The sequence below is a fragment of the Allobosea sp. 05L423 genome, from assembly GCF_056397745.1.
In genome coordinates this window covers 223,328-667,139 of the sequence record NZ_JBFTOA010000003.1, presented here as the reverse complement: position 1 = coordinate 667,139, position 443,812 = coordinate 223,328, and the positions used below count along the sequence as shown (strand labels likewise).

419 protein-coding genes, 4 tRNA genes, 4 pseudogenes and 1 riboswitch (1 of these 428 only partly in view) are annotated in these 443,812 nt (G+C 66.0%); of the genes and pseudogenes, 186 read left to right on the top strand and 241 right to left on the bottom strand.

Features of this window, described 5'->3' with window-relative positions; genetic code table 11:
• On the top strand, positions 1-415 hold the 3' end of the coding sequence (locus AC1DNE_RS11330) for an alpha/beta fold hydrolase (protein ID WP_476766076.1). Its footprint begins 479 nt before the window's first position; 415 of the gene's 894 nt are visible here — the last part of the coding sequence; its start codon lies off the left edge, out of view; its stop codon occupies positions 413-415.
• A 2-nt stretch (positions 416-417) separates the two neighbouring features.
• On the opposite strand, the gene AC1DNE_RS11325 is transcribed toward AC1DNE_RS11330, so the two are convergent.
• From AC1DNE_RS11325 to AC1DNE_RS11305, 5 genes are all read right to left on the bottom strand, one after another.
• Positions 418-1,191, bottom strand: coding sequence for a hypothetical protein (locus tag AC1DNE_RS11325; RefSeq protein ID WP_476841051.1), 774 nt, complete (start codon positions 1,189-1,191; stop codon positions 418-420).
• A gap of 9 nt (positions 1,192-1,200) precedes the next feature.
• Positions 1,201-3,555: an OmpA family protein gene (locus tag AC1DNE_RS11320; RefSeq protein WP_476766078.1), complete on the bottom strand. Its 2,355-nt coding sequence runs from the start codon at positions 3,553-3,555 to the stop codon at positions 1,201-1,203.
• A 271-nt stretch (positions 3,556-3,826) separates the two neighbouring features.
• A complete protein-coding gene (locus tag AC1DNE_RS11315; RefSeq protein ID WP_441468400.1) occupies positions 3,827-5,215 on the bottom strand; it encodes a porin in 1,389 nt (462 codons plus the stop codon).
• Between the two features lie 404 nt (positions 5,216-5,619).
• Complete coding sequence (locus AC1DNE_RS11310) at positions 5,620-9,921, bottom strand: translocation/assembly module TamB domain-containing protein (RefSeq protein ID WP_476841050.1); 4,302 nt, start codon at positions 9,919-9,921, stop codon at positions 5,620-5,622.
• A 140-nt stretch (positions 9,922-10,061) separates the two neighbouring features.
• On the bottom strand, positions 10,062-12,074 hold the full coding sequence (locus AC1DNE_RS11305; RefSeq protein ID WP_476766080.1) for an autotransporter assembly complex protein TamA: 2,013 nt from the start codon (positions 12,072-12,074) through the stop codon (positions 10,062-10,064).
• A gap of 267 nt (positions 12,075-12,341) precedes the next feature.
• Here AC1DNE_RS11305 and AC1DNE_RS11300 point away from each other — a divergent pair, with 267 nt between their 5' ends.
• Positions 12,342-13,610 carry a GGDEF domain-containing protein gene (locus AC1DNE_RS11300; RefSeq protein WP_476841049.1) on the top strand — a complete coding sequence of 423 codons (1,269 nt, stop codon included), beginning with the start codon at positions 12,342-12,344 and terminating at the stop codon, positions 13,608-13,610.
• 52 nt (positions 13,611-13,662) lie between these two features.
• Here the strand turns inward: AC1DNE_RS11300 and AC1DNE_RS11295 are convergent, their stop codons facing one another.
• Positions 13,663-14,418 carry a hypothetical protein gene (locus AC1DNE_RS11295; RefSeq protein WP_476766082.1) on the bottom strand — a complete coding sequence of 252 codons (756 nt, stop codon included), beginning with the start codon at positions 14,416-14,418 and terminating at the stop codon, positions 13,663-13,665.
• A gap of 131 nt (positions 14,419-14,549) precedes the next feature.
• Between AC1DNE_RS11295 and AC1DNE_RS11290 the strand changes: the two genes are divergently transcribed.
• Entirely contained in the window at positions 14,550-15,074 is a 525-nt protein-coding gene (locus AC1DNE_RS11290; RefSeq protein WP_441468405.1) for a DUF4142 domain-containing protein, read from the top strand.
• An 18-nt stretch (positions 15,075-15,092) separates the two neighbouring features.
• Here the strand turns inward: AC1DNE_RS11290 and AC1DNE_RS11285 are convergent, their stop codons facing one another.
• Positions 15,093-15,509, bottom strand: a complete 417-nt coding sequence (locus tag AC1DNE_RS11285; RefSeq protein ID WP_476841073.1) for an alkyl sulfatase dimerization domain-containing protein — start codon at positions 15,507-15,509, stop codon at positions 15,093-15,095.
• 23 nt (positions 15,510-15,532) lie between these two features.
• Positions 15,533-16,357, bottom strand: coding sequence for an MBL fold metallo-hydrolase (locus AC1DNE_RS11280; RefSeq protein ID WP_476841048.1), 825 nt, complete (start codon positions 16,355-16,357; stop codon positions 15,533-15,535).
• A gap of 270 nt (positions 16,358-16,627) precedes the next feature.
• Here AC1DNE_RS11280 and AC1DNE_RS11275 point away from each other — a divergent pair, with 270 nt between their 5' ends.
• The 6 genes from AC1DNE_RS11275 (at position 16,628) to AC1DNE_RS11250 (ending at position 22,672) form a co-directional block, all read left to right on the top strand.
• Positions 16,628-17,764 carry an ABC transporter substrate-binding protein gene (locus tag AC1DNE_RS11275; protein WP_441468407.1) on the top strand — a complete coding sequence of 379 codons (1,137 nt, stop codon included), beginning with the start codon at positions 16,628-16,630 and terminating at the stop codon, positions 17,762-17,764.
• A 125-nt stretch (positions 17,765-17,889) separates the two neighbouring features.
• A complete protein-coding gene (locus AC1DNE_RS11270; protein WP_441468408.1) occupies positions 17,890-18,768 on the top strand; it encodes a branched-chain amino acid ABC transporter permease in 879 nt (292 codons plus the stop codon).
• A complete protein-coding gene (locus AC1DNE_RS11265; RefSeq protein ID WP_476841047.1) occupies positions 18,765-19,772 on the top strand; it encodes a branched-chain amino acid ABC transporter permease in 1,008 nt (335 codons plus the stop codon). Before AC1DNE_RS11270 ends, AC1DNE_RS11265 begins: the two co-directional genes overlap by 4 nt.
• Entirely contained in the window at positions 19,769-20,512 is a 744-nt protein-coding gene (locus tag AC1DNE_RS11260) for an ABC transporter ATP-binding protein (protein ID WP_441468410.1), read from the top strand. Before AC1DNE_RS11265 ends, AC1DNE_RS11260 begins: the two co-directional genes overlap by 4 nt.
• Positions 20,513-20,612: 100 nt before the next feature.
• Positions 20,613-21,350, top strand: coding sequence for an ABC transporter ATP-binding protein (locus tag AC1DNE_RS11255; protein ID WP_441468411.1), 738 nt, complete (start codon positions 20,613-20,615; stop codon positions 21,348-21,350).
• Positions 21,351-21,547: 197 nt separating this feature from the next.
• On the top strand, positions 21,548-22,672 hold the full coding sequence (locus AC1DNE_RS11250; RefSeq protein ID WP_476766084.1) for a zinc-dependent alcohol dehydrogenase family protein: 1,125 nt from the start codon (positions 21,548-21,550) through the stop codon (positions 22,670-22,672).
• Here the strand turns inward: AC1DNE_RS11250 and AC1DNE_RS11245 are convergent.
• Positions 22,662-23,861 carry an MFS transporter gene (locus tag AC1DNE_RS11245; RefSeq protein ID WP_441468413.1) on the bottom strand — a complete coding sequence of 400 codons (1,200 nt, stop codon included), beginning with the start codon at positions 23,859-23,861 and terminating at the stop codon, positions 22,662-22,664. The two genes, AC1DNE_RS11250 and AC1DNE_RS11245, sit on opposite strands and share 11 nt — an antisense overlap.
• Positions 23,862-23,909: 48 nt before the next feature.
• Here AC1DNE_RS11245 and AC1DNE_RS11240 point away from each other — a divergent pair, with 48 nt between their 5' ends.
• Positions 23,910-24,437, top strand: coding sequence for an Lrp/AsnC family transcriptional regulator (locus AC1DNE_RS11240; protein ID WP_441468414.1), 528 nt, complete (start codon positions 23,910-23,912; stop codon positions 24,435-24,437).
• A gap of 153 nt (positions 24,438-24,590) precedes the next feature.
• On the opposite strand, the gene AC1DNE_RS11235 is transcribed toward AC1DNE_RS11240, so the two are convergent.
• Positions 24,591-26,024, bottom strand: a complete 1,434-nt coding sequence (locus AC1DNE_RS11235; RefSeq protein ID WP_441468415.1) for an aldehyde dehydrogenase family protein — start codon at positions 26,022-26,024, stop codon at positions 24,591-24,593.
• Between the two features lie 203 nt (positions 26,025-26,227).
• Between AC1DNE_RS11235 and AC1DNE_RS11230 the strand changes: the two genes are divergently transcribed.
• Entirely contained in the window at positions 26,228-27,373 is a 1,146-nt protein-coding gene (locus tag AC1DNE_RS11230; RefSeq protein ID WP_441468416.1) for a CaiB/BaiF CoA transferase family protein, read from the top strand.
• 10 nt (positions 27,374-27,383) lie between these two features.
• On the opposite strand, the gene AC1DNE_RS11225 is transcribed toward AC1DNE_RS11230, so the two are convergent.
• On the bottom strand, positions 27,384-28,010 hold the full coding sequence (locus tag AC1DNE_RS11225) for a glutathione S-transferase family protein (protein WP_441468952.1): 627 nt from the start codon (positions 28,008-28,010) through the stop codon (positions 27,384-27,386).
• 112 nt (positions 28,011-28,122) lie between these two features.
• Here AC1DNE_RS11225 and AC1DNE_RS11220 point away from each other — a divergent pair, with 112 nt between their 5' ends.
• The 3 genes from AC1DNE_RS11220 to AC1DNE_RS11210 all read left to right on the top strand — a co-directional run bounded on the left by AC1DNE_RS11220 (position 28,123) and on the right by AC1DNE_RS11210 (position 33,245).
• Positions 28,123-30,093 (top strand): bifunctional 2',3'-cyclic-nucleotide 2'-phosphodiesterase/3'-nucleotidase, encoded by a 1,971-nt coding sequence (locus AC1DNE_RS11220; protein ID WP_441468417.1) that lies wholly within the window; start codon positions 28,123-28,125, stop codon positions 30,091-30,093.
• Between the two features lie 125 nt (positions 30,094-30,218).
• Entirely contained in the window at positions 30,219-32,162 is a 1,944-nt protein-coding gene (locus tag AC1DNE_RS11215; protein WP_441468418.1) for a putative bifunctional diguanylate cyclase/phosphodiesterase, read from the top strand.
• 42 nt (positions 32,163-32,204) lie between these two features.
• Positions 32,205-33,245 carry an aspartate carbamoyltransferase gene (locus AC1DNE_RS11210; protein ID WP_441468419.1) on the top strand — a complete coding sequence of 347 codons (1,041 nt, stop codon included), beginning with the start codon at positions 32,205-32,207 and terminating at the stop codon, positions 33,243-33,245.
• A gap of 915 nt (positions 33,246-34,160) precedes the next feature.
• Here the strand turns inward: AC1DNE_RS11210 and AC1DNE_RS11205 are convergent.
• The 5 genes from AC1DNE_RS11205 to ccrA form a co-directional block, all read right to left on the bottom strand.
• On the bottom strand, positions 34,161-34,898 hold the full coding sequence (locus AC1DNE_RS11205; protein WP_441468420.1) for an SIMPL domain-containing protein: 738 nt from the start codon (positions 34,896-34,898) through the stop codon (positions 34,161-34,163).
• 117 nt (positions 34,899-35,015) lie between these two features.
• Complete coding sequence (locus tag AC1DNE_RS11200; protein ID WP_441468421.1) at positions 35,016-36,704, bottom strand: acyl-CoA dehydrogenase family protein; 1,689 nt, start codon at positions 36,702-36,704, stop codon at positions 35,016-35,018.
• 94 nt (positions 36,705-36,798) lie between these two features.
• Positions 36,799-37,677, bottom strand: a complete 879-nt coding sequence (locus tag AC1DNE_RS11195) for a DMT family transporter (protein WP_441468422.1) — start codon at positions 37,675-37,677, stop codon at positions 36,799-36,801.
• A gap of 96 nt (positions 37,678-37,773) precedes the next feature.
• Positions 37,774-38,433 (bottom strand): glutathione S-transferase family protein, encoded by a 660-nt coding sequence (locus tag AC1DNE_RS11190; protein ID WP_441468423.1) that lies wholly within the window; start codon positions 38,431-38,433, stop codon positions 37,774-37,776.
• A gap of 80 nt (positions 38,434-38,513) precedes the next feature.
• Entirely contained in the window at positions 38,514-39,785 is a 1,272-nt protein-coding gene (gene ccrA, locus AC1DNE_RS11185) for a crotonyl-CoA carboxylase/reductase (RefSeq protein ID WP_441468424.1), read from the bottom strand.
• Positions 39,786-39,999: 214 nt separating this feature from the next.
• Between ccrA and AC1DNE_RS11180 the strand changes: the two genes are divergently transcribed.
• Positions 40,000-40,302 (top strand): hypothetical protein, encoded by a 303-nt coding sequence (locus tag AC1DNE_RS11180; RefSeq protein ID WP_476766086.1) that lies wholly within the window; start codon positions 40,000-40,002, stop codon positions 40,300-40,302.
• Between the two features lie 3 nt (positions 40,303-40,305).
• Here the strand turns inward: AC1DNE_RS11180 and AC1DNE_RS11175 are convergent, their stop codons facing one another.
• On the bottom strand, positions 40,306-41,247 hold the full coding sequence (locus AC1DNE_RS11175) for a PLP-dependent cysteine synthase family protein (protein ID WP_476766087.1): 942 nt from the start codon (positions 41,245-41,247) through the stop codon (positions 40,306-40,308).
• 71 nt (positions 41,248-41,318) lie between these two features.
• On the opposite strand from AC1DNE_RS11175, the gene AC1DNE_RS11170 reads away from it, so the two are divergent.
• The gene (locus tag AC1DNE_RS11170) at positions 41,319-41,780 is read left to right on the top strand and encodes a MarR family winged helix-turn-helix transcriptional regulator (protein ID WP_476766088.1); all 462 of its coding nucleotides are present in this window, start codon (positions 41,319-41,321) and stop codon (positions 41,778-41,780) included.
• On the opposite strand, the gene ubiG is transcribed toward AC1DNE_RS11170, so the two are convergent.
• Entirely contained in the window at positions 41,777-42,538 is a 762-nt protein-coding gene (gene ubiG / locus AC1DNE_RS11165) for a bifunctional 2-polyprenyl-6-hydroxyphenol methylase/3-demethylubiquinol 3-O-methyltransferase UbiG (RefSeq protein WP_441468428.1), read from the bottom strand. The genes AC1DNE_RS11170 and ubiG overlap by 4 nt on opposite strands.
• A 143-nt stretch (positions 42,539-42,681) precedes the next feature.
• On the opposite strand from ubiG, the gene AC1DNE_RS11160 reads away from it, so the two are divergent.
• Positions 42,682-43,920, top strand: coding sequence for an aspartate kinase (locus tag AC1DNE_RS11160; protein WP_441468429.1), 1,239 nt, complete (start codon positions 42,682-42,684; stop codon positions 43,918-43,920).
• 74 nt (positions 43,921-43,994) lie between these two features.
• Here AC1DNE_RS11160 and AC1DNE_RS11155 read toward each other — a convergent pair whose 3' ends face one another.
• Genes AC1DNE_RS11155 through AC1DNE_RS11145 form a run of 3 tightly spaced genes read right to left on the bottom strand, consistent with a single transcriptional unit; the run spans position 43,995 to position 48,781 of the window.
• Positions 43,995-47,129, bottom strand: a complete 3,135-nt coding sequence (locus AC1DNE_RS11155) for an efflux RND transporter permease subunit (protein WP_441468430.1) — start codon at positions 47,127-47,129, stop codon at positions 43,995-43,997.
• Entirely contained in the window at positions 47,126-48,316 is a 1,191-nt protein-coding gene (locus tag AC1DNE_RS11150; RefSeq protein WP_476766090.1) for an efflux RND transporter periplasmic adaptor subunit, read from the bottom strand. Before AC1DNE_RS11150 ends, AC1DNE_RS11155 begins: the two co-directional genes overlap by 4 nt.
• A gap of 15 nt (positions 48,317-48,331) precedes the next feature.
• Positions 48,332-48,781, bottom strand: coding sequence for a MarR family winged helix-turn-helix transcriptional regulator (locus AC1DNE_RS11145; protein ID WP_476841046.1), 450 nt, complete (start codon positions 48,779-48,781; stop codon positions 48,332-48,334).
• A gap of 224 nt (positions 48,782-49,005) precedes the next feature.
• On the opposite strand from AC1DNE_RS11145, the gene AC1DNE_RS11140 reads away from it, so the two are divergent.
• Together AC1DNE_RS11140 and AC1DNE_RS11135 are read left to right on the top strand one after the other, a co-directional pair.
• Positions 49,006-50,097, top strand: coding sequence for an NADH:flavin oxidoreductase/NADH oxidase (locus tag AC1DNE_RS11140; RefSeq protein WP_476765989.1), 1,092 nt, complete (start codon positions 49,006-49,008; stop codon positions 50,095-50,097).
• 161 nt (positions 50,098-50,258) lie between these two features.
• Positions 50,259-51,752 (top strand): carboxypeptidase M32, encoded by a 1,494-nt coding sequence (locus AC1DNE_RS11135; RefSeq protein WP_476765988.1) that lies wholly within the window; start codon positions 50,259-50,261, stop codon positions 51,750-51,752.
• Between the two features lie 251 nt (positions 51,753-52,003).
• Here AC1DNE_RS11135 and AC1DNE_RS11130 read toward each other — a convergent pair whose 3' ends face one another.
• Genes AC1DNE_RS11130 through AC1DNE_RS11100 form a run of 7 tightly spaced genes read right to left on the bottom strand, consistent with a single transcriptional unit; the run spans position 52,004 to position 58,654 of the window.
• A complete protein-coding gene (locus tag AC1DNE_RS11130; RefSeq protein ID WP_441468435.1) occupies positions 52,004-53,056 on the bottom strand; it encodes an ABC transporter substrate-binding protein in 1,053 nt (350 codons plus the stop codon).
• Positions 53,053-54,255, bottom strand: coding sequence for an NAD(P)/FAD-dependent oxidoreductase (locus tag AC1DNE_RS11125; RefSeq protein ID WP_441468436.1), 1,203 nt, complete (start codon positions 54,253-54,255; stop codon positions 53,053-53,055). The genes AC1DNE_RS11130 and AC1DNE_RS11125 overlap by 4 nt, the downstream gene beginning before the upstream one ends.
• On the bottom strand, positions 54,252-55,640 hold the full coding sequence (locus tag AC1DNE_RS11120; RefSeq protein ID WP_441468437.1) for an FAD/NAD(P)-dependent oxidoreductase: 1,389 nt from the start codon (positions 55,638-55,640) through the stop codon (positions 54,252-54,254). Before AC1DNE_RS11120 ends, AC1DNE_RS11125 begins: the two co-directional genes overlap by 4 nt.
• Positions 55,637-55,942 (bottom strand): (2Fe-2S)-binding protein, encoded by a 306-nt coding sequence (locus AC1DNE_RS11115; RefSeq protein ID WP_441468438.1) that lies wholly within the window; start codon positions 55,940-55,942, stop codon positions 55,637-55,639. Before AC1DNE_RS11115 ends, AC1DNE_RS11120 begins: the two co-directional genes overlap by 4 nt.
• Positions 55,943-55,947: 5 nt before the next feature.
• Positions 55,948-56,742: an ABC transporter permease gene (locus AC1DNE_RS11110; protein WP_476765987.1), complete on the bottom strand. Its 795-nt coding sequence runs from the start codon at positions 56,740-56,742 to the stop codon at positions 55,948-55,950.
• Positions 56,743-56,753: 11 nt separating this feature from the next.
• Complete coding sequence (locus AC1DNE_RS11105; RefSeq protein WP_441468440.1) at positions 56,754-57,608, bottom strand: ABC transporter permease; 855 nt, start codon at positions 57,606-57,608, stop codon at positions 56,754-56,756.
• Entirely contained in the window at positions 57,605-58,654 is a 1,050-nt protein-coding gene (locus AC1DNE_RS11100; RefSeq protein ID WP_441468953.1) for an ABC transporter ATP-binding protein, read from the bottom strand. Before AC1DNE_RS11100 ends, AC1DNE_RS11105 begins: the two co-directional genes overlap by 4 nt.
• 171 nt (positions 58,655-58,825) lie before the next feature.
• Between AC1DNE_RS11100 and AC1DNE_RS11095 the strand changes: the two genes are divergently transcribed.
• Positions 58,826-59,644 (top strand): IclR family transcriptional regulator, encoded by an 819-nt coding sequence (locus AC1DNE_RS11095; protein WP_441468441.1) that lies wholly within the window; start codon positions 58,826-58,828, stop codon positions 59,642-59,644.
• 91 nt (positions 59,645-59,735) lie between these two features.
• A complete protein-coding gene (locus AC1DNE_RS11090) occupies positions 59,736-60,050 on the top strand; it encodes an Rdx family protein (RefSeq protein ID WP_441468442.1) in 315 nt (104 codons plus the stop codon).
• Between the two features lie 148 nt (positions 60,051-60,198).
• On the opposite strand, the gene AC1DNE_RS11085 is transcribed toward AC1DNE_RS11090, so the two are convergent.
• The 4 genes from AC1DNE_RS11085 to thiO are packed head-to-tail and all read right to left on the bottom strand — an operon-like array spanning position 60,199 to position 62,779.
• Positions 60,199-60,816 (bottom strand): thiamine phosphate synthase, encoded by a 618-nt coding sequence (locus AC1DNE_RS11085; RefSeq protein WP_441468443.1) that lies wholly within the window; start codon positions 60,814-60,816, stop codon positions 60,199-60,201.
• Between the two features lie 14 nt (positions 60,817-60,830).
• Entirely contained in the window at positions 60,831-61,601 is a 771-nt protein-coding gene (locus AC1DNE_RS11080) for a thiazole synthase (RefSeq protein ID WP_441468444.1), read from the bottom strand.
• A 1-nt stretch (position 61,602) separates the two neighbouring features.
• The gene (gene thiS / locus AC1DNE_RS11075; RefSeq protein WP_441468445.1) at positions 61,603-61,800 is read right to left on the bottom strand and encodes a sulfur carrier protein ThiS; all 198 of its coding nucleotides are present in this window, start codon (positions 61,798-61,800) and stop codon (positions 61,603-61,605) included.
• Positions 61,784-62,779 carry a glycine oxidase ThiO gene (gene thiO, locus AC1DNE_RS11070; RefSeq protein ID WP_441468954.1) on the bottom strand — a complete coding sequence of 332 codons (996 nt, stop codon included), beginning with the start codon at positions 62,777-62,779 and terminating at the stop codon, positions 61,784-61,786. Before thiO ends, thiS begins: the two co-directional genes overlap by 17 nt.
• 77 nt (positions 62,780-62,856) lie before the next feature.
• Positions 62,857-62,958, bottom strand: a riboswitch (TPP riboswitch).
• A gap of 197 nt (positions 62,959-63,155) precedes the next feature.
• On the opposite strand from thiO, the gene AC1DNE_RS11065 reads away from it, so the two are divergent.
• Together AC1DNE_RS11065 and AC1DNE_RS11060 are read left to right on the top strand one after the other, a co-directional pair.
• Positions 63,156-63,246: transfer RNA gene (locus AC1DNE_RS11065), tRNA-Ser, on the top strand.
• A 565-nt stretch (positions 63,247-63,811) separates the two neighbouring features.
• Positions 63,812-65,581 carry a hypothetical protein gene (locus AC1DNE_RS11060; RefSeq protein ID WP_441468446.1) on the top strand — a complete coding sequence of 590 codons (1,770 nt, stop codon included), beginning with the start codon at positions 63,812-63,814 and terminating at the stop codon, positions 65,579-65,581.
• 21 nt (positions 65,582-65,602) lie between these two features.
• Here the strand turns inward: AC1DNE_RS11060 and AC1DNE_RS11055 are convergent, their stop codons facing one another.
• The 6 genes from AC1DNE_RS11055 to AC1DNE_RS11030 all read right to left on the bottom strand — a co-directional run bounded on the left by AC1DNE_RS11055 (position 65,603) and on the right by AC1DNE_RS11030 (position 69,262).
• The gene (locus AC1DNE_RS11055; RefSeq protein WP_441468447.1) at positions 65,603-65,797 is read right to left on the bottom strand and encodes a hypothetical protein; all 195 of its coding nucleotides are present in this window, start codon (positions 65,795-65,797) and stop codon (positions 65,603-65,605) included.
• 82 nt (positions 65,798-65,879) lie between these two features.
• Complete coding sequence (locus AC1DNE_RS11050; protein WP_441468448.1) at positions 65,880-66,467, bottom strand: hypothetical protein; 588 nt, start codon at positions 66,465-66,467, stop codon at positions 65,880-65,882.
• Positions 66,468-66,483: 16 nt separating this feature from the next.
• On the bottom strand, positions 66,484-67,218 hold the full coding sequence (locus AC1DNE_RS11045) for a carboxymuconolactone decarboxylase family protein (protein ID WP_441468449.1): 735 nt from the start codon (positions 67,216-67,218) through the stop codon (positions 66,484-66,486).
• 11 nt (positions 67,219-67,229) lie between these two features.
• A complete protein-coding gene (locus AC1DNE_RS11040; RefSeq protein ID WP_476765985.1) occupies positions 67,230-67,619 on the bottom strand; it encodes a VOC family protein in 390 nt (129 codons plus the stop codon).
• A gap of 83 nt (positions 67,620-67,702) precedes the next feature.
• Positions 67,703-68,872 (bottom strand): beta-keto acid cleavage family enzyme, encoded by a 1,170-nt coding sequence (locus AC1DNE_RS11035; protein ID WP_441468451.1) that lies wholly within the window; start codon positions 68,870-68,872, stop codon positions 67,703-67,705.
• A gap of 87 nt (positions 68,873-68,959) precedes the next feature.
• Positions 68,960-69,262 carry a hypothetical protein gene (locus tag AC1DNE_RS11030; RefSeq protein ID WP_441468452.1) on the bottom strand — a complete coding sequence of 101 codons (303 nt, stop codon included), beginning with the start codon at positions 69,260-69,262 and terminating at the stop codon, positions 68,960-68,962.
• Between the two features lie 684 nt (positions 69,263-69,946).
• Here AC1DNE_RS11030 and AC1DNE_RS11025 point away from each other — a divergent pair.
• The gene (locus AC1DNE_RS11025) at positions 69,947-71,590 is read left to right on the top strand and encodes an MFS transporter (RefSeq protein WP_441468453.1); all 1,644 of its coding nucleotides are present in this window, start codon (positions 69,947-69,949) and stop codon (positions 71,588-71,590) included.
• 323 nt (positions 71,591-71,913) lie between these two features.
• On the opposite strand, the gene AC1DNE_RS11020 is transcribed toward AC1DNE_RS11025, so the two are convergent.
• The gene (locus AC1DNE_RS11020) at positions 71,914-72,633 is read right to left on the bottom strand and encodes a GntR family transcriptional regulator (protein ID WP_476765984.1); all 720 of its coding nucleotides are present in this window, start codon (positions 72,631-72,633) and stop codon (positions 71,914-71,916) included.
• Between the two features lie 116 nt (positions 72,634-72,749).
• On the opposite strand from AC1DNE_RS11020, the gene AC1DNE_RS11015 reads away from it, so the two are divergent.
• The 5 genes from AC1DNE_RS11015 (at position 72,750) to AC1DNE_RS10995 (ending at position 79,133) form a co-directional block, all read left to right on the top strand.
• Positions 72,750-74,423, top strand: a complete 1,674-nt coding sequence (locus tag AC1DNE_RS11015) for an IlvD/Edd family dehydratase (protein WP_441468955.1) — start codon at positions 72,750-72,752, stop codon at positions 74,421-74,423.
• Positions 74,424-74,500: 77 nt separating this feature from the next.
• Positions 74,501-75,475 carry a Bug family tripartite tricarboxylate transporter substrate binding protein gene (locus tag AC1DNE_RS11010; protein WP_441468455.1) on the top strand — a complete coding sequence of 325 codons (975 nt, stop codon included), beginning with the start codon at positions 74,501-74,503 and terminating at the stop codon, positions 75,473-75,475.
• Between the two features lie 19 nt (positions 75,476-75,494).
• Positions 75,495-76,412 (top strand): 3-hydroxyacyl-CoA dehydrogenase NAD-binding domain-containing protein, encoded by a 918-nt coding sequence (locus AC1DNE_RS11005; RefSeq protein WP_441468456.1) that lies wholly within the window; start codon positions 75,495-75,497, stop codon positions 76,410-76,412.
• A gap of 71 nt (positions 76,413-76,483) precedes the next feature.
• Positions 76,484-76,750 carry a hypothetical protein gene (locus AC1DNE_RS11000; RefSeq protein ID WP_476765983.1) on the top strand — a complete coding sequence of 89 codons (267 nt, stop codon included), beginning with the start codon at positions 76,484-76,486 and terminating at the stop codon, positions 76,748-76,750.
• A 322-nt stretch (positions 76,751-77,072) separates the two neighbouring features.
• A complete protein-coding gene (locus AC1DNE_RS10995) occupies positions 77,073-79,133 on the top strand; it encodes a transglycosylase domain-containing protein (RefSeq protein ID WP_476841045.1) in 2,061 nt (686 codons plus the stop codon).
• A 74-nt stretch (positions 79,134-79,207) separates the two neighbouring features.
• Here the strand turns inward: AC1DNE_RS10995 and AC1DNE_RS10990 are convergent, their stop codons facing one another.
• The 4 genes from AC1DNE_RS10990 to AC1DNE_RS10975 all read right to left on the bottom strand — a co-directional run bounded on the left by AC1DNE_RS10990 (position 79,208) and on the right by AC1DNE_RS10975 (position 83,823).
• Positions 79,208-79,741 (bottom strand): hypothetical protein, encoded by a 534-nt coding sequence (locus tag AC1DNE_RS10990; protein ID WP_476765981.1) that lies wholly within the window; start codon positions 79,739-79,741, stop codon positions 79,208-79,210.
• 55 nt (positions 79,742-79,796) lie between these two features.
• A complete protein-coding gene (locus tag AC1DNE_RS10985; protein WP_476841044.1) occupies positions 79,797-80,735 on the bottom strand; it encodes a TetR/AcrR family transcriptional regulator in 939 nt (312 codons plus the stop codon).
• A gap of 157 nt (positions 80,736-80,892) precedes the next feature.
• A complete protein-coding gene (locus AC1DNE_RS10980; protein WP_476841043.1) occupies positions 80,893-81,438 on the bottom strand; it encodes an N-acetyltransferase family protein in 546 nt (181 codons plus the stop codon).
• Positions 81,439-81,453: 15 nt separating this feature from the next.
• Positions 81,454-83,823 carry an Orn/Lys/Arg family decarboxylase gene (locus AC1DNE_RS10975; RefSeq protein ID WP_476765979.1) on the bottom strand — a complete coding sequence of 790 codons (2,370 nt, stop codon included), beginning with the start codon at positions 83,821-83,823 and terminating at the stop codon, positions 81,454-81,456.
• A gap of 322 nt (positions 83,824-84,145) precedes the next feature.
• Here AC1DNE_RS10975 and AC1DNE_RS10970 point away from each other — a divergent pair, with 322 nt between their 5' ends.
• Positions 84,146-84,394, top strand: coding sequence for a hypothetical protein (locus AC1DNE_RS10970; RefSeq protein WP_441468465.1), 249 nt, complete (start codon positions 84,146-84,148; stop codon positions 84,392-84,394).
• Between the two features lie 139 nt (positions 84,395-84,533).
• Here the strand turns inward: AC1DNE_RS10970 and AC1DNE_RS10965 are convergent, their stop codons facing one another.
• The 12 genes from AC1DNE_RS10965 to AC1DNE_RS10910 all read right to left on the bottom strand — a co-directional run bounded on the left by AC1DNE_RS10965 (position 84,534) and on the right by AC1DNE_RS10910 (position 97,800).
• Entirely contained in the window at positions 84,534-85,247 is a 714-nt protein-coding gene (locus AC1DNE_RS10965) for a cytochrome c3 family protein (RefSeq protein ID WP_476765978.1), read from the bottom strand.
• A 12-nt stretch (positions 85,248-85,259) separates the two neighbouring features.
• On the bottom strand, positions 85,260-85,763 hold the full coding sequence (locus AC1DNE_RS10960; RefSeq protein WP_441468466.1) for a nitrate reductase cytochrome c-type subunit: 504 nt from the start codon (positions 85,761-85,763) through the stop codon (positions 85,260-85,262).
• On the bottom strand, positions 85,730-88,231 hold the full coding sequence (gene napA / locus AC1DNE_RS10955) for a periplasmic nitrate reductase subunit alpha (RefSeq protein WP_441468467.1): 2,502 nt from the start codon (positions 88,229-88,231) through the stop codon (positions 85,730-85,732). Before napA ends, AC1DNE_RS10960 begins: the two co-directional genes overlap by 34 nt.
• Entirely contained in the window at positions 88,228-88,515 is a 288-nt protein-coding gene (locus AC1DNE_RS10950) for a chaperone NapD (RefSeq protein WP_441468468.1), read from the bottom strand. Before AC1DNE_RS10950 ends, napA begins: the two co-directional genes overlap by 4 nt.
• Entirely contained in the window at positions 88,508-89,017 is a 510-nt protein-coding gene (gene napF / locus AC1DNE_RS10945; RefSeq protein WP_441468469.1) for a ferredoxin-type protein NapF, read from the bottom strand. The genes AC1DNE_RS10950 and napF overlap by 8 nt, the downstream gene beginning before the upstream one ends.
• Positions 89,018-89,026: 9 nt before the next feature.
• Positions 89,027-89,221 carry a periplasmic nitrate reductase, NapE protein gene (gene napE / locus AC1DNE_RS10940; protein WP_441468470.1) on the bottom strand — a complete coding sequence of 65 codons (195 nt, stop codon included), beginning with the start codon at positions 89,219-89,221 and terminating at the stop codon, positions 89,027-89,029.
• 350 nt (positions 89,222-89,571) lie between these two features.
• Positions 89,572-90,603 (bottom strand): alcohol dehydrogenase AdhP, encoded by a 1,032-nt coding sequence (gene adhP, locus AC1DNE_RS10935; protein WP_441468471.1) that lies wholly within the window; start codon positions 90,601-90,603, stop codon positions 89,572-89,574.
• 423 nt (positions 90,604-91,026) lie between these two features.
• On the bottom strand, positions 91,027-93,324 hold the full coding sequence (locus AC1DNE_RS10930; RefSeq protein WP_441468472.1) for a glycoside hydrolase family 31 protein: 2,298 nt from the start codon (positions 93,322-93,324) through the stop codon (positions 91,027-91,029).
• A gap of 19 nt (positions 93,325-93,343) precedes the next feature.
• Positions 93,344-94,411 carry an ABC transporter ATP-binding protein gene (locus AC1DNE_RS10925; RefSeq protein ID WP_441468473.1) on the bottom strand — a complete coding sequence of 356 codons (1,068 nt, stop codon included), beginning with the start codon at positions 94,409-94,411 and terminating at the stop codon, positions 93,344-93,346.
• Positions 94,412-94,427: 16 nt separating this feature from the next.
• Entirely contained in the window at positions 94,428-95,498 is a 1,071-nt protein-coding gene (locus AC1DNE_RS10920; RefSeq protein ID WP_441468474.1) for a carbohydrate ABC transporter permease, read from the bottom strand.
• Positions 95,495-96,517, bottom strand: coding sequence for a carbohydrate ABC transporter permease (locus AC1DNE_RS10915; RefSeq protein WP_441468475.1), 1,023 nt, complete (start codon positions 96,515-96,517; stop codon positions 95,495-95,497). Before AC1DNE_RS10915 ends, AC1DNE_RS10920 begins: the two co-directional genes overlap by 4 nt.
• A gap of 5 nt (positions 96,518-96,522) precedes the next feature.
• The gene (locus tag AC1DNE_RS10910) at positions 96,523-97,800 is read right to left on the bottom strand and encodes an ABC transporter substrate-binding protein (RefSeq protein WP_441468476.1); all 1,278 of its coding nucleotides are present in this window, start codon (positions 97,798-97,800) and stop codon (positions 96,523-96,525) included.
• A 164-nt stretch (positions 97,801-97,964) separates the two neighbouring features.
• Here AC1DNE_RS10910 and AC1DNE_RS10905 point away from each other — a divergent pair, with 164 nt between their 5' ends.
• From AC1DNE_RS10905 to AC1DNE_RS10865, 9 genes and pseudogenes are all read left to right on the top strand, one after another.
• A complete protein-coding gene (locus AC1DNE_RS10905; protein WP_441468477.1) occupies positions 97,965-98,996 on the top strand; it encodes a LacI family DNA-binding transcriptional regulator in 1,032 nt (343 codons plus the stop codon).
• Positions 98,997-99,430: 434 nt separating this feature from the next.
• Positions 99,431-102,514 carry a formate dehydrogenase-N subunit alpha gene (gene fdnG / locus AC1DNE_RS10900; protein WP_441468478.1) on the top strand — a complete coding sequence of 1,028 codons (3,084 nt, stop codon included), beginning with the start codon at positions 99,431-99,433 and terminating at the stop codon, positions 102,512-102,514.
• Positions 102,515-102,524: 10 nt separating this feature from the next.
• On the top strand, positions 102,525-103,445 hold the full coding sequence (fdxH, locus tag AC1DNE_RS10895) for a formate dehydrogenase subunit beta (RefSeq protein WP_441468479.1): 921 nt from the start codon (positions 102,525-102,527) through the stop codon (positions 103,443-103,445).
• A complete protein-coding gene (locus AC1DNE_RS10890; RefSeq protein WP_441468480.1) occupies positions 103,429-104,124 on the top strand; it encodes a formate dehydrogenase subunit gamma in 696 nt (231 codons plus the stop codon). Before fdxH ends, AC1DNE_RS10890 begins: the two co-directional genes overlap by 17 nt.
• Before the next feature lie 65 nt (positions 104,125-104,189).
• The gene (gene fdhE / locus AC1DNE_RS10885) at positions 104,190-105,107 is read left to right on the top strand and encodes a formate dehydrogenase accessory protein FdhE (RefSeq protein ID WP_441468481.1); all 918 of its coding nucleotides are present in this window, start codon (positions 104,190-104,192) and stop codon (positions 105,105-105,107) included.
• A gap of 187 nt (positions 105,108-105,294) precedes the next feature.
• The gene (gene selA, locus AC1DNE_RS10880) at positions 105,295-106,701 is read left to right on the top strand and encodes an L-seryl-tRNA(Sec) selenium transferase (RefSeq protein ID WP_441468482.1); all 1,407 of its coding nucleotides are present in this window, start codon (positions 105,295-105,297) and stop codon (positions 106,699-106,701) included.
• Positions 106,688-107,449, top strand: coding sequence for a tetratricopeptide repeat protein (locus tag AC1DNE_RS10875; RefSeq protein ID WP_476765975.1), 762 nt, complete (start codon positions 106,688-106,690; stop codon positions 107,447-107,449). The genes selA and AC1DNE_RS10875 overlap by 14 nt, the downstream gene beginning before the upstream one ends.
• Positions 107,446-109,263 (top strand): annotated as a pseudogene (selB, locus tag AC1DNE_RS10870) (selenocysteine-specific translation elongation factor); the annotation flags it as partial. The gene AC1DNE_RS10875 and the pseudogene selB, both read left to right, overlap by 4 nt.
• Positions 109,264-109,368: 105 nt before the next feature.
• Positions 109,369-109,464, top strand: a tRNA-Sec gene (locus AC1DNE_RS10865).
• 483 nt (positions 109,465-109,947) lie between these two features.
• On the opposite strand, the gene AC1DNE_RS10860 is transcribed toward AC1DNE_RS10865, so the two are convergent.
• Positions 109,948-110,367 carry a DUF669 domain-containing protein gene (locus AC1DNE_RS10860; protein ID WP_476841042.1) on the bottom strand — a complete coding sequence of 140 codons (420 nt, stop codon included), beginning with the start codon at positions 110,365-110,367 and terminating at the stop codon, positions 109,948-109,950.
• A gap of 111 nt (positions 110,368-110,478) precedes the next feature.
• Between AC1DNE_RS10860 and AC1DNE_RS10855 the strand changes: the two genes are divergently transcribed.
• The 5 genes and pseudogenes from AC1DNE_RS10855 to AC1DNE_RS10835 all read left to right on the top strand — a co-directional run bounded on the left by AC1DNE_RS10855 (position 110,479) and on the right by AC1DNE_RS10835 (position 114,029).
• The gene (locus AC1DNE_RS10855; protein WP_476841041.1) at positions 110,479-110,913 is read left to right on the top strand and encodes a helix-turn-helix domain-containing protein; all 435 of its coding nucleotides are present in this window, start codon (positions 110,479-110,481) and stop codon (positions 110,911-110,913) included.
• 46 nt (positions 110,914-110,959) lie between these two features.
• Complete coding sequence (locus AC1DNE_RS10850) at positions 110,960-111,253, top strand: hypothetical protein (protein ID WP_476841040.1); 294 nt, start codon at positions 110,960-110,962, stop codon at positions 111,251-111,253.
• A 211-nt stretch (positions 111,254-111,464) separates the two neighbouring features.
• Positions 111,465-111,617 (top strand): annotated as a pseudogene (locus AC1DNE_RS10845) (helix-turn-helix domain-containing protein); the annotation flags it as partial.
• Positions 111,618-111,649: 32 nt separating this feature from the next.
• On the top strand, positions 111,650-112,801 hold the full coding sequence (locus AC1DNE_RS10840; protein ID WP_476841039.1) for a tyrosine-type recombinase/integrase: 1,152 nt from the start codon (positions 111,650-111,652) through the stop codon (positions 112,799-112,801).
• Positions 112,785-114,029 (top strand): hypothetical protein, encoded by a 1,245-nt coding sequence (locus AC1DNE_RS10835; RefSeq protein WP_476841038.1) that lies wholly within the window; start codon positions 112,785-112,787, stop codon positions 114,027-114,029. Before AC1DNE_RS10840 ends, AC1DNE_RS10835 begins: the two co-directional genes overlap by 17 nt.
• 213 nt (positions 114,030-114,242) lie before the next feature.
• Here AC1DNE_RS10835 and AC1DNE_RS10830 read toward each other — a convergent pair whose 3' ends face one another.
• Positions 114,243-114,689 (bottom strand): hypothetical protein, encoded by a 447-nt coding sequence (locus AC1DNE_RS10830; RefSeq protein WP_476841037.1) that lies wholly within the window; start codon positions 114,687-114,689, stop codon positions 114,243-114,245.
• A 112-nt stretch (positions 114,690-114,801) separates the two neighbouring features.
• Between AC1DNE_RS10830 and AC1DNE_RS10825 the strand changes: the two genes are divergently transcribed.
• The gene (locus AC1DNE_RS10825; RefSeq protein WP_476780579.1) at positions 114,802-115,056 is read left to right on the top strand and encodes a DUF7696 family protein; all 255 of its coding nucleotides are present in this window, start codon (positions 114,802-114,804) and stop codon (positions 115,054-115,056) included.
• Between the two features lie 9 nt (positions 115,057-115,065).
• On the opposite strand, the gene AC1DNE_RS10820 is transcribed toward AC1DNE_RS10825, so the two are convergent.
• The 6 genes from AC1DNE_RS10820 to AC1DNE_RS10795 all read right to left on the bottom strand — a co-directional run bounded on the left by AC1DNE_RS10820 (position 115,066) and on the right by AC1DNE_RS10795 (position 118,593).
• Entirely contained in the window at positions 115,066-116,106 is a 1,041-nt protein-coding gene (locus AC1DNE_RS10820) for a hypothetical protein (protein WP_476780578.1), read from the bottom strand.
• Positions 116,107-116,290: 184 nt separating this feature from the next.
• Positions 116,291-116,500 carry a hypothetical protein gene (locus AC1DNE_RS10815; RefSeq protein WP_476780577.1) on the bottom strand — a complete coding sequence of 70 codons (210 nt, stop codon included), beginning with the start codon at positions 116,498-116,500 and terminating at the stop codon, positions 116,291-116,293.
• Between the two features lie 497 nt (positions 116,501-116,997).
• Entirely contained in the window at positions 116,998-117,225 is a 228-nt protein-coding gene (locus AC1DNE_RS10810) for a hypothetical protein (protein WP_476780576.1), read from the bottom strand.
• A gap of 201 nt (positions 117,226-117,426) precedes the next feature.
• Complete coding sequence (locus tag AC1DNE_RS10805) at positions 117,427-117,783, bottom strand: hypothetical protein (RefSeq protein ID WP_476841036.1); 357 nt, start codon at positions 117,781-117,783, stop codon at positions 117,427-117,429.
• 23 nt (positions 117,784-117,806) lie between these two features.
• Positions 117,807-118,373 (bottom strand): lysozyme, encoded by a 567-nt coding sequence (locus AC1DNE_RS10800; protein ID WP_476841035.1) that lies wholly within the window; start codon positions 118,371-118,373, stop codon positions 117,807-117,809.
• Complete coding sequence (locus AC1DNE_RS10795) at positions 118,363-118,593, bottom strand: DUF7940 domain-containing protein (RefSeq protein WP_476841034.1); 231 nt, start codon at positions 118,591-118,593, stop codon at positions 118,363-118,365. The genes AC1DNE_RS10800 and AC1DNE_RS10795 overlap by 11 nt, the downstream gene beginning before the upstream one ends.
• Before the next feature lie 332 nt (positions 118,594-118,925).
• Here AC1DNE_RS10795 and AC1DNE_RS10790 point away from each other — a divergent pair, with 332 nt between their 5' ends.
• Positions 118,926-119,600, top strand: a complete 675-nt coding sequence (locus AC1DNE_RS10790) for a hypothetical protein (RefSeq protein ID WP_476841033.1) — start codon at positions 118,926-118,928, stop codon at positions 119,598-119,600.
• 428 nt (positions 119,601-120,028) lie between these two features.
• On the opposite strand, the gene AC1DNE_RS10785 is transcribed toward AC1DNE_RS10790, so the two are convergent.
• The 5 genes from AC1DNE_RS10785 to AC1DNE_RS10765 all read right to left on the bottom strand — a co-directional run bounded on the left by AC1DNE_RS10785 (position 120,029) and on the right by AC1DNE_RS10765 (position 123,528).
• On the bottom strand, positions 120,029-120,463 hold the full coding sequence (locus tag AC1DNE_RS10785) for a hypothetical protein (RefSeq protein ID WP_476841032.1): 435 nt from the start codon (positions 120,461-120,463) through the stop codon (positions 120,029-120,031).
• Positions 120,463-121,410 carry a hypothetical protein gene (locus AC1DNE_RS10780; protein ID WP_476841031.1) on the bottom strand — a complete coding sequence of 316 codons (948 nt, stop codon included), beginning with the start codon at positions 121,408-121,410 and terminating at the stop codon, positions 120,463-120,465. The genes AC1DNE_RS10785 and AC1DNE_RS10780 overlap by 1 nt, the downstream gene beginning before the upstream one ends.
• Before the next feature lie 303 nt (positions 121,411-121,713).
• The gene (locus AC1DNE_RS10775; RefSeq protein WP_476841030.1) at positions 121,714-122,004 is read right to left on the bottom strand and encodes a hypothetical protein; all 291 of its coding nucleotides are present in this window, start codon (positions 122,002-122,004) and stop codon (positions 121,714-121,716) included.
• Complete coding sequence (locus AC1DNE_RS10770; protein ID WP_476841072.1) at positions 122,001-122,186, bottom strand: helix-turn-helix transcriptional regulator; 186 nt, start codon at positions 122,184-122,186, stop codon at positions 122,001-122,003. Before AC1DNE_RS10770 ends, AC1DNE_RS10775 begins: the two co-directional genes overlap by 4 nt.
• Positions 122,187-122,328: 142 nt before the next feature.
• Entirely contained in the window at positions 122,329-123,528 is a 1,200-nt protein-coding gene (locus AC1DNE_RS10765; protein ID WP_476841029.1) for a tyrosine-type recombinase/integrase, read from the bottom strand.
• Positions 123,529-123,773: 245 nt separating this feature from the next.
• Here AC1DNE_RS10765 and AC1DNE_RS10760 point away from each other — a divergent pair, with 245 nt between their 5' ends.
• Positions 123,774-124,154 carry a hypothetical protein gene (locus tag AC1DNE_RS10760; RefSeq protein ID WP_441468484.1) on the top strand — a complete coding sequence of 127 codons (381 nt, stop codon included), beginning with the start codon at positions 123,774-123,776 and terminating at the stop codon, positions 124,152-124,154.
• Between the two features lie 81 nt (positions 124,155-124,235).
• On the opposite strand, the gene selD is transcribed toward AC1DNE_RS10760, so the two are convergent.
• The 3 genes from selD to AC1DNE_RS10745 are packed head-to-tail and all read right to left on the bottom strand — an operon-like array spanning position 124,236 to position 126,953.
• The gene (gene selD / locus AC1DNE_RS10755; RefSeq protein WP_441468485.1) at positions 124,236-125,312 is read right to left on the bottom strand and encodes a selenide, water dikinase SelD; all 1,077 of its coding nucleotides are present in this window, start codon (positions 125,310-125,312) and stop codon (positions 124,236-124,238) included.
• A 58-nt stretch (positions 125,313-125,370) separates the two neighbouring features.
• Positions 125,371-126,465, bottom strand: coding sequence for a transglutaminase-like domain-containing protein (locus AC1DNE_RS10750; RefSeq protein WP_441468486.1), 1,095 nt, complete (start codon positions 126,463-126,465; stop codon positions 125,371-125,373).
• Positions 126,462-126,953 (bottom strand): TlpA family protein disulfide reductase, encoded by a 492-nt coding sequence (locus tag AC1DNE_RS10745; RefSeq protein WP_441468487.1) that lies wholly within the window; start codon positions 126,951-126,953, stop codon positions 126,462-126,464. The genes AC1DNE_RS10750 and AC1DNE_RS10745 overlap by 4 nt, the downstream gene beginning before the upstream one ends.
• Positions 126,954-127,293: 340 nt before the next feature.
• Between AC1DNE_RS10745 and AC1DNE_RS10740 the strand changes: the two genes are divergently transcribed.
• The 7 genes from AC1DNE_RS10740 (at position 127,294) to AC1DNE_RS10710 (ending at position 130,925) form a co-directional block, all read left to right on the top strand.
• The gene (locus AC1DNE_RS10740; protein WP_441468488.1) at positions 127,294-127,446 is read left to right on the top strand and encodes a hypothetical protein; all 153 of its coding nucleotides are present in this window, start codon (positions 127,294-127,296) and stop codon (positions 127,444-127,446) included.
• Positions 127,447-127,537: 91 nt separating this feature from the next.
• Positions 127,538-127,945, top strand: a complete 408-nt coding sequence (locus AC1DNE_RS10735; RefSeq protein ID WP_441468489.1) for a hypothetical protein — start codon at positions 127,538-127,540, stop codon at positions 127,943-127,945.
• A gap of 155 nt (positions 127,946-128,100) precedes the next feature.
• Positions 128,101-128,176 (top strand) — tRNA-Phe (locus AC1DNE_RS10730).
• A 164-nt stretch (positions 128,177-128,340) separates the two neighbouring features.
• A complete protein-coding gene (locus AC1DNE_RS10725) occupies positions 128,341-129,582 on the top strand; it encodes a tyrosine-type recombinase/integrase (RefSeq protein WP_476765990.1) in 1,242 nt (413 codons plus the stop codon).
• Positions 129,582-130,391 (top strand): hypothetical protein, encoded by an 810-nt coding sequence (locus AC1DNE_RS10720; protein ID WP_476765974.1) that lies wholly within the window; start codon positions 129,582-129,584, stop codon positions 130,389-130,391. The genes AC1DNE_RS10725 and AC1DNE_RS10720 overlap by 1 nt, the downstream gene beginning before the upstream one ends.
• A 75-nt stretch (positions 130,392-130,466) precedes the next feature.
• Complete coding sequence (locus AC1DNE_RS10715; RefSeq protein ID WP_476765973.1) at positions 130,467-130,694, top strand: helix-turn-helix domain-containing protein; 228 nt, start codon at positions 130,467-130,469, stop codon at positions 130,692-130,694.
• 9 nt (positions 130,695-130,703) lie between these two features.
• On the top strand, positions 130,704-130,925 hold the full coding sequence (locus AC1DNE_RS10710) for a hypothetical protein (protein ID WP_476765972.1): 222 nt from the start codon (positions 130,704-130,706) through the stop codon (positions 130,923-130,925).
• Positions 130,926-131,506: 581 nt separating this feature from the next.
• On the opposite strand, the gene AC1DNE_RS10705 is transcribed toward AC1DNE_RS10710, so the two are convergent.
• Positions 131,507-131,683 (bottom strand): hypothetical protein, encoded by a 177-nt coding sequence (locus AC1DNE_RS10705; RefSeq protein WP_476765971.1) that lies wholly within the window; start codon positions 131,681-131,683, stop codon positions 131,507-131,509.
• A gap of 834 nt (positions 131,684-132,517) precedes the next feature.
• Between AC1DNE_RS10705 and AC1DNE_RS10700 the strand changes: the two genes are divergently transcribed.
• The 9 genes from AC1DNE_RS10700 to AC1DNE_RS10660 all read left to right on the top strand — a co-directional run bounded on the left by AC1DNE_RS10700 (position 132,518) and on the right by AC1DNE_RS10660 (position 140,057).
• A complete protein-coding gene (locus tag AC1DNE_RS10700) occupies positions 132,518-132,742 on the top strand; it encodes a hypothetical protein (RefSeq protein ID WP_476765970.1) in 225 nt (74 codons plus the stop codon).
• Complete coding sequence (locus tag AC1DNE_RS10695) at positions 132,732-133,019, top strand: helix-turn-helix transcriptional regulator (RefSeq protein ID WP_476765969.1); 288 nt, start codon at positions 132,732-132,734, stop codon at positions 133,017-133,019. The genes AC1DNE_RS10700 and AC1DNE_RS10695 overlap by 11 nt, the downstream gene beginning before the upstream one ends.
• Before the next feature lie 95 nt (positions 133,020-133,114).
• A complete protein-coding gene (locus AC1DNE_RS10690; RefSeq protein ID WP_476765968.1) occupies positions 133,115-134,134 on the top strand; it encodes a phage major capsid protein in 1,020 nt (339 codons plus the stop codon).
• Positions 134,131-134,637, top strand: coding sequence for a hypothetical protein (locus AC1DNE_RS10685; RefSeq protein ID WP_476765967.1), 507 nt, complete (start codon positions 134,131-134,133; stop codon positions 134,635-134,637). Before AC1DNE_RS10690 ends, AC1DNE_RS10685 begins: the two co-directional genes overlap by 4 nt.
• Positions 134,634-134,855: a hypothetical protein gene (locus AC1DNE_RS10680; protein WP_476765966.1), complete on the top strand. Its 222-nt coding sequence runs from the start codon at positions 134,634-134,636 to the stop codon at positions 134,853-134,855. The genes AC1DNE_RS10685 and AC1DNE_RS10680 overlap by 4 nt, the downstream gene beginning before the upstream one ends.
• Before the next feature lie 588 nt (positions 134,856-135,443).
• Positions 135,444-135,806: a hypothetical protein gene (locus tag AC1DNE_RS10675; RefSeq protein WP_476765965.1), complete on the top strand. Its 363-nt coding sequence runs from the start codon at positions 135,444-135,446 to the stop codon at positions 135,804-135,806.
• On the top strand, positions 135,803-139,231 hold the full coding sequence (locus AC1DNE_RS10670; protein WP_476765964.1) for a phage tail length tape measure family protein: 3,429 nt from the start codon (positions 135,803-135,805) through the stop codon (positions 139,229-139,231). The genes AC1DNE_RS10675 and AC1DNE_RS10670 overlap by 4 nt, the downstream gene beginning before the upstream one ends.
• Positions 139,231-139,359 (top strand): hypothetical protein, encoded by a 129-nt coding sequence (locus AC1DNE_RS10665; RefSeq protein WP_476765963.1) that lies wholly within the window; start codon positions 139,231-139,233, stop codon positions 139,357-139,359. The genes AC1DNE_RS10670 and AC1DNE_RS10665 overlap by 1 nt, the downstream gene beginning before the upstream one ends.
• Positions 139,359-140,057 (top strand): hypothetical protein, encoded by a 699-nt coding sequence (locus AC1DNE_RS10660; RefSeq protein WP_476765962.1) that lies wholly within the window; start codon positions 139,359-139,361, stop codon positions 140,055-140,057. Before AC1DNE_RS10665 ends, AC1DNE_RS10660 begins: the two co-directional genes overlap by 1 nt.
• Before the next feature lie 105 nt (positions 140,058-140,162).
• Here AC1DNE_RS10660 and AC1DNE_RS10655 read toward each other — a convergent pair whose 3' ends face one another.
• Both AC1DNE_RS10655 and AC1DNE_RS10650 read right to left on the bottom strand, forming a co-directional pair.
• Positions 140,163-141,017: a serine protease family protein gene (locus AC1DNE_RS10655; RefSeq protein ID WP_476765961.1), complete on the bottom strand. Its 855-nt coding sequence runs from the start codon at positions 141,015-141,017 to the stop codon at positions 140,163-140,165.
• Between the two features lie 122 nt (positions 141,018-141,139).
• A complete protein-coding gene (locus AC1DNE_RS10650; RefSeq protein ID WP_476765960.1) occupies positions 141,140-141,790 on the bottom strand; it encodes a hypothetical protein in 651 nt (216 codons plus the stop codon).
• Positions 141,791-141,891: 101 nt separating this feature from the next.
• Here AC1DNE_RS10650 and AC1DNE_RS10645 point away from each other — a divergent pair, with 101 nt between their 5' ends.
• Positions 141,892-142,050 (top strand): hypothetical protein, encoded by a 159-nt coding sequence (locus AC1DNE_RS10645; protein WP_476765959.1) that lies wholly within the window; start codon positions 141,892-141,894, stop codon positions 142,048-142,050.
• A gap of 299 nt (positions 142,051-142,349) precedes the next feature.
• Here AC1DNE_RS10645 and AC1DNE_RS10640 read toward each other — a convergent pair whose 3' ends face one another.
• Positions 142,350-142,994 (bottom strand): hypothetical protein, encoded by a 645-nt coding sequence (locus tag AC1DNE_RS10640; RefSeq protein ID WP_476765958.1) that lies wholly within the window; start codon positions 142,992-142,994, stop codon positions 142,350-142,352.
• A gap of 344 nt (positions 142,995-143,338) precedes the next feature.
• Between AC1DNE_RS10640 and AC1DNE_RS10635 the strand changes: the two genes are divergently transcribed.
• Entirely contained in the window at positions 143,339-143,839 is a 501-nt protein-coding gene (locus tag AC1DNE_RS10635) for a hypothetical protein (RefSeq protein ID WP_476765957.1), read from the top strand.
• Between the two features lie 227 nt (positions 143,840-144,066).
• Here the strand turns inward: AC1DNE_RS10635 and AC1DNE_RS10630 are convergent, their stop codons facing one another.
• The 3 genes from AC1DNE_RS10630 to AC1DNE_RS10620 form a co-directional block, all read right to left on the bottom strand.
• On the bottom strand, positions 144,067-144,261 hold the full coding sequence (locus tag AC1DNE_RS10630; RefSeq protein WP_476765956.1) for a hypothetical protein: 195 nt from the start codon (positions 144,259-144,261) through the stop codon (positions 144,067-144,069).
• Positions 144,258-144,659 (bottom strand): hypothetical protein, encoded by a 402-nt coding sequence (locus AC1DNE_RS10625; RefSeq protein ID WP_476841028.1) that lies wholly within the window; start codon positions 144,657-144,659, stop codon positions 144,258-144,260. Before AC1DNE_RS10625 ends, AC1DNE_RS10630 begins: the two co-directional genes overlap by 4 nt.
• Before the next feature lie 116 nt (positions 144,660-144,775).
• Positions 144,776-145,033, bottom strand: a complete 258-nt coding sequence (locus AC1DNE_RS10620) for a hypothetical protein (protein WP_476765954.1) — start codon at positions 145,031-145,033, stop codon at positions 144,776-144,778.
• 94 nt (positions 145,034-145,127) lie between these two features.
• On the opposite strand from AC1DNE_RS10620, the gene AC1DNE_RS10615 reads away from it, so the two are divergent.
• Both AC1DNE_RS10615 and AC1DNE_RS10610 read left to right on the top strand, forming a co-directional pair.
• A complete protein-coding gene (locus AC1DNE_RS10615) occupies positions 145,128-145,355 on the top strand; it encodes a helix-turn-helix domain-containing protein (RefSeq protein WP_476765953.1) in 228 nt (75 codons plus the stop codon).
• Between the two features lie 20 nt (positions 145,356-145,375).
• Positions 145,376-145,633, top strand: coding sequence for a hypothetical protein (locus AC1DNE_RS10610; RefSeq protein WP_476765952.1), 258 nt, complete (start codon positions 145,376-145,378; stop codon positions 145,631-145,633).
• A 1,010-nt stretch (positions 145,634-146,643) separates the two neighbouring features.
• Here AC1DNE_RS10610 and AC1DNE_RS10605 read toward each other — a convergent pair.
• The gene (locus AC1DNE_RS10605) at positions 146,644-146,928 is read right to left on the bottom strand and encodes a hypothetical protein (RefSeq protein WP_476765951.1); all 285 of its coding nucleotides are present in this window, start codon (positions 146,926-146,928) and stop codon (positions 146,644-146,646) included.
• Between the two features lie 11 nt (positions 146,929-146,939).
• Positions 146,940-147,206: a hypothetical protein gene (locus tag AC1DNE_RS10600; RefSeq protein ID WP_441468491.1), complete on the bottom strand. Its 267-nt coding sequence runs from the start codon at positions 147,204-147,206 to the stop codon at positions 146,940-146,942.
• 125 nt (positions 147,207-147,331) lie between these two features.
• Between AC1DNE_RS10600 and AC1DNE_RS10595 the strand changes: the two genes are divergently transcribed.
• Positions 147,332-147,538: a hypothetical protein gene (locus AC1DNE_RS10595; protein WP_476765950.1), complete on the top strand. Its 207-nt coding sequence runs from the start codon at positions 147,332-147,334 to the stop codon at positions 147,536-147,538.
• A gap of 23 nt (positions 147,539-147,561) precedes the next feature.
• Here AC1DNE_RS10595 and yacG read toward each other — a convergent pair whose 3' ends face one another.
• The 3 genes from yacG to AC1DNE_RS10580 form a co-directional block, all read right to left on the bottom strand.
• Positions 147,562-147,765 (bottom strand): DNA gyrase inhibitor YacG, encoded by a 204-nt coding sequence (gene yacG, locus AC1DNE_RS10590; RefSeq protein WP_441468493.1) that lies wholly within the window; start codon positions 147,763-147,765, stop codon positions 147,562-147,564.
• Positions 147,758-148,579 (bottom strand): SDR family NAD(P)-dependent oxidoreductase, encoded by an 822-nt coding sequence (locus AC1DNE_RS10585; RefSeq protein WP_441468494.1) that lies wholly within the window; start codon positions 148,577-148,579, stop codon positions 147,758-147,760. Before AC1DNE_RS10585 ends, yacG begins: the two co-directional genes overlap by 8 nt.
• 84 nt (positions 148,580-148,663) lie before the next feature.
• On the bottom strand, positions 148,664-149,272 hold the full coding sequence (locus AC1DNE_RS10580) for a Maf-like protein (RefSeq protein WP_476765949.1): 609 nt from the start codon (positions 149,270-149,272) through the stop codon (positions 148,664-148,666).
• A gap of 296 nt (positions 149,273-149,568) precedes the next feature.
• Between AC1DNE_RS10580 and AC1DNE_RS10575 the strand changes: the two genes are divergently transcribed.
• The gene (locus AC1DNE_RS10575) at positions 149,569-149,952 is read left to right on the top strand and encodes a hypothetical protein (protein WP_441468496.1); all 384 of its coding nucleotides are present in this window, start codon (positions 149,569-149,571) and stop codon (positions 149,950-149,952) included.
• Positions 149,953-150,024: 72 nt separating this feature from the next.
• On the opposite strand, the gene AC1DNE_RS10570 is transcribed toward AC1DNE_RS10575, so the two are convergent.
• From AC1DNE_RS10570 to AC1DNE_RS10555, 4 genes are all read right to left on the bottom strand, one after another.
• The gene (locus tag AC1DNE_RS10570; RefSeq protein WP_476841027.1) at positions 150,025-150,870 is read right to left on the bottom strand and encodes a CDP-alcohol phosphatidyltransferase family protein; all 846 of its coding nucleotides are present in this window, start codon (positions 150,868-150,870) and stop codon (positions 150,025-150,027) included.
• A gap of 78 nt (positions 150,871-150,948) precedes the next feature.
• Positions 150,949-151,650 (bottom strand): phosphatidylserine decarboxylase, encoded by a 702-nt coding sequence (locus tag AC1DNE_RS10565; protein WP_441468498.1) that lies wholly within the window; start codon positions 151,648-151,650, stop codon positions 150,949-150,951.
• Positions 151,651-152,009: 359 nt separating this feature from the next.
• Positions 152,010-152,498, bottom strand: coding sequence for a hypothetical protein (locus AC1DNE_RS10560; protein ID WP_441468499.1), 489 nt, complete (start codon positions 152,496-152,498; stop codon positions 152,010-152,012).
• Positions 152,499-152,711: 213 nt separating this feature from the next.
• Entirely contained in the window at positions 152,712-154,622 is a 1,911-nt protein-coding gene (locus AC1DNE_RS10555) for an ABCB family ABC transporter ATP-binding protein/permease (protein WP_441468500.1), read from the bottom strand.
• A 173-nt stretch (positions 154,623-154,795) separates the two neighbouring features.
• Here AC1DNE_RS10555 and AC1DNE_RS10550 point away from each other — a divergent pair, with 173 nt between their 5' ends.
• The gene (locus AC1DNE_RS10550; RefSeq protein WP_441468501.1) at positions 154,796-155,137 is read left to right on the top strand and encodes a hypothetical protein; all 342 of its coding nucleotides are present in this window, start codon (positions 154,796-154,798) and stop codon (positions 155,135-155,137) included.
• 126 nt (positions 155,138-155,263) lie between these two features.
• Here the strand turns inward: AC1DNE_RS10550 and cimA are convergent, their stop codons facing one another.
• Positions 155,264-156,862 carry a citramalate synthase gene (cimA, locus tag AC1DNE_RS10545; RefSeq protein WP_476765948.1) on the bottom strand — a complete coding sequence of 533 codons (1,599 nt, stop codon included), beginning with the start codon at positions 156,860-156,862 and terminating at the stop codon, positions 155,264-155,266.
• Positions 156,863-156,965: 103 nt separating this feature from the next.
• Positions 156,966-158,480, bottom strand: a complete 1,515-nt coding sequence (gene cysS, locus AC1DNE_RS10540; RefSeq protein ID WP_476765947.1) for a cysteine--tRNA ligase — start codon at positions 158,478-158,480, stop codon at positions 156,966-156,968.
• Positions 158,481-158,801: 321 nt separating this feature from the next.
• On the opposite strand from cysS, the gene AC1DNE_RS10535 reads away from it, so the two are divergent.
• Positions 158,802-159,131 (top strand): hypothetical protein, encoded by a 330-nt coding sequence (locus AC1DNE_RS10535; RefSeq protein ID WP_441468504.1) that lies wholly within the window; start codon positions 158,802-158,804, stop codon positions 159,129-159,131.
• Between the two features lie 12 nt (positions 159,132-159,143).
• Here AC1DNE_RS10535 and AC1DNE_RS10530 read toward each other — a convergent pair whose 3' ends face one another.
• Entirely contained in the window at positions 159,144-159,659 is a 516-nt protein-coding gene (locus tag AC1DNE_RS10530; RefSeq protein ID WP_476765946.1) for a CreA family protein, read from the bottom strand.
• A 106-nt stretch (positions 159,660-159,765) separates the two neighbouring features.
• On the opposite strand from AC1DNE_RS10530, the gene AC1DNE_RS10525 reads away from it, so the two are divergent.
• Positions 159,766-160,317, top strand: a complete 552-nt coding sequence (locus AC1DNE_RS10525; protein ID WP_476765945.1) for a GNAT family N-acetyltransferase — start codon at positions 159,766-159,768, stop codon at positions 160,315-160,317.
• Here the strand turns inward: AC1DNE_RS10525 and AC1DNE_RS10520 are convergent.
• From AC1DNE_RS10520 to AC1DNE_RS10510, 3 genes are all read right to left on the bottom strand, one after another.
• On the bottom strand, positions 160,298-160,831 hold the full coding sequence (locus tag AC1DNE_RS10520; protein ID WP_476765944.1) for a hypothetical protein: 534 nt from the start codon (positions 160,829-160,831) through the stop codon (positions 160,298-160,300). The genes AC1DNE_RS10525 and AC1DNE_RS10520 overlap by 20 nt on opposite strands.
• 92 nt (positions 160,832-160,923) lie before the next feature.
• The gene (locus tag AC1DNE_RS10515) at positions 160,924-161,502 is read right to left on the bottom strand and encodes a DinB family protein (RefSeq protein WP_476765943.1); all 579 of its coding nucleotides are present in this window, start codon (positions 161,500-161,502) and stop codon (positions 160,924-160,926) included.
• A gap of 8 nt (positions 161,503-161,510) precedes the next feature.
• A complete protein-coding gene (locus AC1DNE_RS10510) occupies positions 161,511-162,521 on the bottom strand; it encodes a fumarylacetoacetate hydrolase family protein (protein ID WP_476765942.1) in 1,011 nt (336 codons plus the stop codon).
• A gap of 62 nt (positions 162,522-162,583) precedes the next feature.
• Between AC1DNE_RS10510 and AC1DNE_RS10505 the strand changes: the two genes are divergently transcribed.
• Positions 162,584-163,669 carry a TRAP transporter substrate-binding protein gene (locus tag AC1DNE_RS10505; protein WP_441468510.1) on the top strand — a complete coding sequence of 362 codons (1,086 nt, stop codon included), beginning with the start codon at positions 162,584-162,586 and terminating at the stop codon, positions 163,667-163,669.
• 19 nt (positions 163,670-163,688) lie between these two features.
• Positions 163,689-164,186: a MarR family winged helix-turn-helix transcriptional regulator gene (locus AC1DNE_RS10500; RefSeq protein ID WP_441468511.1), complete on the top strand. Its 498-nt coding sequence runs from the start codon at positions 163,689-163,691 to the stop codon at positions 164,184-164,186.
• A 151-nt stretch (positions 164,187-164,337) separates the two neighbouring features.
• Here AC1DNE_RS10500 and AC1DNE_RS10495 read toward each other — a convergent pair whose 3' ends face one another.
• Positions 164,338-165,288, bottom strand: coding sequence for a phosphoribosylaminoimidazolesuccinocarboxamide synthase (locus AC1DNE_RS10495; protein WP_476765941.1), 951 nt, complete (start codon positions 165,286-165,288; stop codon positions 164,338-164,340).
• A 260-nt stretch (positions 165,289-165,548) separates the two neighbouring features.
• Between AC1DNE_RS10495 and AC1DNE_RS10490 the strand changes: the two genes are divergently transcribed.
• Complete coding sequence (locus AC1DNE_RS10490; RefSeq protein ID WP_476765940.1) at positions 165,549-166,718, top strand: DUF2865 domain-containing protein; 1,170 nt, start codon at positions 165,549-165,551, stop codon at positions 166,716-166,718.
• Positions 166,719-166,909: 191 nt separating this feature from the next.
• Positions 166,910-168,232 (top strand): MFS transporter, encoded by a 1,323-nt coding sequence (locus AC1DNE_RS10485; RefSeq protein ID WP_441468514.1) that lies wholly within the window; start codon positions 166,910-166,912, stop codon positions 168,230-168,232.
• 169 nt (positions 168,233-168,401) lie between these two features.
• Here the strand turns inward: AC1DNE_RS10485 and gltX are convergent, their stop codons facing one another.
• On the bottom strand, positions 168,402-169,742 hold the full coding sequence (gltX, locus tag AC1DNE_RS10480; protein ID WP_441468515.1) for a glutamate--tRNA ligase: 1,341 nt from the start codon (positions 169,740-169,742) through the stop codon (positions 168,402-168,404).
• Between the two features lie 152 nt (positions 169,743-169,894).
• Between gltX and AC1DNE_RS10475 the strand changes: the two genes are divergently transcribed.
• On the top strand, positions 169,895-170,764 hold the full coding sequence (locus tag AC1DNE_RS10475) for an outer membrane protein (protein WP_441468516.1): 870 nt from the start codon (positions 169,895-169,897) through the stop codon (positions 170,762-170,764).
• An 83-nt stretch (positions 170,765-170,847) separates the two neighbouring features.
• Here AC1DNE_RS10475 and AC1DNE_RS10470 read toward each other — a convergent pair whose 3' ends face one another.
• From AC1DNE_RS10470 to AC1DNE_RS10460, 3 genes are all read right to left on the bottom strand, one after another.
• Positions 170,848-172,233 (bottom strand): class II 3-deoxy-7-phosphoheptulonate synthase, encoded by a 1,386-nt coding sequence (locus tag AC1DNE_RS10470; protein ID WP_441468517.1) that lies wholly within the window; start codon positions 172,231-172,233, stop codon positions 170,848-170,850.
• A gap of 248 nt (positions 172,234-172,481) precedes the next feature.
• Positions 172,482-173,852, bottom strand: a complete 1,371-nt coding sequence (gene gor, locus AC1DNE_RS10465) for a glutathione-disulfide reductase (protein WP_441468518.1) — start codon at positions 173,850-173,852, stop codon at positions 172,482-172,484.
• Entirely contained in the window at positions 173,845-175,107 is a 1,263-nt protein-coding gene (locus AC1DNE_RS10460) for an O-antigen ligase family protein (protein WP_441468519.1), read from the bottom strand. The genes gor and AC1DNE_RS10460 overlap by 8 nt, the downstream gene beginning before the upstream one ends.
• A 222-nt stretch (positions 175,108-175,329) precedes the next feature.
• On the opposite strand from AC1DNE_RS10460, the gene AC1DNE_RS10455 reads away from it, so the two are divergent.
• The 3 genes from AC1DNE_RS10455 (at position 175,330) to AC1DNE_RS10445 (ending at position 178,388) form a co-directional block, all read left to right on the top strand.
• Entirely contained in the window at positions 175,330-176,295 is a 966-nt protein-coding gene (locus AC1DNE_RS10455; RefSeq protein WP_441468520.1) for a Bug family tripartite tricarboxylate transporter substrate binding protein, read from the top strand.
• Positions 176,296-176,394: 99 nt separating this feature from the next.
• On the top strand, positions 176,395-176,874 hold the full coding sequence (locus AC1DNE_RS10450) for a tripartite tricarboxylate transporter TctB family protein (protein WP_441468521.1): 480 nt from the start codon (positions 176,395-176,397) through the stop codon (positions 176,872-176,874).
• A 14-nt stretch (positions 176,875-176,888) separates the two neighbouring features.
• Positions 176,889-178,388 (top strand): tripartite tricarboxylate transporter permease, encoded by a 1,500-nt coding sequence (locus tag AC1DNE_RS10445; protein WP_441468522.1) that lies wholly within the window; start codon positions 176,889-176,891, stop codon positions 178,386-178,388.
• Here the strand turns inward: AC1DNE_RS10445 and AC1DNE_RS10440 are convergent.
• The 4 genes from AC1DNE_RS10440 to AC1DNE_RS10425 form a co-directional block, all read right to left on the bottom strand.
• Positions 178,369-179,412, bottom strand: coding sequence for an SDR family oxidoreductase (locus tag AC1DNE_RS10440; RefSeq protein WP_441468523.1), 1,044 nt, complete (start codon positions 179,410-179,412; stop codon positions 178,369-178,371). The two genes, AC1DNE_RS10445 and AC1DNE_RS10440, sit on opposite strands and share 20 nt — an antisense overlap.
• Positions 179,413-179,606: 194 nt before the next feature.
• On the bottom strand, positions 179,607-180,104 hold the full coding sequence (locus AC1DNE_RS10435) for a DUF2059 domain-containing protein (RefSeq protein ID WP_441468524.1): 498 nt from the start codon (positions 180,102-180,104) through the stop codon (positions 179,607-179,609).
• A gap of 116 nt (positions 180,105-180,220) precedes the next feature.
• A complete protein-coding gene (gene rpiA / locus AC1DNE_RS10430) occupies positions 180,221-180,922 on the bottom strand; it encodes a ribose-5-phosphate isomerase RpiA (protein ID WP_441468525.1) in 702 nt (233 codons plus the stop codon).
• Between the two features lie 109 nt (positions 180,923-181,031).
• A complete protein-coding gene (locus AC1DNE_RS10425; RefSeq protein ID WP_441468957.1) occupies positions 181,032-181,385 on the bottom strand; it encodes a hypothetical protein in 354 nt (117 codons plus the stop codon).
• 198 nt (positions 181,386-181,583) lie between these two features.
• On the opposite strand from AC1DNE_RS10425, the gene gph reads away from it, so the two are divergent.
• Together gph and AC1DNE_RS10415 are read left to right on the top strand one after the other, a co-directional pair.
• The gene (gph, locus tag AC1DNE_RS10420) at positions 181,584-182,273 is read left to right on the top strand and encodes a phosphoglycolate phosphatase (protein ID WP_441468526.1); all 690 of its coding nucleotides are present in this window, start codon (positions 181,584-181,586) and stop codon (positions 182,271-182,273) included.
• Positions 182,274-182,309: 36 nt separating this feature from the next.
• Positions 182,310-182,384 (top strand) — tRNA-Val (locus AC1DNE_RS10415).
• Between the two features lie 15 nt (positions 182,385-182,399).
• On the opposite strand, the gene AC1DNE_RS10410 is transcribed toward AC1DNE_RS10415, so the two are convergent.
• Entirely contained in the window at positions 182,400-183,455 is a 1,056-nt protein-coding gene (locus AC1DNE_RS10410) for a hypothetical protein (protein WP_476841026.1), read from the bottom strand.
• Positions 183,456-183,590: 135 nt separating this feature from the next.
• Between AC1DNE_RS10410 and AC1DNE_RS10405 the strand changes: the two genes are divergently transcribed.
• The 3 genes from AC1DNE_RS10405 to AC1DNE_RS10395 all read left to right on the top strand — a co-directional run bounded on the left by AC1DNE_RS10405 (position 183,591) and on the right by AC1DNE_RS10395 (position 186,595).
• The gene (locus tag AC1DNE_RS10405; RefSeq protein WP_441468528.1) at positions 183,591-184,520 is read left to right on the top strand and encodes a lytic transglycosylase domain-containing protein; all 930 of its coding nucleotides are present in this window, start codon (positions 183,591-183,593) and stop codon (positions 184,518-184,520) included.
• 177 nt (positions 184,521-184,697) lie between these two features.
• On the top strand, positions 184,698-185,276 hold the full coding sequence (locus AC1DNE_RS10400; protein WP_441468529.1) for a L,D-transpeptidase: 579 nt from the start codon (positions 184,698-184,700) through the stop codon (positions 185,274-185,276).
• A gap of 410 nt (positions 185,277-185,686) precedes the next feature.
• Positions 185,687-186,595, top strand: a complete 909-nt coding sequence (locus tag AC1DNE_RS10395; protein ID WP_441468530.1) for a DMT family transporter — start codon at positions 185,687-185,689, stop codon at positions 186,593-186,595.
• Between the two features lie 84 nt (positions 186,596-186,679).
• Here the strand turns inward: AC1DNE_RS10395 and AC1DNE_RS10390 are convergent, their stop codons facing one another.
• Positions 186,680-187,576 carry a cell wall hydrolase gene (locus AC1DNE_RS10390; RefSeq protein WP_476765936.1) on the bottom strand — a complete coding sequence of 299 codons (897 nt, stop codon included), beginning with the start codon at positions 187,574-187,576 and terminating at the stop codon, positions 186,680-186,682.
• A gap of 747 nt (positions 187,577-188,323) precedes the next feature.
• Between AC1DNE_RS10390 and AC1DNE_RS10385 the strand changes: the two genes are divergently transcribed.
• Positions 188,324-188,917, top strand: a complete 594-nt coding sequence (locus AC1DNE_RS10385) for a DNA polymerase III subunit epsilon (RefSeq protein ID WP_441468532.1) — start codon at positions 188,324-188,326, stop codon at positions 188,915-188,917.
• 187 nt (positions 188,918-189,104) lie between these two features.
• On the opposite strand, the gene AC1DNE_RS10380 is transcribed toward AC1DNE_RS10385, so the two are convergent.
• Positions 189,105-189,467: a gamma-butyrobetaine hydroxylase family protein gene (locus AC1DNE_RS10380; protein WP_441468533.1), complete on the bottom strand. Its 363-nt coding sequence runs from the start codon at positions 189,465-189,467 to the stop codon at positions 189,105-189,107.
• 154 nt (positions 189,468-189,621) lie between these two features.
• Between AC1DNE_RS10380 and moaA the strand changes: the two genes are divergently transcribed.
• From moaA to AC1DNE_RS10360, 4 genes are all read left to right on the top strand, one after another.
• Positions 189,622-190,635 carry a GTP 3',8-cyclase MoaA gene (moaA, locus tag AC1DNE_RS10375; protein WP_441468958.1) on the top strand — a complete coding sequence of 338 codons (1,014 nt, stop codon included), beginning with the start codon at positions 189,622-189,624 and terminating at the stop codon, positions 190,633-190,635.
• Between the two features lie 84 nt (positions 190,636-190,719).
• Positions 190,720-191,313, top strand: a complete 594-nt coding sequence (locus AC1DNE_RS10370) for a hypothetical protein (protein WP_441468534.1) — start codon at positions 190,720-190,722, stop codon at positions 191,311-191,313.
• Positions 191,303-192,772, top strand: a complete 1,470-nt coding sequence (locus tag AC1DNE_RS10365) for a hypothetical protein (protein ID WP_441468535.1) — start codon at positions 191,303-191,305, stop codon at positions 192,770-192,772. Before AC1DNE_RS10370 ends, AC1DNE_RS10365 begins: the two co-directional genes overlap by 11 nt.
• A 10-nt stretch (positions 192,773-192,782) precedes the next feature.
• Positions 192,783-193,547 (top strand): hypothetical protein, encoded by a 765-nt coding sequence (locus AC1DNE_RS10360; RefSeq protein WP_441468536.1) that lies wholly within the window; start codon positions 192,783-192,785, stop codon positions 193,545-193,547.
• 42 nt (positions 193,548-193,589) lie between these two features.
• Here the strand turns inward: AC1DNE_RS10360 and AC1DNE_RS10355 are convergent, their stop codons facing one another.
• Positions 193,590-195,287 carry a methyl-accepting chemotaxis protein gene (locus AC1DNE_RS10355; RefSeq protein ID WP_476841025.1) on the bottom strand — a complete coding sequence of 566 codons (1,698 nt, stop codon included), beginning with the start codon at positions 195,285-195,287 and terminating at the stop codon, positions 193,590-193,592.
• Between the two features lie 234 nt (positions 195,288-195,521).
• On the opposite strand from AC1DNE_RS10355, the gene solA reads away from it, so the two are divergent.
• Together solA and AC1DNE_RS10345 are read left to right on the top strand one after the other, a co-directional pair.
• Positions 195,522-196,661: an N-methyl-L-tryptophan oxidase gene (gene solA, locus AC1DNE_RS10350; protein ID WP_441468538.1), complete on the top strand. Its 1,140-nt coding sequence runs from the start codon at positions 195,522-195,524 to the stop codon at positions 196,659-196,661.
• A 22-nt stretch (positions 196,662-196,683) separates the two neighbouring features.
• Positions 196,684-197,601, top strand: a complete 918-nt coding sequence (locus AC1DNE_RS10345; RefSeq protein ID WP_441468539.1) for a DMT family transporter — start codon at positions 196,684-196,686, stop codon at positions 197,599-197,601.
• 52 nt (positions 197,602-197,653) lie between these two features.
• On the opposite strand, the gene AC1DNE_RS10340 is transcribed toward AC1DNE_RS10345, so the two are convergent.
• The gene (locus tag AC1DNE_RS10340; RefSeq protein ID WP_441468540.1) at positions 197,654-198,520 is read right to left on the bottom strand and encodes an NAD(P)-dependent oxidoreductase; all 867 of its coding nucleotides are present in this window, start codon (positions 198,518-198,520) and stop codon (positions 197,654-197,656) included.
• 134 nt (positions 198,521-198,654) lie between these two features.
• On the opposite strand from AC1DNE_RS10340, the gene map reads away from it, so the two are divergent.
• Positions 198,655-199,407: a type I methionyl aminopeptidase gene (map, locus tag AC1DNE_RS10335; protein WP_441468541.1), complete on the top strand. Its 753-nt coding sequence runs from the start codon at positions 198,655-198,657 to the stop codon at positions 199,405-199,407.
• Positions 199,408-199,423: 16 nt separating this feature from the next.
• Here the strand turns inward: map and AC1DNE_RS10330 are convergent, their stop codons facing one another.
• From AC1DNE_RS10330 to AC1DNE_RS10315, 4 genes are all read right to left on the bottom strand, one after another.
• Complete coding sequence (locus AC1DNE_RS10330; RefSeq protein ID WP_441468542.1) at positions 199,424-200,140, bottom strand: ABC transporter permease; 717 nt, start codon at positions 200,138-200,140, stop codon at positions 199,424-199,426.
• Entirely contained in the window at positions 200,137-200,865 is a 729-nt protein-coding gene (locus tag AC1DNE_RS10325; protein ID WP_441468543.1) for an ABC transporter permease, read from the bottom strand. Before AC1DNE_RS10325 ends, AC1DNE_RS10330 begins: the two co-directional genes overlap by 4 nt.
• Before the next feature lie 74 nt (positions 200,866-200,939).
• Positions 200,940-201,713 (bottom strand): transporter substrate-binding domain-containing protein, encoded by a 774-nt coding sequence (locus AC1DNE_RS10320; RefSeq protein ID WP_441468544.1) that lies wholly within the window; start codon positions 201,711-201,713, stop codon positions 200,940-200,942.
• 206 nt (positions 201,714-201,919) lie between these two features.
• Complete coding sequence (locus AC1DNE_RS10315; protein ID WP_441468545.1) at positions 201,920-203,122, bottom strand: MFS transporter; 1,203 nt, start codon at positions 203,120-203,122, stop codon at positions 201,920-201,922.
• A gap of 179 nt (positions 203,123-203,301) precedes the next feature.
• On the opposite strand from AC1DNE_RS10315, the gene AC1DNE_RS10310 reads away from it, so the two are divergent.
• Entirely contained in the window at positions 203,302-203,976 is a 675-nt protein-coding gene (locus AC1DNE_RS10310) for a spermidine synthase (RefSeq protein WP_441468546.1), read from the top strand.
• Between the two features lie 37 nt (positions 203,977-204,013).
• On the opposite strand, the gene AC1DNE_RS10305 is transcribed toward AC1DNE_RS10310, so the two are convergent.
• Genes AC1DNE_RS10305 through AC1DNE_RS10295 form a run of 3 tightly spaced genes read right to left on the bottom strand, consistent with a single transcriptional unit; the run spans position 204,014 to position 206,372 of the window.
• Positions 204,014-204,787, bottom strand: a complete 774-nt coding sequence (locus AC1DNE_RS10305) for a hypothetical protein (RefSeq protein ID WP_476766608.1) — start codon at positions 204,785-204,787, stop codon at positions 204,014-204,016.
• Complete coding sequence (gene speB / locus AC1DNE_RS10300) at positions 204,784-205,836, bottom strand: agmatinase (RefSeq protein ID WP_476766607.1); 1,053 nt, start codon at positions 205,834-205,836, stop codon at positions 204,784-204,786. Before speB ends, AC1DNE_RS10305 begins: the two co-directional genes overlap by 4 nt.
• 23 nt (positions 205,837-205,859) lie before the next feature.
• Positions 205,860-206,372, bottom strand: coding sequence for a GNAT family N-acetyltransferase (locus tag AC1DNE_RS10295; protein WP_476766606.1), 513 nt, complete (start codon positions 206,370-206,372; stop codon positions 205,860-205,862).
• A gap of 187 nt (positions 206,373-206,559) precedes the next feature.
• On the opposite strand from AC1DNE_RS10295, the gene AC1DNE_RS10290 reads away from it, so the two are divergent.
• From AC1DNE_RS10290 to AC1DNE_RS10280, 3 genes and pseudogenes are all read left to right on the top strand, one after another.
• Entirely contained in the window at positions 206,560-207,645 is a 1,086-nt protein-coding gene (locus AC1DNE_RS10290; RefSeq protein ID WP_441468550.1) for a TRAP transporter substrate-binding protein, read from the top strand.
• A 132-nt stretch (positions 207,646-207,777) separates the two neighbouring features.
• Positions 207,778-208,143 (top strand): annotated as a pseudogene (locus AC1DNE_RS10285) (ABC transporter substrate-binding protein); the annotation flags it as partial.
• Between the two features lie 165 nt (positions 208,144-208,308).
• Positions 208,309-208,692 (top strand): hypothetical protein, encoded by a 384-nt coding sequence (locus tag AC1DNE_RS10280; RefSeq protein ID WP_441468551.1) that lies wholly within the window; start codon positions 208,309-208,311, stop codon positions 208,690-208,692.
• Position 208,693: 1 nt separating this feature from the next.
• Here AC1DNE_RS10280 and AC1DNE_RS10275 read toward each other — a convergent pair whose 3' ends face one another.
• From AC1DNE_RS10275 to AC1DNE_RS10255, 5 genes are all read right to left on the bottom strand, one after another.
• Entirely contained in the window at positions 208,694-209,329 is a 636-nt protein-coding gene (locus AC1DNE_RS10275) for a uracil-DNA glycosylase family protein (protein WP_476766605.1), read from the bottom strand.
• A complete protein-coding gene (locus tag AC1DNE_RS10270; protein ID WP_441468553.1) occupies positions 209,326-209,793 on the bottom strand; it encodes a hypothetical protein in 468 nt (155 codons plus the stop codon). Before AC1DNE_RS10270 ends, AC1DNE_RS10275 begins: the two co-directional genes overlap by 4 nt.
• A complete protein-coding gene (locus AC1DNE_RS10265; protein ID WP_441468554.1) occupies positions 209,793-210,260 on the bottom strand; it encodes a hypothetical protein in 468 nt (155 codons plus the stop codon). Before AC1DNE_RS10265 ends, AC1DNE_RS10270 begins: the two co-directional genes overlap by 1 nt.
• Positions 210,260-210,871: a glutathione S-transferase family protein gene (locus AC1DNE_RS10260; RefSeq protein ID WP_441468555.1), complete on the bottom strand. Its 612-nt coding sequence runs from the start codon at positions 210,869-210,871 to the stop codon at positions 210,260-210,262. Before AC1DNE_RS10260 ends, AC1DNE_RS10265 begins: the two co-directional genes overlap by 1 nt.
• A 120-nt stretch (positions 210,872-210,991) precedes the next feature.
• Entirely contained in the window at positions 210,992-211,465 is a 474-nt protein-coding gene (locus AC1DNE_RS10255; protein ID WP_441468556.1) for a thermonuclease family protein, read from the bottom strand.
• Between the two features lie 160 nt (positions 211,466-211,625).
• Between AC1DNE_RS10255 and AC1DNE_RS10250 the strand changes: the two genes are divergently transcribed.
• Both AC1DNE_RS10250 and AC1DNE_RS10245 read left to right on the top strand, forming a co-directional pair.
• The gene (locus AC1DNE_RS10250; RefSeq protein WP_441468557.1) at positions 211,626-213,143 is read left to right on the top strand and encodes a sensor histidine kinase; all 1,518 of its coding nucleotides are present in this window, start codon (positions 211,626-211,628) and stop codon (positions 213,141-213,143) included.
• A 105-nt stretch (positions 213,144-213,248) separates the two neighbouring features.
• On the top strand, positions 213,249-214,367 hold the full coding sequence (locus AC1DNE_RS10245) for a D-alanine--D-alanine ligase family protein (protein ID WP_441468558.1): 1,119 nt from the start codon (positions 213,249-213,251) through the stop codon (positions 214,365-214,367).
• A gap of 107 nt (positions 214,368-214,474) precedes the next feature.
• Here AC1DNE_RS10245 and cobT read toward each other — a convergent pair whose 3' ends face one another.
• Positions 214,475-215,494 (bottom strand): nicotinate-nucleotide--dimethylbenzimidazole phosphoribosyltransferase, encoded by a 1,020-nt coding sequence (cobT, locus tag AC1DNE_RS10240; RefSeq protein WP_441468559.1) that lies wholly within the window; start codon positions 215,492-215,494, stop codon positions 214,475-214,477.
• 117 nt (positions 215,495-215,611) lie between these two features.
• Here cobT and AC1DNE_RS10235 point away from each other — a divergent pair, with 117 nt between their 5' ends.
• The 3 genes from AC1DNE_RS10235 to AC1DNE_RS10225 all read left to right on the top strand — a co-directional run bounded on the left by AC1DNE_RS10235 (position 215,612) and on the right by AC1DNE_RS10225 (position 217,090).
• Positions 215,612-216,454, top strand: coding sequence for an adenosylcobinamide-GDP ribazoletransferase (locus AC1DNE_RS10235; protein WP_441468560.1), 843 nt, complete (start codon positions 215,612-215,614; stop codon positions 216,452-216,454).
• 143 nt (positions 216,455-216,597) lie between these two features.
• On the top strand, positions 216,598-216,846 hold the full coding sequence (locus AC1DNE_RS10230; protein ID WP_441468561.1) for a hypothetical protein: 249 nt from the start codon (positions 216,598-216,600) through the stop codon (positions 216,844-216,846).
• 37 nt (positions 216,847-216,883) lie between these two features.
• On the top strand, positions 216,884-217,090 hold the full coding sequence (locus AC1DNE_RS10225; protein ID WP_441468562.1) for a DUF1289 domain-containing protein: 207 nt from the start codon (positions 216,884-216,886) through the stop codon (positions 217,088-217,090).
• 79 nt (positions 217,091-217,169) lie between these two features.
• On the opposite strand, the gene AC1DNE_RS10220 is transcribed toward AC1DNE_RS10225, so the two are convergent.
• The 7 genes from AC1DNE_RS10220 to AC1DNE_RS10190 form a co-directional block, all read right to left on the bottom strand.
• Positions 217,170-217,643, bottom strand: coding sequence for a GNAT family N-acetyltransferase (locus AC1DNE_RS10220; RefSeq protein ID WP_441468563.1), 474 nt, complete (start codon positions 217,641-217,643; stop codon positions 217,170-217,172).
• Between the two features lie 16 nt (positions 217,644-217,659).
• Positions 217,660-218,493, bottom strand: a complete 834-nt coding sequence (locus AC1DNE_RS10215) for a sulfite exporter TauE/SafE family protein (protein WP_441468564.1) — start codon at positions 218,491-218,493, stop codon at positions 217,660-217,662.
• Positions 218,494-218,908: 415 nt separating this feature from the next.
• The gene (locus AC1DNE_RS10210; RefSeq protein ID WP_441468565.1) at positions 218,909-219,625 is read right to left on the bottom strand and encodes a DUF1428 domain-containing protein; all 717 of its coding nucleotides are present in this window, start codon (positions 219,623-219,625) and stop codon (positions 218,909-218,911) included.
• Between the two features lie 94 nt (positions 219,626-219,719).
• Positions 219,720-220,472, bottom strand: coding sequence for a DUF899 domain-containing protein (locus AC1DNE_RS10205; RefSeq protein ID WP_441468566.1), 753 nt, complete (start codon positions 220,470-220,472; stop codon positions 219,720-219,722).
• A gap of 82 nt (positions 220,473-220,554) precedes the next feature.
• The gene (locus AC1DNE_RS10200) at positions 220,555-220,959 is read right to left on the bottom strand and encodes an SRPBCC family protein (protein ID WP_441468567.1); all 405 of its coding nucleotides are present in this window, start codon (positions 220,957-220,959) and stop codon (positions 220,555-220,557) included.
• Between the two features lie 42 nt (positions 220,960-221,001).
• Positions 221,002-221,346 (bottom strand): ArsR/SmtB family transcription factor, encoded by a 345-nt coding sequence (locus AC1DNE_RS10195; RefSeq protein ID WP_441468568.1) that lies wholly within the window; start codon positions 221,344-221,346, stop codon positions 221,002-221,004.
• Positions 221,347-221,625: 279 nt separating this feature from the next.
• The gene (locus AC1DNE_RS10190) at positions 221,626-221,835 is read right to left on the bottom strand and encodes a hypothetical protein (RefSeq protein WP_476766603.1); all 210 of its coding nucleotides are present in this window, start codon (positions 221,833-221,835) and stop codon (positions 221,626-221,628) included.
• A 658-nt stretch (positions 221,836-222,493) separates the two neighbouring features.
• On the opposite strand from AC1DNE_RS10190, the gene AC1DNE_RS10185 reads away from it, so the two are divergent.
• Complete coding sequence (locus tag AC1DNE_RS10185; RefSeq protein WP_441468570.1) at positions 222,494-222,763, top strand: DUF1488 family protein; 270 nt, start codon at positions 222,494-222,496, stop codon at positions 222,761-222,763.
• 354 nt (positions 222,764-223,117) lie between these two features.
• On the opposite strand, the gene AC1DNE_RS10180 is transcribed toward AC1DNE_RS10185, so the two are convergent.
• The 8 genes from AC1DNE_RS10180 to AC1DNE_RS10145 form a co-directional block, all read right to left on the bottom strand.
• Positions 223,118-223,408 carry an acyl carrier protein gene (locus AC1DNE_RS10180; RefSeq protein WP_441468571.1) on the bottom strand — a complete coding sequence of 97 codons (291 nt, stop codon included), beginning with the start codon at positions 223,406-223,408 and terminating at the stop codon, positions 223,118-223,120.
• A 793-nt stretch (positions 223,409-224,201) separates the two neighbouring features.
• Entirely contained in the window at positions 224,202-224,621 is a 420-nt protein-coding gene (locus tag AC1DNE_RS10175; protein ID WP_441468572.1) for a hypothetical protein, read from the bottom strand.
• An 8-nt stretch (positions 224,622-224,629) separates the two neighbouring features.
• Positions 224,630-224,833 carry a DUF4167 domain-containing protein gene (locus AC1DNE_RS10170; RefSeq protein ID WP_441468573.1) on the bottom strand — a complete coding sequence of 68 codons (204 nt, stop codon included), beginning with the start codon at positions 224,831-224,833 and terminating at the stop codon, positions 224,630-224,632.
• A 654-nt stretch (positions 224,834-225,487) separates the two neighbouring features.
• Positions 225,488-225,745, bottom strand: coding sequence for a transcriptional regulator (locus tag AC1DNE_RS10165; protein ID WP_441468574.1), 258 nt, complete (start codon positions 225,743-225,745; stop codon positions 225,488-225,490).
• A gap of 36 nt (positions 225,746-225,781) precedes the next feature.
• A complete protein-coding gene (locus AC1DNE_RS10160) occupies positions 225,782-226,153 on the bottom strand; it encodes a DUF6481 family protein (protein ID WP_441468575.1) in 372 nt (123 codons plus the stop codon).
• Positions 226,154-226,167: 14 nt separating this feature from the next.
• The gene (rpsU, locus tag AC1DNE_RS10155) at positions 226,168-226,431 is read right to left on the bottom strand and encodes a 30S ribosomal protein S21 (protein WP_441468959.1); all 264 of its coding nucleotides are present in this window, start codon (positions 226,429-226,431) and stop codon (positions 226,168-226,170) included.
• 136 nt (positions 226,432-226,567) lie between these two features.
• Positions 226,568-226,777, bottom strand: coding sequence for a cold-shock protein (locus AC1DNE_RS10150; RefSeq protein ID WP_441468576.1), 210 nt, complete (start codon positions 226,775-226,777; stop codon positions 226,568-226,570).
• 731 nt (positions 226,778-227,508) lie between these two features.
• Positions 227,509-228,024, bottom strand: coding sequence for a GNAT family N-acetyltransferase (locus AC1DNE_RS10145; protein ID WP_441468577.1), 516 nt, complete (start codon positions 228,022-228,024; stop codon positions 227,509-227,511).
• 333 nt (positions 228,025-228,357) lie between these two features.
• Here AC1DNE_RS10145 and AC1DNE_RS10140 point away from each other — a divergent pair, with 333 nt between their 5' ends.
• From AC1DNE_RS10140 to AC1DNE_RS10105, 8 genes are all read left to right on the top strand, one after another.
• Positions 228,358-230,748, top strand: a complete 2,391-nt coding sequence (locus AC1DNE_RS10140; RefSeq protein WP_476766600.1) for a phosphoketolase family protein — start codon at positions 228,358-228,360, stop codon at positions 230,746-230,748.
• Between the two features lie 203 nt (positions 230,749-230,951).
• On the top strand, positions 230,952-231,803 hold the full coding sequence (locus tag AC1DNE_RS10135) for a helix-turn-helix domain-containing protein (protein ID WP_476766599.1): 852 nt from the start codon (positions 230,952-230,954) through the stop codon (positions 231,801-231,803).
• Positions 231,804-231,854: 51 nt separating this feature from the next.
• Positions 231,855-233,771 (top strand): hybrid sensor histidine kinase/response regulator, encoded by a 1,917-nt coding sequence (locus tag AC1DNE_RS10130; RefSeq protein WP_441468580.1) that lies wholly within the window; start codon positions 231,855-231,857, stop codon positions 233,769-233,771.
• A 279-nt stretch (positions 233,772-234,050) separates the two neighbouring features.
• Positions 234,051-234,497 carry a host attachment protein gene (locus AC1DNE_RS10125; RefSeq protein WP_441468581.1) on the top strand — a complete coding sequence of 149 codons (447 nt, stop codon included), beginning with the start codon at positions 234,051-234,053 and terminating at the stop codon, positions 234,495-234,497.
• Between the two features lie 135 nt (positions 234,498-234,632).
• Entirely contained in the window at positions 234,633-234,794 is a 162-nt protein-coding gene (locus AC1DNE_RS10120) for a PLP-dependent transferase (RefSeq protein WP_441468582.1), read from the top strand.
• 684 nt (positions 234,795-235,478) lie between these two features.
• Positions 235,479-236,492, top strand: a complete 1,014-nt coding sequence (locus AC1DNE_RS10115) for a PLP-dependent cysteine synthase family protein (protein WP_476766598.1) — start codon at positions 235,479-235,481, stop codon at positions 236,490-236,492.
• 452 nt (positions 236,493-236,944) lie between these two features.
• Positions 236,945-238,864 (top strand): methyl-accepting chemotaxis protein, encoded by a 1,920-nt coding sequence (locus AC1DNE_RS10110; protein ID WP_441468584.1) that lies wholly within the window; start codon positions 236,945-236,947, stop codon positions 238,862-238,864.
• Between the two features lie 215 nt (positions 238,865-239,079).
• Positions 239,080-239,553, top strand: a complete 474-nt coding sequence (locus AC1DNE_RS10105) for a VOC family protein (protein WP_441468960.1) — start codon at positions 239,080-239,082, stop codon at positions 239,551-239,553.
• Positions 239,554-239,576: 23 nt separating this feature from the next.
• Here the strand turns inward: AC1DNE_RS10105 and dusA are convergent, their stop codons facing one another.
• The 5 genes from dusA to AC1DNE_RS10080 all read right to left on the bottom strand — a co-directional run bounded on the left by dusA (position 239,577) and on the right by AC1DNE_RS10080 (position 244,661).
• Positions 239,577-240,575: a tRNA dihydrouridine(20/20a) synthase DusA gene (gene dusA / locus AC1DNE_RS10100; protein ID WP_476803796.1), complete on the bottom strand. Its 999-nt coding sequence runs from the start codon at positions 240,573-240,575 to the stop codon at positions 239,577-239,579.
• Positions 240,576-240,731: 156 nt separating this feature from the next.
• Positions 240,732-241,562, bottom strand: coding sequence for an ABC transporter permease (locus tag AC1DNE_RS10095; RefSeq protein WP_441468586.1), 831 nt, complete (start codon positions 241,560-241,562; stop codon positions 240,732-240,734).
• Positions 241,563-241,566: 4 nt separating this feature from the next.
• Entirely contained in the window at positions 241,567-242,457 is an 891-nt protein-coding gene (locus AC1DNE_RS10090) for an ABC transporter permease (protein WP_441468587.1), read from the bottom strand.
• Complete coding sequence (locus AC1DNE_RS10085; RefSeq protein WP_476841024.1) at positions 242,454-243,464, bottom strand: ABC transporter ATP-binding protein; 1,011 nt, start codon at positions 243,462-243,464, stop codon at positions 242,454-242,456. The genes AC1DNE_RS10090 and AC1DNE_RS10085 overlap by 4 nt, the downstream gene beginning before the upstream one ends.
• 6 nt (positions 243,465-243,470) lie before the next feature.
• Positions 243,471-244,661 carry an extracellular solute-binding protein gene (locus AC1DNE_RS10080; protein WP_441468588.1) on the bottom strand — a complete coding sequence of 397 codons (1,191 nt, stop codon included), beginning with the start codon at positions 244,659-244,661 and terminating at the stop codon, positions 243,471-243,473.
• A gap of 163 nt (positions 244,662-244,824) precedes the next feature.
• Between AC1DNE_RS10080 and AC1DNE_RS10075 the strand changes: the two genes are divergently transcribed.
• A complete protein-coding gene (locus AC1DNE_RS10075; RefSeq protein ID WP_441468589.1) occupies positions 244,825-245,520 on the top strand; it encodes a GntR family transcriptional regulator in 696 nt (231 codons plus the stop codon).
• Positions 245,521-245,567: 47 nt separating this feature from the next.
• On the top strand, positions 245,568-246,764 hold the full coding sequence (gene uxuA / locus AC1DNE_RS10070) for a mannonate dehydratase (RefSeq protein WP_441468590.1): 1,197 nt from the start codon (positions 245,568-245,570) through the stop codon (positions 246,762-246,764).
• 145 nt (positions 246,765-246,909) lie between these two features.
• On the opposite strand, the gene AC1DNE_RS10065 is transcribed toward uxuA, so the two are convergent.
• The 6 genes from AC1DNE_RS10065 to AC1DNE_RS10040 all read right to left on the bottom strand — a co-directional run bounded on the left by AC1DNE_RS10065 (position 246,910) and on the right by AC1DNE_RS10040 (position 251,720).
• Positions 246,910-247,581, bottom strand: a complete 672-nt coding sequence (locus AC1DNE_RS10065; RefSeq protein WP_441468591.1) for an urease accessory protein UreE — start codon at positions 247,579-247,581, stop codon at positions 246,910-246,912.
• 108 nt (positions 247,582-247,689) lie between these two features.
• Positions 247,690-248,727 (bottom strand): ABC transporter substrate-binding protein, encoded by a 1,038-nt coding sequence (locus tag AC1DNE_RS10060; RefSeq protein ID WP_476767383.1) that lies wholly within the window; start codon positions 248,725-248,727, stop codon positions 247,690-247,692.
• 164 nt (positions 248,728-248,891) lie between these two features.
• Positions 248,892-249,776, bottom strand: coding sequence for a DUF1003 domain-containing protein (locus tag AC1DNE_RS10055; RefSeq protein ID WP_441468593.1), 885 nt, complete (start codon positions 249,774-249,776; stop codon positions 248,892-248,894).
• A 129-nt stretch (positions 249,777-249,905) separates the two neighbouring features.
• The gene (locus AC1DNE_RS10050; protein WP_441468594.1) at positions 249,906-250,229 is read right to left on the bottom strand and encodes a hypothetical protein; all 324 of its coding nucleotides are present in this window, start codon (positions 250,227-250,229) and stop codon (positions 249,906-249,908) included.
• A gap of 140 nt (positions 250,230-250,369) precedes the next feature.
• Complete coding sequence (locus AC1DNE_RS10045) at positions 250,370-251,266, bottom strand: PfkB family carbohydrate kinase (RefSeq protein ID WP_441468595.1); 897 nt, start codon at positions 251,264-251,266, stop codon at positions 250,370-250,372.
• Positions 251,267-251,270: 4 nt separating this feature from the next.
• Positions 251,271-251,720: a VOC family protein gene (locus tag AC1DNE_RS10040; RefSeq protein ID WP_441468596.1), complete on the bottom strand. Its 450-nt coding sequence runs from the start codon at positions 251,718-251,720 to the stop codon at positions 251,271-251,273.
• Between the two features lie 92 nt (positions 251,721-251,812).
• Between AC1DNE_RS10040 and AC1DNE_RS10035 the strand changes: the two genes are divergently transcribed.
• From AC1DNE_RS10035 to AC1DNE_RS10025, 3 genes are all read left to right on the top strand, one after another.
• The gene (locus AC1DNE_RS10035; protein ID WP_441468597.1) at positions 251,813-253,258 is read left to right on the top strand and encodes a cation diffusion facilitator family transporter; all 1,446 of its coding nucleotides are present in this window, start codon (positions 251,813-251,815) and stop codon (positions 253,256-253,258) included.
• A 180-nt stretch (positions 253,259-253,438) separates the two neighbouring features.
• Positions 253,439-256,084: an aminopeptidase N gene (pepN, locus tag AC1DNE_RS10030; protein ID WP_476764974.1), complete on the top strand. Its 2,646-nt coding sequence runs from the start codon at positions 253,439-253,441 to the stop codon at positions 256,082-256,084.
• A gap of 225 nt (positions 256,085-256,309) precedes the next feature.
• On the top strand, positions 256,310-258,607 hold the full coding sequence (locus tag AC1DNE_RS10025) for a PAS domain-containing sensor histidine kinase (RefSeq protein ID WP_476764973.1): 2,298 nt from the start codon (positions 256,310-256,312) through the stop codon (positions 258,605-258,607).
• A gap of 3 nt (positions 258,608-258,610) precedes the next feature.
• On the opposite strand, the gene AC1DNE_RS10020 is transcribed toward AC1DNE_RS10025, so the two are convergent.
• From AC1DNE_RS10020 to AC1DNE_RS10005, 4 genes and pseudogenes are all read right to left on the bottom strand, one after another.
• The gene (locus AC1DNE_RS10020; protein WP_441468600.1) at positions 258,611-261,565 is read right to left on the bottom strand and encodes a bifunctional [glutamine synthetase] adenylyltransferase/[glutamine synthetase]-adenylyl-L-tyrosine phosphorylase; all 2,955 of its coding nucleotides are present in this window, start codon (positions 261,563-261,565) and stop codon (positions 258,611-258,613) included.
• Between the two features lie 15 nt (positions 261,566-261,580).
• Entirely contained in the window at positions 261,581-263,083 is a 1,503-nt protein-coding gene (locus AC1DNE_RS10015; protein ID WP_441468601.1) for a HAMP domain-containing sensor histidine kinase, read from the bottom strand.
• A complete protein-coding gene (locus tag AC1DNE_RS10010) occupies positions 263,067-263,750 on the bottom strand; it encodes a response regulator transcription factor (protein WP_149130308.1) in 684 nt (227 codons plus the stop codon). Before AC1DNE_RS10010 ends, AC1DNE_RS10015 begins: the two co-directional genes overlap by 17 nt.
• Positions 263,751-264,089: 339 nt before the next feature.
• Positions 264,090-265,145: pseudogene (locus tag AC1DNE_RS10005) on the bottom strand (trypsin-like peptidase domain-containing protein); the annotation flags it as partial.
• A 289-nt stretch (positions 265,146-265,434) separates the two neighbouring features.
• Here AC1DNE_RS10005 and AC1DNE_RS10000 point away from each other — a divergent pair.
• A complete protein-coding gene (locus tag AC1DNE_RS10000) occupies positions 265,435-265,950 on the top strand; it encodes a hypothetical protein (protein WP_441468602.1) in 516 nt (171 codons plus the stop codon).
• Here AC1DNE_RS10000 and AC1DNE_RS09995 read toward each other — a convergent pair.
• The 18 genes from AC1DNE_RS09995 to AC1DNE_RS09910 all read right to left on the bottom strand — a co-directional run bounded on the left by AC1DNE_RS09995 (position 265,940) and on the right by AC1DNE_RS09910 (position 281,386).
• A complete protein-coding gene (locus AC1DNE_RS09995; protein ID WP_441468603.1) occupies positions 265,940-266,416 on the bottom strand; it encodes a cytochrome c-type biogenesis protein in 477 nt (158 codons plus the stop codon). The two genes, AC1DNE_RS10000 and AC1DNE_RS09995, sit on opposite strands and share 11 nt — an antisense overlap.
• A gap of 4 nt (positions 266,417-266,420) precedes the next feature.
• Positions 266,421-268,400, bottom strand: a complete 1,980-nt coding sequence (locus AC1DNE_RS09990) for a heme lyase CcmF/NrfE family subunit (RefSeq protein WP_441468604.1) — start codon at positions 268,398-268,400, stop codon at positions 266,421-266,423.
• A 7-nt stretch (positions 268,401-268,407) separates the two neighbouring features.
• The gene (ccmE, locus tag AC1DNE_RS09985) at positions 268,408-268,878 is read right to left on the bottom strand and encodes a cytochrome c maturation protein CcmE (protein WP_441468962.1); all 471 of its coding nucleotides are present in this window, start codon (positions 268,876-268,878) and stop codon (positions 268,408-268,410) included.
• Between the two features lie 41 nt (positions 268,879-268,919).
• A complete protein-coding gene (ccmI, locus tag AC1DNE_RS09980) occupies positions 268,920-270,020 on the bottom strand; it encodes a c-type cytochrome biogenesis protein CcmI (RefSeq protein WP_441468605.1) in 1,101 nt (366 codons plus the stop codon).
• 71 nt (positions 270,021-270,091) lie between these two features.
• Positions 270,092-271,468 carry a sensor histidine kinase gene (locus tag AC1DNE_RS09975; protein WP_441468606.1) on the bottom strand — a complete coding sequence of 459 codons (1,377 nt, stop codon included), beginning with the start codon at positions 271,466-271,468 and terminating at the stop codon, positions 270,092-270,094.
• 9 nt (positions 271,469-271,477) lie between these two features.
• Positions 271,478-272,146 (bottom strand): response regulator transcription factor, encoded by a 669-nt coding sequence (locus tag AC1DNE_RS09970; protein WP_441468607.1) that lies wholly within the window; start codon positions 272,144-272,146, stop codon positions 271,478-271,480.
• Positions 272,147-272,185: 39 nt separating this feature from the next.
• Positions 272,186-272,509, bottom strand: a complete 324-nt coding sequence (locus AC1DNE_RS09965) for a PepSY domain-containing protein (RefSeq protein WP_441468608.1) — start codon at positions 272,507-272,509, stop codon at positions 272,186-272,188.
• A 63-nt stretch (positions 272,510-272,572) separates the two neighbouring features.
• A complete protein-coding gene (locus AC1DNE_RS09960; RefSeq protein WP_441468609.1) occupies positions 272,573-276,490 on the bottom strand; it encodes a baseplate multidomain protein megatron in 3,918 nt (1,305 codons plus the stop codon).
• On the bottom strand, positions 276,490-276,921 hold the full coding sequence (locus AC1DNE_RS09955; protein WP_441468610.1) for an NlpC/P60 family protein: 432 nt from the start codon (positions 276,919-276,921) through the stop codon (positions 276,490-276,492). Before AC1DNE_RS09955 ends, AC1DNE_RS09960 begins: the two co-directional genes overlap by 1 nt.
• Positions 276,918-277,799, bottom strand: coding sequence for a DUF2163 domain-containing protein (locus AC1DNE_RS09950; RefSeq protein ID WP_441468611.1), 882 nt, complete (start codon positions 277,797-277,799; stop codon positions 276,918-276,920). The genes AC1DNE_RS09955 and AC1DNE_RS09950 overlap by 4 nt, the downstream gene beginning before the upstream one ends.
• Positions 277,800-277,808: 9 nt before the next feature.
• A complete protein-coding gene (locus AC1DNE_RS09945) occupies positions 277,809-278,450 on the bottom strand; it encodes a phage distal tail protein, Rcc01695 family (protein WP_441468612.1) in 642 nt (213 codons plus the stop codon).
• A 9-nt stretch (positions 278,451-278,459) separates the two neighbouring features.
• On the bottom strand, positions 278,460-279,053 hold the full coding sequence (locus tag AC1DNE_RS09940; RefSeq protein ID WP_441468613.1) for a phage tail tape measure protein: 594 nt from the start codon (positions 279,051-279,053) through the stop codon (positions 278,460-278,462).
• Between the two features lie 36 nt (positions 279,054-279,089).
• On the bottom strand, positions 279,090-279,287 hold the full coding sequence (locus tag AC1DNE_RS09935; RefSeq protein ID WP_441468614.1) for a rcc01693 family protein: 198 nt from the start codon (positions 279,285-279,287) through the stop codon (positions 279,090-279,092).
• The gene (locus AC1DNE_RS09930) at positions 279,284-279,628 is read right to left on the bottom strand and encodes a gene transfer agent family protein (protein ID WP_476764969.1); all 345 of its coding nucleotides are present in this window, start codon (positions 279,626-279,628) and stop codon (positions 279,284-279,286) included. The genes AC1DNE_RS09935 and AC1DNE_RS09930 overlap by 4 nt, the downstream gene beginning before the upstream one ends.
• Positions 279,629-279,638: 10 nt before the next feature.
• Positions 279,639-280,049, bottom strand: coding sequence for a phage major tail protein, TP901-1 family (locus tag AC1DNE_RS09925; RefSeq protein WP_441468616.1), 411 nt, complete (start codon positions 280,047-280,049; stop codon positions 279,639-279,641).
• A gap of 19 nt (positions 280,050-280,068) precedes the next feature.
• Entirely contained in the window at positions 280,069-280,479 is a 411-nt protein-coding gene (locus AC1DNE_RS09920) for a DUF3168 domain-containing protein (RefSeq protein WP_476841023.1), read from the bottom strand.
• The gene (locus tag AC1DNE_RS09915; RefSeq protein ID WP_476764967.1) at positions 280,476-280,814 is read right to left on the bottom strand and encodes a phage head closure protein; all 339 of its coding nucleotides are present in this window, start codon (positions 280,812-280,814) and stop codon (positions 280,476-280,478) included. The genes AC1DNE_RS09920 and AC1DNE_RS09915 overlap by 4 nt, the downstream gene beginning before the upstream one ends.
• Before the next feature lie 2 nt (positions 280,815-280,816).
• On the bottom strand, positions 280,817-281,386 hold the full coding sequence (locus AC1DNE_RS09910; RefSeq protein WP_476808972.1) for a head-tail connector protein: 570 nt from the start codon (positions 281,384-281,386) through the stop codon (positions 280,817-280,819).
• A gap of 84 nt (positions 281,387-281,470) precedes the next feature.
• On the opposite strand from AC1DNE_RS09910, the gene AC1DNE_RS09905 reads away from it, so the two are divergent.
• The gene (locus AC1DNE_RS09905; protein ID WP_476764965.1) at positions 281,471-282,247 is read left to right on the top strand and encodes a S1 family peptidase; all 777 of its coding nucleotides are present in this window, start codon (positions 281,471-281,473) and stop codon (positions 282,245-282,247) included.
• Between the two features lie 59 nt (positions 282,248-282,306).
• Entirely contained in the window at positions 282,307-283,152 is an 846-nt protein-coding gene (locus tag AC1DNE_RS09900; RefSeq protein ID WP_476764964.1) for a S1 family peptidase, read from the top strand.
• 6 nt (positions 283,153-283,158) lie between these two features.
• On the opposite strand, the gene AC1DNE_RS09895 is transcribed toward AC1DNE_RS09900, so the two are convergent.
• From AC1DNE_RS09895 to AC1DNE_RS09875, 5 genes are all read right to left on the bottom strand, one after another.
• A complete protein-coding gene (locus AC1DNE_RS09895) occupies positions 283,159-284,406 on the bottom strand; it encodes a phage major capsid protein (RefSeq protein WP_476764963.1) in 1,248 nt (415 codons plus the stop codon).
• A gap of 21 nt (positions 284,407-284,427) precedes the next feature.
• Positions 284,428-284,934 (bottom strand): HK97 family phage prohead protease, encoded by a 507-nt coding sequence (locus tag AC1DNE_RS09890; RefSeq protein WP_441468623.1) that lies wholly within the window; start codon positions 284,932-284,934, stop codon positions 284,428-284,430.
• Positions 284,935-285,106: 172 nt separating this feature from the next.
• Positions 285,107-285,307, bottom strand: a complete 201-nt coding sequence (locus tag AC1DNE_RS09885) for a hypothetical protein (protein ID WP_441468624.1) — start codon at positions 285,305-285,307, stop codon at positions 285,107-285,109.
• Positions 285,304-286,485 carry a phage portal protein gene (locus AC1DNE_RS09880; RefSeq protein WP_441468625.1) on the bottom strand — a complete coding sequence of 394 codons (1,182 nt, stop codon included), beginning with the start codon at positions 286,483-286,485 and terminating at the stop codon, positions 285,304-285,306. Before AC1DNE_RS09880 ends, AC1DNE_RS09885 begins: the two co-directional genes overlap by 4 nt.
• Before the next feature lie 120 nt (positions 286,486-286,605).
• Complete coding sequence (locus tag AC1DNE_RS09875; protein ID WP_476764977.1) at positions 286,606-287,895, bottom strand: DNA-packaging protein; 1,290 nt, start codon at positions 287,893-287,895, stop codon at positions 286,606-286,608.
• A gap of 55 nt (positions 287,896-287,950) precedes the next feature.
• Between AC1DNE_RS09875 and AC1DNE_RS09870 the strand changes: the two genes are divergently transcribed.
• Entirely contained in the window at positions 287,951-288,436 is a 486-nt protein-coding gene (locus tag AC1DNE_RS09870; protein ID WP_441468626.1) for a hypothetical protein, read from the top strand.
• On the opposite strand, the gene AC1DNE_RS09865 is transcribed toward AC1DNE_RS09870, so the two are convergent.
• Both AC1DNE_RS09865 and AC1DNE_RS09860 read right to left on the bottom strand, forming a co-directional pair.
• Positions 288,406-288,987, bottom strand: coding sequence for an LOG family protein (locus AC1DNE_RS09865; RefSeq protein ID WP_441468627.1), 582 nt, complete (start codon positions 288,985-288,987; stop codon positions 288,406-288,408). The two genes, AC1DNE_RS09870 and AC1DNE_RS09865, sit on opposite strands and share 31 nt — an antisense overlap.
• Positions 288,984-290,366 (bottom strand): M20/M25/M40 family metallo-hydrolase, encoded by a 1,383-nt coding sequence (locus AC1DNE_RS09860; protein ID WP_441468628.1) that lies wholly within the window; start codon positions 290,364-290,366, stop codon positions 288,984-288,986. Before AC1DNE_RS09860 ends, AC1DNE_RS09865 begins: the two co-directional genes overlap by 4 nt.
• 185 nt (positions 290,367-290,551) lie before the next feature.
• Between AC1DNE_RS09860 and AC1DNE_RS09855 the strand changes: the two genes are divergently transcribed.
• Positions 290,552-291,895 (top strand): Nramp family divalent metal transporter, encoded by a 1,344-nt coding sequence (locus AC1DNE_RS09855; RefSeq protein ID WP_441468629.1) that lies wholly within the window; start codon positions 290,552-290,554, stop codon positions 291,893-291,895.
• 141 nt (positions 291,896-292,036) lie between these two features.
• Here the strand turns inward: AC1DNE_RS09855 and AC1DNE_RS09850 are convergent, their stop codons facing one another.
• Positions 292,037-293,581, bottom strand: a complete 1,545-nt coding sequence (locus AC1DNE_RS09850) for a helicase HerA-like domain-containing protein (RefSeq protein ID WP_476764961.1) — start codon at positions 293,579-293,581, stop codon at positions 292,037-292,039.
• A 156-nt stretch (positions 293,582-293,737) separates the two neighbouring features.
• Here AC1DNE_RS09850 and AC1DNE_RS09845 point away from each other — a divergent pair, with 156 nt between their 5' ends.
• From AC1DNE_RS09845 to scpA, 4 genes are all read left to right on the top strand, one after another.
• A complete protein-coding gene (locus tag AC1DNE_RS09845) occupies positions 293,738-294,124 on the top strand; it encodes a DUF2267 domain-containing protein (RefSeq protein ID WP_149130337.1) in 387 nt (128 codons plus the stop codon).
• Positions 294,125-294,305: 181 nt separating this feature from the next.
• On the top strand, positions 294,306-296,279 hold the full coding sequence (locus AC1DNE_RS09840) for a methylmalonyl-CoA mutase subunit beta (RefSeq protein WP_476841022.1): 1,974 nt from the start codon (positions 294,306-294,308) through the stop codon (positions 296,277-296,279).
• A 14-nt stretch (positions 296,280-296,293) separates the two neighbouring features.
• Positions 296,294-297,118: a bifunctional hydroxymethylpyrimidine kinase/phosphomethylpyrimidine kinase gene (gene thiD, locus AC1DNE_RS09835; RefSeq protein ID WP_441468964.1), complete on the top strand. Its 825-nt coding sequence runs from the start codon at positions 296,294-296,296 to the stop codon at positions 297,116-297,118.
• Complete coding sequence (gene scpA / locus AC1DNE_RS09830) at positions 297,115-299,283, top strand: methylmalonyl-CoA mutase (RefSeq protein ID WP_476841021.1); 2,169 nt, start codon at positions 297,115-297,117, stop codon at positions 299,281-299,283. Before thiD ends, scpA begins: the two co-directional genes overlap by 4 nt.
• Before the next feature lie 64 nt (positions 299,284-299,347).
• Here scpA and AC1DNE_RS09825 read toward each other — a convergent pair whose 3' ends face one another.
• The 5 genes from AC1DNE_RS09825 to AC1DNE_RS09805 form a co-directional block, all read right to left on the bottom strand.
• Complete coding sequence (locus AC1DNE_RS09825; RefSeq protein ID WP_476764960.1) at positions 299,348-299,620, bottom strand: hypothetical protein; 273 nt, start codon at positions 299,618-299,620, stop codon at positions 299,348-299,350.
• A gap of 101 nt (positions 299,621-299,721) precedes the next feature.
• Complete coding sequence (locus AC1DNE_RS09820) at positions 299,722-300,510, bottom strand: ABC transporter permease (RefSeq protein ID WP_441468634.1); 789 nt, start codon at positions 300,508-300,510, stop codon at positions 299,722-299,724.
• Positions 300,507-301,409: an ABC transporter permease gene (locus AC1DNE_RS09815; protein WP_441468635.1), complete on the bottom strand. Its 903-nt coding sequence runs from the start codon at positions 301,407-301,409 to the stop codon at positions 300,507-300,509. The genes AC1DNE_RS09820 and AC1DNE_RS09815 overlap by 4 nt, the downstream gene beginning before the upstream one ends.
• A gap of 148 nt (positions 301,410-301,557) precedes the next feature.
• A complete protein-coding gene (locus AC1DNE_RS09810; protein ID WP_441468965.1) occupies positions 301,558-302,727 on the bottom strand; it encodes an ABC transporter ATP-binding protein in 1,170 nt (389 codons plus the stop codon).
• Positions 302,728-302,753: 26 nt separating this feature from the next.
• Complete coding sequence (locus AC1DNE_RS09805; RefSeq protein WP_476764959.1) at positions 302,754-303,866, bottom strand: polyamine ABC transporter substrate-binding protein; 1,113 nt, start codon at positions 303,864-303,866, stop codon at positions 302,754-302,756.
• A gap of 130 nt (positions 303,867-303,996) precedes the next feature.
• On the opposite strand from AC1DNE_RS09805, the gene AC1DNE_RS09800 reads away from it, so the two are divergent.
• The 3 genes from AC1DNE_RS09800 to AC1DNE_RS09790 all read left to right on the top strand — a co-directional run bounded on the left by AC1DNE_RS09800 (position 303,997) and on the right by AC1DNE_RS09790 (position 305,384).
• Entirely contained in the window at positions 303,997-304,770 is a 774-nt protein-coding gene (locus AC1DNE_RS09800) for a DUF3750 domain-containing protein (RefSeq protein ID WP_476764958.1), read from the top strand.
• Between the two features lie 72 nt (positions 304,771-304,842).
• Positions 304,843-305,064: an antitoxin MazE family protein gene (locus AC1DNE_RS09795; RefSeq protein ID WP_441468638.1), complete on the top strand. Its 222-nt coding sequence runs from the start codon at positions 304,843-304,845 to the stop codon at positions 305,062-305,064.
• A complete protein-coding gene (locus tag AC1DNE_RS09790) occupies positions 305,061-305,384 on the top strand; it encodes a type II toxin-antitoxin system PemK/MazF family toxin (RefSeq protein WP_441468639.1) in 324 nt (107 codons plus the stop codon). Before AC1DNE_RS09795 ends, AC1DNE_RS09790 begins: the two co-directional genes overlap by 4 nt.
• A 111-nt stretch (positions 305,385-305,495) precedes the next feature.
• Here AC1DNE_RS09790 and AC1DNE_RS09785 read toward each other — a convergent pair whose 3' ends face one another.
• Positions 305,496-306,779: a cystathionine gamma-synthase family protein gene (locus AC1DNE_RS09785; protein ID WP_441468640.1), complete on the bottom strand. Its 1,284-nt coding sequence runs from the start codon at positions 306,777-306,779 to the stop codon at positions 305,496-305,498.
• A gap of 134 nt (positions 306,780-306,913) precedes the next feature.
• Between AC1DNE_RS09785 and AC1DNE_RS09780 the strand changes: the two genes are divergently transcribed.
• Entirely contained in the window at positions 306,914-307,384 is a 471-nt protein-coding gene (locus AC1DNE_RS09780) for an Lrp/AsnC family transcriptional regulator (RefSeq protein ID WP_441468641.1), read from the top strand.
• A 12-nt stretch (positions 307,385-307,396) separates the two neighbouring features.
• Here AC1DNE_RS09780 and AC1DNE_RS09775 read toward each other — a convergent pair whose 3' ends face one another.
• Both AC1DNE_RS09775 and AC1DNE_RS09770 read right to left on the bottom strand, forming a co-directional pair.
• Positions 307,397-308,401 (bottom strand): alpha/beta hydrolase, encoded by a 1,005-nt coding sequence (locus AC1DNE_RS09775; protein ID WP_441468642.1) that lies wholly within the window; start codon positions 308,399-308,401, stop codon positions 307,397-307,399.
• 134 nt (positions 308,402-308,535) lie between these two features.
• Positions 308,536-309,684 (bottom strand): alpha/beta hydrolase, encoded by a 1,149-nt coding sequence (locus tag AC1DNE_RS09770; protein ID WP_441468643.1) that lies wholly within the window; start codon positions 309,682-309,684, stop codon positions 308,536-308,538.
• A gap of 133 nt (positions 309,685-309,817) precedes the next feature.
• Between AC1DNE_RS09770 and meaB the strand changes: the two genes are divergently transcribed.
• Together meaB and AC1DNE_RS09760 are read left to right on the top strand one after the other, a co-directional pair.
• A complete protein-coding gene (meaB, locus tag AC1DNE_RS09765) occupies positions 309,818-310,804 on the top strand; it encodes a methylmalonyl Co-A mutase-associated GTPase MeaB (RefSeq protein WP_441468966.1) in 987 nt (328 codons plus the stop codon).
• 104 nt (positions 310,805-310,908) lie between these two features.
• Positions 310,909-312,279 carry a TIGR03808 family TAT-translocated repetitive protein gene (locus AC1DNE_RS09760; protein WP_441468644.1) on the top strand — a complete coding sequence of 457 codons (1,371 nt, stop codon included), beginning with the start codon at positions 310,909-310,911 and terminating at the stop codon, positions 312,277-312,279.
• Between the two features lie 6 nt (positions 312,280-312,285).
• Here the strand turns inward: AC1DNE_RS09760 and AC1DNE_RS09755 are convergent, their stop codons facing one another.
• Positions 312,286-313,284 (bottom strand): asparaginase, encoded by a 999-nt coding sequence (locus AC1DNE_RS09755; protein ID WP_441468645.1) that lies wholly within the window; start codon positions 313,282-313,284, stop codon positions 312,286-312,288.
• A gap of 136 nt (positions 313,285-313,420) precedes the next feature.
• Here AC1DNE_RS09755 and AC1DNE_RS09750 point away from each other — a divergent pair, with 136 nt between their 5' ends.
• The 5 genes from AC1DNE_RS09750 to AC1DNE_RS09730 all read left to right on the top strand — a co-directional run bounded on the left by AC1DNE_RS09750 (position 313,421) and on the right by AC1DNE_RS09730 (position 319,994).
• Positions 313,421-314,245, top strand: a complete 825-nt coding sequence (locus AC1DNE_RS09750; protein ID WP_441468646.1) for an alpha/beta hydrolase — start codon at positions 313,421-313,423, stop codon at positions 314,243-314,245.
• A gap of 112 nt (positions 314,246-314,357) precedes the next feature.
• A complete protein-coding gene (locus tag AC1DNE_RS09745) occupies positions 314,358-314,594 on the top strand; it encodes an Lrp/AsnC ligand binding domain-containing protein (protein WP_066610093.1) in 237 nt (78 codons plus the stop codon).
• 245 nt (positions 314,595-314,839) lie between these two features.
• On the top strand, positions 314,840-317,140 hold the full coding sequence (locus AC1DNE_RS09740) for an NADP-dependent malic enzyme (RefSeq protein ID WP_441468647.1): 2,301 nt from the start codon (positions 314,840-314,842) through the stop codon (positions 317,138-317,140).
• Between the two features lie 208 nt (positions 317,141-317,348).
• A complete protein-coding gene (locus tag AC1DNE_RS09735) occupies positions 317,349-318,950 on the top strand; it encodes a peptide ABC transporter substrate-binding protein (protein WP_441468648.1) in 1,602 nt (533 codons plus the stop codon).
• 186 nt (positions 318,951-319,136) lie between these two features.
• Entirely contained in the window at positions 319,137-319,994 is an 858-nt protein-coding gene (locus tag AC1DNE_RS09730) for a D-amino-acid transaminase (RefSeq protein WP_441468649.1), read from the top strand.
• Positions 319,995-320,116: 122 nt separating this feature from the next.
• On the opposite strand, the gene guaD is transcribed toward AC1DNE_RS09730, so the two are convergent.
• A complete protein-coding gene (gene guaD / locus AC1DNE_RS09725) occupies positions 320,117-321,436 on the bottom strand; it encodes a guanine deaminase (RefSeq protein ID WP_441468650.1) in 1,320 nt (439 codons plus the stop codon).
• Between the two features lie 117 nt (positions 321,437-321,553).
• Here guaD and AC1DNE_RS09720 point away from each other — a divergent pair, with 117 nt between their 5' ends.
• From AC1DNE_RS09720 to AC1DNE_RS09675, 10 genes are all read left to right on the top strand, one after another.
• Entirely contained in the window at positions 321,554-323,128 is a 1,575-nt protein-coding gene (locus AC1DNE_RS09720; protein ID WP_476841020.1) for a xanthine dehydrogenase small subunit, read from the top strand.
• Positions 323,121-325,463, top strand: a complete 2,343-nt coding sequence (gene xdhB / locus AC1DNE_RS09715; RefSeq protein ID WP_476764952.1) for a xanthine dehydrogenase molybdopterin binding subunit — start codon at positions 323,121-323,123, stop codon at positions 325,461-325,463. Before AC1DNE_RS09720 ends, xdhB begins: the two co-directional genes overlap by 8 nt.
• 139 nt (positions 325,464-325,602) lie before the next feature.
• Complete coding sequence (gene xdhC, locus AC1DNE_RS09710; protein ID WP_441468653.1) at positions 325,603-326,445, top strand: xanthine dehydrogenase accessory protein XdhC; 843 nt, start codon at positions 325,603-325,605, stop codon at positions 326,443-326,445.
• Complete coding sequence (locus AC1DNE_RS09705; protein ID WP_441468654.1) at positions 326,429-327,976, top strand: ABC transporter ATP-binding protein; 1,548 nt, start codon at positions 326,429-326,431, stop codon at positions 327,974-327,976. The genes xdhC and AC1DNE_RS09705 overlap by 17 nt, the downstream gene beginning before the upstream one ends.
• Positions 327,969-329,033 carry an ABC transporter permease gene (locus tag AC1DNE_RS09700; RefSeq protein ID WP_441468655.1) on the top strand — a complete coding sequence of 355 codons (1,065 nt, stop codon included), beginning with the start codon at positions 327,969-327,971 and terminating at the stop codon, positions 329,031-329,033. Before AC1DNE_RS09705 ends, AC1DNE_RS09700 begins: the two co-directional genes overlap by 8 nt.
• On the top strand, positions 329,030-329,953 hold the full coding sequence (locus AC1DNE_RS09695; protein ID WP_441468656.1) for an ABC transporter permease: 924 nt from the start codon (positions 329,030-329,032) through the stop codon (positions 329,951-329,953). Before AC1DNE_RS09700 ends, AC1DNE_RS09695 begins: the two co-directional genes overlap by 4 nt.
• A 33-nt stretch (positions 329,954-329,986) precedes the next feature.
• On the top strand, positions 329,987-331,066 hold the full coding sequence (locus AC1DNE_RS09690) for a BMP family ABC transporter substrate-binding protein (protein WP_441468657.1): 1,080 nt from the start codon (positions 329,987-329,989) through the stop codon (positions 331,064-331,066).
• Positions 331,067-331,361: 295 nt separating this feature from the next.
• The gene (locus tag AC1DNE_RS09685) at positions 331,362-331,661 is read left to right on the top strand and encodes an HU family DNA-binding protein (protein ID WP_441468967.1); all 300 of its coding nucleotides are present in this window, start codon (positions 331,362-331,364) and stop codon (positions 331,659-331,661) included.
• Between the two features lie 143 nt (positions 331,662-331,804).
• Positions 331,805-332,980: a vWA domain-containing protein gene (locus AC1DNE_RS09680; RefSeq protein WP_441468658.1), complete on the top strand. Its 1,176-nt coding sequence runs from the start codon at positions 331,805-331,807 to the stop codon at positions 332,978-332,980.
• A gap of 11 nt (positions 332,981-332,991) precedes the next feature.
• The gene (locus tag AC1DNE_RS09675; protein WP_441468659.1) at positions 332,992-333,588 is read left to right on the top strand and encodes a hypothetical protein; all 597 of its coding nucleotides are present in this window, start codon (positions 332,992-332,994) and stop codon (positions 333,586-333,588) included.
• Between the two features lie 3 nt (positions 333,589-333,591).
• Here AC1DNE_RS09675 and AC1DNE_RS09670 read toward each other — a convergent pair whose 3' ends face one another.
• From AC1DNE_RS09670 to AC1DNE_RS09660, 3 genes are all read right to left on the bottom strand, one after another.
• Entirely contained in the window at positions 333,592-334,014 is a 423-nt protein-coding gene (locus tag AC1DNE_RS09670) for a universal stress protein (RefSeq protein WP_441468660.1), read from the bottom strand.
• A 114-nt stretch (positions 334,015-334,128) separates the two neighbouring features.
• On the bottom strand, positions 334,129-334,449 hold the full coding sequence (locus AC1DNE_RS09665) for a 2Fe-2S iron-sulfur cluster-binding protein (protein WP_441468661.1): 321 nt from the start codon (positions 334,447-334,449) through the stop codon (positions 334,129-334,131).
• 84 nt (positions 334,450-334,533) lie between these two features.
• On the bottom strand, positions 334,534-334,872 hold the full coding sequence (locus AC1DNE_RS09660; protein WP_441468662.1) for an Hpt domain-containing protein: 339 nt from the start codon (positions 334,870-334,872) through the stop codon (positions 334,534-334,536).
• A gap of 253 nt (positions 334,873-335,125) precedes the next feature.
• Here AC1DNE_RS09660 and AC1DNE_RS09655 point away from each other — a divergent pair, with 253 nt between their 5' ends.
• A complete protein-coding gene (locus AC1DNE_RS09655) occupies positions 335,126-341,521 on the top strand; it encodes an apolipoprotein A-IV repeat region-like domain-containing protein (protein WP_476841019.1) in 6,396 nt (2,131 codons plus the stop codon).
• A 116-nt stretch (positions 341,522-341,637) separates the two neighbouring features.
• Here the strand turns inward: AC1DNE_RS09655 and AC1DNE_RS09650 are convergent, their stop codons facing one another.
• From AC1DNE_RS09650 to AC1DNE_RS09635, 4 genes are read right to left on the bottom strand one after another with little or no spacing between them, the layout of a single operon-like run.
• Positions 341,638-342,234: an ABC-type transport auxiliary lipoprotein family protein gene (locus AC1DNE_RS09650; RefSeq protein ID WP_441468664.1), complete on the bottom strand. Its 597-nt coding sequence runs from the start codon at positions 342,232-342,234 to the stop codon at positions 341,638-341,640.
• Positions 342,235-342,237: 3 nt separating this feature from the next.
• Positions 342,238-343,380, bottom strand: a complete 1,143-nt coding sequence (locus tag AC1DNE_RS09645; protein ID WP_441468665.1) for an MlaD family protein — start codon at positions 343,378-343,380, stop codon at positions 342,238-342,240.
• Positions 343,381-343,382: 2 nt separating this feature from the next.
• Entirely contained in the window at positions 343,383-344,237 is an 855-nt protein-coding gene (locus AC1DNE_RS09640) for an ABC transporter ATP-binding protein (protein ID WP_476764949.1), read from the bottom strand.
• Between the two features lie 2 nt (positions 344,238-344,239).
• Positions 344,240-345,385, bottom strand: coding sequence for an MlaE family lipid ABC transporter permease subunit (locus tag AC1DNE_RS09635; protein ID WP_441468667.1), 1,146 nt, complete (start codon positions 345,383-345,385; stop codon positions 344,240-344,242).
• A 307-nt stretch (positions 345,386-345,692) separates the two neighbouring features.
• On the opposite strand from AC1DNE_RS09635, the gene AC1DNE_RS09630 reads away from it, so the two are divergent.
• Positions 345,693-346,556: a hypothetical protein gene (locus AC1DNE_RS09630; RefSeq protein WP_441468668.1), complete on the top strand. Its 864-nt coding sequence runs from the start codon at positions 345,693-345,695 to the stop codon at positions 346,554-346,556.
• 89 nt (positions 346,557-346,645) lie between these two features.
• Here AC1DNE_RS09630 and AC1DNE_RS09625 read toward each other — a convergent pair whose 3' ends face one another.
• From AC1DNE_RS09625 to AC1DNE_RS09615, 3 genes are all read right to left on the bottom strand, one after another.
• On the bottom strand, positions 346,646-347,521 hold the full coding sequence (locus AC1DNE_RS09625) for an ABC transporter permease (RefSeq protein WP_441468669.1): 876 nt from the start codon (positions 347,519-347,521) through the stop codon (positions 346,646-346,648).
• Positions 347,518-348,354 carry an ABC transporter ATP-binding protein gene (locus AC1DNE_RS09620; protein WP_441468670.1) on the bottom strand — a complete coding sequence of 279 codons (837 nt, stop codon included), beginning with the start codon at positions 348,352-348,354 and terminating at the stop codon, positions 347,518-347,520. The genes AC1DNE_RS09625 and AC1DNE_RS09620 overlap by 4 nt, the downstream gene beginning before the upstream one ends.
• Positions 348,355-348,463: 109 nt before the next feature.
• Positions 348,464-349,495, bottom strand: coding sequence for an ABC transporter substrate-binding protein (locus AC1DNE_RS09615; RefSeq protein ID WP_441468671.1), 1,032 nt, complete (start codon positions 349,493-349,495; stop codon positions 348,464-348,466).
• Between the two features lie 148 nt (positions 349,496-349,643).
• Between AC1DNE_RS09615 and AC1DNE_RS09610 the strand changes: the two genes are divergently transcribed.
• Positions 349,644-350,444 (top strand): creatininase family protein, encoded by an 801-nt coding sequence (locus AC1DNE_RS09610; RefSeq protein WP_441468672.1) that lies wholly within the window; start codon positions 349,644-349,646, stop codon positions 350,442-350,444.
• 98 nt (positions 350,445-350,542) lie between these two features.
• Here AC1DNE_RS09610 and soxR read toward each other — a convergent pair whose 3' ends face one another.
• On the bottom strand, positions 350,543-350,998 hold the full coding sequence (soxR, locus tag AC1DNE_RS09605) for a redox-sensitive transcriptional activator SoxR (RefSeq protein ID WP_441468673.1): 456 nt from the start codon (positions 350,996-350,998) through the stop codon (positions 350,543-350,545).
• Between the two features lie 76 nt (positions 350,999-351,074).
• Between soxR and AC1DNE_RS09600 the strand changes: the two genes are divergently transcribed.
• Together AC1DNE_RS09600 and AC1DNE_RS09595 are read left to right on the top strand one after the other, a co-directional pair.
• On the top strand, positions 351,075-351,668 hold the full coding sequence (locus AC1DNE_RS09600) for an NADPH-dependent FMN reductase (RefSeq protein ID WP_441468674.1): 594 nt from the start codon (positions 351,075-351,077) through the stop codon (positions 351,666-351,668).
• A 200-nt stretch (positions 351,669-351,868) separates the two neighbouring features.
• Entirely contained in the window at positions 351,869-352,633 is a 765-nt protein-coding gene (locus AC1DNE_RS09595) for an MBL fold metallo-hydrolase (RefSeq protein ID WP_441468675.1), read from the top strand.
• Positions 352,634-352,756: 123 nt separating this feature from the next.
• Here AC1DNE_RS09595 and AC1DNE_RS09590 read toward each other — a convergent pair whose 3' ends face one another.
• From AC1DNE_RS09590 to otnK, 3 genes are all read right to left on the bottom strand, one after another.
• Positions 352,757-354,286: a malonate--CoA ligase gene (locus AC1DNE_RS09590; protein WP_441468676.1), complete on the bottom strand. Its 1,530-nt coding sequence runs from the start codon at positions 354,284-354,286 to the stop codon at positions 352,757-352,759.
• 182 nt (positions 354,287-354,468) lie between these two features.
• Positions 354,469-355,803 (bottom strand): malonyl-CoA decarboxylase, encoded by a 1,335-nt coding sequence (locus AC1DNE_RS09585; RefSeq protein ID WP_476803800.1) that lies wholly within the window; start codon positions 355,801-355,803, stop codon positions 354,469-354,471.
• Positions 355,804-355,948: 145 nt separating this feature from the next.
• On the bottom strand, positions 355,949-357,214 hold the full coding sequence (gene otnK / locus AC1DNE_RS09580) for a 3-oxo-tetronate kinase (protein WP_441468678.1): 1,266 nt from the start codon (positions 357,212-357,214) through the stop codon (positions 355,949-355,951).
• 303 nt (positions 357,215-357,517) lie between these two features.
• Between otnK and AC1DNE_RS09575 the strand changes: the two genes are divergently transcribed.
• From AC1DNE_RS09575 to AC1DNE_RS09545, 7 genes are all read left to right on the top strand, one after another.
• The gene (locus tag AC1DNE_RS09575) at positions 357,518-359,023 is read left to right on the top strand and encodes an ABC transporter substrate-binding protein (protein WP_441468679.1); all 1,506 of its coding nucleotides are present in this window, start codon (positions 357,518-357,520) and stop codon (positions 359,021-359,023) included.
• A gap of 145 nt (positions 359,024-359,168) precedes the next feature.
• Entirely contained in the window at positions 359,169-360,113 is a 945-nt protein-coding gene (locus AC1DNE_RS09570; protein ID WP_441468680.1) for an ABC transporter permease, read from the top strand.
• Complete coding sequence (locus AC1DNE_RS09565) at positions 360,113-360,994, top strand: ABC transporter permease (RefSeq protein WP_441468681.1); 882 nt, start codon at positions 360,113-360,115, stop codon at positions 360,992-360,994. The genes AC1DNE_RS09570 and AC1DNE_RS09565 overlap by 1 nt, the downstream gene beginning before the upstream one ends.
• A gap of 135 nt (positions 360,995-361,129) precedes the next feature.
• Positions 361,130-361,429 carry a GIY-YIG nuclease family protein gene (locus AC1DNE_RS09560; protein WP_441468682.1) on the top strand — a complete coding sequence of 100 codons (300 nt, stop codon included), beginning with the start codon at positions 361,130-361,132 and terminating at the stop codon, positions 361,427-361,429.
• A gap of 160 nt (positions 361,430-361,589) precedes the next feature.
• Positions 361,590-363,389 carry a gamma-glutamyltransferase family protein gene (locus AC1DNE_RS09555; RefSeq protein ID WP_476764946.1) on the top strand — a complete coding sequence of 600 codons (1,800 nt, stop codon included), beginning with the start codon at positions 361,590-361,592 and terminating at the stop codon, positions 363,387-363,389.
• Positions 363,390-363,401: 12 nt separating this feature from the next.
• Positions 363,402-364,133 (top strand): DUF1028 domain-containing protein, encoded by a 732-nt coding sequence (locus AC1DNE_RS09550; RefSeq protein WP_441468684.1) that lies wholly within the window; start codon positions 363,402-363,404, stop codon positions 364,131-364,133.
• Positions 364,134-364,218: 85 nt separating this feature from the next.
• Positions 364,219-364,761 carry a DUF2345 domain-containing protein gene (locus tag AC1DNE_RS09545; RefSeq protein WP_441468685.1) on the top strand — a complete coding sequence of 181 codons (543 nt, stop codon included), beginning with the start codon at positions 364,219-364,221 and terminating at the stop codon, positions 364,759-364,761.
• Between the two features lie 36 nt (positions 364,762-364,797).
• Here AC1DNE_RS09545 and AC1DNE_RS09540 read toward each other — a convergent pair whose 3' ends face one another.
• The 8 genes from AC1DNE_RS09540 to AC1DNE_RS09505 all read right to left on the bottom strand — a co-directional run bounded on the left by AC1DNE_RS09540 (position 364,798) and on the right by AC1DNE_RS09505 (position 372,862).
• Complete coding sequence (locus tag AC1DNE_RS09540; protein WP_476841018.1) at positions 364,798-365,919, bottom strand: D-TA family PLP-dependent enzyme; 1,122 nt, start codon at positions 365,917-365,919, stop codon at positions 364,798-364,800.
• Complete coding sequence (locus AC1DNE_RS09535; RefSeq protein ID WP_441468687.1) at positions 365,916-366,374, bottom strand: RidA family protein; 459 nt, start codon at positions 366,372-366,374, stop codon at positions 365,916-365,918. Before AC1DNE_RS09535 ends, AC1DNE_RS09540 begins: the two co-directional genes overlap by 4 nt.
• Before the next feature lie 52 nt (positions 366,375-366,426).
• On the bottom strand, positions 366,427-366,909 hold the full coding sequence (locus AC1DNE_RS09530) for a GNAT family N-acetyltransferase (protein ID WP_441468688.1): 483 nt from the start codon (positions 366,907-366,909) through the stop codon (positions 366,427-366,429).
• A gap of 147 nt (positions 366,910-367,056) precedes the next feature.
• On the bottom strand, positions 367,057-368,220 hold the full coding sequence (locus AC1DNE_RS09525; RefSeq protein ID WP_441468689.1) for an amidohydrolase/deacetylase family metallohydrolase: 1,164 nt from the start codon (positions 368,218-368,220) through the stop codon (positions 367,057-367,059).
• 18 nt (positions 368,221-368,238) lie between these two features.
• Positions 368,239-369,174, bottom strand: coding sequence for an N-carbamoyl-D-amino-acid hydrolase (locus tag AC1DNE_RS09520; RefSeq protein WP_476764944.1), 936 nt, complete (start codon positions 369,172-369,174; stop codon positions 368,239-368,241).
• Positions 369,175-369,286: 112 nt separating this feature from the next.
• Positions 369,287-370,195, bottom strand: a complete 909-nt coding sequence (locus tag AC1DNE_RS09515) for an ABC transporter permease (protein WP_441468691.1) — start codon at positions 370,193-370,195, stop codon at positions 369,287-369,289.
• The gene (locus AC1DNE_RS09510) at positions 370,192-371,133 is read right to left on the bottom strand and encodes an ABC transporter permease (RefSeq protein ID WP_441468692.1); all 942 of its coding nucleotides are present in this window, start codon (positions 371,131-371,133) and stop codon (positions 370,192-370,194) included. The genes AC1DNE_RS09515 and AC1DNE_RS09510 overlap by 4 nt, the downstream gene beginning before the upstream one ends.
• Before the next feature lie 133 nt (positions 371,134-371,266).
• On the bottom strand, positions 371,267-372,862 hold the full coding sequence (locus tag AC1DNE_RS09505; RefSeq protein ID WP_476764943.1) for an ABC transporter substrate-binding protein: 1,596 nt from the start codon (positions 372,860-372,862) through the stop codon (positions 371,267-371,269).
• Positions 372,863-373,257: 395 nt separating this feature from the next.
• Here AC1DNE_RS09505 and AC1DNE_RS09500 point away from each other — a divergent pair, with 395 nt between their 5' ends.
• Positions 373,258-374,214, top strand: coding sequence for an amidohydrolase family protein (locus AC1DNE_RS09500; RefSeq protein WP_441468694.1), 957 nt, complete (start codon positions 373,258-373,260; stop codon positions 374,212-374,214).
• 13 nt (positions 374,215-374,227) lie between these two features.
• Here the strand turns inward: AC1DNE_RS09500 and AC1DNE_RS09495 are convergent, their stop codons facing one another.
• Positions 374,228-375,634, bottom strand: coding sequence for an amidase (locus AC1DNE_RS09495; RefSeq protein ID WP_476764942.1), 1,407 nt, complete (start codon positions 375,632-375,634; stop codon positions 374,228-374,230).
• A 108-nt stretch (positions 375,635-375,742) separates the two neighbouring features.
• Positions 375,743-376,972, bottom strand: a complete 1,230-nt coding sequence (locus tag AC1DNE_RS09490) for a M20 family metallo-hydrolase (RefSeq protein WP_476764941.1) — start codon at positions 376,970-376,972, stop codon at positions 375,743-375,745.
• A gap of 158 nt (positions 376,973-377,130) precedes the next feature.
• On the opposite strand from AC1DNE_RS09490, the gene AC1DNE_RS09485 reads away from it, so the two are divergent.
• The 3 genes from AC1DNE_RS09485 to AC1DNE_RS09475 all read left to right on the top strand — a co-directional run bounded on the left by AC1DNE_RS09485 (position 377,131) and on the right by AC1DNE_RS09475 (position 380,412).
• A complete protein-coding gene (locus AC1DNE_RS09485; protein WP_476764940.1) occupies positions 377,131-378,537 on the top strand; it encodes an MATE family efflux transporter in 1,407 nt (468 codons plus the stop codon).
• A 173-nt stretch (positions 378,538-378,710) separates the two neighbouring features.
• Complete coding sequence (locus AC1DNE_RS09480) at positions 378,711-379,472, top strand: L,D-transpeptidase (protein WP_476841017.1); 762 nt, start codon at positions 378,711-378,713, stop codon at positions 379,470-379,472.
• A 103-nt stretch (positions 379,473-379,575) separates the two neighbouring features.
• Positions 379,576-380,412: a DUF2076 domain-containing protein gene (locus AC1DNE_RS09475; protein ID WP_476764938.1), complete on the top strand. Its 837-nt coding sequence runs from the start codon at positions 379,576-379,578 to the stop codon at positions 380,410-380,412.
• Between the two features lie 206 nt (positions 380,413-380,618).
• Here AC1DNE_RS09475 and AC1DNE_RS09470 read toward each other — a convergent pair whose 3' ends face one another.
• Both AC1DNE_RS09470 and AC1DNE_RS09465 read right to left on the bottom strand, forming a co-directional pair.
• The gene (locus AC1DNE_RS09470) at positions 380,619-381,422 is read right to left on the bottom strand and encodes a L,D-transpeptidase (protein ID WP_441468700.1); all 804 of its coding nucleotides are present in this window, start codon (positions 381,420-381,422) and stop codon (positions 380,619-380,621) included.
• 166 nt (positions 381,423-381,588) lie between these two features.
• Positions 381,589-383,019: a lipopolysaccharide biosynthesis protein gene (locus AC1DNE_RS09465; protein WP_441468701.1), complete on the bottom strand. Its 1,431-nt coding sequence runs from the start codon at positions 383,017-383,019 to the stop codon at positions 381,589-381,591.
• Positions 383,020-383,305: 286 nt separating this feature from the next.
• Here AC1DNE_RS09465 and AC1DNE_RS09460 point away from each other — a divergent pair, with 286 nt between their 5' ends.
• Positions 383,306-384,148, top strand: a complete 843-nt coding sequence (locus AC1DNE_RS09460; RefSeq protein ID WP_441468702.1) for a DMT family transporter — start codon at positions 383,306-383,308, stop codon at positions 384,146-384,148.
• Here AC1DNE_RS09460 and AC1DNE_RS09455 read toward each other — a convergent pair.
• Together AC1DNE_RS09455 and AC1DNE_RS09450 are read right to left on the bottom strand one after the other, a co-directional pair.
• Positions 384,135-384,617 (bottom strand): PaaI family thioesterase, encoded by a 483-nt coding sequence (locus tag AC1DNE_RS09455; protein WP_441468703.1) that lies wholly within the window; start codon positions 384,615-384,617, stop codon positions 384,135-384,137. The genes AC1DNE_RS09460 and AC1DNE_RS09455 overlap by 14 nt on opposite strands.
• 79 nt (positions 384,618-384,696) lie before the next feature.
• A complete protein-coding gene (locus AC1DNE_RS09450; RefSeq protein WP_441468704.1) occupies positions 384,697-385,164 on the bottom strand; it encodes a MarR family winged helix-turn-helix transcriptional regulator in 468 nt (155 codons plus the stop codon).
• Positions 385,165-385,392: 228 nt separating this feature from the next.
• Between AC1DNE_RS09450 and groES the strand changes: the two genes are divergently transcribed.
• The 5 genes from groES to AC1DNE_RS09425 all read left to right on the top strand — a co-directional run bounded on the left by groES (position 385,393) and on the right by AC1DNE_RS09425 (position 392,119).
• A complete protein-coding gene (gene groES, locus AC1DNE_RS09445; protein ID WP_112578552.1) occupies positions 385,393-385,680 on the top strand; it encodes a co-chaperone GroES in 288 nt (95 codons plus the stop codon).
• Between the two features lie 48 nt (positions 385,681-385,728).
• Positions 385,729-387,366 (top strand): chaperonin GroEL, encoded by a 1,638-nt coding sequence (gene groL / locus AC1DNE_RS09440; RefSeq protein WP_441468705.1) that lies wholly within the window; start codon positions 385,729-385,731, stop codon positions 387,364-387,366.
• 222 nt (positions 387,367-387,588) lie between these two features.
• Entirely contained in the window at positions 387,589-388,503 is a 915-nt protein-coding gene (phnD, locus tag AC1DNE_RS09435; RefSeq protein WP_476764937.1) for a phosphate/phosphite/phosphonate ABC transporter substrate-binding protein, read from the top strand.
• Between the two features lie 179 nt (positions 388,504-388,682).
• The gene (locus tag AC1DNE_RS09430) at positions 388,683-389,795 is read left to right on the top strand and encodes a branched-chain amino acid ABC transporter substrate-binding protein (RefSeq protein ID WP_476764936.1); all 1,113 of its coding nucleotides are present in this window, start codon (positions 388,683-388,685) and stop codon (positions 389,793-389,795) included.
• 230 nt (positions 389,796-390,025) lie between these two features.
• Positions 390,026-392,119 carry an ABC transporter ATP-binding protein/permease gene (locus AC1DNE_RS09425; RefSeq protein ID WP_476764935.1) on the top strand — a complete coding sequence of 698 codons (2,094 nt, stop codon included), beginning with the start codon at positions 390,026-390,028 and terminating at the stop codon, positions 392,117-392,119.
• A gap of 166 nt (positions 392,120-392,285) precedes the next feature.
• Here the strand turns inward: AC1DNE_RS09425 and AC1DNE_RS09420 are convergent, their stop codons facing one another.
• The 9 genes from AC1DNE_RS09420 to AC1DNE_RS09380 form a co-directional block, all read right to left on the bottom strand.
• Entirely contained in the window at positions 392,286-392,771 is a 486-nt protein-coding gene (locus tag AC1DNE_RS09420; protein ID WP_476764934.1) for an META domain-containing protein, read from the bottom strand.
• Positions 392,772-392,904: 133 nt separating this feature from the next.
• A complete protein-coding gene (hisG, locus tag AC1DNE_RS09415) occupies positions 392,905-393,891 on the bottom strand; it encodes an ATP phosphoribosyltransferase (protein WP_476764933.1) in 987 nt (328 codons plus the stop codon).
• Positions 393,888-395,000, bottom strand: a complete 1,113-nt coding sequence (locus tag AC1DNE_RS09410; RefSeq protein WP_476764932.1) for an ATP phosphoribosyltransferase regulatory subunit — start codon at positions 394,998-395,000, stop codon at positions 393,888-393,890. The genes hisG and AC1DNE_RS09410 overlap by 4 nt, the downstream gene beginning before the upstream one ends.
• A 171-nt stretch (positions 395,001-395,171) precedes the next feature.
• Positions 395,172-395,489: a GIY-YIG nuclease family protein gene (locus AC1DNE_RS09405; protein WP_441468712.1), complete on the bottom strand. Its 318-nt coding sequence runs from the start codon at positions 395,487-395,489 to the stop codon at positions 395,172-395,174.
• 58 nt (positions 395,490-395,547) lie between these two features.
• On the bottom strand, positions 395,548-397,128 hold the full coding sequence (hisS, locus tag AC1DNE_RS09400; RefSeq protein ID WP_441468713.1) for a histidine--tRNA ligase: 1,581 nt from the start codon (positions 397,126-397,128) through the stop codon (positions 395,548-395,550).
• 194 nt (positions 397,129-397,322) lie between these two features.
• The gene (gene glcF, locus AC1DNE_RS09395) at positions 397,323-398,696 is read right to left on the bottom strand and encodes a glycolate oxidase subunit GlcF (RefSeq protein WP_441468714.1); all 1,374 of its coding nucleotides are present in this window, start codon (positions 398,694-398,696) and stop codon (positions 397,323-397,325) included.
• A 3-nt stretch (positions 398,697-398,699) separates the two neighbouring features.
• Entirely contained in the window at positions 398,700-399,335 is a 636-nt protein-coding gene (locus tag AC1DNE_RS09390) for a DUF2585 domain-containing protein (protein ID WP_441468715.1), read from the bottom strand.
• On the bottom strand, positions 399,335-400,522 hold the full coding sequence (locus AC1DNE_RS09385; protein ID WP_441468716.1) for an FAD-binding protein: 1,188 nt from the start codon (positions 400,520-400,522) through the stop codon (positions 399,335-399,337). The genes AC1DNE_RS09390 and AC1DNE_RS09385 overlap by 1 nt, the downstream gene beginning before the upstream one ends.
• Positions 400,519-401,955: an FAD-binding oxidoreductase gene (locus tag AC1DNE_RS09380; protein WP_441468717.1), complete on the bottom strand. Its 1,437-nt coding sequence runs from the start codon at positions 401,953-401,955 to the stop codon at positions 400,519-400,521. The genes AC1DNE_RS09385 and AC1DNE_RS09380 overlap by 4 nt, the downstream gene beginning before the upstream one ends.
• Positions 401,956-402,091: 136 nt before the next feature.
• Between AC1DNE_RS09380 and AC1DNE_RS09375 the strand changes: the two genes are divergently transcribed.
• Positions 402,092-402,997 (top strand): LysR family transcriptional regulator, encoded by a 906-nt coding sequence (locus tag AC1DNE_RS09375; protein ID WP_476764976.1) that lies wholly within the window; start codon positions 402,092-402,094, stop codon positions 402,995-402,997.
• A gap of 150 nt (positions 402,998-403,147) precedes the next feature.
• Positions 403,148-404,086, top strand: a complete 939-nt coding sequence (locus AC1DNE_RS09370) for an SMP-30/gluconolactonase/LRE family protein (protein WP_476764931.1) — start codon at positions 403,148-403,150, stop codon at positions 404,084-404,086.
• Between the two features lie 18 nt (positions 404,087-404,104).
• Here the strand turns inward: AC1DNE_RS09370 and AC1DNE_RS09365 are convergent, their stop codons facing one another.
• From AC1DNE_RS09365 to mscL, 3 genes are all read right to left on the bottom strand, one after another.
• Positions 404,105-405,166: an AbrB family transcriptional regulator gene (locus AC1DNE_RS09365; RefSeq protein WP_476764930.1), complete on the bottom strand. Its 1,062-nt coding sequence runs from the start codon at positions 405,164-405,166 to the stop codon at positions 404,105-404,107.
• Positions 405,167-405,286: 120 nt separating this feature from the next.
• A complete protein-coding gene (locus tag AC1DNE_RS09360; protein WP_476809046.1) occupies positions 405,287-406,480 on the bottom strand; it encodes a pyridoxal phosphate-dependent aminotransferase in 1,194 nt (397 codons plus the stop codon).
• 121 nt (positions 406,481-406,601) lie between these two features.
• Complete coding sequence (gene mscL / locus AC1DNE_RS09355; RefSeq protein WP_441468721.1) at positions 406,602-407,024, bottom strand: large conductance mechanosensitive channel protein MscL; 423 nt, start codon at positions 407,022-407,024, stop codon at positions 406,602-406,604.
• Between the two features lie 262 nt (positions 407,025-407,286).
• Between mscL and AC1DNE_RS09350 the strand changes: the two genes are divergently transcribed.
• A complete protein-coding gene (locus AC1DNE_RS09350) occupies positions 407,287-410,850 on the top strand; it encodes a hybrid sensor histidine kinase/response regulator (protein ID WP_476764928.1) in 3,564 nt (1,187 codons plus the stop codon).
• A gap of 6 nt (positions 410,851-410,856) precedes the next feature.
• On the opposite strand, the gene AC1DNE_RS09345 is transcribed toward AC1DNE_RS09350, so the two are convergent.
• A complete protein-coding gene (locus tag AC1DNE_RS09345) occupies positions 410,857-411,417 on the bottom strand; it encodes a thioesterase family protein (RefSeq protein ID WP_441468723.1) in 561 nt (186 codons plus the stop codon).
• 120 nt (positions 411,418-411,537) lie between these two features.
• Here AC1DNE_RS09345 and AC1DNE_RS09340 point away from each other — a divergent pair, with 120 nt between their 5' ends.
• The 4 genes from AC1DNE_RS09340 to AC1DNE_RS09325 all read left to right on the top strand — a co-directional run bounded on the left by AC1DNE_RS09340 (position 411,538) and on the right by AC1DNE_RS09325 (position 414,057).
• Entirely contained in the window at positions 411,538-412,050 is a 513-nt protein-coding gene (locus AC1DNE_RS09340) for a tyrosine phosphatase family protein (RefSeq protein ID WP_441468724.1), read from the top strand.
• A 147-nt stretch (positions 412,051-412,197) separates the two neighbouring features.
• Positions 412,198-412,662 carry an Lrp/AsnC family transcriptional regulator gene (locus AC1DNE_RS09335; RefSeq protein ID WP_441468969.1) on the top strand — a complete coding sequence of 155 codons (465 nt, stop codon included), beginning with the start codon at positions 412,198-412,200 and terminating at the stop codon, positions 412,660-412,662.
• A gap of 73 nt (positions 412,663-412,735) precedes the next feature.
• Positions 412,736-413,008, top strand: a complete 273-nt coding sequence (locus tag AC1DNE_RS09330) for an exodeoxyribonuclease VII small subunit (RefSeq protein WP_441468725.1) — start codon at positions 412,736-412,738, stop codon at positions 413,006-413,008.
• 128 nt (positions 413,009-413,136) lie between these two features.
• Positions 413,137-414,057, top strand: coding sequence for a pirin family protein (locus AC1DNE_RS09325; protein ID WP_441468726.1), 921 nt, complete (start codon positions 413,137-413,139; stop codon positions 414,055-414,057).
• Between the two features lie 28 nt (positions 414,058-414,085).
• Here the strand turns inward: AC1DNE_RS09325 and AC1DNE_RS09320 are convergent, their stop codons facing one another.
• Positions 414,086-415,315 (bottom strand): MFS transporter, encoded by a 1,230-nt coding sequence (locus tag AC1DNE_RS09320; protein WP_441468727.1) that lies wholly within the window; start codon positions 415,313-415,315, stop codon positions 414,086-414,088.
• A gap of 181 nt (positions 415,316-415,496) precedes the next feature.
• Here AC1DNE_RS09320 and dxs point away from each other — a divergent pair, with 181 nt between their 5' ends.
• Positions 415,497-417,407, top strand: a complete 1,911-nt coding sequence (gene dxs / locus AC1DNE_RS09315) for a 1-deoxy-D-xylulose-5-phosphate synthase (RefSeq protein WP_441468728.1) — start codon at positions 415,497-415,499, stop codon at positions 417,405-417,407.
• 9 nt (positions 417,408-417,416) lie between these two features.
• Positions 417,417-418,145, top strand: coding sequence for a TlyA family RNA methyltransferase (locus AC1DNE_RS09310; RefSeq protein ID WP_441468729.1), 729 nt, complete (start codon positions 417,417-417,419; stop codon positions 418,143-418,145).
• Here AC1DNE_RS09310 and AC1DNE_RS09305 read toward each other — a convergent pair whose 3' ends face one another.
• Positions 418,146-418,646: a hypothetical protein gene (locus tag AC1DNE_RS09305; RefSeq protein ID WP_441468730.1), complete on the bottom strand. Its 501-nt coding sequence runs from the start codon at positions 418,644-418,646 to the stop codon at positions 418,146-418,148.
• Between the two features lie 88 nt (positions 418,647-418,734).
• Between AC1DNE_RS09305 and AC1DNE_RS09300 the strand changes: the two genes are divergently transcribed.
• Together AC1DNE_RS09300 and AC1DNE_RS09295 are read left to right on the top strand one after the other, a co-directional pair.
• Positions 418,735-419,502 (top strand): SOS response-associated peptidase, encoded by a 768-nt coding sequence (locus AC1DNE_RS09300; RefSeq protein WP_441468731.1) that lies wholly within the window; start codon positions 418,735-418,737, stop codon positions 419,500-419,502.
• 48 nt (positions 419,503-419,550) lie between these two features.
• Positions 419,551-421,146 (top strand): gamma-glutamyltransferase family protein, encoded by a 1,596-nt coding sequence (locus tag AC1DNE_RS09295; protein WP_441468732.1) that lies wholly within the window; start codon positions 419,551-419,553, stop codon positions 421,144-421,146.
• Position 421,147: 1 nt separating this feature from the next.
• Here AC1DNE_RS09295 and AC1DNE_RS09290 read toward each other — a convergent pair whose 3' ends face one another.
• The 5 genes from AC1DNE_RS09290 to AC1DNE_RS09270 all read right to left on the bottom strand — a co-directional run bounded on the left by AC1DNE_RS09290 (position 421,148) and on the right by AC1DNE_RS09270 (position 426,872).
• Entirely contained in the window at positions 421,148-421,924 is a 777-nt protein-coding gene (locus AC1DNE_RS09290; RefSeq protein ID WP_441468733.1) for an ABC transporter permease, read from the bottom strand.
• Positions 421,924-422,649 carry an ABC transporter ATP-binding protein gene (locus tag AC1DNE_RS09285; protein WP_476841071.1) on the bottom strand — a complete coding sequence of 242 codons (726 nt, stop codon included), beginning with the start codon at positions 422,647-422,649 and terminating at the stop codon, positions 421,924-421,926. The genes AC1DNE_RS09290 and AC1DNE_RS09285 overlap by 1 nt, the downstream gene beginning before the upstream one ends.
• Before the next feature lie 220 nt (positions 422,650-422,869).
• Positions 422,870-423,943, bottom strand: coding sequence for an ABC transporter substrate-binding protein (locus tag AC1DNE_RS09280; protein ID WP_441468971.1), 1,074 nt, complete (start codon positions 423,941-423,943; stop codon positions 422,870-422,872).
• Positions 423,944-424,205: 262 nt separating this feature from the next.
• Positions 424,206-425,618, bottom strand: a complete 1,413-nt coding sequence (locus tag AC1DNE_RS09275; RefSeq protein ID WP_441468734.1) for an FAD-binding oxidoreductase — start codon at positions 425,616-425,618, stop codon at positions 424,206-424,208.
• 15 nt (positions 425,619-425,633) lie between these two features.
• Positions 425,634-426,872 carry a class I SAM-dependent RNA methyltransferase gene (locus tag AC1DNE_RS09270; RefSeq protein ID WP_441468735.1) on the bottom strand — a complete coding sequence of 413 codons (1,239 nt, stop codon included), beginning with the start codon at positions 426,870-426,872 and terminating at the stop codon, positions 425,634-425,636.
• A 142-nt stretch (positions 426,873-427,014) separates the two neighbouring features.
• On the opposite strand from AC1DNE_RS09270, the gene AC1DNE_RS09265 reads away from it, so the two are divergent.
• On the top strand, positions 427,015-428,061 hold the full coding sequence (locus tag AC1DNE_RS09265; RefSeq protein ID WP_476764926.1) for a cysteine synthase A: 1,047 nt from the start codon (positions 427,015-427,017) through the stop codon (positions 428,059-428,061).
• 112 nt (positions 428,062-428,173) lie between these two features.
• A complete protein-coding gene (gene corA, locus AC1DNE_RS09260) occupies positions 428,174-429,226 on the top strand; it encodes a magnesium/cobalt transporter CorA (protein ID WP_441468737.1) in 1,053 nt (350 codons plus the stop codon).
• On the opposite strand, the gene AC1DNE_RS09255 is transcribed toward corA (AC1DNE_RS09260), so the two are convergent.
• The 4 genes from AC1DNE_RS09255 to AC1DNE_RS09240 all read right to left on the bottom strand — a co-directional run bounded on the left by AC1DNE_RS09255 (position 429,223) and on the right by AC1DNE_RS09240 (position 433,829).
• Complete coding sequence (locus tag AC1DNE_RS09255; protein WP_441468738.1) at positions 429,223-431,001, bottom strand: SLC13 family permease; 1,779 nt, start codon at positions 430,999-431,001, stop codon at positions 429,223-429,225. The genes corA (AC1DNE_RS09260) and AC1DNE_RS09255 overlap by 4 nt on opposite strands.
• Positions 431,002-431,034: 33 nt before the next feature.
• Entirely contained in the window at positions 431,035-432,024 is a 990-nt protein-coding gene (gene corA, locus AC1DNE_RS09250) for a magnesium/cobalt transporter CorA (protein ID WP_441468739.1), read from the bottom strand.
• A 79-nt stretch (positions 432,025-432,103) separates the two neighbouring features.
• Entirely contained in the window at positions 432,104-432,964 is an 861-nt protein-coding gene (locus tag AC1DNE_RS09245; protein ID WP_441468740.1) for an SDR family oxidoreductase, read from the bottom strand.
• On the bottom strand, positions 432,954-433,829 hold the full coding sequence (locus tag AC1DNE_RS09240; RefSeq protein ID WP_441468741.1) for an SDR family NAD(P)-dependent oxidoreductase: 876 nt from the start codon (positions 433,827-433,829) through the stop codon (positions 432,954-432,956). The genes AC1DNE_RS09245 and AC1DNE_RS09240 overlap by 11 nt, the downstream gene beginning before the upstream one ends.
• Positions 433,830-434,071: 242 nt before the next feature.
• Here AC1DNE_RS09240 and AC1DNE_RS09235 point away from each other — a divergent pair, with 242 nt between their 5' ends.
• A complete protein-coding gene (locus AC1DNE_RS09235) occupies positions 434,072-434,866 on the top strand; it encodes a class I SAM-dependent methyltransferase (RefSeq protein WP_441468742.1) in 795 nt (264 codons plus the stop codon).
• 17 nt (positions 434,867-434,883) lie between these two features.
• Here AC1DNE_RS09235 and AC1DNE_RS09230 read toward each other — a convergent pair whose 3' ends face one another.
• Complete coding sequence (locus AC1DNE_RS09230; RefSeq protein ID WP_441468743.1) at positions 434,884-436,659, bottom strand: acyl-CoA dehydrogenase family protein; 1,776 nt, start codon at positions 436,657-436,659, stop codon at positions 434,884-434,886.
• A gap of 174 nt (positions 436,660-436,833) precedes the next feature.
• On the opposite strand from AC1DNE_RS09230, the gene AC1DNE_RS09225 reads away from it, so the two are divergent.
• A complete protein-coding gene (locus AC1DNE_RS09225; RefSeq protein WP_441468744.1) occupies positions 436,834-437,811 on the top strand; it encodes an L-threonylcarbamoyladenylate synthase in 978 nt (325 codons plus the stop codon).
• Between the two features lie 163 nt (positions 437,812-437,974).
• On the top strand, positions 437,975-438,874 hold the full coding sequence (locus AC1DNE_RS09220) for a LysR family transcriptional regulator (RefSeq protein ID WP_441468745.1): 900 nt from the start codon (positions 437,975-437,977) through the stop codon (positions 438,872-438,874).
• A 179-nt stretch (positions 438,875-439,053) separates the two neighbouring features.
• Here the strand turns inward: AC1DNE_RS09220 and acuI are convergent, their stop codons facing one another.
• Entirely contained in the window at positions 439,054-440,040 is a 987-nt protein-coding gene (acuI, locus tag AC1DNE_RS09215) for an acrylyl-CoA reductase (NADPH) (protein ID WP_441468746.1), read from the bottom strand.
• Positions 440,041-440,190: 150 nt separating this feature from the next.
• On the bottom strand, positions 440,191-441,423 hold the full coding sequence (locus AC1DNE_RS09210) for an MFS transporter (RefSeq protein WP_476764922.1): 1,233 nt from the start codon (positions 441,421-441,423) through the stop codon (positions 440,191-440,193).
• A gap of 233 nt (positions 441,424-441,656) precedes the next feature.
• Between AC1DNE_RS09210 and AC1DNE_RS09205 the strand changes: the two genes are divergently transcribed.
• Both AC1DNE_RS09205 and AC1DNE_RS09200 read left to right on the top strand, forming a co-directional pair.
• On the top strand, positions 441,657-442,958 hold the full coding sequence (locus AC1DNE_RS09205) for a cell wall hydrolase (RefSeq protein WP_441468748.1): 1,302 nt from the start codon (positions 441,657-441,659) through the stop codon (positions 442,956-442,958).
• Between the two features lie 241 nt (positions 442,959-443,199).
• Complete coding sequence (locus AC1DNE_RS09200) at positions 443,200-443,793, top strand: hypothetical protein (protein ID WP_441468749.1); 594 nt, start codon at positions 443,200-443,202, stop codon at positions 443,791-443,793.
• Positions 443,794-443,812 lie beyond the last annotated feature (19 nt).

The following is a 443,812-nucleotide window of genomic DNA, read 5'->3' as shown; positions in this document are numbered from 1 at the left end:
CAGCTTCTCGGAAGGCGCCGAGATCCTGAAGCGGCTCTCCGATCAGCACTTCCCGGCGCTCAGCGAGGCTGAATGGGAGATCATGGCCCGCCGCACCTGGACGGATCGCGACGGCCCGCTCAAGCCAGACTACGATACCAGGCTCATGAAGGTTTTGGAGGAGCTCGATCTCGAAACGCCGCTGCCGGTACTCTGGACCTATTTCGACGGGCTCAAAGCGGTGCCGCTGCTGGCGATCCGCGGCGCGAACTCCGATCTGCTGGCCGAGAAGACCCTGCAGGACATGGCCGAGCGCCATCCCGATTGCGAGGTCTACAGCGTTCCCGGACAAGGCCATGCCCCGCTACTGGGCTCGAAGGACATGGCCCGGCGCATCGGCAAGCTGATCGCACGGGCCGAGCGCCGAGCAGCCTGAATTCAGGGTTTCGGCGGTTCCGCCTTGGCTTCGCTAGAAATGTCCGCGACGTTGCTCTGCCCGAACGATCCGTCGTCGCGCGACGTCTCCACCTGTCCGGCCTTGGCGCGAGCGGCAAACTCGGTATCCGCCCCCGTTGCCAGCACCTTCGCCTGGCCAACCCAGTCTTCACGCTCGATGCGACCGGGAAAGGCCAGGTAGCTGCCGACCCATTCGATATTGTCGGGCGTCCAGGCCGCGATCTGCTCGAAATGCCAGATGCCAAGACCGTGCAAACGGCCTTCGTTCTGCCGGCCGACGCCCTTGATCAGCTTCAGATCGTCCGCTTTGCCGCCGCGAGCCGCTGCCTGACCGGGAGGCCGCCGGCCGGGCAAATCCGCTTCGTTCTCGACGGACGGGAGCGCATCGGTGGGCACCTCCCGAGCTGCTCTTAACGGATTTTCGACCTGTGCAGCGGTTGTGGACGGCTGCGCTCTACGAGCGGATGCCCCCACCGCGCTCACAGCTGCCGGCCTGGGCAGCAAGCTGGCGCAGACGCAGCCCGCCCAGTACGCAGCGATGAACAGCAGAGCGGTCTCCACCCATGTCGCGACGGCACCGTTGAGCCATTGGAACCAGGCCAAGGCTGCACCGACGGCCCAGAGCACGGCGACAACGGTCCAGGCGCCGTTCCACAGCCGGACCTTACCGCCAGCATGGCTGATCCAGCCCATGGCGAGGCCCAGGCCAAAGGCGGCGAGCAGGAACCAGACGAATTGGCTGGCGAGATAGAGCATGTCCGCCTCCTACTTCGCCACTGTGAACTGGACGCGGCGATTCATCGCCTTGGCTTCCGGCTTATCGTAGGGCGCGATCGGACGCGTGCTGCCATAGGCCTTGACCGCGAGCTTCCCCGGATCAATCCCGCGCCGCGCAAGCTCGTCGCGCACACGCAGAGCCCGCCGAAGCGACAGATCCATATTGTCGAAGCCGCGCCACTCGCCATCGCGATTGGCATGCCCCTCGATAGTGACCTGAGAGCCCGGGCACTTCTTGAGGATCGCCGTCGCCTCGCCGATCACCCGCTCGGTCGTCGCGTCGAGTTCTACGGCCGAGGTTCCTTGCCCGAACAGCACAGTGTTGCGCGTGGTCAGGCCGTCGAGATCGTTCTGACAGCTTGCCGGCGGGTCGACGACGCAACCGGTCTGACGCAGGCTGATCACGACGTCGGCCTTGAAGCCCGGTGGCAGGCCAGAGGCGGCGCTGGTCTCGACCTCGCTCCTGATCAATTCGCGGCAGGTCAGTCCGCGGATGCTGACGAGATCATCCTCGACAGAAGCGGAGCCGAGATCCAGCCGGAGCAGATCGGTGAGGACAACCCGCGCCGCAGCACCGAAACCGGCCGGTGCCCCCGGCACGACGACCGCCCCATCATCGAGCCGATCCTTCAGCGGGGAATCGGCAACGAGCGAACGGAGAGCAGCACGCGTCATTTCGTCAGGAAGAAAACCGGCCAGGCGCAGGCCGGTACGATCCGCCGACAACCCCAGCCGATAAGGCCGAACCGCGACGCTGTCCGGCGGAGACCCCATGGTGAGCCCTGCCGGACCACCTCGGGCAAGGAGATCGTGCAGCTCTCCGAGAGCCGCGGCGTCCGCAACCTCGCCGGCCACGACAAAGGCCTTGTCGTGGATCCTCACCGATCCCGCCTTCAGCTTCGACAGGACCTCAAGCGCGAAGGACAGCGACGCCGGGATGTCGAGTTCGGTGTGCAATACAGGCTCGACCCTCATGCGGTCGTCGAGCGCCGTTTCCCCGAACAGGCGCCGCGCCACGGCCGTTACATTGGCGCGCTCGGCTTCACTCGGCAGAACTCCGCTCAGCAAGACGCGCCCGTCCGCGCGTCTTGCGTTCCATTCGAGCTGCACCGGAGTTGTCGCTGGCTGCACGCTTGTCGGATCAGCGACCGGAGTGGAAGGTGTCGCCGGTAGCGTGGCAGGCCCGGAATCGAGGGGTACCGTGGAAGCAGAGGTGGGGTGACCGGGTGCCGGAGCTGCCGGCAGCACGTCCTTCAGGATCAGGCCCGGCACCTCGGGCGGCGGCACGACGACAGGGGCCGGCGGCGGCTCCGGAGGACAGTCGATCTCGACCCGCGCGACCGAATCGGGGCCGTCCAGCTGTGCGATCTGCAGGCGCAGTGCCTGGCAGGCCTCATAGTTGTCCGGTCCCTTGCCGGAGAGCGTATAGACATCCCCGCTGAGCTCGGCTCTGCCTTCCCGAAGCCGGGCAAGGTCCGCAGCGGCCCGCGCGATTTTCTCGAGGAACGCGGACGGCGCGCCGTCTCCTGGCTGCAGTTCATCGCGCAGCGCCACCGCCGCCCCGAAGGCACGCTGCACCGCCTGGAAGAGCTGCCTGTGAATCTCGTCGTTCGGATAGAATCCTCGCAGGACGAGCTCATTGTCGGCACGGTGCTCGGCGCTCCAGCGATAGGGTGTGACGGTCGGAGGCTCCAGATCGCACTTCACTGCCTGGAAGCCGGGCCGGGCCAACTGCACCATAGCGGCCTCGAGAGCGCGGAACGCATCGGGTGTCACGGCCTTCCCCTCGATGCAGAAGCGGCTGTCGTCGAGCGCGATCCGTCCGGAAGCCAGCTTCGGCAGTTCGGCGATCATCGCAGCGGTCATCGCCGCGAAGCCGTCCGGCGCGCCGAATGCGATAGTCTGACGATCGTCGATCCGCAGGCCGGGCAGTGCAGCGCCTGCTGCAACGAGATTGGCGGTCGCCGTCTCGATATCTGGGACGAAGCCGCCGAGCGTAACGCTATCCGAGAGCCGGCCCGCGAACCATGAATAGGGCTTCTGCGCAACGACCTGCGACAGACCGCCCAGCGCCCGGCGGACGCCGAATTCGGCGCGCAGATGCGCCATGGCGCGGGTGGCGCCGTCGGTCGACAGGACCTCCCCGGAAATCGTGACGTCTCGGCCCTCGACCTGTGCCACGATAGGACGGGCGCCCGGGGCTTGACCGGCCTCTGCGGCAACGGCTCGCACCGCGCGCTCGCCGACATCCTGCTCGATGGCCGCGTCGAGCCCGACATTCCCGGCGCCCCAAAGCAGGACCAGTGGAATCAGACCCCAGAACCAGCGCGCCGGCTGCGACATGTCACGCCCCCCTTCACCTGCACTGGTCAATGCTCAGCCCCAGGCATCCGACAACCGCGACCGGTCCATTCTATCAATAATTTACCTGACGATCCGCAGGCTTTTGTTTCAACCGCCGGCTTGCACCGAACCGTCCAGGTCGCCGACGCGAACGGTGCCTCCCTCGGATCCGGCTCGACCGTGACCGCCCGTCAACCGCGGCGTTCCCAAGCCACCGGCAATAAAAAAGCCCCGGGTTTCCCCGGGGCTTCCGACTGAGATCGGAGACCGATCAGAAGTCGCGCTGGATGCGGAAGCGGCCAGCAACGGTGTCGTCGGACTTGATACCGAGCACGCCGCTGCGGACGTTGGCGTTGCTGACGACGCCGACCGGCGAATTGACGTCGAGATGCGAGTAGAGCACTTCGACACCGATATCCAGACCGGAGACCGGCGACCAGATCAGAGCGCCAGCGAGCAGGAACTCCTTCGGGTCCGCCGAACGAGCGAAGACACCGTTGAACGCAGTCGCGTTGACGTCGTTGTACTTGAACTTCAGCTCAGAGTACGACGCGCTGATCTCGGTGCGGATCGTCGGGGTGAAGAAGTGGCGGAACGCCGCAACAAGCGACCAGCCGGTCGAGTTGTTGATGTTGCCGGTGATCGGGTTGATCGAGGCATCGGCGAGCGTGAGGGAGCCAACGCGGCCGAGGCCGAGGCTGGCCGGGGACCAGCCGAGGTAGCCGAGGGCGCCGTCAGCATAGGCAGCCTGCAGCCACAGAGCGTCGCCAGCGGCGAGCATCGGCAGGTTGATCTTCACGCCGCCCTGGATGGCCCAGACCATCTCATCGCCGTTGACCGCAGTGATATTGGTCGCGGTGGCGTAGCTACGCTGACCGACCATACCGGACAGCTGAGCGGAGCCCCAGCCCTGATCGACGCGCAGCGAGGCGACGAGATCGGGGAAGTTCTGACCCTGAGCGGTAACGGCAATACCGCCAACGCCGGGGGTGAGCGGGTTGAAGATTGCGCCCGCGAGCTCGCGGCCCGAGGTGCCCGAGGTGCGGTCTTCAGCCGAGATCGTGGCCGAGAAGCCCGAACCGAAGGTCGCGGTGTAGGCCAACAGGTTGACGCGCGAGTCAGCCGTACGGATCGAAGCGAAGTTCAGGTCCGAAGCGTAGAAGTCGAAGAACGACTGAGCGCGACCAGCGGTGATCGGGCCGAACTGCACGAACGCCAGGTCGACCAGCGAGCCGGTCGAGGTCGACGACGGGCCACGGACGAGGCCGGGAACGGTCGAACCAACGTTGAACGGGGTGACGGCGCCCTGGTTGTAGATGCCGGTGTTGTTGGTCAGCTCGTAGCGGATGAAGGTGCGCAGGGTGCCGTAGGCGGTCTGCGTGCGGACGTCGACGTTCAGACGACCACGGGCGCGGGTGCCGTAAGCATCCTGGAAGTCGCTGTAACGCGTGCCGATGGCGTACTCGGCGCGAACGCGGCCCGAGATGCGCAGGCAGGAGTCAGTGCCCGGGATGTAGAAGAAGCCAGCACCGTAGGCAGTGCAGACGCGAACGTACTCGACCGGAGCGGCCTTCCGCGAGGGAAGATCGGCGGCCTGAGCCCCGGCGACCGCGGCGATGCCGGCGGCGGAACCGAGGAGGAGGCTCTTAACGAGCTTCATTTGGTAACCTCCAAAAGAGTTTCGAGACCCTCGGGCTTCAGCCTGCCCCCCGCCCCAGACTTTCAGCCTGATCGCAGAACCTGCCTATTCCCGGTCTTTCGCCCGCGTCACCGACCTATTTCGGAGGCGAGGACGAAAAACAGCGACCGGGAACGTCCCGACGCATTCCCACCATACGAAAGCGCCCTCGCCGATCAACCAGGATCAGCCGCCAAGGGCTGTGCATGGGATGCTTTGAAATCCGGTGTTGCAGACGAGCCACGCTTTGAGGCTCGAAATTTACGAACCATTAACCCCGCGGGCGCCGGCAGGCCGGTTTTGAACAGATCCAAGGGGGAATCATGAAGCTCCGGAACCGCTCCGGCTGCGAATCTTGGCGCGCGCGATTCCCCGGCGCCGGACGATCAGTATTCCCACTCGGCGCCGATTCCGACGGCCGCGCTGCCGTCCGCTCCCGTTTCAGCCTGGAGCTTCAAGCGCTTCGTCACGTCGACGCCGACCGAGATACCGCTGTCCTCGGGCTTCGCCCCGACCTTCACGCCGACGGAGACGTTGTCGCTGATGTAACGCGAGGCGCCGACGGTCGGGCCACCGGCGCCCATCTGGATATCGAGATTGTCGACGCCGAGCGACTTGCGCAGCCGCTCGAAGGTGTCATCCCCGCCGCCGCCGGCGAACTGGGCTGCAGCCTGGGCGAGCTGGAGCGCCTGGAAGGGGGAAAGCGAGCCGGAGGCGCGGGCAAAGAGCAGCCGCGACAGCACCTCATCCTGCGGCAGCTCGGGCTGCGAGGTGAAGGCGAAGCTCGGCTGGTCAGCCGGGCCGCTGACGGTGATCCTGGCCGTCACGTCGCCCGCGCTGGTCTCGGCGACGAAATCCAGCTCGGGAATCAACCCTCCTGCGAAGGTGAGTCTGCCGCGGCTGAAGTCGAGGCGCTGCGTGAGCACGCTAAGGCGGCCGCGCCGCAATTCGAAGCCGCCATTGAGGACCGGCGCGGAAGATGTGCCGCCGACGCGGATCTCGCCGCCGAGTTCGGCATCGATGCCGCGCCCGCGGATGAAGACGCGGCTGGGAGCCGACACCGTCAGCGCAAGCGCCGCATCGAAAGCGGGACCTGCCCGCCCGCGGCCGCGCGCCTCCCGAGCCCGACGCTCTGCGGCGAGCCTGGCGGCGGCGGTCCCGCGTGCATTGATGTGCTTGATGCCATCGACCGGCCGAAGCGAAGCCGGCAACCGGTCGGGAACCGAGACCTCGAGCGATGCGATATCGATCCGCCCGCCGATCCGGGGGCGCTGCGCCAGCGGGCCGCTGATCTCGAGATCCATCCCTGCAACCGCGGTGACAAGCCCGCTGGAGACGAGCTGGGCGCGGTCGCCGCGGATGCGGATATTGCCCGGGAAGCCCGCAGCCGGGTCCACCTTGACCTGGCCGCTGGCCGAGATCGTGCCGCCATTGGGCGCACGCGCCGAAGCGCGTTCGATCGTCAGATTGTCGCCATTCGCCGCGACGCGGGCCTCAATGTTGTTGAGCCGTATCCCCTGCAGCGCATCCGTAAAGCTGCCGTTCGACAAGCCGGCGTTGCCGCTGAGGCGCGGTGCGGACGCCGTGCCGCCGGCACGCATGTCGACGGCGACGCTGCCGGTCACACGTTGCCCGTTCACGGCCAGCATCGGATTGGCGAGCACGGCGTCGACGCGGCCTTGCGCGGCCAGATCGAGCGGTCCGGCCGCGTTCAGAGGCGCAGTCCCGCGCAATGTCAGGCTGGCGCCCCGGCCGGCATTCACCGTGGCGGAAACGCTGGTCGCATCGCCCTTGAAAGCCCCCTCACCCGTGATCTCGACCGGCGGCAAACCGGCCTGACGCGTCTCGGGCGTCACGAGCTGGGCGATCCTCAGCTTCCAGGGGCCGGCGAGATCGCCCGGCTTGCCCTTGACCTGCGCCTCGGCGTTCAGGGTGCCGGAGAGATTCAGATTGGGCGATGCGATGCGGGCGGCCGCGAGCGGCACGTCGCGGGCCGTGAAGCGCAGATCGAGCGCCTCGCCGGCCCGGCCATCGAGCGTCACCCTGCCCTTGTCGATCATCAGGGCTAGGTTGGCGATTTCGACGCCCGAGGCCGGGAAGCTCAGCGAAGCCGGGTTGGCGAGCGTGATCGCCCTGCCGTCGCGGCGAGCATCGAATGAGGCGATCTCCAGCTTCAACGGTTCGCCTGGCACCAGCCGGCCTGCGCCCTTCAGGACAAAGCCGCGTGCATTCGCGCTCAGCGTGAAGGCGCTGGCGTCGGATGCGCCTTTCGAGTCGAAGCGGATGGCACTGATCGTCTCGCCGGCGGCGACCGCGCGGTCGATGGCCACGGCCGCGTCGAGCATCGGCCGGCCATAGATGTCGCGGGCGCCGAGCTTGGCATCAAGCTTGTCGATGGAGACAGACGGCCCGACGAGACGCGAGCCGCGCGCCGTCAGGTCGACATCCTGTCGCCCATCTGGCGTAGCGAGGATGATGTCCGCATCGAGCTGGCCGCCCAGCTTGGCCAGCGCCAGCGCCGAAAGGTCGTCGAGATTGCGCGCGGCCAGCGTCAGCCGGCCGGCTGCGCGGCTCGCCGGATCGAGCGTGAGACCGCCGTTCAGCCGGACCGAACCGATCGAAAGGTCGAGTGTCGAGAGGTTCCAACCGTCGTCGGGCTGGCGCGCGAGCTCGATCCGGCCCGTCGCCGGCTTGGCATCGACTTCGCCGGTGAGCGCGACGCTGGCGTTCAGCGCTCCCTGCAGGTCCTTCACCACGGCATCGATCGTCAGGCGCGGGATCGGCCGGGCGAGAGCGGTCGCGTTTGCGACGGCGATTCGCGCGGTTGCATCGAGTCTGTTCTGCGGGCCGGTGATCTCGGCAGTGATGTCGCCGCGACCGGAGAGGCGCGGATCGGCGCGCTTGAGATCAGGCAGCGCAAGCGCCAGCTTCAAGCTGGATTGCTGCCGACCGAGCGAACCATCGGCGGTGAAGGCGGCATGCTGCCCGGCCACACGCAGGCCGTTCACCGTGTAGTCGCCAGCAAGCGCATTGACGCGCCCGGCAAGGGTGAGATTGCCCGCCAGCAACCGGTCCACGACGGCAGCGCCGGTGGCGAGACGCTCGGCCTTGCCGTCGAGCGCGGCGGTGTAGTTGTTGAGGCGCGGCGTCGCGTCGAGATCGGCGGTGACCTCCGCCCTCCCCCCGAGTGGACGCCCGGCAAGTCCGCTGAGCCGCGAAAGATCAGGCAGGACGGCCTTGAGTTTGCCGAGCACGCGCGCCTGGCCGAGCTTGCCCTTGTAATCCAGCTCGACGCCGGAGAGGGCCAGCTTCAACGTCTCGAAATCGGCGGTACCATCGTCCTGCGCGGTGCCGCGCAGCGTGAAGGTGACTTTGTCGCCCACCGCCCGCGCCAGCGCCTTGTCGGTCAGCGCGATCCCGCTGGCTTCGCCGTCGGAGGTCAGCGCGATGCGTGTCCCCGGCTCGCCGATGGTGCCGGTCGGCGTCGCGTTGAAGGTCAGCCCGACCTTGCCGAATCGGCCGGCCGGCATGTTGGCGTCCTGCGCCTCCAGGGTCGCGACCACGGTCGGGCCGGCGACAGGACCGCGGATCGTCGCGTCGAAAGCCAGTTTGCCGATCTCGGCGCCGGAGGCGACAGTCCGGCCATCGGCATTTGGACGCGAGGCGGCGCTGACGCGGATATCGAGCGTCTTGTCGGCGTTGTAGCGGCCGAGCACGTCCAGCCGCGCGAGCGCGGAGACCAAGGCGAGACTACGGATGTCGACGCCGCCGTCGTCCCGGAAGCCGACCGCGCCGTCGAGGCGGGTCGAACCGGCAAAGACGGGAGCAACCGGCGCGGGCATCAGACCTTCGATGCGCGCATCGAGCGCAAGCGCGAGTTGGCGCTCGACACCGGCCCGGTTGAGCGTCGCCGAGCCCTCCGCGCCGATCGTCGGCCCCGCGGTGAAGGTCAGGTTCGAACGGAAGGAATCGAGTGGCCCGTCGCCGTTGAGATCGAGCTTGACCGGCGGCTCGCCCGGCAGGCCCGCGACCTTCGAGATCAATCCACCGGCCGGCTCGTCGAGCTTGGCAGCGAGCTGGAGGCGCGTCGTCTGCGGGACGAAGGCGAGATTGACGTTGAAGGTGCCGCCCATGTCGAGGCGGCGCGCCTCGAATTTGAGGTCGAGCCCTTCGCTCGGTGGGCCCAGCGATGCCGAGCCGGTCGCGCCAAGGCGCGCGGCGGCACCGAGAACCGGCTCGCCCAAAGCCAGTTCGTTGAGCTGGAAGGCGCGCAGGATCACCTTCAGCGGCAGCTCCGGCAGGATCGGCTCGTTGCTCGGCGCAGCACCGGCCGGTTGCCGGGCGGGCCTGCGCAGGAGTTCCAGCTTGCCGATCTCGAGGCGGTCGACATCGAGGCGGCGCAGCAGCAAGGCGCTGCGGGTCCAGATCAGGCGGACACGATCGAGGCGCAGCCAGACGCCGTCGCGGTCGGAGAGAACGATGTCGCGAATCTCGACATCGGAGGAAAGCGCGCCATTGACCTCGCCGATCGAGACCTGGCTGGTGTCGCTGGAAAGCGCCTTGGAAATGAGATCGGCGACGATGCCGCGGTCGCTCTGGGCATTCTGCGCGAGACCGCCGAAATGGGCGGAGACGAGAAAGCCCGCCGTGAGCAGGGCGAAAAGCCCCGCCGCCCCGCGAGCCCTCATCCTGAGGAGTCGCGAAGCGGTTTCTCGAAGATTGGCCCAGGAGGTTGCCGAGCCCGCCGAAGCACCCTTCGAGACGCGCCTAGCGACGCTCCTCAGGACGAGGGCTTTCATATCGGCGAGGTGGGTCAGGAGCCGGCGCATCAGAAGGCCTGCCCGATGCTGACATAGAGCGCGACCGGCTTGTCGCCCTTGCGCGGATTGAGCGGCGCGGCGACATCGACGCGGATCGGGCCGATGCCGGTGTAATAGCGCAGGCCCAGGCCTGCGGCCATCTGCAACGGCTGCTTCCCGTCCGGGAAGGTCGACTCGTAAGCCGTTCCGGCATCGAAGAAGGGCACGATGCCGATCGTATCGGTGAGCTTGATGCGCGCCTCGGCCGAAAACTCGAACAGGCTCCGCCCGCCGACGACCTGGTTCAGCGGCCCCAAGGGCGCGATGCTGCGATAAGCGTAACCGCGCACGGAGCCGCCGCCGCCGGCATAGAAGAGCCGCGTTGCCGGAATTTCGTTGAGATTCGCGCCCGCGACCGAGCCGAAGCCGATGCGGCCGGCCAGGACATAGCGGGCATCTTCGTCGAGCGCATAGTACGCGGAGACGGCCGCCTTGGTCTGGTAGATGCCGACGGTCGAGCCGAGGAAGGCCGGATAGGCGGCAAAGGATGCAGCCGCCCGGACGCCGCGCGTCGGATCGAGCGGGCTGTCGGTCGAATCGTATTTCACCGAGAGCGGGATGCCGACCAGCGTGTATGTCACCTGGCCGAGCACGTCGCTGGTCTGGCCGCGTTCCACTTCGAGGCCGGCCTGGACCGAGAAGGTGTCGCTGAAGCGACGCATGATCGCGGTGGTGACATTGGCGTAGCGCGCCGTGTAGCCGCCATAGCGGCTGGTGCCGACGCGCTCGCGCGTCGCGAAGCCGTCGAGCAGCCAATCATAGCGGCTGCCGCCCAATGCCGGCTTGAGGAAACTGAAGCCGAAGCGCCCGCCGATATCGGATTCCTCGAAATCCCCGAAGCTCCTGATCTTGGTGCCGTCAATGCGCGGCACCAGGAAGATGCTGCCTTCGAGCCGCAGCCGCTCGGCCCCGCCGAACAGATTGCGGTGCTCCCAATAGGTCTTCACCGTCGGGCCATCGATGGTCGAATAGCGGGCCGAGAACCCGAACAGGCGCTTCGGCCGCTCGGTGATGTCGACGAAGATCGGCAAGTTGCCGGCACGGTCCAGCTTGTCGCCCTCGCGAATGCGGACGGAACCGACAGCGGGAATCTTCGCGATCGAGCGGCGCGTGTCGGCCAGCGCCTTGGGCGAATAGGGATCGCCGGGCTCGAGATAGATGAAGGAGCGCACGACCGCGGGCGGAATCTCGTCGGTCTGACCGACCGTGATGTCGCCGAAGCCGGCCAGAGGGCCGGGATCGAGGACGTAGGTGACGTCCATGATGCCGGTGGCATGATCGACAACCGGCCTGAGTTCGACCATTTTGGCGAGCGGGCGCGACTGGGCACGCATATAGTCGACCAACGCCGCCTGCGCGCCACGCAGCGCAGCCGAGGTCGCCGGCTCGCCCTCCTTCAGCTTCGAGACCTTGAGCGGGTTTGCGATCGCCGGCGGGCCGGACTCGTCGCGCTCGACCACGTCGATCTTGCGCAGACCAAAGACCTTGCCGGGCCGGACCCTGATGGTGATCGGCACCGCATCGCGATTGCGATGCGCTTCCAGCGCCCGGATCAACGTCGCGTTCGGCTCCACCCCGAGCGTCAGCGAAACGCCGTCGACGACCATGGCGACGTCGGCGTTGAAATAGCCCTGCGACCAGAGCGCGTCGACGAGCGGGTTGAAATCGGCGGCCATGCGGCGGGCCAGCGTCTCGCCATCGGGCGGCGCATCCTGGCGCAGCCGATACAGCAGCGAAGCGTCCTGCAGGGTACGCGTCAGCGTCTTGGCATTTTCAGCATCGCCGAGATCGAAGTCGAGCTTGTAGGGCAGGCTCGACGCGCTCGCCGCCGGCGGCTCGTCCTTCTTGGTGAAGAGGCCGAACACGTCCAGCGACGAAAGGTCGAAAGCCCGGGCGGATTCAGCCTGCAGGCCCAGCAGTGTGGCAAACGCACAGCCGCCGCTCAGCGCGACGGCATGCCCAGCCCTACGCCACAACCGCATCCACCCTCCAAGCCACGCCGCCACACAATCGAAACCGTCTCCGATACCCGCCGTCATCATAAGGCGGGAGCGAGCATGCGCAATGCTCAAGGATCTGTAATCCTTCGGACTGCCCGCCGGATTCGAAAGAGCCTGTCGTGAAAAGCCTAAGCATTGGTTTTCAAGAGCCCGAAGGTTAATAGCTGAAACTCACCACCGTTCCCGGGTGCGCTATCGGGCTGAACACCGTTGATCCCTCGTTAGAACGAACTGCGATAGACCCTCAGCATGCCCGGCACCATCCTGCTGTTCACGCAAGCCCTGATCTATTTCGGCGTCATGGCCGCGCTGTTCCGGCTGCGCCACCTGATGGGGCTCGGCGCCTTCCTCTGCGCGCTCGGTGTGATGCACTTTCTGGAGACCTATCTCGCCGCGGTCTTCTTCATAGAGCTGCCCTTCGGCCTGCTCTCGCCGGGTTCGACCGTGCTGTTCTCGGGCAAGCTTGCAATCATCCTGCTCTTCTACATCCGGGAAGACGCCGAGACGGTGCGGCAGCCGATCTACGGACTGCTGATCGGCAATTTCCTGATGGTCGCGCTGGTGGCGACCCTGCGGCTCTATGGCCCGCCGGTCACGCTGCCCGGCTACAATCCGGACCTCGTCCTGATCGACCAGATGGGCGCGCTGATGGTCTGGGGCACGACGCTGCTTTTCATCGATTCCATTGCGCTGATCCTGCTCTACGAGAGGCTGCGCCTGCTGCTGCCGCGATCGCTGGTGCTGCGCTCCTGCCTGAGCCTGGCCATCATCCTGACCTTCGATCAGGTCGGCTTCTTCATTGGACTGCATATGGTGACCGGCACGCCGCTCGGCGCGCTGTTCGGCGGCTGGGTGGCCAAGATGGGCGCCGCCGCGACCTATGCGACGCTGATGGGCCTCTACCTCAACCTGTTCGAACGCCGGACGCCGGAACTCGCACCGCAGCCGCTTTCGGACATCTTCCACAAGCTGACCTACCGGCACAAATACGAGGAACTGCTCGGCAAGAGCGGCCGCGACGCCCTGACCGGCGCCCTGACCCGGGAGCGCTTCGAGACGCTCGGCCAGACCATTCTGGCGCGCAGCATCGCGGCACAACGGCCCGTCAGCCTCGCGATCCTCGATGTCGATCATTTCAAGAGCATCAATGACCGCTACGGCCATGTCGTCGGCGACGAGGTGCTCCGGCGCGTCGTGGACTGCCTGCGCGCGGAAATCCGCGGCGACGATCTCATCTTCCGCTATGGCGGCGAGGAATTCGTCGTGCTTTGCGAGAACATGTCGCATCCTGCGGCCCTGGCTTCCGCCGAGCGGATGAGGGTCGCCGTCCACCGCACCCTGGCCCAGGAATTTGCGGCGGCCCCGACGATCAGCATCGGCGTAGCCACCTTCCCCGACGATGCCAAGGATATTCGCGGCCTCGTCGCCCATGCCGATGTGCATCTCTACGAAGCCAAGCGGCAGGGGCGTGACCGCGTCGTCGGCAACGAGACGGCGCCGCTGGTGCAGGAGGCCTAGCGCCTGCCGAAGAGAATGCGGCGGCCGCCTGCGCGCCCGCCGCTCTCGTTTCTTACCGGAGCGTCAGAGAAACAGTCGCCAGCGGCGAGAGCTTCGTCACGACCTCGCCCTTGCCGGGCGAGAGCACGCCGCCGCAGAGGCTGCCGGTGGTGATGATCTGCCCCGCGCGCAGGCTGCCGAGGTTGTCCTGCTGGCGATTGGCCCAGGCCAGGAAGGGCACCATCGGATCGCCATTGCCGTGGACGGCGGGCTGATCATAGATCGTCACGCCGTTGAGCGAGATGAAGCAGCCCAGACCGGTGAGGTCATCGAGCGTCTTGATGTCGACCTCCGGGCCGAGGACGTAGCCGCCATGGCCCATCGCGTCGGCGAGCCAGAGCGGGAAGGCGACCTTGCCATGCCAGTTGGCGAGGCGGCTCTCGACGATCTCGATGCCGAGATAGGCCTTGTCGCAGCAGGCGAGCAGCTCGGCCCGCGAATAGGGTTGGGCCGGACGGAAAGGCACGTCGCGCGCTAGCCGGAGCGCAAGTTCGATCTCGACGCGCAGCTCGGCCCCGATCGCGCCCTCATAGACATCGCCAGCTGCGAGGTAGGGGCCGGGCATCAGGCCGGCGACCGGCGTGCCGTCCTCGGCGATGCCGACCTTCCAGCCGGCTTCCGGCAGGTTGAGTGCCCCGCCGACTGCCGCCTGCGTCACATGACCATCAGCAAGCGTCTCAGGAATCGGCAGACTCGCCGTCTCGATCAGGGAGCGCTCGCGGCGGGCCCTTATGAGCGCATCGCGCACAGTCTCGACAGTGGTCGGCATGGAGTTCCCTCAGCGTCCGGCAGGGCAAAGCGCCTTTGCCCTGCTAGCGCAGCGCCCGGAATGGGACAAGGCGCGCGGCCGTGAGGCACCCATGCGATGGAACCTGCGGCCTTCTTCCCGGTTGCCGAAACATGATTTCGAAGCATCACCGTTTTCCGGGGGCGTCGGTGCTCGGCCTGGCCGCGCTGGCCCTGCTCTCGACCGGAGCCGTTCGTGCCCAGGAGGCAATTCCCGCGCAGGACTTCGTCACGCAAACAGCGGTCGCCAACATGTTCGGCGTGGAGTCGGCGACGCTCGCCCTGCACAAGAGCAGTTCCCCGGCGATCAAGGATTTCGCCCATCGCCTCGCGGATGACCAGGCGGCGGCGACCAGCAGCCTGCGTCGCATCATCGCCAAGCGCTCCGACATCGCCCTGCCCGACCGTCCGGACGGCAAGCATCTCGACCTGCTGCGCGATCTCGCCGATAGGCAGGGCGCCGATTTCGACAGGGCCTATGTCGATGCCCAGCGCAGCGCGCACCACGAATCGACCGTCTTGATGGAACGCTATGCCGGCGAGGGTACCGACCCCGAACTCAAGAGTTTCGCCGCCCAGACGCTGCCGGTGTTCCGCGAGCTCGAACGGAAGGCGAGAGAACTCCCGGCTGCGCCATAGAACGGCCCGGCCTGGCCCTCAGGCCTTCGACCGCCGGGCGGCCTCGCGCTCGTAGACTGCCAGGAAGGCCTTTCCCATCAAGGAGCTTTCCGTCCCGATCAGCGTCCGCAGCACGTCGGCCCGGATCGCCTGAATCGGATCGTCGTCCGGCACGGCGGCGCCAGCGAGTTCGGCGAGTTCGACGGCCAGCCGTGCCTGCCCCTGCCCGGCGAGAGCAAGAGCCCGCTCGGCCAATTTGTCCGCACCGCCGGCGAGCCCGGCCAGCTCCGATGCCAGCTCTGTGGTTCGAGCCGGTTTGAGATGCGCCGCATTGCCATCGAACCAGCCCGCATAGAGGTGATAGATGCCACGGACGAGGAACTCCGGGTCGTCGTATTTCGCGAGGAGATAGGGCTTCGCGAGATACGCCTCCGGTACTTTGACCCCGTGCAGGATCTCGTCGAGCGTCGCGCCCCGGTTCAGCAGCGCGAGCGTCTCCGCACGAGATGCTCGAGTGCCTCCGCACCATCGCGGAGCATCTGCCCTGCCCGCTCCGCGCCGAAGACCACCGGCCCGTGCCCGGGGATCAGGACAACCGGCGCGAGCAGCTCCATCCGTCGCAAGGCAGAGGCCCATTCGGCGGCATAACGCTGGACCTTTCGCGGATTGCCGGCATTGGGGAATACCCAGATCACAAAGTCGCCACTCGCCAAAACCCGGCGCTCGGGCAACCAGACGAAGGTGGCGTCGTCCGTCTCGCCCCGGCCATGGAAGAGCTCGATCCGCTCTCCGCCGATCGCCAGCAACAGCCTGTCGTCATAGACCTCGTCCGGCCGCCGCTGGCCGATCGGATAGACATAGCCCGGCTTGTCGAATTGCTGGCCCTGGACGAGGCTGTTGAAGCCGTGGGTGTCCTCGTAGCGCTGCATGCGCCGCGCGACATTGCGGTGAGCGACGATCCGCGGGCGCGGAAGCCCGCGCCTGTCGGCCTCCTCGTCGATGACGGTGATGCCGCTGGTATGGTCGATATGGCCATGGGTGAAGATGACGGTGTGGATGGGGGAGTCGTCCCAGGAGCGCACGATATCGAGCGTCTGCTGCGCCGTCTCCGGCTTCGCAGTGTCGATCAGCACCAGCCCCTCGCTGGTCCGCATCGCTGTCACGCTGCCGCAGAAATAGGTCGTATGGACCGTGATGATGTTCTCCGCGACATGAGTGATGGCGCCGTGCGAAACCGCTGCGGTCCATTTCTCCATCGCGGCGCTGCCATTCCAGAGCTGCTCGAACAGCGCGTCCTGATTCATTCGAACATCTCCGCAATCCCGCTGCCTTGCCGGTATAGGTCACATATCGCGGCGGCCTCATCAAACGGATCGCCGCCAGCCGATGTCAGTGGCGCGCTCGACCGGACGGCTCGCGTCGCCAGCGCTTCGCCCCTCTGGACATCCCGGCCCAAAGCCGCGCAATAAGCGAATGCTTGCGCTGCGTCAGGGCTCGCCCTGCCCAGCAACGCGAGACGCTCTCGTCGATGGAACGAGCCGGCGAAGAAAAAACGGCTTGGGAGGAATGTGGATATGAAATCGCTCTGGGTCATGGCCGCCGCGCTCGGCGCCGCCCTCAGCCTGCCCGCACAGGCGCAGGACAAGGTCAAGCTGGTCGACGTCATCGAATTGTCGGGTGCGGGCGCCGCCGCCGGCACCAACTGGAAGAACGGCGCAGATATGGCCGCCGCCGACATCAACGCGAAGGGCGGCATCCTCGGCAAGCAGGTCGAGATCGTCCATTACGACACGCAGACCAACCCCGGAAACACCCGCGCCGCCGTGCAGCGTGGCATCGACGAAGGCGCCTATGCGATCCTCGGCCCGATCTTCTCCGGCCCGATCGGCGCTTCCATGCAGATCTCGCAGCGCGCCGAAGTCGCCCAGATCGTCGGCGGCGAGGCGGCGGGTTTCACCCGGCAGGGCAACCCCTACATCTTCCGCACCTCGATCAGCCAGGCGGCTGCGATGCCGAAGATCGCCAAGTACATGAAGGACACGCTCAAGGCCGGTTCGATCGCCCTGGTCTGGGTCAACAACGACTTCGGCAAGGGCGGGCGCGACACCATCCTGCCCGAGCTCGAGAAGGCCGGCATCAAGGTCGCCGCCGACGTCTCGACCGAGCAGGGCCAGGCCGATTTCACCGCCGATGCGATCAAGGTGAAGAACGCCAATGCTGATGCGGTCTTCGTCTATCTGAACGAGGAGGAGAGCGCCCGCTTCCTGCGCGCCGCCAAGCAGCAGGGCATCACCAAGCCGATGATCGGCGAGACGACGCTGCTCGGCGCCAAGGTGCTGGAACTCGCGGGCGACGCCGCCAACGGCGCCAAGGGCCATGTCGGCCTCTCGACGGATGCGCCGATCCCTGCCTTGCAGGAGTTCGGCAAGCGCTATCGCGAGAAGTACGGCTTCTCCTCGGACCATAACGGCATCAAGGGCTACATGGCCGTCTTCATGGTGAAATGGGCGACCGAGAAGCAGAAGAAGTTCGACCCGAAGGGGCTGGCCGCCACGCTTCGCGGCGCGACCATCAAGGCGAGCGAGGAGCCGGGCATCCTGATCGACACCGTCATCGAGCAGAACGGCGATCTCGACCGCGAGAGCTTCCTCGCCGAGGTGGTGAACGGCAAGCAGGTGATCAACACCACCCTGCCGAAGATCAACCCGTAAAGTCCGAACGTCATTCCCGGGCGACGCGAAGCGCCGACCCGGGAATCTCATGACGAGAAGGCTGGTTTCCGAAATGGCCGGGTCAAGCCCGGCCGTGACGCCAGTTGCCCGAGATAAAATCAGCCATGGCCGAATTCGTCGCCTATCTCATCGCCGGCATCGCCACGGGTGCGATCTACGCGCTCGCCGCGATCGGCTTCACGCTGGTCTGGCAGACCTCGCAGACGATCAACTTCGCGCAGGGCGAATTCGTCATGCTGCCGGCCGTGCTGATCCTGCTCGCGGTCAAGCTCTTCGGCCTGCCGCTCTGGGCCGGCGGCCTGATCGGCATCGCGGTCTTCCTGCTGATCTTCGGCGCCGGCTTCAAGCTCGTCGTCGTCGACCCGATGATCAAGCACGGTGTGCTGCCGCTCGCCATCGCCACCATGGCGCTGTCGATCATCATGAAGGAAGGCGCCAAGGACGGCTTCTCGGCGGAAGCGCAGAGCTTCCCGTCGCTTGTGCCGACGGACATGATCAACCTGCTGGGCGCATCGATCTCGCTGCAGCATGTCGCCATCATCGTCGTCGCCTTCGCGGCCATCGGCCTGCTGCAATGGTTCGTCGGCGGCACCAAACTCGGCCGGCAGATGCAGGCGACGGCGCAGAACCCGACGGTTGCGCGCATCCTCGGGATCCCTGTGGAGCGGATGGTGCTGCTCACCTTCCTGCTCAACGCCGCGCTCGCCGTCGTCGCCTCGCTGCTGATCTCGCCGATCTATCTGGCGAAGTTCTCGAACGGCGAGACCATCGGCCTCTTCGCCTTCATTGCCGCCATCGTCGGCGGCTTCAACCAGGTGCGCGGCGCGCTCGTCGGCGGCCTCCTGATCGGCGTCGCGGACTCGCTCGCCGCGGCTTATGTCTCGTCGCAGTATCGCCTGGCCGTGCCGCTGGTGCTGCTGGTCGCCATCATCCTGATCAAGCCGGAGGGACTGATGGGCCGCAAGGAGGAGCGCCGCATATGAGCGCCCCTGCCCTGCAAACCTCCGCCGCTTCGCCGCGCCGCCCCGCCCGCCGGATCGACGCTGCGCTGATCGCACTCGTCCTCGGTGCCGTCATCCTCTGGTTCGCGCCGGTTGGCATGGGCCGCTACGGCACCTATGTGCTCTCGCTCTGGCTGGTGATGAGCATCGGCGTGATGGGGCTCAACCTGACGCTCGGCTATGCCGGCCAGAGCTCGCTGGCACAGGCCGCGTTCATGGGGCTCGGCGCCTATGCCACCGCGATCCTGACGACGAAATACGGGGTGAGCTGGTACGCGGCCTTCGGCCTCTCGGGCCTGTTGACCTTCACTGTGGGCATCCTGCTCGGCTTCCCGGCGCTGCGTGTCMGCACGCATTACCTCGCCTTCGTGACACTCGCCTTCTCGACGTTGATCTGGCTCGTGCTGCGCAACGAGCAATGGCTGACCGGCGGCGTCTTCGGCATCTCCAACATCAACCGGCCCGAGTTCTTCGGCATCAAGCTGTTCGGCGCGCTGGAATTCCACCGCTTCGTCGTCGTCGTCACGCTGATCCTGTCACTGGCGCTCTGGTGGCTGATCCGCAGCCCCTGGGGCCGCGCCTTCACGGCGCTGCGTGAGAACCCGGTCCGGGCCGCGAGCCTCGGCGTCGATACCCGGGCCTACACGCTCCTCGCCTTCGCGATCGGCTCGGCCTATGGCGGCTTTGCCGGTTCGCTCTATGCACCGCTGGTCGAGTTCATCGACCCCTCCCCGTTCTCGCTGTCGCAGAGCCTGTTCCTGCTGCTGATGGTGGTGGCGGGCGGCGCGGGCTATCTCTTCGGGCCCTTCGTCGGCGCGCTGCTCGGCGTCGTGCTGCCGGAGTGGCTGCGCTTCGCCGGCTCGCTCTACCTCATCATCTTCGCGACGATCGTTCTGGCGCTGCTGATCGTCTGCCCGCAGGGCGTCAGCGGTCTCCTCGAGCGCGGCTGGGCGGCAATGCGGCGCAAGACGGGAGGGGCGCCATGAATCCGGTCCTCGAAGTCCACGACCTGCACAAGGCCTTCGGTGGCATCAAGGCCGTCGATGGCGTCTCCTTTTCGGTGAAGGAGGGCGAGATCCTCGGCATCATCGGGCCGAATGGCTGCGGCAAGTCGACCCTGTTCAACTGCATTCTCGGCCAGCTCGAACCGACGCAAGGCGCGGTGAAGCTCGACGGGCTGGATGTCACCAATATGCGCCCCTCCGCGCTCAACCGCCTCGGCGTCAGCCGCACCTTCCAGCTCCTGCAGGTCTTTCCCGAACTGTCGGTGCGCGAGAACCTGATCCTCGCCGGGCAGGAGCATCAGGGCTCCATGCTCGGCCGCCTCTTCGGCGCGCGCGATGCGGGGCTGTCGGAAAAGGCCGAACAGATGATCGGCTTCTTCAAGCTCGGCCATCTCGCCGAGGCCAAGGCCGGCGGGCTCTCCTATGGCCAGCAGAAGCTGCTCGACGCGGCGATGGCCTTCATGGCCGGGCCGCGCCTCGTGCTGCTCGACGAGCCGGCGGGCGGCGTCAACTTGACCATGCTGGGCGACCTGAAGGAGCGGCTGCGCGCCATCAACGCCGAACAGGGCGCGACCTTCGTGGTGATCGAGCACAACATGGACTTCGTGATGAGCCTGTGCTCGCGCGTGATCGTGCTGGCCGAAGGCAAGATGCTGGCCGAGGGCACGCCGGCCGAAATCCGCGCCAACCCGGCCGTGATCGAAGCCTATCTGGGGCACTAGGGAACGTCATGCTCGGGCTTGACCCGGGCATCTCCTGCAAGAGATTCTCGGGTCTGCGCTGCGCTTCGCCCGAGAATGACGCGGAAGAGGGCGACAAGGAATGACCACCCCCATCCTCGAACTCGACGGCGTGGTCGGCGGCTATGGCGCCATGACCATCCTGAACGGCACCAGCTTTGCGGTGAAGCGCGGCGCCATCACCACCGTCATCGGGCCGAACGGCGCCGGCAAATCGACCGTGTTCAAGGCGATCTTCGGCCTGCTTAAGCTGCGCGAAGGCCGCATCCGCTTCGACGGGCGCGACATCACCGGCTGGAACCAGCGGAAGCTCCTCGAAGCCGGCATCTGCTATGTCCCGCAGGGCCGCAACATCTTCCCGGAGCTTTCGGTGCGTCACAATATCGAGCTCGGCGCCGTCGCCGCCGGATCCGGCATCACCGACATGCCGCGGCGGCTGGAGGCGGCGCTCGACCGCTTCCCGGCTCTCAGGCGCAAGGCCGACGCGCAGGCCTCGACGCTGTCGGGCGGCGAGCAGAAGCAGCTCGAGATCGTGCGCGGCCTGCTGCTCGACCCCAAGCTCGTGCTGATCGACGAGCCCTCGATCGGCCTCTCGCCACTGATGGTGCAGGAGACCTTCGGCATCCTGAAGGACCTGCGCGCCAAGGGCGTCTCGATCCTGATGGTCGAGCAGAACGCCCGCTCGGCGCTGGAAATCTCCGACGAGGGGCTGGTGCTCGAACTCGGCCGCACGCGCATGCAGGGGCCGGCCGCGGAGATCCTGGCCGACCCGCGCATCGGCCAGCTCTTCCTCGGCGGCACATTGAGCGAAGTGGCCTGAGCCGCGCCCGAACACCCTCCCCGTCATTGCGAGCGCAGCGAAGCAATCCAGGGAGACCGGGTTGAACCGTTTGACCCAGTCACCTGGATTGCTTCGTCGCTTTCGCTCCTCGCAATGACGGGGAGGAGGCTCGCCTTTGACAGCGCTGCCCTCTCCTGTCGGGATAGGGCCTGATCACGAGACCGGAGCCTGCGCCCATGAAGATTCGCGCCGCCGTCCTGAACGCGAGCCCGGTTGCGGCTCCGTATGCGCAAAGCCGCCCGCTGCGGATCGAAGAGCTCGACCTCGCCCCGCCCGGCCGCGACGAGGTGCTGGTCAGGGTCCGCGCCGCGGGCCTGTGCCATTCCGATCTCTCGGTCATCGACGGCAACCGCCCTCGCCCCGTGCCGATGGTGCTCGGCCATGAGGCGGCAGGAGAGGTCGTCGAGACCGGCGAAGACGTAGACGATCTCAAGCCCGGCGACCGGGTGGTGATGGTGTTCGTGCCCTCCTGCGGGCATTGCGCACCCTGCGCCGAGGGGCGCCCCGCCCTGTGCGAGCCCGGCAACGCCGCCAACGGGCGTGGTGAGATGCTGGGCGGCGGTCGCAGGCTCTCGGTCCATGGGCAACCGGTGCATCACCATATCGGCGTCTCCGCCTTTGCCGAGCATGCGGTGATCTCGCGCCGCTCGCTGGTCAAGGTCGAGGCCGATATCCCGCATGAGATCGCCGCCCTGTTCGGCTGCGCGGTGCTGACCGGGGTCGGCGCGGCCGTGAACACGGCGCGGATCAAGGCCGGCGAGACGGTCGCGGTGGTCGGGCTCGGCGGCGTTGGGCTTTCGGCCCTGCTCGGCGCCATCGCCTGCGGCGCCTCGCGCGTCGTCGCCGTCGATCTCGCGCAGGACAAGCTCGATCTCGCGCTGGCGCTGGGCGCGACCGATGCGTTCAATGCCGCAGCTCCGGACGTCATCGAGACGATCAAGCAGGCGACGAAGGGCGGCGTCGATCACGGGCTGGAAATGGCGGGCTCCGTCAAGGCGCTCGACCTCGCCTACCAGATTACCAAACGCGGCGGCACGACGACGACGGCCGGCCTCGCCAACCCAGCCCATACGCTCTCGCTCTCGCCGGTGAGGCTGGTCACGGAGGAGCGGACGCTGAAGGGATCTTACGTGGGCTCATGCGTGCCCTCGCGCGACATCCCGCGCTTCATCGAGCTCTACCAGCGCGGGCGGCTGGCGGTGGACAAGCTCTGGACCAGTTCGGGCAGCCTCGACGAGATCAACGAGGGCTTCGATGCGCTGAACGAGGGCCGGACGATCCGGCACATCGTCAGGATGTGACGCGGCGCGCGGCGTTGGGTCGGGCCAGGCTGGCCGAGATCGCTGCCAGCAGCATCAGGCCCGCCGCCGCGACCGGCAGGGTGGCGAAACCAGCCGCCGTGTAGAGCGAGCCGAACGAGGCCGTGCCGATGAAGAGCGCAAGATAGGTCACGCCGCTGTTGAGGCCCATCACGGCGCCGCGACGAGCGGGATCGAGGGCGCCGAGGCGCATGATCAGCACGTTCAGCGCGAAATGGTTGGCGAGGCCCCAGAGGAAGACCGCTGCCAGCATCGACACATAGCTGCCGCTCGCCGCGCCGATGCCGAGATAGACGCACCCCACCGCCAGGAACATCGCCGGCAGGAAGCGCCCGGCATCGAAGCGGTCGATCAGCCCGTCGAGGAAAGCAGCCGCGCCGAAGCCGAGGCCATAGGTCAGCGCGAGCAGGCCGTTGGCGCTGAGCGAGAGACCGAGCGTGCGATGCAGATGGTCGCCGATATAGGCGTAGACGCCGTAGAAGGACGCCATGAAGCCGGCGCAGGCGATCAGCAGCGGCACCACGCCGGGCACGCGCAGTGCCGCGAGCGGAGAGGACGTCTTGGCCGAGGCAGGCAAACCCTGCAGCTTCATCGCCTGTGCGACCAGAAGCGCGAGTGCACCGGCAGCGGCGGCGAACGCATAAACGAAGCGCCAGCCGACGCTATCGGCCATCACCGCCGACAGCGAGACGCCCGCGACCATGCTCAGCGTCCAGCCTGAGAGCACGATGCCGATCGTGTCGCTCTCGCGCCCGGCCGGCGCGACCGCCGCCGCGAGCGTGTAGATCGACGGCAGCGCGACGCCCGCGGCGAGACCCGCCGCGAACTGGGCGCCGACCAGCATCGGCACGGCCGGCGCGGCGGCGCTGGCAGCCAGCGCGAGGGTGAAGAGGCCGAGCGCCACGCGCAACGTCAGCCCCGCGCCGAAGCGGTCGATCAGGCGTCCCAGCAGGATGGCGGCAAGCGCGGTGCCGATACCGAACGCGCCGGAGGCGGTCATCACGGCAGGTGTCTCGCGACCGAAACTCTCCGCCACCTGCGGCGCGATCGGCCCGAGCACGAGCGAATTCGAGCCGATGACAGCGATGCAGACACACAGCGCATAAGCCGCGGCCGGGATCCGAGCCGTCGGCAAAGCTGCACCAGAAGAGCGTTGATTGAAATTCGGCATAAGGTCAGAATGGCCGAACATCATTCGTGTTCAATTGGATTCAGAGCGATGGATAAAAAAACAGATGGCGTTCGGCGCGAACGCGCCACGGAGCGCTCGCTCGATGCGATGGACCGAAAGCTGTTAGCCGTTCTGGTCGAGGATGCGACGGAGAGCTATGCCCGCATCGGCGAGCGCGTCGGGCTTTCGCCCCCGGCCGCTCACGAGCGGATCAAGCGGCTGAAGCAATCGGGCGCGATCCGGCAGGTCGCAGCGCTGATCGAGCCGGCGGCGACCGGCAAGACCCTGCTCGCCTTCGTGCATGTCGACACCACCGGCTGGGGCAAGACGCCCGCCCTGATGGCGATCCGCGAGCATCCGGAGGTGGAGGAAATCCATTCCGTCGCCGGCGACACCTGCATGCTGCTGAAGGTCAGGACCGAGAGCACCCACGCGCTCGAAGGGTTGCTCGGGCGGCTCTACGACACGCCCGGTGTCAAGGCGACACGGAGCTATGTCGTTCTCTCGACCTATCTGGAACGGCCGGTGCAGCCCGGCGTGACGGCGAACTGGCCGAAGCCGTCTGCAGCTGAGTAGAACACCTCCTCCAGGCCGGTCATCCCGGGCGAGCGGAGAAAGCTCCGGGATCCATGCCTGAGCGCTTCCGAGGAAGGTTCAGGCATGGATCCCGGATCGGCGCCGCCAGGGGCGGCTTGTCCGGGATGACATGCAGTGAGGAGTGGAACTCCCTCAGCCGTGCTTGTGCACGATGGTCTTGGTCACCGCGAATTCCTCGAGCGCGATGAAGCCCTTCTCGCGACCATGGCCGCTCTTGCCGGTGCCGCCGAAGGGCAATTCGATCCCGCCGCCGGCACCATAGCCGTTGATGAAGACCTGGCCGGCGCGGACGCGCTTCGAGACGCGCTGCTGGCGCCCGCCATCCTTGGTCCAGACCGCCGCGACGAGGCCGTAATCCGTGCCGTTGGCGGCTTTGATCGCATCCTCCTCGTCGTCGAAGGGGAAGGCGGCGAGGACGGGGCCGAAGACTTCGTCCTGCTCCAGCCGGTTGCCGCGCGGCACGGGGCCGAACAGCGTCGGCTGGACGTAGAAGCCGCCATTCGGCACGCCCTGCGCGATCTGCCCCTGCGCGATCACCGGAATGCCGGCCTCGCGGCTCTGGTCGATGAAGCTCTGGACGCGGCCGCGCTGCTTGGCGTTGATCACCGGGCCGCAATCGAGGTCCATCTCCGGCGTGCCGGCCTGCAGCTTCGAGAACTGCTTGGCGACGGCAGAGACGACGTCGTCATAGATCGACTTCTGCACCAGCAGGCGGCTGCCGGCCGAGCAGGTCTGCCCGGTGTTCTGGACGATCGCCTTGCAGGCAATCGGCACCAGCGCGTCGAGATCGGCGTCCTCGAAGACGATCTGGGGGGACTTGCCGCCCAGTTCCAGCGTGCAGGGGATGAGATGCTCCGCGCAGGCGTGCTGCACCATCTTGCCGACCTCGGGCGAGCCGGTGAAGGACATGAAGCCGATGCCGTGATGCGAGGAGAGCGCAGCGCCCGCCTCATGGCCGCGGCCGGCAACGATGTTGATCGCGCCATCGGGGAAGCCGACCTCGCTAGCGAGCTCGGCGAGGCGGAAGGCGGTCGCGCAGGCGTCCTCCGCCGGCTTGAGCACCACGGCATTGCCCATGGCGAGCGAGGCGGTGAGCGAGCGGCCGATCATCTGCGCCGGATAGTTCCAGGGCAGGATATGGCCGGTGACGCCGTGCGGCTCGTGAATGACGCTGACGCTGTAGCCGTTCAGGAAGGGGATGACGTGGCCGTGCACCTTGTCGGCCGCGCCGCCATAGAACTCGAAATAGCGGATGGTGGCGTCGATATCGGCGCGGGCCTGGCTCATGGGCTTGCCGGTGTCGCGGGCTTCCAGCCCGGCGAGTTCGTCAAAGTGATCCTGCACCTTGAGCGCGAGCTTCGAGATCAGGCGCCCGCGCTCGGCTGCGGTGAGCTTGCCCCAGGCACCGTCGAAGGCGGCCCGAGCGGCCAAGACGGCGGCGTCGATGTCGGCGGCGTTGCCACAGGCGATGCGGGCGAATTCCTCGCCGGTGGCCGGGTTGAGCTTCGCGATGGTTTCGCCCGTCTGGCCAGCGACATAGCGGCCATTGATGAAATGTTGATTCATGTTCGTTCCCGATCGCTCTGGCCGAAGGCGCCGCCCCGGCGGAATCGGGCGCAAGCTGCCGGTTGGCGGCCTCCGGCGCAAGTCGGCGGCAGGCCGAGGCACCCCGCAACCGGCGCAGGGCCGGCCGGCGATGGCCGATTTGACAGGGCCGCGAGGCGCCGGTCTCCTCACGGCGCAATCGAAGGATGGAGTCTGGTTCGGCAATGACGCAGGCACTCGAGGGAATCGTTGTGGTCGCGCTGGAGCAGGCCGTGGCCGCGCCCATCGCGACCTGCAAGCTCGCGGATGCCGGGGCGCGCGTGATCAAGCTCGAACGGCCCGAGGGCGATTTCGCGCGCGGCTATGACGGCTTCGCCAAGGGGCAATCCTCCTATTTCGTCTGGATCAACCGGGGCAAGGAATCCTGCCGCGTCGACCTGCGACGGCCAGAGGATCTGGCGCTGGTCGAGGCGATGATCGCCTCCGCCGACATCTTCATCCAGAATCTCGCTCCGGGTGCCGCCGACCGGCTCGGCCTCGGCAGCGCCACGCTCCGCCAGCGTCACCCACGGCTGATCACCTGCGACATCTCAGGCTATGCGCCGGGCACGCAGCATGAGCGGCGCAAGGCCTACGACCTCCTGATCCAGGCCGAGTCCGGGCTCGCGGGGATCACCGGCACGGCCGATTCCGGCCCTTCGCGCATCGGCATCTCGATCGCCGACATCGCCACGGGTCAGGCAGCCTATGCCGCCATCCTGGAGGCGCTGCTGCGGCGGGCCCGCACCGGCGAGGGTTCCGCGATCGCGCTGTCGCTCTTCGACACGCTGGCGGAGCTGATGAACGTGCCCTACATCACCCGCCGGCATGGCGGGATCGAGCCGCTCCGCATCGGCCTCGCCCACCCCTCGATCGCGCCTTACGGCGTGTTCAAGCTCCTTGACGGCGAGGTGCTGATCTCGATCCAGAGCGAGCGGGAATGGCTCGTTTTCGCCCGCGACGTGCTGGAGAGCCCTGAGCTTGCGAGCGATCCGCGCTATGCTTCCAACGTCCTCCGGGCCGGGTCTCGCGCCGCGCTCGACGGCGAGGTGCAGACCCGCCTCGGCCGGCGCCGCTTCGCGGACGTCTCCGCCGCGCTCGACCGGCATGCAATCGCCTATGGCACGGTTTCGACCGTGGGCGGCCTGATCGCGCATCCGGCGGCCACGCCGGTGCCGGTGCCGACGCCGAACGGTCCGGTCGAAATGCTGGCACCGCCGGTCCTGATCGACGGCAAGCGCGTCGCGATGCGACCAGTTCCGGCGCTCGGCGAGCACGATGCGGCGTTGCGCGCGGAATTCGCGGGCGCCGTCACAGCGAGCGCCATCTGACCCGCCGCTTTCAAGCGGGCGGGGCAAAGGACTGGGAAACCTCGCGAAACACCGGCAATGCTTCGAGCGCCGCAGCATGCGCTCCCAACGCCGGTACATCCGCCTCATCGACAAAACCCGGATGCGCCTCCCTGATGAAGCGCAGCGAGACCGCGACGGCGATGTCGGCATGGCTCATCGAACCGCCGAACCAATAGGGAGAAGTCCGGCCTGCGCGGTCGCGCTCGAGTGCAGCGAGCGCCGAGATGATCTGGCAGCGGCAACGATCCGCCCAGACGGCCGAGACTTCCTCGTGAAGCCGCAACTCGTAGAACAAGCTGACGGCCTTCTCGGCTGCGCCCATGGCGAGCGCGACGACAGCCAGAATGTGGCGACGCCTCGGACCGGCGCGCGGGCAAAGAGCGCGGTCCTCCCCGGCCAGTTCATCGAGGCAGTCGATGATGCTGACGCTGTCGAACAGGACCTCGCCGTCGTCGAGCACCAGCGTGGGCACCCGCATCAGCGGATTGAAGGCGCGGACCCGGTCGCCTTCTCCGAAGACGGACCAGGGCCGATGCTCGAAGGCGAGGCCATAGAGCGCCAGCGCGATGCCGACGCGGCGCACGAAAGGCGAGTCGTACTGGCCGATCAGGATCATGGCGGGCCTCATTCATCATGTTCCGAAACAGCGGCGGGCCTGCATCTTTCCCCTGTCATGGGCTTGCCGCAATGCTACCGTCCTCCTCCGTTGCGCGAAGCGGGAGCAGGACATGGCACAGGGTCGTCGAGCGCGAGGTCATCATCTCAACCGGCGCGAGACGCTGAAAGCCGGAGCCGCGATTATCGCGAGCGCCGCCCTGCCCGCAGCCGCCCAGACGCCCGCGCGGCTCAAGCTGCGAGTGCTCGAAACCACCGATCTCCACGTCAATGTCGTGCCTTACGACTATTTCCGCGACGGGCCTGACGACACAGTCGGCCTCGCCAAGACCGCCAGCCTGATCAAGGTGGCGCAGGCCGAGGCGAAGAACAGCCTGCTCTTCGACAACGGAGATTTCCTGCAAGGCTCCTCGCTCGGAGACTACATCGCCTACAAGAAGGGGCTGAAGGCCGGCGAGACCCATCCGATGCTCGCCGCGATGAACGCCCTGCCCTATCTCTGCGGCACGCTCGGCAACCATGAGTTCAACTATGGGCTGGAGTTCCTCGATCACGGCGTGGCCAAGGCCGAGTTCCCGCTGGTCTGCGCCAATGTCGAGCGCGTCGGCGGCGGCGCGCTGGTCGATGCCTGGCGCTTGTTCGAGCAAAGCTTCGAGGATGAGGCCGGCAACCGGCATGTGCTGCAGATCGGCGTGATCGGCTTCGTGCCGCCGCAGATCATGCAATGGGACAAGGCGAACATCGACGGCAAGCTCGCCGCGACGGACGTCGTCGATGCGGCCGAAAGGCACCTGTCCGACCTTCTCGACGCCCAGCCCGATCTCGTCATCGCCCTCTGCCATTCCGGCATCGCCGGAGGCGAGCGGCGCGGCATGGAGGAGAACGCGGCGCTCCACCTTTCAAAGATCGAGGGCATCGACGTCATCCTGACCGGGCACCAGCATCTGGTCTTTCCGGGCGGCAAGGCCTTCGACGGCATTCCGGGCGTCGACAACGTCAAGGGCGCGCTCAACGGCAAGCCCGCCTGCCAGCCGGGCTTCTGGGGCTCGCATCTCGGCATCGTCGATCTCGAGCTGGAAAAGCGCGGGGAGCGCTGGAGGGTCGCAGACTTCAAGGTCGAAGCGAAGCCGATCTACGAGCGCACGCCGGATCGCAAGATCGTGCCCAAGGCCGCGGCCGAGCCGGCGATCCTGGCGACCGTCAAGGCCGACCACGAGGCGACGCTCGCCTATATGCGCGAGCCGGTCGGCAACACGGCATCGCCGATCAATTCCTATTTCGCCCTGGTGACAGACGACCCTTCGATCCAGATCGTCGCCGAGGCGCAGATCGCCTATGCCAAGCCGCTGATGGCCCAGACGCGCTGGAAGGATCTGCCGATTCTCTCGGCGGCGGCTCCGTTCAAATCGGGCGGACGCGCCGGCCCGTCCTTCTACACCGACATCCCGGCCGGACCGCTGGCGCTGAAGAACATCGCCGACATCTACCTCTATCCGAATACCGTGCAGATCGTGAAAGTCACCGGGGCAGAGGTTCGGGAGTGGCTGGAGCGCTCGGCCGGAATCTTCAACCGCGTCGATCCGGCGAAGGCCGAGGAACAGCCGCTGATCAATCCCGGCTTCCCGGCTTTCAACTTCGACGTCATCGATGGCGTCAGCTATCGGATCGACGTCACACAGCCCTCACGCTACGACAATGACGGCAAGCTCGTCGCGCCGAATGCGCGCCGCATCCTCGACCTCGCCTTCGCCGGGCAGCCGATCGACGAGCAAGCCATCTTCCTCATCGTCACCAATAATTACCGCGCCTCGGGCGGCGGCAATTTCCCGGGCACGCGGACGACGATCGTGCTGGAGGCACCGGACCTCAACCGCGATGTCATTGTCCGTCACATCGTCGGGAAAAAGGCGATCGAGCCGAAGGCGGACGGCAACTGGTCGCTGGCGCCGCTGCCAGCAGGCGTCAACGTCACATTCACGACATCACCGGCGGCGGCCGGCAAACTGCCGGCGAGCCTGAAGGCCGAGCCCGCAGGCGAGAATGCAGAAGGTTTCATGAAGTACCGACTTGAAGCAAAAGCCTGAATATTAAGCGGAATTTGCACAAATTATCGGCGAATCCTCAGAAATCACACACCGTTCCTTAACAGGTTTTTATCGAGAATGGAGTGTTCGTTGGGTCATTTGGACCTGATGACAGGGCGCTCCTCATGATCGTTGATGTTCATGAAAACGACATCGCGATGAAATCCGAACTGGTGGCAGCGCTTTACGCGACACCAGGCACGATTCTCATCGGCACCGTGACCGTCACGGCGGTCATGATCGCGGCCGGGTTTTTGACCGGCAACGATGCCGTTTTCTACGCGATGGCCGCCACGATGGTTGCGATCGGCTGCTTCCGCCACGTCTCGCACCATCACTACAAGTCCATCCATCTCGCATCCGCCAGCGTCGGCGATATCGACCGCCTCGAGAAGCTCGCAATGGCTGGTGCCTGGTCGACGGCCGCATTGATCGCGGCGTTCGGCGGCTATGCGGTCCTGCGCTACACCCACGAACCCGTCGCAGTGCTCGCGGTTGCCCAGACGATCGGCTACCTCGCCGGCATATCCGGGCGCAACAGCTCGCGACCGGTGATCACGCGCGTGCAGGTTCTCGCGGTGGCGACGCCGTTCACGCTGGCCCTGCTCTGGACGAAGGACCCCGCCTATCTCGTCATCGCACTGTCGGTGGCGCTGACCGCCGTCCTGACATTCTCCAGCGCGCAAGTGATCCATCGGATCTTCCTCGCCCGGCTGCGCTCGACGCGCGAGCTGGAGCATCTCGCCGTCAACGACACGATCACCAGCCTCTACAATCGCCGAGGTTTCATGCGCGAGATCCGCACCTTGGCGGCCTCCGGTTGTCCCGTGACGCTGATCTCGATCGATATCGATCGCTTCAAGGGCATCAACGACAGCCTCGGCCACGATGTCGGCGACGCGCTGCTGAAGGCGGTGAGCGAAACGCTGTTTGCGGAACTCGGACCCAGCGACATCGCAGCCCGCACCGGCGGCGACGAATTCATGGTCGCGACCACGCGCAGCGCCGATGGCGCGACGGCGCTGGCGGCCCGGCTCGTCATGCTGCTCGCGAGCCAGCGCTTCATCAGCGGGCGACACGTCACGGCAACGGCCAGCATGGGTATCGCGCCGGCCGGTTGCGCGCCCTCGATCGAGGAGGCGCTGAAATGCGTCGACATCGCACTCTACCGCGCCAAGCTCGACGGCAGGAACCGCTTCGTCACGTATACCGCCGCCATTCGGGACGAGCGTGAAGACAGTCTGGCGCTCGAAACGGAGCTGCGGGAAGGGCTGCGGCGCGGCGAGTTCGAGCTGAATTTCCAGCCGATCTACAATCCGCGCTCAGGCTCGGCGACACTCGTCGAGGCTCTCCTGCGCTGGAATCATCCTCGTCGCGGCACGGTAACCCCCGAGATCTTCATTCCTCTGGCCGAGCGGACGGGCCTCATCACGGTGCTCGGCTCCTGGGCGCTCGGGGAGGCGATACGGACGGCGCTGTCATGGCCGCGCAGCGTCGGCGTCAGCGTCAATGTCTCGGCACGTCAGTTCGACAGCGGCCACGATCTCGTCGGCACGGTCGAGGCGCTGATCCGGATGAGCGGCATCGAGCCGGCACGGCTCACGATCGAGATCACCGAGAGTTCGCTGATCCACGACCCCGAGCACGTCGTCTCCCGGCTGGTCGCGCTGCGGAAGCTCGGCGTTCGGATCGCGCTCGACGATTTCGGCACCGGCTATTCCTCGCTGAGCTATCTGGCGCATCTGCCGATCGATACGATCAAGATCGACCAGGCGTTCACGCAGGAAATCGGCACCTCGCGAAAGGCCGATTCGCTGATGAACGTCATCACCCAGCTCGCCCATGACCTGGAATTACGCTTGATCGTCGAGGGCGTCGAAACGCGGGAGCAGCTCGATATCATCAAAAAATACGCCGTCCATGGCATTCAGGGGTTTGTTTTCGCTCGGCCGATGACAGCGGAGGAATTGCTGCCCATGATCGGTACTCGTGTAGCGACGGGACGGACGAGGGCAGCGCGCTCACGCTCCGGCTGGCGCAAGTCGGTTCGCTTCAGCCAGGTTGCCTGAAACGCTCCGGTCGCAGACGTCCGCGCGAGCCGGAGGCCTTGGATGCAGCGCCCGAACTATCCGAGCGGGAAGGATCTGCTGAGTGCCGATGCCGTTTCGCGTTTCGACCTCGACGACATCATCGAACGCGCCGAGCGGCATCTGCGCGAGGAAGAGATGGAGAAGGCCGGACTTCCCTTCCCGGATCAGCCGCCGGCGCCGCGCCGACGCCCGAAGGTCATCGCCACCCTGTTCGACCAGCGCAGCACGCGCACGCGGCTCGGCTTCCAGGCGGCGGCGGCCCGGCTCGGCCACCAGTCGATCGACGCCTACGACACGGACCGCAGCCGCATCGGCAACAGCACGGGTGAATCCATCGAGGACCACATCCGGACCGTCGAGCTCTACAGCGACCTGCTCGTGGTCCGTTCGCATCTGGAGGACATGCCCTATCGCGTCGGGCGGCTGAGCTACCTGCCCGTCATCAATGCCGGCAACGGCGCCGACGAGCATCCGAGCCAGGCTCTGGTCGATATCTTTTCGATCCGGCAGATGCGCGGCGCGGTCGAGACGCTCAGCATTGCCCTGTCGAGCGATACGCGGGCGCGTTTCGCCGTCTCCTTCGTCAAGATGCTCCGGGTCTGCCCGCCGAAACGCTTCACCCTGTGCTGCCTGCCCGATGTGCCGATCAATCCGGTGATGCGCGAGGCGATGACCGTGCTGGCCGACGTCGGCACCGCCGTCGGCATCGTCCACGACATCCGCCACACGCTCGACCACGACGTTCTCAGCATCCAGATGCAGGACATGAGCAAATTCGCTCATGCCTCGCTCGGCACCGAGGCCGTCGACAAGGAAAAGGAAAGCGAGCTCTTCACCCTCAATGCCCGCAAGATCCTGGACGCCCGCTCTGACACCCTGATCCTCAACCCCCTTCCGCGCTTCTCGGAGCTCGACAGCTCATGCGACAGCCTTCCGAACGCAGGCTATTTCCGCCAGGTTCAGCTTTCGGTACCGATGCGGATGGCCATCCTGGAGCGCATGCTGCTGGGCATTCCCTGGACCGGCCAGGCCGAAAGTTTCCGGCGTTCTTCGGGTGGATAAGCGCCTATCTGGCCTCCTACCTCGCCATCGCCGTCTCGATCCGCCTTCTCGCGGGCTATCTCACCATCATCGAAATCGGCCTGCTGCGCTCGATCGGCAGCCTCGCCATCGCCGGTGCGGTTGCCTGGGCGAGCGGCAGCGGACAGCGCCGTGGCTTCCTGCCTTCGCAGCCGCGCGACGACATCATCCGCAGCGTGCTGCACCTGGCTGGTTCGCTGGCGCTGATCTGGAGCCTGTCACACCTGCCGCTGGCGCTCGTCACCACCGTCGAGTTCACCGGCCCGCTCTTCGCGGGGGTGCTGGTGTTCCTGACGCTGCGCCGGAGGCCAGGTGTCGTCCCCGCGCTTGGCCTGGCGCTTCTCGCGATCGGCGTCGGGCTACTTGTGCTGAAGCTGAACGCCGTTCCCAACAGCGACATCGCAATCGCGCTCGCAGCCGTCGCCGTCCTGACCACCACCAACCTGATGCTGGCGGGCCTCGCCGCGCGCCGCAGCACCTTGTCGATCGTGTTCCTGATGCATGCGATACAGTTGCCGCTCTACCTGCTGCTCTGGTTCTTCGTACCGGAGCAGTGGTCACCGCCCCCCCAGCCCTATCGGCTCGCCTTCCCCGCGCCGGAGCTGGCGGTGATCGGCGGGGCGGTGCTGGCGCTGATCGTCGGCGGCTTCGTCTCGCAGGCGGCGCTGGCCAATGCCTCGCGCCATGGCACGCCGCTTCAACTGTGCAGCGCAGATACGCTCCGCGTGCCGCTGATCGCGCTGGCGGCCTATCTGATGCTGGCCGAGCTGCCGCCGATGGATCTGCTTCTGCCGGGCCTTGTCGTCCTGTGCGGCGTCATTGTCGCCAGCCTGCCACAGCCGGCCGGCAAGGAGGCCCGGCACCCCGCGGGCGACATGCCAGGCCAGTTGGCGCGGATCAGTTCGCGATCTCGAAGACCACGTTGACCTGCGTGCGATAGCTGTTCTCTCCGGCCGCCAGCGGCACGAAGGCGTCGCTCGCCGCCATCTTCATCGGCCCGCCATAGGGCATCGGACGCGGCAGGCTCGACTGCTCCTCGATCGTCAGGATCCGGCCGAGCTTGATGTCGGCCGCCTCGGCAAGCGTCTTGGCCCGCGCGATGGCGTCGGCGACCGCGAGCTTGCGCGCCTCGGTCAGCGTCGGCTTGAGATCGTCCTTTACGAAGACGATGCCGCCGCCCTGGTTGACGCCCAGCGTCACAGCCTTGTCGAGGATAGCGCCCGCATCCGCCAGCTTGCGGACCCGAACGGTCAGGCCATTGCTGACGGTGTAGCCTGTGATTTTCGGCTCGACATTGCGCTCCTTGCCGGGCTGGGCAAAGCGCGGCTGAATGCTCAGGCCCGAGGTCTGCAGGTCGCGCTCCGCGATACCCGCCTCCTTGAGCGCCGCCAGCACCTGCTTCATCGCATCGCTGCTGGCGGTGAGCGCGGCGCGCGCGGTCTCGCCCTCGCGCAGCACGGTCAGATTGAGGATCGCCATGTCCGGCGCAACGCCAACCTCGCCCTCTCCGGTCACGCTGATGCGCGGCGGCTGCTGGCCGGCGGGATTCTGCTGAGCCATCGCAGGGGCGGAGAGCCATGCGGCGGCGCCGACAAGCACGGTTCCGGCCAGAGCGAAGGCAAGGCGGTTCGACATGATGACTCCCGATTCAGTCCGGCCTCCATCGGCCGGCGCATCAACCGAGCAGGCACATCTTGTCGAAATTATCACGGTACGGCCCGACTGGATGTCCGCCCGCGGCTTGGGCGTGGCCTATTCCTCCACGAGCCGGCGCGCGATCACCTGCGCCTGAATCTCGGCAGCGCCCTCGAAGATATTGAGGATGCGGGCGTCGCAGAGCACGCGGCTCACCGGATATTCCAGCGCGAAGCCGTTGCCGCCATGGATCTGGAGCGCGTTGTCGGCCGCCGCCCAGGCAACGCGGGCGCCAAGTAGCTTGGCCATGCCAGCCTCGAGATCGCAACGCCGCTCGGCATCCTTTTCGCGGGCGGCGAAATAGGTGAGCTGGCGCGCGATCAGGATCTCGGCCGCCATCATGGCGAGCTTGTCGGCGACACGCGGGAAGGCGATCAGCGGCTTGCCGAACTGGATGCGTTCCTGGGCGTAGCGCAACCCGAGATCAAAGGCCGACTGCGCGACGCCGATGGCGCGCGCTGCGGTCTGGATGCGCGCCGCCTCGAAGGTCTGCATGAGTTGCTTGAAGCCTTGCCCCGGCACGCCGCCGAGCAGATTCTCACCCTTGACCGCGAAGCCGTCGAAGGCGAGCTCGTATTCCTTCATGCCGCGATAGCCGAGCACTTCGATCTCGCCGCCGGTGAGGCCCGCGACGGGGAACGGGTCTTCATCGGTCCCGCGCCGCTTCTCGGCGATCAGCATCGAGAGGCCCTTGTAGCCGGGCTCCGACGGATCGGTGCGGACGAGCAGCGTCATGATGTCGGCGCGGACGGGATGGGTGATCCAGGTCTTGTTGCCGTAGACCTTCCAGACGGCCTCCGCCCCCTCGCCTTCCCGCACCGCCTTGGTGCGCAGCGAAGCGAGATCGGAGCCGGTGTTGGGCTCGGTGAAAACAGCCGTCGGCAGAACTTCGCCGGAGGCGATCTTCGGCAGCCACTTCTCCTTCTGCTCGGACGTGCCACCGCAGAGGATGAGTTCGGCCGCGATCTCCGAACGGGTGCCGAGCGAGCCGACACCGATATAGCCGCGCGACAATTCTTCGGAGACGACGCACATCGAGACCTTCGACAGCCCCATGCCGCCGAACTCCTCGGGGATGGTCAGGCCGAAGACGCCGAGCTCGGCCATCTGCTCGACGACGGGCAGCGGGATGTATTCGTTGGCGAGATGCCATTCATGGGCATGGGGCGTGACCTCGGCGGCGCAGAAGCGGCGCATCTCGGAGCGGATCGCCTCCAGCGTCTCGTCGAGGCCGGGATCGCCGACGCTGGCGGAGCCGTCGCTCTGGCTGAACAGCGCAACGAAGCGGGCGCGGTTCTCCGGCGTGTTGCCCTCGGCGATCAGCGCCTCCGCCGCAACCGAGCGGGCGGCCGAAACAGCCTTCTGCGAGAGGCCGAGCGCCGACAGGCGCACGATCTCGCCCTGGCTCATCGGGATGCCACCGAAGATCTGAGCGGCGTATTCGCCGGCGCCGATCCGCAGCGCATAGTCCTCGATGGCGCCGTAGCGCGCTTCAGCCTGCAGGCGCTCGCCATAGGCCTTGAGCTCCCGCAGCGCCGTGACATAGGTCGCGAGCCAGGACAGGCCATGGGCGGCGTGCTGCTCCGCCTCGAGCCGTGCCGACGAAACCCGGCCGTCGACGAGCACCTTCTGCCGCACTGCGGCGACAGCATCCGCGAACAGCGCCTCGAAGCCCGGCAGGGCAGCGGCGATCAGCGCGACCGCATCGGCCTGATTCTCAGATTTGACGGCGGTATTTGCGCTCATGGTTTCGGCCTCCCTTTGTTGCGACGCAGCATAAGAGGAGTTCCAGCGAAACCGAAATCCTCCTTTTTGCGGAGGCGGCCGATATGACCGCTGCCTATTTCCGGCTGGCGAGCGCAACGCCCAGGACGGTGACCGCCATGCCGCCGATCTGGAGCGGGGTCAGCGTCTCGCCGAAGAGCATCCAGGCCTCGACCGCGACCAACGCCGGCACGAGATAGAGGAAGGTCGCGATGCGCGAGACCTCACCGCGGCGGATCATGAACAGATAGAGCCAGATGCTGCCGATCGAGAGCACGATCACCGACCAGGCGAGGACCAGCAGCATGGTCAGGTTCCATTCGATCCGCATCGGCTCGAACAGGAAGGCGAAGGGCATCACGATCAGCGCTGCCGCGGTGTACTGGATCGCGGTCATCGTGCGCAGGTCGCCGGAGACGATCCGCGCCTTCTGATAGAAGGAGCCGAACGTCACCGCGAACATGCCGCCGACATTGATCAGCATCGGCGCGAGCACACCCCAGAGAGCGACCGGCTCGACTCCGGCGAGCTGCGGCTGCAGCACCAGCGCGATGCCGAGGAACCCGCAGGCGATGCCGAGCCAGCGCATGCCGGAGATCCGCTCTCCCACCAGGACCGGTGCAAACAGCGCCGTCAGGATCGGCTGCAATCCCGCGATCAACCCGGAGATGGCCGCCGGCAGGCCGTGGCGGACCGCCCACCAGACGCCGGCGAGATAGATGCCGTGCAGCAGGATGCCTGTGATGGCGATGTCCAGCACCGCGCGCCGCCCGCGTGGCCAGGGCGCGCTGGTGGTGAGCGCGATCGCGGTCAGGAGAGCTGCGGCGGTGGCGAAGCGAACGACAAGGAAAGTCAGGGCGTCGGCATAGCGGGCCGAATAGCCAGCCACCACCCAGCCTGTCGACCACAGGAAGGTGAAGAGCAGCGGCATCGCGCGCAAAAGCAGGGGCGGCATGGGAACCCGCAAGGCAATCGGAAACAGCCGTCTCTAGCCCGGTTCCGCCGGTCGCGACAGGCCGTCAGCGCCGCCAGGCCATGCCGGGACCGTCTGTCAGTCCCGGTCCGGAGCGCCCGGCGGGAAGAGCTTGCGGTAGGGCCTGGCCTCGTCGACCGCCTGCGCGAACGAGGGCCGGGCCAGGAGGCGGGCGCGATAGGCGCGGACATGGCCGAAGGCAGTGTCGATCTCGTGGACCCAGTCGGCATAGAATAGCGCCGGTGCCGCCGCGCAATCGGCCAGGGTGAAATCCTCGCCGCAAGCCCATTCGCGCTCGGCCATCGCCCCGTCGAGCCAGCGATAGGCGTCGTCAAGCTGCTCGCGCGCCTGCGCAACGCCGTAGGGATCGCGCTCCCCGGCCGGCCGCAGGTGATCGAGGACGATCTTCTGCATCGGCGTCATCACGTAGTTGTCGAAGAAGCGATCCATCATCCGCGCCGCGAGCGCGGCCTTGGGATCATCCGGCAAAAGCCGGACGGGGCCCGGATGACGGAGGGCGAGATGCTCGATGATGACACTGGACTCGACGAGCGTCTCTCCGCGATCGACGAGAACGGGGAAGCGCTTCAACGGCCACAGGCCAACCCATTCCGCCCCCGCCGCCGGATCATCCGGTCCGAGCACCCGATAGGTAAAGGGCGTTCCGTTCTCATAAAGCGCGATCAGTACCTTCTGGCTGTAGGATGAGAACGGATGGGCATATAGGGTCATCGCCATGGCTTCCTCCAGACCGCTTGCTTTTCGCAAGCAGTCTCTAGTGAAACCGATCTCGTTTTGCAACCAGATATGCGGCCACGCTATCCTCCCAGCGCCTCCGCCACGTCCTCATAGGTGCGCAAGCCCGTGCGCGGCGCGTAAACCAGTACGGACATGTTGCCTGGCGCGTGCTCGTTCTTCCACATCTTGTGGTGAGCGAGCGGGATCTTGTCCCAGGGGAAGACCTCGGACATGCAGGGGTCGATGCGGCGGTCGATCACGAACTGGTTGGCCGCACTCGCCTGCTTGAGATGAGCGAAATGCGAGCCCTGGACGCGCTTCTGCCGCATCCAGACATAGCGGGCGTCGAAGGTGATGTTGAAGCCGGAGGTGCCGGCGCAGAACACAACCATGCCGCCGCGCTTGGCGACGAGGCAGGAGACCGGGAAGGTCGCCTCGCCCGGATGCTCGAAGACGATGTCGACATCCTTCTTGCCGGTGATGTCCCAGATCGCCTTGCCGAACTTGCGCGCCTCCTTGGTCCATTCGGCGTATTCGGGCGAATTGACCTTGGGCATCTGGCCCCAGCAGTTGAAGTCCTTGCGGTTGATCACGCCCTTGGCGCCGAGGCCCAGTACATAGTCGCGCTTGGTCTCGTCCGAGATCACGCCGATCGCGTTGGCGCCCGACGCCGCGCAGAGCTGCACGCCGAAAACGCCGAGACCGCCTGAGGCGCCCCAGACGAGGACGTTGTCGCCGGGTTTGATGGCGTGCGGAGCGTGGCCGAAGAGCATGCGATAGGCGGTGGCCAGCGTCAGCGTGTAGCAGGCGGCCTCCTCCCAGGCGAGGTGCCGCGGCTTCTGCATGAGCTGGCGCGACTGCACCCGGCAGAACTGGGCGAAGGAGCCGTCCGGCGTCTCGTAGCCCCAGATGCGCTGGGAGGGCGAGAACATCGGGTCGCCGCCATTGCACTCCTCATCGTCGCCATCGTCCTGGTTGCAGTGGACGATGACCTCGTCGCCGACCTTCCAGCGCTTCACCTTGGAGCCAACGGCCCAGACGATGCCGGCGCAGTCCGAGCCGGCGACGTGGAACGGCGCCTTATGAACGTCGAAGGGCGAGATCGGCTGGCCGAGGCCAGCCCAGATGCCGTTGTAGTTGACGCCGCCGGCCATCACGAGGAGCAGGACCTCCTCTTCGCCGATCGTCCAGGTTGGCACGACCTCGACCTGGAAGCTCTCCTGCGGCGGCCCGTGGCGTTCGCGCCGTATGGCCCAGGCGTACATCCTTTCGGGGACATGGCCGAGCGGCGGCAATTCGTCGAGCTCGTAGAGATCCTTGAGCGGCTTCACGGCGGCCTGCGATTGCGACATGGTCGTCCTCCCTGCTCTCATCCGTCCTTGACCGAGCCTGGGCGGGTCCAGCGGATGTGGATGCCGATCATGCACCATATGCTGCGCTGCGCCATTGATCTAAGGAATTACACTGCGGCGCAAAATTCTCCCCCGACGCCGGCCTGCCAGGGCGCTTGCGCTTTCTTCACCCTTCCAGGCGATCTTCGGTGCGGCGCGGCCAGGAGAGGAACCCATGCGCAGTCTGCTAATGATGGTCGGCCTGCCTGATCTGCCGCTGCTTTCCGTCATCCTCATCGTCACGATGATCGTCCTCACCGTGCTCCTGTTCGGTTGGATTTCCGACTTGCTGCTCGGAAATGCCGGCTTCGGCGCGCTGTTCAACGCCGGGCTGATCCTTGTCGGCGGCTTTGCCGGCGCCTGGCTGTGGCATCGCTTCGGGTTCCCGACGCGCATGGATCCCAATGCCCTGCGGGCAGCGATCGCACTCGCATCGGGCCTCGTCCTGCTTGTCGCTGCTGCCGTGTTCAGGCCGTAAGCATCAATCCGGCAGCGCCGCGGCGAAGCTGTTCAGATACTTCATGCCGGTGTCGCACATGACGGAGACGATGGTCGCGCCCGGCCCGAGCCGCTTCGCCAGGCGCAGCGCCGCGACGACGTTGCCGCCGGTCGAGGTGCCAGCGAACAGACCCTCCTCCCGCGCCAGCCGCAGAGCCATTGCCCTCGCCTCGTCCGTCGAGACGGCCTCGATCGCATCGACGAGGTCGGTCCGCCAGAGCGGCACCACATAGCCGGCGCCGATGCCGTCGATCTTATGGGCGCCGGTGGGCCCGCCCGATAGCACCGCCGATTCCGCCGGCTCGATCGCGACAAGCGCGATGGACGGGGCAAGGCGACGCAGAGCCTCCCCGGTTCCGCGCAGCGAGGCCGCCGTGCCAACGCTCTGCACGAAGCCGTCGATCCGGCCGCCGGTCTGCTCCCAGATTTCGTCGGCGAACCGGTCATAAGCGGCGAACTGGTCGATGTTGCGCATCTGATCGGTCCAGAAGGCGCCAGTCTCCGCCGCAATGATCCGGGCGGCCTCGATCATTTCCCGCGTCAGCTTCTCGGTCATACGGCCGGACTCGCTCGGGATGATCGTCAGTTCCGCGCCGAGCAAGCGCATATGGCTGAGCTTTTCGCGTGCGAAGGCGTCGGACGTCACGATGTGCAACCGGTAACCCTTCGCCGCGCAGACCTGTGCGAGCGAAACGCCCGTGCTCCCGCCGGTGTATTCGACGACGCTGCCGCCCGGCCGGAGCCGCCCATCGGCTTCGGCCGCCTCGATCATGGCGAGCGCCATGCGGTCCTTCATCGAGCCTGTCGGGTTCTCGCTTTCGAGCTTCAGCAGTAGCCGAGCACCGTCCGGGGGAACGATGCGGCGCAGGGGCAGCAAGGCGGTGCCCCCGATGCGGCTCAGAATGTCGGCAGGCGGCGTCGGCATCGCGAAATCCTCGAAATCCCACATTACATGTATATGCAATCATTGCATCTACATGTAAATTGAGATTCGCCATGCAGCGACAACGCGGATTTCGTGAGGAGGTGCGCAGGCTCGCTGCGAGCTGCGCCGGGGTGACCATTCGGCAGGCAGCGCGACGGGTTACGCAAATCTACGACGAAGCGCTCAGGGATAACGGGCTGAGCGTCGCACAGCTCGGCCTGATGGCCGTGATCGCAACGAATGAAGACGACCGGATGGCAGCGCTCGCCGAGCAGGCGGGACTCGATCCCTCCACGCTTTCGCGGAATCTGCGAGCCTTGGAGCGCGACGGCCTCATCGAGATCGCAGCGGTCGAAAAGGATCTGCGCCGCCGCTCGGTCTGGCTGACGGAAGAGGGAGCCAGGCGGCTCCAGGCGGCGCTGCCGGCCTGGCAGGCGGTGCAGCAGCGCGTGGCGGAAGCGCTGCCGGCCGATCTCATTCAGCGGCTGGCGGCGGCAAACGGGACGCTCGCCGAGCCGGAGAGCGAAAGCTAGACCGCGCCGCCGCGGCTGGCGGCGAGCATGTAGTTCACATCCATGTCGCGAGCCGCGCTCCAGCGACCGGTCAGCGGATTGAAGACCACACCGGTCTGCGTTCCAAGCGTGAAGCCGTTGCCTTCGATGGCGCCGCCGAGTTCGCCCGGTGTCACGAACTTCTCCCAGTCATGCGTGCCCTTCGGCAGCCAGCGCAGCACATATTCGGCGCCGACAATGGCGAGCGCATAGGATTTCAGCGTGCGATTGATCGTCGCCATGATGAGCAGACCGTCGGGCTTCACCGCCGCGCAGCAGGCCGCGACGAAGGCCTCGACATCGGCGACATGCTCGACGACCTCCATCGCCAGCACGATGTCGAAGCGCTTGCCGGACGCGACGACCGACTCGATCGTCTCCTCGCGATAGTCGATGGCCAGGCCGCTCTTCTCGGCATGGGCGCGCGCGACGCTGACATTGGTCGGCGCCGGGTCGAGCCCGGTCACCTCCGCGCCGAGCCGAGCCAGCGGCTCCGACAGCACGCCGCCGCCGCAGCCAATATCGACCAGGCTCAGGCCGGCAAGCGCCCGCATCTGCTTGGGATCACGCCCGAAATGCGCGCAGGCTTCGTCGCGGACATAGGCGAGGCGCACCGGGTTGAACTTGTGCAGGACGGCCATGGGCCCCTTCGGATCCCACCACTCGCGCGCGATCGCATCGAAACGCGCGACTTCGGCCGGATCGATCGTCGAGCCTGTCCGCTCAGCCGCAGCCGCCATGAACCGATCCTTCCTTTATGCGATGCCACATTGACACCGCGCCTGCCGACCGTCATCTACACCCGCCCCGCCGCCAGTGCGAGGGCGACGTTTCGACCCGGCATCTTCGGCCGGGGACAGCTATCGAGAGCCCAAAGACCGTCATGGCCCGTCTGGTGATGAAATTCGGCGGCACCTCTGTCGCCAATATCGAGCGCATCAAGAACGCGGCGCGCCACGTCAAACGTGAGTTCGAAGCGGGCAACGAGGTCGCGATCGTCGTCTCGGCGATGTCGGGGAAGACCAACGAACTCGTCGGCTGGTGCAAGGAAGCGGCACAGCTCTACGACCAGGCGGAGTACGACACCGTCGTCGCCTCGGGCGAGCAGGTCACCTCCGGCCTGATGGCGATCGTGCTCAAGGAAATGGGCATTCCGGCCCGCTCCTGGCAGGGCTGGCAGATCCCGATCTACGGCTCGGACGCGCATGGTTCGGCCCGCATCGTCGATGTCGACGGCGCCGGCATCATCGCCGGCTTCGACCGCAACCGCGAGGTTGCGGTCTGCTCCGGCTTCCAGGGCGTGCATGCCGAGAGCCGCCGCATCGTCACGCTCGGCCGTGGCGGCTCCGACACCAGCGCGGTTGCGCTCGCCGCCGGCCTGAAGGCCGATCGCTGCGACATCTACACCGATGTCGACGGCGTCTACACCACCGATCCGCGCGTGGTGCCGAAGGCCAAGCGCATGGACAAGGTCTCCTTCGAGGAAATGCTCGAAATGGCCTCGCTCGGCTCCAAGGTGCTGCAGGTGCGCTCGGTCGAGATCGCGATGGTCCATCGCGTCCCGACCTATGTGCGCTCCTCCTTCGACGACCCCGAAAACCCCAATCCTGGCACCCTCATCTGCGACGAGGACGACATCGTGGAACAGCAGATCGTCACCGGCATCGCCTTCTCCCGGGACGAAGCCCAGATCACGCTCCGGCGCGTGGCCGACAAGCCCGGCGTCGCCGCGGCGATCTTCGGCCCGCTCGCCGACGCCAACATCAATGTCGACATGATCATCCAGGTCGTCTCGGACGACCAGGCGACGACCGACATCACCTTCACCGTGCCGACCGCCGATTACGAGCGCGCCAAGACGCTGCTCGAGAGCAAGCACGACGTGATCGCCTATCAGGAGATCCAGGGCGCGGCCGACGTCGTGAAGATCTCCGCGATCGGCGTCGGGATGCGCTCTCACGCCGGCGTCGCCGCCCGCGCCTTCCGCGCACTCGCCGAGAAGGGCATCAACATCCGCGCCATCACCACTTCCGAGATCAAGTTCTCGGTGCTGATCGATGCGGCCTATACCGAGCTCGCGGTGCGCACGCTGCACTCGCTCTACGGTCTCGACGCGGCCTGAGCCTTCCGGAAAACGACCTAAAAAAACGCCGCCGGCTTCACGGGAAGCCGGCGGCGTTTTCTTTTGATCCGACCTCACTCCGCCGGATGAGTGACGTGCGCCGGTTCCTGCTTGCTGCCGCGCAGCCAGCCGCCGAGGCGGAGGAGTCCGTTCGACAGCCTGTCCATGTAGAGGAACAGGACCGGCGTGATGAACAGCGTCAATACCTGCGAGATCATCAGGCCGCCGACGACCGCGATGCCGAGCGGCTGGCGCAGCTCGGCGCTCGCGCCGGCGCCCAGCGCGATCGGCAGCGTGCCCATCAGCGCGGCCAGTGTGGTCATCAGGATCGGCCGAAAGCGCATGAGGCAGGCCCGGTGGATCGCGTCCTGCGCCGACGCACCTTCGCGCAACAGCACGAGCGCAACGTCGATCATCATGATCGCGTTCTTCTTGACGATGCCGATCAGCATGAGGAGGCCGATGATGGCAATGACCGAGAGGTCCATGTCGAAGAGCCTGAGCGCCCCGAGCGCGCCGATCGCGGCCGAAGGCAGGCCGGTCAGGATCGTCAGCGGGTGAATGAAGCTCTCGTAGAGGATGCCGAGCACGATGTAGATCGTCAGGATCGCGCCCGCGATCAGCAGCCCCTGGTTGGCCAATGAATCCTGGAAGGTCTTGGCAGTGCCGGCGAGCGTCGTCGAGAGCGACTTCGGCAAGCCGATCTGCTCCTTGAGCGTGTCGATGCGGTTGACGCTGTCGCCGAGCGCCACGCCAGCCGGCAGATTGTAGGAAATCGTCACGGCGGGGAGCTGGCCGAGCTGGTTGACCGTGAGCGGGCCGGCCGTCCGTTCGACCCGCGCGACGGCGCCGAGCGGGACCAATGTGCCGTTCTTGGCGCGCACCCGAATGGCGTTCAGGTGCTCGGGCGTCCAGTGCTCGTTGGGATTGAACTCGACGACGACATTGTAGTTGTCGCCGGTGGTGTAGATCGTCGAGACCTGCCGGACGCCGAAGCCCGAATAGAGGGTCGAACGCAGGATGTCTGCACCGATACCCAGCGCATTGGCCTTGTCGCGGTCAATCGTGAGCGTCGCCTGCAGGGCGTTGTTCTGCAGATCGGTGGTGACGTCGGCGAAGGTCCCACGATCGCGGCTCATCGCGTCGGCGAGCCGCAGAGCCCAGTCATTCATCAGCGCCTGATCGAGCCCCTGAACCACGAGCTGGTACTGGCTCTTCGAGGCGCGCGCACCGATGTTCAGATTCTGGACTGGAACCATGTAGGTGTTGATGCCCGCCACCTGGCCAAGGTCGCGGCGCAGCGAGGCAAGGACCTCCTGCAGCTTGGGGCGCTCGTCCAGCGGCTTCAACTCGACGAAGAGGCGCCCGGAGTTCAGCGCGCTGCCGCCGCCGCCATTGCCGCCGACCGACGAGGCGACATGCGCGACATAAGGCGACTTGCGGAAGATGTCGGCAACCGTGGACTGCAGCTTCAGCATCGCGTCGAAGGAGATGTCCTGCCGGGCTTCCGTCGAGACCTGGAGCTGGCCGATATCCTCCTGCGGGAAGAAGCCCTTCGGCGTCGTCTGCAGCAGCCAGACGGTGCCGGCCATGGTGAGAAAGAAAGCAAGCAGCATCAGCGGCTGGAAGCGCAGGCAGAATTTCAGCCCCCGATCATAGCCTGACAACACCGCATCGAAGCCCTTCTCCAGCCAGCGGCCGAGTGCGTTCTCCTCATGATGCTCGGAGTAGCCCGAAAGCAGGCGCGAGCACAGCATCGGAGTCAGCGTCAGCGAGACGAAGGCGGAGGCGAGGATCGAGACCGTCACCACCACCGCGAACTCGTTGAAGATGCGGCCGATCACGCCGCCCATGAGCAGCACCGGGATGAAGACCGCGACCAGCGAAAGCGAGATGGAGATAATGGTGAAGCCGATCTCGCTGGCGCCCTTCAACGACGCCTCATAGGCCGAGAGCCCATCCTCCTCCATGTGCCGGACGATGTTCTCCAGCATGACGATGGCGTCGTCGACAACCAGGCCGACAGAGAGCGTGAGGCCCAGCAGCGAGATGTTGTCGATCGAGAAGTCGAGCATGTACATCGCGGCCAGCGTCGCGATGATCGAGATCGGCACCGCCACCGCCGGGATGAAGGTCGCGGCGACCCGGCGCAGGAAGACGAAGATCACCATGATCACGAGCGCGACGGTGAGCAGCAGCGTGAACTGCACATCCTCCACCGCCTGGCGGATCGAGGTCGAGCGGTCGTTGAGCAGGGAGAGCGCGGCGGCGGCCGGCAATTGGTCCTGGAAGGTCGGGATCATCGCCTTGACGCGGTCGACGACTTCGACGGTGTTGGCGTCGGGCTGACGCTGCACCGCCAGCACGATCGCCGGCATGCCGTCATAGGTGCTGCGGGTCTGGGTGTTCTCGACGGAGTCGATCACCTTGGCGACGTCGCCAAGCCTGACCGGCTTGCCGGAGCGCGTCGCGATGATGACGTTGGAGAACTGGGCGGCGTTGGCGAGTTGGGTCTGCGCCTGGATGGTGAGCTGCTGGGCCGTGTTCTGGAGGGTGCCGACCGGCGTGTTGGCATTGGCGGCCGTGATCGCAAGTTGCAGCTCGTCGAGGCCGATGCCGCGCGCCGCCAGAGCGGTCGGGTCGATCTGGATGCGCACCGCGTATTTCTGGCTGCCCCAGATCAGCACCTGGGCGACGCCTTCGACCGTGGACAGAGCCGGCGAGATGACCTGTTGCGCGAAGGCGTCCAGCTGCGACAGCGGCACGACATCGCTCTTCAGCGCCATCAGGATGATCGGCGCGTCGGCGGGATTGACCTTGCGATAGCTCGGCGGCGTCGTCATCTCGATCGGCAATTGCCGCAGGGTGCGGGTGATCGCTGCCTGCACGTCGGCGGCAGCCGCGTCGATGTCGCGGTTCAGCACGAACTGGATGGCGATCGAGGTCGCGCCCTGCGAGTTCGTGGTCGAGATCGAGTCGATGCCGGCGATGGTGCCGAACTGCTTGACCAGCGGCGTCGCGATCGAGGTCGCCATGGTGTCCGGCGAGGCGCCGGGAAGCTGCGCGGATACGTTGATGACCGGAAACTCGGCGCGCGGCAAGGCCGCGACCGGCAGGAAGCGCCAGGCGAACAACCCCGCCAGCACCAGCGAGACCGACATCAGAATGGTCGCAACGGGGTGCTTGATGCAGAAGGAGGAAATGTTCATGAGCGCGCGCCCTCGGCCACCGGCGTGCTCGCCGGCGGCTTCTCGCTGGTCGCGCCGCGCTCACGCACCCGCGTGCCCTGGTTCAGCCGCATCTGGCCATCGATGACGACCCGCTCCCCCGCAGCGATCCCCTCGGACACCGCCGTCTTGTCGCCGTCGGTCAGCGCCACCTTGATCTGACGCAGATCGACGGTCGAGTCAGGCTTCACCACGAAGGCATACTGGCCCTTCTGCCCGGTCTGGACTGCGACCGTCGGAATCACGGTGATGCCCATCAGCGTGTCCGGGATAATCTCGACATCGACATACTGACCGGGCCAGAGTGTGAGATCGTCATTGGCGAAAGCTGCCTTGGCCGTGATCGTTCCCGATGTCATGTCGACGGTCGAATCGACGAAGTTGAGCCTGCCTTGCGCCGGCGGGCGGCCGGTATTCGGCACGCGGGCCGTCACCGCTATGGGCTTGGCGGCCGCGAGCGCAGCCTGCAGGGTCGGCAGCTCATGCTCCGGCATGGCGAAGGATACGCGCAGCGGCTTCATCTGGGTGATGGTCAGCAGGCCTGTGCCGCTGCTGTTGTTGGCGGCGTTGACGAGATTGCCCGGCGTGACCTGGACGGCGCCGATACGGCCGTCGATGGGCGCCATGATCCGCGTGTAGCTCAGCTTCAACCGGTCCGCGTCCAGGGTGGCGTGGTCACCCTGGATGCTGGCCGCCGAGCTGCGCTCGTCGGCGGTTGCCTGGTCGACCTGCGCCTGCGTGCCGGCATTGCGAGTGAAGAGCTGCTTGTAGCGATCGAGATCGGCGAGGTTGCGCGTATGGGTCGCCTCGTCGCGAGCCAGCATCGCCTCATCCTTGGCGATCTGAGCCTTGATGTCGCGATCGTCGAGGGTGAAGAGCAGATCTCCGGTCTTGACGAACTGCCCGTCGGTGACGTGCTGCTGCATGATCTGGCTGTCGATACGCGAGCGCACGAGGACGCTCGCCGGGGTTTCGACGAAGCCGATGGCGCGCTTGCGCACCGGGAAATCGACCTGGACCGCCGCAGCGGACGCGACCGCGACGGGCGCGCCATCTCCCCGCCCGCGCGCCGCCTGCGCGTTTTCCGCGCCGTGCGAGCGCCAATACCAGACGCCCGCGGCCGCGACCGCGACGAGCATCAGCCCGGTGACAAAACCTGAACGCTTCATGTTCGCTCCACTCGTTCAGGCGGTCTGGCCGGCGGAAGCCAGCATCTGCGTCTTGTCTTCCCGCTGGGCGCGGGTCTGTTCGCGGATCGTGGCCAGGGTATCCAGCGCGGAAAGGATCGACCTTTCCTCAACCCCGCCAAGCACCTCCTGAGCAATCGCGGTGCGCACTTCATCAAGGTCGTCCACCAGCGCCCGACCCTCCGGGGTCAGGTAGAGCCGATAAGCGCGTCTGTCGGCCGGGTCCTCCCGGCGCTCGATCAGGTTCTGCCCCTGCAGCCGGTCCAGCAGTCTTGCGAGCGAAATCGGCTGCAGATCCATCTGCTCGGCCAGCGCGGCCTGATTCAGCCCCTCCTGCCGCCGCAACCGAGACATCACGCCCCACTGCGCTCGCGTCGTGCCGTGCTGCCGGGCCCGCTGATCAACATAAGTCCGCAACAGCCGAGACGTTTCAACGAGCTGGAACATGAATTCCCGCCGGAGGGGTCGCTTCATACAGAATCTCCAAACATAAGCCTGCTTATAGTATGTCAGATTACGGCGGTTTCGCGGTCGCACAATGCCGAACGCGAAATCGTGAGCGGCGCCGCAGCGTGGCGCGTATCTGATGTGCACGGCCCGCTCTGGCCTCGCGGGGGAAAGCGCTTCTAGACTGCCTTCCGAACCTTCCCTCATTGAGAAGCCTTTCCGACATGAGCCAGCTCTTCAGCCCCTACCAGCTCGGCAGCCTCACGCTCGCCAATCGCATCGTCATCGCGCCCATGTGCCAATATTCAGCCAAGGACGGCTGCGCGACGGACTGGCACACCATCCATCTCGGCCATCTCGCGCTTTCCGGTGCGGCGCTGCTCATCATCGAGGCGACGGCCGTCGAGCCCGACGGGCGCATCAGCCCCTTCGATGTCGGCCTGTGGTCGGACGAGACGGAGGCCGCGCTGGGCAAGGCGCTGGAGGCGGCCCGCTCCTGGTCGGACATGCCGATCGCGATCCAGCTCGGCCATGCCGGCCGCAAGGCCTCGGTGGCGCAGCCCTGGAAGGGCGGCGGTCAGCTCGGCCTCGACGAGGGCGGCTGGAATGTGCATGCGCCCTCGGCGGTCGGCTTCGAGACCTATCCGCGTCCGCCGCGCGCCCTCACCCGCGATGACATCGCCCGTCTCATCGAGGCTTTCGCGGATTCGGCGCGGCGGAGCGTCCGGCTCGGGCTGGCGGCGATCGAGTTGCACGGCGCCCATGGCTATCTGATGCATCAATTCCTCTCGCCGCTCTCGAACAAGCGCGACGACGAGTATGGCGGCTCTCTCGAAAACCGCATGCGCTTCCCCCTCGAAGTCTACGAAGCGGTGCGCTCGGTGGTGCCGGCGGGCTTCCCGTTGGGTTTCCGCATTTCCGGCACCGACTGGGTCGAAGGCGGCTGGGATGTCGAGCAGAGCATCGCCTTCTCCCAGGCGGCCAAAGCCCGCGGCATCGATTTCATCCACGTCTCGAGCGGCGGCCTGTCCACGGCCCAAAAGATCCCGCTCGGCCCGAGCTACCAGGTCCCTCTCGCGCGGGCCGTGAAGGAGGCTACGGGGCTCCCCACGATCGCTGTCGGCCTGATCACGGAACCGGAGCAGGCCGAGGCCATCATCGGCACGGGCGAGGCCGATCTCGTCGGGCTGGCGCGCGGCATCCTCTACAATCCGCGCTGGCCCTGGCACGCCGCAGCCGAGCTGGGCGCCAGCGTCAAGGCGCCGGACCAGTACCTGCGCTCGCAGCCGCGGCAGTATTCCAAGCTGTTCGCCTGAATTCGCAACACTCGTTCGCTCGTCACCCCGGGCGACCGCAGGGAGACCCGGGATCCATGCCGGAACGACGCCGAACGGCGCTCAGGCATGGATCCCGGATCTGCGCTTCGCTTCGTCCGGGATGACCGCGCATAAGACACGAAGGCCCGGAGATACCTCCCATGACCGCCTATTCCGACCTCACCGCCCATTTCGGCCGCATCGCCGCGCTCTCCAACGCCATCGGCATCCTGCAATGGGACAACGACACGATGATGCCGAAGGGTGCCGCCGAGACGCGGGCCGAGAGCATGGCGCTGCTGCATGTCATGCGCCACGGCCTGGCGACCGACACCCGTATCGGCGATTGGCTCACGGATGCCGACAGCGACAACGGCCTCGGCGCCTGGGAGAAGGCCAATCTGCGCGAGATCCGGCGCGTCTGGACGGTCGACACCGCGCTGCCCGCCGATCTCGTCGAGGCGTCGAGCAAGGCGATCTCAGCCTGCGAGATGCGCTGGCGCCAGGCGCGGGCTGATTCCGATTTTGCCGGCCTGCTGCCCTATCTCGCCGAGGTGCTGAACCTGCAACGGCAGATCGGCAAGGCCAAGGGCGAGAAGCTCGGGCTTTCGCCCTATGACGCCCTCCTCAACGACTATGAGCCGGGCGGCAGCGCGGCCAAGATCGACGCGCTGTTCGACGATCTCGCCGCCTTCCTCCCCGGCTTCGCCGAGGAAGTGATGGCCGTGCAGGCGCGCCGGCCGGCGCTGTCGGCGCTCGAGGGCCCCTTCCCGACGGAGACGCAGCGCGCGTTGGGCCTGAGGCTGATGGCAGCACTGGGCTATGACTTCGGGCGCGGCCGGCTCGACATTTCTACCCACCCCTTCTGCGGCGGCGCCGACAACGATGTCCGCATCACCACGCGCTACGACGAGGCCGATTTCACCAAGGCCCTGATGGGCGTCCTGCACGAGACCGGCCACGCGCTTTATGAGCAAGGCCGGCCGCAGGGCTACCTCAACCAGCCGGTCGGCGCAGCGCGCGGCATGAGCGTGCATGAGAGCCAGTCCCTGCTGATGGAGATGCAGGCCTGCCGCTCGCGCCAGTTCCTCGCCTTCGCCGCGCCGCTGATGCGGGAGAGTTTTGGGGGTCATGGCCCGGCTTGGGAAAGCGAAGCGATGTGGCGCCGCTATACCCGCGTCGAGCCGGGCTTCATCCGCGTCGATGCCGACGAGGTGACGTATCCGGCCCATGTCATCCTGCGCTACCGGCTGGAAAAAGCGCTGGTCGCCGACGAGATGCCGCTCGCAGAACTGCCCGCGGCCTGGAACGCCGGGATGAAATCCCTGCTCGGCGTCACCGTCCCGGACGACCGGGTCGGCTGCCTGCAGGATATCCATTGGCCGTCCGGCGGCTGGGGCTATTTCCCGACCTATACGCTCGGCGCGATGACCGCGGCCCAGATATTCGACGCGGCCTGCCGGTCCGAGCCCGCTATCCTACCGGGCATCGGCAAGGGGGATTTCAGCCCGCTGGTCGGCTGGCTGCGCGCCAACATCCACGGCAAGGGCTCGCTGCTTTCGACCGACGATCTGCTCACCGAAGCGACCGGCCGGCCGCTCGATGCCTCCGTGTTCAAGGCGCATCTGCGCCGCCGCTATGTTGAAGAGGTGTAACGGCCGCGGCGTTTCCGTCATGCTCGGGCTTGACCCGAGCATCTCGTGACATGCGGGCTCCCGAGCCTCCTCCGGCAAGGGATTCCCGGGTCTTCGCTTCGCTCCGCCCGAGAATGACGCTCGTAGGCAGGATGGGAGTTTCTCGATACTCGTCAGCTATTTGACCGACTCGGCTGAAGCGCCACGCGACCTCAAACGAAAACGGCCGATCCTCGCGGACCGGCCGTTTTCCTATCGGAGGAGCAAGCGGCTCAACGCTCGATCATCTTGTTCCAGCGGCTGTTCCATTCCGGGCGCTTGGCGTTGATCGCGTCCCAATCCAGCACCACCGCCGTCTTCATGTTGTTGTGGAAGGCCTCGAGCTTCTTCTCGGCCTCGGCCGTCTCGGCCTTGGCCTTCGGGTTCGAGGGCACGACGTTGCCGGCAGCCAGCGCCTTCGACTGCGCCTCGGGCGAGAGCAGGTAGGCGGCGAGCTTCTGCGCCAGCTCCGGCTCCGAATTGTTGGCGATGACGCATTGCGCGACCATCAGCACCACCGAGCCTTCCTTCGGCTGGGCGTACTCGACCGGGATGCCCTTCTCCTTGAGCGTGGCGACGGCGGTCGGGGTCAGCGGGAAGATCGCAGCCTCGCCGGTCTGGACCATCTCGGAGATCTTGGCCGAGTTCGGGATGAACTCGAGCACGTTCTTGCCGATGGTGTCGCGGAACTTGCCGAAGCCCGGCTCGACATTGGCCTCGGTGCCGCCCTGGATGCGGTTGAACATCAGGAAGGCATGAAGGCCGAAGGACGAGGCCGAGGCCGACTGGAAGACGACCTTGTCCTTGAACTTGGGATCGGCGAGGTCCATCCAGGAGGTCGGCGCCGCCCAGCCCTTCTCGTCGAACATCTTCTTGTTATAGGCGAGGCCGGTCATGCCCATGTCGATGCCGACGGCCATGTCGCCCTTCATGCGGGCGCCCTTGTCGACCTGGGCGATCTCCGGGCTGTCCTTGAGCTTCTCGCAGAGGCCGGCGCCGATGGCGCGGACCATCACGCCGTCGTCGAGGAACATGATGTGCATCTGCGGCTTGTCCTTGGCCGCAGTCGCCTTGGCGAGGATGTCCGAGGACGTGCCGGGCACCACCACGATCTTGACGTTGTTGGCCTTCTCGAAGTCCGGGAAGACGGCCTGGGTGAAGGTGCGCTCGAAATTGCCGCCGTTCATGCCGACATAGAGCGTCTTGGTCTGGGCGAAGGCGCTGCCGGCGGCGGTCAGCGCGAGCGCGGCGACGGTGCCGGCCAAGACGGTGCGACGAGTGATCATGAGTGGGCTCCCCTGCTTTGCGGCTCTGACTGCGAACGCGCACCCGAGCCGTGGCTGGTGCGGTCCTGACCCTCCGGCCCGGAAGGCCGGCTGAAACGGGCGATGGAAAACGCTTCGATCGGCGTGGACGTGCGGCCGTCGCGGACGAGCTCGGCCAGCACCTCGCCGACGCCGGGCGCGATCTGGAAGCCGGCGCCGGTGAAGCCGAAGGCGTGGATCAGGCCGGGCGTCGTACCGCTGAAGCCGATGACCGGGTTTCGGTCGGGCATGGACGCCTCGGTGCCGGACCAGAAGCGGATCGCCTGGGCATGGCGCAGCGCCGGGAAGACCTCTGCCGTGCGGTTCATGATCGCGAGCGCACCCTCCCCGCGCGGACGCGAGAAATCGGCATTTTCGAGCGGCAGGGCGCGCTCGCCGCCGACGACGCAATTACCGCGCTCGACCTGCCGGGCGTAGATGCCTCCGCCCTCCATGCCGATGTTGACGGTCATCACCGGCGGCAGCGGCTCGGTGACGATCATCGAGGGGTAGATGCGCGAGAGCGGCACAGGCTCGCCGAAATCGGCGGCGAAGCGATCCGCCCAGGCGCCGGCGCTGTTGATCACGATGCTGGCCGTCACGCTGACGCCCTCTCCAGCCTCCAGCGCGAAGCCCTCGCCGTTGCGCGCGATGCCGGTGACCGGCGTGTTCTCCAGCACATGCGCACCGGCACGCCGAGCGGCGCTGGCGAAGGCGGCCGAGACGAGGCGCGGATTGGCGTGGCCGTCACCGGCGCAGAGAGAGGCGCCGAGGATGCTGCCGTCGATCCATGGAAAGCGCTCGCGCAGCCCGTTATGGCCCATGAGCTCGAGGCAGAGGCCTTGATCGGCGACCTCGGCGGCGTAGGACTCGAGCGCGGCCATATCGGCCTCGCTGCGGGCAAGCTTGAGATGGCCGGAACGCAGGAACTCGCCATCGATGCCGATCAGGCCCCTGAGACGCGGCCAGACGGCATGCGCCCGCTGCGACAGCGGCAATTGCTCGCGCGGACGGCCCTGCCGACGCACGCCGCCATAGTTCACGCCGCTGGCCTGCGCGCCGCAGAAGGCCTTGTCGAGCAGTGCGACGCTGAAGCCCATATTGCGCAGCGCCAGCGCTGCGGAGGAGCCGACCAGGCCGCCGCCGACGATGGCGACATCGATGTCGAAATGGCGGCTCATTCTGCGGCCTCCGGCCGATCCGCCGTCGGTTGCAAGGCGAGTGGGATCGGCTTCACCGGCGCCTGTGCCCTCGGCCTGCCGACGGCATCGATCGGCTTGCCCGTCGCAGCAGCCAGCACCTCGGCGGAGGCGGCAGCGCACATCCGCCCCTGGCAGCGCCCCATACCGACGCGGCTCACCGCCTTCAGACGGTTGATCTCACTGATATCAAAACGGCCTGCGGCCTCGCGCACCGCCCCGGCCGTGATCTCCTCGCAGCGGCAGAGCATAGTGGCGTCGTCGATCGCCCCCGCCCAGTGGGCCGGGAAGGGAAAGGCGGCTTCGAGCACGTCGCGCAGCCGGCCGATGCGGGCAAGCTCGGCTTCGAGCGCAGAGGCGCGTGCCTTGTCGAAAGCCAGACTGCGATCTTCGAGAAGCGCCAGCGCGGCGCGCTCGCCAGCCCGCTCCGCCGCATCGGCTCCGGCGATGCCGGCCCCGTCGCCGGCAAGATAGACGCCCGGAACGGAGGCTCGGCCGGCGGCGTCCCGCATCGGCAGCCACGCGCGGTCGCGCTCGTTGAAGCGGAAGGCACAGCCGGCGAGATCGGCGAGCTGCGTCTCGGAACGGAGCGCAAGGCCGTAGCCGACACCGTCGCAGGCCAGGCGCCGCTCGCGGCCGCCCTCGCGCCAGGCCACGCCGGAGACCCTGCCATCGCCTTCGATGCGCAGCCCCTCGATGCCGGTGCGGATGGCTATGCCACGCAGACGCAGCTCGGCGACGAAGCGCATTCCCCGCAGCACGATGCCGGGATCGAGCGGCAGGGCCTTGATCAGATTGAGCTTGGCGGAACTGGGAGCGGCGTCCAGCACTGCCGCAACCTCGACGCCCGCCTTCATGTACTGCCAGGCAACAAGATAGAGCAGCGGGCCGGAGCCGGCAAAGACGACGCGGCTGCCGATGGCGCAGCCCTGGGCCTTGAGCGCGATCTGGGAACCGCCGAGCGTGAAGACGCCGGGGAGCGTCCAGCCGGGGACCGGCAGGACGCGGTCGGTCGCACCGGTCGCGAGGACAAGCCCATCGTATTCGGCACGGCGGGTCGCGCCGGCAACTGCGATGTCGGCGCTGCCGTCGCGCAGGCTCCAGAGCAGCGCCTGCGGCCAATAGTCGATGCGGCCGCCCAGCGCGGCGAAGGCGGCGTGGAGGCGTTCGGCCTTGCCCGCCTCGGACCCATAGAGGTCCTTGGTCGAGCGGCCATCCTGAACAAGGCGCTGGCGATAGATCTGCCCGCCACAGGCCGGCGCCTCATCCACCACCAGCGGGCGCAGGCCGGCAGCGACGAGCGCCTCGGCGGCGCGGATGCCGGCCGGTCCGGCGCCGACGATCAACGGCTGCGGACGCTTGCTCATGCCACGCTCCCGAGCTTCGTCACGATCCGCATGCCGGGGACGAGGGGCGTCGTGCAGGCGCGCAGACGCTCGCCCGTCTCGGTCATGACCCAGCAATCCTGGCAAGCGCCCATCTGGCAGAAGCCGGCGCGCGGCTCACCGGTGAATTCGGTGCGGCGCAGGCTGTCGGTGCGGTTCAGGATCGCACTGAGAAGGGTATCGCCGGTGCGGCCCTCGCAGGGCACGCCATCAAGCGTGAAGGCGATGGCGGGGTGGTCCTTGCGGACGATGCGATGAAGCAGCGGCTTCTGGTTCGAGGACATGGCGGTCACTTCTGGCCGACGAGAATCTTGTCGAGGCCGAAGGCGCGGTCGAGCACCAGCATGGCGCCTGCCGTCAGCGCGATCATGAGGGCCGAGACCGCTGCCATCATCGGATCGATCGACTCCGTCGCGTACATGTACATCCGCACCGGCAGCGTCACCGTCTGCGGCGAGGTGACGAAGATCGACATGGTCAGTTCGTCGAAGCTGTTGATGAAGGCGAGCAGCCAGCCGCCGGTGATGCCGGGCAGGATCATCGGCGCCGTGATGCGGCGAAACACCGTCCAGTGCGAGGCGCCGAGCGTCATCGCCGCCTGCTCGGCGCTGCGGTCCATGCCCGAAAGCGCCGCCATGACCAGGCGCATCACATAGGGCGTGACGACGATGACATGGGTGACGACCAGCCAGGCGAAGGAGCCGGTCGCACCGATCAGCGCGAAGAGGCGCAGGAAGGCGACGCCCAGCACCAGATGCGGAATGATCAGCGGCGAAAGAAATAGCCCGTTCAGCGCATCGCGGCCGGGGAAATCGTAGCGGTCGATTGCGAGCGCGGCGGGCACGGCGAGCGCGACGGAGAGCGTCGCAGCCAGCGTCGCCAGCCAGAGACTGTTGTAGAAGGACGGCACGAAATCGGGATGGGCGAAGATCGCCCGGAACCAGCGCAGCGAGAAGCTGGTCGTCGGGATGGAGAGCGTATTCTCCGGCGTGAAGGCGACGAGGCAGACCACGACGAGCGGCGCCAGCACGAAGGCGACGACGAGGCCGTGGAAGAGGAGCGCGACGGGGCCGTTGCGATGCATGGCGTGCGCCCTCAGCCCAGAGCCCGGCGGGCGCGCGTCTCGACGAGACGGTTGTAGCCCAGCATGATGATGAGGTTGGCGAGGAGCACGATGATCGCGATCGCGGCGCCCAGCGGCCAGTTCAACTCGGACATGTATTCGTCATAGACCAGCGTCGCCGCCATCTTGAGGCGCCGGCCGCCGAGCAGGCCGGGAATGGCGAAGGCGCTCGCCGAAAGACCGAAGACGATCAGGCTACCGGAGAGCATGCCGAGCGACACTTGCGGCAGCACGATCCGGCGCAGCGCCGTGAAGCGCGAGGCACCGAGGCTCCAGGCTGCCGCCTCGACCATCGGGTCGAGCTTCTGCAGCGCCGTCCAGACCGGGATGACCATGAAAGGCAGCATGACGTGGACGAGCGCGATCACGATCGCAGTCTCGGTGTAGAGCAGCCGGACCGGGCTCAGGCCCAGAGCCTGCAGGGCCTGGTTCAGCAGGCCGGCGGAGCCGAGCAGCATGCTCCAGCCGAAGGCGCGGACCACCACCGAGACGAGCAGCGGGCCGATGATGACAAGCAGGAAGATCGAGCGCCAGGGATCGCCCATGCGGGCCAGCACATAGGCTTCGGGTGCGCCGATCAGAGCGCAGATCAGCGTGGTCAGCGCAGCGAGCCGCAGCGTGCGCCAGAAGATCGTGAGGTAATAATCGTCGGATGCGACGGTCAGGTAGTGGCTGAGAGTGAAGCTGTTCTGGATGCCGGAGGTGTGATCATAGGCATGGAAGGACAGGATCACCGTCAGGATGAGCGGGAGGACCACGAGCCCGAGGAAAAGCAGCGTCGCCGGCGAGACGAGCAGCCAGGGCGTCAGCGTGCGCTGCCCGCTCATGCCACCGCTCCCGCAGTCGTGACCACGGCGCTGTCCGCCTGCCAGTCGAGGGCGACGCCCTCGCCTTCGCCGGCCGGCTCACCGCCCTGGTTCGGCGCCGAGACCAGGATCATCCCGACCGGCGTCTCGATGTTGAAGAGCCAGTAGCTGCCGAGGAAGAAACGGCTCGTGACCCGCCCGTCCAATAGCCCCTGACCTGCCGACTTCAACAGGATCTTCTCGGGCCGCAGCGTCAGGATGGCCGCAGAACCTTCGGGCAGGCTCGCCGCCTCGCTCGGCAGCGCGACGCCGCCCGCCTCGGCCCGGCCGCCGCGCCAGACGGCCTCGATGCGGTTCATCTTGCCGACGAAGGAGGAGATGAAGGCGGTCGCCGGCCTCTCGTAGAGCCGATAGGGCGCGTCGATCTGCGTCATGCGCCCCTGCTCCATCACGACGACGCGGTCGCTGATCGAGAGCGCCTCGGCTTGGTCGTGCGTGACCATGATCGTGGTGGTGCCGACGCTGCGCTGGATGCGGCGCAGTTCGAACTGCATCTCCTCGCGCAGCTTCGCATCGAGGTTGGAGAGCGGCTCGTCGAGCAGCAGCACCGGTGGCGCGATGACGAGGGCGCGGGCGATGGCGACGCGCTGGCGCTGGCCGCCGGAGAGCTGACGCGGATAGCGCTCGGCAAAAGGCGCGAGATGGACGAGGCCGAGGATCTCCTTCACACGCCGGTCGCGCTCGGCCCTGGCGACCTTGCGCATCTCCAGGCCGAAGGCGACGTTCTCAGCCACCGTCATATGCGGAAAGAGCGCATAGCTCTGAAACACGATGCCGAGGCCGCGGCGGCTGGGCTTCTCGCGGGTGATGTCGCGCCCATCGAGGGTAATGGTGCCCTTGGTCGGCTCGACCAGCCCCGCGATCATCTGCAGTGTCGTCGTCTTGCCGCAGCCGGAGGGGCCGAGCAGCGAGACGAACTCACCCTTGGCGACGCTGAGATCGACATCCCTGACGGCGGTGAAGTCGCCGAAGACCTTGCTCAGCGATTGCAGCGTCAGGAAGCCCATGAACACCTCGATCGGCAGGCTTTCCGGTGGCCGGAAAAGCCGGACTGCGATGGCGCAAGCAAAGGGAGACGACACAAATTCGTCAATCTTCAATTCCGCATTAGAGAATTTTTGTTGACATAATTTCTCTATGCAGAATTTTGATCGCCATCTGACGTTTGATTTTCTCGCATGCAACCTGTCGACGAACCCGTCTCCTCGCTTCGCCGCGCGCTTGGGCTATTGCGCATCCTCTCGGAGGGCGATGGTGGTGGCATGCGGCTGAAGGACATCGCCGAGACTGCCGGCTGCGGCCAGCCCACCGCACATCGCGCGCTGCGCGACCTGATGGCCGAAGGCTTCGTCGAGCAGGCAGCCGGCGGCAAGCGCTACCGGCTGGCGCTCGACTTCTTCGTCATCGCGGCCCGCGCCGGGCAGGCAGGCGGCCTGCGCGAGCTGGCCCGCCCCGTCCTGCTGCGGCTCTCCGCGACGCTCAGCGACACGATCTTCCTGCTGGTCCGCAACGGCTATGACGCCGTCTGCCTCGACAGGATCGAGGGACCCTTCCCGATCCGCTCCTTCACCGGCGATATCGGCGGCAAGGTACCGCTCGGCATCGGCCAGGGCAGCCTCGCCATGCTGGCCCATCTGCCGGAGGACGAGCGTGAGGCGGTGATCCGCTTCAACATGCCCCGCCTGCTCGACCGCGGCTTCCTCGACGAAGCCGCGCTGCGCAGCGCGATGGCGACGGCGCGTGAGCAGGGCTGGGTCAACCTCAATACCGGGCTCATCGCAGGGATGGCCGGTGTCGCCGTGCCGGTCTTCGATGCGCGGGGCCGCGTGGTCGCGGCGCTCAGCGTCGGCACGCTGGCCGAGCGGCTGCGCGAGGACCGGCTGCCCAACGTCATCGCCATGCTGCGCAGCGAGGCGGAAGCTCTGGGCGCCAAGCTCAACCCCTTCGATGTCGCGCTGCGCTATCCCTCGCGCAGCCTGAGCACGATGGCGGGCTGACAAAGCGCAGCCGCCATGCCGCTTTCAGGCTTGCATCGCGGCAACGGAAGCGGGATGTCGAGGCGAACATCCCTTTCAACGGTGGCCGATCATGACCGAAACCAAGCCCGCTCCCCGCATCGCCATCACCTATTGCTCGATGTGCAATTGGATGCTGCGCTCGGCCTGGCTCGGCCAGGAGCTGCTCTCGACCTTCGGGCAGGATCTCGGCGAGGTCGCGCTGATCCCGCGCACCGGCGGCATCTTCCAGATTACCTATGACGGCGAGCTGATCTGGGACCGCAAGACCGATGGCGGCTTCCCGGATTCCAAGGTGCTGAAGCAGCGCGTGCGCGACCGGCTCGACCCCGAGCGCAGCCTCGGCCATGTCGACGGCCATACGATGCCGGCGGAAGCCGAGAGCTGAAGCTCTCCCTTCACCATCGACATGATCGGTAGTCATCCCGGGCGCAGCGAAGCGGAGACCCGGGATCCATGCCGGAACGCCTCCGGCACAGGTTCAGGCATGGATCCCGGATCAGCGCGGCTTTGCCGCTTGTCCGGGATGACAGCGTTCAGGACCCGGGCGACGGGCGCTCACGCGTCGCCGCGACCCAAGCCTTCAGCCTCCCCTCAGGATCGGCGTTCAGCGTGATGTCGGTCACCGCCGCGACGATGTCGGCACCGGCCTCGAACACCCCCGGCGCCCGCTCCAGCGAGATGCCGCCGATGCCGACCAGCGGCAGGTCGCCGATACGGCGCTTCCACTCGCCGAGCCGCTCCAGCCCCTGCGGCCCGAAGCGCATCTGCTTCAGGATCGTCGGATAGACCGGACCGAGCGCGACATAGTCCGGCTCCGTCGCCAGCGCCCGCTCCAGCTCGGCTTCGTCATGGCTGCTGACGCCGAGCTTGAGCCCCGCCTTGCGGATCGCGCCGAGATCGGCGTCGTCGAGATCCTCCTGGCCGAGATGGATGAAATCGCAGCCCTCGGCGATGGCGAGCTTCCAGTAGTCGTTGACGACGAGCACACAGCCGGCCGCCGCGCAGAGCGTCCTCGCCCGGGCGATTTCGCGTGCGACCTCGGCCTCGGGGCGGTCCTTGACGCGCAACTGCACCAGCTTGACGCCGAGCGGCAGCATCCGCTCCAGCCAATCGGCGCTGTCGAAGATGGGGTAGAACGGATCGAGCTTCATGCGGGACGAGTCTTTCAGGCCAGGAAGGCTTTGCCCATGACGGGGGTGGAGGGAGCGGCCATGTCGCGCGCCTCGATCGGCTGCGCGGCGAAGGCCTGGCGGCCGGCGCGGATGGCGAGCGCGAAGGCCTCCGCCATCGCCGCGGGGTCGCCCGCCTTGGCGACGGCGGTATTGAGCAGGATGCCGTCATAGCCCATCTCCATCGCCTGTGCGGCATGGGAAGGCAGGCCGATACCGGCATCGACGACGAGCGGAATGTCAGGGAAATGCTGACGCATGCTGCGCAGGCCATAGGGGTTGTTGAGCCCCCTGCCCGAGCCGATCGGTGCGCCCCAGGGCATCAGCACCTCGCAGCCGGCATCGAGCAGCCGCCCGCCGACGACGAGATCCTCCGTGGTGTAGGGAAAGACCTTGAAGCCGTCATCGGCGAGGATGCGGGCGGCCTCGACCAACGCGATCACATCCGGCTGCAGCGTGTCGTCCTCGCCGATCACCTCGAGCTTGATCCAGTCGGTGCCGAAGACCTCGCGCGCCATCTGTGCGGTGGTCACCGCTTCCTTGACGGTGTGACAGCCCGCCGTGTTCGGCAGAACCTTGACGCCGAGCTCGCGGATCAGCGCCCAGAACGCCTGCCCGGCGCCGCCGGCCGATTCCCGCCGCAGCGAGACGGTGACGACCTCGGCGCCCGAGCGCTTCACCGCCTCGGCCAGGATCGCGGGAGACGGATACTGCGCTGTACCGAGGAAAAGCGGATTCTGCGGCTCGAAACCATAGAAGGACGCCATCTCAGCCTCCCTGCATCGGCGCGACGACCTCGATGCGGTCGCCATCGTTCAAAGGCATCTCGGCCCGCTTGCGCGCCGGCACGAACTCGCCGTTCACCGCCGTCGCGACGATGCGGCCGCCATAGCCGAGCTCGGCCAGCGCCTCCGCCAGCGTCTTCGCGGCGATTTCCTGCGGCGCGCCGTTAAGCAGCAAGGTCATGCAGCATCTCCGGTCTGGATTGCGGATTGGACACGGCTTCCGCCGCCATCCACGCCATCGCGGGGCTGAGCAGGAAACCGTGGCGGTAGAGTCCGTTGACGTGGATCACCCGCCCGCGGCGTGTCAGCCGCGGCAGGTTGTCGGGAAAGGCCGGGCGGGCATCGGTACCGATCTCGACCACCTCCGCCTCGCCGAAGGCTGGATGCAGCGCATAGGCCGCGCCGAGCAGCTCCAGCATGGCGCGGGCCGAGATGCGGCTGCGCTCCCCGCTCTCGATCATCGTCGCACCGACCATGAAGAGCCCGTCGGCACGCGGCACGATGTAAAGCGGGATACGCGGGTGCAGCAGACGAACCGGCCGCGACAGGCTGATATCGTCGCTCCGGAGCAGCAGCATCTCACCCTTGACGCCGCGCAGTTCCGGCAGGACATCGCGCGCAGCCAGCCCGCGGCAGTCGAGGACGATATCGGCATCGAGATCGGCCGGTTCGACCGCACTGTCGAAATGGATGACGGCGCCGTTCGCGACCAGCCGCTCGCCCAGAGCGGCGATCGCCTGTCGGGGATCGAGATGCGCCTCCCCAGAGAAGAACAGACCGCGCGAGAATCGCCCGGCGAGATCGGTCTCCAGCCCGGCGATGGCCTCGCCGTCGATATCCTCGAAATGGCTGGTTCGCTGGCCGAAGCGGCGCAGCTCCGACCGATCCCGGCTTGGCGCGACGACGAGCGTGCCCTTGCGGACGACGCCGCCGGCATGACGCTCCCACCAGTCGGCTGCCTGCTGCCCTAGCCGGATCACCGGCTCCTCGGCGCTCTCGCCCTCGCACCAGGGCGCGAGCATGCCGCCAGCATACCAGGAGCAGGCCTCGGCCCCGACGCGCGGGCCGCGTTCATGCACGGTGACGTCAGCGCCGCGCGCCAGCAGTTCGGTGGCGCAGGCGAGACCGACGACGCCGGCGCCGACCACCGCGACTGTCAGGCCTGACTGAGGACGTTCTGCCGTCATGCTTTCCCTGCTCCCGGGAAGGCAGCGGCCTGAGGCGCGAGCAACTTGTCTGCGAGCCGAAGACCGTTCCCTTCGCCGGCATTACCCGGATCAGGTGCGATGGGTTGGCGCAAGCCACGCCTCTCAGCCTTTCGGCACCCCAACGGACAACAGCAATTTAGTGGCAGCGCCGCCGGGGAGCAAGCCAGGCCGGCGCAGGGCTCCGTTGCGGCGGCCTCTTACCTCTCGAGCACTCCCTTCACACGGGAGTGGTCGAGCGCCGCGTTCGCGCGAATACACAGGTCGTACGAAGGAAGTTATCGGCGAGGCTTGTCAAAGGCCTCTGCAATCAGGCATAGAGCCTCTCGCCGGAGACGTGGCCGAGAGGCTGAAGGCACTCGTTTGCTAAATGAGCATACCCCACAAGGGTATCGAGGGTTCGAATCCCTCCGTCTCCGCCACTTCTATCTGCACTAAGCAGATGATTTAATTGAGAAATAGGGGACCGGAAGTTGCGGATACCCCAACACTCGCTCTCGCTCGCAAGTCACGTGGGTGGCGCGAGGCGCGATCATTCATTGAGCAATGCGCTCCGGTTCGCGCCATAAGCAGACTCTGGCTGCCGCCCCGAACCAGACATTCACAGGTTTGCCTTCGTGGTCTGGTGGCGCCCCAAGTGAGACATTCGCCACGAGGCGCCTGACAAGCGGGGGCGGCCGCTTGCCGACGTCTGAGATGTCCGCTTACGGGCGATTCACTTCGGCAACGTCCCGCTTCCGGGCCTGGCCAATCATGCCAAAGGCGGTTGAATTCCAGACGCATTGGCGAAGCAGAAGTAGATCTGTTGCCGCAGCGGGCGAGCGTCGGCGAGCTGCGGATTGCTTCGACCAGCGGCTGTCGCCGGAGATGCAGCGTCGTGACCCGCGCCTTGGCGCGAACGTCGATCGACTTGTATGTCCGGCCGAAAATCCCATACTAGGCTATAATATTTAGTATTCGAGCGTGTGTCCTCGCGGGAAGAGTATCATGCGAGCGCGGAGTATCCTGGGTTCCTCACCGGTTGCTTCGGCCGCAGACACACCGTGCGAAACGGGGACCGCCGGCATTCCCCAAGCTGAAAGCGTCAGGGCTCAGCTTGGTCGCATCCTGAAAAGCCCGGATTTCGATGCGACGGAGCGGTCGCGGAAATTTCTGGACTATGTTGTCGAGGAGGCTATCGCGGGCCGCGCCGACCGCATTAAGGCGTATGCGATCGCGGTCGAGGTCTTCGGGCGGGATGCCTTGTTCGACGCGCACTCCGACCCGGTCGTCCGCATTGAGGCTGGGCATCTTCGGCGCGCGTTGAAACTCTTCTATGTCACCGCCGGGGTTTCGGATGAGATCGTCATATCGATCCCGAAAGGCAGCTATGTCCCCAAATTCGACGTGCGGCCATCGTCGACGGGCCCCGTCCCGGTGGTCAGGCGGGGTCGTTGGCCGCGCGCGCTCCCCGTCGGGATCGCGTGCCTGGTGGCACTTGCAACCCTGTCCTGGCTGGCGGTGAACCGGGCCAGCATGGATCGCCTGGAGGCTCCGGCCCTGCCCCGATTGCTGGTGAGACCTTTCGACGACCTGACTAATGCGGGTAACTCCCAAGCTATCGCGCGCGGCTTGACGCAAGAGGTCATCGAGCAGATCGCCAAGTTCAAGGACATCGTGACGGTGGTAGGCGACCCGCGCGATTATGCCGGCGCGTCCTCGGCCCGGTCCTCGGCCTCCGATCCGCGCTATGTCCTCGCGGGCGACATCAACGTCACCGACAACGAGTTCCGGCTTCGCGCCCGTGTCCTCAACCGTGTCGATAACTCGGTGATCTGGGCAAACAGCTACACCGGCGATCTGCAGGCCTCGAAGCTCATCGCGACCGTGACCGACATCGCCCGGCAGGTCGCAACGCCGCTCGGGCAGCCCTATGGGGTGATCTATCTGGCCGACGCATCCCAGCGGCCTCAGAACGCGCCGGACGATTGGCAGGCCTATGCCTGCACGCTGACCTACTACGCCTATCGCGCCAGCCTCGACGGCAAAAAGCATCCATCGGTCCGCAAATGCCTTGAAGATGCGGTGCGGCGCTTTCCGAACTATGCGACGGCCTGGGCGCTTCTCTCGCAAGCCTATGTCGACGAAATCCGCTTTCGCTACCCGATCGACCCGTCGTCGTCTCCGGCTTCGATCGACAGGGCGCTCGAAGCCGCGCGCCGTGCCGTGGAACTCGATCCGGATAACATTCGCGCCCTCCAGGCCCAGATGTTCGCCTTGTATTTCCACGGCGAAGTCGAGGCCGCCCTGAAGATCGGCGAGCAGGCCCTTGGCCTCAACCCCAACGATACAGAGCTTGTCGGCGAGTACGGCTACCGCCTCTCGCTGGCCGGTAACTGGGCACGCGGCTGCGCGCTCATGAACGAAGCTCGAAAGCGAAATCCCGGGCCGCTTGCCTACTACGAGTCGGGCCTCGCACTCTGCAGCTATTTCAAGGGAGACTTGCGGGAGGCCGCGATGTGGATCACCAAGACGCCTGCGCCGGAGAACCCCAATTATCATATGATCGCCGCTGCGATCTACGGCGAGGCGGGTCAAACCACCGAGGCCGCGCGCGAACGGACGTGGATGGAGGCCCATGCGCCTCGGCTCATCGCCAACCTTCGATCAGAGGTGGCGCTGCGGGTCGTCCGCCGGGAGGACATCGATCGTTTCATGCAGTCCTTGAGCAAGGCCGGCATCGCGCCGCCCGGCGAGGACCGGCCGAAATCCAACTAGCCGAAGCAAGCGCCCAGAAGTTCAGCGGCCCGACACCGCTCCTCCCGAGACGAGGCGCGCGGGATAGATCCTGTGTTGCAGCGGATACAGCAGGACGCCGACGGGGATCGCGGTGGTTTCCAGCCCGAAGATCGCGCCCTTCGCCATGGTAAAGCAACCGGCTAGCAACAGTTCGATCGGTACGGACGCCAACCCCGCTGGCTCGACGCGCGCCATGGCACGGGGCGAACCGAATCCACCTTCGTCGGACCAGGAATGTGAGCAGGGATGTCAGTCCGGAAAACGGCCACCAGCAACACTAAGAATCGGCTGAGTCCCGAACCACCGTCTTGAACAGCAGCGCTTCGATTCGGCCTTGACCGAGCACGCGATTGAAGTTCCGGAATGCGAAGAACGGGATGAGAGCGAAGAACAGGATCACGGCGACACACAGGACGCCGGCCATTCCTCCTCCGCCAATCGCCGGAACGCTGGTGATGGCGGATTCGCCCTTGAACAGGCCAATGATGATCTCTTCAAGAACGTGGAAGGCTACGAACAAAATCGAGAACAGGAAGGAGTCATGCAGGATCGGATAGATCAGAGGCCACCGATCGAGCCATCTGCTTAAATTGAGATCCTCCAGGACAAGCATGACTTTCGCGAGGATGAACGCGTTGAATACTGCAAAGCCCTGTGACGCAAAACTGATTTCGTGTTCGCGGAGAATGATCCGCTCGTTCAGCACGAAGAGTCCGAACAATATCCATAGGTACAGGAACAGTACGACGAACCGTCTTGCCTCGTCGAGGACGCGCGCCCGCAGTTTGTGTGCCCGGTCTTTCGGCGCGGTCGTGGCATCTGCGATGTCGGCGACATCTCGCTCCCCGGGGTCAGCTTCTGTCATCGCCTGCATCCCCGCTTCAGCTGCTCGAACGATTCGCCATTTCCTCGGCCAGTATCGGAATCGCGAGGTTGCAGGCCTGCACGCCCTGGGCTGTGCATAGCTTCAGAACCTCCATGATTTCCTCGGCCGTTGCTCCCAGCGCCAAGGCCGCCTTGATGTGCCGACGCGTGCCCGGCGCATACATGTGCGTGAACGATGCATCGAAGGCGATGCTGAGAAGCTCCATCTCCTTCGAACTGAAAATCCCGCTGCCGTAGATTCCGGCGCCCGTCGCCATGAACTCGTCGGTCCATCGTGGATCGAGCTCAAAAAAGGGATTCCAGGCCTCGTTCCACTGGCCGATGTTCTTCATCCTGTCGCATGCGGGCGTCGCAACCGGAGGCCGTTCCGCCGACTGCTTGCCCGACGCCTTCATTTCATCGAGCAGGATCGGGGCGCCCAGGCTGCAGGAGTGAATCGACATCACGGTCGCCATCTTGATGACCGTCAGGAGTTCGTCACGCGTGGCGCCCGCGTCGAGGGCGGCGCTGATGTGACGGCGGGTGCCCTCCCTATCGAGATTTGTGCAGGCTGCATTGATCCCGACGGCAATCAACTCGACGAACCTGCGTGGAAGAACCGCGCCGCCCCAGGCATTTGTACTCATCGCCTGACAAGCATGCGCCCAGCGAGGATCCCATGTCTCGAGTTGGGTGAGGGCGTCGCTCTCCCACGGCCCGAGCGAGCCGTCGTCTTGCCGCTGCCTTTCCATTTGAACATCCTTCAATCGGGTTCCGGCATCGGGAAGGCCTTGGCATCGGGCTGCCAGACCGCGAACATGTTTCCCGACGGATCGGCGAGAACGGCGACCCATGCCGTTCTCGGTACTGCGGTCTTAGGCCTCACGACTTTTGCCCCCATTTGCTCGGCGAGGGCCAGCGAATCGTCGATCGACTCGACATTCACGAACTGCAGCCAGCCCTTCGGGTCGGCTTTCGGCTGGTAGGTGAGCCCGCCTCCCACGCTGTCGATGTCGGCCGGGTCCAAATGGATGCGCCAATAGTCCAGGCCTTCGACCTGTTCCATTCGCCAACCGAAGAGTGCGCCGTAGAACTTGGAGAGCTTCTCCGGCTCGTCGCCGTAGATTTCAAAGTGGGTTATCTGGCCAGTCACGCATTCCGCTCCCGCGCTCGTTTTGGAACGAGTGGCCCGCGCCGGAGCGCAGGCCCCCGTATAGGTGCATGGACAGCAGGCGGTTACGCCGTCGCGATCTTCAGTTGCGCCTGCGCGGCCCGGACGGGCGCTGGCGCGATCATGCAAGCGGCGATCGGATGCGAGTCGCCGCCGAGGACAGCCGGCTTGATCTTTCCGTCGGTCGGCCAGGTCAGGAAGCCCGGGTTGAACTCGGTGGGATTGGGCGGCATGTCGTTGTTTCGCAGCGTCTCTTCAACGCTATTGTACCAAGTGCCGACCTTCATGATCTTGCGCGCCTCTTCGGCCGTCGCAACCTTACGGCCGAACTCCTTGCACAGGCGCACCACGCCCTGAACTTGCTCCACCGTGGTCTTGCGGGTGCGATCGGCGCCCCAGAGATTGTCCTCGTTACCGACCCGGACATGCTGGCCGAGCACCATGGACATCGCCGAGATCGAGATCAGTCCGCGCATGCTCGACCAGAAGGTATTGACAGAACCCTGCGGCAAGCGTTGCAGGAAGTGCATCAGATCGAACGGATTTCGGCCCAACGTTCCACCGCCGTACGCGCACAGCGCCATGTTCAGCGGCCCCATATAAATGCCCGCGCGGATCAACCGCTCGATGAGCTCCCACTGGTGGACATGAGCGGGGACAAAGTAAGGCTGGATGCCATTCTTCCGAAGGCGCTTGAGGTGTTCGACGTAAAATTCTGGGGTTGAATCCACTACCATGCCGGCCCAGGCCGCCAGCACTTTGGGATCGTCCATATGCGTCCCTTTGATGTCGTCCTTGGAGAACATCGAAGCGATGTCCCAGAGCGTGGTGCCGGTCGACACCGTCACATACTCCGGCTTCGGATCTAACTCCGTGAGCATATGGCGGGTGTCGTAGTCGAGCCACTTCGCCTTGGCGTCGGCCGTGTGCGGTGCGAACGAGATCGAGCCGCCGACCTGGATGATCATATCCGGCACGGCTTCCTTCACTCGCTTCAGCAGGTAGTTATAGTCGTCGAAGTTCGTCGACCCCAAGCCGGTGGCCGGGTTGCGAACGTGGAAGTGCAGCATAGTGGCGCCGGCTTCGTAGCAGTCGACGGCGGCCTGGACCTGCTCGTCCCAGGTCAGGGGGATGTCGCTCGCGTCGCCCGGCAGCCACGCAGGCCCATAGGGCGCCGCTGTGATGATCAGCGGCGCCATGTTCTCGGGCAGTATCGAGTTGTCGGTATAGTACATGCCTGCTCTCCCTCGGTTTAACTCTCCGTGCCTCTCGCGGCCCCGAAACTCGCGCGGGATCGACCCGATCCCATCGGAATCCTATGCTCAGGAGTGAGTTTTCGGCCGGTTGACCCGACCGATCGGGATGACGTTGGCCGTCCTGAGGGCCCTGCCGATTTCGGCCGAGAGCCTCTCGATCTGGGCGACCCATTCCGCCGTTCTTTCACCGCGAATTTCCGCCGGCATCATCTGGGCCACGCGCAGTGCCAGCTCCGCCTCGACAAGCTCCTCGCACATGTCGCAAAAGTCCTCACTCCGCGCCGCGAGCTGCTCGATAGCCCGGCGCTCCGTCGGGAACCGCTGCAGCACGGCTGACTTGCCCGCCTTCCTGTCTTCTTCGTTGGACATCGACGCCGATCCTGTCATCGCGTCGTTCTTGCTTCGAGGCGGACCATAGACAGGTCAGTCTGGAATCTGCGTAACCTACGCAGAAGACACGGGGGTCACACCGCCGGGACAGTCTGAGCGAGGGGCTCTACCCCACCCGCGACGATCGGTAAAAATCCGACAATTGCGAAAGGCGTTGCTGATTGGCTCAGGAATACCTCCAAGCCCGCGCCAAACGGTCTGCGGCCAGGACGCCGTGAGCGCGCGACGCCCCGCGCCGCTCACTCCGCTGACATGACGACGTGGGGTGTCTAGACCGCGACCGAGTTCGCCCGTCAACGGACAGCGCAAATCGTATTTTGCCTACGCGACGAATGTTGGCGGCGGAGCACCGCCGCGAGTCATTCCGGAAAGATCGCGCTCAATGAAGCTATGAGCCAGTTCGTTTTCGGTCGAGATGAGCGGCTCTGTCGAGGTCCGGTTGCGGGCAGAGGGTTGGAGTTCGCTCGTGGCGCGAGGCTGGCAAGATTGTCTTACCCGAGACGTCTGCCGCGGGGCGCCTTTAAGCTTTCTCAACCTCCGCTTTCCGGTAATGAGCCGGAGACGGAAATGACGCTTCCCAAACAGAGGTCGTGACATAAGAATTCAGCGTCACGCTCGGAATTAACCGGCGCCCCATCAACAGACGTCGGAAATAAGCCGGTTATGGATGTGCGAAAGCCCGCAGCAGGAACTGGGCCGTTTGCGCCGCTCAACAATGTCACTTTCCGGGCGATCTGGCTTGCCGGGCTGATCTCGGGATTGGGATGGCTGATCCAGACCATCGCCATGAGTTGGCTGATGGCGACCATCACACCGTCCAGCGTGATGGTCGCACTGGTTCAGGCCGCGACAAACCTGCCCGCATTCATCCTATCGATTTTTGCCGGCGCCATCGTCGACAATTTCAATCGCCGCAGAGTGATGCTGATCGCGCGCTCCCTCATGGCCCTGACCGCCGCCACGCTGACGGTCCTTGTCGCGGTGGGATTGATCAATCCCTGGATCATCCTGTTCTTCAGCTTTCTCGCGGGATGCTGCATCGCCTTCAATGACCCGGCCTGGCAGGCATCGGTGGGCGATATCGTTGATCGAAAGGACCTTGCCGCGGCGGTGACGCTGACATCGGTCGGGTTCAACACCGTGCGCAGCGTCGGGCCGGCGCTCGGCGGCATCATTCTCGCGACCTTCGGCCCCCTGACGGCCTTTTGCCTGTACACCCTCGGCCATTTCGCGCCGCTGATCGTGGTCTGGCGGTCCAAATGGAAGGTGCCGGTATCGAGACTGCCGCCCGAAGCGATGCTGACGGCGATCTCCGACGGCATTCGCTTCACGTCGCTGTCGTCCGAGATCAAGACGGCGCTCGCGCGCGGATTTCTGTTCGGGCTCGCGGGCATCGCAATCCTCGCCCTTCTTCCACTGGTGGTTCGCGATCAGCTGAAACAGGGGGCGGTTGCCTATGGGGTTCTCATGGCCGGCTTTGGCGCCGGGGCGCTGCTGGCGGGCCTGACCTCAACGACGCTCAGGCGAAAACTGTCAGACGAACAGATGTTGAAGTTGGCTTGCGTCGCCTGCGCGACCTGCACGATCAGCCTTTCGCTGACGCAAACTGCGGCCGTCGCCGCCATTGCGCTCATGCTCGGGGGGGCCGGGTGGGTTTTGGGATGGTCGGGCCTGAGCATCAGCGTTCAATGGGCGAGCCCGCGCTGGGTCGTCGGTCGGACGATTTCGCTCTACTACGCTCTCACCTCATGCGGGCTCGCAGTCGGGAGCTGGCTCTGGGGGATGGTGACGGAGAGCTATTCCCTAAGCCTCGCCTTGCAGGCCTCGACGGCGGCCTCTCTTGGCGTCGCCATCCTCGGCTTGATCCTGCCCATCCATCAACGCAAGGACGCTGATGTTTCGACGCCCGATCACTTCGAGGCGCCCGTGATCAGCCTAGACCTGAAGCCGCGCAGCGGGCCGATCGCGATCAAGATCGAATATCGGATCGCCGCCGATCAGGTAGAGCCCTTTCTCGCCTTGATGCTGCAGCGCCGCCGGGCCCAAGGTCGCAACGGGGCGCGTCGGTGGATCCTGACGCGCAACCTGCACGACACCGCCGTCTGGACTGAGACGTTCCGCACGCCCACCTGGAACGATTATCTGCGCTTCAACTTCCGTCAAACCGCCACCGACAGAGCATTGAATGCGAGCTTGATCGATCTGCACATCGGGCATGAGGCGCCGGAAGTGACACTCTCGATCGAGCGGCCCACCGCCACGCCGCGAAAGGCCGGTGTTTTCCCGCCTGACACATACCACAGCTGAACATCGCGCTTTTGCCCGCAATCGGTCAGTTCAGCCGTGCCACTGTCTGGATCCGAATTTCCGCTTTCCAAGTCGGCGCAAAGGTCCGCTTCTGGCACGGTCCCGCCTGATCGCATCGCCAAGTCCGACGCTGAACGCCACCCTTGCAGGCGCGCAAAAGGCAAGCGCCCGGCCAACTCAGTCTGGTACGATAAGCGATTGCACCCAGGGCGCGCCAGTTGCCAGTCTGCACACCGGCCCGAACAATGTCGGCCCTGACGGAGCCATTGATCTTGGGCAGTCGAAGCGTCGTGCTACAACCGGTTTCCGGCGGCAGATCCTGACTATTTCCGGGTGGCAGTTATGGGGCGGCCCTCTTTGAGCGCATTTGAGCGCGCGAAACGCGGCTCAACTGCTGCGATATAGGCATCTCGCGACGGTCCGAGGTGCTTGCGGCAAAGCGCGACCAAACCAGCCCGATCTCCGGCCTTGATAGCTTCGATCATTCCGAGATGCTCATCGCGAGCGAGCGCCAGATACTCCGCGCTCGCAGCAGTGATCGAACGCGCGCCATGGACCTTCTGAGCCATGGCCTGGATCAGTTCGACGAGATGGGGATTGCCGCAAGCGGCGAAGAGGGCTTCGTGGAAGATCATGTTGGCGCGGAAAGCAGCGCGAGCGTCGCCGGAGGAGACGGCTGCACTGTGAGCATCCTGAATTTGTTGCAGCTGTGTCAGTAGCCGGTCCGGTGCAGGGAATGGAATCTGTTCGGCAGCGAGCGTCTCCAGCGCCTCTCGCACCGAATAGATCTGCCGTACCTCCAGCGGCTCGAGCAGTTTCACGAAGGCGCCGCGATTCGGCACGCGCTCGACGAGTCCTACACGCTCGAGCTCGGCCAAAGCCTCGCGCACGACATGGCGCTTCACATCGAGGCGCTCTGCCAGGTCTTCCTCGACCAACCGCTCGCGGGGCATCAGCCAGCCGAGCACGATCTCCTCTTCCAGCGTCGCGGCAATGCCACGAACGCGATCGGTCGTCTGAAGCTTCAACGTGGTCGTCCGCATGCCAGATTATAACCCCTCAACACAATTGTTGACAATCATGGCAACAACCTGCTTCGCATAACGCCATGACGAAGCGCGACGACGATACTTCATCCTCACGGCCGGCTGAACGCGGCATGCGCCGCAATCTCGCGACCTATGGCGACCCCGGCTTCTCGCTGTTCCTGCGCAAGGCCTTCATCAAGGCGGCAGGATTCTCGGATGATGCGCTCGACCGGCCCATCATCGGCATCACCAACACCTTCAGCGACTTCAATCCCTGCCATGGCAACGTGCCGCGGCTGATCGAAGCGGTGAAGCGCGGCGTCATGCTGGCTGGTGGCCTGCCGATGGAGTTCCCGACGATCTCCATCCACGAATCCTTCGCGAACCCGACCTCGATGTTCCTGCGCAATCTCATGGCCATCGACACCGAGGAGATGATCCGGGCCCAGCCCTGCGATTCCGTCGTGCTGATCGGGGGCTGCGACAAGACTGTGCCGGCTCAGCTCATGGGTGCCGTCAGCGCCGATATCCCCGCGATCCAGCTCATCACGGGTCCGATGCTCGTCGGCCATCACAAGGGCGAGATCCTTGGCGCCTGCACCGATTGCCGGCGGCTCTGGGGCCAGCATCGGGCGGGGCAGATAGACGCGGCCGAGATCGAAGTGCTGAGCGGCCGTCTCGCGCCGACGCAGGGCACCTGCATGGTGATGGGTACGGCCAGCACGATGGGCTGCCTCGTCGAGGCGCTCGGCATCGCCCTGCCCGGTTCCGGCACGATCCCCGCCACCCATGCCGACCGCATCCGCGCCGCCGAGGCGAGCGGGCGCGAGGCGGTCAGGCTCGCCAAGGGCGGGCCGAAGCCGAGCGAGATCCTGACCGAAACCGCCTTCCGAAATGCATTGACAGTCCTGCAGGCCATCGGCGGTTCGACCAACGGTCTCGTGCATCTGGCTGCGATCGCGCGCCGGGCCGGTCTTTCGATCGATCTCGCGGAGTTCGATGCGATCGGCCGCAAGGTGCCGGTGCTGATCGACCTCAAGCCTTCAGGCGACCACTACATGGAGCATTTCCATTGGGCCGGCGGCGTGCCCAAGCTGATGAAGGAGCTTGGTGACCATCTCGACCGTTCGGCCCCGACCATCGACGGCCGCACCATCGGAGAGGTCGCCGACGCAGCCGAGGACGTGCCCAACCAAAGCATAATCCGCACCGCCGCGTGCCCGGTGAAGCCGACCGGGGGCATGGCGGTGTTGCGCGGCAACCTCGCGCCCGGCGGAGCCGTGATCAAGCACTCGGCCGCCTCGCCTGCTCTGCTCAAGCATACCGGTCGCGCGGTCGTCTTCGCCTCGGTCGAGGATATGGTCCGGCGCATGGACGATCCGGACCTCGATGTGAAGGCGGACGACGTCCTCGTGCTGACCAATGCCGGTCCAAAGGGCGCACCCGGCATGCCGGAGGCAGGCTATATCCCGATCCCCAAGAAGCTGGCTCAGGCCGGCGTCAAGGACATGGTCCGCATCTCGGATGCCCGCATGAGCGGCACCGCCTTCGGCACGATCGTGCTGCACATCACGCCGGAATCGGCCGTCGGTGGCCCGCTCGGGCTTGTCCGCGACGGCGACATGATCCGGCTCGATGTCGAGGCCCGCGAGATCGCGCTGCTCGTCGACGATGCCGAGCGGGAACGCCGAAAGAGCGAATGGCGGCCGCCGGCACATCTGGCGGAGGAATCCCGCGGCTACCGCCACCTCTATCTCACGACGGTGCTGCAGGCCGACGAAGGCTGCGACTTCGACTTCTGCTGATCGGTCACACCACGCCCAACACGTCCCGCCGAGGCTGGAACCAACCAGTCCGCATGCCCATTCCAGGAGGAAATCCCATGTTCGACCGTCGCCACCTGATCGGCGCGCTCGCCAGCTTTTCGCTGGCCTTCCCCGCCGCGACTTTCGCCCAGAGCTATCCGCAGAAGCCGATCATGCTAGTCGTCCCCTATGCGCCCGGCGGCGCGACGGACATCATCGGACGCGTCGTCGCCGAGGAAATGTCGAACACCCTAGGCCAGCGCCTCGTTGTGGAGAACCGCGCAGGTGCCGGCGGCAGCGTCGGCGCGGTCGCGGTCGCGCGCGCCCAGCCGGATGGCTACACCCTGCTGCTGGGCGCCCTCACCAGCCACTCGATCAATATGAGCCTGCAGGCGAAGCCCGGCTTCGACCTCAGGAAGGACCTCGTTCCGGTCGGCCTGGCCGGCAATGTCGGGCTGGCGCTCGTCGTCCATCCGTCGGTTCCCGCCAAGACGGTCCCGGAGCTGATCGCGTTGATCAAGGCCAGTCCGGACGGCTATTCCTACGCCTCCTCGGGACAGGGTTCGCCGCAGCATCTCTCAGGCGAGCTGTTCAACCTCAAGGCCGGCACGAAGATGCCAGTGGTGCCATATCGCGGCTCCGGGCCGGCCATGACCGACATGGTCGCGGGGCAGGTCAAGATCATGTTAGACACAATTCCCGCGGTGCTGCAGCATGTGAATGCCGGTTCGCTGAAGGCGATCGCGACCACAGGCCACGAGAACTCGCCTTTCATGCCGAATGTGCCGACCGCGATCTCACAGGGGCTAGAAGGCTTCGAGGTCTCATCCTGGTTCGGCTTGCTCGCGCCGACCGGCACGCCGCAGCCGATCCTGGACAAGCTCAACACTGAGCTCAACAAGGCGCTCAAGAGCCAGAAGCTGAAGGAGGCGCTGGCGCTGCAGGGCGTCGATCCGAAGCCCAGCACGCCTGCGGAGGCCTCCAGGTTGATCGACAGCGAGATCGCGAAATGGGGCGATCTGATCAAGACGAGCGGCATCAAGGCCGAATGACAGTCCGGAACCAAAGCTCATGAGCGACACCGTCCAGCACTTCGCCATCGTCGGCGCCGGCATGATCGGCGCCAGTTGGGCGGCGCTCGCCAGCGCCTATGGCGTGACGATCTCGGCCTATGACCCCAATCCCGAGGCCGAGGCACGCTTCCTGTCCTATATCGAGCGGGCGCGGGCGCAGCTGACCGAGTTGGGATTGACTGGAAGCGGCTCCGTCAGCTTCTCCACCGACCTTGCGATGGCGCTGAAGGGCGCCAGCTTTGTCCAGGAGAACGGGCCGGAGAACGAGGCAGTAAAGCGCAAGCTCCTCGCCGAGATCGACGCCTTGCTTCCGCCCGGAGCGATCATTGCCAGTTCAACCTCGGCATTGGTCCGCAGCGCCATCGTCGCCGATTGCGCCCGGCCGGAGCGGATCGTCGTGGCGCACCCGTTCAACCCGCCGCATCTCGTGCCGCTGGTCGAGATCGTCGGGGCCGATCCCGAGGTGGTCGCCGGCGCGACGAACTTCTATCGCGCGCTCGGCCGACGCCCTGTCGTGCTCAACCGGGAAATGCCGGGCCATATCGCCAACCGGCTGGCCTCGGCGCTCTATCGCGAGGCCGTGCATCTGGTCGAGCAGGGCGTCGCCAGCGTCGCCGACATCGATGCGGCGCTCTGCAATGGGCCCGGTTTGCGCTGGGCCCTGATGGGGCCGCATATGACCTATCACCTCGGCGGCGGCGAAGGCGGCATCGCCGGCTACCTCGCCCATCTCGGGCCGAGCCAGGTCCGGCGCTGGCAATCGCTCGGCAATCCGTCGCTCGACGCGGATGTTCAGGCGAAGATCGTCGCGGGCGTCGCGGAAGAGGCAGGCGATCGCTCCATCGCCGAATTGGAGTTGCGCCGCGACGAAGGATTGCTCGCCCTCCTGAAGGCGCGCACGCTGGTCAGCGACTGACAGGATCTGCCATAGTCGAAACGATCGAAGCCGCCCCGCGCATCGCGCTCCTGCATGCGCTCGAGGAATCCGTGCTGCCGGCGCGGGCCGCCTTCGCTGCGCACTGGCCAAAAGCGAAAATCTTCGACCTGCTCGATACCTCGCTCGCGACCGATCTCGCAGCGCGCGGCAGTCTAGACGAGGCGATGACCGAGCGCTTCCTGACGCTCGGACGCTATGCCGCTGCGACCGAGGGCACGGCCGGGCCGGCCAAGGCGATACTGTTCACCTGCTCGGCTTTCGGCCCGGCAATCGATGCGGTCGAGCGCGCTGCCGATTCCCGCGTTGCGGCTCAATGAATCCGCCTTCACGGAGGCGTTGGCAGCAGGCGACCGCATCGGCCTGGTCGTGACTTTCGCTCCGTCGCTGGCGTCACTGACCGGCGAGCTCGAGGAGATGGCCGGCAGGAGCGATCCGTGCTGTGGAACATGCGCTGAGTTTCGCTCCGGGGCGCGGATGAGCCGGCGGCCCCCTTTCGAGGATGGAGCGCCGTCGCCCTCCCGATCTCCAGCCTGACATGCATGTCCGCCCCTGGTCTTAGTTGTGCCAAGAGCCGATGCCAGAAGCACCCGATTGCACCGGCTGCACGGAATGGGGGCTGACCACAGGTGGCGAACGAAGGTGACCGGCGCGAGCCCGCTGTCGACGCGCTGGCGACCTCAGGAGCTCGTTTCTCGCCCCGCCTCCGAGGATCGCGAGGGTGGGGCCGCGGCTCACGGGCCGGCCTCTGAAACCAGCGATGACGCGTCTCGCCAACCCGGAGCGGCCCGGCCTGCGGGGGCCGGCTCGCTCCTGAGAAGGCTGGCATATGCCGGGCTCGCGCTCTGTCTGGCTGGCCTGATCGGCCTTTGCGGCGTCGTCGCCTACTACGCCTTGCAGCTCCCTCCGCTCAGTCAGCTCACGGTGCCGAAAAGGCCCCCGAACATCGCCATCCTGGCGCATGACGGCTCGTTTCTGGCCAATCGCGGCGAGACGGGCGGCCGCGAGGTCTCCCTCGGGGAGCTGCCGCCCTCCCTGCCCCAGGCTTTCGTCGCCATCGAGGACCGGCGCTTCTACGACCATTGGGGCATCGACCTGATGGGCCTCGTCCGTGCGGCCCACCGCAACCTGACCCATGACGGCGGCCTCCAGGGCGGCTCGACGCTTACCCAGCAGCTCGCGAAGAACCTGTTCCTGACCCAGGAGCGCACGGTCTCGCGCAAGATCCAGGAAGCGATCCTGTCGCTCTGGCTGGAGCGTAGCTACAGCAAGGACCAGATTCTGGAACTCTATCTCAACCGGGTCTATTTCGGCGCCGGTGCCTATGGTGTCGAGGCCGCGGCCCAGCGCTATTACGGCAAGTCGGCCCGCAACGTCTCGCTGCCGGAAGCCGCCATGCTCGCTGGCCTCGTCCAGTCGCCGTCGCGCCTGGCCCCGAGCCGCAACCGCGAGGCAGCTCGGGCCCGCGCCGAACGCGTGATCGCGGCGATGAAGGAGCTCGGCTTCATCACGCCCGACATGGCCCGGACGGCTCTCGATGCACCGGCCGAGCTCATGCCTCCAAAAGGAGCCGGCTCGGCCAATTATGCCGCTGACTACGTGATGGACGTGCTCGACGCCGTCGTCGGCACCATCGACTCCGACGTCGTGGTCTCGACCACCCTCGAGCCATCCCTGCAGGCGGCGGCCGAGCGGGTGCTGGTGGACGAGCTCAACGCGAAGGGCCAGAAGTCCAATGTGAGCCAGGGCGCCTTCGTGGCGATGCGGCCGGACGGGGCCGTGACAGCGCTCGTGGGTGGCCGCGACTACGAGGCGAGCCAGTTCAACAGGGCGACCTCCGCCCGCCGCCAGCCGGGCTCGTCCTTCAAGCCCTTTGTCTATCTGACGGCCCTTGAACGGGGGCTTCGCCCCGACACCGTGCGGACGGATTCACCGGTCAACATCAACGGCTGGAAGCCGGAGAATTATGACCGGGGCTATCGTGGGCCGATCACCCTGCGCAGGGCTCTCGCGCTCTCCCTCAACACAGTGGCGGTGAAGCTCAATATGGAGGTCGGTCCCAACGCGGTCGTGCAAACGGCGCAGCGCCTCGGCATCACCTCGCCGCTCCAGGCCGCCCCCTCGATCGCGCTCGGCACCTCCGAGGTCACGCCGCTCGAGCTCGTCGGCGCCTATGCCACCTTCGCCAACGGGGGCCTCGCGGCCGTGCCCTACGTGATCACCGAGGTGAAGACCGCGGATGGCAAGCTCGTCTTCAGCCGCCCGGCTTCGGGCGATCTGGAGCAAGTCATCGATCCAAGCACCGATGCCATGATGAACGAGATGATGCACAACATCTTCGTCATCGGCACGGCCCAAAGGGCGCGGATGCCCGGCTGGCCGATGGCTGGCAAGACCGGCACCACCAACGACTACAAGGACGCCTGGTTCGTGGGTTACACCGGCAATCTGGTTGCCGGCGTATGGCTGGGAAACGATGACAGCACGCCCACCAATGGCGTGTCCGGCGGCAACCTGCCGACCGACATCTGGCACAATTTCATGAAGATCGCCCTCAAGGACCAGAAGCCGGTCGCCCTGGCGGGCGTGGCCGGCGCCGGACGGGATCCGCGCTACGCCAATGCAGGCGAAAACGGCAGCGGCCAACCGCGGCAGCGCGCCAAGCGCCAGAAGAACTTCTTCGAGAGGCTGTTCGGGCTCTGAGGCTCAATCATTCAGCCCGGAGCCAAGCTCATTGTTTCCACGGGCCGCGTCTAGGCTGCGCCAGGAGCGGACTCTTATGCCTCGCTCAGAAGCGGACATTCGCACCAGGGGGTGTCGGCGGTCTGACAGGCGGCATGTTCACAATCGGCAGCGACGGACCGAGCGGCACGGCTGATCGGCCATAGCGTGGCAACGGCGAAGATCGCCAGTCTGAGCCGACAGAATGGCAGCGCGTCGAGACGAGCGGCAATCGTGGTCTCCGAAGGCCTCCCCGGAGAAGGGGCAGCCTCTTCCAATTTCTTCAGCATGCCGGTTCGCTCCAGTGGCCGCGAACCATATCCGGCACCATCATAGTGGCCGGCGGCGTGATTGGGATCAGGCACTCCCTCGACTGCGTCGAATGCCGCGCCGATGATCGCGAGCTTCGCAGCCTGAACCTGCGCGTACTGCGCGCGAAAGCTCCTTGAAAGCCAGATCGGGGAGCGCCCGCGCGCGCCGCTCCAGCCCAATCCGCCGAGCGCAGCGGCCGCCGCCAGCGTCCTTCCCGTATGGGTCCGCGACAGATTGAGCGGCCGGGCCAGCACGGAGACCGAGGTCACGTTCGTCATCGCCCGCTCCTCGGTGGATGCGGCATCGACGCTCAGCCGACCATGAGTCGATCCATCAAGCTGCCGCCGTCATCCACCGAAGCGAAGACAGATTGGTGCTGGGACGCGGAGCAGTTCGCAGGCTAGCAGGCCATCGGCGACCAGCGGCTCCATCTCCGCGAGCCGCATCAGGTCGGCCCGTCGCAGGCGCTCGACACGGCCGCCGCCGTCGAGCGCATCGAGCGCCGCAAGGTGCAAGGCGTACCACTCGGTCAGCGCCCACAGCGTCGAGGGGCCAGCGATGCCTCGACAAACTCATGCCTGGACCATGCCCCGGTAACGCAAATGCAGTTGGTCCGGAGCGATCGGCGGCAGGCTTTGATTGGTGCCACGCGCGCCGTCGGCCAGCAGTTGTGCGAGGTCTTCGGGACTCACGCCGCTCCTGACGCGGAATGCCTTGCTGCTCGAGCTCCACGATTAACGCAGCCAACTCGGCCTGAAAGGCAACGGCGGAACCGACCATGATGTCTCGGCAGCGTCGAAATGCCTGATCATTGATCTCGATCGCATGGGGCGATCTAGCCAGCCGGCGACGGGTGTTGCCGTCGCGAACGTCGAGAAGGGATGCGAGAATCTCGACTGCCCCCTGCCCTTCCGCGAGTGCAGCGCGCCCTGCCGCCATGCCGGCCGCGACGGCATTCGCATTGGCATGCTCGATCAGAAATCGAAACGCTTCTTCCTTGCTGCTGAAATAGTTATACAGCGTGCGCCGCGTGACATCGACGATGTCCGCGATGGTGATCATCGTCAGATGCGCGTAGCCATGGTCCAGGAACGCCTGTTCCAGCCGTGATACGAGCTCTGCGCGTGTGACCATCCAGATTGCCCGGTTGTCCGCCAGATCCTCAAAGTTCGCGATCGCGGCGATCTGACGATGCAGCGTATCGTCTTCTTGCCTCGATTTTCCCGGGAACCGCAATCCGCGTCCAGGATGCTCGCTGCTGCGGCGAGCCACCTGTGACCTATCGCATAAGAACGCACTGGAGCCACGCAGCACGCGGCTCGGCAGCGCCGTGCCAAGGCGGACGTTCCGGGCTGGCCTGCCAAATGTCGGTGATCGCGTTCGTTGCCTCCGGCGGCTTAGGCGATAATGCCAGTACCGGGCGCCAGGCTCAGCCCGACAGGACAGGCTGCGTGGCGCCCGCACCGAGCGACCTTTGAACCAGGACACTGTCGGACCACCGACCATAGCGATAAGCGACCCCCGGCAGCAGGCCCACTCGGGCGAAACCGAAGCGCTCGTGCAACGCCAACGACGCAACGTTTTCCGCGTCGATGTAGCCGATCATCTGGCGAAAGCCCGCCGCCGCACAGGCATCGATCAAGGCCTGGATCAGCAGCCGGCCAATGCCGTGGCCGAGATGTTCGTGGTGGACGTAGATCGAATGCTTGACGGTGAAGCGATAAGCCGGCCGCTTGCGGAACTGGACGACATAGGCATAGCCCACCACCTCCCCGGCGCGTGTCGCGACCAGATGCGGCAGCCGCCGATTGCGGAGGTTCTTGCGCCGGTCGCGCAGATCATCCGGCTGCGGCGTGCCGGCGTCCTCGACACCGGCCTCGATGCCGCGGCGGATATGCCGGCGGTAGATCGCCAGCATGGGCTCGACATCGTCGTCGCGAGAAGGGCGGATGATAATCGACGGTTGGCTCTCCATGAGTCGTCGATGCCTTCAGCCCTGCGCCTGCTCGCTGACGACATAGGTGTAGAGCCGCACCCGCCCGGCCGAGTCGATCTCGCGATAGACGCCCTGGATTTCGACCTCGAAGCCCGGGAAAGCGTTGAAGCAGGCCTCGAACATCTTGAGATAGTCGACCATGGGCTTGGCTCGCCCGGTCAGCCGCTCGCCCGGCACGATGGTGGCAATCCCGGGTGGGTAGACGACGAAGGGCGTCACCGCGATGCGCCCCTCGATGGCGTCGATCGGCAGATAGTCGACTTCGTTGCGCACGAGGCAGCGTGCCGCGTCATGCGGCGACAGCGCCATCTCAGGCAGGTGTTCGGGCGAGAACTGCCGGTTCTGCAGCCCGCTGACGTCATGATCCCGGAAGAAGCGGTGCATCTCGCCGCACAGGTCGCGCAGCCGCACGCCGCCATAGCGGCTCGCGCGGCGCCGATAGAATTCGGGGATCGCGTCTTCCAGCAGGGCATTGTCGTCGTGCAGCTTCTTGAAGGCGACGAGACCGCTGATCAGCGTGCCGGCCTTGCTGGCTTCGACGCCGGGCGTCAGCAGGAAGAGCAGCGAATTGAGGTCATTCTTCTCCGCGACGATCCGGTTCTCGCGCAGGAACTGCGCGACGACCGGTGCTGGAATGCCGTGCTCGGCATAGGCCCCCGTCTCGCGGTCGAAGCCGGGCGTCAACAGGGTCAGCTTGTTGGGGTCGGTCATCGCGAAGCCCGGCTCCATCTGCGTGAAGCCGTGCCAGCTCGCATCCGGCGCGAGCTCCCAATAAGCCGGATTGCTCGCGAGCTGATCGGTCGCGACCATTTCCCAGGCGACGTCATGCACGGCGCCCTCGCGCGAGGCGTCGGCGATGCGGACCCGGTCCGGCACGAAGGGCTCGAAGAACCAGCGCCGCTCGGGCCGGATTTCCTTCTCCTCGAATTCGCGCCGCACGGCTCGGATCTTCTTGCGGAGCTCGATGCCGAGCCGGATCGTATCGTCCCAGAGCACCTCGCCGGAACGGCCCTTCATCATCTGCGCGCCGACGTCGAGCGAGGCGAAGAGCGGGTAGAAGGGTGACGTCGAGGCATATTGCATGAAGCTCTCGTTGAAGCGGCGGTGCTCGACGCGCCGCCTCTGGCCCCTGATGTGCCGATCCTTCATGTGGATCTGGGAAGCCTGGCTGAAACTCGCGAGCTGCTTGTGCGTCGACTGGGTCGCGATGATGCCGGGCGAGTCCGGGCCGAGGCCGGACAGGCCCATGGCGAAGCGCCCGGCATAAAGCGGATGGAATTTCATGAAGCCGGCCCAGGCTTCGTCGAAGAGGATGTAATCGCAGAGATGGCCGATCCGATCGAGGATCATCTGCGCGCTGTGGATCGTGCCGTCATAGGTGCACTGCTCGACCACGGCGACGCGGAACGGGCGCGGTCTCTTCCAGGTGTCGGGGTCCTTGACCAGCGGATTGGTGCGGATGCGCTCGCGCAGCGCGTTCTCGTCGAAGCTCTCCCAGAGCATCGGGCCGATCAGCCCCCAGGCATTGCGCGCGGTCGGGATGTAGACCGGAATGCCACCGGCGATCAGCAGCGCGCCATGATGGGCCGCCTTGTGGTTGTTGCGGTCGAACAGCACGAGGTCGCCGTCCGAGACCAGCGCGGCGAGCGCAACCTTGTTGGAGGTCGAGGTGCCGTTCAGGACGAAATAGGTCTTCTCCGCCCCGAAAATCTGCGCCGCTTCCTTCTGCGCCTTCAGGGCCGGGCCCTCATGGGTCAGGAGGTCGCCGAGATCGAGCACCGAATTGTCGAGGTCGTCGCGGAACACAGCTTCGCCGAGATGCTCCATGAAGACGCGACCGATCGGGCTGCGGCTGTAGAAGACGCCGCCATTATGCCCGGGGCAGGTCCAGAGATGGTTGCCTTCCTCGGCATAGTCGACGAGCGCGCCGAAGAACGGCGTCTTCAGCGTCTCGGCATATTGCTTCAGGCGGCTGATCAGGCTCTTGGCGATGAAGGGCGGGGTCTCCTCCGAGAGGAAGATGTAGCCGTCGATGAAATCGAGCACCTCGACCGGCACATCCTCGAAGCGCTTGCGGCGGATGAGCAGGATGATCGGAAAGTCGAGGCCGCGGCGGCGCATCAGATTGATCAGCGCCGCGGTCTTGCCCTCGAGGCCCTTCTTGCCCCAATCGACCACCATGCAGCCGATGGCGGCATCGGTCTGGACCGCGATCTCGGCATCTTCGAGCTTGCGCGCCTTGACGACCTCGAAGCCCGATCGCTCGATCTCCTCGATGATCTGGTTGAAGCGGATCCCTTCGAGATCCTCGGCATCGAAGTTCGGCGTCGCGAACAGAAAGGTGAAGCGCCTGAAATAATCCATGCCGTCTCCGCTGGCGTGAACTTACGACACTGAGCGAGTCTTGCGACAATCCGGCGACCAACGATGCGGCTGCATCCGTGAGACCCCGGTGCCTCCGCCCCTCCCCGGGAAGGCAAGCCAATGATGCGCACCGTTGGCCGGAACGTCGGCTGGCGCCCATCCCGCCTCGCCGGCGACTGTAGCAGATGATGGCCTGCTGTCGCCGCAGCGTGCCAACCCGGTTTGACCGCGCCAGTTTTCCGCCCTGATCCTCGCTGCGACGGTTCCCTCACGGGATCAAAAGGGAGAGCGGTGCGGGCGGAGTTTTGCCCCCGCGCCGGAGGTGTCGCCGCAGTTCCGCATCTGGGCCGACTACACCTTCACCCTCGCCAAGGACGAGATCGCGCGGCAGGAACTGCTGCACCGGCCGCGCCACAAGGCGAGCGCGACCACGACATGGACGCCGACCGACAAGGTTGCCGTGTTCGGGCGGATCGACAACCTCTTCGACAAGCGCTGGGAGAACCCCGTCGGCTTCCTGGTTCCCGGCTTCGGCGCCTTCGGCGGGATCAAGGTTGCCATCGGCGGATGAGACCGTGCCGCGCCCGGCGCGGTTTTCGCGTCCTTGCCATGGCGGCCTTCGCCGCCATGGTGATCTGCACTGCGCGGGACGAACACATGCACGACCGCCGCCACGACCGCTGCGGGCAGCCGCGAAGGCGCCGCTCGGCTCAGTGCTTTTCGATCTCCGCCAGATAGGTCCGCACGGCCCGTTCAGGCCCGTGCCAGGAGGCGCTGCCCTTGCCCTGCAGCTCCGGCGCGTCCTTCCAGCCCGGCTCGATGCCGGTCATATCCGGCAGCAGATGGGCGATGCCCTTGTGGCAGTCGATGCAGGTCTTCTCGCCGGTGATCAGGAAGCGGCTGTGGATCTCGGCCGCCCGGCGCGTCTGCTTGGTGAAGTCCATCGCGACCGAGGAATGGCAGTTGCGGCATTCGAGCGAGTCGTTCGCCTTGAGCCGCGCCCATTCGTGCTTGGCGAGCTCGAGCCGGTGATTGAGGAACTTCTCGCGCGTCGAGATCGTGCCGAAGATCTTGCCCCAGACCTCCTTGGAGGCCTGCATCTTGCGAGCGATCTTGTCCGTCCAGTTATGCGGCACATGGCAGTCCGGGCAGGTCGCGCGCACACCCGAGCGGTTCGAGAAATGCACCGTCGACTGCAGCTCCTGATAGACGTTGTCGCGCATCTCGTGACAGGAGGTGCAGAACTTCTCGGTGTTGGTGATCTCCAGCGCGGTGTTGAAGCCGCCCCAGAACAGCACGCCGCCGACAAAGCCGCCGAGGGTCAGGAAGCCGAGCGGCAGATAGGCGCTCGGCCGGCTGACGATGTGCCAGAACCAGACGACCCAGCCCCGCAGGCGAAGGAACAGCGTCTTGAGCTTTCCCATGTCGGCGCCTCGTTACCGCTTGCCGCCAATGGCGTTCGCGTCCTGGAACAGGTTTGGCACCAGCGGGCGGGCATCGGTCTGCTGGACATGGCAGGCGGTGCAGAAATAGCGCCGCGGCGTCACGTCCGAGAGCACCTGGCCGTCGCGATCCTGGAAATGGGTGACGCTGATCATCGGCGCGCCCGACCCCTCGGTGAACTCGCGCTTGTGACACTCCATGCAGCGGTTCGTGTGGAGGGTGAGCTGGTAGCCGTCGATGGCATGGGGGATCACCGGCGGCTGCTCCGGCCAGTTCCGCATGCGCCGGATATCGTCGACGATCGGCCGGTCGAGCGGCGGAATCGGCTGCAGCGAGAGCTGCGGGACGACGCCGGTGAGGCGCGGGATGATCTTGATCGGACCGCCCTCCTGCGAGGAGGCGGCGCCGAAGGCGAGGACGAGGCACGCCGCCATGGCGGCCCCGAGAAGTGTCCGCGAGCGCATCAGCCCGAGACCGGAACGATCTTGACCGCGCATTTCTTGAAATCCGTCTGCTTGGAGATGGGATCGGTGGCGTCGAGCGTCGTCTTGTTGATGAGCTGGCTGGCGTCGAACCAGGGCACGAAGACCACGCCTGGCGGCATGCGGTTGCGCCCGCGTGTCTCGACGCGGGTGCGCATCTCGCCCCGGCGCGAGATCACCGTGATCTCGGCGCCCTGGTTGAGCCCGCGCTTGCGGGCGTCTTCGGGGTGCATGAAGCAGCGCGCGCCCGGGAAGGCCTTGAAGAGCTCCGGCACGCGCATGGTCATCGAGCCGGAGTGCCAGTGCTCCAGCACGCGGCCGGTGACCAGCCAGAGATCGTACTCGCCATCAGGCGATTCCGCCGGCGGCTCGTAGGGCGCCGCGATGATGCGGGCCTTCCCGTCCTTGTTGCCGTAGAACTCGACGCCCTTGCCGGGTGTCACGTAGGGATCGCTCCCCTCGCGGTAGCGCCAGAGCGTTTCCTTGCCGTCGACGACCGGCCAGCGCAGCCCGCGTACCTGATGATAGGTATCGAAGGGTGCGAGGTCATGGCCATGGCCGCGGCCGAAGGTGGCGTATTCCTCGAACAGGCCCTTCTGGACGTAGAAGCCGAAATGCCTGGCCTCGACGTTGTCATAGGCCGGATCGATCTCTTCCGCTGCGTAGCGGTCCACATTTCCATTGCGGTAGAGCACGTCGAACAGCGTCTTGCCGCGGAAGTTGGGGTTGGCGTCGAGCAGTTCCGCCGGCCAGACCTCGTCAGTGGTGAAGCGCTTCGAGAACTCCATCAATTGCCAGAGATCGGAGCGGGCGTCGCCGGGCGCCTTGACGAGCTGATGCCAGAAATGCGTCCGCCGTTCGGCGTTGCCGTAAGCCCCCTCCTTCTCGACCCACATCGCGGTCGGCAGGATCAGGTCGGCGGCCATGCCGGTTACAGTCGGATAGGCGTCTGACACCACGATGAAGTTTTCGGGGTTGCGGTAGCCGACGAAGGTTTCGTTGCTGCTGTTCGGCGCCGCCTGCAGGTTGTTGTTGACCTGAATCCAATAGAAATTGAGCTTGCCGTCCTTCAGCATGCGGTCCTGCTCGACCGCGTGGTAGCCGGGCTTTTCCGGAATGGTTCCGGCCGGCACCCGCCAGATTTCCTCGGCATGCTTGCGATGCTCGGGATTGACCACCGTCATGTCCGCCGGCAGGCGATGGGCGAAGGTGCCGACCTCGCGCGCCGTGCCGCAGGCCGAGGGCTGGCCGGTGAGCGAGAACGGGCTGTTGCCGGGCTCGGAGATCTTCCCGGTCAGCAGATGCAGGTTGTAGACGAGCTGGTTCGCCCAGACGCCGCGCACATGCTGGTTGAAGCCCATGGTCCAGAACGAGACGACCTTACGCTTGGGATCGGCATAGAGCTCGGCCAGTTGCTGCAGAAAGCCGGGCTCGACGCCGGTCAGGGCCGAGACCTTCTCCAGCGTGTAGTCCTTCACGAAGGCGGCATAGGCCTCGAAGTCGATCGGCGACGTCGCGGCCACGTCTGCCGCCTTCCTCGCCTTGACCTCACGCGGGTCGTCGGGGCGCAAGCCATAACCGATCTCGGTCGCAGCCTTCACGAAGGTGGTGTGCTTACCGACGAAGTCCTTGTTCACCCGCCCGGTCGAGATGATGTGGTTGGCGATGTAGTTCAGGATCGCCAGATCCGTGCCCGGCTTGAAGACGATCGGAATGTCGGCGAGGTCCGAGCTGCGGTGGGTATAGGTCGAGAGCACCGCGACCTTGACATGCGGCTGGCCGAGGCGGCGATCGGTCACCCGCGTCCACAGGATCGGGTGCATCTCCGCCATGTTCGAGCCCCAGAGCACGAAGGCGTCGGTCGCCTCGATGTCGTCATAGACCCCCATCGGCTCGTCCATGCCGAAGGTGCGCATGAACGCGTAGGCGGCAGATGCCATGCAGTGGCGGGCGTTGGGATCGAGGTTGTTGGAGCGGAAGCCGGCCCGCATCAGCTTGGTCGCGGCATAACCCTCCCAGATCGTCCACTGGCCGGAACCGAACATGCCGAGCGCGGTCGGCCCCTTGGCCTTGAGCGTCTCCTTGGCCTTGGCGGCCATGGTGTCGAAGGCCTCCTCCCAGGAAACCGGCGTGAACTCGCCGTCCTTGGCATAGACGCCGTTCTTCTTGCGCAGCAGCGGCTGGGTCAGCCGGTCGCCGCCATACATGATCTTGGAGAGGAAATAGCCCTTGACGCAGTTGAGGCCGCGATTGACCTCGGCCTTCATGTCGCCGTGGGTGGCGATGACGCGCCCTTCCTTGACACCGACCATGACGCCGCAGCCGGTGCCGCAGAAGCGGCACGGCGCCTTCGACCATTGGATCTGCAGGGTATCGACGCCGCCTGTGACCGGTTGGGCCTGCGCCGGAACGCTCATATTGGCGGCGAGCACGGCGACGCCGGCCGCCTGCGCCTTCAGCATCTCGCGACGGGACAGGGTCATGGGTCTACTCCAGGGTCGTCGAGGGTCTCGAGGTCTTCGATCTGCTCGAACACCATGTTGGCCGAAAGCACGCCGTCCAGCAGGCTGATGGTGGCCAGCCGGTCGCCGATCACGCCGGTGCTCGCGCCTTCCAGGACGATCACGATCTTGCCGTTCTCGACGCGGTGCACCTCGGTCTCCGGCATCTCGCCGATACGGGCGAGCACCTCATCGACTCGCGCCGGCAAGGCCGAGACGACGGCGCTCGAAATATGATGGAAGCGGGGGCGGGAGGGTTCAGCCATGGGCAGTCTCCGGCGGGCGCGCATTCACGCCGATGGCCGAGGCGGGACAGGCCGCGACGCAGGAGCCGCAGCCGCTGCAGCGATCGGCAGCCAGCTCCGGCAAGGCCGGCCCGCCCAGGCGCGGCCGGAAACGGATCGCGGCCTCAGGGCAGGCATCCCCGCAGCTCTGGCAGACGATGCCACGGCCGGCGAAGCATTCCGGCCCGATCACGGCCACATGCTCAAAGGCGGAAATGGCGCGGTCGAAGACCGGTTCGGGGCAGGCCTCAGCACAGGCACCGCAGAAGCTGCACTCGCCTCCCCTGAAATCGAGGGCGGCCCGGCCGGATTCGTCGAGCGCGATGATGTGCTGCGGGCAGGCAGGCACGCAGGCGCCGCAGCCGGTACAGGCCGCAGCGATCGACGCGGCGCGGGACCACGGTGGGCGAACTCTGTCGGGCAATGAGAGGCGCCGGCCGGTCAGGAAGTTGCGGCGCCCGCGATCAATGGCGGTGCGTTCCATGGCCTGGCCTCAGTGCGGAGGTCCGGGCGGACCGACAAGGAGCTGAAACATCCAGACGAGGAAGCCGTAGCCGCCGACGACGCCGACCGCGACGATCGGCCAGATAAAGACAGCCAGCGTCAGGAAAGCCAACAGCTCGGCTCGTCTCGTCGGCACTTCCGGAGCGGTCTTCCGGTCGCTCGCCCCTACGGTCTCAGTCGTCATCTCTCCTCCCTTCGCGTGCGGGCGTTCACAAATCGCACCGCCACCAGATTTGAGATCGACAAAAGAGAAGCTGAAATGATCGTGCTTGTCTACTGTCTTCGTTGCCGAAGAACGCACCCGCCTCAGGGCCTTGATCTAGCGCAAAGGCGTCTTCGCGACGGAAATGACGCCGATTGCTTGGCGCTTTTCTTGCTTGCAGGCAATATATCTCATTCGACCGACAAGACACCTCGTCTTGTCGGCGGTCAGATCGGGCTCAAACGGCGCCTGCATGGACGGGTTGCGCCGTTCTATCGATTGCATCAGGCCAAGCGTGGACCGCTCGGCCCGGGACCGGGCCGTCCCCGCGATCAGCTCGTCATGTCGAGCACGATGCGCCCTTCGATCTGGCCCTTGTGCATCCGGTCGAAGATATCGTTGATCTCCTCGAGCCTTGCCGTGGCGATCGTGGCCTTCACCTTGCCCCCGGCGGCGAAATCAAGCGATTCCTGCAGGTCTAGCCGCGTGCCGACGATCGACCCGCGCACGGTGATGCCGTTGAGCACCATGCCGAAGATGTCGAGCGGGAAGCCGCCGGGCGGCAAGCCGTTCAGCGAGACGGTGCCGCCGCGCGCCACCGCGCCGATCGCCTGCTCGAAAGCCTTGGGGCTCACCGCGGTCACCAACACTCCCTGCGCGCCACCGCCGGTCTCGCGACGGATCACGGTGCCGGGGTCCTCGTTGCGCGCATTGACGGTGACGGTGGCGCCGAGGCGCCGCGCGAGGGCGAGCTTGGCGTCGTCGACGTCGATCGCGGCGACGTTGAGCCCCATCGCCCTGGCGTATTGCACCGCCATATGGCCGAGGCCGCCGATGCCGGAGATCGCGACCCAGTCGCCGGGCTTTGTATCGGTGACCTTGAGCCCCTTGTAGACCGTGACGCCCGCGCAGAGCACCGGCGCGATCTCGGTGAAGGAGATATTGTCCGGCAGATGGCCGACATAGTTGGGATCGGCGATGACGTATTCGGCGAACCCACCATTGACCGAGTAGCCTGTGTTCTGCTGGCTCTCGCAGAGTGTCTCCCAGCCGCCGAGGCAGTGCCGGCAATGGCCGCAGGCGGTGTAGAGCCAGGGCACGCCGACACGATCCCCCTCCTTCACATGCTTTACGCCTGCGCCAACGGCCGAGACGTAGCCGACGCCCTCATGTCCCGGAATGAAAGGCGGGTTCGGCTTGACCGGCCAGTCGCCTTCGGCCGCATGGAGATCGGTATGACAGACGCCCGATGCCTGGATCGCGACCTGAATGGCGCCGGGGCCGGGCTCGGGCACCGGCACTTCCTCGATCGTCAGCGGTTTGCCGAACATCCGCACAACGGCGGCCTTCATCGTCTTCGCCATGATCCGTCATCTCCTTCGATGCGACTCCGCTGATGCAGGCATGCCCGCCTGCGATCAAACGGCCCGGTTAGCCGCGGGAACTCGGTGCGAATGTGGAGTCTTCGGCGCGGCTGCGGCCCGATCGAGAAATCCTCAAATGCTATTCAGAAATGAATGCGGACAATCGGGTTGCCCTGATGGATATCAGCACGCGGCCGGGCCGCCATTGACCGACATCAAACGGACCAGACCTCGGCCGTGCGTCGTCAAGCATGAACTCACGTCTGCGGCATGACGCGCGCAAGCCATTTCGGCAACAGGCTAGCCGAAACCGGGAAGGCGTCAAATTCCGCTCCACCGGCGGGCCTGTTGCGGGCAGGCCAAAAAAACACGCCCTCCCGCCTGACGAAGGTCAGGCGGGAGGGCTCGGCATTTCCCAAGGCTTCAGGCGCCGGAACCGGTGCCGTCAGTGCCGATGTGCCGGATCGCGATACGATCGAACTGAGGCTCCGTCTGGCCTTCCTGATGGATCTCGATCTCGCCGCCGCGCACGTTGAAGCGGATGATTGTCGCCCCGGCGCCGCGCCAGTCGCTGGTCTCGCCATCATCCTCGTAAAGCTCGCCGGAGGCGCCCTCGACGACGCCGCAGACGAGAAGCTCGCGCTGGCCGTCGATGCCTTCGGGGTTGCCGAGCGGGATCAAGGCACCGGCCCGGACGAAGACCGGCAGGCGCCCGAGCGGCGCCGCGACCGTGACGAAGGCGCCGCCGGCGAAATGCTTGCCCTCGTGCCAGTCGTACCAACCACCCGGATGCGCGGGCAGGTAAACACTGCGCTCGCGAGCGCCCTCCTCCAGCACCGGCGCGACCAGCACGTCCGGGCCCAGCATGAAGGCGTCGTCGGTCTTCGCCGCTATCGCGTCCTGCGGGAAATCCCAGAGCAGCGGGCGGATCGCCGGAGTGCCGTCACGGCTGGCGCGCCACATCAGCGTGTAGAGATAGGGCATCAGTCGATAGCGCAGCGAGATCGCCTCGCGAACCTGCGGCACCATCTCCGGGTACATCCAGGGCAGGTTGACGACGCCGTCATCGTTCCAGGAGTTCATGACCATGCGCGGCCACAGGCTGCAGAACTCGTTGAACCGCACAAAGAGCTCAGGGCCGGGCGTCGGGCCATGGAAGCCGCCGACATCGTGGCCGATGCTGAACATGCCCGACAGGCTCATGTTGAGCCCCTGCGTCAGGTTGTAGCGCAGCGTCTTCCAGGCGGTCTCGTTGTCGCCCGACCAGGTCTGGGCGTAGCGCGAGATGCCGGCGCAGCCCCCGCGCGTGATCGCATATTGCCGCTTGCCGGGCTGGCGATCGGCCTGCGCCTCATAGGAGAGCTTGGTCATCAGCAGCGGTTGCGCCGGGCGCGCCAAAGCCTGTCGGAATGGGGTCCCGTCGCCGTCACAGACGGCATCCTCGTCCCAGATCTCGTATTCGTTGTTGTCGTTCCAGACGGTGGTGAAGCCGTAGTCGAGCAGCGCCGTCTCGATGCCGTTGCGCCACCAGGCGCGGCCCTTCGGATTGGTATAGTCGAGGTGGAAGCCGAGCCCGTCCCAGAACTGGGCGACGGCGGGCTCGCCGGTCTTGCCGTCCTTGACCAGAAAGCCGTCGTCGAGCGCCTCCTGCAGGCGCGGATGGTCGTCGAGCAGGCAGGGCTTAAGGTTCGCGACCGTGAAGATGCCGGCATCGTTCAGCCGCTGCATCGTCGCCTTCGGATCCGGGAACTTGTCGCGGTTCCAGTTGAAGGCGTAGCGGCGATGGCCGATCTGGGTGTAGCCCGAGCCGAAATGGAAGCTGTCGCAGGGGATGCGATGCGTCTCCAGTTTGCCGATGAAATCGCTGATGCGGGCATCGGCATCGGGCGCGTCGGCGATCGCCATCGAGGTCACGCCGAAGCCGAAGGACCAGAGCGGCGCGAAGGCCTGCCCGCCGGTCAGCCAGGAGAAGCGCCTGACCACGTCCGGCACGGTCGGGCCCGCCATGACGTAATAGTCGAGGTCGCCGTCGTCGCCTTTCCAGGAGCGGAACAGGCCGTGGTAGTTGTCGAGTGTGCAGCCGAGATCGACGCTGCCGGTCGAGAGATTGTCGTAGAAGATGCCGTGCGCGCCAGCCGGCCCGTCGACGATGAAGAACGGCAGCATCTTGTAGAGCGGGTCGGACAATTCCGCGTCGAAGCCGCAGGGGTCGACCGCGTCGATGGCAAAGCGCCGGCCGGTGCGGTCGAGCGGGCCGGCCTTGTCGCCGAGGCCGTAATGACGCTCCGCGTAATCGCGCGCCATGAAATGCGCGACCGCGCCGGTGCGCGGCGAGACCAGATAGGCCTGCGTCGTGCGGTCCTGCAGGAAGGGCTTGTCCTCGCCGTCGCGGCGCCAGGCGATGCCGAAGGGCGAGAGCGTGACCTCGGCCGTCAGACCGCCGGCGGACAACGTGACCGCGCCGCCGCTCTCGCTGACACTCACCTTCGGGCATGCGAAGCCGGCAAGGCTGTCGCGCGGACGGCCGTCATAGGCCGGCTCCAACCCGCCGGGCGCGATCGACCAGCCGCGGTCGAGCCGGTAGCCGTCCTGCGGCTTCAGCGTCACGCGGCCGATATCGCCTTCGAGGATACGCACGGCGAGCGTATGGCCGAGCCCGACATCGAACAGGGCGGCTTCGCCATCGCGGCCGAGATAGCGGCCTTGCGTGAGGGCTTTCATAGGGATCTCTCTCGGAGTCTTAGGGTCGGATCGCCCGGCCGGCTTCGTCGAACAGGTGCAGGCTCTGCTGCGGGAAGGCGAGCGGCACCGTATGGCCGCGCTCATGCTCGCTCTGGCCGTCGAGCCGGAGCGTGATCTGGGGCAGGCCCGCACTCGCGCCGTAGAGGTAGCTCTCGCCGCCGAGCCGCTCGACCAGATCGACGGATAGCGGCAGCCCCTGCCCTTCCGGCGCCAGCGCCAGATGCTCGGGCCGGATGCCCAGCGTGATCTTCGATCCAGCCGCGAGATCGCCGGTGGCGCAAGCGACCTCATGACCACCTTCGCCCAGCGCGACCTTGCCGGCAGCGGTGACGCGGCCGGGCAGGAGGTTCATGTGCGGCGAGCCGATGAAGCCGGCGACGAAGAGATTGTCCGGGCGGTTGTAGAGTTCGAGCGGCGTGCCGACCTGCTCGATCCTGCCGCCGTGAAGCACGACGATACGGTCGGCCAGCGTCATCGCCTCGACCTGGTCGTGGGTGACATAGATCATGGTGCCGCCAAGCTCGGCATGGAGCCCGGCGAGCTCCTTGCGGGTGGCGACGCGCAATTCGGCGTCGAGGTTCGAGAGCGGCTCGTCGAAGAGGAAGATCTTCGGGTCGCGCACGATGGCCCGGCCGATGGCGACGCGCTGGCGCTGGCCGCCGGAGAGTGCCTTGGGCTTGCGCTCGAGATAGTCGGTGAGGCGCAGCATCTCGGCCGCGCGCCTGACGCGCTTGTCGATCTCGTCGCGCTTGAAGCCCATATTCTCCAGCGCGAAGGCCATGTTCGCGTAGACGGTCATATGCGGATAGAGCGCATAGGACTGGAAAACCATCGCAAGCCCGCGCTCCGAGGCGGGCAAGCCGGTGACGTCAGCGCCGTCGATGGCGATCGTGCCGCCGGTGATCTCTTCGAGTCCTGCGATCGAGCGCAGCAAGGTCGATTTCCCGCAGCCGGACGGGCCGACGAAGACGACGAACTCGCCGTCGGCGACATGCAGGTCGATGCCATGGAGCACCGTCGTCGCGCCATAGGCCTTGCGAACGGCGGCGAGCTTCAGTTCGGCCATGCGGAACTCACTTCCCTCATTTCATGCCCGTATTGGCGATGCCGGTGGTGATGAAGCGCTGCAGGAAGACGAAGACGAGTGCGACCGGCAGCAGCGTCACCACGGTCATCGCGAGCAGATAGTGCCACTGCGTCTGCAACTCGCCCTGGAAGGCGTTGAGGCCGATCTGCAGCGTGTAGGATTCGGTCTTGGTCAGCACGGCGAGCGGCCAGAGGAACTCGTTCCAGCGCCACATGATCGAGAAGATCGCAAGCACGGCCAGCGCCGGCATGGCGAGCGGCATGACGATGCGCCAGTAGATCTGCCACTCCGAGGCCTTGTCCATGCGCGCTGCCTCGATCAGGTCGCGCGGCAGGGTGAGCATGTACTGGCGCAGCAGAAAGACGCCGGTGGGCGTCGCCGCGCCGGGCAGGATCACCGCCCAGAGCGAGTTGACGAGGCCGAGCTTGGTGATGACCAGATAGACCGGAACGAGGATGATCGTGATCGGGATCATCAGCGTGCCGATCACCATCAGCATCACCGCCGTCTTGCCGCGAAACTCATAGATCGACAGCGCATAGGCCGCCATCGAGTTGATGATCAGCGTGATGATCGTCGCGACCACCGTGACGAAGACCGAATTCCAGAGAAAGCGCGTGAAGGCGAAGCGCTCCAGCGGCTCGGTATAGTTCTCGGTGGCGAGCTTGAACTCCCGCACCGGCGTGCGCTTGTCGATCGGCACGCGGATGGTCTCGCCCGGATTGGCCGGGTCGACCATCTGCGCCTGGATGCCGATGCGGCGCACCTGCGCCAACACGCGCTTGCTGCCATCGGGCATCTCGACCTCGAAGAGCGGCAGCTTCTGGGGCTGGCCCGGCACCACTACTTCCTTCTGCGACATCGGCAGCAGCGAGGGCGGGAATTCGAGCAGGCCGGCCTGCGTCTTGAAGGAAGACATGCCGAGCCAGAGCACCGGCCCGAACATCAACACGACGCCAAGCGCGAGATAGGCGTATGCCGCGATATCGGTCCAATGCCAGCGGCCGGGCTTGCGGCGGGCGGTCATCATGGCGACGGCCCTGTTGGTGTGAACAGCCTGGCTCATGCGGCCCCCTTGCGGCGGCTCGCCGCGAGCTGGGCCAGCGTCAGCGCGAAGAGAACGACGCCGAGCACCACGGAGGCTGCTGCCGCCAGGCCGAAATTCTGGACCTGATTGGCGAAGGCCGTCTCGTAGATGTAGTGCACGATCATCAGCGTCGCCGTGCCCGGCCCGCCGCCGGTGAGCACGAAGACCTCGTCGAAGGTCTGTACGCCCTTGATCAGCGCCAGCACGATCACGACGATCATGTTGGGCCAGAGCAGCGGCAAGGTGATGCGCCAGAACATGCGCCAGCGCGGCGTGGCGTCCATCTCGGCCGCCTCGTAGAGATCGGCGGGGATGGCCTGCAGACCGGCGAGCAGGATCAGCGTGTAGAAGCCCATATGGGCCCAGACCGAGACGAAGACGATCCAGAACATCGCCCAGCTCGGATCGACCAGGAAGAGGATGCGCTCGCCGCCGAGCGAAGTGATGCCGGCGTTGAGCAGGCCGTCGCGCTGCAGAATCCATTTCCAGGTCAGCGCCACCACCACCGGCGAGAGCAGCACCGGAAAGAAGTAGACGGCCCGGAAGAAGCCACGCGCCCGGATCTTCATGTTCAGGACGACGGCCGTCAGCAGCGAGAACAGCACCATCGCCGTGACCTGGAAGGCGGTGAAGCGGGCGGTGTTGTAGACGCCGCGCCAGAAATGATCCTCGCGGCAGGACGACGGGTCGACGAAGGAGCCGCAGTCGAAGAGATAGGCGTATTGCTGCGCCCCGACGAAAGGCCGCTCGGTCGGGAAGAGCCCTGCCCCACCCGTTACCGAGAAGATGAAGTTGATGACGAGCGGCAGGAAGACGAAGAGCGAGAAGAAGACGAGATTGGGCAGGATGAAGACATAGGCCATCCGCCGCTCGCCGATCAGGCGCTGGAGCGCCCGCATCGGCCAGTCGACGAAACGCATGAGCAACGCGAGCGGCGCGGCGAGAGCGCCGGCGGCGCCCGCGCCCTCGCGGCGCGGGTTGGTATCGGCGGAGGCCATCCGTCTTACTTCTTGCGCTCGGCGATCTGCTGGGCGATGTCGGATTCGATCCGCTTGAAGGCCTCGTCGAGCGTGCCCTCACCCGAGATCGCCTGGCCGAGGCGGCTGATCGTCGCGTTGAAGATGACGCGGTTGTTGACGTAGCCCTGCAGCTTGTAGGCGACCGGCGAGAGCTGCGCGACCTGATCCGAGAAGACCTTGAGCGCGGCCTTCGCCTGCGGCTTGGCATCCTTGTAGTCGAGCCCCTTGGCGGCAATGCCGAGATGGCCGGGAACGAAGAGCGAGCGGGCATAGAATTCGCTCAGCACCGGCTCGCTCGCCAGATAGTCCATGACCTTGGCGACGGCTTCCGGGCTCTTGGTCGTCTTGATCGCGACGAGGCCGGCACCGCCGGGCATGCCCGAGCAGTTGCCCGCGCCGCAGGGCGAGGGAACCGCGACCCAGTCGAAGGCATCGCCGACCGTCTTCTCGAATTGGGCGATCTGCCAGGAGCCGGAGTGGTACATCACCACCTGGGCGTTCTTGAACTCGTCATTCGCGCCGCGATAGGCGGTGCCGGAGACCGAGCCCCAGAGCTCCTTCTTCATCACGCCGTTGTTGTGCCAGTCATAGACCAGCTTGGCGGCGCGCTTGAAACCTTCGTCGATCACGGCGGGCTCGCCCTTGTCGTCGAAGACCTTGGCGCCTTCCGAGACGGCGACCGAGAAGAAGCGATGGCCCGAGCGGTCCATGGCGAGCGGGAACGGCGCCTGCACCTTGTCGGCCACGGCCTTCGCCGCCTTGCCCCACTCCTCCCAGGTCGCCTTGGCGCCGGGCATGGCGATGCCGGCCTGCTCGAATAGGGTCTTGTTGACGAAGGGACCGGTGACGGTGAGCTGCGTCATGAAGCCGGTGATCGCGCTGGAATCGCCCTCAGGGCGCATCCAGGGCAGGAACGGCCCGAAATTCTTCTCCCAATAGGAGGCGTCCTTGAGATAGGGGCGCATATCCAGCGCATAGCGGGCGATGCCGCCGAGATCGACGACGCGGGCAATGTCCGGGCCCTGCCCCGAGGCGAGTTGGACCGGCAGGTTCTCGGTGATCGCCTTGTAGGGCACCTGATCGAGGACGACCTTGATGTCCTTGTTCTCAGCCTCGAAGCGCTTCAGCAGATCGGAAACGACCTCGCCCTCATTGCCGTCGGAGTACCAGGCAATGCGCACCGTGGTCTGGGCGAAGGCCCCGCTCCCAGCGACGAGGCCAACCGTCAGCGCGAGCGCGGAAATCCAGTGCTTCCTCTGCATCTGCGTTCCATCCCTGAATGACGACGCCTCAATGAGCGTCTTGACAACTAGTAAGGCAAACGTTTGCCTTGCTTGTCAACGGGCGAAGCACGCACCATTGCTGCGTGCGCCGGCTTATACCCACCAGCCGGCATCGGCTTCGCGCGAAGGGACCGGGGAGAACGATGACGGCGAAGGCCGCAAGACCGCAGCAGAGCCTGGCCTCGCTCGCGACCGTCGCACGCGACGCCGGCGTCTCGGTCGCAACCGTTTCGCGGATCGTCAACGGCAAGGCCGGCCGGGCCTCCGCCGATACGATCGCGCGGGTCGAGGAAGCGATCGTCCGGCTGGGCTATCGTCCGAACCCGGTCGGGCGAGCGCTCAAACGTCGGGCCAGCCGCGTCGTGGCGATGCTCGCACCCAATCTCGACAACCCCGCCATGGCGGCGATCGCAGTCTCGACGGAGGCCGCGCTGCGCGACGCCGGCTTCGTCATGATCCTTTGCGACACGCATGACAGGGCCGACCTGCAGGACGACTACCTGCGCGCGATGCGCGACCAGTTCGTCGCCGGCTACGTCATGGTCAGCGCGGTACGCAGCCCCGGCCTTGCCGATGCGTTGAAGCGCGGCGATCCGATGGTGTTCGTGGCGCGGCGCAACCCGCTGGGCGGCGGGGCGTATGTGGGCATCGACAACCGCGCCGCCGGAGCGGACGCAGCCGATCACCTGCTCGCGCGGGGCATCGACAGCACGGCCGTGCTGATGGCCGCCGAGAACGCCTCCAGCACAGCCGAGCGCGCCGACGGCTTCGTCGACAGGCTCATCGCGCGCGGGTTTCCGGTCGATCGAATCCGCCGCGCGAGCGCGCCCGGCCTGTCGCATATCGAGATCGGCTATGCCGCCGCGCGGAATATGGTCGCGGCCGGCGGCTGGCCGGACAGCGCCCTCTGCGTCAGCGACATGATCGCCTATGGCGCCTATCGCCTGGCGGCCGAAAGCGCCGTCGCCATTCCCGAGCGCTGCGCGCTGATCGGCATCGACGGCAACGCGATCAATCGCTGGATCGCGCCCTGGCTGACCTCGATCCGCATCCCCTACGAGCATTTCGGCCAGTACGTCGTCGCGCAGCTCAGGTCATTATGGAGCGGCGCAGCGACGCAGGAAGTCAATGTGCCTCATGACCCGCCACCGATGATCGAGCGCCTCAGCGCCTGATTCCACAGGGTCCACCCATCGCGGGAACGGTCCGACATAGCGCGAGGCTCCAGCGAGCCGCGTCCGCAGTCACGATCGCGTCATGTCGCGTGCCGCGCCCGGCGCATCCTCCTGCCCTTCGATCGCTTCGCTCTCAGTCCATTCACGGAGAGCACCTCGCTTCCGAGCCGCGAAAGAGCGCGGCACGCCTGCTAACCATCTCTAATATGACGGATTATCGGATCGCCCACGCGGCTTTTGAAGCGATACGCGCCGTCCATGAAAGCGGCGACCGCACGCCGCCCTCCAGCCGGCTCTCTCGGGCGACGAAGACGTACACCTAAAGTCTAACTCCGCACCTCTTTGCCCAGCGGATGGGCAGCTTGACGCCCTCAGGGCAGAGTTTCACTATTCCAAAGAGGAACAAGACGCTCTTATTCGCCTGGGAGGTTGAGATGCTGCATGAGCTCTCGCGCCGCCAGTTCCTGAAAGCCGCAGGCGTGGGTTTGGGCGGTTCTGCCGTCGCCGCGCTGGGGTTCGGGGGTGCCGAGGAGGCACTTGCCCAGGCCGTGCGGCCCTTCAAGCTGGCGCGCACCACGGAAACGCGAAATACCTGTCCGTACTGTTCCGTCGCCTGCGGCGTGATCATGTACAGCCTGGGTGACAACTCCAAGAACGCTCACCCGGCCATCATCCATATCGAGGGCGACCCGGACCACCCGACCAATCGCGGCACGCTATGCCCGAAGGGGTCCGCCCTCCTCGACTTCGTCCATTCCGAGACGCGCACCAAATTCCCGCAATATCGCGGGCCCGGCCAGCGCGAGTTCAAGCAGATCAGCTGGGGCGAGGCGCTCGACCGCATCGCGCGGCTGATGAAGGACGACCGCGACAAGAACTTCGTCGCCAAAAACCAGGACGGCGCGACGGTCAACCGCTGGCTGACCACCGGCTTCCTGGCCGCTTCGGCGACTACCAACGAAACGGCCTTCCTGACCTACAAGGTCGTGCGAAGCCTCGGAGTTTTGGCGTTCGACAACCAGGCGCGTGTTTGACACGGACCGACGGTGGCCAGTCTGGCCCCAACATTCGGTCGCGGTGCGATGACCAACTCCTGGACGGACATCAAGAACACCGACCTCATCATCGTTATGGGCGGCAACGCCGCCGAAGCGCACCCTTGCGGCTTCAAATGGGTCACTGAGGCCAAGGCTCAGCGCGGCGCAAAGTTGATCGTCGTCGATCCGCGCTTCACGCGCACGGCCTCGGTCGCGGATTTCTATGCGCCGATCCGGCAAGGCACCGACATCGCCTTCCTGCTCGGGGTGATGAAGTACCTGATCGACAATGACAAGATCCAGCACGACTACGTGCGCATGTTCACCAATGCCCCCTATATCGTGAAGGAGGGCTTCAGCTATCAGGACGGCCTCTTCACCGGCTATGACGAGGCCAAGCGCGACTACGACCGCTCGACCTGGGAGTATGAGCTCGGCCCGGACGGTTATGTGCAGGTCGACGAGACGTTGCAGCATCCGCGCTGCGTCTATCAGCTCCTGAAGAAGCACGTCGCTGTCTATACGCCGGAGATGGTCGAGCGCATCTGCGGCACGCCAAGGGACAAATACCTGGCGATCTGCAAGATGATCTCGGAGTGCTCGGCGCGCGACAAGACAATGACGTCTATGTATGCGCTCGGCTGGACGCAGCACTCGAAGGGCTCGCAGAACATCCGCTCGATGGCGATGGTGCAGCTGCTGCTCGGCAATATCGGCGTGCGCGGCGGCGGAATGAATGCGCTGCGTGGCCACTCCAACATCCAGGGTCTGACCGATATCGGCCTGATGTCGGACCTGATCCCGGGCTATCTGACCCTGCCGAAGGACAGGGAGACCGATTTCGCGACCTACATGTCGACGCGCGGCTTCAAGCCGCTCAGGCCCAACCAGATGAGCTACTGGCAGAACTACAGGAAGTTCATGGTGAGCTTCCTGAAGTCGATGTGGGGCCCGGCAGCGACGGCGGAGAACGATTTCTCCTATCAGTGGCTGCCGAAGCTCGACGTGCCCGGCTACGACATGCTGCGCACCTTCGACCTGATGTACCAGGGCAAGGTCAACGGCTATTTCTGCCAGGGTTTCAATCCGCTCTTGTCCGCCCCCAACCGCGGCAAGATCACGGCGTCTCTGTCGAAGCTGAAGTTCCTCGTGGTGATGGACCCGCTGCAGACGGAGACATCGCGCTTCTGGAAAGACGAAGGCGTCCATAACGATGTCAAGCCCGAGTCGATCCAGACCGAGGTCTTCGAACTGCCGACGAGTTGCTTCGCCGAGGACGAGGGCTCGCTGGTCAATTCCGGCCGCTGGTTGCAATGGCACTGGCCGGGTCAGGAACCTCCGGGCGAGGCCAAGGCCGATACCTGGATCATGGCGCAGCTCCACATGCGCCTGCGGGCGCTCTACCAGAAGGAGGGCGGGGCCTTCCCCGACCCGATCGTCAATCTGCACTGGCCCTATCGCGATCCGCAGGACCCGCAGCCCGACGAAATGGCCAAGGAGCTGAACGGCTACGTCGTCTCCACCGTCGCCGACCCGGCCGATCCGAACAAGGTGCTGCTGGAGAAGGGCAAGCAGGTCGATACCTTCGGCCAGTTGCGCGATGACGGTTCGACAGCCTGCGGCTGCTGGATCTATTCGGGCAGCTGGACCGAACGGGGCAACATGATGGCCCGGCGCGACACCAGCGATCCCGGCAATACCGGCGCCTATTCGAACTGGGCCTTCTCCTGGCCGGCCAACCGGCGCATCCTCTACAACCGCGCCTCGGCCGATATCGACGGCAAGCCCTGGGATCCCAAGCGCAAGCTGATCGAATGGAACGGCACGGCCTGGACCGGCTACGACGTGCCTGACATCGCGCCGACGGCCAAGCCGCAGGATGTCGGCCCGTTCATCATGAACCCCGAGGGAACGGCCCGCCTGTTCGTCCGCGGGATGATGCGGGACGGCCCCTTCCCGGCGCATTACGAGCCGTTCGAAAGCCCCGTCGTCAACGTGACCGCGCCGAAGATCCGCGGCAATCCGGTCGCGCGCATCTTCAAGGAAGACCTCGCCGCGCTCGGAACCTCGGACAAGTTCCCCTATGCGGCGACGTCCTACCGCCTGACCGAGCACTTCCACTTCTGGACGAAGCATGTCTGGGTCAATGCGGTGCTGCAGCCGGAGTTCTTCGTCGAGATCAGCGAGCAACTGGCAGCCGAGAAGAACATCCAGAAGGGCGGCTGGGTGAAGGTCTCCTCCAACCGCGGCTCGGTCTATGCCAAGGCGGTGGTGACCAAGCGCATCAAGCCGCTGATCTGCGACGGCAAGACCGTCCACGTGGTCGGCATCCCGCTCCACTGGGGCTTCACCGGTGCGGCCAGGAAGGGCTTCGGTCCCAACAGCCTCACCCCGTTCGTCGGCGACGCCAACACCGATACGCCCGAGTTCAAGGCGTTCCTGGTGAATGTCGAGCCGTCCAACGGACCGGCGACGAGCTAGGGAGAGTCTCATGGCTGGATTGCAGAGTCAGGACTTCGCCCGCATCTCGGCGACCACCTTCAGGCCGCCGGATGTCCGCCACGACATCGAGGTGGCGAAGCTCATCGACGTCTCCAAGTGCATCGGCTGCAAGGCGTGCCAGGCGGCCTGCCTCGAGTGGAACAATCTGCGCGAGGAGATCGGCATCAACCGGGGGGTCTACGACAACCCGCATGATCTGACGCCGAACACCTGGACGCTGATGCGCTTCACCGAATGGGAGAACCCGGAGAGCGGCAACCTCGAATGGCTGATCCGCAAGGACGGGTGCATGCACTGCGCCGACCCCGGCTGCCTCAAGGCCTGCCCCGCGCCCGGCGCGATCGTGCAGTACAACAACGGCATCGTCGACTTCGTCTCGGAGAACTGCATCGGCTGCGGCTATTGCGTGAAGGGCTGCCCCTTCAACATCCCGCGCATCAGCCAGACCGACCACAAGGCCTATAAATGCACGCTCTGCTCGGACCGGGTCTCGGTCGGTCAGGCGCCGGCCTGCGCCAAGGCCTGCCCCACCGGCGCGATCGTGTTCGGCACCAAGCAGGCGATGCTCGACTACGCGCAGACGCGGCTGACGGATCTCAAGTCCCGCGGCTTCAGGAACGCTGGCATCTACGATCCGCCGGGCGTCGGCGGCACCCATGTGATGTATGTGCTGCATCATGCCGACCAGCCGCAGCTCTACGCCAACCTGCCGGCGAACCCGCGGATCAGCCAGGTGGTCGAGCTCTGGAAGGGGCTGACCAAATATGCCGGAATGGCGTTGGTGGGCTTCGCCGCCGCCTTCGCCTTCGTCCATGCGACGGTGGCGCGACGCAACGATGTCAGCCGCGCGGAGGATCGCGAGGCAGAACATCTGATCGACGAGGAGGCTGCCCGTGGCCGTCAGGCGTGAAGAGGAGCGCACGACCGTCGACCGCTACCCCGGCCGCGTGCGCGTCAATCACTGGGTCACCGCGATCTCGCTGATCCTGCTCGCTCTCAGCGGCGCCGCGCTGTTCCATCCGGCGCTGTTCTTCCTGTCGAGCCTGTTCGGCGGCGGCTCGGCGACGCGGATGCTGCATCCCTGGATCGGCGTCGTGCTGCTCGCCAGCTTCGCGATCCTCTTCGTCCAGATGGTCAGATACAATTTCTGGACGAAGGCCGATACGCGGTGGATGGGCCATATCCGCGAGGTCATGTCGGGCAGGGAGGAGAACGTCCCCGAGGTCGGCAAGTACAATGGCGCCCAGAAGATCGTCTTCTGGCTGATGACGCTCCTGATCCTTGTCCTGTTCGGGACGGGGCTCATGATCTGGTACGAGTATTTCGGCGCGAGCTTCACCATCGAGCAGCAGCGCTTCGGCCATATCCTGCATGCGCTGGCGGCGATCGCCATGCTGCTCGTCGTCATCGTCCATATCTATGCCGGCTTCTATGTGCGCGGTACGATCAACGCGATGACCGAGGGCAAGGTGACGGGCGGCTGGGCTTTCCGCCACCACCGGCTCTGGCTGCGGCAGGAGGCGCGCGAGGGCGTGATCGACGAGCGCCAGACCCCGCCGCGCGGCCATAGTGCTGGCCCGGCCGAATAGTTCGATCGCGGGGCGGCCCCGGCCGCTCCGCCTCCCGTGACCCGTGCGGTTCGAGAGGACAGTGAATGAGTGAGGATCCCGGCTTCGCCCTCGAAGATGTCGGCATTGCCGAGCGCGACAAACCGCCCTTCGTCAGATTGCCGAAGCCGGAAAACCTGTTCGGCCTGCGCGCCATGCGCTTCGCGGCACTCGCTCCGGGGCACCAGCTCGAAGCCTATCTCCTCTTCCTCTCCGCCTTGTCGAAGGTGCAGGACAAGCTGGCGCGCGAGCTGCCGCCCCCTGCCCTGCCGTCGCAGGCGCAGATGCGACAGCGCGCCGGCCATGCCATGCCGATCCTGCCGCGCGAGGAGCTGGCCGACGATCCCGCGGCCTCGGAGGCATTTGCGCATCTCGTGACGCAGCTCGCCGACGTCGCAATGCCCGATCTCGCCCGCGCCGCGCTCGATCGTGCCGGCCAAGCCGACGACGAAGGCCGGCGGGCGATGCTCGCGGCGGTTCTCGCCGATGCCGTCCCGGTCGAGGCGGTGGCCGAGCACATCTTCGCCGCCGCCGCCTTGCAGATCGTCGCCGCGCAGCGCGCCGCGCAACTCGACCCTGTTCTGCCGCAGCCGGTCGCCGACGGCGTCTGCCCCTGCTGCGGTGGGCCGCCCGTCAGCAGCACGGTGGCGGGCGACGCCAACATCGAGGGCGTGCGCTATGTCCAATGCTCGCTCTGCGCGACGCAATGGAACCATGTCCGTGTGAAGTGTGTTTCGTGCGGTTCGACCAAGGGCATCGCCTATCAGGCGATCGAAGGCATCGCCGACACGATCAAGGCCGAGACCTGCGACGAATGCCGGACCTATGTGAAAATCCTGAACCAACGCAAGGACATGGAGCTGGAGCCGGTAGCGGACGATGTTGCGAGCCTCAGCCTCGACCTGCTGGTGACCGAGGCCGGCTGGCGACGCGCGGGGGTGAACCCGTTCCTGTTAGGGTACTAGAGTTGCCGCTTTTTTATGGGAACACGCCGTCATCCCGGACAAGCCGCGCCAGCGGCGCCGATCCGGGAGCCATGCTTGAACCTCTGTTGGAAGTGCTCTGGCATGGATCACGGGTCAAGCCCGGGATGACGGGCGTGTTTCCGAGCAAGGCGACCAGCGTGATCAAGCGTCTCCCGGAGGGAGCCTGATGAACAAGCCCGAACGCTTCCGCCCGCCATCGGTCGACACTGTGCTGCGCAGTGCCGGCGGCGAGCTCGCCATCGCCCGCCACGGACGGGCCGCGACGACCGGCGCCACCCGACTGGTGCTGGAACAATTGCGAGAGGGCGGCCACCCCTCAGCCCCCTCCGTGGAGCAAGTCGGCAGCATGGCGCTGGATTGGCTGGAGGACCGCGGGCGCCCCTCCCAGCGCCCCGTCATCAATCTGACCGGCACGGTGCTGCACACCAATCTCGGCCGCGCCCTGCTGGCCGAGGAGGCGATCGAGGCCGTCGTCACCGCGATGCGCGCTCCGACCAATCTCGAATACGAGATCGAGGCCGGCCAGCGCGGCGAGCGCGACGGTCATGTGCGTGATCTCATCCGCGAGCTGACCGGGGCGGAGGACGCTGTCCTCGTCAACAACAACGCATCGGCGGTGCTGCTTGTGCTCAACACCTTCGCCAGAGATCGCGAGGCCATCGTCTCGCGCGGCGAGTTGATCGAGATCGGCGGCGCCTTCCGCATGCCGGACATCATGGCGCGCGCCGGCGCCATCCTGCGCGAGGTCGGCACGACGAACCGCACGCATCTCAAGGATTATGCCGAAGCCATCGGCCCGCAGACCGGACTGCTGATGAAGGTGCACACCTCGAACTATGTGGTGCAGGGCTTCACGGCGGAGGTCGAACCGTCGGAACTCGCGAAGCTGGCGCGCCAGCATGAGCTGCCCTTCGTCGACGATCTCGGTTCCGGCACGCTGATCGACCTCGCGCGCTGGGGGCTGCGCAAGGAGAAGACCGTTCAGGATGCACTCAAGGGCGGCGCCGATCTCGTCACCTTCTCTGGCGACAAGCTGCTCGGCGGCCCCCAGGCGGGCATTGTCGCCGGGCGCAAGGATCTGATCGCTAGGCTGGCGAAGAACCCGCTGAAACGGGCGCTGCGCCTCGACAAGCTTCGATTGGCGGCACTGGAAGCGACGCTCAGGCTCTATCGCGATCTCGACAGCCTGGCGCAGCGCCTGCCGACGCTAAGGCTGTTCACCCGGCCGGCGGCGGAATTACGGGCCGTGGCGGAGCGCCTGCAGGCCAAAGTCGCGGATCGGCTTGGATCGGACTGGACGGTCGAGGCCATCGACTGCGCCAGCCAGATCGGCTCCGGCGCACTGCCGCTGGAGACATTGCCAAGCGCCGGGCTCGCGATCCGCCCGGCCGGCAAGGCGACCGGCTCCGCCATCGAGAGGCTGGCTGCGACGTTTCGGGCCGTGCCGGTGCCGATCATCGGCCGGATCGCGCAAGGCGCGCTGATCTTCGACCTGCGCTGCCTCGAGGATGAGGAGCTTTTCGCCGCGCAGCTAGCTGCGTTGAAAGCGGAGCCGAGCGATGGGCTGGCTTGAACGCTTCTTCCGCAAGGAGCCCGCGGCCGGGCGAGCGGGCCGCCATGACGTGGCTTCGGCCATGGCCGAAGCCACCCACGCGGCAGAGCGTGGCGACCATGCGGCTGCGCTCGCGATCTGGGGGCCGCTTGCCCATGCCGGCATCGGCCGGGCCCAGAACAATATCGGCGCCTGCTTCGCCGAAGGCCTCGGCGTCGAGCGCGATCCGGCGCTGGCCCTGCGCTGGCTGACGCTTTCAGCCGAAGGCGGCGATCCGGTCGGGCAACGCAATCTTGCGGCCCTGCATTTCAAGGGCGATGGCGTCGAGCAGAGCGATGACGAGGCGCTGCGGTTCTACCGTCTCGCCGCCGAGCAGGGCGACGCACCGGCGCAGGACATGCTGTCCTGGATGCTGCTGGAAGGCGGGCGCGCCACCGATCGCGCCGAAGCGCTGCGCTGGGCGCAGGCCGCGGCCGAGACCGGCGTCGCCACCAGCATGACCCGGCTCGGCATGATGCATCACGATGCGCTCGGCGTGGAACGCGACGCGGCGCAGGCCGCGCAATGGTGGCAGCGCGGAATGGAAGCGGGGGACCCGGATTCGGAGGCGATGCTCGGCGCCGCAACTCTGCTCGGCCAGGGCGTGCCGCAGGATGCCGGCCGCGCGCTCGCCCTCCTGCTCGCGGCCGAGGGCAAGGGCAGCCTGCTGGCCGCCCCCTTCATCAAGGCCGCGCGCGCCGCTGCCTCCCCGGCGGAGGCCGGGTCATGATCATCGGCACCGCCGGCCATATCGACCACGGCAAGACTTCGCTGGTCAGGCGGCTGACGGGCGTCGATACCGACCGGCTGAAGGAGGAGAAGGCACGAGGCATCAGCATCGCGCTCGGCTTCGCCTATTGGCCACAAGTCAACGGCAGCGTCATCGGCTTCATCGACGTGCCCGGCCATGAGAAGTTCGTCCATACGATGCTGGCCGGCGCCTCGGGCATCGACCTTCTGCTGCTTGTCGTCGCTGCCGATGACGGGGTGATGCCGCAGACACGCGAGCATGTCGCCATCGCGCGTCTGCTCGGGATAGAGCAGGCCGTCGTGGCGCTGACCAAGGCGGACCTAGCCGATCCGGATCGGTTGGCCGCGGTCACGAACGAGATCGCAAACCTGCTCGCGGACACACCGTTCGCCGGGGCACCGATCCTGCCTGTCTCGACCGTGGCCGGTGACGGCATTGCCGAGCTGTCGACATTGCTCGCCGAGAAGGCACGCGAAACCCGGTTGCGCCATAGCGACGGCGCTTTCCGGCTCGCGGTCGACCGCTGCTTCACCCTGCAGGGCGCGGGCACCGTCGTTACCGGCACGGTGCTGTCCGGTGGCGTCGCCCTTGGCGACAGCGTCATCGTTTCGCCCGCCGGGATCGCTGCGCGCGTGCGCTCGATCCACGCCCAGAACCGCCCGGCCGAGCGCGGCACAGCGGGAGATCGCTGCGCGCTCAACCTCGCCGGGCCGGGCATTTCGAAGGAGGCGATCCGGCATGGCGACATGGTGCTGGCGCCCCCCCTTCATGCACCTACGCTACGGATCGATGCGGAGGTGACGGTGCTGGCCTCGGAGGCTAGGCCGCTGACGATGTGGCAGCCAGTGCGGCTGCACCATGCCGCGGCGGAGGTCGGAGCGCGCATCGTGCTGCTGGGCGAGGAGATCGCCGCCGGCACCACCGCTCCGGTCCAACTGGTTCTTGATGATCCTCTGGCCGCCGCAGTGCTCGACCGTTTCGTCCTGCGCGACACCAGCGCTTCACGCACGATCGCCGGCGGGCGAATCCTCGACCTGCGCGCCCCCGAGCGCCGCCGCCGCAGCCCGGAGCGGCTGGCGCAGCTCGCGGCGCTCGGGCTGTCCGACCCAGCCGAGGCGCTGCGCGCGCTCCTGTCCCTGCCGCCGCATCACGCCGACATCGACGGCTTCGTCCGCGACCGCGCGGCGGGCGGCGAGGCGACCGGAGAATTGGCGGCCAGGCTCGGTCTGGTCCGGATCGGCTCGCTCGCGATGCTGCCGGAAAACTGGCAGGAACTCTCACAGGCGACCGTCGAGCGCCTCGACGCCTGGCATGCCGAACATCCCGACTTGCCCGGCATGGGGCTGGAGCGTTTGCGCCTCGCGATTGCGCCGCGCCTGCCCGCGCCGCTCTTCCGCACGGTGTTGGGGCGTCTCGCCGATGGCGGCCTGGTCGTCATGGCCGGTTCATGGGTCAGGCGGCCGGGACACGAAGTCCGACTGTCGCCGGAGGACGAGGCGCTCTGGGCACAAATCGCACCGCTGATCGACGCGCAGGAACGGTTCCGGCCGCCGCGCGTGCGGGATATCGGCCAGTTGCTCGGGCGCCGCGAAGAGGACATCCGCCGGCTGTTCCGGCTGGCCGGCCGGCGCGGGGATGTTCACGAGATCGCGCTCGATCATTTCTTCCTGCGGGCGACGCTGACCGAGATGGTCGGCATCGCCGCGCAACTCGCGGGCGCCGATCCGGCCGGCTTCAACGCCGCGCAGTTCCGCGACAAGCTCGACAACGGCCGAAAGGTCGCTATCCAGATACTCGAGTTCTTCGATCGCCATGGCGTCACCATCCGCCGCGGCGATCTCAGGCGCATCAACCGGCAAAGGCTCGATCTGTTCGGCCCGCAGCCGGCGATGCCCGATGGAGGAGAAGCGTCCCCGGTGGGGCGTCCGGACTTCAAATCCGGGAGGGGCCGTCAGACGGTCTCTGGTGGGTTCGACTCCCATTCTCTTCCGCCACACTCTTTGAAATAATTAGGATTTTAGCTCGACCTCCAGAACAATCATAACGCCTCACCTAACGGCCAATGACGCCATTTTGGCCAGCAGGAAGCCAGCCACCGTTGCCGAGAGCGGGCCGCGCGCGGCGCAAATCCAAGTCGCGTGTTGGATTTGATAGCGCTCGCTCGTCCGGAAGGCGTAAGGTCGTGCGTCAGGAGGCTCGATATGCATGAGCAACACGCCGACAACGACGACGTCCGGTATTTTCTGCACGTATCAACCTCCCACGAATATCGAGAGGCACTGTCGCGAATCAGAGTACTGGACGGCGCGAAACGGGCGAGCCCTGAGGGTCGCGAGCGCGAGGCGCTGGAACTCGCCGTCTCCCGCTTTTTGATGGCAGCCGAGCCCCCAAAACACTAGGCGCAAACCCGCCCCCTGCAGAGAAGGCCTTGTTGCGGCGCGGCGGCAATGGGTTGCTATCGGTCGCTGGCCCGGCGTCTAGGCGGCCCTCCGGAGTTCGGCGGGCTCGTTACGGGTATAGACGTAGTCCCTGATGTAGTTCTCCGGATCGCCGGTCTCGTGGTGCGGCTGGATGCCGATACAGACGTCAAATGGAGTCCAGTGCAGATCGCTGGTATCCTTCGGCGCAAGCACGCCGGTTGCGCGACGTAGGGCCGCAAACTCGCGCTGGCCGATTTCTTGCGCAGCCTCGTCGGCGTGCTCGAGGGTGTAGTTGATGTAGAACGGTCGTGCGTCGTACTCGCCGCCGACGATCTGCGCCTTGCACTTCAAGACCATGCCGGTGCCATTGGAGTTAGGAAGGTAGTCGCTCTCTACAATCTCAAGGGCGTACTGACCGTCCGGTAGTGGCGCGTAGCTCGCGGCGTTGGGGTTGTAGGTTCCGGTGATGATGGCCATGTGCGGGGTTCCTGCGGTTGATTTTTTATCAAGTATGCTTGAATTAACCACATTCGGAATTGACGTCAAGCACAATTGATAAAAAATCAAGAGTTGGGTACATTCAGCTCTATGATCACTCCCGAACAAATCCGCGGCGCGAGAGCCATGCTTGGCATGACGCAGGCAACGCTTGCCAAACTGGCGAGACTATCGACCACCGGTCTAAACAATATTGAGAAGGGGAATGCCGATCCAAAGGCCTCCACCCTAAGGGCCATAGAGCAGGCCCTAACCTCCGCAGGCGTCGAGTTCATCGACGACGCGCGCGGCGAAGGCGTGCTGAAGCTGCGCCTGCCGGCCCGCCGGGCCGCGACAGAGGCGGAAATGCAGGCAAGCGCCGACGACGTCAGATCCCAAGCCGCAGTCGCCGTTGACGAGGTTTTGAGCGGCTCGGACGCCACCGCTCAGCAAAAAGCGGAGCGTCGGGGAACATTGACCGACGAACCGGCGGTAGTCGGGCGCGCCCGCGGCAAGGGCCGGACAAGGCCGAGCACCAAGGAATGAGCAACGACGAGCGCAGCGAAGGTGTTGTGAAGCTGCGGGGGAAGTAATGCTCGACGACTTTTCCGAAATCCGAGTCTCCTGGCTCCTGGATGACGGCACGATCACGCTTCCCGTGGTCCATGGCTTGTCGACCTATGGCGGAATGGTCCCCGGCATTGGGGACGTTATCGTCGTGGGGATCGGGAAAGACGCTGATGCGGCCAAGGTTGTCGAGCGCTATGTGGTTACGAATATCGATGACGAGCCGTGGTGGCACCTCGTGTTGCGTCATCATGAGCTTGAGAAAGGTCGTAAGGCGGCTCTGACCTATCCAGCCAAAGAACGGTCGGACGCGCGCTGAAGAGCTTGATGCCTGCCGAGCCCGCGGCATCACAGGCGGGGGCACTGCTATTTGTCCCCGTAATTCACAGGGACGTAATATCGTAAAGCAGTCGAACAGTTACCGTGTACCGGTGTGATTGGACAAAGTCCAAATATTCAAATTTGCCTTTGACTTCGTTTTCTGCGCGAGCCTAGATTTTCTTCCTGTACAGCTGATTTCCGGTCGTAACATGGAACGACTACAGGCCAACGACCCACTAGGAGACGTCTACACGCTTGAGGACGCGGCGGCTTATCTCCGCATTTCAAAACAGGCGGTCGCTCGAGTGGCTCGGCGAGAAGGCATAGGGGCTCGGTTCGGGCGGAACCTGCGCTTCGCCAACGAAGACCTGCTCCTGATATGGGAGGCTGCGCGATGCCGCTCAAACTCATTAGACGCAAAGGCAGCGACAACTGGTACCTCCGCGGGACCGTCCGAGGACAGGGCGTTTTCGAGTCTACGGGCACGAGCGATGAGAAAATTGCGGAGCAGATCCGGATCAAGCTCGAAGACCGGCTTTTAACGGAGAGCGTCTTCGGGAAACGGGCCACAGTCACGTTCGCCGAGGCCGCTGATGCATTCATAGAGGCGGGCGGATCATCGAGGTTTCTTTTTGAGGTCAATTCAGAAGGTTGGTCCCGTGGGCTAGCCGTGGCCTTGCGAGGTCGCAAACTGATCGACCTAACACAGGGAGAACTCGATAACCTGGCACTAAAACTCTACCCTGACACGTTGCCGGAGACGCGAATTCGTCAGTTCTACGCGCCGTTTCGCGCGGTTTGGAACTACGCTGCACGGCAAGGATGGGCCGAGACGCGGGTGTGGAGTTTACCGCGCAAGTTGAAGTCGACTGCGGAACGCCGAGAACGGAAAAGGTCGGGCTCCGAGCCGACAACCTATGATCGCGCCGCCGCATTCGTCACGGCAATGTCCCCTGCCCCTTCCATGGTGATGACGGCGCTGTTTTTCACAGGCATGCGCCCCATAGAGCTGTTCGCGCTCGAGGCGGATGACGTGGACGTGGACAAGCGCTGGCTGGTCGTCCGAAGCAGCAAGACCGGCGAGCCCCGGGGCGTGCCGATTCACGATTTCCTGGCGCCGATGTTCGCGTCGCTACTGGCCCGAGGCGGACGCGTTTTTCGCACGAACAAGGGCGAACCGTATCCGCTTCTCGGATATGCGGGCGGGCAGATGAAAAGCGCCATCGCGGGAGCGCGCGCACGCTCGGGCATCGCAAATATCAGTCCATACACGGCGCGCCACACGGTATCGACCCAACTCGTGATCAACGGCGTCCACCCCTACGTCAAAGATCAAATCCTGGGGCACGCCGTCAATGACATGAGCCGTCGCTATACCAACATACCGCAGCAGCCGCTGATTGATGCGATCAACGGGATTATTGTGCCGGAGGCATGGACGAAGGCGGAGTGGCGTGCTGACMCGCTGGCCTGGTCGCGGAAACTAGCGGGCGAACAAGGGCGACGGACAGATTTGGAGAGGAAGCGCCTTGTCCCGATCCATTGACGACGCGCGCACGCCGTGCCCCGTGCGACTGCCGCCGGGCGTCTTTGCCGTTCGAAAGCCCAGAAAGACCTACTGGTACTACACGCCGAACCGCGGCAAGCCGAACGAAGGCGAGTGTAGACGCCTGCCGGAATACGGCACGCCTGAATGGCACGACGAGATTGAGGGTATCCGACGGGAACAGGACGGCGTACCTGCCCTCTACGACATGCGCTCTTTGGTCAGAGACTACAAGCTGACGGCGAGGTGGGGTCAGCTAAGCGAAAACACGGTCGGCACCTACGAGAGCGCTACGAAGCCGATCCTGGCAGCGTGGAAATACCGCCGGCCTGGCGACGTCTCCATTGCCGACGTCTCGGCGCTCGTGGAGAGGCTTTCAGACCGACCATCCACGGCCAATATGACGCTCGTCATGGCTAGGAAGCTCATGAAATACGCCGTTCAGAAGGGGCTGCGGAAAGACAACCCGGCACGGGACGTGGACACGTTGGATGAGGAAGGCAACGGCGCGAAGCCGTTGACGCCAGAGGCATGGTCCGCGCTAATGGCGCCGGAATGCCCGACGGCGGTGCAGCGACTCGGCATCCTCGGGCGCGCCACCGGTCAGCGCATCTCAGATCTCATCACAATACGCCCTGCCTACCGCGACGAGGATGGCATCGGCCACAAGATCAAGAAGCTCCAGAACAAGCCACATTGGAGCCTGCTGACAGCGGAGCAGATCGCGGAAATTGACGGCTGGGGAGCGGCTGGGAACGAGCCCTATATCCGCCGTCCAGACGGCAGGGCGTACAACACCGACCGCCTCCGCGACGCCTGGAATGCCTATGCAGCGAGTGACCCCGGCGCTCCCCTTCGAGGGTACACACCACACGACCTGCGCGCGACCAAGGTCTGCGACGAGCGTATCAGCGGCAAGACGCACCAGCAGATTGCGGCCATGGTCGGAATGTCGATCGGCAAGGTGATGCACTACAGCAAGCACATTGACCAGAGACTCGTAGCTCGAGGTGCGGCACGCGGAGAGGCACCTGCGGTGTCTAGCCCCGGGCCGCTTGGTCGGATCTATGACTTGGCCGAGGCAGCTGCTTATTTGCGCGTGCCTGCGGATGATGTTGCCGCACTGGCGCGAGCAAACGGGATTGGCGCCGTATTTGGCCAATTAATCCGTTTCGGCGAGGACGATGTTAGGGCGTTGTGGGAGGCCGCTAGGCACGCGGCCCCATGATCCGCGCCAACGGATTCACTATTGCCCACGCCTTCTTGGCTCTCGTGTTCGTCGCGGGTGGATGGCTGAGCGGGGCTTGGCGCTGATCAGCGAAGCTTACTATGGGACTATTTGCATAGCGCTGGGACGATTCGACAAATCAGAACGGATCATGAATCGTGAGGGATGAAGCTGAACGCAACTCCAACCAGGCGATTGGCGCCAGCTACTTCTTCATTGACCGTACGCGTCGTCTGCTTGGTCTCCGATCGGGTCGCGCTCCTCGACCTCGAATTCCCGGCACTCGAAAAGGGGGATATCCATCCACGGCCCTGTCGCTTGGAGTCCACGAGATTCAGCATTGCTGATCACAGCGCAGATGAGGTCGTCGGCCGCCTTGGCGATCGAAGCGATGTTCGCGTTGACCTCGGCCGCGTCAGTATCGTCCAGTTCGCCCAAGCTCCGGATGCTCGTGACGTCCGAGAGCCGATCGGCAAAGGCGCTGGCGAGCAACTGGACCTCGTCGACCGTGTCGACCCATCCTTGGGTTGCGCTGTAGGCGCGATAGGTTGGCAGAACGCGGAGATCGAGGACGCCCTGACGCTCATCGTCGCGCGGCATCGCCCGGCCGCTGATGGTATCCGAGGGTAGGCCCGATCGAAGAATTCGCTGGGCACACATGACGCAACTCCCACTCGACGGAGTCGAGAACGGGATGACGGTGGAATCGTTCCTTGGTCGGCCGGGCTCTGCTGGTCTACCCCGGTGCGACGACGAACCGCGATTCGAGCCGATGCCCTACCCGCCTGACAACCCGCCTATAACCTTCTCCATCCTCTCCGGCCGCGAGGTCTCGACCTGGTCCGAGGAATGGAAACACGAGTGCGAAATCCGCTACCTCGCCGGCATGAAGCTCGGGGATCGCAACGAAGCTCTGGACGGCGTGAAGGATGGCCTGCGCGGTATCAAGAGCATCCGCGAGGAGAAGCCCGTGCCGCATCTCCGTGCAGAGATCGACCGCTATGCGGCATTGAAGGCCAAGGGTTGAGTTGGCCCTTTACCGTGCTTCGCTATCGGATGCCGCCCCCAACTTTGGAGGCACCGTTGCAGTGCGCGCCAATGCTTCCGCCGGAGAAGCGCGCATTCTTGTTTGAAGGGCGACCAGGTCGGCCAAATCGGCGGCCAGGATTGCTTCCCCGGATCCGTCGCGCAATTCGCCATCTGTGGAGTTCGCCCATTTGACCGCAGCCGTGCGTTTATCAATCAGGCGCGTAATGATGCGCCACTTATCGCCCGCCTGCCGAACGCTACCCTCCACAACGTACTGGTGCGCGACCTGATAACTGCGCGGTCTAGTCAACGGGTCGGCCGGGCCGTCTCTTCCAAAAACCCGCAACTGCTTCTGCTGCGCGAGACGGTTCAGAACCTCCTCGGACAGAGCAGCGGCGAATGTAACGCTCTCTGGCGACGATGACAGGCTAACAAACGGCCTTACGATAATCTCCGGAGCGGCCGTCACCTCGGTTGTTGGTAGCTGCGGCGCTGAATCATCCCTTATAGTCCGCATCGCGACGGCGAGAAACAGCGTTAAGCCGAGCAATAGAACGCAAGCCGCGACCGATGGCGCGCTGGCAATCTTCTGGAAATTGAAGCTCTCGACCCAGCTTTCTCCATTCGGTCGATCTAATTCTTGCTCAGGCGCAAGCTGCTTTCCGCCGTGGCGCCAGCGGAATGTGGGGACGTAGCTTCCCTTTGCGACCTCGATGACAACTTCGTCGCCTTTGCCTTCGAGCAAATAGTATCGCTCCAAGGCACGCCTCAGGCGGCCGGCTTCAATCCGCACGACCGGATCATTCATCGCGTCAAAATCTTCGTTTCGGCCAAATACCGCTATCGCTATCGCATAGGCCTTCAGCCTTGCTTCTCTCCCGGAGAGAGTTTCACTGACGATGTATCGAAGGAATGATCGAACCCGATCTGGAGCCTGGAAATCGACGCTGTGCAGTATCAGTTCCAATTCGGCGCAAACAGCGTCTGCGCCCGGAACCTCCCCGGATGATGCGCAATTTATCTGAATCAATTGCCTTGATTGTTCCACGGTAACCCTCCGCGAACCATCAGAATTTACTAAATTAGCAACTAAAGCCCAATCATAACGCAACCAAAAACTAAGCGAAATATGATCCTAGGCCAAGCTGGAGCTTATGCGACCAGCAAAAGAATAGCTAAGAGAAAGATGCCTATCCAGCCGCGCCATGTGAAGTCAGGGCGGTGACGAAGCCTTACCCCTCGTTCTTCGCCCGCTGGTGGAGATGACGCAGCAGCCCTTCCTGGCTCCCGGCGGCCTCGATGATGATGTCGAGGGCCGCGAGAGTGACGTCCTTTTTGGAGGCGTCAGGGTGGGCTTCGCGGACCGCTCGCAGGAGATCCTTCGCATCAGGATAATGGTGCGACAGTCTCAACAATGTGCCCTGGATGGACGGGTGCGTCATAGCCGGCTCTGCGCTTCTGGATTGGACTATCGAGCATGACACCAATGGGGCTCATCCAAAACGCAAAAAGCCCGGGCCGCCGAGGCCAGCGGGGCCAATGCGCCTCTATCCGCGCCATCACAGCTCTAGGCTGAAGCTGTCGAAGAAGGCGTTGCCCTCCCGCCCACAATCAGCAAATCTGCTGGTCTGCGGGAGGGCTTGTCATGCGTACGCCCGACAACTCAGAGGCCTCAATGGATCGGATCAACGGCGTTCTGATCCGGGCGGCTATCGTGGTGGCTGTAGCGGCGGTTGTGGTGCTGCCCCTGGCTCTTCGCTGAGAGCTATCTGGCGCGCCGCGCTCTCAAATAAGAAAAGGCCCCGCCAGCCGGAGCTGACGGGGCCAAGTTTAGGGAGGAAACGCCCGAAGGCAGCCGGTTGGGCCGGCCAAGCCATCTTGCGGCGGTCAGCCGCTCGATTTCGGGGGCATCGGGATAGCTCGGGCGAGCCGCCCCGCTCTACCGCGGCGTGACGGAAAGCCACGGAAAGAACATGGACAGCTTGGCCGACACAAAGCCGCCGATCGCTGCCATGGCGAGGATAGCCCACCGTGCCCCCTTGGCCTGCAGCAGCAGCGCGTGCATCTCGTCGACCTTCTTGGACACGCCTTCCAGCTTCTCCGTCAGGTGCTCAACGTCCGCCTCGAGCTTGATTGTCCGGTCGCGGGTATCGGTCTCGACGGTCATCGCGGCACCGGCAGGCCAATTGAGCCGACAACCGCCTTGTGTCGCGCCCGGCAGGAGACGAGTTCCTTCCTGTCGCTGCCCCACAGCGTAACGACATCCTTTTCGGAAAGCCGGCGGCGCGGGATGGGCACCGGCCGTGTGCACTCTTCGCGAAGTTCGGCCGGCAGCTTAGGCACGACCAACTCTGTCCGAATGACCGGCTTATCGGATTGCGTCGAGCAGCCCGCCACGGTCAGGGCTAAGGCCGCAGCCATCGCCGCCAGGCAATTCCTCATTCTTCTTCCTCAGTTCGTCTAGGGCGGCGTCGGCGTCCGCAACGGCACGCGCCCGCTCTGTGTTCGCGGCGGACAGGCGCTCGGCCATGTCGGCGCGCTCTTTCTCAACAACGGCGTTGCTAGCGGCGATTTGCGTGGTCCAGTGATTGCGTTCAGCAAGGACGGCGGCTGCAACCGCCCTCTCCTGCGCCGCGTCGATCGCAGCCATTCCGCGCCAGAAGCCAAAGGCGACAATTGCCAAGACCATGCCAACCACAGCCAGGCGCGCACCGATGCCGCCCAACTTTTCAACCAGCCAAGCCCAAATCACAGCCCGGCCTCGCAAAGTTCCTGCTCGCCGATCCGGCTAGCGTCGCCGGTCGTGCGGCGCTTGACGAGGCCGATCATGACCTTGCCCGCGGCCCGGTTGAACGCAGTCGCTGCCTTGCAGCTCTCTTCGTACTGCCCTGCTTTACCCAACCGCGCCGCTGTGGATTTGCACGCCGCGCCGGTTCCGATGTTGTAGGACAGCGAATTCATCATGCCGCGCCACGACAAGGGCTTCTTGTCGAACCCGGGCACGCATGCGACCAGTTCTTTGCGGAACTCCATCAGCCGCCTGCTTAGGCGCGCGTCGCAACCGGCCGGTGTTTCCACCATGCCCTTGGTGACGCCCTTCGTGTCGCCGTCGCAGATCGTCCACGGCTTACCGCCGGTAGCCGGATCCGGATAGGCGCGGAGTTCCCTGCCCTCCCACGGGCTGACGAGATACGTGGCAGCAAGCGAGACGTCGTCAGGAACGCGCGTGCCGTCGGACATGGTGACAAAGCCGCCGCCCAAGGCAGCCAATGCGGCGACGGCGGCTAACGCCGCTCGAGCGCGCTTACTCTTCATTCGGTTTTCCTGAAAGTTCCGCCTGCGCGAATATGCGGGCAACTGCGCCCAAAAAGCTCACGAGGGCCGCCAACGCGGCAAAGCGCCCAGCAGCGATTGGCGGGTTGTCGAAAAAAATGGGCAGTACAAATTCTACAGCGCAAAGCGCAGACGCTATGAGGGAGCACTTGATGCTCCACGCATAGTGCAGCACCTCGCGCCAGTTTTGGACGCGGGTCATGTTAGCTCTGATGTGAAAAAGCTCGCGCGAGGCGGGCGGGGCAGCCGAGCGTCGGCGGCCGATCCGCCATTTCAAGGGAGGGGGCGGGGTGGGCGGCTCAGAGAGCGCCGAAGCGTTGACCAGCCATGTTCCTCTACGTTAGTTTGTAGAACAGGCGGAAAACGCGATAGCGAATGATTTTTGTAAGGCGAAGAACGGAGCCTACTTAGTACGAGGTGCCGTTAAAGACAGTACATTGCCCTTTTTGAGCGCTGTCGCACTAATGGGGGGAGCCATAAATGTGCATGACATGCAGTCGTAGGTCCGCACTATTTGCCGCTGCGGCGGTGACGTTGGGCAGTAGCACGGGAGCCGGCGCGCAAGTGGCGTGCGTTCAGCAAGTCGGGCCAACTCTACCCCCTTATTGCGGTTGGAACTCCGCAGCTTTGGAAAATTTCCAAGTGTTTTCAACGTCCGGTCGTTCGCAAATCGATCGCGCGTTAATTGCAGAGCTTCGGAAAATACTTGCAGTATTCCCAATAAATCCTGGCTTCAAATATATCAATGATACGCAGCCAAATGCGTTCGCTCACGACGGGAGTGTCGTCGCGAACACGCAAGGCACAGTCTATATCGGTCTAAATTTAATCAATAGCGAGTTTGAGCGGTCAAATTTGGGCGGAATTGCTGTAGCGGGAATATGCGCTCACGAATGCGGTCACATTTATCAATATTTCAATGGATGGATGCAAAAACTTCAAGGTCAGACCGCGTTGCATGTCGAACTACACGCCGATTTTTTGGCAGGATACTACTTCGGAAGAGATCGATCACACGCTAAGGATAAGATTGAGAATTTTGCACAAAGCTTATTCTCTAAAGGAGATTACAATTTCAACGACAGAAATCACCACGGAACGCCTCAGCAACGTGTAGCAGCCATGAGGCGTGGTTATGAAGTTGGACAGTCTGGCACGAGCATCGCCCAGGCTGCGGATTCTGGGGCGAACATTGTGAGGTCGTTATGAGGCGACATTTTAGATTAATGAGCTGTGCCTTTTTATTTCTCGCGCCAGTTCACGCGTCGGCGCAAGTGCAGGTGGTTTGCCAGACACCGCAATTCTGGTGCGGGTTCGTCGCACCCTTTGCACAACCAAACGGAACGCCGTGTCATTGCTTCACACCGGCTGGGCCGGTGTTCGGGCAATCAATCGTGCCCATGTCGCGCCCTCAACCTCCGCAGCCGTGGCCGGTTCCCACCCCCGGCCCGACCCCCAACCCCGGGCCAGCGCCGAATCCCGGGCCGGCGCCCACTGCAGACGATTGCTTTAGAGGTTTGGGGAATTGCGCTGGGGCGTTTACCGGATCCTAGCGCCTGCGAGATTCGTCCTTGCGACGGCGATCCGATTCCGTCTGATCCTACGCGAGCTTTGCTGTGCTGCGCAGAGGTCGGCTCTCACCCCGACCATGTCATCGCTGGCAGTTCGCTAAGGATCGTCTCGACAGTCGGCTGCTCGCGCTCACCGGCCTGCACCTTCGCCAACTCGGCGTAGGCGTAAGCCCAGACGGTATCGCGCCAAGCAACGAAGGCGGTGGCTTCACCAGCCCAAGCCGCATTCGTCGAGTTCACATAAGACGCGCAGGTCACGCCGCTGTCGTAGCTGTACTGGCGCGCCGTTGCGTCGATATGCGCTTGAATGGCGCGCCGGTAGTCGTCGATGGTGGGCAGCTGCGGCTCGGGTGCAGGCTCAGCAGGCAAGGGCTCCGTCAGCCCTCCCGCGGTAGCCAAGGCCTCGCCCCACAGCGGCTCGTCGCCTTCCTTAATGTGGTAAGGGTAGCCATTGACCAGCGCCACATAGCTCCCGTCCGGGCGCGAATAAAGCAGTTCCATCAGGCAATCCTCTTGCAAACGCCTGTAATCGTGGCGCCGGCGAAACCGGCCATGGCAACAGAACCGCCAGCGCCGATGCCGGATGAGAGGCCGGACGCAAACGCACCGGTTGAGCCATAAGCCACGGCGAAGAATTCCCATGCGCCACCGGCCGGGAGTACGAAATCGGCGCTCGCTGCAGCAGTTACTGAAACGAGCTGCCCAACACCCGACGCAGTCTGCGGCTGGGGCGCCGCGTTGATCGTCGTCCGCGCTGCTGCAGCGTCGGCAGAATTCGCCAGAGAGCGGCCAAGGCTGGTAGTCGGCAGGTTGGCGGCGTCCCAGGGTATCTGGCTGTTGAAGGTCGGGCGGGACGTCAGGCTGATAGTCGTGGCGTCCAGCAGCATCGCCGTCGCCTTGATTGCGAGCGGCTGATAAGAGCCGATGCCGGTATAGTCGACACCTTCAATGCGCCCTTCACCAGCGTTCGCTAAGATGCGAACGCCCTTGGACGCGCCGCGTACAAGCAGCCCGTTCACCGCGTCAGGCACGGTAATTGCGACGAGACCTGCATACGATGCCCCGTCCAGCCGGGCGTACTGCGCCAGCGTCCCCGTTGCGTCAAGCAACCACGTCGTCCCGGCACCGGAAACAATCACATCGCCCTTGTCGCCGTCTGTTACGGAGCCAGAAGGCCCCTGCGCGCCCGTGTCGCCCTTATCGCCCTTGTCACCCTTCGGCCCGGTTGCGCCCGTCGCGCCTGTAGCGCCCGTGTCGCCCTTGACACCCTGAATACCTTGTATTCCTTGAATGCCTTGGATTCCCTGCGGCCCGACAGGCCCAGCGGGGCCAACCGCGCCGGTTGCTGTGACGATCGCCTGTGTTGGGCTCCAATTTATGTACGCCTTACGGTCCTGAACGCCTTGAACGAGCCGCCCGGGCAGGTCGTAAACAAAGCGAACGGCCATGATGCGGGAATGCGTTCCGCCTGTAACGTCTACGACATCGGCGGAATACTCGCCGCGCGGCCAGCCTGACATTCCAGCTTTTGCATAGACAGCCTCAAGAACCTTCGTGCCCGTAATCGTCAGGCCGCTGCCATTAGTGAGCGTGGCCCGCGTTGTATCCGAAGCCCGGTCCTTGACCTTAACTTCGAAGCTGCGTCCAGTAGCCGGTTGGACAGATCTCGGGCTCGGTTATGTGATTCTGAATGCATGGGGGCTCCTTCCCTGCGGCAATGCCGAGGGTTGCATGGACGGGATAGTGGGTGGTCAGTGCAGGCTCGGCGATGAGGGCGCGGACGCAGCCATGTCCATTAGAGCCGCGATTTGCTTTTTGAGGCGCCTCACCTCGTCGGTCTCAGGCAGGATCAAGGAGGGGTCGGCGATGAAGTCTTTCAGCTGAGAATAGCCGCCTTGCGCATAGCGCCCCACCGCGAAGGCGTGAGCGTCTTGGTACTCGTCGAACACGTGCGGCGACCAAGCGCCGTCCTCGCAGATCCAAACGGCGAATTCGTCGCCGTGCGGGCCGATTCCGATCGTGTCGTCGGTGTCCAGGCTCATGCGGCGGCCCTCGCAGTTCGGGCCGCGATGCGGTCGTTGAGCCATCCCACAACCTCGGCCCGCACGTATGCAGTGCGACGCTCACCCAACTGGACAGGCGCAGGGAACTCTCCTGCCCTAGCCATCAGCGTCAGAAGTTGCCGAGAAAGACTTGTCTCTCGCGCCGCGTCTTTGGGCGACATGAGAACAGGAAGATTGTCATTATGAGACTGCATGTCGCGCTCCAATTTGCCGGCTCGATGCGAGACGGCGAGGAATGCCTTGTTTGAAGGCGACAACTCTATTGGCTGTGGTTACATATGATTGTCAATAGCGCCAGAAGCGCTAATTGACCTTGCCGCAGTAGTTGCCCCACTCTTCCATCAGTCTGCGGCGCTTCTCTAGTGCATCTGATCGCCGATAGGCTCGCTCGGTTTCGTTGCCAACCGCGTGCGCTAATGCTGCTTCGATGATCTCTCTCGGGTGATCGGTTTCATCGCCCGCCCAATCCCGGAACGTCGACCGCCATCCGTGCAGGGTTACTTCCTTGTCCGGCGACGCCAGGCGAAGCGCCTTGGTCATCGCAGTGTCGGAGACCGGCGTGCCCTCCTTACCCCCTTCAAAAATCAGCGAGGACGTCGCCCGCTGGCGCCGGGACTCGACAATCTGCAGCGCTCGGTCGGTCAGTGGAACGACATGCTGGACGCCGGCCTTCATCCTGTCGCCGGGTATCGTCCACGTCTGTGCTGCAACGTCGATCTCGTCGAAACGGGCGCCCCTTACCTCCCCGGCCCGTCCTACTGTCAGGACGATGAACTCGACGGCTCGGGCCGCGGTGCCGGACGACTGCCGAAGCTTGGCCACCGTCGTCGCTGCCTGGGTATGGCTCAGCGCAGCGTGATGCTCCTTCCCCCGCTTCTTACGGGCCGGCATGATCTTATCCAACAAGCCTCGCCATAGGGCGGGATTGCCTGCCTTGCGCCATTCATGGGCGATCCCGTAGTCGATTACAGCGCGGATGCGCATCCGCAGTCGGTCGGCTGTCTCGGGACGCTCACGCCAATGTGGCAGCAGTGCTTCCTTGACGTCGCCCAACGCGATGTCGGCGATCGGCATATCGTGCAAAGGCTTCGCGTAATCGCGTAGGGTCATCTCCCACTGGTGTTTGTGCTTCGGGTTGCGCCAGCCCTCGGCCTTGCTTTCCAACAGGGCCTCCATGCAATCGGCGAAGGTCTTCGGCTTCGTGATCGGCTTCGGCGCAGGCTTCGGCCCGCGCGGGTCTTCGCCGTTGGCCAGCCTGTCGCGGATGACTTGCGCTTTCTGGCGAGCCAGGGCGAGACTGACAGGCGCCGTCCCCGCACCGTAGCCACCCAACCCGACCTCGACGCGCTTGTCGCCGCGCCGGAAGATGAACACCCAGTTCTTAGAAGGAGGGCGCTCGCCGCGGGGCTTCTGAATACGAAGCCAGAGGCCGCCCCCGTCTCCCAGCATTCCGGGTTTCACGTGGCTTCTGATCTTGTGTTCAGATAGCTTGTTGAGCGCCATATCCGACCTTCCGCCGAACCTATTCATCATAACCGTTACACCAACGGCAATAGCGTCAACAAGGCAAAACGGGGAAAATTAGATGCCAATCTTGCAAAAAATGACCTATTTTGTGCAGGTTGGCGGTCATTCTCTTCCGCCAGTTCACTGAGGCGGCATGATCGACAGCCAAGCCCCTGCCCTCGACCCGACCGTGCATTTCGAACGCGCCGCCGACGCGGCACGACCGACCGAGGATAGACCGCGTGTCGACTTCTAGGGGCCTCGGAACGGATTTCGACCGCTGGCTCGGCAAGCTCTTCCGCAAGGGGCCGTTCACTGCGCTGATCGTGCTCGTGAAGATCGCCGCGCCCAAGGTCGAGCCGCTGCGCTCCACCTTCGTCCATGTCGTCGGTAGCAAGATCGACTGGGGCGACATCGTCCTGATGCTGCGCGGTGCCGGGGTGAGCTGGGACGGAGCGGCCTTCTTCCCGACGCGAGACGAGGATGGCGGGCTGGTGCCCGATGAACTCGCCCGCAAACGGCTGCGCGAGCTGGAAGACGCCCTGCGGGAGGACCGGCTGGTCCTCAACAAGGGCGCCTTCTTCGACGTCTGGGGACGGAATCTGGAGGTTCAGGAGGCGTGAGACGGCGGGAAGGCTCCGGCGCCCCTTCCGGCAAGAGATTCTCGCGTCGCCGCAGAACGCGCCCGAGAACGGCGACGCAGGCTATGTCACTACCACGCGCCCCGGTCCCGCCTCGACCGCGCCGATGATCCGTGCGGCCGGATAGCCCGCCGCCTTGATCCGCGCGAGGATGTCCTGCGCCCGCTCCGCCTTGCAGGAGACCAGAAGCCCGCCGGAGGTCTGCGGATCGGTCAGCAGATGGCGGCGCCAATCCGGCAATCCGGCCGGCAACTCGGCGCCTTCGCCATAGCTCGCCCAGTTGCGGTGCGAGGCGCCGGTCACCCTGCCCTCTTGCGACAGCCGTTCTGCCTGCGAAAGGAATGGCAGATCGGCCAGTTGCAGCCGCAGCGTGGCGCCGGAACCGCGCGCCATCTCCAGCCCGTGGCCGAGAATGCCGAAGCCGGTGACATCCGTGATGGCGTGGACATCGTCATCCTCTGCCAGTTCGGCACCGATGCGGTTGAGCAAGGTCACCGATCCGATCATCTCGTCATAGGCCGCCGGCGAGAGCTGTTCCTTCTTGAAGGCCGCCGAATAGATGCCGACGCCCAGCGCCTTGGTCAGGATCAGCGCATCGCCGGGCCTTGCCCCGCTGTTGCGGCGCAGGTTCCGTGGTTTCAGAAGCCCGATCACAGCCAGGCCGTAGATCGGCTCGGGCGCATCGATCGAGTGGCCGCCCGCGACGGGAATGCCGGCCTCGGCGCAGATCGAGGCGCCCCCCATCAGAATCTCGCGTGTCGTCTCAATCGGCAACTTGTCGAGCGGCATGCCGAGGATCGCCAGCGCCATGATCGGCTTGCCACCCATCGCATAGACGTCCGAGATCGCATTGGTCGCGGCGATGCGGCCGAAATCACGGGGATCGTCGACCATGGGCATGAAGAAGTCGGTCGTCGCGACGACGCAGGTCTCGTCGTCGATCTGCCAGACGGCGGCGTCGTCACCGGTCTCGGTGCCGACGAGAAGCTGCTTGTAAGGCCCGGCCGCCGGGTGTTCGGCCAGAAGCTGCTGGAGCACCGAGGGCGCCAGCTTGCAGCCGCAGCCGCCGCCATGCGCCAGGCTGGTCAGCCGTGGTGCAGCGGGCTTCGCCGGCGCGGCGCGTTCGATCGTGTCACTCATCATCGGTCTCCGGATAGAGCGGCTGGGAGCCGAGGAGGCCCCGGCCGAAGCGGCGTCTTCAGGCGGTGATCTCGACTGCCTTGATCGTGTACTTGAAGGTGTCGGGATCTAGGCAATCGAGCAGCGCCCCGGCGATCTCCGCCTGCGGATACATGAGGAAGCCGACCTTGTGTTTCGAGCCGGGCAGCGCGACATCATGCGCCATGTTGTAGCCGAGCCAGTTGCCTTCCCAGGCGCCGAACAACGCCTCGCGCGCCGCGACCACCTTCGCGTCGTCGACGGCGTTGTTGCCGGGCGGCTCCTCGAGCACGACCTTGCGGACATCGGCGGGATCGGTCGCGACCCAGCCATGGCCGTCTAGCCAGACTTCCGCGCGGCAGTGCTGGGCCTTGGTGATCACCTCGGATCCCGCCCCCAGGCTCTTGTAGCCGAACTGGGAAGGTGCGACGCGAATGCCGTAGATGTCGCGCGCCGGGATGCCGACCGAACGCACGAGCGCGACATAGAGCGCATTGAGATCGGCGCATTTGCCGCCGAGATTGCCGCTGCGCAGCATCGAGGCGACGTCGCCGGTGCCGCAGCCGCGCGTCTTCGCGTCACGGAAGGTGTTCGCGACAACCCATTGGTAGATGACGCGCGCCTTGTCGATGTCGCTCGCCTTGCCGGCCGCCGCCTTCTCGGCGGTTTCCTTGACGATGCCGTCGGTCGGCATCAATTCGGTCGCTTCCAGAAAGAGCTTGCGCTCGTCCGCGCCCAACGCCGGCGCCGGCCCGGCCGCGAAATCCTCGGCGCGATCGCGCAGCGAGAAGCGGCTGCGGACTTCGGCCGCCGGCGCCGTCTCGCCTTCCTTGAAGACGAGATGCAGCATCTGCGCGCCATATTTCGGATCGCTGACGATCTCGGCTGAGGCCGCATTGGTCTGCCAGTCGTTGCGGCCCGGCTTGATCCATGCGGCCTCCGCGACGGAAGGCAGCGGAACCCAGGCCTGCGCCTTCCCCTGCCCGGCGAGATCGAGCCGTGTCACCACCACGAAATCCCGCCATTTGCCGGGCTTGGGGGCGAAGACGGGCGCCTGCGCGAAGCCTGCGCGCGGCAGCAGAAGCGCCGCACTCGCGGCGGCACCGGTCGTGAGCATATCGCGTCGGCTGATCATGGTGTGCTCCTTCCCCTGTTGTCGTCGGTTTTCACTGCGTCTGGCTTGGCGCCTGGCTCGGCGCCGACCAAGGCTTCGAGCGCCGTCAGCACCGGTGGGCTGGTCCAGTCGAGCGGCTCGGCGGTGAGCGATACGGGGCGCAGATCGCGATCGAGCACGAAGCTCGAGGGCAGCCCCTCCACCCGCCAGCGTTTCATCGCCGCCCGGTCACGGTCGAGCAGAATTGGGAAACGCACCGGGCGCTGACGAATGAAATTGCGCACCCGTGCCTCGACCTCACCGACATCGACGGCAAGGATGGTCGCGCCTGTACCGAGCCGCTCGGCCAGCGCATCGAGCGAAGCCAATTCCTCGACACAGGGCGCACACCATGTCGCGAAGAAATGAACGATGACGGGCCGACCGCGCAGGTCGGCGAGATCGATCGCCGGGCCGTCGAGACGGCCGAGCGCGAGCTCAGGTGGCGCTTCGTCGGACCAAGGCAGCAATTCTCCCGCAATCGCCCGCGCTGCGGCGAGGCACAATGAACAACCCGCCAGCGCCAGGAGAAAGCGCCTTCGCTGTCGATCCGGTCGGTGAGCGCCCCGGCACGCGGGAGCTGCGACGGCAAGCACGCGCCATCCTTTCCCGCTTGATCCGAAGCGTCAATAGAGCCTTTTGTCAGTCGGCGAGGGCCAACCCGCCTCGACCCCGTCGAGCGTGCGTGGCTGCGCCGCCGAAACCAAAAAGTTAGCCGCTTCGCACCGTCCTCTTGCCCCTGCGCCGAAGCAGGATCGTCCTGCGCCGTGATGAAGCTCCTGCTTGTCATGGGACGCCGTGAGCTGTGGCTTGGCGATGTGGCTGGCGCTGGAGGGAAACGCCGTGATGGCGCTCCCACGGGTCATCGTCGTGACCGCTCTGGTCCGGACGCTCGTGCCCATCGTCAACGGCAAGCATTTCCGGCCAGCGGAAGCGCCGATCGCCCACGATTCCGAGGATTGACGTAGCAGAGGTCCGAGCGCCTCCCAGCTCGCTTCAAATTTACCGCAAGCTGAATGGTCGCCGTAGAGAGGTAAGTAACCAAGCGTCACGCTTGGCGCTGATCGGCACTGACTTCGGTGCTATTTTCGATCTGGCCGACATAACAATCTCCTTCAGTGGAGGAACCATGGCTGAGAGGGTGAAGGAGTTACTCGCGCGCGATGTCGAGACCCTGCGCGCCGATGTGCTCAAGGCTGGCGTTCTCAATGCGAAGGCCTTGCAAGAAAGCGCCGAGACCCATGTGGCGCATCTCAATGAGGTCCTGCGCGAATCCCAGGCTCTGCAAGATGCGTCATTCCTGTTGGTGAACCGGGTCATCGCCTTCGCCCGGCTCCTCTACGGCCAGGCGGCGATCGCCGAATCGGAGCAGGCACGACGCGAAGCGCTGGCGGCGGTCGACCGCCTCGCGAGAGTGATCGACCACGCAGAGTGGCGGGAGGAGGCCCAGATACCCGCCTGAGCCCGGTATTAATCCCACCGTTTGTCCCGCCGCAGGGCCGGATTTCTCCACATGCGAACGCAGACTGTAGAAAGCCGGCTGAAGTGACTGGACAGGCCTGACGACAGCCTCTATATCGCCCCCACCAACACGGAAGGCGCGGCGCGCCCCGGGGCGCCCAGGTAGCTCAGTTGGTAGAGCATGCGACTGAAAATCGCAGTGTCGGTGGTTCGATTCCGCCCCTGGGCACCATTTACCCTTCCAAGAGCTTCCACAGACCTCCAAAAGGCCCGTATTTCTGGCGCTTTTGCCCCGGATTGGGCCTTTCAGCTTCCACTGCCTTCCATTGACAGCCAACGGATGTGTTGGCCACGCTGCTTCCTATCGGCCAACAGGCGATTTGGAGCGGCCAACAAATGGCAGGTTTGACGGACGTAAAGGTTCGGTCAGCAAAGTCCCCGGAGCGGATCACGAAGCTGTCCGATGGCGGCGGACTGCAGCTCTGGGTGACGCCAGCAGGCGGGAAGCATTGGAAGCTCGCCTATCGGTTCGACGGGAAGCAGAAGAAGCTCCCGATTGGCCCCTATCCTCAGATCGGACTGGCTGACGCCCGCGATCGCCGCGAGCTCGCCAAGCGCCTCCTTGCTCGCGGCATAGATCCGCTGGTGCATGAGAAGGAGACGAAGGACGCGGAGGAGAAGGCCGCGGCCGTAACCTTCCGACTGGTCGCTGGCGAATTGGTCGAACGCAAAGAACGGGAGGAGCGCGCGGCGTCCACCCTGGTCAAGACGCGGTGGCTTCTCGACTTCGCCTATCCCGATATCGGCGATCGTCCGGTTACCGAGATCAAGCCTGCTGACGTGCTAGCTGTTCTCCGCAAGGTCGAAGCCCGTGGCCGACTCGAATCGGCGCGGCGCCTCCGCTCTGTCATTGGCGAGGTGTTCCGGTACGCCATCGCCACCGCGCGCGCCGAGCACGATCCGACCGGCCCGCTAAAGGGTGCCCTCCTCACTCCGAAGCCGAAACATCGCGCCGCGCTGATCGACCGCAAGGCCTTGGGCGCTCTTCTCCGCGCCATCGATGGCTATGAAGGTCAGCCCGTCACGCGCCATGCTCTCAAGCTTCTGGCGCAGCTCTTTCCGCGTCCTGGCGAACTCCGGCTTGCCCATTGGGATGAGTTCGACAGGAAGGCCGCGATCTGGACCATCCCGGCGACACGCACGAAGATGCGCCGGCCGCACAAGGTCCCACTCCCCCGACAGGCGTTGAACGTTCTCACCGACCTCCACCGGCTCACTGGCTACGGCAAGCTATGCTTCCCCGGCGTTGGCCGAGGCAGCCGCGCCGGCCTGCCTGTCGAGCCCAGACCGATATCCGAGAACACGCTGAACGGCGCGCTGCGGCGGCTGGGTTACGGATCTGATGAGGCGACGGCGCATGGCTTCCGCGCCAGCGCCTCCACCTTGCTGAACGAGTCCGGTCTCTGGAACCCTGACGCGATCGAGCGCGCCCTGGCGCATGTCGAGGACGATGATGTTCGCCGAGCATATGCGCGCGGCGAGCACTGGGATGAGCGCGTCCGGATGGCGCAGTGGTGGGCTGATGAGCTTGACGAAATGCGTGCAGTCGGAATGCCGAAAGAACGTGGAGGGCGCTGATGGGCACGCAATACACATTCGCGGAACCCTCGGATCATTGGATGCTGCTGAGCCGCGTCTTGACGACTGTTCCCTTTTTCCAGGCAATGGCCGAGCGATCTATGGAGCAGGAATTCGCCTATGCTCCCGAGCTGTCACCGCGCTGCTGGTTCGAAGACAATTGGTTTCTTGGTTGCCTTCGCGCTGAAGCCGGAGATGCGAAGCTTATTTATCAGGGCCGAGGCAATCTCGTAGTCTACTCGCCTCCGGAAGCGCCGCCGTCCTACGCAGAAGGCTTTTTAAAGGAATCATTTTACGCAGCCATCACTAACATCGAACATTATCTCAAAACTAAAGCAGTCGAACGGTCGATCAGATTTTATGGGCGCCCCGAAAGTCTCGAAAAGCCATTCGAGATCATACCTTCAGATTGGTTTTTATCCGGAGAACTATCGATTGACATAACCGCAAACTCTCTTTCGCTCGCTGGAACGCTCAATTATCTGCATGTTCACGTCGAATTGGGAGAGACCGCGGTTGATGTTTGGGCGTTAGCTGGAGGAGAGACTTCCGATGGTGAGCGGAAGAGCTCACAGCGCGATCAGGTGGCAACGCTTGTGGCCACGATGGTCGAAGCTGCGCCTTCGAACATTCTCCGCAAAATCGCCGCAGAGCGTCTGGGAATGTCCGCAAAATCGAGACGCTTTGAAAAAATATGGGCGTCCGCAATCGTACAGTTCGAAGCGCTCGATATCATCACTGCCGTAAAATATGGTCAGCCAGGGCGGCCAAAGAAATCACCGCAAGCCGAAAATGTCGCAGAAAGTTAAAGGCGGCATCGTTTTTTAGTTCGCCCACCTCGTCATCTTCCATGCGTGTTCATAGACGACGCATGGAGTGCACAGGTGGCCACCAAGGCAATCAAGTTCCACACGCTGAAGGCAGCGGCTGCGCTATTGAGCTGCAGCACTTCGCAAGTCTACAACTTCATTGCTGCGGATCGCCTTGCTGCGGTAAAACTCGACGGGAAGACGCTGATCTCCGATGATGAGATCGCTCGCTTTCAAGCTGCCCTGCCACGCATGGTCAGTCGCATGCGGGCGCCCGGCAGCAAGCCCGGCAAGGCAGCGTGAGGCTCGGCAATGTCGAGCTTTTCCGCTGCCGAGCTTGATGAGCTCCTGGCCGATCACGACACGCTCGCGAATGTCGACGAGACGGTCGGAACTCTTCGCACCCTCGGCCTCGAGCCGCGGCCGGAGGTCATCCGCCGCCAGGCCGCCCTCTACGAGGTCCCGCCGGAGCGTACCGAGCTTTTGGTCGCGCTGATTGGCCGGCGGCTGTCCTCTTTGGAGGGCGCGCTTTGAGCAATGAGCCGGCGAAGTCCTTCACAGGGCGAATTCGCGACGCTGAGAAGATCGTCCGTGCTCGAGCGGATGTGAGTTCGACAGAGTTCCGCGTCTTTACGGCCGTGCTGTCGGGCTTGAACGAGAGCAGTCGCACGTTCGATTGCAGCGATGAAGTTTTGGCCGTTATCGCGGGCTTCAAACAGCGCCAATCTTTGTCTGCGGCTCGCGCTGGGCTCCAGCGTAAGCGCATCATTTGGTTCCGAGCCGGCCGTCCTGGTCGCCTCACGCGGTATGGGCTCGCGCTGGTCGATCAGGATATCGACGATGGACTCGCTCTGCTCAAAGACGCCAAGGAAGAGGCTCGGGCAAAGATCCGTAGGGATGGCGAGCGTCGAGTTGGCGTAAATGATCGTTTACGCGAAAAGTCTCTGGAGCACGCTCAGGCTGAGGCGGCGGGTCACGGTCGGCGTAAAGAAACGGCTACGCCGAATTCATCCTCGGCGTGTGGATCTGTTTACGCAGCGGCGTCAACGGATGTTTACACAGTACACCCTCGACATACACCCTCGTTATCTTCCTCTACCGATGAGAGGTTGATCTCAGAGCGTACGCGCGAGGCTGCTCACCCTGATGATGGTGATCTCGCCTTCATGACCGCTCTCGGAGAGGGAGACCCTGCTGAGGGACGAGACCTCGCGGACTATCTCCCTGGCGGCATGGTCACGGACGGGATCGAACGACTTCGGCAGTTCGGGCTGGACCAGTGTCTGCCCCATATCCGCTATGCCCGTGAACAAGCGACGGCGCGGCGAGCTGCGTCTCGGAGGGCGTCGGCATGACCGAAATTCCCGCCGATCTCTTTGCCTGGGCTGACCGACCGCAGACCGTTGTCGACTTCCGGTCGCGACGCGAGAGGCTGCCTCGATATGAGCGGCTGCACCCGCTGCGCCACTACGACCGGGCGGTGGCGCGCCAGCGTGGGGAGATGCCGCCGGCGCCGATCATCGCCTTCCCAGACCGCCACCCAGCCTCGCCAGGCTCGTACAGCCCTGGCCCGGCCGCGAGGGCTCAGCGATGAGCGCCCCGCAGCCCTTCACGAAATGGCCCTCACCGTCAGCGGCTGTTCCGGAATCGCCGGCACTCGAAGCCAAGCGCCCGAAGCTGTCTCACGGCCTCATAGGTCGTGAAGCGATCGAGGGTCTGATTTCGAAGATGAGCCGCCAGTTGCTTCACCCGACGCCACGGCCCACGCGCATGTCGCGCAAGCCAAAAGCTTCGACGCTGGGGAAACCACTGATCAAGGTTGCTCTGCTTGGGAACCATATGCGGCCTGCGACCTGCCGATCGTCGACGATTCATGGAATTATCCTCTCGTTATCGCTGCCAAACTGTTTGGAGCGCTCGAGGACATGGCAGAGGGACCTCGAGGCTCAGCCTCTCGGCCCCCGGCTCCCGGTGCGCGACGCACCTACGGATGCACCTACCAACACGGTAAGGCATAAGATCACGCATCGTCGCGCGACCTTTAGGGTCCCCAATTTCAGATCGGCAATCAGACTGGAGTCAAGGGGAGCGCAGGCCTCGACTGGCAACCGCGATAGGGCTCGAGGATGAGCGCCCCCTTCACCACCGGCTGGCACCGCATTGCCGGTGACCATGGCTGCCGCGTCGTCTTCGTCGAGCCCGACCGGCCGCGCGCCGGCTGGGCAGCGTGCTGGCGATCTCGCGCCGATGCCGAGAGCGGCGATATCGTCCGGGCGGTGTTGCTGCGCGAGGACGAGTTCGCGCGCCGCGTCGTCGAGCGGATCGAGGCAGGAGACGGCGATGGTCGATGACGTCCTGCCCCTCGTGTCGTTCGCTGATCGGATCGCCGCGACAGAGGAGACGCTGGCCGATCATTGTCGGCTGACCGGGATTCCGATGACCGGGGATCGACGCGTCACCGAACAGCATGCTGCTCAGTTGCTGGGCTTGGCGCCCGGCTCGTTGGCGAAGATGCGCGGTGAAGGGCGAGCGCCGGCCACCTACCGGCTGGGCTTTGCCGGCGCTCGCCTCTCATATCGGCTTCGGGACATCGCCGCATGGATCGAAGACAGCCGCGAAGATTTCTAGACCACACCCTACCGAACCCATCTCAACCCAACCCAAGCCCATCGATCTGAACGCGACTCATCGGCGATTCTCAGCCCAGAAACAGGGAACCGCCGATGACGCTTCATTCCCCCTCCGACCTTGCGCTCGTCGCCAAACTGATGGCGGCTGGTCGCGGCTCAGCCCTCCAGGCCGCGACGCTGGCCGAGGCCATGCGCGCCCCGCCCCGAGTCGCGCAGTTGCTCAAGGCGGCTGTGCCGGCCGGAAACACAACCGATCCGGCCTATGCTGGGCTCCTGGCGAGCTATCAGGCGATGACGGCGACGTTCATTGAGAGCTTGCGGTCTCAGAGTGTGTTCGCCCGGCTCCTCGCCGATGGGCTGGTTCCCGCACCGCTCCGGACCTCGGTGAATTCCGTGTCGGTCGCCCTCACCGGCGCCATCGTCGCGGACGGTGCTCCGGCCCCTGTCGGTCGGATGACGCTCGCCGCGGGCCAACTCGCGCCGCGCCAGGCCATCGCGCTCATCGCGCTCACTCGGGAGGTTGCAGCTAGCCCTGCGCCCGCGGCTCTTGCCTTCGTCGACCGTGAACTCCGCCGGGCCGTCGCCGCAACGATCGATGCTGCGTTTCTCAGCGTGGTCGCCGCCGGCATCACCGCGATACCCTCCAGCGGGACTGATGCGGAGGCGGCCGTCGCGGACATTGCCGCCCTGGCTGCGGCCGTCAACGTCGCCGGCGCTGGGCCTCTGTTCTTCGCGATACGCAGCGAGACCGCCAATGCCGCTTCGCTGCTTCGCGACACTCTCGGCGGATACGCTTTTCCGGCTCTCGGTCTCACAGGCGGGGAAACCGCGGGCGTTCCCGTCCTGACCACGGCCGCCCTGCCGCCGGGGCATGTCTTGCTGATCGATGCGAGCGGGATCGCTGCCGACATCGACCAGATCCAGATCGAGTTCTCACAGAACGCCAGCATCCAGCTCAAGAACGATCCCGAGAATGCAGCTGCCGCGTTGACCTCGATGTTTCAGATGAACTCCACCGCGGTGCGCGCCGTCGCCTATTTCGGTGCGGAGCGCTTTCGGAGTAGCGCTGTTGCCCTCCTCAATGGTGTCGCCTGGGGTGGCACCGCGTCATGAGCGATGACCACGATGTTCCCCCGTACCCCAAGCACCTGACTGAGGACGAGCGCAGCGCTGTCTTCGCCGTCACGGCGGACAAGCTCGAAACGGAGTTCTTCAGGCCAGAGGGCAAAGAGCTCCCGGTCGATGTCCTAGCGCCCCTCCTGGCAACGATGTGTGCCATCGGTTTCCTTCGCACGACCTGGCAGGGCGACCGGATCAAACAGCTTGAGCAGCGTTGCGCCGAGCTTGAGATGGCGCTGGCCAAACGAGAGACAACCCCGAGCGGCAAGAAGCTCGACGCCCTGTCCGCGCGCATCGTCGAACTGGAAGCCGGCGGCATCCATTACTGCGGCGTCTATCAGAGGTCCGGCGTCACCTACCGCAAAGGCTCGCTCGTCACCGCCGACGGCTCCGGCTGGATAGCCCTGCGCGAGGCCAAGGAGGGCGAGGCTCCCGGCGCCAGCTCCGCCTGGCAGCTCGCGATCAAGCGGGGCAAGGACGGGAGGGACGCCCGATGATCGTCGAAGCCACCATCCGCGAGAAGCTGTCTGCCGCCGTGTCGCAGGCCAGGCAGCGCGAGCGCGCCACACTCATTGACCAGGGCGCCACGGACGAAGAGCTCGCTGCCTTCGAGGCTGAGCGCGATCCTGTCTGGGCAGCATGGATGGAAGAGACCGTGGCGCTCGCCCTTCGGCAGGGTAGCGATGCCGCGGCGCTGACCGGGCAGCTCCAATGAAGGGGGGGGTACTTTCGCATCGAAGCCGATCAAGGGGCCTCCACCGCTTGGGGTCTCGTTTGCGCAAAAAATTCTGCCTGCCGGAAATCCTGGCGCGATCTCGGTCCCGGCATAGGCCGATTTTATTCACAGCGGAGGGGCGTTCTCCGCGATTTTTATCCAGTCCTGAAGGGTGAGCGATGCCGAGAAAGCCGCAGCCATCGGAGGATTCACCGGCAGCGGACCGTGATCCGATCCCACCGCGAGGCCTGTCTAAGGCAGATAAGGGCGCGTTTCGGAGGGTTTGCGAACTGCGCCGGGCTGCTGGGAGGCCGGTTGCGGCGATCGAGAGTGACGTTCTCGTCGACTACCTCGCCGCACGCGCCCGGCTGGCAGAGCTCCAACGTGTCGAGCGGGAGGAGCAGGCCGATAGCGTGTTCTTTCTCAAGGATCGGATCGCACTGGCAGCCGCCGTGGACCGCGCCGCAGCCACCTGTCGGCGCCTAGCCAAAGACTTGAAGCTGATCGGAGCCTGATCGTGGACATTAATGATTATGGGCGCCGAATCTGCCGTCGCAAGGCGAAATACTTGTCCGAGGAAATCGCCGCATGATCACAATCGAAGCCTGCTCTAACCTCGGCACGATCGAAGGCACCGAGTTCGCTGGCCGCCAGATCCGCGCGGTTGGCGACGCAGTGCTTGGCGCGGAGCCGTGGGCACGGGATGCCATGATCACGATCACCATGGCGGAATGGCACCAGCGCAATCTGGACGAGCGGTCACGACGCCGCCTCGAGCTGGCTACATGCGGCGCTGGTCTTGCCGGAATCGCCGTGTACGAGGCCGCCCGCGAGATCGCTTTCGGAATAGCCATGGGCGCCGCGGCGGCAGATCTCGATCAGGCCGTTGTCACGAAGCCGAACCGCCAGGAACGACGCCGAGCTGCAAAGACCGGGGAGCTTCTACAATGACCGTCAAGCTCTCCTCCCTCCGCATCGCTAGCGAATTCGACGCCAGCGGCTATCAACGCGGCATGGCAGCGAAGGTCGCTGCCGACCAGCAGGGCATCGCCTCGAGCGAGCGGCTGGGGGCGGTCCTTGCTTCAGAGGATGCCGCGGCCGGAAAGACCTCGCGTGCGGTCGAGGCCATGTCACGCGCATGGATCACGGGCTATGGCCATCAGGCGAAGTTCGAAGCTGGCCTCCGGCAGATCAATCGGGCGCTCGAAACCGGCGCAGTGAACACCACGCGCGCCGGTGCGCTCGTGGAAGGCCTGCAGCGAAAATTTGGTCAGACCGCAGATGCCGTGCAGGTTGGGCAGCGCGGGTTCACAATGCTCGCGCCGGTGGTCCATGACGTGAATGAGCGCCTGGCGGCGCAGTCGGTCAACCTCACCAAGTTGCAGGCGGCGAACACGAACGCCGTCGCCAGCACCGGCCAATTTACCCGCTCCACCGGCTTAGCGAGATACGAACTCATCAACCTCGGCCGGCAGGTCGGGGATATCGGGACCATGCTTGCGATGGGGCAGAGCCCGTTCGCGATCCTGGCCAGCCAGGGCGCACAGGTGGCGGACGTGTTCGCGACGACCAGCGCCAGCATCGGCAGCGTCATCCGCCAAATCGGCGGCGGCGCGCTGCGGTTCGCGTCGTCGGGAGCAGGCCTTGCCACGGGCGCAGGTGCAATCCTCGCGGCAGGGGCTTACTCGGCGATCAGCTATGCCGATGCGCAGAGACAGGTGGAGAATGCGCTACGCGGTGTAGGTGCAGCTTCTGGTGTCTCGCTCGCCGGAATCAACAGATTCGCTGCCGCAGAGGCCGCTGCCGGAAAGGTCTCGACCGCGAGCGCGCGGGAGATCAGTGCCGCTTTCGCCTCTACGGGCCGCGTCGACCCCACCAAACTGCCCGGCCTCGGCTCTTTCGCGAAGGACTTCGCCACCTTCACCGGCTTGGGCATGGACGATTCCATGAAGGAGCTCGCCAGCGCCTTCGCCGATCCGTCGCGCGGCGCGGAAATGCTTGCGGGCAAGATTGGCGGTCTGAACTCGGCAGCGCTCCGGTGGATGCAGGCGCAGCAGGCGGCCGGCGACTTGCTCGGCGCGCAGCGAACCCTGATGCAGACCTTCGCGCAGCAGGTCGAAGGGGCGACCGAGCGGACCGGGCTATTTGCTCGCGCCTGGGAGAGCGTGAAGCGTTCCGTGTCGGAGGCAGACAACGCGCTTGGCCGGGCTCTCAATGGCTCGACCGATGCGGAGCGGTTGGCCTCGCTGCAGCAGCAGCGCGACCGCCTCCAGCAGACCCCGGGCCTCGGCGTTGCAAACCAGTTTCGGATGCTCGAGGCGCAGATCCGCCCGCTTGAGGCCATCGTCGAGTTGGAGCGTCAGAGAGAAGCAATTGACGCCCGTGTTGCAAAAGCAGGCAACGCCAGCCTCGCCGCGTCAGCCATCGCCGATCAGCTCGACCCCTATCGCAAGCAGATGGAGGAGCTCGTTGCCCTTCAGACGAAGCTGGATGAGGCCCGCAAACTCAATAAGGGCGCGCCAGAATATGAGGAGTGGGGCCGGGCATTGGATCGCGTCAAAGGCGCGATCGGAACCCTGCTTCCGAGCGTGGAGCGCGAGCGCCTGGCACATGACCTGGCGATGCGCGCGATCAGTGCTAGGACGCTGGAGGAGCGTGTTGCCATCGAAGTCGCGCGCGAAGGTCTCCGGCTTTCAGGTGAGAAAATCTCCACGGCCGAGCGCGAGATCGCAATGAACCGGAAGGCGGCCGAGGTTCAGGCCCAAGCCAACCGCGAGGGCCGCGACGCCCTGCGCGACGCCCGCGACCAGCAGAGCCTGGCGGGCTTGCGCCCCCATGAGCGCCGGATGGCAGAGATCGCCATCGAAGAACGTAACAATCGCGAGCGGTTTGGCACCGTCGGCACGCCGGGCGCTTCGACGGCGCTGCCGGCCACTTCCGCCGCTGTCCACGGCATGGATCAAGCGTTCGCGTCGAGCCTCGGGCGCCTGATTGAAACGATCCCCGGTATCAGCGTCACCTCGGGTTTCCGCTCGACGAAGCGTCAGGCCGAGCTGTGGTCGGAGGCGCTGGAGAAATACGGTTCGACCGAAGCGGCGCGCAAATGGGTGGCGCCGCCGGGCAGTTCGCAGCACGAAAAGGGCATGGCCGCTGACCTGCGGTTTGCCACACCGCAGGCCCGTGAAGAGGCTCACCGGCGCGCGGGCGAATTCGGGCTGACGTTCCCTCTGCGGAACGAAAGTTGGCATGTCGAGCCCACCGGCGGGCGGGTGCGCGGCGCCAGTCCTCCGGACCTTGCCACGTCCATCGCGCAGAGCAGAGAGGCGGCAACAGCGACCGAGAACTATGCTTCTGTCAGCCGCAGTGCGAACGACAACATCGGCGAGCAAGAGCGGGCGCTTCAGATTCAGGCGAAAGCTCTAACCGCCTCGGCCTACGAGACCGGCCGCGCCGAAAAGGCACAGGAACTCTACAACCAGCTGGCGGCCAACGGCGTGCCCGTCACGCGGGAGCTTGCCGCTGCAATCGAACAGACCGCAAACCGGTATGGCCGGCTGCGCGAGGCCGCCGCGTCGGTGAAGCTGACGCAGGACGTCCAGTTCGAGCGCGATCAACTCGGCCGCGCCTCCGGCGAGCAGCAGATCGCGTCCCGTCTGCGCGGCACTGGCGTGGGCATGGATTCGGCAATCGCCGACCAGATGCGATTCAACCAACTGTTGGGCGAGACGAAATCGGTGTCCAGCGACGCCCTCAAGGGCTTCATCAGCGACCTGCGTTCCGGGAAGAGCGGCATGGAGGCCCTGCGGGGTGTCCTGGATAAGTTCGCGACGAAGCTCTTCGATCTCGCCAGCGACCAACTGATCTCTGGGCTGTTCAAGGGGATGTTCGGCGGGTCGAGCAGCGGAGGCCTCTTCGGGTCGCTCTTTTCCGGTGGCGGAGGTCTCTTCGGCTCTCTGTTCGGCGGAGGCGGCATGACGCCCGGCGCCGGCGGTCTTTACGCGAATGGAGGCGTGTTCTCTCACGGCGGCGCGGTGCCCTTCGCAAGGGGGGCTGCGTTTTCGAACTCCGTTCTGACCAGCCCCACGCTCTTCCGTTTCGCGGAAGGTGGCACGGTTCGGCGCGGCCTTGCGGGAGAGGCCGGCCCGGAGGCGGTGATGCCGCTACGCCGCAATAGCGCGGGGCAGCTCGGTGTGATGGCCGCGGTGCAGTCTGCTGCGAATTCCAACACGGCGAGCGGCCGAGATGCTCCTGTGATCTTCCAGGTCAACGCACAGGGAGCCGGGCCTCGCGAGATCGATGAACTCAAGCGAGTGATCCCCGGGCTTGCCGTCCGAGCGGTCCAGGCAGTCCGCAAAAATCGCGTGGCGGGACTCTGATGTCGGCGTTCGATTTCGCGAGCGACGGCGTATCGCGAGGACGTGTCACCGGCTTTCAGCTGGCTGCAGCGGAAACCTTGCAAGCCAAGGCTGATGGATTGCAGTCGATGATGAGTGAGGTGCAGTAATGGCCAACGAAACTCTCGACGTCGTCACTGAGGGCGACGGCAACCGCCGCAGTGACTTGGTCCAAGGGACGGCCAACGCCTTCCGCATGGATGCTATGTCGGATGGAACGTCGCGTGTGGTGTTTGATGCGGACTCGTTCACATTACAGCATCCCACGATAGCCGGCGGCCAGCCGCAACCGATGTTTCAGGCGACTGGAACGGGCCAACTGCTGCTCAATGGAAACACCCGCATCAACGGCGACCTGTTTGTCGATGGGGCGATAACTGCCGCCAATATGAAAAACGGGTTTTCGGCCTTGGGCATGACTGGTGGCACAGCAGCTTTGCCGCCCGGCGAAACCGAGTGGAGCAACCTCGGCGCGCCCTTGACGCTGACAGTTGCCAATGGTGGCGGTCAAGCATTCCCGCTGATCATGCTGCGCGATCACGCGACCGTGCAGAATCTTTCGGGATTTAACCAGGTCGGTGCGGTGATCATCCGCCTCTTGGTGAACGGGGTGCCGGTCTACATACACGAGATCTTCAACTCGGTGATCCCACCGGCTCTAGGCGCTAACCAGGGCATGACCGACTGTTTTGATGTGGGAATTGTCGGATCGACGCACATCTTCCAGCTCCAGTATCAGCACAACTTCAATCCGGGCCTGACTGGAACCGTCTTCGCCAAGGTTATGGCGCAGATGATCGCGCGATAGCTAGCGGGGCTGGTAGCACCTTCTGCATCAGCGTGTCGGTCGATTGGCGAAGGATGGAGGCTTGAGCGCAACTCTGGGTGTGTGGCGCCTAGCGCGCTGATAAAATCAAGGCACTGCGCCGCGCACACCACCAGCACAAATCTGATCGATAACGTCTTTTCGCCAGCACAGTCCGAGCGCAGCGTCATCGATTTGCCCCGGTGCCCGACCACTATAGACACCTGCGAATTCAATACCGGTCGCATGCAAAGCGACGTCGGCCCGGTTCCAAAAGTTTGGCTCGTCCGGGTCGACATTCTCGTAAGGATCGGTGGTACTCCACATTCCGGTGAAGGATGCAAATATCGGCGAACCCGACATGCCCCGCCTAGTTTGGCTGTCAATGAAGAATGCTGGAATCGACAAGCCGCCAGCCCTGGCGCCAGATATCGTCAATTCACCCCCAATCGTGACCGAGTAATAAGGTTCGGACGCGATATAGCCGGATTTCCAAATCGGAAGCCCATACCCGGTGCTTAGCGCTTCGGGAAAGCCGATAATAAATGCCGGCTGTCCCGGTTTTACGGGGATTCTCATATGGCTAATCTTGTTCACGGGCCAGTGCATAAATTCCGGCTCCGATGTCGGTTTCGCATGCTCAATGGCGACGACATCGCAGGTCGATCCGAGTTCTGGGTGCTCCAACCAAAGAGGGTCGAGCATCGCACTCGGATCATCAAATAACTCAATCCGGCGCGGCATTATCGAGTATTGCCTAACGCTTCCCTCGTTCTCAGGACACCATTGAGCGATCTTGCAAATCAAGTGTGTAGGTACCCGTCCAGTCTTTACATCAAGTTTTTCCTTCGTCTGGAAATTGCGTCCCGACACGTTGTGCCAATTAGTGATCAAAAAGCGCTTTCCATCATGCTCGTAATTGAATGCTGTCCCGGATGAGATAATACCGCCGCGATCGTACATTAATATCTGGAAGGGCGCTTGCGAATATGTGCTTCTGGTCCCGTGTTCAGGCATTTGCCCCCCTATCTCGAGCCTTGCCTTTAACCTCGGGCATCAGAGGCGGCTGCTCTCGCAATCTCCGGTCAGCCCTTGGCCAGGTCCACTTCGTCAGCAGTCTCCGCGCCGCCGCGTTCGAAGCTCGCTAGAGACCCAAGCGTGAGGACGGCGCTGCTCGGCTCGTACGACATGCCGCTTGCCAAGATATCGGGCACGAGCAACCCTGTGCGTAGCAGAGCCGCCGCTGACTGAAGGATATCATCCCGATTGTGGTGGGCTGAGAGCGCCTGAAAGGCATCCGCCCAGGGACGGACTACGTTTTCCTTCCGCATGACGCGATAGCACTCGGCAATGATTTCGATCTCAAGTGCAGTCATGTCCTTGAGTATGCCGGCCCAGCGCTGGAACTGGTCATCCTCGAACGGCCCTTCGCGTTTCAAGCCGATGACTAGGCGCGCCATGAGACGGAGGTTTTTTCTTGCCGCTCCATCCTTCGCGGCAGACATGAAGCGGAGCATCATCCCGGCGAACTGCTCGGCGTCCTCGTTGTCGATATGAACACCTTGCTCATCGCCCTGCTTCAATGCATCGATGAGAAGCTCTAGCGCGGCATTCTTCCGGCGCTCCATTTCGCGCTCGACCGCCTTCGCCAACAGCGTGCCGCCCGGCAGTCCAGCGGAAGATAAAATCTCGCTGACGAGCGTCACTAGTCGAGTTGGCATGTCGTCGGCGGCCATCTGTGCTCCTATCTCACCTGCATGACTGCCCGACGCACGCTTTGTGCGATTGAAAGGTCTAAGCCCATGTCTAGGCACAGTTTGAAGAACTCTTCTGAGACATGGTCGCGCTCAAGGCCGAACCGCCGCGTCAGATTGCGGGCGAATTTTCCCATGGGAACGACATCGCCGGAAGTCACCCATTCAGGGTTCCCGACATGCTCCTCAAAGGCTTCGATGACGTTCTGCGGAAGATCGGCGCCAAAGAGAAAATAGCGTAGGAAGGGCACGAAGTGAGGATCAGTGTAGATATCGGCTCCGTATGTGCCGTGCCTTCGGAAAAGACTCTCATTTGATCCCTTGAGCCGGCCCGTGTTGCACGCAGGATCTTTCCAGTAGCGAATTCGACTCGCCGGCAACGCGGATCGATCGTGAAGCGATTTTAGGAGAGCTAGGATTGGCTCCCGGTTGCTCAGATATGAAGCTCGCCCCTCTGCGTGAGATGGGTGCTTTAAGCGGAGGTCCATCTGCTCCAAGAGCACGCGTTCCGCTTCCGTAAGCGCGAGGTGGTACTTCGACATCAGCGGACCAAGACGCCGAGCACGGTGAACGCACCTGCCACCTTGAAACAGCCCCAGCAGAACAAGCCTAGCGAGAGGAAGCCGAAGCCAACGCCTGCACGATATGAAACATCGACTTTCCAGTCGTTCTTGTCGAACTCAGCCTGCTCCTCCTCAAGATCAGTGCCATCGAAGGCATTTCCGGCCGCAACAAGCCTGAACATGTGCCCTTCGCTAAGATGCGAGGCATAGACCCAAGCCCAGTTGAGATAACCGATCGCCGCGCAGATCGCGGCCGACGCCAAACCGCCCGCATAGAGGACAAAGGCGTCGCTGAGCTGGGATGCGAAAGTAATGGCGACGGTGGTGTCGCTCGACTTTCCGAATAGTGAGCTCGTGAACGCTAACAGCGCGATCATCGCACCACCGTTCAGCAAAACAGCCATTCGGACGAAAATCTTCCCGTACTCCACGGAGCTTTGAAGCGCGAGCTTACGGGTTTCATGAACCTGGTTGGAAAAGAGCTTCGCGCCCTCAAACCAGTTCTCAAGTTTCCTTCGGCTCTCGCGTCCGAAGCCTTCCCGAAGGTACTTGCGGATCTCGAGCTGATCAGCAGCGTCGGCCGGTTTGAACAACCCCTCGCGGTTCTCTTCATCAATGCTCATCGTGCAGCCTGCGTTACCATCTACTGAGAAGAGCACACGCCGAAAGCTTCCGTCGAGTCGACTTTCGCCAGAACCGGCATCGCCAGTAGAGACACCGAGAGGATCGAGGTCGGCTGTAAGGCGCGATTGACCGTGGATCACTCTGGGTTGGCAGCCCCGTTGGGCGTAGGCGCCTTTACAGCGCCTTCAAGGCCGCTCCATCCTCTTGTGGAACGGCGTAACCGAGGTGCGCGAGTTATTTGTCTGAGCCTCGATCGAGGGCAGCCAAGTTCAGCTACCAGGCGGGCGGCGGCGGCAAGACTTACGGGTGCGGGAAGTGATCATCTCGGGCAGTGGGGCGGACGGTGAGTGAGCAGGTTTGGACCGCATTCGTTACGGCTTTCCCTTGGAGCGCGCTCATCACGGCGGTCAGCACCATCGCTGCAGTCTTTGCCACGAGCTTTCTTACTGGACGTCGTTCGAGGAGAGAACGATTATGGGAGCTCCAACGCGAGGCCTTCGGAGAGATCATAAGCAGCGTGCGGGAAGGCGAGCGCATGGTGCTTCGGCTGTCGGAGCTCGCCGAGGCATCAAAAACTAATGTGTCGCTCAGAGCAGCTCTCGGCGAACTGAACAAAGAGTGGCTTGAGACGGGCGCAGTTGGCCGTCGCCGCGCAACCCGTGACGGTCTCATTTTGCCAGACGCGTTCAACGACGCTTATCAGCTGATGTCCAAAAAGCTTAGCGAACTCGACAACGGCGACCAGCCTCACTCTGAGCGGGGCCGTAGCGCCATGGTCATAATGGAAAGCTCACGGAAGCAGCTTGAGGAGATTGCTCGGACCCACCTGAGGCGACGGGTTTAGCAAGTCGGCCATTCGATCTGTCACCGCGCCGGCCGAAGTCTCTTTCCTTGCTTTTCTCGGTTTAAGCGCTCCCGGAGCCGCTCTAAGCTGCGAAGGCCGGAATCCGGTGCGGGTCGCGTCTTCGCGATATCGAACGATCCCGACGAGCTGGCGGCCTTTTCCCTGGCTGCGGCGCGGGGCTTGCTGCGGCACAGCTCGATCATCTTCCCGATGGCCGCGAGCGAAGTTTATTCGCGCTTGCCGATGATCCAGGTTTCGAGGCGGCCTCTGTCGCGCTCAGCGCGTAGCGTGCGCACCGTCATCGTCCCATCAGGGAAGGCGCGCTCCGCGGCCGCCGTGAGCGTCAGCGGCGCTTCTCGGTCGATCTCATCGAAACCACTCGCGCTCCTAGAAGCGGCCCGGCTCGCATCTTCCTCACTCATGGATTGTTGGGCTTCTTCCGTGTTTTCAGGTGCGCCAGTCGCTCCGCTACAGACCGGGGATCGCCGATAGCCCGCGCATCCAACGGCCGCGGCTGGTCGACGACCGATCCCTGCTGGTCATCCAGCAGCGACCGCCGAAAACCCGCCATCTCCCGCGCTCCCCTCGGGCTTGCAGCCGCGGTGACTGTCACCCGGCCGTCCATCCATAAGTCGATCACCTTCAGATCGAAATTCCCCGTATCGGGATCAGGCGGCGGGAACCCTCGCGCCAGCAACCGGGGAAGCACCCTTTCGAATTGCGTGAGTGTCAGGTGAAGCCGGCGAGCAGCTTTCTCAGGCGAGATGTCGCGAGGGTCGACAGAGAAACGGATCTGATTTGATCTCGGCGGCGCGGGCATAATGGGCAAGCTCTTCCGGACTGCTGGTCGGTACAAGCCCGGCCGCGATTATACGCATCGCAGCATAGGCCTTTCCGGGAGTCCACATGCAGCCAGGCGACGCATGGAGGGTGGGTCTAGCCCGTATGACCTGGAATCTTGGCCACGATCATAGCCTCAATGGTGGCCCTCGGTCCGGCGAAGTGCATTGGCACGAAGCCGCCGATCTCAACCTCCATGTACAGCCGCGAGCTCGCAGGCAGCGGGCGGATAAACGCCTCATGCTCACCTGCCGGCAGACGATTGTCGCTGTTGCCTCTGATGCAATACCATCCGGCGGGAAAGCGCTCTTCAGGCAAGCCGATCTCGGCCGCCGAGTTGGTGCTCGTCGTCATCTTGTGCTTTCGAATCCATTAAGGTTAAGTACGCAATAAAAGTGCGATATCGCACTTTTTATGTCAACATAAAAAGTGCAACTTGGATGACGCAATGCTGACACCAGCCCAATCCCGCGCGGCACGCGCTCTGCTCGACTGGTCTCGCGAGAAGCTTGCCGAGGGCTCAAAGGTCAGCCTCCGCAGCATTGTCGATTTCGAGCGCGGAGCTCGGGCGCCTCGCGATGTTACGCTCGAGGCTCTGCGATCGGCGCTAGAGCGCGCCGGGGTAATCTTCATCGCTGAGAATGGCGAAGGCGCTGGAGTGCGGCTGAGGAAATGACGCGACGCCGCGGAGATCCTTTGCTCGCCCCTGACGATGCGGTGCGGCGACTAGGGCCCCGGCGCGGTCTGTCGTGCGCAGAATCGGCAGATTACATCGGGGTGTCGGTCACCAAGTTCCTCGAGATGGTCGGGGACGGCCGCATGCCCAAAGCTAAAGAGATCGACCGCCGGCGCGTCTGGGATATCCGGAAGCTCGATGCAGCGTTCGACGAGCTGCCAGGCGACGAGGGTTTCGACGATCAAGGATTCTCTCGGCAGCGCGAGATTGTGCTCTGAGCGACAACCAAAGGGAGCGCTGCGACAATCTGTCCAGAAATAGGGAACCGAACCACGTGCGCGAACGGACTTGTTGGCCGTTGCGTTGGCCGATTTGTTTCCAAACGGGAATCGAACTGCCTGATTCTTTAATGCGTTAGCTCGAAAACGCATCTCCGCCCCTGGCACCATTTCTTTTCCAGACGTTGACTTAGCTTTTCCGCCACGCTGGCTTACCGCGGGCTCGTGTCGTTGCCCGGCAAACGGGGAGCGGCCCTGGGATTCTCAGAACAGGAAGTGCCAGGCGCCGTAGCCGACCAGTCCGATCCACGCGGTCATCGTGAGCGTGATGGCAGCGAGATATAGCGAACCAATCAGACGATCCATATCGACCTCGCCAGCTAGGAACCCGCCGACCGCCAAGCCGAATGGCCAACCGCAGGGGCTGGCGCGGCATGAGAGTGGTCAGGCCTCGTTATGACCTAGCGTTGGAGTGTGACGCCTTCGTCATTCGATCGGATGATTGCGCCGGAACGTTGCGCCCGTGCTCGACTGGCGCTGCAAGACTTCGGTGTGTTGGAGAGGGAGCGATGCCGCCTCCCAACGGCGCGCTCCCTCTCCGCAGGCGCCGGCGCCGGGCTCGCCTTCGAGGGCCATGTCTGGCGGGCCCATTCCAAAGACGAGTGGCTATGCTCTTAAAGGGAACGAACCCGCTCGGCGGTTACAGCCGGATTAAATCGGGGTCACACGCTGAAGCTAATGCGCGACCACCATCGGCACCACGACGGCGGCAAAGATGGCAGCGACAATGACCGTCCTCATCCAGACGGCGAGGAAACGACTGTTGAACAGCACCTGAACCTCCCTGCATTTCTTGTTCGTTGATCGAACACGAACACAGGCCGAACGCCGCGGCAACCGGCGTTTCAATGTCGAATCGCTACCCCGATCTGGTTGAGGGAGGACAGCTAGGAGGCTCTGCGGACATCGCCCGCGCCTCGACGGAGCCTCAAACCGTCGCTCCGGCCGCTCTACCCCAGGCGCCTGTCGCGCATATCCTCGATTCGTTCGACGATGCTGCGATGCTCCGCGAGCAGCTCCTGTAGAGGTCCAAGCGGCCTGAAGGCCGCCAGATCCTGCTGCTCCTCGCCCTCGGCACACCATGCCTCGATCGCGGCATCGGCTGCGGCCCGCGCCTCCTCGGAGAGGCCGCAGCCCGATGGAATCCCGGACTCTTCCGCCAGGCGAATGGCAATCTGCCGGCGAAGCCGCTGCTCGCAGGCGATGACCGCGTCGAGCTCGTCGGTATAGGCCATGATAGCGCCGTTCAGTGCACTGTCGCGAGATCGTCCTCGTCGGGGTCGATCAGCTTCGCCAGACCGAGCTGCTCGACGCCGTCGGTGAATTCCGCAAAGGCCTCCGCGTCCGTAGCGAAGCTGTCCTGCCAGACTGTCGAGCCGCCTTCCTCATCGATGAGTTCGAGCGTCCAGCCCTCGGTACCGTCGACCCGAAAGATCTCGACCTGGACGGTGACGCCGTCCTCGGTGAAGCTCTGTGACAATGGCGAGCGGATGATGTCGGGAAAATCGGTCATTCCATAACCTAGCAGTTCCAAGTCCGGCTTGCAGCAAACGATCGGGAGGCAGTTGCAACCCACATATTCCCGCCGCGCCCAGTTCTCGCCGCGAAACGGCCACCCGGCATCTCATGCTGATGGCCATGAGGATCATCGCCCCATCAGCCATCTCCCTGGTTCTCAGCGCCTGCGCGAGCACCCCGGATCCCATTGTCGAAGACAGGTCGCGCTGCGATGCCTACGCGAATTGCGTCATGACCGCCGCCCGCGACCGGCAGAAGCGCGATGAGCGCCAGGCGGATCGACAGAGCTACAGCGCACCGCAGGGGTATGGCTCGCCCGAAGAGTGAAGCCTCCGGGCGAAGGACGCGGCTCACCCCTCGCTTTCGGGTTGGGGCGGAGCCTCTTCGGCCTCCTCGACCGGCTCGCCGGGAATCACGTAGCTACCCTTCAGCCAGCGGCCGAGGTCAATATCGGCGCAGCGCGCCGAGCAAAACGGTTTGAAGCGCGCCACCGCGGGCTTGCCGCAGATCGCACAGGGCTTCGCGGCCGGCGCCGGCTTGTCGATTTCAGTCATATTTGAGCGTGATGCCTCCATCGACGACCAGTTCGATGCCGGTGACATAGCGCGCTTCATCACTGGCGAGAAAGAGCGCGGCGTTGGCCACGTCCCAGGCTTCCCCCATATGCCCCATCGGCACCTGTGCGGCGCGCGCCGCCCACATCGCCTCGACGTCACCTTCGCCATAGGCTTTGGCCAGACCTGCCGAATGCTCGACCATCGGCGTCTTCATCAGCCCGGGCAGGATCGCATTCGCACGAATCTTCTGCGCGGCGTATTGGACCGCCGTCGTGCGGGTCAGCTGGTTCAGCGCAGCCTTGCTCGCCGAATAGCTTGCATAGGGTACGCCAGTATGGCGGATCGAGGCGATCGACGAGATATTGATGATCGAGCCCCCCTCGCCCGTCTCCTCGAACTGGCGCTGCATGACCGGGATGACGTGCTTCATCGCCAGGAAGGCACCGGTGAGATTGACGCGGAAGACGCGCTCCCAGACCTCCTCCGGGAGATCGACGACGCTGCCGACCTCGGCTATGCCGACATTGTTGTCGAGGATGTCGATGCGGCCATAGCGGCCGAGCGCGTGGGCAACGAGATCGGCGACCTGCTCGGCCCTGGTGACGTCGGTTTGGATCGCGAAGGCCTCGCCGCCTTCGTTGCGGATGATCCCGGCGGTTTCCTCAGCAGCATCGCGGTTGATGTCGGCGCAGACGACCTGCGCTCCCTCGCGAGCAAAAACCGTCGCCGTCGCCTTGCCATTGCCCCAGCCTGGTCCGATCGACCCCGCTCCGGCCACGATCGCGACCTTGCCGCTCAGACGCCCCGCCATCTCTTCATCCTCCCTCGCGCGCCTTGTCCGAGCGGCGCAGCTGTCATGCGAGGATCAGACGTCGTGTGCGGAGAGGCAACCCCGTCAGGCTGCGTTCATCCAGCCGAAGCGAATCGGGAAGCCCTCGCCGCCGAGCAGATTGACCGTCTCGTAGAGCGGCAGGCCGACGACGCCGGTATAGGAGCCGACCAGCTTGATGACGAAGGAGCCGGCGATGCCCTGGACGGCATAGCCGCCCGCCTTGCCGCGCCATTCGCCGGAGGCGAGGTAGTGCTCGATGTCTTCCGTCGAGAGGCGCTTGAAGCGCAGCCGCGTCTCGACGATGCGGTCTCGAATCGTTCCCGACGGCGTTACCAGTGCGACGCCTGTATAGACGCGATGCGCACGACCGGAGAGCAGGCGCAGGCAAGCTGCCGCCTCGTCCACGATCTCGGCTTTGGGCAGGATGCGCCTGCCGACAGCGACCACCGTATCCGCCGCAACGATGTAGCAGCCCTCCAGATCCGCCCGCGCCTTCGCGCCCTCGCGCGCTGCCTCCGCCTTCTCGCGCGCGAGCCGGCGGGCGAGATCGCGCGGGCGCTCACCCTTGCGCGGGGTTTCGTCGAGATCGGCCGGCAACAGCGCATCCGGCTTCAGCCCGGCCTGCTCGAGCAATGCGAGGCGGCGCGGGGAAGCCGAGGCCAGCACGAGCATCGGGCGCCAGCCAGGATGTTTGGGAGTGGAGAAAAAACTCAAAAGACAGCCCGACGCTTTTCCGTCGCCGGAGAAATGGCCGGCGCACGACCAGCCTTAGAGCATTTCGGCGCAGCGATAAATCCGCAACCGCGGCGCGAACCACATGCGTCAACCGTCATTGGAGACGCTTATTCTGCGCGTCCTGCATAAAAGCAGGGCGGGAAAATTGGTATACTATCGATTGCCAAGCTCGGCTTGCAGCGGCAGAGTCGTTTCCCCTCGGCATTACGCCGCATCGTTTTGGGAGTTTGTCCATGCCGAGCACGCGCAAGTCATCGCGCTCCGCCATCGCGACGGGAGCCGATGCACAAGTGCTTGCCGCGCGCGTGCTGACCATGCAGGCCGAAGCCGGCCTCACCATCGCGATGCGGATGCCGATTCTGATGAAGGGCGCCTTCGGCGACAGCCACGGCCAGCGCGAGGCGACCAACGCCGTGCTGGAGAAGGTTTCGGCTGTGGTCGAGAGCAGCGTGGCCGCAACCCAGGCGGCCACGGCGCTCTGGTGGGGTCTCGCGCTCCATTTGCCGGGCCAGTTCGACCTGGCGTCCGCAGCTGTCCGGGTCGCCGACAGCACGCTCGAGCCCTTTGCGCGGCGCACACGCGCCAACGCCGCCCGGCTCAGCGGCGGTCGGCGCTAAGAACCCACGCCTGCAGACAGCTTTTCCGATCAGGTTGATTCGACCTGATCGGAACGGGCTCCGGCTCGCAGCTCAGACTGGTTCTTGCGGAGCGTCGCCGGCCACAACGGCGGCCGGCGCGAGCAGGCTGTGCTCGCGCTCAAGCTTGCGGTATCGCGCCACGCTCACCGGGATGAGCGCGAGATAGCCCACGACCACGACCGTCAGCACCTCGAAGGTGTAGGCGAAGAGCAGCCCAGCCACGATCACGACGGCGACGAAGATCGGCAGCACCTGGGTTCGCGGAATACGCGTGCCGAGCGTCTTGCCGGCATAGCAGGGGATGCGCGAGATCGTCAGGAAGGCGATGAACAGAATGTAGATGCCGACGAAGAGCGCGCCATATTCCTGCACGGGAACGCCGATGATGTGCAGATAGACCGGCAGCATCGCGGTGATCGCGCCCGCCGGTGCGGGCATCCCGACGAAGAAGTCCTTCTGCCACTCAGGCCGGTCAGGATCGTCGATCATGACGTTGAAGCGCGCGAGGCGCAGCGCCATGGCGCAGGCCAGCGTCAGCACGATGATCCAGCCGAAGGACTTCAGATCGTGCAAGACGAAGATCCACAGCACATAGCCGGTGGCGACGCCGAAATTGACGAAGTCCGAGAGCGAATCGAGCTCGGCACCGAAGCGTGAGGTGCCCTTGAGGAGGCGCGCCAGACGCCCGTCGACGCCATCGAGACCAGCGGCGATCAGGATGYAGATCGTCGCCGTCTCGAGCTTGCCTTCGACGACGAGGCGCATCGCCGTCAGGCCCAGGCAGAGCGCCAGCAGCGTGATGACGTTGGGCGCCAGCAGCCGGAAGGGGATCGGCTTGAAACGAGCGCGCTTTGACTCGGCGCGCTCGGGCTCGAAAGGAGGAAACAGGTCGCTCATGTCTGCCGAAATACGCGGTTTCTCAAATCCGCGCTAGCAGCGGAGGTCGAGGCGGGGCACGTCGTCCCCACCCTACCCTCAGATGTCGCGGAAACTGCGCGCGATCGGCTCGTTGCCGCTCATGTCGGCCAGCACGGTCTCGCCGGCGATCGCGGTCTGTCCAACGCCGACCAGCGGCGCGATGTGCGTCGGCAGATAGACGTCGACGCGCGAGCCGAAGCGGATGAGGCCGAAGCGCTCGCCCGTCGCCAGTGTGTCACCCTGCTTGACGAAGGGCACGATGCGGCGCGCGACCAGGCCCGCGATCTGCACGACGCCGACAATGCCGGAGGTCGTCTCGATGGCCAGTGCATTGCGCTCGTTGTCGTCGCTCGCCTTGTCGAGCTCGGCATTGAGGAAAAGACCCGGCGTATAGGCGATCTTCGCGATGCGGCCCGGCACCGGCGCGCGGTTCACGTGGCAATCGAAGACGTTCATGAAGATCGAGATGCGCGTCATCGGCTCGGCCGGCAGCTCGAGCTCCGGCGGCGGCAGCGCCTGGGCGATCTGGCTGATCCGGCCGTCGGCGGGAGAGATCACCAGCCCTTCCCGCTGCGGCGTGACGCGGACGGGATCGCGGAAGAAATAGCAGATCCAGACCGTGATGATCGCGCCGACCCAGCCGAAGGGCGACCAGAGATTGGCCAGCACGATGGTCGCGACCAGCCCGATGGCGATGAAGACATAGCCCTCCTTGTGGATGGGCACGATCACCTTGCGGACGGAATCGACGAGAGACATGAGGCGGTATCCGTTGAACGTGTCGGCGCGCCGAGCGCGCGTGAATGACGATGCCCTAGCATGGACGGCCACAGGCGTTGCGCTGATTTAGGGCGTTCTGCCCGCCAGGGAAAGCCCGTTAGCTGCGACATTGCCGCCGATTCACCGCTCAAACGCTCTTCGAGCCGGAATCCACGTTGTCCACCCCGGTTCACCTGCGAGGAAACGGATCCAACGCGGGAGAGAGGCATGGCGACGGCCACGGCGAGTGCCGGGGCATCGAAAGGTGCATCGGCCGCAGCCCAGCAGCGGCGCCCCCCCGGAAGCAGGTCGCGCTGATCACCGGCGGGCACTGAACCTTCGAAGCGGCAGCACCGCGCCTAGGCGATCCGTGGCATCTGGACGAAGCGCACCGCCGCCTTCCAGGTCAGGAAGCCGAAGGCAAACAGCACGAACGCCTCGGCGATAGCGAAGGGCGGTTCCGACTGGGTCGGGGCCAGCGCCCGCAAGGCCGGGATCTTGCCGAACATCTGCGCCACCAGCACGAAGACCAGCAGGTAGAACGACAGCATCGCGGTGATCGCGTAGGTGCGACGCCAGCCTCCTTCCAGTCTGCGCCCATACAATGCGAAGGCGGCAATCCCGACCAGCGCGATGTGGATCGCGCCGATGATGTGGGATGGCAGCACGCCGCTGAAGGGAAAGCCGAAACCGGTCGCGCTGGTGGCGAAGGCGGTCGACAGGAAAACCCCGGTCCAGCCCGGGCGCGTATGCCCATGGAGCAAGCCGGCCGCGACCGGAAACCCGGCCACGATCGCGATCAGGCTGAGCCAAGTGTGAAAACCTACGAATGTCGTCGGATCAAACATGGCAGCCGCTCCCCCAGTGCCTTTGCCCTGCGGCCGGAGCATGCCGGAAACGCGCCGAAGTTGCGAGCGGTTTTAAGCTGGCCGGGCGCCGGCGCCCTTGCCGTCATGGTCGGGCTCGTCCCGACCATCCACGTCTTCACTGATGAAGAGCGGTGTTCAAGGCGTGGATGCTCGCCACAAGGGCCAGCATGACGCCCGCGGCTAATCCAGTTTCTACGTCAGGCTCACCCTGACGCTCTCGCCTTCCGCCTCGGTAGCGCGCTGGAGCGTGGCCTTGGCCTCATCGACCTCGCGCTGGCGGTTCCACATCGCGGCATAGACGCCGTCCGCGGCGAGCAGGTCGCGATGATGGCCGCGTTCGACGATGACGCCCTTGTCGAGCACGATGATCTCATCGGCGTTGACGACGGTGGAGAGGCGGTGGGCGATCACCAGCGTGGTGCGACCTTCGCTGACCCGATCGAGCGCGTCCTGTATCTCTTTCTCGGTGAAGGAATCGAGAGCCGAGGTCGCCTCGTCTAGAACCAGGATCGGCGGCCCCTTCAGGATGGTGCGGGCGATGGCGACACGCTGCTTCTCGCCGCCGGAGAGCTTCAAGCCGCGCTCGCCGACCGAGGTGGCGTAGCCTTCCGGCAACAGGCGGATGAAGCGATCGATCTGAGCGAGGCGCGCGGCCTCCTCGACTTCCGCCATGGTCGCCTCGGGGCGGCCGTAGAGGATGTTGTACTCGATCGTGTCGTTGAACAGCACCGTGTCCTGCGGAACCATGCCGATCGCGGCGCGGAGGCTGACCTGCTGAACATCGGCGATCGGCTGGCCATCGATGAGGATGCGACCGCCCTGTGGCTCGTAGAAGCGGAAGAGCAGGCGCGAGATCGTCGATTTCCCCGCGCCGGAGGGACCGACGATGGCGACGGTGCGGCCGGGCGGAACCTTGAAAGACACGCCGCGCAGGATCGGCCGCTCGGGCACATAGGCGAACTGCACGTTCTCGAAGGAGACCTCCCCGGCCGGGACCTGCAGCGGCTTCGCGCCGGGCTTGTCCTGGATCTCGGGGTCGCGGCCGATCAGCGAGAACATCTGTGCGATGTCGAGCGTCGCCTGCTTGATCTCGCGGTAGACGGTGCCCATGAAATTCAGCGGCAAATAGAGCTGGATCAGCATGGAGTTGATCAGGATGAGATCGCCGACCGTGTTGGTGCCGGCCTGGAAGCCCCGCACCGCCATCACCATCGACAGTGTCAGCCCCACCGCGAAAATCGCAGCCTGGCCGAAGTTCAGCCAGGCGAGCGAGGTATAGGACTTGACCGAATTGCGCTCGTAGCGCGCCATCGACTGGTCGTAGCGGGCGGTCTCGCGGGCCTCGGCGCCGAAATACTTCACCGTCTCGTAGTTGAGCAGCGAGTCGATTGCCTTCGCGTTGGCGTCCGTGTCGGACTCGTTCATCGCCGAGCGGATGGCGATGCGCCACTCCGTGGCCTTGATGGTGTAGGTCATGTAGGTCGTGACCATCGCCACCAGCACGACAACATAGCGCCAGTCGAACAGGTAGAGCAGCACGGCGATGATCAGCACGACCTCGATGATCACCGGCACGAGCTGGTTGAGACCGAGGCGGACCATCTCCTCGATGCCGTTGCGACCGCGCTCCAGCACGCGGGTCAGGCCGCCGGTCTTGCGCTCGAGATGGAAGCGCAGCGAAAGATGATGCAGGTGACCGAAGGTCTGCAGCGCCAGCGTGCGCACCGCATGCATGAAGACCGGCGCGAAGATGGCGTCGCGCAGTTGCACGAAGGCAGCAGAACCGACGCGGGCGAGGCCGTAGAGCACGGTCAGTGCGAGCGGCGCCCCGACCAGCCAGGGCAACCAGTTCTCGAGGTTCGAATAGGTGCCGGCCAGGGCGTCCGTCACCCATTTGAAGGTGAAAGGCACGCCCATCAGCACGAGCCGCCCGGCCACCATCAGCGCGAAGGCCGCGACGACGCGGCTGCGCAGATCGGCGCGCTCCGCCGGCCAGAGATAGGGCCAGAGCGCACGGAAGGTGGCGAAGAAGCCGGAACCCGGCTGGATCACGGCGGAGCGATGGAAGCTCGGCGCCGGGGGCGGCGCTGACGGCGCGGACATTTTCACACGATTCCAGTTGGCGTGCCCGTATAGACGCAATCGCGCGCCGATGCATGTGGGATTGCTCCGAAAGCAGCGACGGTCTCGCCCGAAACCCGCCTTGCTCTCGTCGAAAGCCCGGTGTCTGATCCGGTCAGAGCGCAGGACGCTCAGGATCGGGGACAGAAACAACCATGAGAGATCAGTATCTTGTCGCCATGGCACTCGGCGCCGCCGCCGCTCTCGCGCTGACGGCGCTGCCCGCCGCCGCGCAGTCCGGCAAACCGCATGCGCAGATCACCATCACCAACCAGCGCAGCGTTCCGCTCAACAGCTTCGAGATCGCGACCGCCGGTGAACAGCCCCGCCTCGTCGCCAAGCTCGCCAAGCCACTGGCGCCCGGCAAGAGCGTCGCACTCAAGCTCAACAAGCCGCAGGGCTGCGCCTATACGGTACAGGGGAAATTCGAAGACGAGGCCGACAGCGACGCCGACATGGATTTGTGCCGGGACCGCGTCATCCGCCTGACGGAGTGACAGGCACAAGACCGTCATTCTCGGGCGAAGCGTAGCCTGGACCCGAGAATCTCGGCACCAGGAGTCAGGAAGCTCCTCCCGCGAGAGATGCTCGGGTCAAGCCCGAGCATGACGGGGCGACCGCGCTCAAGCCGTCGCACCAGCCTTCACCAGCTTGTAGGTGATCGAGTCGACCAGCGCCTGGAACGAGGCGTCGATGATGTTGGCGCTGACGCCGACCGTGGTCCAGCGCTCGCCGGTCTCGTCACCCGACTCGATCAGCACGCGGGTCACGGCGTCGGTACCGCCCTGGAACACGCGCACCTTGTAGTCGACCAGCCGCAGCCCCTCGATCAGCGACTGGTAGCGACCGAGATCCTTGCGCAAGGCGATATCGAGCGCATTGACCGGCCCGGCATCGCCTTCGGCCGCCGAGATCAGCAGGTCATCGCCAACCCTCACCTTCACGATCGCCTCGGAGAAGGTGACGAGCTCGCCCAGCGCGTTGTAGCGGCGCTCGACATTCACCGCGAAGCGCTCGACCGCGAAATAGTCCGGCACCTCGCCGAGGATGCGCTTCACCAGCAGGAAGAAGGAGGCATCGGCGCCCTCGAAAGCGTAACCCTGCGCTTCCTTGTCCTTGACCTCCTGGAGCACGCGGTTGAGCCGCGGATCGTCACGCCCGAGCGTGACGCCGATGCGCTCCAGCTCCGCGACGAGGTTCGACTTGCCGCCCTGGTCGGAGATCAGGACCTTGCGGGTATTGCCGGTCGCTTCCGGCGCGACGTGCTCGTAGGTGCGGGGGTCCTTCAGGACGGCCGAGGCGTGGATGCCGGCCTTGGTCGCGAAAGCCGAGGCGCCGACGAAGGGCGCGTGGCGGTTCGGCGCGCGGTTCAGCATCTCGTCAAGCGCGCGCGAGACATGGGTCAGCTCAGCGAGCTGAGCGTCGTTGACACCGAGCTCGAAACGGTCGCGAAAGCGCTCCTTGAGCCTGAGCGCGCCGATCAGCGTGACGAGATTGGCATTGCCGCAGCGCTCGCCCAGGCCGTTGAGCGTGCCCTGGATCTGGCGCACGCCCGCTTCGACCGCCGCGAGCGAATTGGCGACGGCGCAGCCGCAATCGTCATGGGCATGGATGCCGAGATGCTCGCCCGGAACGACCTTCGCGACCTCGCGCACGATCGCGCCGACCTCGTCCGGCAGCGTGCCGCCATTGGTGTCGCAGAGCACGACCCAGCGGGCGCCGGCTTCGAAAGCGGTGCGGGCACAGGCGAGCGCATAGTCCGGGTTGGCCTTGTAGCCATCGAAGAAGTGCTCGCAGTCGAGCATCACCTCGCGACCGGCGGCCTTCGCCGCGGCGACGCTCTCGGCGATGCCGGCGAGGTTGTCCTCCAGCGAGATCTCGAGCGCGACATGGACATGGTAGTCCCAGGCCTTGGCGACGAAGACGATGGCATCGGCCTTCGCCGCCAGCAGCGCGGCGATGCCGGGGTCGTTAGCCGCCGAGCGCCCTGCCCGCTTGGTCATGCCAAAGGCGGCGAACTTCGCCTGCTTCGTCGCCTTCTGCTCGAAGAAGGCGGTATCGAGCGGGTTGGCGCCGGGATAGCCGCCCTCGACATAATCGACGCCGAGCCGGTCGAGCAGCGCCGCGACGGCGCGCTTGTCGTCGAGCGAGAAATCGACCCCGGTGGTCTGCGCCCCGTCGCGCAGCGTCGTGTCGAAGAGATGGACGCGGGCCGCGCTCATCGCTCCCGCCTCAGCTTGAAGCGGACGACGCGCGGCACGACCATCGCCAGCATGACCAGCTTGATGGCGAGGGAGAGCGAGCCGGCAGGGCGGATCTTCGGGGTCATCGCTTCACCTCCCAGCTGGTCGTCGGTTCGCCCGTGGCGGGGTCCTTGCCATCCTTGAGCGCAATGCCCATCGCAGCGAGCTCGTCGCGGATGCGGTCGGACTCGGCGAAGTTCCTGGCGCGGCGGGCGTCGAGGCGAGCGGCGATCAGCACCTCGACGTCCACTCCAGCAGCTTCTTCCTCTGCGCGCAGGGCTGCGGTGTTTCGCTCTGCCTCTTCGCGAGCGAATTTCCAGATATCGATCCCGATCAGTTCCAGCATCGCGACAAGAGTGCGCTGGCCAGTTCCATCCTTGAGCGCCCCCTCGATTGCTTTCATTGCCTCGGCAAAATTCAGATCATCCGCAAGCGCTTCGACGAATTCCGGCGGCAGAGCGATCTGATCCTCCGAAATTTCGTTGAACTCGATCTGCGCTACCCATTGGCGCAACTTACGCTCCGCCTCCTCCAGCGCCTTCACCGTCCAGTCGATCGGCTGGCGGTAGTGCGTCTTCAGCATCGCGAGCCGAAGCACTTCGCCCGGCCATTTGCGGCCGCCGAACGCGTCAGTCTCCAGCAGCTCATGGATCGTGACGAAGTTGCCGAGCGATTTCGACATCTTCTCGCCTTCGACCTGCAGGAAGCCGTTATGCATCCAGATGTTGGCCATCGTCGGCGTGCCCTCGCCGCCGCCGAAGGCGCAGCAGGATTGGGCGATCTCGTTCTCGTGGTGCGGGAAGACGAGGTCGATGCCGCCGCCATGGATGTCGAAAACGTTCTTGGCCGGGTCGTCGCAGGCAAGGCCGCCGCCGAACGGCGTCAGCAGCTTCGCCATCGACATGGCCGAGCACTCGATATGCCAGCCGGGGCGGCCGGGCGTGGCGATGCCGGCCGGCGACGGCCAGCCGGGATCGATGCCCTCCCGGCTCGGCTTCCACAGCACGAAATCCATCGCGTCGCGCTTATAGGGCGCGACATCGACGCGCGCGCCGGCCAGCATCTCGTCGAGCGAGCGACGGGCGAGCGTGCCGTATTTCGGCGCCTTCGTGAGATGCGCGACGGCCGGGACATGGAAGAGCACATGATCCTCGGCGACATAGGCGACGCCGCGCGCGATCAGGCGCTCGATGATCGCCTTCATCTCCTCGATGTGGTCGGTGGCGCGCGGCTCCTCGTTGGGCCTCAGATTGCCGAGAGCATCCACATCATGGTGGAACTGCGCCGTCGTGGTCTCAGTGACCTTCGCGATCGCCTGGTTCAGCGGCAGGCCCGGGAAGTCACGCGCCGCGCGGGCGTTGATCTTGTCGTCGACATCCGTGAGGTTACGGGCATAGGTGACGTGATCGGCGCCGTAAACGTGGCGCAGCAGCCGGTAGAGCACGTCGAAGACGATGACCGGGCGGGCATTGCCGATATGGGCGTAGTCGTAGACCGTCGGCCCGCAGACATACATGCGGACATTCGACGGATCGATCGGCGCGAAGGCCTGCTTCGTCCGCGTCAGCGTGTTGTAGAGCCTCAGGGTCGGCGACATCGGGGCTAAATCCTGGAACGAACGAAACGGCGGAATACGAAAAACGACCGGGCCGCTGGCCGGGGCGCTTTTGTCGGTTCGTTTTCAGGACGAGGACGTGAGCAGCCGGCCAGCGAAAGCTAGCGGCAAATAATGCAAGGGCTGTTGATGGCGGCTCGCGTCATGACGGAAAGTGATTGCCTGTCCACAGGGCTTGCGTCAAGAGGGCGCCCTGTTTGTTGCGCCGCAACATTTCGGCCGCAATTCACGCAAATTTAACCGGCCGGAACCATCCTCCCGATTCACGGGTTCTCCGCCCGTCTTCATCAGGAATCAGATTTCATGCGCCGCGCCGTGGCTTTCGTCGGACTGCTCGGGATCGTCGCCGCCGGCATCTCGCTCTCGATCATGCCGACCAGCCGTTCGAACGCTGCCGCGAACGAGCCGCGCACCTTCCTGATCCCGGCCAGCGACGGCTATGGCGTCGCCGACTGCATCTCGACGAAGGCCGAGTGCGGCAAGATCGTCGCGAACGCCTGGTGCGAATCCCAGGGCTTCGGCAAAGCCGTCGCCTTCGGCGTGGCCGATCGCGCCGATTTCACCGGCACCGTCGCCCGGCCGAGCCCGGCGCAGGTGGCCGAGCAGCCGCTGAGCATCACCTGCAGCGACTGATCTTCGCACCGGTCACCGAATCCATTCCGAGCATTTCGGCGGCTCGCCGGACGCCCCCCAGGGCATGATCGGCACGGTCGAGGTCGAATTCTGGGGCGAGCCGTCGATCAGCTTGTCGGTGTAGACCAGATAGACCAGCACATTGCGCTTGGCGTCGCAGCCGCGCACGATCTGCATCTTCTTCCAGACCAGCGAGCGACGCTCGCGGAAGACGACATCGCCCTGCTCCGCCTTCTCCTTGAACTTGATCGGGCCGACCTGGCGGCAGGCGAGCGAGACCTCCGAGACCTCCTCGGCCACACCGAACATGCCGGAGACGCCGCCCTTCTCGGGCACCGTATAGTGGCAGGCGACACCCTCGACGATGGGATCGTCGACGCCGTAGACGGCGAGCTTGTCGTTCGGGGTCAGCATCTTCCAGACCGTCGACTTGCGGAAGATCAGATCCTCTTGTGCCACCGCCGGTGACAGCGTCGTTCCTGCCAGAGTGACGGCCAGCGCAGCCAGAACCCCATGACGAAGCAGCATTCCCATTCTCCCGGCGCGTTTCAGCTCGGCGCCCGGCAGGATATGGGAAGCATGCGGCCGCTGCACCAGAGTTTTGCAGTGCAACCGCCGGGAAGAGGATCGCTGCGTGCTACCGGAACTGGAAAGCGAGAGATTGGTGCTGCGCCCGCGCAGGCTAGACGATCTCGACGCCATCGTGCGGCTGAACGCCGACCCGCAGGTGATGCGCCACATCGCACCCGTCGGCGACCCGGCGATGGGGCGCGATGCCGTCGCCGCGCGCAGCTTCAACCATGTCGCGTACGGGCTGGGCTACTGGTCGATCTTCACCAAGAAGGCTCCGACGGAGTTCATCGGTTATGTCGGGCTCATTCCCGACGGAGATGCCGTGGACGACGTGCAGATCAGCTATCGCTTAGAGGTCCGGCACTGGGGCAAGGGCTATGCCGGCGAAGCCGCTGCCCGCCTGCTCGACTACGGTTTCGGCACGCTCGGCTTCCCCATGGTCGGCATCACGACTCATCCGCTCAACGCTGCCTCGTTGCGTCTGGCCGAGCAGCTGGGCTTCGAGGCCGCACCGACCGACCCCCGCATCCTGATCGGCGATCCGCCGGTGCGGGCGGCGCGGCTATGGCTCGGACGCGCCGCGTGGCGCAGTCTCACCCAGCCAGAGGCTTGAAGACGAGATAGGCGGCGGCGAGCGCGCCGACAACGCCGAGCGCGAACAACACGAGCTTCAGCCGCGTCATCATGCTGGCGAAGGCGACGTTGCCGGCATCGACCTGCGGATAGCGATCGAGCAAGCGGGCCACCGCGAAATTCTCGGCGACATCGCAGAGTCCGCCGAGGAACCAGCCGCCGCCGCAAAGCACCGCCACCCACCAGGGCTGTCCGCGCATCGCGAGGCCGGCGATCAGCAGCGCGCCGACGATCGCATAGGTGAAGGCACAGGCGACGTCGGCCGGCAGCACGCGGTTGCGATAGCGCGCCCGCGTCTGCTCGCCATAGAGCGAGAACAGCTTCTCGACATCGGCGACGTTGTAGCCGTCCCAATCGCTCTCCAGCATCCGCGGTACACCCTGCCGGCTCGACCAGAAGCCGACCGCCCAGAACAGCACCACCACCAGCACCGGCCCCCAGACGAAGAAGGCGAGCGGGACGATGGTCGAATAGAACGGCACGGTCTCGATCATGGCGGCTCGTTTCTCGCGGCAGGCATCGGCGCTTCTTCGTCAGGTTATCCGGCGCGCGGGCTGCCGCCAAGCACGGCAAACCCCTTCCCTGCTCAAAGCAGCTCTTCCGGCGGCAGCAGGTCGAGGCGGCATAGCTCGACGCGCGTCTGCTGGGAATCGTAGAGCAGGAAATATTCGTCGAGCTGGGGTGGCGCGATGTCTGTCCCGGCCAGCATCGCATGGGCCTGGCCGCGATGGTGGATCTGGTGCTGGAAGAGATGCGCCAGCAGATCGTCGATGCGCTCCTCGATCGCGCCATGCTTGCCGCGATCGGTGGTGACGGTGGCATCGAGGGCGGCATCCGACAGCCCGTCACAGACCGCGATCAGGCGGCGATCGGTGGCGCTCTGCGCATGGAACAGCGCGGGCGCTTCAAAGGGCCGGAAGCGCTCGAACACCTGCCGGCCGAGCCCGCCGCGTTCGAGCGCGTCGATGTAGTAGAGATCGACCATCAGGTTGTGGTTCAGCGTTTCATGCAGCGAGGGGAAGAAGCTCGTGCGCGTCGCCTTGAAGGCGGTGTCGTCGAGTCGCATGCAGGCCGAAAGCAGCCGCCAGTTCGCCCAGGCGTTGTTGTGCGCCATCTTGCGGAAATGGGCGCTGAGCGCCCCCCGGCGGCCCGCGCTCTCAGACATCGCTCGGCTCAGGCATGAGGCAGGATCTCCTGTTCGATCGCGCCGAAGATGGAATGCCCGGCGGCGTCCTTCATCTCGATGCGGACCGCGTCGCCGAAACGCAGGAAAGGCGTCTTCGGTTCGCCCCGGAGGATCGTCTCCACCATTCTCTGCTCGGCGATGCAGGCATAGCCCAGGCCACCTTCCGCTACCGGCCGGCCCGGGCCGCCGCCGGCATCGCGATTCGAGATCGTGCCGGAGCCGACGATCGTGCCGGCCGAGAGCCGGCGCGTGGCGGCGGCGTGGGCGACGAGCGTGCCGAAGTCGAAGGTCATGTCGACTCCCGTGTCGGGCTTGCCGAAGAGGCTGCCATTGACCAGCGCCAGTAGCGGCAGATGAAGCTTTCCGTCCCGCCAGGCCGTGCCGAGTTCGTCAGGCGTGACGGCGACCGGCGAGAAGGCCGAAGACGGTTTTGACTGAACGAATCCAAAGCCTTTCGCCAACTCGCTCGGAATCCGATTCCGCAAGCTCACGTCGTTTGCGAGCATGACGAGGCGAATCCGGGCGAGCGCTTCCTCCCGGCTCGCCCCCATCGGCACGTCGTCGGTGACGACCGCGACCTCGGCCTCGAAATCGATGCCGTCCTCCTCGCTGCGCGCAAGCACCGGCTGGCGCGGACCGAGCGGCGCATCGCTGCCGCCCTGGTACATCAGCGGATCGGTCCAGAAGCTTTCCGGCATCGCAGCCCCCCTCGCCTTCCGGACGAGGTCGACATGGTTCACATAGGCAGAGCCGTCGAGCCACTGATAGGCGCGCGGCAGCGGCGCGGCACAGTCATGCTCGTGGAAGCGGAAGGACGGCACCGAGCCGTGCTCCAGCCCCTCGGCGAGATCGGCCAGGCGCGGCGCGAGCCGCTGCCAGTCGTCCAGCGCGGCCTGCAGGGTCGCGACGACGGGGAAGGCGTCGGTCGCCCGCGTCAGGTCCCGCGAGACGATGACGAGGCGGCCATCACGGCCATGCGAGAGAGAGGCAAGCTTCATCTCTTTTCATTCCTTCGCGGACGCGCCAATAAGGACGCAACAAGCCTTCGGGAGGAGACCATATGGAACGTCGCAGCTTTTTGAAAACGGGGGCCCTCGCCGCCGCCGCGACGACCGTCGCGATGCCGGCGATCGCGCAGTCGCAGCCCGAGGTGAAATGGCGCCTGACGTCCAGCTTCCCGAAGTCGCTCGACACCATCTTCGGCACGGCGCAGCAGTTCTCGAAATACGTATCCGAGGCGACGGACGGCAAGTTCGACATCCAGGTCTTCGCGCCCGGCGAGATCGTTCCCGGCCTGCAGGCGCTCGATGCCGTTTCTTCCGGCACGGTCGAATGCGCGCATTCGCCGACCTATTTCTACATCGGCAAGGACCCGACGCTCGGGCTCGGCACCGGCATTCCCTTCGGCCTCAATGCCCGCCAGCAGCATAGCTGGTGGTATTTCGGCGGCGGCGAGCAGATCGTGAACGGCGTTCTCGACCGCTTCAACGCCTATTCCATCCCCTGCGGCAACTCCGGCTGCCAGATGGGCGGATTCTTCCGCAAGGAACTCGGCGGCCTCGACGACCTCAAGGGCCTGAAGTTCCGCATCGGCGGCATGGGCGGCGCGGTGCTGGCCAAGCTCGGCGTCGTCCCGACGCAGATCGCACCGGGCGACGTCTACCCGGCGCTGGAGCGCGGCACGATCGACGCGGCCGAATTCGTCGGCCCCTATGACGACGAGAAGCTCGGCTTCATCCGCGTCGCGAAATACTACTACTACCCCGGCTGGTGGGAGGGCGGCGCGATGCTGCACCTCATCATCGGCAAGGACGCCTGGGCCAAGCTGCCGAAACACTATCAGGCCATCGTCCAGAATGCCTGCGAAGCCGCGAACAACTGGATGCTGGCGAAATATGACTTCGTGAACCCGGGCGGCCTGCGCCGGCTGGTGGCGCAGGGCGCGCAACTCAAGGCCTTTCCGCTGCCGGTCATGGAAGCAGCTCTCAAGGCGGCCGAGGAGTACTATGCCGAGACCGGAGCCAAGAGCCCGGACTTCAAGAAAGGCTACGACTCGATGGTCGCCTTCCGCGGCGAGAACCTGCTCTGGTGGCAGGTCGCGGAGCTGTCCTACGATTCCTTCATGAACAGGCTGAAGGCGCGCTGAGGCGCGCCTGTTCACCGCCATGACGACGAAACCGCCCGCCGATCCCGAGACCAAGGCGCTCCATCTGGAGCGCTTCCTGCCCTACCGCCTCAACGTCGTGGGCACGCTGGGCGGCCGCGCCCTCGGGCGCATCTATGGCGAGCATTTCGGGATCGGCATCCCGGAATGGCGCGTGGTGGCGCAGCTCGGTGAGTTCGGCAAGCTGACCTCGCGCGACATCGGCGAGCTCGCCCAGATGCACAAGACCAAGGTCTCGCGCGCGGTCGGCGAGCTGGAGAAGCGCGGCCTCGTCTCGCGCTCCGAGAACCGGCAGGATCGGCGCGAGTCCTTCGTGACGCTGACCGCCGCCGGCAAGCGCATCTACGACCAGATCGTGCCGCTGGCGCTGGGCTTCGAGGCGCGCTGGGTCGAGGGCATCGCCCCCGACGAACTCAAGGTGTTCGAGCGCGTGCTCTCGACACTGACCGAGCGCGGGCGCCATCTCGCCGGAAATTATCGGGACGAGGACGGGGCTTAAGCGCAGATTTCAAGCACTCAGCCCTCATCCTGAGGAGCGCTTCGCAGAAGCGCGTCTCGAAGGATGCTCCAGACGGTTCTGTCGTGCCCTGGACCATCCTTCGAGACGCCGCTTCGCGGCTCCTCAGGATGAGGGCTGGGTTAATATCCGCCTAGAAATACCGCGCCAGATTGCGCCTGATCCGCGGCAGCGGGTCCTCGCCCTTCGGTGGATAGGCGAAGACGCTGCCCGTGATCGTCTCGAAGGCGCGGACATAGACCGCCGAGGTCTGGTCGATGAGCTCCTGCGGGATCGGCGGCAGCGCCTCCTTATAGGGGTCGCAGCGGGCGACCACCCAGTTGCGCACGAAGTCCTTGTCGAAGGATTCCGGCTTGTCGCCGGCAGCGAAGCGTACCGGGTAGCTCTCCGCGAACCAGTAGCGGCTCGAATCCGGCGTGTGGATCTCGTCGGCGAGGAAGATGCGCCCCTCGGCGTCGGTGCCGAACTCGTATTTGGTGTCGGCGAGGATGAGGCCGCGCTCGCGGGCGAGCTTCTGTCCACGTGCGAAGAGCGCGAGCGCATAGCCGGACACGGTGTCCCACTGCTCCTGCGTCAGCAGTCCGCCCTCGACGATCTGGCGCTGCGACAGCGGCTCGTCATGGCCGCCGTCGAAAGCCTTGCTCGTCGGCGTGATGATCGCCTGCGGCAGTTCCTGATTGTCGCGCAGGCCGTCCGGCAGGGTGATGCCGTACATGTCGCGCTGACCCTGCTTGTAGAGCGTCAGGACCGATGTGCCGGTCGTTCCGGCCAGATAGCCGCGCACGACGATCTCGACCGGCAGGATCTCGAGGCGCTTGCCGACCACGACGTTGGGGTCGGGATATTCCAGCACATGGTTGGGGCAGATGTCGGCGGTCTGCTCGAACCAGTAGCGCGCCGTCTGCGTCAGCACCTGCCCCTTCAGGGGGATCGAGGCGATCGCGCGGTCGAAGGCGGAGAGCCGGTCGGTCGAGATCAGGATGCGCCGGCCGTCCGGCAGATCGTAGTTCTCGCGGACCTTGCCGCGGTAGTAGTTCGGCAGCTCCGGGATGACGGCTTCGTGAAGAGGCAGATAATCGGACATGGCGGAGCTTGCCTCTTTGACGGAGCGCGCGGAGAGGCGCCGGAGCGCCATTCAGGCAGCCCTTCTAGCGAAAGCGCGCGTTTTCCACCACCGCGGCGGCGCGCGCTTCCCCGGATTGCTGCAACGGCCCGAATATGGCATGCGAAGCGTCCAGCGGGAGCCAGGTCCGCGGCGCACCGGCGCGGGCCGCTCCATAGTTCCGTCGTGTTTGGCGGGTGTTGTTGGACGGAGCCGGCAACCGGCTTTCGACAATGGATGGCGTGACCCGACCTGCGATGATCCTGCGACTTTCCAGACGTTTTGGCATGGCGCTGCTGGCGCTGGCAGCTCTCAGCGGGCCTGCCGCGGCGCAATCGCCTTCCTGCGACGCCTGGCGCTCGGAACTTGAAACCCTACAAGGTCGCAGCGGCGGCGACCCGCGTGCTGCCCAGGCGGCCGAACGTGTCGGCGCCCAGCTTTCGCAGCTCAACGGGCAATATCGCGCGATGGGCTGCGAGCGCACCTTCGGCATTTTCGATTCGGGCCCGCCGCAATGCGGCGCGATCCGCGCCCAACTCGGCCAGTTGCAGTCGCAATATACGGCGCTGCAGCGGCAGGCCCAGGGCGGCGGGGTCGAGCAGCGTCGCGCCCAGCTCGCCGCCGCGATCAACAACAATTGCCGGGCGCAGCCGCGCGGCTTCTTCGAGACGATCTTCGGGCTGGAGCCGCGCCGCGGCGAGGTCGATTCGACGATGCCGGAGCTCGACCCGGAGCAATCCACGGAACCGGCGAAGCCGCGTCTTGGCGGCCCGCAGACCGTCTGCGTGAGAACCTGCGACGGCTTCTTCTTCCCGCTGAGCAATAACACCGGCAATCCCGACGAGATGTGCCAGGCGCTCTGCCCGGGCGTCGAAACGCTCGCTTACGGCATGAGTGCTGGCGGCGACGTTCAGAATGCCGCCTCACGCTCGACCGGGCAGCCTTATTCCTCCCTGCCGAACGCGCTGAAGTACACGCGCAGCTTCGATGCAGCCTGCACCTGCCGTGGCCAGGGCGAGAGCTGGTCGGCGGCGCTCAAGAACGCCGAGTATCTGCTCGACAAGCGCAAGGGCGACGTCATCCTCACCGAGCAGCGCGCGGCCGAGCTCTCGCGCCCGAAGCTCGATCCGAAAGCCGAGGCCAAGCGGCGGAGCGCCGTGCAACAGCCGGTGCCTGGAGCGCCGGCCAATGCACCCGAGGCCGCGGATGATAAGCCGATGCCGTCCGAGAATTCGCCGACCTCAGGCACCGAGTCGGCCGGCGTCGGCCCCGACATCGTCGGCGAGCAGGTGCTCGACAAGAAGGATGGCTTGAAGAGCGAGTCGCGCAGCGTGACCGGCGAACGCCGCTCCGTTCGGATCGTCGCCCCCAATCTCGCGCCCAATCTGAGCCCGCAGCTCGTTCGGCCTTGATCCGGCAAAGTTCCATGCATCATGCGCAGATGGGCTGGCGGAAACTCAGCGCGCCGGCCGCTGGACGCATGCCAAAAACCGACGCATAAAGAGGCCGCCCAGCCGCCCTCCGGGAGGCCCGCCAGACCGCCTCCACGGCCTACCAGGCCGCGCGCTCGCCCTCTGACGCTCCCCAGCCTCAGCAGGCCGCCATGTCCGATACGACGACCACCCCGCACCCTCATCCGATCGAACTCGACGACGCCAGGCGGCGCCTCAAGGCGATCTTCATCGGCTCCGTCGGTAACCTCGTCGAGTGGTACGATTTCTACGCCTACACCGCCTTCGCGCTGTATTTCGCGCCACATTTCTTCCCCTCGCACGATCCGGTCGTCCAGCAATTGAACGCCGCGACCCTGTTCGCCGCGGGCTTCATCGTGCGGCCGGTCGGCGGCTGGCTGTTTGGGCATCTGGCGGATCGCTACGGGCGGCGGCTGTCGCTGACGCTGTCGGTGGTGATGATGTGCTTCGGCTCGCTGATCATCGCGCTGACGCCGACCTATGCCACGATCGGCTTCGCGGCCCCTGCCCTGCTGGCGCTGGCGCGCATCATCGAGGGGCTGAGCCTCGGCGGCGAGTATGGCGCGAGCGCCACCTATCTCACCGAGATCGCCGATCCCGAGCATCGCGGCTTCTATTCGAGCTTCCAGTACGTCACGCTGATCGGCGGCCAGCTCACCGCCATCCTGGTGCTGCTGCTGCTCCAGAATGTCTTCCTGACGCATGAGCAGCTCGTCGCCTGGGGTTGGCGCATCCCCTTCGTCATCGGCGCGTTCCTCGCCATCACCGCGATGTTCATGCGGCGGCATATGCAGGAGACCGAAGCCTTTGAGGCGGCCAAAGGCACGATGAAGCGCGAGAGCTCGCTCAAGGGCCTGATGAAGTATCCGCGCGAGGTTGCGATCGTGGTCGGCCTCACCGCCGGCGGAACCGCCGCCTTCTACACCTTCACCACCTATATGCAGACCTTCGTCAGACAGACGGTCGGGCTCTCCGACATCGTGACGACCTATGTCATCGCGGGCTCGCTGATCTTCGCGGCGATCCTGCAGCCGATCTACGGCCTGATCTCGGACAAGATCGGCCGCAAGCCGATGCTGATGTTCTTCGGCCTCGCCGGCACGCTCCTGACCGTGCCGATCCTGACGACGCTCGCCGGCACGAAATCGGCGTGGATGGCTTTCCTGCTGATCTGCGGCGCCTGGATCTTCACCGCCGGCTACACCTCGATCAATGCCGTCGTGAAGGCGGAGCTGTTCCCGACCGCGATCCGCGCCACAGGCGTCGCCGTGCCCTATGCGGTCACGGTCTCGGTCTTCGGCGGCACGGCGCCGGCCATCGCCCTGTTCTTCAAGCAGCAGGGCCATGAGGAGTGGTTCTACTACTACCTCGCCGGCGTCATCTTCCTGTCGTTCCTGGTCTATTCGACCATGCGCGACACCAAGCACGCCTCGGCGATGGAGCGGCACGAGTGAGCAGCGGGCTGCCCGGTCGCCCCACACACCTTCTCCCCTTGCGGGAGAAGGTGGCGGCTCGAAACGCCGACGGATGAGGGGCCACGCCTAGATAGTTCGGCAATCGGTTCGCGACCGGCGCCGCGAGACCGCTCACCCTGGCCCTCTCCCGCAGCGGAGAGGGGATCGTTCAGGCGCTCTCGCCGGCCAGTCGCTTCAGCGCCTTCTCACGCCCGATCAGCGGCAGCAGCGCCGCCAGTTCCGGGCCGTGATCCAGACCCGTCAGCGCCTGCCGCAGCGGCATGAACAGTGCCTTGCCCCTGGCGCCGGTCGCTGCCGAGACGGCCTGCGTCCAGCTCTTCCAGGTCGTGGCGTCGAAGGGCTCCTGCGGCAGCAGATCGGCCGCCGCAGCCGCAAAGGACTGATCCGCGATCACGGGCACGGCCGGTCCCTGAACGACCTGCCACCACAAGGCCGCCTCATCCAGCTTCGCGAGGTTTCCCCGCACCGCCAGCCAGAAGGGCTCGCCTCCGCCGATGCCGAGCGCCGAGAGTCGGCCCGCGACGGCCGCGAACGGAAATTGATGAAGCGTGCGGGCGCTCAGCGCCGCCAGCTCGTGCTCGTCGAACTTGGCCGGCGCCCGCGAGACATGGGCAAGCTCGACCAAGCCCGCGAGTTCGTCGAGGCTGGCAACCGGACGCACTGCATCGGATGTGCCGACCATCGTCGCCAGCGCCGCGACCGCCAGCGCCTCGACGCCGCTGTCGCGCAGGCCGCGCAGGGAAAGATGGCCGAGGCGCTTGGAAAGCCCCTCGCCGCTCGCGGTGGTCAGCAGGTTGTGGTGGCCGAAAGCCGGCAAGCTCGCGCCTAGCGCCTCGAAGATCTGCGCCTGCACCGCCGTATTCGTGACGTGGTCCTCGCCACGGATGACATGGGTCACCCCGGTCTCGATATCGTCGACAACCGACGGCAGGGTATAGAGATAGCTGCCGTCCTCCCGCACCAGCACCGGGTCGGAGAGCGAGGCGCAATCGACATGCGAAGCGCCACGCACGAGATCGTCCCAGTTGACCTCGCGCGGCTCCAGCAGGAACCGCCAGTGCGGCGTGCGCCCCTCCGCCTCGAAGGCCGCCTTTTGCTCGGACGTAAGCTTCAATGCAGCACGATCGTAGATCGGGGGCAGGCCGCGGGCGAGCTGGCGCTTGCGGCGCCGGTCGAGCTCGTCGGCGGTCTCGTAGCAGGCGTAGAGCCGCCCCGCCTGGCGCAGGCGCTCGGCCGCGGCATCATAGATCGCAAGCCGCTCCGATTGCTTGATGACGAGATCGGGCACGATGCCAAGCCAGCCGAGATCCTCGGCAATGGCCTGCGCATATTCCGGCTTCGAGCGGGCGATGTCGGTGTCGTCGTAGCGCAGCAGGAAGCGGCCGCCGTGGCGGCGGGCGAAGAGCCAGTTGAACAGCGCCGGCCGGGCGTTGCCGATATGGAGATAGCCGGTGGGCGACGGCGCGAAGCGAACCAGGGGCGAGGTCATGACGCGGCTTATGGCGCTTTTGCGGGCGCCCGACAATCGCGTCTTTGACGCCGCTTCCGCACCGTTAACCCCACATTAGGGTTACCAAGGCATGAATTGTCTTCGAGCAGGGCGAAACGGGTGGAGCCGGACGGCTGCTCGGGGAGATCAGGATGCGTATCCGTTCCATCGGGCCAGCGCTCGCGGCCACAGCCCTCGCGGCAAGCCTTCTCGCCGTCCCTGCCCTCGCGGCGGATTACCTGCGCGGCTCGCAGGTCATCGAGGCTCCGGAACCGCCGACCATCGACCGTGGCATCAACTGGTCCGGCTTCTACTTCGGTGGCGGCGCCGGCGTCTCCGACACGAAGTTCGAGCCCGGCACCGGGTTGCAGGATCTCGCCCGCTTCGCCTTCCGGAACACGCTACTCGGCGCCGAATACGATATGGGGGCACTGGTCAACAATCTTCCCGAAAAGCGCGACAGCGGCGCGACCTATTTCGGCTTCGTCGGTTACAATTGGGCCTTCGGCGACGTCATTCTCGGCTTGGAGGCGGATTACACCCGCTCCGGGCATAGCTATCAGATCGACGACTTCATCGCTCGCCGCGCTGTCACCTCGAACGGCACCGTCAACGATTACTCTCTGACGACCAACCAAGGCGCCAAGCTCGACGATTACGGCACAGCGCGGCTTCGCATGGGCTGGGCCTTCGGCAACTTCATGCCCTTCGCGACGATCGGCGGCGCGGTCGGGCGCTTCAACACCACCTCCACGGTCGACGCGACTTGGCGCTTCACGCGGACGAATCCGGTCACCGGTGCTCTGGAGAACAATGTCGTCGCGAGCGGCTATCCTCTTACCGTCGGCGCCACCAAGAAGAACGTCTACGGCTTTGGCCTTTCGGTCGGCGGCGGTCTGGACTGGGCGCTGGCGGACAACATCTTCCTGCGTGGCGAATACCAGCTCATCCGCTTCGCGGATGTCGAGGGCACGACGACGACGGTCAACACCGCGCGGGCCGCGGTCGGCGTCAAGTTCTGACGACACCACAAGTCGCAGCAACAAAAAAAGGCCGGGACGAAACGTCCCGGCCTTTTTGTTTGGTCAGCCGATCCGGCCCAGCCTTACTCGGCCGCCTCGACCTCGGGCCGGGTCCGCCCTGCCCGCTCGCGCTTGACGAGCTCGGCGACGAGGAAGGCCAGTTCCAGCGCCTGCTCGGCATTGAGGCGGGGATCGCAGACCGTGTGGTAGCGGTCGTTGAGATCGGCGTCGGTCATGCCGCGCGCGCCGCCGGTGCATTCGGTGACGTTCTTGCCGGTCATCTCCAGATGCAGGCCGCCGGCATGGGTGCCCTCGGCCTGATGGACGGCGAAGAAGTTCTTCACCTCGGTCATGATCAGGTCGAAAGGCCGGGTCTTGTAGCCGCTCGCCGCCTTGACCGTGTTGCCGTGCATCGGATCGCAGGACCAGACAACGTTGCGCCCTTCGCGCTTGGTCGCGCGCACCAGAGCCGGCAGGTTGTCGAAGACCTTGTCGGCACCGAAGCGGGCGATCAGCGTCAGGCGGCCCGGCTGGTTCTGCGGGTCGAGCACCTCGATCAGCCTGAGCAGGCCGTCGACCGTGGTCGAGGGACCGCATTTCAGGCCGATCGGGTTCTTGATGCCGCGGAAGAACTCGACATGGGCATGGTCGAGCTGGCGCGTGCGATCGCCGATCCAGACCATGTGGCCGGAGGTGTCGTACCACTCGCCGGTCGTCGAGTCGGTGCGGGTCATCGCCTGCTCGTAGCCGAGCAGCAACGCCTCGTGGCTGGTGTAGAAATCGGTCGTGCGCATCTCCGGATGGGTCTCCGGGTCGATGCCGATCGCGCGCATGAAGTCGAGCGCCTCGGTGATGCGCTCAGCAACCTCCTGATAGCGATGCGACTGCGGGCTATCCTTGACGAAGCCGAGCATCCAGCGATGCGCGTTGTCGAGATTGGCGTAGCCGCCGGTCGCGAAGGCGCGGATCAGGTTCAGCGTGGCTGCCGACTGGCGGTAGGCCTCGAGCTGGCGGCGCGGATCGGGGATGCGCGCCTCGGCCGTGAAGGCGATGTCATTGACGATGTCGCCCTTGTAGCTGGGAAGCTCGACGCCGCCTTCCTTCTCCGTCGGCGCCGAACGCGGCTTGGCGAACTGGCCGGCGATGCGCCCGACCTTCACCACCGGCGAGCCACCGGCGAAAGTCAGCACCACCGCCATCTGCAGGAACAGCCGGAAGAAATCGCGGATGTTGTCCGCCGAATGCTCGGCGAAGCTCTCGGCGCAGTCGCCGCCCTGCAGGAGGAAGGCCTCACCGGCCGCAACCTTGCCCAACGCCCGTTTGAGCTTGCGCGCCTCGCCTGCAAAAACGAGCGGCGGAAAGCCGGCGAGCTGCTGCTCGACCGCCTTCAAGGCTGCCTGGTCCGGATAATCCGGAATCTGCTGGGCGGGCTTGGCTCTCCAGCTCTCTGGCGTCCACCGCTCGGACATGGGACTACTTGCTCCTGACCTTCGAGATCGCGCGTTGTTAACCTCTTGGTAGCGCGAAGGGGCGGCTATACACCCAAGGCACGAGAATAGCCACCAGTCGGCGACGTCGTCACGGCCGCGGGTTTCGGCATATCAAAACGAGAGCCGGAAAGCCGCCTCATGTCAGCGGGATGCCGCCCTTCGCGGGCGGCTGCACGGCTGCTTCGCAGATCGGGTCTGCCGCGACGGAAGCGGCCCTCCCCGCGACGCTAAACCGCCCGCGGTGTGCGCATCGTCACGAGTTCCTCGGCGGCGCTCGGATGCAACGCGACAGTGCGGTCGAAATCCGCCTTGGTCGCCCCCATCGTCACGGCGATGGCAACGGCCTGGATAATCTCGCCAGCATCATGTCCGAGGATATGGACGCCCAGAACCTTGTCGGTCGCCGCATCGACGACGAGCTTCATATAGGTGCGCTCATGCCGCCCGGAGATGGTCGCCTTCATCGGGCGGAAGCCGGATTCGAAGATGCGCACCTCATGGCCGGCGGCAATCGCCTGGTTCTCCGACAGGCCGACCGTGCCGATCTCAGGCGTGGTGAAGACCGCTGAGGCGACCGTGGCGTGATCCACTGTCCAGGAGCGATTGCCGAAGGTGCTGTCGGCGAAGGCATGCCCTTCCCGGATGGCGACCGGGGTCAGGTTGACGCGGTTGGTGACATCCCCGACCGCATGGATCGACGGAACGGTGCTGGCTGAAGCTGCATCAACGGCGATCTCGCCGAGCGGGCCGAGCTCCACTCCAGCCCGCTCCAGCCCCAGGCCTTTCGTGTTCGGCCGCCGGCCGGTCGCGACCAGAATGACATCGGCGTCGATCGGCGCGCCATGTGCGCAATGGGCGCGACGGGCGCCGTCCGCCAATTCCTCGATGCGCTCGATGGTGCAACCGAGCCGCATGGTGATGCCGGCATGGACCAGCGCATCGCGCAGGCGATTGCGGATGTCTTCGTCGAAGCCGCGCAGGATATTGTCGCCGCGGTGGAGCAGCGTCACGGCAACACCGAGCCGGGCAAAGAGGCTGGCGAATTCGAGCGCGATATAGCCGCCGCCGACGACCAGAAGCCGCTTCGGCAAGGTCGGAAGATGGAAGACCTCGTTGGAGGAGATGCCCAGCTCGCCGCCGGGGATCGGCGGGTCGAAGGCCGGCCAACCACCCGTCGCGACGAGAATATGCCGGGCGGTGACAGTCAGGCCGCTCTTGACCAGCCGAACGCTGTGCGGCCCCTCGATGATGGCGCGCTCCTCACGGATCTCGACCTTCGCGCCGTCAAGGCCCTTGCGATAGAGGCCGGAGAGGCGCGTGACCTCGTTCGCCACGGCGTCGCGCAGCGTCGGCCAGTCGAAGGACGGCTTTGCGGGAAGCGTCCAGCCGAAGCCGGCTGCGTCCTCGAAATCGTCAGTGAAGCGGCTGGCATAGACGAAGAGCTTCTTCGGCACGCAGCCGCGGATGACGCAGGTGCCGCCGATGCGGTCCTCCTCCGCGATCATCACACGGGCGCCGTGGCCGGCCGCGATGCGCGCAGCACGCGTGCCGCCGGAGCCCGCCCCGATGACGAAGAGATCGACGTCGAATTCAGCCATGATCTTCTCCTTGGCGTCCCGGTCCGAACCAGAGGATTCCGGCTCCCAGGAGGGCGATCCACCAGCCCTGCCAGGCCCCGTGCCCGACGACGGAAATTGCGAAAGCGGCGGCGAACATCGCCAGGCGCGGCGCCATCTCCCGCGCCGGCAGCCGGCGCAGTTGCACGAGCAGTAACAAGCCCGCGAGCAGGAGAATGCCCGCTCCGATCACCCCGGTCTCGGCCCATGCCTGCAGCGGCATGTCGTGAGGATGTCCGACTCCCAGCAGCGTCCTGTGCTCCGGCGCCACCTCGGCCGCCACGGGGTGCTGGTCCATGCTGGCCGAGGTCCCGAAGCCGGCGCCTGCGATCGGCCGCACCCGCACGACCTCGCCGAAGCTCTGCCAGATATCGATGCGGGCCTGCCCGGTCATCACGGCGAAGCGGTTCAGGATCATCGAGGGCAGCCAATTGTGAGCGGCGATGCCGAGCACCGGCGCCATCACCATGGCGAGGACGAAGGCCAGGCCGGCAGCCGTCAGCGTCAGGCGCGGCCAACAGGCCGACAACGCCCAGGTGACAACGCACACCGCGACTCCCAGCCGCGCCGACGCACTCTCCGAGCGCAGCGCCAATGCGGCGACGGTCAAACCAAGGATCACCGCCAATATCCGGTCGGACCGGCGTGCGGCCGGCGCATTCCAGAGACCGTGGATCGTCGGAACGGCCAGCGTCAGCGCTGTGATAGCGGGCCGGTTGAAGACGAAGGTCATCACCTTGCCGACACCCAGCGCAGCCCGCTGCGAGAGGCCCGAGGCCAGTTCGACGATCGACAGCAGGCAGGCGAGGATCAGCGCGAATGCGAGCGCGCGCAGCCACGCCGGCCGCGGCCTGAACCGGCCCGAGGCGGCAATCGCAAACGCGAAGGCGATGGGCAGAACAAGCTCCGCCCAGGCGCGCAGGGAGGCGCCCGGCTTGTGGCTCCACGCAATCGAGATCAGCGCCCAGGCAAGGAAGGCGGTCAGGGCCAGTCCCAGCGGTGTCGCGAGCAGGCTCCGCAGGCGCGCGGCGACGCCTCCCGCCTGGCCCGCAGCGACGGCCGCGGCGATGAAGGGAATGACGGCCAAGCCGAGCATGAGCGGGGCGGAGCGATTGGCAAGCCACATCGCCAGCGGCATCAGCACCATAAGCGCCGCGCCGATCACGGTCAGGCGTGACGGAAACCTCCCGGAGCTGGGCGCATGTTCGTGGCGATCGGCGAAACGCATCTGACTCATGAATTGCGCTTACGCGATCGCGGGAAACGTCGCCAGCGCCTTATCCGGAAGCCGGCCAGAGTCGTAGAACTAAAGGAGCAAGAGCCGCAGCGAACGCGGAGAAGTACGCCGATTATTGTCAAGACATTATTCAATCAGGCGCAATTGACGCCCTGCGTGGCAAGGTGTCACAGCCGATACTGCCCAAAAAAGCACGGCGGGGGCCGTAATCGGAGGAAATCCATGCTGACATCTATCTTGAAGCGTACGGCCCTGACCGCGGTGGCTCTCGCCGCTCTCTCGACGGCTGCCTTCGCCCAGCTCGCCGAACTCAAGATCATGGCCCCTGCAGCGCCCGGCGGCGGCTGGGACGGCACCGCGCGCTCGATGCAGCAGGCGCTGACCGCAGCCGGAATCGTCAAGAGCGTGCAGGTCAACAACGTCACCGGCGCCGGCGGCACCATCGGCCTCGCTCAGCTTATCGGCGCGAAGGGCGACGGCCACCAGCTGATGGTCAACGGCTTCGTGATGGTCGGCGCGATCCTGCTCAACAAGTCGCCGGTCAATCTCACGCAGGTGACGCCGATCGCCCGCCTCACCGCCGAAGCCGAGGTCATCGTCGTCCCGACGGAATCCCCGCTCAAGACCGCCAAGGACCTGGCCGAGCGCCTGAAGGCCGATCCGGCCAAGGTGACCTGGGCTGGCGGCTCGGCCGGTGGCACCGACCACATCCTCGCCGCGCTGTTCGCGCAGGCCGTTGGCGCCGACGCCAAGAAGATCAACTACATCCCGTTCTCGGGCGGCGGCGAGGCACTGGCCGCGATGCTCGGCGGGCGCGTCACTGCCGGCGTCTCCGGCTATGGCGAGTTCGAAGGCCAGATCAAGGCCGGCAAGCTGCGCGTGCTCGCCGTCTCCTCGCCCAAGCGCCTCGAGAACGCGCCGGACGCCCCGACGCTGAAGGAGCAGGGCATCAACCTCGAACTGCTGAACTGGCGTTCGGTCGTGGCTCCTCCCGGTCTCTCGGCCGATCAGACCAAGGCGCTGACCGACACCGTCGAGAAGATGGTCAAGTCGAAGGAGTGGCAGGAAATCCTCAAGGCCCGCGGCTGGGATGACGCTTTCCTCGCCGGCGCTGCCTTCGACACCTTCCTGAAGGCCGAGATCGAACGCGTCTCGAAGGTGATGACCGAAGTCGGCCTGGTAAAGTAAGCCGGGCAAAGCCGACAAAAACACGGGGGCCGGGAAACCGGCCCCTTTTCTCACCGCCAGAAGCGCCGCGAAGGCGCCGGCCTGCATAGCGGGAACGCCATGACGAACGAGACTCGGACGCAAGGTGCCAACAAGCCGGCCCTGATCGTGGGTGTGCTGCTGCTGATCGTCGCCTTTTTCGTCGGCTACGACGCGTCGCAGCAGACCATTACCTCCACCTATGGCATCGGGCCGACGGCCATGCCCTATGTCGTGATGGTCGGCCTCGTCATCCTCGGCCTGGCGCATTTCGTCGTCGCCTTCCGCGAAGGCCTGCCCGAGCCGGAGGCGGCCGACAACAAGGCCCTCTTGTGGATCGCCGGCGGCCTCGTCTTCCTGATCGCGTGCATCGGGCTCGGCGGCGGTTTCATCATCGCCATCTCGGTCGTCTTCGCCTGCACCGCGCGCGGCATGGGGCGGCGGGCCCTGCTGGTCGATGCGGCGATCGGCTTCGTCCTCGGCCTGATCATCTTTCTTGTCTTTGCGAAGCTCCTGACGCTGATCCTGCCGTCGGGACCGCTCGAGCAACTCTTCCTCTGAGCCGGGGCTGAACGATGGATACCTTGCTCTCGCTGATCAGCGGCTTCGGCGTCGCCCTCGAGCCCTCCAAGCTGCTGTTCTGCCTCATCGGCGTCTTTCTCGGCACCGCAGTCGGCGTTCTGCCCGGTATCGGCCCGGCGCTGACCGTCGCGCTTCTGCTGCCGGTCACCTTCAAGCTCGACCCTGCCGGCTCGCTGATCATGTTCGCGGGCATCTACTATGGCGGCATGTATGGCGGCTCGACCACTGCGATCCTGCTCAATGCGCCGGGCGAAAGCGCCTCTCTCGCCACCGCGCTCGAAGGCTCGAAGATGGCCAAGGCCGGCCGCGGCGGCCCCGCGCTTGCGACTTCGGCGATCGGCTCCTTCGTCGCCGGCCTGATCGCGACGATCGGGCTCGCCTTCCTCGCGCCCTGGCTCGTCGAGGTCGCGGTCAAGTTCGGTCCCTGGGACTATTTCGCCCTGATGATCGTCGCCTTCGTCACAGTGTCGGCGACCTTCGGCGACTCGCCGCTGCGCGGTCTCACCAGCTTGTTTCTCGGCATTACGCTGGGACTGGTCGGCATCGACAAGCTGACAGGCCAGGCGCGCCTGACCTTCGGCGTGCCGGAGCTGCTCAACGGCGTCGAAGTGACGACGCTCGCGGTCGGCCTCTTCGCCGTGGGCGAGGCCTTCTACGTCGCCTCCAAGCGCTTCCGCGAGCCGGAAGAGATCATCCCTATCAAGGGCTCGCTCTGGATGACGAAGGAGGACTGGAAGCGGTCATGGGCGCCATGGCTGCGCGGCACCGCCTTCGGCTTCCCGATCGGCGCCTTGCCGGCCGGCGGCGCCGAAGTCCCGACCTTCTTGAGCTACTCGACCGAGAAGAAGCTCTGCAAATACCCGGACGAGTTCGGCAAGGGCGCGATCGAGGGCGTCGCCGGGCCGGAGGCAGCCAACAACGCCTCGGCCGCCGGCACGCTGGTGCCGCTACTGACGCTCGGCCTGCCGACCTCGGCGACGGCGGCGATCATGCTCGCCGGCTTCCAGCAATACGGTCTCAATCCCGGCCCGCTGCTCTTCGCCGAGAAGCCGGATCTGGTCTGGGGCCTGATCGCCTCGCTGTTCATCGCCAACGTCATGCTGGTGATCCTGAACCTGCCGCTGATCGGGCTCTGGGTCCGGCTGCTCGCGATACCGCAGCCCTGGCTCTATGCCGGCATCCTCGTCTTCGCGACGATGGGCACGCTCGCGGTCAACGGCTCGGCGGTCGAACTGACCATGCTCTTCGTCTTCGGCTTCCTCGGCTACCTGATGCGCCGCTACGACTACCCGGTCGCGCCGATGGTGGTTGGCCTCATCCTCGGGCCGATGGCGGAGCAGCAGTTGCGCCGTGCCTTGCAGATCAGCCTCGGCGACCCGATGATCCTGTTGGAAAATCCGATCTCGGCGACACTGCTCGGCATCGCCCTCCTCGCTCTGGTAGCGCCATTCGCGATGAAGGGGCTGAACCGCTTCAAGGCCTCGGAGGACTGACGAGGCCGAGCCGCAGCAGGCTCTCGCCGGTCGCGACGAGAGCCTCGGCGGCAGGCCGCGGCTGCCATCCCAGCATGGCCTGCGCCTTGGCGCTGGTCGCGTTCTTGACGCGGCCGAGCTCCGGCGTCGCCGCCTGACGCGCCGTGGCGCTGAAGCGCGCGGCGAGGCGCACCAGCCAGTCCGGCAATACGCGGGTCGAGACGCCGCCCGCGCGCTCGCCGAGCCCGTCCTTCAACGCCTGGGCAATGGCCTGCATCGTCATGAAATCCCCGGCGGTCGCGAGAAAGCGCTCGCCCGCCGCAGCCGGGTCGGTCATGGCGCGCAAGTGCAGGTCGGCCACGTCGCGCACATCGACCACACCGAACATCAGGCGCGGAACCGCCCAGAGCCTTCCTTCCAGCATGGTCTTCACCAGCAGGATCGAGGCGGAAAGATCCGGCCCGAGCAGCGGGCCGAAGACGCCGACCGGATTGACCACGGCGAGTTCGAGCCCCTGCCCTTCCCCGTCGACGAAATCCCACGCGGCAAGCTCGGCCAGTGTCTTCGACTTCGGATAGGCGGCGAGGCCCGGCGCGGCCGGATTGGTCCAGTCGCGCTCGTCATAGGGCCGCTTCAGCGCGCGGCCATAACCTATGGCCGCGAAGGACGAGGTCAGCACAACACGCCTCACTCCCGCGCGGCGAGCCGCGCGGAGAACACGCAACGTACCTTCGCGCGCCGGACGGATCAGCTCATCCTCGTCCCTGGGGGCTGCTGACGCCAGCGGCGATGCGACATGCAGCACATGGGAGCAGCCGGTCATCGCCGCATCCCATCCTTCATCCTGCATCAGATCGGCGGCGGCGATCTGCAGGCGCTCGCCCGCATCGACACCCGCCCCTTTCAAGGCTTCCCTCAGGCGGCCTTCCCGCGCCGAGGAGCGCAGCGTGGCGCGAACATCGAAGCCCGCCGCAAGCAGCTTCAGGATGCAATGCCCGGCGACGAAGCCGGAGCCTCCGGTCACCAAAACGAGGTCGCGGGTCATGATCCGGGCTCCGAAAACTGCAACGGCGAGACCACGCAGATAGGTCGGGCTTCGGGCAAACACCAGCGAGCCAGCGAACCGCCGATGGAGGACATCGGCGGCACCGGCCCGGCTGACTGGCGCGCCATATGAAAACGCCTCCCCTTCCGGCGAAGGGGAGGCGTCGATGGCTGTGCGTTACCAGATCGGCAGCGTCAGAGCGTATGGCCGCGCTTGCGCATTTCTTGCGAGAAGCGATCGAAGAGATAGTTGCTGGTCTGCACGCTCCAGGGCTGCAGAAGCGGAAAGATTTCTTCCATCGCCTTGGCACGCAGGCTGGTATAGCGCTGCCCGACGTCAGACTTGAAGAAGCCGGCGACCGCCTTCAGATCAGATTCCGTCATCTTGCTGGCGAATACCGCAGCAGAAGTCTTGATCATCTCCTCGGAGCGCTTGTCAGCCTCGGCCTTCAGCTCGCCAAGAACGGCGTCCGTGTCTTTCGCCATTTCCGGCCGGGTCGCCACGAAGCCCTTCGCGCTCTCTTCGAATTCGCGATAGATGTTGTTGATGTTCTGCGTGACGCCGGTCAGCTCCATGACCTCGCGCGCCGCCTGGAGATGGCTCGGCGTCAATGTCGGCACCTGGGCAAAGGCAGGAGCGGCGCCCAGCAGCGCGAGGCCGAGGGCCAGGCTGGCGAGAATATGGCGGATCATGCGGTCAAAACCCCTTCATCGTTGACGAGCCGCCGATCAGCCCGGCAGCGTCGCCGGCCCTGCCGAGCCGACCGTTGTTTCGCGCGTTCCTTAGCGTGGATCGCGCAGGAATGGAATCATTCGATCTTGCCGAGCAGCTTGAGCCCGTCGGCACCGGCGAGGATCGCTCCCGACGCCAGACCGATGAACAGGCCGTGCTCCACGACCCCTGGCACCATGTTCAGAGCCTGAGCCAATAATTCCGGCCGCTCTATGGCGCCCAGATGAGCGTCGAGGATAAAATGGCCGCCATCGGTGACGAGCGTAGAGCCGTCGGCCCGCTGGCGCAGCGAGATCTTGCCGGCGGAGCCGGAAGCGGCGATGGCCTCAGCCACCGCGCGGCGCGTCGCCTCCAACCCGAAAGGCACGACCTCGATCGGCAGCGGGAAGCGGCCGAGCTTCTGCACCAGCTTGCCGTCATCGGCGATGACGATCATTCGGGCGGAAGCGGCGGCGACGATCTTCTCGCGCAGCAGCGCCGCGCCGCCGCCCTTGATCAGGCGCATCTGCGGATCGAGCTCGTCAGCGCCATCGACCGTCAGGTCGAGCTCGGGCGTCTCGTCGAGAGTCGACATCGGAATGCCCAAGAAGACGGCCTGCGCCTGCGTTGCCTCGGAGGTGGCGACACAGATCACCTCGAAGCCGGACGCGACCTTCTTACCGAGCAGATCGACGAAGTGCTTCGCGGTGGAACCGGTTCCGAGACCGAGCCGCATGCCCGGCCGCACGAGTTCGAGGGCGCGGGCGGCAGCCTGCTTTTTCAGATCATCGGCGTTCATAGGACTTGCCCGGATGGAGTTATCGAGACCGGCCGCTACCCACGGAAGATAGCGCCGCTCTCCTGCCGCGCCGCGCGCTCCATGTCCAGCGCGCGCAGCTCGCCAGGCATCATTTCGCTTGCGGCGTGCACACCGTCTTGTCGTCGAAAACGTAGCAGATGCTCATCTCCCCGGTGCGGATATTGACGCGGAAGATGCCGCCTTCGCGCTCATGCCGCGAGGGCATCAGCCCGTAGTCGCTCGGCGCCTGAGGCCCGGCCCCCTCGCCCGTCGGGAAGCACACAGTGAGGCCGACCCCGCCCTCCTTCAGCTGGAACTGACAGGCGCCGACCTCTCCCGTCGCCTTGTCGATGCGGTAGACGCGGTTGAGATCGGTCTGCGGCGCAGGCGCGAACTCGAACGGCCCAGCGAGCGCCGGGAGCGCGCACGACAGCGAAAGGCAGGCTGCCAATCCCAGGCGCATCACGCCGGGCCGGATTGCGATGAACTTCGACATGACATGGTTCCCTGCCGCGGGGCGACGAATCGAGCGAACGATACCATCATGCGCGGCGAATTTGGGGAGGCGGTGACGACTGTCCTTCCAAGGCGAAGCACTTGCCAGCCGGCGCGGGAAGCCCTTTAAGCCGGTCGTCTGTCGCATTGCCCGGAAAGCCACGCCATGAGCCTGCCCCCGATCGTCGTCTTCGATCTCGACGGAACGCTCGCCGAGACCGCACCGGATATCATGCGGGTTCTGAACGTCATCCTGGTGCGCGAAGGCCTGCCCGCATTGCCGTTGGACCGGGCACGCGAGCTCGTCGGCGCGGGCGCGCGCGCCCTGATCGAACGCGGATTCAAGGTATCGGGCCAGCCGCTCGATGCTGAAACCCTGGAGCGGCTCTTCGAGGATTTTCTCGCGATCTACGCCGACGACGTCGCCTCCCACAGCCATCTTTTCGACGGCGTGCTGGGCGCGCTCGATGCACTGACCGACGAGGGCTACGCGCTCGCCGTCTGCACCAACAAGCCGATCCTGCACACGCGCCTGATCCTCGACCATTTCGACATCGCCAAACGCTTCGCCGCCGTGGCGGGGCGCGACAGCTTCCCCTGGTTCAAGCCCGATCCGCGCCATCTCACGATGACCATCGAGGCGGCGAAGGCCGACGCTTCGCGCGCCGTGATGATCGGCGATTCCCGCACCGACATAGCGACGGCGCGCGCGGCGGGCATCCCGTCTATCTGTGTGCCCTTCGGCTATACCGACGTGCCGATCGAGACACTGGAGCCGAATTTCATCATTCAGCACTTCGACGAGCTGCCGAATGCTGTGGATCGTGCGCTCAATCTGGTGCCGGCACGTCCTTGACGGCGTGAAGCGCGCCGACTAGGAGAAGGCCGGTCCGGGCGGCTAGCTCAGCGGTAGAGCACTCCCTTCACACGGGAGGGGTCACAGGTTCGATCCCTGTGCCGCCCACCATTTTCTCCGACATCGTCAGCGCAGAACGCGTGCCGCGCCATCCGGCAGCGGCTGGCCGCCCTTGGCAACCCCGACCAGCTCCTCAGCGAACCGGGCTGCGATGGGCAGGCGGAAATGCAGGGGATCCCAGTAGTTTTCATCCCGCGCCGTGATCGGCGAGGCGTGCGCGTAATCGACCATTGTCGCGCCGTGCCGCCGCGCCAGAGCGGTAATCCCAGCCTTGCAGGCGGCATAACGCTGCCATCCCGCCGATCCCTCGCGGGGGTAGCCCATCAGATGTGCGGGCGGCAGGACGAGCATCACCTGCGTTTCCTTCGGGAAGGCAGCGATCGCCTCCTCCAGCCAGGCCAGCGCCGGAAAGCGCCAGGCCGCCCTTTCGGCGGCCGGCACCGGCACCGGCGGCAAGGGCGTCATATCCAGAGGCAGGCCGCCACTGCTCATGTAGATGTGGCTGCGCGCACGAGCGAGATCGTAGCTCGCCTCCGGCGGCGTGAAGACCTCGTAGCCGTCGCCGCGGACGCGTTCCCGCGACCAGCCGAGACGATAGGCCATCAGACGGCCGGCGATCTCCAGATTGGTCAGGTTGAGCAGCTTCGGCCAATCGGTCCAGCGAACCTCTCGCGAGAGCCAGTCCGGCATCGGCCGCGGCGTCAGGCGCTTCGCCGCATCGGTGGCGTCGGGCTCGCACCAGGTGACATCGAGACCCCAGATGATTCGCTTGGGAACGCGGACATGCGAGCGGAACAGCCCGGCCATCTGCAACTGCTCCCAGGGCGTCGCCGCATTCATCGCGAGGTTGACGAAGCGCGCATCGAGCCCCCGCGAAAGCGTCTGCGGATCGAGCAGCCGCATGGTCGAGGTGCCCAGCACCGCCGCGTCGAAGCGCCCGGAGCGCACGAGCTGCGGGTACATGAAGCGCTGGTTGATATCCATGATCGGCCGCGCCGGCTGGCCCGCTCCGACCCGCATACCGAAAGGATCGAGCGCCGCGATGAAGACGAACAGCAGCCCGGCGCAGCCCGCCGCCGCCGCCAGGAACCATCGCGACCAGACAATCCAGGCCTTCTCCATGCTGGCCCTGTACTCCAATTTCATGACCCTGACCGGTCAGCCGGCCGGCGCCCTCTTCGCACAGGCGATGCCTCCGTCACAACGCGGAAGGCGCCGCAGTTGGCAGCCGGCGCGCGAACATGCGAGAGAGGCCACATGATCTCAGGCGTCTTCCGCCGTCTGGCCAGCCCCGCGCCGCGGCTTATCGCCGCCCTGCTTGCACTCTGCCTGCTACCCGGGCCCGGGCATGCTGCGGAAGAGCCGTTGCCGCCTTCCTCCGGCATCCAGGATGCGCTGTGCCGCCTGATCGACGGCGCCGCGCAGCAACACTCGGTGCCGCCGGCCTTCCTGACCCGCCTGATCTTCCAGGAATCGAGCTTCCGCCCGCACGTCACCAGCCCGGCCGGCGCACAGGGCGTGGCGCAGTTCATGCCCGGCACGGCGCGCGAGCGCGGCCTCCTCGATCCGTTCGACCCCGAGCAGGCCGTGCCCAAGGCTGCCCATTTCCTGGCCGAGCTGCGCGACCGCTTCGGCAACTGGGGGCTTGCGGCGGCAGCCTATAATGGCGGCCCGAACCGTGTTGCCGGCTGGATTGCCGCCCGCGCGGCGGGGCAGACCCGGTTCCTGCCGACGGAGACCGAGAACTACGTCCTGCTGATCACCGGCGCCTCGGTCGAGGACTGGGCTCAGGATGCGCGCAACAGCGCCAATGGCGACGGACGCTCGCCGCCGGCGCGACCGGCGACGCGCGATCAGTTGGCCGCCTGCGCGCCGACGCTGGTTGCGATCCGGCAGGCGCGCCCGGTCCTGCCCGTCATTGCGGAGGCGCCCTTCGCGCCCTGGGGCGTGCAGCTCGCCGGCAATTTCTCCAAGGCCCGCGCACTCGCCAGTTTCCAACGCGCGAGCGCTCTCCACCGCACGATCATCGGCGAGCTTGAGCCTATGATCATCGGCACGCGCCTGCGCAGCCGCGGTACGCGGGCATTCTACCGGGTCCGGCTCCCCGCCGCGACGCGCGCCGAGGCAACCGCGCTATGCCGGCGCATCCAGGTCGATCGCGGCGCCTGCGTCGTCCTGAGGAGTTGACGCATTGCGGCCATGTTGCATGTGCGCAACGCGGAATGGCAAAGCTCGGAAGCTCTCAGGGATGTGATAAAAGCCCGATTGCGGCGGACCCGGGAAGCTGACAGGACGTTGAGGAGACGTTGACTTTTCCGTGTCAACTTCGTGTCCACACGCCGCCCCGACCGCCCGAGGTTCTCGATGATCCGCTCCATCCGTCTGGCCATGCTCGCCGGCCTTGGCCTGCTTGCCCTCGGCTCCGCCGCCCGGGCCGAAATCGATCCGCTGACCCGCCAGCCGCTCGTCCAGTATGTCGACCCCGCCAAGGCGCAGGCCACCGCCATTCCGCGCGAGATCGTAAGCTACCCGACGAACCAGCGGCCCGGCACGATCGTGATCAATTCCGCCGAGCGGCGCCTCTATTTCGTGATGCCCGACGGGAAGGCCATGCGCTACGGCGTCGGCGTCGGCCGCCCGGGCTTCGACTGGGCCGGCAGCCAGAGCATCACCCGCAAGGCCGAATGGCCGAGCTGGACCCCGCCGTCGCAGATGCTGAAGCGCCGTCCCGACCTGCCGCGCTTCATGCCCGGCGGCCCGGACAACCCGCTCGGCGCCCGTGCCATGTATCTCGGCTCGACGCTCTACCGCATCCACGGCTCGAACGAGCCGGAGACGATCGGCCAGGCCGTCTCCTCGGGCTGCATCCGCATGCTGAACGAGGACGTGATCGATCTGTACGAGCGCACCAAGGTCGGCACCCGCGTCGTCGTCGCGCGCTGAGCGGCTCACGCTTCACTACCGAGACAAGCCGGCGGAAACGCCGGCTTTTTTCGTTTGGCCCACCCCCATCTTGATCGCTCGTTGGCAGCCTCTCGGGACGCAAAGGCACCTGCGACGCCAGTGACGCGGATGCTGGGCTGTGGTGTCGACCGCCCCCAGCAGGGGGCATTCGAATTCGTCGGGCTCAACCATTTTCGTCAGATGGCCCGAAATCATCGGCCAAATTCGCCATACGGCGGTCAATATTCGCGAACACGGCCGCTCGATTTCAACAACGATGCTTACGCGCGCCGACCCCCCCAGGCCGGGCGAAGCGGCTCAGAAAGCATCGGAACACAGTCATGGCTCCAAAGGACTGGACCAAGCGCGCCCTTCCCGTCCGGGCGCCGAAAGCCGGGCGTCGCTGAGCCGTGACGACCACGATCGAAAGCCAAGGGGCGGCGACTGAGGCAGCCGACCGGAAATTCGGTCAAATCCTGCTTGTCATCACGGCATGCGGCTGGGGCCTGAACTGGTCGGTCCTGAAATTCGTCCTGCTCGACTGGCCGCCGCTGTTTGCTCGCGGCATGGCTGGCCTCCTCGGCGCGGCCGGCCTGGCTATTTTGGCATGGCACCGCGGCGAAACGCTCAGGGTACCGCGCGAATTCCGCCTCCCGCTCCTCCTAGCAGCCGGAATCAACGTATTCGCCTGGATGGGCTTTACGGCCCTGTCGCTGAATTGGCTCAAGGTTTCCGAGGGCGCCCTCATCGCCTATTCGATGCCGATATGGGCGATGCTGATTGCGTGGCCCCTGCATGGAGAACGCCCGGATCGCCGTAGCCTGCTCGCATTGGCGCTCGGCGTTGCCGGCATCGCGATATTGATGGGCGGGCCCAACCTTGCCGTCCAAAAACTGCCGGGCGTTCTCTTCGGCCTCGCCGCCGCCATTCTCTTCGCGGTCGGCACCGTCATGGCCCGCAAGCCCATTGCGATGCCTTTCACGGCGCTGACGGCATGGCAGGTCGCTCTCGGCTGCTTGCCGATGGTCGCGCTCAGCCTCCTTCTGGAACGACCACATCTTCTTGCCTTGTCCGGCCAAGGCTTGGTCGGTCTGGCCTATATGGCGGCCGTCCCGATGGCGCTGTGCTATCTGACCTGGTTCGGGGCACTGAAACGCCTGCCGACGACGACTGCGGCAACGGGCATGCTGATTGTCCCGATCGTCGGAACCTTATCGGCCGTCCCTTTGCTCGGAGATGCTTTGGGGGCGCGGGAAATCCTGGCGATCGGTGTCGCGCTCAGCGGTGTCGCATTGGCGCTCCGCAGGACCCGCCGCTGACATTCGCGGACGCAAAAGCGTTCAGCGATCCAAGCTGTGCCGTAGGCTCAGCAATCGCAGGGGCCAGCGCAGCCCGCCTCATCTTCAGCTGTAGAAGATGTGCCGGCCGATCACGTCCATTTTCTTCAGCTTCTTCGCCCAGCCGGGTTGGACATAGTCGGCGTGATAATGCATCGCGGCTCCCACCTCCACGAGATAGGTTTTGCCCTCGTAGACCTCGCGCGCGATGCGCATCGCCGCTTTCCATGCCTCGGGTTCGGTGATCCGCAAGGCCTTGCCCTCGCAGGCGAAGGTGAACTGGCAGGCGAGCTTGCGGTGGCGGTTCTGGAAGACCACGCCGCAGATCGTGGCCGGATAGACCCCGCTCTTGACCCGGTTGAGCACGACCTGGGCAACGGCAGCCCGCCCTTCTTCCACTTCGGAACGCGCCTCGAAATAGACGGCCTGGGCCAGGCAGCGCTCTTCGCGCTCCAGATGCTCGGGCTCGATCAGCCCCACATAGATCTGCCGTGGCTCAGGCTCTTTCCCCGGCACGACGATAAAGCCCGTCGGCGTGACCCAGGCGATCGCCGTGCTTTCGCTCGTCGGCGTCACCGAGGTTTGCGCTGCGCTCGCGGCAGGGCGCGGGGTCGTTCCATCATTTTTCCCCAGGCCCTCGCCCGAGCGTTGCGCTGCTCCGGGCGGAGCCTGCTCGCTCTTCTCGCTGTCGTGCAAGGCGCGCGCGAGACTGTTGCGCCACTTGCCCCCCGGCCCGTGCACGATCGACAGCACGAGCAACGAACTGTCCGGCCTACCGAACAGTCCGAAATCATCGGCAAGGAGACGGCTTGAGGCAAGCGCCTTCGGATGGAAGCCAAGTGTGCGCTCATCGACGCCGAACGGGACATGCGACAGAGCGGGCGACGTCGTCGGCAAGGTCTTGGTAGGCAGCACGACGAGAGCCGCGAGCGCGAGCAGCGCCTGCGGGACGATGCGCTTCATGGAGTACGCTCCGGAAATATAGGGTCAGCCGAGCAGGCGCAGCACCGATCGATCGGCGGCGAGATCAGCGGCTCGTTTGACTGGAACTTGCTGGGAAACGGGAAGGGTGACGAGCTAGCGTTCCGCCATTGCGGGGATCAGGCGAGGCTGAATGGCGGAGCTAGTCGATGGCTTTGGTCGTCGGTCGATACTCGGATCAGCCGCAAGACTGCGGTGGTTCGCAGGCCATTTGCCACGGCAGGAGAATGCCAGGGATATGCTCGGTCGCATCGTCGGCCTTCGGCTTCATCGCGGCGCCATGAGCGATGACTGCGCGCCTTGCGGCGCAGGGCGAAAGCCTTCCGAAATAAGCTCCTACCTGCACGAGCGAACGCCCTGCCTATACGTGAAATTAATCCTATTCTCTTCGCAGACATCTGCGCCGATATTACTTTCACTCAACGGTCCATTAACTCCACATTAACGACGCCACGGATCGATCTACGCGCCCTATGAAGAGAGACTTCGGCAGCTTTGTGACCTGATCTACCTGGCACCGAAATCAACGACCGCCTTTCGCCGCGGACGCCCGGCACGCTCGGGCGCCCCCGCATGCAGTCCGAATGCGGATGAAACTCAGGTTTTGACTTCCTGGGTATATTCGGCAAGCAGCGATCCGGGTCCGTGCCTCGCCGCTCGAAGCGAGCGTTTGCCTCGGAGTCAGTCGGATATGCGCAGGTTCACAGCGAGAAGAGACCAGGGGGATCGATGCCGCATTTCTACGTTGTGACCGACTGCGAATTCGATGGGCCGATACCGGGCGCGAATTCGATGCTGTCGTTCGGCTCAGTGGCAGTATCAAGCACCGGCAGGATCCTCGGCGAATTCGAGGCTGTTCTGGAGCCTCTCGACGGCGCTGAACGGGACGCGGGAACCATGGCCTTCTGGCAGACGCAGCCTGAGGCATGGGCGGCTGCGACAAGCAACCCGGAACCAGCAGGGGCTGGCATCGAGCGATTTGTCGATTGGGTCAAATCGCTGGATGGCGAGCCCATTTTCGCTGCCCACCCGGTCGTCCTCGACGGGTTGTGGATCGACTTCTACCTGAGACGATTTACCGGACGGCCACTATTTGAAGGCCCATGGGTTCCCGACCGGCTCTTCAGGCATCCGCCTCTGTGCATCATGTCGATGGTCTCTGGCAGCACGGGGCGAGGACATTGGCAATGTGATGTCGAGCACTATCCGCCGGAATGGCTTGGCTCCATCGAACACACGCACCGCGCGATTGACGACGCTCGGGGCTATGCAAACCTCCTGAATCTCGTCGCCCTCAGCCGGCAAGCCAGCCGCGACCTTTAGCTGCCAAGAGCAAGGTCCGCCTTCCATCCCATTCCGAGGTTCAACCGAGACAACGAGGGCACCGCGGCGGGAGGCGAGCCAGGCGACGATCCTCCGTACCCGCGCTCCAGCGCGGATTGCGTGGCCCCTGGCGCTGCGGCTTCGCTTCGTCGAAGTCGCCGACCCCTGCAGCGGATCGGAACGGCTCCTAGCGCTGCCGATCGCGGGAGAGCCCCTTCTCCGCCAGCGCGGCCTCATAGGCCTTCATCTTCTCCTGCGCCTGCTCCCCGAGCTCGCGCAGATAATCCCAGGCATAGATGCCGGTCTCGTGCATGTCGTCGAAGCCGAGCCTGACGGCGTAGTTGCCGACCGGCTCGACCCTCAGGATCTCGACTGCGGCCTTGCCGGCGACGATCGTCTTTTGGCTGGGATGGTGACCCTGGACCTCGGCCGAGGGGCTTTCAACGCGCAGAAGCTCGGCCGGCAGCGCAAAACTCGCCCCGTCCTCGAACGCGACGTGCAGGGTGCGACGGTCCTTCGACAGGCGGATTTCGGTCGGCCAGGATGACATGATCGTGTACGTCCCTCGCAGGCTGCGGCAGTCATGCGCTTGACCTTGGCCGCAGTGGTGCCAATGTCTTGCTATAGCAATGTGCAAACCAGTCCGCATCCTGGGCGGAGCGGGCTGGGCGTTCGGAGTTGAGGCAGACGTGCTGCTCGACGACATGAAGCCGCTGACGCGGTCGCCACTGGTCGATCCGTTCGGCCGGAAAATATCCTATCTGCGCATCTCGGTAACGGATCGCTGCGATTTCCGCTGCGTCTACTGCATGGCCGAGAACATGCAGTTCCTCCCCCGGAAAGAGCTGCTGACGCTGGAGGAGCTCGACCGAATCGCCACTGCCTTCGTCAGCCGCGGCACGCGCAAGCTGCGACTCACCGGCGGCGAGCCGCTGGTGCGCCGCGACATCATGAGCCTGTTCCGCTCGCTCTCGCGCCACCTCGCCTCCGGTGCGCTGGACGAGCTGACCCTGACGACCAATGGCTCGCTGCTCTCGCGCTATGCCGACGAGCTCGCCGGCTATGGCGTGCGCCGCATCAACGTGTCGCTCGATACGCTCGATGCCGACAAGTTCCGCGAGATCACGCGCCGGGGCGACCTCAAGGTCGTGCTCGCCGGCATCGAGGCGGCGCGCAAGGCCGGCATGCGCGTCAAGATCAACGCGGTGGCGCTGAAGGGCGTCAACGACGACGAGATCGAAGAGCTGATGCTCTGGTCGCACGGCCTCGGCATGGACCTCACCCTGATCGAGGTCATGCCAATGGGCGAGATCGAGGTGGGCCGCATCGACCAGTACCTGCCGCTCTCGGTGGTGCGCGGGCGGCTGATGGACAAGTACTCGCTGGTCGACGACCCCTACCGCACGGGCGGGCCGGCGCGCTATGTCCGCGTCAAGGAAACCGGCGGGCTTGTCGGCTTCATTACGCCACTGACCCATAATTTCTGCGAGAGCTGCAACCGCGTGCGGCTGACCTGCACCGGCACGCTCTATATGTGCCTCGGCCAGGAGGATGCTGCCGACCTGCGCGGCGCCGTCCGCTCCTCGCAGGACGACGCCCTGCTCTACCGCGCCATGGACGAGGCCATCGCCCGCAAGCCAAAAGGCCACGACTTCGTCATCGACCGGCGCCATGCGCGCCCGGCCGTAGGCCGGCATATGAGCGTCACCGGCGGCTGATCGGCCTGGATGGCAGCCGCCGCTCGCTTGACCGGCCCGGCGAATGCGGTCACCGTCAGCTGACGGGTGGAGTTGCTGCGGGTCATGTTCAAAGCGATCGCAGGCCGCGTAAAAGCGGCGGCAAGCGCAATCGACGACGCCGTGCGGCAAACCCATGCGGCGCGGCTGGCGATCATGGCCGCGCGCTTGCGACGCCCCCTGCCGCTTCTTGCTATCCTGATCGCGACCATCCTGCTCTTCTGCCTGTTCCTGGGCTGGTCGTCGGGCCGCGGCGTCTTCTTCCTACTCTCTCCCGCCTCGCCGACCGGCATCGGGGCCGGAATCGCGGGCGCCCTGGCAGGGCTCGCCGTGCTCGAACTCTGCGCGGCGTTCGCGATCACGCTGATGAGCGCGGCGCTGCAGCTCGCCTACGACACCGGCCGCCATCGCGTGCTCGCCTTGCTCGTGATCGCCTGCGCCCTGGTGCTGGCCGGACTTGGCTGGCGGCTGGCCGCGCTCGATCGGGCGCCCCTATCGCTGGCTGCGATCCTGCCCATGCTGGGCGGAGCCGGGCTCGTCGCGCTGACGATCTGGTTCGAGCGCGCCTATCTGCGGCCGGCCTATCCGGGCTTCCGCGATTTCTGGGTCGATGTCGTCGATGCCCGCCTGTTCCTGACACGAGCCGCCCATGGCGAATGAGAACGGCCACACGGCCACGCGTCACGGCGCCACCCCGGCGATGACAGCGCATCATCTCGCGGAATCGGTCAGGGCCGGACACAACGGCGCGAGCGACGCGGTCGAAAACCTGCCCCCGGCCGACGCCACCATGCTGTCGCAGACCGAGCAAACGCTGATCGCCAGGGCGCGCGAGCATTACACCGCGCTGCGGCAGGAGGCGGCAGCCAGGCTCAACGCGATCCAAGCCGAAATCGTGAGCCGGCGGGAACTCTTCACGCAGCAGCGCTTCGAAGGACGGGTACGCGGTGTCGAGGCGACGATGCGGGCCATGCTCAACAAGCACGGCAGCGAGCTGGAGCAGCGCATCTACGATGCCCTCAGGGCCAAGCGCGAATACGCCTTCTTCAACTACGAGAACAAGCGCCGCGCCGATCCCAAGCTCGACAAGTGGCAGTTCATCCTGTTCTTCCTCGTCGTTCCGCTGGTGATCGAGAGCCTGCTCAACGGCAACTTCTTTGCAGAAGCCAGCGATTTCGGCCTGGTCGGCGGCGCGGCCACCGCCGTCATCATCTCGGCACTCAACATCGCGCTCGGTTTCTTCATGGGGATCGGGCCAGCGCGCTACTGCCAGCATGTGAAGAGCTCGCATCTGTTCTGGGCGCTGCCGGCCTATGCCGGGATGATCGCGCTCATCGTGCTGTTCAACCTCGCGGTCGGGCACTATCGGGAGATGCTGATCGCCAATCCGGATGCGCGTTCCTATCAGGTGATGCCGCGCATGCTGGAGAACCCCTTCGCGATCTACGACATCAAATCAGTCGCGCTCGTCATCATCGGCTGCCTCGTCGCCTTTGTCGCCGCGACAAAGGGCTTTACTGCTTTCGGCACCTATCCCGGCCATGCCGCCGCCTACAAGCGCTGGCGCCAGCGCTGGAGTGCCGTCGAGGAGGAGCGGCGCCGGCTCGATGGCGAATTGCTGCCGGAGCTGGAGGGAATCCGCACGCAGATCGACGGTTTTCGCGCCGATTGCCGTGACGAACTCGGCAAGCTGCAGGGCATGAAGGCAGCCGCCGAAAAGGCGCGCGACCTCTATCAGTCCCGCCTCGGGCAGCTGCGCGCGGCCAAGGACGCAGCGATGATGCAGTACCGCGAGGCCAATCTGCGCGTCCGCACGGATCTGCCCCCGGCCTATTTCGGGCAGTCACTCAACCTCGCCGAGATCGACCAGCCGGGAGAGCTGCCGGAATATGTCGCAGCACGTCGGCAGATCGAGGATTTCGAGCAGCAGCTCGCCAGCATGCCGGGGCTCATCGAAGCCAAGCTCAAGGACCGGCTGATGCTGCTGCGCGGCGTCGATCTCGCCGGCGAGATCGAGCAGGTGAAGCTGCGCGCGGCGCAGGCCGGACGCGAAGCTTTCGAGCGCGACGAGGCGGCCCAGAAGCAGGCGGCGGAGGATTTCGCCGCAATGCCGCGATAAAGGCTTGGGCATGAAGACCGAGAACCTGGCCATCGTCGCCTCCCTGCTCGCGGGCGTCGCGCTCGTCGGGTTTTTCGCGGCCCCTTCCCTGCTGCGCGGGCCGCCGCGCGACCAGGAAACGCTCTGCCCGAAGACCGGCCCCGTCGGCCATACGCTGATCCTCGTCGACAAGACGGATCCATGGAGCGAGGTGCAGGCCGGGCGGCTGAAGAAGCTGGTCAAGCAAATCGGCGACGAGCTGCCAGCCGAGCGCATGCTCTCGATATACGTCTTCAACGACGTGTTCGAGCCCGGCTTCCCGGCCCTGATCTCGCTGTGCAACCCCGGCAAGACCGCAAGCGAGCTGATCGGCAATCCGCGCCGCGAATACGTCAAATGGGTCGAGAAGTTCGGCCGCCCGCTCGACGATGCCCTGACCGTTCTGACCCAGCCGGCGAAGGGCAACCAGTCGCCGATCGTCGAGGCCATCGGCGACGTGGTGTCGCGCCGCGAGAACCGCGTGCCGAACGGCGACCGCTCGCTCGTCCTCGTCTCGGACATGCTGCAGAACTCGGGCCAGTTCACAGTCTTCGGCAACGCCGCCGGCGCACGCGACCCGGAGCGGCTGCGGCGCCTGCTCGACAAGGTCTGGCAGGATTCGGGCGCGAAAACGTGGTCTCTCAGTATCCACCAGGTCCAGGGCGTCTACGACCCTAACCGCCTGGAGCAGGCTGCTTCGCTGTGGAAGCAGGCCTTTCAGAAGCTCAACATCTCGGTGACCTGGGACAGGCTTTAGCCTAACGCCGCTTGCCCTGCTTGGGCCCGCGTGTCGTGGCCGTCAGAGCCTGTAGGCCATCCGGACACCGCCCCAGTGGCGCCCCCGCACCCGCAACGGCGCGTTGATCTCGTTGAGAGCTTCGCTGCACCCGTTACCGAAGTCATGGTGGCAGAGCTGGACCATGAACGGACGCACCGAGCGGCTCGCGCTGATGCCGGAGCGGCTATCGAGAATACGCCTGTTGCAGGCATGGACCGCATTCCACGCCGGATCGTAGCTGCGTTGCGGCTGCGACGTCCCCGTATGATGCACCGGCACGTAACCATTGCGATCACTCGGCACGGCGAAGACCAGGCGAGGGTCGCTGGCGAGCGTCCTTTCCAGCAAGGGCGGCAGGACGACTTCCAGAGCCGGCAGGCTCGGGCTCAGATGCTGGAGCGGCTCGCTCTCGGGAACCGGCGCATAGTTCGCCTCGAACAGTTCCTCCTCCGCTATCAGTCCTTTCTCGATCGCGGCTTCCATCGCCGCAGCCACTTCCCGGGCAAAGTCCTGGGCGCGCTCGATCAGCGGCCGATAGGAGCGTTCGATGTCCTCGATCATCTGCGCCAGCGCGTCGCTGCCGGCGACGGCGTCGGGGTCGAAGGCGAGGTGCAATCCATGCTCGCTTTGCCCCGCCATGCGGCAGGGAATCGGTGGCAGCCCGTCGATCGTGATCATGCCGGCCTCACCGCCGACGCGGACGGCCTGGGTACCGGCGAGCAGGGCTCCGCCTCGGCCAACATCGACGATGCGGCTCGAGAGATCGATATCGCCGAGCTTCAGCTGCGCGCGGCGGACTGTCGGGAAGCGATCGAACCGCCGCCGATCGGCGAAAGCCGAATGCCTCAGCACCGGCTTGAAGCGCCGGAGCATGCGGCCGACCAGCCGGCTCCCCTTTTCCGAAGCGCGGCGGGCCCGTTCGCTTTCGGCGACCGTGGCATGGGCAATCCGGTCGATTTCATTTGCACGGAGTGCGACGTCCTCGACGAAAAGCGCGGTCTCAACGGCGTTGCGCGACAACTCCGCCGTCGAGAACGCCTGTTCCTGCGAGGCCTGGCTGATCGTGCTCATAAGCGGATTGACGTCCCGCACGATCTGCAGCGCCTCGTTGACGATGCCGGTCGAGCTTTGCGCTGCGTGGGTGAGGCGATCGACCCGGCTGCGGATATGCTCGACGGCCTCGCTCACCGCGATGGAGAGAGTCTTCACCTCATGGGCGACGACGCCAAAGCCGCGCCCGGCCTCGCCGGCGCGGGCCGCCTCGATTGCCGCGTTGAGCGCCAGCAGATTGGTCTGGCGGGCGATCTCCGCGATGGAATCGACGATCCCGCGGATCTCGCCGGTCGCCTCGGCCAGCCCATCGAGCATCAAGGTGGCCTGGCCCGCGCGCGTTACCGCGGCGTCGAGCCGGTCGCGGACGCTCGCCATGGCGCTGTCGACCTGCTCGGCCGACTGCGAAACCTGCTGCGTCGCCGCAGCCAGGACCGAGGCGTTCTCGCTTGCGGCGCCAACGGCCATGCGCATGCTGCCGGCGCTCTCCAGAATGGTGCGCGAACCGCTTTCGGAATCGGCCGACAGCTTCTCGACCTCGCCCAGCTCCTTCGTGAGCCGATTCATCGCGAACAGGATATCGCGCTCGATGTCATCCACCGCGTCGCGAACGGAAAGGTCGCGGGGGGCGATCTGCAGAGCGGTCGTCTCGGCTGGCTCGACCGTCACCGGGTCAGGTAAAGCCTCGCTGCCCGCTGGAGTTCGGGCGCTCAGCCAGCGTCGTATCCTGCCCTGCATCCCCAGCCCAGTCTCACCTAAGGTCAGCCCTGCATCCGGTTATGGGTGGCGAGCGTTAACAAAAAGCTTCCTCGGCGCCTGCACGGCTCGTGTGCCGCAGAAGCATTGGACCGTCATCCCGGGGGCCGGTATAGCTTGGCCTTCCACGTCTGACGGGCACGAGCCATGAGCCAGCACAGCTATGACGTCATTGTCGCCGGGGTCGGCGCCATGGGGTCGGCGGCGTGCTGGCACCTCGCCCAGCGCGGCCTGAAGGTTCTGGGGCTCGAGCGTTTCGACCTCGGCCACGCCATGGGCTCCTCCCATGGCCTGAGCCGGATCATCCGGCTCGCCTATTTCGAGGGCTCGCACTACGTCCCGATCGTGCGCAGGGCGCATGAGCTGTGGGCCGAGACCGGCCGGCAGGCAGGGCTCAAGCTGCTCCATGTCACCGGCTCGCTCGATCTCGCGCCGAAGGGCGGCGGACCGGTCGAGTCCTCGCTGCAATCCTGCCTCGACCACGGGCTGGCCCATGAGGTGCTGGAGGGCGCCGAGGTGATGCGTCGTTTTCCCGGCTTCCAACTGCCGGCCGGGCATATCGGCCTGTGGCAGCCGGATGGGGGCTTCGTCGCCTCGGAGAAGGCGATCTATGCCCATGTCGGCCTGGCGCAGTCGCACGGCGCCGACATCCGCACCAACGAGCCCCTCCTGGACTGGACGCCGACTGCACAGGGCGGCGTGATCGTGCGTACCGAGCGCGGGACCTATTCCGCCGGCCGCCTCGTCATCACCTCGGGCGGCTGGATCGCCGACGCGGTGCCGGCCTTGTCGCAGCGGGTCAACACGGTGAAGCAGGCGATCGGCTGGTTCACCACGCACCGGCCGGAGCTTTTCCGCGAAGGCGCCTTCCCCGTCTTCATCCTCAGCGTCGAGGAAGGCAGTTTCTACGGCTTCCCGCTTTACGAGCACCCCGGCTTCAAGCTGGGCGGCCCGCATTTCGGGCGCGAGCCGATGGATCCGCGCGAGCCGGACCGGACACCGAGCGAGAATCAGGTCAGGCTCATTCGGGAGTGCCTCACGCGCTATCTTCCCGATGCTGCGGGCGAGCCTTTGACGGTCAAAGGCTGCGTCTACACCGTCTCACCGGACGAGGACTTCATCATCGACACGGTGCCGGGCGTGCCGCAGGCCCTCTTCGCTTCGGCCTGCTCGGGGCATGGCTTCAAATTCGCCAGCGCGATCGGCGAAATCCTCGCCGATCTGTCGACCACCGGCCATTCACCCTTCGACCTCGCTCCCTTCTCGCTTTCCCGCTTCGCGGCCTGAGCCTTTCCAGCAGGATACCCCTTTGGCCAGCGCAGCCGAAAATCGCCGCGGCATCATCTTCATGCTCGCGGCCATGTCGCTCTTCGTCGTCAACGACACGCTGATGAAGCTGGCGCGCGAAACCTACCCGGCCGGTCAAGCCATCGCGCTGAGGACGGCTTTCGCGATCGTCGTCGGTTTAGGGCTTGTCTTCCTCGCCCGCGAGAGCGACCGCCTCGCAATGGCCTTCCGGCCGCGCGTGCTGCTGCGCGGGGTTCTGGAGGCCTTCAGCGCGCTGACTTTCGGCTGGTCGCTCGGGCTGCTGCCGCTCGCCAACATCACCGCGATCAACATGGCCTCGCCCCTGCTCATCGTGGCGCTTGCGGTCGTACTCGGCATGGAACGCGTCGGCTGGCGACGGACGCTGGCGCTGACCGTCGGCTTCATCGGCGTGCTCTTCGTGGTGAAGCCGGGCGCCGCTTCCTTCAATTCCGCAGCGCTCGTCGCCCTGCTTAGCACCCTGCTTGTTGCCTGCCGCGATCTTGCGACCCGTACCATCGGCGACGACGTGCCCTCGACAGTCGTTTCGCTCACGACGACGGTCCTCGTCGGCACCGTCGCGCTCGGTTACGGCCTGACCGAGCAATGGCTACCGGTCTGGCGGCTCGAGACGGTCTATGTCGCCCTGGCTGCCGTGTTGGTCACGGTCGGCACCTTCTTCATCATCAGCGCGTTTCGCCGCACCGATGTCGGCGTCATCTCGCAGTACCGCTACGCCATCATCGTCTTCGCGACACTGCTGGGCTATCTCGTCTGGGGCGACGTGCCCGATCTCTTCGCCTTTCTCGGCATCGGGCTGATTGTCGGCAGCGGGCTCTACACCATGCACAGGCAGCGCGTGCGGCCGGATTCCAGGCTGAAGCTGGACCGCCGCTCCAATCCTTCGAGAGGACCCGCCTGACGGTCGACGGGCCACGAGGGCCCGTCTCAGGATTTCGTTGGGCAGCGCCGCTTTACGGCTCCAGGCGGGCGATCAGGCTGGAGGTATCCCAGCGATTGCCGCCCATTTTCTGCACCTCGGCATAGAACTGGTCGACGAGCGCGGTAACCGGCAGCTGCGCACCATTGCGGCGGGCCTCGTCGAGGACGATACCGAGGTCCTTGCGCATCCAATCCACGGCGAAGCCGAAGTCGAACTTGTTCTGGTTCATCGTCTTGCCGCGGTTCTCCATCTGCCAGGAGCCGGCGGCCCCCTTGGAGATCACCTCCAGCATGGTCTCGACATCGAGCCCGGCGCGCTTGGCGAAATGCACGCCCTCCGACAGGCCCTGAACGAGGCCAGCGATGCAGATCTGGTTGACCATCTTGGTGAGCTGGCCGGAGCCGGCCGGGCCCATCAGACGGCACATCCGGGCGAAGCTGGCGATGACCGGCTCGGCGCGGGCATAGACCTCCGGGTCGCCGCCGCACATCACGGTCAGCACGCCGTTCTCGGCGCCAGCCTGTCCGCCGGAGACGGGCGCGTCGACGAAGCCGAAGCCGCCTTGCTTGGCCGCCTCGTCAAGTTCGCGCGCGACATTGGCGGAAGCCGTGGTGTGATCGACGAAGATCGAACCCTTATCCATCCCGGCGAAGGCGCCGTTTTCGCCTGTCGTCACCGAACGCAGATCGTCGTCATTGCCGACACAAGCGAAGACGATCTCCTGGCCTTTCGCCGCATCGGCCGGCGTCGCCGCCGAGACGCCGCCATGCTGGGCGACCCATCCTTGAGCCTTCGTCGGATTGCGGTTGTAGACGGTGACGTCATGGCCCTTGGCCTTGAGATGGCCCGCCATGGGATATCCCATCACGCCGAGACCGATGAACGCGACTTTGGCCATGAGCAGCTCCCGCTCCTTTTTGAAGACTGACACGCTTTAGCGCGCCGTTGCCGAGCCGGGAAGGAGGATGCGCGCCAGCGGCCCATGCGGCATTTTCCGTTGCAGCCGGGACGCCGGCAGCTTAGCTCGGGTCCATGACCATATCGAACGACGACGAACTGCAGGCGCTCAAGGAGATCGGCGGGATCGTGGCCCGCGCGCTCGCCGCCATGGGCAAGGCGCTCGAGCCCGGCATGACCACGGCGGAGCTCGATGCCATCGGGCGCGATTTCCTCGAGCGGCACGGCGCACGCCCGGCCCCCGAACTGGCCTACGACTTCCCCGGCGCGACCTGCATCAGCGTCAACGAGGAGATCGCCCACGGCATTCCAGGCGAACGGCGCATTCTCGGGGGCGACCTCGTCAATATCGACGTCTCGGCGGAGAAGGACGGCTTCTTCGCCGATACCGGCGCTTCCTTCGCTGTGCCGCCGGTCAAGCCCAAGCTGGAGCGACTGTGCCGCGACGGCCGGCGCGCACTATGGACCGGCATCGGGCAGGTCGGCGCCGGCAAGCCTCTCGCCGGCATCGGCCAGGCCGTGGGGCGCTTCGCGGACAAGAACGGCTATACGCTCGTGCGCAACCTGGCGAGCCACGGCGTCGGCCGCTCGCTCCATGAGGAGCCGACCGAGATCGCGACCTGGCCCAACCGCCGGGAACGCCGGACCATGACAAACGGGCTCGTCTTCACCGTCGAGCCGTTCCTGTCGCTGGGTGCGGACTGGGCGGAACAAGAAGATGGCGATCGCTGGACACTCTACAGCGAGCCTCGCGCGCCCACCGTCCAGTACGAGCATACCGTGGTCGCGACCCCGCGCGGCGCCGTCGTCCTCACCCTGCCCGGCTGAGTCGGCTACACCCGGCTCAGCGCAGAGCCAGATGCCGGCTGAGTCTGAGCTCCACCCGGTCCCAGACGCGCCGGATGATCTCGACCAGCACCAGATAGATCAGCGCCGCATAGAGATAGATCGAGAGGTCGAAGGAGCGGGCGAAGGCGAGCCGCGTCGCGCCCATCAGGTCGAACAGCGTCACCAGCGAGGCGATGGCGCTGGCCTTGATCATCACGATCAGCTCGTTGCCGAGCGGGCGCAGCGCGAGAATCATCGCCTGCGGCATCACGACGAGCCGCAGTGTCGCCCAGCGATGCAAGCCGAGCGACAGCGCGCCCTCGAACTGCCCGCGCGGGATCGACTGGATGGCACCGCGCAGGATCTCGGCCTGATAGGCCGCCGTGTTGATCGTGAAGGTGAGGAGCGCACAGTAGAACGGGTCGCGGAAGAACCACCACAGCCCGATATCCTGCCAGAACAGACGAAACTGGCCGAGGCCGTAATAGACGAGGAAGAGCTGGCAGAGCAGCGGCGTACCACGGAAGAAGGTGGTGTAACCGCTGACCAGCCGGGCTACCCAACGCGTGCCGTAAAGCCTTGCGACGGCGAGCCCGAACGCCATCACGAAGCCGAGCAGCACCGAGAAGAAGACAAGCTCGACGGTGATCCACAGGCCCGACGCCATCCGGCAGCCGTAGTTCTGCAGGACCTCGCTGCCGAAGAACCAGCCGGGATATTCGCACCAGTTCATCGCGTCGCGCCTCCGAAGGCGGCGAAGCCGCGATTGGCGCGCCGTTCCAGCCCGTCGATCGTCCGTGCGGAGACGAGCGAGAAGATCAGGTAGATCATCATCGCCGCGCCGAAGAACAGGAAGGGTTCCTTGGTGACGACATTGGCGCGGGTCGTGATGAACATGATGTCCGGCAGGGTGATGACCGAGACCAGCGAGGTCTCCTTGAGCAGCACCATCCAGTTGTTGCCGAGACCGGGCAGCGCCACCCGAACGAGCTGCGGCAGCACGACGAGGCGGAAGGCCTGGGCCTTGCTAAGGCCGAGCGCCGCAGCCGCCTCGCGCTGGCCCTTCTGGATCGAGTTCAGCGCGCCGACCCAGACCTCGCTGGAGAAAGCCGAGAGCACGACGCCGAGCGCGACCATGCCCGCAACGAAGGGCGGCATGCTGAAGGAACCCGGCAGGCCGAGGCTCTGCCAGAGCTGCTGAAGCAGGATCTGGATGCCGAAATAGATGATGTAGAGCGTGAGCAGCTCGGGCACGCCACGGAAGATCGTGGTGTAGAGCGTGGCGAGACCACGCCACAGCGCATTGTCGGAGCGCTTGCCGAGCGCGACGATGAGCCCCAGCGCAAGTCCGAAAGGCAGCGTTGCCAGCGCGATGGAGATCGTGACGGCGGCGCCCTGCAGCAGGGCCCAGCCCCAGCCTTCGGGGCCGAAGCCGAGCAGCGCGAATTTATCGAGCATGGAGATGCCGGAGCAGGAGAAGCTTATGCCCGCCGGCCCGGCCGGGCCGGCGGAAACGGTTCAGGACGGCCGGCTCAGTCGTACTTGAACCACTTGTCCTCGAGCTTCTTGTGCGAGCCGTCGGCCATCGTCTCGGCGATGGCCTTGCTGATCTTCTCCTTCAGCTCGGGGTCCGACTTGCGCACTGCGCCGCCGACGCCGGGGCCATGGATGGCATCGTCGCGCTTCACCTCGGCGATCTTGCGACAGCAATCCTTGCCCTTGCCGCGCAGGAAATCGGAAAGCGCGAGCGCGTCCGCGACGATGTAGTCGAGGCGGCCGTTGATCAGATCGAGATTGGCCTCTTCCTGCGTCGGGTAGAGGCGGATGTCGGAATCCTTGTAGAACTTCTCGAGATAGTTGGCGTGGATGGTCGAGCCCTGCGTGCCGACCGACTTGCCCTTGAGTGCCGCCGGCGAGATGTCGTCCGACTTGGTGCTCTTCGGCCCGATCGCCCAGATCGGCGTCTTGCTGTAGACCGCGGTGAAATCGACCCGCTTCTTGCGCTCGTCGGTCGCGTTCATGCCGGCGAAGATGACGTCGTATTTGTTGGCGAGCAGCGCCGGGATGATGCCGTCCCAATCCTGCACCACCCAGGTGCATTTCACCTTCATCTTCTCGCAGAGCAGATTGCCGTAATCGATCTCGAAGCCTTCGAGCTCCTTCTTGGCGTTGAGGTTGTTGTAGGGCGGATAGGCACCTTCCGTGCCGATCCGAATCTCCTTCCACTCCTTGGCCTGGGCGAGAGCGCCTGTCGCACCAGCCAGCGTCAGCGCCGCAGCGGCGACGAAACGAACGAAACCTTGCATGGAACCTCCCGCAGTTTCGGAACCGCCGGATTTACCCTTGTCCCCGGTCCGGCTCCGTTGCGACAGATTGGGCGCAGTTTCGTGCCACCCGCAAGAGGGATCGACGCAGCTTTTCGCAGCCGCCCACGCCCAAGGCACCGGCAACGGCGTCAATGCTGCCAAAGACGAAGACGGGCCGGCGCAGGAACTCCGCCCGGGCCTCGCGCCTAGCGGCGCGCATCGATGACCGCGACGATCCAGATCGCGAGGCCGCCCAGAGCCAGCGCAGCACCGACCCAGCCGGTCGAGGTCCAGCCGTAGCCGGCAGCGATCACCATGCCGCCGAGCCAGGGGCCGAGCGCGTTGGCGGTGTTGAAGGCGCTGTGATTGAGCGCGGCGGCCAGCGTCTGCGCATCCTCCGCAACGTCCATCAGGCGAGTCTGCAGCATGGCGCCGAGACCGCCGCCGCTGCCGACCATGAAGACGACCAGCGACACCGCCCAGATGTTACCGGCAGCGAAGGGGAAAGCCGCGAGCCAGAAGGCACTCCACAGCAGAAGTCCCGCAGTTGCCGGAACCAGCGCCCGGTCCGCCGCCCAACCGGCGAAGAGAGTGCCGAACGTCAGCCCGAGCCCGAAGACGGCGAGCACGACCGGAACCAGTGCGGGCGAAGCACCGGTCACGGCCATCAGGGTCGAGGCCAAATAGGCGTAGACCGCGAAGAGCCCGCCGAAGCCGATCGCGCCGGTGGCGAGCGTCAGCCAGACCTGCCGGCGCTTCAGCGCTCCGAGCTCCCGCAGCGGGCTCGCGCCCGGCTGGACCTTGTCGCGCGGCGCGTAGAGGGCGATCAGCAGGACCGTCAGCAGGGCCAGCCCTGCGACGATGGCAAAGCCCGAGCGCCAGCCCAGCACCTGCCCCATCCAGCTCGCGGCGGGAACGCCGAGAATCGTCGCGATCGTCAGGCCAAGCATGACCCGCGCCACCGATTGCGCCCGGCGGTTCGGCGGCGAGAGCGAGGCGGCGACCAATGCCGCGACACCGAAATAGGCGCCATGCGGCAGGCCACTCAGGAAGCGGAAGGCCAACATCCAGTGATAATTCGGCGCCAGCGCGCTCAGGCCGTTGCCGATGGCGAAGACGGTCATCAGCCCGATCAGCAGCGTGCGGCGCGGCACCCGCGCGGCCAGCACGGCGATCAGCGGCGCGCCGACCACGACTCCGAGCGCATAGATGCTGATGACGTGCCCTGCGGTGGGCTCGTCAATGCCGAGGCCGGCGGAGAAATAGGGCAGCAGGCTCATCGCCGCGAATTCGGTGGTGCCGATCGCGAAACCGCCCATGGCGAGCGCGAACAGCACCAGCCCGACCGAGGTCGTGCGAAAGGCGGACGTGCCTGCGTTCAGGCTGCGATCGTGCGCGGCGAGGCTCATGGTCGGCTTTCGAAGGGATGGCGGCACAATGCTGCGCCGCAGCATGAAATAGCCATTCCCAAGACGCCAAGACACCAGCAGAAACGACGATATCTCATGCGTCACGGACATATCGATCCGCACCCCGCGATTCGCTGGGATGCGGCTATAAGACCGCTTCCAACAATGGTGAGAGCAACGTGATTCCCTGGACAGTCCTCGACAGCGCCCCCCTGCCCGACGGCAGCGGAGACCTGCGCCTGAAGCAGCGAGGCAGCGAATTCTCGATCATGCTGGGCAGCAACGAGCTGATGAACAGCCGTCTCAGCGGCTCGGAAGAAGCGCTGGCCAAGCTGGTCTGCGAGCGGCTGGCTGAGCGCTCCCGGATCAAAATGCTGATCGGCGGGCTTGGGATGGGCTTCACATTGCGGGCCGCCCTCGCCCATCTGCCGCCGGATGCGGAGGTCGAGGTGGCCGAACTGATCCCCGCCGTCGTCGACTGGGCGCGCGGGCCGATGGCGGCGGTCTTCGCCGGCTGCCTGGACGATCCGCGCGCACAGCTGACCGTTGCCGACGTGGCCGGCGTCATCGCCAACGCCAGGGGCCGCTACGACGCGATCCTGCTCGATGTCGACAATGGGCCGGAAGCGCTGACAGTCGCCGGCAACGACCGGCTCTACGCTGCAGGAGGGCTGCAGGCCGCCAAGGAGGCGCTGCGGCCGGGCGGCATCCTGGCGGTCTGGTCATCGGGGCCGGACCACGGCTTCACCCGGCGCCTGCGCAGCGCGGGTTTCGTTACCGAGGAGGTCACGGCGCGCGCCCGCCGGACGGGCGGCGGGGCGCGGCATGTGATCTGGCTGGCGGCGCGGCGCTGACGACACCGATGAACGGCCGGGATACCGGCCGATCACCTCAGTTGAGCCGGCAGAGCCCGTCGCAGGGCGCCGCCGAAACGGTCTGGATGAATTCGCCGACCGCCTTCTTCGCATCCGGCTTCAGAACCGGCTGAGCCGCCTGCAGGGCCGCGATCATCGCCTGCCGATCCGCAGGCGCGACGCCTGCGGCGATATCGGCCGCATTTTCGGCAAGGCTGCGCGCGATCAGAAGCTGATTCTCAGGCTTCAGCGCCGGATTGCGCAGCGCCAGCGACGCTCCGGCCACGATCTGTTGCAGGCCGAGGCGCATCTGCCGGATGCCCTGAAAGCGAGCCTCGGTCTTCTCGTCGGCCTGCAGATGCGCGCCGAAATTGTTGATCGCCTGGAGCGATGCGGCAACGGCCTTCAGCAAGAAGGCATGGGTCCGCGTCAGCTCGTCCTGGAAATCGACGACGTTCTTGACCGTGTCCGGCGGCTTCCGATCGGGCGAGAACAGGGTGTAGGCCTGCAGGATCCGGGTCTGCTTCTGGACGATGTTGAGCAGCGCTGGAATGTCCGCGCCCGTATAGGGCTTTTTCCCGAGAATGGCGGGCTCGTCCCAGACATCAGCCAGCACCTTGCCTTCGACGGGATCTGCCAGGCGCGGCAGGGTCGGCCTGCCCTCCGAAGCCTTGATCATCGTCTCCACCGAGGCGAAGGCGGCGTCCATATAGGCCGATCCGTTCTGCGGCACCTCGGCGCGAGCAGCGAACCCCAAGAGGCAGGCCCCGCCCAGAGCGGCGAGCCGTGCGATCGAACCGAACCTCGTCATGGTCTTCCTTTTCCTGCGGCGCGAGCCTCCGCCAGAAGGCAGAGCTCGGTGAAGAGGACCTGCGCCGCGCATTGCGCCGTGTTGCTGGTCGCATCGTATTGCGGCGCGACCTCGACGACATCAGCCGCCACAATGTCGCGCCCCTTGAGCGCGCGCAAAATCGCCAGCGCCTCGCGCGGCGTCAAGCCACCGACTTCCGGCGTGCCGGTTCCAGGCGCAAAACCCGGGTCGAGCGAATCGACATCGAAGGAGACGTAGGTCGGCCCGTCACCGATCACGGCCAGCGCCTTGGCGATAACCGCATCAAGGCCGAGATCGTCGACCTCATTCGCGTGGATCACGGTCATGCCGGACTCGTAGGAGAACTCCCACAGGTATTCCGCACCACCGCGGATACCGATCTGGATGACGCGCTCGGGATCGAGCACGCCGTCGAGCACGGCCTGGCGGAACGGTCCGCCGTGATGGAACTTCGAGCCCTCATAGGGACCGGAGGTGTCGCAATGGGCGTCGATATGCACCATGCCGACCGGGCGCTTTGCGCCGACGGCCTTGAGGATCGAATAGGTTATGGAGTGATCGCCGCCAACCGCGAGCGGCGAGACACCAGCCTCGACGATGCTGCGGAAGGTCGCCTCGATATCCTCGTGGCAGCTTTCGAGCGAGTAGCGCGAGCGGAACGGCACGTCTCCGATATCGGCAGCCTTGATCATAGCGAAGGGCGCCGTGCCGAGCACGTGATCCATGGGCCCCATCCGCTCGATGGCGCGGACGGCGCGCGGGCCGAGACGGGCGCCGGCCCGGTTGGTCACGCCCAGATCCATCGGCACGCCGATGATCGCGACGTCGAGCCCGCCGAGATCGGGCTTGGCCAGCGCATCCGGGCGGTATGGCGCACCGACGAAGGTCGCGACGTCCGCGAAAGGCCATTTGCGCCGATCGCCGGTGAACTGGCCGGCCGCGACCTTGGCGAATCGCGGATCGTGAATGTCGCCGCCGCTGGCGCCGGCATAGCGCTGCCGCAACCGGTTGAGCTTGTCCTGATCCATGCCTGTCTCCTTGCGGACGTTCCTCAGCCCGGAATGCGTTCGAGCATCAGCACCGGGTGGTCCTGATATTCGACCTGTCCGAAGCCCTTGTAGCCGAGCTTTTGTGCCACGCGTAGGGAGGCGAGGTTGTCGGGCGCGATGATGCAGACGCTGCGCCGTGAGCCATGGGTTGCAGCAAACCAATGGTGAGCAGCAGCCGCCGCCTCGGTCGCATAGCCCTTGCCATGCGCCGACGCCGCGAGAATCCACCCGGCCTCCGGAGCATTGTCGAAATCCGGAGACAGCCCCCGGCAGCCGTCGAACAGGCCGATCTCGCCGACGAAGGCGCCGCTGCGCTTCTCGACCGCCACGAACATGCCGTATCCGCGCAGAGCCCAATGGCCGGCGATGCGGGTCAGCCGATGCCAGGCCTCCTCCCGGCTGAGCATCCGGCCGCCCAGGTAGCGAACGACATCCGGGTTGCTGCGCATGGCGTGGATCGCGTCGAGGTTGTCGATCTCCGGGCGGCGCAGGCGCAGGTTTTCGGTCTCGATCATGACCGCTTTAAGCATCGCCGCAGGAGCGAGCCAAGACATGCCTCGGAACTAGCCGAAAGTCGCAATAATCGTCGATGAAATCCCTCGCACTTCGAAAATCCATTCGCTACAACGCGTTTTCGAACGCCGAGCGACAGAACCGATTTCGAAACGCTCGCACCCCCAGATGTCCGAGGAGAATCGCTAGATGAAGCGTCGTCAGTTTATCCAGACCGCGGCGGCTGGCGCCGCGGCCACCGCCGTTGCTATGCCGGCAGTCGCGCAGTCCAATCCCGAGGTGAAGTGGCGTCTGGCCTCGAGCTTCCCGAAGTCGCTCGACACGATCTATGCCGGCGCCGAGATCATGGCCAAGATGGTCTCCGAGCTGACCGACGGCAAGTTCCAGATCCAGGTCTTCGCCGCCGGCGAAATCGTCCCTGCCCTGCAGGCTCTCGACGCCGTCACCAACAACACCGTCGAGATGTGCCACACCGTCTCGTATTACTATGTCGGCAAGGACCCGACCTTCGCGGTCCCCGCCTCGGTCCCGTTCGGCCTCAACGCCCGCATGCAGAACGCCTGGCTGTTCCAGCACGGCGGCAACGAGCTGTTCAACGAATTCTACAAGAAGTTCAATGCCTACGGCCTTCCCTGCGGCAACACCGGCGCGCAGATGGGCGGCTGGTTCCGCAAGGAGATCAAGTCGACCGCCGATCTCCAGGGCCTCAAGATGCGCATCGGCGGCATCGCCGGCTCCGTGCTGCAGAAGCTCGGCGTCGTGCCGCAGCAGCTCGGCGGCGGCGACATCTACCCGGCGCTCGAAAAGGGCACCATCGACGGCGCGGAGTGGGTCGGCCCCTATGACGACGAGAAGCTCGGCTTCGCCAAGGTCGCGCCCTACTACTACTATCCGGGCTTCTGGGAGGGCGGACCGACCGTCCACGCCTTCGTGAACCTGGAGAAGTGGAACTCCCTGCCGAAGACCTATCAGGCCGCGCTGACCGCCGCCTGCACCTATGCCAACACGCAGATGGCGGCGCGCTACGACGTCGTGAACCCGCCGGCGCTGAAGCGCCTGGTGGCGGCAGGCACGCAGCTGCGCCCCTTCCCGCAGGACGTGCTGGAAGCGAGCCTCAAGGCCTCGAACGAGCTCTACGCCGAAATTTCGGCGAAGAACCCGGACTTCAAGAAGGCGATCGAAACGATGGCCGCATTCCGTTCAGACCAGTATCTCTGGTGGCAGGTGGCGGAGCTCAGCTTCGACGTCTTCCAGGTCCGCACGCGCGCGCGCTGACCGGCGAAGGCCAGACGCGATTGTTTCAAGGCCCGGCATCCTGCCGGGCCTTTTTTCTTTGACTGGTCTCTCAGCTTCAACAAGGTCGCGCCGTATTGCGACTATCCCGGCTGATGGGAGGGGGGAGCCGCGCTCCACTTCTTCATCAACACGGCGAAGTGGAACGAACTGCCGAAGGTCTACAGGTCACTGCTCACGACGGCGGCCGCGCAGGCGAATACTGACATGCAGGCGAAGTATGACACCCGCGATCCGGCCGCTCTCAAGCGCATTGTCACCGCCGGCGAGCAGCTGCGCCCGTTTTCGCAGGAGATCCTCGAAGCCTGCCTGAAGGCGTCGAAGGAAGTCTATGCCGAAACCAGCGCCAAGAATCCGGACTTCAAGACGATCTACGAATCGATGGCGGCCTTCCGCTGCGGCGAATATCTCTGGTTCCAGATCGCAGAATATGCCTACGAAAACTTCCTGATCCGCTCGCGCGTTTCGAATCTGCTCTGACCCGACGGAGCGTCTCGCGTAAGCGATACTTACCCCGGCGCAAGCCGGGATTTTTCATGGGCGCTGCACCACTCCCCCGGCGATGCGCCCCATGCTATCAAGATGTCGGATGCCACGACCGCGCCTTGCTTCAGGGTTAGCAGGCACCATAGTTCGGAAATCGCCATGCCCCGCACCGCACTCGCCCTGCTCCTGTCCTGCCTCGCGACGGCAACCGCAGCGCAGTCGATCGGCGAGCCCTTGCCGGGGCGCGCCGCTCCTCGCGAATCCTTCAGCAAGTCGGCCCCCGCCGCGGGCAAGGGCGCCCGCCCCTGCCCGGAATATGGCGCCGGCTTCATCAAGCTCGAAGGCTCCTCGCTCTGCGTCCGGGCCGGCGGCTCGGTCCGCGCAGAATTCGGGAAGAGCTCGCGCAACGGCTACGGTAGCCGCGCCGACGGGATGGTCTATCTCGAAAGCCGCGGGCAGAGCGCAATCGGGCCGGTTCGTTCGGTGCTCAGCGTTCGCGGCGGGGTCGATCGCGGGCTGGATTCCGGGCCGTTCCGCTACTGAGCTAGTCCGGCGGCTTCAACAGCCGCGCGACCTCCGCCTGAAGCACCGGGACCAGCTCTCCCTCGAACCAGGGATTACGCTTGAGCCAGGCATTGTTGCGCCAGGACGGGTGCGGCAAGGGCAACACGCGCGGATGGACCGGCCTGGCCAGGATCTCGCGCCAGTTCGCGACCGTCGCCGAGAGATTGGCGGCCTCCCTGGCGCCGAGATGCCAGCCCTGGGCATAGCGTCCAATCGCAAGCACGAGCTCGATCCGCGGCAGCGCCGCAAAGACGCGTCCGCGCCAGGTCGGCGCGCATTCCCGGCGCGGCGGCTTGTCCCCGCCCTTCGCGTCGAGCCCCGGGAAGCAATGGCCCATCGGCACGATGGAGACCTTCGCGGCATCGTAGAAGACCGCCTCGTCGATGCCGAGCCAGCTCCGCAGCCGCACGCCGGAAGGATCGGTGAACGGGCGGCCGCTGGCATGGACGCGCGTGCCCGGCGCCTGCCCGGCGATGCAGAGCCGCGCCGTCGCTGCGGCCTGGATCACCGGTCGCGGCTGGTGCGGCAGCGGCGGCGGATAGAGCGGTGCATCGCGGCAGATACGGCAGCTGCGCAGTTCCGCCAGCACCTCGTCGAGCGTTTCCGCCTCGCTCATCGGTTCGCCAGCCTGGAAGGTCCGGGAGCCTGCGAGATCAGTCCGTCGCAGACCCAAGCGGGCTGCTTCCCTGCATAGTCGTGCGGGTCGCCCTTCTCGATCCGGGCAAGACCGTTGATGCGCCCGCTCGGGCGGTTGCGGATGACATAGAGATCGCCGCTGACCTCGATGGTGAAGCAGTAGGTCCGGCGCGTCTCCTGCGGGCCATAGTAGTAGCAGACGGCATCCTCCGTCGTAGTCCAGCAGGCATCCTTGTTTTGCACGCCGCGATTGTGACCGCTCGCACGCCCATCGGGGTGATGATACTCGCTGAACGGCAGGTTGCTGCCAGTATAGACCCCGGAGACGGTGTTGCCTTCGAAGAGGCGCCGGATCTGCTCGCCATTCAGCCGCTCGGCCGCGCCGGCTTCGGCCGTGGCAAGAAGCCCGAGGACGACAGCCGCGATGCCTGCACAGTGCGGCATCAGCGTTGCGCCAGCTTCCGGCTCATCGGCGGCATCGGCGCGCGCGAGATCAGGCCGTCGCAATACCAGGGGGTACCGTTATCGGTGTGATTGCGCGGATTGCCGAGTTCCACCTTGGCCAGCGCATTGACGATCCCGTTGCCGGTATTGCGCAGCACATAAAGATCGCCGCTCATCTCGACGGTGAAGCAATGCACCGTGCGGTCACTCGGCGGGCCGTAATAGTAGCAGATGCGGTCCGGCTTGGTGATCCAGCAGGCGTCGGTGTTGGGTTGCCAGCCATTGTGCCCGAGCGCTCGCCCGTCCGGGTCGTGATACTCGGTGAAGAAGCCGCCATTGGTGTAGCGCCCGGACACCGTGTTGCCCCGGAAGGCGCGCTCGATCGCCTCCCCGCTCAGGCGTTCGGCCGCCTGCGCAGCAGCCACCGGGACCAGCAGAGCAAGCAGGAACGGAAAAAACCGAAGCATCACGCCTTCCAGCTCGGGCGCGACGAGAGCTCGCCATGCCAGCGGCGGATATGGACGAAATCCTCGGATAGCGGAATGCGCGACGGCTTCATGAAGTCGATGGCAATACCGGCGGTGATATCGGCCACGGTCATCGCATCACCGCAGATATAGGCGCTGCCGGCCAGTTGCAGTTCCAGCAGCCAGAGATGGTCGTCCATCTGGTCGCGGTTGGCCTCCGCCCATTCCGGGACCTGCTCCTCGAGCGCCGCCATCGATGGATGGCTGTGGCGGAAGACGGCGGCGACGCTGGCGAACAGACCGAGCTCGACGCGCCGGTTCCACATCTCGATCAGGGCCTGTTCCTTCGCATCCCGGCCGAACAGTGCCGGCTGCGGGTGCAGGGCCTCGATGTAGCGGCAGATCGCGACGGTCTCGGCGAGCGCGGTACCGTCGTCGAGTTCGAGCACCGGCAGACGCTGCGCCGGGTTGATCCTGGTGAAGGCCTCGCTCCGATGTTCCTTCTTGGCGATATCGACCGGCACCAGCTCCGGCAGCGACACGCCCTTCTCCGCGAAGAAGATGCGGACCCGTCGCGGATTCGGCGCCCGGCCACCGTCATAGAGCTTCATCAGATGTTCTCCGTCTCCGGCGCACCGGATCACGGCCCGCGCCGGAAGGTCAACCACATGCTGCCGCTTCGTGACGCCAGCATGGCGAGCGATGCCGCATCCGGCCGGGATGGCGCGGGTTCAGCGCGGATGGGCGCGGCGCCAGGCCTCAGGGCGCTCGAACTGCAGCGCCCAAAGCCCGCGCCCGGCGGCCCGCGCCTCCTCCTCCTCGGCCCGGTAGGCGCCGTAGGAGACCGCATGGCCATCGCGGACCATGCGGGCATTGATGTCCGCCTCGCCGATCCGGCATCGGGCAAGCCCACGGCCGTAGCGATCGATCTTGCCGATCTCGCAACTCGCCATGCCGCCCGCCAGCATGGCCTGCAGCGCACGCCGCGCCTCGCGTCCGCAGGCGACCTGCCGGCCAGCTCTATCCGTACAACTCTGGCGATATTCGGGAGCGTCGATCCCCTCCAGCCTCAACTCCTCGCCGAGGAGCCGTAGCGAATCGCCATCGATCGCCTGCGCCGGCCCGACGAGGCTCCGGGCCGGACCGAGGCGGTACTGCAGGATCGCGCCAGCCAGCGCGAGGAAGCCCAGCAGTCCGAGCGCCACGACGAAATCCGTGACGCGGCCGACACGGCGCCACCCGAAAGGTCCATAGCGAGAGCTAAATCCGAAGGGAGCCATCAGGAAGAGCTTAACGATTTGGTGTCCATGATGGCCAGCCGTCCGCGCACGCCGCGCGGCGGAACGAGGATACACGCTCCCGACCATGGCGGAAGTGACGGCCGAACAGGTGCAGCGCGGGCGCGGGCCCGATCCTTCCGTCGTGGCGCGCCGAAAGCACGTTTCGCGGGAGGTGAAATCCGTGCGCGAGCGCCTGACGTCCTCGACCGGGCTCGAGCGCGCCTTCGATTCCGAATTGCTGCGCGTCTTCGCGCAATACCGCCTTACCGGCTCCGCCGGCACGCTGGTGCTGGTCATCGGCATCGCCGCAGCCGCCTGCCTGTGGCTGCCGACCATGTATGTCGCGCTGTGGAGCAGCGCGGTGCTCGCGAGCACGCTCGTCATCTTCGCCCTGTCGCGCCGCTATCTGCGCAAGCCCGCCGATACGGTCCGGCTCAAGCGCTGGCGGCGGCTCTTCACCCTGGCGGAAGGCATACACGGCCTGTCCTGGGCGCTGCTCCTCATGCTGTTCGCGCCTGTCGAGGCTCCCGGCGCGAAGGTCTTCGTCACCACGGCGCTGCTCATCGTCAGCGCCCTCACGGTCATGCTCTCCGCCACGATTCCGATGGCGGTCTATGCCGGGCTGACGCCGGTCATCGCCGGAATCATGGCGTTCTTCTGGGAACGCCGCGACATGGACAGCGTAACGATGGCGCTGATGGCGGCCTCGGCACAGCTTTTCTTCATCTTCCTCGCCAACCGGCTCTATGCCAGCTCGGTCGACTCGATCGGCTTCCGCGCCGAGAAGGACGCGCTGATCGCCGAGCTCGAAACCGCCAACGCGAATTCCGACGAAGCCCGCCGCAAGGCGGAGGAAGCCAATCTCGCCAAGTCGCGCTTCCTTGCAACGATGAGCCATGAGCTGCGGACCCCCCTCAACGCCATTCTCGGCTTCTCCGAGGTGATGAAGAGCGAAATCTTCGGGGCGCACGCCAATGCCGCCTACAAGGAATACTCGGCCGATATCCACGGCTCGGGCCAGCATCTGCTCAACCTGATCAACGAGATCCTCGACCTGTCGCGCATCGAGGCCGGCAAATACGAGCTGAACGAGGAGGCGCTGTCACTCGTCGAGATCGTGGAGGACTGCCGGCACATGCTGACGCTGCGTGCCAAGGCCAAGGGCCAGACGATCAGTTCGCTCGCCGAGCCCGACCTGCCACGGGTCTGGGCCGATGAGCGGGCCATCCGGCAGGTCGTCCTCAACGTGCTGTCAAACGCGATCAAGTTCACGCCGCAGGGTGGCGAGATCACCATCAAGGTCGGCTGGACGGCGACGGGCGGACAATATGTCTCGGTCGCCGATACCGGGCCCGGCATCCCGGAGAACGAGATCCCGATCGTGATGCAGAGCTTCGGGCGTGGCTCGCTCGCCATCAAGACCGCCGAGCAGGGCTCGGGGCTGGGTCTGCCGATCGTGAAGGGGCTGATCGACCTGCACGGCGGCGGCTTCAACCTGAAGTCGAAGCCGCGCGGCGGCACGGAAGTGACGGTCACCCTGCCGGCCGAGCGCGTGATGGACACGCTCGCCGCCCTGCCGGAGCCGAAATCGCGGGCGGCATGAACTGCATCTCCGCGGCGGCAACGCCCGAATCTCGCCCCATCGATCGGCAACATCCATAACCGCCTCACTCGGGGCGCTCACACTCTCCTCTCGGACCATCGCATCATGAACCGGAAAACGCGCGTCGCCGTGCTCTATGGCGGAAAATCGGGCGAGCACGAGGTCTCGCTGAAGTCGGCGGCCTCCGTCCTGCGCTATCTCGACCGCGACCGTTTCGAACCCGTGCCCGTCAGCATCGACAAGCAGGGCCGCTGGCAATGCCACGACCTGCGCCTCATCGAGGGCACGAACGGCGACAGCCTGCCGATCCCGGCGGGTTCGCCGGCGATCCGGCTCGAACCGCAGGGCGAGCGCACCGCCATCCTGCCGGCCGACAACGCGGCACCGGCCATCGAGCCGGTCGATGTGGTGTTTCCCGTCATTCATGGCCCGCTCTGCGAGGACGGCGCGGTACAGGGTCTGCTGGAGCTCTCCGGCGCCGCCTATGTCGGTTCAGGCGTGCTGGCTTCCGCCGTCGGCATGCACAAGGACATCGCCAAGCGCCTCGCCGCGCTCGCCGGCTTGCCGGTAGCGCCCTATCTCGCGCTGTCGCGCCGCGACTACCGTCGCGATCCCGAGGGATCGGCCAGGGCAGCGCACGAGACACTGACGCTCCCGGTCTTCGTCAAGCCCTGCAACATGGGCTCCAGCGTCGGCGTCCATAAGGTCAAGCACTGGGAGGACCTCGGCGCCGCGCTCGCCGACGCCTTCCTGTACGACACCAAGGTGCTGATCGAACAGGGCATCGATGCCCGCGAGATCGAAGTCGCCGTTCTCGACGGCGATCCGCCGGTGGCGAGCGTCGCGAGCGAGCTCAATGCCGGCCCGCAGCACGAGTTCTACTCCTACGAGGCCAAGTACATCGATCAGGACGGCGCCACCGTCGATCTGCCGGCGAAACTCGATGCCGACCAGATGGCCCGCGTGCGGCAACTCGCGATCGACGCGTTCCTCGCGCTGGAATGCAGCGGGCTGGCGCGGGTCGACTTCTTCCTCGACCGCCAGAGCGGCGCCTTCTACTTCAACGAGATCAACACGCTGCCGGGCTTCACCGCGATCAGCATGTATCCGAAGATGATGGAGGCTTCAGGCCTGCCCTACCCGGCGCTGATCACCCGCCTGATCGAGCTGGCGCAGGAGCGCCACGCCGAGCGTGCCGGGCTGAAGACGGATTACGCGGTTTAGGCGCGCCGTCATTCTCGGGCGAAGCGCAGCTTCGACCCGAGAACCTTATGACAAGAAGGCGTTGGTTTCCGAGATGCTCGGGTCAAGCCCGAGCATGACGCGGGGTCCTACCCCTTCCGCGCCACCTGCGCCTGCTCGAAGGTCGCCATGCCGGAATGGACCGCCGCCGCCGCCTTGACGAGGCCGGCGGCGAGCGCAGCCCCCGTACCCTCCCCCAACCGCATGTCGAGTGCGAGCAGCGGCACCTTGCCGAGACGGGCGAGCACATCGGCATGGGCGCCCTCGGCCGAGAGATGACCGGCGATGCAGTGGTCGATCGCGGATGGCTCGATCGCATGCAAGATCGCCGCGGCGGCGGTCACCACATAGCCATCGAGGATCACCGGGATACGCTGCGAGCGCGCAGCGATGATCGCGCCGCAGATCGCCGCGACCTCTCGCCCGCCGAACCGGCGCAGCACTTCGAGCGGATCCTTGAGATGGGCGCGATGCAAAGCAAGCCCCGCCTCCACCGCCGCGACCTTGCGCTTGAAGCCGGCTTCGTCGATGCCGGTGCCATGGCCGCACCAGTGCGCGGCGTCACCGCCATACAGAGCAGCGTAGATCGCCGCAGCCGAGGTGGTGTTGCCGATGCCCATCTCGCCGAGGCAGAGCAGGTCGGTTCCGCCGACGAGCGCTTCCATGCCGAAGGCCATGGTGGCGACGCAGGCGCGTTCGTCGAGCGCATCGGTCTGAGTGAAGTCGCCGGTCGGCAGGTCCAGCGCGAGATCGAAGACCTTGAAGCCGAGATCATAGGCCGCGCAGATCTGGTTGATCGCGGCGCCGCCGGCAGCGAAATTCTCCAGCATCTGGCGCGTCACCGTCTGCGGGTAGGCCGAGACGCCCTGCGCCACCACACCGTGATTGCCGGCAAAGACGCAGACCAGCGGGCGGTCGACGCGCGGCGGCGCCTTCCCCTGCCAGGCGGCGAGCCACTCGGCGATCTCCTCCATGCGGCCGAGGCTGCCGGCCGGCTTCGTGAGGTTGGCATCGCGGGCACGCACTGCGTTCGCGGCCGCCATATCGGGGCCGGGCATCGCGGCGATGAGTTCGCGGATATCGTCGAAGGGCAATCCGGAGGCGGCCATGGCTGTTCCGTCGAGCAAAGGGGCTTGCGCCGACGCGCGCAGGCGTGGCGGCGAGGTCTGCGCTGCTGCTATAGGGTCAAGCTCGGGAAGACAATCGAGCAGAGCAGCGCGGCAGGCATGGCTGAGGCCGAGACGACGACGGAGACCACCCCGCCGGACTGGCCGGGCTGGACGATCGCGACGGCGATCTGCCTGCGCTTCTGGTCGCGCCTGCCGGTCCCGCCATTGCCGGGCGAGGCCGACAGCCACGCGATCCCCGACTTCCGCAGCGTGCCCCGCGCCCTGCCCTTCGCAGCGCTCGTCATCGCGCTGCCGGCGTCGCTCGTCGCACTGGGCGCCGGGCTGGCCGGCCTGAGCGGTTTCGTCGTCGCCGCGCTCGCGCTCACCGCGCTGGCGCTGGCCACCGGCGCCTTCCATGAGGACGGGCTCGCCGACACCGCCGACGGGTTGTTCGGCGGGCACACGCCGGAACGTCGGCTCGAAATCATGAAGGACAGCCGCATCGGCTCCTATGGCGCGCTGGCGCTCGGCCTGTCGCTGCTGCTGCGGGCGAGCCTGATCGCGATGATCCTCGACCGCTCCGGCGCCTGGGCCACAGCGGCGGCGCTGCTCGTCGCCGCCCCCTGGTCTCGCGCCGAGGCCCTGTTCCTGCTCGCAACGCAACCGGCCGCACGCAGCAGCGGCGCGGCGGCGGCTGTCGGCCAGCCGACGATCGTCACGGCGCGGATCGCACTCGCCCTGAGCCTCTTCCTCGCGACCGGGATCGCACTGGCGGCGCAGCTACCTGTCGCGGGACTGCTTCTAGGCTTTGCGCTGGCGCATGGCGCGGCGGCCGTTCTGTCGCGGCTGGCGCGGCGGCTGATCGGCGGGCAGACCGGCGATATCCTCGGCGCGGCGCAGCAGCTCGCCGAGATCGCGATCTATCTCGGAATCGCCCTGATGCTCTGGCCGGGCATCTGAGCGCTTGGCCGGCCGCGCGCCGTTCCGAACCGGCATCGCGTTTCGAGATGAAAGGTCACCGTTGCCTGTTGCGACTTGACGGGAACGCTTCTTTGGCGCTGGCTCAGATTGCCTCCAACCTGCTTACGTTAGGTAACACTGCCATGCGCAAAGCTATTTTCAGTCTCCCGGCCGGACTGGTTGCAGTCGCGTTCGCCTATGCCGTGTCCAGCCTCGTTCTTCCCTCCACCGCCTCCGCTGTGGTCTGTGCCAAGGGTGTCTATCGGGCGGGATGCGCCGGGCCGAACGGCGCCGTCGTCGCCAGACGCGGCTATGCTGCTCCGCGCTCGCACGGCGCGGTGTGCCGACGCTATGGTGTCGTCGGCGGCGTGCGCCGCTGCGTCGCCTGGTAAGCAGCGCATCAGGTAACGCCTGTACTGGACGGTTGAGTTGATAAGCGCCATCTCGACGCCCTGTATCAAGGTCTGCATCATCGCCCCTCAGAACAGGCTCTGCGAGGGCTGCGGGCGGACGCTCGCCGAAATCGCGCAGTGGGGCCGCCTGAGCGAGGCCGAGAGGCTGGCGATCATGGCCGTGTTATCGGAGCGGTTGGCCCAAGGAGCTTCCCAGCAACCGCCACGTCATGCTCGGGCTTGAGCCTTGAGCACCTCGGAAACGAGCGCCATCTTGTCATGAGATTCTCGGGTCAAAGCTGTGCTTCGCCCGAGAATGACGGCTACTTGCTCGCCAGAGCGATCAGCGCATCTCCTGTCAGGCGATAGAACACCTTCTTCGGATACGCGACGGCGCCGAGGCCCTCGTAGAAGCGCAGCAGCGCCGCATCGTCAGCATCCGCCGTCCAATCGATGCGGAGGTGGCCGCGTTCCAGCGCGAGCTCCGACAGCGCGGTCATCAGTGAGCGGCCGAGCCCCATGCCACGCGCCGCATCGGCAACGTAGATCTCCTTCAGGAAGAAGCCGGATTTCAGCCCCGGCCCCGGATAGAGATTGCAGGCCGAAGCAAAGCCCAGCACCGCCCCTCCCCTCACCGCGACCAGGATGTCCACGCCAGCCGGCAAGGCGGCGAGGCCTGCCAGAATTTCTGCGACCGGCGGACACGGCACCCGGTAGTGGCCCTGCATCTCGACCATCAGCGCCGCCAGCGCCGGATGATCGGCGGGCTGGAGCAGCCGGATCGCGGTCTCGCTCATCAGGCGCCCCGCCCGCTCAGTGCAGCAGCGACCAGATGAAGCGGCCGGCGACGACAAGAAGGAATAGGCCGAAGGCCACTTCCAACCGCCGCTTCGAGAGCCGGTGCGCCAGGCTTGCGCCTATCGGCGCCGTCCAGATCGAAGTCGGGATGAACAGGATCATGCCGATCAGCGAGACATAGCCGAGCGAGAGCGGCGGCAGGATGTCCATCTTCGGCCAGCCGGCATAGATGAAGCCCAGCGCACCGGGGATCGAGATGAGCACCCCGAGGCCCGACGAGGTCGCGACCGCCTGATGGATCGGACGGCCGTAGAAGGTCATGAACAGGCTGGAAAGCTGGCCGCCGCCGATGCCCATCAGCGCCGAGAGCACGCCGATGATGCCGCCATAGGCGACCATCAGCGGCTTTCCGGGCATGTCCTCGCCGAACTTCCAGCGGTCGGCGGCGAAGAGCAAGCGGACGGCCGAGATCGTTGCGACGATGACGAAGACGATCTTGAAGAGATCAGCGGGTGCATAGCGGGCGATATAGCTGCCGACGATGACGCCGATCACGACCGGAGCGGCCCAGATCTTCAGGATGGAGAGATCGACAAGGCCCCTCGCGCGATGCGCGTTGAAGGAGCGGATCGAAGTCGGGATGATGACGGCGAGCGAGGTGCCGACGGCCAGCGGCATCCGAACCTCATCGGCCACGCCGATGACACGGAAGACCTCGTACAGCACCGGCACGATGACCGCGCCGCCACCGACGCCGAAGACGCCGGCCAGCAAGCCCGTGGCCGCGCCGGCGAGCACGAGGGAAACGGCCAGGAAGGCGAGATCGCCGAGAGGAATGCCAGCAAGCATCGAGATTCGATCCGGTGAAGCAGCCCGATCTCTCGGCCATTTGCACGACCGGGACAAGATACCGCCCCGCATGACCGCTGCGAGAAATCATGGCGCCAGGCAAATCGCCACCTCGACGGCGTGATGGTGTTCAACGCCACCGGAAAGGTGATCGGGCTCGCCTCGGCCACCGGAGGCCTGCGGCAATATCTGCTTCGGCGGGCCGAGGTGGGCCCGCCCGTTCAGGGCGCAAGCCGGTCGATCTATGCGCTCCACCTCGCAATGCAGGCTCCGGGCCGGGCTGATGGCCCGGCCCCGATCCCCGTCATTCCGGACCAGCCGCTTTGGCAGCGCCGATCCGGAGTCCATCCGAGAGCGTTGCATGCCACGATGGAGTCCGGGGCAAGCCCCGGAATGACGGCCTCGTCACGGCGCTTCACACATCGAGAAGCGGCGCGAAGCCGGCATGGACCGAGCGCTTGCCGTCGAAGGGCAAGGACATGGCCTTCATACGCGGATCCTGCATCAAACCGGCCCAGGCGGCGTCGCGCACCGCCTTCGACGGCCACTCGATCCAGGAGAAGACCACCGTCTCGCCGGGCTCGGCTTTCACCGCCCCCTTGAAGTCGGTGAGCTTGCCATCCGGCACGTCATCGCCCCAGGCATCGACGACGCGCAACGCGCCATGCTCCTCGAAGAGCGCCGCGCCCTTGGCTGCGAAAGCCTGGAAATCCGCCTTGCGCCCATCCGGCACCGCAGAAAGCATGCCGTCGATATAGCCCGCCCGGCCGCCCTCGCCTTCGTCGAGGACCGAAGCGAAGCCGCCATAGATCATGCGCTTGCCGTCGAAGGGCATCTGCAGTCCCATCATCTCCTTCATGCGCGGATCGCTCATGATCCTCTCATTGGCAGCATCACGCGTCGCCCGGTCGGGATATTCGAACCAGGAGAAGACGACGACCTCGTCAGGCGTCGCTTTCACCGCACCCTTGAAGTCCGTAACCTTGCCATCGGGGACATCGTCGCCCCAGGCCTCGACGTGGCGCTTGACGCCGAATTCCTTGAACAGCGGCGCCGCATCGGCCGCATGCTTGCGGTAACTGTCCTTGTTCGCGGCCGGAACCGCGACGACGAAACCATCGACATAAGCCATTGCGTTCTCCTCACTTGCGGCCGCCCAAGCGGCCATGCCCAAAAAATGTTGATATCAACAATACCCCCCGCACCGCGATGCGAGGAATCCACTCTCAGCCGCAGCAGGATCCCGCCGCCAATTCGGGCTGGAAACTCGCCGCTCCCTTTGGCTTGCTCTGGTAGCGGTCGTGATGGCGGACCCAGTCCATGATCCCGACCTCGTTGCGCCCCTTGGGAGTCATATCGAGGAAGTTATGGGCGCCGATCAGGAGGTCGCCGCCGCGGGCATAGGTCGAGTAGGTGTGGAAGATCTTGCCCGCGTCGTTGCGGTAGAAGACACTGAAGCCCGGCATCTCGCCGCCCTGCCCGTCATGCATCTCGTAATTGTACTCGTAGCGGCCGGCCGCCCTCTCCTCCGGGCTCGGCGCGACGTGGAAGTCGTAGTTGAAGTCGCTGTTGGCCGAGGACACCCAGGGAAAATCCCAGCCCATGCGATGCCGGAAGGCCTGGAACTCGGCATAGGGCGCCCGCGAGACCACGACCAGGCTGACATCATGGTGCTTCAGATGCCGGTTGGCGCCGTCGAAATGGTCGGCGAGGAAGGAGCAGCTCGGGCAGCCTTCCCTGGCGCCCGGGCCGAACATGAAGTGATAGATGATCAACTGGCTGTTGCCGGCGAAGAGATCCGCCAATGTCAGCCCGCCATCCCAACCCTCGAAGGCATAGCCCTTGTCGATCCTGACCCAAGGCAGCGCGCGCCGCTCGGCCGAGAGCGCATCGCGCTGGCGGGTGAACTCCTTTTCACGGGCGAGATGGGCCTTGCGGGCCGCAAGCCATTCTTCACGGGATACGATCCTGTGTTCCATCGTCTCCTCTCCTGTGTTTCCGCCGGCCCACGCCGGCGGCTCGTTCAAGCGCTGCCGGACAGAGCAGCGCCGCTCTCCGCCTTCAGGCGAAGTAGGCCTCGAGCTTTTCCATGGTTCCGGTCCAGCCATGGGTGTGGCCGCGCACGGCCGCATCGTCGAACAGCTTCTCGTGCAGAAGCGTCAGGATCGTGCCCCCACCATCCGGCTTCAATGTGACGGTGACGCGCGAGACGCGCTCCGGCGTCGTCACCCAGGACCAGCTGAAGACCAGACGCTCGTTCTCGACGACCTCCAGGTAACGCCCGGACACCTCGTGGCGCTGCCCCGTGTCCTCGATCATCACGACGCGATACGCGCCATCGACGCGCGGATCGATCTCGGCCTCCTGCGCCACGACGTTCTCGGGCCCGAACCAGCGCACCAGCAGTTCAGGGTCGGTCCAGGCCTTGTAGACCTCGACCGGCGGCGCATGGAGGCGGCGCTTCATCGTAAGACTCGGTGTCACCTGCTGATCCATGCGCCTGCCCCTTCAACCTTCGCCCTTGCGCCGCGCTTCGAGCAGCGCCTCCAGCGCATCGAGCCTTTGGGTCCAGAAGCGCTGATAATGCGCCAGCCAACCCATCGCTTCCTCCATCGGCTCGGCGTTGAGGCGGCAGGACACGGTGCGCCCCGTCTTCGTCCGCTCGACCAACCCGGCGTCCGACAGGACATCGAGATGCTTCATGATGGCCGGCAATGAGACCGGAAACGGCTTCGCCAGCTCGCTGACCGAAAGCCCGTCTTCCCGCTCCAGCCGCGCCAGCAAGGCCCTCCGCGTCGGATCCGCCAGCGCGGAGAACGTCCTGTCGAGCTGCGCTGCTTGAAACTTAACCATTGAGTTAAGTGTAGACGCGAATTTTGCACGCCGTCAAGCCCCCCCGCTTTGATGGGCAGGAAGGTATTGGAGAAACCTATATGAAAAACCGAGCCGTGGCGGGCGCAAGCGCTGTTGTTTTCACCACGGTACCTACAGCAACCCACGGGTCGCTGCAGCGGACGCGGGGTTCGATGGACTGCAAGGGCGCGCATTGATTGGAAGTGTCGCGGCGAGCGATTGGTTCGAGCCTGCGGCCCGCCCTGAGATTGCTCTACCGACAAACTCAAAGATTCAATGTCAGCTGCTGCGCGGATCGAGCGTTACCTTTGAATTCATGTATTCCTGAGCACTATCGCTCAACGCAACATGACTTCCAGTGCGGCTGGCGAGCCCTCTTGCATATTCGATCACCGCATTAATGTCGCTTGACCTGCCGTAGTGCTCACCCGTGACGTCTCGGACAGCCCAGTCCGTACCGAGGCGGCACACGGTCAAGGTCTGGGCCATCACAGTTCCTCGATCCAAACAACCCTAACAACCGAAGAGCCCTTTCGTTCCGGGGCGCGCTCAAATGACGGGGGCATTCGACCGGCGGTTTCAAATGAATAATTTGAAAATGAGGATTAATTTTTATCGCGCCTTGTAAGATGACGTCAGAAGAACAATATCCAAAACTGCGAAATTTTCTTCTGATTATTCTTTTCCTAAATTTCGAAATTTCCCGCTTTTTGACCAAAACAACGGATCGCCGTCATGTCGAATCTACCGGCGCACTGGGATATTTACCGATTTAGGCGGTCGACCCTATGTGTGGGCCGGGCACGTTGGCCTTGTCGCCGAATTCACGCTTACCTTCACACTCGTATTGAAATGAGCTTCTCATGAAACTTCGCGCAGAGAAGGCTCGGCAAGCAGCCGCTGCCTATGCTCCGGCCCCCGAAGCTTCGGCGCTCGTTTATGGAATTGTCGGGATGACGCTTTTCGGCGTCGGGATATGGGGTGCAGCCGCGTTTTATGACGTGCGCCTGCTCCCGCAATGGGCACTGCTCGTCGCTGGCTCGGCTGTCGCTTTCTGTCTGGGAGTTTGGCTACGGAGGAGGCGGAGGCTGCGCTACGTCCACGCCTATCAGGCTGAGCTCACTGGGCTTGGCGGGCAGTCCCCGTCATGAGTATCAACTTTCCCAATTCCATCCGACGATACGAACCTGGCCGCGGTTGCGTGAGCTTCTGGGGCTCCGCGTCATCGTTGGAAGTCATGTTTCAGATCGAGCTGGGGGTACTGCGGACCTTAAGCCCCAGCATCGTTGATGAAAGCGAAGCTTCGTTCCTCGCTGCGTTCGACCTCAACCGATCGGCTATATTGCAGGCGGCGCGTTCTGCTTATTTGAAGAAGCGGGACAGCTATCACCGACTTTCGCCTTCCAACTTCCGTTAGCTCTCGGCACGATGGCGGGGCATGTTACGAAGGCCCCCGTCTGGCTTGGGCTGGGCGCTTCCGTTGAAGCGTACCCTGCATCAACAGGCTCACATTCGCCTATCGTTCACTATTTTGAGCCAAGCTCTCAAGGCGCCTTCGATGCGGCGTGGCGCCGAGCTGCCGCCATTTCCCCTCCCATGGCGTGGGTGGCTCGGCGTCTTTTCCTGATCGATTGAAGGATCGAGAACTACCCGCAAGCGCGGTGGCGATTTCGTGCTCGGCTGCCGCACGACCGCACAATCAGAGCGGCCAAACGATTGCCAACACAGAAATCCAGTTGGCCGGGACGGCCCCGCTGCCGAAGTCCGGGCCCTATTCCTCGGATTCGCCCGCTTCCGCGTTGGTGGCGATGCGATGGGCAATTAGCACGACAAGTTGGCGAACCGTCGTGCAGGCTCGCATCTCGTCGTCCGGGATCATGTCGCAATCAAACTCGCGCTCGATCGCGTTCCCGATCAGCGTCAAGTCATCGAGCGAGAGCCCCAGATCGCCCTCCACCGTCGCGGTGGGATCGAGCTTTCCGTGATGGATGAGCCCTTCACGTGCGATGATTTCCAGAAGCCGCTGAGCAAGAGCTGCTTCACTGGCTGTGTGATTGGACATTGGCGCCCCCTTCAAGCTCCATTGGATATGCGAGAGTTGGCTGCCCCCCGCGCTTATACGCTCTGCGGATGCGGGTGAGGCGGAATCTGCAGCTCGATCGATCGAATTGCAGCAATCCACTTTAATCGATCAGGCGGCGCTGCTTTGAGGGCTGAGCACAGTGAGTTCATTTCACCATTATGCCCGGGAATGTGACTTGCGCTCTCCAGTGAGAGTGCGCGGATGCCGCTGAGTTGTCTCCATACAGCTTCTGGAAAGGACCGTCGCGGCGCTCATGACGCCGCCAAGCGGAGATACCCATGATGCTCAACGGAGCCGGCTTTGTCACCTTGCGCAGTGGTCGAAGACTGTCTGCCAAATACTAGTTCGGCACTCATCAGGAACATCATTGGGTCGGGTATTTGATCTGTGACACGGGGTCCGCCGACCCAAGCGAGTTCACTTACAGAATCCTCCTTCACTGTGAGGGCGGAACAGCGGTCGAGCTTGCCGTTGCCGATTGGACAGAACGGAACATGGCGGTCGTCGGACGCCCCTTGCCGGAGTTCGACCGGGTGGCGTGAACGCCTCCCGGTTACCGAAGAACCGCGCCCCAGAGGTCTTTTGCCGCCAAGCAGCCCCGCATAACAGCGAGGAGCACGCGCTCCGTTGGCGCAATGGCAGTGGTGAAGCCGTCGGCGCGGATGATGGCTGCCCCCTTCGCTCGGTCGCGCTTTGGCGAAGCCTAGCCTTTTCGCTCTTACCGGAACGTCGGCCCAGGACCGGCGCGAACGCTGGTTCCGAGATCGAGCTTTCAGTTCGCGGTACGAACGCGGTGTTCTTGGAGCTTGGCCTGCATCTGCGTGACGAGCCGCAGCAATTCGCTGTGTGACATTGTCATCGTTACATTGTGGTCGCCGACCGTCAGTCTCAGATGAAACTTGGCTTGCGTTACCCCATCAAAACGCGGCTCGTCAGCATCAATCGATGTCGCCATCACCTCATGCTCTCCCTCAAGGCTTGCGGGTATATCGATCAGGACTTCGTCACCGGCGGGGGCGGGCATGTAGGCGATGAGACCGGCTGCCAGCTTTTCAGCCTGAAGCCGATCCAGCAGGAAGACCTGGCTATGCCCGGGTGCGGAGAACTTGAAGGCAACATGCTGCCGACCCGCGGGTGTGATCCACTCGACGTTTTCGATAAGGGCAGCATCGACCGTTGTCAGGTCCAGCATGGTGCCTCCTATGCGGCTTTGCCGTTCAACAAGCGGCGAAAGTGATCGGCCTGCTGATAGAAGCGCTCGGCATCGACCTTGTCGCCTGTCGCTTCGCACCCTTGGGCACGGGTGACGGCACGGTCGTAACGTGCCCGAAGGTCCGAACCCGTCCATCTATCCGTCTGGCTGCGCCTATCGGCATCCCGCGACGTGCGATGATTGAGGTTCATGGTTCCCTCCTCAGCCCATGATCCGCGCGACGATCTTGCGCAGCTCCTCGCGGGAAAGGCCACAAGGTTCGGGTTTCCAGTCCAGCGAGGATTTCGGGGGCAATGGCAGCGAGGCAGATGCGCCAAGGCACTGCGTCGTCGGATGTTCGTATTCTGTTGTGCTTTTCATATCGGTCCAAGGGCGCGCGGCTTGACCGCGCTGCCTGTAAGGCTGCCGGGCGGAATGCCGGCGGCAGCGTGCCGCGAAGCGGCGTTCAATTGTCGAAAGAGTTGGAAAGTCGGGCAACGCGCCTGTAGCGGCGAGGCCAGCCGATTAGCTCGGTCGATGGAGCACCAATAGCGCGCCATTGTGGCCGTTTGAAGTTGCCGGTACCCCGTCAGGGGAAATAATCGGCTGGCACCATGGCAGCGCCATGCAGACAAGACCCGTGCAGGGTCTTCTCAATGGTCTTCATCGCGCCGTCTATCGCCTTGAAGGGGCCGCGCCGCACTTCAACCATCCGTGGAAGCTCGTCGGCTGTCAGGACGATCCAGAACTGGTCGTGAGGGCCGCGTATGATCGAGCAGACCGAACGCTCCAGCAGATCGGTGACACCCCATCGGTTGGATAGACTTGGCCGAACCGTCGTATCATAGCCACCTCCTGTTTCGCGATCAGGGAGAGGTCCGTTTCGTCCGAGCGCTGCCCTTTGCCTTCGGTTGCGTTGCAGCTTCGCGAGTTGCCTCGGCTTCGGCGGCCTCTTTGGCCAGTCGCAGCGCCCGCAATCTTGCAGTGCGCTCGCGGACGGCAGCCTGCTCGATACGCAGCGCTTCCAACACGGTTTCCGCTTCGGCGCGACGTTGCGCGGCCAGCGTGGCCCTGCTCTGTGCCCGCAACTGAGACTGTTCCGGCGAAATCCTGTTACCGGGCATCGGCGAACTCCTTCCCGAACGGACGATGCCGAAGCATCAGCGTCGTTTTCCTGCCGCGCGCTCCCGCATGTATTGAACAGCCTCGAGCAGAACCTTGCGGGGACGCTCCGCTTCGGCCCTCGCCAGTTCAGCCTGGCGGGCCGCTTGGCGAGCAAGCTCCTCCTGGCGCTTCTCTTCGGCGAAGCGCTCGCGTTCAGCCGCAGCCAGGCGCTCCATTTCGGCAAGTCTTGCGGTCTTCTCCGCCTCTCGCTCGGCTCGGGCTTTCGCCACGGCTTCGCGCTCGGTCCGGCGCTGGATCATGACCGGATCATCGGCCCCGGGACGCGCCCTGAAGTGCTCCAGCAGCGCCTTTTTGGCGTTGGCCGAACTGGCCTGGCGGTCGGCGAAATTCTGCGGATTGAAGCTCAAGCCTGAAACCTCGCTTATCGTGCCTGCGCGGGCTGGGCCGGACGAACTGGCCGCTCTGCGCGCTTCGGCGCCGGCAGCAATCCTTCGCGTTGCGCCTGCTTGCGTGCCGCCTTGCGAGCGCGGCGGATGGCTTCAGCCTTTTCGCGGGTGCGCCGCTCGGACGGCTTTTCGTAGGAGCGACGCGCCTTCATCTCGCGGAACACGCCCTCGCGCTGCATCTTCTTCTTGAGAACGCGGAGCGCCTGATCGACGTTGTTATCGCGGACGAGAACCTGCATTCGAACTTCCCTTCTGGTGAAAAAAAGGGCCGGGCTGATCCCGACCCTCCGTGGCCATTCGTCGCTCAATCGAGACGGCGCCGGTACATCCGCGGTCGCCGCATATCTCCATTGCCACGCCGAACGGCGTCTCGGCTCACTCGGCCTGCAGATTATCCGCAGAGACTTTTCCGGAGCGCTTGTCCTGCACCAGCTCGTAAGAGACCTTCTGGCCTTCCCGGAGCGTGCGCAGGCCTGCTCGCTCTACGGCGCTGATATGGACGAAGGCATCCTGCCCACCGTCCTCCGGCTGAATGAAGCCGAAACCCTTATCGGTGTTGAACCATTTGACAGTGCCGCTGGCCATGCTGACCTCCTGTAAAAGCGACCGCCCACACGCCACGGATGCAGCGCATGTCTCGATTTGAGCAGGAAATTCGTCAGCAGAGCGCCATGAGGCGCGGGGCCAATTCGTTCGGCCTAGATCGATTTTTCTAACATGGTACTTGCAGAGCGCATTGTCAAATGACGTAAAATTCTTCTCAGTATTTTTCGAAAATTATTGAGCGACTGAACCGGCAAGTGCCGCCGCTTGTGTAGCCAGCCTCGCGCCGGTCTCGTTCAGCGTGCTAGCCACCTTGAGATTACGCTGGGCTGGTTTCAGGTAGAGGCGAGGTGCGGCCTCAATTCCGCGCAAGCGCCCGCGCCGTCGAGAGCCACGATCAGCCATCGCTGCCACTCCAAGCTGAGCTTGTTGAAGGCGCTCGTCGCCCCTTTGGAATGGACCTTCGGTCCCTCATTGGAGTATCCCGCGCTTCTCCCGATGGATCGACGGAATTGGTCGACGGACGAATGCTGCATGGCGAGGTCATCTAAAGCAGGCGGGACTACCGCCGACGGCGCGGCGCTGCACGCCCCGGCGGCATCTTCCGGCATGGGTGCGAGGTCGTCTGCAATGCCGCCCCCATCCTGGAGACAGCTAACCGACACCCATAACTCTTGGACGAAACCTTGAAATCGATCGCTAAGACGGCATTACAAACACTACACCGGAGTGATATACTTTAATAAATATCAATAATTTATCGCTCGGTAATCCTATTTGAATCTCCTTCTTAGTATTACCAGCCGAAAATCATCCGGGCATTCATCGACCTCGAAACCCTGCTCACGTTCGATTTCGATCGCTTCATGATTTTGGCGGTCTTCGAGCGACTCGAGCACTTTCACTCCCTTCGCCTCGGCAAATTTGGAAACGTGTCTGAGCAATTCCCATCCCACACCCTTATGCTTGTGTTCGCTTCGGACTGAGATCGCCACTTCGCCTCTGTCCAAAGCAGCGTCACAAGCCAACATGCCTGTGGCGATGATCGTCTTTCCGTCTTCGGAAAAGGCTATGAAGGTCTCGGCCTGTCGATGATCGACCTGCAGCATGGCCGCCAGACGATCATGGCCAACCTCCCTGACCGTAGAGAGAAAGCGGAAGCGCAAATCTTCGGGCGTCACATGCTTGAAGAACTCCGCCAGCCCCGCTTCATCTTCGGGACGAGCAGGCCGGACATGAAACCTGAAGCCCGTTCTCGTGGTCAAACTCCGGTTGAGATCGTCGGTCATCATCCGATTCTCCTCCAATCGCCGCGCAATCGCGCGAGCTCCGATTCTCCTCCGAATTCCCTCCCCTGCTTCGTCCTCAGTGCACCATGCTTCGGCCGTAAGAACGTTGGACGGAGTGCCCGGGATTTCGGCGGACCGACAACCCGCTTCATGACCGCTTCCTGCGCGGGCCACGAACAGATCGACGCCATGATCGTTTTCAATCATCCTTGCTGTGGTCAGCTATTCAATACCCGCAGAATCTCTGAAGTTCTTTGCCGTAAATCAAAGTGCGCAGGACAGCGCGATAAAATCGGCCTCCCTTCCTGACGACCCGCTTCCGGGAGCGCAGCAATGATCTCGAGGGCTATCGATACGGTGGTGCAGACAGCTCTTCGCCCGGATGAGTTGGTCTTGATGCAATCCTGGTGGCGGGCCGCGAACTACCTCTCCGTGGCGCAGATTTATTTGCTGGACAATCCGCTGCTGCGGGAGCCGCTGCGGATCGAGCACGTCAAGCCACGGCTGCTCGGCCATTGGGGGACGACGCCAGGGCTGAACTTCATCTATCTCCATCTCAACCGCATCATCAGGGCGCGGGACCTCGATATCCTCTACATCGCCGGGCCTGGCCATGGTGCGCCGGGCGTGGTGGCGAGCACCTATCTCGAAGGAACCTATAGCGAGCTCTATCCGGACATATCGCAAGACGAGGAGGGCTTGCGGCGCTTCGTGCGGCAGTTCTCTTTCCCCGGCGGCATTCCGAGCCATGCCGCACCCGAAACGCCCGGTTCCATCCATGAGGGCGGCGAACTCGGTTACAGCCTCGCGCATGCCTTCGGAGCGGTGCTCGACAATCCCGACTTGATCGCCGCCTGCGTCATCGGCGACGGCGAGGCCGAGACGGGGCCGCTCGCCGCGTCCTGGCACTCAAACAAGTTCCTCAACCCGGCGGCGGACGGCGCTGTTTTGCCGATCCTGCATCTGAACGGCTACAAGATCGCCAATCCGACCCTACTGGCGCGCATCGCCTCGGACGAGCTCGACGCACTGCTGCACGGCTACGGCTACGATCCGCTCTTCGTCGAGGGCGAGGAGCCGGAGGCAATGCACGCGGCGATGGCGGCAGCCCTCGACACGGCATTTGCCGGAATCGCGGCGATCCAAAAGGACGCGCGCGAAGGGTCTGGAAGCGGCTATCCGCGCTGGCCGGTGATCGTACTGCGCAGCCCCAAGGGCTGGACCGGGCCGAAGACCGTCGACGGCCTGAAGACCGAGGGATTCTGGCGCTCTCACCAGGTGCCGTTCAGCGACATGTCAAAGCCCGGGCGGCTGCAACTGCTCGACGACTGGCTGCGCAGTTACCGCCCCGAAGAGCTGTTCGACGAAGCCGGGCGGCTGCATGCCGCGATCGCTGCGCTGGCGCCCTCTGGCGAGAAGCGAATGAGCGCCAACCCGCATGCAAATGGCGGCGCGCTGCGCCGCCCCCTCAGGATACCCGACTACACCCGCCACGCCGTGCCCTTGGAAAATCCCGGAGACGGTAAGGCGGAGGCGACCCGCGTCATGGGCAGCTTCCTGCGCGACGTCATGAAGGCCAACGAAACCAGCCGGAACTTCCGGGTCTTCGGTCCGGACGAAACGGCGTCGAACCGCCTGCAGGCCCTCTTCGAGGTAACGGACAGAGCCTGGCAGGCGGCGACGATTCCCGAGGACGAGCATCTCGCACCGGGCGGGCGCGTGACGGAGGTCCTGAGCGAGCATCTCTGTCAGGGCTGGCTCGAAGGCTACCTCCTGACCGGCCGCCACGGCCTCTTCTCCTGCTACGAGGCCTTCATCCACATCGTCGATTCGATGTTCAACCAGCATGCGAAATGGCTGAAGACGGCCAAGGAAGTGCCTTGGCGGCGGCCGATCGCCTCTCTGAACTACCTTCTTACCTCTCATGTCTGGCAACAGGACCATAACGGCTTCAGCCATCAGGACCCCGGCTTCATCGATCACGTGGTGAACAAGAAGGCCGATATCGTGCGGGTTTATCTGCCGCCGGATGCCAATACGCTGCTCCACGTCACCGACCATTGCCTGCGGAGTTGGAACCGGATCAACGTCATCGTCGCCGGCAAGGCGCCCTCGCCGCAATGGCTCGACATGGATGCGGCGATCAAGCACTGCACCCAGGGCATCGGTATCTGGGACTGGGCCAGCAACGACCGTAACGGAGAGCCCGACGTGGTGATGGCCTGCGCAGGCGACGTGCCGACTCTGGAGACGCTGGCGGCGGTGACGCTGCTGCGCGACCATCTCCCCGATCTGAAAGTTCGGGTCGTCAACGTCGTCGACTTGATGACGCTGCAGCCGAAGACCCAGCATCCCCACGGGCTGACCGATCCCGATTTCGATGCACTGTTCACCACCGACAAGCCGGTGATCTTCGCCTATCACGGCTACCCCTGGCTCATCCACCGGCTCGCCTACAAACGGACGAACCACGCCAACATGCATGTGCGCGGCTATGAGGAGGAAGGCTCGACGACGACGACCTTCGACATGGTCGTGCGCAACCGGCTCGACCGCTTCCACCTTGTCGGCGATGTCATCGACCGGGTACCGGGGCTGGGATCGCGCGCCGCCTACGCCAAGCAGGCGATCCGCTACAAGCTGATCGAACATGGGCGCTACATCCGCGAGCACGGCATTGATATGCCAGAGGTGCGCGACTGGCGCTGGACCGCGACGGCGTGACTGATGACCTCCGCGCCTTCGGCAATGGATCATTGAAGCTGACTGGGATGGCGCCGGCGCAGCACGGTGCATAACGTTGCCGGGGCCTCTCGCGGATGAAACGGCCTCGCGATTGGCATCATCCGCGCCGATTTCCAATCCGACGATCCCGCCTGCAGCGTCGCCCCCCCTGTCAGCAGGCATTGCGGGAGATCGGCTCAGCCATGGCGCGCCGTACCGGTTGGGCCACAAGCCGGATGTTACAATCGGTGACAATTTTCCACACATGCGAACAAGCAGACCGTAGCAGCGCCATGCGACGCCGCTTTCCTCCCTTCCGTGAGTTTGGTGCGGAGGACAGAGCTATGCTTGCTGCGAATGCGGTCTCTCAAATTCCTGCCCGGCTCCCGGTGGTCGCGAACGATCAATCGGCACCGGGTCTGCTGGGACTCTTCAGCCCGCGGCCGCTGGAAACATTCGGGCGTGGCGAGACGATCTTTCGGGACGGCGATCCGGCTACGCATGTCTTCAAGATCGTGGCCGGGATCGTCCGCATCGCAAAGATCCTCAGCGACGGCAGCCGCGTCATCACCGGCTTCTTCTACCCCGGCGACATCTTCGGCATTTCCCCCGATGAGCACTATCTCGGCGATGCCGAGGCCGTCAGCACAGTGAAACTGCGCCGGCTGAACCGGAATCGCTTTCGGCAGGCGGTCGATAGCTCCGAACAACTGCGCCCCCAATTCGTCAATTGGCTCTGCCGGGAGATGGCCAACGCACAGGCGAGAACGGTGTTGCTCGCCCGCAAGAATGCCGAAGAGCGCGTTTGCGATCTCCTGCTCGCGCTTGCGCGCCGAGCTGGCGACGAAAGCGAGCCCGCCAAGGTGATCGACATCCCGATGAGCCGCGTGGACATGGCAGATTACCTCGGCCTGACGATTGAAACGGTATCGAGGACGATGACGAACTTGATCAATCGAGGCGTCATTCGGTCATTCGCACGCTACCGTTTCGTCATTTGCAAGCCGGCGCTCCTGAGAAGCCTTGTCGATGGCAGCGACGAATACGATATCTGAACGGCACTTCTCCCGGCCGGCAGGCCATGCGACCGCATTGACGGGTGGCGGGTGACGGTAGCGCGCGGGCCAATTGCTATCAGCCAGCAAAGCCTGGACGAGATCGTTCAGGTTCTCGATGATGCGAACAGCGTCGTCTATGACTTCGACGGCAAGATTATCCGTTGGAGTGGAGGCTGCGAAGACCTCTACGGCTGGAGCGCGCAGGAAGCGCTAGATCAGGACGTCGGCCGCCTCCTCAAGACAGAATTTCCGCAACCCTTCGACGAAATCCTCACGGACCTGCGGCGTGACGGCACCTGGAAAGGCGAGCTGACGCAAAGTCACAGGGATGGACGCCCTATATTTGTGGTCAGCCGCTGGGTGGTTGTCACCAGGCAGGCTCCCGACGATCAGGTCGTCCTGGCGACGAATATCGACATCGGCAATCTGAAATATGCACAGGCCGACCTCGCCGCTCGCCAATCGCACCTGCTCTCGATCCTTGAGACCGTGCCGGAAGCGATGGTGGTGATCGACGAAGCCGGCATCATGATCTCGTTCAGCAAGGCCGCGGAGAGGCTATTTGGCTATTCCGCCGACGAAGTCTGCGGTCGGAACGTCAAGATTCTCATGCCCAATCCATATTGTGACCGGCATGACGGATGCATCGGCCGCTATCTGACGACGGGCGAGCGGCGCATCATCGGGGTCGGGCGCGTCGTAGCCGGAAAGCGCAAGGACGGCACGACCTTTCCGATGGAACTGGCGGTTGGGGAGGCCGCGGCTAACGGCAAGCGCATCTTTACCGGATTTATCCGCGATCTGACCAGTCGGCACCGGATGGAAGAGGAACTGCGCCAATCTCAGAAGATGGAGGCGATTGGGCAGCTCACCGGTGGAATCGCACATGATTTCAATAATCTGCTGACGGTCATCAGCGGCAACCTCGAGATGATCGAAAGACGCCTCGAAGACAGGCGGCTCCGGGATTTGTTGCGGGAGGCGCAGGACGCGGCCGATGACGGCGCCAAGCTTACCGGGCAGCTTCTCGCCTTCGGCAGGCGGCAAGCGCTCAACGCGAAGCTGACAGATATCGGACAGCTCGTCTCGAACTTCGCCGAGCTGCTCCGCAGAACGCTTGGCGAAACGATCGATTTGCAGACCGTCGTCACAGGCCAAGCGCTCTTGGCACTTGTCGATACGACGCAACTGCAGAACGCCCTGCTGAACCTCGTGCTGAATGCGCGTGATGCCATGCCGCGCGGCGGCCGGCTCAAGGTCGAGGTTTCGCGCATCCGTCTCGATGCCGACTATGCCCGGATGTATCCGCAGACGCGCCTTGGAAACTACGTGCTCGTCAGCGTCTCCGATACCGGCGCCGGGATGAGCGAAGAGGTCAAACAACGAGCATTCGAGCCGTTCTTCACGACGAAAGGTGTCGGCGCCGGCACCGGGCTCGGTCTGAGCATGGTCTATGGCTTCGCCATGCAATCCGGCGGCCATGTCCGGCTCGACAGCGAGCCCGGCGGGGGAACGACCATACGGCTGTTTCTTCCGACAGCCAGTCCGGATGTCACTGCCGGCCGTAGCGATGCCGATCCGTCCGCCCCCGCGGCCAAGCCACGCGCGGCGGAATGCATTCTTGTGGTTGAGGACGATGCGCGCGTAAGGCGGGTCGTCGTTGCCCGCCTCGAAGAGGAAGGATATCGCGTCATCCAGGCTGTCGATGGCAACAGCGCGCTTTCCCTGATCGCTTCCCACCCCGAAGTCCGGCTGCTCTTCACCGATATCATCATGCCCGGCGGAATGTCCGGCGATGAACTCGCCAGAGAAGCGCGTCTCCTGCGCCCTGAGCTGAAGATCCTCTTCACCTCCGGATATGCGGAGCCCAGACTCGCCGGACGGGAATTGGCCGAAGGGAGCTGGCTGAAGAAGCCATATACATCAAAGGAACTGGCAGCGCGCTTGCGCATGCTCCTCGATTGAAAGTCTCCTGATCGAGAACATGAAGACGAATACAGTAGGGACCAGCAGCAAGGTCGCGAAGATTGCATGGACCACCGCCGTCATCCTCGACAAGGTGACAAGGATCCAGTTCGCGGATCGGGAGCCGGCATCCTGCGGGCACCCGATCCCCCGGCCGCAGTTTGAGACGGTCAATTTCGCTGCAGACGCTGTTTGTTGCGCTGGATCAATGTGAGACGGGGCATCAGGGGGAAAGCTTGGATCGAGCGACGTCAGCGTACCCAACCGGGAGGACGAGCCATGAACCTACGCATTCCCCATAACGGCTGGGTGGTCGTGTGTGACGCTCGCAAGGCGATGTTTCTCCGAAACGAAGGAGATGCAAACATGCCCAAGCTGAAGGTCGAGCAGGTCAAGCAAGCTGCCGTCAATCCACCTAGCTCCGAGCAAGGCACGGATCGACCCGGTCGTATGCAAAATGCCATTGCGCCCACCAGCGCAACCGAGGGAACCGATTGGCATGAACTGGCTGAGAAGCAGTTCGCGCGCGACACGGTCGCGGCCCTCAAGCTCGTGAATCGAGCCGGCCGCCCGGGTGACATCGTGCTCGTGGCGCCGCCGCGTATACTCGCGGTAATCAGGCAAAATCTCGACGATGACTTGCGCTCCCGCATCCTCGCAGAAGTCGACAAGGATCTGACGAAGCATCCGACCCACGAAATTGGAAGGTTGCTGACGGGCGCATAGAATCGACGGCCCCTCAGGCGCCAGACGAATTTGTTCTGCCGCATTTCATTGCATGGGCAGCCCAGTCAGCGAATACGACCGCGATGCTGGGATCTTTCGGCGCGGTCAACTCGGCACCACCCGCATGCAACCCGGATGGCCGAGCAGGGTGCGGAGATCTTCAGGGGCGAGCGGCCCGGCTATGTTTATGGTCGCTCCAAGAACCCGACCCAGACCATCCTCGAGGAACGGATGGCGAGCCTGGAAGGCGCCGAGGCCGGCATGACCATGCCATCGTCAGCCGGGAGGACCGATTGAAGCAAGGCATCGGCGACGGGCTCCTGCGTCGTTCGATTGGGCTGGAGAGCGCGGACGACATCCTCGACGATCTCACCGGAGCGCCCGACGCGCTCTAGGCCGACGCGATTCCGGCGGCCCCGAGCCGAGGCCCACCGCTTCGAAGCGAGCAAATTTCATCCATCACGTTCGCCACTCTCGAAAATACAAAACACTCAACCACTCTCAATAGAGGTAAATATACTTATTTTATAATCTGCATTGATTGCGCGACATGCGCGGATACCAATGTCATTGGCGAACCTTCTTGCTGAACAACATTCGCTGGAATTGTACCATGCCTGAGCTGATCGTGCGATCGCGTCCCTCAACCCGAAGGCGGAGGCTCTGCTCGAAGGTCTCATCGCCGAGTATGATGGCCGATACGATATCAACAGCAGGCCGGGCGGGGCGCGTTCGGAAATCCTGCGCTATCCACCAGAGGCTTTCGCCCCGCCGCTCGGGGGATTTCCTGCTGCTGGGTGAAGGCCGGGCAGGAAGCCAAGATTGCGGCACGCTGGCTGCACACCGCGCCGCGGCAGCCCGAGGCGCAGATGGCACGCTCCCGCTCTGCCGCTCGAGACCGGCCCCAGGGAGTCTGCCTGCGGACCGTCTCTTGAAGGCTGAGCGCGTCGCGACGGCCTCATCCCCTCCCGAAAGCACATCATGGCACCGAGAAACGATCATTTCGCAGCTCTGGTCGGCAACACCCCGTTGCTCGCGCTAGGGCGCTTTGCCGAAGCGCTGAAGCTCGGCTCGCGCATCCTTGCCAAGATCGAGTATCTGAACCCCGCCGGTAGCATCAAGGACCGGACGGCCTGGGGCATCATCCGGGAGGCTGAAGAGAGCGGCGACCTGAAGCCGGGCCAGCGCATCGTCGATCTCACCAGCGGGAACACCGGCATCGGCCTTGCTGCCCTGGCAGCGGCGCGTGGCTATCGCTCGAAATTCTACCTTCGGAACACGATCAGCGAAGACAAGATCAAGCTCCTTCAGCACTACGGCGCCGAAGTCGTCCTGATCGACAACAGCGAATTCCTCGAGGCGGGCGCGATCCACACGATCATCGACCGGGTGCGGCGCGAGAACCCCGGCGCCTACTACACCAACCAGCGGGCAAACCCGGCCAATCCGCGCGTCCACTTCGAAACGACCGGCCCCGAGATCTGGCGCGAGACGAAGGGCGAGGTCGACATCTTCGTGGCAGCGGTCGGCACCGGCGGCACGATCTCCGGAACGGGTCGCTTCCTGAAGGCGCAGAAGCCCGGCGTGAAGGTCGTCGTGGTCGAGCCCGGCCCGGCCTCGGTTCCCTCCCCAGAAGTGCCCTATCCCGACAGCATCGAGGGCGTCCACAAGGTGACCGACGTCGACGCCGGCTACCTGCCGGAGAACTTCGACGCTGCCGTGGTCGACGAGGTGATCGTGACCGAGACGGCCCAGGCCCGCGAACTCGCCCGGAGATTGGCGCAGGAGGAAGGCATCCTCGCCGGAACGTCGTCGGGCGCCGTGCTGTTCGCAGCCTCGGCGCTCGCCCGGCGCCCCGAGAACCTCGGCAAGACGATCGTCACCATCATTGCCGATAGCGGCGAACGCTATCTCAGCCCGCCCAAACTCGGCCCCAGCGCCGCGCAGAAGCAAGCAGGCTCCTCATCGTGTCTGGATGTCGCCGCGACCGCCTGAGACAGCTTCTGGTAGATTTGATGGCGATTTAGCAATATCGGAACGATTCAAGACACTGAGAAGGCCAAGCAAAATGCCGGACCCGCTCCGTACTTCGTGTTCGCGAAATCTTGCAGATGATCGCTGCCAAGCGTGAAGGCGCGACTCTGACGGAGCTTTAACGCCACTTTTTTCAGCGGTATTCTGCGCTTGCAGCGCTGCACCTCGTCCCGCGCCCTTTTTGTAGCACCGGGCGTCGGAGTTCGAGCGAATTATCGGCCCCAAGCCGCTGCAGCCGTTCGAACCGCCTAGGATGGCGACTCTCGAGGCACACGGAGCCTTAATGCGAGAGTTACCATTCTCCGCCACATTCAACGGACCCGGGCGTCGCGCCTTGGGTCTCAATTGGACAAAAGTTCGCGCCAGTGAAGACGGATGCTGCAAGGCCGGCTGGCCAGTTCCTGGCGCCCGACATGCGCGAAACCATCGGGAGACGCGCCCGCCTGACGGCATGGAGCGGCATGGTCGCGGCCGCCATCATTGCCGTGACTGCCGGCTTTGCGCTCTGGCAGGGCCGCCAGACTGCAATCGACATATCGCGGCAGCAACTCAGTACACTCGCGGCGCTGCTCTCCGAACAGACTCACCAGACGCTCGCGACTGCGGATCTGGCGTTGCGCGGCTGGTCCGAAGCCGGCAGTGGGGCCGATATCGCCTCGCCGGACGATTTTCGCGCGAAGTTCGGCACGCGCCAGCATTTCGAAGCCTTGATTGAGCGCTCCCGAGCTATCCCGCAGATCGCAGCGGTGACGATCGTCGACATCCAAGGCGAAGTCGTCAACTCGACACGGTCCTTCCCGCCGCCCCCAGCCAGCCTGAAGGACAGGGAATCGTTCCTGGCCCGTATGGCCGATCCTGCGCTTGCGCTGCATTTGGCCGCGCCCGCCCCCGGCGCAGCAGGAAGGACGATGGACCTGTCCCGCAAGATCAAGAACAGGAGCGGGGCCGTGGTCGGCCTCGCCATGATCGAAATCGAGACGGGCTTCGTAAATGCCCTCTACGACAAAGCGCGGATCGATGCGCTCGTCCATGTCGCGTTGTTTCGCCGCGATGGTGTTTTGCTTGCCAGCCTGCCGAACAATGACGACGCCGGCGCTCCCCCGCTCACCGGCCGTTCCGCCCTGTTCCGCGACCTGCCCGAGGCGGCCGAATCCGCCGGCGCCATGTTCGTCGGAACCCACATTGCCGGCCCCCAAGACAGCGAGGAGGGGCTGATTTCGGTGCAGGCTGTTCGCGATTACCCGCTCCAGATCAGTATCGCGGCGCCCGGAGAGCTGGTCTTTCATTACTGGAGGAAACGCGCGCTGATCCTCGGCGGCATCGTCGCCTTCTTCGTCGTCATGATCGGCCTCCTGACCTTCTGGATCGCCAAACTGCTGCGGCAGCACGGCGTCATGCTTTCCGAGCTTGCGGCTTCCGAAAAGGCCGCCTCCGACCAGATGCAGGAGCTGCAGATCCGCGATGCACGCGAGGCGTTGCTGCGGCGCGACGCCGCCATGAAATCCCGCGTGACGGCCTTCGACGCGCAATTGTGCAGCTCGCTCGACCGGCTCGGCCAGATGATCGAAAGTGTGGCGAGCCTGTCCGAGAGCATGACGGCGGCGGCCGGGCACGCCCGCGAAGGCAGCGAGCGGGCCGAGGTCGCTTCCAGCCGTGCCGCCGACCATGTCGCCAGCGTGGCTGCGGATGCCGAGAGCATTTCCAGCGCCGGACACGAGATCGCGGCGCGCGTGGCGGCCTCGGTCAGCACCGCCGCCGACGTGATCGCAGAAGCCGACCGGACCGACCTCGCCATCGCGCAACTGGCGGAAGCGACGAACCAGATCGACAACGTCTCGGCGCTGATCAGAGAGATCGCCAGCCAAACCAATCTGTTGGCGCTCAACGCCACGATCGAGGCCGCCCGCGCCGGCCAGGCCGGCCGTGGCTTTTCGGTCGTTGCCTCCGAGGTCAAGTCGCTGTCCGCGCAGACGAGCGGCGCGACCAGCGAGATCGGTCGCCAGATCGAGGCGATCCAGTTGGCGAGCCAGCGCTGCATCGAGGCGCTCCAGAGCATCCGGAACCGGATGCTGGACGCGCAGACGATCGGCCAGGGCGTCTCCGACGGGATAGCCAGGCAGAGCCGCTCGACCGCCCAGATCGCGGCCACCATCCGGGCGGCGGCAGACGATGCGCAGGGTGTTCTATCCAGCGCCAGTGCCGTGCGCCAGGCGGCCGACTTGTCCAACACCAGCGCAATCGACGTGATGGCACTGGCTCGCGACCTCGACGGCGAAGCACGCAGGATCAGAAGCAAGGTCAGCGAGTTCTTCGGGACGCTCGACGCCGCTTAGCCGTGCCCCGCCCCCTGCCGTACTGACTACCCTCACTTATGTCTTGGGGCGGCAGGAGGATCGCAATGGCGCGACAGCCGGAAACATGCCGGGCGGAACGTCGGCGCGGCCGGCGCATTTCGTGTTGGTGATGCGCCGGCCTCGGCGGAGCCAGCCGCCCACCGGAGCAGCCGGGAGCCTGTGGCACTTCAGCAAAGGAAGTGAAAGTGATGGCGATTGCCAAGAACACGATCTGCCTCTGGTACGACAAGGACGCCGAGGCCGCGGCCCGCTTCTATGCCGAGACCTTTCCCGACAGTGCGGTCGACGCAGTCTTCCGTGCGCCCACGGACTTTCCGTCCGGCAAGGCCGGCGACGTGCTTACCGTCACCTTCACGGTCCTCGGCACCCCCTGCCTCGGCCTCAATGGCGGCCCCACCTTCAAGCACAGCGAAGCCTTCTCGTTCCAGATCGCGACGGACGACCAGCAGGAGACCGACCGCTACTGGAACGCCATCGTCGGCAATGGCGGACAGGAGAGCGCCTGCGGCTGGTGCAAGGACAAGTGGGGCATCTCCTGGCAGATCACGCCGCGCGTGCTGAGCGAGGCGCTGGCTGTCGGCGGCGAGGAAGCGAAGCGCGCCTTTACCGCGATGATGGAGATGCGGAAAATCGATGTCGCCGCAATAGCGGCGGCACGGCGCGGCTAAGGAAGAATCCGCTCCAGCGGCTATCAGGCCGCTGCGGCAGCCTCGTGGCGCGAGACATGCGCCGCCGCGGTGCGCAGATCGCCCAGCGTCGCATCCGCTCCGACACAGCGCTCGGCGAGATGGCGACGGAAGAGTCGCGCGCCCGGCCGGCCCGGAAACAGTCCGACGAGATGGCGGGTGAAGGCATGTAGCCGCCCGCCCCGTTCCAGATGCGCGGCGATGTGCGGCTCCAGCGCTTCCAGCATGGCGAAGGCATCGGGCACCGGCGCATCCGAACCGAAGAGCAGCGGATCGACCTGCAACAGGACCTCCGGGTTCTGATAGGCCTCGCGGCCGATCATCACGCCGTCGACTTTCTCCAGATGCCGCAGCCATTCGGAGGGCGCCTTGATGCCGCCGTTGATGGCGATCGGCAGGTCGGGGTTGGCCGCCTTCAGGCGATAGGCGCGCTCATAGTCGAGCGGCGGGATCTCGCGGTTCTCCTTGGGCGAGAGACCCTGCAGCCACGCCTTGCGGGCATGGACGATCAGCGCCTCGACGCCTGCCGCCCGCACCGAAGCAGTGAGCGCATCGAGGGCGATCTCCGGGTCCTGATCGTCGACGCCGATGCGGCATTTCACTGTGACGGGAATGGAAACCGCCGCCTTCATCGCCGCGACGCAATCGCCGACCAGCACCGGCTCGCGCATCAGGCAGGCGCCGAAGGCCCCGCCCTGCACGCGGTCCGACGGGCAGCCGCAGTTCAGGTTGATCTCGTCATAGCCGAAATCGGCACCGATCTTCGCCGCTTCGGCCAGCAGCTTCGGATCATTGCCGCCGAGCTGCAGCGCGACCGGGTGTTCTGTCTCATCGAAGCCGATCAGGCGCTGGCGGTCGCCGCGGATCACCGCCTGCGCCGTCACCATCTCGGTGTAGAGCAGCGCATGGCGCGACATCAGGCGATGGACGATCCGGCAGGCGGAATCTGTCCAGTCCATCATGGGCGCCACGGAGAAGCGCATTCCGGGAAGCAGCAAGCTCATGGCCGCTCCCTATAGCATCGGACCCGAAAAGTGGAATCCACTTTTCGGAGGCATCCGATGCGACAACAATGGAATATCGCCGTTATCGCGTCCGATGGGACGCGATAACGGCGATCTATGCATTCGGCCCGGTTTTGCACGCCCGAGCCGCCGCCCTCACTTCTTGGCGCGGGCGACGATCTGCGTCGGGTTGACGAAGCGCAGCGCGATGATCAGCCAGATCAGCGTCGTGATCATGTAGATCACCGCCATAGCGTCGATCGACTGCACCGCGCGCACGCCGGCGGCGAAGACCGCATAGTAGAGCGCGACGACGAGCGTCTGGCTGGTCGGACCGGCCGTCAGGAAGGTCAGCTCGAACATGGCGAGCGTCCTGACCAGCACCAGCAGCAGCGCAGCGAGGATGCCGGGCATCAGCAGCGGCAGCAGCACATGCACGAAGAGCTTGAAGGTGTTGGCGCCGAAGACGCGCGCCGCCGACTCGATCTTGGTGTCGATCTGCTCGATGAAGGGTATCATCACCAGGATGACGAAGGGCACAGTCGGCACCAGGTTCGCCAGCACCACGCCCGACATCTGGCCGGCGAAGCCGGTCTGGTAGAGCACGGTTGCAAGCGGGATGCCGAAGGTGATCGGCGGCACCAGCAGCGGCAGCAGGAAGAGCAGCATCACGAGCCTCTTGCCCGGGAAATCCCGCCGCGCCAGCGCATAAGCCGCCGGCACGCCGATCAATCCGGAAAGCGCGACCACCAGGAAGACGATCTGGAAGGTGACGAGCAGCACGTCGTGGAGCTGGAACTCCGCCCAGGCGGCCGAATACCAGCGCGTCGTCCATCCGGCCGGCAGCCAGGTGCCGAGCCAGCGCGTGGCGAAGGAAGACGTCACCACCGTCGCGATCATCGCGAAGAGGTTGACGATGAAGAAGCCGATCAGCGTCCAGTTGGCGGCCGCCCAGAGCTTCGTCGAGAGACGGGTATCCTTGACCATCGGATCAGCCCTTTCCGCCGCCGGCAGGGCCGCGATAGAGCAGGCCGCGCGCCGCCAGCACCACGACGACGATGGCGAGCTGCACGAGCCCCATGATCATCGCGACGGCTGACGCCATCGAGTAATCGTATTCCTCGAAGGCCGCCTGATAGGCCGCGATCGAGATCACGCGGGTTGGCCCCGCCGGCGCGCCGAGCAGCACCGCCGAGGGGAAGACCGAGAAGGCCTGCACGAAGCTCAGGCAGAAGGTGATGGCGAGACCCGGCAGCAGCAGCGGCATGAGAATGTGCTTGAAACGCTCCCAAGGGCCGGCGCCCAGCGTCGCGCCCGCCTGCTCCAGCGCCGGATCGATGCCGGAGAGGTAGGACAGCGTCAGCAGGAAGGTGAAGGGGAAGCCGGTGATGACCAGCGACAGCATCACGCCCCAGTAGTTATGAAGCAGCTTCACCGGCGTCGAGATGAGGCCAAGCGTCATCAGCGTGCGGTTGAACCAGCCTTGCGGTCCCAGATAGTTCAGCAACCCCTGGGCGACCAGCACGGTGCCCAGCGTGATCGGGATCACCAGGATGGTCGTCAGCAGCCGCTGATTCTGCATCAGCCGCACACGGAAGGCGATCGGGATCGCCAGCAGGAGCGTCGCGACCGTCACCGGCAGAGCGAGCCAGAGCGTCGTCGCGATCGTGCCGTAGAGGAAAGGATCGGAGAAGAAGCGCTGGTAGTTGGCGAAGACGCCGCCGGCCTTCGGCTCGAAGGAGAGCACGAGCCCGTAAAGGAACGGGTAGATGAACAGCGCCAGCAGGAACAGGATCGCCGGCACGACGAGCAGGGTCAGCCCGTCGAAGCCGCGCGCGGCCAGCCTCTGCTTCAGCGGAATGGAGGAGACGTCCGTGCTCACGCGGCGCCTCCATAGACGAGGACGCGGTCGGGATCGGCCGCGAGCGTGACAGTCTCGCCCGGCGACAGCTTGTCATGGGCCAGGAAGGACAGGTCGGTGCCGTCAGCCATGCGGGCAAAGCCGACGAACTCGCGGCCGCGGAACTCGGTCGAGATGACCTGGGCCTTGAGGCCCGACTGGCCGGCTGCCACGGGGTGCAGATCCTCCGGGCGGATAGCCAGAGTGCCGTCGGCACCGGCCGAGACCGCCGCGCGGGCACGGCCGGAGAGCTGCGCATCGCCGACTGCAACGGTCGCCCTGCCCTCGCCGGCCGAGACGACCTTGCCCTTCACCTTGTTGCGGAAGCCCATGAACTCGGCGACGTCGAGATGGTCGGGCCGCGAGAACAGATCCTCCGGCGTGCCGACCTGGCGAACCTGCCCGTCACGCAGCACGACGATGCGGTCGGCGAGCGAGAGCGCCTCCTCCTGGTCGTGGGTGACGTAGATCGTGGTGGCGCCGAGCGTATTGTGGATGCGACGGATCTCGGCGCGCATCTCGAGGCGCAGCTTGGCGTCGAGGTTGGAAAGCGGCTCGTCCATCAGCACGAGCGGCGGCTCGACGACGATGGCGCGGGCAATGGCGACGCGCTGCTGCTGGCCGCCCGAAAGCTGGCCCGGCAGCTTCTCGGTCTGGCCCTGAAGCCGCACCAGCGCAGCAGCCTCGGCCACACGCTTGTCGATCTCGGCCTTGGACACACCGCGCATCTTGAGGCCGAAGCCGATGTTCTTGTTCACCGTCATGTGCGGGAACAGGGCATAGTTCTGAAAGACCATGCCGAAGCCGCGCTCTTCCGGCCGCAGCGGGTCGATCCGCTTGTCGTCGAGCCAGATGCCGCCGCCCGTCGCGGGCAGCAGGCCGGCGATCAGGTTCAAGGTCGTCGACTTGCCGCAGCCCGAAGGTCCGAGCAAAGCGATGAACTCGCCCTTGCCGATCGTCAGCGAGACCCCCCCCCCCCCCCGCCGCAACCGGTCTTACTTCTTCTTGGCGCCGCCGACCTGCTCGTCCCAGATACGGAAGGCGACGACCATCTTCTCCGGATCGAGCGGCGTTTCCATCGGGTTGTCGGCGATCAGCTTCTCGTATTCGGGACGACCGAACTCCGCGATGGCCTTTTGGCTGGAGGCGGGCGCCATCGAGAGCGGCACGTCCTTCACGGCCGGACCCGGATAGAAGTAGCCTTCGTCATAGGTGAAGGCCTGCTGCGCGGGCGTCAGCATGTGGCGGACCAGATCGAGCAGAACGGCGAGCTTCTCGTCGGAAACGCCCTTGGGGATCATCATATACTGGGCGTCGGTGACCCAGTGGAAACCCTTGAGCGCCTGGATCTTGGCCTCCTTCGGCACGATGCCCAGCACGCGCGGATTGATGTCCCAGCCGGTCGTGCTGACGATGATGTCGCGCGAGCCGTCGCCGAGCTCCTTCATCGTCGCGCCGGTGCCGCCCGGATAGTACTCGATGTTCTCGCCGAGCTCCTTCAGATAGGCCCAGGTCTTGTCCCAGCCCTTCTCCGGATCCTTCGGGTCCTTGTCGCCGAGGATATAGGGCAGGCCCATGATCCAGGTGCGGCCCGGGCCGGAATTGGCCGGGCGGGCATAGAGGAAGCGGTTCTTGTTCTGCTTCGTCCAGGCCAGCAGCTCCTCGGCCGTGGTCGGCACGTTCTTGACCTTGTCCGGCATGTATTCGAGCAGCGGGCCGGAGGGGTAATAGACCATCGCCATGGCCTGACCCTGCCCGAGATTGTGCATGGCCAGCGCCGGCTTCAGGAGCACGTCGTCGGGCTTCGGCAGTTCGGCGGCGAAGCGCGGGAACAGCTCGATCCAGAGCTTCTGGTCGATGCCCGCGGAGAGCACGTCGAGACCGCCGATGACGAAGTCGATGTCGGAACGGCCGGCGTTCTGCTGGGCCTTCAGCTTGGCCGGCAGCTCGGGCGCCGGAGCCTTGGTGAAGACCATCCGCGAGACGGCCTTGGGGTTTGCCTTGGCGTAATTCTCAAGCGGCGTCTGAACCAGCGCCAAGGCGCCGCCGACGTCGATGATGCTGATCGTGAGCGGCGATGCCGGCAGCTTGAGTTGCTGCGCGAAGACGCCCGGCGCCTGCATCGCTGCGCCGAGACCGGCAACGCCACCAATGAAATGACGCCGGTTGATGCTGTCCTGAGCCATGATTTCTCCTCCAGATGCGGATGCCCGCTTCTTCAGCTTTTTTATGTTCTGACGGTCCGGCCGCCGCCATCCGGAACCCGCCCCTTGCCCCGCGGAACCTGCCAAGTTGACGCGGCCCCCGGTTGATCGGTATCCTAGTATACTAGTCGTCAAGAGCTTGGCAATGGCCCACCCTGCAGCCCGTCATAGCACGGATCAGATCTACAGCGTGCTACGCACCGACATCATCAGCGGCGCGCTGAAGCCCCGCGAATCGATGTCCGAGGCGCGCATGGCGCTGCGCTTCGGCGTCAGCCGCACTCCGGTGCGGGAAGCGTTCAAGCGTTTGGTCGACGAAGGCTTCCTGGTCGCGGTACCGCAGGTCGGCACCTTCGTCGCGCCGATCGACCTCGCCGCCGTCCATGACAGCCAGTTCGTCCGCGAGACGCTCGAATGCCGCACCGTGGTGCTCGCCGCCCAGCGCATCGGCGACGCCGACCGCTACCGGCTCGAAGCCCAGATCGAGGAGCAGGCGGAGGCCGTGCGGCGGCAGGACCGGTCCGAGATCTTCCGCCTCGACGAGGTGTTCCACGCCGAAATCTCGCGCATCGCCGGCCACCGCGCCGTCTGGAGCATGATCGAGGGCGTGAAGGCACAGATGGACCGGGTGCGTTGCCTCTCCCTCGAAACACCGTCCTGGTCCGAGGTGATCCTGCACGAGCACAGGATCATCGCCGCCTGTGTCATGAAACATGACGCAAACGGCGCCGAGGCCGCGATGCGCGCGCATCTGCGCACCGTCTTCGCGACGATCGACACGATCGCAAAGGACCATGCGGACGCGTTCGACGATTCCCGCCTCGCCCACGACGGCTCCTGAGGCCCGTCTTCCCCGGTAAAGCGACTTTTCTCGAAGGATTACAGACAATGGAACAATGCTGGCGCTGGTTCGGGCCGGACGATGTCGTGACTCTGGCCCAGGCCAAGCAGGCCGGGGCGACCGGCATCGTGAACTCTCTGCACCAGATCCCTTATGGCGTGGTCTGGAGCGTCGAGGAGATCGAGAAGCGCCAGGCGATCATCCGTTCCGACAAAAGCTTCGGCCTGGAGTGGAAGGTGGTCGAAAGCCTGCCTATCCATGAGAGCGTCAAGATAGGCGAGGGCGACCTCGAAACCGTCTTCGAGAACTACCGCCAGTCGATGCGCAACCTCGCGGCCTGCGGGCTCGAGGTGATCTGCTACAATTTCATGCCGGTGCTGGACTGGACCCGCACAGAACTCGCCCACAAGCTGCCCGGCGGGGGCACGGCGCTGCGCTTCAACCTGCATGAATATGTCGCGCTCGACCATTTCATGCTGAAGCGCAAGGGGGCCGACGAAGGGCACTCCGCCGAGGTGATGGACAAGGCCAAGGCCTGGTTCGACGGCTCGACGCAAGCCGACCGCGACCGGCTGCTCTCCAGCGTGATGGCCGGGCTACCCGGCGCCTTCGACCGCTACGACCTGCCCGGCCTTGCCGGCATCCTCGAGCGCTACAGCGGCATGACGCATGAGAAGCTCAGGGCCAATCTCAAGCGCTTCCTCGAAGCGATCATCCCGACGGCCGAGGAAGTCGGCATCCGGATGTGCATCCACCCGGACGATCCGCCGCGCTCGCTCTTCGGGCTGCCGCGGATCTGCTCGACCGAGGACGATATCGCCTTCATCCTGGGCTCGGTCGACTCGCCCGCGAACGGGCTGACCCTGTGCTCGGGCTCGCTCGGGGCCAATCCGAAGAACGACGTGCCGGGGATCGCGCGCCGCTTCGCCGACAAGATCTGGTTCGCGCATTTGCGCAACGTCGCCAAGGACCCGGACGGCTCCTTCATGGAGGCCGAACATCTCGGCGGCGATACCGACATGGTCGCGCTGGTCGATGCGCTGATGGCCGAGGAGCAGCGCCGCAAGGTTGCCGGTCACCCGCATTGGCAGATCCCGATGCGTCCGGACCACGGCCACGAGCTGCTCGACGATGTCGGCAAGGGCAGCTTCCCGGGTTATCCGGCGGTCGGGCGCCTGCGCGGGCTGGCCGAACTGCGCGGCGTGATGACCGCGCTGGCGCAGGTCAAGGGCTACGCCGCCTGAGACGCGAAAGGCGGGCTGGAGCCCGCCTTGGCAATAACTCGGGGCAGTCCCAAGCCGTCATTCTCGGGCGAAGCAGAGCGAGGACCCGAGAATCTCGATCCGGAGATGCTCGGGTCAAGCCCGAGCATGACGCGGCATTCCTGCGTCAGTGGTCGTGGGAATGGCCCTTGTGGCCATGCGCCGCGCCATGGCCGTGACCGTGGTCGTGGTCGTGATCATGGCCGCAGCCGCAACCCTCGCCATGCGCATGATGGTGGTGCTCGTGCCCATGTTCATGGTTGTGAGCGTGCTGGTCGTGCTGATGATGCCCATGGCCGTGGTCATGCCCATGATCGTGATTGTGGTGATCATGGTCGTGCCCGCAGGCGCAGTCATCGCCGTGAGCGTGATGGTGAACCTCCTGCTCCGGCTGGAACGGGCGCTCGACTTCCGCCATCGAACAGCCCTGGCCGCGCACCAGCTCGGCCAAAGCGGGATGGCTGGGGACATAAAGCGCGTCGGCCGTCATTTCCGCCGGGACGTGATGTCCGCCGAGATGCCAGGCGAGGCGCACCAGCCGCAGCGGGTTCTCGGCACGGACCTCCAATAGGCTTTCCGGAGCGGCCTTGACCTGCACGAGGCGGCCATCCTCCAGCTTCAGCGCGTCGCCGTCGTTCAGCGTCGCCGGCTTGTCGAGATCGATCGCGAATTCGAGCCCGCCTACAGCCGTCATGGCGACACCGTTGCTGTTGCGGTCCTGATATCCAAGGCTGAGCGTATCGACGACGCGCTCAGCGCGGACGGCGGCCTTGCGAAGGACGGAAGTGGCGCGAAGCATATGCGGCGATCCCATGGCTGGGGCTGGAGCGCGAGGCTCCAAGCCCGGACCGGAGCTTAGTAGCATAAACCGAGGGGCGCGCTACCAAGCTCTCGGGATCGTGGCAGGTCAGCGCGGCAGCGCCTTGACCTCGGCGTCGAACTTCTTGAGCAGGCGCGAACGCTCCGCCGGGGAGCCCCAGCGCGGCGTGTCGTAGTCGATCAGCTTCATCTCGGCGAATTTCGGCGCATCCGGCGAGAGCAGCGCATTCTTGTTCGACGGGATCGAGTTGATCTTCAGCTTCGCATTGATGTTCTGCGCATCGGGCGAGAGCGTGAAATCGACGAATTTGCGCGCGGCCTCGGGGTTCTTGCCACCCTTGATGATCGAAACCGAGCCGGTTTCATAGCCGGTCCCCTCGCAGGGGGCGACGGTTTCGATCGGCGCGCCCTGCAGCTTCTGCGTCAACATGTCATGGATGAAGGCGATGCCGACCGCCGTCTCGCCGAGCGCGGCAGCCTTCACCGGCGCGATGCCGGATTTGGTGTACTGGCTGATGTTCTTGTGCAGGCTCTTGAGGAACTCGAAGCCCTTGTCCTCGCCGAGGCGCTGCACCGTCGTCGCCAGGAAGACATAGGCCGTTCCGGAGGAGCTGGGATCTGCGATCTGGACCTCGTCGTGCAGCTTCGGATCGAGCAGGTCGGCCCAGCATTTCGGCGCGGCGACGCCCTTCTTCTTCAGCACCTCAGTGTTGTAGCCGATGCCGAGAGCGCCGAGATAGATGCCGTTGGTGCGGAACTTCGACTGCTCGGCATGGCGCTGCGCCCAGTCATGCAGCTCCGGAAGCTTCGGCGACTTGTACTCGTCCAGGAGCCCTTCGTCCGCCGCCTGCAGGTGCGGCTCTCCCGGCCCGCCCCACCAGACGTCGCCACGCGGATTGTTCGCCTCGGCCTTGACCTGAGCATAGACTTCGCCGGTGCTCTTGCGGACCATCGAGACCTTGATCCCGGTCGCCTTCTCGAACATCGCCGCGCCTTCGCGGCACTGCTCCTCGAGGATCGAGCAATAAACCGTGACCTGCCCCTGTGCGAAGGCCGGCAGGGCAGCGACCGAAAGCGTGAGGCCTGCGAACAAGGCACCAGCGGGCGCGAAACGCGAAGCGAACACTATTTTCCTCCCATCGGATTCGTTTGCCGACGAAGAAATCGGTCGTGCAATGGGGAGTCAAGCGAAAGCGCCGGCTACTTGTCGCGCGGGCTCACGATTCGATCAGCACCCGCCAGGCCAAGCTCAATTCGCACGGAGCCCACGCCATCAAAACGCCGCGAGCTCTAGCCGTCGCCCTCCGGTTTGGCCGGTGAGGAGGCAGCAGTCGATCCGGCAGGCCCCTCCCCCGAGATCGCCCGCTTCTTCTTCGCCGCCGGCTTCTTGCGCCGCTTCGGCTTGGCCTTCGGAAGCTGCGTATCCTGCAGTATCTCGAGCTGGACCTGCTGGATCTCGGCGAGGCGCTGCCATTGCCGCGTGATTAGATGGTCCATCTTCTCATGCAGGTGCCGGATTTCGAGCTCGGCCTTCAGGTTGACCTGATAGTCGTTGAGCGAGCGCAGCCGGTCCTTCGTCTCCTGCCGCTTCTGGCTCATCATGATGATCGGCGCCTGCACTGCCGCGATGCAGGACAGGACGAGATTGAGCAGAATGAAGGGATAGGGGTCGAAGGCCTTGCCCTCCCCGATCGCGGCATTGATCGCCATCCAGATGACGAGCACGACGCCGAAGCTGATCAGGAAGGCCCAGGAACCGCCAAAGCTCGCGAGATTGTCGGACAGGCGCTCGCCCAGCGTGCGATGCTCCTCGAAATCGTCCTCGACATTCTCGGCGATGGTCTCCTGCCGGGCGATGCTCTCGGCCACCTCCCGATCGAGGTCGGAATATTCGCCGTGCTCCTCGCGCAGGATCTCCTCGACATAGCGCGTCCGATAACGCGCCAGCTCCTTCAGGCTGATGAGCGCATGGTCTGAAAGATCCGGGAAGTCGGCGCGGATGTGATCAACGAGCGCCGGGCGCAACGTACCGATCTCGACGAGGTTCCTGCGGGCCATCTCCTGGCCGCTGATGGCGCAGATGCCGCGCTTCTTGCTGAGCGGGCTGTGGGAAGCCGGCGGCTCGATCACGGGGACCGGCGGCACGGCTGGAATTTCGCTCTCCAGATCCGTCATGCGTGCATCATGCCTCTTCCCCGTCGCGGCCCTTGGCGCCGCGTCCGGTCATTTGCTACGGGCGCCTTTGCGACCCAGAAACGCCCGAAGGAGCGGACTCCTCCGGGCTGCTCTCAGCCGGTATCAGACTCAGGCCTTCACCTTCTCGTCATCCTCGGCATCTTCCGCCGAATCGTCGTCCTCGTCATCCTCGGTGGCCTCTTCGTCTTCCTCGTCCTCTTCGTCGGTATCGAGGTCGAGATATTCGTAACCGAAGACGATCTCCCCGGTCTCGGGATCGAAGGCGCTGACCGAGGAATCCTCGAAGGCTTCGATCAGCATCTCGGCATCATCGGGCCCATCGACGTCGAAACGGCGCACCGCTTCCTCGCCAGCGGCCTTGAGAACGAGTTCGATCGACCAGCCCCGCCCGGTGGTGTCGTAGATGCATTTCAGACCCTGGATCGCCAGCATGGTGCTCTCTCCTGAGATTGATCCGATGCGCGGCTGCGCATCGGTCAGATGCCCGAGCTGCGTGACGGGCACGCGACGCCCCGAGGGCGTCGCCGGGCGAACAGCAGCTCGGGCGCAGAAGCGCCCACCGGCAATCGGGTTTATCGCGACGCCTGGGCCAAGAAGAGCTCGACCTCGTCGCGACGGGGCGCACCACTGCGGCCGCCGAAGCGCGTGCACTTGATGGCGGCCGCGGCGGAGGCGAATCGGATCGCCGCGGCTTCCGGCTGCCCCTCCGCAAGCGCCAGGGCGAAAGCGCCGTGCCAGACATCCCCCGCCCCCAGAGTATCCACGGTTTCGACGGGAAAGGCGGGGCTGTGACGAACCTCGCCCCGCTCGACATGGAGCACGCCCTCCTTGCCGAGCGTCACCGCCAGCCAGCTGGGGACGCCCGCAGCCACCTTGGCGAGCCCGGCTCGCGGATCCTCCTCACCGGAGAGCTCGCGCAATGCCTGCTGGCTGAAGGCGACGTGGCTCGCCGTTCCGACGAGATCGGGATGAGGCGGCCTGCGGTCGCCATCGAGCACGCCGGGAACACCGGCGGCGCGAGCAAGCTTCAGCGCCGCCAGCGCCCCCTCGCCCCAGCGCGTGTCGGCGAGGACGGCGTCGGCCCCCTCCGGCAAGCGCGGCGGCAACCAGTCGACATCCTCCGGCATTGCCGGGTCGGAATGGGAGATCACCATGCGCTCGCCTTCGGCATCGACAAGGATCGCGGAGACCGGCGAGGTCAGGCCGGCGACGCGGCGGGCGAAGCTGGCATCGACACCCTCTGCCTTCAGATCCGCGACGATCTGGTCGCCGGTCAGGTCGTCGGCAAGGCGCGTCGCCAGCCAGCAGGCGCCGCCTAGCCGCGCAATCGCGACGGAGGCGTTGCCGGCGCAGCCGCCGCCGACCACGGCGAGCCCGCGTGAGCGGTATTTCTCGCCGCGGGTCGGCATGGTCTCGACGCTGTAGACATAGTCGAGCGTGGCGATCCCGAGGCAGAAGACGCCGGCCAAGATCTCACCAGGCCCCGGTGTTCGGCATGCTGGCCCAGGGCTCGGCCACAGGCTTCGGATCGCCCTTCTGGAGCAGCTCGATCGAGATGTTGTCGGGCGAGCGGATGAAGGCCATGTTGCCGTCGCGCGGCGGCCGGTTGATGGTGACGCCGGCCTTCATCAGCTTCTCGCAGGTCGCGTAGATATCGTCGACCTCATAGGCGAGATGGCCGAAATTGCGCCCGCCGGTATAGGCTTCAGGGTCCCAGTTATAGGTCAGCTCGAGCGTCGGGCGGCCGCGGGAGGCGCCGGCCTTGGCCTCGGCCAGATCGTCCGACGCGGCGAGGAAGACCAGGGTGAAACGGCCCTTCTCGTTCTCGATGCGGCGGGTTTCGACCAGCCCGAACTTGTTGACGTAGAAATCAAGCGCCTGATCGAGATCGGTCACGCGGACCATGGTGTGGAGATATCGCATCGTTCATCCTCGTTGTGCGGGAACAGGGTTGATCCTTTCCCTAATTCGGGCAAGAGCTGCCGCGTTCCAAGGTACGCCAAGCAGGACGAGCCATGACGACAACGCAAGACGGCCCGGTGACGGCGCCGCCTGAGCGCGCCACGCCCGCCCAGATCGCACAGATCAAGCAGCGCGCCGCGATCCTCTCGGTGATGGCGACCATCCTGCTCACGGCAGCGAAAATCGTCGGCGCCATCATTTCCGGCTCGCTCGCCCTGCTGACCGACGCGCTTCAGGGGCTGGTCGATGTCGGCTCGACGCTGTTCACCTGGTTCGCCGTGCGCGCCTCGGACAAGCCCGCCGACGACGAGCACCACTACGGGCATGGCAAGGTCGAGGCGCTGGCGGCGCTGGTCGAGACCGCGATCTTGTTCACGCTGGCCGGCGCGATCCTGTGGGAGGCCGGCAGCCGGCTGTGGAACAACCTGATCGAGCATGTCGCGGTGACGCCGCTGGTCATCGGCGTGATGCTGCTCTCGATGACGGTCGATGCCATTCGCTGGCGCTCGCTCACCCGGGTTGCCAAGGAGACCGGCAGCGAGGCGCTCGCCGGTGAAGCCACACATTTCTCGGCCGACTTCGTCGGCTCGGCGCTCGTGCTCGCCGGCCTCATCGGCGTCTGGTACGGCTTCGAGCGCGCCGACACGGCGGCCGCCTTCGCCATCGCTGCCTACACCGCCTTCTCGGCCTTTAGGCTGGCCCGCCGCGTCCTCGACACGCTGATGGACGCCGCCCCCGAAGGAGTCGGCGAAAAGCTGCGCGAGGCCGCGCGGCGCGTGCCGGGGGTGGTCGGGATCAACTGGCTCCGGGTCCGGCCCGCTGGCGGGCGCGTCCATGGCGAGATCGGCATCAGCGTCTCGCGGACGCTGCCGCTCGAGCGCGTCACCGCGATCAAGGCCGAACTTGGCGGAGCGCTGCTGAAAGCCGAGCCGGATTCTGAAATCACGATCACCGCCGATCCCGTGCAGGTCGACGACGAGACGGTGCTCGAACGCGTGCTCCTGATCGCGCTCAAGCTGAAGATCCCGGTGCACCACGTCACCGTCCACAGCATCGGCGACAAGCTCTCGGTCAGCCTCGACATGGAGGTCGATGCCAATCTGCCCCTTGGCGAGGCGCACGAGATCGCGACCCGGCTCGAAAATGCGATCCGGGCCGAATTCGGCGGAGAGACGGAGGTCGAGACCCATATCGAGCCGATGGAGACCGGCCAACCCCACGGCCACAACGCCGCCTGGGAGACGGTCGAGGACATCGGCAAGGCTCTCGCCGGCGAGGCCGCGAAGCTCGACGGCCCGATCCACGACATCCACAGCGTGCGCGTGCGCCAGACCGCCAAGGGGCTGGTGGTGAACTATCACTGCCGCGTCGACCCGACCCTGAACGTGGCGGCCGTGCATGACGCCGTCGACGCAATCGAGCGGGCCGTGCGGATCGCGCGCCCCCAGGTCTGCCGGCTGGTCAGCCATGCCGAGCCGGCGGTTTCGCCAGTCGTGTGAGCGCTCCCGCCGTCATTCTCGGGCACAGCGAAGCGCAGACCCGAGAATCTCCGGCCGGAAGATGCATCGGAATCTCTTTCGTCACGAGATGCTCGGGTCCAGCCCGAGCATGACGGCATGTTTCCATCCCAGGCCGGCATGCTCTAGAAACGCTCCCTGACCTTCGCCATCAGGGTTTCCATGCGCAACGACGATGCTCCGCTGATCCGTCTCGAGGATTACCGTCCCTCCGACTGGCTGATCGACACGGTCGATCTCGATATCAGCCTGCAACCGCAGAAGACGCGCGTGCGCGCCCTGCTCGCTTTGCGCCCCAATCCGGAAGGACAGCCCGGCGCACCGCTCAAGCTCGACGGCGACGAGCTGACGCTGAAATCGCTCGCCCTCGACGGCAAGCCGCTCGATGCTTCCGCCTATACAGTGACGCCGCAGGCGCTGACGATCCCGAGCCCGCCGCCGCATGATTTCACGCTCACGATCGAGACCGAGGTCGATCCTTCCGCCAACACGAAGCTGATGGGGCTCTACCGCTCGTCGAAGGTCTATTGCACCCAGTGCGAGGCGGACGGCTTCCGCCGCATCACCTATTTCCTCGATCGGCCCGACGTGATGAGCGTCTACACGGTCAGGCTGGAGGCGGCGAAGGCCGAGGCGCCGGTGCTGCTCTCCAACGGCAACCTCATCGCCACCGGCGAGGTGCCGGGCACGGACCGGCATTTCGCGATGTGGCACGACCCGCATCCGAAGCCGGCCTATCTCTTTGCGCTGGTTGGCGGTGCGCTCGACCATGTCCGGCAGGACTACGTCACCGCCGACGGCCACAGGGTCGAGCTCGCCGTCTATGTCGAGCCGGGCAAGGCGGGACGGGCCGGCTGGGCGCTGGATTCGCTGGTGCGCTGCATGCGCTGGGACGAGAAGGTCTTCGGCCGCAACTACGATCTCGACGTGTTCAACGTCGTCGCCGTGTCGGACTTCAACATGGGCGCGATGGAGAACAAGGGCCTGAACATCTTCAACGACAAATACGTCCTGGCCGACCCGCAGACCGCGACCGACGGCGACTATGCCTCGATCGAGGCGATCATCGCGCATGAGTACTTCCACAACTGGACCGGCAACCGCATCACCTGCCGCGACTGGTTCCAGCTCTGCCTGAAGGAAGGGCTGACCGTCTTCCGCGACCAGGAATTCTCCTCCGACGAGCGCTCGCGCCCGGTGAAGCGCATCGCCGATGTCCGCACCCTGCGCTCGACCCAGTTCTCCGAGGATGCCGGCCCCCTCGCCCATCCGGTGCGGCCGCGCGCCTACAAGGAGATCAACAACTTCTACACGCCGACCGTCTACGAGAAGGGCGCGGAGGTCATCCGCATGCTGAAGGTCCTGATCGGCGACGACGCCTTCCGGCGCGGCATGGACCTCTATTTCGAGCGCTGCGACGGCACGGCAGCGACGATCGAGGAGTTCCTCGCCTGCTTTGCGGAAAGCTCCGGCAAGGACCTCAGCCATTTCGCGCGCTGGTATGAGCAGGCCGGCACGCCGACCATCGTCGCCTCGGGCCGCTACGACGCGGCTGCCCGGCGCTATACGCTCGACCTCGCCCAGAGCACGCCGCAGACGCCCGGCCAGAACGACAAGCAACCGGTGGTCCTGCCGATCAAGCTCGGCCTTGTCGGGGCCGGGGGCGATCTGCCGCTGCAGACGCAATCGAACGCCTATGCCGGCGACGGCCTCGTCATCCTCGACAGCGCCGCGCTGTCCGTCACCTTTGACAACGTCTCCGAGCCGCCGATCCCGTCGCTGCTGCGCGGCTTCTCCGCACCCGCGCGGCTGGAACTCGACCTCTCGGACGGCGATCTCGCGCGGCTGTTCTCGGCCGACAGCGATTCCTTCAATCGCTGGCAGGCTCTGCAGACCGTCGCCACCCGCGCCCTCGTCGCCGCCGGCAAGCCTGGCGCCGATCGCAGCGCGCTGACCGTGACGGCCGGCGAGCTCGGCCAGGCGCTCGACGGCTTCCTCAAGGCCGAAGCGCTTGCGGATCCCGCCTTTGCTGCGCAGGTGTTGCGCCTGCCGGCACCGGCCGACATCGCGCGCGAGATCGGCCGCGACGTCGATCCGGACGCGATCTTCAAAGCCCATCGCAGCCTATCGGCCGCGATCGGAACGTCCCTTCTCCCGCAGTTGTCTGGCTTGCGGGAGGCGCTGGCGACAAAGGGCCCCTACAAGGCTGATGCCGCCTCCGCCGGGCATCGCGCGCTTCGCAACGAGCTGCTCGGGCTCGCCGCACTTGCCACCCCGGCCGAGGGCGCCGGCCTGTGCGAGGAGCAATTCGCTACCGCCGACAACCTGACCGACCGGCTTGCGGCACTGGCAGCGATGACACTGATCCCCGGAGAGCGGCGCGAAGCCCTGATCGCCCGCTTCGCCGCAGCCTATGCAGGCGAGCCGCTCGTCCTCGACAAATGGCTGATGGCGCAGGCGCTGATCCCCGAGCCCGAGACGCTGGAACGGGTTAAGCAACTGATGCAGCATCCCGCCTTCTCGCTCGGCAATCCGAACCGGGTGCGGGCGCTGATCGGCGGCTTCGCAGCCAATCTCACCCAGTTCAACCGCGCCGACGGCGAGGGCTACGACTTCGTCTGCGACATCGTCATCGCGCTGGACAAGACCAACCCGCAGGTCGCCTCGCGCCTGCTCGGCTCGTTCAAGAGCTGGCGCATGCTGGAGCCCGGCCGCAAGCGGCTGGCACAGGAGGCGTTGAGCACCGTCGCACGGATGCCGAACCTGTCGCGGGATGTCGCCGACATCGCCGAAAGGGCCCTCGCGTGACCCATATTCCCAAAGGTTAACGCCGACCTGTCCAATTTATTAACGTTTCATTACCCGCACAGGATTCATTGGATAAACAGCACAACCTAAAGGAGAATTCGAAGCAACTGACTCAACTCAGGGCTAGACAAAATCGGCCTCTCGGATTCAACTGACGGTGATTCGCGGGGATGCGGCACGTCTCCCGATCTTACTGACGGTAAAGTTTTCCGAAGGGGGACGGGCATGTCGCGTGCCAACGCGGATTGCGCATCCGTGCGCGCCGATACGATTCTGGGTGTAGCGAGGTCGCTGACCCATCCGTTGTATCAGCGCTTCGAGGGTTTCGAGCCCGCGCTCCGGACCGCCATCCCCGTCCTCGTCGGGCTCTTCCTCGTCATCCTCGGCGCCGGCGCGATCATGCAGACCTCTGCGATGCGCGACGACGCGCTGATCGATGCCGCCGGAGACATGGATCTGGTTTCCGCGCTGGTCGCCCGCGAGCTCGACACGGCGACGCTCGCCGGCAAAGAGCCGGCGGCGGTTCTCGCCGCCCTCACAGCCCGCCACCTCGCCGCTCATGGCCGCATCGTCCATGTCAGCGGCGCCGACGGGCGCGTGATCGCCAGCGAGCCGGTGATCGGCCAGACGCAGCGCACGCTCACCGACTTCCTTGGCCAGACCCAGCCGCTCACCGTCTTCGGGGACCGCGCCGGCGTGATGCGCATCACCCTGCCCAACGGCACCGACGTCTTCGCCAGCGTGCGCAACCTCGCCGCCCCGCTCGGCCAGGTCGCCGTGCTGCAACCGGTCTCGCGCGCCCTCTCCGTCTGGCAGATCCGCCGCTCCGGCCTCGCCATTCTGTTCGGCGCGGCGGGGCTCGTCCTCGGCGTCATCACGCTGGCCTTCATGCTGCAGTCGAAGCGCGCCCGTGCCGCCGACGAGGATTGCGACTGCGTGCGCGAACGCATCGACACCGCCCTCAACCGCGGCCATTGCGGCCTCTGGGATTGGGATCTCGCCCGCGGCCGCATCTACTGGTCGGATTCGATGTATGCCCTGCTCGGCTACGACCGCGCCGGCGAATACATGTCCTTCGGCGAGGTCAGCAGCTTCATCCATCACGATGACGTCGACCTCTATGCCATCGCCGATGCGGTGAGCCGCGGCGAGGCCAGCCATCTCGATCAGGAATTCCGGGTTCGCGCCATCTCGGGCGAGTGGATCTGGCTCAAGGCCCGCGCCGAGCTCGTCATCGACCGCCGCACCCGCTCGCGCCACCTCGTCGGCATCGTCGTCGACATCTCCGAGCAACGCCGCATGGCCGAGCGCACCGCAACCGCCGATGCCCGCCTGCGCGACGCGGTCGAGGCGATCTCGGAGGCTTTCGTTCTGTGGGATGCCGACAACCGGCTGATCCTCTGCAACGCCAAGTACCAACAGCTCCACCAGCTCCCCGCCGATGCCCTGCAATCCGGCATGAGCTATGACGAGATCATGGCGCGCTCCGCCCAGCCGCAGATCGACCAGGAGCCGATGCGCGTCCAGCGCGGCGCCGCCGGCGCCACCTCCTACGAGGCGCGGCTCTCCGACGGGCGCTGGCTCCAGATCAACGGCCGGCGCACCAAGGACGGCGGCTCGGTCTCCGTCGGCACGGACATCACCAAGCTGAAGCAGCAGGAAGAGCGGCTGACCCAGTCCGAGCACCAGCTCATGACCCATGTCACGGACCTCAAGGCCTCACGCCAGAAGCTCGAAACCCAGGCCCAGCAGCTTGCGGATCTCGCCGAACGCTATCTCGAGCAGAAGGCCGGTGCCGAAAGCGCCAACCGCGCCAAATCCGAATTCCTCGCCAATATGAGCCATGAGCTGCGCACGCCGCTCAATGCCATCATCGGCTTCTCCGAGATCATGGAGAACGGGCTGTTCGGTCCGCTCGGCGAGAAATACACCGACTACGTCCGCGACATCCGCTCCAGCGGCGGCTACCTGCTCGGCATCATCGACGACATTCTCGACATGTCGCGCATCGAATCCGGCAAGATGCGGCTGGAGAAGTCGGAGATCGCCATCGGCCCGGTGCTGGATCAGGCCCTGCTCAAGGTGCAGCCGGAGATCGAGCGCAAGCAGCTCATCGTCAATCTCGAAGGCCCGCTCGACACCCATCTCGAGGCCGATCCGCACGCGCTCTACCAGATCCTCAGCAACCTGCTCGACAACGCCGCCAAGTTCACGCCGGAAGGCGGCCGGATCGCGGTGCGTACCCGCCATGTGCCCGGCGCGCTCAACATCTTCATCGAGGACACCGGCATCGGCATCCCGAAGGAGAAGATCGACCGCGTCGGCCGGCCCTTCGAGCAGGTCGAGGGCGATCTGGTGCGCAGCTACAAGGGCTCGGGCCTGGGTCTCGCCATCGCGCGCTCGCTGGCCGAGCTGCATGGCGGCTCGCTCAGGCTGCGCTCGGCGATGGGCGCCGGGACGATCGTCATGGTCCACCTGCCGCTCGACGGCGGTGCCGAGCGCGTCACCGCGCAGGCGGCGTAAGGCTCAGCCAGCCTTCGCCTGCGACAGGATGCGGGTGAAGATCGCCCGCACGCCGGAGCGGACCTCGTCGAGCTCCGCCTTCAACACCTTGGCGTCGGGTCTTCCGACAGCCGTCGCGATCCGCCGCAGCACGCGAGGCGGCACCGCCTTGGGATCGAAGGCTTCCTCGACGGTGAAGCGTTGCCAGAGCTGGACGTCGCCGATCAGGCGGTGCGCCTCCAGAAGCGCCGAGGCATCCGCTTCCGAAAGCAGACCGGCGGCGCGCGCGGCGACGAAGACCGAAGCCGTATCGTTGACGATCAGCCCGGGATGGTCGCTGGCATAGGCCAGCAGCAGGAATTGGGCGAGGAAGTCGAGATCGGTCAGCCCGCCGGCCGCCAGCTTCAGATCCCAGGCATCTTTTTCTCCCTTCTCCCTGGCGATCAGGGCCCGCATCTCGGCCACGGCAGCCGCAACCTTGGCGGGCTCGCGCTTGCGGGAGAGGATCGCGCGGATCGAGGCTTCCGCCCGCTTCGCCAGCCCGGCGTCACCTGCGACGACGCGAGCACGGGTGAGCGCCATCTCCTCCCAGATCTCCGCCTCGCCCGCGTGATAGGCCTCGAAGCCCGCAAACTGCGTGGCCGCGGGGCTCTTGTTCCCGGTCGGGCGCAGGCGCATGTCGACCTGAAAAAGCGTGCCGCGCCGCGTCGGCACCGTCAGCGCCGCAACGAGGCGCTGGGTGAAGCGGATATGCCACGTCACCGGGTCGAGGCTCTTGGCGCCGTCGCTCGGCGCCGCATCATCGGGCCGGTCGTAGAGCAGGATGAGATCGAGGTCGGATGACGGCGTGAGCTCGCCAGCGCCGAGCCGCCCGAGGCCGAGCACGACGGTCTCGGCCCCTTCGATCGCGCCGTGATCGGCCGTGAAGGAAGATCGCGTATTGGCAAAGGCAACGCGCAGGCAGGCTTCGGCCACGGCGCAATAAGCCTGTCCCGCCCCCTCGGCCGCGTAGACGCCCGAAAGCAGGCGCGCGCCGACGAGGAAATTCTCCTGTCGGGCGGCGTCGCGCAGCCGGTCGAGCCCGTCCTCGACGCTGGGCGGCGGCGAGCCGACATGAGCCCGGATACGGCGCTCCAGGGTGTCGACGTCGAGGACCGCCTGCCCGAAAGCCGGGTCGATGACGCCGTCGAGCACATGCGGGTGCAGGGCTGCGACCTTGGCCAGGCGCGGCGCACTGCCGAGGATCTCGGTGAAGAGCGTCAGCAGGGAATCATGCGAGCGCAGCAGCGTCAGCAATTCGACTGCCGCAGGCATGCGAACGAACGCATTGTCGAGATGGGCGAGCGCGCCGTCGGGATCGGCAGTGCGGCCAAGCGCGACGAGCAGCGCGGGGGTCAATTCCGTCAACACCTCGCGGGCGCGAGCACTGGTGACCGCAGCGCGGCGGCCGAAATGCCACCCGCGCACCGTCTCCGCCGCCGTCATGCCATCCCGGAAGCCGAGCCTGCCGAGTGTTTGGACCGTCTCGGGATCAGGCTCGGAGCCGGTGAAGCTGAGCGTCCCGGCTTCCGAGGCGAGGCTGGGCCCCTCCTCGAACAGCAGGGCATAGTGACCCTCGACACGCCGGGCATGGGCCGTCAGCGCCTTGCCGAAGGCGGCGGCGTTGGCATAGCCGCAGAAGCGGGCGAAGGCGTCGAGGTCTCCCGCCGGCTTGGGCAGGGTCTGCGTCTGCTCGTCGTCGCGCATCTGCAGGCGGTGCTCGATCGTGCGCAGCCAGCGATAGGATTCGGAAAGCTCGTCGCGAGCCGCCGGCGTGATCCAGCCTTCGTTCGTCAGCTCCTTGAGCATATCGAGCGTGCGCGGCCCCCGCAGCGCCGGGCGACGGCCGCCGAAGACGAGTTGCTGCGTCTGGACGAAGAACTCGATCTCGCGGATGCCGCCGCGGCCGAGCTTCACATTGTGACCGGCGACCGCGATGGTCTCGTGGCCCTTCACCGTCTGGATCTGGCGCTTCATCGCATGGATGTCGGCGATGGTCGCGAAATCGAAATATTTGCGCCAGATGAAGGGGGCGAGATCCTTGATGAAGCGCTGGCCGAGCTCGGTATCGCCGGCGATCGGGCGCGCCTTGATCATGGCGGCGCGTTCCCAGTTCTGGCCGACCGTCTCGTAGTAGGAATAGGCTGATGGCAGCGCGATCGCGACATGGGTCGAGGCCGGGTCGGGTCGCAGCCGCAGGTCGACGCGGAAGACGTAGCCGTCCGGCGTGCGCTCCTGAATGATGCGGGCGATCTGCTGGGTGAGTTTGACGAAGAAGCTCGACGGTTCGCTGACGCCAGCCGCCTCCGCCGCCTCGGGATCGAAGAAGACGACGATGTCGATATCGGACGAGTAGTTCAGTTCCCCAGCGCCGTGCTTGCCGAGCGCCAGCACGACGAGGCCAGAGCCGGGCCCCGGATTGACCGGATCGGCCAGGTTGATCCGCCCGAGATCGGCGGCCTGGCGCAGCACATGGTTGGTCGCGAGGCGCACGGCCATGTCGGCGGTCGCGGTCAGCGCTGCCGTCACGGTCTCGACATTCCAGACGCCGCCGATGTCGGCAAGCGCGATCAGGAGCGCCATGGCGCGGCGGAAGCGGCGCAGCTCGCGCATCAGGTCCGAGGTCTCGCACCCGGCCGCGGCGAAGGCTTCGATCCGGGCGAGCAGCGCGTCGCGGCGCGCCTCCGGCGCCTGCACCAGGCAGGCGAGCAGCGCCTCCGGATCGAAACGCATGACCTGGGAGAGGAACGGAGAATGCGCCAGCACGCCCGCAACCAGCGCAGCGCTGCGCGGATGCTCGGCCAGATGAGCCTTGAGCGCCTCTGCCGCCGCCTCGTCATGCAGCCGCTCGATCAGCTCGCGCGCCAGCAGCGCCTCGGCCTTGGCGCGTGCCGGCAAGACCGGCGCCGCATCCAGCCTGTCACAGAGCCGCTCAGCCATCACACACCTTCCTCCTCAGGAGGACGGCACGCCAGCAGGGTTTGCGACGGCTGTCGAGCTTTGAGCCTCGGGAGCCGGCTGCGTTTCCACAGACTTGGACTCGGCCATCGGCAGGGTGATGACGACGCGCAGCCCGGGAGCGTTGTCTTCAAGGCTGAGGTGGCCGCCATGCAGACGCACAACACCGGATGCCAGCGACAGGCCCAGCCCGAAGCCGGGCTTGCTGCGGCTGGTGTCGAGGCGCACGAAGCGGTCGAGCGCGCGGCCGCGGTCGGCTTCCGGGATGCCTGGCCCGTGATCGGCCACGGAAAGTTCGATCTCGGCTCCGTTGCGCCTCGCGGCGATGGTCACGGTACCGTCCCCGCCCTGTTCGGGGCCGCCGTATTTCAGGGCGTTGTCGATCAGATTGGCGATGGCCTGCCCGACCAGCTCGCGGTTTCCGACGATCCGCAGATCCGGTTCGACCTCTCCGACGAGCGCGAGCCCGGCTTCCTCGGCGAGCGGCTCATAGAGTTCCGCCATTCCCGAGACGATCTCCGAAAGATCGAGCTCGGCCATGTTCTCGCTGACGCGGCCGGCCTCCAGCCGTGCCAGCATCAGCAAGGCGTTGAAGACGCGGATCAGGTTGTCCGCTTCCTCGATTGCCCCGTCGAGCGAAGCGCGCAGCTCATCGGGAGACTTGGCGCTGCGCAGCGCCTCCTCGGCCCGGTTGCGCAGGCGGGTCAGCGGTGTCTTGAGGTCATGGGCGATGTTGTCGGTCACCTGCTGCATGCCCGCCATCAGCTCCCCGATACGGTCCAGCATGGCGTTGAGGTTCAGCGCGAGGCGATCAAGCTCATCGCCCGTGCCGGTAATGGCGAGGCGCCCCTTCAGGTCACCTTCCATGATGCCATGCGCAGTCTCGCTCATGCCGTCGATGCGCTTCAGCACGCGGCGCGCCACAAACCAGCTTGCAAAACAGCCGAGAATGAAGACCAGCGCCGCCGACCAGCCGGCGGCACGGCGGATCACGGCGCCAAGCCGATCACGCTCCTCCAGATCGCGGCCGACGAGGAGGCGGAACCCGGCCGGCAGCATGAAGACGCGCACGAGCGCATGGCTCGGCGTATCGACCGTTTCGCTGGAGCGAGCGTATTCGATCTCGCTCTCGCCGGTGCGATCGAGCGTACCAGGCGGGATAGCCTCGACATTGCCGGCGATGCGCTCGCCCACCGGCGTCGTGACGAGATAGAGCGAGGCGCCGGGTCCGCGCGAGCGGCGCTCGATGATGTTGACCAGCCGGCGGATGCCGCCCTGGCGCTGCTGCTCGGCCAAGCCCTGGATCTCGGCATCGATGGTCGAGCGGATCTGGTCGGTCAGCAGGCGCTGCGCGTTCCAGGCGACATAGCCGAGCACGAAGGCGGCGAAGAGTGCGAAGATGACGAGATAGGCCGCCGTCAGCTTGAAGGCCGTCGTGCGGAACAGGGTCGGCAAGAACTTCTGGCGCCGTCGTGCGGGAGCATCAGCGGGCGTTGTCACGGACCATGTATCCCGCGCCGCGGATGGTGTGGATCATCGGCTGCTCGAAGCCCTTGTCGACCTTGGCGCGCAGGCGGCTGACATGCACGTCGATGACATTGGTCTGGGGGTCGAAGTGATAGTCCCAGACGTTCTCGAGCAGCATGGTGCGCGTAACGACCTGCCCGGCATGCTTCATCAGATATTCGAGCAGGCGGAACTCGCGCGGCTGGAGGACGATCTCCTGCCCCTCGCGAGTGACGCGATGAGCGAGTCGATCGAGCACCAGCTCGCCGACGCGGTAGGTGGTCGGCTCCGAGGCGGGCGCACCACGGCGGCGCGCCAGCACCTCGACGCGGGCCAGCAGCTCGGAGAAGGCATAGGGCTTGGGCAGATAGTCATCGCCGCCGGCGCGCAGCCCCTTCACCCGGTCGTCGACCTGGGCCAGCGCCGACAGGATGAGCGCCGGCGTCTCATCCTTCTGTTCGCGCAAGGAGCGGATCAGGGAAAGCCCGTCGAGGCGGGGCAGCATGCGGTCGACGACCAGCACGTCGTAGCCGCCGCCCTCGGCCATGGCATAGCCCTGCAGGCCGTCCGCGGCATGGTCGGCGACGTGGCCGACCTCGCGGAACGCCTTGGTCAGATAGGCCGCAGCCTCGGCATCATCTTCGACGATCAGGAGTCGCATGGGTCGAACCTAGCTCAGAGCAAACGCCGATCCAAACGGACCGGCCTTCGCTCTGTATTTTTGCTTATCGCTTTTTCTTCAGGCGAGCCGGTTTTCACTTCACTCGCAAGTGCTTCGAAAACAAAAAACGGCAGGCCGGAGGATACGCATCCGGCCTGCCGCCGCGACGGCTTGTCCCTCGGCTGGGGCGACAGAAAACCGAAGAGACCTGCCTGCTTCGCTGGGGCCCCGCGCCGGTCGGCTTGCTGCACAATCCGACCGGACTACGCGGTTTCCCCAAATCCTAGAGGCGGCTTTACCGGGCAGGTTGCTTCAACCTGCCTGGATCCCGCTCTACGCCGCGGGCTGGCGGCCAACCTCGAAGGTCACGTCACGGGACTTGCCTTCGCGGAACAGGGTGATCGTGGCCTTGGAGCCAGGGGCGAAAGTCGCGATCTTGCGGGAGAGGTCGCGTGCGTCCTTGATCACCTCGCCATTGACCGCAGTGATGGTGTCGCCGCGGCGGATACCGGCCTTGGCGGCGGGGCCATTGCCCTGCGCCTCGGCGACCAGCGCGCCCTTCGCTTCCTTCAGGCCGATGGCATCGGCCATCTCGCCCGTGACCGGCTGGATCTGCACGCCGATGAAGCCGCGCGCCACCGTGCCATCCTTCTTCAGCGAGTCCACCACCTGCTTGACGGTGGAGGCCGGGATCGCGAAGGCGATGCCGACATTGCCGCCGGAAGGCGAGTAGATCGCGGTGTTCACACCGACGACTTCGCCGTTCTGGTTGAAGGTCGGGCCGCCCGAGTTGCCGCGGTTGATCGGCGCGTCGATCTGGATGAAGTCGTCATAGGGACCCGAGCCGATGTCGCGCCCCTGGGCCGAGACGATGCCGGCCGTGACCGTGCCGCCGAGGCCGAAGGGGTTGCCGATCGCCAGCACCCAATCGCCGATGCGCGCCTTGCCGTCGGAGAGCTTCACATAGGCGTAGTCACCGGCGTCCTTGACCTTCAACAGGGCGAGATCGGTGCGCGGATCGGTGCCGACGACCTTGGCGTCCAGCGTCTTGCCGGAGTCGGTGACGAGCTGGACCTCCACGGCGTTCTCGACGACGTGGTTGTTGGTCACGACATAGCCGTCCTGGCTGACGAAGAAGCCCGAGCCCTGGGCCATGCCCTGGCGCGGCTGCGGCTTGTTCGGACGGTCGTTCTCGCCGGGCTCGCGGAAGAAGCGGCGCAGCTGCGGCGGCAGATCGTCCAGGTTCTGCTCGTCGCTGGCCGCTGCGGCCTGCGTCTTGACGCGGACGGAGACGACCGCGGGCTTCACCTTGTCGACGAGATCGGCAAAGGAAGGCAGCGCGCTCTGCGTGCCCGAGAGCTGGATCGGCTGTGCAATAGCGTTGTGATTCTGCATCAGGGCGCTGTCGGCGATGCCGGCGGCCAGGCCGATGCCCAGGATAGCGGTGCCGGCGAGAAGGGCGCCGCGCTTGAGGATGGACTTACGGGTCTCGTTCTGTGTCGTCATAATTTGAACCTCGTGAGCGTCAGGGTTTTCTCCCCTGTTCGTGACGAGGACCATGATGCCGGCCGCCTTACGCGGTTTTGGCCTGAACATGACGGTTTCGTAAGATTCAATTGCAAGACCGCGCGCACCGTCTTGACGGCCGCCGGCCCGGCGGTGCCCCCTGTCTCTGGGATGGGGGATGCCGATGCGTATCAGCTGGGGAATTTCGTTTGTCGCGGCCTGCCTCGGTGGGCCGGCCCTCGCGCAGCAGGGCTCAGCCTATAGCGCCGGACTGCGGGTGGCGCAGGCGCGGGGATATGAAAACGCCGACTGCTACGCCCGCGTCTTCGCGAAGCATGCGGTCGTCGTCGAGAAGCCGAACGGCCGGCGCGGTTGGTACGCAGCCTCGACCCCCGCCTACAATGCGGAACAGCGCTCCCGCTGCGGCATCGACCGGCTGCAGGATATGGCGGCGCGGCAAACGGCCCGAGGCGGCGGGACCGGGCATTCCCCAGCCATTGCCCAACGTATTGGCCTCGGCCTGGCCGCCCGCCACGGCTATTCAGGCAGCAGTGCAGCCTGCTTTGCTCGTATCTATGCCGTTTATGCTTCCCCGCAGCCGTCCCAGAACGGACGAGTCATGTATGGCGTATCCGGGGCCAGCGAGCATGTCTTTGCGCAGGAGCTGATGCGTTCCTGCAGGCTCACCTACTAGGGCTGTCCTCCGACTCGACCAAGGCCGCAACCTTGGCCTCTTCCTCGGCCGAGAGCCGCACGGGTTCCACGGCCGGAGCCGGGCGTCGACGGGCCAGGCGCCAGACAAAGATGAAGGCGAAGAGCAGAATTGCAAAAGGCGCCGCCCAGAGCAAAGCCGTGTGCGCATTGAACGGCGGTCGCAGCAGCACAAAATCGCCGTAGCGGGCGACGACGAAATCGACCACCGCCTTGTCGGTGTCGCCGGCGACGAGCCTTTCCCGGACGAGGATGCGCAGGTCGCGCGCCAGCGGCGCGTCGGAATCGTCGATCGACTGATTCTGGCAGACGAGACAGCGCAGACCACCGGAAATGGCGCGCGCGCGCTGCTCCTGCGCTGGGTTCGGCAGCACTTCGTCGGGCTGCACAGCCAATGCAGCCGTGACCGCAAACAATGCGATGCCGATGGCGAGGATGATCCGGCGCATCGGCCTACTCCGCCGGCTGCGGTGCCGCCACGGCCGGCGCGGCACGCTTCGGAGCCGCCAGCCGGAAGCGCCGGTCAGTGAGCGAAAGGCAGCCACCCATGGCCATGATGATCGAGCCGATCCAGATCAGCAGGATCAGCGGCTTGTCGTAGAGCCGCACGGCGACACCGCCATCCTGCGCCTCGCCGAGGCTGACATAGGCCTGGCTCAGCCCGTCGGTCCGAATTCCCGCTTCCGTCGTCGGCATTCCCCGGGCCGTATAGACGCGCTTGGACGCCTCAAGCGGCGCGAGCTCCCGATCACCCGAAAAGAGCTGGAAGCGGGCGACTTCGGCGCGGAAATTCGGCCCGGTCCGGGGCGTGACACCCTCCAGCACGACCGTATAGCGCCCGCTCGTCAGCCGCTCGCCCGGCTTGAGGACCGTGATCGCCTCGCTGCTCCAGGCGGCAGCCGCGATGCCGATGATGCTCACTCCGATGCCGGCATGCGCCAGCGCCGTGCCCCAGGCAGAGCGCGGCAGGCCCTTGGCGCGCGACAGCACCGCCTTCCAGCCGCTGGCTCGCGTGACGATACGTTCGCCTAGATCGACGGCCGCGCCGAGGATCAGGAAGACGCCGAGCCCGACGCCGAGGGGCGCCAGAACCGGCCCGCCACGGGTGAAGGCGATCACGGCGAGTGAGGTCAGCACCGCGACCCCGAAGGCGGCAGCATTGCGCTGCGCGGCGCCGAGCAGATCACCGCGCTTCCAGGCGAGCGACTGGCCGATCGGCAGGACCAGCAGCAACGGCACCATCACCGGGATGAAGGTCGCGTTGTAGAAGGGCGCGCCGACCGAGATCTTGTCGCCGGTCAGCATCTCCAGGACGAGCGGATAGAGCGTGCCGACGAAAACGGTGGCGCAGGCCGTGGCGAGGAAGATGTTGTTGACGACCAGCGCCCCCTCCCGGGAGATCGGCGCGAACAGCCCGCCCTGCCGCAGCAGAGGTGCGCGCCAGGCGAAGAGTGCGAGCGAGCCGCCGACGAAGAAGACCAGGATGAAGAGGATGAACAGGCCCCGCGCCGGATCGCTGGCGAAGGAGTGCACCGAGGTCAGCACGCCGGAACGAACGATGAAGGTGCCGAGCAGCGAGAGCGAGAAGGTCAGGATCGCGAGCAGGATCGTCCAGACCTTGAGCGCGTCGCGCTTCTCCATCACCACGGTCGAATGGATCAGGGCCGTGCCGGCGAGCCAAGGCATGAAGGAGGCGTTCTCGACCGGGTCCCAGAACCACCAGCCGCCCCAGCCCAATTCGTAATAGGCCCAGTAGGAGCCCATCGCGATGCCCAGCGTCAGGAAGGTCCAGGCCAGCAGCGTCCAGGGCCTGACGGCCCGCGCCCACATCGCGTCGATCCGTCCGTCGATCAGGGCGGCGACGGCGAAGGCGTAGGTGATCGAGAAGCCGACATAGCCGATATAGAGCAGCGGCGGATGGATCGCGAGCCCGAGGTCCTGCAGGATCGGGTTGAGATCCTGCCCTTCCGCCGGGGCCTGCATCAGGCGCTGGAACGGGTTCGAGGTCAGCAGCAGAAAGGCGAGGAAGGCCACGGCCACCAGCCCCTGCACGGCCAGCGTCCCGGCCCGCAGCCGCGGCGGCAGCGAGTTGCGCGACAGCGCGACCAGCGCCCCGAACAGGGTCAGGATCAGCACCCAGAGCAGCATCGAGCCCTCGTGGTTGCCCCAGACCGAGGTGAGTTTATAGATCAGCGGCTGCGTCGAATGGGAGTTCGCGACGACGTTCGCCACCGAGAAATCCGAGCGGACATAGGATGCGACCAATGCCGCGAACGACAGCGCGACCAGCGCGAAGCTGATCAGCGCCGCGCTGCTGCCGACCGACGCCAGCGCCCTGTCATGCCGCACGACGCCCCAGAACGGCACCAGCGTCTGGATGACGGAGACGCCGAGCGCGAGCGCCAGCGCGTAATGACCGATCTCGACGATCATGACCGGCTCATGGCTTGGCCGCTGGCGCGGCGGGTGCGCCGGGGCCGCCGGGCTGCCAGTGCCCCTGCTTCTTCAGCGTGTCGGCAACCTCGCGCGGCATATAGGTCTCGTCATGCTTGGCCAGCACCGAATCCGCCTTGAAGCGCCCTGCCCCTTCGAAGACGCCCTCGGTGACGACGCCCTGCCCCTCGCGGAACAGATCCGGCAGCAACCCGTCATAGCTGACCTTCATGGCGGTCTTGCTGTCGGTGATCGCGAAGGAGACGCGCTGGCCCGGCCCGCGCTGGACGGAGCCCGTCTCGACAAGGCCGCCGAGGCGCATGCGGGTGCCGGGAGCTACGCCCTTCTCGACGATCTCCGTCGGGCCGTAAAAGAACACGATCGTGTCGCGCATGGCGAAGAGCACGAGCCCGGCCGCGAAGAACAGCACGGCGCCGGCCGCCGCGATCAGCGCAAGGCGGCGCTGCTTCCGGGTCAGGCGGCGCTTGGCCGGCATGGGGCGGGTGGGCTGGGCGACACTCACGGCTTGGCTTCCTTCAAGGCCAATTCATCGGCCAGGGCATCGATGGCCGCAAGTGCTGCCTGATCCTGCGACAGCCGCTCGCGCGCCGTCTTCACCGCCTGCACCGCGGCGTCCCGATCGCCGAGGACGGCGCGGGCGCGGATCAGGCGGCTCCATTCGGGCAGCGTTCCGCCGCCACCGGCCAGCCGCGCGGCCAGGCCGTCCACCATGCCCTTGATCGCCTGCTGACGTTCGGCCTCCGGCAAAGCCGCGACCGCCTTGCGCCCGGCATCGGCCTGCATCTGCTCGATACGGGCGCGCACGGCAGCGGCCCATTCCACTTGCGGGGGCGCATCGGCGAGGAGCTGCTGCAGAGCGGACAACGCGCCTTCCCCATCGCCGTCCTGCTCCTTGCCGACGGCGAGATAGTAGCGCGCCCGCGCGTTGCTCGGGTCGAGCTTGACCGCTTCCGCCAAGGCTTCCCGCGCAGCCGCCGTCACGATGCCACCGGCTTCGAGAATGCGGGCCTCGCCGAGCCCGGCGAGCAGATCGGTGTCGGGCTTGCCGTAGCGAACTGTCGCCGCGAAAGCCTTGACTGCCTCGTCGTAGCGTCCCTGTCTCAGATAGATCGGCGCGATCAGGGACCAGCCTTTGGCGTCGGTCGGATTGGCCGCAAGATGGGCCTCCATACGCGCCAGGACAACGGCGAAATCCTGCTGCGGCCCGGCCTTCTCGAGCCGCGCGGCCAGCGGCTGGTCGGAGAAGCCCGGCGAGCCGTAGAGCCCGTAGACCAGCAAGGCGAGTAGCGGCACGACCGACAGCATCAGGGCCGAGCTGGCACGGCGGCGCCGCAGGGACGGCTCGGTCTCGCCCGAAGGGCCCACCTCGTCGTTGGCGGCCCGCAGCAGGCGGCGCGCCGCCTCGGCACGCGTCGCTTCCGCTTCCGACTCGGCGATCAGCTTGCGGCCGAGATCGCGGTCGATCTCCTTGAGCTGCGCGCGATAGAGGCTCTTGGCATCCGCTATATCGGCGAAATCCTGAAGCTGGCCGTGACTGAGCGGCCGGAGCAAGGCGAAGATCGCCGCTCCCGTCATTGCCGCAAAGATCGTCCAGATCATCATAGGGTGTTCTTAGCGAATCGGCCGGTCGAGTTCATGGCGACAAAGGGTCACGCGGGCTTGGATTTGATCTAGATCGAAGGCAAGACGAGCCGCGCGCGCAACCCGCCCAACGGCGAACGCTGCAGCGTCAGCTCGCCGCCATAGAGCTTGGCGAGATCGACGACAATCGACAATCCGAGGCCGGACCCCGGTGTCGCCTCGTCGAGCCGGCGGCCGCGCTTCAGCACTTCCGCCATGGCACCATGCGGGAGGCCTGGACCATCGTCGTCGATCAGCAACGCCATCTTCTCATTGTCATCGGCCTTGCCACTCTCCAGCGAGACCTCGACTTTCGACGACGCCCATTTGAAGGCATTGTCGAGCAGGTTTCCGAGCATTTCCTCGAAATCCTGCTTCTCGCCGCGGAAGCGCAGCGTCTTCGGAACGGCGTGCGAGCCGGCGATCTCCCTGTCCTGGGAGATCTTCATGAATGTCCGCAGGAGCGCTTCAAGCGACGGAACCACCTCGGTGACGCCGCCCAACGCGCCGGACAGCGCAGCGGCCCGCGCCCGATCGAGATAATACTGGACCTGATCCCGCATGATCGCGGTCTGTGTCCGAACGGTCTGCGGGAGTTGCCCTTCGCCCGAACCTGCCTCGTTCATCATGACGCTGAGCGGCGTCTTGAGGGCATGAGCGAGGTTGCCGACCTGCGTGCGGGCGCGATCGAGAATCTCGTGATTGGCGTCGATCAACTGATTGAGTTCGCTCGCGAGCGGCGCGAGGTCGGGCGGGTACTGGCCCGCGATGCGCGGGCTCTCGCCCGTCCTTACCGAACCGACGGCGGTCCGCAGGCGCACCAGCGGCCGCAGGCCGAACCGGACCTGGACTAGCGTCGAGGCGACAAGCGCAAGGCCGAGCAGCAGGAAGGTCATCGCCAGCGCGAAGCGGAAATCCTGGATATCGCCTTCGATCTCATCGGCCGGCGCGGCGACGGCAACGGTGAAGCGACCGTCCTCGCCGACATCGATCTCGCGCTCGAGAATGCGCAGCTGGCGATCGTCCGGGCCGGAAACATAGCTCTCCCGCAGACCGCGGCTGTTGGGCGCGATCGACTGGTCGAGGAGCTTCGGCAGCTGGCCACCGACCAGTGACCGTGACGCGCGCACATTGGGCCGCTCGCCATCGAGGCGGGTGATTTGCCAGTACCAGCCGGTCAGCGGCAGGTCGAAGCGCGGCTCGCCGAGATCACCGACCGTCTGGCGCTCCGTTTCGGGCGGCGCGGCGAGATCGGCGACGAGTTGCTTGATATAGACCGAGAGCCGCTCGTCGAAGCCGCGCTCGGCCGAGCGGCGGTAGAAGGTGGTCAGGCCGACACCGGCCAGGACCAGGATGAGGACGCAGCAAAACGCCGCCGAGAGAAAGAGCCGCGCTCCCAGCGAATAACGATGGGATTTGAGGACCATCTCCCGCGATCAGACCTTTTCCGGAGCAGCGGCGATGTAGCCGAGGCCCCGGACGGTCTCGATGACGTCGACCCCGAGCTTCTTGCGCAAGCGGCCGACAAAAACCTCGATCGTGTTGGAATCGCGATCGAAATCCTGGTCGTAGAGGTGCTCGACCAATTCGGTGCGCGAAACGACCCGCCCCTGATGGTGCATCAGGTAGGAGAGCAGCCGATACTCGTGCGAGGTCAGCTTCACCGGGTTGCCATCGACCACCACGCGGCTTGCCCGCGTATCGAGCCGAACCGGTCCGCAGACGAGTTCCGATGTGGCATGGCCGGCCGCGCGGCGCAGCAAGGCGCGGACGCGTGCCAGAAGCTCCTCGACATGGAACGGCTTGACGACATAGTCGTCCGCGCCGGCATCGAAGCCCCCAACCTTGTCGCTCCAGCGGTCGCGCGCCGTCAGGATCAGCACCGGCATGGTCTTGCCAGCCCGGCGCCAGCCCTGCAGCACCGCGACACCATCGACCTTCGGCAGGCCGAGATCGAGAATGACGGCGTCATAGGGCTCGGTCTCGCCGAGATAGAGCCCCTCCTCGCCGTCGAAAGCCTTGTCGACGGCGTAGCCGGCGTTCTCCAGAGCGGTCACGATCTGGCGGTTGAGGTCCTTGTCGTCCTCGACGACGAGCAGTCTCACGGTGGGTTCGCTCCAGTTTGTGCAGATGCCGGCAAGCAGTCAGCGGATGGTGGCAATCTTGCCGGATTGTCCTTCCAGCGTCACGCGTGCAACGCGCCCGTCGCGTTTCAGCGTCGTGACGACATAGACGAAATCGTCGCCCTGCCGACAGAGCCTGATGCGGACAACTTCGCCTGGAGCCGCATGGCGGGCATGGCGCGAGGCTTCGGCCGGCTGCATCACCCGGCCGTCGGCAACAGCATCGCGCGTTTCATCCGAGGAAAGGCAGGACATCGGCGTCGCATCGTCGATGCGGATGATCGGCATCGGCGGCGAGGTCATGAGCGCGAAAGCGAGGATCGGTTCGACCGGCATCATCGACATGGGCTAATCCCATCCGCGTGAATGGGCCATGAATGCATCACCCCGACCACAACCTAGACTAAATCACGCGATGGCGATCCGTCCACGCCATTCGCGCCCTCGCCCCACGGTTGTGCTGAGCTGGGCCAAAGACAATGAAAGTTCCTCCTGCTGCGAACCGAAATGCGCGAGCTCCTGCGCAGCCGGATAGAGCCACTCGGGCGCATTCACGATTTCGGCATGGATGGGCAGCTCGCCGTCGAGAACGCGGATTTCGTAGCGCTCGCCCTCCTCGCCGATGGGAACCTCGGCCAGATCCCACGAATCACCGTCGCTGCGGGTCCGCCGCACCCAGCTCAGACGGATGCCGGCTCCCGAACGACGAGCCTTCGCCCGGACCGGGGACAGCGGCAGCAGCGCGTCGCTTCTCACCTCTGCCGTGACCTGCGTCATCGTCGGGTCGCCGACATCGTGGCGCGCCGGGCCAATGCGGTAGCGTTGCTGCTTGCCGATATCGGACAGATCCGTCGTCAGCGTCACAGCCGCCCCATCGAGAACGACGACACGGGCTCCGGGCGGCAGATGGCGAGAAGCAGCCGCTTCCGATCCAGCCATTCCGCGGACGAAACGCGAGAGGCGGAAGCGCTGCGGACCGATGAGATCGACCTGCGCCACCGTGACGATCTCGATCTCGCCGTCCTCGCCAATCAGAGCCAACGCGTTGGCGCCGGCGAGCGCTGCATCCGACGACACGGACGACATGACGCCGCCGCGCAACAGAACCTCGAGCGCGGCACGCCGATCGGTTCGCCAGAGCGGCCCTGGCGGGAGCTCGGTCAGCGTTTCGCCAATGATCGAGGGAGCCTCGACGAAGCCGCCGAGATCGAACAAGCCGGCCTCGTCGGCGCTCCAGATCGCCAGCGCCCCCGGCCAGGGCGATGCGAAAGCCGCGAGCGAGAGCAATGCCGGTGGCTGTGCCGCAACGATCGGCAAAGCGAGCGGAACCACAAGAGGCCGGCCGGGCAAGGCCGGCGGCGTCCGCGGAGGGCGAGGCCCGCCCTTCGCGCCTGCGCTCGCGTAGATCGCGGGTTCGACGGCACGCGCGCTGATCTGCCGGATCGTGCCATCGGCGATACGCGTGATCCGGAACAGGCGGCGGCCCGCATCGACCGGCACGGAGACGACGTCCCCCGGCTCCAGGTCGAGGCAACGCGGCGACAGCTCGCATTCCAGCGTCTCGCGCCCGGCCCAGGCCTCCTGCAGGCGCTGGTCGGCCAGGCGCTGGGCCTCGGCGGGGCGGGTTACGACGGCCGTCTCGACCGCAACCTCCCGTCGCGCCGCGCCAGCAAGGCGGCGTGAGCGGCTTCCGGCTTTGCGATAGTCGCTTTCGCTGTCGCTGAAGCCGAGGCGCAGCTCCAGCGGCAGCTCAGTCTCCTGGGTGCGGCGCAGCGTGAAGGGCTCTCCGTCGCGATCCGCAACGAAATCGTCATGGCCGAGCAGCCGCGAGACCTTGCCACCCCGCCCCTCGAAGCGCATGCGGCCCGCGCCCATCACCGCATCGAAACCGAAGGTCTGAGCGAGCGGTTCAAGCGCCTGGCGCGCGGAAAGCGGCCGGTCGAGCACATAGCCGTCCACGAAGCCGTCGACAGCCATGCCGTCTGTAGGCGGCAGGCCGAAATCGGCGAGCAGCCTGGTGATGAGACGATCGACGGGGGTACCTTCCAGGCGGCCGTTCAGCCAGTGCCCCGTCTCGAAATTGACGCCGTCCGCCCAGATGCCGCCAAGATCGGGAAATGCGGGAAACGGCCGGGCGTCCCAGTTCCAGACGACAATATGTGCCGGGTCGACCATGCGGATGCCGCTGACCGGATGAACCGGATTGCGCGCGGGATCGAAGCCGAGGCGGTCCGGATCGAAACCGGAGATGATCGCTTCCAGCCCGCGCGCCTGCACCAGATCGTCGCGCGCACCGCTGGAGAAGGGCGGGAAGCCGCCTTCGGCTGAACGGGTATCGGGAAAGACATTGGGCGCGTTGGCGCCCTTGTCCACCGCCGGGATGCCGATCTCGGTCAGCCAGATCGACTTCGCGCCCGGCACGAAAGGCGTGGCAGTGGTCTCGGCACCGCCCGAGCGCCGGATATGCGCGTTGTTCCACCAGCCATGGAGGTCCTTGGGCCGGAACAGCCAAGGCTTTCCGTAGGCACCGTCGGTGATGGGCAACCTCGCCTGCGCGGCGCGGCCATCTTCATCGGCATAGCACCAGTCGAAGGCTTCGCCCGCGGTCAGCCGGTCGCGGAGATAGGCGAGATCAGCAGGCCCGCGCGCAATGGCAGCATCGGCGTGTTCCCCGGAATCACGCCAGTCCGAGAGCGGCGGATAGTAGTCGATGCCAACAGCGGCGATCGCCGGCGAGGCCCAGAGCGGATCGAGCGGAAAGTCGACGTGCTGGCCGCCGTCACGGACATCGGCACCATATTCCGTCCAGTCGGCGGCATAGGTCAGGGTTGCCGTGGGCAGAATGGTCTTGACGTCCTCAGCGATCCCAACGAGGTGGTCGGCCATCGGATAGCCGGACGCGCCACGCAGATGCGTCAGCCCGACCAGTTCGGAACCGATCACGAAGCCTTCGACGCCACCTGCGGCCTGCGCCAGCATCGCGCAATGCATGATCTGGCGGCGATACGACCACTCGTCGGGCTTGGCGCAGGCGATGACGCTGCCCGCGAGCGCCATGTCGGCTGGGCCGACCGTGCCGACGAATGCGGCGATCTGCGACGCAGCCGCGGCTGTGCCTTCCACGCTCCCCGGGCGGCCCTGCGCCGGATCACAGGTGATCCGTCCGCGCCAGGGGTAGCGCGGCTGGCTCCCCCCGCCTGACCAGGGATCCGACAGCACATTTCCCACGGGGACGTCCATCATCAGGAAGGGATAGAGGACGACTTCGAGCCCGTAATCGAAGCGCAGGCGCTGGATCAGAGCTATGATGCTCTCGTCGGAGGGAGTGCCGCCGAAAGCCGGGCGGCCGTCGATCTGGCTGACAGCGCGCGCCGAAGCGCGCGTCAGCCCCGCGACGGACCATTCGGCGCCGACTGTCGGCTTGTGCGGGATCTCGACGCGCGGCGCGACGCTGCAGGAACCGGCGCGCAGATCGTCGCCGAACCATGACACCACGAGCGAAACGGAGCGCAGGTTCGGGCAGAGCGCAAGGAGATGGCCGAGCGCGGTATCGACGTCCGACCCGCCATAGAGCTGGTGGCGTGTCAGCCCCTCGCTGACGCCCGGCTCGGGCTCGTGGCTGACAGGCCGCGTATCATAGACGAACTCGCCAGCTCCCGGGATCAGCGAGACGGCGCGGATCATGCCGCCCAACCCCTCGACAGCGCGGACAACCTCGAAATCGAACTGGGGCACGCGGTTGCCGTAATCCGCGAGCGGGAAACGCTCAAAGACGACATAGGCGAGGCCGCGATAGGCCGGGGCGTCGCCCGCCTCCTTCGCGGCGATGAGCGGATCGGGCTCTTGCGTTTCGTGCCCGTGATGGACGCGCATCGCGACGGTGCTGACGTCGAGCTCACGACCATCGACCCAGATGCGCCTGATGAAGGCGATCGCCCCCTCGCAAAGGCCGATCGCGAGGTTGGCGTGGTAGCTATAGGTCGTCTCATAGGTCTTTTTCGAGCGGCCGCCCTTGCCACCGCTCTTGCCGCGGTTGACCGAGACCGTGACCTCCTCCTCGAAGCGCGTCGCCCAGATGAGCTGGCCGCCGAGGCGTGCCCGGCCATAGACCCGCGGAATCGATGCCCCCTCGGTCGCAGCGAGCCCGTTCACCTCCTTCAGGCGCGGCCCTTCGACGACCTTGTTGCCGCCCGCGCTGCCGAGCCAGGCCTGATCGATCGTCGCGCCGGCAAGACCGCCGAGCGCCTGGCCTATCGCGCCGCCGAACGGTCCGCCCAGCGCGGTGCCGAGCGCCGCACCTGCGACCTGGAGGAGAAGCGTCGCCATCAGTCGGTCACTCCGGGGAAGGAAAAGGCATGGCTGAGATGGCGCCGCCACCAGGGCGTGAAGGCGACCTCGGCAACGGCCGCCCCGTCATGGGCATGGATGATGCGATCAGGCTCGCTCAGGATGGCGCAGTGCTTGGCCGGCAGATGCTCACGCCAGCGGAAGAGCAGCACGTCACCCCGTCGTTCGGCCGTGATCGCGACCGGCGCGAGATGGCGCAGTGCCGCGCTCGCCAGCGTCTCCTGCCGCAGGCTTTCGGCCCAGTACGGCGTGTAGGGCGGCGGCGCCTCGGGTTCATCGCCAAGCAGATCGCGCCAGATCCCTCGGACGAGGCCGAGACAATCGCAGCCGACGCCGCGCAGCGAGGCCTGATGGTGATAGGGCGTGCCAAGCCACAGACGCGCCGCCTCGACGATCTCGTCGCGCCTCATCGGAACAGGCTCCCGCCGTCGAGCGCTCCGTCTCCGGGGCGGACGCCGCCGATGATGAAATCCGTCGTCGGCATGTGCGGAAAGCCGCGGAAATTGACGCCGTTGCCGAATTTCGCCCGGCAGGTGGCGAAGCTCTTGTCGCAGCCCGGCGCGACGCTGAAATCGTCGCCGGCCAGGATCGCCGCGGCCGGTGCCTGCCAGAGCTGGAAGACAGCGCGATCACCCTCGATGCCGTGCCGCTTCACCTCCGTGGCGAAGCCGGCATTGGCTCCGCCGGTGAAGACGAGCCGCCCGCCGGTGAAATGGCCATCCGGGTAGGAAGCAAGCCCTTCGGCGGCGAGCGCCAGGCGGCCATCGCTCGCAGTGACTTCAGCAGAAACCGGCGCCAGTGCGACGCCGCAGCGCGCATCGCCGAGATCCGCCGAGCAGGAGCGAAGGTAAAGGCGCCCGCGCTCCTCATCGAAGGCCTTGGCGAAACCGCGCACCTCGGCCGTGAAGCTGTGCTCGCCGCGCCTGACTTCGCCGACGAAACCCTCCTCGAGCAGCAGCCTCTGCTCGGGCACGGCCCAATTGACCAGCCAGATGCGGACTCGCGCATCGTCATAGAGCCCCCGCGCAAGGTCGGCCTCGTTCAGGCCCGATGCCGCGAAGGCGCCGGCGACATCGCCGCCGCCGATGGCGAAGCCGAGCTCGGCCGTCGCCTCCGCGGCCTCCAGCCCGGTCGCCGCCGCATAGGTCAGACCGTCGAAGGCAAGCGCCCGGTCATGGTCGGTAAAGCCGAGTACGAGCCCGTCGCGGCGCGTCAGGCTCCAGCAGCGGCACAAGGTGGTTGCCCCGCTCTCGATATGGGCGGCCAGAGCGGCAGGGATATCGCGCATGGTGCAGCCTCAGGGCAGTATCTCGACGACGGGGATGCGCGGGATCTCGCCAGCCTCGAACGCCGAGAGATCGACGTCGATCGCATCGATGTCGAAGCGCACGGGCACGTCGAAGGCGAAGCCCGCCGTCACCGTCGCATCCGGTGGTGGGACCGAGCCCGGCACAAAGGTGACGCGCCCGGTGGCGGTGTCGCAGGCGAAGTTCGCCGTCGGCTGTTCGACGCCATCGAGCGCGATCCGGACGGTTCCTTCGCATGGCTTGGCGATGTCGCGACGATAGGCTGACGGGCCGGAGCCATAGGACTTGCAAAGCTGGAAGACGCTCGTGGCGCCATCTCCGACCCCGATGGCTTGATCCGTCGCGGCGGGCTCCCGCGAAGGCGACGAGCTCTTCCAGTCGAGCTGATCGCGCCAGCGGAAGCCATAAAGCCGGCCCCTCCGCTCCTCGAAGAAGCTGACGACGGCAGCCAGGGCGTCGAAGCTGCGCACACCGAGCCCGGCGTCATAGCGGCGTCGGGAATGAGCCCAGCGGCTGTTGCGCACTTCGCGGCCCGAGGCGAGCGTAACGATCTGCGTCTGACGTTCAGGCCCGCCCCGCGCGCCACGCGCCACATCTGTCGGGAAACGGACTTCGTGAAAATCGGTCATCACGCTCTCCGCTCAGAGCGCGCGGCTGCCGCGCGCGACGGCACGGGCGATCGCGGCCGAGACCTGCGCTTCCGAACGGCGGAAGCTCTCGGCGTCAGGCGTTGAGACCTGAACGACGACGTTGAGCGGGCGCGCCGAGCCGCCGGCCGCGGCACGCACGCCGAGCCGGCCGTCCGGGCCGCGCAACAAGGGCATGATGGCCTCGGCACCGCGCTCGCCCATCAGGCCGAGCCCGCGCCCCGTCGGGAAATAGGAAGGGGAGGCAACGATGCCGCCTTCCGCGAAAGCTTTGACGGGAACGCTCCCACCGGAAGAGCCAACGCCCCCGCTGAACAGGCCCGTAAGACTTTCCACACCCGTGCCGAGTAGTTTCGACAGGCCGGTCTGGAGGGGCTTCAGAGCCGTCTTGAGCAGGCTGTCGGTCATCGAACGGCCGACGCTGCGCAGCACGTCCTCGAAGCGCTTGCCCTCTACGACGCCACGAGAGAAGGCATTTACGATCGATTTACCAAAGCTTTCCGAAGACCTGTTCAGAGATTGAGTCAGCGTATCCATCGTCCGCAGATCGGACGGGCGGACGGAATCGGCGCCATCTTCGCTGGCCATGATCATCCTCTTCAGAAATTGATTCAGGACTTGCCGTCAGCTGTCTGGATAGGCAGCCATGAGTGCCGACAAAGCCGCGCGATCCGTGGCACTGGTCGCCACACCGCGATGCGCGTTCAGAGCGGCTGCGATCTCGCGCGGCGTCGCCGCCCAGAACTGGTCTGGCGGCCAGGCCAGTCGCCCGAGCCCGAAAGCCATGACGTCGTTCCAGGGAAAGGCCGCCGGCGGTTTCACCCCCCCGGCGGCTGCGGAGGGCGGTCGGCGTCCTCCTCCCCGAAGGTGGCTTCGAGCAGGGCGATCGCGGCCTTGATCGCTCCGCTCAGCCCGCCGTCGAAGGACAGGCCTGCCACGTCCTCGTCCCGGATTGCCCTGCCCGCTCCCCGCAAGCCGGCTGCGATGATGCGGATAATGTCGCGGGATGAGAGCCGGCCATCCACGAAGCGCTCACCGAGAGCCGGCAGGCTGTCGACTGCAAAGGCGTGCTCGAGCTCGGCGAGCGCACCCAACGTCAGCCTCATCGATAGGGCATCCCCCGCAACCATGAGCGTCGTCTCGCCACGATGACGATTGACCATCGTCCCCTCCTCAGAGTGCCGTGAAGGCGAGCGAGCCGGCGGATTCCAGCGAGAGATCAAACGTGACCTCTCCGGCGTGGTCGCCGCGATATTCGAGGCTCGTCAGCTGGAAGGGACCTCCGATCGTGCCGAAATCCGGCACGACGACTTGCCAGTCCCGGATGACGCCGTCGAAAAAGCTCTGCCGGACGAGGGCATCCGAGGCCTCGTCCTTGAAGATGCCGGAACCGCTGATGCTGGCACGGCGCACTCCCGCCCCCGCCAGCAATTCGCGCCAGCGCCCAGCCGATTCCGAATGAGTCACGTCGACGGTCTCGGCGTTGAAGGCGATCTGCCTCGCCCTCAACCCCGCCACAGTGACGAAAGCGCCGGCGCCATCCGCCGCCTTCAGCAGCAGGTCCTTGCCTTTCTGTGCCGCCATGCGGCTTCTCCTTCCGATGTCAGAGTGTTTCGGTGACCGCGCGGAAGCGGATCGTCACATGGCCGAGCCCGCTGCGCGGTTCGCGGGCGAGCCGGCTCGACAGCCAACGCAGATTGACGAGAGAGTGCCCTTCCAGAGCGAGCTCGGCGTCGTCGAGCGCGCCGACGATCAGCCCTGCCGCTTCCAAGGCCTGCCGCGAGGAAGCGCTCTGCGCCGCCCACACGACGAGTGCGAGTTCCTGCTCGCAGCCGCGCTCGCTGCCGGTAGACCCGTTGCGGGCCTCGACATCGCCATGGACGACATAGAGACCGCGCGTCGCGAGCGGCGCCTCATCATGGACGCGCCCGGGACCGATCAGCGCCGTCAGCGCCGCATCGGCCGTCAAGCGAGCCTGAATCGCCGCCCGCAGAGCCAGGACCACGTCGCTCATGGCTTCACCTCCTCCACCAGGCAGAGGAGGCGCCGACGCGAACCGTCGGGATCGGCAACGGCTCGAATGTCGAAGATCCGGTCGCCGTCGCGCAGCCGCTTGCCGGCATCGAGATCGCCGCGCCAGCGCAGCGTCACGCGGTGGGTCGCAACCTGCTCCGGGCGCCCCTGGCGCCACTGCTCGGTGCCCGAGAGCCATTCGACCTGCGCCCAGAAGGCGGCGACCGCCTCGAAGACTTCGGTTGATCCTCCCAGCTCATCCGGCGTGGAGGCCGGCGCCTCCAGAATAAGCCGACGCCTCAGCCGGCCGATCGCAGATCGAACAGCATTCGCCATGTTCAGAGCCTTCCACGGCGGAATGGGGCCACCAGCGCGGCGATCGCGCTGGGCAGGGCCCGCGCGTCACGGCTGGCAACGTCGCCCCGCTCCTCGAACCAGCGGGCGGCCAACCTCAGCACCGCCTGGCGCAGCGGGGCGGGAACGGAGGCGGCCGTCGCCCCGTATCCGGCAACGATGTCGATCTCGATCGCGCCGTGATTGCGGCCGATCTCCGGCAGTTCCCCGGTCACGCGGATCAGCGGAGGGTCGGCATTTCTGTCCAGGGTGAGCGCCGCCTCGGTGACCGGTTGCGGAGCCCCGAGCACATCGTAGACCCGTGCCGCCTCGATCCGGGCGATCGGTGACAGCGGCAGCCTGATCTCGCCATTGCCGGGCCAGCGATCGAGAACGATGCGCCAGGGCTGCTCGATCAAGCAACGGCCCGCCGCCGCCTCGATCATCAGCCGTGCGGCCGTGATCAACGTGGCGAGCAGATCATCCTCGTTGCTATGGTCCAGGCGCAGGAATAGCCGGGTCTCGTTGAGCGTGACCGGTTCCGCCGTCGGCGGAGCCAGGGCGAGCGGCGTCATGTTCATCCCCTTCATAAGGATCGTCTGGACGGTTCAATTGCGGAGCGCGGCGCGCTATCAGCGTTCCGTCGGAAAGGAGCACTCATGCGCATCGCGAATTGGATCGTCGCCGCCTCGCTCGGCAGCGCGGTCTGCGGGCTCGGCCCCCTGCCCGCGCAGGCCGTGGTCGGCGGCCGCGAAGGCGGACCAGCCGCCGACTCGACCTTGATGGTCCTCAACGCCCGCGGCGGTGTGTGCAGCGGGATCGTGCTATCGGCGCGCGCCATTCTCACGGCCGCTCATTGCGCCGCCGGCGGAACGGAACTGCGCATTCATTGGCGCGAGGCGGGAGAGCCCGTTCTGATCGCGCCTGCGACAGTCAGCTTGCATCCCGAGTTCGATGCCGGTGCGATCCGCAGCCGGCGGCGCTCGATCGACCTCGCTCTGATCCGGCTGGCCGAGCCTCTGCCGGCGCGTTTCGCCCCGGCGGAGTTGATCGACGGGCCGCTGCCTCCAGCGGGAAGCTCCGTGACGCTCGCCGGTTACGGGGTCGCCCGCGAAGGCGAGGCCCGCAGCACGGGTACATACCGATCCGCCACGCTGGCAGCCATCGAGCCCTATGGCCCGAGCCGCATCCTGCTCTGGGCGGCGGATCCGGCCGGTGTCGGCAAGCAGCCGGGCGCCAGCGCCTGCCAGGGTGATTCCGGCGGACCGATCTTCGCCGATGGCGGCATCAGCGCCGTGACCAGCTGGTCGACCGGTCCGAAAGGCCGCAATTGCGGACTCCTCACCCAGGGCATCCTGGTCGCGCCGCAGCGACACTGGATCGACGCGACACTGTCCCGATGGGGCGAAGCGGCACGCTGGTCGAGGGGCCGGTGAAAACGCTGGACTGCGCCGCGCCACCTCCTAGATTGATCAGCCGTCCACTGGTTCACGTCATGATCCTGCGCTCGCTTGCCGCTCTCGCGTTTTCCCTTCTGGCTGCCGCAACGGCGCAGCCCGCCCTGGCTGTCGTCGGAGGCACCGACTCGCGCGATGCCCATGGCGCCCGCGCCTGGACCGTGCGGGTCGAGACCAGCCGCGGCGAGTTGTGCTCGGGCGCTGTGATCGCGCCTGAGATCGTGCTGACGGCCGCGCACTGCCTGATGGGCGGTGGCTCGATCAGCGTCGTCAGCCTCGATCCCCGTTTCCGGGCGCGGCGGCAGATGGTGGTTGCGGTCCTGCCGCATCCGAGCTTCGTGCCCGGCACCACGCCGCGTACGCAGCCCGGCACCGACCTCGCCCTGCTGCGACTGGCACAGCCGCTGCCGCAGGACATTGAGCCGCTCACACTGGGCGGCGGCCTATGGCAGGGCGAAACCGTCACCATGGCGGGCTTCGGCCTCTCGGCCGAGAACAACAAGCGCACCGCCCGTCGCCTGCGCGAAACGCCGCTGCTCAACGCCGGCAACTATACGACCCAGAACACGGTCAAGGTCGCGGTGGATGTCGAGGCGCGCGGCGAAGCGCCGGGCGCCGGCGCCTGCCGCGGCGATTCCGGCGGCCCGGTGCTGCGCGGCTCGACGCAGTCGCGGGACCTCGTGGGAATCGTGAGCTGGTCGAGCGGACCGCTCAACACGCGCGCCCGGCGCATTTGCGGCGGCTTCACCGCCATCACGCCGATCAGCGATTACCGCGGCTGGATCTCCGAGGGTAGCGCGCGGCTGCTTTCATTCGGCGGCGAAGCGCAACCGAACGAAGCGGCCCAGCCGCGCGCTGCCTTCAGCTGGTGGTTTTCGCACTGAGCAACTTCAGACCGCGAATTTCAGCCCCTTGATCGCCGCAAAGTCCTGGACGCCGCCGCCGACGCGCTTGGTCGTATAGAACAGCACATAGGGCTTGGCGGAGTACGGGTCGCGCAGGATCCGCACGCCCGCCCGGTCGACGACGAGGTAGCCGCGCCGGAAATCGCCGAAGGCGATCGAGACCGCGTTGTTGGCGATATTCGGCATGTCCTCGGCCTCGACCAGCGGGAAGCCGAGCAAGGTCGCCGGCGCACCGGCGGAAGCCGGCGGCTGCCAGAGATAATTCCCGGTGGAGTCCTTGAACTTGCGGACGGCGGCCTGCGTCTTGCGGTTCATGACGAAGGAAGCGTTCTGGCGATAGCCGGCCTTCAGCGCATAGACCAGGTCGACCAGCACGTCGGACGGGTTCGAGGCGGCGAAGGCGCCGGCTACACCGGTGTTGAGCACGCCGATATTGCCCCAGGCCCAGCTCGCATCGGCCACGCTCGGATAGGCGAGGAACCCCTTGGGCTTGTCGGTGCCGTCGCCGTTGACGAAGGCAGCGCCCTCCTGCTCGGCGAAAGCGCTCTCGACCTCTTCGGCGATCCACTGGTCGACGTTGACGATGGCGTCGTCGAGCAGCGTCTGCGTCGCGGCCGGCATGGCGTAGAGTTCCATCGCCGGAAAGGAGAGTTCAGCCAGGGTGGGCGAGCCCGTCTGCGGGCGCGCTGCCGTCTCCGCTACCCAGCCGGAGGCGGGGCCGGTAGTGGAGAAGGCCTTCTTGTAGGTGCCCGACGAGATTGTCCGCACCGTCGCCAGCGAACGGATCGGCGAGACGTTGGCCAGGCGGCGCAGGATCTCGCCCTCAACGGTCGAAGGAGCCAGGTAGCCGCCATCCGGGCCGGAGCCGGCGGAAAGGGCCTTGGCCTCCAGCCGCTTCAGCCCGCCGGCTTCGCCGGTGCGGACATAAGCCGCGAAGGCGGCCTTGTGCTCGGCGACGAGCGGGTCGCGGGCCGGACCGTCCTGTCCGAGGGACGGACGGGCGCGCTCCAGCGTCAGCCGGTCGATGCGGCGCATGGTATCGTCGAGCGCGGCATCGATGCGGGTGAGCTTCTCCTCGGTCAGCGGATCGGCGCCGTGGCGGGTTTCGATCCCGGCGAGGCGCTCGTCATTGGCGGCGCGATAGCTCTCCAGCGTGTAGCGCAGGTCCTCGAAGGCAAGCGCGAGATCCGCGCCGGCGGCCTTGGTCTCCGGAGCAGTGTCGAGATGGGTCATGGCTTCTCCTCAGGGTGATGGTCAGGCGAAAGCGGGCCGGGGCCAGGCCGTCTTGACGGCACTGATCCGGGCCTGGGGCAGCATCGGGAAGGTGACGATCGAGACCTCCCAGAGGTCGACGCGCTCAAGCCGGCGCAGGCCCGTGCGGGGCTCGTTGCGGGCGCGCTCGGGGCGGAAGCCGATCGACAGCCCGTCGATCGCGCCTTCCCGCATCAGGGCGTGGATTTCGCGAGCCCGGGTGACGACGAGCGAAAGCCTGCCGCGGACGAAGAGGCCGCGGCTGTCCTCGGCGAGACTGAGCCAGCGGCCGAGCGGCTCGGCCGGGTCGTGCTGCCAGAGCAGCTTGACGCCGGAGGGGCCACGCCGGGCGAGACTGTCGCGGAAGGCACCGGGTTCGACTACGTCCTTGCCGAGATCGGGGATGCGGAAGAGGCTGGCATAGCCTTCGAAGACCCCGTCCGGCATGACGCGCGCCGGCTGCAGCGGCAGCAACTTGGATTCGAGCGGGAGCCGATGCGAGCCGCTCATTGGCCGCCCTCCCCGCCTTTGCCGGCTCGCGGACGCCCGCCCTCCAGCTTCGCAAGGTTGCGGACGAAGCTGCTGAAAGTCTCCGTCGTCACCCCTTGGGGACGCGCCTTGGCTGGTTGTGCCCGTCCACCCCCCTGCCGCTTCGACGGAGGTTTCGCGTCGCTACTGCCCTTCATGACTGGTCCCCCTCGTGGCGTGCATTGAAGCGGTTGAGTTCGCGGACGAAGTCGTCGAAGCGGCGGTTCGCGGCCGTGAGTTCGCGCAGGACGAGCCAGGCGAGGCCGGAGGCGCTCGCCGCCCAGAGCAGCAGGCCGAGATGGCCGACATCGGCCCGGCCGATGAAGGCTGTAACGATCTGGTCGAGCAGGTTCATGATCGCTCCTTGCCGAAGGCGCGCCGGCCGTAGCCGACCGCCTCGCGTTTCTCGTCGTCGTCGAGGAAATTCGCCGCGCCGAGGCGCCGCCAGAGCGACTCGCGCTCGTCGGCCAGTGCCTCGACCGCGTCGAGATCAGGTTCCAGCAAAAGGTCATCGCCGAAAGCCGGGCCAAGCCATTGCGCCAGAGACTGCGCCGTGCGCCTCACCAGCGGGATCACGGTCTGGCGCCAGAGTGCGCGGTTGGCCTCGGCGAAATTGGCGTGGGTGTTGTCCCCCGGCAGGCCGAGCAACAGCGGCGGCACGCCGAAGGCGAGCGCGATCTCGCGCGCCGCCACGCCCTTCGCCGCAACGAAGTCGAGCTCCGCCGGGGTCAGCGAAAGCGGCTTCCAGTCAAGCCCGCCTTCGAGCAGCAGCGGGCGGCCGGCATTGCGGGCGCCCTGGAAGGAATCCTCCAGTTCCTGCTTCAGCCGGTCGAACTGGGCCTCGGTCAGCGTCGCGCCTTCCGGCCCGTCATAAACCAGCGCGCCGGAGGGCCGTGCGGCATTGTCGAGCAAGGCCTTGTGCCAGTTGCTGGCGGCGTTGTGGATGTCGAGCGCGCTCGCCGCCGGCTCGACCGGCGAGAGGCCGTAGTGATCGTCGACCGGATGGAACAGCGTCAGATGCAGGATCGGCGGCAATTCGCCCTCGTCCTGCCGGAAGCGCACCGTGTCGCCGCCGACCGTGTAGTCGTAAGCCTCCGGCCAGCCGTCGCGGCCGGGCACGACCCGCATCCGGTCGGGCCTGAGCGCATAAAGCTCGCGTGGCTCGCGGCCCGTGCTTACCCCCTCGACATAGGCGTTTCCCGCGACGAGCAGATGGCCGAACAGCATCTCGCGGAAAGCGATACCGCACTGGCGCGGGTTGGGCCGCTCGATCAGCGCCAGCGCCGGATGCTCCGGCATCTCCCGCGCCCCGACCTTGGCGACGAGCGGCGTCTGCGCCGCAGCTTCCGCGATCAGGCGCACGCAGCGATGCACCACGGGATTGCGCTCATAGCCCTCGCGCGACAGGGCGACATAGTCGCGCGGGGTCCAGACGGCGCGCCCAGCCTCGTGCAGCGCGATCAGCGGCCCGACGCGCGAACGCTTCTGGTCCGGCGCGGCACCGCCGCGCAGGTTGCGAAGAAAATCGAACATGGGAATCTCGCTTTCTGACGTGCCGTCATGCTCGGGCTCGACCCGAGCATGTCGGAAACCAGCGCTGTCTCGTCATGAGATTCTCGGGTCGAAGCTTCGCTTCGCCCGAGAATGACACCCTTACATCCCCCTCACCCGCGGCCGGCCCTTCGGCGCGAGCATCAGATGGGTCAGCGCCCAGACGAGCGCGTCGAGCCGGTCGGGCGAACGGCCGCCTTCGAGGCCGCGTGGCCCGAAGGCGCACATCTCGTCCTCCAGATCCGGGAAGGTGCCGGCATGGCGCACCCGGCCCTGCGCATAGAGCGCGGCGACCGGCTCGGCGCGCAGGTATTTGCCCCGCGTCGCCCTGACGGAAACGACGGGAACGCCGGCATCGACCTCGCGGATCACGCTCTCGACCATCTCGCCGCCCTGGTTGACCTCGACGACCAGCGCGTCCGCCTCGTGCCGGCGATAGAGCGCGACAGCCTTCTCGGCCCACTCATGAGGTCTCGCGCCGGCGAGCGTCGCATCCTCCAGCACGTGGCCGATGCCGTCGCTATCGATGCCGGCCACGACCAGCCCGCAGCGATCGGCCCGCTGTGAAGAGGAAGCCGGCGGGTCGACGGCGACGGCGATGCGGGCGAGCGGCGGACGCTGCCGCTCGCGAGCCGACTCGATCATCACGCGGGTCCAGAGCGCGTCCGGGCTCTCCTCGACGATCTCGCCATCGAGCTCCTGCCGGCCAAGCCGCGTCCCGCCATAGGTTTCGGTGACGGTTCGGACGAAATCCGCGGCAAGGTTGAAGCGGTTGTCCTGTGTCTTCGCCCGGCTGACCGCGACATGCGGCTCGACCAGCAGACGTCTGACCAGAGGCACCGGACGCGGCGTCGTGGTGACGACCTGGCGCGGGCTGTCGCCGAGGCGCAAGCCGAATTGCAGCATGTCCCAGCACTCCTGAAGGTTCGGCCATTTCGCCAGCTCGTCGGACCAGGCGGCGCCGAATTGCGGGCCACGCAGCCCCTCCGGATCCTCGGCGGAGAAGACCTGCGCGATCGCGCCGTTCGGCCATTGCAGGCGGCGCAGCGAAGGCTGCCAGGTCGGTCGCTCCCAGCGCGTGTGGATCGCGAGCAGGCCGGAGACGCCTTCGATCATCACGTCACGGACCTGACCCTGTGTCTCGCCGACGAGGGCGATCCGCTCCGTCGGCATCTCCGCGAAGGGCGGATGGCCCAGAGCCATGCCTTTCACCCATTCGGCGCCAGTGCGAGTCTTGCCCGCGCCGCGCCCGCCCAAAACCAGCCAGATCGGCTTCAGCGGCTCGGGCGGCAACTGATCGGGGCGTGCCCAGATGTCCCAGGTACAGCGAATGAGTTCGACGTCATCCGCGGTCGCCGTCGGCATCAGCTTCTTGAGAAGGCTCACCCGCATCCTGAGCGGCCAGCGCTTCAAGACGTCGAGCAAGATCCTGACGGAGCTGTGCGACATGTCGCAGATCGTCGGCAGCGGAAGGCTCATCCGTATGCTTGTCCTTCCTCGCGGCCTGAGGCTCCTCGATCGCGACCAGCTCGCGCACGGTGCGCGCAAGGACCGCCAGCGCCTTGGCGTCGGCCTCGCTTGCAGTGGTGCCTTTCGGCAGGTCGGCGAGATGCTCCTCATGCGCATCGATCTGGCGCTTGGCGGCGCGCCAGAGTTGGCCCACCACCGCCCGCCGGGAGACAGTCGCCCGCTTTGGCTTCGGCTGGGAGGGCGGTTGCGGCGTGGTGCCGTCCTGTTCAGCCATGCGTCCCTTCCCGATGGCAGGCACGAAAAAGCCGCCGGCTGGGGGCGCGGCGGCTTCGTTCGGGCAGATTTCGTGAGCGTTCCTGATCTCTACACGATCAGCGTCACGATGTCAAGACAATATTCCTACAACCTGGAGACGCAGTGCGCGAGAATAACTCAGGCCTGCTCCTTCTCGATCCATTTGTAGGTCGCGGCCGGAACATAGTTCTCCATCCGGTCGAGCAGCGTCGCCGGCTCGGTGTCGGTCATGGCCATGGCGCGATGACTCTGCTTCAGGAAGCCGACTTCGACGGTCTGGTCCAGGAAGGTCGCCAGCGGATCGTAGAAACCGGCGACGTTGAGCAGGCCGAGCGGCTTGGCATGGATCCCGAGCTGCCCCCAGGTCCAGATCTCGAACAATTCCTCGAAGGTGCCGATGCCGCCGGGCATGGCGATAAAACCGTCCGAAAGCTCGGCCATACGCGCCTTGCGGGTGTGCATGGTGTCGACGACCTCGAGCCGGGTCAGTCCGACATGCCCGACCTCCTTATCCTTCAGTGCCTTGGGAATGACGCCGTGGACTTGGCCACCGGCTTCCATCGCGGCGTTGGCGACGATGCCCATCAGCCCGACGGCACCGCCGCCATAGACCAGCGTCAGGCCGCGCCGGGCGATCTCGGCGCCCATGGCGCGGGCCCCCGCCGCGTAGATGGGATCATTGCCCGGGTTCGAACCGCAGAAGACGCAAACCGATCTCATGAACCAAGAGCCTGCAAGATACGGGCCCAGGAACGCTGGCCCTTGTGGAAGGAGGACAGGTCATATTTCTCGTTAGGCGAATGCACCCGGTCGTCGTCGAGGCCGAAACCGACGAAGAGCGTGTCGATGCCGAGCGTCCGCTTGAAATCGCCGCCGACGGGGATCGAGCCGCCGCTGCCGATCGAGACCACGCGCCCACCCCATTCGTCAGCGAGCGCCTTGCGTGCCTTCTGGAGCACCGGCGAATCCGTCGGAACCGCCAGCGCCGGGGAGCCGGAATGACTGATGAATTCGGCCGTGACGTCCTCGGGCAGCCGATCGCGGACGAACTGGCGGAAGGCTTCGGCGATCCTGACCGGATCCTGATCGCCGACGAGGCGGAAGGAAACCTTGGCCGAGGCCTTGCCGGGAATGACGGTCTTGCTGCCCTCCCCCGTATAGCCGCCCCAGATGCCGTTGACGTCGCAGGTCGGACGCGACTGGATCTGCTCGATCAGCATGCGCCCCTTCTCGCCGATGGAATGCTTCAGGCCGACCTGTCCGAGGAACTCCTCTTCCGTGAGGTTGAGATCGGCCCATTCGGCCTTCTGGGCGTTGGTCGGCTCGTGGACACCTTCATAGAACCCGGGAACGGTGATGCGGCCGCTATCGTCATGCAGTTCGCCGAGGATTTTCGTCAGCACATGGATCGGGTTGCAGGCCGCACCGCCAAACAGGCCCGAATGCAGGTCGCGATCGGCCGCGGTCAGCGTCACCTCCTGATAGACCATGCCGCGCAGGGTCGAGGTGATCAGCGGCGTCTCGCGGTCCCACATGCCGGTGTCGCAGACCAGCGCGTAGTCGGCCTTCAGCTCGGCGGCATTGGCCTTGATGTAGCCAGGAAGGTTGACCGAGCCGGACTCCTCCTCGCCCTCGACGAGGATCGTCAGGCCGATCGGCAGGTCGCCGGTCTCGGCGAGCGTCGCGCGCACGGCTTCGATGAAGGTCATGACCTGGCCCTTGTCGTCGCAGGCGCCGCGAGCCGAGATGACCTTGCGGCCTGGCTCCAGCTCGCGGACGGTCGGCTTGAAGGGATCGGTATCCCAGAGGTTCAGCGGATCGACCGGCTGGACGTCGTAGTGGCCGTAGAACAGCGCATGCGGCGCGCCCGGCTTCGGCCGATGGGCGAGGACGACGGGATGGCCGCCAGTCTCGCGCAGCTCGGCCTTGAAACCGAGAGATTCAAGATCGGCCCTCAGCCATTCGGCAGCGGCGCGCGTCTGCGCATTGAACGCCGGGTCGGTGCCGATCGAAGGGATTTCGAGCCAGGAAGACAGGCGTTCGAGGGAACCGTCGAGCCCGGTGTCGAGACGGTCGAGAATAGCGGGGAGCTTGGTCATGGCTGCCATCGGAAGCGATTCAGGTGACACCATCATGGCAAGAGCCCGCACGGGCGTCAGCCCACAATCATGCATTGCCGCCCGGCCTGGTCGCAACTCTAATTGACAACGCTTCGCAACTGCATTGACAGCACCCGGAACGGCAGCTACTCCTTATTGCGAACAAGTTGCAGCAAGGTCCAATCATGTCGCAGGGCGCCCCGGAATCTACCTCGATCTGGCTTCGGTCTCGGGGCGAACCTTCGCTGACGGACGTCTTCCGAACGGTCGCGGTGACGCCGACCTCCTCGTCCTGGCGCAAGTTCCTGGCCTTCTTCGGCCCGGGCTATCTCGTTGCCGTGGGCTATATGGACCCCGGCAACTGGGCGACCTCGCTCGCGGGCGGCGCTCAGTTCGGCTACACGCTGCTCGTCGTCGCGCTCGTCTCGAACTTGATGGCGATCATCCTGCAGTCGCTCTGCGCGCGGCTCGCCATCGCCACCGGGCGCGACCTCGCCCAGGCCTGCCGCGACGCCTATCCACCCTATATGGCCTGGCCGCTCTGGCTGCTGGCCGAACTGGCGATCTGCGCCACCGACCTCGCCGAGGTGATCGGCACGGCGATCGGTCTCAATCTGCTCTTCGGCATCCCGCTCGAGATCGGTGTTCTGATCACCGCCTTCGACGTGTTCATCATCCTGTGGCTGCAGACGCGCGGCTTCCGCTGGATCGAGGCCTTCATCATCACGTTGCTCGGCGTCATCGCGCTGTGCTTCGGCATCCAGATCGCGCTCGCCGATCCGAACTGGGGCGAGGTGATCCGCGGCTTCGCGCCGACGACCGAGATCGTGACCAACCCGAACATGCTCTACATCGCGCTCGGCATCATCGGCGCGACTGTCATGCCTCACAACCTCTACCTGCACTCCGGCATCGTGCAGACCCGCGCCTATGGCCACACGCTGCCGGAGAAGCGCGAGGCGCTGAAGTTCGCGACGATCGACTCCACCGTCGCGCTCTGCTTCGCGCTGCTGATCAATGCCTCCATCTTGATCCTCGCCGCCGCGACCTTCCACAAAGCCGGGCATACCGACGTCGCTGAACTCGGCAAGGCGCAGGAACTACTGCAGCCCCTGCTCGGCGCTTCGATCGCGCCCTCGCTCTTCGCCATCGCCCTGCTCTGCTGCGGCCTCAACTCGACCGTGACCGCGACCATGGCCGGGCAGATCGTGATGGAAGGCTTCCTGCGCATCCGCCTGCCAGCCTGGATGCGGCGGCTGGTGACGCGCCTCGTCGCGATCGTACCGGCGATCGCCGTCACGCTGATCTATGGCGAGAGCCAGACGGCGAAACTGCTCATCCTGAGCCAGGTCGTGCTCAGCCTGCAGCTGCCTTTCGCGGTAGTGCCGCTGGTCATGTTCACCGCATCGAAGGGCAAGATGGGTGCTCTGGTGGCGCCGCGCTGGCTCAGCCTGACCGCTGGCCTCGTCGCCGCGATCATCATCCTGCTGAACATCAAGCTGCTGTTCGACCTCGCGACCGGGGCGTAAGGGCGGCGACAGCGTTCCTATAATGAACTCGTCATGCTCGGGCTTGACCCGAGCATCTCCTGCCGAAAGAGGCGCCAGTGCCCTTTCGGGGCGGAGATTCTCGGGTCTGCGCTTCGCTCCGCCCGAGAATGACGACCGGGCTCAGCGCTTCCCGGACATGGAACCGAGAATGCCCCGCAGGATGGCGGTGCCGACCTGGCGGCCGATCGAAGTCGCGGCCGAGCGCGCGGCCGAGGTGATGACCTTCTCGGCCATGCTCTGCGGCAGCGGGCCGCCGCGAGAACCAGGCCCCGTCTTCGGGCGCTGTTGAGGCGCGCCGCCGCCGAGCCAGCCGCCAATCGTATCGAGGATACCGCCGCCCCCGCTGCCACCCGTCGAAGCCTCGACGGGCGAGCCGTCCGGATTGAGGTTCTTGCGCTTCATCAGCATTTCATAGGCCGACTCGCGGTCGATCATGGTGTCGTATTTGCCCTTCTCGGGCGAGGCATTGATGGCCTGCTGGCGCTGCTGGGGCGTACAGGGTCCGACCTGCGCCATCGGCGGCGCGATCAGCGCGCGCTCGACCATTTCCGGCGAGCCCTTGCCCTCCAGCATCGAAATCAGCGCCTCGCCGACGGCGAGCTGGCTGATCGCCTCCTCGGTCTTGATCTTCGGGTTTTGCCGGAAGGTCTCGGCGGCGGCACGCACCGCCTTCTGATCGCGCGGCGTGAAGGCACGCAGCGCGTGCTGGACGCGGTTGCCGAGCTGGGCGAGCACCGTATCCGGGATGTCGAGCGGGTTCTGCGTCACGAAATAGACGCCGACGCCCTTGGAGCGGATCAGGCGCACGACCTGCTCGACCGCCGTCAGCAGCGCCTTCGGCGCGCCGTTGAACAGCAGATGCGCCTCGTCGAAGAAGAAGACGAGCTTGGGCTTGTCGAGGTCGCCGACCTCCGGGAGCTGCTCGAACAGCTCCGAGAGCAGCCAGAGCAGGAAGGTCGCGTAGAGCCGCGGATTGTTCATCAGCTTGTCGGCGGCGAGGATGTTGACGATGCCGCGGCCATCGCGATCCGTCTTCATCAGGTCGTTGATGTCGAGGGCAGGCTCGCCGAAGAAAAGATCGCCCCTCTGGTTCTCCAGAACCAGCAGCGCGCGCTGGATCGTGCCGACGGTCGCCGAGGTGACGTTGCCGTATTTGGTGGTCAGCTCCTGGGCGTTCTCGGCGATGAAGGTCAGGATCGCGCGCAGGTCCTTCAGGTCGAGCAGCAGGAGCTTCTGCTCGTCGGCGATGCGGAAGGCGATGTTGAGCACGCCCTCCTGCGTGTCGTTGAGATCGAGCAGGCGCGCCAGCAGCAACGGCCCCATTTCGGAGATCGTGGCGCGGACGGGGTGGCCCTGCTCGCCGAACACGTCCCAGAACACCGTGGTGAACTGGTCCGGCTCGTATTTCAGGCCGAGTTCCTTGGCCCGGTTGACGAAGGCCGGCTTGGAATCGCCGGGCGCGACGATGCCGGAGAGATCGCCCTTGATGTCGGCCGCGAAGACCGGGACGCCGTTGCGGGCGAAGCCTTCGGCCATCACCTGCAGCGTCACGGTCTTGCCGGTGCCGGTCGCGCCGGTCACGAGGCCGTGGCGGTTGGCGAGCTTGAGCAACAAGTTTTCAGGCTTGCCACTCTTGCCGATCAGAATCGCACCGTCATCCGCCATCGCATCCGCCTATGAGATTTCTCAGAACCTGTGTGGAGGGTGTAACCAAACGACGCAGAAGGCGGAAGCCCGAGCCCGTTGGAATCAGATCGTAAATATGTAAACTATTTTTGGAGGGCTTCGCGGCGAAGCCGTTTTGGCGAGGGGATTGGGACTATGGAAGAACTGCTCACGCGGGTTGCTGCGGCGGCCGGCATCAACGAAGAACTCGCCCGCAAGGCGGTCGGCATCATCCTCGCCTTCCTGCAGAAGGAAGGTCCGGCGACCGAGATCGGCCAGCTGATGGCGGCATTGCCGGGCGCGCAGGCGCTCGCGGATGCCGAAGGCGGCGCCAAGGGCGGCATGCTCGGCGCGATCGGCGGGCTGATGGGCGGTGGCGGCGGCGTGATGGCGCTCGGCGGCCAGCTGATGGGCGCGGGCCTCTCGATGGGCCAGATCCAGAGCGTCTCGAAGGAAATGTTCGCCGTCGGCCGCGAGAAGGCCGGCGAGGACGCGATGGGCGCGATCGTGGGCGCCATTCCCGGCCTCGGTCAGTTCGTCTGATTTAATCGGAATTTGATGCCGCCGCTGCGCCGTCTTCGGGCGGAATCGCGGCGGCATTTTCGTATCCCTGCCCCTATTCTTGCACCTGCCCTGCGACGAAGTAGGGATGGCGGTGCGCACGCGCCCATGGCAATCAGCACTCCACGGCTGCACACTATGCGGAAGAGGAGCATTGGCGCGCATGAACTCGGCTGCCCCATCCGACCTTCCCTATCTCGACGCCTTCCCGGCGCCGTCGCATGACGTCTGGCGCGCGGCGGTCGACAAGGTTCTGAAGGGCGCGGATTTCGAGAAGCAGCTCGTCGGCCGCAGCGCCGACGGCATCCGCATCGAGCCGCTCTACCCCGCCGCCGCCTCGGCCGCGCGCGCCCTGCGCGCCGAAGCCGGGCGCTGGCATGTCGCCGCCCGGCTCGACCATCCCGAGCCGAAGGAAGCCCAGGCGCTCGCGCTGGCCGATCTGGAAGGCGGCGCCGACACGCTGACGATCAGCTTTGCAGGTGCGCCGGCGGCGCGCGGTTACGGCCTCGTCGCCGACGATGTCGCGGCTCTCGATGCCGCGCTCGACGGCGTGATGCTCGATCTCATCCGGCTGCGGCTCGACCCTGCCCCGGAGGGCCGCATCAACGCCTTGCTGCTGGCGGCGCTGATCGAGAAGCGCGGCCATGCACCGGCCGAGCTTTCCGTGGAATTCGGCCTCGACCCGATCGGCGCCTTCGCCGGGCTGGGCTCGCTTGCCGTCTCATGGCCCGAGGTCGGGCGCCGGCTCACTGAGACCATTCGCGCCCTCAAGGACCACGGCTTCTCCGGCCCGTTCATCACTGTCGACAGTCGCCCCTACCATGAGGCCGGCGCCAGCGAGGCGCAGGAGCTCGGCGCGGCGCTTGCCACCGCCGTCGCCTATCTGCGCACGCTCGAAGCCCAGGGTTTTTCACTGGCAGAGGCGCGCGACACCCTCGCCTTCACACTGGTCGCCGATACCGACGAATTCCTGACGGTCGCGAAGTTCCGGGCAGCGCRGCTGCTCTGGGACCGCATCCAGCAGGCCTGCGGCCTGTCACCGAAGCCGGCGCGGATTCATGCGGAGACGGCCTGGCGTTCGCTGACCAGGCGCGATCCCTGGGTCAATCTGCTGCGCGGCACCGTCGCCGCCTTCTCGGCCGGGGTCGGCGGAGCGGATTCGTTGAGCGTCCAGCCCTTCACCGCCGCGCTTGGCCTGCCCGATGCATTCGCGCGCCGTGTCGCGCGCAACACGCAGCTCATCCTCCTGGCGGAAAGCAACCTCTGGCGCGTCGCCGATCCCGCCGCCGGCGCCGGCGGCTTCGAGGCACTGACGCAGGCGCTCTGCCAGCAGGGTTGGCTGGCCTTTCAGGAGATCGAACGGCAGAACAGCGGCGACCTGCGCGGCATCGTCGCCGGGCTCACCAACGGCTCCGTGCAGAAGACGCTCGCCGAGCAGAGGGCGGCGCGCATGAAGGCGGTGGCGACGCGCCGGGAGCCGATCACCGGCACCAGCGAGTTCCCCAATATCGGCGAGGGTGCGGTGACCGTGCTGGAAGTCCCGCAGGTCGCCCGCAGAGAACGGCGTCCTCCCGGCAGCCTCGCCGAGCGGAACCAGGGCGAACTCATCCGCTCCTTCGTAGGCGGCGCCGGCCGAGCCGATGCCCGGATCGCGCCCGGTGAGGCCCTGCGCGCGGATGCGCTGCCCTCGGTCAGATTGCCGGAGCCGTTCGAGGCCCTGCGCGACAAGGCCGATGCCCTGCCGCAGCGGCCCGTCGTCTTCCTGGCGACGCTGGGCTCCGTCGCCGAGTTCACCGCGCGTGCCGGCTTTGCCCGCAACCTGTTTGAGGCCGGTGGCCTTGCCGCGCCGAGCGGCGACGGCTTCGCCACGGACGGCGCCACCGATCTCGACGCGCTGGTCAGCGCCTTCCGCGCCTCGGGTGCGAAGCTCGCCTGCCTGTGCGGCTCGGACCCGTCTTATGCCGAAGAAGGCGCGGCGGCTGCCGAAGCGCTCGCCACAGCCGGCGCAACAGTGTGGCTCGCCGGGCGCCCCGCCGAGAGCGAGGCGTTGAACAAGGCCGCCGTAGCATCGTTCATCTTCACGGGCTGCGACGTTGTCGAGACGCTCGAACGCGCGCAGGCCATCGCAAGCGCCTGACCGGAGACATGAGTTTGACTGCCATCGCCCTCACCATCGCCGGCTCGGATTCGAGCGGCGGCGCCGGCATCCAGGCGGACCTGAAGACCTTCGCGGCGCATCAGGTCTACGGCGCCAGCGTCATCGTGGCGCTGACGGCGCAGAATACGAAGGGCGTCAGCGCCATCCATGCCGTGCCGCGCGATTTCGTCGCCCAGCAGATGGACGCCGTTTTCGAGGATCTCGATGTCGGCGCGGTCAAGATCGGGATGCTGGCAACGGCCGAACTGATCGAGACGGTCGCCTCCGGGCTGAAGCGTCACGGAGCGAAGAACGTCGTGCTAGACCCGGTGATGATCGCGGCCTCGGGGGCGAGGCTTCTGGAAGCGTCGGCGGTCGAGGCGATCCGCAAGCATCTCTTTCCGCTCGCGACGCTGATCACCCCCAACCTCCCCGAGGCTGCCGCCCTGCTCGGCTCCAGCATCGCGGAAACGGAACTGGCGGTCGACGAACAGGCAGAAAAGCTCGCGGCGCTCGGCGCGGCCAATGTCCTGATCAAGGGCGGCCATGGCAGCGGCGATCTCAGCAGCGACCTGCTCCTGCTCGCCGGGGGAGCGCGCCAACACTTCAACGCCCCCCGCCTTGCGACCCGCAACACGCATGGCACCGGCTGCACCTTATCCTCTGCGATCGCGGCGAACCTCGCCAAGGGCTTGCCGCTGCCGGAGGCGATCGGCCACGCCAAGAGCTATATTTCCGCCGCCATCGCCGCAGCCGACGAGGTTGCGGTTGGCCACGGCCACGGACCGGTGCATCATTTCCACCATTGGTGGGACAGGACCGACGGGAGCAAACCATGACCGCGATCCCGGATTTCACGAAACTCGCCTTCTCCGCCACCCGGACGGCGGCCTCTGCAGAGCTAGCGGCGGCCGACCCCTGGCTGACGCCGGAAGATATCCCGGTGAAGCCGCTCTACACGGCCGCCGACCGCGAGGGGCTGCCCTTCGTCGACAGCCTGCCGGGCCTGCCGCCCTATCTGCGCGGCCCCTACCCGACCATGTACGTCAACCAGCCCTGGACGATCCGGCAATATGCCGGTTTCTCCACGGCCGAGGATTCGAACGCCTTCTACCGACGCAACCTCGCCGCGGGACAGAAGGGCCTCTCGGTCGCCTTCGATCTCGCGACTCATCGCGGCTATGACTCGGATCATCCGCGCGTCGCCGGCGATGTCGGCATGGCCGGCGTCGYGATCGACTCGATCTACGACATGCGCACGCTGTTCTCAGGCATCCCGCTCGACCAGATGAGCGTGTCGATGACGATGAACGGCGCGGTGCTGCCGGTGCTGGCGCTCTATATCGTCGCGGCCGAGGAACAGGGCGTGCCGCAGGCGAAGCTCTCGGGGACCATCCAGAACGACATCCTCAAGGAGTTCATGGTCCGCAACACCTATATCTATCCGCCCTCGCCCTCGATGCGGATCATCGGCGACATCTTCGCCTTCACCTCGGCCAATATGCCGAAGTTCAACTCGATATCGATTTCCGGCTATCACATGCAGGAGGCCGGAGCGACGCAGGATCTCGAGCTCGGCTACACGCTTGCCGACGGGGTCGAATACATCCGTGCCGGCCAGCGCGCGGGCCTTTCTGTCGATATCTTCGCGCCGCGCCTGTCCTTTTTCTGGGCGATCGGCATGAACTTCTTCATGGAAGTCGCCAAGATGCGTGCGGCGCGGCTGATCTGGGCCAAGCTCGTCAAGGATTTCGGCGCTGAGAACGAGAAGTCCCTGCCACTGCGCACCCATTGCCAGACCTCGGGCTGGTCGCTGACGGCGCAGGACGTGTTCAACAACGTGCCGCGCACGATGATCGAGGCGATGGCGGCAACGCAGGGGCACACCCAGTCGCTGCACACCAACGCGCTCGACGAGGCGCTGGCGCTGCCGACCGACTTTTCGGCGCGTATCGCCCGCAACACCCAGATCCTGCTGCAGCAGGAAAGCGGCACGACCCGGATCATCGATCCCTGGGGCGGCTCCTATTATGTCGAACGTCTGACCGCGGAACTCGCTGAGAAGGCCTGGAGCCATATCCGGGAAGTCGAGGCGCTCGGCGGCATGGCCAAGGCGATCGAGGCCGGCATCCCCAAGCTCCGGATCGAGGAAGCCGCCGCCAAGACGCAGGCCCGCATCGACGGCGGGCAGCAGGCGATCATCGGCGTCAACTGCTTCAAGCCGGAGAACGAGGCTTCGATCGAGGTGCTCAAGGTCAACAACGCCTCGGTGCGCGCCCAGCAACTCGACAAGCTTAAGCGCCTCAAGGCCGAACGTGACGAGACCGAGGTGCAGGCGACGCTGACCGCGCTGACCAATGGCGCGGCCGGCAATGCCAATCTGCTCGACCTCGCGGTCAAGGCTGCGCGCGCCAAGGCGACGGTCGGCGAGATCTCGCTGGCGATGGAGAAGGTGTTCGGTCGTCACAGGGCCGAGATCAAGGCGATCTCGGGGGTCTACAAGCGGGAGGTCGGCGAGATGAACCCAGCCGTCACGCGCGTCCAGTTGATGTGCCAGGCGTTCGAGGAAGCCGACGGACGCCGCCCCCGCATCCTCGTCGCCAAGATGGGCCAGGACGGCCATGATCGCGGCCAGAAGGTCATCGCCTCGGCCTTCGCCGATCTCGGCTTCGACGTCGATATCGGGCCGCTCTTCGCCACGCCGGACGAGGCGGCGCGGCAGGCGGTTGAGAACGATGTCCACATCGTCGGCGTGTCGTCGCTCGCGGCAGGTCACCTCACGCTCGTGCCAGAACTGAAGGCGGCGCTCGCCAAGGCAGGCCGGCCGGACATCATGATCGTGGTCGGCGGCGTCATCCCGCCGCAGGATTTCGAGGCGCTGATGGAGGCCGGCGCCTCGGCGATCTTCCCGCCCGGCACGGTCATCGCCGATGCGGCCGAGAAGCTGCTCGAGGAGCTCAGCCAGCGCCTCGGCTACGCCCAGCACACCGCCGCCGCCGAATGACAGAAAAGGCGGGCGCTGCCCTCAGGCCGCGCCCGCCCTATGGTCACAGCCGGCGTGGCGACACTTACCGCCAGCCGTAACCATAGCTGGAACGCGGCGGGGGCGACCGCATGCCGTAGCCGTCATAGTAGCGATGCCAGCGGCGCTGCCCCCAGAAGCCGTGGACGGCGGGCGGCGCAGGCCGCCAATCGGCGCCATAAGCCGGGCGCTCATAGGCGCGTTCGTAACGGTCGCCGAAAGCCTGGGCGTTTCCTGTTCCGGCGAAGGTGGAAGCGGCGAGCACGATGCCGCCCAGTGCGAGGGCCGCCAAACCGATGCGGGCGCGATTGCGGAACATGATCCTTGTCCTGTCTCGTGGCGGGGAGAATTCCCCTGCCGTGAGAAGGACATTCGCAAAATCCGCCTGAACGAGCTTTGAGGGCGCCGTTCAGCCGCCGTTTAACCTCCGGACAACTGCTCGCGCTTCAACAGCAGCGACGCCGCGATCACCACCACGGCCACGGCCGCGATCATGATCGTGCAGGCGGCATTGATCTCGGGCGAAACGCCGAGCTTGACCGCCGAATAGAGCCGCATCGGCAGCGTCGTCGCGCCGGGGCCCGTCGCGAAGCTCGCGATGACGAGATCGTCGAGCGAGAGCGTGAAGGCGAGCATCCAGGCCGCCGCCACCGCCGGCCAGATCAGCGGCAGGGTCACGGTCCAGAAGGTGACGAAGGGCGTGGCACCCAGATCCTGAGCCGCTTCCTCCAGCGAGCGATCGAAGCCGGCGAGCCGCGACTGAACGACGATGCAGGCGAAGCCGAGGCCGAAGGTCGCGTGCGCGATCGTCACGGTCCAGAAGCCGCGCTCGACATCAACAGCCACGAAGAGCAGCAGCAGCGACAGGCCCGTCACCACCTCAGGCATCACGAGCGGCGCCAGGACCATGCCGGAGAACAATGTTCGCCCGCGAAAGCGGCCGTGGCGGGCGAGCGCCAGCGCCGCAAGCGTGCCGAGGACCGTCGCCAGCGTCGCCGAGACAACGCCGAGGCGGATCGAAAGCCAGGCGGCGTCGAGCAGCGGCTCGTTGGCCATCAGGGCGCCGTACCAATGCGTCGAGAAGCCGCCCCAGACCGTCACCAGCCGCGAGGCGTTGAAGGAATAGGCGACGAGCGTGAGGATCGGCAGGTAGAGAAAAGCGAAGCCGACGATCAGCGCGAGGATCAGTCCAGGGCCGAGCCGGTTCATGCCGCCATCTCCCGCCGCAGGCGCGCCCGTTGCAGCAGGACGAGTGGCAGCACGAGCACGACGAGCAGCACGACCGCGACCGCCGAGGCCAGAGGCCAATCGCGATTCGAGAAGAACTCGTTCCAGAGCACCTTGCCGATCATCACCGTGTCCGGGCCGCCGAGCAGGTCGGGGATGACGAACTCGCCCACCGCGGGAATGAAGACCAGCGCCGAGCCGGCGAGAATGCCGGGCAGCGAGAGCGGCAGCGTCACCGTGAAGAAGGCCGTAACCGGGGTGGCGCCGAGATCGGCCGCTGCTTCCAGCAGCCCGCGATCGAGTTTTTCCAGCGTCGCGAAGAGCGGCAGCACCATGAAGGGCAGATAGGAATAGACCATGCCGAGCTGCACGGCCGCCTCGGTATTGAGCAGGCGCAGCGGCTCCGCCTCGAAGCCGAGGAAGGCGAGCGCCGCGTCGAGCTGCCCGTCCGGCCTGAGGATGCCGATCCAGGCGTAGACGCGGATCAGGAAGGAGGTCCAGAACGGCAGGATGACGAAGACGAGCAGGATGCCGCGCCAGCGCGCCGGCACCGAAGCCATGGCGTATGCGAGCGGATAGCCGATCGCGAGGGCGAAGACGGTGGTCAGCGCCGCGATGCGCAGGGAGTAGAGATAGCTCTGCCAGTACAGCGGGTCGTCGCCGAGCAGCTTGAAGTTCTCGATATCGAGCTGCGACAGGAATTCGCCGAGCTGCGCCAGCCCTTCGAAATGCGGCGCATAAGGTGGCAGCGCCGTCGCAGCATGTGAGAAAGCCATGCGCAGGACGATGGCGAAGGGCGCAAGGAAAAACAGCGCGAGCCAGAGATAGGGCACGGCCACGACGAATCGACCAAGTCGCTGCAGCGAAGCGACCGCTCTCATGGCGTCGTTCCGCCGTCATGCTCGGGCTTGACCCGAGCATCTCTTGCCGGAGATGGCGCAGGGGCCTCTGCCTGCCGGAGATTCTCGAGTCTGCGCTTCGCTCCGCTCGAGAATGACGCGCCACTCCGCCGGGCTTTCCCCGCCCATCTCATGGCGGCAGCACCACGCCAGCCTCGACGTCCCAGGAGAGCCAGACCTTGTCGTCCCAAGCAAAGGGCCGGGCCATCCGGCGCGTGCGGTTGGCGAGCGCGACCTTGACGAGCTGCCCGCCCTCCCCCTGATCATTCTGCCCGCCGAGCATGACCTGGATCATGGTGAAGTCGCCGAGATAGCCGATGTCCCAGATCTCGCCCGCGACCTTGTTGACGGCCTGCGCCGGCTCGTCATGGCCAATCTCGATCTTTTCCGGGCGGATACCGACGATGAGAGGGTCGCCCAACTTCAGCGCCGGCGCCTCCTCGTCGAGTTCGACGGTGCCGACGAAAGGCACGTCCGCGCGCACCAGTTCGCCGTCAACGGCCTCGACCCGGCCCTCGAAGATGTTGATGTCGCCGACGAACTCCGCGACGTGCCGGTTGGCCGGCGCCTCGTAGATCACATCCGGTGGACCGATCTGGACGAGCTTGCCGTGATCCATCACCGCCATGCGGTCGGCCATCGTCATCGCCTCGTCCTGGTCGTGGGTGACGACCATGAAGGTCAGGCCGAGCTCGCTCTGCAGATCCATCAGCTCGAACTGGGTCTGCTCGCGCAGCTTCTTGTCGAGCGCCGCCATCGGCTCATCGAGCAGGAGCAGCTTCGGCCGCTTGGCGAGCGAGCGGGCGAGCGCGACGCGCTGGCGCTGGCCGCCGGAGAGCTGATGCGGCTTGCGGCCGCCAAACCCGGAGAGCTTGACCAGCGCCAGCATCTCCTCGACGCGTCGGTCGATCTCGGCGCGCGGCAGCCCCTCGCGCTTCAGCCCATAGGCGATGTTGCCGGCCGCGTTGAGATGCGGGAACAGCGCATAGGACTGGAACATCATGTTGATCGGCCGCAGATGCGGCGGGATGCCGGTGATGTCCTGCCCGTCGAGCAGGATCGTGCCCTCATCCGGCCTTTCGAAGCCGGCGAGCATGCGCATCAGCGTGGTCTTGCCGCAGCCGGAGGGCCCGAGCAGTGCAAAGAACTCGCGCGGATAGAGCGCGAGCGAGAGATCGGCCACTGCGGTGACGTCGCCGAAGCGCTTGGTCACGCCCCGGAACTCCACCAGCGGCTTCGCCGCAGGGTCGTTCCAGGGTTGAAAAGCCCGGCGCACGCTGCCGGGCGAGGTCTTCTTCATGGGATTGGCGACCTGTCCGGAACCGGTCACTTGCCGGTCTTCACGCGGGTCCAGAGCCGGTTCACCAGCCGCTGTGCCTTCTGGTCGTATGGCGTGATCGTATAGAGCCGCGCCATCACCGCGTCGGACGGGTAGATACCGGGGTTGTCGCGCACCGCAGCCGAGAGCAGCGGCTTGGAGGCGATGTTGCCGTTGGCGTACTGGATGAAGTCCGAATTCTTCGCCGCCATCGCGGGCTTGTTGACGAAGTCGATGAACTTCAGCGCCGCGTCGACATTGCCGGCATCCTTCGGGATCACGAAGGAGTCGAACCACATCAGCGCGCCTTCCTTCGGGATCGAATAGGCGATCTGGACGCCGTTCTTGGCCTCCTCGGCACGCTTCTTCGCCTGGAGGATGTCGCCGGAATATCCGACGGCCAGGCAGATATCGCCATTCGCCAGCGCGTTGATGTATTCCGAGGAATGGAACTTCTGGATGTGCGGGCGGATCTTGCGCAGGAGCTCGCCGGCCTTGTTGAGATCGGCCTCGTTCTTCGAATCCGGATCGAGCCCGAGATAACGCAGCGCCGCCGGGAACATCTCCTCGACCGCGTCGAGCACATGGACGCCGCAGTTGGAGAGCTTCTTCAGCGTTTCGGGCTCGAAGACGATCTTCCAGCTGTCGATCACGGCATCGGGGCCGAGGCGTTCCTTGATCTTGGCGACGTTGTAGCCAATCCCCGTGGTGCCCCACATGTAGTTCACGGCGTATTTGTTGCCGGGATCATACTTGGACAACCGGGTCTGGATCTCCGGCCAGAGGTTCTTGAAGTTCGGCGCCTTGTCCTTGTCGACCGGCTGGTAGAGGCCGAGCGGGATGTGGCGCGGCAGGAAGGAAGCCGTGACGACGATCAGGTCGTAGCCGGTCTTGCCAGCCAGAAGCTTGGTCTCCACCGTCTCCATCTGGTCGAAGGTGTCGTAGACGACGGTGATGCCGGTTTCCTTCTTGAAGGCATCGAGCACCTCCGGATCGACATAATCCGACCAGTTGAAGATGCGCAGCTGCTTGTCCTGCGCGGCCGCGGGCGCGGCGAGAAGTCCCAGTCCGACCGCACAGGCGGCAATGGCCTCGGTCAGTCGCTTCACAGTCCTACCCAATCTTCCCCTCCATCAAGCTCAGGCGCGCGCACGCTACCAGCTTTCCCCCCCGCATCAACCGGCATAAGGCGCGACCGGATGCCCGCGCACAGCCAAGCTGCGCCTGACGCAAGCGTGAACGGCCGCAGCCTTGCCGGCCTCCGCCGTCATGCACATACCGTACCGCATGCGCCTGTTCCGCCGCTTCCTGCTGTTCTTCGCGGTCGCCTTCCTGCTGCCGCTCGCGAGCCATGCGGGCTGGTGGTACTGGCAGACACATGCGCCGAACTGGCAGCGCGCCGCCTGGACGAGCGCCAAGCTCCTGCCGGCGGCTTCCGCCGAGCCCGAAGCGACGGTGCATGTCTTCGCCGCGCGTGTCGGGCGCTGGCGCGGAATCTTCGCGCATCATTCCTGGATCGTGGTGAAGGAACGGGGCGCCAGCGCCTATACACGCTTCGACGTGGTCGGCTGGGGCACGCCGGTCCGGGTCAACCACCGCGAGGCCGACGGGCACTGGTTCGGCAACATGCCGGAGCTGGTGACCGAGATCCAGGGCAAAGCCGCCGAACGCCTGATCCCGCGCATCCGTGCGGCGGTGACGAGCTATGCCTATTCAAGCCCCGGCAGCTATCTCGCCTGGCCGGGGCCGAACTCGAACAGTTTCGTCCAGCATGTGCTGTCGGAGGTGCCGGAACTCGGACAGGCGCTGCCGCCGACCGCCATCGGCAAGGATTGGCGCGCCGACGGCGTCTTCGCCGGGCTGACGCCGAGCCGCACCGGCATCCAGGCCTCGCTCTACGGCCTTGCTGGCGTCACCGTCGGCTGGGTCGAGGGTATCGAGATCAACCTGCTCGGCCTCGTCGCCGGGCTCGACCTGCGCAGCCCGGCGCTGAAGCTGCCGGGCTGGGGGCGGATCGGGGTTTAGCTTTCCGGCATCCGCCAGCCTTGCAGAGCGCAGCGGCAAACGTTACATGTAACATTCCCGGGAGTGACCCGCATGGCCAGTTCGACCGCTAGACGCGTCCAGAAGCGCCGCGACGCTTTGCGGGCGGCTGGATTGCGCCCGGTGCAAATCTGGATTCCCGATACGCGGCGGCCCGGCTTCGGTGAGGAATGCCGCCGTCAGGCCCGCCTTGTCTCCCTCAGCGACAGTACTGATCGGGAGCTCGATGCCTTCCTTGACGCGGCCCTGGAAGATCTGGACGGCAGCCCTGAATGAAGCGCGGCGACCTTGTCACCGTTGCGCTCGGCGGCGATTTCGGCAAGCCCCGCCCTGCCCTGATCGTCCAGGCCGACCCGTTCGACCTGACGGCGACGGTGACCCTGCTGCTGATGTCCAGCGACATCGTCGATGCGCCGCTGATCCGACTGACGGTCGAGCCTGACGCGACGAACGGCTTGCGCCTTGCTTCGCAGATCATGGTCGACAAGGCGATGACCGTGCGGCGCGACCGGATCGGCCAGGCTTTCGGCTATCTCGATCCGGAAACGATGATCACGGTGAACCGGTCTCTGGCGCTGTTCCTCGGCCTCGGCTGAGCCCGATCGTCATTCTCGGGCGAAGCATAGCTTCGATCCGAGAATCTCGGGACCAGAAGATTCTGGTTTCCGAGATGCTCGGATCAAGCCCGAGCATGACGGCAATGTCCCTCAAACCGCCTCGAAGGCCTGCGCCAGATCCGAGATCAGGTCCTCGATGTTCTCGATGCCGACCGAGATGCGGATCAGGGCGTCGGTGAGGCCGATCTCCTCACGCAGCTCCCTGGCGACGCCGGAATGGGTCATCGCGGCGGGGTGCGAGACCAGCGTCTCGGTGCCCCCGAGGCTGACGGCGAGCTTCATGATCTGCAGGTTGTCGAGCAGCGCGAAGGCTTCCTTCTCGCCGCCCTTGACATCGAATGCGAAGGTCGAGCCGGCCGCGGTGCACTGCCGGTCGAAGACAGGCTTGCGAGGATCACCGTCCTTGAGGTTGCCGAGATAGTGGACCTTGGCGACCTTCGGGTGGTTCTCGAGGTATTCCGCCACCAGCTTGGCGTTCTCGTTGGCGCGGCTCATGCGGATGTCGAGCGTCTCCAGCGAGCGCATCAGCATCCAGCAGGAGTTCGGGTCTGCTTGCGTGCCCAGCGAGCCGCGCCAGGCCTTCACCTGCCGCACCAGCGCCTCGGAACCGCTGATCGAGCCGCCGACGAGGTCGGAATGGCCGCCGACATATTTCGTCAGCGAGAGCAAGGTCAGGTCTGCACCGAGTTTGAGCGGCTTCTGATATTTCGGGCCCAGCAGGGTGTTGTCGACCACGACCGGCGGGCGATGGCCCTGCGACTGCTCCAGTTCATCGGCAATCGCCTTGCAGGCGGCGAGATCGACGAGGCCATTGGTCGGGTTGGCCGGGGTCTCGACCAGGATCATCGCGACGCGGCCCTTGGCGGCGGCCGCCTTGGCGACCTCCCGCATCTGCTCGATGTCGAGCCCGTCGGTGAAGCCGAACGGCGTGATGCCGAAGGCGCCCATCTGGTTCTTGAGCAGGGTCTCCGTGCCGCCATAGAGCGGCCGCGAATGGAGGATCGTGTCACCCGGACGCAGGAAGGCGAAGCAGGTCGTGGCGATCGCGGCCATGCCGGACGCGAAGACGGCGCATTTCTCGGCCTCGTCCCAGATCGCCAGGCGATCCTCGAGGATTTCCATGTTGGGATGGTTGAAGCGTGAATAGACCAGCCCCGGCTTCTCGCCCGGCTTCGGCTGGCGCCGCCCCGAGGTGAAGTCGAAGAAATCCTTGCCCTGCTGGGCGTTCTCGAAAACGAAGGTCGAGGTCAGGAAGACCGGCGGCTTGAGCGAGCCTTCCGACATGGCCGGCGAATAGCCGAACCCCATCATCAACGTCTCCGGATGGAGCCGGCGATTGGCGATCCGGTCCTTGTGATAGCTGTCATCGCTCATGGGCTGTCTCCCTTTTTTCCGGCCGCGCCGCTGAATCCCTGTCGTTCAGAATAATCTCATCGGAGCGCCATTGCTTGGTTGATGAAGCTCACCGTAAACTCACGATTGCAGCTTCCTGCTCACAAACCTGCACAATGGAGCATATCGTGCTCGATACGATCGATCGTCGGATTCTCTCGGTGCTCCGCGATGACGGGCGGATCACCAATCAGGATCTCTCGCAGCGCGTCGGACTGTCGCCGACGCCCTGCCTGCGCCGCCTCAAGCGGCTGGAAGAGACCGGCGTCATCCAGGGCTATACAGCAGTCGTCGACCCCAAGGCCTACGGCCTGCCCTTCAGCGTCTTCGTCTCGGTCAGGCTGACTCAGCAGAACCAGGAGCAGATCACCGAATTCGAGAAGGCGGTCGAAAGCTGGAGCGAGGTTGCCGAATGCTACCTCATGACCGGCTCGCAGGACTATCTTCTGCGCGTCGTCACCGACGGCATCGAAGGCTATGAGCGCTTCCTGAAGCAGAAGGCGACGCGGCTGAAATGCATCCAGTCGGTCGAATCCAACTTCGCGCTGGCGACGATCAAGAAGCGCTCCGGCCTGCCACCGATCTAGGGGCTGGCCTCGTCAGGCGCCGCGATCCATGGCGCGGCGGACGACCTGCGTGACCTCGCTGTTCGACAGGAAGAGGTCGTGACGCAGCATGCTCCAGCCGCGGCCAGACGTGTCGGCGACGCGGACGCCCAGCGCATCGAGCCGCGAGCGGTCGGCGGCGCCGGCACGCGCGACGCCGCCGGCGATGCGCGCCGAGACCGCCAGTGCCCGGTCGCCCGGGTCGATGATGACGGTCATGCGCTGGGCCAGGGGGCCGAGCTTCTTCACCGTCTGCTCGAAGGCGTCGATGTCGACATCGGGCGAGGCCAGCACGACCGAGCCGATACGGGCATAGACATCCTGGGAGTCGCGCAGTTCGCGCAGCCCTTCCAGCGTCAGGAAGGTTCCCATCGAGTGCGCGACGATATGGATGCGCCCGACCGTCGGGTTGGAAACGAGCGCCTGCAGGCTCTGGACGAACCCGTCGCGCGACCAAAGCGCGCTCTCTCGATCATAGGCATAGTCGAAGAGCTTGCCGCCGGACGGCCAGGTGAACAGCGCCGCGCGGCCCTGGAATTCGAGCGAATGCGAGAGCTGGCCGGCGCTGCGGGCAGCCGATTCGAAGGTCTCGTTGAAGCCGTGCACATAGAGCAGCACATCGCGGCCATTGGCGGCATCCGAGAAGGCGCGCGGGGCGTCGTTGGTCACCTCGCGGCCAACGCCGAGCACGGCCCAGTCGCCGCTGACGGCGGAGGAGACGCGCCCCGAGATCCCCCTTCCCGGCGGCGACAGGCGCACCTCGGCGAAGGTCAGCGGTCCGCGATCGGTGCCGAAATAGGGCGCGACATTGCCCACAGATCTGCGGGTTGTCATGACCAGCAGGCGCGGATCCTTGCCGAGCGCCGAGGCGTCCGCACGCTCCGGCTCGGCGAAGGGCGAGACGCTCGCTTCGCTCTGGGCGCAGGCGGCGAGCCCGAGCGGCAGCAGCGCGGCGAGCGCCAGCGAACGGCATGAAAAGTCGCGCCTCGTGACAGGCATGGCGGCAGGCATCCAAAATCGATCGTGAGAGGCCGGAATGGCCAACCGGCCCTTAAGGGCAGGCTAACGCGGCCAGAATGGGGCAACCTCGCGGCCTGGCTGCGGGGATCGCCGGCCGTTGCAGCCATGTGACATCACCGCCCGCCCGAAAGGATCGTCACCGGCGCGTTGACGACGAGCCCGACCGTCGAGCCCACGGTGCCGACGACGCCGCCGGCGATATCCCCGATTCGGTCGCCGAATTGCGGCCCGGCGAAACCGATACCCTTGTCCTGCCGCAGCCGCTCGCCGATGAGCTGAACCACTTTTGGCGAGGAAGCGAACTTGGCGTGGTTCAGGCTGTCGCTGGACGACACCTCCGAGAGGTCGATGATCCGCGCGCCGAGCTTGTCCAGCTCCGCGATGATCTCCGTGTCCTTCGCAGAGACGGAGCCCAGCCGGGTCTTGTCGCCCGCGAAGCGGCGCGAGAAGTCGAGCGCCTTGTCGTCAGCCGACACGAAGACGGTGACGGGCCGCCGGATCTGCGCCATCTGCGTCTTGAAGACGTCGAGATCGACATCGGGCGCGGCCAGCATGACGTCGCGCAGCTTGCCGCCGAAGGCCCCGTCGCCGCGGATCGCGGCCTGGCGCAATGTCTCCAGCGTCAGCAGCGTGCCCATGGAATGAGCGAGAATATCCATGCGTGTGGAGCCGAGATCGCGCGGGATGCCGCGCAGACTGGCTTCGAGGAAGTCGCGCGAGTAGTAGGCGCTCTCGCGGTCATAGGGATAGGCGAGGAGTTCGCCGCGCGAGGGCCAGGAGAACAGCACCGGCACGCCCTTGAAGCCGGAATCATAGACGATCTGGGCGAAGCGGTAGACCGCATCGGCGAAATTCGTGTTGTAGCCGTGGACGAAGACGAGCACGTCGCGCTGATCGGCCGGCCGGCTCTGGAGCTCCTTGCGCACATCCGAGATCACGGGCGCGAGGTCGAGCCGCTGGACATAAGTCGCGGTGAAATGCTTCGCCGGATCGCCCGGCCCGGAGCTCGGCAGCTCCAGATTGCCGGGCTTGTGGCTGCGCGGCACCGTGATGTCGAGCCGGGCGAAGGAGAGCTTGGGCGCCCGCTCTCCATTGAAATAGACCGGCTGCGCCGAGGGTTCGCGCGTGGTCGCGACATAGATCTCGACGGTGCCGGCGATATCGGCGGCAGGTGCCTGGTTCAACGCAAGGGTGCGCGGCGTCGCGCAGGCTGCGAGAGCGAGCGGCAGCAACAATGCCAAAACCACACCACGAAACCGCATTGCCGCGCCGATCATCGCCCAGTCGTCTCACCGCCCACGCAAATCTTCAAGATGCGTGCATGACACAGTGATGAAGCAGATACGACGCAGGCGATGCCTTGTCGCCTTCGGCAGCGGCTTGCTAACTGGCGGCATGGCCGACCGCATCTCTCCTGCCGACTCGCTCGGCGACGCGCTCCTCGCCGGCGAACGCGCCGCGCTGGCCCGTGCGATCACGCTGGCGGAATCGCGCCGCGCGGACCATCGCGAGCAGGCGCAGGCATTGATCCAGCGGCTGCTGCCCCACACCGGCCGCGCCATCCGTGTCGGCATCACCGGAGTTCCGGGCGTCGGCAAATCGACGACGATCGACGCGCTCGGCAGCTACCTTACGGCCAAGGGCCACAAGGTGGCGGTGCTCGCGGTCGACCCCTCCTCGACCCGCACCGGCGGCTCGATCCTCGGCGACAAGACCCGGATGGCGCGCCTCTCAGTCGATCCCGACGCCTATATCCGGCCCTCCCCCTCCTCCGGCACGCTCGGCGGCGTCGCGGCCAAAACGCGCGAGACGATGCTGCTCTGCGAGGCCGCCGGCTTCGACATCATCCTGGTCGAAACGGTCGGCGTCGGGCAGTCGGAAACGGCAGTCGCCGATCTCACCGACTTCTTCCTCGTGCTGATGCTGCCCAATGCCGGCGACGAGTTGCAGGGCATCAAGAAGGGCATCATCGAGCTCGCCGACATGATCGCGGTCAACAAGGCCGACGGTGCTGGTGCGACCGCAGCCCGCGCGGCCGCAGCGCAATACAAGGCCGCGCTCCACATCCTTGCGCCTACCTCGACGCTGTGGAGCACGCCGGTGGTGACGATCTCGGGGCTGACCGGAGAAGGGCTCGACGCGCTCTGGGCCAAGATCGAGGACCACCGCGCCCGCTTCGAGGCCAAGGGCCTGATCGCTGAGAAACGCCGGCGCCAGGACGTCAAATGGATGTGGGCGATGGTGCAGGATCGGTTGCAGGCCAAGCTCAGGCATGACCCGGCCCTGAAGGCGCGCACGCCGGAGCTCGAGGCCGCAGTCTCCTCCGGCAAGCTCGCCCCGACGCTTGCCGCCGAGGAGATCGCCCGGGCGCTCGGGCTCTAGCCGACGCCCGCCGCATCTTGCGTGTTCTTGGCGGCGGCGGTTCCAAATCGGGACAGCAGAGCTGGCACGCCGCTTGATCGTGGCGGAACCGAAGGGGAGGTTCCATGGTGCTTTCGCGGCGCGGTTTCCTGGCTGCCGGCCTGGTCGGCCCGGCTGTGTTCCACCTGCCGGCCCGTGCGCAATCGGTTTCGCCGCCCCGCGGCCCACTCGGCCATCTCGGTCTGGACGCCAGCCAGTTCGGGCTGCGGCCGGGCGCATCGGAGGATCAGTCAGGGCGGTTCCAGGCGGCGGTAAACGAAGCGGTGAAGCGCAATGCGCCGCTCATGGTGCCGCCCGGGCGTTATCGTCTCGGCTCAGTCCAGCTGCCGGAAGGCGCGAGCATCGTCGGCTTGCCGGGGGAGACCCGCCTTGTGACCGCAAACGGCAGCCCGCTGCTTGTCGCCAACAATATCGCGCGCGCAAATCTGACCGGCCTTGCCTTCGATGGGCTCGACATCCCCTCGCCACAACGCGGAGGCCTCGTCACCGGCAACAACATCGGCGCGCTCACCATCTCGGATTGCGACTTCGCCAAGGCCGGCTCGGTCGGCCTGACCCTGCACCGCTGCGGCGGGCGCATCACGACCAGCCGCTTCCACGCCATGCGCGATTCCGCCCTGTTCTCGCTCGATTCGCTGGGCCTCGTTATCGAACAGAACGATGTCGAGGACTGCGGCAACAATGGCATCCAGATCTGGCGGAGCCAGCCCGGCGACGACCGCTCGATCCTGCGCAGCAATCGCGTCAGCCGTATTCGCGCCGATGCCCGCGGCGACGGGCCGAACGGCAACGGCATCAGTCTCTACCGGGCCGGCGGCGTCATCGTCGAGGGCAACCAGCTGCGCGACTGCGCCATGACCTTCATCCGCAACAATTCCGGCTCCGGCGTGCAGATCCTCGGCAATCAGGGCCGCCGCTGCGGCGAAGTGGCGCTCTACGCCGAATTCGCCTTCGAGGGTGCGATCATGGCCAATAATCTGATCGAGGACTGCGCGCAGGGCGCCAACATCACCAATCTCGACCATGGCGGGCGAATGGCGGTTTTCGCCAACAACATCATCCGCAATGCCCGGCGCGCCATCGCGCCGAACGGCAGGGAGCCGATCGGCGGCATCGGCGTCCATGTCGAGGCCGAAGCGGCCGTGACCGGCAACGTCATCGAGAATGCGAGCGAGATCGGCATCTCGCTCGGCTGGTCCTGGGGGATGCGCAATCTCGTCGCGACCGGCAATGTCGTGCGCAAGGCCGGCATCGGCATCGCGGTGTCGCTGGTGCCGAAGGAGCGCAACGCCCTGATCGCCAACAACCTCATCGACGAGGCGCGCGACGGCGCCATCGTCGGCACGGAATACGGCAAACCTGTCACCGGCGATCTCGCCAAGGCGCCCGACGCAAAAGCGGCGGGCATCAGGATCGAGAACAACGCCGCGCGTTGAGATATCCTAGGCCGCCGGGGCGCGGATGCGCCCCACCTCGATGCCGTTCCAGTTCTTCAGGACGGCCTCGCGCAGCGGCGCAAAGGCAGTCTGCGTCGCTTCGTCCATCGGCAGGAAGCGGGCGATCAGCGCGCCGAGCGCGACTTCCGCGGCACGGCCAGCGCCGTCATCGCATTTCAGCGCAATGCCATAGCCGAGCTCCGGCAGCGCGGCGCAGTAGACGCCCTCGGCCCCGGTCTTGGTAAAGGCGCGGGCGCCCAGCAGGCCCATCAGCCGCGTGTCGTACCGCCCAGTGCCCGCGACCATGAAGGGATGCCCGGCCGCAGCAGCTCGGATGCGCGCGGCGGCCTTGGCCCGTTCGGGACCGAAGCCGCGACCGGTGCCGAAGCGCGCAAAGCCGAGCGCCAGCGCCTTGAGCGGCACGGCGTAGGAGGGAATCGAGCACCCGTCGATGCCCATGCGCACGCTGGAATGCTCGGCGCCGGTCACCTCTTCAAGGGCGCCGCGCACCGCCCGCTGGACGGCATGACCCTGCTTCACATAGCCGGCCGGATCCTCGTCTAGGCTGCAGGAGAGGCAGACGAAGCCGGCGTGCTTGCCGGAGCAGTTGTTGTTGAGGGCGCTCGGCTCGGCGCCCGACTTCGCCAGCGCCCGCGCCACGGCCTCGTTCATGGGCCAATGCGCGCCGCATTCCAGGCAGCCGACGTCGCGGCCGGCCTTCTTCAGTATCGCGAGCGAGGTCTCTGCATGCAGCGGCTCGCCGGAATGCGAGGAGACGGCGAGCGCGATCTCCGCCTCTGTCAAGCCGTAACGGTCGGCAGCACCGCTTTCCAGCAGAGGCAGGGCCTGGATCGCCTTCACCGCCGAGCGCGGGAAGACCGGTCGCTCGATGTCGCCGGCTGCGAAGACGACGCCGCCATCGGCATCGACGACAATCGCAGACCCCCGATGACGCGATTCGACGACATTGCCGCGCGTGACTTCGGCGAGGACGGGGTTTTCCATGGCGACCTCCAGATTCCGCTTGCTGCGGATTGCCGCTTTTGGCGCCGGGCGCGCCACCTGTCAAAAGCGCTGGCGGAAACCGCCAACGGCTGCCACCGTAGGCCCGTCAGCCGTGCCCTTCCCGAGCAGGATACCGATGTCGCCGGACTATGAGACCGAGTACAACAACCGCGCCCGCGTGCCGGAGCATCCCGGCATCATTGCCGGCTGGCAGACGGACGCCGCGGCGTACCGCGCCGCGGCGCTGTGCGAGCTCGGCGTCTCCTATGGCGAGGGCGAACGGCAGCTCTACGACGTATTCAAGCCGGAAACGATCCGCGGCAATGCGATCGTCATGTTCATCCATGGCGGCTACTGGCAGGCGCTCGACCGGAGCTTCTTCTCGCATATGGCGCGCGGGCTGAACCAGCTCGGCCTGCCTGTCGCGGTCGTCGGCTACGATCTCTGCCCGCAGGTCAAGCTCGGCCATATCGTCTGGGAGTTGCAGCAAGCCACGGCGGCGCTGTGGCGGCGCTTCGGCCTGCCGGTGGTCGCGACCGGCCATTCCGCCGGCGGCCACCTCAGCGCCTGCATGCTCGCCACCGGCTGGAAGAATGTCGGTGCCGACCTGCCGGAGCATCTGGTGCCGGCGGCCTATGGCATCTCCGGCCTCTACAACCTCAAACCCCTGACCGAGACGAGCATCAACACGGCGCTCGGCCTCGACATGCAAGCGGCCGAGCTCGAAAGCCCCCTGTTCTGGTCGGCGCCGTCGCGGCTGACGATGGATGCCGTAGTCGGGGGCGAGGAGAGCGCCGAGTACCACAAGCAGAGCCGCCGGCTCGTCGATGTCTGGGGGCTGGAAGGCGTGACGACGCGCTATGAGGAAATCCCCGGCGCCAACCATTTCACCGTCATCGCCGGGCTGACGGACCCGGACAATGCGATGACGCGGCGCATTGCGGCGCTCGCGGGCGCTTGATCGCACCACTCTGAGGATCGCCTTTGTTTCGGCATCGGCCTTGTCCGAAAACCGCATTCCACTTTTCGGGCCGATGCCTTATCCAGACCGCATCAGAGTTTCGGAGCGAGCGATGCAAACCTTCTTCGTCGAGATCAAATGCAAGCTCGGCAAGACCTACGAGGTCGCCAGCGAACTGGCCGATCGCGAGATCGCTTCCGAGATCTACTCGACCGCCGGCAACTACGACATCCTCGCCAAGTTCCATGTCGGCGCGGATGTCGATATCGGCCATTTCGTCGCGCAGAAGGTGCAGTCGATCCCCGAGATCGCCGACACGCACACGATCATCACCTTCAAGGCGTTCTGAGCCGCGCCCGCGGCTGAGCTTTCGATTCACCCGACCCATCCTCTGGTTCAAGGCCGCGATTCCTGAGTCGCGCCAACAGGTTGTCATCGCCGGCTCACAAGGCGATTCACCTCGTTCACAAATTGATTCAATCCGCCGCAGCCCGATCTTCGCGCGCGCTGCGGCCGCCGAGGCATCCTGACCGCTTGACGCCGCATGGCCTTTCGCGCGACCAGCATCCTTCGGACCGCAGGGACCATCGCGCCATGAAAAGCACGCTCTCCACCGATCTGCGCTCGGGCGCGCTCGTCTATCACCGCCAGCCCCGGCCCGGTAAGCTGGAGATCCAGGCGACCAAGCCGCTCGGCAACCAGCGCGACCTGGCGCTGGCCTATTCGCCCGGCGTCGCGGCTGCCTGCGAGGCGATCGTCGACGACCCGTCGGAAGCCGCCGAGCTCACCTCGCGCCAAAATCTCGTCGCCGTCATCACCAATGGCACGGCTGTGCTCGGCCTCGGCGATATCGGCCCGCTGGCCTCCAAGCCGGTGATGGAGGGCAAGGCCGTCCTCTTCAAGAAATTCGCCGGCATCGACTGCTTCGATATCGAGGTCGAGCAGAAGAACGTCGAGAAGTTCGTCGAGGTCGTCGCGGCGCTGGAGCCGACCTTCGGCGGCATCAACCTCGAGGACATCAAGGGGCCGGAGTGCTTCGAAATCGAGGAGCAGCTCAAGGCCCGGATGAAGATCCCGGTCTTCCACGACGACCAGCACGGCACGGCGATCATCGTCGGCGCAGCCGTCCTGAACGGCCTCGACCTCGCCGCCAAGAAGATCGCCGACGTCAAGATCGTCGTCTCCGGCGCCGGCGCAGCCGCGCTGGCCTGCACCAACCTGCTCGTCGAGCTCGGTGCGCAGCGCAAGAACATCTGGGTCACCGATCTCGAAGGCGTGGTCTACAAGGGCCGCAACACGCTGATGGACCGCTGGAAGGAGGTCTATGCGCAGGAGACCGACGCCCGCACGCTCAGCGACGTCATCGGTGATGCCGACATCTTCCTCGGCCTTTCCGCCGCCGGGGTGCTGAAGCCGGAGATGGCCAAGCGCATGGCGGCGAAGCCGCTGATCCTGGCGCTCGCCAACCCCAATCCCGAGATCACGCCGGAGGACGCCCTCGCCGTGCGACCGGACGCAATGATCTGCACCGGCCGCTCGGATTATCCCAACCAGGTCAACAACGTCCTCTGCTTCCCCTACATCTTCCGCGGCGCGCTCGACGTGCAGGCGACGACGATCAACGAGGCGATGAAGCTCGCCGCGGTGCGCGCCATCGCCGCGCTCGCCCGCGAGGCGAGCTCCGACATCGCGGCCCGCGCCTATGGTGGCGAGACCTCGACCTTCGGCGCGACCTCGCTGATCCCGAATCCCTTCGACCCGCGCCTGATCATGCGCATCGCGCCGGCCGTGGCGGAGGCTGCGATGGCCACCGGAGTCGCGCGCAAGCCGCTGGTCGATGTCGAGGCCTATCGCGACCAGCTCTCGCGCTTCGTCTTCCGCTCCGGCTTCCTGATGAAGCCGCTGTTCCAGCAGGCCAAGGCCGATCCCAAGCGCGTGATCTACGCCGAGGGCGAGGACGAGCGCGTGCTGCGCGCTGCCCAGGTTGCGCTCGAGGAAGGGCTCGCCGTGCCGATCCTGATCGGCCGCCCGAGCGTGATCGAGACCCGCATCCAGCGCTTCGGCCTGTCGCTGAAGCCCGGCGTCGATTTCCAGGTCGTCAACCCCGAGGACGACCCGCGCTATCGCGACTATGTCCAGACCTATCTCGACATCGCCGGCCGGCGCGGCATCACGCCGGAAGCGGCGCGCGCGCTTGTCCGCACCAACAACACGGTGATCGCGGCGCTTGCGGTGGCGCGCGGCGACGCGGACGCAATGATCTCCGGTCTAGAAGGCCGGTTCATGTCGCGCCTGCGGCACATCAAGGACATCATCGGCCTGGCGCCCGGCGTCTGCGACATCGCGGCGATGACGCTGATCATCACCAACAAGGGCGCTTTCTTCCTCTCCGACACGCATGTGAAGCACGATCCGAGCGCCGAGGAGATCGCGGACATGACGGTGCTTGCCGCGAGCCATGTCCAGCGCTTCGGCCTCGAGCCCAAGATCGCTCTGCTCTCGCATTCGGATTTCGGGGCGGCCGATACGCCCTCCTCGCTCAAGATGCGCAAGGCGTTGAAGCTGATCCGCGAGCGCGCGCCGCAGCTGGAATGCGACGGCGAGATGGAGGCCGATACCGCGCTGGTGCCGCTGATCCGCGAGCGCGTCCTGCCTTCCTCGACACTGAAGGACATGGCGAACATCCTGATCTTCCCTAATCTCGACGCCGCCAACATCTCCTACCAGTTCGCGAAGGTGATGGCGGATGCGCTGCCGGTCGGGCCGATCCTGATCGGCACCGCCAAGCCCGCGCATATCCTCACTGGCTCGGTCACGGCCCGCGGCGTGGTCAACATGACCGCCGTGGCGGTGGTCGAGGCGCAGGAGAGCGCCGCGAAGGCGGCCAACCGCTGAGCCTGTAGCCAGCTGCTGACAAACCCAAGCAGGCCTGCCTTGGCGAGCCTGCTTGGGTCTCCGAAGCCGCTGGCCCCTTTTGCAGAACCTTCACGGCGGCGAAAACCGCGGCCGCGCCGCCGTTTCCCGCTTGGCAGACTCACTCAGGCAGGTTCTACTTCCTTTGTCGGGCATCGCTCGCAACGACGCCCGGTCGAGGGAGGTTGCCATGCTCGACGTCACGCGCCGCACCGCACCTCTGGCGTTCGCCGCCATCCTGGCCGCGACCCGCGCTGATGCGGTCCAGGGCCGGATCGTCTTCCACCGGGGCAATGACGGCGACCCGGAAACACTCGATCCCCACAGAACCTCGACGGTCGCCGAAGCCCATCTGCTGCGCGACCTGCGCGAAGGCCTCGTCATCCACAACATGAAGGGAGAGGTCGTCCCCGGCGTCGCCGAAAGCTGGACGATGAGCCCGGACGGAAAGCTCTGGCGCTTCAACCTGCGCGCCAATGCGAAATGGTCCAATGGCGACCCGGTCCGGGCCGCCGACTTCGTCTATTCCTTCCGGCGCATCCTCAACCCGGAAACCGGCGCCCGATACGCCAACCTGCTCTATCCGATTGGGAATGCCGAGCCGATCCACAAGGCGACGGCAGGCTCATCGCTCGACAGTCTCGGCGTTTCGGCCGTCGACGAGCGGACGCTTGAGATCAAGCTCGAACGGCCGACGCCCTATCTACTCGAATTGCTGACCCATCAGAGCGCCCTGCCCGTCCACCCCGCCAGTATGGCCCGGGCGACGCAGGAGCCGGGACGACCCGAGAACCTGATCACCAATGGCGCCTATATGCTGAAGGAGTTCGCGCCGAACTCGCATATCCGGCTCGAACGAAACCCGCATTTCCACGACGCGGCGAATGTGAAGATCGACACGGTGATCTTCTATCCGGCCTCCGATCTGGTGGCAGCAGCCCGGCGCTTCCAGGCCGGCGAGTTGCACCTGACGACCGACATTCCGGCCGACCAGTTCAAGCAATTGCGCCAGAGACTTGGCGATCAGGTCCGGATCGGCCCCTATCTCGCGACGTATTTCCTGATCCTCAACAGCGCCAAGCCGCCCTTCGACGATGCCCGCGTGCGCCGGGCACTGTCGCTCCAGATCGACCGCGAATTCATCGCCGACCGGGTCTGGGGCGGGACGATGCTGCCGGCCTACGGCGTGGTACCGCCCCATATCGGCAATTATGGTGAGCGGGCCGAGCTCGATTTCCGCTACGCCTCGGTGCTGGAGCGCGAGGAGGAGGCCAGGCGCCTCCTGGCCTCGGCCGGCTTCGGCAGCGGCATCCCGCTTCAGGTCGAGTTCCGCTTCAACACGACCGACAACAATCGGCACACGGCCGAGGCGATCGCCGGGCAATGGCGCGCGATCGGCGTCGAGACCCGCTGCGTCGAGACCGACTACCGGACGCATTTTGCCTATCTGCGCGAAGGCGGGGATTTCGACGTGGCGCGCTATGGCTGGATCGGCGACTACTCCGATCCGCAGAACTTCCTGTTCCTGTTCCAGAGCGACAACGCCGGCTTCAACATCGGCAAGTACAGCAACCCGCAATTCGATGCGCTGATGAAGCTCGCCGCCGATGAACTCGACATCGCCAGACGCGCCGTCATTCTGCGCGAGGCCGACAGCATCGTCATCGCCGAAGAGCCCTGGATCCCGGTGCTGCACTATTCGACGAAGAATCTCGTCTCGCCGAAGCTCATCGGCTTCGAGCAGAACCTGCGCGGCGCGATCCCGACGCGGTTCCTGAGCCTGAAGCCCTGAAACTCGTTTGGTTAGGAAGCCCTCATCCTGAGGAGCGGACGCAAGTCCGCGTCTCGAAGGATGGGTTGTGAAAATCTGCCGACCCCTGCGCCAGACGCCGGGCCGTTTCCCCGCCTTGAGGCTCGCAACCGGCGCAAAGCTTCGCTAGGAAGGGCGCGTTCCTCTCCATCCAGCAGGTCCGCAGCGATGAGCCGTATCGTCTATGTCAATGGCGCCTACCTCCCAGAGGAGGATGCCAAGATCTCCGTATTCGATCGCGGCTTCATCTTCGGCGACGGCATCTACGAGGTTTCGGCCGTGATCGGCGGCAAGCTCGTCGATTGCGAGGCGCATCTGGCCCGCCTCGAACGCTCCTGCGGCGAAATCCGGCTCGACCTGCCCTGGTCGAAGGCCGAGCTGGTTGCGATCCACGAGGAACTKATCAAGCGCAACAATCTCGACGAGGGCGGCATCTACCTGCAGGTCTCGCGCGGCGCAGCCGATCGCGACTTCCCCTTCCCGAAGGATGTCCAGCCGACGCTGGTGATGTTCACCCAGGCCCGCAACTTCGTGAACGCGCCGACGGCGAAGACGGGCATCAAGGTCGTTTCGACGCCGGACCTGCGCTGGGCCCGCCGCGACATCAAGAGCGTCAACCTGCTCGCGCCCGTGCTCGCCAAGCAGTTCGCGCTGGAGAGCGGCGCGCAGGAGGCCTGGCTGGTCGAGGACGGCGTGGTGACGGAGGGCGCCTCCTCCACAGCCTGGATCGTCAAGGGCAAGACGCTGATCTCGCGCCCGCTTTCTAACAAGGTGCTGCCGGGCATCACCCGCAAGGCGGTGCTCGCCTATCTGGCGGAATCGGGCTTCTCCTTCGAGGAGCGCGAATTCACGCTGGAGGAGGCACTCGACGCCGAGGAGGCCTTCATCACCTCCGCGACCAGCCTGGTGATGCCGGTGACCTCGATCGACGGCCACACGATCCACAACGGCGCGCCCGGCCCGACCGCGCAGCGCCTGCGCGAGATCTATATCGACTACGCCCGCAAGGGCGGCGTTCTGGGCTGAGATAGAGCTCTCGTGACCTTGGCGTCATGCTCGCCCTCGTGGCGAGCATCCACGTCTTGAACACTGCCCTCGGTCAGGGAAGACGTGGATGGTCGGGACAAGCCCGACCATGACGGCTGGCGTCAGGGAGCGCCTTCCACGCGCCCCACCCTCTCCCCCATCACATAGGTCGCGGCGACGTTGCGCTCGTCGCCGAGCGTGACGAGTACGAAGAGCTCCTCCGCCAGATCTCGCACCGTCTCCATGCGATGCGCCATAGCCCGCGTCGCAGCCGTATCGATCACCACCGCATCCGCCTCACGGCCGGTTTCGAAGCTCCCGATCAGATGATCGAGGCCGAGCGCGACGGCATTGCCGAGCGTGATCGCATGCAGCGCCGCGAAGGCCGAGAGCGACTGGCCCTGCAGCTGCAGCACCTTGTAGGCCTCAGCCATGGTCCGCAGCATCGAATAGGAGGTGCCGCCGCCGATATCGGTCGCGACGGCAACCTTCACGCCGCGTTGCCGGGCATGGGCCCAGTCGAACAGGCCTGAGCCGAGGAACAGGTTCGAGGTCGGGCAGAACACCGCGACCGCACCCGTCTCGGCGAAGGCCTTCCATTCATTGTGAGTCATGTGGATGCAGTGGCCCATCAGACTTCCGGGGCCGAGCAGCCCATAGCCCCGATAGATGTCGGCATAGTCAGCCGCCTGCGGAAAGAGCTCACGGGCCAAGGCGATCTCGGCCCGATTCTCGTTGATATGGGTCTGGACGTGGCAGTCGGGATGCTCGGCCGCCAGCCTCCCGGCCGCCGCCATCTGCTCGGGCGTCGAGGTGATCGCGAAGCGCGGTGTGACGGCGTAGAGTTGCCGGCCCTTGCCGTGCCAGCGCGCGATCAGCGCCTTCGAATCGCGATAGCCGCTCTCGGCCGTATCGGTCAGCGCTTCCGGGGCATTCCGGTCCATCATTACCTTGCCGGCGATCATGCGGGTGTTGCGGCGCTCCGATTCGGCGAAGAAGGCCTCCGCCGATCGCGGATGGACCGAGCAATAGACCGCCGCCGTGGTGGTGCCGTTGGCCAGAAGCTCGTCGAGGAAGAAGCGCGAGAGCTTTTCGGCATGCCCCTGCTGGGCGAGCTTCTGCTCCTCGACGAAGGTGTATTTGTTCAGCCACTCCATCAGCTGCGCACCATAGGAGGCGATGACCTGAGTCTGCGGCATGTGGATGTGAGCGTCGATCAAGCCCGGCATGATCAGATGCGGGCGGTGATCGACGACCTCGGCATCGGCCGGCAGCGTCCGCAGCAGTTCCCGCGCCTCGCCTGCCGCCTTGACCAGCCCGTTCTCGACGACCAGCAGCCCGTCCTCGACATAGCGATGCGCGCCCTCGCCTGCGGTCTCAGGGGCGTCGACGAACCAGAAGAGGCGGCCGCGCAGGGCGCGGAGGGAGGTGGAGGCGGTCACGTCGGGCAGCTCCGGCACAATTCCACATCACATCTGCACCAAATCGAAGCTTCCGGCCAAGGCCGGATCATGCCTAATCTGCAGGCATGAAATGGCTGTGCGAGCGGAGCGGGCGGGATGCGTGAGATGTTGCGCTTTCTGCTCGGCGACAGGCTGGTCGAACTCGACCGCTGCGACCCGACCTTGACGGTGCTCGACTGGCTGCGCCTGGACCAGCGCATGACCGGCACGAAGGAAGGCTGCGCCGAGGGCGACTGCGGCGCCTGCACCGTCGTGGTCGGCCGGCTCGACAAGGGGCGGCTGCGCTACGAGGCGATCAATGCCTGCATCCGTTTCCTGCCGACGCTGGATGGCTGCCAACTCCTCACCGTGGAGCATCTGAAGGGGGCGGACGGCAGCCTCCATCCGGTCCAGCAGGCGATGGTGGAGTGTCACGGCTCGCAATGCGGCTTCTGCACGCCGGGCTTCGTGATGTCGCTGCTGACGCTCAGGCTTAACGAAGCAGAGCCGAGTGTCGGGCGCATCGAGGATGCGCTCGCCGGTAATCTCTGCCGCTGCACCGGCTATGAGCCGATCATCGCCGCAGGCCGCCGCATGGACGAGATCGCCCCGCGCGAAGCGGATCGTTTCCATCAGGAGCGCGAGGCCATTGCGGGCCGCCTCATCGCCCTGAATGATGACGAGACGCTGTCCCTGCAAGGCGAAGGCGGGCGCTTCTACGCCCCCGTGACGGTCGATACGCTGGCCGAACTCGTCGCCGCGCATCCTCAGGCGACGCTGGTGGCGGGCGCGACTGATGTCGGACTCTGGGTCACCAAGGCGATGAAGCGCCTCGATCCGGTGATCTATCTCGGACGGATCGAGCCGCTGCGCGCCATCACCGACGAGGGCGACCATCTGCGCATCGGTGCGATGGCTGGTCATATCGATGTGCGCGAAGCGCTCGCGGCCCTGTCGCCGCAGCTCGATGAATTGATGCGGCGCTTCGGCGGCGAGCAGGTGCGCAATGCCGGCACGATCGGCGGCAACGTCGCCAACGGTTCGCCGATCGGAGACCTGCCGCCGGCGCTGATCGCGCTGGGCGCGACGCTGGTGTTGACCTCTCGTCATTGCGAGGAGCGCAGCGACGAAGCAATCCAGGGGGACGTAGAGCGCGCGCGCCTGGATCGCTTCGCTGCGCTCGCGATGACGGGTGAGGATGAACTGACTCGCCGCGCCATCCCGCTCGAGAGCTTCTTCCTCGACTATCGCAAGCAGGACCGGCGCCCCGGCGAATTCGTCGAAGCCGTGCTGGTCCCCAAGCTCGCAGACGGCATGCTGTTCCACACCTCGAAGGTCTCGAAACGCTTCGACGAGGATATCTCCGCCGTCTGCGGCGCCTTCCGGCTGACGCTCGGCAGCGATGACCGCGTCAGCGAGGCCCGCCTCGCCTATGGCGGCATGGCCGGCATTCCGAAGCGCGCGGCTGCGGCCGAGGCTGCCTTGATCGGCCGAGCCTGGGACGAAAAGGCCGTCAGTGCCGCAATCGCTGCCCTGTCTCAGGATTTCACGCCGCTCGACGATATGCGCGCCTCGGCGCATTATCGGGTCAAGATCGCCGGCAACCTGCTGCGCCGCTTCCTGATCGAGACGACACAGCCCGAGACGGAAACGCGGGTCGCCGGCCTGCTGGCGGAGGCCGCCCATGGCTGACGCGCGTCGCAAGCTTGATATCGTGGCGGAAACCGGGCCGGTCGGCTCTGCCCGGCCACATGATTCCGCTTCCAAGCATGTCGCGGGAGAAGCGCTCTATATCGACGACATCGCCGCGCCCGAAGGGCTGCTGCATGCCTATCTCGGCACGAGCAGCATCGCCCATGGCAAGCTCATATCGCTCGATCTCAAGGCCGTCCGCGCCGCGCCGGGCGTCGTCGCCGTCCTGACCGCGGCCGAGATTCCCGGCGTCAACGACATCTCCTCGACGCATCTCCATGACGAGCCGGTCTTCGCGACCGAGGCCATCCTGTTCCACGGCCAGCCGCTCTTTGCCGTCGTCGCCGAAACGCGGGAGCAGGCGCGGCACGCCGCCGTCTTGGCGAAGGCCGAATACGCCGAGGAAGTACCGCTGATCGACATCGCCGCGGCGCGCAAGACGGGCGGCCAACTCGTCACCGCGCCCCTCAAGCTCGAACGCGGCGACGTCGCTGCCGCGCTCGTCGAAAGCCCGCGCCGGCTGAAGGGTTCGATGGCGATCGGCGGGCAGGAGCATTTCTACCTCGAAAGCCAGATCGCGCTGGCGATCCCCGGCGAGGATGAGGACATGCACGTCCTTGTCTCGACCCAGCATCCGAGCGAGGTCCAGCACATGGTTTCCGCCGTGCTCGGCACCGGCTCGCATGCGGTGACGGTCGAGGTCCGGCGCATGGGTGGCGGCTTCGGAGGCAAGGAAACGCAGGCCAATCTCTTCGCCTGCGTCGCCGCGCTCTGCGCCCACAAACTGAAGCGCCCAGTCAAGCTCCGGCCCGACCGCGACGACGACATGGCGATCACCGGCAAACGCCACGACTTCGTCTGCGACTACGAGATCGGCTTCGACGATGACGGCCGCATCCATGCGCTCGATGCTGTCTACGCCGCGCGCTGCGGCTGGAACGCCGATCTGTCGGGGCCGGTGACCGACCGCGCGCTGTTCCACATGGATAACTGCTATTTCTACCCGGCGGTGCGCGCCCGCTCGGAGCCGCTCTTCACCAACACATGCTCGAACACCGCCTTCCGCGGCTTCGGCGGGCCGCAAGGCATGGTCGGGGCCGAGCGCTTCATCGAGGAAGTCGCCTATGCCACCGGGCTCGACCCGCTGGAGGTGCGCCGACGCAATCTCTATGGCGGCCCGGGCCGGGACGTCACGCCCTATCACCAGACGGTCGAGGACAATATCGCGGCCGATGTCATCGCCGAGCTGGAGCGGCGCTGCGACTACCAGGCACGCAAGGCGGCGATCCGCGAAGCCAATGCCAAGAGCCCGATCATCAAGCGCGGCATTGCGCTGACGCCGGTGAAATTCGGCATCTCCTTCACCGCGACTTGGTTCAACCAGGCCGGGGCGCTGGTGCATGTCTATACGGACGGCACGGTTGCGCTGAACCATGGCGGCACCGAGATGGGGCAAGGGCTCTACATCAAGGTGGCGCAGGTAGTGGCCCATGCCTTCGGCATCGGGCTCGATCAGGTGAAGATCACCGCAACGACCACCGGCAAGGTGCCGAACACCTCGGCCACCGCCGCCTCCTCCGGCTCCGATCTCAACGGCATGGCCGCGCTCGACGCCTGCGAGACGATCAAGCAGCGGCTGACGGCCTTCGCTGCGAGGCACTGGCAGGCTGCGCCGGAGGATATCGCCTTCCTGCAAGGGCGCGTGAAGATCGGCCCCCGCGAGATCGCATTCAAGGAGCTGGTCGCCGCCGCCTACCTGGCCCGCATCCAGCTTTCGGCGACGGGTTTCTACGCGACGCCGAAGATCCATTGGGACCGCAAGGCCGGGCGCGGTCATCCCTTCTACTATTTCGCCTATGGCGCGGCGGCGGCCGAGGTCGCGATCGATACGCTCACCGGCGAGTACAAGTTCGAGCGCGTCGATATTCTCCACGATTGCGGGCAATCGCTGAACCCGGCGATCGACAAGGGGCAGATCGAGGGCGGCTTCGTGCAGGGGATGGGCTGGCTGACCACCGAGGAACTGGTCTGGGACAGGAAGGGCCGGCTCTGGACGCATGCGCCGTCCACTTACAAAATCCCCGTCGCGTCGGATCGGCCTCGCATCTTCAACGTGCATCTGCTGGAGAACGCGCCGAACCGCGAGCCGACGATTCATCGCTCCAAGGCTGTCGGCGAGCCACCATTGATGCTGGCGATCTCGGTGCTGCACGCTCTGTCCGACGCTGTCGCGAGCGTCGGCGATTACCGGATTTGCCCGCGCCTCGATGCGCCCGCGACGCCGGAGCGGGTTCTGGACGCGGTCGAGCGTGTAAGAGCGGAAGCGGGACGATGAGGCTTTCAAGCGGCCTGCGCTCCTCGCGCGTCATGCTCGGGCTTGACCCGAGCATCTCGGGACGAGAACACTCCTTTTCCGGCCAGAGATTCTCGGGTCTGCGCTTCGCTCCGCCCCACAATGACGGCGGAGGTTCTCCATGACCCTCGCCGCCTTCATCACCGGACATCAGCATGAAGGCATCGTTCTCGTGCGGATCGAGGGCACGGAAGGCTCGACGCCGCGCGAGGCCGGCGCCTGCATGGCTGTCAGCCCTACGGCGATCGCGGGAACGATCGGCGGCGGGCAGCTCGAGTTCCACTGCATCGACCTCGCCCGGCATATGCTGAGCGAGGGCGCCGAGGACCAATTGCTCGACATTCCGCTCGGCCCGCAGATGGGGCAGTGCTGTGGTGGGCGGGTGCGCGTCTCGCTGCGCCACGCCGGAGCTGCCGAAATCGCCCTGTTCGCCGCCTGCGAAAAGGCGGAGGCGGCGGCGCGGCCCCCTGTCCTGATCTTCGGTGCCGGCCATACCGGCAGGGCCCTGGCCCATGCGCTGGCGCCCCTGCCCTTCTCGATTGCGCTGATCGACGATCGCGACGACGTCATGAGCGGGCTGCCGCCGGCCGTCACCTGCATCCGCATTGCCGATCCGGTCGATGCAATCGCAAGCGCGCCGGCGAACGCAGCTTTCGTCGTGCTGTCGCACAGCCACGCGCTGGACTACCGTCTGGCGGAGTCGGCGCTGGCGCGCGGCGACGCTGCCTATGTCGGCATGATCGGCTCGGGCACCAAGCGCGCCCGTTTCGAGGCCAGCTTCCTGCGTGCCGGTGGCCGGCGTGCGACGCTGGCGCACCTGACCTGCCCGATCGGCGGTTCGGATGTGGACGACAAGCGCCCGGAGGTGATCGCGGCCTTGACGGCAGCCGAGCTGGTGCGTTGCTTGCTTGGCCGCCGGGAGCCGGCGAAAGGGAGACGCTCGAAACATGAATCAGCCGCGTGAGCAGGAAGTGCCGCCGCGGCTGGCGCTCGCCCATATCTCGAAGAGCTTTCCCGGCGTCAAAGCCAACGAAGACATCAGCTTGAGCGTCCGGCCCGGCGAGATCCACGCCCTGCTCGGCGAGAACGGCGCCGGCAAATCGACGCTGGTCAAGATCATCTACGGCGTGCAGCAGGCCGACGAGGGCACCATCTCCTGGAACGGCTCGCCCGTCTCGATCCCTTCGCCCAAGGCCGCGCGCAAGCTCGGCATCGGCATGGTCTTCCAGCATTTCTCGCTGTTCGACGCGATGACGGTGATCGAGAACATTGCGCTCGGGCTCGACGAAGCGGTGGACCGCGAGGAGCTGAAGCGCCGCGTCGCCGCGATCCTGCAATCCTATTCGCTGCCGCTGGATCCGGAGCGGGAGGTGCATACGCTCTCGGTCGGCGAACGCCAGCGCATCGAGATCGTGCGCTGCCTGCTGCAGAAGCCGAAGCTGCTGATCATGGACGAGCCGACCTCGGTGCTGACGCCGCAGGAGGTCGAGCGCCTGTTCGCGACGCTCAGACAGATCGCGGCGGAAGGCTGCTCGATCCTCTACATCTCCCACAAGCTGCATGAGATCAAAGCGCTCTGCGACGGTGCCACCATCCTGCGGGCAGGACGGGTCGTGGCGACCTGCGATCCGAAGGCAGAAACGACCAAGCGCATGGCCGAGCTCATGATCGGCGCGGAGCTCCGCAAGATCGAGCATGGCAAGACGGCCGGCGGCGGTGCTGTCCGGCTGGAGGCCAAGGGGCTTTCGCTGCCAGGCGAGCCGCCCTTCGGCACCGATCTGGAGAACGTCTCGTTTGAGGCGCGCGCCGGCGAGATCCTCGGCATCGCCGGCGTCGCCGGCAACGGGCAAGCGGAGCTGCTGACCGCGCTCTCCGGCGAGCAACTGGTTGCCAATGCCGAAGCGATCAAGCTCGACGGCAAGGCCATCGGCCTGGAAGGCGCCGGCGCGCGCCGGGCGCTCGGCCTCGCCTGCGTGCCCGAAGAGCGCAACGGCCACGCCGCCGTGCCGGATTTCTCGCTCGCCGACAACGGTGTCCTGACCGCGCGCCACCGGCTGCCGCTGGCGCCGCATGGCATCATCAGCCGCGGCGCCGTCCAGCGTTTCGCCGACGGCGTCATCAAGCTCTTCGACGTCAGGACCACCGGCAATGCCGCACTGGCGCGCTCGCTTTCTGGCGGCAACCTGCAGAAGTTCATCATGGGCCGCGAGATCGGCCAGCAGCCGGCCGTGCTCGTCGTTTCGCAACCGACCTGGGGTGTCGATGCGGGCGCTGCCGCCGCGATCCGGCAGGAGCTCGTCGACCTCGCCGCCAAGGGCTCGGCCGTGGTGGTGATCTCGCAGGATCTCGACGAATTGCTCGAGCTCGCCGACCGGCTCTGCGTCATCAACGAAGGCCGCCTCTCGGCCCCGCGCCCGGTCGCGAGCCTGGGCATCGACGAGATCGGCCTGATGATGGGCGGCGTCCACGGCGCGGAGGAAGCCGTTCATGCTTGAATGGCGCCGCCGCCGCGAGCCGAGCACGCTGATGCTGGCTCTGAGCCCGCTGATCGCGATCGGGCTCACCATGCTGCTCGGCATGATCGTCTTCACCGCGATGGGCTATGACGGTTTCCATGCGGTCGGGAGCATCTTCCTGACACCGCTCCTGGAGCCGCAGCGCTGGGCCGATATCGGCGTGAAGGGCGCGCCGCTCATCATGATCGCGCTCGGACTTGCCATCGGCTTCCGGGCCAATGTCTGGAACATCGGCGCCGAGGGCCAGTACATCATGGGCGCCATCGCCGGCACAGGCGTCGCGCTCGCGACCTACGACATGACCGGCTGGTGGATCCTGCCGGCCATGGTGCTGGCCGGCATCCTCGGCGGCATGGCCTGGGCCGCAATCCCCGCCTTCCTGCGCGTCAAGCTGCAGGTCAGCGAGATCCTGACCAGCCTGATGCTGACCTATGTCGCCGTGCAGTTCCTGTATTTCCTCGTTCGCGGCCCCTGGAAGGACCCGGACGGCTTCAACTTCCCGCAAACGCGGATGTTCACCGCCGACCAGACGCTGCCGACGGTGCTCGAAGGCTCGCTCGTCCATCTCGGCATCCCGGTCGCGCTCATCCTCGCCATCGTCGCCTGGCTGCTGATGGAGAAGACCACTGCGGGCTACGCGATCAAGGTCGTCGGCCTCGCGCCCGCCGCCGCCCGCCATGGCGGCTTCAGCGCTGCGCGCACGACCTGGGCAACGCTGCTGATCAGCGGCGCGCTCGCCGGCCTTGCCGGGCTGTTCGAAGCGGCCGGGCCGTTCGGGCAACTCACCCCGCAATTCCCGGTCGGCTACGGCTTCACGGCGATCATCGTCGCCTTTCTCGGCCGGCTCAATCCGCTCGGCATCGTCTTCGGCGGCATCGTACTGGCCGCGACCTATGTCGGCGGCGAGATCGCGCAATCGACGGTGAGACTGCCGCAGGCGGCGACCGGCATGTTCCAGGCGATGCTGCTGTTCATGCTGCTCGCCACCGACGTGCTGGTCCGCTGGCGCATCGTCTGGAAGCGGAGAGCGGCATGACCACGGCCATGCTCGTCTCCATCCTGATGACCCTGATCGCGGCTTCGACGCCGCTGCTGCTCGCGGCGCTGGGCGAGCTCGTCGCCGAGAAGGCCGGCGTACTCAACCTCGGCGTCGAGGGCATGATGCTGTGCGGCGCGGTTGCGGGCTTCGCCGTCGCCTTCTCGACCGGCAGCACAGGCTTCGGTCTCCTCGCCGCAGCATTCGCCGGCGTCGCCGCCGCGATGATCTTCGCCGTGCTCGCCCTCTCGCTGATGGCCAATCAGGTCGCGACCGGCCTCGCGCTGACGATCTTCGGCATCGGCGCCTCCTCCCTCATCGGCGCGGGCTTCGTCGGGCGCACCGTGACGCGCCTGCAGCCGGTGTTTCCGGCGGCGCTTTCGGAACACCCGCTGCTGCGGGTGATCTTCGGCCACGACATCCTCGTCTATCTCTCGCTGGCACTCGTCGCGGGCGTCAGCTGGTTCCTGCGCCGCACGCGCGCGGGACTGATCCTGCGTGCTGTCGGCGAGAACGACGCCTCCGCCCATGCCATCGGCTATCCCGTGATCGCGATCCGCTATGCCGCGATCGCCTTCGGCGGGGCGCTCGCGGGACTCGGCGGCGCCTATTTCTCGCTGGCGCTGACGCCGATGTGGGCGGACCGTCTGACGGCCGGACGCGGCTGGATCGCGCTCGCCCTCGTCGTGTTCTCGGCCTGGAAGCCCGGCCGCCTGCTGCTCGGCGCCTATCTCTTCGGCGCTGTGATGACGCTGGAGTTGCAGGCCAAGGCAGCCGGTGTCACCTGGCTCGCGCCGGAGGTGCTGGCGATGGCCCCCTACCTTGCGACCATTGCGGTTCTGACCATGATGTCGCTAGGACGGAAGACCGGCCGGCTCGACGCGCCCGCCTGCCTCGGCAAACCCTTCTCGGCGTCCTGACGCCGCAACCGACAACGAGGAGTTCACAGGACAATGACCAGCATCATCACCCGCCGCAGGCTGACCTTCGGCGCGGCCGCCGCCTCCACCTTGCCGATCCTCGGCCGCGGCGCCTCGGCGCAGGCGCCGCTCGGCGTCGGCTTCATCTATGTCGGCCCGATCGGCGACCATGGCTACACCTGGACGCATGACCAGGGCCGGCTCGCGCTCGAGAAGGAATACGGCGCGAAGATCAAGACCAGCTTCATCGAGAACGTCGCGGAAGGCCCGGATGCGGCCCGCGCGCTGCGCCAGCTCGCCCAGGCCGGCAACCAGCTGATCTTCGCGACCTCCTTCGGCTTCATGAACCCGACCATCCAGGTCGCGAAGCAGTTCCCGAAGATCAAGTTCGAGCACGCCACCGGCTATATGCGCGCCGAGAACGTCGCGACCTACAACGCACGCTTCTATGAGGGCCGCGCCGTGATCGGCACCATCGCCGGCCACATGTCGAAGACGGGCCAGGCCGGTTACGTCGCCTCCTTCCCGATCCCGGAGGTGGTGATGGGCATCAACGCCTTCCACCTCGCCGCCCGCAAGGTGAACCCGAACTTCAAGACCAAGGTCGTCTGGGCCTCGACCTGGTACGACCCTGCCAAGGAAGCCGACGCGGCCAAGGCGCTGATCGACCAGGGCGCCGACATGATCACCCAGCACACCGACTCCGCCGCCCCGCTCCAGGCGGCCGAGCAGCGCGGCGTCTTCGCCTTCGGCCAGGCGTCGGACATGAAGGCCTTCGCGCCGAAGGCTCATCTCACGGCCATCGTCGACGACTGGTCGGGCTACTACATCAAGCGCGTCAAGGAGGTCATGGACGGCAGCTGGAAGACCGGCGACGTCTGGGGCGGTATCAAGGATGGCTTCGTTAGGCTCGCGCCCTATAACGACGCCGTTACGCCCGCAGCACGCGCAGCCGCCGACGAAGTGATCAAGGGCATCTCGGCCGGGACGCTGCACCCCTTCACGGGCGAGCTGAAGGACCAGAAGGGCGAAATTCGCCTCAAAGCCGGCGAGACGGCCAGCGACGAGATGCTCTCCAAGATGGACTGGTACGTCGACGGCATCCAGGCCTGATCCTGCTTTCCATCAACGCCGGCGGGCTTCCAATCCGCCGGCGTTTTGATTCGCGCGATGCGCTCCTCGTCCTGTCTCCAAGTCCGCGTCGGGACGCGTCCCCCTAAAAAGCGGCATTATCAGCCCTTGTATCGACGGAACGAAGCCGTTTTCTGTGCGTATCTACCGCCGCGGGCATCGTCTTTCCTCGATAACCGTGGCAACTGCGTGAGTTGCGCGCCGCGAATAGCATCCATGTGTCGCGGTCGCTCGTGTCGGAAACGAGCATGAACGGCCGTCATCCAGCACGCGACGCCTGAAGCACCTTCTCAAGGAGGATTTCATGACCAAGAATGAACTGATCGCTGCCATCGCGGACGAGACCGGGAAGACCAAGGCGGACGTCTCCGCCATCCTGGCCTCTCTCGGCACGACCGTCGCCAAGACCCTCAAGAGCGGCGACGACGTCACGCTCGGCGGCATCGGCAAGCTCTCCGCCGCCAAGCGCGAGGCCCGCGAGGCCCGCAACCCGTCGACGGGCGCGACCATCAAGGTTCCGGCCAAGACCGTCGTGAAGTTCAAGGTCACCAAGGACCTCGCCGACGCGGTGGCGTAAGCCAACGTTCGGGATCGAGCGGCGTTCGCGCTTCGCGTGGACGCTGCTTGAGTCTCGCCGTCATGCTCGGGCTTGACCCCGGCATCTCTTCGACGCGATTCTCGGGTCTACGCTTCGCTCCGCCCGAGAATGACGCTGGCTGCATGTTCCTTCGCCTCTTCACCGATCTGCGCGCCGCCAAGGTCCCAGTGACCCTGCGCGAATACCTGACGCTGCTCGAAGGCGTCGAGGCCGACCTTGCCGAGCACAAGGTCGACGAATTCTACTACCTCGCTCGCGCCACGCTGGTGAAGGACGAGCGCCATCTCGACAAGTTCGACCAGGTCTTCGCTCAGGTATTCAAGGGCATGGAGACACTGGGCCAGGCGATCGAGCAGGCAGCCATCCCCGAAGAATGGCTGCGCAAGCTTGCCGAGAAATTCCTGACCGACGAGGAAAAGGCGCAGATCGACGCGCTGGGCTGGGACAAGCTCTGGGAGACGCTGAAACAGCGGCTTGAGGAGCAGAAGGGCCGCCACCAGGGCGGCAACAAATGGATCGGGACCGGCGGCACCTCGCCCTATGGCGCCTATGGCTACAATCCCGAAGGCATCCGTATCGGCCAGGACAAGAACCGCAACTTCCGGGCCGTGAAGGTCTGGGACAAGCGCGAGTTCAAGGATTTCGACGACACGCGCGAGCTCGGCGTGCGCAACCTGCGCGTCGCGCTGAGGCGGCTGCGCCGCTTCGCCCGCACCGGCGCGGCCGACGAGCTCGACCTTGACAACACGATCAGCGAGACGGCCAAGCACGGCTATCTCGACGTCAAGCTCAGGCCCGAGCGCCGCAACGCCGTGAAGGTGCTGCTTTTCCTCGATGTCGGCGGCTCGATGGACTGGCATATCGAGCTGGCAGAGGAGCTGTTCTCGGCGGCGCGGGCCGAGTTCAAGCATTTCGAGCACTTCTACTTCCATAACTGCCCCTATGAGCGCGTCTGGAAGGAGAACCGCCGCCGGCATGATCAGGTCATCCCGACCTGGGACGTTCTGCGCACCTACCCCTCCGACTACCGCCTCGTCTTCGTCGGGGATGCCTCGATGAGTCCCTACGAGATCGCGATGCCCGGCGGCTCGGTCGAGCACTGGAACGAGGAGGCCGGCGAGGTCTGGATGAACAGGCTGGTGAACAGGTTTCCTAAATCGGTCTGGCTCAATCCGGTGCAGCAGCACCTGTGGAACTATACCCAGTCGATCCGGCAGATCGGCGGGCTGATGGCTGGGCGCATGTTCCCGCTGACGCTCGACGGGCTGGACGGTGCCATGAGGGTTCTGGCGCGTTGACGATGACGATCATGAACGAAGAGCTGGACGACACCCCTCCCCCAAGCTGGCGCCAGCGGCCGAAGCCGGTTGGGTTCGAGATCAGCTACGAGCTCGTCGGCGACAGCCTCGAGATCGACCGGACACGCCGCGTCGACAGCATCAGGCTCAGCGCCGTCGAGCAGGTGCGCTTCGTCTATGCGCCAGGCAACATCTCGTCCAAAGGCTACAAGACGCAGCTGCGGCTCAGCGATGGCCGGACCGTGACCTTCGGCAACCTCTCGTGGCGCTCTCTGACCGATCTCGACCGCGACGATGCGCGCTATCACCGCTTCGTCTCGGCACTGTCGGCTGCGATCGCGCGGGCCAATCCCCGCGCCCGCTTCGTCGCCGGGCGGCCGAAGCCGCTCTGGCTCGGTGTCGCCCTGGTCGGGGCGCTGTCGTTGCTGATGCTGACCGTCTTCTCGCTGCGGGCCTTCCAGCAGGGCGCGACCAATGCCGGATTGCTTGGCGTCCTGCTGATCGCCGCCTCGTTCTGGCAGGTGTGGCCGCTCGTCAGCCTCAACCGGCCGCGCGAACTCGCGACCGGTGAAGTGCCCGACAGCCTCGTTCCGGGCCGGGCGGACTGAAGGTCAGCGAACCACCAGCACCGAGCACTTGGCTCGGCGCACGATGGCCGACGCGTTCGAGCCGATGACATAGGCCAGCATGCCGGGCTCATGCGATCCGATCACGATGAGGTCGATGCCGGCGGCATCCGCCTCGGCCAACACCTCGCCATGGACCGAGCCCATCAGCACCTTGGCCGAGACGTGATCGGCGGGCAGGTCTACATTCGCCGCAATCTCGGCGAGCTTCGCTTCAGCATCCTGCTGCTGCTCGGTATCGAAATCGGCCGGCACGAATTCCATGTAGGTGACGGGAACCAGCGAGCGGACATAGACCAGCCGCACCACACCGCCCGACACCTTGGCAAAGGATACGGCAGCCGCGATCGCGGGCTTGGCAAGGTCGGCCTCCGCGAGATCGACGGGGACCAGAATCGACTTATACATCGCATGCTCCAAGGCTGGTTGCAGAACCATTCTGGAGTTTGCCAGCACGCGCGCCATGATCCAGCGCAAAATGCGCTATACGGCAGGGCGCCGGGCGCGCGTCGGTCAGCGGGCTCAGCCCTGGCGCGCGGGGGTGCGCACGACGAGCCCGTCGAGGTCGTCCCTGATCCGGATCTGGCAGGAGAGGCGCGAGGTCGGCCGGACGTCGAAGGCGAAGTCCAGCATGTCCTCTTCCATCGGCTCGGCGTGGCCCACCGCTCCCATCCAGGCATCGTCGACATAGACATGGCAGGTGGCGCAGGCGCAGGCGCCGCCGCATTCGGCCTCGATGCCGGGAATCGCGTTGCGGATCGCCGTCTCCATCACCGTGGAGCCCGTGTCGCCCTCGACGGTGCGGCTTTCTCCGTGAGCGTCGATGAAGGTGATGTTCGGCATAAGAGACTCCGGCGGGGCGATGACGGCCCCGCTTAGAGCATTTCAAAGCGGCAAGGAACGGGGTTTTGCGCCGCAGCGCCCCGATCAGGCCGCACAGTCGAAGCGCGCGATCACGGCCCGTGCCTCCGCGGCGGCCAGCGCCAGCTCGTCCAGGGCGTTGTCGGCCAAGCGCGCCTCCGCGTCGCCGAGACCGTGCTCGATCCGATCGGCCGCTTCGGCGACCTGCCAGGCGCCAATGGCGCGGGCTGCGCCCTTCAGGGTATGGGCCGCGTCCATGCGGGCCTGCCTGTCGGCGCTGCCGTGGATGGTGCGCAGATGCACGACGCACTGCTGGGCGAACAGGGTCAGCAATTCGCGCTCGAGCTCATGATCGCCGCCGGTCTGGCGGTGAAGATGCTCTGTATCGATCGCATTCTGGGGCATGGGCAACTCGTGAATATCGAACCGCCACATGGGCGATCTCACCCACTCCAAGAAGCGCCCCGATGGTGAACGAGGCGTTAACGACGTTTGTGAATCGAGCACTCAAATGGGTTTCCAAGGGTCCGGGGCTCCACTACCCTTCCAATTGGTAAATGATGGGCGCAGTGTCTCCGATCATCCCGGCCAGAGGCGGCAAGGGGCGACGGGGACGGGCTTTCGCGTCCATCGTCAGTAGCGTGGCGAGGCGGCAACGATGAATCGACCCAAGAAGCTCCAGGATCCCACTGAAGCTGCGATGTCGGCGATCGAGGAGGCGCTTCGACTCGACCAGCCCCAATCCGACATCGCCAAAGGCGAGACGGAAACGCCGGTCAGCGCCGAGCCACGGCTTCCCGCCACCAGCGACAGCGATCTCAAGCTCGAATTGCCGCGTGTCGAGCCTGCGCCGGCCGCTGCGCAGCCCGCGCCCGTAACCCCTCCCCCGGCGCAGCCGCGCGCCAGTGCCGTACTTGCGCCCGACACGACGCGCGTTGCCAATGACGACCGCCGCGATTCCAGTTCCCTGGTGCAGGCCTTCGCCGTGCGCCCGTCGCGCAAACCCTATTGGTTCGCTGCGCTTGCCTCTATCGCCTGGCTGGGCGGCGCCGCCTTCGTGCTGTTCGGCCGCTACGGCTCGTTCAGCAATGGCCTCCCCGAGCCGGTCGCCAATTTCGGCATCGGCGAATGGACGCTGCTCGCGCTCTCGATCGGTGCGCCGGTCGTGTTCTTCTTCGTCCTGGCGGCGCTCTATCGTCGTACCCAGGAGATGCGCCTGATCTCGCGCGCGATGACCGAGGTCGCGCTGCGCCTCGCCGAGCCCGAGGTCGCAGGGGCGGATTCCGTCCTGTCGCTCAGCCAGACCATCCGCCGCGAGGTCGCCGCCATGGGCGACGGCATCGAGCGCGCTGTGGCGCGCGCCGGCGAATTGGAGACGATCGTGCGCGGCGAGATCTCGACGCTCGAGCGCGCCTATGCCGACAACGAGATCCGGCTGCGCTCGCTGATCGACGAACTCGTCACCCAGCGCGAGGCGGTGGTCGGCAATGCCGAGCGCGTCAAGCTCGCGATCAGCGGCGCTCATGACGGCCTCGCCAAGGATCTCGACAGCGCCAGCCGCGTCATCGCCGAGGCGGTCACGCAGGCCGGCGACCGCGTCACCGGCTCCCTCAGCGCCAAGGGCGACCAGATCACCCAGGCGCTCGGCCGGGCCGGCGAACGGATGGTCGAGGAGATCAGCGGCCGCGGACATGATCTCGTCGAGCGACTTCAGGTAACCTCGGGCGAGGTCTCAGAGCGGCTGGCCGGCGCCAGCGACAATCTTTCGACCATGCTCGACGGTCGCGCCAAGGAGATCGCCGGCTCGCTGGAGCGCACCGGCGCCTCGCTGACCGACGGTCTGACCGCCAGCGCACAGGGCGTCACCCGTGCCATCAGCGAGACCGGCATGCAGGTCGCGGAATCGCTGACCGCCCGCGTCGATGTCGTCAACGAGACGCTGAAGAGCACCGGCGAGACGCTGGCCAAGGATATCTCCGCCCGCGGGACCGAGGCGGCGGAGCGCTTCGAGACCAGCAGCCGCAACATGGTCGCGCTGATCGAAAGCCAGAGCGAAGCCCTGCAGAAGCGTCTGTCGGAGTCCGGCGAGGCTCTGCGCAGCGCGCTCTCCGACGAGGGCGAGAGCGTCACCGTCCGCCTCGCCGAGGTCGGCCGCGGGGTCAACAGCCTGCTCAGCCGCCAGAACGAAGCGATCGCCAGCCGGCTCACCCAGGTCGGCGAGAGCGTCCATGCCCTCATCGGCACGCATGGCGACACGCTGGTCGGCCGTCTCAACGACACCGCGCGAACCGTCGACGACGTGCTGCGCGAGCGCAGCGAGGCGATCATCCTGCGTGTCAACGACGCCGGCGAGACGCTGAGCAACGCCGTCGAGAAGCATGGCGACAGCCTGACGAGCCGCATCACCGACGTTGCCGGCCAGGTGCACGGCCTGTTCACCGAGCAGGCCGGCAAGCTGGTCGATCGTCTCGGCGAAACCGGTGAGACCGTGCACGCACTGCTCGACCAGCAGGCGGAGAAACTCGTCGAGCGCGTTTCCGGCGCCGGCAACGAACTCGCCAATCTCGTCGGCCAGCAGAGCGGCTCCGCTGTCGCCCGCGTCTCGGAAGCCGGCAGCGAGTTGGCGCGCCTGCTCGTGGAACGCAGCGAAGCGGCCGTCGCCAATGTCTCCGAGGCCAGCCGCAATCTGACCGCGCTCATGGGCGAACAAGGCGATGCCACGGTCGCCCGTGTCTCCGATGCCGGCAGCGAGCTGGCGCGCCTGCTCGTGGAACGCAGCGAAGCGGCCGTCGCCAATGTCTCCGAAGCCAGCCGCAATCTGACCGCGCTCATGGGTGAACAAGGCGATGCTACGGTCGCCCGTGTCTCCGATGCCGGCGCGGATGTCGCCCGGCTGCTCTCGGAGCGCAGCGAGGCGCTGGTCGCCAGCGTGTCGGGTGCCGTCAATACCGTCGAGACCCGCCTGCGCGACGAGAGCGACCTGCTCGTCGGCCGCCTGACCCAGGCCGGTCAGGATGTCGGCAATGTCGTCGGCAGCCAGAGCGAGCGCCTGATCTCCGGCCTCTCCGAGACCGGTATGCGCGTCAGCGCCCTGCTGGAAGAGCAGGCCGGCGCGATGACCGTGAAGGTTTCTCAGGCAGGCCTCGAGATCAAGGATCTGCTCGGCAGCGAGAGCCAGGCTCTGGCGAGCCGCGTCGCCGATGTCGGCCGTTCCGTGCACGGCATCCTGGCCGAGCGCAGCAACGCGCTGATCTCCCGCCTCGCCGAAACCGGCGAGAGCATCGACCAGAAGCTGGAAGAGCGCGGCATGGTGCTCGCACAGCGCATCACCGGCAGCGTCGAAGCCGCGCAGAACGCGCTGGAGCAGCAGCAGACAGGTTTCCTCGCCAGCATCGGCGAGACCGGCGACAAGGTCGGCGCCCTGCTCGGCGAGCAGCGCGAGACGATGGTCCGCGACCTCGTCAACGCCGGCCGCGAGGTCCACACCCTGCTCGGCGAGCAGAGCGAGGATCTGGCCCACCGCATGACCGAGGCGACCCGCACGCTCACCGAGACGATCAATGTCGACGGCCGCCATGTCGCCGACCGCGTCGTCGAGGCGACGCAGGGCCTGCGCGACACCTTCACGGTCCATGCCGAGGACGCGCGCACCATGCTCGCCGGCACCGGCCGCGAGATCGTGATGGCGCTCACCCAGCAGGGCGGACGTGTCAACGAAGCCCTTTCCGCCAACGCCGAGTCGATGCTGCGTTCGGTCGAGGGCCGCGCCCAGGCTCTGACCGAAGCTCTGGCGCTGCGCCACGACGCGCTGACGCGCCTCTTCGACGAGCGTGGCCGGGAGATCGAGACCGCTCTCGGCTCGCGCATGGCGTCGCTGTCCACGCTGTTCGACACGCAGGGCCGCGATATCGACACCGCGCTCGGCGCCCGCCTGTCGGCCCTCGCCACGCTCTTCGACACGCAGGGCCGCGAAGTCGAGACGGCGCTCGGCGCACGCCTGAGCGCCTTCGAGGACCTGATCCTCATCCAGGGCGGTGCGCTCACCGCCAAGATCTCGGGCGATGCCCGCGATCTGACCGAAGCGCTGCACAGCGGCATCGCCCAGGTCGAGAAGCTGATCTCCGAGGACGGCGTCTCGCTGGCCGACAAGGTCGGCACGCGCGCCCTCGAAGCCGCCGAACTCCTCGCCAGCCGCACCCGCGAGGCGGCGGACGCGATGGAAGGCCAGATCAAGCTGTTCGAGGACCGCTCGGGCGCCAAGAGCGCCGAGATCGCCGGCACGCTCGACAGCCTGATCGCCCGCATCGACGGCAGCCTGGGCTCGCGGGCCACGGCCCTCAACGAGGCGCTGGTGGAGCGCACGGTCGACATCGCCCGCGTCCTGGCCGAGGGCGGCCGCGAGGTCACCCGCGCGCTCGCGGCGAAGGCGGACGAGATCGGCGAGGTCGTCACCTCGAAGAGCGAGTCGCTGACCCGCACGCTCAGCGACAAGGCCGACAGCATCAACGCCACGCTCGGTGGCCGCGCCCTGCAGATCGCCGATACGCTCGACCAGAGCGTCGCGCGCTTCGAGGAGCGCGTCGTCAACCGGCTCGACACCGTCTCGCACACGCTCGACAGCCGTGGCGATGAAATCGCGACGACGCTGCAGGGACGTTCCGAGGCCATCGCGGCAACATTGTCCGAGCGGGCGCAAGAGCTGCGCGCGCTCTTCGATAACCAGGGCAACGGCATGGTCTCGTCGCTCGCCCAGCAGAGCGAAGCCATCGCCGCCGCGCTCACCGAGCGAGCCGAACAGCTGCGTACGCTGTTCGACGACCGCGGGCTCGGCATCGTGGCCGCGCTCGGCCGGCGCGGCGACGCCATCTCCGGCGCGCTCGACCAGCGGGCCGAGCAGTTGCGCACGATCTTCGAAGATCAGGGCAGCGGCATCGTCACCGCGCTCGAACGCCAGGGTGTGGCAATCGCGCACTCCCTGGAGGAGCAGACGGACGCGCTGCGGACCGCATTCGACGCCAAGGGCCACGGCCTCGTCGAGGTGCTCGGCCGCCAGGGCGAGACGATCACCCAGTCGCTCGACGAGCGCGTCGAGACGCTGCGCGCGGTCTTCGATGCGAAGGGCACCGGTCTCGTCACGGCCCTCGGGCAGCAGGGCGAGACGATCACCCAGTCGCTCGACGAACGGGTCGAGGCGCTGCGCGCAGTCTTCGACGCCAAGGGCAATGGTGCCGTCGAGGCGTTGAATGAGCGCGGTGAAGCGCTGGCTGCCGAGTTCGCCACGGTCGGCGAATCGGTGGTGCGTGCGCTCGAAAGCCGCGGCAACGCCATCGTCGCCGGGCTGCGAGACCGCGGCGCGGCCATCGCCAATGCGGTCGAGGCCTCGTCCAACGCGCTGCGCGAGACGCTCGAAGCCGGCTCGAAGCAGTCGGTCGAGGCACTGGTCGGCACGAACGAGCAGCTGCGCGAGGAGCTGGGCGGCATGCTCGGACGCCTCGGCGAAGCCAACAAGCTGATGCAGCAGATCGTCAACGGCGCGAACAAGAACCTCGCCGCCGTCGAGAACAGCCTGTCGACCCGCGTCGGCGAGCTACAGAACGTGATCGGTACCGTGATGACGGAGGCCGGCAACGCCTCGCAGCAGGTCACGGCGCAGATCGCCGAGCTGAAGAGCTTCTCGGAAGGCACGCTGCGCGAGACGACGGCGCTGATCGGGCAGCTCGACGATCGCGGCACCTCGCTCAGCGAGGCGACACAGGCCAGCTCCGCGGCCCTCAACGCCGTTGCCGGCCGTCTCGAGCAGATCGAAGCCCGCGTCGGCAAGGCGCTGGCCGAGCGCCGCGATGCGCTGGAGCAGCTCCATGGGCTGATCGCCAACCGCACCGATGATGTCGAGGCGATCACCCGCTCCTTCGCCTCGCTGATCGACGAGTCGCTTGGCAGCGCCGAGGCGCGGGCCCGCCAGATCGGCACCGTGCTCTCCGACTCGGCCGAATCGACGACGAGCGCCATCGCCCAGCAGTTCGAGACGATCCGCGCTGCGACCGGCAAGGAGCGCGAGCTCACGGCGGAAGCCCTGCGCTCGGCCTATGCCCAGGTCTCGACCGAGATCAGCGGCGAGCTCGCCAAGGTGACCGACCGCTTCCAGAAGGCGGCGCAGGACATGCGCGGCATCACCGGCGAAATCCAGCGCGAGCTGGAGGCTACGCGTGCAGAAATGAAGCGCGGCGTGCTCGAGCTGCCGCAGGAGGCAAAGGAATCGACCTCTGCCATGCGCCGTGTCGTGGCCGAGCAGATCAAGGCGCTGAACGATCTCACCGAGATCGTGACGCGTTCCGGCCGGCGCGGCGACGTCTCGCTGCCGATCGATGCCGTCGTCAGCCGCAAGGCCACGGTCGCCGCCGCCCCTGCCCCGGCCCCGCAGTCGGCTCCGGCCTTCACGCCGGCGCCGCAGCCGAAGCCGGCGGCCGCGGAACCTCTGCTGCGCCCCTCGCTCGATGCCTCGGCTGAGACGGCGCGCGCCGCCACCCCTCGCGCGGAGCCCCGCAGCGAGCCCACTCCTGCGCCGAGCCGCCCGGCTCCCGCTCAGGAGGCCGCTCGCCGGCAGGCCGAGGCGACGACGCAGCAGCCCGCCAAGGCCGGCTGGCTCTCGGACCTGCTCAGCCGCGCCTCGCGCGAGGACAAGCAGCCGGAACCCAGCAAGCCGACGACCCATTCGATCGAGAAGCTCGACTCACTCTCCGTCGATATCGCGCGGATGATCGACCATGACGCCGCCGTCGAGCTGTGGGATCGCTACAAGCGCGGCGAGCGCAACGTCTTCACCCGCCGGCTATACACGCTGCAGGGCCAGCAGACCTTCGACGACATCCGCCGCAAGTACCGGCGCGACCCGGAGTTCAAGGAGACGGTCGACCGCTACATCGACGAGTTCGAGCGCCTGCTCGGCGAAGCGGCCAAGGACGACCGTGACTCGATGGTGGCCAAGACCTACCTGACCTCGGAGACCGGCAAGGTCTACACCATGCTGGCGCATGCCAGCGGCCGCTTCGAGTAAGCGGCCTCATCCCTGCGGACTGGAACGAGAAAGGCCGCCCGAGAGGGCGGCCTTTCTGCATTGGAAGGGTCTGCGCAGGATGTCGCCGGCTCAATCCAGGCGAGCCGAGGACCGCCTCAGCGCGCCCAGCGCACGATCTCGATCAGCACCTGCGAGAGCGCCCGGTCGAGCGCCTGCGCCGCGCCCGCTCCGTCGACCGAGCTGGCCGGCACGCGGGCGGAGAACAGGCGCGCGCGCTGGATCTTGCCGCTCTGATCGCCGACGATGCGGGCCGTGATCTCAACCACCGCCGTCCCGCTTGCAGCATCGATGTTGAAGCTGCGGATGTTGGTGTTGAGCAGCACGTCAGGCTGGATGCGTTGGCCGGGCGCCGAAACGGAGCCGATACGGCTGGCGTTCTCGAAGGTCTGGATCAGGCGTGCCTGCACCAGCGCGGGGATACGGTCGGCCCACTGCGCCCCGCCGACGAAGGAAAGGGCACCGCTCGTATCCCTGACGATGACCCGGTCGGAATCGAGCGCCTGCACCGTGGTCGGCTCGGCCACCACCATCACAGCGCGCGAGCCTCCGACCTTGCCGAAGCCGCTCGGCGCCGAGAGGTCGAAGGTCGTCGGCGTCGTACCGCCGCAGCCCGCAAGCATGGCGCCGGCCGCCAGCATGAGGGCCGTGAGGCGAGCCTTCGTCGCCGGGAAGAGCGCTGCCTCGATCGTCATCGCTTAGCGGGATCCATTGTATTGCGGGAGCGGCGGCTTGCCGCCGAAGATGAGTTGCTGCGGGTTGCGCTCGAAATTGCGCAATGTCCGGTTGATTTCGGTCAGGGTCTTCTTGCCGTCCGCGGCCAGGCTCTCGACATCTCGCAGCCCCGGCCCAGTGAAGCGGGTGATACCGGCTGTGATCTCGGCGGTGCGCTTGTCGAGATTGTCGGCGAGCACGCGCATCGATTTGGCGGCGTCGGCGACCTCCTGGAAGGCGCTGCGCCCCTCCCCGCCCGAGCCGGCGTTGAGGAAGCCTTGCGCCGCCTTCAATACGCCCTCGATCTGGTCGGCCGCCTTGTCGAGCTTGGCGGAGATCGAGGCGGCGTCCTTGACGACCTTCGCAACGTCGGCGCTCGAACCGCCGAGCGCGCCCGTGAACTTGTCGATGTTCTCGATGATGGCCGCGACCTTCTGCCGATCGACCGAACGCACCACCCCGGTCAGTTCCTCACTCAGTGTCTGAAGCCGCTGCGAGAGCGGCTGAATCGTCTCGGCGATATTGCTGAAGCCGGCCATCAGCTTGTCGAGCCCGTCGGAGTTCTTGCCCAGGGCCTCCGAGAACTTCTCGACATTGCGGACGGTGTTGTTGAGCGGACCGGCATTCTGCTTGATCAGCCCGTCGAGCGAGGTGAGCATCGTGTCGGCCTTCTGCGCGACGTTGCGCACGGTCTCGATGATGTCCTGCAGCTCCGAGCGCTCGGCGATGATCGTCGGCATCGGCTCGCCAGGCTTGGCGGTGAGGACCGGAGCGTCCGGAGCGCCGCCGATGAGCTGCAAGGCGACCACGCCGGCCAGGCCCTGCGCCTCGATGCGGGCGCGGGTGTCCTCGCGCAACGGCGTCGTGCTGGCGACCTGGATGACGGCGTAGATGCGGCGTGGATCGTCCGGCTGCAGCTCGATACTGGTGACCTCGCCGACGCGCAGGCCGTTGAACAGCACGCTCGACCCACGGCCGAGGCCGGTCACCGTGCCGGTGAAGATGACCCGGACGCTCTCCCTGCGCCCTGACCCGCCGCTGTTGAACCAGTAGACGAAGCCGAAGGCCGCAGCCAGGACCGCGAGCGTGAAGAGACCGACGAGTGCGTAATTGGCGCGCGATTCCATGCCTAGTCGTTTCGTTCCCGTTCCCCGGCCGGCAGCCGGGCCATGGCGCGCTCGCCACCGAAATACGCCTTCAGCCACGGATGCTCCGAGGCCAACATCGTCCCAAGCGGGCCAACCGCGATCACCTTCTTGTCCGCCAGCGCGGCGATTCGGTCGCAGGCATGATACAGGCTGTCGAGATCATGGGTCACCATGAAGACGGTGAGCCCGAGAGTCTTCTTCAGCGTCATGATGAGGTCGTCGAACTCGGCCGCGCCGATGGGGTCCAGCCCCGATGTCGGCTCGTCGAGGAAGACGATCTCAGGGTCTAGCGCAAGCGCCCGGGCGAGCGCTGCCCGCTTGATCATGCCGCCCGAAAGCTCGGAGGGAGCCTTGTCGGCGGCGTCGAGCGGCAGACCGACGAGATCGAGCTTCACCATCGCCAGTTCGTCGAGCAGATCGGGCGAGAGATGCAGATATTCGCGCATCGGCACCTGGATATTCTGCTTCACCGTCAGCGCCGAGAACAGCGCGCCCTGCTGGAACATCACGCCGGAGCGGCGTTCGAGCACGCGGCGGCGCTGCGGCGTCAGCGTATCGACGTTCTCGCCGAAGACCTCGATGGTTCCCCGCGCCTTCTGGACCAGGCCGAGGATCGTGCGGGTCAGCACGGACTTGCCCTGCCCCGAACCGCCGACGAAGCCGAGGATCTCGCCGCGCATCACGTCGAGATCGAGCCCGTCCATGATCACCTTCTCACCGAAGGCGACCTTGAGGTTGCGCACCCGGATCACCGCTTCGGGCTCGTCCGCCTGCGGCTCGGCCGCGGGTGAACCCGGCTGCGCCGCATGCACCGGAGATTTGCCGGAGAAAGCCATCGTCAGAACTCGATCGACGCGAAGAACATGGCAAAAAGACCGTCGACGACGATGACCATGAAGATCGCCTTCACCACCGAAGCCGTGACCTGGCGGCCGAGCGACTCCGCCGAGCCCTGGACCGCCAGCCCCTCGATCGAAGCGATCAGCCCGATGACGAAGGCCATGAAGGGCGCCTTGATCAGGCCGACGGCGAAGTGCTTCCAGGTGATCACCGACTGCAGCCGGGCAAGGAAGGTATCGACGCCGATACCGCCGTAGAGCCAGGCGACGAGGCCGGCGCCGACGAGGCCGGCCATGGCCGAGATGAAGGTCAGGATCGGCAGCGAGATGATCAGGGCGAGAATGCGCGGCACGACCAGCACCTCGATCGGATCGAGACCCATCACGCGCAGCGCGTCGATCTCCTCGCGCATCTTCATCGAGCCGATCTCGGCAGTGAATGCCGAGCCCGAGCGGCCGGCGATCATGATCGACGTCAGGAGCACGGCGAGCTCGCGCAGGATCAGGATGCCGGTCAGGTTGACGACGAAAGCCGCGGCGCCGAACTGCTGAAGCTGGAAGATGCCCTGCTGCGCGACGATGCACCCGACAAGGAACGAGATCAGCATGATGATCGGCGCGCCGTTGAAGGCGATCAGCTCGATCTGATTGACGAGAGACGGCCCACGGAACTTGCGCGGACCGAGGACGACGCCGATGGAGCCAACCACAACCTCGCCAAGGAACATGGCGCCGCCGACCATGTCGCGGCCGAAGCGCACGATCGCCTCGCCGATATCGACCAGGATGTCGACCACGCGGAAATGCCGATGCGGCGCCTGCTGGTCCTTGTCATGGACGTGGACCTCCGCGAGCAGGATGGTGTGCTCGGGCTTGTCGCTGACGATTTCGATGGCTGCGCCATCCCGCGCCCGGCGCGCCTTCAGGCGGTTGAGGACATAGGCGCCGAGCGTATCGAGACGGGTGACGCCGGAGAGATCGATCCGGACATGTCGCGCCTGCGGCAGATGCTGGACGATCTCCGCGGTCAGCTCTTCGATGCGCGGAGCACGATCGGCGCTCCAGGAACCGGCAAGCGCCACCGCGACCGTCCCGGCATCGGAGCGGATGGTCGCCTGCGGTTCGGCGGTATCAACGCTCGCCATGTCGCTGTGACGTCCCTTGCCCTGCCCGGGACAGCCTCGCGGCTGCGCAACACCGGTCTCTCGCGCCGAAATCTACCCCTTCAACCCTGTATTGCCGTGACCAGGGCACTTGGCAAGCACAGGGCAACGTCCGGGGCGCTTCCGCCGGAAAGCGTTGCCAAAGGGCCATAGAATTGGGCGTTTCCCCGAGAGCCCGGCTCACGGCGCCGCCGGATGCAGCAATTTCTTAAGCAATCGTGGAGCAGCGTCGCTCCCTGAACATCCCGACCGCCGCTGATTCGGCCGGTCCACCGAAGGCAGAATGGTCATGGGCGAACCGCGCTCGCTGACACCGCTGAGCCAGGCTGACTACGAGGCGATTGAAGCCGCGGTCATGGAGACGTCGCGCGGCCGCTGGTTCATGACGGAATACGCCAAGCGCAACCGCCAGGCCGATACGCTCCAACTGCTCGGTGCAATCCACCGGATCGAGCGCGTCGTCGGGCTCGGCGTGCAGGAGACCAGCCGCGAAACCAACCTGATCGAAGCCGCTGCCCTGATCAGCGATCTGCGCAGCGACCTGGAGCGCGTGAGCGGCAAGGCTGACATACGTTCGTCGGGGCTCGCCGTCCGGATCGAACAGGCGGCCGGCACCGTTATCGCCGCCACGGAAAACATCCAGGAGGCGGCCTGGGAACTGCGCGAAGCCGGCGCCGACGAGGGGCTCTGCGACAAGCTCGATCAGCACTCTGCCGATATCTCGACCGCGATCGCCGTCGTCGACGGGCTCGTCCAGCGGATCGACAAGATTTCCGACACCATCGCCATGCTGGATTCAAGCCTGCGCGCCTTCGGCGAGATTTCGCGAGAGCCGAGCACCAGCTTCGAGATCATGGCCGCGGCCGCCGAGCAAGGCATGACGGCGGCGCCGTCCCGGCCGATGGCGCGCCGAAGCTATCGCGATGCAAGCGCTGCCGCATCAGACGAGCCGTCAGCTCCGTACCAGCTCAACGACCAGGCCGCTCCGGAGACCCGCATCGGAACCGTGCATCTCCTCGACGACGACCTCTCCTTCGAGGAGCCGGTCGCCGCTCCACCCGAACCGCAGCGCGTCGCCGCCGGCTATTCGGAGGCCGGCCTGCGCGAGATCGACGCGCTGCAGGCCGACCGCAAGCTCGCCTATTTCGTCTAGCGGAGCTGCGCGTGATTGCGAGCAAGGCTCGGAAGCCACGCTCCATGCAATGACAGCCGGAATCCGACGGCTTATCTGGCAGACCGGCGTCAGTTCTCGCGCCGGATCGCGCTTTCGTGCCAGCGGTGCAGCAGCAGGTACGAAATCAGGCTCGTCGCAAGAAAGATCGCGATGCCCGACAGCGAGATCATGACCAGGGCTGCGAAGACGCGCGGGATCTTGAGCTGATAGCCCGCCTCCAGGATGCGATAGGCCAGGCCCGAGGCACTGCCGCCCGTCCCCGCGACGAACTCCGCCACGACAGCGCCGATCAGCGCGAGGCCGCCCGAGATCTTCAGCCCCGCCAGGAAATAGGGCAAAGCCGCGGGAAGCTTGAGATAGCGCATCGTCTGCCAGCGCGAGGCGCCGTAGAGTTCGAACAGGTTGACGAGGTTATGGTCGGCCGAATTCAGCCCGAGTATGGTGTTGGACAGGATCGGGAAGAAGGCGACGATCCAGGCGCAGATCAGCAGCGACAGGTCGATATCATTGGCCCAGATGATGATCAGCGGGGCGATGGCGACGATCGGCGTGACCTGCAGGATCACCGCATAGGGCAAAAGCGCCATCTCCAGCCATTTCGACTGGCTGAACAGAACGGCGAGCGTGACGCCAACGACGATCGCCGCGGCCAGCGCCATGAAGGTGATCTTCAGCGTTACCCAGAGCGAGCCGGAGAGCGTGCCCCAGTCCGCGACCAGCGTCTGGCCGACCAGGATCGGCCCGGGCAGGACATAGGACGGAATCTCGTTCCAGCGGACCGCGGATTCCCAGATTGCCAGTACGATCACACCGATCGCGAGCGGGGCGAGGATACGCGGCCAGACGCTGACCGGCAGGCCGAGAATGCGTGCCTCGGCCGCGGCCACGGGCAGCGCCTGCGCGTCGGTGCCGTCCGACACCAGCGTTTCGACGGGCGCGCTCATCGGCCAATCGCCTCCTTGAGCTTGGTGGAGGCGACGCGGCAGAGATGGGCGTATTCGCCGGAGGTTCGGAAGAGTTCGTCGCGCGGATAGTCGGCCTCGACGGACAGGTCCGCCATGACCCGGCCCGGCCTGGCTGCCATCACCACGATACGCTGCGAGAGGTAGACCGACTCGAAGACCGAATGGGTGACGAAGACGGCTGTGAAGCGCTCGCGCCACCAGAGTTCCAGCAGGTCGTCGTTGAGCCGATGCCGGGTAATCTCGTCGAGCGCCGCGAAAGGCTCGTCCATCAGGAGGATCTTCGGCCGCATCACCAGCGCACGGGCGATCGAGACGCGCATCTTCATGCCGCCCGAGAGTTCGCGCGGATAGGATTTCTCGAAGCCCTTGAGTCCGACCAGCGCCAGCATCTCGGCCGCGCGCGCCTCGGCTTCTGCCCGCGGGACGCCCTTGAGCTTCAGCGGCAGCATGACGTTGGCCAGCGCGTTCGCCCAGGGCATCAGCGTCGGATCCTGGAAGACGAAGCCGAGATCGCGCGCACCATGGCCGGCACTTCCCTGCGCGGCACCCGTTTCACCGGGCCAGGTGATCGTGCCCGAACTCGGCGCGCCGAGGCCCGCGATCATGCGCAGCAGCGTCGACTTTCCGCAGCCGGAGGGGCCGAGCAGGCTGATGAACTGCCCTGCCCCGAGTTCGAGATCGACATCGCGGACGGCGAGCGTGCCGTTGGCGAAGCGCTTCGAGACCTGCCGGACCGCCACCAGCGGGGCAGCGGCGCCATCCTTGTCCTTGGGTGTGCTCAGATAGGCTGTGTCCAAAGCCTGATGATCCATTTTACGAAAGCCGTCATTCTCAGGCGAAGCGCAGCGCAGACCCGAGAATCTCAGGACGAGAAGGCACTGGTTTCCAAGATGCCCGGGTCAAGCCCGGGCATGACGCATCTCAGGCCTTGCCGATGCCCTTGTTCACGAATTCCAGGCTGTAGGCCTTCCTGACGTCGACACCGGCGGGGATCACCCCGGCCTCGGTCATCGTCTTGGCGAAGCTCGCCCAGCGCGCATCGGTCATCGCACCGATGCCGAGCGTCAACGCGTCGCCGGACAGCACGATGCCGCGCTCGTTCATCACCTTGAGGGCGTAGTCGATCTTCTCCTGATCCATGTCGGGATTGTCCTTCAGGATCCGGGCGTTGGCGGCGGCGATGCTGGGGCCGCCCTTCATGTATTCGGCCCAGCCCTCGAGCGTCGCGTCGACGAAGCGTTGCACCAGCTCCTTCTTCTCCTGCGCCATCTTCCGGGAGATCGTGATGGTGGTGTTGTAGTTCTCGAAGCCGGCATCGGCGAGAAGATGGACGACCGGCTCGACGCCCGCCTTGCGGATGACGAAGGGCTCGGAGGACAGGAAGCCCTGCTGCGAGATCTTCTTGTCGGCCAGGAACGGCGCCATGTTGAAAGTGTAGGGGCGGATCTGCTCGTCGCGATAGCCGAACTTCAGCTTCAGGAACGGCCAGAAGCCGACGCGGGCCTGCGCGCCGATCAGGATCGGCTTGTCCTTGAGGTCGGCGAGCGTGTCGTTGCCCTGGCCGGGATGCGAAATCAGGACCTGCGGGTCCTTCTGGAAGATCGAGGCGATGCAGAGGAAGGGCAGGTTCTCCTGCGCGAAGCTCAACGCCTCCAGCGAATTGCCCATGATCATGTCGACGCGACCGCCGAGCAGAAGCTGGGTCGGGTTCTGCTGCGGGCCGCCGGGTCGAATGTCGACCTCGATGCCGTATTTCTTGTAGATGCCGTTGGTCGCGGCCAGATAGAAGCCGCCATGCTCGGTCTGGGCACGCCAATTGGTCTGGTAGCTGACCTTGTCGAGCGTCTGCGCATTGACGCGCGCGCCCGGCACGGGGATGAGCAGGGATGCGGTCGAACCGCCGATCAGGCCGAGCGCGGCGCGCCGGTTCACGCGATATTTCATCGTCGTCATCTCGATATCTCCCCTGCGCCTGCCGCCGGACCGGCCACTGGCCCGTCTCCTTATCCCATGCGATAGGACGGCGGGACAATGCAACGCCGCGCCACCGGGTTTCTGCACAGAAACGAGGCAATCGCGCCGGCTCCTGACAGGCCTGATCATGACCGCACGTTTCTGGGGCGACCTGAAGAGTTCCGATTTCGCCGCGCTCTCGCCCGAGCGCACCGTGGCGGTGCTGCCGCTGGCTGCGATCGAGCAGCACGGCCCCCATTTGCCGGTCTCGGTCGACACCACCGTCATGAACGCGATGCTGGCCGAGGCGATGCCGCTGGTGCCGGCCGATCTCGACGTGCTCGTCCTGCCTACTCAGGCGGTCTGCAAGTCGAACGAGCATCTGCACTCGCCGGGAACGCTGACGATCGGCTGGGAGAGCGCGATCCGCTCCTGGATCGAGATCGGCGAGAGCGTGAAGCGGGCAGGCTTCCGCAAGCTCGTGCTGATCACCTCGCATGGCGGCAATGTCGACCCGATGAAGATCGTCGCGCGGGAGCTGCGCGTCGGCCACGGCATGCTCGCCATCTGCACCGCCTGGATGTCCTTCGGCCTGCCCGACGGGCTCTATGGCGAGCTCGATATCCGCCACGGCATCCATGGCGGCGATGTCGAGACCTCTCTGATGCTGCATTTCCGGCCGGACCTCGTCGATATGAGCAAGGCCGCGTATTTCAAGCCGCATACGGTGACGATGGCCGAGGAAGGCTACACGCATCTGCGGCCGACCGGCCCACATGCCTTCGCCTGGATGGCGCAGGACGTGAACCGCTCCGGCGCGGTCGGCGACGCCAGCCTCGCGACGTCGGAGAAGGGCAAGGCCACCGCCGCGCTGCAGGCGAAAGGCTTTGTCCAGCTGATGGCCGATGTCGCGCGCCTGCCGCTCGATACGCTCTACAAGGCGGACTGAGCTTCTAGCTCACCCCTCCTCAACGTCATTCCGGGCTCGGCCCGGAGCGACGACGGCGTGTTTCCGCACAAAGTCACAGGCGCGCTTTCCGGCACCTCTCAATCCGGATCGAGGAGGCGCGGACCCGGCCCCTCTTCGCCCAGCCGGTCGAGCGGATTGTGCAGCGGGCAGTCTCGAACCGACAGACAGCCGCAGCCGATGCAGCCATTGAGATGATCGCGCAGCCGCGTCAGTCGGTCGATGCGGCGCTCGAGTTCCGCCTTCCAGGCTGATGAGAGCCGCGTCCAGTCGGCGACGGTCGGGGTGCGCTCCTGCGGCAGAGCCTTGAAGGCCTCGCCGATGGTCTTCAGCGGAATGCCGGCGCGCTGCGCCACCTTGATGATCGCGACCCGGCGCAGCACTTCGCGCGGGTAGCGGCGCTGGTTGCCCGGCGTGCGATGGCTGCGGATCAGCCCTTCCGCCTCGTAGAAATGCAACGCCGAGACGGCGAGGCCACTGCGGCGCGCGACGTCGCCGACGCTGAGCTCGCCCGGCAAGGACCAATGCTGGGACATCGGAAACACCTCTTGACCTTAACCTTACTTGAGGTTCTATAAGCCCTGCTCCCGTGATGCAAACCGGAGCGTTTCCATGCACCAGAAGGTCGATACGAGGATCAGGCTCGCCCTGATCTATGGCAGCAGCCGCGAAGGCCGCTTCTGCGACAAGGTCGCCGGCTGGGCGGTATCGCAGATCGAGGGTGACGGCCCCTTCGACCTTGCCGTCGTCGATCCCGGCGAGATCGACCTGCCGCCGCGCCATGTCAGCGGAAAGCACCCTGCCCTCGAAGAACTCAGGCAGGTCATCGACTGGGCAGACGGCTTCGTCGTGGTCACACCCGAATACAATCGCGGCTATCCGGCGATCCTGAAGTTCCTGATCGACGCGGTCGGGCCGGAATGGCGCGGCAAGCCGGTCGGCTTCGTCTCCTATGGCGGCATCTCCGGCGGCCTGCGCGCCGTCGAGCAACTGCGCCTCGTCTTCGGAGAGCTGCACGCCGCGCCGATCCGCGACGGCGTCGCCTTCGCGGATGTCTGGAGCCGCTTCGATGCGGAGGGCGGCCTGCTCAACGCCGACCGTGCCGAACAGGCGATGGCGACCATGCTGGCGCAGCTCCACTGGTGGGCGAGCGCGCTGCGCACCGCGCGCCGGAGCGTACCTTATGGCCAGTTTGTGCCAGCCTGATACCTCACGCGAACGTGGGAAGAGCTTCACAAATCCGAACTGGTCTCACCGTGTCGGGATGCGGAACAATGCCCGCCCCGAGACTAGATCGCCGCGCGTCCTGCCGGACGCAAAGTGGCGATCCAGCTCTTTGTCATAGCATCGGATCTTCCGAAAAGTGCATTCCACTTTTGGGTCCGATGCCCGAGGAGCCGACGGATATGAAGCTCAAACTTCTCCGCAACGCGACGCTGAAACTCGACTATGGCGGCAGGACCTTCCTGATCGACCCCGATTTCGGCCCGCGGCACAGCCGCCGCTCCTTTACCGGACGCTCGCAGAACCCGATGGTGGACCTGCCCGAGCCGATCGAGGACATCCTTGCCGACGTCGACACGGTGATCGTCTCGCATCTCCATGCCGACCATTTCGACGACATCGCCAAACAGCGCATCCCGAAGAACCTGCCGGTCATCTGCCAGCCCGGCGACGAGGCGGCGATCGCGCAGGCGGGCTTCTCCTCGATCACCGCGATCGACTGCTTCGTCAGGTTGGGCTCGATCGTGCTGAAACGGCACCCGGCCCAGCACGGCACCGGCGCGGTCGTCGAGACGATGGGGCCGGTGATGGGGCTCAGCTTCGAAGCGCCGGGCGAGCCGACCATCTACTGGTGCGGCGACAGCGTGCTCTACCCGCCGCTGCGCGACGCCGTGGCCGCGACCGGCCCGGACATCATCGTCACGCATTCCTGCGGCGCGATGTGGGACAACACCCTGATCGTGATGGACGACGAGCAGACGCTCGATGTCGCCGATGCCTTCCCGCGCGCGACCGTGATCGCGACGCATATGGAAGCGCTCGACCACGCCACGGTGACGCGGGCCGCCTTGCGGAAGGCAGCGAAGGAACGCGGCGTCGACATGCAGCGCCTGCGCATTCCCGCCGATGGCGACACGATCGAACTCGGTGTACCCGCGCTGTTGTGAGCCGTTTCAGCCAAGCGTCATGCTCGGGCTTGACCCGAGCATCTCTGGAAAGAGAAGCGCCTCATCCTGCATGAGATTCTCGGGTCGAAGCTGCGCTTCGCCCGAGAATGACGGTGCGGGCCGTTACTCCCCCGCCTTCAGCCGCTTGGCGTAGATGTCCTTGTACTGCTCGCGCAGCAGGTTCTTCTGGACCTTGCCCATGGTGTTGCGCGGCAATTCGGGCACGACGAAGACCTGCTTGGGCTGCTTGAACTTGGCAAGCCGCTGCTCGAGCGCCTTGGCGATGGCCTGGGCGGTGATGTCGGCGCCGGGCTTGGCGACGACGACCGCGGTCACGCCCTCGCCGAAATCCGGATGCGGCACGCCAATGACTGCGCTCTCGATTACGCCCGGCATCTCGTCGATCTCGGTCTCGACTTCCTTCGGATAGACGTTGTAGCCGCCGGTGATGATCAGGTCCTTGCCGCGCCCGACGATATGGACATAGCCGGCGGGGTCGATCTTGCCGAGGTCACCGGTGATGAAGAACCCGTCAGGGCGGAACTCCGCCTTGGTCTTCTCGGGATTGCGCCAGTAGCCCTTGAAGACGTTCGGGCCCTTGACCTCGATCATGCCGATCTCGTCGGCAGCCAGCGCCTTGCCCGTCTCGGGATCGACCACGCGCGCCGAGACGCCCGGCAACGGGAAGCCGACCGTGCCGGCTACCCGAACCCCCTCATAAGGGTTCGAGGTGTTCATGTTGGTCTCGGTCATGCCGTAGCGCTCGAGGATGGCGTGGCCGGTGCGGGCACTCCACTCCCGATGCGTCTCGGCCAGCAGGGGAGCCGAGCCGGAGACGAACAGGCGCATATGCTTCGTCGCTTCCTTCGTCAGGCGGGCATCCTGCAGGAGCCGAACATAGAAGGTCGGCACGCCCATCATGCTCGTCGCCTGCGGCAGGTACTTGAAGACCTGATCCGGATCGAATTTCGGCAACAGGATCATCGAGGCGCCGGCGAGGAGGATCACATTCGTCGCGACGAAGAGGCCGTGCGTGTGGAAGATCGGCAGGGCGTGCAGCAGCACGTCGCTGTTGCCGAAGCGCCAGTAGTCGACCAGCGCCAGCGCATTGGACGACAGATTGTCGTGGCTGAGCATCGCCCCCTTGGAACGGCCGGTCGTGCCGGAGGTGTAGAGAATGGCGGCAAGGTCGTCCGGCCCGCGCGAGACATCGGTAAAGGTGGCCGAAGCCGTATTGGCCTTGTCGAGCAGGCTGCCATTGCCGACCCCGAGCGTCTCCAGCTTCGCGCCGGCCTTCTCGGCATAGGGACGCAGCGCTTCGGCCTTCGCGGGATCGCAGACGAAGACTGCAGGCTCGGCATCGCCGAGGAAGTACTCGATCTCGGCCGGAGTGTACGCGGTATTGAGCGGCAGGAAGATCGCGCCCGCCCGCACCGTCCCGAGATAGAGCATCAGCGCCTCGAAGCTCTTCTCAACTTGAACAGCCACGCGGTCCCCTGGCTTCACGCCGAGCTCGACGAGCGCATTGGCGAAGCGGGCGGAGACGGCAAGCATGTCGCCATAGGAGAAGCGCCTGCCGTCATCGAGCTCGGCGAAGAGCGCATCCGGCGCCGGCATGCGCGAGCGGATCAGGTCGAACAGGTGATTGCCCATGATTTCGGGTCCTTTCAGGCGTTTCCGTGTCAGCGTCGTTTATATGCAGCCCTCATCCTGAGGAGGCCCACTGGGCCGTCTCGAAGGATGGTCCAGATGGCTGCAGAGCCTCCTGGAGCATCCTTCGAGACGCCGCTGACGCGGCTCCTCAGGATGAGGGCTGACGGGGGTCTGCATCACGCTCAACTCGTCGCCGGGCGCAGGAGCTTGCGCACACTGGATGAGGCCACGACCGTGTTACGGGTGGCGAAGGCCTCGTGATTGGTCTCGATGTCGTCGAGGTCGTAGCGGTAGTTCACCATCACGCCATGCGACTCGCGCAGGCCCCGCGCAGAGAGATTGCCGCTGACATTGATGCGCTCCAGCCGCGCCCCGTTGCCGAGATGGAAGCGCGCCACGGGGTCGATGACCCGGCCCGAGGCCGTGCGTGCCCGCAGCAGGTATTCCGCGGTCATCTGGCCGAGCAGCTTGTCGCGGCGTGCCTTCGTCGCATCGTCGAGAGAGATGGTCTCGCCGGCGGGCCGGGCAAGCTCGGAACGCTCCTCGTTGGTGAGGGCAATATCGCCGGGTTCGGCCGCGACGCCGGCGAGCCAGCGGGCGAAGCCCGGCACAGGCGAGAGGGTGACGAAGGTGTCGAGGCCGGGCAGCTCGCGCCTCAGGTCCTCGGCGACCTGCTTGATCAGGAAATTGCCGAAGGAGATGCCGCGCAGGCCTTCCTGGCAGTTCGAGATCGAATAGAAAACCGCCGTCGTCGCCGCCTGCGCGGGCAGGACCTCGCGCTCGGGCTGGAGCACCTCTCCGATACTGCGCGGAATATCGCTGGTCAGCGCGACCTCGACGAAGATCAGGGGCTCGTCGACGAGTTGCGGATGGAAGAAGGCGAAGCAGCGCCGGTCGGCCGGCTCGAGCCGGCGCCTGAGATCGTCCCAACCCTGGATCTCGTGGACCGCCTCGTAGCGGATGATCTTCTCCAGCACATTCGCCGGGGTGCGCCAGTCGATGCGGCGCAGGACGAGGAAGCCGCGGTTGAACCAGGAACCGAAGAGATGGCGGAAATCGTCGTCGATCGCCTTGAGGTCGGCTTGAGTCTCCATCGCCTCGAACAGCGCCTCGCGCATCCGCACCAGCACCGGCGTGCCTTCCGGCGCGAGGTTCAAGCGGCGCAACAGCTCCTGCCGGCGCGGCTCTGCAGCAAGATGCAGGGCCGCGACCGCGGCAGCATCGGGCTTTGTGCGATAGGCCTCGATCGCCCTGTCGAGCCGGTCGTGATCCGGCCCGAAGCGCTCCTGCAGCAGGTTGAAGAAGGCAAGCCGGCCGGGCTTGTCGAGCCGCTGCCAGGCTTCGAGCACCGCCTGCGCCAACGCCATCCCGGAGGCCTCGCCCCGGCCGGACAGCAGATCCTCGCAGAGCCGGTCGATCGGACGGGCGCGATTGCCGAGGAAGCGCTCGAAACCGATCAGGGCTCGGCCGCGATCGGCCACGCTCGTCAGAAGTTCGCCGAGAAACGCCATATCCATGCGGGCCTCTTGGTTGCCGTGCGATCCTAGAGCGCGCTGCCCCCTGACGGAAGCGGGTCGGCATAGCGACGCAACGTCATGCTCGGGCTTGACCCGAGCATCTCGGACGCCAGAGATCTCTCGTTCTCGGGTCGCCCTGCTCCCATCAGCGCAGCAGGCTCCAGGCTTTCAGGAAGAAATCCGGCGTGCCGAAATTGCCCGATTTCAGCGCCACGACCATATCTGGGCCGTCCACGACGCGCGTCCAGGGTACACCGGGATCGATTTCCGGGCCGATCTCCAGCGTGCGGATGCCGAGACCCAGCACGGTCGCGCCGGAGGTCTCGCCGCCCGCGACGAGAAGCCGCGTCACGCCGCCCTCCGATAGACGCCGCGCGACCTCCGCGAAGGCGTGCTCGACGATGCTGCCCGCCTTTTCGCGGCCAAGCTTGGCCTGCACGGCCGCGACTTCGGCGGGATCGTCGCTGGAGTAGATGAGGAACGGCTTGGCGGCCGGCTGTGACAGCGCCCAGGCGGCAAGGCCGGCCGCATCCTGGCTGCCGTCGACCAGCGCGAAGGGATCGACCTTGAGCGCCGGATAACCCGCTTCAAGCGCCGCCTTGATCTGGCCCCGCGTCGCGGTCGAGCAGCTGCCGGAGATGATGCCGGCACGCCCGGCGGGCGCCTTGAGCTCCTGCGGTCCGGGACGCTCCGGCAGGAGGCCTGCGCGACGGAAATTCTGCGGCAGGCCCATGGCGATGCCCGAACCGCCGGTCAGCAGGACGTGCTCGGACACCGCGTGGCCCAGCGTCATCAGGTCTTCATTGGTCAGGGCGTCCGTGACGGCATAGCGGACGCCGTCCGCCTGCAGCTTGGCGAGCCGCGCCTTCACCGCCGCGGGGCCTGCCAGCACAGTGACGTAGTCAACGAGGCCGACCTCCGACCCTGCCTGCGCCGCCATCAGCCGCATCAGGTTGGAATCGCGCATCGGCGTCAGCGGATGGTCCTTCATCGAGCTCTCGTGCAGCGGCACGGCGCCGACGAAAAGATAGCCCTGATAGATCGAGCGGCCATTGGCCGGGAAAGCCGGGCAGACAATGGCGAGCCCGGCGCCCAGACGCTCCGCCAGCGCATTTGCCACCGGGCCGATATTGCCCTCGGCCGTGGAATCGAAGGTCGAGCAGTATTTGAACAGGATCTGGCGCGCACCGCCCTTCAAAAGCGCTTCGCAGGCGGCGAGCGAATCCGCGACGGCCTCGGCCACCGGATTCGTCCGCGACTTCAGCGCGACGACGACCGCATCGGCCTCCGGCAGCGTGCTGCCGGCCGGCGGCACGCCGATGACCTGGACGGTCCGCATGCCGGCGCGGTTCAGCATCAGCGCGACATCGGTCGCGCCGGTCATGTCATCGGCAATCACGCCCAGCAGCATGCGGTCCTCTCCCTCGGCCATCCGGCTCGGTTCTATGATTGCCGTTTTAGCGGCCGATTAGTGCCGAGGCGACTGCCATCGCCGCATCCGCCGGTCCTCCTGAAGGCATGCGTCGTGGCCTTGCTCGATCGACGTTCAGCTCTGCCTCTCGATCAGGCAGCGCTGCCTGCGAATTGATGCGGCGCATGATCGACGGCCCCGCCATTCTGAGTCAGGTTGGTGCCATGAGGAACGAATTCGGCGTGGCGGTGCGAAGCGAGCCGGCCGGGTGCGGTTCTGACAATCGGCACAAGGGGGAGAAGCATGAAGCTGTTGAAGGTTGCAGTCTCGGCCGCCGCGCTCGCGCTGGCGACGCTCCCCGCACTCGCGCAGGCGCCCTCGACCCTGCGCATCGGGCTGCAGGAAGACCCCGACATGCTCGACCCGCACAAGGCACGCACCTTCGTCGGCCGCATCGTCTTCATGGGGCTGTGCGACAGGCTCGTCGACATCACGCCCGAACTGAAGCTGGTCCCCCGGCTGGCGACGGAATGGAACTTCTCCGCCGACGGCCTGACGCTGACGATGAAGCTGCGCAGCGATGCGAAGTTCCATGACGGCGAGGCCTTCAATGCCGAAGCCGCCAAGGCCAACCTCGAACGCGCGATGACCTTGCCGGACTCGCTGCGCAAATCGGAGCTGGCCTCGGTCGACAAGGTCGAGGCGCCGGACGCCACGACGCTGGTGCTGAAGCTGAAGCGGCCCGACGCCACGCTGCTCTCGCAGCTTACCGACCGCGCTGGCATGATGCTCTCGCCCAAAAGCCTTTCCGGCGATGTCACGGCAAAGCCGGTCTGTTCCGGCCCCTACAAGTTCGTCGAACGCGTCCAGAACGACCGCATCGTGCTCGAAAAGTTCAAGGAGCATTGGGAAGCGGACAAGTACAATTTCGACCGCATTCTCTATCGCTCGATCCCCGACACGACCGTCCGCCTCGCCAACCTGCGTTCGGGCGAGCTCGACATGCTGGAGCGGCTGGCGCCGACCGACGTGAAATCGGCTCAGTCAGACAAATCGCTCAAGGTCATGAGCATGGCCAATCTCGGCTACCAGGGCATCACCATCAACACCAACAACGGCGAGGCCGCGAAACAGCCGGTGGGCCAGGACAAGCGCGTGCGCCAGGCGCTTTCGCTCGCCATCGACCGCAAGGTGCTGAGCCAGGTCGTGTTCGAAGGCCTCTACGAGCCGATGAACCAGCCGTTCAACCCGGGCAATTTCTACATCAGCGCCGATCTGCCGGTTCCCGCCCGCGACCTCGCCAAGGCCAAGGCTCTGCTCAAGGAAGCCGGGCAGCCCAAGGCCACGGCCGAGCTCTTCGTCACCAACAACCCCGTCGATGCCCAGCTCGGGCAGGTGATCCAGGCGATGGCGCAGGAGGCCGGCATCGACATCCAGATCCGCTCGACCGAGTTCGCCAGCCAATTGCGCGACCAGCAGCAGGGCAAGTTCCAGATGAGCCGGATCGGCTGGTCCGGCCGCATCGATCCGGACGGCAACATCCACCCCTTCGTCACCACAGGCGGCGGACAGAACGACGGCAAATACTCCAACCCGGAGGTCGACCGCCTGCTGAACCAGGCGCGCACGGTCTACGAGCCGGCCGAGCGCAAGAAGCTTTACGACGCGGCCCAGAAGATCCTGCAGGACGAGCTGCCGATCATCTATCTCTATAACCAGACGGTGTTCTTTGCGATGCGCTCGAACATGCAGGGCTTCGTGATCAACCCCGACGGGATGATCCGGCTGGCGGGGCTGAAGCGCTCGTGAGAGCCTGCGGACTGGTGGGCCATGGCGCGGCTGCTGCCATGGCCGTCATTGCGAGGAGCGTAGCGACGAAGCAATCCAGCGGCGGCCGTGCTCTACGCCCTCCTGGATTGCTTCGCTTCGCTCGCAATGACGGCTGGAGCGACCAATGGCGACCCTGATCATCCGCCGCTTCCTGATCGCGATACCGACGCTGTTTCTGGTATCGCTCTTCGTCTTCGCCCTGCAGCGCGCGCTGCCGGGCGACCCCTTCCTCGTCATCGCCGGCGAGGAGCGCGATCCGGAGGTGATCGCGCGGCTGCGCGAGATCTATCGGCTCGACGATCCGATCTTCGTCCAGTTCTTCGCCTGGCTCGGACAGGTGGTCCAAGGCGATTTCGGCCGCTCGCTGCGCACGGGCGAGCCCGTGCTCGGGCTCATCCTGCAGAAGCTGCCGGTGACGATCCAGCTCGCCACTGCCTCGATCCTCGTCGCGATCTCAATCGGCATCCCGATCGGGATCCTGGCGGCGCGGCGCAAGGGCACCATCGTCGACTACTCCGCCAGCGCAGTCGCGCTGTCGGGGCTGTCGATCCCGAATTTCTGGTTCGGGATCATGCTGATCCTGCTGGTCTCCGTGCACCTGAAATGGCTGCCGGCCTCGGGTTATGAATCGATCTTCGTCCACCCCTGGGAGGCGATCCAACGGCTGATCATGCCGGCCTTCGTGCTCGGCAACGGGCTTGCCGCCTTCCTGATGCGCCATACCCGCTCGGCCATGCTCGAAGTGCTGCGCTCGGACTATGTCCGCACCGCCCGCGCCAAGGGGCTCGACGAGGATACGGTGGTGCACCGCCACGCGTTGCGCAACGCGCTGGTGCCGATCATCACGCTGACGACCCTGCTCTTCGGCGAGCTGCTGGCGGGTGCGGTGCTGACCGAGCAGGTCTTCACCATTCCCGGCTTCGGCAAGCTGATTGTCGATGCCGTGTTCAATCGCGACTACGGCGTGGTTCAGGGTGTCGTGCTGTGCACCGCCATCGGCTTCATCCTGATGAACCTGCTCGCCGACATCCTCTACATCCTCGTCAATCCGCGCCTGAGGACCGGCTAATGGCATCGCTCGATTCCATTTCTTCCGCGGGCGCCGCGAGCGGCGTAACGGCGCGCCCCGGCGTTCTCGCCCGGCTGGTCCGCAACAAGTCCGCACTGATCGGCGGCGGGCTCGTGCTGATCTTCGTGCTGATGGCGGTGCTCGCGCCGATCCTGCCGCTGGCCGACCCGTTCAAGTCGAATTTTCTCGCCATCCGCAAACCGCCCTCGGAGCTCTACTGGTTCGGCACGGACGAGCTGGGGCGCGATCAGGTCTCGCGGCTGTTCTTCGGCGCGCGGGCCTCGCTGCTCGCCGGGATCGTCTCGGTGCTGATCGCGGTGGCGATCGGCCTGCCCTTCGGGCTCCTGGCCGGCTGGTATGGCGGCTGGACCGACATCGTGATCTCGCGCGTCACCGAGGCGCTGCTCGCCTGCCCGTTCCTGATCCTCGCCATCGCCTTCGCCGCCGTGCTCGGTCCGTCGCTGACCAATGCGATGATCGCAATCGGGCTTGCGGCGGTGCCGATCTTCATTCGGCTGATGCGCGGCCAGGTGATGAGCGTGAAGATGGAGGATTTCGTCGAGGGAGCACGCGCGGTCGGCGCGCGGGACGCGAGGCTGATGTTCCGCCATGTGCTGCCCAACACCCTGTCCCCCATCGTGGTGCAGTCGACATTGTTCATGGCGCAGGCGATCATCCTGGAAGCCGCCCTTTCCTTCCTCGGCCTCGGCCAGCAGCCGCCGGCGCCGTCCTGGGGACAGATGCTCAACGTCGCCAAGAACTTCATGGAGCAGGCGCCGTGGATGTCGGTGGCGCCGGGCGTCTGCATCTTCCTCGCCGTGCTCGGCTTCAACCTGCTCGGCGACGGCCTGCGCGACGCGCTCGATCCAAAAGAGGGCTGAGTGATTTCGCTTCCCTCAGCCCTCATCCTGAGGAGCCGCGAAGCGGCGTCTCGAAGGATGCTCCAGGAGACTGCGCAGTCTTGCTACCATATACCGAACGGAACGCGCTACGGTTTTGCCGGATTTCCGAGTGCCATGCAGAAGCAAGATGGATGCTGGCTATACATCGTGGAATGCAGCGATGGCAGCCGCTACACCGGCACGACTCGTGGAGAGGTCGAAACCAGGATCGATCAGCACAATGCCGGAGTATACCCCGATAGCTATACCTTTGTTCGGCGACCGGTCAGCTTGGTCTTCGCGGAACACTTTCCAAGCATTCTCGATGCGATCGCTATGGAACGGCGCGTCAAGGGTTGGTCACGCAGGAAGAAGCAAGCCATGATCGACGGCCACTGGGAGCGGCTTCCCGAACTCGCAAGACGCCGAACATGATCCACCATTTCAATATCGCTTTGCGATGCGTCTCCGAGCCTTCTGGAACATCCTTCGAGACGCCGCTTCGCGGCTCCTCAGGATGAGGCTTGGGAGTAAAGCCTGAGTTCGGCTGTTTCGCCCTGATAACACTTCTTTTTCTGACGCACTGGACACGCCCATGTTTACGACCCGCCCCGAAATCCTCGGCACCTTCGGCGTCGTCACCTCGACGCATTGGCTCGCCACCGCCTCGGGCATGGCGATGCTGGAGAAGGGCGGCAACGCCTTCGATGCCTGCGCGGCAGCCGCCTTCGTGCTGCAGGTCGTCGAGCCCCATCTCGTCGGCCCCGCCGGCGATATGCCGGCCGTGTTCTATTCGGCTGAAACCAAGAAGGTCGAGACGCTCTGCGCACAGGGACCGGCCCCGCAGGCGGCGACCATCGCCGCCTACAAGGCGCTCGGCCTCGACCTGATCCCCGGCTCCGGCCTGCTCGCCACCGTGATTCCCGGCGCCTTCGGCGGCTGGATGACGCTGCTGCGCGACCATGGCCGGCTGAAGCTGCGCGAGGTTCTCGAGCCGGCGATCGGCTATTTCGAGAACGGGCACCCGATGCTGCCGCGCGTCTCGGATTCGATCCGGGAGCTGACCGACCTCTTCACCAACGAATGGTCCACATCGGGCGCGGTCTACCTGCCCGGCGGCAACGTGCCGGAGGCGCGCAAGCTCTTCGCGAACAAAGCCGCGGCCGAGACCTACAAGCGCATCCTCGCCGAGGCGGAAGCCAAGGGCAGCGACCGCCAGGAGCAGATCCAGGGCGCCTATGACGCCTGGTACAAGGGCTTCGTCGCCGAGGCGATGGATCGCTTCTGCCGCACGCAGGAAGTGATGGATTCCTCCGGCCGGCGCAACAAGGGCCTGCTGACCGCGCAGGACATGGCGAATTACAAGCCGACCTACGAGACGCCGACTTCGGTGACCTATCACGACTGGGAGGTCTTCAAGATCGGCCCCTGGGGTCAGGGCCCGGCCTTCCTCCAGACGCTGAAGATCCTTGAGGGCATCGACCTCGCCGGGATGGGGCCGGCGAGCCCGGAATTTGTCCACCATGTCGTGGAAGCGATGAAGCTCGCCTTCGCCGACCGCGAGGCGTATTACGGCGACCCGGATTTCGTGAAGGTCCCGCTCGAGACCCTGCTCTCGGCCGACTATGCCGCCGCACGGCGAAGCCTGATCGGCGAGCGCGCCTCGCTGGAGCTGCGGCCCGGCATCGTCTCCGGATACGAGGACCAGGTCGCGCATGCGCTGAAGGCGCTCGGCGCCATCGCCCAGCCGGGCCAGGGGGGCGCCAGCGTGGGCGAGCCGACCATGGCCTCGATGGTCGCGGCCGGGCGCAAGGGCGACACCGTCCATATCGACGTCATCGACAAATGGGGCAACATGATCGCGGCCACGCCCTCCGGTGGCTGGCTGCAATCTTCGCCGGTTATCCCGGAACTCGGCTTCCCGCTCAACTCGCGCGCGCAGATGTTCTGGCTGGAAGAGGGCCTGCCCTCCTCGCTCGCGCCCGGAAAACGCCCGCGCACGACGCTGACGCCGTCGATCGCCTTCGAGAAGGGCGAGCCCCGGCTCGCCTTCGGCACGCCCGGCGGCGACCAGCAGGAGCAGTGGCAGCTCGGCCTCTTCCTGCGCCGCGTCCATCACGGCCTCAACCTGCAGGAGGCTATCGACCTGCCGCTGTTCCATACGCAGCACTTCCCTTCCTCCTTCTATCCGCGCTCCTCGCGGCCGGGCCATATGATGATCGAGGAGAGCATCGGCACGGCCGCGTTCGCCGAGCTGGAGCGCCGCGGCCATATGCTGGAGAAGGCCCCGGCCTGGACGGTCGGGCGGCTCACCGCGGCGGAACGCAGCGCCGACGGGCTCTTGCGCGCGGCCGCGACGCCGCGTCTGATGCAGGCCTATGCCGCCGGCCGCTGAGGGATAGCCTGCATGACCTGGTCCATCGTCGCGCGCGACGCTGCCACCGGCGCATATGGCGTCGCCGTCTCGACCTGCGCCTTCGCCGTCGGCTCGCGCGTGCCGTATGGCGGCGGCCGGATCGGCGCCATTGCGACGCAGGCCTTCGTCAATCCGCTCTACGGCGTCGATGGCCTGAGGCTGCTGCAGGAGGGGCGCTCGGCGCTCGAGATCGTCGCGACGCTGACGGCGGCAGACGAAGGCCGTGCCCATCGCCAGCTCCACGTCATCGACCGCGACGGCAGGATCGCCGCCCATACGGGCGCGGCCTGCATCGACTGGTGCGGAGCGGTGGACGGGCCGCAGGTCTCTGTCGCCGGCAACATGCTCGCCGGGCCGGAGGTCGTGCAGGAGACGCTGAAGACTTATATCGCCGCTTCCGCGCTCGATTTCGACGAGCGCCTGCTGGTGGCGCTCGAAGCCGGCGAGAAGGCCGGCGGCGACAAGCGCGGCAAGCAGTCCGCCGCCATCCGCATCTGGAATGGCGAGCCGGTCCCGAGCTTCGACATCCGTGTCGACGACCATGCCGATCCGCTGAAGGAGCTGCGCCGGCTCTGGCGCGTGGCGCATCAGCGCTATGTGCCGTTCCAGCAGGTCGCGCCCTCGCGCAGCCGCCCGGCGGGTGTCACCGACCGGGCCGAGCTCGACAAGCTCTGCGACGACTACGCCGCCAACTGGAACGCCCGGCATCCGGACAAGGGATAGCCGTTGCAGTCCTTCCTCGACGCGAGTTCGGCATGCTAGATTGACGCTTCGTCACCTTGTCGTTGCCGATTGACCGGAGGCTACGATGGCCGATGCGGATGTCGATAGCCTTCAGCGGCGCATCGCGGCGCTCGAAGCCCAGATCGCGCTCCTGACGCAGGCGATCTCGGTTGACAGAGGCGGCAACATGACCATCAGCGCGCCGAGCCGATTGACGATCCTCAGCGGCGGCCCTTGCGCGATCCAGGCCGGCAGCACGCTCGCCTTCTCCGTCGGTAGCAATATGAGCCTTGCCGTCGCCGGGCGGCTTCAGATCGCCGGAGGGCAGGGAATCACGCTCGATACCCGCTACTTCACCTTGAATGCGACGGTGAATCTCGAGCTCGCCAGCGCCAAGACCTTGGCGATCAAAGCCGAGCGCGAAATGAACATCGTCGCAGGCAAGACCCTTACGGCAACGAGCGCGGATGCGACGCTGCTGAGAAGTGGCGATGCCCGGCTGAACCTGAAGAGGGATGGGACCGCCGAGCTGCACGGCCGCGATATCACGATGCAGGCCAGCGGACGCTTCACAGCGAAAGCGTCCTCCGACATGACCCTGAAGGGCTCGCGAATTCTACAGAACTGACAATCCTGACACCAGCCCGCCTGACGTCAGCCCACCTTACGTCAGCTTGCCGCGGGCGGCGACAGGCAGCTCGCCGATCAGCTTGTTGCCGCGCACGGTGATCAGCCGGTCGACCATGTTCACCACGACACAGACATGGTTCGGCACGATGCGCACGACCTCGCCGACCACCGGCCGCTCGTTCGAGCCCGAGAGATCGAGGAAGCCGTGTTCCTCGGCGAACCGCGCGATCCGCGCCCTCGGATATTCGAGGATGTAGCCGTGGCCGTCGAGATTGCCCTTGTCGCTGGTCAGCGTCTTCGAGCCGGAATCGAGGATGCCGCGCTCCGGTGCTGCCCGGCTCACCACCGAGGCATAGACCGTGAGCGCGCAGTCTTCGAGCGTCGCGACCCCGGCCGCGATCTGCATGCGATCGTTGAAGATCGAGGTGCCGGAGCGGTGCTCGGTCGCGCCCTTGAGCTTGCCCATGTTGGGGATGTTGGGCGAGCCGCCGGTCGAGATGATGTCGGCCTTGAGGCCGGCATCGCGCAGCCCGGCATTGGCGGTGTCGAGGAAGACCTGCGTCCGCTCCCAGCCATCCTCCGGCGGATACATCAGAAAACCTGCGAAGCGCAGGCCGGGCGATGCTTCGATCATCTTCGCGAGCTCGACCGCCTCTGCGGGTGTCTCGACGCCGGCGCGCTTGCGGCCTGTATCGCATTCCACGACGACTTCGAGGTCGCGCCCGGCGATCTCGGCAGCGCGCGGCAGGCCGGAAATCGTGACCGGATTGTCGGCCGCGACGATCATCCGGACGCGCCTTTGCAAGGCACCCAGGCGCCCCAGCTTCTCCTCGCCGAGGATGTTGTAGCTGATCATGATGTCGTCGAGCCCGCCATCGGCCATGATCTCGGCCTCGCCGAGCTTCTGGCAGGTGATGCCGCGCGCGCCGGCCTCGACCTGGAGCCGCGCCAGCTCGGGCGATTTATGCGTCTTGATATGCGGTCGGTTGGCGACGCCGGCTGCATCGCAGGCGGCCTGGAGCCTGGCGATGTTGGCATCGACCTTGTCGAGATCGATCACCACGGCGGGGGTGCCGTAGACGCGCGCAATCTCGGCCGCGAGCGGCGTGGCGGCCGGCTGGTCGACAGCCGACGAGGTGGTGGCGGTCACGCTCATGGATGCACCTTGATGATGACTTCGATCTCGACGGTCATGCGGTTCGGCAGAGAGCCCATGCCGACGGCGGAACGGGCGTGGCGGCCGCGATCGCCGAGCACCGCCACGAACAGGTCCGAGCAGCCATTGATGACCTTGGGATGATCGGAGAACTCGGGTGCCGCGTTGACCATGCCGAGCAGCTTCACCACCTCGACCTTGTCCAGCGAGCCGGTCGCCTTCTTCATGGCGGCGAGCAGGCCGAGACCTGTCTGCTTGGCGTGCTCATAGGCCTGCTCGATCGTGACATCAGCGCCGACCTTGCCAGTCGGATAGGTGCCGTCTGCCCGCTTCGGTCCCTGGCCGGAGAGATAGACGATGTCGCCGACCTGCTTGAAGCTGACATAGGTGGCGACCGGCGTCGGCACCTCCGGCAGCGTCAGCCCCAGTTCCTTCAGCCTGTCCTCGGCGCTCATGGGCATTCCTCTCTTCAATTGTCGCCGGTGTCTGTCGCGCCGGCGTCTCCTGTCAATTCTGCAAATCGCGGCGCATGTAGCGGGCCGCATCGTCATAGCTCGCGAGCTTGCGGGCAAGGGCGGGGTCATGCATCTCGCGAAAGCCCTGGCGCCGCCAGAAGCCGGTCGAGTCGTTCACGGCGACCAAAGCGAGGCTGGCGAAGCCGGCTCGCATCGCCCGCTCCGCGATCGCGGCGACGATCCGCCCCGCAGCGCCGCCGCCCCTGCCGGCCGGCAGAAGCGCGAGGTCGTGGATATACCAGTTCCGTGTGCCGGGCGGGATGGCGCCGAGCAATGAATTCAGCGCCGGCACGGTGCCGACCGGCCAGGGATGGCTGACGAGGTAACCGAGCAGGGCGCCGTCTTCGCTGGCCAGCACATGGCAGCCCTCGGAAGCGAGGCGCAGCCGTTCCGCAAAGACCGCCTCGTCCTCGGGATAGCTCGGATGCACCACGGCCGCGATCGCCATCACGGCCGGAAGATCGACCGGCGCCATTCGGCGCCAGCCCCCTTCTCGCACGTCATGCTCGGGCTTGACCCGAGCATCTCCTGCCGAGGGAGGCTCCTGCGCGTCGACGTCCCGAGATTCTCGGGTCTGCGCTTCGCTTCGCCCGAGAATGACGCCGCGTGTCCCGCGTGGCAATTAAGCCGCGACCTTCGGGAACTTGCTCGTCCGCTTCGGATGCCACCACTTGCCCTTGAGGACGACACCCTCGGAAACGATCTTGCGGTCGCCGGTCAGGTGCTCGCCGACCACGTCCTCATAGTCGAACTTGCCTTCCTTGACGGTCAGGATCGTCGCGTCGCCGAGCGAACCGACCTTGAGCGAGCCGTACTCGGTCCGCTTCAGCGCCATGGCGGCGTTCACAGTCGAGGCGGCGATGACGTTGTTCAGGCTCATGCCCATGCAGAGGAACTTCGACATGGTGGTGACCTGGTCATAGGCCGGGCCGTCGATGCAGAGCTTGTGCACGTCCGACGAGATCACATCCGGCTCGAAGCCGTTGGCCAGCATGGCGCGCGTGGTCTTGAAGGAGAAAGAGCCCTTGCCGTGGCCGATGTCGAAGATGACGCCGCGCTTGCGTGCGGCGAGCACCTCGGGCTTCACCGTGCCCTGCGCGGTCGAGGGAGCGTTCGGGAACGGACGGAAAGCGTGGGTCAGCACGTCGCCCGGCCGGAGCATGCCGATGACTTCCTCATAGGACGGCGGCGGATGGTCGATATGGCACATCAGCGGCATGCCGACCTCGTTGGCGACCTGCAGCGCGATGTTGAGGGGCACGGTGCCCTGGTCGCCCGAAGCATGCAGACCGACGCGGACCTTGATGCCGACGATGTAATCACGGTTCTTGTCGGCGACCTCGGCGCAGTCGATCGGATTCATCAGACGCAGATCGCCGCTTTCGCCGACCATGACGCGGTGGTCGAAGCCGTAGATGCCGGCGTGCGAGACGTGGAGATAGGCGAGGATGCGCGCCTGGCTCGGCTCGATGACGTGCTTGCGGAAGCCCGCCCAGTTGCCGGGGCCGGCCGAGCCGGTGTCGACCGAGGTGGTGACGCCGGATACGCGGCAGAACTCGTCGGCGTCGATGCCGAGCGAGGTGCCGCCCCAGTAGACATGGGTGTGCAGGTCGATCAGGCCGGGGGAGACGATGTAGCCGGAGACGTCGCGGATCTCCTTGGCGCCCTTCAGGTCCTTGCCGAAGCCGGACACCTTTCCGTCCGTGAAGGCCACGTCGAGCACGCCGTCGTGCTTCTGCGACGGGTCGATGACGCGGCCGCCCTTCAGGATGAGATCGTGAGTCATTTTAGTCCTCTGAGGTGATCAAACCGGGGAGACGGCGCCCTTGCGCTCGACGATCAGGCCATAGGCCTGGGGCTCGCGATGCCTGGCGAAGTTGAAGGTCGAGGCCTTATAGCTCTTTCCGAGGTCCATGTCGCAACGGGCGACGACCAGTTCGTCGCCCTCGGTCACGGCCTGCGCGACGACCTCGCCGGTCGGAGCGATGATGCAGGAACCGCCGATCTGGTCGACGCCGGCCTCCAGCCCCGCCTTGGCGACGCCGACGACCCAGCTGGCGTTCTGGTAGGCGCCGGCCTGCATCACGAGCTGATTGTGGAAATTGCCGAGCCGGTCATGGTCCGGCGCTGGCGGGTTGTGCTTGGGCGTATTGTAGCCGAGCACGATCAACTCGACGTCCTGCAGGCCCATGGAGCGGTAGCTCTCGGGCCAGCGCCTGTCGTTGCAGATCATCATGCCGATATTCGCGTCCATCGCCCGCCAGACCGGCCAGCCGAGATTTCCGGTCTCGAAATAGCGCTTCTCGAGGTTCTGGAACGGCGCTGCCGGGCGGTGCTCGGGATGGCCCGGCAGATGGATCTTGCGGTACTTCCCGACGATCGTGCCGGACTTATCGACCAGAATGGCGGTGTTGAACCGGCGCTTGCGGCCTTCCTCGAAGGCAAGCTCGCAATAGCCGAGGTGGAAGCCGATGCCGAGCCGCTTGCTTTCCTCGAACAGCGGCGCGGTCTCGTTCGAGGGCATCGCGCTTTCGAACCAGCTGTCGATCTCGGCTTCGTCGTCGATCCACCAATGCGGGAAGAAGGCAGTGAGCGCTGCTTCGGGATACACGACCAGATCGGCACCGTGCCCCTTGGCCTGCCGCATCAGCTCCACCATGCGGGCAACGGCCGAGGCCCGGCTTTCATCGCGCTGGATGGGGCCGAGCTGGGCGGCGGCGACAGTCAGGATTCGGGTCACGTCATAGGCTCCGGATGAAGATCACCCTGCGGCTAAGGCTTCAAAGCACCGAGCCGGCGCGTCAAGCGCCGGCAATGCAGGGCGAGGGTTGTGCCAGTTGCGGGGCTGGTCCTCAGATGGACTTCGCGAGGCGCGGATCGAGCGAGTCGCGCAGGCCGTCGCCGAGCATGTTCACGGCGAGCACGGTGAGCGAGAGGAAGACCGCCGGGAACAGGATGATGTGCGGCCTGACCTGCCAGAGCGCCCTGCCCTCGGCCATGATATTGCCCCAGGACGGCGTCGCCGGCGGCACGCCGGCGCCGATGAAGGACAGGATCGCCTCGACGATCATGGCGCTGGCGCAGATGTACGTCGCCTGGACGCTCATCGGCGCGAAGGTGTTCGGCAGGATGTGCCTGATGATGATGCGTGGCACGCGAGCGCCGTTGGCCACTGCCGCCTCGACATAGGGCTGCTCGCGCAGCGACAGCACCACGCCGCGCACCAGCCGCGCCACACGCGGGATCTCGGCGATGGTAATGGCGATGATGACGTTACCGACGGAGCCCCGGGTCAGTGCCATCAGCGCGATGGCGAGCAGGATCGGCGGAATCGACATCATGCCATCGATGACCCGCATGATGATGCCGTCGGTCCAGCGCACGAAGCCGGCGAAGAGACCGATGGTGAGCCCGACGACCGACGACAGGATCGCCACGCTGAAGCCGACGAGCAGCGAGACGCGCGCGCCATAGATCACGCGCGAATAGATGTCGCGGCCGAGCATGTCGGTGCCGAACCAGTAGAGCTCGGAGGGCACGCGCGTGCGCCGCGACGGCGAGATCGCGGTCGGATCGACCGTGCCGAGCAGCGGCGCGAAGATGCCGATGAGTGCCATCAGGACGAGCAGGCCGCCGCCGATCGCGACGGAAGGGTGCCGGCGCAGATAGCGACGGAAGCGGGCCGAGCGGCTGAGCGTGGCCTTGACCGGCTCGGCGGCAGCGGCGACGGCCGGGGCCGGGATGGAGGATTGAGCGGTCAATAGCGGATCCTCGGGTCGACGAGGGTATAGGTCAGGTCGATCAGCAGGTTCACGAGCACGTAGACCAGGCTGAACATCAGCACGACGCCCTGGATGACCGGGTAGTCACGCCGCAGGATGGCGTCGACGGTGAGCCGGCCGAGGCCGGGAATGGCGAAGACGCTCTCGGTCACCACCGCACCGCCGATCAGCAGCGCGATGCCGATGCCGATGATGGTGACGATCGGCACCGCCGCGTTCTTGAGGGAGTGCAGGAAGAGCACGTCCTTCTGCGACACGCCCTTGGCCTGGGCCGTGCGGACATAGTCCTGCTGCAGCACCTCGAGCATGGTCGCGCGGGTGATGCGGGCGATGAGCGCGATGTAGACGAGCCCGAGCGTCACCGCCGGCAGGATGAGGTTCCTGAGCCAGGGCCATAAGCCCTGCGAGATCGGCGTATAGCCCTGCACAGGCAGCCAATCGAGCTTCAGCGCGAAGAAGTAGGCGAGCAGATAGCCGACGACGAAGACCGGCACGGAGAAGCCGAGTACGGCGAAACCCATCGCGGCCTTGTCGATCCAGCTCCCGGCCTTCCAGGCGGCGATGACGCCCATCGGAACGGCGATGACGACGGCGAAGATCAGGGTCAGCACCATCAGCGAGACGGTGGGCTCGATGCGCTGGGAAATGAGCTGCGTCACCGGCAGGTTGGTGAAGATCGAGGTGCCTAGGTCGCCCTGCAGCACGCGGAAGGACCATTCAGCGAAGCGGATCAGATAAGGGCGATCCAACCCCAGGCTGGCGCGGATGCGCTCGACATCGGCAGGGGAAGCCTGGTCACCGGCGATGATGGCCGCCGGATCGCCCGGCGCGATGTAGAGCAACGAAAAGACGAACAACGCCACGAAGGCCATCACGGGGATGGTCGTAATGATGCGTCTGACGACGAAAGCAAACATAAAGCCGTGGAACCTCGTTCACGTCGAACCTGGGAACCGCGGCCCGGTCTTCTCCCGGGTCGGGGCGAGGCGAAGTGTCGGAGCCCGGCCGGCCCCGAGGGGCGGAGCGGCTATGCCGCCCCGCGAAGAGAGGTCAGGCCTTGGCGACGTCCCAGAAGAACGGCAGAGGGCCGCTGACGACGCCCGAGACGTTCTTCCGCCAGGCCTGATAGCCGAGATAGAAGCCCGTCGGCGCATAGACGACGTTCTCGACCGCCGCCTTGTTGAGCTTGGCCATCGCCGCCTTTTCGCCGGCCAGGTCCTTGGCGTTGAACCAGTTGGTGACCTCGGTCTCGACCGCGGGGACGTCGGGCCAGCCGAACCAGGCCTTCTCGCCATTGGCGCGGATCGCCGTATAGGCGGCCGGATTGATGCAGTCGGCGCCGGCATGCCAGGTGTGGAACATGCTCCAGCCGCCCTGCCCCGGCGGTGTCTTCTGGGCGCGGCGCGAACCGACCGTGCCCCAGTCGGTAGCGACGAAATCGACGTTCATGCCGATGCTCTTGAGCAGCTCGGCCGTGACGTCTCCCATCGACTTGGTGGCAGCCATGTCCTGCGCGACGATGCAGACCACCGGCTCGCCCTTGTAGCCGGACTCGGCCAGGAGCTTCTTGGCCTCGGCGACATTGCGCTTCTTCAGGATGTCGCCGCCCTCTTCCGTGTAGAGCGGCGTCCCGGGCGTGAAGAAGCCCGGCAACGGCTTCCAGAGCTTGTCGTCGTCGCCGACGACCGCGCGCATGTAGTCTTCCTGGTTCAGCGCCGTCAGCACCGCCTGCCGCACCTTCACATTGTTGAAGGGCGGGAAGAGGTGGTTCATGCGGAAGGCGCCGATATTGCCGAGCGGATCGCCGATATCGACGTTGATGTCCTTATGCCCCTTGAGGACCGGCACGAGGTCGGCGAGCGGGGTCTCCCACCAGTCGACCTCGCCGTTCTGGAGCGCGGCAGCGGCCGTCGCCGCATCGGGCATGATCACCCACTCGACCCGGTCGACGAGGATGTTCTTGCCGCCGGCGAGCCAGTCCGCCTTCTCGGAGCGCGGCTTGTAGTCAGCGAACTTCTCGAACACCGCCTTGGCGCCGGGAACCCAGTCGCTGCGCAGGAACTTCATCGGCCCCGAGCCGATATATTCGGTGATCTGGGTGAACGGATCGGTCTTGGCGATCCGCTCCGGCATCACGAACGAACACGGCGCGTTGTTCTTGGCGAGCGCCAGCAGCATCTTCGGGAAGGGCTGCTTCAGCGACCATTTCCAGGTCAGCTCGTCGACTGGCGCAAGCTCCACCTGGATGGCGCGGATCATCAGGCCCATCGGATCGCGCGCCGACCAGCGCACCAGGCTCGCGACCACGTCCTTCGACGTCACCGGCGTGCCGTCATGGAACTTGAGGCCGGACCGCAGCTTGAAGGTCCAGGTCAGGCCGTCGGAGGAGACCTCCTCGGCCTCGACCATCTGGCGCTGCGGCTGGAACTTGGAATCGATGCCGTAGAGCGTGTCCCAGACCAGCGCGGCGGCGTTGCGGACGACGTATTGCGTTCCCCATATCGGGTCGAAATTCGCGAGATTGGCCTGCGGCACGAAGCGCAGCGTCTTGCTCGCCCCCTGCGCCAGTGCCGGCATCGCCAGCCCGCCTGTCGCCGCTGCCACGCCGGCGCCCGTCGCGGATTTCAGAAATGTCCTGCGATCCATCAATCCTCTCCCCTGAAGCGGCGCCTCTGATCGGGCTGCCTTGCCGCGAGTTTGGGCAGAAAAATCCTGCCTGACAACACGCGGCAGCGCCCAATCGAGGCAAATGGCTTCCGTGCAGGGTCCGTGCCAAACGACGATGAAGCGCGCCTCGCGCAACGCAATCGGCAGAGAACGACCGCATGCGCCCACAAGACGCCAGATAATTGCGACTCCGGCGATAAAATCGATTTAAACGTGTTATCAGATCTGTGCCGTGCCAAATCTTCGGTGTCGCCTCGCCAAGGACTTCGCCGTGCTGAAGGGCCGCGTCGCCGGATCATTCGACCACAGCGCGGCTTGATCTCCAGCGGCTCAAGCGTTCACATCACCGCAGCGCCAATGATCGCGATGAAGCCATGCGTTGCTCGCCGCTCGCCGCCCTGGTCTCGACACTCTGCCTGCTCGTCCAGCTTTCCGCTGTCCTCGCGCAGACCGGGCCGCTGAGCAGCGGTTCGCGGGCTCCCGCGGAGACTGTCGACCCGCCCGGAGCGGCCGCCGAGGCCGTGCCGTTCATCGATGCCCATGTGCATCTGAACGACGAGGCGATGCAGCTCGCACTGATGGAGCGTTTCGGGGCGACGCGCGCAGTCGTCTTTTGGGGCCGGGATAGCGACAACGAGACGATCGCGGCGGCAGCACAGCGGAATCCGGATCGCTTCATCCCCTTTGCCTCGATTTCGCCCGAGCGCAGGGCGTACCGGAAAAGCTGGGACGGGCAGGATCCGGCTGTGCTGGCGGCCCTGGATCAGCTCCTATCGACAGGGCGGTTCAAGGGAATCGGCGAGATCTCCGCCGCTCATTTTCCCTCGCCCGGGTTCCCCGAGGCCGATTACGATCCGACGGGCGCGATCATGCGCGGCGTTCTCGAGCTGGCCCGCAAATATGGCCTGCCCGTCATGGTCCATGTCGAGATCACCCGGATAAGGGAGCTCTCGCTCCTGCTGGAGGCCTATCCGGACGTAGCCGTCATTTGGGCGCATGGGGGCTATACACCGGTCTTCCTGGCCCGCCGCATGCTCGAGCGCCACCCCAATCTCCATTACGAGCTCAGCGCCCGGACCTGGCCCCGGCACCCGCGCGCACCGGACTACACGATCCTGCGCGATGGCAAGGCCGTCTGGCCTGAATGGCTCGAACTCATCGAGGCGAAGCCCGAACGCTTCCTGATCGGCACCGATGCCAGCCAACGCTCACTGGGCAGCGACGCGATGAAGTTCGCGAGCGTTCAGTCTTTCCTGCAACAGTTGCCCCCCGCCACCCGGGAACGGGTGGCGAGCCGCAACCTGCTCAGGCTGGTCGAACCGGCGCGCTGACGGCCGACGACCTCTACACGCGCGGCGCATCGACGCGCGCGAACGGCCTGGCCAGCTCAAAGGCGGCGGCGGCCCGCAGAACGAGCGCGTCCTTGCCGAACGCTCCGACGATCTGGAGCCCCGCCGGCAGCCCCGCCGCAGTCAGGCCGCAGGGCACCGACACGGCCGGCTGCTCAGTGATGTTGAAGGGGTAGGTGAAGGGCGTCCAGCGCGTCCAGTCCTCGCCATAGGCGCCATGCTCCGGGGTATTGCGCCCCACCGCGAAGGCCGGCAGAGGCAGCGTCGGCGTCAGCAACAGGTCGTAACGCGCATGGAACTGCGCCATGCGATAGGCCAGCGCATTGCGCTGGTTCAGCAGCGCATCGACATAGGTTGAGGCCGGGATGCGCTCCCCCAGCTCGGCGACCGCGACCAGGCCGGGGTCCATTCGGGAACGCGCGGCCGCATCGACACTACGCAACGCCAGCGCCGCGCCGGACGCCCAGATCGTCATCAGGGTCTCGATCGGATCGGCGAAGCCGGGGTCGACCTCCTCGACCGTTGCGCCGAGCTCGGCGAAGACTTGCGCCGCGGCAGCAGTCAGCGCAGCGATTTCCGGGTCGACGGCAACGTCCTGCCCAAGGCGCGGCGACCAGGCCACGCGCAGGCCCCGGACTCCGCCCTTCAGCCCATCGACATAGTCAGGCGGACGATCCGTGAGCGCCGTCATGTCGCGCGCGTCGGGCTGGCCGATCACCTTCATCGCCAACGCCGTGTCGGTGACGGTGCGGGTCAGCGGGCCGAGATGGGCGAGGAAGCCCATGGTCGAGATCGGCCAGGCCGGAACGCGCCCGTAGCTCGGCTTCAAGCCCACGACACCGGTGAAGGCGGCGGGAATGCGCACGGAGCCGGCCCCGTCCGTGCCGAGATGAATGCAGCCGAGATTGAGCGCGGCGCAGACCGCCGCACCGGAAGAGGAGCCACCCGGCCCCGTGCCGGTGTTCCAGGGGTTGCGGGTGATACCGGAGAGCGGGGAGTCGCCGACGCCCTTCCAGCCATATTCCGGCATGGTGGTCTTGCCGAGGAACACCGTGCCGGCTTCTCGCAGCCGCGCCGTGGCGGGAGAATCCTCCGCGAAGGGCGCATCGGAAGCGACCGCCGAGCCGCGCCGCATCGGCCAGCCGGCGACGCCGAGATTGTCCTTGATGGTGACGGGCACGCCGTCGAGCGGGCCGATCGCCTCGCCCTTCAGCCAGCGCGCCTGCGAGGCCTCCGCCATCGCCAGCGCGATCGCCTCATCGCGGACGACGAAGGCATTGACCTCGGGCTCGAAGCGCTCGATGCGCGCCAGCGCATCCTTCGCGACATCGACCGGGGAGAGTTCCTTGCTGGCGTAGAGCGGCCCGAGTTCGGCAGCGGAAAGCGAGGCGATCGTCGTCATCGAAGGTCCTTTTGCAGCCTCATCGAAAATTTGAGCCCTCATCCCGAGGAGCCGCGCCAGCGGCGTCTCGAACCTCCTCGGGATGAGGGCTCATTTGTTCAAGCGCTTTCAGGCGTTGGCGACGCGCCAGGCAGTGCTGAGCAGGATGTTCGCGCCGGCGGCCATGTCGTCGTCGGTGCTGAATTCGGCCGGGTTGTGCGACAGCCCGCCGATCGAGGGGATGAACACCATCGCCGTCGGACAGAGCCGCGCCATCATCTGCGCGTCATGCCCGGCGCCCGAGATCATCCGCCGGATCGGCAGCCCGAACTCGCCGGCGCTGCGCTCGACCTCGGCGATCAGTTCCTCGGCGAAGGGCGTCGCCGGGAAGCGCGCGAGGTCACGGAAGGAGATCTCGATGTCGTCCCGCGCGGCAAGCTCGGCGCAGAAGCGGCGCACCGCCTCCTCCGCCTGGGCAAGCGGCGCATCGAGCGGGTTGCGCAAGTCGAGCGTCATCACCACCGTCTCGGGCACGACATTGACGTTGCCGGGCTGCACGCGGATGACGCCGGAATTCGCGAGCTGGTGCGGGATCGTCTTGGTCAGCTCGTTGGCGAAGATGTTGATGCGCGCGGCGGCAAGGCCCGGGTCCTTGCGGTAGGCCATTGGCGTCGTGCCGGCGTGGCTCGGGCGGCCCTTGAGGGTCAGCTCCAGCCAGCAGATCGCCTGGATGCCAGTGACGGCGCCGAGGCCGCCGCCCTCGCTCTCGAGCACCGGCCCCTGCTCGATATGGAGCTCGAGATAGGCGTGCGCGGGCAGGAATCCCGGTCGCTCCGCACCTTCGTAGCCGATGCGCTTCAGCTCGGCGCCAAGGCCGACGCCCTCGGAATCGACTTCCCTGTGGGCCGCCTCGACGCTCATGCCGCCGGCCCAGACATAGGAGCCGAGCATGTCCGGGTGGAAGCGCGCTCCCTCCTCGTTGGTGAAGGCGATCACGGCCATATCGCGCCTGGGGGTCAGCCCCGCGTCGCGCAGCGCCGCCAGAACCTCGACGCCCGCGACGACGCCGAGCGCCCCGTCGAAGCGCCCGCCGGTGCCGACCGTGTCGATATGCGAGCCCATGACGACGGCGGGACCGTCCTGCTGGCCCTTGAGGATGCCGACGATGTTGCCGATCGCATCGACGCGGACATCGAGGCCGAGCGCCTCCATCTGGCTGACCAGCCAGTCGCGGCCCTGCCGGTCCTCATCGGTGAGGGCGAGCCGGCGGCAACCCCCTTCCGGCGTCGCACCGATCTTCGAGAGCTCCGCCAGACGCGCGGCCAGCCTCGCGCCGTCGATCCTCAGATTGGTGCTCATTCGTCCAGGCCCTCCGGCAATCCGCAAGGCAAGATGCAGACCGCGGCGGGACTTGTCGACCCGCGTCCAGTGCATCGGCTCCGGGCGTCGTCAGTCGCGGCTGTGGCTGTTTCAACGCTTCAATCGGCGGTAGAAGCGGCGCCCCGAGAAAGCGCCTCATGACGACTGCCGACACAGCCAAACCGCATCATCCCTGGCTCACCGAGGCGCGCGCCATGCTCGCCCTGAGCTGGCCGATGGTGCTGACCAATGTCGCGCAGACAGCGATGATGGCGACCGACGTCATCATGATGGGCCATCTGGGCCCGGAGGCGCTGGCGGCCGGCGCGCTCGGCACCAACCTCTACAATGCCGCCCTGATCTTCGGCATCGGCGCGATGGGCGCCGTCGCGCCGATGCTCGCGATCGAGCTCGGCCGCAACAGGCATGCGGTGCGCGATCTGCGCCGCACCGTCCGGCAGGGCTTCTGGGCCGCCGCCACCATGGTGGGGCCGATGTGGCTCTTCCTCTGGCAGGCCGAGTTCATCCTCACGGCGATGGGCCAGGACCCCGCCTTGTCGAGCGCGGCCGCATCCTACATCCATACGCTGCAATGGGGCCTGCTGCCCTTCTTCCTCTATCTGTGCCTGCGCGGCTTCGTCGCCGCGCTACAGCGGCCGCGCTGGGCGTTCATCGTCGTGCTCGGCGCCGTCACCTTCAACGCCTTCGCCAACTGGTGCCTGATGTTCGGGCGGCTCGGCTTCCCGGCGCTCGGCCTGCCAGGCTCGGGGATGGCGACCGCGCTGTCCTCGGCCCTGATGTTCCTGGGCCTCGCGCTCGTCGTCTCGCTCGACCGGCGCTTCCGGCGCTATCACGTGCTCGGCCGCTTCTGGGTGCCGGACTGGCCGCGCTACCGCGCCTTCTGGCGAATGGGCTTCCCGATCGCTCTGACGCTCGCCTTCGAATCGCTCATCTTCTACGGCGCCGCCTTCATGATGGGGCTGCTCGGAGCGACCGCGCTTGCGGCCCACGCCATCGCGATCCAGATCGCCTCGCTCGCCTTCATGGTGCCGCTCGGCATCGGCCAGGCCGGGACCGTCCGGGTCGGCCGCGCCTTCGGATCCGGCGACAAGGAGGGCATCAGGCGGGCCGGCACGGTGGCGCTCGTCCTGGCGCTGAGCTTCATGAGCTTTACCGCGCTTCTGATGGCAACCGTGCCCCACTGGCTGATCGCACCCTTCCTCGACCGCTCGAAACCCGGCGCGGAAGCGGTCGCCCAGATCGCGATGGTCTTCCTGTTCTATGCGGCGGTCTTCCAGATCGCCGATGGCGCGCAGGTCGTCGGCTCGTCGATCCTGCGCGGGCTTGGCGACACGCGCCTGCCGATGATCCTTGCCGGCATCGGCTACTGGGGCATCGGCCTGCCGCTTTCCGCAGCTCTCGGTTTCGTGACCCCGCTCGCCGGACGCGGCATCTGGATCGGCCTTGCCATCGGGCTGACGGCAGTCGCCGTGATGATGCTCTCGCGCTGGTGGGCCCGCGAGCGGTTGGGACTGCTCAAATGGGGGCTGCGGGAGGCGGCCTAGCCGGCTCGACGAGCTGTGGCCGATCGGCAACAGAGTTGTACGGCCACAATTTGGCCACCTCCTGTTCACCCCACGGCCATGTCGGGCACCTTGAACGGAGGCCTGCAACGGCGCATGGAACCGCGGCGCCGTCCCACCGTTGACCTCCGCCCGCAACTCCGAGTTTTCCGTCGATGTCTCCCGCCCGCCCGTCCGCCTMTCCCCTTGCCCGTCCGACACGCCGCGCCTTCGCTGCGCTGACGCCGTTGTTCCTTGCCGCCTGCGTGGGCCAGCGCCAGCAACCCTACGAGGTTGCCCCGCATGGGCGGCAGATCAGCCCGGAATACCTGTCGATGTATGGCGAGCGGCCGGATGAGCAGCACCCGCTGCCGGCCACGGACCTCACCGAGGTCGAGCCGCAGTTCCTGCGCCGCATCGTCTCCTACCCGACCCGCGAGCAGCCCGGCACCATCGTCGTCGATACCGACAACCGCTTCCTCTATCTCGTCCAGGAGAACGGCAAGGCGATCCGCTACGGCATCGGTGTCGGCAAGCAAGGCATGTCCTGGCGCGGCCGCGCGACGGTCGCCCGCAAGGCGCAGTGGCCGCGCTGGACGCCCACCCCAGCGATGATCGCCCGCGAGCCGGAGCGGAACCGCCCCTGGGCTGCCGGCATGGCCGGCGGCCTCGAGAACCCGCTGGGTGCGCGCGCGCTCTATCTCTACCAGGGCAACCGGGACACGATGTACCGCATCCACGGCACCTCCGAGCCGTGGTCGATCGGCAAGTCCGTCTCCTCGGGCTGCATCCGCCTGTTCAACCAGGACATCATCGACCTCTACAGCCGCGTGCCGACCGGCACGGCGGTCGTGGTGCTCAACCGCGGCACGCTGCAGCCGGGCTCCGAAGTCGACGAGATGCCGCCGCCGGACGACGATTTCGGCGGCAGCATCTGACCCGCCGCGGCAGCTTGCCGCGGCTATGGCCTTGATACTGTCACAGGCCGGGCCCACCTCTTCAACGCGGCGCAACGATGCCGCGTAACGAGAGGAGATGACGATGACGCCGCAAGAACGCGACGTGATCGCCGGGATTTTCGACCGTCTCAAGCAGGCGGCCAACCAGCCCCGCGACCCCGAGGCTGAGAATTTCATCGCAGAGCGCCTGCGCGAGCAGCCCTATGCGCCCTATGCCATGGCCCAGGCGGTCTATGTACAGGAGCAGGCGCTCGGGAATCTGAACCAGCAGGTCGAAAGCCTGCTGGCGAAGCTGCGCGACGCCGAGAAGCGGGCGAGCGAGGCCACAGCCCAACCGGCTGCCGGCGGTTTCCTGTCCGGCATATTCGGCGGCGGCAGCGTGCCGCGCACAGGGTCGGTGCCCTCCGTGACGCCGCGTGCTGATACAGCCGCCCCTTCGGGTGCCTGGAACACGCAGCCGCAGGGCCAGCCCACGCAAGCCGGCCCGATGCAAGCTGCTCCGGCGCAGGCCGCGGCGCCCATGCAGCCCGGCCCGTGGAGCAACCAGCCGCAGCAGGCGCCCGGCCGCGGCGGCGGTTTCATGGCGAGCGCACTGAGCACGGCGGCGGGTGTCGCCGGCGGCGTCGTCCTCGGCAATGTCCTTGCCAACGCCTTCAGCGGCGCAGGCGGTGCCAGCAAGGCTGCAACCCCGGCGGCAGCGGCCGACACGAACGCCAATGCCGGCGCCAACACGCAGCAGGCGGCTTATGATCAGGGCACCGCGGATCAGGCGGCCTATGATCGCGGCTCGTCCGACCAGTCGGCGCAGGATCGCTCGGATTACGGCCAGGGCTATGACGGCGAGGCCAAATACGATCAGGCGAGCAACGACGACGACGATCCCGGCATCGATTCCGGCGACGACGACAGCTGGGTCTGAAACGACCATCAAAACGACGAAGCCCGCCTGGGAAGGCGGGCTTGTCTATTGGGCGATGGGGTTCACGGCGGCCAAAGCCGCGAATGTCTCATTGGGTCGCTGACGGGGACTAGTCGACGTCAGGATACGATCCGACCATTCACCGCTGTCTGTCCTGCCGGATCTCTGGTTTCTCTTTTTCTTGCGAGCGGCCTGCTCCGCGCGGTTCAGATCACCAGCACCTTGGCGCCGACGCGCACCCGCTCGTAGAGATCCTGGACGTCGTCATTGGTCATGCGGATGCAGCCCGAGGAAACCGCCTGGCCGATGGTGTTCGGTTCGTTCGTGCCGTGGATGCGGTAGAGCGACGAGCCGAGATACATGGCGCGCGCACCCATCGGGTTCTCCGGGCCGCCAGCCATGAAGCGCGGCAGGTCCGGCCGGCGCTTGAGCATTTCCGCCGGAGGCGTCCAGCTCGGCCATTCCGCCTTACGGGTGATCGTCTTCATCCCGGCCCAGGAGAAGCCGGGACGGCCGACGCCGATGCCGTAGCGCATGGCCCGGCCGCCCGGCTGCACCAGAAAGAGGAAGCGCTGGGGCGTGTCGATGATGATCGTGCCGGGCTTGTGCGGGCCGTCATAGGCGACTTCCTGCTTGCGGAAGCGCGGATCGACGATCTGCTGGATGCCCTGCTGCGGCTCGATCGGCTGGCCGAGCGCCGCCATGCGGCGGCCGGCCTGCGGCTGGCGCGCCGCCTCGAACGGATCGGCTTCGTAGCCGGGCGCCGACCTCACGGTCTGGCCATAGGCATAGCCACCCGGACGGTTGTAGACGGCGCCGCCGCGGCCATTGGGTGACGGATCGCGGCCCGTCATCAGCATCTCGATGAAGCCGCCGCCGTAATTCGCGCGGCCATGCGCCGCCGCCATCGGATCGCGGGGCGCGGCATAGCCATAGCCCTGCGCCATGGCTCCGCTCGCGGTCAAGGTACCGGCTGCGATCAGCAGCGGAAGGACAATCGTTCGACGCATAACGCAACACTCTCGACAGCGACTGCCGGAAGAGTGCGGAGCGGCTTGAAATGAATGGTGAATCGCGGACTTCCAGCGCGCAGATCACGCCAAAACCCAGCCAATTCGCGGAATTAACCTTAGCGGGGCATCAACCCACAGGGTGAAGGAAGCGTTGCCGGCCTGGCTAGCGCCTTAACCCTTTGCGAGCGACCCAACGCAGCTTCAGGCCGCTGCGCCAGCGGCCGACATCGCAGGCGAGGATCACCGCCGCATAAGCCAGGGCGCCGAGGACGATCTGGAGCGGCAGCTCCGCCGGAGCCGGCAGACGGTCCTGCAGCGGCCAGACCACCAGAACCATGACGGCGGCGGCGAGGACGACACAACTGAGATCGCGCAGCGGCGGCCAGGACGGCAACATGCGCAAGGCCACGACACCCGTCACCGCAAAGGCCGTCACGAAGGCTGCGCTTTGCGCGACGGCGATCGTTTCCGACGCGAATGCCCCTGGCAGCGCGAAGATGATGGCAAGGTTGACAACCAGGCCCGCCAGAGCCGCAAAGGTGGCGACGAGGGTACGCCTGGCCAGCAGGAAGACCGGGTAGATCGCCGCCTGGAACAGTGCGATCGCGGCGAAGCCGGGCAGCAGCACGGCCATATAGCTGGCGAAATGGCCCCTGAAGCTCGCCGGCACGAAGAGGCGTTCGAAGGCCGGCAGTGTCAGCCAGAAGCCCAGCGCGACGGGCAGCACGAGGGCTAGCACCGTCACCATGTTGCGCGCGATGCGCTTCTGTGCGGCGAGGCGGCCTCGCGCCTCATCGAGGCGGATGACCTCGCGCAGCAGCAATATCTCCAGCATCGAGGCCAGCACCGGAAAGAGCCTGAGGCCGATATCGGAGGCAAGCGAGAAATAGCCGGCCTCCGCGAAGCCGAAGCGGTCCGCCAGAATGGCGCGATTGAGCAGCGGGATCAGTGAATAGACGGCGTTGCCGGCCACCAGCGGCAGCGCATAGCGGGCGAAGCTGCGGGCAAGATCGGCGCGCGCGGCGGCAAGGCCCGACCCCGCATCCGCCAGCCTGCCGCGCACAGCGAGCACCGAGACGACGGTGCTGGCCAGCCCGCCGAGCAGGACGATGGCCGGATCGCGCAGCCACCATGCAGCCCCGACCATCAACGCGAGGGCAATGCCACTCCTGACGAGGACGAGCCGGGCATAGGCGGCGTCGAGGAAGCGCGAGCGGGCGACCGCCCCGTGATAGTCGAACCAGCCGGCGCCGACGCCGCCGGCGACGGCCACCGCGAGCAGCGTCATCGGCAGCCCCGTATCGATGCCGGCGAGCAGCGCCGCCGTCAGGAGCGCGCAAAGGGAAAGGCCAATACCAGCGAAGAGCAGATTGAGCGTCGCGCGGATGCCGGGATCGCGCTCCCGGCTTTGCGCCGAATAGAAGCGGACGACCGAGAGCTTCAGCCAGTCGAGCAGCGCCGTGTTGACCAACACGACGATCGCGGCACCGATGGCAAAGAGCCCGAACGCCTCGGGCCCCAGGAACAGGGCGATGAGCAGCCCGAGGACGAAGTTCAGCCCGGCATTGACAATGAAGGGCAGAAGAACGGTCATCGCCTCTCGGTCATCTCGTCGTGAGCCTGACGCCTTTGCGGCACCTCGTGCGATTCGCAGCCAGGTCGCAAGCCCGGCTCTGCAAGGCGTGCCGCTGCCGATGCGATTGTCCCACGCCGGGAGCGGCCGGCATGGCAATGTCTCGGCAATCGACCCCTGCAATGACAGCATTGGGGGCCTGTGCGCCCCTCCCCTAGGCGCGCTCCGGGATCGGCCTTAGACGAGGTCCCGGCCCGTGCTCTCCATGGGCGCCCCTCCCGGACAGCCATGGACGCGGCCTGACAGCATGAATCGGTCGATTGCTCTGCGCGCCGCGCTCGGCATCGCCCTGCTCACCGCCATGGATGCGGTGATCAAGGGCCAGATGCAGCACCACCCCTTCATCGTGGCGCTGTTCATGCGCTTCCTGATGGGCGGCCTCTGCGCGCTCGCCGTTCTCGCGCTCGCCCGCCCGGCCCGCCCGACGCGAGACAGCATCATCGGCAATGTCGCGCGCGTCCCGCTCGTCGTGATGACGGCAGGCAGCTTTTTCTATTCGGTCTCCGTGCTGCCGCTCGCCGAAGCGCTGACATTGTCCTTCCTGGCGCCGGTCTTCGTCGCGGTTCTCGGCGGCCTGCTGCTGAAGGAGACGATCGACCGGCGCGTGCTGCAGGCGCTCGCCTTCGGCCTTGCCGGCATGCTGGTCATGGTTTGGCCGCGGCTGCAGGGGCATGTCAGCGGCGCCAGCCTCGGCGTCGCCGCCGCGCTGTTCTCAGCGGTCAGCTACGCCTTCAACCTGATCCTGCTGCGACGCATCGCGGTCAGAGAGCATCCCACCGTCATCGTCGCCTTCCAGAATGTCGGGCCGGCGCTGTGCCTAGCCGTCCCGGCGGCCCTCGCCTTCGTGCCGATGACGCTGGCGGATCTGGCGATCTATCTCTTCGCGGGAGCGCTTGGCGTCGCGGGTCATCTCACGCTCACCTCGGCCTATGCCATGGCGGCCGCGTCCCGGCTGGCGGCAATCGAGTACACCGCTCTGATCTGGGCCAGCCTGCTCGGCTTCTTCCTCTTCGGTGAGATGCCGCTCTATACGACCTATCTCGGTGCGCTGCTGATCGTGGCCGGCGCCGGGGCGGTCAGCCGGCGCTAGGCTTGGCGGGAAACACCAGGCAGGTTTCGGTGCCGTGCGCGAGCAGCTTGCCACGTTCGTCGCGCAGATTGCCTTCCGTCGTGATGACGGAGCCGCCGCGATGGATCAGCTTGCCTTCGCAGCGCACCGTGCCCGAGTCCGGCATGACCGGCCGGACATAGTTCAGCTTCATCTCGAGCGTGGTGTAGCCCTCGCCCGGCTTGAGCGTTGAATGGGCGGCGCAGGCCATGGCGGAGTCGAGGATCGTGGCGGTCCAGCCGCCATGAATCGTGCCGAGCGGATTGAAGAAGCGGGGTGACGGGCGCCCGACGAAGACGACGCGCCCTTCATCCGCCTCCACCAGATCGAAATCCATGGTCCCGGCGAAAGGCGGAGCCGGGTGAGCGCCGTCGATGATGCCCCGCAGGAAGCTCAAGCCGTCGCCCGCGACCAGCACCTCGCGGGACACCACTCCAAACGTCCGATCCATGGCGCCCTCTCAAATCGTGTATCTGCACGTTAGAGAGAGGACGGCTGGCTCGTCAACCGGAGTTGATTGGACACCGCGTTCACAGAACGTCCCGCGCCGCGCGGCGCAGCGCCCTCAGCCCGTCGCGGGTCTCGCGCCAGCGCTCCTCGCCGAAGCCGCCTTCGATCCTGTCCTGCGCCGCCCGCCAGTACGGAATGGCGGCCTCGATCGCAGCCCTGCCCTTCTGCGTCACCGCATAGACCGCGGCTCGGCCCCGGCACTCGACCGGCTCGACCATGCCCTCAGCAGCGAGAAGCTGGAGATTGCGGGTCAGCGAAGTTCGCTCCAGCGCGAAACGCTCGGCCAGCTCGGTGATCGACTTCCATTGCCCGGTGCTCAGCGCCGAAAGCAGGACAAACTGGGTGATCTTGAGGCCGCTCGGCCGCATCGCCTCGTCATAGGCACGGGTGACGGCCCGGGCCGTCATCCGGACGTGTAGCGCCACGCAGGAACGCGCGATGTCGTCGAGGCGCGGATCGGGCGCGGGCGGGGGCGCGAGTGTCGTCATTCAGCCATCTTAGCGTGTTCTAGCGCGTGCGGCAGCCGAAAGGCTAAGGGCTGCGATGCCGCACCCGGCGGCGTTCACTTTGTTGTCGCAGGCTTCCTTGACTCTCCGGGACCCCGAGCCTATCTCCCGGCCATCTGTTAGCACTCTCCTTCGTTGACTGCTAACAGCCTCCCCCGGGAGCCATTCAGCGGCGCCCGAACCGAATAAGACCGAGAGGAAGACAGAACCATGAAGTTCCGTCCTTTGCATGACCGCGTCGTGGTCCGCCGCCTGGATGGCGAAGAGAAGACCAAGGGTGGCATCATCATTCCCGAGACCGCCAAGGAAAAGCCCCAGGAGGGCGAGGTCATCGCCGTCGGTCCCGGCGCGCGTGACGAAGCCGGCAAGCTCGTTGCCCTCGATGTCAAGAAGGGCGACCGCGTCCTGTTCGGCAAGTGGTCGGGCACCGAAGTCAAGATCGATGGCCAGGATCTCCTGATCATGAAGGAATCCGACATCATGGGCGTCGTCGGCTGATAGCCGCCTGACCGCTCTCTTCCGTTTCCATTTCAAGGAGTAGCTCTCATGGCTGCCAAAGACGTCAAGTTCTCCTCCGACGCCCGCGACAAGATGCTGCGCGGCGTGGACATCCTCGCCAACGCCGTGAAGGTCACGCTCGGTCCGAAGGGCCGCAACGTCGTGATCGAGAAGTCGTTCGGCGCTCCGCGCATCACCAAGGACGGCGTCACCGTCGCCAAGGAGATCGAGCTCGCCGACAAGTTCGAGAACATGGGCGCCCAGATGGTTCGCGAAGTCGCGTCCCGTCAGAACGACCATGCCGGCGACGGCACCACGACCGCCACGGTCCTGGCCCAGGCGATCGTCCGCGAGGGCGCCAAGTCGGTTGCGGCCGGCATGAACCCGATGGACCTGAAGCGCGGCATCGACCTGGCCGTCGAGGCCATCGTCGCCGACCTCAAGAAGAACTCGAAGAAGGTCACCTCGAACGCGGAAGTCGCGCAGGTCGGCACGATCTCGGCGAACGGCGACGAGTCGGTCGGCAAGATGATCTCGACCGCCATGCAGAAGGTCGGCAACGAGGGCGTCATCACCGTCGAGGAAGCCAAGACCGCCGAGACCGAGCTCGACGTCGTCGAGGGCATGCAGTTCGACCGTGGCTATCTATCGCCTTACTTCATCACCAACTCCGAGAAGATGATCGCGGAGCTGGACGACCCCTACGTCCTGATCTTCGAGAAGAAGCTCTCCTCGCTGCAGGCGATGCTGCCGATCCTCGAGGCCGTCGTTCAGACCGGCAAGCCGCTGCTCATCATCGCCGAGGACGTCGAGGGCGAGGCTCTCGCCACGCTCGTCGTCAACAAGCTCCGTGGCGGCCTCAAGGTCGCGGCCGTCAAGGCTCCGGGCTTCGGTGACCGCCGCAAGGCCATGCTCGAGGACATCTCGATCCTGACCGCCGGCCAGATGATCTCGGAAGACCTCGGCATCAAGCTCGAGACCGTGACGCTCAACATGCTCGGCCGCGCCAAGAAGGTGCGCATCGAGAAGGAGAACACCACGATCATCGACGGCGCCGGCAAGAAGAAGGACATCGAAGCCCGCGTCGGTCAGATCAAGGCCCAGATCGAGGAGACCACCTCGGACTACGACCGCGAGAAGCTCCAGGAGCGCCTGGCCAAGCTCGCTGGCGGCGTCGCGGTGATCCGCGTCGGCGGCGCGACCGAGGTCGAGGTCAAGGAGAAGAAGGACCGCGTTGACGATGCCCTGAACGCCACCCGCGCCGCGGTGGAAGAAGGCATCCTGCCGGGCGGCGGCGTCGCCCTGCTGCGCGCTCTGAACTCGGTCAAGTCGATCAAGACCCAGAACGACGACCAGAAGACCGGTGTCGAGATCGTCCGCAAGGCGATCGCCGCTCCGGCCCGCCAGATTGTCGACAACGCCGGCGATGACGGCGCGGTCGTGATCGGCAAGCTGCTCGAGTCGAAGGACTACGCCTGGGGCTACAACGCCCAGACCGGCGAGTACGGCGATCTGGTCAAGGCCGGAATCATCGACCCGACCAAGGTCGTGCGCACGGCGATCCAGGACGCGGCTTCGATCGCGGGCCTGCTGATCACCACCGAGGCGATGATCGCCGAGCTGCCGAAGAAGGACTCGCCGATGCCCCCGATGGGCGGCGGCGGCATGGGCGGCATGGACTTCTGAGGAAGTCCGGACGCCCAAAGCGTCTGAATGCCGAAACCGGGCAGGCCCGGTTTCGGGGGCGGCATGGACTTCTGATCCAGCCTCCCAAGGCAATCATGGAAGGCCCGGCGCAAGCCGGGCCTTTCTTCGTTTCACGGCACTGTCATCCCCCCGCCATCCAGCCGTCGCCCCCCGCATGCATCCAGGACCGCTCAACGCATTCGTCGTATCCTGGGAAGCATCATGCCGACACGCCGCTCAGTCCTCGCCGGCCTTGCCGCCACGAGCGCCGTCCCCGCTTTCGCGCGGGCGCCGGACTGGCGACAGAGCATCAAGGAGTTGCGCTTCGGCGTCTCTTCCGCCGAGAACGAAACCGGTGCCATCGCCCGCACCCAGCCGATGGTCGACTACCTGTCGCAGCGCCTCGGCGTGCCCGTCCGGTTCTTCAGGGTTTCGGACTATGCCGGCCTCGTCGAGGCGATGCGTGCCGACCAGGTCGACTTCGCCCGCTTCGGACCGGCCGTCTACGCGCTCGGGCGCCGTGTGCTGGGCGAAAAGCTCCAGCCGCTGCTGCGCGACGTCGATAACCAAGGCCAGGAAGGCTACTATTCGGTGCTGCTGGTGCGGGCGGACAGCGCCTATCAGAACCTTGCCGATCTCAAGGGCAAGGTTCTGGCCTTCGCCGATCCGAACTCGACCTCCGGATACGCTTTCCCCGCTTATTTCCTGCGCAAGCAAGGCATCGACCCGAAGGCCTATTTCAGCGGCACCGTCTTTTCCGGCGGGCACGACAACTCCGTGCTGGCGCTGGTGCGCGGGCAGTTCGACGTCGTCGCGACCTATCAGGTCAATACCGAGTCCGGCGTCGCCCAGCGCCTCGCCCAGCGCGGCATGATCCCGGCCGGTTCGACCCGCGTGCTCTGGACATCGCCCCTGATCCCCACCAGCCCGTTCTCGACCCGCGCCAACCTGCCCCAGGGGCTGAAGGACGATTTCGTCGCAGCCATGAACGCGATGAGGGAGGCCGCTCCGGACGTCTGGAAAACCTTCACCGATGGCCATGTCTCGCGCTATGCGCTGGCGCGTCATGAGGATTATCTTGACGTCATCGCCGTCACCGAGGAGCTGGAAGCTCAGCGCAAGGCGAAGAGCGGCTGAGCGAATTCCAAACCAGCGACCCTGCTCCCGGCGAGGCCGGCCGTCGCATTGCCATGCGTTTGTCGCGATCGCTGATGAAAATGCAGGCAGTGTCCCTCGGACCGGCCCTGGCCTATACAGGCGACAGGCGATCCTCGGCAGGGTCGCGCGCATAAATTGCATGTCGTAGGGAGATGCAGATGAAAAAATCCTATTTCCTCTCGGGCGCTGCGTTGGCCGCCACGCTGTTCCTGTCGGCACAGGCCGCTCAGGCCGACATCACCATCGGCCTCGTCGCGCCGCTGACCGGCCCCGTCGCTGCCTATGGCGACCAGGTCAAGAACGGCGCCCAGACCGCCGTCGACGTCATCAACAAGAATGGCGGCGTGCTCGGCGAGAAGCTCGTGCTGAAGCTCGCCGACGATGCCGGCGATCCGAAGCAGGGCGTCTCGTCCGCCAACCTCCTCGTCGGCGAGAAGGTCAAGTTCGTGGTCGGCCCGGTGACCTCGGGCGTCGCCATGGCGGTTTCCGACGTGCTCTCCGAGAGCGGCGTGCTGATGGTGACGCCGACCGCAACCTCGCCGGCGTTGACGACGCGCGGCTTGAGCAACGTCTTCCGCACCTGCGGCCGCGACGACCAGCAGGCGGACATCGCCGCCGCTTATGTCCTGAAGAACCTGAAGGACAAGAAGATCGCGATCGTCCACGACAAGGGTACCTACGGCAAGGGCCTCGCCGATGCCTTCCAGAAGGGCATCAATGCCGGTGGGCTCAAGGAGGTCGTCGCGCTGACGGTCAACCCCGGCGACAAGGACCTCTCGGCCGTCGTGACGCGCCTCAAGGCCGCCAACGTCGATGTGATCTATTTCGGCGGCTACCACCCCGAGGGCGGGTTGCTCTCGCGCCAGCTCGCCGATGCCGGCGTCAAGGCGACGATCATCGGCGGTGAGGGCCTCTCCAACACCGAGTTCGCGGCGATCGGCGGCGATCATGCCACCGGCACCCTCTTCACCAACGCCACCGACGCGCTGAAGAACCCGGATTCTGCCCAGGCCGTCGCCGCGCTGAAGGAGAAGGGCATTCCTCCGGAGGCCTTCACGCTCAACGCCTATGCCGCGGTCGAGGTGCTCAAGGCCGCCATCGAGAAGGCCGGCAAGGCCGGCGACGCGACCGGCGCCGCCAAGGCGCTGCAGTCCGGCATGCCGGTCAAGACCGCGATCGGCACGCTGACCTACGGCAAGACCGGCGACCTGAGCTCGCCGAGCTTCTCGATGTACAAGTGGGACGCTGGCAAGATCGTCGCCGCCGAGTGACGCTCGCGACCAGCGGGCTACGGCTCCGCTAGACTTGCCTTCCGCCCCGGACGAGCCGAGCTCGCTCCGGGGCGTTTTGCTTTGCGGCTCCGGCGCGGATTCCGGCCTCGCAGGCGCCTGTCCGCCAGATGACAATTTGCTCATTCGGGCGCATCGCCATTGAAAGGCCCCATCCGCTGCGACATGGTCCGAATCGTGGAGCCCACCGTTTCCCGCCAGGATCCCTGCCCATGCGTCTGTTGAGCATCTTCGTCGCCCTGCTGGCGGCCGTCACGCTGGTCGCCGGCCAACAGACCGGATCGGCCGGGCTGATCGGCATGGGCGTCGTCGGCCTGCTGCTGGCGGTGGTAACCTTCCGCTCGCCGACCCTGCCGTTCTTCCTGCGCATCTTCTCCGGCGTGTTCGCCATCGAATATGTGCTGTTCGGTGCGGCAGCCGTGCTGGCGCAGATCGACTGGTGGCCACCAGAGCTGCAGGTTCCCGCGGTGCCGTCCAGCCTGCCGACCACCGTCGGCGTCTTCGGCATCCTGATCTACGCGATCTCCTTCGTGCCGGTGATCGCGCGCATCGCCCGGATCGCCTCACCCTATTTCGAATCGCAGGAGGTCACCACGGCCAATCTCTGGCCGATCGGTCCGTTCCGGATCCGGCTCGGCACGCTTGCGGTCTCGCTGTTCGTCTTTCTGATCGTGTTGAACCAGACCCAGGTCGGCATCACGCTGCGCCTCTCCTTCTTCAACCGCGACATGTATGACGCGCTGCAGAACAAGGATGCGGCGGCATTCTGGTATCAGCTCTTCTACGTCTTCTGCGTCTGGGCCCTGCTCTGGGTCATTTCGAACCTCATCGAGCTCTTCGCCAACTACACCATCCTGATCCGCTGGCGGCAGTTCATGGCGAACGAGTACACGCAACACTGGCTCGATCACGCGACGCATTACCGGATCGCGCTTGCCGGCAGCGTCGACAACCCCGACCAGCGTATCGCCGAAGACACGCGCGCCTTCGTCAACCAGACCTACAACTTCGCGCTGCCCCTGCTCTCGCAGGTTTCGACGCTGGTCTCGTTCTCGATCATCCTCTGGAACATCCCGGTCGCCTTCAACCTGCCCGGCACCTCGATCGCCGTTCCCGGCTATATCTTCTGGGTCGCGTTCTTCTACGCGGTCGCGGCGACTTGGCTGACGCACCTGATCGGGCGCCCGCTGATCCGGCTCGAATTCGAGCAGGAGAAGCGGGAGGCGAATTTCCGCTTCTCCCTGGCCCGCCTGCGCGAATATTCCGAACAGATCGCGCTGATGGTCGGCGAGCCGACGGAGCGCGCTCACCTCGCCCGCCGCTTCGGCGACATCGTCGAGAACTTCTACCGGCTGGTCTGGCGCCGGCTGAAGCTGACCAGCTTCACCCTGTCCTACAACCAGCTTAGCGTCGTTCTGCCCTACATCATCCTGGCGCCCTACTACTTCGCGGGCACGATCACGCTCGGCATCATGATGCAGGTGGCCGGCGCCTTCGACCGAGTGCAGACCGCGCTCTCCTTCATCATCAACAGCTACTCCTCGATCGCCTCCTACCTCGCTTCGATCAACCGCCTGACCTCGTTTGCGTCAGCGATCGCCGACGCGCAGCACGGGCCGATCAGCGAGGAGGCTCTCAGCCGCGAGACCTCGCGCGACCAGGGCCTGCATATCCGCAACGCCACGCTGCTGCTGCCGAACGGCAAGCCGATCGTGAAGCTCGGCTCGCTCGATTTCGGCAAGGCGCGCTCAACCCTGCTGATCGGCCCGTCCGGCTCCGGCAAGTCGACGCTGTTCCGCGCCATCGCCGGCATCTGGCCCTTCGGCGACGGCAAGGTCGGGATTCCGCCCGAAGCGGATATCATGCTGCTGCCGCAGCGCCCTTATCTGCCGCAAGGCTCGCTGCGAGCCGCGCTGGCCTATCCGGCCAAGGAAGGCGCCTATGACGACGCCGCGATCCGCGCCGCGATGGAGAAGGTCAAGCTCGGCCATCTCGCCGACAAGCTCGACGAGGTCGATCTCTGGGGGCAGCGTCTCTCGGGCGGCGAGCAGCAGCGGCTGGCTGTCGCGCGTGCGCTGCTGAGCAAGCCGGACTGGCTCTTCCTCGACGAGGCCACCGCCTCGCTCGACGAGAAGCTGGAGGGCGAGATTTACGCCACGATCGACCGGGAACTTCCCGAGGCCCGTATCGTCTCGATCGGCCATCGCGCGACGTTGCGCGCCATGCACGACGCCATCGTCACGATGGAGCCGAATGTCGACGGCACCTTCACCCCGACGCCGACGGAAAAAACGCCGGCTGCCTGACGTCGAAGGGCGCTTCCCTTCTCCCCTCGGGGAGAAGGTGGCACGGCGAAACGGCGTCGGATGAGGGCCGACCCGCCTCACTGATACAAGAAAGGGCCGCTTGCGCGGCCCTTTCCTCATCCATCTGCTGCGCAGACACCTTCTCCCCCGAGGGGAGAAGCAGGCGTCAGAGCGAGCGGCTGAGGGTTACCTCGCCGGCCGCGCCCTTGAGGACGAGGCGGCCATTGACGATGTCCCAGTTGCGCGCACCGCGCAGTGCGGTGAGGAAGGTGCGCTCAAACTCGAGCAGTCCCTTGTCGCAATCACGCTTGGTAAGCGCGATCGGCCCCACGGCGAGGCCCTGCTGGCGCAGCGGGTAGGCCGAGGCCGAAAAGGTGTTGCAGCCACCAAAGCCGGTGCCGCGGAGGTTCTTGTCGATGATCAGCGTCGCCCGGCGCTCGTAAACCGGCTTGCCGTTCAGCTGGACAACGCTCCAGCTCGCGCCGACCGGAAAGGTCTTCTCCTGCTGGGCCTGCGGAATCTCCGTCTGCCCGCCGCCGAGCTCGGAGCGCGACGGCATCTGCTGGCGGCGCTGCGCCATGGCTTCGCCCGGCATCAGCATCGGCACGGCCAGGCCAGCAAGAACGGCCGCAAGGCCAAGGCGTCGGATCATGATCGTCTTACCTGCATTCACTCGCACGGCCGCGCGGCCGGCCGCCAAACCGGTTAACACGCCTAGAGGCCAATTGGTTCAGGATCAAGGCTGAACCGCGACCGATCTCGTCATTCCATCGCAGAAAGCAGCTTCAGATCCGGGCGTTGAGTCGTTCCAGCAGGCGGTTCGACCGACGGAAGACATAAGTCGGGGCAGAGACGGTCACGTCGTCGGCACCGAGTCCGTCGAGATGCTCGACCAGCGAGAAGACGGCCTTGTCCGGGCAATGCAGCGTCAGCGGCGCGCCGGCAGCCGGCACACCGAACGGCAGCCGGGCGCCGAAACGCTCCGCGAGAACCGCCAGCACCTCCGGCGACAGATCGAGACGCGCACGGACCTCGCGGATCGTGCGCCCCTCCTCCTCCGCCGCGATGCGCGAGAGGATGGTCTTCGCGGCAGCCCTGGCGCGCTCGCCCCAGGGGGCACGCATCGAGGCGACGAGATTGGCCTCCGAGGCCAGCATCACGCCGTCGTCCAGCACCTTCAGCGCATTGGCCGCCAGCGTCGCGCCGGTGGTGGTGATGTCGACCACGATCTCGGCCGTGCCGGCGGCGGGCGCGCCTTCGGTCGCGCCGAGGCTCTCGACGATGCGGTAATCGGCGAGGCCGTGCTCGGCGAAGAAGCGGCGGGTCAGGTGCACATATTTCGTGGCGACGCGCAGCTTGCGGCCATGGCGGGCGCGCATGGTCGAAGCGACATCGTCGAGATCGGCCATGCTGCGCACGTCGATCCAGGCCTGCGGTACGGCGACGACGACATTCGCCTGGCCGAAGCCGAGCGGCGTCAGCATCTCGACGGCGGCATCGGCGTCAGACAGTTGCTCGCGGACGAGATCCTCGCCGGTGATGCCGAGATGGGCTGCGCCCGAGGCGAGCTGCGCGACGATCTCGGAGGCAGAGAGGAACGCGACCTCGGCGCCTTCCACACCGGCAATCTTGCCGCGATAGCCGCGCTCGCCGCTGGCCTTGACGAATTTCAACCCGGCCCGGCCGAAGAAGGCGGTCGCGTTCTCCTGCAGGCGGCCCTTGGAGGGCACCGCGAGGACGAGCGGGGCATCGTTGCTGGACGACTGGCTCATGCCGCGTCTCCCGTCAGCCGGTCGAGCCAGAGCGAGGCGCCGACGGCCGGGATCGGCCGGCCCGCGCCGAGACGGCCGAGGACGTTGTCATAGCGGCCGCCGCCGGCGACCGGCTTGCCGTCACCGCGGGCCGCATCGTGCAGCTCGAAGATGAAGCCGGTGTAGTAGTCGAGATTGCGGGCGAAGCCGGCCGAGAAGCGGATCGCCCCGACATCCACGCCGCGCGCGGCGAGGAAGCCGGTACGCTCGTCGAAGGCGTCGAGCTGCCGACCCAGATCGAGCGAAGCCTGGTCGGCCAGCGCCCGGAGCGCAGCGGAGGCGGCATCGGGATCGCCCGAGACGGCGAGCACTTGGGCGAGCAGCGCCTTGACGTCGCCATTCACCGGGTTTTCGCGCTCGGCCGCGCGGGCCAGGAAGCGTTCTGCGATATCCGCAGCCGTGCGCCCGCCGACCGTCGAGATGCCGGCAATCGACAGCACGTCCTCGACGAAGGCGCGGGCGGCCTTGGGGTCCTGCCCTTCCAGCGCCTTGAGCAGGCCGGCATGGGCGGCCTCGCCATCTGCCGCCGGCGGATCGAGCGCCTCGACCGCTTCCGTTCCCTTGCCCTGCACGATGGCGCGCACGAGGCGGCGGCGCGCGGCCCGCGGCACCGAGAGCCCGTCGAGCAGCGCACCGAGCAGCGCGACATCGCCCATCTGGATACGCGGCACCTTCAGGCCCAGCGCGGTCGTCGCCTCGATGGTGACAGCCATGATCTCGGCATCGGCGGCGGTGAAATCCGCGCGGCCGAAGGATTCGATTCCTGCCTGCTGGAACTCGCCCGGCTCACCGGCGCGCATGCGGAAGACCGGGCCGGCATAGGCATAGGCCGCCGGCTCGGTCGAGCCCGAGGCGATGTGATCGAGCGCGACGGGGATGGTGTATTCGGGTCGCAGGCACCAGTCGCGGCCGTCGGCATCCTGCGTCATGAAGATGCGGCGGCGGATGTCCTCGCCCGAGAGATCGAGGAAGACGTCGGCGGGTTGCAGGATCGCGGGCTCGGCATGGACATAGCCCTCGCCTGCGAAGAGCGCGATCACGGTCTCGATGCTGGCGCGGCTTGCGGACACGGCTTCCTATCCTGTTGCGAGCGCCGTCCTAGCAGCGGTGCGACGAACTTTCGAGGGATTTGAGGGAATTGGGTGAACGGGATTTTCCAGCCCTCATGCTCGGGCTTGACCCGAGCATCTCAGGACGAGGAAGGCTCTACCGCCCTTCCGCCCAAGTTTCTCGGCTCTGTGCTACGCTCCGGCCGAGAAGGACTCGGGGTAGATGTCTTCGCATAGATCACGCCAATCTGGATTAATCTTCTCGATCATTTCGATCTTCCACTCCCGATCCCAGCGCTTCAGGCTCGTCTCGCGCTGGATCGCGAGCTCGATATGATCGAAGGTCTCGAACCAGACGAGCTTGTCGAGATTGTATCTTGCCGTAAACGACCGACCGACAAGCAGCTTGTGCTCCGAAGCGCGTTTGACCAGATCAGCGGTCACACCAAGATACAACGTGCCTCGCGGCTTGTTCGTCATGATGTAGACGAAGGACGGTTCGAGGTTCACGTCATTCTCGGGCGAAGCGAAGCGCGGACCCGAGAATCTCCGGCAAGAGATGCTCGGGTCAAGCCCGAGCATGACGCTGGAGCACGGTCTTCACCCCGTCCACCAATTGATCCACCGGCACGGCGAACTGCGCCTGCGCCTGCTTGGCCTTGTGCTCGGCGGAGTCCTTGACGTCGCGGCTGGCGGCGGCGAGTTCGGCGCCGAGGATCAGGTCCTTGATCACGACGGTGCCGGCCTCGCGCTCGGACGAGCCCTGGATGACCGCGCAGATGGCGCCGCGCCGGTCGGCATATTTCATCTGCGCGTTGAAGCCGGAGGCGCCGAGATAGAGGTCGGCGCGCAGCAGCGGCTTGCCATCGGCATCCTTGGCCTGCCGCAAGGCGGAGACCATCGCCTGATAGCCCGGCATGAATTCCGGCGACTTGTTGTCCATCGCCGTGACGACGACCAGCGGCAGCTCACTTTTGCTGTCGACGATCGGCGATTTCACCGCCTTCAGCGCCGAGAAGAGCCGCGAGACGCCGATCGAGAAGCCGGTCGCCGGCACAGGTTCGGGCCGGAACCGGCCGACGAGTCCGTCATAGCGTCCGCCGCCTGCCACCGAGCCGAAGCGCACCACCTGCCCGTCATCATTGGTGACGGGGAAGGTCAGCTCCACCTCGTAGACCGGGCCGGTGTAGTATTCGAGGCCACGGACGACGGAGGGGTCGATGATGATCCGCCCGAGATAGCCGGCCGCCGTGATCAGCTCGCGGATCTGATCCAGTTCCGCGATACCGGCCTGACCGTTCTCGGCGCTTTCGACGAGCCCACGCAGATCGGTCAGCGCCTCGGCCGACAGCTTGGCGGAACCTTCGCTGTCCTCGGCATTGGCCTTGCCCAGTTCGGCGAGCTTCTGGCCGAGCTCAAGATAGCTGATGATGCGATCCGCCTGAGCGCCGGACAGGCCAGCTCCCTTGGTGAAGTCGCCACTCTCGTCCTTGCGGCCTTCGCCGAGGAGCTTGCGGACCTCGTCCAGCGGAAACTTGTCGGCCTTGTCGATAGCCCGCAGCACCGTAAGGCGCGCAGCCGCCTCGATCCCGGCCGCATCCATCACGCCGTCGAGCACCTTGCGGTTGTTGACCTTCACGACATAGTCGCCGCGCTTGATGCCGAGCTTCTCCATCGTGTCGGCGGCGAGCATGCAGATCTCGGCATCGCCCGCGACAGTGCCCGAGCCGACGATATCGGCATCGAACTGCATGAACTGGCGGAAGCGACCCGGGCCGGGCTTCTCGTTGCGGAAGACGTAGCCGACACGGTAGCTGCGATAGGGCTTGGGCAGCGCGTCGAAATTCTCAGCGACATAGCGGGCGAGCGGCGCCGTCAGGTCGTAGCGCAGCGAGAGCCACTGCTCGTCATCGTCCTGGAAGGAGAAGACGCCCTCGTTCGGCCGGTCCTGGTCGGGCAGGAACTTGCCGAGCGCATCGGTGTATTCGACGAAGGGCGTCTCGACCGGATCGAAGCCATAGACCGAGAAGCTCTCGCGGATGACGGAGAGCATGCGCTCGGTAGCGGCGACATCGGCCGGGCCACGATCGACGAAGCCCCGCGGCTGGCGGGCCTTCAGCTTGGCAGGGGCGGATTTGTCGGCGGACATGGGCGAACTCGGATTGGGGCGTGCGGTACAAACGTACGAGGCGGGTTAGACCGCCGCGACGCAGGGAGCAAGTCACGGGGCGTCATTCTCGGGCGGAGCGAAGCGCAGACCCGAGAATCTCGTGACACGAAGGTGCCGGTGCCCTCTGCGGCAGGAGATGCTCGGGTCAAGCCCGAGCATGACGCGCTTGTTGGCTATTCGGCCGCCGCGAGTGTCGCAACGCGCAACGGCCTGTCCGCGATCCCCGCCCGCGCCAACTTTTCAGGAAGCGGGCCGCCAGTCGCCCAGTCGAGCAGTTCGGCGGTGTGAACCACCGGGGTCGTCGCGCCCTTGTCGGCAAAACCCTTCGCGAGCTGGGTCATGCAGCCGATATTGCCGGTTGCGACCAGCACCGGCTTGGTGCGCTCGATGTTGCCGATCTTGCGCTCGCGCAGGCGCCCGGCGATCTCGGGCTGGAGGATGTTGTAGACGCCGGCCGACCCACAGCAGATATGGCCTTCCGGCACCTCCTTCACCTTGAAGCCGGCGCCCGACAGCAGCCGCTTCGGCCCATCTTTCAACTGCTGGCCATGCTGCATCGAGCACGCCGAGTGATAGGCGATCGGCATGGCGACATCGCGCACCGCTGACAGCTCAAGCGTCTCCAGGAACTCGGTGACGTCCTTGGCCAGCGCGGAGACCTTCGCCGCCTTCTCGGCATAATCAGGCTCGTTGCGGAACATGAATCCGTAATCCTTGATCGTCGTGCCGCAGCCCGAGGCCGTGATCAGGATGGCGTCGAGCCCCTCGCCGTCGATCTCCGCCATCCAGGCGTCGATGTTCGCGCGGGCAAAGGACAGGGCGTCGTGCTCCTGCCCCATATGGTGGACGAGCGCGCCGCAGCAGCCCTCCCCTTTCGGCAGCACGACCTCGACGCCGTGGCGGTTGAGCAAGCGGATCGTCGCCTCGTTGATGGCGGGATCGAGCACCGGCTGGGCGCAGCCGGAGAGCAGCGCGACGCGCTTCGTCCGCGCTGCGGGCGGCGGGAAGCTCTGCGGGCCCTCCATAGTGGAGCGCGTCGGCAGCCGCACGGGCGCCAGCGCCAGCATCGCCTTCAGCCGCGGGCCGACGACCGGCACCACCCCGAGCAGCGGCGCAAGCGGCTTGCCAATCAGGGCCGCCAGCATCGCGGCACGGAAGCGGGCGGGATAGGGCAGGATCGCCGCCAGCACCTTGCGCAGAAGCCTGTCATGCCAGGACCGCGTGTAGGTTTCCTCGATATGGGCGCGGGCGTGGTCGACGAGGTGCATGTAGTGCACGCCCGAAGGACAGGTCGTCATGCAGGACAGACAGGACAGGCAGCGGTCAATATGGGTGACCACCTCCGGCGTCGCCGGCTTGCCGTTCTCCAACATGTCCTTGATCAGGTATATGCGTCCGCGCGGGGAATCGAGCTCGTCGCCGAGCAGCAGATAGGTCGGGCAGGTCGCGGTGCAGAAGCCGCAATGCACGCAGGTGCGCAGGATCTTCTCCGAGGCCGGCATGCGCGGATCGGAAGCGAGGCGCTCGGGACTGAAATTGGTCTGCATCGCTCAGGCTCCGCCCTGCCAGGCTTTGATCCAGTCCATCGGCCAGAGCAGCATGATGACGTTGAGGGTGAGGTTGTCGCGGATCAGCCAGCCGACGATCAGCTCCATCGCCAGCGCGCTGGTCACCGTCACCCAGACCGGCGCCAACCGTGCGACGAGGAAGCCCAGCACCATGGCGAGGATGTCGCTGACCGAGTTCAGGACGCTGTCCCCGTAATAGTCGAGCGAGATCGTCGCCGAACGGTAGTGATTGATCACCGCGTCGGTGTTCTCGGTGATCTCCCAGGCGCTCTCGGCCACGATGGCGAGCAGCAGCGCGAGGCCGAACGAGATCGGCAGGCCGCTGACGCGGCGGATCAGCCAGAACAGGCCGTAGAACAGGAAGCCGTGGATGATGTGCGAGAAGGTGTACCAGTCGGTGACGTGCTGGGAGTTCTCGGAGGACATCACCGTGCCCTGCCAAAACTTGATATTCCCGCATTTGCAGATCGGCTCGCGGCCCATCCAGAGCAGCGTGCCAGCCGCGATGGCGATCAGCAGCGCGGCCAGCAAGGCGATGGCCATCGGGCTCAGGCGGCCCGGCGCCCAGCTCGCGCGCGGCGGGGCTATTTCGGAGGACAAGGTATCAGCGAGCGCCATCAGATCCCCGCATACATCCGACCCGGCTCCAAAATGCCGGCCGGGTCGAAGCTCTTCTTGATGCCGGCCGTGACGCGCATCAGCGGCTCGGCCAGCGGCTGGAAGACATCGACGGCGGCACGTACCGCATCGGGCGCGCGCACCAGCGTGGCGTGGCCGCCGAGCGGCTTCAGCGCCGTGCGAATAGCGGCCGCGCCGGCGTCGCCATCGGCCGGAGCCGCCAGCCAGACCAGCCCGCCGCCCCAGTCGTAGAACCAGCGCGCGCCCGGCAGCATCCGCCCGATCGCCGTGGCGGCCTTCGCACCATCCGTCGGCTTGAGCGAAAGGCGCCAGATGGCCTCGGCAGTGCCCGCGAAGAAGGCGGCGTCGCGGATGCTACGCCAGAGCGAACCGATGCCCTCGCCGTCCAGCCGGTCCGGCACGCCGTATTCGCCGAGCAGCAATGCGAGCTCGCCAGAGCGGTACTCGATCGAATCCGGGAAGTTCTCCAGACGCAGCAGCGTCACGGCCTCCTCCCCGGCGAGGCCGGCGGGAAGATGGGCAGCGGCCATCGGCTCGAAGGGCGAGCCCAGCGCCTTGGACAGCAGGGCTACGCCCTGCACGTCCGACAGCCCGCGCCATTGCAGCGTCGCGATCTCCGCCGGCTTCGGCAGCACGCGGAAGGTGACTTCGGTGAGGAAGCCCAGCGTGCCGTGGCTGCCGCTGACCAGCTTCACCAAATCGAGGCCGGTGACGTTCTTCATCACGCGCCCGCCGGATTTGATCATCTCGCCGCGGCCATTGACCATGCGGATACCGATCAGGGAGTCGCGCGCGGCACCGGCATTGATGCGGCGCGGACCGGAGATGTTGCAGACGGCGACAGCGCCGATCGTCGGCTCGCCTTCCGTGCCGTAGAGGGCGCGATGATCCATCGGCTCGAAGGGCAGCATCTGGCCGCGTTCGGCCAGCGTCTCCTGTACCAAGGCGAGCGGCGTTCCGGCGCGCGCGGCGATGACCATCTCGGCCGGCTCGTAGAGGGTGATGCCGGTGAGGCCGGCGCTCGACAAGGTGCTCGCGGCCTGCGCAGGGCGGCCGAGGCCAGCGCGCGTGCCGCCGCCGCGCAGGGTCAGGGGGACGCGCGAATCGATCACCGATTTGACGACGGCGCAGGCCTGCGCCTCGGTGGTGGGAGTGTGGATGATCACGCCGCGATCCGTCCTTCGAGCGGAAACACCTTCGCGGGGTTGAGCAGCCAGCGCTCGTCGAACACCGCCCTCACCCGCATCTGCTGCGCCAGGTCCTCCGGGTTGAACTGGAAGGTCATCAGGTCGCGCTTCTCGATGCCGACCCCGTGCTCGCCGGTGAGGCAGCCGCCGACCTCGACGCAGAGCTTGAGGATGTCCATGCCGGCATCCTCCGCCTTCTGCGCCTCGACCGGATCGTTGCAGTTGTAGAGGATCAGCGGGTGCAGATTGCCGTCGCCGGCGTGGAAGACATTGGCGACGCGCAGGCCGTAGCTCTTCACGATCTCGTCCATGCGCCTGAGCACAAAAGGCAACTGGCCGGTCGGGATCGTGCCGTCCATACAGATGTAGTCGGCGATGCGGCCGGTGGCGCCGAAGGCCGACTTGCGGCCCTTCCAGATCGCCGCCGCCTCCATCGCCGATTTCGATTCCTTGACGGTGGTAACGCCGTGCTCGCGGGCGATGGCGACGATGCGGGCGAGCTGCGCGTCCATCTCCTCGTCCGAACCCTCGACCTCGATGATCAGCAGCGCGCCGCAATCCATCGGATAGCCGGCCTTGGCGAAGGCCTCACAGATCTCGATCGCCGGCTTGTCCATGAACTCCATCGCCACCGGGATGATGCCGGCGCCGATAATCGCCGCCACGGCCGCACCGGCCTGCTCGCTGGTCGGGAAGCCGAACAGCACCGGCCGCGCCCCCTCGGCCGAGCGCAGGATCCGCACCGTCGCCTCGGTGATGATACCGAGCTGGCCCTCCGAACCGTTGATCAGGCCGAGCAGATCGTAGCCGGGCGAATCGAGATGGCCGCCGCCGATCTCGACGATGCTGCCGTCCAGCATCACCATCGTCACGCCGAGCACGTTGTTGGTGGTGACGCCGTATTTCAGGCAATGCGCTCCGCCCGAGTTCATGCCGATATTGCCGCCGATCGAGCAGGCGAGCTGCGAGGACGGGTCGGGCGCGTAGAAGAAGCCTTCGGCCGAGACGGCGCCGGTCACCGCGAGATTGGTGACGCCGGCCTGCACCCTGGCGGTGCGGTTGGCGTAGTCGATTTCAAGGATGCGGTTCATCTTCGAGACGCCGACGACGATCGCATCCTCCTGCGGGATCGAGCCGCCGGCCAGCGAAGTGCCGGCACCGCGCGGCACCACCGGGACGCCCTGCTCAAGGCAATAGCGCAGCACGGCCGCCACCTCCTGCGTGGTCGAGGGCAGCACGACCGCGAGCGGCATGCGGCGATAGGCGGTCAGCGCATCGGTCTCGTAGGGGCGGCGCTCGTCGTCGCTGGTGATCAGGGCTTCCCGCGCCACCAGGCCGGAGAGGCCGGCGATGATCGCTTCGCGGCGGGCGAGGATGCCGGCATCCGGCACCGGAAAAGCTATCGCGCTCATCGCTCCCTCCCATCTCCACGGCGCCGAGGCACTGCTCTCGGCGCATTGTTTGCGCTGCAGATTAGATCAATTCAATGGCTCTTGCAGCGCAGCCAAAGCCAGCCATTATTTCCAGTTTGGAAAAGGTAGCTTGTTTATGGATCGATTCGGCGATCTCGATGTATTTGCGCATGTAGTGACGGCGAAGAGCATGTCGGCGGCCGGCCGGCAGCTCAATCTGTCGCCCGCCGTCATCTCGAAGCGCATCCGCCGGCTGGAGGAGCGGCTCGGCGTGCGCCTGCTCCAACGCACGACGCGGCAGCTGGCGCTGACCGAGGCTGGCCAGGGCTTCTATGAGCGCGTCGTCTCGATCCTGGCCTCGATCGAGGAGGCCGAGGCGTGGGTCGCGAGCGGCGCCGGTCAGGTCCGCGGCACGCTGCGCGTCTCGGCGCCGACCTCGTTCGGGCGCATGCATGTCGCGCCGCATCTCAAGCGCTTCCTCGATGGCAACCCGCTGGTGACGGTCGAGCTCGTCCTGAGCGATGCGTTCGTCGACGTCGTCGGCGAGGGCTTCGATCTGGCGATCCGCATCGCCGACCTGCAGGATTCGAGCCTCGTCGCGAAGCGGCTGGCGCCGAACCACCGCGTGCTCTGCGCCACGCCGGGCTATCTCGCGACCCATGGTATGCCGGGCGAGATCGGCGATCTCGCCCGGCATACGCTGATCGCCCATAACACGGATCATTGGCGGCTGGACGGGCCGGAGGGACCCGTCTCGGTGCGCGTCAACGGCCCGTTGCGCACCAATTCGAGCGAGGTCGTGCGCGAGGCGCTGCTCGGCGGCGTCGGCATCGCCCTGCGCTCGACCTGGGATGTCGGCCCGGAGCTGAAATCCGGCGCGCTGCAGCGTGTGCTGCCGGCCTATGCCGTCGGTTCGCGCGTCGCGGTCTATGCGGTCTATCCGAGCCGCCGGCATATGGAGCAGAAGGTGCGCGCCTTCGTCGACTACCTCGGCGAACTCTACGGCGCCACGCCCTATTGGGATGCGGGGCTTGCGCTCTAGCATTTGCTGCACCGAGATCGTGCCGCGCCGTCACGCTCGGGCTTGACCCGAGCATCTCAAGACAAGACAGCTGCTCTTTCTGCCTGAGTTTCTCGGGTCTGCGCTTCGCTTCGCCCGAGAATGACGATGCGGTGGCAAGGGAGGGATGACATGTTCGGCGTGCTCGAAGGCACAGGGGTTTCGGTCCTCGATCCGCGGTTCCACCGCGTCATCCCGGGCTCGGCACGTGTCGAGCGGCTGTGGACGGGCGCGCGCTGGTCGGAGGGACCGGCCTGGTTCCCGGCGCACAATTCGCTGGTCTGGTCGGACATCCCTAACAACCGCATGCTGCGCTACGATGCGCTTTCCGGCCATGTCGGCACCTTCCGCCAGCCGGCACGCAACTCCAACGGCAACACCGTCGATGCGGAAGGCCGGCTCGTCACCTGCGAGCATGGCGGGCGGCAGGTGACGCGCACCGAACATGACGGCTCGATCACCGTGCTGGCGAGCCACTATGGCGGCAAGCGGCTGAACTCGCCCAACGACGTGGTGGTGAAGTCCGATGGCTCGATCTGGTTCACCGATCCCGACTACGGCATCCTGACCGACTACGAGGGCGACAAGGCGCCGGGCGAGATCGGTGCTTGCAACGTCTACCGCATCGACGGAAAGACCGGCGAGATCTCCATCGTCTCCGATGATTTCGTCAAGCCGAACGGCCTCGCCTTCTCGCCCGACGAGGACGTCCTCTACATCGCCGATACAGGCGCGAGCCACGATCCGGAGAACGGACCGCGGCATATCCGCAGCTTCACGATCGGCAGCGACGGGCGCACGCTCGGCGCTTCCAAGGTCTTCGCCACCTGCACGGCCGGGCTCTTCGACGGCTTTCGCCTCGATAGCGAAGGTCGCATCTGGACGAGTGCCGCCGACGGCGTCCACATCTACCACCCGGACGGCACGCTGATCGGCAAGGTCGCGATCCCGGAGATCGTAGCGAATGTCTGCTGGGGCGGGCCGAAGCTCAACCGCCTGTTCATCTGCGGCACGACTTCGCTCTATTCCGTGATGACGCACACCAACGGCGCGATGCGGCCAGGCGGCTGAACGCCGCCGCGACTTGCCTCAGCGTGGCGGCTCGTTCTTCACCCGCGTCAGCAGCAGCGGCATGGCAAGGCCGATGATGACGAAGCGCACGAGGTGGTGAGCGCCGACATAGAGCGTGTCGAGCCCCATCGCGAAAGCCAGCATCGCCATCGCTTCCAGCCCGCCCGGCGCGAAGGCGACCATGCCGCTGGCGTAGGATGTGCCGGCGAGCCAGGCCGCCGGCCAGGCAAACAGGAAGGCGACGCCGATCGAGACGGCGAAGCCGCCGATCGCCAGCGGGAACAGCCCCTTGAGCTCCTTGCGCGGAATATGCGCAATGCGCCCGCCCATCGTCGAGCCCAGCAGGATCTGCACGGCGATCTGGACCGGCTGCGGCAGCGTGCCCTCGATCAGGCCGCTGCCATGCAGGATCGCGCTGGCGAAGGTCGCGCCGAACATCAGCGGTGCCGAGAGCCCCAGCCGATCGAGGCCGAGGCCAAGCAGCAACCCCGCCATCGTCACGCACAGCATGGTGCCGGGGCTGATCGACAGCGCAACCGGGATGGGAGCTCCGGTAGAAATGCCGGTCGCCTGCATGAGGCTGGGAAGGCAGGCGACCAGGACGAGCAGCCGGAACAGCTGAACCACCGAGATGCGCCCGATATTGGCGCCCTTGGCCTGGGCCACGGCGAGCACGGTCGATAGCGCGCCGGGGGCAGCGGCGAGCAGCGCGTCGATCCAGGGCCAGCGCGCGACATGACGCAGATAGGCACCGGTCGCGAGCATGATCGCGGCGACACCGACGAGGAGCACGGCGAGCGAGGCAGGGTAGCGCGCGGCAGCGGCCAGCGCCTCAGGCGTGGCGGAGGAGCCGAGAATGGTGCCGGACAGCACCATCGTCGCGTCGAACCAGGGCCGGCGCAGTGTCGGGAGCGGGCGTAGCAGGGCCACGGCCGTGCTCAGCAGCATCGAGCCCGAGAGCCAGGCGGCCGGCATGCCGAGCAACGCGAACAAGCCACCGCCCAGGGCTGCCAACGCAATGACGAGCGCCTCCCGCCAGAGGATCGTCAGCCGGTTCGTGGGGTAGCCGAAGGGTCTCATTGCGCTCCGGGCGCGCCGATCGGGGCAGCGCCGGAGCGTTCATGGCGGCAGGCGCGGCACGGGTCAATCGGCGAGCGGGCTGCTCCGCGCAAGGCTGCCCTGCGCTGCGGGCGCGGCGGCTCAGATCGTCGCCAGAGCCTGCTGCAGCCGGGCCACCGCCTCGACCAGATCGGAGGATTTGCGGGCGAAGCAAAGGCGCAGCCCCGTTTCGCCGCCGGGGCCGAAGGCCGTGCCGGGAGCGAGGCCGACATTGGCCTTGTCGACCAATTCGAGCGCCAGCTTGCGGGAATCGTCGCGGCCATCGACCGAGAAGAACTGGTAGAACGCCCCGACCGGCGCCGAGAGCGCCACGCGATTCGTCGCCTTGAGACCTTCGAAAATGATGCGTCGGCCTTCGGCGGCGCGCGCGATCTGCTCGGCGACAAAGCCCTCGCCATCGTCGAGCGCTGCGACCGCGCCCCGCTGCACAAAGACCGGCGAGCCGGAGGTCGAGTACTGGATCAGGTTCTCGATGACCTGGCCGAAGGCTTCCGGCGCCTCGATCCAGCCGATGCGCCAACCGGTCATCGCCCAGTTCTTCGAAAAGGTCTGGACGAAGACGACGCGGTCCTCCGGCCCCATGATGTCGTGGAAGGAGGGGGCGCGCTCCGAACCGTCGAAGACGAAGCGACCATAAATCTCGTCGGCGATGATCCAGATGCCGTGCTTGCGCGAGAGCGCGAGCAGCGCCTCCTGCTCCCCGCGGGTTGCGGTCCAGCCCGTCGGGTTGGAGGGCGAGTTGATCAGGATGCCGCGCGTCTTCGGCGTGATCGCGCCGGCGAGCTTGTCGAGATCGAGCGTGAATCGGCCCTGCGCATAGTCCATCGGGACACAAACCGTGCGCGCTCCGGCAACGCTGACCGCCGCGCCGAAATTGGGCCAGGCCGGTGTCGGGATGATGAGCTCGTCGCCGGGTCCGGCGATCATGCGGACCGCGATCTGGACCGATTGCATGCCCGAGCCGGTGATGAAGAAGCGCTCGGGCGAGAAGCTCTGCCCGTAGAGGCGCTCATGATAGCGCGCCAGCGCCTCGCGCAGCTCGGGAATGCCGCGCTGCCAGGTGTAGAAGGTTTCGCCGGCAGCGAGCGAGCGCGCCGCCACATCGCTGATGAAGGACGGGGTCGGCAGATCGCCCTCCCCGACCCAGAGCGGGATCAGGCCCGGCCGCAGCCGGCCGTAGTTCATCACCTCGACAATGCCGCTTTCCGGTGCGTTGACGGCTTCCGGGCGGAGCTCCGCGACCAGGGTGCTGCCGGGCAGAGTGGCGGTGTTCATCAGCATCGACCTCGCGACATTCGATGCCCTCCTTTAGCCGATCGCGGCGCCGGCTGGCATGAAATCGCGAGATCGGGTCAATCGGCCGCCGTGATGAATCGCGGCCACGCAGGCGAATGCGTCAGACGTTCTTCTGCTGCTTGAGCAGGTCCCGGATCTCGGTGAGGAGCGCGACATCGGCCGGGGGCGCAGCCGGCGACGCCGGGGCGGCCTCAGCCTTGCGCTTGAGCTGGTTGATGCCCTTGACCACGAGGAAGAGGACGAAGGCGATGATCACGAAGTTGATCGCCACCGTGACGAAGTTGCCGTAGGCCAGAACGGCGCCCTGCTTCTTGGCCTCCACCAGAACAGGCGCCGTAACGGCACGATTGAGGCCGAAGAAGTAATTCGAGAAATCGACGCCGCCGAGCGCGCCGATGAACGGCATGATGATGTCCTGGACGAGAGAATCGACGATCCTGCCGAAGGACGCGCCGATGACCACGCCGATGGCGAGGTCGATGACATTGCCCTTCAGGGCGAATTCCTTGAATTCCTTCAGCATGCTGGACCCCTGAGCTAGCAGACGACACTTTCCCGTCAGCCGGTCCCGAACGCTAGACCAACCCGACAGAGCAGGAAAAGCCTAATGCCCGGCCGAATCAGGCGCATCGGGGCTTTTGCGGCAAAGAGCTGGGGATGACTTGCGCCTTTGTCCTATGGCGGGCTCGGAACGCGTCCGATAAACTGCCGCAAAACTCGAAGCGGAAGCTCATGGCGCCTGAACTCCGGCCTCGCTCGCGCATCGTCGCCCCAGGGATCACGGCATGATTCCGGCGTGGACCGTCATCCTGGTCGCGCTCGCCTATCTCTGCGGGCTGTTCGCCGTCGCGCATATCGCCGACACTTCGGGGCGCAAGCTGATGACCGGCCGGGCGCGCACCACGATCTATGCGCTCGCGCTCGGCGTCTACTGCACCTCCTGGACCTTCTACGGCTCGGTCGGCTTCGCAAATCGCGCCGGTTTCGACTTCCTCGGGATCTATGTCGGGCCGATCCTCGTCATCGGCCTCGGACACCGCTTCGTCGCGCGCATCGTCAGCATCGCCAAATCGCAGAACATCACCTCGATCGCGGATTTCGTCGGCGCGCGCTATGGCAAAAGTGAGCGCGTGGCGGCGCTGGCCTGCATCGTCGCCGTCATCGGCGCGCTGCCCTATATCGCGCTGCAACTGAAGGCCGTGGCCAATTCGCTTTCGGTCTTTCTCACCGCGACGGGCGGGCATGCGCTGGTGCCGGGCGTGCCGCTGCTGAGCGACCTGCCCCTCGTCGTCGCGATCGTGCTCGCCGGATTTGCCTGCGCCTTCGGCACGCGCCACATCGACGCCACCGAGCATCAGGACGGGCTCGTGCTCGCGATCGCGGTCGAATCGCTGATCAAGCTCGTAGCGTTCCTCGTGCTCGGTTTCTTCATCGTCTACGGCCTGTTCGGCGGCCCCGGCGATCTGCTCGCCCAGGCAGCCAACCCACCACAGGGGATGGTGCCGATCTGGGAGCGGACCTCGAGCTGGCCGAACTTCCTGACGCTGACCCTGCTGTCGAGCTGCGCGGCGCTGCTGCTGGCGCGCCAGTTCCACATGACGATCGTGGAGAACCGCGACGTCCGCGACGTGCGGCGGGCGGCCTGGATGTTCCCGCTCTACCTCGTGCTGATCAACCTGTTCGTGCTGCCGCTGGCGGCGGCCGGCGAGATCATGATGCCCGGCAGCGGGATCGATCGCGACATGACCGTGCTGCTGCTGCCGTTGCAGCGCGACGCGGGCGTGATCGCACTCCTTGTCTTCGTCGGCGGCCTCTCGGCGGCGACGGCGATGGTGATCGTCGCCTCCGTCGCGCTCGCGATCATGATCTCCAACCACATCGTGATGCCGGTGCTGCTGCGCGTGCGGCGCGCGCTGAGCGACCCGACCCGCTCCCGCCGACTGTTCAGCGACGGCAATGGCAGCACGGGCGGCGATCTCGGCTCACAGGTCGTCATCATCCGCCGCCTCGGCATCTTCCTCGTGATCCTGCTCGGCTATGTCTATTACCGGGCCTCGGGCGAGGCGGCGCTGGTCTCGATCGGCCTGCTCTCCTTCGCCGCGACGGCGCAGATCGCCCCGGCCTTCTTCGGCGGGCTGTTCTGGCGCCGCGGCACTGCCCTCGGCGCGACGGCCGGGCTGACGATCGGCACGCTCGTCTGGGCCTACACCCTGCTGATGCCGAGCCTCGCCTTGCCCGGCGGCTGGTGGAGCGAGGTCGTCGCGCAGGGGCCCTTCGGCGCGCAGAGCCTCAGGCCGGAAGCATTGTTCGGGCTCGACTGGCCGGCGCTGCCGCATGGCGTGTTCTGGAGCCTCGGCCTCAACATCCTCGCCTATGTCGGCTTCTCGCTGCTCAGGCCCGCAAACGCGATGGAGCGGCTGCAGGCCAACGCCTTCGTCGAGTCGCAGCCCGCAGCCATGGCCCAGTCCTTCTCGCTCTGGCGGACCAGCATCACGGAAGGCGAGCTCCAGGCGACGATCGCGCGCTATCTCGGGCAGGAGCGCACGGAGCGGGCCTTTGAGGGCTTCAACTCCAGCCGCGGCGAAACGTCGGACTCGAATCGAGACGCCGACATCCATCTCTTGCGCTTCGGCGAACATCTGCTCTCCTCGGCAATCGGCGCGGCCTCGTCGCGGCTCGTGCTCTCCCTCCTGCTGAAGCGGCGCAACCTCTCGACCGAGGCCGCGTTCAAGCTGCTCGACGACGCCTCCGCCGCCCTCCAGTACAACCGCGACATCCTGCAGCACGGCCTGGACCATGCCGGCCAGGGCATCACGGTGCTCGACCGCGACCTGCGGCTGCTCGCCTGGAACCAGGCCTTCATCCAGCTCTACGACCTGCCGCCCTCGCTGGTGCGCTTCGGCACGGGGCTCGATGAGATCGTGCGCTTCAACGCGGCGCGCGGCGCCTACGGCGATGGCGCGCAGGACGAGCTGATGGCGGCGCGGCTGGAGAGCTTCATCAAGGACCGCGAGCCCGTGCGACTCAAGCTTTATCCCTCGAAGAAGGTGATCGAGGTCCGCACCAACGCCCTGCCGGATGGCGGCTTCGTCACGACCTACACCGACATCACCGAGACCGTGGCCGGCGAGGAAGAACTCGAACGCGCCAATGAGAGCCTCGAGAAGCGCGTCGCCGAGCGCACCGAGGAGCTGCTGCACGTCAATACCGAACTCCAGCGCGCCAAGGCGGAGGCCGAAGCCGCGAACGCCTCGAAGACACGCTTCCTCGCCGCCGCCAGCCACGACATCCTGCAGCCGCTGAATGCCGCGCGGCTCTATGCGACCTCGCTGGTCGAGCGCGACCGCTCCGCCGGCGAGCCCGATCTCGCCGAGAACATCGATGCCTCGCTCGATGCGGTCGAGGAGATCTTGACCGCGCTGCTCGAAATCTCGCGGCTCGATGGCGGCGCGTTGAAGCCCGAGCTGTCCTCTTTCCGCCTCGACGAACTGATGCGCCAGCTCCAGCGCGAGTTCGAGCCGAGCGCCCAGGAGAGGGGCCTGAAGCTCGTCTTCATGCCGACCAGCCTCGCGCTGCGCTCGGACCGGCGCCTGCTGCGCCGGCTGCTGCAGAACCTGATCTCGAACGCGATCAAATACACGCCGAACGGCAAGGTTCTGATCGGCTGCCGCCGCCGGGGCAATCAGGTCGCGGTCGAGGTGATCGACACCGGCCTCGGCATCCCGCAGAGCAAGCAGAAGACCGTGTTCCGCGAGTTCCAGCGGCTCGACCAGGGTGCCAAGGTGGCGCGCGGCCTGGGCCTTGGGCTATCGATCGTCCAGCGTATCGCGCGCGCGCTCGACCATGGGCTGACGCTCGATTCGGCGCCCGGGCGCGGGACGCGCTTCTCGGTGCTGGTGCCGCGCGCCGCGCCCCTGCCGGCGATGGCGACCGGGGCCGCGCCGCGGCAGGCCCCGGCCGGCCAGCTCGCCGGAATGCGGCTGCTGGTGATCGACAACGAGCCTGCCATTCTCGACGGGATGAAACGGCTGCTCGAAGGCTGGGGCTGCCAGGTCAGGACCGCGCCGAGCCTGGAAGAAGCCCTGCCGCATGTCGGCGGCAAGGGCGAAGCCGATGTGCTGATCGCCGATTATCATCTCGACCACGGCAACGGGCTCACCGCGATCAGTGCCTTGAGGGCGCGGGCGCGGACGCCGATGCCGGCGATCCTGCTCACCGCCGACAGGACGCCGCATGTCCGCGAGGCGGCGAATGCGCTCGACGTCTATCTGCTGAACAAGCCGCTGAAGCCCGCGGCGTTGCGCGCCCTGCTGGCGCAGTGGCGCGCGACGCGGCTGGCGGCGGAATAGCCGCTTTCAGCCAGCCCCCGAGGCGGCGCTGCGCATGGATTCCTCGGAGGCGAGGAAAGCCGCCACCTCCGCGGTCGGCGCCGGGCTTTCCACGTCGATGCCGATCTCGCCGAGCAGGCGCGCGACCGGCACATAGGCCCGGGCACCCTTGTCGTAGAGCGCTGCGCGGACCAGCGCGACGGCCGCGACGATCTCCCCGCCATCGCGACCGCGCATCAGCATGCGGTGCTGCATCACCAGCCAGTTCTCGCTCCAGCACAGGATCCTGGTTTCCAGCCGAAACGGCCGGAACAGGCGCATTTCGCGGCGGAAGCGGATCGTGCCGGCATTGACCACAGGCAGCCAGCGATGGCGCAGCACCGCCCGCCACAGCCCGCTGCGCAGCATCAGATCGAGCCGGCCGAGATCCATCAGCGCCCAGTAGCGGCCATTGTTCATGTGCAGGCTGGTGTCGAGATCGTGGAACCAGACGCGGAAAGGCAGAACGGACGCCTCCCCCGGCAAGGCGAGTCCCGGACGGAAACGGGTCGTCAGCAGGAGCCAGATCAGCCGGAGCCAGAGATTCATGGGAGCTTTCGCCGTGGCGGGTCGATGGGTCGCGGCTTCCATGTCATGGAGACGTCGGCACTGTCGATCATGCTATCGTCTGCCCCACCGGTTTCGCGCCGAGACATCCGGAGCCGTCCCTTGCCAAGCCTTCACGTTTGCCCGCTGTCCAGGTTGAGCGAGACCGTCGCCGCCGTCCGCGCCCGCCATCTCGTGACGCTGATCAATGCCGGCACGCCCGTCGAGCGACCGGCAGGGATCGATGCAAACCGCCACCTCTTCCTCGGCATGTCGGATATCAGCACGCCGCTGGAGGGCCATGTCCTGGCCGGGCAGGACCATGTCGAGCGGCTCATCGCCTTCCTGCGCGACTGGGACCGTGAGGCGCCCATGGTGATTCATTGCTGGGCGGGCATCAGCCGCTCGACGGCTGCAGCCTATATCGCCGCCTGTGCGCTCAACCCCAGCCGCGACGAGGAGGAGGCCGCCGACGCGCTGAGGATCGCCGCTCCCTCAGCGACGCCCAATGCCCGGCTCATCGCCCTCGCCGACGCGGTGCTCGGCCGTCGCGGCCGGATGATCCGTGCGATCGGACGAATCGGTCGCGGCGCCGATGCTTTCGAAGGCACGCCTTTCGCCATGCCCCTGGCCTGAATCGGCCTGCGCGGCCGCGCATATTCCTGCAAGGTCAAGGCAAGAAGCTGCGGATGTAAGCGCATCCGCCCAAGATCAACGCAGAAGATTGCTTGCATCGGACGAAATTTGCGACGATGCATCGCGCGGGAGGTTTCCGCAGTGACCATGATGATCGAGCTCGACTCGCGCGACCGCGCCATCCTGCGGCTTCTCCAGCAGGACGGCCGCATCACCAATTCCGACCTCGCCGAGAAGGTGCATCTGTCGCCCTCGGCCTGCCTGCGGCGCGTGCGGCAGCTCGAGGAAAGCGGCCTGATCCGCGGCTATGCGATGATGCTTGACGACAAGATCGCGGGCTTTCCCGGCACGGCCTTCGTCTTCGTCACGCTCGACCAGCAGGGCCGCGCCTCGCTGGAAAGCTTCGAGCAGGCGGTGCAGAGCCTACCGGAGATCCTCGAATGCCATCTGCTCGCCGGCGCACATGACTATCTGATGCGCGTGATCTATCGCGACAGCGCCGATTTCGAGCGCATCCACACCGACATCATCACGCAATTGCCGGGCGTCACGCGCGTCCAGTCGACACTGACGCTGCGCACCATCAAGAAGACCTCGGCGCTGCCGGTCTGATCGGCCTCCGACGAACCGGGTTGCGGCAAGGCGCGCTCCGGCCGATAAGCTCACGGCAAAGAGGAATCGGTCCGTGAGCCAAGACAGCAAGTCTCAAGACAATCCGAATGCCGATATCGCGGCCCTGCCCTTCGAGGCGGCGATGAAGGAGCTCGAAGGCATCGTCGCGCGGCTGGAGCGCGGCGACGTGCCGCTTGAGGAATCGATCGCGATCTATACGCGCGGCGAGGCGCTGAAAGCGCGCTGCGACGCGCTTCTGAAGCAGGCGGAAGCCCGCATCGAGCGCATCACGCTCGGCGCCGACGGCAAACCGACGGGCACGACGCCGCTCGACGTCGACGGCTGACCCGGAACGGCTGCGGCCCCGACAGCGGGGACCTTGAGATTGCGCCTCTGCCAGCGGCCGGTTGCAGCCGGCCTGCTTGCCCGCGAGCGCGATCGGGATCACGCTTCGTCCCAACCAAGGAGGCCGCCATGTCGCAACTGCCCGCCGACGACCCGATCCTGGGCGATGCCCGCTCCTGCGAGGCCATCGAAAAGGTGATCGTGCCACGCACGCGCGATCTCGGCGGTTTCCAGGTCCGCCGCGCCCTCCCCGCGATCGGCCAGCGCATGGTCGGCCCCTTCATCTTCTTCGATCAGATGGGGCCGGCCGAATTCCATCTCGGGGAAGGGCTCGACGTCCGCCCGCATCCGCATATCGGCCTTTCGACGGTCACCTATCTCTTCGACGGCGAGATCATGCACCGCGACTCGCTCGGCACGGCGCTGGCGATCAAGCCAGGCGCGGTCAACCTGATGACCGCCGGGCGCGGCATCGTCCATTCCGAGCGGACCGGACTGGAGGCGCGGGCCACGGGCCCGAAGCTCTACGGCATCCAGGCCTGGCTCGCCCTGCCGAAGACGCATGAGGAGATCGCCCCGCAATTCGTGCATCACGGTGCGCCCGAGCTGCCGAGGATCGTCGAAGGCGGGAAGCGCATCAGCCTGATCATGGGCTCGGCCTATGGCCAGACCTCGCCGGTGCAGTTCCCCTGGGAGGCGCTCTATGCCGAAGCCGTGCTCTCGCCCGGTTCCATCCTGCCGCTAGACCCCGACTACGACGAGCGCGCAGTCTATATCGTCTCGGGCAAGATCGACATCGCCGGCGAGGAGTTCGGCGCCGGCCAGTTGCTCGTCTTCAGGCCGGGCGACCGCATCTCCATCCTCGCGGTCGACCAGAGCCGCCTGATGCTGGTCGGCGGCGAGCCGATGGACGGCCCCCGCAATATCTGGTGGAACTTCGTCTCCTCGTCGAAGGAGCGCATCGAGCAGGCCAAGCAGGAGTGGAAGACCGGCCGCTTCGACACCGTGCCCGGCGACGACAAGGAGTTCATTCCGCTGCCCGAGGGCTGAAACAGTCGGCCGGCTGCCGCCGCCCCGTTCAGGCAATCTCGGACAGGTCCCGCAGCCTCGGCACCTGGGAAAAAGCGATGACGAGCAGCTGAACCAGGAAGCCCGCCGTCGCGAGCCCCAGGCACGCGGCGATGCCGAAATGCGCCGCCACGGATGCGCCGATCGCGGCACCCAGCGGCCTCGCGCCGAAGGTCGCCGTCATGATCAAGGCAGAGACACGACCGAGCATCGCATTGGGAGTGACCGCCTGCCGCAATGTCATCGTCGAGATCGTCCAGATGATCGGCCCGACACCGAACAGGAAGAAGCTCGTGCCGACCAGATTGACGGACGGAATCCAGAGCGTCGCAAGCATCACGGCGGCTGCACAAAGGCCGGCGAGCGGCCCGAGCAGGATCAGCGTCCCGAAAGTGACCTGCCGCGCAATATGAGGGGCGAGGACAGCGCCGACGATCATTCCCGCGCCGTAGATGCCGAGGGTGACGCCGACCTCGGTCGCACCGAGGCCGAGATTCTGGACGGCGTATGCCACATAGACCGCCTGGAAGACGAACCAGGAGACGTTGAAGAAGACCGCCGTCACCAGGATCGGCCTGAGCAGATCGTGGCCGGCGACGAAGCGAGCGCCCTCCTTCAAATCGTGCAGGAGATCGCGTCGTGGGCCGGACGGTGCCTCATCCCTCGGCAGGCCGGCCAGCAGGAGCGCGGCGAGGATCGAGAGCCCGGCCGCCAGACCGTAAGCCGTCGACACGCCGATCCATCCGACGAGCGCCCCGCCGAGCGCCGGGCCCCCGGCATAGGCGGCGCTGCGCGCCAGCTCCAGCCAGCGATTGGCGTCCGCAAGCCGGGCGCGCGGCACCACGGATGGAACGAAGGCCGGTGCCGCCACGCTGTAGCAGACCGTACCGACGGCGCCGAGCGCGCCGAGCACGGCGAGCCAGGTGAGGTTGAGGCCACCGGAGACCAGCAGCAACGGAATGGCGAGCAGCGACAGCGCACGCAGCGCTTCCGTGCCGACCATGAGCCGGCGCCGCGAGGCACGGTCGACCATCAGCCCTGCGGGAATCGACAGCAGAAGGAAGGGCAAAGTCTGTGCCGTCTGCAGCCAGCCGGTCTCGGCCGGGCCGGCCGAGAGCAGGAGAACCGCAGCCAAGGGTGCGGCGGCCAGCGCGATCTGCTCCGAGAACTGGGCAGAGAGATTGGACCAGCCGATGCGCCTGAATGCCGCCGGCAGAGGTGTGATATCGGTCGGGTTCATCGCTTGATGTCCTCAGAAGCAGTCGTGAGGACACTGAAAAGCCTTGCCGGCGTGGGAACCACCCGTTTCGTGGGAAGATGCTGCCTCGCCGATGCAGAGGCAGATCCCAACCGTGGTTTGCCAGCGCGGCGCGCAGGCACTATTTCAGGACAGAACCATTCCAACGAGCCCGGACAGCCTCGTGCCACGCCCTGCGACTCCTCTGCTCGACACGATCCACGATGCCGCCGATCTGCGAGAGCTCGACGATGCCCAGCTTCGGCAAGTGGCGGATGAGCTGCGGCTGGAAACGATCGACGCCGTCTCCGTCACCGGCGGACATCTCGGCGCCGGGCTCGGCGTGGTCGAGCTCACCGTCGCGCTGCATCATGTCTTCGACACCCCGCGCGACCGGCTGATCTGGGATGTCGGTCACCAGGCCTATCCACACAAGATCCTGACCGGGCGGCGCGAGCGCATCCGCACGCTGCGCCAGCCGGGCGGCCTTTCCGGCTTCACCAAGCGCTCCGAGAGCGAATACGATCCCTTCGGCGCCGCCCATTCCTCGACCTCGATCTCCGCCGGGCTCGGCATGGCCGTCGGGCGCGATCTCAAGGGCGAGCGCAACAACGTCATCGCCGTGATCGGCGACGGCGCTATGTCGGCCGGCATGGCCTATGAAGCCATGAACAATGCCGGTGCGCTCGGTTCGCGCCTGATCGTCATCCTCAACGACAACGACATGTCGATCGCCCCGCCGGTCGGTGCGATGTCGGCCTATCTGGCGCGGCTGGTCTCGGGCCGGACCTATCGTTCCCTGCGCGAAGTCGCCAAGCAGCTCGCCGAGCGGCTGCCGCGCTTCTTCCACGACAAGGCGAAGCGCACCGAGGAATATGCCCGCGGCTTCTGGACCGGCGGGACGATGTTCGAGGAGCTCGGCTTCTACTATGTCGGGCCGATCGACGGGCACAATCTCGACCATCTGCTGCCGGTGCTGCGCAACGTCCGCGACGCCGGGAACGGGCCGATCCTCGTCCATGTCGTGACGCAGAAGGGCAAGGGCTACGCCCCGGCCGAGGCCAGCGCCGACAAATATCACGGCGTCGTCAAGTTCGATCCCGTGACCGGCCTGCAGGCCAAGGCGCCGGCGAATGCGCCGAGCTACACGGGCGTCTTCGCCAACGCGCTGATCAAGCAGGCGCGGGAGGACGAAAAGGTCGTCGCCGTCACCGCCGCCATGCCGTCCGGCACCGGGCTCGATGCCTTCGGCAAGGAGTTTCCCTCGCGCACCTTCGACGTCGGCATCGCCGAGCAGCATGCGGTGACCTTCGCGGCCGGGCTCGCGACCGAGGGCTACAAGCCCTTCGTCGCGATCTACTCCACCTTCATGCAGCGCGCCTATGACCAGATCGTCCATGATGTGGCGCTACAGAAGCTCCCCGTTCGCTTTGCGCTGGACCGAGCCGGGCTTGTCGGCGCGGATGGCGCAACCCATGCCGGCTCCTTCGACATCGCCTATCTCGCCTGCCTGCCCGACATGGTGGTGATGGCGGCGGCCGACGAGGCCGAGCTCACCCATATGGTCGCGACCGCCGCCGCCTATGACGAAGGGCCGATCGCCTTCCGCTATCCGCGCGGCGAAGGCGTCGGCGTCGAGATTCCGGATGTCGGCATGCCCTTGGAGATCGGCAAGGGCCGCATCGTGCGTGAAGGGACGCGCGTCGCCCTGCTCTCGCTCGGCACGCGCCTGGCGGAAGCGCTTAAGGCAGCCGATCTGCTGGCCCAGCGCGGGCTCTCGACCACGGTCGCCGATGCGCGCTTCGCCAAGCCTCTCGATGAAGCGCTGATCCTCAAGCTCGCCCGCGAGCATGAGATCCTGATCACGATCGAGGAAGGCTCGGTCGGCGGCTTCGGCAGCCATGTGCTGCATCTGCTGGCGCGCAGCGGCGCGCTCGATGCGGGCCTGAAGGTGCGGACGCTGACCCTGCCTGACGTCTACCAGGATCACGACAAACCCGACGCGATGTATGCCGCCGCCGGGCTCGACGCTGCCGGCATCGTCGCCGCCGTCGATGGCGCGCTCGGGGCGCCGAACGTCGTCAAGCGCGCCTGATATTCACCCATGAAAAGCCGTGCGGACCAACTGCTCGTCGAGCGCGGCTTCTTCGAGAGCCGCGCGCGGGCGCAGGCCGCTATCGCCGCCGGGCTCGTCAGCGTCGCCGGCCGGCCGGTACGCAAGGCCTCGGAAATGGTGGCTGATGACGCCGAGCTGACCGCCGAGGCGCCTCACCCTTACGTCTCGCGCGGCGGCCTCAAGCTGGAAGGCGCCCTCAATGCCTTCGGCTTCGATCCGCAAGGGCTGGTCTGCCTCGATGTCGGCTCCTCGACCGGCGGCTTCACCGACCTCCTGCTGAAGCGCGGCGCACGCCAGGTCGTCGCCGTCGATGTCGGGCGCGACCAGCTCCACAATTCGCTGCGGACCGATCCGCGCGTCACCAGCTTCGAAGGCCAGGACATCCGAACGCTGGCTTCGGAAGCCCTGCCGGCGCGGCCGAGCCTCGCCGCGATCGACGTCAGCTTCATCTCGCTCAAGCTGGTGTTGCCGGCCGTGGCCGCGCTGCTCGCGCCGGCTGCCGGCATCGCGGCGCTGATCAAGCCCCAGTTCGAGGCCGGCCGCGCCGCCCTCAAAAAGGGCATCGTCCGGGACGAAGCGATTCAGCGTCAGGTCTGCGACGACATCGTCACGGCGTTGCGTGCGCTTGGCTTCACGGTCGACGGACCGATCCCTTCCCCGATCGACGGCGGCGACGGCAACCGGGAGTTCCTCGTCGGGGCGCGGCGGAAAGCGTGATCAGCGCGTCAACAGCGCGTCGATCTGCGCTTGCAGAACAGCATCCTCGACGGCCGTGATGTCGATCATGCCGTTGGCGTTGATGAACTGCGTGGCGCGGGCGATCTGCCGGCGCAGCGCATCGCTCGCCACGTTGACGATCATCGGCAGCTCCTTCGGTTGCGGCGTCTCTGCAAGCAAAGCTGTCACGGTGCGCACCAGCCGGGTCATCGATCGGCAGACATCCTCGAACGCGCTCGCGTGGACGGGATCGATGCGGTCATAGGCCGCCAGCGCCGAAGCCGCGCAACGCAAGGGCGAGCGTCGGAAATGCTCGCGATAGCTGATGCTCTGCCAGGCCTGGAGATCGGCGACGAGACTCTCGTCCATGCCGGCCATCTCGATCAGCATCAGGGCTTCGCTGTAGCGGTTGAGGAAATCGGTCGAGAGCCGGGGAGCGTCGACGCTTCCAGCCAGTCCCACCGGCACCTCGGCCAGCACATTCGTCGCGATGGCACTCATCTTCTGCCCCGGAATCGGCGCGACTATGTTTGGCCAACCGGAAAGAAAGTGTTGATCTGACCGCCTCGTCTCGACGTAAACAGCCGGCATGTGCGGACGCTATGCGATCACCCTCCCCCCTGAAGCGATGCGCGAGGCCTTCGGCTATCGCGAGCAGCCGAACTTCCCGCCGCGCTACAATATCGCACCGACACAGCCGGTGCCTGCGGTGCTCGTGCATGACGGGGCACCGCGCTTCCTGCTGATGCGCTGGGGCTTCATTCCCGGCTGGGTGAAGGACGCGAGGGACTTTCCGCTCGTCATCAACGTCCGCAGCGAGAGCGCCGCCGAGAAGCCGTCTTTCCGCAATGCTCTGACGCGCCGGCGCTGTCTGCTGCCCGCCGATGCCTTCTATGAATGGCGGCGCAGCGGTGCCGGCCGGCAGGCGCAGAGCGAGGCCTTCCTGTTCCGCCGGCCCGATCGCGGCTTCTTCGCCTTCGCCGCGCTGTGGGAGACCTGGCATTCCCCGGATGGGTCCGAGATCGACACGGTCGCGATGATGACCGGTCCGGCGAACGGCCTGATGGCCGCCATCCACCACCGCTGCCCGATCATTCTCGATCCGCGCGACTATGCTGCGTGGCTCGATCCGCAGGCCACGGCCGAGCAGACCAGGCGCCTGCTCAAGCCGCCGCCGGACGATCTGCTGGAAGCCGTCGCCATCGGCAACGCCGTCAACAAGGTCGCCAATGACAGTCCGGAGGTGCAGTTGCCTCTGGCCGAGCTGCCCGATCAGGAGCCCCCCGAAGCGCCGAAGCGCCATGCGCGCAAAGCGGCCCGGCCTCCCACGGATGACGGGCAAGGCAGCCTGTTCTAGCGCTGGAATCATGCTCTGATCGTCGCAGAAGACGACGAGGAGACGCAGATGCACGGCCGCCGCCCCACCATGACCTCCCGCCACGGCATGGTCGCCGCGGCCCATCCGTTGGCGGCACAGGCCGGCGCGAGATTGCTGGCGCAGGGCGGCAACGCCTTCGACGCCGCAGCCGCCACCGCCGCCGCGCTCAATGTCGTCGAGCCCTTCATGTCCGGCCTCGCAGGGATGGGCTTTGCGACACTATGGGTCGCCGCCGAGCGGCGCGTGCGGGTGCTCGATTTCGTACCGCCGATCCCGGCCAGCTTCCCGGCCGAACGCTTCAGCAAACGCAGCGACCTCGAACGCGGCCCGCTCGCCGTCGCCGCCCCCGGCAACCTCGCCGGCTGGTGCGAGCTGGCGAAGACCTACGGCCGCAAATCGTTGCCGGAGATCTTCGCGCCGGCCATCGCGCTGGCGCGGGATGGTTTCGCGCTAGCCGAGTTCGGCGCGGCGGAGTTCGAGGAGAACGATCCGCTGCTGCAGAACCGCCCCGCGCTCTATCCGGCCTGGTCCCGGAACTATCAGCCCGGCGGCGCGCTGCATCTCGGTTCGCTGCTGGTGCAGTCCGACCTCGCCCAAACCTTCAGCGAGATCGCCGAGAAGGGGCCCGATCACTTCTACCGCGGCGCCCTCGGCGAGAAGGTGATTGCCCATCTGCAAGCGCTCGGCGGCTCGATGACCATGGCCGATCTCGCGGCGGTGAAGACGGTGTGGCGCGAGCCGCTGGCGGCGAGCTTCCACGGGCTGAGCGTTCATGTGCCGCCGCCGCCCTGCGAAGGCTTCCAGTTCCTGCTGACGCTGCGCCTGCTCGACGGGCTCGACCTCGCCGCCCTGAGGAAGGACGGGCCTGATCATCTCGACCTCGTCTACCGCGCCATCCGCCTCGCCGCCGGCGAGCGCATCGCCCACAACAACCCCAGCCCTGACAAGCTCGCCGAACTTTTGTCCGACGACGCGGTGGAGCGGCTGCGCAAGCGCCTCACCGACGGCAAGCCGGTGACGGGGCCGACCGAGCAGTGGACGCCGCAGGAGAGCGAGGACCCGGCGCATACGACGTCGTTCTCGATCGCCGACAGCGACGGCAACCTGATCTGCATCACGCAGAGCCTCGGCAGCCCCTTCGGCAGCGGCGTCGTCGTGCCCGGCACGGGTCTGTGCCTCAATAACTTCCTGTATTGGGCGGATGTGCAGACCGGCAGCCCGAACCGGGCCAAGCCCGGCGATGCGCTGGCGATGTGCATGTCCCCGTCGATCTCGACGCGCGACGGCAAACCGGTGCTCGCGCTCGGCACGCCCGGCAGCTACGGCATCATGCAGACGCAGGCCCAGGCGATGGTCCAGCACCTCGCCTTCGGCCTGCCGCTGCAGGAGGCGATCGAGGCGCCGCGCGCCCGGCTCTGGGACGGCCACCTCGTCGAGATCGAGAACCGGGTCGCGCCTGAGACCATCGACGAGCTCGTCCGGCGCGGCCATGATGCCCGCGCCTTCGATGTCGGCTGGACGATGCGCTGCGGTGGCATGCAGGCGGTCGCCGTCGATCCGGCGACCGGTGTGTCCACAGGCGCCGCAGATCCGCGCCGCGACGGTTACGTCGCGACGCCGTAATTCAGGCGACGATCTCGCCGCGGAAGGCCCAGCGGGTCATCCGCCGCTCGACCAAGGCGCAAAGCGCGTAAAGCGCCATGCCCATGATGGCGATGGAGAACAGGCCGGCGAAGGTCGTCGGCGCGTCGTTGCGCGCGCCGGCCGAGAGCATCAGGAAGCCGATGCCGCGATTGCCGCCCACGGTCTCCGACAGCACCGAGCCGACGAAGGCGAGCGTCACCGCGACCTTCAGGCTGGCGAAGAGATAGGGCATCGCGCGGGGCACGCCGACCTTGGTGAGGATTTCCCATTGGCTCGCGCCGAGCGAGCGCATCACGTCGCGCATCTCGGGCTCGATGGTGGCGAGGCCCGTGGCGACGTTCACGACGATCGGGAAGAAGGAGATGACGAAGGCGGTGATCACCGCCGGCAGCGCGCCGACGCCGACCCAGATCATCAGGATCGGTACGATCGCGACCTTCGGGATCGCGTTGAAGGCGATCAGCAGCGGGTAGAGACCGGAATAGACGAAGGGCGAGGCGCCGATGGCCAGGCCCAGCAGCAGGCCGAAGCCGATCGCCAGTGCGAAGCCGATGAGCGTGGTCCAGAGCGTCTCCAGGCAGAAGCGCAGCAGGATGTCCCAGCGCTGAACCATCGTCTCGAAGATGCGCGTCGGGCGCGGCGCCAGAATCTCGGGCACGTCGAAGACGATGCAGGCCAGCTCCCAGGCGAGCAGCAGGCCTGCCATGGCAAGCCAGGGCATGGCGAGGAGCAATATGCGCCTCTGAGTCTCGCTCATCACGCATGCTCCAGATGGATGCGTTCGCGCAGTTCGTGGACGATGTCGACGAACTCGACCGAGAAGGTCGTCTCCAGCGTGCGCGGGCGCGGCAGCTCGATCTTGCGGATCTTGACGATCTTTCCGGGGCGCCGGCTCATCACATAGACGGTGTCGGCGAGATAGACCGCCTCGCGCAGATCGTGCGTGACGAGGACCGCTGTGAACCGGCGCTCCATCCAGAGCTTCTGCATCACGCTCCAGAGCTCTTCACGGGTGAAGGCGTCGAGCGCGCCGAAGGGCTCGTCGAGCATCAGGATATCCGGCTCGTGGACGAGCGCGCGGCACAGGCTGGAGCGCTGCTGCATGCCGCCCGAGAGCTGCCAAGGGTACTTCTGGCCGAAGCCGCCAAGGCCGACCGAGGCCAGCAGCGCCTCGCCGCGCGCGATATATTCGGCCTTGTTGGCGCGGAAGCGGCGCTTGTGCGGCTCGACCACCTCCAGCGGCAGCAGGATGTTGTCGAGCGTCGTGCGCCAGGGCATCAGGGTCGGCGCCTGGAAGGCCATACCGACGCCGCTTATCGGCCCCTTCACCACCTGCCCGTGGACCCGAACCTCCCCTCCACTCGGCGGCAGCAGCCCGGTGACGAGTTTCATCAGGGTCGACTTGCCGCAGCCGGATGGGCCGACCACGGCGATGAACTCGCCCTTGGCGATGGAGAGCGTGGCATCTTCAAGCGCCAGCATGCGGCCGGGCCCGCTGCCATAGGCGAGGCTGACCTGCCGCAGTTCGACGAGAGGCGGTTGGGAGTTATTCCCCCCCAAGCCCTCATCCTGAGGAGCAGGCCGGGATGCCTGCGTCTCGAAGGATGGTCCAGATATCACGGGAGCCTCCTGAAGCATCCTTCGAGACGCCGCTCCTGCCGGAACAGCTCCTCAGGATGAGGGCCGGGGATGGAACGGCGCGTCAGGGCGCGACCATCCGCTCCGCCTTCGGCGGCAGGAACTTGCCCGTGAAGACCTTGTCCGGCTCCGGCGCGGAAGGCAGGCCGAAGGCTTCGGCCACGTCCTTGACCGAGCGGGCGAAGCGGGCCGGCTCGACATCGCCCATGCCGTTTTCCTTCACGAAGGGCGTCAGCACGTTCATCCGAAGCGACATGTCGAGGCGCTCTGCCTCCAGCTTCTCGTCGATCAGCGGGTCGCGCTTCTTGGCGGCAGCGATGCCGAGCGCCGGATTGGCAGCGACTTCCTTCCAGGCCTTGGCGGTGGCGCGCAGGAAGCCGGTCACGGCCTCGGGCTTCGCCGCCAGCGCCGGCGAGACGATGATACCGTTGCCGTAAACATCCATCTTGTAGTCGGAGTAGTTGAACGAGACGACGTCCTCCGCCTTCACGCCGCGCGCCTTCAGATCGAGGATCGAGGAGAAATAGTGCCCGGAAATGAAGTCGACCGTGCCCTGCACCAGCGACTGCTCACGCAGTTGCGGCGTCAGGTTGACGTGCTGGACGGTAGCAGCGTCGAGCCCGACCTTCTTGGCGAAGGCCGGGAACAGCCGGAATGAGGCGTCGAAGACCGGCGCGCCGAGCTTCTTGCCGGCGAGATCGGTCGGCTTTGTGATGCCGCTCTTCTTCAGCGCATGGACGCCGAAGGGCGGGAAATCATAGGCCATGAACACGCAGAGGATTTCCTTGCCCGCGTTCTTGGCGTTGTACTCGATCAGCGAGTTCACATCGGCGAAGCCGATATCGTAGGCGCCGGTCGCGACACGCTGGACTGCGCCGGCCGAGCCCTGGCCGGGGTCCATCGTCACGTCGAGCCCTTCGGCCTTGTAGTAGCCCTTGTCGAGCGCGACGAGGAAGGGCGAGGTCGGCCCCTGAAAGACCCAGTCGAGCGTGAATTTCAGCGAAGTCTGGGCGGCCGCCGGCATCGCCCCGGCCAGTGCAGCCGCTCCCACCAAGGCCGCACCGACAAGACCGCGCCGCGTCGGCCCGAAGCCCGTCATCCGCGCGCAATTCGACAGCATCCGCGTCACGCCGATCATACCAGCCAACCCCTCATGTTCTCGTTATGAGGCCGAAGGCTAGAGATGAGGCAAAAAGCGGTCAATCGAGCGCAGGGCGCATCCTGCCAAATTTTTGAGCAGGACGTTCCGGCAGCGATGCTTCACGACGCAGCCTGCCGATGGCGCGGGCAAGGGTTTGTGCCCTCCAGGAGCGATCGTCATTCTCGGGCGGAGCGGAACGCAGACCCGCGAATCTTGATCAGCAGATGCTCGGGTCAAGCCCGAGCATGACGAGCGCCACTCATTCCTGCGCCAGCATCGCGCCCGGGTTCAGAATCCCCCGCGGATCGAGCGTCTGCTTGATCGCGCGCATCAGGTCGAGCTCCACGGGGTCCTTCACGCCCGGCAGCAGGTCGCGCTTCAGGCGGCCAATGCCGTGCTCGGCCGAGATGGAGCCGTGGAGTTCCGTGACGATGGCATGGACCGCCTCGTTCATCTCGCTCCAGCGCGCGAGATAGGCGGCCTTGTCGGCGCCGACCGGCTGGCTGATGTTGAAATGGATGTTGCCGTCGCCGAGATGGCCGAAGGGCACGGGGCGGCAGCCCGGGACCATCGCTTCCACCGTCGCAATCGCGCGCTTCAGGAATTCCGGCGTGGCGTGGACCGGCACCGAAACGTCATGCTTGATCGAGCCGCCCTCATAGGTCTGCACCTCCGACATCATCTCGCGCAGCTTCCAGAAATCGGCGCGCTGGGTCAGCGACCCCGCCAGCGCAGCGTCGGTGACGATGCCATTCTCCAGCGCCTCGCCGAGGAAAGCTTCGACATGCTCGTCGAGCCCGGCGGCGGACTGGGCTGAGGCCTCCATCAGCACATACCAGGGCGACGGCTCGGATAGCGGGTCGCGCGCGCCGGACGCATGGCGCAGGACGAAATCCAGACCGATGCGCGGCATCAGTTCGAAGGTGGTCAGAGTGCCGCCGGCGCCGGCCTTCGCGGCGTTGAGTAAGGCAAGCGCCGCTTCCGGGTCCGGCACGGCAAGGAAGGCGGTGGCGCGGGCCGCCGGCAGCGGGAAGAGCTTGAGCACCGCGGCGGTGATGATGCCGAGCGTGCCTTCGGCGCCGATGAAGAGATCCTTCAGGTCGTAGCCGGTGTTGTCCTTGCGGAGCTGGCGCAGGCCGTTCCAGATGCGTCCGTCCGGCAGGACGACTTCGAGCCCAAGGCAGAGCTCGCGGGCATTGCCATAGGCAAGCACGGCGGTGCCGCCGGCATTGGTCGAGAGGTTACCGCCGATGGTGCAGGAGCCTTCCGAGGCGAGCGAGAGCGGGAAGAGGCGACCGGCCGCCTCGGCCGCATCCTGCGCCCGCTTCAGGGTGACGCCAGCCTCGACGATCATGGTGTCGCCGTCGGTGTCGACCGCCCGGATCTTGTCGAGGCGCTGCAGCGAGAGGATGACTTCCCTGCCCTCCGCAATCGGGATCTGGCCGCCGACGAGCCCGGTATTGCCGCCCTGCGGCACCAGCGTCGTGCCGGTCTCGGCGGCGAGCTTCACCAGCTCCGCGACCTCGGCAGTCGAGCCTGGGCGGACGATTCCTTGCGCCTTGCCGCGGAAGAGATCGCGCCACTCCTTGAGATAGGGCACCATGGCGTCGGCATCGGTGATAACGTTCTTCGCGCCGACGATGCCGGCCATGCGATCAAGAATTGCGCTCATCCTGAAGCCCTGTCCTCAGCCCTTCCTGCCTCGCCGGAACACGCCGACGAGCTCGACATGGGCGGAATAGCGGAACTGGTCGACCGGCGTCACGGCCTCCAGCGCATAACCGCCCGCAACCAGCGTCGCAGCGTCGCGCGCGAAACTGCCGGCGTCGCAGGAAACGTAGACCACATCCCGGACCTTCGAGGCCGCAAGCCGCTTGACCTGCGCCTCCGCACCGGCGCGCGGCGGGTCGAGCACGACGACGTCGAAACCGTTGAGCTCATGCTCCAGCAGCGGGCGGCGGAACAGGTCGCGCGTCTCGGTCGCGATGGGTTTGAGCCCCTGCGTCGCGCCGGCGCCTTTGGTCAGAGCGAGCATCGCCGCCTTCTCGGTCTCGACGGCCAGCACCTGCATGCGCTCGGCCATACGGAAGCTGAACGGGCCGCAACCGGCGAAGAGATCGGCGACACGCTTTCCCTTCGGCAGGGCAGCCATGACGAGTCCGGCCAGAGCCTCCTCGCCCGCCGCCGTCGCCTGCAGGAAGCCCCCCGCGGCCGGCGCGACCAGCGCCTTGCCCATATGCTGCAAGGGCGGGCGGCGCTCGACGACGATCTCGCCATGGTTGGAGAGCCGGGCGAGGTCGAGCCGTTCCGCGAGTTGGGTCAGGGCCAGCCTGAGTTTGTCGGCGACCGGGCCGTGGCCACGCATGTCGACATCGAGCCCCGCCTCCGAGGCGGTGATCTGGATATCCAGCGGCTTGTTCGATCCGCCCATGCGGTTCGCCAGCATCTGCGCGACGGCAGGCGCTCGATCGAGGCCCGGCGCCAGCACCGGGCAGGCCTCGACCGCGATCAACTCATGGCTGCGTGCCGCCATGAAGCCGACGACCATCGCCTCGCCTTGGCGGCGAGCGTGGAAGGTGACACGCCGGCGCCCGGCGCCATGGGCATCGACGAGATCGGCGACCGGCGCCTCGATGCCGGCGCGGCTCAGCGCCGTGATCACCTGCTGGCGCTTCCATTCCCGGTAGAGGCCGGGCTCCATGTGCTGCGCCGCGCAGCCGCCGCAGCGGGTGAAGAGCGGGCAGATCGCAGCGATGCGGGATTCGGAGGGCGCGATGATCTCGACGAGTTGCCCGCGCTCGCCGTCGACCACTGCGCGCACGGTCTCGCCCGGCAGCGCATAGGGAACGAACACGGTGCCAGCGGGCGTCTGCACGATACCGTCGCCGCGCTGACCGAGGCGATCGACGACCAGAATTTCATTCATGGCGAGCCTTGGAGAAGAGTTTTCTCCCTGCTGCGGCTTGGCGACTGGCATGGTTGCGAACCCGGGGCGTGCGGCCCGCTTGCTTGGTGACCTTGGCGAGTGTTTCGCCTATCAGGTCAGAGACGAATTGGGAAATCCGGCCATGACCATCCGCAACGGCGTCATCGAAGCCATCGGCAACACCCCACTCATCAAGCTGCAGAAGGCGTCGCAGGAAACGGGTTGCGCCATCCTCGGCAAGGCCGAATTCATGAATCCCGGACAGTCGGTGAAGGACCGCGCCGCGCTCGCCATCATCCGCGACGCCGAGGCGAAGGGGCAGCTCAAGCCGGGCGGCGTCATCGTCGAAGGCACGGCGGGCAATACCGGCATCGGCATCGCGCTGGTCGGCAATGCGCTGGGCTATCGCTCGGTCATCGTCATCCCGGAGACGCAGAGCCAGGAAAAGAAGGAAATGCTGCGGCTCGCCGGCGCGACGCTGGTCGAGGTGCCGGCCGCGCCTTATGCCAATCCGAACAACTACGTGAAGGTCTCGGGCCGCCTAGCCGAGGAGTTGGCGAAGAGCGAAGCGAACGGCGCGATCTGGGCCAACCAGTTCGACAATGTCGCCAACCGGCAGGGCCATTTCGACACCACCGGCCCGGAAATCTGGGATCAGACGGCGGGCAAGGTCGACGGCTTCATCTGCGCGGTGGGCTCGGGCGGCACGCTCGCCGGCGTCGGCATGGCGCTGAAGGCACGCAATCCGAAGGTGACGATCGGCCTCGCCGATCCTATGGGCGCTGCGCTGTATTCCTATTACACGAGCGGCGTGCTCAAGGCGGAGGGATCCTCGATCACCGAGGGTATCGGCCAGGGCCGCATCACCGCCAATCTGGAAGGCGCACCGGTCGATGCCGCCTTCCAGATCCCGGATGCGGAAGCGGTCCAGATCGTCTTCGATCTGCTGGAGCAGGAAGGCCTCTGCCTCGGCGGCTCCTCCGGCATCAACGTCGCCGGCGCGATCCGGCTGGCGAAGCAGATGGGCCCCGGCCACACCATCGTGACGGTGCTGTGCGACTATGGCACGCGCTACCAGTCCAAGCTGTTCAACCCCGAATTCCTGCGCTCGAAGAACCTGCCCGTTCCCGGCTGGCTGGAGCGCGATGCCGCGGCGCTGAAGCAGGTCGCTGCCAGGGTGATGGCGTAAAAGTCGGAATCATCGCCGCCAAAGCGCTCGCTTTGGCGGAAAAGTGATTTCCACGGACCGGGAACAGTTCTAGCCTGCCTTATGGTGATCTCGCGACCGACGGGGTGATCAGATGACAGTCTCGAACGTCCGGTTTGCCGCCTCCGCGGCGCCCAAGCCGCTCCCTCGCGATCCCGTCGAGGGGCAACTCCACGCAGCCGGCGTCGTCGCATCGAGCGTCTACGCTCACGGTGTGCGCATCGCCGACATCCCGGTCGAGGAAGCCGGCGACTGGGCGCAAAAGGACGACCATGTCGTCTGGATCGGACTTTTCGAGCCCGATCCAGCCCTGCTCAAATGCGTACAGCAGCAGTTCAACCTGCATCCGCTCGCGGTCGAGGATGCGACCAACGCCCATCAGCGCCCGAAGCTCGAACAATATGGCGACGCCCTGTTCGTGGTGGCGCGCACCGCGCAACTGATCGACGGGCGCATCGCCTTCGGCGAGACGCATATCTTCATCGGCCGCGGCTATATCGTCAGCGTGCGCCATGGCGCCTCGACCTCCTACACCTCGGTCCGGCAGCATTGGGAGACCTGCCCGACTTCGCTGGCGAAGGGCGAGGATTTCATCCTCTATGCGATCCTCGACTTCATCGTCGACAATTACATGCCGGTGCTCGAAGCGATCCATGACGAGGTGGAGGCAATCGAGGACAGGGTCCTGGCCAAGCCGATGACGCGCTCCGATATCGAGCGGCTCTACATGCTCAGGCGCGATCTGCTGCGGCTACGCAATGCCATCGGGCCGCTGGTCGACGTCTGCCAGCGCCTGACCAACGGGAACATCCCGCAGGTAAGGCCGGCGCTCGCCACGATGTTCCGCGACGTGACCGACCATGTCCGCACGGTGCAGGAGAAGATCGACAGCCTGCGCGAAGTGCTGGCCTTCGCGTTCGAGGCGAGCCTGCTGGTCGGCCAGAGCCAGGAGAACGCGATCACCAAACGGCTCGCCTCCTGGGCCGCCATCCTGGCGGTTCCGACCGCTGTCGCCGGCATCTACGGCATGAACTTCAAGAACATGCCGGAGCTGGAATTCCAGTATGGCTACTACCTCGTCCTGGCGCTCATCGCCTGCGCCTGCGCTACGCTCTACTGGCGGTTCAGGCGGAACGGCTGGCTCTAGCGCAGCGGCCAGACCAGCAGGATCATCGGCACGGCGAGCAAGATGACGATGAGGGAGAGCGGCGCGCCGAGCCTCGCATAGTCGCTGAAGCGGTAGCCGCCCGGCCCCATCACCAGCGTGTTGCACTGGTGTCCGATCGGCGTGAGGAAATCGCAGGCTGCGCCGATCGCGACCGCCATCAGGAAGGCATCGGGATTGTAGCCGAGGTTCTTGGCGAAGCCGGCGCCGATCGGCGCCATGACGAGCACGGTCGCGGCGTTGTTCAGGAAGGGCGTCACCGCCATCGCGGCAACCAGGATCAAAGCGACCGCGGCCCAGCCCGGCAGGCCGCCGCCGATCACGGCGAGCCAGGATGCGAAGAGATCGGTGGCGCCGGTCGCGCGCAAGGATTCGCTGACCGGGATCAACGCCGCCAGCATCACCAGGATCGGCGCATCGACGTTGTTGTAGGCTTCGCGCAGCGGCACGCAGCGGAAGGCGATCAGCAACACGGCCGCGGCGAAGAAGACGAGCGGCACCGGCGCGAGACCGGTCGCGAGAGCTATGATCGCCGCGAGCGTGATCGCGACGGTCAGCACGACGCGGCGCGTCAGGCCAAGCGGCACGAGCCGGTCGGCCAAGGGCAGCAGCCCCATCTCCGAGAGCTTTTCCGGCAGCAGTTTCTCATCGCCCTGGATGACGACGATGTCGCCGGCGCGCAGGCGGATATCGCGCAGCCGCTGGCTGAAGCGCTCCCCGGAACGGCTGATCGCGATCATGTTGACGCCGAAGCGGCTGTGAAGCGCCATGTCGCCGGCCGATTGACCGATGAGGACGGACCCCGGCCCGATGATCGCCTCTGCGACGCGGTCAGGATCCAGCGCATCCTCCTTTTGCGTCGGGCGATCCTTGCCGATGAGGTCGAGCCGCCCCTCTGCGACGACCCGCTCCAGCACGGCGGCGTCACCGCGCAGCAGCAGAATATCGCCCGCGCGCAGGCCCGCGTCCGGCAGGGGCGCCTGCTCCCGTCGCTCGTTGCGCAGGATCGAGACGATCTCGGCTCCGCCACCGCCGATGGCCTTGAGATCGGCGACTGTCCTGCCGGCAAGGAGCGACTTCTCGGTCAGCTTTGCTTCGGTGAGGTAATCCTTGATGTCGATGGCCTGGTCGAGCGAGACCGCGCCGCGCCGGTCGCGCGGCAGAAGCCGGTAGCCGACGCTGAGGAAGGCGCAGCCCGCAAGCGCCACGACGATGCCGACCGGCGCGAAATCGAACATGCCGAAAGGCTGGCCGCCGAGCTCCTGCCGCACGCGCGCGACGATGACGTTCGGCGAGGTGCCGACCAGCGTGACGATGCCGCCCAGCAGCGAGGCGAAGGCCATCGGCATCAGGAAAACCGAGGGCGATTTCCCGTCCTTGCGCGCGAGCTGGTAGGCGATGGGCAGCATCATCGCGAGCGCGCCGATGTTCTTGATGATCGCCGACAAGATCGCGACGGCGAAGACGAGCAACGGCACCTCGAGCTGGGTCGAGGACAGGCGCGGGCCCAGCTTCGAGAACAGCCGTTCGATGATGCGCGACCGGGCCACGGCAGAGCTCAGAACCAGCGCGCTGCCGACGATGATCACGATGTCGTCGGAAAAGCCCTTGAACGCCTCTGCCGCCGGCACCAGCCCGAGCGCCACGGCGAGCAACAGCGCCAGCATCGCGACGATGTCGTAGCGCAGCCGCCCCCAGAGGAAGGCGGCCATCATGCCGGCGACGAGAAGGACGGAAAGAAGCTGAGGCTGGGTCATCCGGTCGTCACGGTCGCCGCCGCACGCGTGGTCTCAGAGCCATTTCTTCCAGCGGAAGAAGATATAGGGCAGCACCGCGAACAGGATCATCAGCCCGATCGCCATCGGATAGCCCCACTGCCAGTCCAACTCCGGCATGGCCTTGAAGTTCATGCCGTAGATCGAGGCGATCAGCGTCGGCGGCATCAGCGCGACCGAGACGACCGAGAAGAGCTTGATGATCTTGTTCTGCTCGATCGAGACGAGGCCGAGCGTGGCGTCCATCATGAACTGCAGCTTATTGGACAGGAAAGCGGCATGCTCCTCGATGGCCTGCACGTCGCGCACCGCCGAACGCCATTCCGCCGAGAACCCTGTCTGCGCCTTCTTCGGCCGCGTGTAGTTGGCAGAGAGAAAGAGCAGCACGCGCTCGACCGAAACCATGCTCTCGCGCACATTCGAGATGATGTGCTCGTACTGGCCGATCTTCTGGATGACGACCTGATAGACGCCGCCCCGCTCGACATCCTGTCCGCGCCCGGCGAAGATCCGGCGCGAGGCGATGTCGATCTTGTCCCCGACGCCGCGCAGCACCTCAGCCGCGCGGTCGACGATCGCCTCGATCAGCCCGTCGAGGACCGCTTCCGGCTGCTGGCCGCAGCCACCCGGCTTGGTCGCGCGATTGAGGAAGATGTTGAAGGCGCCGGGCTCGTCATAGCGCACCGTCACCAGCGCCTTCTCGGTGAGGATGAAGGTGACGTCCGCCAGCTTCGGGACGACCGTGTCGGACTGGCAGATCACGCGCGCCGTCATGAAGCGCGCGCCATCCTCGGTGTAGATGATCTCGGAAGGTTCGAGATCATGCATCTCCTCTCGCGTCGGTATCGAGATGCCGAGATGCTGCTCGACGCGCTTGTCTTCCTCGGGCGTCGGGTTGAGCAGGTCGATCCAAATGACGTCCGCCGGAAAGGCCTCTCCCGGTCCGAGCGCCGCATGCCGAAGCTTGTCGCGCGCCTCGGAGGAGACACCGTGGATCATCAGCATGGGTGCGAATCTCGCTGCACGGTCAGGGTAGGTGCCGGCAGGAACTCCGATCCAGGACGCATGTCAAACCGATGACGGCTCAGACGCCGCCCTTCACGCCCTGCGGCGGCAGGCTGTCGGCCGGCACGAAGAAATCCGGCATCAGCGGCACGGACGGATCGACGCGATAGGGCGTGAAGTCGGTGACGCCCTCGCCGGCCATGAAGCTGTCGTCGATCAGGAAGTTGCCGGAGAATTCGCGGGACGGCTTCGAGAAGATCATGTGGGCGGCATCGGCGAGGATCTCGGGCGTGCGGCTCGCCTGCACCATCTTGTCGCCGCCGAGCAGGTTCTGGACGGCGGCGGTCGCGATCGTCGTGCGCGGCCAGAGCGCGTTGACGGCGATGCCCTTCGGAGCCAGTTCCCCTGCGAGCCCGAGCACGCAAAGGCTCATGCCGTATTTGGCGATGGAATAGGCCAGATGCGGCGCGAACCACTGCGTCTTCATGTCGAGCGGCGGCGAGAGCATGAGGATGTGTGGGTTTTCAGCCTTCTCCAGATGGGGAATCGCGTATTTCGAGACCATGAAGGTGCCGCGCGTATTGATCTGATGCATCAGATCGAAGCGCTTCATGTCGGTCATCTGGGTGTTGGTGAGCTGGATAGCGCTGGCGTTGTTCAGGACGATGTCGATGCCGCCGAAGGTCTCGGCTGTCTTGGCGATCGCCTCGGCCACGCTCTGCTCGTCGCGGACATCGACCATCAGCGGCAGGCACTTGCCGCCGGCCGCCTCGATCTCGGCGGCAGCGGTATAGATCGTGCCCGGCAGCTTCGGGTGCGGCTCGGCGGTCTTGGCCGCGATGGTGACGTTGGCGCCGTCCCTGGCCGCCTTGAGCGCGATGGCGAGGCCGATGCCGCGAGAGCCGCCGGTGATGAAAAGCGTCTTACCCTTAAGCGACATCGCCGCCTCCCTGTTGGTCCGTGATGTTGAAGCGGGCGGGCTGCGAGCCGTCCCGATCGGTGAAGCCATAGGCGCGCGCGAGATCGGCTACAGGCAGCACTTGCCCGGTATGGCGCGCGATCTGTGGATCGGCAGCGAGCGCCGCGACGGCACGGCCGGCATAGAGCGGCGTCTCGGTCGTCTCGGCGGCGAGGCCGGCGTCGCGGACGCGCTCGGTCAGGACATGGCCCGGCGAGATCCCAAGCGCGGTGACGCCGAAGGGCCGAAGCTCCTGCGCCATCGCGAAGCTCAGCCGGTTCATCGCGGCCTTGGCGAGATCGTAGAAGACATCGCCGAGATAGGCGCCGGCCGTATCGAAGCTCACCGTGACAATCAGGCCGGAGCGCATCTGCACCATCGCCGGCGCGACGGCGCGCGCAAGCAGGAGCTGCGCATAGACACCGCTTTCGAAGCTCTCCCCCAGCCTCGCGACCGGGCGGCGCCAGAACGGCGTGCCGAAGCCGGAGCCGTCCGGATAGCGCTCTCCGTCATAGCCTTCATTGCCGCCCCAGACCGCATCGACGACGCAGTCCAACCGGCCGAAGCGGCGCAGGGCCCAGGCGACGAGCCCGTCGACCTCTCTCTCATTGGTGTGGTCGCAGCGATAGGGATGGCCCCGGCCGCCGGCCACCTCGACCTCGCGGGCCGTATCCTCGAAGGTTTCCGGCCGCTGATCGGTATGCGGCCCGGCTTCGCTGGAGCGCCCGGTGACGATCACCGTGGCGCCCGCCTCGCCCAGAGCCTTGGCGACGCCGCGCCCGAGCCCGCGCGAAGCCCCCGCGACGAGGCAGATGCGGCCGGAAAGGAACGGTTGCGTCGTCGTCATGCTGGCAGGCCCAGCTTTGGTGGATCAATCCACCCCACCCCGCCAAGGTCATCCCGGACAAGCCGCGTCAGCGGCGCTGATCCGGGATCCATGCCTGAACCTTTGCCGGAAGCGCTCCGGCATGGATCCCGGGTCTGCGCTTCGCTCCGCCCGGGATGACCCGCGTGGTTGGAATGGAAATCGGCTAGCCACACCCCATCCGCTGCTCTATAGCCCCGCTCCCCTCGCAACGGAGCGGAACCATGGACAGTACCGATGTCGCCGCCTGCTGGGAGGCCAATGCCGAAATCTGGACCCAGCATGCGCGGGCCGGCTACGACCTCTATCGCGATGCCCTGAACACGCCGGTCTTCCTGGCGAACCTGCCGGACATCACCGGATTGACCGGCCTCGACATCGGCTGCGGGGAAGGCTCGAACACGCGCAAGCTCGCCGAAGCCGGCGGGCGCATGATCGCCGTCGACATCGCGCCGACCTTCATCCGCCACGCGCAGGAAGCGGAAGCCGCCGCACCGCTCGGCATCGAGTACCGGTTCGGCGACGGCACCGCCCTGCCCTTCGCGGATGCACAGTTCGATTTCGCCACGGCCTTCATGTCGCTGATGGACATGCCTTTCCAGGACAAGGCGCTGGCGGAAGCGGCGCGCGTGCTGAAGCCCGGCGGTTTCTTGCAGTTCTCCATCCTCCACCCCTGCTTTGCGCCGCCCTATCGCAAGGTGCTGCGGGACGACACAGGCAACGTCCGCGCGATCGAGGTCGGCCGCTACTTCGACGGCGTCGACGGCGAGGTCGAGACATGGCGCTTCGGGGCCGCGCCGGCCGAGGTCAAGGCCGATGTCGAGCCCTTCCGGGTGCCACGGTTTCACCGCACGCTGAGCGAATGGGTCGCGATGATCGTCGCGGCCGGGCTCACGATCGAGCACATGGCCGAGCCGCGCATCGACGCGGAGACGGCCGAACGCGCGCCCTATCTGGCCGATACGCTGATAGCGCCGTTGTTCCTGCATATCCGCGCCCGCAAGGGCGCGGCTGTCTGAACGGGGCGCGGCTGCGCTCACGCGGCGAAGACCGCCGCTGCGTCGGCGATTGCACCGGCGCCTTCCGTCACCGCGAGCTCAAGGGCCGGCGCTTCGGTCGCGAGGTATTCGGCATAGAAACGGGCCGTGGCGAGATCGCCTGTGCCGTTGGCCTCCGAGCGGGTGGCGAGCGCCTTCTTTGCGAGCCCCGTGCCGCCCTGTGCCAGTGCGAAGAGCTTGAGGTAGGGCGTGGCCCCCGCCAGCGCATCGGCCTGGCTCGTGCCGAGCGTCGCCAGCATCCACTGCGTCGCGCGCTCGAGTGCATCGACCGCCGCACCCAATCGTGCCGCCGAGTGACCGAAGCCCGGCGTGTTCGCACGCTCGACCTCGCCGACCACGGCGCGCATCTCGGCCATCAGCGCCTTGACCGCCTCGCCGCCGGAGAGCGGCAGCTTGCGGGTGACGAGATCGATCGCCTGGATGCCGTTGGTGCCCTCATAGATCGCCGCGATGCGCGCGTCGCGCAGATGCTGGGCCGCGCCGGTCTCCTCGACGAAGCCCATGCCGCCATGGACCTGGATACCGGTCGAGGCGACATCGATGCCGATATCGGTGGAGTACGCCTTGGCGACCGGGGTGAGGATGGCGGCACGCTCCGCCGCGACCTTGCGCTTGCCCTCGTCCGGCTCGCGGTGCGAACGGTCGAGCGCCTCGGCCACGAGATAGGAGATCGCGCGGGCGCCCTGTGTCTTCGCCCGCATGTCCATCAGCATGCGCCGCACATCCGGATGGACGATGATCGGGCTCATCGGCGCGCCCTTCGGAGCATCCAGCGCCGCGCCCTGCTTGCGCTCATGCGCGAAGGCGAGCGCCTGCTGATAGGCGCGCTCGGCTATGGCCACACCCTGCAGGGCGACATTGAGGCGGGCGTTGTTCATCATCGTGAACATGCAGGCGAGGCCGCGGTTCTCCTCGCCGATCAGCCAGCCGATGGCGCCGCCATTGTCGCCGAAGGCCATCGAGCAGGTCGGCGAGGCGTGGATGCCGAGCTTATGCTCGATGCCGGAGCAGCGCAGGTCGTTGTGCTCGCCGAGGGAGCCGTCGGCATTGACCAGATATTTCGGCACGAGGAAGAGCGAGATGCCGCGCGTGCCGGGAGGGGCATCGGGCAGGCGCGCCAGCACAAGATGGACGATGTTCTCCGTCAGATCGTGTTCGCCATAGGTGATGAAGATCTTCTGGCCGGTGATGCGGTAGGTGCCGTCCGGCTGGCGCTCGGCCTTGCTGCGTAGGGCATTGAGGTCCGAACCAGCCTGCGGCTCGGTGAGGTTCATCGTGCCCATCCACTCGCCCGAGACGAGCTTGGCGAGATAGGTCTCCTTCAGATGGTCGGAACCATGGGCATAGAGCGCCTCGATGGCGCCGACCGTCAGCAGAGGACCGAGCGCGAAGGCGAAGGCGGCCGAGTTCCACATTTCGATGCAGGCCGATTGCAGCAGCGTCGGCAACCCCTGCCCGCCATAGGCCTCCGGCGCCGGCAGGGCGTTCCAGCCAGCCTCGGCCCAGGCCTTGTAGGCCTCCTTCCAGCCCGGCGGCGTCGTGATCGCGCCGTCCTTCAGCTTCGAGCCATAGGCATCGCCGACCCGGTTCAGCGGCGCGATGACGTCGGCCGCGAACTTCGCCGCCTCGTCCAGCACGGCTTCGGTGACACCGCCCTCCAGCTCCGATGCCAACCCGTCCGCGATCAGTCGGTCGAGGCCTGCGACATGGCGCATGGTGGCGAGCATGTCCGAAACCGGGGCGCGATAGCTCATAGGTTGTCTCCCTGAGGCGCGCGGGCCCGAAAGGGCAGCCGCAGCCTGCATTTGCCGTTGCCGCGATGGTAGCGAGGAACTATCGCCTATGCCACGCGCAAGCGAGCGCGACCTTCGTCCCGTGTCGCGCCTGCCAGTTAGTTTATATATAAACCATCTTCGGTCAATCGCATCGTGAACCAGCCCCTCCCCGTTTCCCGCCAAACGAAGCTTCTCGCTGTCGATGCTGCCGGCATTGCCGAGGCGGCGGCGCTGCTGCGCGCGGGCGGGCTCGTCGCGATGCCGACGGAAACCGTCTACGGGCTCGCGGCCGACGCGACCTCGGGCACCGCTGTCGCCGGCATCTACGCCGCCAAGGAGCGGCCGAGCTTCAATCCGTTGATCTCGCACCTGCCCGATCTGGCGAGCGCGCGCCGGCAGGGACTGTTCGACGCCAATGCCCTGGCGCTGGCGCAAGCCTTCTGGCCGGGCCCGCTGACGCTGGTCGTGCCTGCCTCGCCGGGATGCACGGTGAGCGAGCTGGCGCGGGCGGGTCTCGCCACGGTGGCGCTGCGTGTCCCGGCCCACCCCGTCGCACATGCCGTGCTCGAAGCGGCGGGTCGGCCGATCGCCGCGCCCTCCGCCAATCGCTCCGGCCGGATCAGCGCAACCAGCGCCGCCCATGCCATGGCCGATCTCGACGGGCGCATCGACGCCGTCCTCGATGCCGGCCCGACCGAGGTCGGCGTCGAATCCACCATCGTCGCCTGCCTCGACGGTGCACCGCGCCTGCTCAGGCCCGGCGGCGTGCCGCGCGCGGCGATAGAAGGCGTGATCGGCCGCCCGCTCGTCCTGGCGGGCGAAGCCGGCCACGCCCCGATCGCGCCGGGCATGCTGACGTCGCACTACGCGCCGGCAGCGCGTGTCCGGTTGGATGCGGATGCGCCGCGGGAAGGCGAGGCCTGGCTCGGCTTCGGGCCGGGGCAGGACTTCCCGGCAGCGCTCAATCTCAGCCCGGCCGGCGATCTCCGCGAGGCCGCAAGCAATCTCTTCGGCCATCTGCGCCGGCTGGACGAGATGGGACTGCGGACCATCGCCGTCGCCCGCATCCCGGAGCAGGGGCTGGGCGAGGCGATCAACGACCGGCTGCGGCGCGCGGCGGCTCCGCGCTGAGGCGAAGCGTCATTCTCGGGCGAAGCGAAGCGCAGACCCGAGAATCTCAGGACAAGAAGACACTGGTTTCCGAGATGCTCGGGTCAAGCCCGAGCATGACGGCGGGTGCGAGCTTGCATCGGTGCAAGATTTGGGCTTGCGTGCCTGTGGGGGGACGCTGCCGATGAATGCCAAGCTCGCCTGGGACGATTTCCGGCTGATCAAGGCCATCGCCGATCATGACGGGCTGACGGGGGCCGCGGCGGCGCTGTCGGTCAACCATTCGACGGTGTTCCGGCGTCTCGGCCAGATCGAGGAGATCGTCGGGATGCCGCTCTTCGAGCGGCGCAAGACCGGCTATGTCGCGACTGTGGCCGGTGCGGAGATGGCGGCGCTGGCGAGCCGCATGGACGAGGATGTCACGGCCTTCGCACGGCGCCTCGCCGGCCGGGACGTCGCGCCTTCAGGCGAGCTGCGCATCACGACGACAGACACCCTCTATCAGAACGTGCTGCTGCCGATCTTCACGGCCTTCCGCCGGGTCCATCCGCTGATCCGGCTCGATGTCGTCGTCGGCAACCAGGCGCTCAACTTGTCCAAGCGCGATGCCGATATCGCGATCCGTGCCAGCGACACGCCGGGCGAGACGCTGGTCGGCCGGCGTATCGCCACCATCGCCTGGGCGATCTATGGCCGCTCGGAAGACGGCATCACACCTGAGGAAAAAGTCGATCCCGCCCTGCTCTACCAGCGCGACTGGGTCGCACTCGGCGACCAGCTCTCTCACGTCAAGGCCGCCCGCTTCGTGCGCGAGCATGTCGCGCCGGAGCGGATAGCACTGAAGAGCTCGGCCGTGCTCGGCATCGCCGAAGCGGTCGGACAGGGCCTCGGCATCGGGCCGGTGCCGTGCTTCATCGCCGACCAGAGACCGGAGCTCATCAAGCTCCTGCCGCCCAACCCCGATTTCTCCACGGGGCTGTGGGTGTTGACCCACCCCGACATCCGCCATGTGCCGCGCGTGCGCGCCTTCATGGATTTCTGCAGCAGCGAGCTGGCGCGGCGGCGGACACTGTTCGAGGGATAGGATCGGCTCAAGCTGTCGTTTGCGGAACCCTGTCATTCCGGGCGAGGCGAAGCGGAGACCCGGAATCCATCGTAAAGCGGAGAGCCTGATGATGGATTCCGGATCAGCACCGCTTCGCGGCTTGTCCGGAATGACGGCGCGCTTTCTTCAAAACGGCATGGTCTGAACGCGGATGGCTCCTAGCCTATCTCGACGACGACGCGGCCCTTCACCTTGCCTTCGACGATGGCCTTGCCCGTTTCGATCACGGCCTCTAGCGGGATCGTCGTGGTGATCAGGGCAAGCTTCTCGCGGTCGAGATCGGTGGCAAGGCGGCTCCAGGCTTCGAGCCGGCGCGGCTTCGGGCACATCACCGAATCGACGCCCAGCAGCGCGACGCCGCGCAGAATGAAAGGCGCGACCGAAGCCGGCAGGTCCATGCCCTGCGCCAGCCCGCAAGCCGCGATGGCACCGCCATATTTCGTCATCGACAGCAGGTTCGCCAGCGTATGCGAGCCGACGGCATCGACGCCCGCAGCCCAGCGCTCCTTGCCGAGCGGGCGGCCCGGCGCGGCGAGTTCGTTGCGGTCGATGATCTCGGCAGCGCCTAGGCTTTTCAGGTAGTCGGCCTCCTCGGCGCGACCGGTCGAGGCGATGACGTGCCAGCCGGCCTTGGCCAGCAGCGCGATTGCGACCGAGCCGACACCGCCGGCGGCACCGGTGACGACGACCGGGCCGCCGGAAGGCTTGAGGCCATGCTTCTCGAGCGCGAGAACGCAGAGCATGGCGGTGTAGCCGGCGGTGCCGATGGCCATCGCTTCGGCGGGCGTCAGACCTTCCGGCAGCGGCACCAGCCAGTCGCCGTTGACCCGGCTCTTCTGGGCGTAAGCGCCCAGATGCGTCTCGCCGGTGCCCCAGCCGTTGAGGACAACGAGGTCACCCGGCTTGAAAGCGGGATTGTCGGAGCTCTCGACCCGGCCGGCGAAGTCGATGCCCGGGATCATCGGCCAGCGGCGCACCACGGGAGCCTTGCCGGTAATGGCGAGGCCATCCTTGTAGTTCACCGTCGAATGGGTGACGCGGACGGTGACATCGCCCTCCATCAGGTCGCTCTCGGCGAAATCGGTGAAGGCAAGATTTGGCCCGGCCTCGCCCTTGGTCGCCACGAGGGCCTTGAACGTCGTCATCACCATCTCCCGTACACGGGCATCGGACCGAAAAACGCAAGCCGGTTTTCGGAAGGAGCCGATGCAGATCCAACATGCGAAGGCCGACAAGGTTGCAGCGGCAGCCCGCCGCCGCAACCCCATCGGCCGTGCGTCTGATCGTCTTCCGAATCAGGCCGGCTGCATCTGCGGCCGATGCACCGGCCGCTCGACGATCGGCAGGTTGATCAGGGCCGAGGCGACGCCAAGCGCAACCGAGAGCCACCAGACGAACTGGTAGCTGCCCATCGTTTCGTAGAGCATGCCGCCGAGCCAGACGCCGAGGAAGCCGCCGACCTGATGCGAAAAGAAGGCGAAGCCGTAGAGCATCGCCATGTATTTGGTGCCGAACATCAGCATGACCAGCGAAGAGGTCGGCGGCACGGTCGAGAGCCAGAACAGGCCGATGACGACGCCGAAGGTGATCGCGGTCGTCGGGCTCGCCGGGATCAGGATGAAGGCTGCGATCGCCACGGCACGGCCGAGATAGATCCAGGCGAGGAGATGACGCTTCGGCATCCGCGTCGAAAGCCAGCCCGAAGAGAGCGAGCCCACGGCATTGGCCAGACCGATCACCGCGAGCGTCCAGCCGCCGACCCAGGCCGGCAGGCCGGCATCCTTGAGATAGGCCGGCATGTGCACGGTGATGAAGGCGAGTTGGAAGCCGCAGGTGAAGAAGCCGAGCACGAGCAGGACATAGCTGCGGTGCCTGAAGGCCTCGGTCAGCGCCTGCGCAACCGTCTGGTTCGGCAGATTGGCCGCAGCGGCGCCAGCGGCCGCCCCGGTCTTGCGCGTCGCCAGCACGATCGAGATCGGCAGGATCGGCAGCAGCGTGAAGGCGAAGACGACCAGCGCCTGCTGCCAGCCTATCGTCTCGATCAGGATGTTGCCGATCGGCGGGAACAGGAACTGGCCGAAGGAGCCGGCCGCCGTGCCCGCGCCGAAGGCCATCGGCCGCCACTGCTCGGGCAGGAGCTTGCCGAAGGCGGCGAGAACGAGGTTGAACGAGCAGGCGGAAAGGCCGAAGCCGATCAGCACGCCGGCGCCGAGATGAAGCTGAAGCGGCGTGGTGGCATAGGCCATCGTCACGAGCCCGGCGGCATAAAGCACGGCACCGACGCAGAGCACCCGCACCGTGCCGTACCGGTCGGCGATGGCACCGGCGAAGGGCGCACCCAGCCCCCAGAGCAGGTTCTGGATCGCAAGCGCCAGGCCGAAGATGTCGCGGCCCCAGTGGAACTGCAGCGTCATCGGGATCTGGAAGAGGCCGGCACTGGCGCGCGGGCCAAAGGTGATCAGGGCGATCAGGCAGCCGGCGGCGACGATGACCTCCGGTGCGTAGCTGCGCGCTGGAGTGGACGACATGGAGTTCTCCGGCGAGTCGGGAGTGTCGGAAGTGTGGCTACACGTTATCGCCCTGCCCGCGTGGCAACCAGCGCGATTTCGTGAAATTTGACATCACGGCGCGACATGGAATGCCGGAGCGATGGCGGTGTTAACCGGCGCTCAACCTTACCAAGGCGATAACAGATTCCAACGAAGGCGCAGCGTCGTCTGCTGGGTTTTTCGTTCCGTGCGATCGGGACGGGTGTGTCGCTTTGAGTCATCGGCGTCTTCACAGGCATGGGCGGAACCAGCGCCCTCTCGGCATCAAATGGGCCGCGAACACGGTCGCGCCCTGGGCGCTGTCGGTCGGGCTGCTCGTGTCCTTCACCGCCTCCGCCGGCCAGAATTTCGGGCCGACCGGCCTGCCTTCCAGCGCCATCGACCGGGTCGCGCCCGGCCCCGCCTCGGAGTTGGCCGAGGGCCCCTCGATGCTGGTCGCCGCCAGCGCCTTCCGGCTGCCCGGCCTGGCGCTGACCTCCGCCGTCACCCAGGCCAAGCTCTCCTTCGAGGATCCGGAACGTCGGATCGTCGTCGATCCGCGCGCGCCGCGTGAGGATCTGAAGCGCACTGTCGCCAACTTTCCCGAAGTCGACCGCACGGCCAAGGGCGACATGCTGCCGAGCCTGCGGCCGGGCCTCTCCGAACACCCTTCCATCGAGTTGGAGCGCGTCGTCTTCGGCGACACCCAGCCCAAGCTGATTTCCGGGGGCTTCTCGATCGACGCGATGCGGGCGGCCGAGGCCGTCGACGGCCCGCAGACCGGCTTCGAGACCTATGCCAACGAGGAGGGCCTGACCGATCCGGCCCTGTCGGATTCCTCGCCCGTGTCGCTCAAGCCGAAGATTACTTCGGCGCGGCAGGCGGAACTCTTTCTCGAAAGCATCGACGGCTCGTCGCCATCTGTGCCGAAGGCCAACCGGCAATCCTCCTCGACGCCCCTCGTCGGCTCGGTCATCGGCACGCTGACGCCGCCCGCCCTGCCCGCACATGGCGCGCCGCAGCAGCGCAGCCGCGTCGCGCTCGCCTCCGCGCCGGCCAATCACGACCTGCGCCTGGCCGAGCCCGGTGTGAAGCAGGACTACACCAGCCTGATCGCGCCCGAGGCGATGGCGAAGGAACAGCGCTGCCTGGCCGAAGCGGTCTATTTCGAGGCGCGCTCCGAATCCTTCCAGGGACAGGCTGCGGTGGCGCAGGTCGTGCTCAACCGCGTGAAGAGCGGGCTTTATCCAAGCAGCGTCTGCGGCGTCGTCTATCAGAACAGCAACCGCTACCTGTCCTGCCAGTTCACCTTCACCTGCGAGGGCAAGTCGCTACGCATCACCGAGCCGGGCCCCTGGCGCGACGCGGTGCGGATCGCACGCGAGGTCTATGAGGGCACGACCTATCTGCCCGAAGTCGGCGCCTCCACACACTACCACGCGCAATATGTGCGGCCGTACTGGGCCAAGAAGCTGAAGAAGATGGACACGATCGGCCAGCACGTCTTCTACCAGCTTCGTCCCGGCCAGACCTGACGGCCGAGGCCGGGCGTCGGGCAACCGGGGCGGCGGCCGCCCTCGCTACCGGGTGGCCACCACGGCATTCGCACAGCCATTCGGCAGCAAAACCGACGCCGGATCAATGCCGATGCGCGCGCCGCCAAACGTGGTTAATTTTACCTTGTTTTAGCATTTACCTTGCGTTCACTTCTTCCCGCGGGCTTTCTGACCACCACGAACGGCGCGCTGACGCCGGAACCGACAGGTCAGGTCCAACATGGTGCGCTCGCTCCCGTCATCCCGGATCATTGCCGCCTCGGCCTTTGCCGCGACGCTGCTTCTCGGCGTTTCCGCCGCCGAGGCGGGGGGCTGCCGCGGCTCCGCTTGCTACAACCTCGTCAACGCGCCGCCGGTCTACGGCACCATCAACGAGACCTATGAGGTTCGCCCTGCCCAGACGCAGCACCGCGTCGTCCCGGCTGAGTACGACACCGTGACCGACACGGTGATGATCGCGCCGGAGCGGCGTATCGCCCACCCCCGCGCCGCCGTCTACGAGACCGTGACCGAGCAGGTGCTCGTTGCGCCCGCCACCCGTCGCTGGGAAGTGACCCGCGATGCCTGGGGCAATACGGTCGGCTGCTGGGTCGATGTGCCCGCGCAGTATGGCTACCAGAGCCGCCGGGTCGTGGTTTCGCCGGCGACCGTCGAGTATGAGATGGTTCCGGCAGTCTACACGCAGCGTCAGCGCAAGGTGATGGTGCGTCCCACCGAAGTCGTGCGGGAAGAAATCCCCGCCGTCTACGAGACGCGGCAGCGCCAAGTCCTGGTCAGCCCCGGCTCGCAATACTGGTCCCGCGCCGGCTACTGAGCCGACCGGGCAGGAGTTT

What these genes read in the sequence shown, in the direction of transcription:
- AC1DNE_RS11325 (WP_476841051.1), bottom strand. Translation starts at nt 1,191, where the DNA reads ATGCTCTATCTCGCCAGCCAATTCGTCTGGTTCCTGCTCGCCGCCTTT.
- AC1DNE_RS11320 (WP_476766078.1), bottom strand. Translation starts at nt 3,555, where the DNA reads ATGTCGCAGCCGGCGCGCTGGTTCTGGGGTCTGATTCCACTGGTCCTG.
- AC1DNE_RS11315 (WP_441468400.1), bottom strand. Translation starts at nt 5,215, where the DNA reads ATGAAGCTCGTTAAGAGCCTCCTCCTCGGTTCCGCCGCCGGCATCGCC.
- AC1DNE_RS11310 (WP_476841050.1), bottom strand. Translation starts at nt 9,921, where the DNA reads ATGAGGGCTCGCGGGGCGGCGGGGCTTTTCGCCCTGCTCACGGCGGGC.
- AC1DNE_RS11305 (WP_476766080.1), bottom strand. Translation starts at nt 12,074, where the DNA reads ATGCGGTTGTGGCGTAGGGCTGGGCATGCCGTCGCGCTGAGCGGCGGC.
- AC1DNE_RS11300 (WP_476841049.1), top strand. Translation starts at nt 12,342, where the DNA reads ATGCCCGGCACCATCCTGCTGTTCACGCAAGCCCTGATCTATTTCGGC.
- AC1DNE_RS11295 (WP_476766082.1), bottom strand. Translation starts at nt 14,418, where the DNA reads ATGCCGACCACTGTCGAGACTGTGCGCGATGCGCTCATAAGGGCCCGC.
- AC1DNE_RS11290 (WP_441468405.1), top strand. Translation starts at nt 14,550, where the DNA reads ATGATTTCGAAGCATCACCGTTTTCCGGGGGCGTCGGTGCTCGGCCTG.
- AC1DNE_RS11280 (WP_476841048.1), bottom strand. Translation starts at nt 16,357, where the DNA reads ATGAATCAGGACGCGCTGTTCGAGCAGCTCTGGAATGGCAGCGCCGCG.
- AC1DNE_RS11275 (WP_441468407.1), top strand. Translation starts at nt 16,628, where the DNA reads ATGAAATCGCTCTGGGTCATGGCCGCCGCGCTCGGCGCCGCCCTCAGC.
- AC1DNE_RS11270 (WP_441468408.1), top strand. Translation starts at nt 17,890, where the DNA reads ATGGCCGAATTCGTCGCCTATCTCATCGCCGGCATCGCCACGGGTGCG.
- AC1DNE_RS11260 (WP_441468410.1), top strand. Translation starts at nt 19,769, where the DNA reads ATGAATCCGGTCCTCGAAGTCCACGACCTGCACAAGGCCTTCGGTGGC.
- AC1DNE_RS11255 (WP_441468411.1), top strand. Translation starts at nt 20,613, where the DNA reads ATGACCACCCCCATCCTCGAACTCGACGGCGTGGTCGGCGGCTATGGC.
- AC1DNE_RS11250 (WP_476766084.1), top strand. Translation starts at nt 21,548, where the DNA reads ATGAAGATTCGCGCCGCCGTCCTGAACGCGAGCCCGGTTGCGGCTCCG.
- AC1DNE_RS11245 (WP_441468413.1), bottom strand. Translation starts at nt 23,861, where the DNA reads ATGCCGAATTTCAATCAACGCTCTTCTGGTGCAGCTTTGCCGACGGCT.
- AC1DNE_RS11240 (WP_441468414.1), top strand. Translation starts at nt 23,910, where the DNA reads ATGGATAAAAAAACAGATGGCGTTCGGCGCGAACGCGCCACGGAGCGC.
- AC1DNE_RS11235 (WP_441468415.1), bottom strand. Translation starts at nt 26,024, where the DNA reads ATGAATCAACATTTCATCAATGGCCGCTATGTCGCTGGCCAGACGGGC.
- AC1DNE_RS11230 (WP_441468416.1), top strand. Translation starts at nt 26,228, where the DNA reads ATGACGCAGGCACTCGAGGGAATCGTTGTGGTCGCGCTGGAGCAGGCC.
- AC1DNE_RS11225 (WP_441468952.1), bottom strand. Translation starts at nt 28,010, where the DNA reads ATGATCCTGATCGGCCAGTACGACTCGCCTTTCGTGCGCCGCGTCGGC.
- AC1DNE_RS11220 (WP_441468417.1), top strand. Translation starts at nt 28,123, where the DNA reads ATGGCACAGGGTCGTCGAGCGCGAGGTCATCATCTCAACCGGCGCGAG.
- AC1DNE_RS11215 (WP_441468418.1), top strand. Translation starts at nt 30,219, where the DNA reads ATGATCGTTGATGTTCATGAAAACGACATCGCGATGAAATCCGAACTG.
- AC1DNE_RS11210 (WP_441468419.1), top strand. Translation starts at nt 32,205, where the DNA reads ATGCAGCGCCCGAACTATCCGAGCGGGAAGGATCTGCTGAGTGCCGAT.
- AC1DNE_RS11205 (WP_441468420.1), bottom strand. Translation starts at nt 34,898, where the DNA reads ATGTCGAACCGCCTTGCCTTCGCTCTGGCCGGAACCGTGCTTGTCGGC.
- AC1DNE_RS11200 (WP_441468421.1), bottom strand. Translation starts at nt 36,704, where the DNA reads ATGAGCGCAAATACCGCCGTCAAATCTGAGAATCAGGCCGATGCGGTC.
- AC1DNE_RS11195 (WP_441468422.1), bottom strand. Translation starts at nt 37,677, where the DNA reads ATGCCGCCCCTGCTTTTGCGCGCGATGCCGCTGCTCTTCACCTTCCTG.
- AC1DNE_RS11190 (WP_441468423.1), bottom strand. Translation starts at nt 38,433, where the DNA reads ATGGCGATGACCCTATATGCCCATCCGTTCTCATCCTACAGCCAGAAG.
- ccrA (WP_441468424.1), bottom strand. Translation starts at nt 39,785, where the DNA reads ATGTCGCAATCGCAGGCCGCCGTGAAGCCGCTCAAGGATCTCTACGAG.
- AC1DNE_RS11180 (WP_476766086.1), top strand. Translation starts at nt 40,000, where the DNA reads ATGCGCAGTCTGCTAATGATGGTCGGCCTGCCTGATCTGCCGCTGCTT.
- AC1DNE_RS11175 (WP_476766087.1), bottom strand. Translation starts at nt 41,247, where the DNA reads ATGCCGACGCCGCCTGCCGACATTCTGAGCCGCATCGGGGGCACCGCC.
- AC1DNE_RS11170 (WP_476766088.1), top strand. Translation starts at nt 41,319, where the DNA reads ATGCAGCGACAACGCGGATTTCGTGAGGAGGTGCGCAGGCTCGCTGCG.
- ubiG (WP_441468428.1), bottom strand. Translation starts at nt 42,538, where the DNA reads ATGGCGGCTGCGGCTGAGCGGACAGGCTCGACGATCGATCCGGCCGAA.
- AC1DNE_RS11160 (WP_441468429.1), top strand. Translation starts at nt 42,682, where the DNA reads ATGGCCCGTCTGGTGATGAAATTCGGCGGCACCTCTGTCGCCAATATC.
- AC1DNE_RS11155 (WP_441468430.1), bottom strand. Translation starts at nt 47,129, where the DNA reads ATGAACATTTCCTCCTTCTGCATCAAGCACCCCGTTGCGACCATTCTG.
- AC1DNE_RS11150 (WP_476766090.1), bottom strand. Translation starts at nt 48,316, where the DNA reads ATGAAGCGTTCAGGTTTTGTCACCGGGCTGATGCTCGTCGCGGTCGCG.
- AC1DNE_RS11145 (WP_476841046.1), bottom strand. Translation starts at nt 48,781, where the DNA reads ATGTTCCAGCTCGTTGAAACGTCTCGGCTGTTGCGGACTTATGTTGAT.
- AC1DNE_RS11140 (WP_476765989.1), top strand. Translation starts at nt 49,006, where the DNA reads ATGAGCCAGCTCTTCAGCCCCTACCAGCTCGGCAGCCTCACGCTCGCC.
- AC1DNE_RS11135 (WP_476765988.1), top strand. Translation starts at nt 50,259, where the DNA reads ATGACCGCCTATTCCGACCTCACCGCCCATTTCGGCCGCATCGCCGCG.
- AC1DNE_RS11130 (WP_441468435.1), bottom strand. Translation starts at nt 53,056, where the DNA reads ATGATCACTCGTCGCACCGTCTTGGCCGGCACCGTCGCCGCGCTCGCG.
- AC1DNE_RS11125 (WP_441468436.1), bottom strand. Translation starts at nt 54,255, where the DNA reads ATGAGCCGCCATTTCGACATCGATGTCGCCATCGTCGGCGGCGGCCTG.
- AC1DNE_RS11120 (WP_441468437.1), bottom strand. Translation starts at nt 55,640, where the DNA reads ATGAGCAAGCGTCCGCAGCCGTTGATCGTCGGCGCCGGACCGGCCGGC.
- AC1DNE_RS11115 (WP_441468438.1), bottom strand. Translation starts at nt 55,942, where the DNA reads ATGTCCTCGAACCAGAAGCCGCTGCTTCATCGCATCGTCCGCAAGGAC.
- AC1DNE_RS11110 (WP_476765987.1), bottom strand. Translation starts at nt 56,742, where the DNA reads ATGCATCGCAACGGCCCCGTCGCGCTCCTCTTCCACGGCCTCGTCGTC.
- AC1DNE_RS11105 (WP_441468440.1), bottom strand. Translation starts at nt 57,608, where the DNA reads ATGAGCGGGCAGCGCACGCTGACGCCCTGGCTGCTCGTCTCGCCGGCG.
- AC1DNE_RS11100 (WP_441468953.1), bottom strand. Translation starts at nt 58,654, where the DNA reads ATGGGCTTCCTGACGCTGCAATCGCTGAGCAAGGTCTTCGGCGACTTC.
- AC1DNE_RS11095 (WP_441468441.1), top strand. Translation starts at nt 58,826, where the DNA reads ATGCAACCTGTCGACGAACCCGTCTCCTCGCTTCGCCGCGCGCTTGGG.
- AC1DNE_RS11090 (WP_441468442.1), top strand. Translation starts at nt 59,736, where the DNA reads ATGACCGAAACCAAGCCCGCTCCCCGCATCGCCATCACCTATTGCTCG.
- AC1DNE_RS11085 (WP_441468443.1), bottom strand. Translation starts at nt 60,816, where the DNA reads ATGAAGCTCGATCCGTTCTACCCCATCTTCGACAGCGCCGATTGGCTG.
- AC1DNE_RS11080 (WP_441468444.1), bottom strand. Translation starts at nt 61,601, where the DNA reads ATGGCGTCCTTCTATGGTTTCGAGCCGCAGAATCCGCTTTTCCTCGGT.
- thiS (WP_441468445.1), bottom strand. Translation starts at nt 61,800, where the DNA reads ATGACCTTGCTGCTTAACGGCGCGCCGCAGGAAATCGCCGCGAAGACG.
- AC1DNE_RS11060 (WP_441468446.1), top strand. Translation starts at nt 63,812, where the DNA reads ATGCGAGCGCGGAGTATCCTGGGTTCCTCACCGGTTGCTTCGGCCGCA.
- AC1DNE_RS11055 (WP_441468447.1), bottom strand. Translation starts at nt 65,797, where the DNA reads ATGGCGCGCGTCGAGCCAGCGGGGTTGGCGTCCGTACCGATCGAACTG.
- AC1DNE_RS11050 (WP_441468448.1), bottom strand. Translation starts at nt 66,467, where the DNA reads ATGACAGAAGCTGACCCCGGGGAGCGAGATGTCGCCGACATCGCAGAT.
- AC1DNE_RS11045 (WP_441468449.1), bottom strand. Translation starts at nt 67,218, where the DNA reads ATGGAAAGGCAGCGGCAAGACGACGGCTCGCTCGGGCCGTGGGAGAGC.
- AC1DNE_RS11035 (WP_441468451.1), bottom strand. Translation starts at nt 68,872, where the DNA reads ATGTACTATACCGACAACTCGATACTGCCCGAGAACATGGCGCCGCTG.
- AC1DNE_RS11030 (WP_441468452.1), bottom strand. Translation starts at nt 69,262, where the DNA reads ATGTCCAACGAAGAAGACAGGAAGGCGGGCAAGTCAGCCGTGCTGCAG.
- AC1DNE_RS11025 (WP_441468453.1), top strand. Translation starts at nt 69,947, where the DNA reads ATGGATGTGCGAAAGCCCGCAGCAGGAACTGGGCCGTTTGCGCCGCTC.
- AC1DNE_RS11020 (WP_476765984.1), bottom strand. Translation starts at nt 72,633, where the DNA reads ATGCGGACGACCACGTTGAAGCTTCAGACGACCGATCGCGTTCGTGGC.
- AC1DNE_RS11015 (WP_441468955.1), top strand. Translation starts at nt 72,750, where the DNA reads ATGCGCCGCAATCTCGCGACCTATGGCGACCCCGGCTTCTCGCTGTTC.
- AC1DNE_RS11010 (WP_441468455.1), top strand. Translation starts at nt 74,501, where the DNA reads ATGTTCGACCGTCGCCACCTGATCGGCGCGCTCGCCAGCTTTTCGCTG.
- AC1DNE_RS11005 (WP_441468456.1), top strand. Translation starts at nt 75,495, where the DNA reads ATGAGCGACACCGTCCAGCACTTCGCCATCGTCGGCGCCGGCATGATC.
- AC1DNE_RS10990 (WP_476765981.1), bottom strand. Translation starts at nt 79,741, where the DNA reads ATGACGAACGTGACCTCGGTCTCCGTGCTGGCCCGGCCGCTCAATCTG.
- AC1DNE_RS10980 (WP_476841043.1), bottom strand. Translation starts at nt 81,438, where the DNA reads ATGGAGAGCCAACCGTCGATTATCATCCGCCCTTCTCGCGACGACGAT.
- AC1DNE_RS10975 (WP_476765979.1), bottom strand. Translation starts at nt 83,823, where the DNA reads ATGGATTATTTCAGGCGCTTCACCTTTCTGTTCGCGACGCCGAACTTC.
- AC1DNE_RS10965 (WP_476765978.1), bottom strand. Translation starts at nt 85,247, where the DNA reads ATGGGAAAGCTCAAGACGCTGTTCCTTCGCCTGCGGGGCTGGGTCGTC.
- AC1DNE_RS10960 (WP_441468466.1), bottom strand. Translation starts at nt 85,763, where the DNA reads ATGCGCGGTCAAGATCGTTCCGGTCTCGGGCTGATGCGCTCGCGGACA.
- napA (WP_441468467.1), bottom strand. Translation starts at nt 88,231, where the DNA reads ATGACCCTGTCCCGTCGCGAGATGCTGAAGGCGCAGGCGGCCGGCGTC.
- AC1DNE_RS10950 (WP_441468468.1), bottom strand. Translation starts at nt 88,515, where the DNA reads ATGGCTGAACCCTCCCGCCCCCGCTTCCATCATATTTCGAGCGCCGTC.
- napF (WP_441468469.1), bottom strand. Translation starts at nt 89,017, where the DNA reads ATGGAACGCACCGCCATTGATCGCGGGCGCCGCAACTTCCTGACCGGC.
- napE (WP_441468470.1), bottom strand. Translation starts at nt 89,221, where the DNA reads ATGACGACTGAGACCGTAGGGGCGAGCGACCGGAAGACCGCTCCGGAA.
- adhP (WP_441468471.1), bottom strand. Translation starts at nt 90,603, where the DNA reads ATGGCGAAGACGATGAAGGCCGCCGTTGTGCGGATGTTCGGCAAACCG.
- AC1DNE_RS10930 (WP_441468472.1), bottom strand. Translation starts at nt 93,324, where the DNA reads ATGAAAGCCCTCACGCAAGGCCGCTATCTCGGCCGCGATGGCGAAGCC.
- AC1DNE_RS10925 (WP_441468473.1), bottom strand. Translation starts at nt 94,411, where the DNA reads ATGGCCGAACTGAAGCTCGCCGCCGTTCGCAAGGCCTATGGCGCGACG.
- AC1DNE_RS10920 (WP_441468474.1), bottom strand. Translation starts at nt 95,498, where the DNA reads ATGAGCCAGGCTGTTCACACCAACAGGGCCGTCGCCATGATGACCGCC.
- AC1DNE_RS10915 (WP_441468475.1), bottom strand. Translation starts at nt 96,517, where the DNA reads ATGGCCTCCGCCGATACCAACCCGCGCCGCGAGGGCGCGGGCGCCGCC.
- AC1DNE_RS10910 (WP_441468476.1), bottom strand. Translation starts at nt 97,800, where the DNA reads ATGCAGAGGAAGCACTGGATTTCCGCGCTCGCGCTGACGGTTGGCCTC.
- AC1DNE_RS10905 (WP_441468477.1), top strand. Translation starts at nt 97,965, where the DNA reads ATGACGGCGAAGGCCGCAAGACCGCAGCAGAGCCTGGCCTCGCTCGCG.
- fdxH (WP_441468479.1), top strand. Translation starts at nt 102,525, where the DNA reads ATGGCTGGATTGCAGAGTCAGGACTTCGCCCGCATCTCGGCGACCACC.
- fdhE (WP_441468481.1), top strand. Translation starts at nt 104,190, where the DNA reads ATGAGTGAGGATCCCGGCTTCGCCCTCGAAGATGTCGGCATTGCCGAG.
- selA (WP_441468482.1), top strand. Translation starts at nt 105,295, where the DNA reads ATGAACAAGCCCGAACGCTTCCGCCCGCCATCGGTCGACACTGTGCTG.
- AC1DNE_RS10875 (WP_476765975.1), top strand. Translation starts at nt 106,688, where the DNA reads ATGGGCTGGCTTGAACGCTTCTTCCGCAAGGAGCCCGCGGCCGGGCGA.
- AC1DNE_RS10860 (WP_476841042.1), bottom strand. Translation starts at nt 110,367, where the DNA reads ATGGCCATCATCACCGGAACCTACAACCCCAACGCCGCGAGCTACGCG.
- AC1DNE_RS10855 (WP_476841041.1), top strand. Translation starts at nt 110,479, where the DNA reads ATGATCACTCCCGAACAAATCCGCGGCGCGAGAGCCATGCTTGGCATG.
- AC1DNE_RS10850 (WP_476841040.1), top strand. Translation starts at nt 110,960, where the DNA reads ATGCTCGACGACTTTTCCGAAATCCGAGTCTCCTGGCTCCTGGATGAC.
- AC1DNE_RS10830 (WP_476841037.1), bottom strand. Translation starts at nt 114,689, where the DNA reads ATGTGTGCCCAGCGAATTCTTCGATCGGGCCTACCCTCGGATACCATC.
- AC1DNE_RS10825 (WP_476780579.1), top strand. Translation starts at nt 114,802, where the DNA reads ATGCCCTACCCGCCTGACAACCCGCCTATAACCTTCTCCATCCTCTCC.
- AC1DNE_RS10815 (WP_476780577.1), bottom strand. Translation starts at nt 116,500, where the DNA reads ATGACGCACCCGTCCATCCAGGGCACATTGTTGAGACTGTCGCACCAT.
- AC1DNE_RS10810 (WP_476780576.1), bottom strand. Translation starts at nt 117,225, where the DNA reads ATGACCGTCGAGACCGATACCCGCGACCGGACAATCAAGCTCGAGGCG.
- AC1DNE_RS10800 (WP_476841035.1), bottom strand. Translation starts at nt 118,373, where the DNA reads ATGAAGAGTAAGCGCGCTCGAGCGGCGTTAGCCGCCGTCGCCGCATTG.
- AC1DNE_RS10795 (WP_476841034.1), bottom strand. Translation starts at nt 118,593, where the DNA reads ATGACCCGCGTCCAAAACTGGCGCGAGGTGCTGCACTATGCGTGGAGC.
- AC1DNE_RS10785 (WP_476841032.1), bottom strand. Translation starts at nt 120,463, where the DNA reads ATGGAACTGCTTTATTCGCGCCCGGACGGGAGCTATGTGGCGCTGGTC.
- AC1DNE_RS10780 (WP_476841031.1), bottom strand. Translation starts at nt 121,410, where the DNA reads ATGGCCGTTCGCTTTGTTTACGACCTGCCCGGGCGGCTCGTTCAAGGC.
- AC1DNE_RS10775 (WP_476841030.1), bottom strand. Translation starts at nt 122,004, where the DNA reads ATGAGCCTGGACACCGACGACACGATCGGAATCGGCCCGCACGGCGAC.
- AC1DNE_RS10770 (WP_476841072.1), bottom strand. Translation starts at nt 122,186, where the DNA reads ATGTCGCCCAAAGACGCGGCGCGAGAGACAAGTCTTTCTCGGCAACTT.
- AC1DNE_RS10765 (WP_476841029.1), bottom strand. Translation starts at nt 123,528, where the DNA reads ATGGCGCTCAACAAGCTATCTGAACACAAGATCAGAAGCCACGTGAAA.
- selD (WP_441468485.1), bottom strand. Translation starts at nt 125,312, where the DNA reads ATGAGTGACACGATCGAACGCGCCGCGCCGGCGAAGCCCGCTGCACCA.
- AC1DNE_RS10750 (WP_441468486.1), bottom strand. Translation starts at nt 126,465, where the DNA reads ATGATCAGCCGACGCGATATGCTCACGACCGGTGCCGCCGCGAGTGCG.
- AC1DNE_RS10725 (WP_476765990.1), top strand. Translation starts at nt 128,341, where the DNA reads ATGGCAGGTTTGACGGACGTAAAGGTTCGGTCAGCAAAGTCCCCGGAG.
- AC1DNE_RS10720 (WP_476765974.1), top strand. Translation starts at nt 129,582, where the DNA reads ATGGGCACGCAATACACATTCGCGGAACCCTCGGATCATTGGATGCTG.
- AC1DNE_RS10710 (WP_476765972.1), top strand. Translation starts at nt 130,704, where the DNA reads ATGTCGAGCTTTTCCGCTGCCGAGCTTGATGAGCTCCTGGCCGATCAC.
- AC1DNE_RS10705 (WP_476765971.1), bottom strand. Translation starts at nt 131,683, where the DNA reads ATGGGGCAGACACTGGTCCAGCCCGAACTGCCGAAGTCGTTCGATCCC.
- AC1DNE_RS10700 (WP_476765970.1), top strand. Translation starts at nt 132,518, where the DNA reads ATGAGCGCCCCCTTCACCACCGGCTGGCACCGCATTGCCGGTGACCAT.
- AC1DNE_RS10695 (WP_476765969.1), top strand. Translation starts at nt 132,732, where the DNA reads ATGGTCGATGACGTCCTGCCCCTCGTGTCGTTCGCTGATCGGATCGCC.
- AC1DNE_RS10690 (WP_476765968.1), top strand. Translation starts at nt 133,115, where the DNA reads ATGACGCTTCATTCCCCCTCCGACCTTGCGCTCGTCGCCAAACTGATG.
- AC1DNE_RS10685 (WP_476765967.1), top strand. Translation starts at nt 134,131, where the DNA reads ATGAGCGATGACCACGATGTTCCCCCGTACCCCAAGCACCTGACTGAG.
- AC1DNE_RS10680 (WP_476765966.1), top strand. Translation starts at nt 134,634, where the DNA reads ATGATCGTCGAAGCCACCATCCGCGAGAAGCTGTCTGCCGCCGTGTCG.
- AC1DNE_RS10675 (WP_476765965.1), top strand. Translation starts at nt 135,444, where the DNA reads ATGATCACAATCGAAGCCTGCTCTAACCTCGGCACGATCGAAGGCACC.
- AC1DNE_RS10670 (WP_476765964.1), top strand. Translation starts at nt 135,803, where the DNA reads ATGACCGTCAAGCTCTCCTCCCTCCGCATCGCTAGCGAATTCGACGCC.
- AC1DNE_RS10665 (WP_476765963.1), top strand. Translation starts at nt 139,231, where the DNA reads ATGTCGGCGTTCGATTTCGCGAGCGACGGCGTATCGCGAGGACGTGTC.
- AC1DNE_RS10660 (WP_476765962.1), top strand. Translation starts at nt 139,359, where the DNA reads ATGGCCAACGAAACTCTCGACGTCGTCACTGAGGGCGACGGCAACCGC.
- AC1DNE_RS10655 (WP_476765961.1), bottom strand. Translation starts at nt 141,017, where the DNA reads ATGTACGATCGCGGCGGTATTATCTCATCCGGGACAGCATTCAATTAC.
- AC1DNE_RS10650 (WP_476765960.1), bottom strand. Translation starts at nt 141,790, where the DNA reads ATGGCCGCCGACGACATGCCAACTCGACTAGTGACGCTCGTCAGCGAG.
- AC1DNE_RS10645 (WP_476765959.1), top strand. Translation starts at nt 141,892, where the DNA reads ATGGTCGCGCTCAAGGCCGAACCGCCGCGTCAGATTGCGGGCGAATTT.
- AC1DNE_RS10640 (WP_476765958.1), bottom strand. Translation starts at nt 142,994, where the DNA reads ATGAGCATTGATGAAGAGAACCGCGAGGGGTTGTTCAAACCGGCCGAC.
- AC1DNE_RS10630 (WP_476765956.1), bottom strand. Translation starts at nt 144,261, where the DNA reads ATGAGTGAGGAAGATGCGAGCCGGGCCGCTTCTAGGAGCGCGAGTGGT.
- AC1DNE_RS10625 (WP_476841028.1), bottom strand. Translation starts at nt 144,659, where the DNA reads ATGCCCGCGCCGCCGAGATCAAATCAGATCCGTTTCTCTGTCGACCCT.
- AC1DNE_RS10620 (WP_476765954.1), bottom strand. Translation starts at nt 145,033, where the DNA reads ATGACGACGAGCACCAACTCGGCGGCCGAGATCGGCTTGCCTGAAGAG.
- AC1DNE_RS10615 (WP_476765953.1), top strand. Translation starts at nt 145,128, where the DNA reads ATGCTGACACCAGCCCAATCCCGCGCGGCACGCGCTCTGCTCGACTGG.
- AC1DNE_RS10605 (WP_476765951.1), bottom strand. Translation starts at nt 146,928, where the DNA reads ATGGCCTATACCGACGAGCTCGACGCGGTCATCGCCTGCGAGCAGCGG.
- AC1DNE_RS10600 (WP_441468491.1), bottom strand. Translation starts at nt 147,206, where the DNA reads ATGACCGATTTTCCCGACATCATCCGCTCGCCATTGTCACAGAGCTTC.
- AC1DNE_RS10595 (WP_476765950.1), top strand. Translation starts at nt 147,332, where the DNA reads ATGAGGATCATCGCCCCATCAGCCATCTCCCTGGTTCTCAGCGCCTGC.
- yacG (WP_441468493.1), bottom strand. Translation starts at nt 147,765, where the DNA reads ATGACTGAAATCGACAAGCCGGCGCCGGCCGCGAAGCCCTGTGCGATC.
- AC1DNE_RS10585 (WP_441468494.1), bottom strand. Translation starts at nt 148,579, where the DNA reads ATGGCGGGGCGTCTGAGCGGCAAGGTCGCGATCGTGGCCGGAGCGGGG.
- AC1DNE_RS10580 (WP_476765949.1), bottom strand. Translation starts at nt 149,272, where the DNA reads ATGCTCGTGCTGGCCTCGGCTTCCCCGCGCCGCCTCGCATTGCTCGAG.
- AC1DNE_RS10575 (WP_441468496.1), top strand. Translation starts at nt 149,569, where the DNA reads ATGCCGAGCACGCGCAAGTCATCGCGCTCCGCCATCGCGACGGGAGCC.
- AC1DNE_RS10565 (WP_441468498.1), bottom strand. Translation starts at nt 151,650, where the DNA reads ATGTCTCTCGTCGATTCCGTCCGCAAGGTGATCGTGCCCATCCACAAG.
- AC1DNE_RS10560 (WP_441468499.1), bottom strand. Translation starts at nt 152,498, where the DNA reads ATGTTTGATCCGACGACATTCGTAGGTTTTCACACTTGGCTCAGCCTG.
- AC1DNE_RS10555 (WP_441468500.1), bottom strand. Translation starts at nt 154,622, where the DNA reads ATGTCCGCGCCGTCAGCGCCGCCCCCGGCGCCGAGCTTCCATCGCTCC.
- AC1DNE_RS10550 (WP_441468501.1), top strand. Translation starts at nt 154,796, where the DNA reads ATGAGAGATCAGTATCTTGTCGCCATGGCACTCGGCGCCGCCGCCGCT.
- cimA (WP_476765948.1), bottom strand. Translation starts at nt 156,862, where the DNA reads ATGAGCGCGGCCCGCGTCCATCTCTTCGACACGACGCTGCGCGACGGG.
- cysS (WP_476765947.1), bottom strand. Translation starts at nt 158,480, where the DNA reads ATGTCGCCGACCCTGAGGCTCTACAACACGCTGACGCGGACGAAGCAG.
- AC1DNE_RS10535 (WP_441468504.1), top strand. Translation starts at nt 158,802, where the DNA reads ATGCGCCGCGCCGTGGCTTTCGTCGGACTGCTCGGGATCGTCGCCGCC.
- AC1DNE_RS10530 (WP_476765946.1), bottom strand. Translation starts at nt 159,659, where the DNA reads ATGCTGCTTCGTCATGGGGTTCTGGCTGCGCTGGCCGTCACTCTGGCA.
- AC1DNE_RS10520 (WP_476765944.1), bottom strand. Translation starts at nt 160,831, where the DNA reads ATGATCGAGACCGTGCCGTTCTATTCGACCATCGTCCCGCTCGCCTTC.
- AC1DNE_RS10515 (WP_476765943.1), bottom strand. Translation starts at nt 161,502, where the DNA reads ATGTCTGAGAGCGCGGGCCGCCGGGGGGCGCTCAGCGCCCATTTCCGC.
- AC1DNE_RS10510 (WP_476765942.1), bottom strand. Translation starts at nt 162,521, where the DNA reads ATGAAGCTTGCCTCTCTCTCGCATGGCCGTGATGGCCGCCTCGTCATC.
- AC1DNE_RS10505 (WP_441468510.1), top strand. Translation starts at nt 162,584, where the DNA reads ATGGAACGTCGCAGCTTTTTGAAAACGGGGGCCCTCGCCGCCGCCGCG.
- AC1DNE_RS10500 (WP_441468511.1), top strand. Translation starts at nt 163,689, where the DNA reads ATGACGACGAAACCGCCCGCCGATCCCGAGACCAAGGCGCTCCATCTG.
- AC1DNE_RS10495 (WP_476765941.1), bottom strand. Translation starts at nt 165,288, where the DNA reads ATGTCCGATTATCTGCCTCTTCACGAAGCCGTCATCCCGGAGCTGCCG.
- AC1DNE_RS10485 (WP_441468514.1), top strand. Translation starts at nt 166,910, where the DNA reads ATGTCCGATACGACGACCACCCCGCACCCTCATCCGATCGAACTCGAC.
- gltX (WP_441468515.1), bottom strand. Translation starts at nt 169,742, where the DNA reads ATGACCTCGCCCCTGGTTCGCTTCGCGCCGTCGCCCACCGGCTATCTC.
- AC1DNE_RS10475 (WP_441468516.1), top strand. Translation starts at nt 169,895, where the DNA reads ATGCGTATCCGTTCCATCGGGCCAGCGCTCGCGGCCACAGCCCTCGCG.
- AC1DNE_RS10470 (WP_441468517.1), bottom strand. Translation starts at nt 172,233, where the DNA reads ATGTCCGAGCGGTGGACGCCAGAGAGCTGGAGAGCCAAGCCCGCCCAG.
- gor (WP_441468518.1), bottom strand. Translation starts at nt 173,852, where the DNA reads ATGGCTGAATTCGACGTCGATCTCTTCGTCATCGGGGCGGGCTCCGGC.
- AC1DNE_RS10460 (WP_441468519.1), bottom strand. Translation starts at nt 175,107, where the DNA reads ATGAGTCAGATGCGTTTCGCCGATCGCCACGAACATGCGCCCAGCTCC.
- AC1DNE_RS10455 (WP_441468520.1), top strand. Translation starts at nt 175,330, where the DNA reads ATGCTGACATCTATCTTGAAGCGTACGGCCCTGACCGCGGTGGCTCTC.
- AC1DNE_RS10450 (WP_441468521.1), top strand. Translation starts at nt 176,395, where the DNA reads ATGACGAACGAGACTCGGACGCAAGGTGCCAACAAGCCGGCCCTGATC.
- AC1DNE_RS10445 (WP_441468522.1), top strand. Translation starts at nt 176,889, where the DNA reads ATGGATACCTTGCTCTCGCTGATCAGCGGCTTCGGCGTCGCCCTCGAG.
- AC1DNE_RS10440 (WP_441468523.1), bottom strand. Translation starts at nt 179,412, where the DNA reads ATGACCCGCGACCTCGTTTTGGTGACCGGAGGCTCCGGCTTCGTCGCC.
- AC1DNE_RS10435 (WP_441468524.1), bottom strand. Translation starts at nt 180,104, where the DNA reads ATGATCCGCCATATTCTCGCCAGCCTGGCCCTCGGCCTCGCGCTGCTG.
- rpiA (WP_441468525.1), bottom strand. Translation starts at nt 180,922, where the DNA reads ATGAACGCCGATGATCTGAAAAAGCAGGCTGCCGCCCGCGCCCTCGAA.
- AC1DNE_RS10425 (WP_441468957.1), bottom strand. Translation starts at nt 181,385, where the DNA reads ATGCGCCTGGGATTGGCAGCCTGCCTTTCGCTGTCGTGCGCGCTCCCG.
- gph (WP_441468526.1), top strand. Translation starts at nt 181,584, where the DNA reads ATGAGCCTGCCCCCGATCGTCGTCTTCGATCTCGACGGAACGCTCGCC.
- AC1DNE_RS10410 (WP_476841026.1), bottom strand. Translation starts at nt 183,455, where the DNA reads ATGGAGAAGGCCTGGATTGTCTGGTCGCGATGGTTCCTGGCGGCGGCG.
- AC1DNE_RS10405 (WP_441468528.1), top strand. Translation starts at nt 183,591, where the DNA reads ATGATCTCAGGCGTCTTCCGCCGTCTGGCCAGCCCCGCGCCGCGGCTT.
- AC1DNE_RS10400 (WP_441468529.1), top strand. Translation starts at nt 184,698, where the DNA reads ATGATCCGCTCCATCCGTCTGGCCATGCTCGCCGGCCTTGGCCTGCTT.
- AC1DNE_RS10390 (WP_476765936.1), bottom strand. Translation starts at nt 187,576, where the DNA reads ATGAAGCGCATCGTCCCGCAGGCGCTGCTCGCGCTCGCGGCTCTCGTC.
- AC1DNE_RS10385 (WP_441468532.1), top strand. Translation starts at nt 188,324, where the DNA reads ATGCCGCATTTCTACGTTGTGACCGACTGCGAATTCGATGGGCCGATA.
- AC1DNE_RS10380 (WP_441468533.1), bottom strand. Translation starts at nt 189,467, where the DNA reads ATGTCATCCTGGCCGACCGAAATCCGCCTGTCGAAGGACCGTCGCACC.
- moaA (WP_441468958.1), top strand. Translation starts at nt 189,622, where the DNA reads ATGAAGCCGCTGACGCGGTCGCCACTGGTCGATCCGTTCGGCCGGAAA.
- AC1DNE_RS10370 (WP_441468534.1), top strand. Translation starts at nt 190,720, where the DNA reads ATGTTCAAAGCGATCGCAGGCCGCGTAAAAGCGGCGGCAAGCGCAATC.
- AC1DNE_RS10365 (WP_441468535.1), top strand. Translation starts at nt 191,303, where the DNA reads ATGGCGAATGAGAACGGCCACACGGCCACGCGTCACGGCGCCACCCCG.
- AC1DNE_RS10360 (WP_441468536.1), top strand. Translation starts at nt 192,783, where the DNA reads ATGAAGACCGAGAACCTGGCCATCGTCGCCTCCCTGCTCGCGGGCGTC.
- solA (WP_441468538.1), top strand. Translation starts at nt 195,522, where the DNA reads ATGAGCCAGCACAGCTATGACGTCATTGTCGCCGGGGTCGGCGCCATG.
- AC1DNE_RS10340 (WP_441468540.1), bottom strand. Translation starts at nt 198,520, where the DNA reads ATGGCCAAAGTCGCGTTCATCGGTCTCGGCGTGATGGGATATCCCATG.
- map (WP_441468541.1), top strand. Translation starts at nt 198,655, where the DNA reads ATGACCATATCGAACGACGACGAACTGCAGGCGCTCAAGGAGATCGGC.
- AC1DNE_RS10330 (WP_441468542.1), bottom strand. Translation starts at nt 200,140, where the DNA reads ATGAACTGGTGCGAATATCCCGGCTGGTTCTTCGGCAGCGAGGTCCTG.
- AC1DNE_RS10325 (WP_441468543.1), bottom strand. Translation starts at nt 200,865, where the DNA reads ATGCTCGATAAATTCGCGCTGCTCGGCTTCGGCCCCGAAGGCTGGGGC.
- AC1DNE_RS10320 (WP_441468544.1), bottom strand. Translation starts at nt 201,713, where the DNA reads ATGCAAGGTTTCGTTCGTTTCGTCGCCGCTGCGGCGCTGACGCTGGCT.
- AC1DNE_RS10315 (WP_441468545.1), bottom strand. Translation starts at nt 203,122, where the DNA reads ATGAGCCTCGCCGCGCACGATCGCAGCCTGAACGCAGGCACGTCCGCC.
- AC1DNE_RS10305 (WP_476766608.1), bottom strand. Translation starts at nt 204,787, where the DNA reads ATGACGAGGTTCGGTTCGATCGCACGGCTCGCCGCTCTGGGCGGGGCC.
- speB (WP_476766607.1), bottom strand. Translation starts at nt 205,836, where the DNA reads ATGGATCAGGACAAGCTCAACCGGTTGCGGCAGCGCTATGCCGGCGCC.
- AC1DNE_RS10295 (WP_476766606.1), bottom strand. Translation starts at nt 206,372, where the DNA reads ATGATCGAGACCGAAAACCTGCGCCTGCGCCGCCCGGAGATCGACAAC.
- AC1DNE_RS10290 (WP_441468550.1), top strand. Translation starts at nt 206,560, where the DNA reads ATGAAGCGTCGTCAGTTTATCCAGACCGCGGCGGCTGGCGCCGCGGCC.
- AC1DNE_RS10280 (WP_441468551.1), top strand. Translation starts at nt 208,309, where the DNA reads ATGCCCCGCACCGCACTCGCCCTGCTCCTGTCCTGCCTCGCGACGGCA.
- AC1DNE_RS10275 (WP_476766605.1), bottom strand. Translation starts at nt 209,329, where the DNA reads ATGAGCGAGGCGGAAACGCTCGACGAGGTGCTGGCGGAACTGCGCAGC.
- AC1DNE_RS10270 (WP_441468553.1), bottom strand. Translation starts at nt 209,793, where the DNA reads ATGCCGCACTGTGCAGGCATCGCGGCTGTCGTCCTCGGGCTTCTTGCC.
- AC1DNE_RS10265 (WP_441468554.1), bottom strand. Translation starts at nt 210,260, where the DNA reads ATGCTTCGGTTTTTTCCGTTCCTGCTTGCTCTGCTGGTCCCGGTGGCT.
- AC1DNE_RS10260 (WP_441468555.1), bottom strand. Translation starts at nt 210,871, where the DNA reads ATGAAGCTCTATGACGGTGGCCGGGCGCCGAATCCGCGACGGGTCCGC.
- AC1DNE_RS10250 (WP_441468557.1), top strand. Translation starts at nt 211,626, where the DNA reads ATGGCGGAAGTGACGGCCGAACAGGTGCAGCGCGGGCGCGGGCCCGAT.
- AC1DNE_RS10245 (WP_441468558.1), top strand. Translation starts at nt 213,249, where the DNA reads ATGAACCGGAAAACGCGCGTCGCCGTGCTCTATGGCGGAAAATCGGGC.
- cobT (WP_441468559.1), bottom strand. Translation starts at nt 215,494, where the DNA reads ATGGCCGCCTCCGGATTGCCCTTCGACGATATCCGCGAACTCATCGCC.
- AC1DNE_RS10235 (WP_441468560.1), top strand. Translation starts at nt 215,612, where the DNA reads ATGGCTGAGGCCGAGACGACGACGGAGACCACCCCGCCGGACTGGCCG.
- AC1DNE_RS10230 (WP_441468561.1), top strand. Translation starts at nt 216,598, where the DNA reads ATGCGCAAAGCTATTTTCAGTCTCCCGGCCGGACTGGTTGCAGTCGCG.
- AC1DNE_RS10220 (WP_441468563.1), bottom strand. Translation starts at nt 217,643, where the DNA reads ATGAGCGAGACCGCGATCCGGCTGCTCCAGCCCGCCGATCATCCGGCG.
- AC1DNE_RS10215 (WP_441468564.1), bottom strand. Translation starts at nt 218,493, where the DNA reads ATGCTTGCTGGCATTCCTCTCGGCGATCTCGCCTTCCTGGCCGTTTCC.
- AC1DNE_RS10210 (WP_441468565.1), bottom strand. Translation starts at nt 219,625, where the DNA reads ATGGCTTATGTCGATGGTTTCGTCGTCGCGGTTCCGGCCGCGAACAAG.
- AC1DNE_RS10205 (WP_441468566.1), bottom strand. Translation starts at nt 220,472, where the DNA reads ATGGAACACAGGATCGTATCCCGTGAAGAATGGCTTGCGGCCCGCAAG.
- AC1DNE_RS10200 (WP_441468567.1), bottom strand. Translation starts at nt 220,959, where the DNA reads ATGAAGCGCCGCCTCCATGCGCCGCCGGTCGAGGTCTACAAGGCCTGG.
- AC1DNE_RS10195 (WP_441468568.1), bottom strand. Translation starts at nt 221,346, where the DNA reads ATGGTTAAGTTTCAAGCAGCGCAGCTCGACAGGACGTTCTCCGCGCTG.
- AC1DNE_RS10190 (WP_476766603.1), bottom strand. Translation starts at nt 221,835, where the DNA reads ATGGCCCAGACCTTGACCGTGTGCCGCCTCGGTACGGACTGGGCTGTC.
- AC1DNE_RS10185 (WP_441468570.1), top strand. Translation starts at nt 222,494, where the DNA reads ATGAGTATCAACTTTCCCAATTCCATCCGACGATACGAACCTGGCCGC.
- AC1DNE_RS10180 (WP_441468571.1), bottom strand. Translation starts at nt 223,408, where the DNA reads ATGTCCAATCACACAGCCAGTGAAGCAGCTCTTGCTCAGCGGCTTCTG.
- AC1DNE_RS10175 (WP_441468572.1), bottom strand. Translation starts at nt 224,621, where the DNA reads ATGCTGGACCTGACAACGGTCGATGCTGCCCTTATCGAAAACGTCGAG.
- AC1DNE_RS10170 (WP_441468573.1), bottom strand. Translation starts at nt 224,833, where the DNA reads ATGAACCTCAATCATCGCACGTCGCGGGATGCCGATAGGCGCAGCCAG.
- AC1DNE_RS10165 (WP_441468574.1), bottom strand. Translation starts at nt 225,745, where the DNA reads ATGCCCGGTAACAGGATTTCGCCGGAACAGTCTCAGTTGCGGGCACAG.
- rpsU (WP_441468959.1), bottom strand. Translation starts at nt 226,431, where the DNA reads ATGCAGGTTCTCGTCCGCGATAACAACGTCGATCAGGCGCTCCGCGTT.
- AC1DNE_RS10150 (WP_441468576.1), bottom strand. Translation starts at nt 226,777, where the DNA reads ATGGCCAGCGGCACTGTCAAATGGTTCAACACCGATAAGGGTTTCGGC.
- AC1DNE_RS10145 (WP_441468577.1), bottom strand. Translation starts at nt 228,024, where the DNA reads ATGACCGACGATCTCAACCGGAGTTTGACCACGAGAACGGGCTTCAGG.
- AC1DNE_RS10140 (WP_476766600.1), top strand. Translation starts at nt 228,358, where the DNA reads ATGATCTCGAGGGCTATCGATACGGTGGTGCAGACAGCTCTTCGCCCG.
- AC1DNE_RS10135 (WP_476766599.1), top strand. Translation starts at nt 230,952, where the DNA reads ATGGCGCGCCGTACCGGTTGGGCCACAAGCCGGATGTTACAATCGGTG.
- AC1DNE_RS10125 (WP_441468581.1), top strand. Translation starts at nt 234,051, where the DNA reads ATGAACCTACGCATTCCCCATAACGGCTGGGTGGTCGTGTGTGACGCT.
- AC1DNE_RS10120 (WP_441468582.1), top strand. Translation starts at nt 234,633, where the DNA reads ATGGCCGAGCAGGGTGCGGAGATCTTCAGGGGCGAGCGGCCCGGCTAT.
- AC1DNE_RS10115 (WP_476766598.1), top strand. Translation starts at nt 235,479, where the DNA reads ATGGCACCGAGAAACGATCATTTCGCAGCTCTGGTCGGCAACACCCCG.
- AC1DNE_RS10110 (WP_441468584.1), top strand. Translation starts at nt 236,945, where the DNA reads ATGCGCGAAACCATCGGGAGACGCGCCCGCCTGACGGCATGGAGCGGC.
- dusA (WP_476803796.1), bottom strand. Translation starts at nt 240,575, where the DNA reads ATGAGCTTGCTGCTTCCCGGAATGCGCTTCTCCGTGGCGCCCATGATG.
- AC1DNE_RS10095 (WP_441468586.1), bottom strand. Translation starts at nt 241,562, where the DNA reads ATGGTCAAGGATACCCGTCTCTCGACGAAGCTCTGGGCGGCCGCCAAC.
- AC1DNE_RS10080 (WP_441468588.1), bottom strand. Translation starts at nt 244,661, where the DNA reads ATGGCTCAGGACAGCATCAACCGGCGTCATTTCATTGGTGGCGTTGCC.
- AC1DNE_RS10075 (WP_441468589.1), top strand. Translation starts at nt 244,825, where the DNA reads ATGGCCCACCCTGCAGCCCGTCATAGCACGGATCAGATCTACAGCGTG.
- uxuA (WP_441468590.1), top strand. Translation starts at nt 245,568, where the DNA reads ATGGAACAATGCTGGCGCTGGTTCGGGCCGGACGATGTCGTGACTCTG.
- AC1DNE_RS10065 (WP_441468591.1), bottom strand. Translation starts at nt 247,581, where the DNA reads ATGCTTCGCGCCACTTCCGTCCTTCGCAAGGCCGCCGTCCGCGCTGAG.
- AC1DNE_RS10055 (WP_441468593.1), bottom strand. Translation starts at nt 249,776, where the DNA reads ATGACGGATCTGGAGAGCGAAATTCCAGCCGTGCCGCCGGTCCCCGTG.
- AC1DNE_RS10050 (WP_441468594.1), bottom strand. Translation starts at nt 250,229, where the DNA reads ATGCTGGCGATCCAGGGTCTGAAATGCATCTACGACACCACCGGGCGG.
- AC1DNE_RS10040 (WP_441468596.1), bottom strand. Translation starts at nt 251,720, where the DNA reads ATGCGATATCTCCACACCATGGTCCGCGTGACCGATCTCGATCAGGCG.
- AC1DNE_RS10035 (WP_441468597.1), top strand. Translation starts at nt 251,813, where the DNA reads ATGACGACAACGCAAGACGGCCCGGTGACGGCGCCGCCTGAGCGCGCC.
- pepN (WP_476764974.1), top strand. Translation starts at nt 253,439, where the DNA reads ATGCGCAACGACGATGCTCCGCTGATCCGTCTCGAGGATTACCGTCCC.
- AC1DNE_RS10025 (WP_476764973.1), top strand. Translation starts at nt 256,310, where the DNA reads ATGTCGCGTGCCAACGCGGATTGCGCATCCGTGCGCGCCGATACGATT.
- AC1DNE_RS10020 (WP_441468600.1), bottom strand. Translation starts at nt 261,565, where the DNA reads ATGGCTGAGCGGCTCTGTGACAGGCTGGATGCGGCGCCGGTCTTGCCG.
- AC1DNE_RS10010 (WP_149130308.1), bottom strand. Translation starts at nt 263,750, where the DNA reads ATGCGACTCCTGATCGTCGAAGATGATGCCGAGGCTGCGGCCTATCTG.
- AC1DNE_RS10000 (WP_441468602.1), top strand. Translation starts at nt 265,435, where the DNA reads ATGCCGATGCGTATCAGCTGGGGAATTTCGTTTGTCGCGGCCTGCCTC.
- AC1DNE_RS09995 (WP_441468603.1), bottom strand. Translation starts at nt 266,416, where the DNA reads ATGCGCCGGATCATCCTCGCCATCGGCATCGCATTGTTTGCGGTCACG.
- AC1DNE_RS09990 (WP_441468604.1), bottom strand. Translation starts at nt 268,400, where the DNA reads ATGATCGTCGAGATCGGTCATTACGCGCTGGCGCTCGCGCTCGGCGTC.
- ccmI (WP_441468605.1), bottom strand. Translation starts at nt 270,020, where the DNA reads ATGATCTGGACGATCTTTGCGGCAATGACGGGAGCGGCGATCTTCGCC.
- AC1DNE_RS09975 (WP_441468606.1), bottom strand. Translation starts at nt 271,468, where the DNA reads ATGGTCCTCAAATCCCATCGTTATTCGCTGGGAGCGCGGCTCTTTCTC.
- AC1DNE_RS09965 (WP_441468608.1), bottom strand. Translation starts at nt 272,509, where the DNA reads ATGTCGATGATGCCGGTCGAACCGATCCTCGCTTTCGCGCTCATGACC.
- AC1DNE_RS09960 (WP_441468609.1), bottom strand. Translation starts at nt 276,490, where the DNA reads ATGGCGACGCTTCTCCTCCAGGTCGCAGGTGCGGCGCTCGGCACCGCG.
- AC1DNE_RS09955 (WP_441468610.1), bottom strand. Translation starts at nt 276,921, where the DNA reads ATGAGGCGCGACGAGATCGTCGAGGCGGCGCGTCTGTGGCTTGGCACG.
- AC1DNE_RS09950 (WP_441468611.1), bottom strand. Translation starts at nt 277,799, where the DNA reads ATGCGCGATATCCCTGCCGCTCTGGCCGCCCATATCGAGAGCGGGGCA.
- AC1DNE_RS09940 (WP_441468613.1), bottom strand. Translation starts at nt 279,053, where the DNA reads ATGGCCAGCGAAGATGGCGCCGATTCCGTCCGCCCGTCCGATCTGCGG.
- AC1DNE_RS09930 (WP_476764969.1), bottom strand. Translation starts at nt 279,628, where the DNA reads ATGGTCAATCGTCATCGTGGCGAGACGACGCTCATGGTTGCGGGGGAT.
- AC1DNE_RS09925 (WP_441468616.1), bottom strand. Translation starts at nt 280,049, where the DNA reads ATGGCGGCACAGAAAGGCAAGGACCTGCTGCTGAAGGCGGCGGATGGC.
- AC1DNE_RS09920 (WP_476841023.1), bottom strand. Translation starts at nt 280,479, where the DNA reads ATGAGCGACGTGGTCCTGGCTCTGCGGGCGGCGATTCAGGCTCGCTTG.
- AC1DNE_RS09915 (WP_476764967.1), bottom strand. Translation starts at nt 280,814, where the DNA reads ATGGCGAATGCTGTTCGATCTGCGATCGGCCGGCTGAGGCGTCGGCTT.
- AC1DNE_RS09910 (WP_476808972.1), bottom strand. Translation starts at nt 281,386, where the DNA reads ATGACGCCGCTCGCCCTGGCTCCGCCGACGGCGGAACCGGTCACGCTC.
- AC1DNE_RS09905 (WP_476764965.1), top strand. Translation starts at nt 281,471, where the DNA reads ATGCGCATCGCGAATTGGATCGTCGCCGCCTCGCTCGGCAGCGCGGTC.
- AC1DNE_RS09900 (WP_476764964.1), top strand. Translation starts at nt 282,307, where the DNA reads ATGATCCTGCGCTCGCTTGCCGCTCTCGCGTTTTCCCTTCTGGCTGCC.
- AC1DNE_RS09895 (WP_476764963.1), bottom strand. Translation starts at nt 284,406, where the DNA reads ATGACCCATCTCGACACTGCTCCGGAGACCAAGGCCGCCGGCGCGGAT.
- AC1DNE_RS09890 (WP_441468623.1), bottom strand. Translation starts at nt 284,934, where the DNA reads ATGAGCGGCTCGCATCGGCTCCCGCTCGAATCCAAGTTGCTGCCGCTG.
- AC1DNE_RS09885 (WP_441468624.1), bottom strand. Translation starts at nt 285,307, where the DNA reads ATGAACCTGCTCGACCAGATCGTTACAGCCTTCATCGGCCGGGCCGAT.
- AC1DNE_RS09880 (WP_441468625.1), bottom strand. Translation starts at nt 286,485, where the DNA reads ATGTTCGATTTTCTTCGCAACCTGCGCGGCGGTGCCGCGCCGGACCAG.
- AC1DNE_RS09875 (WP_476764977.1), bottom strand. Translation starts at nt 287,895, where the DNA reads ATGCGGGTGAGCCTTCTCAAGAAGCTGATGCCGACGGCGACCGCGGAT.
- AC1DNE_RS09870 (WP_441468626.1), top strand. Translation starts at nt 287,951, where the DNA reads ATGTCGCAGATCGTCGGCAGCGGAAGGCTCATCCGTATGCTTGTCCTT.
- AC1DNE_RS09865 (WP_441468627.1), bottom strand. Translation starts at nt 288,987, where the DNA reads ATGAGATCGGTTTGCGTCTTCTGCGGTTCGAACCCGGGCAATGATCCC.
- AC1DNE_RS09860 (WP_441468628.1), bottom strand. Translation starts at nt 290,366, where the DNA reads ATGACCAAGCTCCCCGCTATTCTCGACCGTCTCGACACCGGGCTCGAC.
- AC1DNE_RS09855 (WP_441468629.1), top strand. Translation starts at nt 290,552, where the DNA reads ATGTCGCAGGGCGCCCCGGAATCTACCTCGATCTGGCTTCGGTCTCGG.
- AC1DNE_RS09850 (WP_476764961.1), bottom strand. Translation starts at nt 293,581, where the DNA reads ATGGCGGATGACGGTGCGATTCTGATCGGCAAGAGTGGCAAGCCTGAA.
- AC1DNE_RS09845 (WP_149130337.1), top strand. Translation starts at nt 293,738, where the DNA reads ATGGAAGAACTGCTCACGCGGGTTGCTGCGGCGGCCGGCATCAACGAA.
- AC1DNE_RS09825 (WP_476764960.1), bottom strand. Translation starts at nt 299,620, where the DNA reads ATGTTCCGCAATCGCGCCCGCATCGGTTTGGCGGCCCTCGCACTGGGC.
- AC1DNE_RS09820 (WP_441468634.1), bottom strand. Translation starts at nt 300,510, where the DNA reads ATGAACCGGCTCGGCCCTGGACTGATCCTCGCGCTGATCGTCGGCTTC.
- AC1DNE_RS09815 (WP_441468635.1), bottom strand. Translation starts at nt 301,409, where the DNA reads ATGAGAGCGGTCGCTTCGCTGCAGCGACTTGGTCGATTCGTCGTGGCC.
- AC1DNE_RS09810 (WP_441468965.1), bottom strand. Translation starts at nt 302,727, where the DNA reads ATGAAGAAGACCTCGCCCGGCAGCGTGCGCCGGGCTTTTCAACCCTGG.
- AC1DNE_RS09795 (WP_441468638.1), top strand. Translation starts at nt 304,843, where the DNA reads ATGGCCAGTTCGACCGCTAGACGCGTCCAGAAGCGCCGCGACGCTTTG.
- AC1DNE_RS09790 (WP_441468639.1), top strand. Translation starts at nt 305,061, where the DNA reads ATGAAGCGCGGCGACCTTGTCACCGTTGCGCTCGGCGGCGATTTCGGC.
- AC1DNE_RS09785 (WP_441468640.1), bottom strand. Translation starts at nt 306,779, where the DNA reads ATGAGCGATGACAGCTATCACAAGGACCGGATCGCCAATCGCCGGCTC.
- AC1DNE_RS09780 (WP_441468641.1), top strand. Translation starts at nt 306,914, where the DNA reads ATGGAGCATATCGTGCTCGATACGATCGATCGTCGGATTCTCTCGGTG.
- AC1DNE_RS09775 (WP_441468642.1), bottom strand. Translation starts at nt 308,401, where the DNA reads ATGCCTGTCACGAGGCGCGACTTTTCATGCCGTTCGCTGGCGCTCGCC.
- AC1DNE_RS09770 (WP_441468643.1), bottom strand. Translation starts at nt 309,684, where the DNA reads ATGCGGTTTCGTGGTGTGGTTTTGGCATTGTTGCTGCCGCTCGCTCTC.
- meaB (WP_441468966.1), top strand. Translation starts at nt 309,818, where the DNA reads ATGGCCGACCGCATCTCTCCTGCCGACTCGCTCGGCGACGCGCTCCTC.
- AC1DNE_RS09760 (WP_441468644.1), top strand. Translation starts at nt 310,909, where the DNA reads ATGGTGCTTTCGCGGCGCGGTTTCCTGGCTGCCGGCCTGGTCGGCCCG.
- AC1DNE_RS09755 (WP_441468645.1), bottom strand. Translation starts at nt 313,284, where the DNA reads ATGGAAAACCCCGTCCTCGCCGAAGTCACGCGCGGCAATGTCGTCGAA.
- AC1DNE_RS09750 (WP_441468646.1), top strand. Translation starts at nt 313,421, where the DNA reads ATGTCGCCGGACTATGAGACCGAGTACAACAACCGCGCCCGCGTGCCG.
- AC1DNE_RS09745 (WP_066610093.1), top strand. Translation starts at nt 314,358, where the DNA reads ATGCAAACCTTCTTCGTCGAGATCAAATGCAAGCTCGGCAAGACCTAC.
- AC1DNE_RS09740 (WP_441468647.1), top strand. Translation starts at nt 314,840, where the DNA reads ATGAAAAGCACGCTCTCCACCGATCTGCGCTCGGGCGCGCTCGTCTAT.
- AC1DNE_RS09735 (WP_441468648.1), top strand. Translation starts at nt 317,349, where the DNA reads ATGCTCGACGTCACGCGCCGCACCGCACCTCTGGCGTTCGCCGCCATC.
- AC1DNE_RS09720 (WP_476841020.1), top strand. Translation starts at nt 321,554, where the DNA reads ATGCGTGAGATGTTGCGCTTTCTGCTCGGCGACAGGCTGGTCGAACTC.
- xdhB (WP_476764952.1), top strand. Translation starts at nt 323,121, where the DNA reads ATGGCTGACGCGCGTCGCAAGCTTGATATCGTGGCGGAAACCGGGCCG.
- xdhC (WP_441468653.1), top strand. Translation starts at nt 325,603, where the DNA reads ATGACCCTCGCCGCCTTCATCACCGGACATCAGCATGAAGGCATCGTT.
- AC1DNE_RS09705 (WP_441468654.1), top strand. Translation starts at nt 326,429, where the DNA reads ATGAATCAGCCGCGTGAGCAGGAAGTGCCGCCGCGGCTGGCGCTCGCC.
- AC1DNE_RS09700 (WP_441468655.1), top strand. Translation starts at nt 327,969, where the DNA reads ATGCTTGAATGGCGCCGCCGCCGCGAGCCGAGCACGCTGATGCTGGCT.
- AC1DNE_RS09695 (WP_441468656.1), top strand. Translation starts at nt 329,030, where the DNA reads ATGACCACGGCCATGCTCGTCTCCATCCTGATGACCCTGATCGCGGCT.
- AC1DNE_RS09690 (WP_441468657.1), top strand. Translation starts at nt 329,987, where the DNA reads ATGACCAGCATCATCACCCGCCGCAGGCTGACCTTCGGCGCGGCCGCC.
- AC1DNE_RS09680 (WP_441468658.1), top strand. Translation starts at nt 331,805, where the DNA reads ATGTTCCTTCGCCTCTTCACCGATCTGCGCGCCGCCAAGGTCCCAGTG.
- AC1DNE_RS09675 (WP_441468659.1), top strand. Translation starts at nt 332,992, where the DNA reads ATGAACGAAGAGCTGGACGACACCCCTCCCCCAAGCTGGCGCCAGCGG.
- AC1DNE_RS09670 (WP_441468660.1), bottom strand. Translation starts at nt 334,014, where the DNA reads ATGTATAAGTCGATTCTGGTCCCCGTCGATCTCGCGGAGGCCGACCTT.
- AC1DNE_RS09665 (WP_441468661.1), bottom strand. Translation starts at nt 334,449, where the DNA reads ATGCCGAACATCACCTTCATCGACGCTCACGGAGAAAGCCGCACCGTC.
- AC1DNE_RS09660 (WP_441468662.1), bottom strand. Translation starts at nt 334,872, where the DNA reads ATGCCCCAGAATGCGATCGATACAGAGCATCTTCACCGCCAGACCGGC.
- AC1DNE_RS09655 (WP_476841019.1), top strand. Translation starts at nt 335,126, where the DNA reads ATGAATCGACCCAAGAAGCTCCAGGATCCCACTGAAGCTGCGATGTCG.
- AC1DNE_RS09650 (WP_441468664.1), bottom strand. Translation starts at nt 342,234, where the DNA reads ATGACGATCGAGGCAGCGCTCTTCCCGGCGACGAAGGCTCGCCTCACG.
- AC1DNE_RS09645 (WP_441468665.1), bottom strand. Translation starts at nt 343,380, where the DNA reads ATGGAATCGCGCGCCAATTACGCACTCGTCGGTCTCTTCACGCTCGCG.
- AC1DNE_RS09640 (WP_476764949.1), bottom strand. Translation starts at nt 344,237, where the DNA reads ATGGCTTTCTCCGGCAAATCTCCGGTGCATGCGGCGCAGCCGGGTTCA.
- AC1DNE_RS09635 (WP_441468667.1), bottom strand. Translation starts at nt 345,385, where the DNA reads ATGGCGAGCGTTGATACCGCCGAACCGCAGGCGACCATCCGCTCCGAT.
- AC1DNE_RS09630 (WP_441468668.1), top strand. Translation starts at nt 345,693, where the DNA reads ATGGGCGAACCGCGCTCGCTGACACCGCTGAGCCAGGCTGACTACGAG.
- AC1DNE_RS09625 (WP_441468669.1), bottom strand. Translation starts at nt 347,521, where the DNA reads ATGAGCGCGCCCGTCGAAACGCTGGTGTCGGACGGCACCGACGCGCAG.
- AC1DNE_RS09620 (WP_441468670.1), bottom strand. Translation starts at nt 348,354, where the DNA reads ATGGATCATCAGGCTTTGGACACAGCCTATCTGAGCACACCCAAGGAC.
- AC1DNE_RS09615 (WP_441468671.1), bottom strand. Translation starts at nt 349,495, where the DNA reads ATGACGACGATGAAATATCGCGTGAACCGGCGCGCCGCGCTCGGCCTG.
- AC1DNE_RS09610 (WP_441468672.1), top strand. Translation starts at nt 349,644, where the DNA reads ATGACCGCACGTTTCTGGGGCGACCTGAAGAGTTCCGATTTCGCCGCG.
- soxR (WP_441468673.1), bottom strand. Translation starts at nt 350,998, where the DNA reads ATGTCCCAGCATTGGTCCTTGCCGGGCGAGCTCAGCGTCGGCGACGTC.
- AC1DNE_RS09600 (WP_441468674.1), top strand. Translation starts at nt 351,075, where the DNA reads ATGCACCAGAAGGTCGATACGAGGATCAGGCTCGCCCTGATCTATGGC.
- AC1DNE_RS09595 (WP_441468675.1), top strand. Translation starts at nt 351,869, where the DNA reads ATGAAGCTCAAACTTCTCCGCAACGCGACGCTGAAACTCGACTATGGC.
- AC1DNE_RS09590 (WP_441468676.1), bottom strand. Translation starts at nt 354,286, where the DNA reads ATGGGCAATCACCTGTTCGACCTGATCCGCTCGCGCATGCCGGCGCCG.
- AC1DNE_RS09585 (WP_476803800.1), bottom strand. Translation starts at nt 355,803, where the DNA reads ATGGATATGGCGTTTCTCGGCGAACTTCTGACGAGCGTGGCCGATCGC.
- otnK (WP_441468678.1), bottom strand. Translation starts at nt 357,214, where the DNA reads ATGCTGCTGGGCGTGATTGCCGATGACATGACCGGCGCGACCGATGTC.
- AC1DNE_RS09575 (WP_441468679.1), top strand. Translation starts at nt 357,518, where the DNA reads ATGAAGCTGTTGAAGGTTGCAGTCTCGGCCGCCGCGCTCGCGCTGGCG.
- AC1DNE_RS09570 (WP_441468680.1), top strand. Translation starts at nt 359,169, where the DNA reads ATGGCGACCCTGATCATCCGCCGCTTCCTGATCGCGATACCGACGCTG.
- AC1DNE_RS09565 (WP_441468681.1), top strand. Translation starts at nt 360,113, where the DNA reads ATGGCATCGCTCGATTCCATTTCTTCCGCGGGCGCCGCGAGCGGCGTA.
- AC1DNE_RS09560 (WP_441468682.1), top strand. Translation starts at nt 361,130, where the DNA reads ATGCAGAAGCAAGATGGATGCTGGCTATACATCGTGGAATGCAGCGAT.
- AC1DNE_RS09555 (WP_476764946.1), top strand. Translation starts at nt 361,590, where the DNA reads ATGTTTACGACCCGCCCCGAAATCCTCGGCACCTTCGGCGTCGTCACC.
- AC1DNE_RS09550 (WP_441468684.1), top strand. Translation starts at nt 363,402, where the DNA reads ATGACCTGGTCCATCGTCGCGCGCGACGCTGCCACCGGCGCATATGGC.
- AC1DNE_RS09545 (WP_441468685.1), top strand. Translation starts at nt 364,219, where the DNA reads ATGGCCGATGCGGATGTCGATAGCCTTCAGCGGCGCATCGCGGCGCTC.
- AC1DNE_RS09540 (WP_476841018.1), bottom strand. Translation starts at nt 365,919, where the DNA reads ATGAGCGTGACCGCCACCACCTCGTCGGCTGTCGACCAGCCGGCCGCC.
- AC1DNE_RS09535 (WP_441468687.1), bottom strand. Translation starts at nt 366,374, where the DNA reads ATGAGCGCCGAGGACAGGCTGAAGGAACTGGGGCTGACGCTGCCGGAG.
- AC1DNE_RS09530 (WP_441468688.1), bottom strand. Translation starts at nt 366,909, where the DNA reads ATGGCGCCGGTCGATCTTCCGGCCGTGATGGCGATCGCGGCCGTGGTG.
- AC1DNE_RS09525 (WP_441468689.1), bottom strand. Translation starts at nt 368,220, where the DNA reads ATGACTCACGATCTCATCCTGAAGGGCGGCCGCGTCATCGACCCGTCG.
- AC1DNE_RS09510 (WP_441468692.1), bottom strand. Translation starts at nt 371,133, where the DNA reads ATGTTTGCTTTCGTCGTCAGACGCATCATTACGACCATCCCCGTGATG.
- AC1DNE_RS09505 (WP_476764943.1), bottom strand. Translation starts at nt 372,862, where the DNA reads ATGGATCGCAGGACATTTCTGAAATCCGCGACGGGCGCCGGCGTGGCA.
- AC1DNE_RS09500 (WP_441468694.1), top strand. Translation starts at nt 373,258, where the DNA reads ATGCGTTGCTCGCCGCTCGCCGCCCTGGTCTCGACACTCTGCCTGCTC.
- AC1DNE_RS09495 (WP_476764942.1), bottom strand. Translation starts at nt 375,634, where the DNA reads ATGACGACGATCGCCTCGCTTTCCGCTGCCGAACTCGGGCCGCTCTAC.
- AC1DNE_RS09490 (WP_476764941.1), bottom strand. Translation starts at nt 376,972, where the DNA reads ATGAGCACCAATCTGAGGATCGACGGCGCGAGGCTGGCCGCGCGTCTG.
- AC1DNE_RS09485 (WP_476764940.1), top strand. Translation starts at nt 377,131, where the DNA reads ATGACGACTGCCGACACAGCCAAACCGCATCATCCCTGGCTCACCGAG.
- AC1DNE_RS09475 (WP_476764938.1), top strand. Translation starts at nt 379,576, where the DNA reads ATGACGCCGCAAGAACGCGACGTGATCGCCGGGATTTTCGACCGTCTC.
- AC1DNE_RS09470 (WP_441468700.1), bottom strand. Translation starts at nt 381,422, where the DNA reads ATGCGTCGAACGATTGTCCTTCCGCTGCTGATCGCAGCCGGTACCTTG.
- AC1DNE_RS09465 (WP_441468701.1), bottom strand. Translation starts at nt 383,019, where the DNA reads ATGACCGTTCTTCTGCCCTTCATTGTCAATGCCGGGCTGAACTTCGTC.
- AC1DNE_RS09460 (WP_441468702.1), top strand. Translation starts at nt 383,306, where the DNA reads ATGAATCGGTCGATTGCTCTGCGCGCCGCGCTCGGCATCGCCCTGCTC.
- AC1DNE_RS09455 (WP_441468703.1), bottom strand. Translation starts at nt 384,617, where the DNA reads ATGGATCGGACGTTTGGAGTGGTGTCCCGCGAGGTGCTGGTCGCGGGC.
- AC1DNE_RS09450 (WP_441468704.1), bottom strand. Translation starts at nt 385,164, where the DNA reads ATGACGACACTCGCGCCCCCGCCCGCGCCCGATCCGCGCCTCGACGAC.
- groES (WP_112578552.1), top strand. Translation starts at nt 385,393, where the DNA reads ATGAAGTTCCGTCCTTTGCATGACCGCGTCGTGGTCCGCCGCCTGGAT.
- groL (WP_441468705.1), top strand. Translation starts at nt 385,729, where the DNA reads ATGGCTGCCAAAGACGTCAAGTTCTCCTCCGACGCCCGCGACAAGATG.
- phnD (WP_476764937.1), top strand. Translation starts at nt 387,589, where the DNA reads ATGCCGACACGCCGCTCAGTCCTCGCCGGCCTTGCCGCCACGAGCGCC.
- AC1DNE_RS09430 (WP_476764936.1), top strand. Translation starts at nt 388,683, where the DNA reads ATGAAAAAATCCTATTTCCTCTCGGGCGCTGCGTTGGCCGCCACGCTG.
- AC1DNE_RS09425 (WP_476764935.1), top strand. Translation starts at nt 390,026, where the DNA reads ATGCGTCTGTTGAGCATCTTCGTCGCCCTGCTGGCGGCCGTCACGCTG.
- AC1DNE_RS09420 (WP_476764934.1), bottom strand. Translation starts at nt 392,771, where the DNA reads ATGATCCGACGCCTTGGCCTTGCGGCCGTTCTTGCTGGCCTGGCCGTG.
- hisG (WP_476764933.1), bottom strand. Translation starts at nt 393,891, where the DNA reads ATGAGCCAGTCGTCCAGCAACGATGCCCCGCTCGTCCTCGCGGTGCCC.
- hisS (WP_441468713.1), bottom strand. Translation starts at nt 397,128, where the DNA reads ATGTCCGCCGACAAATCCGCCCCTGCCAAGCTGAAGGCCCGCCAGCCG.
- glcF (WP_441468714.1), bottom strand. Translation starts at nt 398,696, where the DNA reads ATGCAGACCAATTTCAGTCCCGAGCGCCTCGCTTCCGATCCGCGCATG.
- AC1DNE_RS09390 (WP_441468715.1), bottom strand. Translation starts at nt 399,335, where the DNA reads ATGGCGCTCGCTGATACCTTGTCCTCCGAAATAGCCCCGCCGCGCGCG.
- AC1DNE_RS09380 (WP_441468717.1), bottom strand. Translation starts at nt 401,955, where the DNA reads ATGAGCGCGATAGCTTTTCCGGTGCCGGATGCCGGCATCCTCGCCCGC.
- AC1DNE_RS09375 (WP_476764976.1), top strand. Translation starts at nt 402,092, where the DNA reads ATGGATCGATTCGGCGATCTCGATGTATTTGCGCATGTAGTGACGGCG.
- AC1DNE_RS09370 (WP_476764931.1), top strand. Translation starts at nt 403,148, where the DNA reads ATGTTCGGCGTGCTCGAAGGCACAGGGGTTTCGGTCCTCGATCCGCGG.
- AC1DNE_RS09365 (WP_476764930.1), bottom strand. Translation starts at nt 405,166, where the DNA reads ATGAGACCCTTCGGCTACCCCACGAACCGGCTGACGATCCTCTGGCGG.
- AC1DNE_RS09360 (WP_476809046.1), bottom strand. Translation starts at nt 406,480, where the DNA reads ATGAACACCGCCACTCTGCCCGGCAGCACCCTGGTCGCGGAGCTCCGC.
- mscL (WP_441468721.1), bottom strand. Translation starts at nt 407,024, where the DNA reads ATGCTGAAGGAATTCAAGGAATTCGCCCTGAAGGGCAATGTCATCGAC.
- AC1DNE_RS09350 (WP_476764928.1), top strand. Translation starts at nt 407,287, where the DNA reads ATGATTCCGGCGTGGACCGTCATCCTGGTCGCGCTCGCCTATCTCTGC.
- AC1DNE_RS09345 (WP_441468723.1), bottom strand. Translation starts at nt 411,417, where the DNA reads ATGAATCTCTGGCTCCGGCTGATCTGGCTCCTGCTGACGACCCGTTTC.
- AC1DNE_RS09335 (WP_441468969.1), top strand. Translation starts at nt 412,198, where the DNA reads ATGATGATCGAGCTCGACTCGCGCGACCGCGCCATCCTGCGGCTTCTC.
- AC1DNE_RS09325 (WP_441468726.1), top strand. Translation starts at nt 413,137, where the DNA reads ATGTCGCAACTGCCCGCCGACGACCCGATCCTGGGCGATGCCCGCTCC.
- AC1DNE_RS09320 (WP_441468727.1), bottom strand. Translation starts at nt 415,315, where the DNA reads ATGAACCCGACCGATATCACACCTCTGCCGGCGGCATTCAGGCGCATC.
- AC1DNE_RS09310 (WP_441468729.1), top strand. Translation starts at nt 417,417, where the DNA reads ATGAAAAGCCGTGCGGACCAACTGCTCGTCGAGCGCGGCTTCTTCGAG.
- AC1DNE_RS09305 (WP_441468730.1), bottom strand. Translation starts at nt 418,646, where the DNA reads ATGAGTGCCATCGCGACGAATGTGCTGGCCGAGGTGCCGGTGGGACTG.
- AC1DNE_RS09300 (WP_441468731.1), top strand. Translation starts at nt 418,735, where the DNA reads ATGTGCGGACGCTATGCGATCACCCTCCCCCCTGAAGCGATGCGCGAG.
- AC1DNE_RS09295 (WP_441468732.1), top strand. Translation starts at nt 419,551, where the DNA reads ATGCACGGCCGCCGCCCCACCATGACCTCCCGCCACGGCATGGTCGCC.
- AC1DNE_RS09290 (WP_441468733.1), bottom strand. Translation starts at nt 421,924, where the DNA reads ATGAGCGAGACTCAGAGGCGCATATTGCTCCTCGCCATGCCCTGGCTT.
- AC1DNE_RS09285 (WP_476841071.1), bottom strand. Translation starts at nt 422,649, where the DNA reads ATGCTGGCGCTTGAAGATGCCACGCTCTCCATCGCCAAGGGCGAGTTC.
- AC1DNE_RS09280 (WP_441468971.1), bottom strand. Translation starts at nt 423,943, where the DNA reads ATGATCGGCGTGACGCGGATGCTGTCGAATTGCGCGCGGATGACGGGC.
- AC1DNE_RS09275 (WP_441468734.1), bottom strand. Translation starts at nt 425,618, where the DNA reads ATGAGCGCAATTCTTGATCGCATGGCCGGCATCGTCGGCGCGAAGAAC.
- AC1DNE_RS09270 (WP_441468735.1), bottom strand. Translation starts at nt 426,872, where the DNA reads ATGAATGAAATTCTGGTCGTCGATCGCCTCGGTCAGCGCGGCGACGGT.
- AC1DNE_RS09265 (WP_476764926.1), top strand. Translation starts at nt 427,015, where the DNA reads ATGACCATCCGCAACGGCGTCATCGAAGCCATCGGCAACACCCCACTC.
- corA (WP_441468737.1), top strand. Translation starts at nt 428,174, where the DNA reads ATGACAGTCTCGAACGTCCGGTTTGCCGCCTCCGCGGCGCCCAAGCCG.
- AC1DNE_RS09255 (WP_441468738.1), bottom strand. Translation starts at nt 431,001, where the DNA reads ATGACCCAGCCTCAGCTTCTTTCCGTCCTTCTCGTCGCCGGCATGATG.
- corA (WP_441468739.1), bottom strand. Translation starts at nt 432,024, where the DNA reads ATGCTGATGATCCACGGTGTCTCCTCCGAGGCGCGCGACAAGCTTCGG.
- AC1DNE_RS09245 (WP_441468740.1), bottom strand. Translation starts at nt 432,964, where the DNA reads ATGTCGCTTAAGGGTAAGACGCTTTTCATCACCGGCGGCTCTCGCGGC.
- AC1DNE_RS09240 (WP_441468741.1), bottom strand. Translation starts at nt 433,829, where the DNA reads ATGACGACGACGCAACCGTTCCTTTCCGGCCGCATCTGCCTCGTCGCG.
- AC1DNE_RS09235 (WP_441468742.1), top strand. Translation starts at nt 434,072, where the DNA reads ATGGACAGTACCGATGTCGCCGCCTGCTGGGAGGCCAATGCCGAAATC.
- AC1DNE_RS09230 (WP_441468743.1), bottom strand. Translation starts at nt 436,659, where the DNA reads ATGAGCTATCGCGCCCCGGTTTCGGACATGCTCGCCACCATGCGCCAT.
- AC1DNE_RS09220 (WP_441468745.1), top strand. Translation starts at nt 437,975, where the DNA reads ATGAATGCCAAGCTCGCCTGGGACGATTTCCGGCTGATCAAGGCCATC.
- acuI (WP_441468746.1), bottom strand. Translation starts at nt 440,040, where the DNA reads ATGACGACGTTCAAGGCCCTCGTGGCGACCAAGGGCGAGGCCGGGCCA.
- AC1DNE_RS09210 (WP_476764922.1), bottom strand. Translation starts at nt 441,423, where the DNA reads ATGTCGTCCACTCCAGCGCGCAGCTACGCACCGGAGGTCATCGTCGCC.
- AC1DNE_RS09200 (WP_441468749.1), top strand. Translation starts at nt 443,200, where the DNA reads ATGGTGCGCTCGCTCCCGTCATCCCGGATCATTGCCGCCTCGGCCTTT.